General features: G+C 38.2%; 463 protein-coding genes, 5 tRNA genes, 1 rRNA gene, 1 other RNA gene, 14 pseudogenes and 6 riboswitches. Of the genes and pseudogenes, 131 read left to right on the top strand and 353 right to left on the bottom strand.

Going from position 1 to position 461,103, the window contains the following annotated elements:
* A 16S ribosomal RNA gene (locus tag IQ10_RS07555) occupies positions 1 to 314 on the bottom strand; the annotation flags it as partial.
* A 731-nt stretch (positions 315 to 1,045) separates the two neighbouring features.
* Here IQ10_RS07555 and IQ10_RS07550 point away from each other — a divergent pair.
* Positions 1,046 to 2,305, top strand: a pseudogene (locus IQ10_RS07550) (IS1380 family transposase).
* A gap of 16 nt (positions 2,306 to 2,321) precedes the next feature.
* Here IQ10_RS07550 and IQ10_RS07545 read toward each other — a convergent pair.
* The 16 genes from IQ10_RS07545 to IQ10_RS07470 form a co-directional block, all read right to left on the bottom strand.
* A complete protein-coding gene (locus IQ10_RS07545; protein ID WP_144449847.1) occupies positions 2,322 to 3,191 on the bottom strand; it encodes a MurR/RpiR family transcriptional regulator in 870 nt (289 codons plus the stop codon).
* 151 nt (positions 3,192 to 3,342) lie between these two features.
* Positions 3,343 to 4,485 (bottom strand): M20 peptidase aminoacylase family protein, encoded by a 1,143-nt coding sequence (locus IQ10_RS07540; protein ID WP_144449846.1) that lies wholly within the window; start codon positions 4,483 to 4,485, stop codon positions 3,343 to 3,345.
* Positions 4,478 to 5,311 (bottom strand): GNAT family N-acetyltransferase, encoded by an 834-nt coding sequence (locus tag IQ10_RS07535; protein WP_144449845.1) that lies wholly within the window; start codon positions 5,309 to 5,311, stop codon positions 4,478 to 4,480. Before IQ10_RS07535 ends, IQ10_RS07540 begins: the two co-directional genes overlap by 8 nt.
* A 34-nt stretch (positions 5,312 to 5,345) precedes the next feature.
* Positions 5,346 to 6,473: an o-succinylbenzoate synthase gene (gene menC / locus IQ10_RS07530; protein ID WP_144449844.1), complete on the bottom strand. Its 1,128-nt coding sequence runs from the start codon at positions 6,471 to 6,473 to the stop codon at positions 5,346 to 5,348.
* 55 nt (positions 6,474 to 6,528) lie between these two features.
* A complete protein-coding gene (locus tag IQ10_RS07525) occupies positions 6,529 to 7,515 on the bottom strand; it encodes an ABC transporter ATP-binding protein (RefSeq protein ID WP_144449843.1) in 987 nt (328 codons plus the stop codon).
* Positions 7,496 to 8,512, bottom strand: coding sequence for an ABC transporter ATP-binding protein (locus IQ10_RS07520; protein WP_144449842.1), 1,017 nt, complete (start codon positions 8,510 to 8,512; stop codon positions 7,496 to 7,498). Before IQ10_RS07520 ends, IQ10_RS07525 begins: the two co-directional genes overlap by 20 nt.
* Before the next feature lie 43 nt (positions 8,513 to 8,555).
* Complete coding sequence (locus tag IQ10_RS07515; protein ID WP_144449841.1) at positions 8,556 to 9,455, bottom strand: ABC transporter permease; 900 nt, start codon at positions 9,453 to 9,455, stop codon at positions 8,556 to 8,558.
* Between the two features lie 55 nt (positions 9,456 to 9,510).
* Positions 9,511 to 10,461 carry an ABC transporter permease gene (locus IQ10_RS07510; RefSeq protein ID WP_144449840.1) on the bottom strand — a complete coding sequence of 317 codons (951 nt, stop codon included), beginning with the start codon at positions 10,459 to 10,461 and terminating at the stop codon, positions 9,511 to 9,513.
* A 151-nt stretch (positions 10,462 to 10,612) separates the two neighbouring features.
* Complete coding sequence (locus tag IQ10_RS07505) at positions 10,613 to 12,181, bottom strand: ABC transporter substrate-binding protein (RefSeq protein ID WP_144449839.1); 1,569 nt, start codon at positions 12,179 to 12,181, stop codon at positions 10,613 to 10,615.
* 51 nt (positions 12,182 to 12,232) lie between these two features.
* A complete protein-coding gene (locus tag IQ10_RS07500; RefSeq protein ID WP_144449838.1) occupies positions 12,233 to 13,711 on the bottom strand; it encodes a M81 family metallopeptidase in 1,479 nt (492 codons plus the stop codon).
* Between the two features lie 550 nt (positions 13,712 to 14,261).
* Complete coding sequence (locus IQ10_RS07495; protein WP_144449837.1) at positions 14,262 to 15,647, bottom strand: hypothetical protein; 1,386 nt, start codon at positions 15,645 to 15,647, stop codon at positions 14,262 to 14,264.
* A 237-nt stretch (positions 15,648 to 15,884) separates the two neighbouring features.
* The gene (locus IQ10_RS07490) at positions 15,885 to 20,363 is read right to left on the bottom strand and encodes a hypothetical protein (protein ID WP_242009781.1); all 4,479 of its coding nucleotides are present in this window, start codon (positions 20,361 to 20,363) and stop codon (positions 15,885 to 15,887) included.
* On the bottom strand, positions 20,350 to 21,090 hold the full coding sequence (locus IQ10_RS07485) for a DUF6063 family protein (RefSeq protein ID WP_144449836.1): 741 nt from the start codon (positions 21,088 to 21,090) through the stop codon (positions 20,350 to 20,352). Before IQ10_RS07485 ends, IQ10_RS07490 begins: the two co-directional genes overlap by 14 nt.
* Positions 21,077 to 22,591, bottom strand: a complete 1,515-nt coding sequence (locus IQ10_RS07480; protein WP_144449835.1) for a replicative DNA helicase — start codon at positions 22,589 to 22,591, stop codon at positions 21,077 to 21,079. The genes IQ10_RS07485 and IQ10_RS07480 overlap by 14 nt, the downstream gene beginning before the upstream one ends.
* A complete protein-coding gene (locus IQ10_RS07475; protein WP_144449834.1) occupies positions 22,573 to 23,595 on the bottom strand; it encodes a Wadjet anti-phage system protein JetD domain-containing protein in 1,023 nt (340 codons plus the stop codon). The genes IQ10_RS07480 and IQ10_RS07475 overlap by 19 nt, the downstream gene beginning before the upstream one ends.
* Positions 23,596 to 23,667: 72 nt before the next feature.
* Positions 23,668 to 24,540 carry a phosphorothioated DNA-binding restriction endonuclease gene (locus IQ10_RS07470; RefSeq protein WP_144449833.1) on the bottom strand — a complete coding sequence of 291 codons (873 nt, stop codon included), beginning with the start codon at positions 24,538 to 24,540 and terminating at the stop codon, positions 23,668 to 23,670.
* Between the two features lie 188 nt (positions 24,541 to 24,728).
* Between IQ10_RS07470 and IQ10_RS07465 the strand changes: the two are divergent.
* Positions 24,729 to 24,857: pseudogene (locus IQ10_RS07465) on the top strand (8-oxo-dGTP diphosphatase MutT); the annotation flags it as partial.
* A 104-nt stretch (positions 24,858 to 24,961) separates the two neighbouring features.
* Here the strand turns inward: IQ10_RS07465 and sstT are convergent.
* The 5 genes from sstT to IQ10_RS07445 all read right to left on the bottom strand — a co-directional run bounded on the left by sstT (position 24,962) and on the right by IQ10_RS07445 (position 28,530).
* Positions 24,962 to 26,191, bottom strand: a complete 1,230-nt coding sequence (sstT, locus tag IQ10_RS07460; protein WP_144449832.1) for a serine/threonine transporter SstT — start codon at positions 26,189 to 26,191, stop codon at positions 24,962 to 24,964.
* A gap of 1,136 nt (positions 26,192 to 27,327) precedes the next feature.
* Positions 27,328 to 27,549 (bottom strand): YdbC family protein, encoded by a 222-nt coding sequence (locus IQ10_RS07455; protein ID WP_144449831.1) that lies wholly within the window; start codon positions 27,547 to 27,549, stop codon positions 27,328 to 27,330.
* A gap of 237 nt (positions 27,550 to 27,786) precedes the next feature.
* Entirely contained in the window at positions 27,787 to 27,888 is a 102-nt protein-coding gene (locus tag IQ10_RS18560) for an HIT family protein (protein WP_277877952.1), read from the bottom strand.
* 85 nt (positions 27,889 to 27,973) lie between these two features.
* Positions 27,974 to 28,159 (bottom strand): HIT family protein, encoded by a 186-nt coding sequence (locus IQ10_RS18390; RefSeq protein WP_242009779.1) that lies wholly within the window; start codon positions 28,157 to 28,159, stop codon positions 27,974 to 27,976.
* Between the two features lie 23 nt (positions 28,160 to 28,182).
* Positions 28,183 to 28,530 (bottom strand): hypothetical protein, encoded by a 348-nt coding sequence (locus IQ10_RS07445; protein WP_144449830.1) that lies wholly within the window; start codon positions 28,528 to 28,530, stop codon positions 28,183 to 28,185.
* 238 nt (positions 28,531 to 28,768) lie between these two features.
* Here IQ10_RS07445 and IQ10_RS07440 point away from each other — a divergent pair, with 238 nt between their 5' ends.
* Positions 28,769 to 29,503: a CPBP family intramembrane glutamic endopeptidase gene (locus IQ10_RS07440; protein WP_144449829.1), complete on the top strand. Its 735-nt coding sequence runs from the start codon at positions 28,769 to 28,771 to the stop codon at positions 29,501 to 29,503.
* Positions 29,504 to 29,773: 270 nt separating this feature from the next.
* On the opposite strand, the gene IQ10_RS07435 is transcribed toward IQ10_RS07440, so the two are convergent.
* Together IQ10_RS07435 and IQ10_RS07430 are read right to left on the bottom strand one after the other, a co-directional pair.
* Positions 29,774 to 31,291, bottom strand: coding sequence for an amidase (locus tag IQ10_RS07435; RefSeq protein WP_144449828.1), 1,518 nt, complete (start codon positions 31,289 to 31,291; stop codon positions 29,774 to 29,776).
* Positions 31,292 to 31,544: 253 nt separating this feature from the next.
* Positions 31,545 to 31,895 carry a toprim domain-containing protein gene (locus IQ10_RS07430; RefSeq protein WP_144449827.1) on the bottom strand — a complete coding sequence of 117 codons (351 nt, stop codon included), beginning with the start codon at positions 31,893 to 31,895 and terminating at the stop codon, positions 31,545 to 31,547.
* A 186-nt stretch (positions 31,896 to 32,081) separates the two neighbouring features.
* On the opposite strand from IQ10_RS07430, the gene IQ10_RS07425 reads away from it, so the two are divergent.
* Positions 32,082 to 32,375, top strand: coding sequence for a hypothetical protein (locus tag IQ10_RS07425; RefSeq protein ID WP_144449826.1), 294 nt, complete (start codon positions 32,082 to 32,084; stop codon positions 32,373 to 32,375).
* A gap of 73 nt (positions 32,376 to 32,448) precedes the next feature.
* On the opposite strand, the gene rbsK is transcribed toward IQ10_RS07425, so the two are convergent.
* The 13 genes from rbsK to IQ10_RS07360 all read right to left on the bottom strand — a co-directional run bounded on the left by rbsK (position 32,449) and on the right by IQ10_RS07360 (position 49,774).
* Positions 32,449 to 33,372, bottom strand: coding sequence for a ribokinase (gene rbsK, locus IQ10_RS07420; RefSeq protein WP_144449825.1), 924 nt, complete (start codon positions 33,370 to 33,372; stop codon positions 32,449 to 32,451).
* 218 nt (positions 33,373 to 33,590) lie between these two features.
* The gene (locus IQ10_RS07415; RefSeq protein WP_144449824.1) at positions 33,591 to 34,607 is read right to left on the bottom strand and encodes an NAD(P)-dependent alcohol dehydrogenase; all 1,017 of its coding nucleotides are present in this window, start codon (positions 34,605 to 34,607) and stop codon (positions 33,591 to 33,593) included.
* A gap of 172 nt (positions 34,608 to 34,779) precedes the next feature.
* The gene (locus tag IQ10_RS07410; RefSeq protein ID WP_144449823.1) at positions 34,780 to 35,337 is read right to left on the bottom strand and encodes a cysteine hydrolase family protein; all 558 of its coding nucleotides are present in this window, start codon (positions 35,335 to 35,337) and stop codon (positions 34,780 to 34,782) included.
* Positions 35,338 to 35,733: 396 nt separating this feature from the next.
* The gene (locus tag IQ10_RS07405; protein ID WP_144449822.1) at positions 35,734 to 36,786 is read right to left on the bottom strand and encodes a zinc-dependent alcohol dehydrogenase family protein; all 1,053 of its coding nucleotides are present in this window, start codon (positions 36,784 to 36,786) and stop codon (positions 35,734 to 35,736) included.
* Between the two features lie 257 nt (positions 36,787 to 37,043).
* Complete coding sequence (locus IQ10_RS07400; RefSeq protein WP_144449821.1) at positions 37,044 to 38,777, bottom strand: DEAD/DEAH box helicase; 1,734 nt, start codon at positions 38,775 to 38,777, stop codon at positions 37,044 to 37,046.
* 159 nt (positions 38,778 to 38,936) lie between these two features.
* Positions 38,937 to 39,674 (bottom strand): DNA polymerase beta superfamily protein, encoded by a 738-nt coding sequence (locus IQ10_RS07395; protein WP_144449820.1) that lies wholly within the window; start codon positions 39,672 to 39,674, stop codon positions 38,937 to 38,939.
* 115 nt (positions 39,675 to 39,789) lie between these two features.
* A complete protein-coding gene (locus IQ10_RS07390) occupies positions 39,790 to 39,966 on the bottom strand; it encodes a WCX domain-containing protein (protein WP_277877951.1) in 177 nt (58 codons plus the stop codon).
* Positions 39,967 to 40,168: 202 nt separating this feature from the next.
* On the bottom strand, positions 40,169 to 43,261 hold the full coding sequence (locus IQ10_RS07385) for an AAA family ATPase (protein WP_144449819.1): 3,093 nt from the start codon (positions 43,259 to 43,261) through the stop codon (positions 40,169 to 40,171).
* Positions 43,258 to 44,415, bottom strand: a complete 1,158-nt coding sequence (locus IQ10_RS07380; RefSeq protein ID WP_144449818.1) for an exonuclease SbcCD subunit D — start codon at positions 44,413 to 44,415, stop codon at positions 43,258 to 43,260. The genes IQ10_RS07385 and IQ10_RS07380 overlap by 4 nt, the downstream gene beginning before the upstream one ends.
* 366 nt (positions 44,416 to 44,781) lie before the next feature.
* Positions 44,782 to 45,546, bottom strand: coding sequence for a 3-oxoacyl-ACP reductase (locus tag IQ10_RS07375; protein WP_144449817.1), 765 nt, complete (start codon positions 45,544 to 45,546; stop codon positions 44,782 to 44,784).
* Between the two features lie 70 nt (positions 45,547 to 45,616).
* A riboswitch (TPP riboswitch) is annotated at positions 45,617 to 45,720 on the bottom strand.
* Positions 45,721 to 45,847: 127 nt separating this feature from the next.
* Entirely contained in the window at positions 45,848 to 46,045 is a 198-nt protein-coding gene (locus IQ10_RS07370) for a ChaB family protein (protein WP_144449816.1), read from the bottom strand.
* Between the two features lie 144 nt (positions 46,046 to 46,189).
* On the bottom strand, positions 46,190 to 47,908 hold the full coding sequence (cysI, locus tag IQ10_RS07365; protein WP_144449815.1) for an assimilatory sulfite reductase (NADPH) hemoprotein subunit: 1,719 nt from the start codon (positions 47,906 to 47,908) through the stop codon (positions 46,190 to 46,192).
* 27 nt (positions 47,909 to 47,935) lie between these two features.
* Positions 47,936 to 49,774, bottom strand: coding sequence for an assimilatory sulfite reductase (NADPH) flavoprotein subunit (locus IQ10_RS07360; RefSeq protein ID WP_144449814.1), 1,839 nt, complete (start codon positions 49,772 to 49,774; stop codon positions 47,936 to 47,938).
* A 370-nt stretch (positions 49,775 to 50,144) separates the two neighbouring features.
* Here IQ10_RS07360 and IQ10_RS07355 point away from each other — a divergent pair, with 370 nt between their 5' ends.
* Positions 50,145 to 51,620, top strand: a complete 1,476-nt coding sequence (locus tag IQ10_RS07355) for a phytoene desaturase family protein (protein WP_144449813.1) — start codon at positions 50,145 to 50,147, stop codon at positions 51,618 to 51,620.
* A 471-nt stretch (positions 51,621 to 52,091) separates the two neighbouring features.
* Here IQ10_RS07355 and IQ10_RS07350 read toward each other — a convergent pair whose 3' ends face one another.
* Positions 52,092 to 52,280, bottom strand: a complete 189-nt coding sequence (locus IQ10_RS07350; protein WP_144449812.1) for a hypothetical protein — start codon at positions 52,278 to 52,280, stop codon at positions 52,092 to 52,094.
* A 461-nt stretch (positions 52,281 to 52,741) separates the two neighbouring features.
* On the opposite strand from IQ10_RS07350, the gene IQ10_RS07345 reads away from it, so the two are divergent.
* Positions 52,742 to 54,004 (top strand): L-lactate MFS transporter, encoded by a 1,263-nt coding sequence (locus IQ10_RS07345; RefSeq protein ID WP_144449811.1) that lies wholly within the window; start codon positions 52,742 to 52,744, stop codon positions 54,002 to 54,004.
* 283 nt (positions 54,005 to 54,287) lie between these two features.
* Positions 54,288 to 55,013, top strand: a complete 726-nt coding sequence (locus IQ10_RS07340; protein WP_144449810.1) for a DsbA family oxidoreductase — start codon at positions 54,288 to 54,290, stop codon at positions 55,011 to 55,013.
* A 46-nt stretch (positions 55,014 to 55,059) separates the two neighbouring features.
* Here IQ10_RS07340 and IQ10_RS07335 read toward each other — a convergent pair whose 3' ends face one another.
* The 3 genes from IQ10_RS07335 to IQ10_RS07325 form a co-directional block, all read right to left on the bottom strand.
* Positions 55,060 to 56,187, bottom strand: coding sequence for an NAD(P)/FAD-dependent oxidoreductase (locus IQ10_RS07335; RefSeq protein WP_144449809.1), 1,128 nt, complete (start codon positions 56,185 to 56,187; stop codon positions 55,060 to 55,062).
* A 112-nt stretch (positions 56,188 to 56,299) separates the two neighbouring features.
* Positions 56,300 to 56,977: a DUF2306 domain-containing protein gene (locus IQ10_RS07330; RefSeq protein WP_144449808.1), complete on the bottom strand. Its 678-nt coding sequence runs from the start codon at positions 56,975 to 56,977 to the stop codon at positions 56,300 to 56,302.
* Positions 56,978 to 56,997: 20 nt separating this feature from the next.
* A complete protein-coding gene (locus tag IQ10_RS07325) occupies positions 56,998 to 57,537 on the bottom strand; it encodes a DUF1648 domain-containing protein (RefSeq protein WP_158640010.1) in 540 nt (179 codons plus the stop codon).
* Between the two features lie 336 nt (positions 57,538 to 57,873).
* On the opposite strand from IQ10_RS07325, the gene IQ10_RS07320 reads away from it, so the two are divergent.
* From IQ10_RS07320 to IQ10_RS07310, 3 genes are all read left to right on the top strand, one after another.
* Entirely contained in the window at positions 57,874 to 60,012 is a 2,139-nt protein-coding gene (locus IQ10_RS07320; protein ID WP_144449806.1) for an ATP-dependent Clp protease ATP-binding subunit, read from the top strand.
* Between the two features lie 163 nt (positions 60,013 to 60,175).
* Entirely contained in the window at positions 60,176 to 60,562 is a 387-nt protein-coding gene (locus IQ10_RS07315; protein ID WP_144449805.1) for a hypothetical protein, read from the top strand.
* A gap of 273 nt (positions 60,563 to 60,835) precedes the next feature.
* Entirely contained in the window at positions 60,836 to 61,951 is a 1,116-nt protein-coding gene (locus tag IQ10_RS07310) for a glycosyl hydrolase family 18 protein (protein ID WP_144449804.1), read from the top strand.
* A gap of 159 nt (positions 61,952 to 62,110) precedes the next feature.
* Here the strand turns inward: IQ10_RS07310 and IQ10_RS07305 are convergent, their stop codons facing one another.
* The 13 genes from IQ10_RS07305 to IQ10_RS07245 all read right to left on the bottom strand — a co-directional run bounded on the left by IQ10_RS07305 (position 62,111) and on the right by IQ10_RS07245 (position 77,394).
* Positions 62,111 to 62,581, bottom strand: a complete 471-nt coding sequence (locus IQ10_RS07305; RefSeq protein ID WP_144449803.1) for a (2Fe-2S)-binding protein — start codon at positions 62,579 to 62,581, stop codon at positions 62,111 to 62,113.
* Positions 62,582 to 63,457 (bottom strand): FAD binding domain-containing protein, encoded by an 876-nt coding sequence (locus IQ10_RS07300; protein ID WP_144449802.1) that lies wholly within the window; start codon positions 63,455 to 63,457, stop codon positions 62,582 to 62,584.
* A gap of 19 nt (positions 63,458 to 63,476) precedes the next feature.
* Positions 63,477 to 65,888, bottom strand: a complete 2,412-nt coding sequence (locus IQ10_RS07295) for a xanthine dehydrogenase family protein molybdopterin-binding subunit (RefSeq protein WP_144449801.1) — start codon at positions 65,886 to 65,888, stop codon at positions 63,477 to 63,479.
* On the bottom strand, positions 65,845 to 66,465 hold the full coding sequence (locus IQ10_RS07290) for a nucleotidyltransferase family protein (protein ID WP_277877950.1): 621 nt from the start codon (positions 66,463 to 66,465) through the stop codon (positions 65,845 to 65,847). The genes IQ10_RS07295 and IQ10_RS07290 overlap by 44 nt, the downstream gene beginning before the upstream one ends.
* A 20-nt stretch (positions 66,466 to 66,485) precedes the next feature.
* Positions 66,486 to 67,592, bottom strand: a complete 1,107-nt coding sequence (locus tag IQ10_RS07285) for an XdhC family protein (protein WP_242009778.1) — start codon at positions 67,590 to 67,592, stop codon at positions 66,486 to 66,488.
* Positions 67,593 to 67,736: 144 nt separating this feature from the next.
* The gene (locus IQ10_RS07280; RefSeq protein ID WP_144449799.1) at positions 67,737 to 69,032 is read right to left on the bottom strand and encodes a benzoate/H(+) symporter BenE family transporter; all 1,296 of its coding nucleotides are present in this window, start codon (positions 69,030 to 69,032) and stop codon (positions 67,737 to 67,739) included.
* A gap of 290 nt (positions 69,033 to 69,322) precedes the next feature.
* Entirely contained in the window at positions 69,323 to 70,093 is a 771-nt protein-coding gene (locus IQ10_RS07275; protein ID WP_144449798.1) for a helix-turn-helix transcriptional regulator, read from the bottom strand.
* 219 nt (positions 70,094 to 70,312) lie between these two features.
* Positions 70,313 to 71,104: an enoyl-CoA hydratase/isomerase family protein gene (locus IQ10_RS07270; protein ID WP_144449797.1), complete on the bottom strand. Its 792-nt coding sequence runs from the start codon at positions 71,102 to 71,104 to the stop codon at positions 70,313 to 70,315.
* A 23-nt stretch (positions 71,105 to 71,127) separates the two neighbouring features.
* Positions 71,128 to 72,681: a class I adenylate-forming enzyme family protein gene (locus IQ10_RS07265; RefSeq protein WP_144449796.1), complete on the bottom strand. Its 1,554-nt coding sequence runs from the start codon at positions 72,679 to 72,681 to the stop codon at positions 71,128 to 71,130.
* A 32-nt stretch (positions 72,682 to 72,713) separates the two neighbouring features.
* On the bottom strand, positions 72,714 to 73,169 hold the full coding sequence (locus IQ10_RS07260) for an SRPBCC family protein (RefSeq protein ID WP_144449795.1): 456 nt from the start codon (positions 73,167 to 73,169) through the stop codon (positions 72,714 to 72,716).
* A 228-nt stretch (positions 73,170 to 73,397) separates the two neighbouring features.
* A complete protein-coding gene (locus IQ10_RS07255; protein WP_144449794.1) occupies positions 73,398 to 74,873 on the bottom strand; it encodes an aldehyde dehydrogenase family protein in 1,476 nt (491 codons plus the stop codon).
* A gap of 21 nt (positions 74,874 to 74,894) precedes the next feature.
* Positions 74,895 to 75,992, bottom strand: a complete 1,098-nt coding sequence (locus IQ10_RS07250; RefSeq protein WP_144449793.1) for an NAD(P)-dependent alcohol dehydrogenase — start codon at positions 75,990 to 75,992, stop codon at positions 74,895 to 74,897.
* Between the two features lie 220 nt (positions 75,993 to 76,212).
* The gene (locus tag IQ10_RS07245) at positions 76,213 to 77,394 is read right to left on the bottom strand and encodes an MFS transporter (RefSeq protein WP_144449792.1); all 1,182 of its coding nucleotides are present in this window, start codon (positions 77,392 to 77,394) and stop codon (positions 76,213 to 76,215) included.
* A 307-nt stretch (positions 77,395 to 77,701) separates the two neighbouring features.
* On the opposite strand from IQ10_RS07245, the gene IQ10_RS07240 reads away from it, so the two are divergent.
* The 4 genes from IQ10_RS07240 to IQ10_RS07225 all read left to right on the top strand — a co-directional run bounded on the left by IQ10_RS07240 (position 77,702) and on the right by IQ10_RS07225 (position 79,208).
* Positions 77,702 to 78,121 carry an RrF2 family transcriptional regulator gene (locus tag IQ10_RS07240; protein WP_144449888.1) on the top strand — a complete coding sequence of 140 codons (420 nt, stop codon included), beginning with the start codon at positions 77,702 to 77,704 and terminating at the stop codon, positions 78,119 to 78,121.
* A gap of 141 nt (positions 78,122 to 78,262) precedes the next feature.
* Positions 78,263 to 78,658 carry an IDEAL domain-containing protein gene (locus IQ10_RS07235; protein WP_144449791.1) on the top strand — a complete coding sequence of 132 codons (396 nt, stop codon included), beginning with the start codon at positions 78,263 to 78,265 and terminating at the stop codon, positions 78,656 to 78,658.
* A gap of 49 nt (positions 78,659 to 78,707) precedes the next feature.
* The gene (gene trxA / locus IQ10_RS07230; RefSeq protein ID WP_144449790.1) at positions 78,708 to 79,022 is read left to right on the top strand and encodes a thioredoxin; all 315 of its coding nucleotides are present in this window, start codon (positions 78,708 to 78,710) and stop codon (positions 79,020 to 79,022) included.
* Between the two features lie 45 nt (positions 79,023 to 79,067).
* Positions 79,068 to 79,208: a BA3454 family stress response protein gene (locus IQ10_RS07225; RefSeq protein ID WP_144449789.1), complete on the top strand. Its 141-nt coding sequence runs from the start codon at positions 79,068 to 79,070 to the stop codon at positions 79,206 to 79,208.
* 21 nt (positions 79,209 to 79,229) lie between these two features.
* On the opposite strand, the gene IQ10_RS07220 is transcribed toward IQ10_RS07225, so the two are convergent.
* The 6 genes from IQ10_RS07220 to IQ10_RS07195 all read right to left on the bottom strand — a co-directional run bounded on the left by IQ10_RS07220 (position 79,230) and on the right by IQ10_RS07195 (position 87,891).
* A complete protein-coding gene (locus IQ10_RS07220) occupies positions 79,230 to 80,558 on the bottom strand; it encodes an FAD-binding oxidoreductase (protein ID WP_144449887.1) in 1,329 nt (442 codons plus the stop codon).
* A 182-nt stretch (positions 80,559 to 80,740) separates the two neighbouring features.
* Positions 80,741 to 81,550, bottom strand: coding sequence for a zinc transporter ZupT (gene zupT / locus IQ10_RS07215; protein WP_144449788.1), 810 nt, complete (start codon positions 81,548 to 81,550; stop codon positions 80,741 to 80,743).
* A gap of 257 nt (positions 81,551 to 81,807) precedes the next feature.
* Complete coding sequence (locus tag IQ10_RS07210; protein ID WP_144449787.1) at positions 81,808 to 83,319, bottom strand: tripartite tricarboxylate transporter permease; 1,512 nt, start codon at positions 83,317 to 83,319, stop codon at positions 81,808 to 81,810.
* A gap of 11 nt (positions 83,320 to 83,330) precedes the next feature.
* The gene (locus IQ10_RS07205) at positions 83,331 to 83,777 is read right to left on the bottom strand and encodes a tripartite tricarboxylate transporter TctB family protein (protein WP_144449786.1); all 447 of its coding nucleotides are present in this window, start codon (positions 83,775 to 83,777) and stop codon (positions 83,331 to 83,333) included.
* An 18-nt stretch (positions 83,778 to 83,795) separates the two neighbouring features.
* On the bottom strand, positions 83,796 to 84,863 hold the full coding sequence (locus IQ10_RS07200) for a Bug family tripartite tricarboxylate transporter substrate binding protein (protein WP_144449785.1): 1,068 nt from the start codon (positions 84,861 to 84,863) through the stop codon (positions 83,796 to 83,798).
* A gap of 286 nt (positions 84,864 to 85,149) precedes the next feature.
* The gene (locus IQ10_RS07195) at positions 85,150 to 87,891 is read right to left on the bottom strand and encodes a dynamin family protein (protein WP_144449886.1); all 2,742 of its coding nucleotides are present in this window, start codon (positions 87,889 to 87,891) and stop codon (positions 85,150 to 85,152) included.
* Between the two features lie 285 nt (positions 87,892 to 88,176).
* Here IQ10_RS07195 and IQ10_RS07190 point away from each other — a divergent pair, with 285 nt between their 5' ends.
* The 3 genes from IQ10_RS07190 to IQ10_RS07180 all read left to right on the top strand — a co-directional run bounded on the left by IQ10_RS07190 (position 88,177) and on the right by IQ10_RS07180 (position 90,547).
* Entirely contained in the window at positions 88,177 to 89,436 is a 1,260-nt protein-coding gene (locus IQ10_RS07190; RefSeq protein WP_144449784.1) for a glycoside hydrolase family 18 protein, read from the top strand.
* Between the two features lie 131 nt (positions 89,437 to 89,567).
* Entirely contained in the window at positions 89,568 to 90,008 is a 441-nt protein-coding gene (locus IQ10_RS07185) for an OsmC family protein (RefSeq protein ID WP_144449783.1), read from the top strand.
* 294 nt (positions 90,009 to 90,302) lie between these two features.
* A riboswitch (cyclic di-GMP riboswitch) is annotated at positions 90,303 to 90,396 on the top strand.
* Positions 90,397 to 90,412: 16 nt separating this feature from the next.
* Positions 90,413 to 90,547, top strand: a complete 135-nt coding sequence (locus IQ10_RS07180) for an anti-repressor SinI family protein (RefSeq protein ID WP_144449782.1) — start codon at positions 90,413 to 90,415, stop codon at positions 90,545 to 90,547.
* 308 nt (positions 90,548 to 90,855) lie between these two features.
* Here the strand turns inward: IQ10_RS07180 and IQ10_RS07175 are convergent, their stop codons facing one another.
* From IQ10_RS07175 to IQ10_RS07150, 7 genes and pseudogenes are all read right to left on the bottom strand, one after another.
* Positions 90,856 to 91,635, bottom strand: a complete 780-nt coding sequence (locus IQ10_RS07175) for a metallophosphoesterase (RefSeq protein ID WP_144449781.1) — start codon at positions 91,633 to 91,635, stop codon at positions 90,856 to 90,858.
* An 86-nt stretch (positions 91,636 to 91,721) separates the two neighbouring features.
* A pseudogene (locus IQ10_RS07170) lies at positions 91,722 to 92,204 on the bottom strand (ATP-binding cassette domain-containing protein); the annotation flags it as partial.
* Positions 92,203 to 92,818 (bottom strand): annotated as a pseudogene (locus IQ10_RS07165) (glycosyltransferase); the annotation flags it as partial. The pseudogenes IQ10_RS07170 and IQ10_RS07165, both read right to left, overlap by 2 nt.
* 20 nt (positions 92,819 to 92,838) lie before the next feature.
* Positions 92,839 to 93,717: a UTP--glucose-1-phosphate uridylyltransferase GalU gene (gene galU, locus IQ10_RS07160; protein ID WP_144449885.1), complete on the bottom strand. Its 879-nt coding sequence runs from the start codon at positions 93,715 to 93,717 to the stop codon at positions 92,839 to 92,841.
* Positions 93,718 to 93,984: 267 nt separating this feature from the next.
* Positions 93,985 to 95,062: pseudogene (locus tag IQ10_RS07155) on the bottom strand (nucleoside-diphosphate sugar epimerase/dehydratase); the annotation flags it as partial.
* A 46-nt stretch (positions 95,063 to 95,108) separates the two neighbouring features.
* A complete protein-coding gene (locus tag IQ10_RS18555; protein ID WP_277877948.1) occupies positions 95,109 to 95,243 on the bottom strand; it encodes a hypothetical protein in 135 nt (44 codons plus the stop codon).
* A gap of 266 nt (positions 95,244 to 95,509) precedes the next feature.
* Positions 95,510 to 96,070: a tyrosine-protein kinase family protein gene (locus IQ10_RS07150; protein ID WP_158640009.1), complete on the bottom strand. Its 561-nt coding sequence runs from the start codon at positions 96,068 to 96,070 to the stop codon at positions 95,510 to 95,512.
* Positions 96,071 to 96,361: 291 nt separating this feature from the next.
* Between IQ10_RS07150 and IQ10_RS07145 the strand changes: the two genes are divergently transcribed.
* Both IQ10_RS07145 and IQ10_RS07140 read left to right on the top strand, forming a co-directional pair.
* Entirely contained in the window at positions 96,362 to 96,679 is a 318-nt protein-coding gene (locus IQ10_RS07145) for a hypothetical protein (RefSeq protein WP_144449778.1), read from the top strand.
* 76 nt (positions 96,680 to 96,755) lie between these two features.
* On the top strand, positions 96,756 to 96,974 hold the full coding sequence (locus tag IQ10_RS07140) for a helix-turn-helix domain-containing protein (RefSeq protein WP_144449777.1): 219 nt from the start codon (positions 96,756 to 96,758) through the stop codon (positions 96,972 to 96,974).
* A gap of 49 nt (positions 96,975 to 97,023) precedes the next feature.
* Here the strand turns inward: IQ10_RS07140 and IQ10_RS07135 are convergent, their stop codons facing one another.
* From IQ10_RS07135 to IQ10_RS07070, 14 genes are all read right to left on the bottom strand, one after another.
* Positions 97,024 to 97,356 carry a helix-turn-helix domain-containing protein gene (locus IQ10_RS07135; protein ID WP_144449776.1) on the bottom strand — a complete coding sequence of 111 codons (333 nt, stop codon included), beginning with the start codon at positions 97,354 to 97,356 and terminating at the stop codon, positions 97,024 to 97,026.
* Between the two features lie 115 nt (positions 97,357 to 97,471).
* Positions 97,472 to 97,600, bottom strand: coding sequence for an anti-repressor SinI family protein (locus tag IQ10_RS07130; protein ID WP_144449775.1), 129 nt, complete (start codon positions 97,598 to 97,600; stop codon positions 97,472 to 97,474).
* A 352-nt stretch (positions 97,601 to 97,952) separates the two neighbouring features.
* Positions 97,953 to 98,807: an HpcH/HpaI aldolase/citrate lyase family protein gene (locus IQ10_RS07125; protein ID WP_144449774.1), complete on the bottom strand. Its 855-nt coding sequence runs from the start codon at positions 98,805 to 98,807 to the stop codon at positions 97,953 to 97,955.
* Between the two features lie 47 nt (positions 98,808 to 98,854).
* Positions 98,855 to 100,030 (bottom strand): CaiB/BaiF CoA transferase family protein, encoded by a 1,176-nt coding sequence (locus IQ10_RS07120; RefSeq protein ID WP_144449773.1) that lies wholly within the window; start codon positions 100,028 to 100,030, stop codon positions 98,855 to 98,857.
* A 24-nt stretch (positions 100,031 to 100,054) separates the two neighbouring features.
* The gene (locus tag IQ10_RS07115; RefSeq protein ID WP_144449772.1) at positions 100,055 to 100,609 is read right to left on the bottom strand and encodes a Fe-S-containing hydro-lyase; all 555 of its coding nucleotides are present in this window, start codon (positions 100,607 to 100,609) and stop codon (positions 100,055 to 100,057) included.
* A 13-nt stretch (positions 100,610 to 100,622) separates the two neighbouring features.
* The gene (locus IQ10_RS07110) at positions 100,623 to 101,468 is read right to left on the bottom strand and encodes a fumarate hydratase (RefSeq protein ID WP_144449771.1); all 846 of its coding nucleotides are present in this window, start codon (positions 101,466 to 101,468) and stop codon (positions 100,623 to 100,625) included.
* Positions 101,469 to 101,542: 74 nt separating this feature from the next.
* Complete coding sequence (gene sdhB / locus IQ10_RS07105; RefSeq protein ID WP_144449770.1) at positions 101,543 to 102,301, bottom strand: succinate dehydrogenase iron-sulfur subunit; 759 nt, start codon at positions 102,299 to 102,301, stop codon at positions 101,543 to 101,545.
* Complete coding sequence (sdhA, locus tag IQ10_RS07100) at positions 102,298 to 104,046, bottom strand: succinate dehydrogenase flavoprotein subunit (protein ID WP_144449884.1); 1,749 nt, start codon at positions 104,044 to 104,046, stop codon at positions 102,298 to 102,300. Before sdhA ends, sdhB begins: the two co-directional genes overlap by 4 nt.
* A gap of 94 nt (positions 104,047 to 104,140) precedes the next feature.
* Positions 104,141 to 104,788 carry a succinate dehydrogenase cytochrome b558 subunit gene (locus tag IQ10_RS07095; protein WP_144449769.1) on the bottom strand — a complete coding sequence of 216 codons (648 nt, stop codon included), beginning with the start codon at positions 104,786 to 104,788 and terminating at the stop codon, positions 104,141 to 104,143.
* A gap of 379 nt (positions 104,789 to 105,167) precedes the next feature.
* Positions 105,168 to 107,144, bottom strand: a complete 1,977-nt coding sequence (locus IQ10_RS07090) for a TRAP transporter permease (protein ID WP_242009777.1) — start codon at positions 107,142 to 107,144, stop codon at positions 105,168 to 105,170.
* A 139-nt stretch (positions 107,145 to 107,283) separates the two neighbouring features.
* Positions 107,284 to 108,330, bottom strand: coding sequence for a TAXI family TRAP transporter solute-binding subunit (locus tag IQ10_RS07085; RefSeq protein WP_144449768.1), 1,047 nt, complete (start codon positions 108,328 to 108,330; stop codon positions 107,284 to 107,286).
* A 151-nt stretch (positions 108,331 to 108,481) separates the two neighbouring features.
* Entirely contained in the window at positions 108,482 to 109,645 is a 1,164-nt protein-coding gene (locus IQ10_RS07080) for an acyl-CoA dehydrogenase family protein (RefSeq protein WP_199757394.1), read from the bottom strand.
* Positions 109,646 to 109,681: 36 nt separating this feature from the next.
* Positions 109,682 to 110,476 carry an enoyl-CoA hydratase-related protein gene (locus IQ10_RS07075; RefSeq protein WP_144449766.1) on the bottom strand — a complete coding sequence of 265 codons (795 nt, stop codon included), beginning with the start codon at positions 110,474 to 110,476 and terminating at the stop codon, positions 109,682 to 109,684.
* Positions 110,477 to 110,496: 20 nt separating this feature from the next.
* Entirely contained in the window at positions 110,497 to 111,423 is a 927-nt protein-coding gene (locus IQ10_RS07070; protein ID WP_144449765.1) for a hydroxymethylglutaryl-CoA lyase, read from the bottom strand.
* A 313-nt stretch (positions 111,424 to 111,736) separates the two neighbouring features.
* Between IQ10_RS07070 and IQ10_RS07065 the strand changes: the two genes are divergently transcribed.
* Positions 111,737 to 112,399: a GntR family transcriptional regulator gene (locus IQ10_RS07065; protein ID WP_144449764.1), complete on the top strand. Its 663-nt coding sequence runs from the start codon at positions 111,737 to 111,739 to the stop codon at positions 112,397 to 112,399.
* A 178-nt stretch (positions 112,400 to 112,577) separates the two neighbouring features.
* On the opposite strand, the gene IQ10_RS07060 is transcribed toward IQ10_RS07065, so the two are convergent.
* The 7 genes from IQ10_RS07060 to IQ10_RS07030 all read right to left on the bottom strand — a co-directional run bounded on the left by IQ10_RS07060 (position 112,578) and on the right by IQ10_RS07030 (position 117,663).
* Positions 112,578 to 113,249 carry a GNAT family N-acetyltransferase gene (locus IQ10_RS07060; RefSeq protein WP_144449763.1) on the bottom strand — a complete coding sequence of 224 codons (672 nt, stop codon included), beginning with the start codon at positions 113,247 to 113,249 and terminating at the stop codon, positions 112,578 to 112,580.
* A gap of 20 nt (positions 113,250 to 113,269) precedes the next feature.
* Positions 113,270 to 114,154 (bottom strand): carbon-nitrogen hydrolase family protein, encoded by an 885-nt coding sequence (locus tag IQ10_RS07055; RefSeq protein WP_144449762.1) that lies wholly within the window; start codon positions 114,152 to 114,154, stop codon positions 113,270 to 113,272.
* A 263-nt stretch (positions 114,155 to 114,417) separates the two neighbouring features.
* Positions 114,418 to 115,401, bottom strand: a complete 984-nt coding sequence (locus tag IQ10_RS07050) for an LLM class flavin-dependent oxidoreductase (protein WP_144449761.1) — start codon at positions 115,399 to 115,401, stop codon at positions 114,418 to 114,420.
* A gap of 103 nt (positions 115,402 to 115,504) precedes the next feature.
* Positions 115,505 to 115,696 carry a 2-hydroxymuconate tautomerase gene (thmT, locus tag IQ10_RS07045; protein WP_144449760.1) on the bottom strand — a complete coding sequence of 64 codons (192 nt, stop codon included), beginning with the start codon at positions 115,694 to 115,696 and terminating at the stop codon, positions 115,505 to 115,507.
* A gap of 24 nt (positions 115,697 to 115,720) precedes the next feature.
* Positions 115,721 to 116,740, bottom strand: coding sequence for an NADH:flavin oxidoreductase/NADH oxidase (locus IQ10_RS07040; protein WP_144449759.1), 1,020 nt, complete (start codon positions 116,738 to 116,740; stop codon positions 115,721 to 115,723).
* A gap of 102 nt (positions 116,741 to 116,842) precedes the next feature.
* On the bottom strand, positions 116,843 to 117,136 hold the full coding sequence (locus IQ10_RS07035) for a putative quinol monooxygenase (RefSeq protein WP_144449758.1): 294 nt from the start codon (positions 117,134 to 117,136) through the stop codon (positions 116,843 to 116,845).
* A 20-nt stretch (positions 117,137 to 117,156) separates the two neighbouring features.
* The gene (locus IQ10_RS07030) at positions 117,157 to 117,663 is read right to left on the bottom strand and encodes a type 1 glutamine amidotransferase domain-containing protein (protein WP_144449757.1); all 507 of its coding nucleotides are present in this window, start codon (positions 117,661 to 117,663) and stop codon (positions 117,157 to 117,159) included.
* Between the two features lie 333 nt (positions 117,664 to 117,996).
* On the opposite strand from IQ10_RS07030, the gene zwf (IQ10_RS07025) reads away from it, so the two are divergent.
* Both zwf (IQ10_RS07025) and IQ10_RS07020 read left to right on the top strand, forming a co-directional pair.
* Positions 117,997 to 119,487: a glucose-6-phosphate dehydrogenase gene (gene zwf, locus IQ10_RS07025; protein ID WP_199757393.1), complete on the top strand. Its 1,491-nt coding sequence runs from the start codon at positions 117,997 to 117,999 to the stop codon at positions 119,485 to 119,487.
* Between the two features lie 22 nt (positions 119,488 to 119,509).
* Entirely contained in the window at positions 119,510 to 120,130 is a 621-nt protein-coding gene (locus IQ10_RS07020) for a cyclase family protein (RefSeq protein WP_144449755.1), read from the top strand.
* Positions 120,131 to 120,220: 90 nt separating this feature from the next.
* Here IQ10_RS07020 and gnd (IQ10_RS07015) read toward each other — a convergent pair whose 3' ends face one another.
* The 6 genes from gnd (IQ10_RS07015) to hxlR all read right to left on the bottom strand — a co-directional run bounded on the left by gnd (IQ10_RS07015) (position 120,221) and on the right by hxlR (position 127,600).
* A complete protein-coding gene (gnd, locus tag IQ10_RS07015; RefSeq protein WP_144449754.1) occupies positions 120,221 to 121,636 on the bottom strand; it encodes an NADP-dependent phosphogluconate dehydrogenase in 1,416 nt (471 codons plus the stop codon).
* Positions 121,637 to 121,961: 325 nt separating this feature from the next.
* Complete coding sequence (gene gnd / locus IQ10_RS07010; RefSeq protein WP_144449753.1) at positions 121,962 to 122,858, bottom strand: phosphogluconate dehydrogenase (NAD(+)-dependent, decarboxylating); 897 nt, start codon at positions 122,856 to 122,858, stop codon at positions 121,962 to 121,964.
* A 123-nt stretch (positions 122,859 to 122,981) separates the two neighbouring features.
* Positions 122,982 to 124,439: a glucose-6-phosphate dehydrogenase gene (zwf, locus tag IQ10_RS07005; RefSeq protein WP_144449752.1), complete on the bottom strand. Its 1,458-nt coding sequence runs from the start codon at positions 124,437 to 124,439 to the stop codon at positions 122,982 to 122,984.
* Between the two features lie 234 nt (positions 124,440 to 124,673).
* On the bottom strand, positions 124,674 to 125,672 hold the full coding sequence (locus tag IQ10_RS07000) for an LLM class flavin-dependent oxidoreductase (RefSeq protein WP_144449751.1): 999 nt from the start codon (positions 125,670 to 125,672) through the stop codon (positions 124,674 to 124,676).
* A gap of 366 nt (positions 125,673 to 126,038) precedes the next feature.
* On the bottom strand, positions 126,039 to 126,962 hold the full coding sequence (locus IQ10_RS06995) for a sensor domain-containing diguanylate cyclase (RefSeq protein ID WP_158640008.1): 924 nt from the start codon (positions 126,960 to 126,962) through the stop codon (positions 126,039 to 126,041).
* Positions 126,963 to 127,234: 272 nt separating this feature from the next.
* Positions 127,235 to 127,600 (bottom strand): transcriptional activator HxlR, encoded by a 366-nt coding sequence (gene hxlR, locus IQ10_RS06990; RefSeq protein WP_144449749.1) that lies wholly within the window; start codon positions 127,598 to 127,600, stop codon positions 127,235 to 127,237.
* 208 nt (positions 127,601 to 127,808) lie between these two features.
* On the opposite strand from hxlR, the gene hxlA reads away from it, so the two are divergent.
* The 3 genes from hxlA (at position 127,809) to IQ10_RS06975 (ending at position 129,850) form a co-directional block, all read left to right on the top strand.
* Positions 127,809 to 128,441: a 3-hexulose-6-phosphate synthase gene (gene hxlA, locus IQ10_RS06985; RefSeq protein ID WP_144449748.1), complete on the top strand. Its 633-nt coding sequence runs from the start codon at positions 127,809 to 127,811 to the stop codon at positions 128,439 to 128,441.
* 8 nt (positions 128,442 to 128,449) lie between these two features.
* Positions 128,450 to 129,007 carry a 6-phospho-3-hexuloisomerase gene (gene hxlB, locus IQ10_RS06980; RefSeq protein WP_144449747.1) on the top strand — a complete coding sequence of 186 codons (558 nt, stop codon included), beginning with the start codon at positions 128,450 to 128,452 and terminating at the stop codon, positions 129,005 to 129,007.
* 126 nt (positions 129,008 to 129,133) lie between these two features.
* The gene (locus IQ10_RS06975; RefSeq protein ID WP_144449746.1) at positions 129,134 to 129,850 is read left to right on the top strand and encodes a 3-ketoacyl-ACP reductase; all 717 of its coding nucleotides are present in this window, start codon (positions 129,134 to 129,136) and stop codon (positions 129,848 to 129,850) included.
* Positions 129,851 to 129,895: 45 nt separating this feature from the next.
* On the opposite strand, the gene rpiA is transcribed toward IQ10_RS06975, so the two are convergent.
* From rpiA to IQ10_RS06900, 17 genes and pseudogenes are all read right to left on the bottom strand, one after another.
* Complete coding sequence (gene rpiA, locus IQ10_RS06970; RefSeq protein WP_144449745.1) at positions 129,896 to 130,561, bottom strand: ribose-5-phosphate isomerase RpiA; 666 nt, start codon at positions 130,559 to 130,561, stop codon at positions 129,896 to 129,898.
* Positions 130,562 to 130,747: 186 nt separating this feature from the next.
* A complete protein-coding gene (locus IQ10_RS18890; protein WP_437177672.1) occupies positions 130,748 to 130,915 on the bottom strand; it encodes a hypothetical protein in 168 nt (55 codons plus the stop codon).
* Positions 130,916 to 130,934: 19 nt separating this feature from the next.
* Positions 130,935 to 131,459: pseudogene (locus IQ10_RS06965) on the bottom strand (phosphoglucose isomerase-related protein); the annotation flags it as partial.
* A gap of 109 nt (positions 131,460 to 131,568) precedes the next feature.
* Positions 131,569 to 131,736, bottom strand: coding sequence for a hypothetical protein (locus IQ10_RS18005; RefSeq protein WP_158640007.1), 168 nt, complete (start codon positions 131,734 to 131,736; stop codon positions 131,569 to 131,571).
* Between the two features lie 274 nt (positions 131,737 to 132,010).
* The gene (locus IQ10_RS06960; RefSeq protein ID WP_144449744.1) at positions 132,011 to 132,925 is read right to left on the bottom strand and encodes an AEC family transporter; all 915 of its coding nucleotides are present in this window, start codon (positions 132,923 to 132,925) and stop codon (positions 132,011 to 132,013) included.
* A gap of 114 nt (positions 132,926 to 133,039) precedes the next feature.
* Positions 133,040 to 133,318, bottom strand: coding sequence for a hypothetical protein (locus IQ10_RS06955; RefSeq protein ID WP_144449743.1), 279 nt, complete (start codon positions 133,316 to 133,318; stop codon positions 133,040 to 133,042).
* Positions 133,319 to 133,517: 199 nt separating this feature from the next.
* Positions 133,518 to 134,969 carry an alpha-ketoglutaric semialdehyde dehydrogenase GucD gene (gene gucD, locus IQ10_RS06950; protein ID WP_144449742.1) on the bottom strand — a complete coding sequence of 484 codons (1,452 nt, stop codon included), beginning with the start codon at positions 134,967 to 134,969 and terminating at the stop codon, positions 133,518 to 133,520.
* Between the two features lie 25 nt (positions 134,970 to 134,994).
* Complete coding sequence (locus IQ10_RS06945) at positions 134,995 to 135,309, bottom strand: NIPSNAP family protein (RefSeq protein WP_144449741.1); 315 nt, start codon at positions 135,307 to 135,309, stop codon at positions 134,995 to 134,997.
* Positions 135,310 to 135,336: 27 nt separating this feature from the next.
* Positions 135,337 to 136,596: a TRAP transporter large permease gene (locus IQ10_RS06940; RefSeq protein WP_144449740.1), complete on the bottom strand. Its 1,260-nt coding sequence runs from the start codon at positions 136,594 to 136,596 to the stop codon at positions 135,337 to 135,339.
* A 20-nt stretch (positions 136,597 to 136,616) separates the two neighbouring features.
* The gene (locus tag IQ10_RS06935) at positions 136,617 to 137,135 is read right to left on the bottom strand and encodes a TRAP transporter small permease (protein WP_144449739.1); all 519 of its coding nucleotides are present in this window, start codon (positions 137,133 to 137,135) and stop codon (positions 136,617 to 136,619) included.
* Between the two features lie 72 nt (positions 137,136 to 137,207).
* Positions 137,208 to 138,257, bottom strand: a complete 1,050-nt coding sequence (locus IQ10_RS06930; RefSeq protein WP_144449738.1) for a TRAP transporter substrate-binding protein — start codon at positions 138,255 to 138,257, stop codon at positions 137,208 to 137,210.
* A gap of 16 nt (positions 138,258 to 138,273) precedes the next feature.
* Positions 138,274 to 139,449 carry an iron-containing alcohol dehydrogenase gene (locus IQ10_RS06925; protein WP_144449737.1) on the bottom strand — a complete coding sequence of 392 codons (1,176 nt, stop codon included), beginning with the start codon at positions 139,447 to 139,449 and terminating at the stop codon, positions 138,274 to 138,276.
* Positions 139,450 to 139,591: 142 nt separating this feature from the next.
* Positions 139,592 to 140,890, bottom strand: a complete 1,299-nt coding sequence (locus IQ10_RS06920; protein ID WP_144449736.1) for a (Fe-S)-binding protein — start codon at positions 140,888 to 140,890, stop codon at positions 139,592 to 139,594.
* Positions 140,880 to 142,295 carry an FAD-binding oxidoreductase gene (locus IQ10_RS06915; protein ID WP_199757399.1) on the bottom strand — a complete coding sequence of 472 codons (1,416 nt, stop codon included), beginning with the start codon at positions 142,293 to 142,295 and terminating at the stop codon, positions 140,880 to 140,882. The genes IQ10_RS06920 and IQ10_RS06915 overlap by 11 nt, the downstream gene beginning before the upstream one ends.
* A 28-nt stretch (positions 142,296 to 142,323) precedes the next feature.
* On the bottom strand, positions 142,324 to 143,037 hold the full coding sequence (locus IQ10_RS06910; protein ID WP_199757392.1) for a FadR/GntR family transcriptional regulator: 714 nt from the start codon (positions 143,035 to 143,037) through the stop codon (positions 142,324 to 142,326).
* Between the two features lie 355 nt (positions 143,038 to 143,392).
* A complete protein-coding gene (gene lhgO / locus IQ10_RS06905) occupies positions 143,393 to 144,607 on the bottom strand; it encodes an L-2-hydroxyglutarate oxidase (protein WP_144449735.1) in 1,215 nt (404 codons plus the stop codon).
* Positions 144,608 to 144,634: 27 nt separating this feature from the next.
* A complete protein-coding gene (locus IQ10_RS06900; RefSeq protein ID WP_144449734.1) occupies positions 144,635 to 145,306 on the bottom strand; it encodes a GntR family transcriptional regulator in 672 nt (223 codons plus the stop codon).
* A 339-nt stretch (positions 145,307 to 145,645) separates the two neighbouring features.
* On the opposite strand from IQ10_RS06900, the gene IQ10_RS06895 reads away from it, so the two are divergent.
* Complete coding sequence (locus IQ10_RS06895; protein ID WP_144449733.1) at positions 145,646 to 146,623, top strand: ABC transporter substrate-binding protein; 978 nt, start codon at positions 145,646 to 145,648, stop codon at positions 146,621 to 146,623.
* 356 nt (positions 146,624 to 146,979) lie between these two features.
* Here the strand turns inward: IQ10_RS06895 and IQ10_RS18885 are convergent.
* Both IQ10_RS18885 and IQ10_RS18380 read right to left on the bottom strand, forming a co-directional pair.
* Positions 146,980 to 147,221: pseudogene (locus IQ10_RS18885) on the bottom strand (SDR family NAD(P)-dependent oxidoreductase); the annotation flags it as partial.
* A gap of 72 nt (positions 147,222 to 147,293) precedes the next feature.
* On the bottom strand, positions 147,294 to 147,419 hold the full coding sequence (locus tag IQ10_RS18380; RefSeq protein ID WP_144449732.1) for an SDR family NAD(P)-dependent oxidoreductase: 126 nt from the start codon (positions 147,417 to 147,419) through the stop codon (positions 147,294 to 147,296).
* 180 nt (positions 147,420 to 147,599) lie between these two features.
* Here IQ10_RS18380 and IQ10_RS06880 point away from each other — a divergent pair, with 180 nt between their 5' ends.
* From IQ10_RS06880 to IQ10_RS06855, 6 genes are read left to right on the top strand one after another with little or no spacing between them, the layout of a single operon-like run.
* Positions 147,600 to 148,595 carry a beta-ketoacyl-ACP synthase III gene (locus IQ10_RS06880; RefSeq protein ID WP_144449731.1) on the top strand — a complete coding sequence of 332 codons (996 nt, stop codon included), beginning with the start codon at positions 147,600 to 147,602 and terminating at the stop codon, positions 148,593 to 148,595.
* A complete protein-coding gene (locus IQ10_RS06875; RefSeq protein WP_144449730.1) occupies positions 148,585 to 149,742 on the top strand; it encodes an ATP-grasp domain-containing protein in 1,158 nt (385 codons plus the stop codon). The genes IQ10_RS06880 and IQ10_RS06875 overlap by 11 nt, the downstream gene beginning before the upstream one ends.
* Positions 149,743 to 149,744: 2 nt before the next feature.
* Complete coding sequence (locus IQ10_RS06870; RefSeq protein ID WP_242009776.1) at positions 149,745 to 150,767, top strand: NAD-dependent epimerase/dehydratase family protein; 1,023 nt, start codon at positions 149,745 to 149,747, stop codon at positions 150,765 to 150,767.
* A gap of 1 nt (position 150,768) precedes the next feature.
* Positions 150,769 to 151,581 carry an MBL fold metallo-hydrolase gene (locus IQ10_RS06865; protein ID WP_144449728.1) on the top strand — a complete coding sequence of 271 codons (813 nt, stop codon included), beginning with the start codon at positions 150,769 to 150,771 and terminating at the stop codon, positions 151,579 to 151,581.
* Positions 151,582 to 151,605: 24 nt separating this feature from the next.
* Positions 151,606 to 152,943 (top strand): F390 synthetase-related protein, encoded by a 1,338-nt coding sequence (locus IQ10_RS06860; protein ID WP_437177674.1) that lies wholly within the window; start codon positions 151,606 to 151,608, stop codon positions 152,941 to 152,943.
* Entirely contained in the window at positions 152,940 to 154,079 is a 1,140-nt protein-coding gene (locus IQ10_RS06855) for a GNAT family N-acetyltransferase (RefSeq protein WP_144449726.1), read from the top strand. Before IQ10_RS06860 ends, IQ10_RS06855 begins: the two co-directional genes overlap by 4 nt.
* A 542-nt stretch (positions 154,080 to 154,621) precedes the next feature.
* Here the strand turns inward: IQ10_RS06855 and IQ10_RS06850 are convergent.
* The 5 genes from IQ10_RS06850 to IQ10_RS06835 all read right to left on the bottom strand — a co-directional run bounded on the left by IQ10_RS06850 (position 154,622) and on the right by IQ10_RS06835 (position 159,383).
* The gene (locus IQ10_RS06850) at positions 154,622 to 155,866 is read right to left on the bottom strand and encodes a glutathionylspermidine synthase family protein (protein WP_144449725.1); all 1,245 of its coding nucleotides are present in this window, start codon (positions 155,864 to 155,866) and stop codon (positions 154,622 to 154,624) included.
* Between the two features lie 14 nt (positions 155,867 to 155,880).
* Complete coding sequence (locus IQ10_RS06845) at positions 155,881 to 156,297, bottom strand: DUF350 domain-containing protein (RefSeq protein ID WP_144449724.1); 417 nt, start codon at positions 156,295 to 156,297, stop codon at positions 155,881 to 155,883.
* Entirely contained in the window at positions 156,298 to 157,542 is a 1,245-nt protein-coding gene (locus IQ10_RS06840) for a glutathionylspermidine synthase family protein (RefSeq protein ID WP_158640006.1), read from the bottom strand.
* Complete coding sequence (locus IQ10_RS18000; RefSeq protein WP_158640005.1) at positions 157,532 to 157,996, bottom strand: hypothetical protein; 465 nt, start codon at positions 157,994 to 157,996, stop codon at positions 157,532 to 157,534. The genes IQ10_RS06840 and IQ10_RS18000 overlap by 11 nt, the downstream gene beginning before the upstream one ends.
* A gap of 289 nt (positions 157,997 to 158,285) precedes the next feature.
* A complete protein-coding gene (locus tag IQ10_RS06835) occupies positions 158,286 to 159,383 on the bottom strand; it encodes an NADH:flavin oxidoreductase (protein ID WP_144449722.1) in 1,098 nt (365 codons plus the stop codon).
* Between the two features lie 359 nt (positions 159,384 to 159,742).
* On the opposite strand from IQ10_RS06835, the gene IQ10_RS06830 reads away from it, so the two are divergent.
* Positions 159,743 to 160,087: a YflT domain-containing protein gene (locus IQ10_RS06830; RefSeq protein ID WP_144449721.1), complete on the top strand. Its 345-nt coding sequence runs from the start codon at positions 159,743 to 159,745 to the stop codon at positions 160,085 to 160,087.
* A 371-nt stretch (positions 160,088 to 160,458) separates the two neighbouring features.
* On the opposite strand, the gene IQ10_RS06825 is transcribed toward IQ10_RS06830, so the two are convergent.
* The 8 genes from IQ10_RS06825 to nagA form a co-directional block, all read right to left on the bottom strand.
* Entirely contained in the window at positions 160,459 to 161,217 is a 759-nt protein-coding gene (locus IQ10_RS06825; protein WP_144449720.1) for a Cof-type HAD-IIB family hydrolase, read from the bottom strand.
* 85 nt (positions 161,218 to 161,302) lie between these two features.
* Positions 161,303 to 162,103: a hypothetical protein gene (locus IQ10_RS06820; protein ID WP_144449719.1), complete on the bottom strand. Its 801-nt coding sequence runs from the start codon at positions 162,101 to 162,103 to the stop codon at positions 161,303 to 161,305.
* Between the two features lie 36 nt (positions 162,104 to 162,139).
* Positions 162,140 to 162,970: an ABC transporter ATP-binding protein gene (locus IQ10_RS06815; RefSeq protein WP_144449718.1), complete on the bottom strand. Its 831-nt coding sequence runs from the start codon at positions 162,968 to 162,970 to the stop codon at positions 162,140 to 162,142.
* Positions 162,971 to 162,989: 19 nt separating this feature from the next.
* The gene (locus IQ10_RS06810) at positions 162,990 to 164,000 is read right to left on the bottom strand and encodes a FecCD family ABC transporter permease (protein ID WP_199757398.1); all 1,011 of its coding nucleotides are present in this window, start codon (positions 163,998 to 164,000) and stop codon (positions 162,990 to 162,992) included.
* An 8-nt stretch (positions 164,001 to 164,008) separates the two neighbouring features.
* Positions 164,009 to 165,025, bottom strand: a complete 1,017-nt coding sequence (locus IQ10_RS06805; RefSeq protein ID WP_144449879.1) for a FecCD family ABC transporter permease — start codon at positions 165,023 to 165,025, stop codon at positions 164,009 to 164,011.
* Between the two features lie 691 nt (positions 165,026 to 165,716).
* A complete protein-coding gene (locus IQ10_RS06800; RefSeq protein WP_158640004.1) occupies positions 165,717 to 165,950 on the bottom strand; it encodes a hypothetical protein in 234 nt (77 codons plus the stop codon).
* Between the two features lie 370 nt (positions 165,951 to 166,320).
* Positions 166,321 to 168,480 (bottom strand): GDYXXLXY domain-containing protein, encoded by a 2,160-nt coding sequence (locus IQ10_RS06795; protein WP_158640003.1) that lies wholly within the window; start codon positions 168,478 to 168,480, stop codon positions 166,321 to 166,323.
* Between the two features lie 100 nt (positions 168,481 to 168,580).
* Positions 168,581 to 169,771 (bottom strand): N-acetylglucosamine-6-phosphate deacetylase, encoded by a 1,191-nt coding sequence (gene nagA, locus IQ10_RS06790; protein WP_199757391.1) that lies wholly within the window; start codon positions 169,769 to 169,771, stop codon positions 168,581 to 168,583.
* Between the two features lie 156 nt (positions 169,772 to 169,927).
* Here nagA and IQ10_RS06785 point away from each other — a divergent pair, with 156 nt between their 5' ends.
* Positions 169,928 to 170,320, top strand: coding sequence for a VOC family protein (locus IQ10_RS06785; protein ID WP_144449715.1), 393 nt, complete (start codon positions 169,928 to 169,930; stop codon positions 170,318 to 170,320).
* Between the two features lie 40 nt (positions 170,321 to 170,360).
* Here the strand turns inward: IQ10_RS06785 and IQ10_RS06780 are convergent, their stop codons facing one another.
* The 4 genes from IQ10_RS06780 to lysA all read right to left on the bottom strand — a co-directional run bounded on the left by IQ10_RS06780 (position 170,361) and on the right by lysA (position 173,660).
* Positions 170,361 to 171,281, bottom strand: a complete 921-nt coding sequence (locus IQ10_RS06780) for an NAD(P)/FAD-dependent oxidoreductase (RefSeq protein ID WP_144449714.1) — start codon at positions 171,279 to 171,281, stop codon at positions 170,361 to 170,363.
* A 123-nt stretch (positions 171,282 to 171,404) separates the two neighbouring features.
* Positions 171,405 to 171,845, bottom strand: a complete 441-nt coding sequence (locus IQ10_RS06775) for a peptidylprolyl isomerase (RefSeq protein WP_144449713.1) — start codon at positions 171,843 to 171,845, stop codon at positions 171,405 to 171,407.
* A gap of 211 nt (positions 171,846 to 172,056) precedes the next feature.
* Positions 172,057 to 172,197 (bottom strand): LysM peptidoglycan-binding domain-containing protein, encoded by a 141-nt coding sequence (locus IQ10_RS17995; RefSeq protein ID WP_158640002.1) that lies wholly within the window; start codon positions 172,195 to 172,197, stop codon positions 172,057 to 172,059.
* A gap of 143 nt (positions 172,198 to 172,340) precedes the next feature.
* A complete protein-coding gene (gene lysA / locus IQ10_RS06765; RefSeq protein ID WP_144449711.1) occupies positions 172,341 to 173,660 on the bottom strand; it encodes a diaminopimelate decarboxylase in 1,320 nt (439 codons plus the stop codon).
* A gap of 158 nt (positions 173,661 to 173,818) precedes the next feature.
* Positions 173,819 to 173,997: riboswitch (Lysine riboswitch) on the bottom strand.
* 158 nt (positions 173,998 to 174,155) lie between these two features.
* On the opposite strand from lysA, the gene IQ10_RS06760 reads away from it, so the two are divergent.
* Positions 174,156 to 174,668, top strand: a complete 513-nt coding sequence (locus IQ10_RS06760; protein ID WP_144449710.1) for a spore germination protein — start codon at positions 174,156 to 174,158, stop codon at positions 174,666 to 174,668.
* Between the two features lie 140 nt (positions 174,669 to 174,808).
* Here the strand turns inward: IQ10_RS06760 and IQ10_RS06755 are convergent, their stop codons facing one another.
* The 9 genes from IQ10_RS06755 to htpX form a co-directional block, all read right to left on the bottom strand.
* Positions 174,809 to 176,311, bottom strand: coding sequence for a spore germination protein (locus IQ10_RS06755; RefSeq protein ID WP_144449709.1), 1,503 nt, complete (start codon positions 176,309 to 176,311; stop codon positions 174,809 to 174,811).
* Positions 176,295 to 176,870: a stage V sporulation protein SpoVABEA gene (spoVAEA, locus tag IQ10_RS06750; protein ID WP_144449708.1), complete on the bottom strand. Its 576-nt coding sequence runs from the start codon at positions 176,868 to 176,870 to the stop codon at positions 176,295 to 176,297. Before spoVAEA ends, IQ10_RS06755 begins: the two co-directional genes overlap by 17 nt.
* A 6-nt stretch (positions 176,871 to 176,876) precedes the next feature.
* Positions 176,877 to 177,230 carry a stage V sporulation protein AE gene (gene spoVAE, locus IQ10_RS06745; protein WP_144449707.1) on the bottom strand — a complete coding sequence of 118 codons (354 nt, stop codon included), beginning with the start codon at positions 177,228 to 177,230 and terminating at the stop codon, positions 176,877 to 176,879.
* Positions 177,230 to 178,246 (bottom strand): stage V sporulation protein AD, encoded by a 1,017-nt coding sequence (spoVAD, locus tag IQ10_RS06740; RefSeq protein WP_144449706.1) that lies wholly within the window; start codon positions 178,244 to 178,246, stop codon positions 177,230 to 177,232. Before spoVAD ends, spoVAE begins: the two co-directional genes overlap by 1 nt.
* 16 nt (positions 178,247 to 178,262) lie before the next feature.
* Positions 178,263 to 178,721, bottom strand: coding sequence for a stage V sporulation protein AC (gene spoVAC / locus IQ10_RS06735; RefSeq protein ID WP_144449705.1), 459 nt, complete (start codon positions 178,719 to 178,721; stop codon positions 178,263 to 178,265).
* Positions 178,722 to 178,753: 32 nt separating this feature from the next.
* Entirely contained in the window at positions 178,754 to 179,176 is a 423-nt protein-coding gene (locus IQ10_RS06730; protein WP_144449877.1) for a stage V sporulation protein AB, read from the bottom strand.
* Complete coding sequence (locus tag IQ10_RS06725; RefSeq protein ID WP_277877946.1) at positions 179,166 to 179,789, bottom strand: stage V sporulation protein AA; 624 nt, start codon at positions 179,787 to 179,789, stop codon at positions 179,166 to 179,168. The genes IQ10_RS06730 and IQ10_RS06725 overlap by 11 nt, the downstream gene beginning before the upstream one ends.
* A gap of 501 nt (positions 179,790 to 180,290) precedes the next feature.
* The gene (locus IQ10_RS18375; RefSeq protein ID WP_242009774.1) at positions 180,291 to 180,443 is read right to left on the bottom strand and encodes a hypothetical protein; all 153 of its coding nucleotides are present in this window, start codon (positions 180,441 to 180,443) and stop codon (positions 180,291 to 180,293) included.
* Between the two features lie 162 nt (positions 180,444 to 180,605).
* Positions 180,606 to 181,520: a protease HtpX gene (gene htpX, locus IQ10_RS06715; protein ID WP_144449703.1), complete on the bottom strand. Its 915-nt coding sequence runs from the start codon at positions 181,518 to 181,520 to the stop codon at positions 180,606 to 180,608.
* A gap of 986 nt (positions 181,521 to 182,506) precedes the next feature.
* On the opposite strand from htpX, the gene IQ10_RS06710 reads away from it, so the two are divergent.
* The 4 genes from IQ10_RS06710 (at position 182,507) to IQ10_RS06695 (ending at position 186,860) form a co-directional block, all read left to right on the top strand.
* The gene (locus IQ10_RS06710; protein WP_144449702.1) at positions 182,507 to 183,739 is read left to right on the top strand and encodes a saccharopine dehydrogenase family protein; all 1,233 of its coding nucleotides are present in this window, start codon (positions 182,507 to 182,509) and stop codon (positions 183,737 to 183,739) included.
* Position 183,740: 1 nt separating this feature from the next.
* Positions 183,741 to 184,868 (top strand): carboxynorspermidine decarboxylase, encoded by a 1,128-nt coding sequence (gene nspC / locus IQ10_RS06705; RefSeq protein WP_144449876.1) that lies wholly within the window; start codon positions 183,741 to 183,743, stop codon positions 184,866 to 184,868.
* A 628-nt stretch (positions 184,869 to 185,496) separates the two neighbouring features.
* Complete coding sequence (locus IQ10_RS06700; protein WP_144449701.1) at positions 185,497 to 186,345, top strand: SPL family radical SAM protein; 849 nt, start codon at positions 185,497 to 185,499, stop codon at positions 186,343 to 186,345.
* 257 nt (positions 186,346 to 186,602) lie between these two features.
* Positions 186,603 to 186,860, top strand: a complete 258-nt coding sequence (locus IQ10_RS06695; RefSeq protein ID WP_144449700.1) for a hypothetical protein — start codon at positions 186,603 to 186,605, stop codon at positions 186,858 to 186,860.
* Positions 186,861 to 186,918: 58 nt separating this feature from the next.
* Here IQ10_RS06695 and IQ10_RS06690 read toward each other — a convergent pair whose 3' ends face one another.
* The 11 genes and pseudogenes from IQ10_RS06690 to IQ10_RS18365 form a co-directional block, all read right to left on the bottom strand.
* The gene (locus IQ10_RS06690; protein WP_144449699.1) at positions 186,919 to 187,179 is read right to left on the bottom strand and encodes a hypothetical protein; all 261 of its coding nucleotides are present in this window, start codon (positions 187,177 to 187,179) and stop codon (positions 186,919 to 186,921) included.
* A 52-nt stretch (positions 187,180 to 187,231) separates the two neighbouring features.
* The gene (locus tag IQ10_RS06685) at positions 187,232 to 187,444 is read right to left on the bottom strand and encodes a hypothetical protein (RefSeq protein ID WP_144449698.1); all 213 of its coding nucleotides are present in this window, start codon (positions 187,442 to 187,444) and stop codon (positions 187,232 to 187,234) included.
* 12 nt (positions 187,445 to 187,456) lie between these two features.
* The gene (locus tag IQ10_RS06680) at positions 187,457 to 187,696 is read right to left on the bottom strand and encodes a hypothetical protein (protein WP_144449697.1); all 240 of its coding nucleotides are present in this window, start codon (positions 187,694 to 187,696) and stop codon (positions 187,457 to 187,459) included.
* 361 nt (positions 187,697 to 188,057) lie between these two features.
* Positions 188,058 to 188,408, bottom strand: a complete 351-nt coding sequence (locus IQ10_RS06675) for a hypothetical protein (RefSeq protein ID WP_144449696.1) — start codon at positions 188,406 to 188,408, stop codon at positions 188,058 to 188,060.
* 134 nt (positions 188,409 to 188,542) lie between these two features.
* Positions 188,543 to 189,085 carry a hypothetical protein gene (locus IQ10_RS06670; RefSeq protein ID WP_144449695.1) on the bottom strand — a complete coding sequence of 181 codons (543 nt, stop codon included), beginning with the start codon at positions 189,083 to 189,085 and terminating at the stop codon, positions 188,543 to 188,545.
* A 227-nt stretch (positions 189,086 to 189,312) separates the two neighbouring features.
* On the bottom strand, positions 189,313 to 190,101 hold the full coding sequence (locus IQ10_RS06665; protein WP_144449694.1) for an alpha/beta fold hydrolase: 789 nt from the start codon (positions 190,099 to 190,101) through the stop codon (positions 189,313 to 189,315).
* Positions 190,102 to 190,375: 274 nt separating this feature from the next.
* Positions 190,376 to 191,854, bottom strand: coding sequence for an Lsa family ABC-F type ribosomal protection protein (locus IQ10_RS06660; RefSeq protein ID WP_144449875.1), 1,479 nt, complete (start codon positions 191,852 to 191,854; stop codon positions 190,376 to 190,378).
* Positions 191,855 to 192,665: 811 nt separating this feature from the next.
* Positions 192,666 to 193,415 carry a CPBP family intramembrane glutamic endopeptidase gene (locus tag IQ10_RS18550; protein ID WP_277877949.1) on the bottom strand — a complete coding sequence of 250 codons (750 nt, stop codon included), beginning with the start codon at positions 193,413 to 193,415 and terminating at the stop codon, positions 192,666 to 192,668.
* A 143-nt stretch (positions 193,416 to 193,558) separates the two neighbouring features.
* On the bottom strand, positions 193,559 to 193,729 hold the full coding sequence (locus IQ10_RS17985; protein WP_158640000.1) for a hypothetical protein: 171 nt from the start codon (positions 193,727 to 193,729) through the stop codon (positions 193,559 to 193,561).
* Between the two features lie 113 nt (positions 193,730 to 193,842).
* Positions 193,843 to 194,169, bottom strand: a complete 327-nt coding sequence (locus tag IQ10_RS06650) for an antibiotic biosynthesis monooxygenase family protein (protein ID WP_144449692.1) — start codon at positions 194,167 to 194,169, stop codon at positions 193,843 to 193,845.
* A gap of 108 nt (positions 194,170 to 194,277) precedes the next feature.
* Positions 194,278 to 194,391 (bottom strand): annotated as a pseudogene (locus IQ10_RS18365) (2-thiouracil desulfurase family protein); the annotation flags it as partial.
* Positions 194,392 to 194,722: 331 nt separating this feature from the next.
* Between IQ10_RS18365 and IQ10_RS18760 the strand changes: the two are divergent.
* The 6 genes and pseudogenes from IQ10_RS18760 to IQ10_RS06620 all read left to right on the top strand — a co-directional run.
* Positions 194,723 to 194,920, top strand: a pseudogene (locus IQ10_RS18760) (CBO0543 family protein); the annotation flags it as partial.
* Positions 194,921 to 195,230: 310 nt separating this feature from the next.
* Positions 195,231 to 195,476, top strand: a complete 246-nt coding sequence (locus tag IQ10_RS06640) for a spore gernimation protein GerQ (RefSeq protein ID WP_144449691.1) — start codon at positions 195,231 to 195,233, stop codon at positions 195,474 to 195,476.
* 16 nt (positions 195,477 to 195,492) lie between these two features.
* Complete coding sequence (locus IQ10_RS06635) at positions 195,493 to 195,861, top strand: spore coat protein (RefSeq protein ID WP_144449690.1); 369 nt, start codon at positions 195,493 to 195,495, stop codon at positions 195,859 to 195,861.
* Positions 195,862 to 195,879: 18 nt separating this feature from the next.
* A complete protein-coding gene (locus tag IQ10_RS06630) occupies positions 195,880 to 197,016 on the top strand; it encodes a zinc-dependent alcohol dehydrogenase (protein WP_144449689.1) in 1,137 nt (378 codons plus the stop codon).
* 17 nt (positions 197,017 to 197,033) lie between these two features.
* Positions 197,034 to 197,243: a hypothetical protein gene (locus IQ10_RS06625; protein WP_144449688.1), complete on the top strand. Its 210-nt coding sequence runs from the start codon at positions 197,034 to 197,036 to the stop codon at positions 197,241 to 197,243.
* A 2-nt stretch (positions 197,244 to 197,245) separates the two neighbouring features.
* A complete protein-coding gene (locus IQ10_RS06620; protein ID WP_144449687.1) occupies positions 197,246 to 197,545 on the top strand; it encodes a spore coat protein in 300 nt (99 codons plus the stop codon).
* Positions 197,546 to 197,686: 141 nt separating this feature from the next.
* On the opposite strand, the gene IQ10_RS06615 is transcribed toward IQ10_RS06620, so the two are convergent.
* The 7 genes and pseudogenes from IQ10_RS06615 to IQ10_RS06595 form a co-directional block, all read right to left on the bottom strand.
* Positions 197,687 to 198,784 carry an L-dopachrome tautomerase-related protein gene (locus tag IQ10_RS06615; RefSeq protein WP_144449686.1) on the bottom strand — a complete coding sequence of 366 codons (1,098 nt, stop codon included), beginning with the start codon at positions 198,782 to 198,784 and terminating at the stop codon, positions 197,687 to 197,689.
* 601 nt (positions 198,785 to 199,385) lie between these two features.
* Positions 199,386 to 200,117 carry a hypothetical protein gene (locus IQ10_RS06610; protein ID WP_144449685.1) on the bottom strand — a complete coding sequence of 244 codons (732 nt, stop codon included), beginning with the start codon at positions 200,115 to 200,117 and terminating at the stop codon, positions 199,386 to 199,388.
* Positions 200,118 to 200,542: 425 nt separating this feature from the next.
* Positions 200,543 to 200,794: a hypothetical protein gene (locus tag IQ10_RS06605; RefSeq protein WP_144449684.1), complete on the bottom strand. Its 252-nt coding sequence runs from the start codon at positions 200,792 to 200,794 to the stop codon at positions 200,543 to 200,545.
* A 57-nt stretch (positions 200,795 to 200,851) separates the two neighbouring features.
* The gene (locus tag IQ10_RS18170) at positions 200,852 to 200,989 is read right to left on the bottom strand and encodes a hypothetical protein (protein ID WP_199757390.1); all 138 of its coding nucleotides are present in this window, start codon (positions 200,987 to 200,989) and stop codon (positions 200,852 to 200,854) included.
* Between the two features lie 105 nt (positions 200,990 to 201,094).
* On the bottom strand, positions 201,095 to 201,538 hold the full coding sequence (locus tag IQ10_RS06600; RefSeq protein ID WP_144449683.1) for a hypothetical protein: 444 nt from the start codon (positions 201,536 to 201,538) through the stop codon (positions 201,095 to 201,097).
* A gap of 116 nt (positions 201,539 to 201,654) precedes the next feature.
* Positions 201,655 to 201,943, bottom strand: a pseudogene (locus IQ10_RS18360) (GNAT family N-acetyltransferase); the annotation flags it as partial.
* A gap of 35 nt (positions 201,944 to 201,978) precedes the next feature.
* Complete coding sequence (locus tag IQ10_RS06595; protein ID WP_242009773.1) at positions 201,979 to 202,161, bottom strand: hypothetical protein; 183 nt, start codon at positions 202,159 to 202,161, stop codon at positions 201,979 to 201,981.
* A gap of 186 nt (positions 202,162 to 202,347) precedes the next feature.
* Here IQ10_RS06595 and IQ10_RS06590 point away from each other — a divergent pair, with 186 nt between their 5' ends.
* Entirely contained in the window at positions 202,348 to 202,806 is a 459-nt protein-coding gene (locus IQ10_RS06590) for a DinB family protein (RefSeq protein WP_144449681.1), read from the top strand.
* 71 nt (positions 202,807 to 202,877) lie between these two features.
* On the opposite strand, the gene sigF is transcribed toward IQ10_RS06590, so the two are convergent.
* The 10 genes from sigF to IQ10_RS06540 all read right to left on the bottom strand — a co-directional run bounded on the left by sigF (position 202,878) and on the right by IQ10_RS06540 (position 211,829).
* Positions 202,878 to 203,642, bottom strand: coding sequence for an RNA polymerase sporulation sigma factor SigF (sigF, locus tag IQ10_RS06585; protein ID WP_144449680.1), 765 nt, complete (start codon positions 203,640 to 203,642; stop codon positions 202,878 to 202,880).
* Positions 203,643 to 203,654: 12 nt separating this feature from the next.
* Entirely contained in the window at positions 203,655 to 204,098 is a 444-nt protein-coding gene (spoIIAB, locus tag IQ10_RS06580; protein ID WP_144449679.1) for an anti-sigma F factor, read from the bottom strand.
* A gap of 3 nt (positions 204,099 to 204,101) precedes the next feature.
* A complete protein-coding gene (spoIIAA, locus tag IQ10_RS06575; RefSeq protein ID WP_144449678.1) occupies positions 204,102 to 204,452 on the bottom strand; it encodes an anti-sigma F factor antagonist in 351 nt (116 codons plus the stop codon).
* 137 nt (positions 204,453 to 204,589) lie between these two features.
* Complete coding sequence (locus IQ10_RS06570) at positions 204,590 to 205,753, bottom strand: D-alanyl-D-alanine carboxypeptidase family protein (RefSeq protein WP_144449677.1); 1,164 nt, start codon at positions 205,751 to 205,753, stop codon at positions 204,590 to 204,592.
* Positions 205,754 to 205,943: 190 nt separating this feature from the next.
* Positions 205,944 to 206,828 carry a fumarylacetoacetate hydrolase family protein gene (locus IQ10_RS06565; protein ID WP_144449676.1) on the bottom strand — a complete coding sequence of 295 codons (885 nt, stop codon included), beginning with the start codon at positions 206,826 to 206,828 and terminating at the stop codon, positions 205,944 to 205,946.
* A 15-nt stretch (positions 206,829 to 206,843) separates the two neighbouring features.
* On the bottom strand, positions 206,844 to 207,821 hold the full coding sequence (locus tag IQ10_RS06560) for a 2-hydroxyacid dehydrogenase (RefSeq protein WP_144449675.1): 978 nt from the start codon (positions 207,819 to 207,821) through the stop codon (positions 206,844 to 206,846).
* A 126-nt stretch (positions 207,822 to 207,947) separates the two neighbouring features.
* The gene (locus IQ10_RS06555; RefSeq protein ID WP_144449674.1) at positions 207,948 to 208,844 is read right to left on the bottom strand and encodes a fumarylacetoacetate hydrolase family protein; all 897 of its coding nucleotides are present in this window, start codon (positions 208,842 to 208,844) and stop codon (positions 207,948 to 207,950) included.
* A gap of 62 nt (positions 208,845 to 208,906) precedes the next feature.
* A complete protein-coding gene (locus IQ10_RS06550; RefSeq protein ID WP_144449673.1) occupies positions 208,907 to 209,674 on the bottom strand; it encodes an IclR family transcriptional regulator in 768 nt (255 codons plus the stop codon).
* Positions 209,675 to 209,770: 96 nt separating this feature from the next.
* A complete protein-coding gene (locus IQ10_RS06545; RefSeq protein WP_144449672.1) occupies positions 209,771 to 210,712 on the bottom strand; it encodes a U32 family peptidase in 942 nt (313 codons plus the stop codon).
* Positions 210,713 to 210,827: 115 nt separating this feature from the next.
* On the bottom strand, positions 210,828 to 211,829 hold the full coding sequence (locus tag IQ10_RS06540; protein ID WP_144449671.1) for a C-terminal binding protein: 1,002 nt from the start codon (positions 211,827 to 211,829) through the stop codon (positions 210,828 to 210,830).
* A gap of 373 nt (positions 211,830 to 212,202) precedes the next feature.
* Between IQ10_RS06540 and IQ10_RS06535 the strand changes: the two genes are divergently transcribed.
* Positions 212,203 to 213,327 (top strand): NADH-dependent flavin oxidoreductase, encoded by a 1,125-nt coding sequence (locus IQ10_RS06535; RefSeq protein ID WP_144449670.1) that lies wholly within the window; start codon positions 212,203 to 212,205, stop codon positions 213,325 to 213,327.
* Positions 213,328 to 213,463: 136 nt separating this feature from the next.
* On the opposite strand, the gene bioB is transcribed toward IQ10_RS06535, so the two are convergent.
* Genes bioB through IQ10_RS06505 form a run of 6 tightly spaced genes read right to left on the bottom strand, consistent with a single transcriptional unit; the run spans position 213,464 to position 218,930 of the window.
* Positions 213,464 to 214,471, bottom strand: a complete 1,008-nt coding sequence (gene bioB, locus IQ10_RS06530) for a biotin synthase BioB (RefSeq protein ID WP_134230366.1) — start codon at positions 214,469 to 214,471, stop codon at positions 213,464 to 213,466.
* Positions 214,472 to 214,473: 2 nt separating this feature from the next.
* Positions 214,474 to 215,169, bottom strand: a complete 696-nt coding sequence (gene bioD, locus IQ10_RS06525; RefSeq protein WP_144449669.1) for a dethiobiotin synthase — start codon at positions 215,167 to 215,169, stop codon at positions 214,474 to 214,476.
* A complete protein-coding gene (gene bioF / locus IQ10_RS06520) occupies positions 215,166 to 216,341 on the bottom strand; it encodes an 8-amino-7-oxononanoate synthase (RefSeq protein ID WP_242009772.1) in 1,176 nt (391 codons plus the stop codon). The genes bioD and bioF overlap by 4 nt, the downstream gene beginning before the upstream one ends.
* Positions 216,334 to 217,692 (bottom strand): adenosylmethionine--8-amino-7-oxononanoate transaminase, encoded by a 1,359-nt coding sequence (bioA, locus tag IQ10_RS06515; RefSeq protein WP_144449668.1) that lies wholly within the window; start codon positions 217,690 to 217,692, stop codon positions 216,334 to 216,336. The genes bioF and bioA overlap by 8 nt, the downstream gene beginning before the upstream one ends.
* Positions 217,673 to 218,458: a 6-carboxyhexanoate--CoA ligase gene (bioW, locus tag IQ10_RS06510; RefSeq protein ID WP_144449667.1), complete on the bottom strand. Its 786-nt coding sequence runs from the start codon at positions 218,456 to 218,458 to the stop codon at positions 217,673 to 217,675. The genes bioA and bioW overlap by 20 nt, the downstream gene beginning before the upstream one ends.
* Entirely contained in the window at positions 218,445 to 218,930 is a 486-nt protein-coding gene (locus IQ10_RS06505; protein ID WP_144449666.1) for a hypothetical protein, read from the bottom strand. The genes bioW and IQ10_RS06505 overlap by 14 nt, the downstream gene beginning before the upstream one ends.
* Before the next feature lie 520 nt (positions 218,931 to 219,450).
* Here IQ10_RS06505 and IQ10_RS06500 point away from each other — a divergent pair.
* Positions 219,451 to 220,257 carry an alpha/beta hydrolase gene (locus IQ10_RS06500; protein WP_144449665.1) on the top strand — a complete coding sequence of 269 codons (807 nt, stop codon included), beginning with the start codon at positions 219,451 to 219,453 and terminating at the stop codon, positions 220,255 to 220,257.
* A gap of 91 nt (positions 220,258 to 220,348) precedes the next feature.
* Here the strand turns inward: IQ10_RS06500 and IQ10_RS06495 are convergent, their stop codons facing one another.
* Entirely contained in the window at positions 220,349 to 220,771 is a 423-nt protein-coding gene (locus IQ10_RS06495; RefSeq protein WP_144449664.1) for an organic hydroperoxide resistance protein, read from the bottom strand.
* Positions 220,772 to 220,985: 214 nt separating this feature from the next.
* Here IQ10_RS06495 and IQ10_RS06490 point away from each other — a divergent pair, with 214 nt between their 5' ends.
* Positions 220,986 to 221,846, top strand: coding sequence for an MBL fold metallo-hydrolase (locus IQ10_RS06490; protein ID WP_144449663.1), 861 nt, complete (start codon positions 220,986 to 220,988; stop codon positions 221,844 to 221,846).
* A gap of 98 nt (positions 221,847 to 221,944) precedes the next feature.
* Positions 221,945 to 222,652, top strand: a complete 708-nt coding sequence (locus IQ10_RS06485) for a DNA alkylation repair protein (protein ID WP_144449662.1) — start codon at positions 221,945 to 221,947, stop codon at positions 222,650 to 222,652.
* Positions 222,653 to 223,106: 454 nt separating this feature from the next.
* Here the strand turns inward: IQ10_RS06485 and IQ10_RS06480 are convergent, their stop codons facing one another.
* Together IQ10_RS06480 and IQ10_RS06475 are read right to left on the bottom strand one after the other, a co-directional pair.
* On the bottom strand, positions 223,107 to 223,598 hold the full coding sequence (locus IQ10_RS06480; RefSeq protein ID WP_144449661.1) for a hypothetical protein: 492 nt from the start codon (positions 223,596 to 223,598) through the stop codon (positions 223,107 to 223,109).
* 436 nt (positions 223,599 to 224,034) lie between these two features.
* Positions 224,035 to 224,175, bottom strand: a pseudogene (locus tag IQ10_RS06475) (DNA alkylation repair protein); the annotation flags it as partial.
* A 236-nt stretch (positions 224,176 to 224,411) separates the two neighbouring features.
* Here IQ10_RS06475 and IQ10_RS06470 point away from each other — a divergent pair.
* Positions 224,412 to 225,437: a stalk domain-containing protein gene (locus IQ10_RS06470; protein ID WP_144449660.1), complete on the top strand. Its 1,026-nt coding sequence runs from the start codon at positions 224,412 to 224,414 to the stop codon at positions 225,435 to 225,437.
* 988 nt (positions 225,438 to 226,425) lie between these two features.
* Here IQ10_RS06470 and IQ10_RS06465 read toward each other — a convergent pair.
* Complete coding sequence (locus IQ10_RS06465) at positions 226,426 to 227,100, bottom strand: DNA alkylation repair protein (protein ID WP_144449659.1); 675 nt, start codon at positions 227,098 to 227,100, stop codon at positions 226,426 to 226,428.
* A 171-nt stretch (positions 227,101 to 227,271) separates the two neighbouring features.
* Complete coding sequence (locus tag IQ10_RS06460; protein ID WP_144449658.1) at positions 227,272 to 228,018, bottom strand: hypothetical protein; 747 nt, start codon at positions 228,016 to 228,018, stop codon at positions 227,272 to 227,274.
* Between the two features lie 384 nt (positions 228,019 to 228,402).
* Between IQ10_RS06460 and IQ10_RS06455 the strand changes: the two genes are divergently transcribed.
* From IQ10_RS06455 to IQ10_RS06445, 3 genes are all read left to right on the top strand, one after another.
* Positions 228,403 to 229,563: an acyl-CoA dehydrogenase family protein gene (locus IQ10_RS06455; protein WP_144449657.1), complete on the top strand. Its 1,161-nt coding sequence runs from the start codon at positions 228,403 to 228,405 to the stop codon at positions 229,561 to 229,563.
* A 290-nt stretch (positions 229,564 to 229,853) separates the two neighbouring features.
* Positions 229,854 to 230,219 carry a Na-translocating system protein MpsC family protein gene (locus tag IQ10_RS06450; RefSeq protein ID WP_144449656.1) on the top strand — a complete coding sequence of 122 codons (366 nt, stop codon included), beginning with the start codon at positions 229,854 to 229,856 and terminating at the stop codon, positions 230,217 to 230,219.
* A 149-nt stretch (positions 230,220 to 230,368) separates the two neighbouring features.
* A complete protein-coding gene (locus IQ10_RS06445) occupies positions 230,369 to 231,379 on the top strand; it encodes a sodium-dependent bicarbonate transport family permease (RefSeq protein ID WP_144449655.1) in 1,011 nt (336 codons plus the stop codon).
* 55 nt (positions 231,380 to 231,434) lie between these two features.
* Here the strand turns inward: IQ10_RS06445 and IQ10_RS06440 are convergent, their stop codons facing one another.
* From IQ10_RS06440 to IQ10_RS06395, 10 genes are all read right to left on the bottom strand, one after another.
* Positions 231,435 to 232,736, bottom strand: a complete 1,302-nt coding sequence (locus IQ10_RS06440; protein ID WP_144449654.1) for a pyrimidine-nucleoside phosphorylase — start codon at positions 232,734 to 232,736, stop codon at positions 231,435 to 231,437.
* Positions 232,737 to 232,756: 20 nt separating this feature from the next.
* Positions 232,757 to 233,584: a purine-nucleoside phosphorylase gene (locus IQ10_RS06435; RefSeq protein WP_144449653.1), complete on the bottom strand. Its 828-nt coding sequence runs from the start codon at positions 233,582 to 233,584 to the stop codon at positions 232,757 to 232,759.
* Between the two features lie 24 nt (positions 233,585 to 233,608).
* Positions 233,609 to 234,424 carry a purine-nucleoside phosphorylase gene (locus tag IQ10_RS06430; RefSeq protein WP_144449872.1) on the bottom strand — a complete coding sequence of 272 codons (816 nt, stop codon included), beginning with the start codon at positions 234,422 to 234,424 and terminating at the stop codon, positions 233,609 to 233,611.
* 23 nt (positions 234,425 to 234,447) lie between these two features.
* Positions 234,448 to 235,632 carry a phosphopentomutase gene (gene deoB / locus IQ10_RS06425; protein WP_144449652.1) on the bottom strand — a complete coding sequence of 395 codons (1,185 nt, stop codon included), beginning with the start codon at positions 235,630 to 235,632 and terminating at the stop codon, positions 234,448 to 234,450.
* Between the two features lie 91 nt (positions 235,633 to 235,723).
* Positions 235,724 to 236,614 carry a site-specific tyrosine recombinase XerD gene (gene xerD, locus IQ10_RS06420; RefSeq protein WP_144449651.1) on the bottom strand — a complete coding sequence of 297 codons (891 nt, stop codon included), beginning with the start codon at positions 236,612 to 236,614 and terminating at the stop codon, positions 235,724 to 235,726.
* Positions 236,615 to 236,638: 24 nt separating this feature from the next.
* On the bottom strand, positions 236,639 to 236,869 hold the full coding sequence (locus IQ10_RS06415; protein WP_144449650.1) for a YqzK family protein: 231 nt from the start codon (positions 236,867 to 236,869) through the stop codon (positions 236,639 to 236,641).
* Positions 236,870 to 237,054: 185 nt separating this feature from the next.
* A complete protein-coding gene (gene fur, locus IQ10_RS06410) occupies positions 237,055 to 237,534 on the bottom strand; it encodes a ferric iron uptake transcriptional regulator (protein WP_144449649.1) in 480 nt (159 codons plus the stop codon).
* 117 nt (positions 237,535 to 237,651) lie between these two features.
* A complete protein-coding gene (spoIIM, locus tag IQ10_RS06405; RefSeq protein WP_144449648.1) occupies positions 237,652 to 238,293 on the bottom strand; it encodes a stage II sporulation protein M in 642 nt (213 codons plus the stop codon).
* Between the two features lie 72 nt (positions 238,294 to 238,365).
* Entirely contained in the window at positions 238,366 to 239,541 is a 1,176-nt protein-coding gene (locus tag IQ10_RS06400) for an endonuclease Q family protein (protein ID WP_144449871.1), read from the bottom strand.
* A 2-nt stretch (positions 239,542 to 239,543) separates the two neighbouring features.
* The gene (locus tag IQ10_RS06395; protein ID WP_144449647.1) at positions 239,544 to 240,089 is read right to left on the bottom strand and encodes an NUDIX hydrolase; all 546 of its coding nucleotides are present in this window, start codon (positions 240,087 to 240,089) and stop codon (positions 239,544 to 239,546) included.
* Between the two features lie 79 nt (positions 240,090 to 240,168).
* Here IQ10_RS06395 and mciZ point away from each other — a divergent pair, with 79 nt between their 5' ends.
* A complete protein-coding gene (gene mciZ / locus IQ10_RS18545; protein WP_144449646.1) occupies positions 240,169 to 240,378 on the top strand; it encodes a Z-ring formation inhibitor MciZ in 210 nt (69 codons plus the stop codon).
* On the opposite strand, the gene IQ10_RS06385 is transcribed toward mciZ, so the two are convergent.
* Positions 240,288 to 241,373 (bottom strand): DUF3866 family protein, encoded by a 1,086-nt coding sequence (locus IQ10_RS06385; RefSeq protein ID WP_144449645.1) that lies wholly within the window; start codon positions 241,371 to 241,373, stop codon positions 240,288 to 240,290. The genes mciZ and IQ10_RS06385 overlap by 91 nt on opposite strands.
* A 104-nt stretch (positions 241,374 to 241,477) precedes the next feature.
* Positions 241,478 to 241,993 (bottom strand): TlpA family protein disulfide reductase, encoded by a 516-nt coding sequence (locus tag IQ10_RS06380; RefSeq protein ID WP_144449644.1) that lies wholly within the window; start codon positions 241,991 to 241,993, stop codon positions 241,478 to 241,480.
* A 208-nt stretch (positions 241,994 to 242,201) separates the two neighbouring features.
* Here IQ10_RS06380 and uppP point away from each other — a divergent pair, with 208 nt between their 5' ends.
* Complete coding sequence (gene uppP / locus IQ10_RS06375; RefSeq protein WP_144449643.1) at positions 242,202 to 243,035, top strand: undecaprenyl-diphosphatase UppP; 834 nt, start codon at positions 242,202 to 242,204, stop codon at positions 243,033 to 243,035.
* A gap of 231 nt (positions 243,036 to 243,266) precedes the next feature.
* Here uppP and IQ10_RS06370 read toward each other — a convergent pair whose 3' ends face one another.
* From IQ10_RS06370 to IQ10_RS06340, 7 genes are all read right to left on the bottom strand, one after another.
* Positions 243,267 to 243,905, bottom strand: coding sequence for an SDR family oxidoreductase (locus IQ10_RS06370; RefSeq protein ID WP_144449642.1), 639 nt, complete (start codon positions 243,903 to 243,905; stop codon positions 243,267 to 243,269).
* A 552-nt stretch (positions 243,906 to 244,457) separates the two neighbouring features.
* Positions 244,458 to 245,282 (bottom strand): carbonic anhydrase, encoded by an 825-nt coding sequence (locus IQ10_RS06365; protein ID WP_144449641.1) that lies wholly within the window; start codon positions 245,280 to 245,282, stop codon positions 244,458 to 244,460.
* A gap of 484 nt (positions 245,283 to 245,766) precedes the next feature.
* On the bottom strand, positions 245,767 to 246,333 hold the full coding sequence (locus IQ10_RS06360) for a DUF2179 domain-containing protein (RefSeq protein ID WP_144449640.1): 567 nt from the start codon (positions 246,331 to 246,333) through the stop codon (positions 245,767 to 245,769).
* Between the two features lie 236 nt (positions 246,334 to 246,569).
* Entirely contained in the window at positions 246,570 to 247,628 is a 1,059-nt protein-coding gene (locus tag IQ10_RS06355) for a peptidoglycan-binding protein (protein WP_277877945.1), read from the bottom strand.
* A 234-nt stretch (positions 247,629 to 247,862) separates the two neighbouring features.
* Complete coding sequence (locus tag IQ10_RS06350) at positions 247,863 to 248,807, bottom strand: carbohydrate kinase family protein (protein ID WP_144449639.1); 945 nt, start codon at positions 248,805 to 248,807, stop codon at positions 247,863 to 247,865.
* Positions 248,804 to 249,655, bottom strand: coding sequence for a PRD domain-containing protein (locus IQ10_RS06345; RefSeq protein ID WP_144449638.1), 852 nt, complete (start codon positions 249,653 to 249,655; stop codon positions 248,804 to 248,806). Before IQ10_RS06345 ends, IQ10_RS06350 begins: the two co-directional genes overlap by 4 nt.
* Before the next feature lie 102 nt (positions 249,656 to 249,757).
* Positions 249,758 to 250,279: a PTS sugar transporter subunit IIA gene (locus tag IQ10_RS06340; protein WP_144449637.1), complete on the bottom strand. Its 522-nt coding sequence runs from the start codon at positions 250,277 to 250,279 to the stop codon at positions 249,758 to 249,760.
* Positions 250,280 to 250,614: 335 nt separating this feature from the next.
* On the opposite strand from IQ10_RS06340, the gene IQ10_RS06335 reads away from it, so the two are divergent.
* The 4 genes from IQ10_RS06335 to IQ10_RS06320 all read left to right on the top strand — a co-directional run bounded on the left by IQ10_RS06335 (position 250,615) and on the right by IQ10_RS06320 (position 253,846).
* Complete coding sequence (locus IQ10_RS06335) at positions 250,615 to 250,704, top strand: YjcZ family sporulation protein (protein WP_144449636.1); 90 nt, start codon at positions 250,615 to 250,617, stop codon at positions 250,702 to 250,704.
* Positions 250,705 to 251,114: 410 nt separating this feature from the next.
* On the top strand, positions 251,115 to 251,327 hold the full coding sequence (locus tag IQ10_RS18165; protein WP_199757389.1) for a YjcZ family sporulation protein: 213 nt from the start codon (positions 251,115 to 251,117) through the stop codon (positions 251,325 to 251,327).
* A 185-nt stretch (positions 251,328 to 251,512) separates the two neighbouring features.
* Positions 251,513 to 251,614, top strand: a riboswitch (purine riboswitch).
* Positions 251,615 to 251,713: 99 nt separating this feature from the next.
* A complete protein-coding gene (locus IQ10_RS06325) occupies positions 251,714 to 252,310 on the top strand; it encodes a xanthine phosphoribosyltransferase (protein ID WP_144449635.1) in 597 nt (198 codons plus the stop codon).
* Between the two features lie 12 nt (positions 252,311 to 252,322).
* The gene (locus IQ10_RS06320; RefSeq protein ID WP_144449634.1) at positions 252,323 to 253,846 is read left to right on the top strand and encodes an NCS2 family permease; all 1,524 of its coding nucleotides are present in this window, start codon (positions 252,323 to 252,325) and stop codon (positions 253,844 to 253,846) included.
* Between the two features lie 65 nt (positions 253,847 to 253,911).
* Here IQ10_RS06320 and IQ10_RS06315 read toward each other — a convergent pair whose 3' ends face one another.
* Positions 253,912 to 254,658, bottom strand: a complete 747-nt coding sequence (locus IQ10_RS06315) for an SDR family NAD(P)-dependent oxidoreductase (RefSeq protein WP_144449633.1) — start codon at positions 254,656 to 254,658, stop codon at positions 253,912 to 253,914.
* 83 nt (positions 254,659 to 254,741) lie between these two features.
* Between IQ10_RS06315 and IQ10_RS06310 the strand changes: the two genes are divergently transcribed.
* The 6 genes from IQ10_RS06310 to IQ10_RS06285 all read left to right on the top strand — a co-directional run bounded on the left by IQ10_RS06310 (position 254,742) and on the right by IQ10_RS06285 (position 261,280).
* Positions 254,742 to 255,539 (top strand): carotenoid biosynthesis protein, encoded by a 798-nt coding sequence (locus IQ10_RS06310; RefSeq protein WP_144449632.1) that lies wholly within the window; start codon positions 254,742 to 254,744, stop codon positions 255,537 to 255,539.
* Positions 255,532 to 256,257 carry a lysophospholipid acyltransferase family protein gene (locus IQ10_RS06305; RefSeq protein ID WP_158639999.1) on the top strand — a complete coding sequence of 242 codons (726 nt, stop codon included), beginning with the start codon at positions 255,532 to 255,534 and terminating at the stop codon, positions 256,255 to 256,257. The genes IQ10_RS06310 and IQ10_RS06305 overlap by 8 nt, the downstream gene beginning before the upstream one ends.
* Positions 256,257 to 257,366, top strand: a complete 1,110-nt coding sequence (locus IQ10_RS06300) for a glycosyltransferase family 2 protein (RefSeq protein WP_199757388.1) — start codon at positions 256,257 to 256,259, stop codon at positions 257,364 to 257,366. Before IQ10_RS06305 ends, IQ10_RS06300 begins: the two co-directional genes overlap by 1 nt.
* Positions 257,342 to 258,841, top strand: a complete 1,500-nt coding sequence (locus IQ10_RS06295; RefSeq protein WP_144449630.1) for a phytoene desaturase family protein — start codon at positions 257,342 to 257,344, stop codon at positions 258,839 to 258,841. Before IQ10_RS06300 ends, IQ10_RS06295 begins: the two co-directional genes overlap by 25 nt.
* Before the next feature lie 104 nt (positions 258,842 to 258,945).
* Positions 258,946 to 259,824 carry a dimethylarginine dimethylaminohydrolase family protein gene (locus IQ10_RS06290; protein ID WP_437177671.1) on the top strand — a complete coding sequence of 293 codons (879 nt, stop codon included), beginning with the start codon at positions 258,946 to 258,948 and terminating at the stop codon, positions 259,822 to 259,824.
* 91 nt (positions 259,825 to 259,915) lie between these two features.
* Positions 259,916 to 261,280: an amino acid permease gene (locus IQ10_RS06285; protein WP_144449628.1), complete on the top strand. Its 1,365-nt coding sequence runs from the start codon at positions 259,916 to 259,918 to the stop codon at positions 261,278 to 261,280.
* Here IQ10_RS06285 and IQ10_RS06280 read toward each other — a convergent pair.
* The 5 genes from IQ10_RS06280 to IQ10_RS06260 all read right to left on the bottom strand — a co-directional run bounded on the left by IQ10_RS06280 (position 261,272) and on the right by IQ10_RS06260 (position 266,258).
* The gene (locus IQ10_RS06280) at positions 261,272 to 261,898 is read right to left on the bottom strand and encodes a LysE family transporter (protein WP_144449627.1); all 627 of its coding nucleotides are present in this window, start codon (positions 261,896 to 261,898) and stop codon (positions 261,272 to 261,274) included. The genes IQ10_RS06285 and IQ10_RS06280 overlap by 9 nt on opposite strands.
* Positions 261,899 to 262,030: 132 nt before the next feature.
* The gene (locus IQ10_RS06275) at positions 262,031 to 262,309 is read right to left on the bottom strand and encodes a hypothetical protein (RefSeq protein ID WP_144449626.1); all 279 of its coding nucleotides are present in this window, start codon (positions 262,307 to 262,309) and stop codon (positions 262,031 to 262,033) included.
* Between the two features lie 146 nt (positions 262,310 to 262,455).
* Complete coding sequence (locus tag IQ10_RS06270) at positions 262,456 to 263,295, bottom strand: phytoene/squalene synthase family protein (protein WP_144449625.1); 840 nt, start codon at positions 263,293 to 263,295, stop codon at positions 262,456 to 262,458.
* A gap of 15 nt (positions 263,296 to 263,310) precedes the next feature.
* Positions 263,311 to 264,765: a phytoene desaturase family protein gene (locus IQ10_RS06265; RefSeq protein ID WP_144449624.1), complete on the bottom strand. Its 1,455-nt coding sequence runs from the start codon at positions 264,763 to 264,765 to the stop codon at positions 263,311 to 263,313.
* The gene (locus IQ10_RS06260; RefSeq protein WP_144449623.1) at positions 264,762 to 266,258 is read right to left on the bottom strand and encodes a phytoene desaturase family protein; all 1,497 of its coding nucleotides are present in this window, start codon (positions 266,256 to 266,258) and stop codon (positions 264,762 to 264,764) included. Before IQ10_RS06260 ends, IQ10_RS06265 begins: the two co-directional genes overlap by 4 nt.
* A 506-nt stretch (positions 266,259 to 266,764) precedes the next feature.
* On the opposite strand from IQ10_RS06260, the gene IQ10_RS06255 reads away from it, so the two are divergent.
* The 4 genes from IQ10_RS06255 to IQ10_RS06240 are packed head-to-tail and all read left to right on the top strand — an operon-like array spanning position 266,765 to position 269,637.
* The gene (locus tag IQ10_RS06255; protein ID WP_144449622.1) at positions 266,765 to 267,109 is read left to right on the top strand and encodes a DsrE family protein; all 345 of its coding nucleotides are present in this window, start codon (positions 266,765 to 266,767) and stop codon (positions 267,107 to 267,109) included.
* A gap of 16 nt (positions 267,110 to 267,125) precedes the next feature.
* Positions 267,126 to 267,875, top strand: a complete 750-nt coding sequence (locus tag IQ10_RS06250; protein ID WP_144449621.1) for an ABC transporter ATP-binding protein — start codon at positions 267,126 to 267,128, stop codon at positions 267,873 to 267,875.
* Positions 267,876 to 267,892: 17 nt separating this feature from the next.
* Positions 267,893 to 268,888 (top strand): ABC transporter substrate-binding protein, encoded by a 996-nt coding sequence (locus tag IQ10_RS06245; RefSeq protein ID WP_144449620.1) that lies wholly within the window; start codon positions 267,893 to 267,895, stop codon positions 268,886 to 268,888.
* Positions 268,885 to 269,637, top strand: coding sequence for an ABC transporter permease (locus tag IQ10_RS06240; RefSeq protein ID WP_144449619.1), 753 nt, complete (start codon positions 268,885 to 268,887; stop codon positions 269,635 to 269,637). Before IQ10_RS06245 ends, IQ10_RS06240 begins: the two co-directional genes overlap by 4 nt.
* A 64-nt stretch (positions 269,638 to 269,701) precedes the next feature.
* Here the strand turns inward: IQ10_RS06240 and IQ10_RS06235 are convergent, their stop codons facing one another.
* From IQ10_RS06235 to IQ10_RS06210, 6 genes are all read right to left on the bottom strand, one after another.
* Entirely contained in the window at positions 269,702 to 270,541 is an 840-nt protein-coding gene (locus tag IQ10_RS06235) for an STAS domain-containing protein (protein WP_144449618.1), read from the bottom strand.
* A gap of 151 nt (positions 270,542 to 270,692) precedes the next feature.
* Positions 270,693 to 271,916, bottom strand: coding sequence for a CynX/NimT family MFS transporter (locus IQ10_RS06230; protein ID WP_242009771.1), 1,224 nt, complete (start codon positions 271,914 to 271,916; stop codon positions 270,693 to 270,695).
* Positions 271,917 to 272,006: 90 nt separating this feature from the next.
* Positions 272,007 to 273,110, bottom strand: coding sequence for a GerAB/ArcD/ProY family transporter (locus IQ10_RS06225; protein WP_144449617.1), 1,104 nt, complete (start codon positions 273,108 to 273,110; stop codon positions 272,007 to 272,009).
* Positions 273,111 to 273,166: 56 nt separating this feature from the next.
* The gene (locus tag IQ10_RS06220) at positions 273,167 to 273,400 is read right to left on the bottom strand and encodes a hypothetical protein (protein ID WP_144449616.1); all 234 of its coding nucleotides are present in this window, start codon (positions 273,398 to 273,400) and stop codon (positions 273,167 to 273,169) included.
* Positions 273,401 to 273,426: 26 nt separating this feature from the next.
* Positions 273,427 to 274,635 (bottom strand): Ger(x)C family spore germination protein, encoded by a 1,209-nt coding sequence (locus IQ10_RS06215; protein ID WP_144449615.1) that lies wholly within the window; start codon positions 274,633 to 274,635, stop codon positions 273,427 to 273,429.
* A gap of 14 nt (positions 274,636 to 274,649) precedes the next feature.
* Positions 274,650 to 276,245: a spore germination protein gene (locus tag IQ10_RS06210; RefSeq protein ID WP_144449614.1), complete on the bottom strand. Its 1,596-nt coding sequence runs from the start codon at positions 276,243 to 276,245 to the stop codon at positions 274,650 to 274,652.
* A gap of 275 nt (positions 276,246 to 276,520) precedes the next feature.
* On the opposite strand from IQ10_RS06210, the gene IQ10_RS06205 reads away from it, so the two are divergent.
* From IQ10_RS06205 to IQ10_RS17980, 5 genes are all read left to right on the top strand, one after another.
* Complete coding sequence (locus IQ10_RS06205) at positions 276,521 to 277,819, top strand: ATP-binding protein (protein WP_144449613.1); 1,299 nt, start codon at positions 276,521 to 276,523, stop codon at positions 277,817 to 277,819.
* Between the two features lie 199 nt (positions 277,820 to 278,018).
* Positions 278,019 to 278,104: riboswitch (cyclic di-GMP riboswitch) on the top strand.
* 246 nt (positions 278,105 to 278,350) lie between these two features.
* A complete protein-coding gene (locus tag IQ10_RS06200; RefSeq protein ID WP_437177670.1) occupies positions 278,351 to 280,096 on the top strand; it encodes a methyl-accepting chemotaxis protein in 1,746 nt (581 codons plus the stop codon).
* Between the two features lie 106 nt (positions 280,097 to 280,202).
* Positions 280,203 to 280,391 (top strand): hypothetical protein, encoded by a 189-nt coding sequence (locus IQ10_RS18160; RefSeq protein WP_199757387.1) that lies wholly within the window; start codon positions 280,203 to 280,205, stop codon positions 280,389 to 280,391.
* 186 nt (positions 280,392 to 280,577) lie between these two features.
* Entirely contained in the window at positions 280,578 to 280,730 is a 153-nt protein-coding gene (locus tag IQ10_RS18155) for a hypothetical protein (protein ID WP_199757386.1), read from the top strand.
* 15 nt (positions 280,731 to 280,745) lie between these two features.
* Positions 280,746 to 280,886 carry a hypothetical protein gene (locus IQ10_RS17980; protein WP_158639998.1) on the top strand — a complete coding sequence of 47 codons (141 nt, stop codon included), beginning with the start codon at positions 280,746 to 280,748 and terminating at the stop codon, positions 280,884 to 280,886.
* A gap of 58 nt (positions 280,887 to 280,944) precedes the next feature.
* Here IQ10_RS17980 and IQ10_RS06190 read toward each other — a convergent pair whose 3' ends face one another.
* Complete coding sequence (locus IQ10_RS06190; protein WP_144449612.1) at positions 280,945 to 281,178, bottom strand: hypothetical protein; 234 nt, start codon at positions 281,176 to 281,178, stop codon at positions 280,945 to 280,947.
* Between the two features lie 547 nt (positions 281,179 to 281,725).
* Between IQ10_RS06190 and IQ10_RS06185 the strand changes: the two genes are divergently transcribed.
* A complete protein-coding gene (locus IQ10_RS06185; RefSeq protein WP_144449611.1) occupies positions 281,726 to 282,439 on the top strand; it encodes a Na-translocating system protein MpsC family protein in 714 nt (237 codons plus the stop codon).
* A gap of 71 nt (positions 282,440 to 282,510) precedes the next feature.
* Here the strand turns inward: IQ10_RS06185 and IQ10_RS06180 are convergent, their stop codons facing one another.
* Both IQ10_RS06180 and IQ10_RS06175 read right to left on the bottom strand, forming a co-directional pair.
* Complete coding sequence (locus tag IQ10_RS06180; RefSeq protein WP_144449865.1) at positions 282,511 to 283,191, bottom strand: DUF421 domain-containing protein; 681 nt, start codon at positions 283,189 to 283,191, stop codon at positions 282,511 to 282,513.
* 144 nt (positions 283,192 to 283,335) lie between these two features.
* A complete protein-coding gene (locus tag IQ10_RS06175) occupies positions 283,336 to 284,952 on the bottom strand; it encodes an N-acetylmuramoyl-L-alanine amidase (protein WP_158639997.1) in 1,617 nt (538 codons plus the stop codon).
* A 280-nt stretch (positions 284,953 to 285,232) separates the two neighbouring features.
* On the opposite strand from IQ10_RS06175, the gene IQ10_RS06170 reads away from it, so the two are divergent.
* Positions 285,233 to 286,057, top strand: a complete 825-nt coding sequence (locus IQ10_RS06170; RefSeq protein ID WP_144449609.1) for an STAS domain-containing protein — start codon at positions 285,233 to 285,235, stop codon at positions 286,055 to 286,057.
* Positions 286,058 to 286,717: 660 nt separating this feature from the next.
* Entirely contained in the window at positions 286,718 to 287,062 is a 345-nt protein-coding gene (locus IQ10_RS06165) for a YolD-like family protein (protein WP_144449608.1), read from the top strand.
* A 647-nt stretch (positions 287,063 to 287,709) separates the two neighbouring features.
* Here the strand turns inward: IQ10_RS06165 and galU (IQ10_RS06160) are convergent.
* Both galU (IQ10_RS06160) and IQ10_RS06155 read right to left on the bottom strand, forming a co-directional pair.
* Positions 287,710 to 288,600: a UTP--glucose-1-phosphate uridylyltransferase GalU gene (gene galU / locus IQ10_RS06160; protein WP_144449607.1), complete on the bottom strand. Its 891-nt coding sequence runs from the start codon at positions 288,598 to 288,600 to the stop codon at positions 287,710 to 287,712.
* Positions 288,601 to 288,655: 55 nt separating this feature from the next.
* Entirely contained in the window at positions 288,656 to 290,191 is a 1,536-nt protein-coding gene (locus IQ10_RS06155) for a glycosyltransferase family 2 protein (RefSeq protein ID WP_144449606.1), read from the bottom strand.
* Positions 290,192 to 290,592: 401 nt separating this feature from the next.
* On the opposite strand from IQ10_RS06155, the gene IQ10_RS18755 reads away from it, so the two are divergent.
* The gene (locus tag IQ10_RS18755) at positions 290,593 to 290,709 is read left to right on the top strand and encodes a helix-turn-helix domain-containing protein (protein ID WP_367613663.1); all 117 of its coding nucleotides are present in this window, start codon (positions 290,593 to 290,595) and stop codon (positions 290,707 to 290,709) included.
* A gap of 199 nt (positions 290,710 to 290,908) precedes the next feature.
* Here the strand turns inward: IQ10_RS18755 and IQ10_RS06145 are convergent, their stop codons facing one another.
* Positions 290,909 to 292,105: a family 8 glycosyl hydrolase gene (locus IQ10_RS06145; RefSeq protein ID WP_144449605.1), complete on the bottom strand. Its 1,197-nt coding sequence runs from the start codon at positions 292,103 to 292,105 to the stop codon at positions 290,909 to 290,911.
* 223 nt (positions 292,106 to 292,328) lie between these two features.
* Here IQ10_RS06145 and IQ10_RS18750 point away from each other — a divergent pair, with 223 nt between their 5' ends.
* Entirely contained in the window at positions 292,329 to 292,439 is a 111-nt protein-coding gene (locus tag IQ10_RS18750) for a hypothetical protein (protein ID WP_367613662.1), read from the top strand.
* A 608-nt stretch (positions 292,440 to 293,047) separates the two neighbouring features.
* On the opposite strand, the gene IQ10_RS06140 is transcribed toward IQ10_RS18750, so the two are convergent.
* Both IQ10_RS06140 and IQ10_RS06135 read right to left on the bottom strand, forming a co-directional pair.
* A complete protein-coding gene (locus tag IQ10_RS06140) occupies positions 293,048 to 293,458 on the bottom strand; it encodes a TubC N-terminal docking domain-related protein (protein ID WP_144449604.1) in 411 nt (136 codons plus the stop codon).
* Between the two features lies 1 nt (position 293,459).
* Entirely contained in the window at positions 293,460 to 295,805 is a 2,346-nt protein-coding gene (locus tag IQ10_RS06135; protein ID WP_242009770.1) for a phage/plasmid primase, P4 family, read from the bottom strand.
* Between the two features lie 511 nt (positions 295,806 to 296,316).
* On the opposite strand from IQ10_RS06135, the gene IQ10_RS17975 reads away from it, so the two are divergent.
* Positions 296,317 to 296,460, top strand: coding sequence for a hypothetical protein (locus IQ10_RS17975; RefSeq protein WP_158639996.1), 144 nt, complete (start codon positions 296,317 to 296,319; stop codon positions 296,458 to 296,460).
* 202 nt (positions 296,461 to 296,662) lie between these two features.
* On the opposite strand, the gene IQ10_RS18350 is transcribed toward IQ10_RS17975, so the two are convergent.
* Positions 296,663 to 296,752 (bottom strand): putative holin-like toxin, encoded by a 90-nt coding sequence (locus IQ10_RS18350; RefSeq protein WP_242009769.1) that lies wholly within the window; start codon positions 296,750 to 296,752, stop codon positions 296,663 to 296,665.
* Positions 296,753 to 297,042: 290 nt separating this feature from the next.
* On the opposite strand from IQ10_RS18350, the gene IQ10_RS06130 reads away from it, so the two are divergent.
* Both IQ10_RS06130 and IQ10_RS18540 read left to right on the top strand, forming a co-directional pair.
* Positions 297,043 to 297,201 carry a recombinase family protein gene (locus tag IQ10_RS06130; RefSeq protein WP_144449603.1) on the top strand — a complete coding sequence of 53 codons (159 nt, stop codon included), beginning with the start codon at positions 297,043 to 297,045 and terminating at the stop codon, positions 297,199 to 297,201.
* Positions 297,202 to 297,274: 73 nt separating this feature from the next.
* Entirely contained in the window at positions 297,275 to 297,406 is a 132-nt protein-coding gene (locus IQ10_RS18540; protein ID WP_277877944.1) for a hypothetical protein, read from the top strand.
* 168 nt (positions 297,407 to 297,574) lie between these two features.
* Here the strand turns inward: IQ10_RS18540 and IQ10_RS06125 are convergent, their stop codons facing one another.
* From IQ10_RS06125 to IQ10_RS06115, 3 genes are all read right to left on the bottom strand, one after another.
* Entirely contained in the window at positions 297,575 to 298,312 is a 738-nt protein-coding gene (locus tag IQ10_RS06125; protein ID WP_144449602.1) for a hypothetical protein, read from the bottom strand.
* A gap of 230 nt (positions 298,313 to 298,542) precedes the next feature.
* Positions 298,543 to 298,728 carry a hypothetical protein gene (locus IQ10_RS06120; RefSeq protein WP_144449601.1) on the bottom strand — a complete coding sequence of 62 codons (186 nt, stop codon included), beginning with the start codon at positions 298,726 to 298,728 and terminating at the stop codon, positions 298,543 to 298,545.
* Positions 298,729 to 298,755: 27 nt separating this feature from the next.
* Positions 298,756 to 299,592 carry an outer membrane protein assembly factor BamD gene (locus IQ10_RS06115; RefSeq protein ID WP_144449600.1) on the bottom strand — a complete coding sequence of 279 codons (837 nt, stop codon included), beginning with the start codon at positions 299,590 to 299,592 and terminating at the stop codon, positions 298,756 to 298,758.
* Between the two features lie 372 nt (positions 299,593 to 299,964).
* Here IQ10_RS06115 and IQ10_RS18880 point away from each other — a divergent pair, with 372 nt between their 5' ends.
* The 3 genes and pseudogenes from IQ10_RS18880 to IQ10_RS06100 all read left to right on the top strand — a co-directional run bounded on the left by IQ10_RS18880 (position 299,965) and on the right by IQ10_RS06100 (position 300,427).
* On the top strand, positions 299,965 to 300,075 hold the full coding sequence (locus IQ10_RS18880; RefSeq protein WP_144449599.1) for a recombinase family protein: 111 nt from the start codon (positions 299,965 to 299,967) through the stop codon (positions 300,073 to 300,075).
* A 41-nt stretch (positions 300,076 to 300,116) separates the two neighbouring features.
* Positions 300,117 to 300,236, top strand: a pseudogene (locus IQ10_RS18745) (hypothetical protein); the annotation flags it as partial.
* 5 nt (positions 300,237 to 300,241) lie between these two features.
* The gene (locus tag IQ10_RS06100; protein ID WP_144449598.1) at positions 300,242 to 300,427 is read left to right on the top strand and encodes a hypothetical protein; all 186 of its coding nucleotides are present in this window, start codon (positions 300,242 to 300,244) and stop codon (positions 300,425 to 300,427) included.
* 37 nt (positions 300,428 to 300,464) lie between these two features.
* On the opposite strand, the gene asnB is transcribed toward IQ10_RS06100, so the two are convergent.
* Positions 300,465 to 302,312, bottom strand: coding sequence for an asparagine synthase (glutamine-hydrolyzing) (gene asnB / locus IQ10_RS06095; RefSeq protein WP_144449597.1), 1,848 nt, complete (start codon positions 302,310 to 302,312; stop codon positions 300,465 to 300,467).
* A gap of 237 nt (positions 302,313 to 302,549) precedes the next feature.
* Between asnB and IQ10_RS06090 the strand changes: the two genes are divergently transcribed.
* Positions 302,550 to 302,756 carry a YqzH family protein gene (locus IQ10_RS06090; RefSeq protein ID WP_158639993.1) on the top strand — a complete coding sequence of 69 codons (207 nt, stop codon included), beginning with the start codon at positions 302,550 to 302,552 and terminating at the stop codon, positions 302,754 to 302,756.
* A gap of 196 nt (positions 302,757 to 302,952) precedes the next feature.
* Here IQ10_RS06090 and IQ10_RS06080 read toward each other — a convergent pair whose 3' ends face one another.
* Complete coding sequence (locus IQ10_RS06080) at positions 302,953 to 303,735, bottom strand: SDR family NAD(P)-dependent oxidoreductase (protein ID WP_144449594.1); 783 nt, start codon at positions 303,733 to 303,735, stop codon at positions 302,953 to 302,955.
* 416 nt (positions 303,736 to 304,151) lie between these two features.
* On the opposite strand from IQ10_RS06080, the gene proB reads away from it, so the two are divergent.
* The 5 genes from proB (at position 304,152) to IQ10_RS06055 (ending at position 309,514) form a co-directional block, all read left to right on the top strand.
* Complete coding sequence (gene proB / locus IQ10_RS06075; RefSeq protein WP_144449593.1) at positions 304,152 to 305,279, top strand: glutamate 5-kinase; 1,128 nt, start codon at positions 304,152 to 304,154, stop codon at positions 305,277 to 305,279.
* Positions 305,276 to 306,520 carry a glutamate-5-semialdehyde dehydrogenase gene (locus IQ10_RS06070; RefSeq protein WP_144449592.1) on the top strand — a complete coding sequence of 415 codons (1,245 nt, stop codon included), beginning with the start codon at positions 305,276 to 305,278 and terminating at the stop codon, positions 306,518 to 306,520. The genes proB and IQ10_RS06070 overlap by 4 nt, the downstream gene beginning before the upstream one ends.
* Positions 306,521 to 306,528: 8 nt before the next feature.
* Positions 306,529 to 307,371 (top strand): pyrroline-5-carboxylate reductase, encoded by an 843-nt coding sequence (proC, locus tag IQ10_RS06065; protein ID WP_437177669.1) that lies wholly within the window; start codon positions 306,529 to 306,531, stop codon positions 307,369 to 307,371.
* A gap of 291 nt (positions 307,372 to 307,662) precedes the next feature.
* The gene (locus IQ10_RS06060) at positions 307,663 to 308,412 is read left to right on the top strand and encodes an STAS domain-containing protein (RefSeq protein ID WP_144449590.1); all 750 of its coding nucleotides are present in this window, start codon (positions 307,663 to 307,665) and stop codon (positions 308,410 to 308,412) included.
* A gap of 280 nt (positions 308,413 to 308,692) precedes the next feature.
* Positions 308,693 to 309,514, top strand: coding sequence for an ion transporter (locus IQ10_RS06055; RefSeq protein WP_144449589.1), 822 nt, complete (start codon positions 308,693 to 308,695; stop codon positions 309,512 to 309,514).
* A gap of 205 nt (positions 309,515 to 309,719) precedes the next feature.
* Here the strand turns inward: IQ10_RS06055 and IQ10_RS06050 are convergent, their stop codons facing one another.
* From IQ10_RS06050 to IQ10_RS06040, 3 genes are all read right to left on the bottom strand, one after another.
* Positions 309,720 to 311,090: an aspartate kinase gene (locus tag IQ10_RS06050; protein ID WP_144449588.1), complete on the bottom strand. Its 1,371-nt coding sequence runs from the start codon at positions 311,088 to 311,090 to the stop codon at positions 309,720 to 309,722.
* Between the two features lie 229 nt (positions 311,091 to 311,319).
* Positions 311,320 to 311,970 (bottom strand): YgaN family protein, encoded by a 651-nt coding sequence (locus IQ10_RS06045; protein WP_144449587.1) that lies wholly within the window; start codon positions 311,968 to 311,970, stop codon positions 311,320 to 311,322.
* A 136-nt stretch (positions 311,971 to 312,106) separates the two neighbouring features.
* Complete coding sequence (locus IQ10_RS06040) at positions 312,107 to 312,394, bottom strand: hypothetical protein (protein WP_144449586.1); 288 nt, start codon at positions 312,392 to 312,394, stop codon at positions 312,107 to 312,109.
* Between the two features lie 172 nt (positions 312,395 to 312,566).
* On the opposite strand from IQ10_RS06040, the gene folE2 reads away from it, so the two are divergent.
* The gene (gene folE2 / locus IQ10_RS06035; RefSeq protein WP_144449585.1) at positions 312,567 to 313,451 is read left to right on the top strand and encodes a GTP cyclohydrolase FolE2; all 885 of its coding nucleotides are present in this window, start codon (positions 312,567 to 312,569) and stop codon (positions 313,449 to 313,451) included.
* A gap of 54 nt (positions 313,452 to 313,505) precedes the next feature.
* Here folE2 and cobT read toward each other — a convergent pair whose 3' ends face one another.
* A complete protein-coding gene (cobT, locus tag IQ10_RS06030) occupies positions 313,506 to 314,525 on the bottom strand; it encodes a nicotinate-nucleotide--dimethylbenzimidazole phosphoribosyltransferase (RefSeq protein WP_144449584.1) in 1,020 nt (339 codons plus the stop codon).
* 346 nt (positions 314,526 to 314,871) lie between these two features.
* Between cobT and IQ10_RS06025 the strand changes: the two genes are divergently transcribed.
* Complete coding sequence (locus IQ10_RS06025) at positions 314,872 to 315,711, top strand: manganese catalase (RefSeq protein WP_144449583.1); 840 nt, start codon at positions 314,872 to 314,874, stop codon at positions 315,709 to 315,711.
* Between the two features lie 280 nt (positions 315,712 to 315,991).
* Here the strand turns inward: IQ10_RS06025 and IQ10_RS06020 are convergent, their stop codons facing one another.
* The 6 genes from IQ10_RS06020 to cobA all read right to left on the bottom strand — a co-directional run bounded on the left by IQ10_RS06020 (position 315,992) and on the right by cobA (position 321,925).
* A complete protein-coding gene (locus IQ10_RS06020; RefSeq protein WP_144449582.1) occupies positions 315,992 to 316,702 on the bottom strand; it encodes a hypothetical protein in 711 nt (236 codons plus the stop codon).
* A 616-nt stretch (positions 316,703 to 317,318) separates the two neighbouring features.
* The gene (locus IQ10_RS06015; protein ID WP_144449861.1) at positions 317,319 to 318,098 is read right to left on the bottom strand and encodes a cytochrome c oxidase assembly protein; all 780 of its coding nucleotides are present in this window, start codon (positions 318,096 to 318,098) and stop codon (positions 317,319 to 317,321) included.
* A gap of 22 nt (positions 318,099 to 318,120) precedes the next feature.
* On the bottom strand, positions 318,121 to 318,639 hold the full coding sequence (locus IQ10_RS06010; protein WP_144449581.1) for a DUF2243 domain-containing protein: 519 nt from the start codon (positions 318,637 to 318,639) through the stop codon (positions 318,121 to 318,123).
* A gap of 346 nt (positions 318,640 to 318,985) precedes the next feature.
* On the bottom strand, positions 318,986 to 319,612 hold the full coding sequence (locus IQ10_RS06005; protein WP_144449580.1) for a precorrin-2 dehydrogenase/sirohydrochlorin ferrochelatase family protein: 627 nt from the start codon (positions 319,610 to 319,612) through the stop codon (positions 318,986 to 318,988).
* Complete coding sequence (locus IQ10_RS06000) at positions 319,609 to 320,445, bottom strand: sirohydrochlorin chelatase (protein ID WP_144449579.1); 837 nt, start codon at positions 320,443 to 320,445, stop codon at positions 319,609 to 319,611. Before IQ10_RS06000 ends, IQ10_RS06005 begins: the two co-directional genes overlap by 4 nt.
* Positions 320,446 to 320,461: 16 nt before the next feature.
* Positions 320,462 to 321,925, bottom strand: a complete 1,464-nt coding sequence (cobA, locus tag IQ10_RS05995; RefSeq protein ID WP_144449578.1) for a uroporphyrinogen-III C-methyltransferase — start codon at positions 321,923 to 321,925, stop codon at positions 320,462 to 320,464.
* Positions 321,926 to 322,453: 528 nt separating this feature from the next.
* Here cobA and IQ10_RS05990 point away from each other — a divergent pair.
* The 4 genes from IQ10_RS05990 (at position 322,454) to IQ10_RS05975 (ending at position 326,075) form a co-directional block, all read left to right on the top strand.
* Positions 322,454 to 322,759, top strand: a complete 306-nt coding sequence (locus IQ10_RS05990; protein ID WP_144449577.1) for a MerR family transcriptional regulator — start codon at positions 322,454 to 322,456, stop codon at positions 322,757 to 322,759.
* Positions 322,760 to 322,900: 141 nt separating this feature from the next.
* Positions 322,901 to 323,725 (top strand): divergent polysaccharide deacetylase family protein, encoded by an 825-nt coding sequence (locus IQ10_RS05985; protein ID WP_144449576.1) that lies wholly within the window; start codon positions 322,901 to 322,903, stop codon positions 323,723 to 323,725.
* A complete protein-coding gene (locus IQ10_RS05980; RefSeq protein WP_144449860.1) occupies positions 323,725 to 324,300 on the top strand; it encodes a GNAT family N-acetyltransferase in 576 nt (191 codons plus the stop codon). Before IQ10_RS05985 ends, IQ10_RS05980 begins: the two co-directional genes overlap by 1 nt.
* Positions 324,297 to 326,075: a S8 family peptidase gene (locus IQ10_RS05975; protein ID WP_242009768.1), complete on the top strand. Its 1,779-nt coding sequence runs from the start codon at positions 324,297 to 324,299 to the stop codon at positions 326,073 to 326,075. Before IQ10_RS05980 ends, IQ10_RS05975 begins: the two co-directional genes overlap by 4 nt.
* 126 nt (positions 326,076 to 326,201) lie before the next feature.
* Here the strand turns inward: IQ10_RS05975 and cysC are convergent, their stop codons facing one another.
* The 8 genes from cysC to IQ10_RS05935 form a co-directional block, all read right to left on the bottom strand.
* Positions 326,202 to 326,801: an adenylyl-sulfate kinase gene (cysC, locus tag IQ10_RS05970; RefSeq protein ID WP_144449575.1), complete on the bottom strand. Its 600-nt coding sequence runs from the start codon at positions 326,799 to 326,801 to the stop codon at positions 326,202 to 326,204.
* Between the two features lie 46 nt (positions 326,802 to 326,847).
* Positions 326,848 to 327,924 (bottom strand): sulfate permease, encoded by a 1,077-nt coding sequence (gene cysP / locus IQ10_RS05965; RefSeq protein ID WP_144449574.1) that lies wholly within the window; start codon positions 327,922 to 327,924, stop codon positions 326,848 to 326,850.
* A gap of 24 nt (positions 327,925 to 327,948) precedes the next feature.
* A complete protein-coding gene (gene sat, locus IQ10_RS05960; RefSeq protein WP_199757396.1) occupies positions 327,949 to 329,097 on the bottom strand; it encodes a sulfate adenylyltransferase in 1,149 nt (382 codons plus the stop codon).
* A 47-nt stretch (positions 329,098 to 329,144) separates the two neighbouring features.
* On the bottom strand, positions 329,145 to 329,855 hold the full coding sequence (locus IQ10_RS05955) for a phosphoadenylyl-sulfate reductase (protein ID WP_144449573.1): 711 nt from the start codon (positions 329,853 to 329,855) through the stop codon (positions 329,145 to 329,147).
* A gap of 108 nt (positions 329,856 to 329,963) precedes the next feature.
* Complete coding sequence (locus IQ10_RS05950; RefSeq protein ID WP_437177668.1) at positions 329,964 to 330,107, bottom strand: YezD family protein; 144 nt, start codon at positions 330,105 to 330,107, stop codon at positions 329,964 to 329,966.
* A gap of 297 nt (positions 330,108 to 330,404) precedes the next feature.
* Positions 330,405 to 331,178, bottom strand: a complete 774-nt coding sequence (locus tag IQ10_RS05945; protein WP_144449571.1) for a DUF4097 family beta strand repeat-containing protein — start codon at positions 331,176 to 331,178, stop codon at positions 330,405 to 330,407.
* 98 nt (positions 331,179 to 331,276) lie between these two features.
* Entirely contained in the window at positions 331,277 to 331,525 is a 249-nt protein-coding gene (locus tag IQ10_RS05940) for a hypothetical protein (RefSeq protein ID WP_144449570.1), read from the bottom strand.
* 111 nt (positions 331,526 to 331,636) lie between these two features.
* Complete coding sequence (locus tag IQ10_RS05935) at positions 331,637 to 332,074, bottom strand: SRPBCC family protein (protein ID WP_144449569.1); 438 nt, start codon at positions 332,072 to 332,074, stop codon at positions 331,637 to 331,639.
* A gap of 77 nt (positions 332,075 to 332,151) precedes the next feature.
* Here IQ10_RS05935 and IQ10_RS05930 point away from each other — a divergent pair, with 77 nt between their 5' ends.
* Complete coding sequence (locus tag IQ10_RS05930) at positions 332,152 to 332,754, top strand: CPBP family intramembrane glutamic endopeptidase (RefSeq protein ID WP_144449568.1); 603 nt, start codon at positions 332,152 to 332,154, stop codon at positions 332,752 to 332,754.
* 33 nt (positions 332,755 to 332,787) lie between these two features.
* Here the strand turns inward: IQ10_RS05930 and IQ10_RS05925 are convergent, their stop codons facing one another.
* The 6 genes from IQ10_RS05925 to IQ10_RS05895 form a co-directional block, all read right to left on the bottom strand.
* Positions 332,788 to 333,225 carry a YaaR family protein gene (locus IQ10_RS05925; RefSeq protein WP_144449567.1) on the bottom strand — a complete coding sequence of 146 codons (438 nt, stop codon included), beginning with the start codon at positions 333,223 to 333,225 and terminating at the stop codon, positions 332,788 to 332,790.
* Positions 333,226 to 333,479: 254 nt separating this feature from the next.
* A complete protein-coding gene (locus IQ10_RS18340; RefSeq protein WP_242009767.1) occupies positions 333,480 to 335,381 on the bottom strand; it encodes a flagellin N-terminal helical domain-containing protein in 1,902 nt (633 codons plus the stop codon).
* Positions 335,382 to 335,405: 24 nt separating this feature from the next.
* Complete coding sequence (gene fliS / locus IQ10_RS05910) at positions 335,406 to 335,831, bottom strand: flagellar export chaperone FliS (RefSeq protein ID WP_144449566.1); 426 nt, start codon at positions 335,829 to 335,831, stop codon at positions 335,406 to 335,408.
* Positions 335,832 to 335,895: 64 nt separating this feature from the next.
* Entirely contained in the window at positions 335,896 to 336,192 is a 297-nt protein-coding gene (locus IQ10_RS05905; RefSeq protein ID WP_144449565.1) for an EscU/YscU/HrcU family type III secretion system export apparatus switch protein, read from the bottom strand.
* Positions 336,189 to 338,486, bottom strand: a complete 2,298-nt coding sequence (locus IQ10_RS05900; protein ID WP_144449856.1) for a hypothetical protein — start codon at positions 338,484 to 338,486, stop codon at positions 336,189 to 336,191. The genes IQ10_RS05905 and IQ10_RS05900 overlap by 4 nt, the downstream gene beginning before the upstream one ends.
* 62 nt (positions 338,487 to 338,548) lie before the next feature.
* Positions 338,549 to 339,739: a DNA polymerase IV gene (locus IQ10_RS05895; protein WP_144449564.1), complete on the bottom strand. Its 1,191-nt coding sequence runs from the start codon at positions 339,737 to 339,739 to the stop codon at positions 338,549 to 338,551.
* Positions 339,740 to 339,883: 144 nt separating this feature from the next.
* On the opposite strand from IQ10_RS05895, the gene IQ10_RS05890 reads away from it, so the two are divergent.
* Positions 339,884 to 340,090, top strand: coding sequence for a hypothetical protein (locus IQ10_RS05890; protein ID WP_144449563.1), 207 nt, complete (start codon positions 339,884 to 339,886; stop codon positions 340,088 to 340,090).
* A gap of 239 nt (positions 340,091 to 340,329) precedes the next feature.
* Here the strand turns inward: IQ10_RS05890 and IQ10_RS05885 are convergent, their stop codons facing one another.
* The gene (locus IQ10_RS05885) at positions 340,330 to 341,451 is read right to left on the bottom strand and encodes a M20/M25/M40 family metallo-hydrolase (RefSeq protein WP_144449855.1); all 1,122 of its coding nucleotides are present in this window, start codon (positions 341,449 to 341,451) and stop codon (positions 340,330 to 340,332) included.
* 140 nt (positions 341,452 to 341,591) lie between these two features.
* On the bottom strand, positions 341,592 to 342,023 hold the full coding sequence (mce, locus tag IQ10_RS05880; RefSeq protein ID WP_144449562.1) for a methylmalonyl-CoA epimerase: 432 nt from the start codon (positions 342,021 to 342,023) through the stop codon (positions 341,592 to 341,594).
* Positions 342,024 to 342,173: 150 nt separating this feature from the next.
* Here mce and prli42 point away from each other — a divergent pair, with 150 nt between their 5' ends.
* Entirely contained in the window at positions 342,174 to 342,263 is a 90-nt protein-coding gene (gene prli42 / locus IQ10_RS17970; protein ID WP_158639992.1) for a stressosome-associated protein Prli42, read from the top strand.
* Positions 342,264 to 342,435: 172 nt separating this feature from the next.
* Here prli42 and IQ10_RS05875 read toward each other — a convergent pair whose 3' ends face one another.
* From IQ10_RS05875 to IQ10_RS18145, 6 genes are all read right to left on the bottom strand, one after another.
* On the bottom strand, positions 342,436 to 342,948 hold the full coding sequence (locus IQ10_RS05875; RefSeq protein WP_144449561.1) for a L,D-transpeptidase: 513 nt from the start codon (positions 342,946 to 342,948) through the stop codon (positions 342,436 to 342,438).
* A gap of 36 nt (positions 342,949 to 342,984) precedes the next feature.
* On the bottom strand, positions 342,985 to 343,953 hold the full coding sequence (locus IQ10_RS05870; protein ID WP_144449560.1) for an aromatic acid exporter family protein: 969 nt from the start codon (positions 343,951 to 343,953) through the stop codon (positions 342,985 to 342,987).
* A 170-nt stretch (positions 343,954 to 344,123) separates the two neighbouring features.
* Entirely contained in the window at positions 344,124 to 344,846 is a 723-nt protein-coding gene (locus IQ10_RS05865; RefSeq protein ID WP_144449559.1) for an amino acid ABC transporter ATP-binding protein, read from the bottom strand.
* The gene (locus IQ10_RS05860; RefSeq protein WP_144449558.1) at positions 344,839 to 345,495 is read right to left on the bottom strand and encodes an amino acid ABC transporter permease; all 657 of its coding nucleotides are present in this window, start codon (positions 345,493 to 345,495) and stop codon (positions 344,839 to 344,841) included. The genes IQ10_RS05865 and IQ10_RS05860 overlap by 8 nt, the downstream gene beginning before the upstream one ends.
* An 89-nt stretch (positions 345,496 to 345,584) precedes the next feature.
* Positions 345,585 to 346,418, bottom strand: a complete 834-nt coding sequence (locus IQ10_RS05855; protein ID WP_144449557.1) for a transporter substrate-binding domain-containing protein — start codon at positions 346,416 to 346,418, stop codon at positions 345,585 to 345,587.
* Between the two features lie 389 nt (positions 346,419 to 346,807).
* The gene (locus IQ10_RS18145) at positions 346,808 to 346,948 is read right to left on the bottom strand and encodes a hypothetical protein (RefSeq protein WP_199757385.1); all 141 of its coding nucleotides are present in this window, start codon (positions 346,946 to 346,948) and stop codon (positions 346,808 to 346,810) included.
* A gap of 254 nt (positions 346,949 to 347,202) precedes the next feature.
* Here IQ10_RS18145 and IQ10_RS05850 point away from each other — a divergent pair, with 254 nt between their 5' ends.
* Entirely contained in the window at positions 347,203 to 347,577 is a 375-nt protein-coding gene (locus IQ10_RS05850; RefSeq protein WP_144449556.1) for a PilZ domain-containing protein, read from the top strand.
* 36 nt (positions 347,578 to 347,613) lie between these two features.
* Here IQ10_RS05850 and IQ10_RS05845 read toward each other — a convergent pair whose 3' ends face one another.
* Positions 347,614 to 349,422: a PAS domain S-box protein gene (locus IQ10_RS05845; RefSeq protein ID WP_144449555.1), complete on the bottom strand. Its 1,809-nt coding sequence runs from the start codon at positions 349,420 to 349,422 to the stop codon at positions 347,614 to 347,616.
* Positions 349,423 to 349,594: 172 nt separating this feature from the next.
* On the opposite strand from IQ10_RS05845, the gene IQ10_RS05840 reads away from it, so the two are divergent.
* The 3 genes from IQ10_RS05840 to IQ10_RS05835 all read left to right on the top strand — a co-directional run bounded on the left by IQ10_RS05840 (position 349,595) and on the right by IQ10_RS05835 (position 351,481).
* Positions 349,595 to 350,461 (top strand): sulfite exporter TauE/SafE family protein, encoded by an 867-nt coding sequence (locus IQ10_RS05840; RefSeq protein ID WP_144449554.1) that lies wholly within the window; start codon positions 349,595 to 349,597, stop codon positions 350,459 to 350,461.
* A 200-nt stretch (positions 350,462 to 350,661) separates the two neighbouring features.
* Positions 350,662 to 350,796, top strand: coding sequence for a hypothetical protein (locus IQ10_RS18535; protein ID WP_277877943.1), 135 nt, complete (start codon positions 350,662 to 350,664; stop codon positions 350,794 to 350,796).
* 166 nt (positions 350,797 to 350,962) lie between these two features.
* Complete coding sequence (locus IQ10_RS05835; RefSeq protein WP_144449553.1) at positions 350,963 to 351,481, top strand: DUF3231 family protein; 519 nt, start codon at positions 350,963 to 350,965, stop codon at positions 351,479 to 351,481.
* A 382-nt stretch (positions 351,482 to 351,863) separates the two neighbouring features.
* Here IQ10_RS05835 and IQ10_RS05830 read toward each other — a convergent pair whose 3' ends face one another.
* From IQ10_RS05830 to IQ10_RS05820, 3 genes are all read right to left on the bottom strand, one after another.
* Positions 351,864 to 352,175: a hypothetical protein gene (locus tag IQ10_RS05830; RefSeq protein ID WP_144449552.1), complete on the bottom strand. Its 312-nt coding sequence runs from the start codon at positions 352,173 to 352,175 to the stop codon at positions 351,864 to 351,866.
* A 226-nt stretch (positions 352,176 to 352,401) separates the two neighbouring features.
* Entirely contained in the window at positions 352,402 to 353,001 is a 600-nt protein-coding gene (locus tag IQ10_RS05825) for a TetR/AcrR family transcriptional regulator (RefSeq protein ID WP_144449551.1), read from the bottom strand.
* Between the two features lie 206 nt (positions 353,002 to 353,207).
* A complete protein-coding gene (locus IQ10_RS05820) occupies positions 353,208 to 354,941 on the bottom strand; it encodes a BCCT family transporter (protein ID WP_144449550.1) in 1,734 nt (577 codons plus the stop codon).
* A 157-nt stretch (positions 354,942 to 355,098) separates the two neighbouring features.
* Between IQ10_RS05820 and IQ10_RS05815 the strand changes: the two genes are divergently transcribed.
* From IQ10_RS05815 to IQ10_RS05800, 4 genes are all read left to right on the top strand, one after another.
* Positions 355,099 to 355,308, top strand: coding sequence for a DUF1659 domain-containing protein (locus IQ10_RS05815; RefSeq protein WP_144449549.1), 210 nt, complete (start codon positions 355,099 to 355,101; stop codon positions 355,306 to 355,308).
* A 34-nt stretch (positions 355,309 to 355,342) separates the two neighbouring features.
* Complete coding sequence (locus tag IQ10_RS05810; RefSeq protein ID WP_367613653.1) at positions 355,343 to 355,570, top strand: DUF2922 domain-containing protein; 228 nt, start codon at positions 355,343 to 355,345, stop codon at positions 355,568 to 355,570.
* A 3-nt stretch (positions 355,571 to 355,573) separates the two neighbouring features.
* Positions 355,574 to 355,750, top strand: a complete 177-nt coding sequence (locus IQ10_RS05805; RefSeq protein WP_144449547.1) for a YvrJ family protein — start codon at positions 355,574 to 355,576, stop codon at positions 355,748 to 355,750.
* Positions 355,751 to 355,984: 234 nt separating this feature from the next.
* Entirely contained in the window at positions 355,985 to 356,461 is a 477-nt protein-coding gene (locus IQ10_RS05800) for a hypothetical protein (RefSeq protein ID WP_144449546.1), read from the top strand.
* Positions 356,462 to 356,501: 40 nt separating this feature from the next.
* Here the strand turns inward: IQ10_RS05800 and IQ10_RS05795 are convergent, their stop codons facing one another.
* The 3 genes from IQ10_RS05795 to IQ10_RS05785 form a co-directional block, all read right to left on the bottom strand.
* Positions 356,502 to 357,008, bottom strand: a complete 507-nt coding sequence (locus tag IQ10_RS05795) for a DNA-3-methyladenine glycosylase I (protein ID WP_242009766.1) — start codon at positions 357,006 to 357,008, stop codon at positions 356,502 to 356,504.
* Positions 357,005 to 357,208, bottom strand: a complete 204-nt coding sequence (locus IQ10_RS05790; RefSeq protein WP_144449545.1) for a Z-ring associated ZapG family protein — start codon at positions 357,206 to 357,208, stop codon at positions 357,005 to 357,007. The genes IQ10_RS05795 and IQ10_RS05790 overlap by 4 nt, the downstream gene beginning before the upstream one ends.
* A gap of 90 nt (positions 357,209 to 357,298) precedes the next feature.
* Entirely contained in the window at positions 357,299 to 358,591 is a 1,293-nt protein-coding gene (locus IQ10_RS05785; RefSeq protein ID WP_144449544.1) for an NCS2 family permease, read from the bottom strand.
* Positions 358,592 to 358,781: 190 nt separating this feature from the next.
* Here IQ10_RS05785 and msrA point away from each other — a divergent pair, with 190 nt between their 5' ends.
* Positions 358,782 to 359,753 carry a peptide-methionine (S)-S-oxide reductase MsrA gene (gene msrA / locus IQ10_RS05780; protein ID WP_144449543.1) on the top strand — a complete coding sequence of 324 codons (972 nt, stop codon included), beginning with the start codon at positions 358,782 to 358,784 and terminating at the stop codon, positions 359,751 to 359,753.
* Between the two features lie 46 nt (positions 359,754 to 359,799).
* Here msrA and IQ10_RS05775 read toward each other — a convergent pair whose 3' ends face one another.
* The 7 genes from IQ10_RS05775 to IQ10_RS05745 form a co-directional block, all read right to left on the bottom strand.
* Positions 359,800 to 360,786, bottom strand: coding sequence for an NAD-dependent epimerase/dehydratase family protein (locus IQ10_RS05775; protein WP_144449542.1), 987 nt, complete (start codon positions 360,784 to 360,786; stop codon positions 359,800 to 359,802).
* 53 nt (positions 360,787 to 360,839) lie between these two features.
* On the bottom strand, positions 360,840 to 361,409 hold the full coding sequence (locus tag IQ10_RS05770) for a TetR/AcrR family transcriptional regulator (RefSeq protein ID WP_144449541.1): 570 nt from the start codon (positions 361,407 to 361,409) through the stop codon (positions 360,840 to 360,842).
* 111 nt (positions 361,410 to 361,520) lie between these two features.
* Positions 361,521 to 361,652, bottom strand: coding sequence for a hypothetical protein (locus IQ10_RS18530; RefSeq protein ID WP_277877942.1), 132 nt, complete (start codon positions 361,650 to 361,652; stop codon positions 361,521 to 361,523).
* A gap of 189 nt (positions 361,653 to 361,841) precedes the next feature.
* Positions 361,842 to 362,840 (bottom strand): ABC transporter permease, encoded by a 999-nt coding sequence (locus tag IQ10_RS05760; RefSeq protein ID WP_144449539.1) that lies wholly within the window; start codon positions 362,838 to 362,840, stop codon positions 361,842 to 361,844.
* Positions 362,830 to 363,705: an ABC transporter ATP-binding protein gene (locus IQ10_RS05755; RefSeq protein ID WP_144449538.1), complete on the bottom strand. Its 876-nt coding sequence runs from the start codon at positions 363,703 to 363,705 to the stop codon at positions 362,830 to 362,832. Before IQ10_RS05755 ends, IQ10_RS05760 begins: the two co-directional genes overlap by 11 nt.
* The gene (locus IQ10_RS05750) at positions 363,695 to 364,096 is read right to left on the bottom strand and encodes a GntR family transcriptional regulator (protein WP_277877941.1); all 402 of its coding nucleotides are present in this window, start codon (positions 364,094 to 364,096) and stop codon (positions 363,695 to 363,697) included. Before IQ10_RS05750 ends, IQ10_RS05755 begins: the two co-directional genes overlap by 11 nt.
* A gap of 265 nt (positions 364,097 to 364,361) precedes the next feature.
* Positions 364,362 to 365,582, bottom strand: coding sequence for a NupC/NupG family nucleoside CNT transporter (locus tag IQ10_RS05745; RefSeq protein ID WP_144449537.1), 1,221 nt, complete (start codon positions 365,580 to 365,582; stop codon positions 364,362 to 364,364).
* A 288-nt stretch (positions 365,583 to 365,870) separates the two neighbouring features.
* Here IQ10_RS05745 and fumC point away from each other — a divergent pair, with 288 nt between their 5' ends.
* Positions 365,871 to 367,262, top strand: coding sequence for a class II fumarate hydratase (gene fumC, locus IQ10_RS05740; protein WP_144449536.1), 1,392 nt, complete (start codon positions 365,871 to 365,873; stop codon positions 367,260 to 367,262).
* Between the two features lie 27 nt (positions 367,263 to 367,289).
* Here fumC and IQ10_RS05735 read toward each other — a convergent pair whose 3' ends face one another.
* Positions 367,290 to 367,475: a hypothetical protein gene (locus IQ10_RS05735; RefSeq protein WP_144449852.1), complete on the bottom strand. Its 186-nt coding sequence runs from the start codon at positions 367,473 to 367,475 to the stop codon at positions 367,290 to 367,292.
* Positions 367,476 to 367,819: 344 nt separating this feature from the next.
* Positions 367,820 to 368,371, bottom strand: a complete 552-nt coding sequence (locus IQ10_RS05730; RefSeq protein WP_144449535.1) for a phosphatidylglycerophosphatase A family protein — start codon at positions 368,369 to 368,371, stop codon at positions 367,820 to 367,822.
* 161 nt (positions 368,372 to 368,532) lie between these two features.
* On the opposite strand from IQ10_RS05730, the gene IQ10_RS05725 reads away from it, so the two are divergent.
* Genes IQ10_RS05725 through IQ10_RS05715 form a run of 3 tightly spaced genes read left to right on the top strand, consistent with a single transcriptional unit; the run spans position 368,533 to position 369,973 of the window.
* Complete coding sequence (locus tag IQ10_RS05725) at positions 368,533 to 369,270, top strand: esterase family protein (RefSeq protein WP_144449534.1); 738 nt, start codon at positions 368,533 to 368,535, stop codon at positions 369,268 to 369,270.
* Positions 369,271 to 369,278: 8 nt separating this feature from the next.
* The gene (locus IQ10_RS05720) at positions 369,279 to 369,548 is read left to right on the top strand and encodes a hypothetical protein (RefSeq protein WP_144449533.1); all 270 of its coding nucleotides are present in this window, start codon (positions 369,279 to 369,281) and stop codon (positions 369,546 to 369,548) included.
* Positions 369,545 to 369,973 carry a GNAT family N-acetyltransferase gene (locus IQ10_RS05715; protein WP_144449532.1) on the top strand — a complete coding sequence of 143 codons (429 nt, stop codon included), beginning with the start codon at positions 369,545 to 369,547 and terminating at the stop codon, positions 369,971 to 369,973. Before IQ10_RS05720 ends, IQ10_RS05715 begins: the two co-directional genes overlap by 4 nt.
* Positions 369,974 to 370,025: 52 nt before the next feature.
* On the opposite strand, the gene IQ10_RS18875 is transcribed toward IQ10_RS05715, so the two are convergent.
* The 15 genes and pseudogenes from IQ10_RS18875 to IQ10_RS05645 all read right to left on the bottom strand — a co-directional run bounded on the left by IQ10_RS18875 (position 370,026) and on the right by IQ10_RS05645 (position 381,969).
* On the bottom strand, positions 370,026 to 370,370 hold the full coding sequence (locus IQ10_RS18875; RefSeq protein ID WP_437177673.1) for an MTH1187 family thiamine-binding protein: 345 nt from the start codon (positions 370,368 to 370,370) through the stop codon (positions 370,026 to 370,028).
* Between the two features lie 78 nt (positions 370,371 to 370,448).
* A pseudogene (locus IQ10_RS18870) lies at positions 370,449 to 371,129 on the bottom strand (DUF1385 domain-containing protein); the annotation flags it as partial.
* Positions 371,130 to 371,165: 36 nt separating this feature from the next.
* Positions 371,166 to 371,753: a hypothetical protein gene (locus IQ10_RS05705; RefSeq protein ID WP_144449530.1), complete on the bottom strand. Its 588-nt coding sequence runs from the start codon at positions 371,751 to 371,753 to the stop codon at positions 371,166 to 371,168.
* 107 nt (positions 371,754 to 371,860) lie between these two features.
* Positions 371,861 to 372,631 carry an ABC transporter permease gene (locus tag IQ10_RS05700; RefSeq protein WP_144449529.1) on the bottom strand — a complete coding sequence of 257 codons (771 nt, stop codon included), beginning with the start codon at positions 372,629 to 372,631 and terminating at the stop codon, positions 371,861 to 371,863.
* On the bottom strand, positions 372,632 to 373,342 hold the full coding sequence (locus IQ10_RS05695) for an ABC transporter ATP-binding protein (RefSeq protein ID WP_144449528.1): 711 nt from the start codon (positions 373,340 to 373,342) through the stop codon (positions 372,632 to 372,634). It abuts the gene before it with no gap.
* Positions 373,343 to 373,443: 101 nt separating this feature from the next.
* The gene (gene thiD, locus IQ10_RS05690; protein ID WP_144449527.1) at positions 373,444 to 374,253 is read right to left on the bottom strand and encodes a bifunctional hydroxymethylpyrimidine kinase/phosphomethylpyrimidine kinase; all 810 of its coding nucleotides are present in this window, start codon (positions 374,251 to 374,253) and stop codon (positions 373,444 to 373,446) included.
* 13 nt (positions 374,254 to 374,266) lie between these two features.
* Positions 374,267 to 375,376 carry a glycine oxidase ThiO gene (thiO, locus tag IQ10_RS05685; RefSeq protein ID WP_144449526.1) on the bottom strand — a complete coding sequence of 370 codons (1,110 nt, stop codon included), beginning with the start codon at positions 375,374 to 375,376 and terminating at the stop codon, positions 374,267 to 374,269.
* A 21-nt stretch (positions 375,377 to 375,397) separates the two neighbouring features.
* On the bottom strand, positions 375,398 to 376,177 hold the full coding sequence (locus IQ10_RS05680; protein ID WP_144449525.1) for a thiazole synthase: 780 nt from the start codon (positions 376,175 to 376,177) through the stop codon (positions 375,398 to 375,400).
* 4 nt (positions 376,178 to 376,181) lie between these two features.
* The gene (thiS, locus tag IQ10_RS05675) at positions 376,182 to 376,379 is read right to left on the bottom strand and encodes a sulfur carrier protein ThiS (protein WP_144449524.1); all 198 of its coding nucleotides are present in this window, start codon (positions 376,377 to 376,379) and stop codon (positions 376,182 to 376,184) included.
* Between the two features lies 1 nt (position 376,380).
* Positions 376,381 to 377,013, bottom strand: a complete 633-nt coding sequence (thiE, locus tag IQ10_RS05670; protein ID WP_144449523.1) for a thiamine phosphate synthase — start codon at positions 377,011 to 377,013, stop codon at positions 376,381 to 376,383.
* A gap of 186 nt (positions 377,014 to 377,199) precedes the next feature.
* Positions 377,200 to 377,309, bottom strand: a riboswitch (TPP riboswitch).
* Positions 377,310 to 377,435: 126 nt separating this feature from the next.
* Positions 377,436 to 378,554, bottom strand: a complete 1,119-nt coding sequence (locus tag IQ10_RS05665; RefSeq protein WP_144449522.1) for a YqgU-like beta propeller domain-containing protein — start codon at positions 378,552 to 378,554, stop codon at positions 377,436 to 377,438.
* Between the two features lie 203 nt (positions 378,555 to 378,757).
* Positions 378,758 to 380,173, bottom strand: a complete 1,416-nt coding sequence (aspA, locus tag IQ10_RS05660) for an aspartate ammonia-lyase (RefSeq protein ID WP_144449521.1) — start codon at positions 380,171 to 380,173, stop codon at positions 378,758 to 378,760.
* Between the two features lie 96 nt (positions 380,174 to 380,269).
* Entirely contained in the window at positions 380,270 to 381,229 is a 960-nt protein-coding gene (locus IQ10_RS05655; protein ID WP_144449520.1) for an ROK family glucokinase, read from the bottom strand.
* A 13-nt stretch (positions 381,230 to 381,242) separates the two neighbouring features.
* Entirely contained in the window at positions 381,243 to 381,428 is a 186-nt protein-coding gene (locus IQ10_RS05650) for a YqgQ family protein (protein WP_367613660.1), read from the bottom strand.
* A 28-nt stretch (positions 381,429 to 381,456) separates the two neighbouring features.
* On the bottom strand, positions 381,457 to 381,969 hold the full coding sequence (locus tag IQ10_RS05645; RefSeq protein ID WP_144449518.1) for a hypothetical protein: 513 nt from the start codon (positions 381,967 to 381,969) through the stop codon (positions 381,457 to 381,459).
* Between the two features lie 134 nt (positions 381,970 to 382,103).
* Here IQ10_RS05645 and IQ10_RS05640 point away from each other — a divergent pair, with 134 nt between their 5' ends.
* Positions 382,104 to 382,505 (top strand): YueI family protein, encoded by a 402-nt coding sequence (locus IQ10_RS05640; protein WP_144449517.1) that lies wholly within the window; start codon positions 382,104 to 382,106, stop codon positions 382,503 to 382,505.
* Between the two features lie 47 nt (positions 382,506 to 382,552).
* On the opposite strand, the gene IQ10_RS05635 is transcribed toward IQ10_RS05640, so the two are convergent.
* Positions 382,553 to 384,016 carry a spore germination protein gene (locus IQ10_RS05635; protein ID WP_144449516.1) on the bottom strand — a complete coding sequence of 488 codons (1,464 nt, stop codon included), beginning with the start codon at positions 384,014 to 384,016 and terminating at the stop codon, positions 382,553 to 382,555.
* Positions 384,017 to 384,139: 123 nt separating this feature from the next.
* Between IQ10_RS05635 and IQ10_RS05630 the strand changes: the two genes are divergently transcribed.
* Positions 384,140 to 385,021, top strand: coding sequence for a hypothetical protein (locus IQ10_RS05630; RefSeq protein WP_144449515.1), 882 nt, complete (start codon positions 384,140 to 384,142; stop codon positions 385,019 to 385,021).
* On the opposite strand, the gene IQ10_RS05625 is transcribed toward IQ10_RS05630, so the two are convergent.
* The 10 genes from IQ10_RS05625 to IQ10_RS05580 all read right to left on the bottom strand — a co-directional run bounded on the left by IQ10_RS05625 (position 385,018) and on the right by IQ10_RS05580 (position 396,271).
* The gene (locus IQ10_RS05625; protein WP_144449514.1) at positions 385,018 to 386,544 is read right to left on the bottom strand and encodes a rhomboid family intramembrane serine protease; all 1,527 of its coding nucleotides are present in this window, start codon (positions 386,542 to 386,544) and stop codon (positions 385,018 to 385,020) included. The genes IQ10_RS05630 and IQ10_RS05625 overlap by 4 nt on opposite strands.
* A gap of 225 nt (positions 386,545 to 386,769) precedes the next feature.
* A complete protein-coding gene (gene yqgO / locus IQ10_RS05620; protein WP_144449513.1) occupies positions 386,770 to 386,970 on the bottom strand; it encodes a protein YqgO in 201 nt (66 codons plus the stop codon).
* Between the two features lie 103 nt (positions 386,971 to 387,073).
* A complete protein-coding gene (locus tag IQ10_RS05615) occupies positions 387,074 to 388,093 on the bottom strand; it encodes a ThiF family adenylyltransferase (RefSeq protein WP_144449512.1) in 1,020 nt (339 codons plus the stop codon).
* 11 nt (positions 388,094 to 388,104) lie between these two features.
* Positions 388,105 to 388,899, bottom strand: coding sequence for a DUF92 domain-containing protein (locus tag IQ10_RS05610; RefSeq protein WP_144449511.1), 795 nt, complete (start codon positions 388,897 to 388,899; stop codon positions 388,105 to 388,107).
* Complete coding sequence (locus IQ10_RS05605; protein WP_158639991.1) at positions 388,896 to 389,456, bottom strand: 5-formyltetrahydrofolate cyclo-ligase; 561 nt, start codon at positions 389,454 to 389,456, stop codon at positions 388,896 to 388,898. Before IQ10_RS05605 ends, IQ10_RS05610 begins: the two co-directional genes overlap by 4 nt.
* A gap of 74 nt (positions 389,457 to 389,530) precedes the next feature.
* Positions 389,531 to 389,680: a 50S ribosomal protein L33 gene (gene rpmG, locus IQ10_RS05600; protein ID WP_034624960.1), complete on the bottom strand. Its 150-nt coding sequence runs from the start codon at positions 389,678 to 389,680 to the stop codon at positions 389,531 to 389,533.
* Between the two features lie 79 nt (positions 389,681 to 389,759).
* Positions 389,760 to 390,434, bottom strand: coding sequence for a hypothetical protein (locus IQ10_RS05595; RefSeq protein ID WP_144449509.1), 675 nt, complete (start codon positions 390,432 to 390,434; stop codon positions 389,760 to 389,762).
* Positions 390,397 to 392,817 (bottom strand): sugar phosphate nucleotidyltransferase, encoded by a 2,421-nt coding sequence (locus IQ10_RS05590; RefSeq protein ID WP_144449508.1) that lies wholly within the window; start codon positions 392,815 to 392,817, stop codon positions 390,397 to 390,399. The genes IQ10_RS05595 and IQ10_RS05590 overlap by 38 nt, the downstream gene beginning before the upstream one ends.
* Positions 392,818 to 392,833: 16 nt before the next feature.
* Positions 392,834 to 395,620, bottom strand: a complete 2,787-nt coding sequence (locus tag IQ10_RS05585) for a 1,4-alpha-glucan branching protein domain-containing protein (RefSeq protein WP_242009765.1) — start codon at positions 395,618 to 395,620, stop codon at positions 392,834 to 392,836.
* Positions 395,621 to 395,629: 9 nt separating this feature from the next.
* Positions 395,630 to 396,271 (bottom strand): DUF4912 domain-containing protein, encoded by a 642-nt coding sequence (locus tag IQ10_RS05580; protein ID WP_242009783.1) that lies wholly within the window; start codon positions 396,269 to 396,271, stop codon positions 395,630 to 395,632.
* Positions 396,272 to 396,676: 405 nt separating this feature from the next.
* On the opposite strand from IQ10_RS05580, the gene IQ10_RS05575 reads away from it, so the two are divergent.
* Both IQ10_RS05575 and IQ10_RS05570 read left to right on the top strand, forming a co-directional pair.
* Positions 396,677 to 397,051, top strand: a complete 375-nt coding sequence (locus IQ10_RS05575; RefSeq protein ID WP_144449506.1) for a hypothetical protein — start codon at positions 396,677 to 396,679, stop codon at positions 397,049 to 397,051.
* Positions 397,051 to 397,524, top strand: coding sequence for an endolytic transglycosylase MltG (locus IQ10_RS05570; RefSeq protein ID WP_144449505.1), 474 nt, complete (start codon positions 397,051 to 397,053; stop codon positions 397,522 to 397,524). Before IQ10_RS05575 ends, IQ10_RS05570 begins: the two co-directional genes overlap by 1 nt.
* A 579-nt stretch (positions 397,525 to 398,103) precedes the next feature.
* Here the strand turns inward: IQ10_RS05570 and IQ10_RS05565 are convergent.
* The 7 genes from IQ10_RS05565 to IQ10_RS05535 all read right to left on the bottom strand — a co-directional run bounded on the left by IQ10_RS05565 (position 398,104) and on the right by IQ10_RS05535 (position 403,645).
* Positions 398,104 to 398,454, bottom strand: coding sequence for a DUF2200 domain-containing protein (locus tag IQ10_RS05565; protein WP_144449504.1), 351 nt, complete (start codon positions 398,452 to 398,454; stop codon positions 398,104 to 398,106).
* A gap of 309 nt (positions 398,455 to 398,763) precedes the next feature.
* On the bottom strand, positions 398,764 to 399,297 hold the full coding sequence (locus tag IQ10_RS05560; protein WP_144449503.1) for a dihydrofolate reductase family protein: 534 nt from the start codon (positions 399,295 to 399,297) through the stop codon (positions 398,764 to 398,766).
* Positions 399,298 to 399,476: 179 nt separating this feature from the next.
* A complete protein-coding gene (locus IQ10_RS05555) occupies positions 399,477 to 400,121 on the bottom strand; it encodes a hypothetical protein (RefSeq protein ID WP_144449502.1) in 645 nt (214 codons plus the stop codon).
* A 102-nt stretch (positions 400,122 to 400,223) separates the two neighbouring features.
* A complete protein-coding gene (locus IQ10_RS05550; protein WP_144449501.1) occupies positions 400,224 to 400,682 on the bottom strand; it encodes a 2-thiouracil desulfurase family protein in 459 nt (152 codons plus the stop codon).
* Positions 400,683 to 401,068: 386 nt separating this feature from the next.
* Entirely contained in the window at positions 401,069 to 401,419 is a 351-nt protein-coding gene (locus IQ10_RS05545) for a hypothetical protein (protein WP_144449500.1), read from the bottom strand.
* A gap of 1,190 nt (positions 401,420 to 402,609) precedes the next feature.
* Positions 402,610 to 403,188: a hypothetical protein gene (locus tag IQ10_RS05540; protein ID WP_144449499.1), complete on the bottom strand. Its 579-nt coding sequence runs from the start codon at positions 403,186 to 403,188 to the stop codon at positions 402,610 to 402,612.
* A 124-nt stretch (positions 403,189 to 403,312) separates the two neighbouring features.
* A complete protein-coding gene (locus IQ10_RS05535) occupies positions 403,313 to 403,645 on the bottom strand; it encodes a hypothetical protein (RefSeq protein WP_144449498.1) in 333 nt (110 codons plus the stop codon).
* A gap of 349 nt (positions 403,646 to 403,994) precedes the next feature.
* Between IQ10_RS05535 and IQ10_RS05530 the strand changes: the two genes are divergently transcribed.
* Positions 403,995 to 404,411, top strand: a complete 417-nt coding sequence (locus IQ10_RS05530; protein WP_144449497.1) for a hypothetical protein — start codon at positions 403,995 to 403,997, stop codon at positions 404,409 to 404,411.
* 82 nt (positions 404,412 to 404,493) lie between these two features.
* On the opposite strand, the pseudogene IQ10_RS05525 reads toward IQ10_RS05530, so the two are convergent.
* From IQ10_RS05525 to IQ10_RS05500, 6 genes and pseudogenes are all read right to left on the bottom strand, one after another.
* Positions 404,494 to 405,218: pseudogene (locus tag IQ10_RS05525) on the bottom strand (IS1595 family transposase); the annotation flags it as partial.
* A 1-nt stretch (position 405,219) separates the two neighbouring features.
* Positions 405,220 to 405,543 carry a hypothetical protein gene (locus IQ10_RS05520; protein ID WP_144449496.1) on the bottom strand — a complete coding sequence of 108 codons (324 nt, stop codon included), beginning with the start codon at positions 405,541 to 405,543 and terminating at the stop codon, positions 405,220 to 405,222.
* A gap of 499 nt (positions 405,544 to 406,042) precedes the next feature.
* The gene (locus tag IQ10_RS05515) at positions 406,043 to 408,130 is read right to left on the bottom strand and encodes a peptidoglycan D,D-transpeptidase FtsI family protein (RefSeq protein WP_367613659.1); all 2,088 of its coding nucleotides are present in this window, start codon (positions 408,128 to 408,130) and stop codon (positions 406,043 to 406,045) included.
* 87 nt (positions 408,131 to 408,217) lie between these two features.
* Positions 408,218 to 408,399, bottom strand: a non-coding RNA gene (ssrS, locus tag IQ10_RS05510) — 6S RNA.
* 69 nt (positions 408,400 to 408,468) lie between these two features.
* On the bottom strand, positions 408,469 to 409,704 hold the full coding sequence (locus tag IQ10_RS05505) for an MFS transporter (RefSeq protein ID WP_242009782.1): 1,236 nt from the start codon (positions 409,702 to 409,704) through the stop codon (positions 408,469 to 408,471).
* Positions 409,705 to 409,910: 206 nt separating this feature from the next.
* The gene (locus IQ10_RS05500; protein ID WP_144449494.1) at positions 409,911 to 410,519 is read right to left on the bottom strand and encodes a superoxide dismutase; all 609 of its coding nucleotides are present in this window, start codon (positions 410,517 to 410,519) and stop codon (positions 409,911 to 409,913) included.
* Between the two features lie 488 nt (positions 410,520 to 411,007).
* Between IQ10_RS05500 and IQ10_RS05495 the strand changes: the two genes are divergently transcribed.
* Entirely contained in the window at positions 411,008 to 411,799 is a 792-nt protein-coding gene (locus IQ10_RS05495) for an ABC transporter ATP-binding protein (RefSeq protein ID WP_144449493.1), read from the top strand.
* Positions 411,796 to 412,548 carry an ABC transporter permease gene (locus IQ10_RS05490; RefSeq protein WP_144449492.1) on the top strand — a complete coding sequence of 251 codons (753 nt, stop codon included), beginning with the start codon at positions 411,796 to 411,798 and terminating at the stop codon, positions 412,546 to 412,548. Before IQ10_RS05495 ends, IQ10_RS05490 begins: the two co-directional genes overlap by 4 nt.
* A 113-nt stretch (positions 412,549 to 412,661) precedes the next feature.
* Here the strand turns inward: IQ10_RS05490 and IQ10_RS05485 are convergent.
* The 6 genes from IQ10_RS05485 to IQ10_RS05460 all read right to left on the bottom strand — a co-directional run bounded on the left by IQ10_RS05485 (position 412,662) and on the right by IQ10_RS05460 (position 414,956).
* Positions 412,662 to 412,754, bottom strand: a tRNA-Ser gene (locus IQ10_RS05485).
* An 11-nt stretch (positions 412,755 to 412,765) separates the two neighbouring features.
* Positions 412,766 to 412,842, bottom strand: a tRNA-Ile gene (locus IQ10_RS05480).
* Between the two features lie 4 nt (positions 412,843 to 412,846).
* A tRNA-His gene (locus IQ10_RS05475) sits at positions 412,847 to 412,922 on the bottom strand.
* 33 nt (positions 412,923 to 412,955) lie between these two features.
* Positions 412,956 to 413,029 (bottom strand) — tRNA-Met (locus IQ10_RS05470).
* A 6-nt stretch (positions 413,030 to 413,035) separates the two neighbouring features.
* A tRNA-Asn gene (locus IQ10_RS05465) sits at positions 413,036 to 413,110 on the bottom strand.
* 217 nt (positions 413,111 to 413,327) lie between these two features.
* Positions 413,328 to 414,956: a Na/Pi cotransporter family protein gene (locus tag IQ10_RS05460; RefSeq protein WP_242009764.1), complete on the bottom strand. Its 1,629-nt coding sequence runs from the start codon at positions 414,954 to 414,956 to the stop codon at positions 413,328 to 413,330.
* 249 nt (positions 414,957 to 415,205) lie between these two features.
* On the opposite strand from IQ10_RS05460, the gene IQ10_RS05455 reads away from it, so the two are divergent.
* Positions 415,206 to 415,982: a DUF1189 domain-containing protein gene (locus IQ10_RS05455; RefSeq protein WP_158639990.1), complete on the top strand. Its 777-nt coding sequence runs from the start codon at positions 415,206 to 415,208 to the stop codon at positions 415,980 to 415,982.
* A 281-nt stretch (positions 415,983 to 416,263) separates the two neighbouring features.
* On the opposite strand, the gene IQ10_RS05450 is transcribed toward IQ10_RS05455, so the two are convergent.
* The 3 genes from IQ10_RS05450 to IQ10_RS05440 form a co-directional block, all read right to left on the bottom strand.
* Entirely contained in the window at positions 416,264 to 416,896 is a 633-nt protein-coding gene (locus IQ10_RS05450; RefSeq protein ID WP_144449490.1) for an NfeD family protein, read from the bottom strand.
* A 145-nt stretch (positions 416,897 to 417,041) separates the two neighbouring features.
* Positions 417,042 to 417,917: a DUF1002 domain-containing protein gene (locus IQ10_RS05445; RefSeq protein ID WP_144449489.1), complete on the bottom strand. Its 876-nt coding sequence runs from the start codon at positions 417,915 to 417,917 to the stop codon at positions 417,042 to 417,044.
* 125 nt (positions 417,918 to 418,042) lie between these two features.
* On the bottom strand, positions 418,043 to 419,275 hold the full coding sequence (locus IQ10_RS05440) for an MFS transporter (RefSeq protein ID WP_144449488.1): 1,233 nt from the start codon (positions 419,273 to 419,275) through the stop codon (positions 418,043 to 418,045).
* Between the two features lie 115 nt (positions 419,276 to 419,390).
* On the opposite strand from IQ10_RS05440, the gene yqfZ reads away from it, so the two are divergent.
* Positions 419,391 to 419,753 carry a protein YqfZ gene (gene yqfZ / locus IQ10_RS05435; protein ID WP_144449487.1) on the top strand — a complete coding sequence of 121 codons (363 nt, stop codon included), beginning with the start codon at positions 419,391 to 419,393 and terminating at the stop codon, positions 419,751 to 419,753.
* A gap of 128 nt (positions 419,754 to 419,881) precedes the next feature.
* Positions 419,882 to 420,976: a flavodoxin-dependent (E)-4-hydroxy-3-methylbut-2-enyl-diphosphate synthase gene (gene ispG, locus IQ10_RS05430; protein WP_199757395.1), complete on the top strand. Its 1,095-nt coding sequence runs from the start codon at positions 419,882 to 419,884 to the stop codon at positions 420,974 to 420,976.
* Positions 420,977 to 421,036: 60 nt separating this feature from the next.
* Here the strand turns inward: ispG and IQ10_RS05425 are convergent, their stop codons facing one another.
* Complete coding sequence (locus tag IQ10_RS05425; protein WP_199757384.1) at positions 421,037 to 421,558, bottom strand: DUF4190 domain-containing protein; 522 nt, start codon at positions 421,556 to 421,558, stop codon at positions 421,037 to 421,039.
* A gap of 163 nt (positions 421,559 to 421,721) precedes the next feature.
* Here IQ10_RS05425 and IQ10_RS05420 point away from each other — a divergent pair, with 163 nt between their 5' ends.
* Positions 421,722 to 422,300 (top strand): hypothetical protein, encoded by a 579-nt coding sequence (locus tag IQ10_RS05420; RefSeq protein WP_144449485.1) that lies wholly within the window; start codon positions 421,722 to 421,724, stop codon positions 422,298 to 422,300.
* A gap of 94 nt (positions 422,301 to 422,394) precedes the next feature.
* On the opposite strand, the gene IQ10_RS05415 is transcribed toward IQ10_RS05420, so the two are convergent.
* The 4 genes from IQ10_RS05415 to IQ10_RS05400 all read right to left on the bottom strand — a co-directional run bounded on the left by IQ10_RS05415 (position 422,395) and on the right by IQ10_RS05400 (position 425,379).
* Complete coding sequence (locus IQ10_RS05415; RefSeq protein WP_144449484.1) at positions 422,395 to 422,808, bottom strand: Fur family transcriptional regulator; 414 nt, start codon at positions 422,806 to 422,808, stop codon at positions 422,395 to 422,397.
* A gap of 15 nt (positions 422,809 to 422,823) precedes the next feature.
* Positions 422,824 to 423,660 (bottom strand): metal ABC transporter permease, encoded by an 837-nt coding sequence (locus tag IQ10_RS05410; protein WP_144449483.1) that lies wholly within the window; start codon positions 423,658 to 423,660, stop codon positions 422,824 to 422,826.
* A 78-nt stretch (positions 423,661 to 423,738) separates the two neighbouring features.
* Complete coding sequence (locus tag IQ10_RS05405) at positions 423,739 to 424,608, bottom strand: metal ABC transporter permease (RefSeq protein ID WP_144449482.1); 870 nt, start codon at positions 424,606 to 424,608, stop codon at positions 423,739 to 423,741.
* A gap of 3 nt (positions 424,609 to 424,611) precedes the next feature.
* The gene (locus IQ10_RS05400) at positions 424,612 to 425,379 is read right to left on the bottom strand and encodes a metal ABC transporter ATP-binding protein (RefSeq protein WP_144449481.1); all 768 of its coding nucleotides are present in this window, start codon (positions 425,377 to 425,379) and stop codon (positions 424,612 to 424,614) included.
* A gap of 268 nt (positions 425,380 to 425,647) precedes the next feature.
* On the opposite strand from IQ10_RS05400, the gene ppx reads away from it, so the two are divergent.
* A complete protein-coding gene (gene ppx / locus IQ10_RS05395; RefSeq protein ID WP_144449480.1) occupies positions 425,648 to 427,213 on the top strand; it encodes an exopolyphosphatase in 1,566 nt (521 codons plus the stop codon).
* A 58-nt stretch (positions 427,214 to 427,271) separates the two neighbouring features.
* A complete protein-coding gene (locus tag IQ10_RS05390) occupies positions 427,272 to 429,395 on the top strand; it encodes an RNA degradosome polyphosphate kinase (protein ID WP_144449479.1) in 2,124 nt (707 codons plus the stop codon).
* A 59-nt stretch (positions 429,396 to 429,454) separates the two neighbouring features.
* On the opposite strand, the gene IQ10_RS05385 is transcribed toward IQ10_RS05390, so the two are convergent.
* The 4 genes from IQ10_RS05385 to IQ10_RS05370 form a co-directional block, all read right to left on the bottom strand.
* Positions 429,455 to 430,156, bottom strand: coding sequence for a lytic transglycosylase domain-containing protein (locus IQ10_RS05385; RefSeq protein WP_144449478.1), 702 nt, complete (start codon positions 430,154 to 430,156; stop codon positions 429,455 to 429,457).
* Positions 430,157 to 430,484: 328 nt separating this feature from the next.
* Positions 430,485 to 431,354 carry a metal ABC transporter permease gene (locus IQ10_RS05380; protein WP_144449477.1) on the bottom strand — a complete coding sequence of 290 codons (870 nt, stop codon included), beginning with the start codon at positions 431,352 to 431,354 and terminating at the stop codon, positions 430,485 to 430,487.
* Positions 431,354 to 432,106 carry a metal ABC transporter ATP-binding protein gene (locus IQ10_RS05375; RefSeq protein WP_144449476.1) on the bottom strand — a complete coding sequence of 251 codons (753 nt, stop codon included), beginning with the start codon at positions 432,104 to 432,106 and terminating at the stop codon, positions 431,354 to 431,356. Before IQ10_RS05375 ends, IQ10_RS05380 begins: the two co-directional genes overlap by 1 nt.
* Positions 432,107 to 432,534: 428 nt before the next feature.
* Positions 432,535 to 433,665, bottom strand: a complete 1,131-nt coding sequence (locus IQ10_RS05370; RefSeq protein WP_144449475.1) for a two-component system sensor histidine kinase NtrB — start codon at positions 433,663 to 433,665, stop codon at positions 432,535 to 432,537.
* Positions 433,666 to 433,872: 207 nt separating this feature from the next.
* On the opposite strand from IQ10_RS05370, the gene IQ10_RS05365 reads away from it, so the two are divergent.
* Positions 433,873 to 434,136: a DUF2624 family protein gene (locus IQ10_RS05365; protein WP_144449474.1), complete on the top strand. Its 264-nt coding sequence runs from the start codon at positions 433,873 to 433,875 to the stop codon at positions 434,134 to 434,136.
* 126 nt (positions 434,137 to 434,262) lie between these two features.
* On the opposite strand, the gene IQ10_RS05360 is transcribed toward IQ10_RS05365, so the two are convergent.
* Both IQ10_RS05360 and IQ10_RS05355 read right to left on the bottom strand, forming a co-directional pair.
* Entirely contained in the window at positions 434,263 to 435,156 is an 894-nt protein-coding gene (locus IQ10_RS05360; RefSeq protein ID WP_144449473.1) for a deoxyribonuclease IV, read from the bottom strand.
* 28 nt (positions 435,157 to 435,184) lie between these two features.
* Positions 435,185 to 436,552, bottom strand: coding sequence for a DEAD/DEAH box helicase (locus IQ10_RS05355; RefSeq protein WP_144449472.1), 1,368 nt, complete (start codon positions 436,550 to 436,552; stop codon positions 435,185 to 435,187).
* Positions 436,553 to 436,875: 323 nt separating this feature from the next.
* Between IQ10_RS05355 and vrrA the strand changes: the two genes are divergently transcribed.
* The 3 genes from vrrA to IQ10_RS05340 all read left to right on the top strand — a co-directional run bounded on the left by vrrA (position 436,876) and on the right by IQ10_RS05340 (position 439,260).
* Complete coding sequence (gene vrrA / locus IQ10_RS05350) at positions 436,876 to 437,433, top strand: VrrA/YqfQ family protein (protein ID WP_144449471.1); 558 nt, start codon at positions 436,876 to 436,878, stop codon at positions 437,431 to 437,433.
* A 206-nt stretch (positions 437,434 to 437,639) separates the two neighbouring features.
* Positions 437,640 to 438,134, top strand: a complete 495-nt coding sequence (locus IQ10_RS05345; protein WP_144449470.1) for a CarD family transcriptional regulator — start codon at positions 437,640 to 437,642, stop codon at positions 438,132 to 438,134.
* Between the two features lie 181 nt (positions 438,135 to 438,315).
* On the top strand, positions 438,316 to 439,260 hold the full coding sequence (locus IQ10_RS05340; RefSeq protein WP_144449469.1) for a 4-hydroxy-3-methylbut-2-enyl diphosphate reductase: 945 nt from the start codon (positions 438,316 to 438,318) through the stop codon (positions 439,258 to 439,260).
* A gap of 52 nt (positions 439,261 to 439,312) precedes the next feature.
* Here the strand turns inward: IQ10_RS05340 and IQ10_RS05335 are convergent, their stop codons facing one another.
* From IQ10_RS05335 to IQ10_RS05225, 23 genes are all read right to left on the bottom strand, one after another.
* A complete protein-coding gene (locus IQ10_RS05335; protein ID WP_144449468.1) occupies positions 439,313 to 440,434 on the bottom strand; it encodes a Nif3-like dinuclear metal center hexameric protein in 1,122 nt (373 codons plus the stop codon).
* A complete protein-coding gene (locus IQ10_RS05330; RefSeq protein ID WP_144449467.1) occupies positions 440,428 to 441,138 on the bottom strand; it encodes a tRNA (adenine(22)-N(1))-methyltransferase in 711 nt (236 codons plus the stop codon). Before IQ10_RS05330 ends, IQ10_RS05335 begins: the two co-directional genes overlap by 7 nt.
* A 129-nt stretch (positions 441,139 to 441,267) precedes the next feature.
* Positions 441,268 to 441,639: a cytochrome c550 gene (cccA, locus tag IQ10_RS05325; protein WP_144449466.1), complete on the bottom strand. Its 372-nt coding sequence runs from the start codon at positions 441,637 to 441,639 to the stop codon at positions 441,268 to 441,270.
* 159 nt (positions 441,640 to 441,798) lie between these two features.
* Positions 441,799 to 442,341 (bottom strand): hypothetical protein, encoded by a 543-nt coding sequence (locus tag IQ10_RS05320; protein ID WP_144449465.1) that lies wholly within the window; start codon positions 442,339 to 442,341, stop codon positions 441,799 to 441,801.
* A gap of 184 nt (positions 442,342 to 442,525) precedes the next feature.
* Positions 442,526 to 443,644, bottom strand: coding sequence for an RNA polymerase sigma factor RpoD (gene rpoD / locus IQ10_RS05315; protein WP_144449464.1), 1,119 nt, complete (start codon positions 443,642 to 443,644; stop codon positions 442,526 to 442,528).
* Positions 443,645 to 443,698: 54 nt separating this feature from the next.
* Entirely contained in the window at positions 443,699 to 445,495 is a 1,797-nt protein-coding gene (gene dnaG / locus IQ10_RS05310; protein ID WP_144449463.1) for a DNA primase, read from the bottom strand.
* Positions 445,496 to 445,522: 27 nt separating this feature from the next.
* Positions 445,523 to 446,032 (bottom strand): YaiI/YqxD family protein, encoded by a 510-nt coding sequence (locus IQ10_RS05305; protein ID WP_144449462.1) that lies wholly within the window; start codon positions 446,030 to 446,032, stop codon positions 445,523 to 445,525.
* 386 nt (positions 446,033 to 446,418) lie between these two features.
* Complete coding sequence (locus tag IQ10_RS05300; protein WP_144449461.1) at positions 446,419 to 447,231, bottom strand: pyruvate, water dikinase regulatory protein; 813 nt, start codon at positions 447,229 to 447,231, stop codon at positions 446,419 to 446,421.
* A gap of 33 nt (positions 447,232 to 447,264) precedes the next feature.
* Positions 447,265 to 447,900, bottom strand: coding sequence for a transcriptional regulator CcpN (gene ccpN / locus IQ10_RS05295; protein ID WP_144449460.1), 636 nt, complete (start codon positions 447,898 to 447,900; stop codon positions 447,265 to 447,267).
* Positions 447,901 to 448,078: 178 nt separating this feature from the next.
* Positions 448,079 to 450,160 (bottom strand): glycine--tRNA ligase subunit beta, encoded by a 2,082-nt coding sequence (gene glyS / locus IQ10_RS05290; protein WP_144449459.1) that lies wholly within the window; start codon positions 450,158 to 450,160, stop codon positions 448,079 to 448,081.
* The gene (gene glyQ / locus IQ10_RS05285) at positions 450,153 to 451,043 is read right to left on the bottom strand and encodes a glycine--tRNA ligase subunit alpha (protein ID WP_144449458.1); all 891 of its coding nucleotides are present in this window, start codon (positions 451,041 to 451,043) and stop codon (positions 450,153 to 450,155) included. Before glyQ ends, glyS begins: the two co-directional genes overlap by 8 nt.
* A gap of 395 nt (positions 451,044 to 451,438) precedes the next feature.
* Positions 451,439 to 452,191, bottom strand: coding sequence for a DNA repair protein RecO (recO, locus tag IQ10_RS05280; protein WP_144449457.1), 753 nt, complete (start codon positions 452,189 to 452,191; stop codon positions 451,439 to 451,441).
* Between the two features lie 45 nt (positions 452,192 to 452,236).
* Positions 452,237 to 452,383 (bottom strand): YqzL family protein, encoded by a 147-nt coding sequence (locus IQ10_RS05275; protein WP_144449456.1) that lies wholly within the window; start codon positions 452,381 to 452,383, stop codon positions 452,237 to 452,239.
* 281 nt (positions 452,384 to 452,664) lie between these two features.
* Positions 452,665 to 453,576, bottom strand: coding sequence for a GTPase Era (era, locus tag IQ10_RS05270; RefSeq protein WP_144449455.1), 912 nt, complete (start codon positions 453,574 to 453,576; stop codon positions 452,665 to 452,667).
* Positions 453,569 to 453,967, bottom strand: a complete 399-nt coding sequence (locus tag IQ10_RS05265) for a cytidine deaminase (protein ID WP_144449454.1) — start codon at positions 453,965 to 453,967, stop codon at positions 453,569 to 453,571. Before IQ10_RS05265 ends, era begins: the two co-directional genes overlap by 8 nt.
* Complete coding sequence (locus IQ10_RS05260) at positions 453,964 to 454,704, bottom strand: DUF502 domain-containing protein (RefSeq protein WP_144449453.1); 741 nt, start codon at positions 454,702 to 454,704, stop codon at positions 453,964 to 453,966. Before IQ10_RS05260 ends, IQ10_RS05265 begins: the two co-directional genes overlap by 4 nt.
* A 38-nt stretch (positions 454,705 to 454,742) precedes the next feature.
* Positions 454,743 to 455,132, bottom strand: coding sequence for a diacylglycerol kinase family protein (locus tag IQ10_RS05255; RefSeq protein ID WP_144449452.1), 390 nt, complete (start codon positions 455,130 to 455,132; stop codon positions 454,743 to 454,745).
* Entirely contained in the window at positions 455,116 to 455,586 is a 471-nt protein-coding gene (gene ybeY / locus IQ10_RS05250) for an rRNA maturation RNase YbeY (protein ID WP_144449451.1), read from the bottom strand. Before ybeY ends, IQ10_RS05255 begins: the two co-directional genes overlap by 17 nt.
* On the bottom strand, positions 455,583 to 457,736 hold the full coding sequence (locus IQ10_RS05245) for an HD family phosphohydrolase (RefSeq protein ID WP_144449450.1): 2,154 nt from the start codon (positions 457,734 to 457,736) through the stop codon (positions 455,583 to 455,585). The genes ybeY and IQ10_RS05245 overlap by 4 nt, the downstream gene beginning before the upstream one ends.
* 405 nt (positions 457,737 to 458,141) lie before the next feature.
* Positions 458,142 to 459,107 (bottom strand): PhoH family protein, encoded by a 966-nt coding sequence (locus IQ10_RS05240; RefSeq protein WP_144449449.1) that lies wholly within the window; start codon positions 459,105 to 459,107, stop codon positions 458,142 to 458,144.
* Positions 459,108 to 459,112: 5 nt separating this feature from the next.
* On the bottom strand, positions 459,113 to 460,300 hold the full coding sequence (gene yqfD / locus IQ10_RS05235) for a sporulation protein YqfD (RefSeq protein ID WP_144449448.1): 1,188 nt from the start codon (positions 460,298 to 460,300) through the stop codon (positions 459,113 to 459,115).
* Between the two features lie 58 nt (positions 460,301 to 460,358).
* Complete coding sequence (yqfC, locus tag IQ10_RS05230) at positions 460,359 to 460,649, bottom strand: sporulation protein YqfC (protein ID WP_144449447.1); 291 nt, start codon at positions 460,647 to 460,649, stop codon at positions 460,359 to 460,361.
* 234 nt (positions 460,650 to 460,883) lie between these two features.
* Positions 460,884 to 461,103, bottom strand: a 220-nt coding sequence (locus IQ10_RS05225) for a transposase (protein ID WP_199757381.1), incomplete at its 5' end; no start/stop codon positions are given.

Here is a 461,103-nt window from a genome sequence, read left to right as displayed (position 1 = left end):
CGATCACCCTCTCAGGTCGGCTACGCATCGTCGCCTTGGTAAGCCATTACCTTACCAACTAGCTAATGCGCCGCGGGCCCATCCTGTAGTGTTAGTAATCCCAACTTTTAACCTTCCTCCATGAGAAGAAAGGTGTTATCCGGTATTAGCATCGATTTCTCGGTGTTATCCCTGTCTACAGGGCAGGTTGCCCACGTGTTACTCACCCGTCCGCCGCTAATCTCTGGGAGCAAGCTCCCTTTGATTCGCTCGACTTGCATGTATTAGGCACGCCGCCAGCGTTCGTCCTGAGCCAGGATCAAACTCTCCATAAAAGTGATGCACACGGATGTGCTAATGCCGACGTTGCAACAGGACGTCGCGAACTTAGTCGGTCACCTTTTGAAAAATCCATTAGCTCAAAATGTATCGCTAACGATACTTCTTAATAATTGACGAGATATCATGTATCTCTATTTCGCTTGGCTTTTGTTCAGTTTTCAAAGAACTCGGTGTCGCTCATCAGCGACATTTATTATATTAGCATAATTTATTATTCTATGCAACAACTTTTTTTGAATAGTTTTCTTGAAAATTAACGATTGTCTGCTGCAAATTATGCTGTCGTTAAAAGCGACGTTTAAAAATATACCTCATAAATTAACTTAATGCAATAATTAATTTAAAGTTTATTTTATGGATAAGTTTATTAATCTATCATTAAACATAATACTAATTGATAACTAAAAACAAATATGACTAAATTTGAGATTTGGCATTTACTCATTTAAAAAACTTATTGTCTTCTTTAAAATAGTCCCTCCTTTTATTTGAATAATCTATCAATAACCTAAACGCACTCACTTCGTACTATAAAAAGATAACGTGTTTATATTTTAATCAAAAATTAACCTAGATTATTCACCAATCAATACAAAATCCCACTAAAAAGCTGATTTCTCGGCTTTTTAGTGGGATTCTCTTTTTCATTTAAAAGATGAAAAAAGAATCCATTTCTGCTAAGGTTATTACGACCAAGAAACAACCAATAGAAAGGATTCTTATGATGACTACTTTATCGCAAAATACCATACATTTCAATCGTGCTATTAAATGATGGAGGCGCCCTTTCCTCAGATACGGGCGAATTGATTTTCCGTGAATTTGATGAGAAATTGAGCTTCTCGCAAACCATCGTCAAACATCTCCAGTTAAAAGATGAACGCACGTATTGTATTCATGAAAACGAACAACTTCTTCGTCAAAAAATCTATCAGCTTATCGCTGGCTATCACGAAGACGATGCTGCGGATCGTTTGACACATGATCCGGTTTTCACACAAGTTCTTGGTACGCCTGCACTCGCTTCTCAACCGTCATTATCACGATTTTTCAAGCGCTTTGACACGCAAGCACTGAACCAACTTCAAGCGGCGAATCAGGAGCTGCTTGACCGAGTTCATCATTCCCGACAATCTAAGACGCTGATTTTTGATTTAAATTCAACACATGCCGATACATACGGATACCAAGAAAATTCGTCCTACAACGCGCATTATCGCACAATGGGCATTCATCCACTTGTCGCATTTGATGGGCTAACAGGGGATTTCTTAAAAGCTCAATTGCGTCCAGGGAACGTTTATACTTCCATTGGTGTAGTTGATTTTATGCGTCCACTCATCGAACATTATAACGACGTTTTTCCTGAAAAGTCTTATCTTGTCCGTGGCGATAGTGGCTTTGCGGTGCCTGAGCTATATGAATTGTGCGAAAAGGAAGCGGTGTACTATATCATTCGTTTAAAAGCGAACGCCAAGTTAAAAGCACTTGCGGAAGAACTACATCCAACGCGCGAAATTCGTGATGTGACCGTGACAGAAAGCTATATGGAAGAATCTATTTATCAAGCGTCGTCTTGGTCGAAGCCTCGTCGCATTGTGATTCAATCGACGCGTCCAGCTGGTGAACTCTTTTTTTCGCATACCTTTTCGTGACAAGTCTTGGTGAAAGCTTCTCACCTCAAGCAATTGTGCATTCATACATACAGCGAGGTACGATGGAAAATTTCATAAAAGAAGCAAAAGATGGTTTTGGCCTTGATCAGATGAAAAGCCATAATTTTCTCGTTAATGAAGCACGCATGATGTTGAGTCTACTTGCCTATAACTTAACGAACTGGTTGCGCACACTGATTTTCCCATCTTCCTCTAAAGGCATTCAAATTCAAACGATTCGCACACATTTGATTAAAGTAGCGAGTAAAAAAACGTTATTAAGTAATCTGACGTATAATTTTGTTTTTCAACTGAACAGATTAGTTTGATGCCCCATCTTTTAAATTAACGATTGTTTTTCATAAATGGAAAGAATTCTTCACTCGTTTGATCATAATCCTCCATTCGGTTTTGAACCTTTGATTCATTTGAAGCAGCAACACTTGTAACAAGTAAATTTAATAATGCGAAGGTTGGCGTTATTCCTTTTAGAGGAATTGGTGGAGGAGCCACGACCTTAAACAGAATATCAGCAAACTGTCCTATTGGAGAAAATTCATCATCTGTTATGGCTAATACTTGGGCACCTTTTTTCTTTGCAGCCTTTACAAATGAGAAAGTCTCTTGAGTATACCGCGGAAATGAAATCGTAATTACTAATGCATTATCATCAATTTGAGATAATAAATAATTTACATCCTCAATTTCACCACGGTACAGTAATGTATTCCCGACAACTATATTAAGGCTGAACGTTAGCCAGTTGGCAGGACCGTAAGATGAACGTAAGCCAATTACAATACGTTTCTCTGATGTAATTAATAAATCGATTGCTTTTTGATATTGTTTAAAATCTAACTGCTCTAACGTCGCTTTAACATATGTACTATCTTGCTCTATAATATACTGAATCAAATCTTTATCTTTTAACGATTTAGATGCAGTACGGAAACGTTCTAATGGATCACTATAATGAGTTGATTCTTCTAATAATGAAGATTGTACTTCTTTTTGGAGCTCACTATATCCAGTATACCCTAATGCATAACACAACCGAATAACTGTAGTTTCACTTGTTTTACTTGCTTCACCTACGTATTTAGCCGTTTGAAATGCTACTTCGGTAGGGAAATCAACAATATATTTTGCAACTAACTTTTGTCTTTTTGTTAGTTCATTGAATTGCTTTCTTATTTTCTCATTAAAATCGTTCATGATTAATCCTTCCTTAAAAAAAATGAGATTATTCGATTCAACTTCATACTTTCGTTAGATAAATTATGAAAAAAGACGTTACTCTTAGTAACGTCTCTCTATCTTTCAATAGTATCACTAATCATCTGTTTATTCTTGTTATTCTCTTCTATTATCTATTGTTTAACAATTTCACAATAGAAGTTGATAATATTTTTACACCATTCTGTAAAGAATCTAAGTTAAAACTCATATTTGGGTGGTGCAATCCTGGATTTAAATCTGTTCCTAAACCTACCATCGTTGCTTGAATTTTCGGAAACGACTTTTTATAAAAATGAAAGTCTTCTCCTCCTGGTGTAACAGGCGCTTTTGCGAGAGCCTCTTCGCCAAGAGCCTCAATAATAGCCTCCGTCACTATCTCTTCTAATATAGGGCTAGATTCAGCAGCAACCATCGATGCCAGTGCTTCCACTTCTATTTCCGCTCCATTAGCAGAACCACTTAAAGTCACTGCTTGTTTTATCCGTTTGATCAGATCATCCATCACTTCATTTTCTTGTGCTCTTATATCAATTCCGAACTCGCCATAGTCGGGTATAATGTTAAAGTTTGTTCCACCTGCTTGAACCTTGGTTACTTTTGCAGAGGCAGAAACAGTTGGATCAACTTGCACTGCATTTACTGCTTGTATCACAGATCCAAGGGAGTCAACGACATTGATACCCAGATTTGGCCGCGAACCATGTGCTTGAATTCCCTTAATTCCTCCTTTTAATAAAGTAGTTGCCCCGTGATAGATAGCTGGCGATGCCTGACCGAATGTTAATTCTTGGATGGGACGAACATGAATACCTATCAAATAATCAATGTCATTCATGACACCTTGCTCAATCAAAGCTTGTGCCCCTTTACCAGTTTCTTCAGCTGGTTGAAAAATAATTTTTATCAAACCATTTGGAGTAAATCCAAGCTTCTTTAAACAAGTAATAGCATAAAGTACCATAGTCATATGTGCATCATGACCACAAGAATGATTTGCTTTCCAGTCACCGTCTACCATTTGCCACAATGCATCAATTTCAGCTCTTATTCCAACTGTAGGGCCTTTCTTACTATTCCCCCAAAATCCAATGACACCAGTATGCTCCTCAAATGTTTGATAAGATATGTCTAAAATGTCTAGTTGCTCACATAAATACTTTGTTGTATTTATTTCTTTCCAACTAATTTCAGCATTTTCATGCAGATATTGATATGTTGATGTCAATAATTCTTTATTTTCATCCACCCACTCTTTAATGTGATCAATCATGAAAGCCTCCATATTCAAGAACATAATAATGAACTAAATGATTAGTAGTCTTTAATATTCTCGTTACTTTATAACCCTCTAAAAGAATGTCTGAAGCCGCATTTCTAAATTTTAATCTCCAAGCTTTTGCAACTTCAAAATCAACTTGTTTTATTTTTTGAAAATCGACTGGAACTGGAATTAAGTAACTTTTTTGATTTTTGATTAGATTTTCTTCATGAGGATAAGGTAAACCCCCGTTAACTTTGATAGTAAGAAGGGACGAATACTCACGATCAGAGCTTTCAAGTTTGTTTAACCCTGCAAGAGCATTCTTCACTCTATCTGAACAAATATCCCATTCAACGACAAAACGATCTGTTGGTAAACCATTATTTAACTTATCATTCATTTCTCCATAATAAGATGGAAGATGAGTCTTAACATATCCTCCAAGCTTATTGATGTTAAAATAAGCATTTCGTGATTCCAATGGGTCGTATGTCCAAACAATTTTTTTATAACCGTATTCTATTGCCCAATCCCTTTGTTTCAGCTTTAATGCTAAACCAATTCCTAAATTCTGATAGCTTGGACTGATCGCAGTCATGTGAGAAATTAAATAATGCTCTTTATTTTTGTAACCCGAAAATCCGTAAGAAAATCCAACTAATTTTGCCGCATGGAAGGCTCCCATAATAACGCCACCATGATGAGAGGCTGCAACAAGCTGTGGAAGTGGACTAACTGCATCTCGACTCCAAATTTCTTCTTGGAAAGAAACAACTTCTTGAATTTCCTTAATGTTATCAATCTTTCTATACATAATGGATTCTGTCATAACCATTCGTGAATCCTCCCGACCATGTTTCCGTAGTTCATTAGCTGATCATTGTAGCTTTCGTAAAAGTTTTATCATTGACAATCATTTTATTGATCAATTCATTATTAATATCAAAACCGATTCCTGGTCGTTCTGGTACTGAGATCATTCCTGGTTTTGATAAGGTCACTTCTGGAAAAATAATATCTTCATTAAAATAACGACTTGAAGAAGATGTGTCCCCAGGAATGGTAAAGTTACTCAATGATGCAATAGCGATATTGTGCGCTCTACCGATTCCTGCTTCAAGCATTCCCCCGCACCATACTGGAACGTCTCGTTCCTCACATAGATCATGAATTTTTTTCGCTTCTGTTAAACCTCCAACTCTACCAATCTTAATATTAATAATTTTGCATGCTTCAATCTCCAAAGCCTTTCTAGCATCTTCTACAGAGTGAATACTCTCATCTAGACAAATTGGCGTTTTCATTTCAGCTTGTAATTTTGCATGATCAATAATATCATCATGGGCTAATGGCTGTTCAACCATCATTAAATTAAACGTATCTAACTCTTTTAAAAGTGCTTTATCGTTAAGAGTATAAGCGGAATTAGCGTCAGCCATAAGTGGAATATCGTCCCCAAATTTATTTCGAATAGCCCTTAATGGTTCAATATCCCAGCCGGGCTTAATCTTCACTTTGATTTTTTTATATCCTTCATTTAAAAAATGGTTCACTTTGATTAAGAGATCATCAATATTGTCCTCTATTCCAATACTAACGCCTACTTCAATTTCTTTACGTGTTCCTCCTAATACAGCAGAAAGAGACAATCCATTCTGTTTGCTATATAAATCCCACACAGCCATTTCAAGTGCTGCTTTTGCCATATTATTTCGACGGATGTAGGAGAACATGTCAAAAACGTCTCTTGGATGTTTAACTCCCTTCTCCAACAATTGCGGGATTAGAAAATGCTCAAGCATATACCAAACAGTTCCTGTTGTTTCTTCATTGTAGATTGGAAAAGGCATGGCTACACTTTCAGCAATTCCAACTTTGTCTTCGCTAAACACCCGAACTACAATAATATCTTTTTCCGTTACTTTTCCGAAACTTGTTTCAAATGATGATTTTAATGGCATTTTTATTCGTTGCAATAACACCTGATTTATATCCATATATGTCACGTCCTTAATTTGAAAAATAATTTTATTTAATTTTAATTGCCACGCTTTAATCATGTAAATGACAAGCAACAAAATGTCCTTCAGATATTTCCTTTGTTTTTGGCACTACTTTCCTGCAGGCGTCGATTACAAAAGGACATCTAGTGTGAAAGACACATCCAGATGGAGGATTCATTGGAGACGGAATCTCTCCTCTTAACTTAACCCTCTCCTGTTTCATTTCAGGGTTAGGATGAGGCACGGCAGATAACAATGCTTGTGTGTAAGGATGAAGTGGGTTAGAAAACAATTTATCTGTTGGAGCTTCTTCTACCATTTTCCCTAAATACATCACCCCGATGCGATCTGAAATATGTCTAACCACACTCAAATCATGGGCTATAAATAAATAAGTAAGTTTATATTCATCTTGTAATTCTTGTAATAGATTAATAATTTGTGATTGAATGGAAACGTCTAACGCAGAAACTGGCTCATCACATATAATTAATTTTGGATTGACTACTAAAGCTCTAGCCAAACCAATCCGTTGTCTTTGACCACCTGAAAATTCATGAGGATACCGATAATATTGTTCAGGTTGTAAACCTACTTTTTGGAGAATGTCCATTACTCTGTCTATTCTCTCTTTTTTTGTACCTAATTTATGGATAATCATAGGTTCTTCAATAATGTCTCCAATTCTCTTTCTTGGATTTAATGAAGAAAATGGGTCTTGAAAAACCATTTGAAGGTCTTGCCTTAGTTTTCGTAATTCCTTACTATTTAATTGAAATATATCTGTACCTTTATAGAGAACTTCACCTTCTGATGCTTCTATTAAGCGTAAAACTGTTCTTCCCATCGTACTTTTACCACAACCAGACTCACCAACCAACCCATAAGTTTCACCCTCAACGAGATGAAAAGAAACATCATTGACCGCTTTCACAAATGCTTCGGTTATTCCAATGGGATTTTTAACAGGAAAGAATTTTTTTAATCCTTTAATTTCTAGAAGCGTATTTTCTCTCTCATGCATTTGTTGCGCCATTAAACCGACCCTCCTTTTCTGTGATTTTCCGATAATGCCAACATCTAACTTTTTGATTAGTAGCGCAAGACTCTAAGATAGGCCTTTCTGCAAGACACTTATCATCAGCATATGAACACCTTGCAGCAAATCTGCATCCTACTGGAACATCTTCTAAAGAAGGCACAGTTCCTTCAACAATATGCAGTTTCTTTGTTCGATCTCCTTCAAGTTGTGGGATTGACTTCATTAAACCCTTTGTATAAGGATGTTGAGGTGAGGAAAATAGTTGTGTTACCTCTGCTTCTTCCACTACTTCACCTAAATACATAACGACTACTCTTGTACAATATTGAGCGACAACTCCGAGGTCATGAGTAATGAACATGACACCCATATTAAATTCCTCTTTCAATTCAATCATTAAATCTAAAATTTGAGCCTGTATCGTTACATCTAAAGCAGTTGTTGGTTCATCAGCTATTAATAATTTAGGTTGACATGCAAGCGCCATTGCAATCATGACCCGTTGCCTCATCCCCCCTGACAATTCATGAGGATATTCATGAACCCTTTTTTCTGGTGCAGGGATTCCAGTCAATTTCAACATTTCAATGGCTTTTTCATATGCCTTCTCTTTGGAAAGCTTTTGATGTAGTACAAGGGATTCAACTATTTGATTACCAATTGTATATACAGGATTTAAAGAGCTTAGAGGATCTTGAAAAATCATAGAAATATCATTTCCTCTAATTCTTCTCATTTTTGACATAGACATATCCAATAAATTCTCCCCTTCGAAGGCTATTTCCCCTTCGTAGGTGGTAATACCACCTTCTTCAAATAACCTCAGAATTGATTGAGCTGTCACACTTTTTCCACACCCTGATTCACCAACAACTGCTAATACTTCTCCGGTGTCAACATATAAAGAAATACCGTCAATTGCAGTGACTCTTCCTCTTTCTGTTTGAAAGTGTGTTTTTAGTTCATTTAATTCTAAAAGGTGCTTGCTCATATTATGAAACCTCCTTAGAGCCGCTGATGTCATTCATTATCAATTATTTCTTTACTCGTTTTGAATGAGGATCTAATAAATCTCTTAATCCATCTCCAAATAGATTTAAACCGAGGACTGTTAAAATGATCGCCAAACCTGGAAATAGCGTCATCCACCATGCATTAAAAATGACCAATTTCCCATCAAATAAAATATTTCCCCAACTTGGATCTGGTGCTGGTACTCCTGCTCCGAGAAAACTTAATCCTGCTTCAATAATAATAGCGTCCGCAAAAATAAAAGTAGACTGTATTATGAGAGGAGAAAGTGTATTAGGAGCAATATGGAACCAGATTATTCTTGAAGTAGACGCACCTTGAGCCTTCATTGCCTCAACATAGGTTTGTTCTCTTACAACTAAGGCAGAAGATCTAACGACTCGTGCAACATATGGTGTGTATACAATACTTAACGCTATAATCACATTTTCCAAACGGGGACCAAGAGCTGCCATAATGGCAATGGCTAGCAATATAGCAGGAAAAGCCATAAGTCCATCACAAACTCTCATTAGGATGTGATCTAACACTTTGTAATAAGCAGCATATAAGCCAATTACCATTCCTAATAAACTAGTAATGAGTGCAACCGAAATTCCAACACCCATTGAAGCTTGAGCCCCATATACAACCCTAGCAAACAAATCTCTCCCGAAATTATCTGTTCCTAGAATATGATCTGTCGAAGGAGGGACTAGCCTACTTGTAACTTCCATTTCATAAGGGCTATAAGAAGCTAGAAATGGGGCAAAAATCGCAAAAAATGATGTAATTAAAACGATGATACCACCTGTTACAGCTAGCCTATTTGCTAAAAATCTCTTAATAAATAATTGTCTTCTCTGTTTTTTGATACTGCTTCTTATTTCTGAAAGCTTTTGGTCTTTCATAGTAACTTCCATACTAATTCCTCCATCTGTTCGTGTCCGTTTAAGCCCAAGCTATCATGTTGTTTGATTACTTTTTAATTAAACGAACTCTAGGGTCAATCACTCCATATAATAAATCTACAACGAGGTTAATAAGCACATAAGAGACTGTGATCATTAACACGGTTCCCTGAATCACAGCGTAATCGCGTCGTTCTACTGAGTTTATGATCAGTTGTCCGATTCCTGGAATATTGAATACGGTCTCTGTTACTGCTGCACCTGCTATTAGCATCCCAAACGTTTGACCAATAACCGTTAAGATTGGAATAAAAGCATTTTTTAAAGCATGCTTATAAATCACAATCTGCTCATGAAGACCTTTCGACCGAGCTGTTTTAATAAAATTTGCATTTAAGGTTTCTAACATTGCTGATCTCGTCATACGTGCGATTAGTGCAGCTTGCATTGTTCCTAGAGCGATAGCAGGCATAATTAAAAATTGTAAGTGATTCCACAAGCCAGCGCTTAATGGTTGATACCCTGCTACAGGTAACCATTGGAGGTTTACAGCAAATAGGATGATTAAAAATAAACCTAAAATAAAGTTTGGGATAGAAATCCCTAATAGCGAAAGCCCCATAAAAGATTGATCTGTCAAAGTTCCTCTACGATATGCAGCCCAAATTCCTAATGGTAGGGCAACAATAATAGCTGTTACTTGAGAAAGAATGGAAAGAGATAGAGTTGGCCCAATATGATCAAAAATAGCAGCAGTTACAGATTTATTCATAAAGAAAGAGTGACCTAGATCTCCTTGGAGTACGCCGATGATCCAATTAACATACTGTTGATAAATTGGGAGGTTTAGTCCAAGCTGTTCTCTTAAATTTTCTCTACTTTGTTCAGTAGCCTCTTCTCCTAAAATAATAGAAGCAGGATCCCCTGGTGTTAAATGAATAATCGAAAAAATCACTATTGATACAATAAAGAGGACTGGTATAAGCGATAAAATTCGCTTTAAAATATACATTTTCAAAGCAATAATCTCCCCTTCTAAATAAAAATCAGCAATCTCATCTTAAAAGCGATCGTTTCTTTAAAGAGACAGTAGATAAATAGTTTCCACCCATGCAATTAATGAGTGGAAACTATTTGTATTAGGTATTAGAAAGATCACATAAAAAGATTTAATGTACAGTTGTATTCCAAAGAACAATTCCCTCAAAGAAATTAATTCCTTCCACGTTATTTCTATATCCTGTGAGTAAACTAAAATCTCCAATTTTAATATGAGTTAAATAGGTAGACCAGTTATACTCTTGTAATTCTTCAAAGTAAGCTTTTGCTTCTTCTTGAGAAGTAGAAACTCTAATGTTTTCTAACAAATCTCTTATTGTTTCATCATCTGTGAAGCCTGGCCAACTCGGATCTAATGTGACAATTTGAGTAGGATCAGTCACTGTAACAAAACCTGTGATAAACGCATCATATTCAGATGGTTCAGATCTTTTTTGTACTACAGTCGCCCAGTCATAAACTTCAAGGCTTGCATTGATACCAGCCTCTTCTAATTGCTGTTGAACAACCACCGATGTATTATAAATATGATCATAATCACGACTTGTTAAAATTCTAATTTCTTCACCGTTATATCCAGCTTCTTGAAGCAGTTGCTGTGCCAGATCTTGGTCATTTTGATTGTAGTATTCTTGACCTGCTTCACTATACCAATCAAGTTGCTCTTGGTACATCAAACCATGGTCAAGACGATAAAATACTTCATCAGCAAAGGCAGCTAACATGATTTCATCCTTATTTAAGACCGCATTTATCGCTTGACGCATGAGCGGATCTGTAAAAACACCTTCCGCTTTATTGAAAATCAAATTTTGTGGCCCATATAAATCGACAGAGGTAACGACATTTGGTGTATTACTTAACTGGTCATAATTATCCCTTGGTAACCAAAGGCCCACTTGGTATTGACCTGTTGTTAAACCCGCTACTCTTGTAGAGTCATCTGTGACAACATCGAAATACACGTTATCAACTAAAGCCTCTCGTTTACCAGCAAGACCATCAGGGTTAGCATCTAAAGATTGATAATTTTCAAACTTTTGTAGATGAATATATTGATCTTGCTTCCATTCGACGAACTCAAAAGGCCCTGTACCAATAAATTCATCAACTCCTTGCGCAGGTGCTGATTCGATAATTTCTTTTGGCATGATTGCTGAAAATTGTGTAGGTGCGGCCATCGTGTGTAAAGCACCAATCGAAGGAGTTTCAAGGTTCATAATAACTGTATAATCACCTTCAGCTTCAAAAGTTGTACCACTAAATGTCGACTCTGATTTTCCAGACCTTATCAACCAGCTTTCCATTGAAGCAACAACGTCCGCTGAAGTCATTTCCTTTCCATTATGGAAAGTAACACCTTGTCTTAATTCAAACGTCGTCGTTAATCCATCCTCGCTTTGCTCAAATGATTCGGCTAACATTGGTACTACTTCATAATTAGAATTTAACGTCAATAGTGTTTCAAAAATATGTCTAGAAACTTCACTTGTTGCAGTGGCAGTTGTCATATGGGGATCAAGAGTTGGAGGAGATGCATTCATCGCCACTCGAATATCCCCACCAGTTACTACCTCGGATTCTTCTTCCTCATTTTGTGACGTAGAATCTGAACTACATCCAATCATGAACATTGAAATCACTAAAATATAAATCAATCCTATTGCTTTGCTCTTCATTTACCTTCCTCCTAGTAATTTATTAAATGATGCTTTACCTTTTACTTGCTATTAAGAGAGTAGTTGATTAATCACAGATTCTAGTGGATAAATAGGTCTATTTATACGTTCAAATGGGAAATCAAATAGATTTGAACTACTAAGCCCTGGTGAATTCACAGGGATAATTGCCTTAGCTAAAGGCTCAAAAGCTGCTCTAAAGTGTTGACTAGATTTTAAAGCGACAATTTTATACGTTAAGACATCTATACCGTGTAATAAGAAAATTTGTTCATCAAACGTTTGAGAACTTTTCGAACAAACAATAATATCAATCCCATTTGCGACTAACCTTGCTGACTTCCCATAATTCACTTTTGTTCCTTTACCCATTGGAGAGGATTGAACAAATTGACCATCGGACACAGATTTGACATAGGCTTGAAGCGGGATAGGATTCCCGTGCATATTGTCTGTTTTCCCACCGAGCTTTACATTTATTGTGCTCCCTACTCCTTGTGAGTGTGCAATATCAGCAACTTCTGGATCATAAATAAACCCAAAACAAGCATCTTCAAGCTTCGCTTCTATCATCGCTGAAAGTAAATATGTGCCATCTCCCGGAGTACCTCCTCCAGGATTATCTGAACTTTCGTTAATAACAATTGGTTTGCCCTCAACTTTTAGCGCTTTAGTAATTCCCTCATCAGGAGAATCAATAGGTAGAAAAAATTTATCTCTGACCTTCCAAATTTCCTTCCCTATCTCTTCTGACGTTTGCGCTGCGAGATCTTGATCATTATTAGTAGTAGTTAAAACTGTCACACCTGTAAATGGGATATCAGCGTATGAAAAACCATGAAAGAATGTACAGTCTATAATCGATTCTTTCGCTTCCTGTTCCCAACATCGTTCATTAATCTCTTTTGCAGGAGATAAATTAGTAGTTGATGTTGGAATAATAAGTTGAAGTTTCTTAAGACTCATTGTTGGCTTAAGTTCGCCTAATAGAATCTGTCTTGCAACATCAATAGCTTCTTTTCCTCTTTCATACGTATCAATATGCGGATAATAATTAACACCTAATAGGACATCCGCTTCTTTAACCATTTGATCCGTTATATTCCCATGTAGGTCAAGGGTTACAACAAGCGGAATCTCATAGCCGATCTCCTCTCTAACTGCTAACAAAATGTCTCCCTCAAGATCATCAACACCTTCAGCAACACCAGCTCCATGAAGTGCAAGACAAATCGCATCAAACGACTCTGCACTTTTTATTCCTTCAATTAATTCTTGAATCAGTCTTTGATAGGTTTCTCTAGTAATCATTCCAGACGGCATAGCAAAAGCAGCAAAAGTAGGGACTATTTCTATGCCTATCTCATCAGAGCGATCAATCATCCCTCCTAGATAATCTCTTACTCTTCGGTGCTTTTCTATGATTTCTTCTCCATGAAGCCATTTCCATTGCTTAAATGACTCTACTGTTGTTTTCACTGATGAAAATGTGTTTGTTTCGTGTGCAATTTCACCAATTAATATTTTCATAATTGCCCCCTTCTTTGAAGTATTAACTTCTTTTTTAAATAAAAATGAAGTTTTAGATTTATTATTTGTAATTGTATTACTAGCCACAAAGCATTTCAACATAAATTTTTTAATTTTTTTAATATTTACAACAATAAAAATCTAAAAGAATTTATTTTTTCAATACGAAAAATGCGAAAAAGTACTTAAATACTTGTTAATTTGAGCATTACGAATAAAATGAGATAGTCATTTTTACTAGCTAAAATCACAAAAAAAGCCCGTCAGAATTTCTAACACTGACAGACTTTTGAAACGACCATATCGTTATGTTCAGTCTTGTATCTGTTCTCTTAAAATATCTAGCTACGCAAATAGATCTTCCAAACAGCAAACCCACTTTCATTTGTTTCATATCTCAAGCACTCTAATGACTCTTCATCAGTTGACCATTCTCTGGTTTGTGTATCTCATACATTTTTAATCCACCATCACTTAATACCGAAGTTCTGTTAAAATCACAAAAATGCACTGGGGTACATCAGTGCATTCAAAAAAATAATTCTCCATATTAAAACAATGTCAAAACCTGAATATATATCAATCCAACAATTAGCAAAGACACCGCAAACAAAATATTCGAACGGAAACCATTCTCACCTAAGCTGAGCCCATTTTGACTGCTTATTAAAAGAAGAGGAACCGTTACTGGCGCTATCACCAATGTGACAGCAACACCAAGTAATAAGGATAGAAGAACTAGATCAGCTGAGTATCCACCTGGAATGTCCACTAAAATCCCTGACAGTAACACCATTGCAGGGATCGGGGGTAACCCACAAAATCCTAGCAAAATCACGACGAACGTTAAGCCAATTAATATATTCAAGTTTAGTACATCCACCGCATGTAAAAAGTACCCGAATAAGAGCTGATCATATCCTGTTTCCTTTAATGTAGCAACTAATAAGCCAGCTGATAAAATAACAGACATTTCTTTTTTCTTCTTGTCTAAATCAACGGTCACTAGCCGAACCCACAGTTGCTTATACTCTGACATCGATTTGTTGCTGATAAAATAAAGGGTTGTGACAGTGACAATCACGATAGGAACCGCCAGCAAAATATCAAGATGCAGCCACTGATTTGAGATCAATATACCTCCCATAAGAAGTGAAACCCAAAACAAAAATCTCCAAACAAGTCCATCAAGTTTATCCTCGGGACGAACGGAGAGATCAGATATGACACTTGCAGAAATCTGTTTTCGTTTCATTTCAATCATGAAAATAATAATACTAATAACAAAACCGATACAAGCAAGACCTAAGCCTTTCAATACGGTAGGCAAAAGTGGTGCATTCGTTCCTGCAATACCATATGCAAATGCTGGATGAACAACCGTCCATAAAACGGTTAGTGTAAATCCTCGCATAACCGCAGCACTTAATATAAAGTCCCAGGATTCTTGAGAAACCGACTGCTTTTTCGTATCCCGAAACATTTGATAAACAAAAGCAACCCCTCCAACAGCCATAAAGGAAGAAATAAAATGAGATAAAGCCGCTACAAGTGAGAAAAAACGAATGGGTGTCGTGATCTGCTTTTTGCCATGATTCATAAGCGCTTTGACATAAGGGCGATGCCCGATAATCCAGCTAACAAGATTAATTAGGATAACGAGTGGAATAATCACACTCATCTCACGCAATCCTTTCCATAAAACAACAGGAGACGATGAAGTGAGCGATATAATCGAAATCGACAGCATGATTAATATAATTGGTAGTATGAGAGCACGTTTTGGAAAGACGATAAAGATCGAGACAAGCATCACCAACCCCATCGCTGAGATTAATTCAAAAACAAACGGCTCTTGCCAAATAGTTGATACAAAAAACAATAAAATAAACATCACAAGTGCCGTAATAAATAGGTTATTTATAAACTGCTTCATTACATTTCCCCTCCTTTCTTTCGTAAGACACTAGTTTTCTATTGTTCTTATCTAGTTTATTAGATTTTTCCAATAATGAAAATAATTGAAACGAAAAATCCTTTCTAATACATTTGTGCCAGTGAACCATATGCTTTTATGGAAGGTATAATAATTGCTCTTAATAAATGAAAACATTCACTGCTTCACTACATTACACCAAAACCATAATAACTCCATTCCTCATGACAAAAAGAATCAACTGCCTACACGACAATTGATCCTCTTTTTAACATATTTCAATTGGACAGCCATGTTATCCCTACTCAAACTCAAACAACACCATCTGCTCATTCTCTCCAAGTCTGTCCATTGATTTAGGTTCATGGTCCTGGAAGTAGGCATGGTGCAGCCATTTTCTTTTGTCATCACTTTTTTAGAAGAGTCGACTGATTCGCGTAAGCGGCAGCTATAGATGACTGGGAAAAAGTCTTGCAGGAATTTTCCTTCTGCGTGAGCGGTTAGGGCAATGATTTGGAAACCTAGTTGTTCAGCGACAAAAAAGACTGGACTTAAAACGTGATCACTTGAAGCTTTTCCAAATGGATTGTCTAGGATAACAGTTCTGTGACGTTTCATGTTTGGTTGGATGTATTGCTTTTTCTCCGCAATATAATTTTGGATGCCCAAAAAGAGCGTCATATTCTTACTCCATTTTTCTCCACCAGACCAAACGTTACTTTGTTCCCACGAATAAGACCTTGTCGTGACTTTGTTATCATTTGTCACTTTGCGGCAATTCACTTTCATGCCTTCGTTTTTCATGACCATTTGAAGCAACTGTTTAGATTGCAGCCACATATCAATTTGTTTTCTGACTTTGCCATCATCTTGTATCCCTTGATCATTGAGGAACCGCTCAGATTCTAGCTGCTCTAGAATCCATTCAATATAATCACGAATCCGATTTTTTCCGTCTTCCTCTTCCCATTCTGGAATCGCAAACGTAAAAATTTGTTTCCAATCATTTTCTACTTTCACTCGCGTCTTTTTAGGAATTTGTTTTAATTCCTCAACGAGCGTTTTTAAGTGAGCATGAATCTGATTAATAAAGGCTTGCAGCTCTGTATCCTTTTGACGAATATATTCATTTGCATAATTGGTCGCTCTCTCGACACTTGTAAGCATGTTTTTCTTAAAATCGATTAAGTCTTCGTACGTTCGTTTATATTCAATACCATTTTCAGCCATCTTCCGCATCTTCATATCGCTAATCGTTTGGCTAAATTCTCTAAAGGACTGCTTTTCACGCTCGACTTTCTCATTCTCACTTTGCAATGCTTCCTTCACTTGTTCGAGCTCGCGAATAATCGCGTCAACAAATGGTTTACGTTGATATGTGAAAGTTCTGGTTTCTTCTGAATTCAACGAGATGGCCTTAATATCTGGTGCATTAAAGTGATGCTTTTCGATAAAACGTTCTAAGCCACGTTCAGCTCCCTCAATGCTTGCAAGCTCTTGTCCCATTCTGTTCTTCTCTTGTTCAAGGTAGCTTTTGCTTTCTTTTAACGTTAATGCTGCACTCTTTAATTCTTCCTTTACTTCCGCTAATGCCATGGTAAATTCAAAGATTGTGTCATAAGGATACTTTTCCTGAAATTGCTCGACCTTACTCTCCCACTTTCCTTCTTGCTTTTCCTTTGCAAATGATTTCTGCTCCACCTCTTGATTGAAAGCAGCAACTTGTTTCTTGCTCTGCTCTATTTTCCCCCAAAGATCCTTCAATAATTGCATCCCGTCACTTGGAAAAAGCATATCCTCATCAAGCCGTCCATGTTCGATGCGCAACTCATCCATTGCCTTACTCGTTCGTTCTATGCCAGCCTTTGCGTTTTCTAATTTCGCATTCCATTCTCCGTAACTGACTTGAATGGCTCGAATTTTAAATTCTAGGTTGCGAATTTTCTCTCGAATCATCTGCTTGCCCTCACCTGAAAATAGTGGCGTAAGGGGTTGAACAGCAATAAACTGTTCATCTCGTTTTAAGATGCTTAATTCCGTATTTAAAGAGCCGCTTCTTTTGTCGAGCTCTGCCTTTTGTTCAAATAAAGCATCATATTGGAGTTTGACGTTAACTACTTCTTTTTTGAGTTCCGCAAGCTCTGCCTTTACCTGCTTCTCTTTCTTTTTCGCCTCTTCTACTTCTCGGCTATACTGAAGGTAGAGATTTCCTCGTTCAACCTTCCACTCCAGTCCTTTCATTTCATCCTGGTCTTTTTTGACAGTATCTTTTAAAAGAGTAAGCTTAGATTGTAATTCTTCCAATTGCTTATCTTCTTTTACGATACTAAGAGAGAGCCGCTCTATTTGACGTATGATCGTTGAGCGCTCTTCCTGTAACTTGGTCATTTTTTCATATGGAAATTGTACCGAAAAGTCGTCAAAGGCTTTTTGAGCATGTTCCCACTTTTTCATTTCCTTTTCTTTTTGCTCTCTTGAAAGGATTGTTTCATTCGCTGTTTTAGCGATATCTTCTTTCCAATGTTGGAACGATTCAGCTTCCATTCCCTTTCTCCAATGAAGAGGTGCTATCCACAAGTGTGGGCTTTCGTCTTTATGAGCGACAGCTGCTTCTTCTGTCGTCATGACATGGATTGGAAATTGCAGTCGGTCCGCTACACCGTTTAATTTTTCTTGCAACATAGCCTTGGATTTATTTGTTGTTATCAGTGTTAACGACCAGAGAGGATAGCTTTTTTTCTCAAGGTAATCAGCCGCATCTAATGACTGGATATATTCACCCCCTGTCAGTAATAAGTCAACCTGATTTTTCCAAGACTTTAACTGGGACTCGACAAAGGAATCACTAAAGAAGACATTTTGCTTGTCATAATCATCGACAAACCGATGCGCGATTCGCTCCAAGTACAGTAAATGGCTTCGTTCTTTCTCAAATCTTTCAATTGCTTCAACTAGTCTTGAAGCAATCGAGCTTTCATTCTCATACACATTTTCAAGAGCTGCCCATTGCGGACGAACAGCAGAAAGGGTGGCAATCAAGTTTTTCTGCTCTTTGTTGTTTGTATCAAGCTGATATTCGATGGAATCACGCTCGCGCTCTCGTTTCACTCTTTCTTCTTGAAGAGCATCTTTTCGCTTTTGCGCCTCACTTTTTTCAATTTCAATCTGCTTTTCCTCTTGCTGCAATCGAATAATCTCATCATCTAAAAATTGATAGCGATTATTCCAGTTGACGATTTCTTCTTGGACACGCTGTTGCATTGGATTGGCTAACAGCTGCTGCTCTAGTTGATCCATATCCTTCTTTCGCGTTTCTAGAACACTTTTCATACTAGACTGGTTCTTTTCCTGTTCTGTTTCTTTTACCTGCAATGAAATGAACCTGTCTTGTGATCGCTGAAGCTGCTCTTCAATCGGATTCAACTCAAAGTTTACACCCTGTATCTCTTTTTCAATCTCTTCGATTTTCCCGATAAAGAACCCGAGTAACGCACGTTTTGCCTCTTCTAACTGCTCTTCCAAATCCTCAAGCTCTTCTGTCTGGTTCAGCTTGTCCATTTCCTCTTCAAAATGCTTCAGTTGATCTTTGAAGTTCTTCTGCTCGACCTTTAGCTCCGCTAGTTTAAGCGAATAATAGTCCAAATGATTACGTTTAAGCTCTTCTTCTAACTGGGCATACTTCGCAAAAGCTTGATTATACTCTTTCGTTAAGCTGTCTAGGGTCGATTTTTCAACAGCAATCTCATAAGAAGCAGAATTAATGGCGTACTCGTAATCTTTTTGCTTCCATTCCTCCAACTTTTCAAACAGAACCGTTTGTTCGTCCGTTATCTTTTTCTTTTGCAGCTGGGTTTCTTCCCACGTACCTTTTGCCTTTTGCTTTGTTTTTTTGTATGCTAGTTTCTTTTGATGAAGCTGTTCAAACGCTCGAACAAATGTTTCTAATTCCTGTTGAATCCGTTTATTTTCTTCAATCGTCTCTTTTAACTTTTTATACTGCTTAAAGCTTGTATGCTGCTTTTCAAACATATCGGCAAACATTTTTTCATCATGACCAGCAATCGATTGTTCAACCGTTGGAATTAACAGACGATCAAACAACTGATTCGTGTTTTTACAATCATCAAAAAAAGCCTCAACTCCACCTTCAGAGCTATTAATTTTGACAACACTTTCCCACTCGTTGGCAATAATATGATACTGTTCTTCAAGAAAGCTACGATATTCCTTAATCGTTTGGAAGGTACGAGCCAAAAAGGAACGTTCACGCATATGGCTATAATAGTCTTGCATTTCTCCTCGATCCGCCGTTCGTTTCATCTCAGTTCCGCGAACAAAAGGAATTTCATCAATGCCATTTGGGGCATTTGCTTCATATTCATAGACGTATCGAAGCGAATCAAGCCCATGCTTCGTCATAAAAAGGGTTACAGTCGTCACGACATATCGTCTTGGCTTTTCATTTATGATCCATTCGATCGCGATATGAGCAGGGGCATTTTCAAGAAGAAGCGTGTTTCTCAGTTGTCGCTCGGCTAAATTCGTATGAGGAATGATTGCTTGTAATGCTGTTTGAATGAGAACCGTCTTTCCGCCACCATTTTCTAGTAAAATTGCTCCGTTATGTCCATCAAACAAGAATAGCTCATCATTATATCGCTTATTCCCTTCTTCATATACAACGTTTGTTAACCGAATTTTACTAATCGCTGGCATGCTCTTCCTCCCTTTCAAACCCGTAAATAAATTCAAAAATACCTTTGTTATACTCCACTTCCATAAAGAAGCGCTGAATAATCGTTTTTGCTTTTTCTGTTAACGTAATTTCATCATTGCCAATCTCTTGAACTACCTCTTGATCAACCAAAAATCGTTTCACCGTATCAATAAAGCTTAAACGGCTAATGGTGTTGCCGCTTTGCTTTTTCGCCGTTTCCTTAATATCATTCATATCTTCCCATTTCTCAATGATTAAAGACCAATTATATGAAAATTCCTTTTCTAATTCCTTCAGCTCTTCCGTATCATGAGCTTTTAATTGATCAATCCGCTCTTGTATAAAATGAACCCATTCATCTATACGAATAAATTGCCTCGTCGGCTCTTGACTTTGATACGTATCATAGAAGCTACCTAACAGAATAATCGTCGAAAAATATAACAGATAAATATCTCCATTTGTCGCACCAGAACGCAAATATTGTCGCTTAATCCAGTCATTGCTGACATGAAAAGGAGAGAGCCGCGTTCTTGGTACCATACACATTTGTTCACTCGTTAGAATGATCACGCAATCAACTTGATGGCTAAACGTATCAAGAAGAGCACGAATATCATCATCCGCTTTATAGAGTTGGACCGCTTGTACGTCTGAAACCCCATCTCGTGCTAGTTTTGTATAAAGCTGAAAAGCCATAATGACTTTTTTCTCAGGATAATTCATCCTCTGCTCCCTCCATTTCTATGATCATTTCTTGAATCGAATAGCGGTCCACTTTTTGAATGATCCCTTTTCCTTCTTTAATGATCAGAGTGAGATCTCCAATAAGCGCTAACGCATCTCCAAGCAACGTCTTTCCTTCCTGTTCATCGACATCCCCTTGAATAATCGGCGATCGTTGGTGGAGAATCAACCAAAAATCGTAGAAATACCGCTGTTCATACACAACAGCTTGATCATTTTCAAAAAGAAAATTCATAAAGGCTGAAAGTGTGCTACCTTTCTGCTCGCCATAAGCTTGTAGGAAAAGTTCCATTAGCTCTTTATACTTTTGTGTCAGCCACTGTCGGTGTGGATTATAAGTCTGTTCATCGCCCACCTCAATAAATCCTTGATCCACTTTTCCCTCTCGTTCTTCGGTAATATTTTGCTCAGCCAACACAGCTAAAGGGGACCACCGTTCATTCTCTTCAACTTGTAAAAACGGATGAAGAACCCCTTTCATCGCTTCTACTGGTAAAGGCCCGGAGACAATATGAGAAACTATATCCTGATCAAAGTTAAAAGAATGAATACCCGTAAAATAAAGAGACTCTTGCGCTGTGATAAGCGTCGTGTTTTTCAATGTCAACGTTTGATCTAATAATCGCGAATGGTCATAATGAACCGCTTCTAGCTCGCGATTAATTTTCAAAACATAACCATAAGTTTGTCTTTCCTTTTGATGAACGTCTTGTGAATAAAGGCGCTCTCTCGTCTCTTTGACAAACAAGCGCAGCTCCTTGAACTCTTCATCCTCACGCGCAAGGCGCTCATAAATGTCTTCAAGAAGCTGCTTATACCGCTCGAATGTTTCCTCTGACACAATGCTCCGCTGAATCTCATGCTTCAGCCTAATCATACGTTCCTCTAACGTCTCCACATCAATGCGCATTTCATTAATTTGCCTAAGAGCCCCTTTAAACTCCCCTTTTTCTAACTGCCTTCTAAGGATCAGCTGATTAATCGAAAGCTGGAACTCACTATAAAACTCCTTCGTCGCAAAAAGTAGCTCAAGCCCGTCCTCATCTAACGTGTAATATTGCGTATTCGTTTTGATATCGAAATTATTGGCTTTCAAGATCGAATATTCAATTGATTGCTCCTCGTTCACTTCCCAATCATAATACGAATAACGACGTTTCTTTCCGTCAGTCGGACGAAAGGTTTGAATGATCGACCTTGCCAGCACTTCATATTTTTCTTCTGGCAGGAGATATCTCTGCTCTGATACGCTTTTTAAAAAAGCTGCCAGCTGCTTCACACCTGTTTTCGATTGCCTCATCAGCTTTTGTTCAAAGAAAAATAATAACGTAAGCAGACCGAATCCTTTCATATCAATGCTCTTACCTTCTAAATCCTCTTCACGTTTTCTCTCTAATACATGCAATGGTTCAAAAAGAGCAAGCCGTCTGATCCGCTCCCGATATCCACGCGTTAACTCATTTACATCAAGGCCTTCCAATCAGCTTCCCTCCAAATCATCTGTAATTCTTGTGTCTTTAAAATTTCTTGAGGATAATACTTACCTTCCGCTAATAGCATTCTGATCACATCCTGCTGTTTTGGCAGAAAGAAAAGAAGAAAGACCTCAAGAGCTTCGATGTGTTCTCGCTGATAATCCTTTCCTGCAACTGCCTCTTTTGCTAAACAAGCTAGATAGAATGGCAAAGCGACATGAACAGGCTGCCTTTTCGTTAACGAATACCAAATCATCAAACCTTCTCGATCTAAATCACCAAAATAAAAAAACTGATGATCTGCCTCGAGCGGGTACTGAATCGCAAACTGCTCAATGCTTTTAATCACCGATTTTCCACTACCATAAATAAGCGTCGAAAACTCAGTTTCAACGAGGGCAGGCAGTAACCCTTGATAGGTTGTCTTATTTTCAACGATTAAATGAAGCTGAATACTGTTTTGAATATTCGTTGGATTAATCGCAAACATAAGAGGTTCAGAAACAGGAATAATCTTAAGCTTATTAAATACACCAATTCGCTCCAAAAGCTCCTTGCCGCCTTTTTCAACCAGCCACTTTTCATCCCCGACTATTTCAAAGCTGCGTTCAGGTGCAGGCACTTGTTCTGATGGAAAGGAATATGTCTTGATGTATTCATCCACTTTTAAAATAGTAGCTAGGTCATTTTGCCAAATTGAAGGATCTTTACGGTAATAGTCATCTATATTAATTGACGGATGCAGAAGATTACGGAAACGTTGGAGCTCCTTGTGATGGTTCATTGCTAGTAAGCTCTTATCAATGCGGTACTGCAACGCAAGAGATGGCGTTCTGGCCGTTCGCCCTTTCGCTTTCACCATCCCTAATACTTCCTCTGACTCCAATTGTAAAATCGTATCCGCAAACTGTTCGTATGTATGAATATATGGTTTAATCAACTCTTCAAGCTGAGTTAACGTAATCGTTCTTTTTGGATATGTTGCTAATCGTTTTTTGATCTCTTCCATTTGAAGTGCACCTCTGATGGATTACGGGATTTTTCTATAAATCATTTATTATAAACAGCTTCCCACTACGTATCAATTCACCTGATACCTAGCTGGCCCCCTAAAAACCTCTCGCGTATGCCAATGTATAAAACGTTCCTGTGGTTGATACAACGGATGAATCGGTGATCGAAGCTGTTTACCATGATACCTCATCAACCACTCATCAAAACCATGCGTCCCATGTGCTTGTGTTGCGACCAATAACTCTCGGCTCTCTGAAAAAGTAAAAACACCACGATCAAAAAGCTTATGATGCATCGAGCATAAAGCAATTCCGTTCTCTTCCGTATCAGGCCCACCCGCTTGATGCCACTTAATATGCGCTGCCTCGATTCCTACTAAATTGTGTCCTAACCGCACATTGAATCCACACACTGCACAGCTGTATTCGTACGCTTGTAAAATCTTTTCTCGGAACTTAGCATCTCTTTGTCTTCGTTTAGAAGTTTCAAAATCAAGTCCTACTGCACGAAGAATATCCTCATGAATCGTCTCTGGAAAATGTTCACGCAGTAAAGATTCTGCAATATTCTGAACTAACTTGTTATCACCAGTAAGTAACAAATACACTTCTTCCTTAAAACCGCCCACTACCTCATGATGTAACAAAAATCGATCTGTAAATTTCCTTTTATCCACTTCCTTGTTCAATTGCCATAAACCATCACTCGTTAATCTAACAAAAGGCTGCTCTGGATGATAAGAAGAACGTTGAGGTCCAAATTCAATTAATAGCTGTTTTAATGGCTCTCTCGTTTCCTCATAAGATAAGCTTTGCTGATTGTTTACCTGTAGCTGTCCAAGTGCAAATAAAATAAGCAACGGTTTGTGCGGAGCCCGTTGATCACCTTTTTTCCAGATGCTTAAATGTTTGATTTTATTAAGTAACTCTTCACTATTCATTCCTCATCCAGTTTCCTTTCGCGGAATTTCCGTTTATGTATTATAAAAATCATATCAAATAAAGCCCTACATTTAATCCATTCTATTTTATCATTATCATGGCTCATCTCTCTAACAGAATGTCATCTTATTTCTTCCATAAATTGTTGACATCATATAATTGGTAAAACATTATTGGAGGTTACTCCTTGAAAAAAGCCATAAAAGTTGTCGCAGCCATTATCGAAAATGAACAAAATGAGATATTATGCGCTCTTAGATCTCCTCATATGTCCATGCCAACTATGTGTGAATTTCTTGGTGGTAAAGTTGAACAGGATGCTGTTTTTACTAGCAATCATTTATCCCTAAAAAAACAACCCCTCCAATTGTTAAACTAACAGTTGGAGAGGCCATTCAATCTCAGATAGATGCATTTTTCTTAATTGATCTCTATTTTCTTACCTTCTTTACGCCACTCTTTAAATTCAGCTGCTGCCGTGAAAAGAACGTCTGTGGATGAGTTAAGTGCCGTTTCAAACGAGTCTTGTAAAACACCGATGATAAAGCCTACCCCAACGATTTGCATAGCAATATCAGTTGGAATTCCAAATAAGCTAGCTGCTAGAGGAATTAGTAATAAAGAGCCTCCAGCAACACCTGAAGCACCACAAGCACATACTGCTGCAAGTACGCTCAAGATAATCGCCGTAGGAATGTCCACTTGAATGCCGAGAGTGTGAACTGCCGCAAGTGTTAAAACCGAAATCGTAACAGCAGCACCTGCCATATTGATCGTTGCCCCTAATGGAATGGAAACGGAATAACTATTTTTATCCAAACCTAAATTTTCACACAATCTCATATTAACTGGAATATTAGAAGCTGAGCTGCGTGTAAAGAATGCGGTAATTCCGCTTTCCTTTAAACATTTAAACACAAGCGGATAAGGATTTTGACGAATAACTGCAAACACAATGATTGGATTAACAACTAGCGCGACAAAAACCATACAGCCAATCAAAACAGCAAGCAGTTTCCCATAGCTTAGCAACGACTCAAGTCCATTTGTTGTAATAGACTGAAAGACTAGACCCATGATTCCTAGTGGGGCCAACTTAATCACCCATGCAACCACTTTTGATACCGCATCCGAAAAATTCGCAATGAGCGTTTTCGTTGTGTCAGCAGCATTTCTTAGCGCCAAACCAAGAACAATCGCCCAAGCTAAAATCCCGATATAGTTCGCATTCATAATCGCATTTACTGGATTATCGACAACGTTCATCAGCAATGTTTTTAACACTTCTGTCACACCACTAGGAGGCGCGATACCTTCAGCTCCGTCTGCAAGCGTTAAACCAACAGGAAAAATAAAACTTACAATGACAGCGATTAAACTTGCTAAAAACGTTCCCAAAAGATACAAGACAATAATCGATTTCATGTTCGTTTGATGGCCGCTTTTATGCTGAGCAATGGCCGACATAACTAAGATAAGCACCAACACAGGCGCAATGGCTTTTAAAGCACCGACAAATAAAGAGCCTAAAATGGCAACTGGCTTTGCCACTTCTGGAATTGTGACAGCCAGGATAATACCAACAATCAAACCTAAAATGATTTGTTTGACCAGACTCACACGATTCCACTTCTGTAGTAAACTTTTCATAGATGTTCCCCCATTAGTTCAAGTTAAAATTATCACATTATTCCTTATAAAGTTATTGATTTTCTTTCTATAACCTAGTAATAGAGTGAAGTCTGTTTCAAATAGATATGATAGAGACATAGACGACTTTTACTAAATATGTACGAACCACAATCGCTGAGTTTGGCTTATATTTAGAGTCTTCCCAAAAAGCCAACTACTAGAAATCATAGCTAACTAAATAGATTTTAGGATGATTGATCCCTCCATCTCATTCCATCTGAAAAAGACAATTGTCTTTCTGATAAATAATATTATAATATTATTTAGATATATTACAATGTTATTTTTATCGTTTAAAAATGTTGTAATGATTAGAATATTCACATAAAACAAAGCCTAAACAATTATTCATTAATAATTTCTGGTAAGTTCCAATACTTATTTTTTGATGAAAGAGAGAATCTTGAATCGTAAATTGGGGTCCAGCAGACATTCTAGTTGCAATACAGTTACGTTATAAAACTTTCAATGTGAATTATTTTATAAAGCTCAGCATCGCCAGGAAATTAATATTTCAAAGATTCACCTGAAATAAATGGTAGGGGTAAATTTTCGAGGGGATTTGACACAAGTTTTATGTATCTTCAGGATGTCTTCAAAATCTTTTACTAGAGGGAATCGGTATAAATCATCTTTTTATCTCACTTCTGCCTTGTAAAAGGAAAGGGCGAACTCTTATTGTTTGAGTCCACCCTCTTACCTGCATTTTTATCATTAAGTAGGCGAGAAAACCCCCATCTTCAAGGAATGTGAAGGGTGAAGCCCAATGAGTAAGTGGGGGATGAATCGTCTTTTTTGCCTAGCAAAACACTTATTTGCATGGTGAAATAGTCTTGTACAGATTGCTCTTTGAAAACTGGATATATGAGGTTGTTACGAGAAACGCTTTGTCACGTAAAATATCCAAGCAACAATCGCCCCACATGTACCGAAGTAGCGAAAACCAAGCAGAGTAGGATGTGTGGAGAGTCCAATGTACAAAATAGGTAAGATTTCACCGTAGGGACTACGGGTAGAGCCTACTCAATAACTGGTGGTTACACTGGTGTTCGTAGGAATCCCCCACTTCAAGCTTTAGCTAAGTGGTGGGTAGTTCAATATTCCCTATTGTTCAAAACCTCTCTCAGCACCTTTAATTCCTCAACCGATAATGTTACACCTTTTCCCATTTTTTCGTGATTTGGTGCCCACTCCCGTAAATCGTACTTCGGTTCACGACCGTTCCAACTAATTAAGTTCAATTCTTTTTTCCATCCTTTTGGCGATTCAGATAAGATAGCGATTGTTTCTATGATTTCGTATTTAATGTCTGCCACAATAACACCTCCATATATTTATTTAACTCCATACAGGATTTTATCTTTATTTTACTAGAGTCATTTAGAGATGGAAACAAAAAAGAGAGGTAGACATGTCTAAACCTCTTATGCAATACAAACCTCTACCAGAGAGGGTCAATGATGCCAACATATTATAAATTAGTATGAGATCGAATTCCAGAAATCATCGAAACAGTGGGAAGAGCTATCGTATGGAAATTTTAGATGCACGTTTCAATAAGATTGTTTCGATGGGATCACCCCACGCACACCCCCACGTGGATTCTCCATATCACCATGATAACGCGGAATCACATGAATATGTGCATGAAAAATCGTTTGCCCCGCCGCTTCCCCCGCAATTCATTCTAATATTAAACCCATCAGGTGAAAAACGCTCCATTTGCAACTGGCGAACCTCCTAAACAAGAGAATGCAATGCCTCTTTTTCCTCGGACGTTGCCTCAAAATAATCAGCAACATGACGCTTCGGAATAATAAGCGTATGTCCCTCACTAACTGGATACTGGTCATAAATCGCATACGCAGATTCGTTTTCAAGTATATACTCTGAGATATAACAGAATGGACAAGGTTTATTTGACATAAATTACTTCCTCACCTATAAATTTATAGCTTCCTAATTTGATATGGTCTTTTTAATAACTTCCTAAAAACGTCAGGGCCTTCATGTTTCCTCGAATGTGCCCATTTATCGTATTCCTGTTCAGATATTCGTCCTTCTATTAACCCTTCTAAAAACAAATAGTGATCTTGATCAACTGCCATTTTCTTAAGTTCGATTCTTTGTTTACTTTTACGGTATTTATTAGTATCAATCGAGTTATTGCTGCCATTACGACTTTTGATTAGGAAGAACTTAGATTTACGATTAAGCTTATGGAGCTGTTTAAAAAGAGAAGAAATTAGAACAATGATGATTAATATAAGTGCAATCTGCATAAAAGGGAAATTCATTAGATTCTCCTTCCTGTTAACAAGTGACCTAATATGATCTATTTTACCATCATCATGGTTCATCTCCCTAACAGTATGTCACCTTATTTCTTCCATAAATCTTTGACATGATATGATTGGTAAAATATTGTCAGAGGTTTCCCCTGAAAAAGTTATAGGCTGTTTTCGTAAAAATTGTTGTTTTTGAGAAGATTGTTTTTAAAAATGATAAAATAAAAGAAAGAGGAGAGTGAAGTTGATGGAAATTGGTTTTTGGTTGGTCATCATCTTTGCTTTATTATATGAACCGATAATTGGGTATTTTGATTTTAAAAGATTTAAAGTTAACGTAAGAGAAAATCAAGATGCGAGGTTGAAGTTTTATAAAAGTTCAATAGTTGATCTTTGGATCCCTACTATTTTCATATTACTTTTAGTTATTTTTACAGAATTAACTTTAAAAGATATTGGTTTATCTTTCCCAAGCATTAACACTAACACTTTAGGCTCATTGGTTACTTATTCAGTATTTGTAGTTGCTTTCTTATATTTAATTGGTGTCTTGTATTATTCTATCGGCTACCAATTTAGCGATAAGATTAGGACTAAATTTGAACAAGCAAAACAGAAAGAATATGCCAATGTCGGTTTTTCAGAAATATTGCCTGTTTCTAATAAAGAGAAAAAATTATGGAACTATGTTTCTTTAACAGCAGGAATTACCGAAGAAATAATATATAGAGGATTTTTAATTTTTGCTTTGGCTTATTTGTTTCCAAATCTCTCTGTTTGGTTAGTTATATTTTCGGCTTCACTTTTATTCGGATTAGCTCATACCTATCAAGGGTTCATAACTGGGGTTATAAGAACCACTGTTTTTGGGATTATATTTTCTGTACTTTATATTGGAATAGGTTCAATTTTGCCACTTATCATTTTTCATTTTTTGATAGATTATGTAGCAAAATTAGGAGATTCCAAAGACAATGAATAAGAATGTTCCTCAATGCCAACCATTATGCACTCCTTAAATAAACAATCATAAAGAATCATTCCCCGACTTTTGTCATATTTCGTTATCTCCACTTAAGGATTTACCTTTTTTCTGTATTTTTCAAGGCATTGAAGATTATTTCAATATTTTAGTTCATTAAAAATTTCCTTTGGATACTTCAAAAGCTATTTAACCCAAACCTAAAAAGCTCGCTATGAGTAGTTAACCTCATAACGAGCTAGCAGTATTCAAAATCTTACTCTATTTAAATTACAACGTAGCATACTTATTAGTTGTCTCAAAAGCATGAGCAACTCGTAGGACGATGTCGTCTTCACCTTTTCTTCCCGTGATCATCATTCCGATTGGAAGTCCATCGATTGTTCCACAAGGAGCATTAAGTGAAGGATGTCCTGTTATGTTAAAAGGTGCAGTGTTTTGGATCATTTCCAATGCTGTCTTAATAACCTCTTCTCTTGGAGCATCTTTTGCTGGAATTTTTGTTGGTTTAATTGGCGTAGTTGGCAGAATTAACACATCATATTCTTTTAGTGCATCGTCGTAAGCCTGCGTTAATTTTCTCGCTAGGTTTTGTGCCATAGCATAATATTTACCGTTATATTGTTCCTGTACATACTGCCCTAGTAACATCGATAATTTTACCGTTTCAGAATATTCATTTGCTCTTGTTTTTCTAGCTTTCCCGTAGGCATCCAGTAGTTTTGTGCTGTAGTGCCCCTTCCAATTTGACCCCATTCCGTTTTGATTGATCATTAAAGTCGTTAACCCTTCTATACCAATACCATTCCAGATATGAAGACCATCTCGGTGCATAGGAATGGAAACTTCCTCTACAATCGCTCCAGTACTCTCCAATGTGAGTGCAGCTTCTTTCACTAATTCATCGACATCTGCTTCTGATATTCCTTCCCAACCAAATCCCTCTTTAACAATCCCCACTTTTAAGCCTGCAGCATTACCGATAAGTGATTCTGTATATGATTTTACTTTTAATCCTGATTGTCTAGGATCTAGGCCATCATTACCTGCGATAACTTCTAAAAGTAGTGCAACATCCTCCACAGTTCTAGCCATTGGTCCAGTATGATCTAACGTCTGTTCAATCGGAAAAATTCCTGTATAAGGAACAAGTCCATATGTAGGTTTTAGTCCGTACAATCCGCACCAAGAACTTGGCATCCTGATTGATCCACCTTGGTCACCACCTATTGCCATATCTGCTTCCCCTGCAGCAACTAAGGCCGCACTCCCACTAGAAGATCCACCTGTAGAACGAGTAATATCATGCGGGTTAAGAACTGGACCAGTTGCCGAAGTATGGCTACCACCGGATAGACAGAAGTCTTCACAAACTGCTTTCCCTACTATTTCAGCTCCTTCATCCAGCATTCTCGTAACAATGGTTGCATCTTCATTCGGTACAAAGCCTTCTAGAATGGCTGACCCATTCATCATAGGGATACCAGCTAAACTTACATTATCCTTTAATACAATTTTCTTTCCTACTAATTTTCCAGAACCGCTTCCTTTAATACTCGTTTTCCAATACCACGCATTATATTGATTTTCTTCAGGTTCAGGACGGTAGCCAGCATTTCGTTCATACTTTACTGGCAAAGTTGGTTCTACTAATTCACTCAAACGATCATACGATGCTAAAGTCCCCTTCATTAGCTCTTGATAAGAGGCTAAATCTTCAGTTGTAAGATCAAGGTTGAATTTTTCAGCAATCCTTTTTAATTGGTCAATCGTCGGTTTTTTTACCATTCGTGCCCCTCCTGAAAATATCATTTTATTTTTAAATAGAGTGAAACTTGTTGTTAACTATCTACTAGAAAGTAGCATTTTTCATCAGAAAGAAGCCACATTCTTGTAAGATTATATGCGCTATTATTCCATCATATTTCTACTTTTTTAATACAAAAAAGCCAACTAAGCTGCAATCACTTAGTTGGCACGAATCAAAATTAGTAAATGAACCAATAGGAATATTTCCGTATCTCCGTTTTAGGTAAAATCTTTATTCGAAGACGTTATCTATTGGAGACCTATTCTTCACCTTAAAATGCGCTCTCAACACCTCTGTCAGATAATCAAGCGGGGTTGTCTCTACCTGGCCGTATACCCTTTGCGTATATAAATGAGTGGCATTAGGCAGTTCTCTTTTTAACTGTTTTCTCAAGTTTTCGCCTGCATCGTCAGCATCGACAAGTATGTAGACGTCCTTATCTTCAATTGGCAAAATCAATGTTTCAAGCTTTGCCTCACTTAACGTTCCATATGTACATATTACATCGACGGGCTCATTCAGTACTTGCTTCACTCGCTTACGATCACTCGTTCCCTCTACAATCAAAACTTTTTCTTCCATGCTACTCATCCCTTTACTAATGTCAGTGAATTCTATTCGTGCATTTCGTTTCTCATTTTAAGCTTTCACATTTGGGAATTTGTTTGTAGCTTTATTATGTAGCAGTTCGTTTGTTGACACAAGTCACATGGATAAATCACCAAAAAATATAAATAATATATGTAGAACGAAAGGGGCGGATAATGAGTGAACATTGATTTAACAACGATTAATGAGCGAATACCTGATTTTACGAGTCATGATGAAGCTAGAAAATGGTTTAAAGAGGAATTGAAGGATCAATTTTTGTTACGAAGTATTGACGAGATTGAAGGGAAAAGGGTCTATTATTATCATCTTATCAAAGACTTTGACATGTACCAAGAATACATGGAAAGCCTTTCAAGCTCGGTGAAGCATGAAATCACAAGTATGAAGCCATTTGAAAGCTACACAACTGTAGAGATTAGCGAGGATGGTGGGGTTAGTTTTTCTATTTAGGAAAAAACCCAAGCGATGGCCCAAGAATAGTTCCGTCGTGTGGGTTTTATTGAAATGTCTACTGCTACATTCATCAAAATCCCGTTTCTAAAAATGTTTCGACCTCTTCATTTGTCGGCATTGCTACTGAGGTACCGACTTTCGTTACTGATAGGGCTGCAACAGCATTGGCTTTTCTTACTGCTTCGTCAATTGACATTCCACTTGCAATAAAGGTAGAAAAGCCACCGTTGAACGCATCGCCAGCTCCTGTTGAATCAACTGCATCAATGGCAAATCCTTCAATTAATCGACCTTGATTGTTGCCGTCATAGACGTAGCACCCTTTTTTACCAAGTGTGATGATCACATTTGAAATGCCAGCATTGTATAGTTTAATAGCTGCTGCTTGGGCGGTTTTCTCGTCGTGTACAGAGATCCCTGTTAAAAGACTTGCTTCCGTTTCATTTGGTGTGATGAACGTTACTTTCGAGAGTGTCGCTGCATCTACCTTTTGATAAGGAGCAGGGTTTAGCACAACAGGCTTAGTAAGCTCATTTGCTAATTCAATTGTCGCTTGAATGGCTTCAATCGATGTTTCCAATTGAACTAAAATCATATCAGCTTCACGGAAGGCCTCACTTGCTTGCTGAACGTCTTCTTTTGTCAGCTTCCCGCAAGCTCCAAGGGAAACGACAATCATATTCTCGCTATGTTGATCAACGGCAATAAGGGCAGCTCCTGTTGCTTCTTTTTCGTCTTTTGTAATGTATGTTGTCTGGATCGATTCTTGCTTAAAGTTGCGAATCGCATCTTCACCGAATAGATCGTTGCCAACCTTTGTAACCATTGTTACTTGAGCGCCTTGGCGGGCAGCAGCAACTGCTTGATTCCCACCTTTGCCACCTGGACCCATTTGAAAAGGACCTCCAAGTACAGTCTCACCAGGCTTCGGCATATGAGGTGTGCGACTCATTAAGTCGACTATATAGCTGCCTACTACTACTATTTTAACCATTGTCTCACCTACTCACTTGTCATTTGTTCATTTGTTTACACAAAGATCAGTATATAACATCTGCTTATCTCTTTCTATTTTTGTAATTTATAAGCCAATAATCCTTCTCGTGAATTACTTTTTAATTTTATAATATTGATCACATTAAAAAGTACCCCCCGTTTTCGGTAAGGTACTCTAACCAAATTCTAATTAATATATTGATTGTTATTAAATCCTTACTCAAACTTAATAATCGGTTTAATAGTCGTTCCTATTTTTGTATCTTGAATCGCTTCATTAATTTCTTCAAAGGAATAGTATTTGATTAACTTCTCGAAAGGAAATTTACCCTTTTTGTAAAGCTCAATGAGTTTAGGAATATATAGTTGTGGCACTCCCTCGCCCATTAAAAAGCCATTTAGGTTCCGCTCAAATAGGATCGTATTAATATCTATGGATACTTCTGATCCTATAGGTCCGCCTGCTACTTGAACGGCTACGCCTAATACATCGAGAGAATCAACAGCGAGACGTGTATTATCAGGACGTCCACTCGATTCAATTGCATAATTCACACCTCTCCCCGTAATATCCTTAATCTGCTCGAGAACATTTCCGTCTTTTGCATTTACAGTGTGGGTTGCACCTAATTCTTTCGCTAGTTCTAGACGGTTATCATGAATATCGACTGCAATGATTATTCCACAATTAGCTACATTCGCGCCCATAATCGCACTTAATCCAACCGTCCCACACCCGAGTGGTCCAAGCATTTCAAGTGGTACATCTTTTGGAACCTTTACTACGTTCCGAGCAGATGCGACAGCATAATAAGCGAAACTCGACTGACCAAAAAAGTTAGAAAGATCTGTGCCTTCCTTATGTAATCGGCTCGTACCATCGATCATTTTGCCACCAAAATTCAGATCATAAAAGGACTCGCAAGCATAAGCCATTCCACTTAGACAATTCCCGCACACCCCACACGAACTATAAGATAGTACAACGTGGTCACCTGGCTGAATGTGCTTGATGCCTACACCTACCTTCTCGACAACACCAGCCCCCTCGTGACCTAAAACAGCAGGTAGTGGCACGGGGTAAGCTTGTGTTTGTGCAAGTATATCTGTATGACAAATCCCCGATCCAACAATTCGAACTAAAACTTCACCTGCTTGCGGATCATCAACGGTAATATCGGTAATTTGAAATGGTTCACCACTCCCAAATGTAACAGCAGCTTTTGCTTGCATGAATATTCCTCCTAATTAGTTACGGTATCAACTCCTAATCATTATTATTTCCAGTTACGAGAGAATTCTTTTGTTTTAAGGGACATTTAAAAAACCTATCATCTGCTAATAAATGATAGGTTTTGTCGTTTAGATGAGATTGCATTTTAAAGTACATCTCATATTATCGCTCTCAGTTTTGCACCAGTTCCAAATACGTTTCCGTCGTTTTGATGTCGGCATAAAGACTACCTAATGCAGCCATGAATGTATCATGAACATCAATAGCTGGGATAGTTCGATTGTGCACAGTGATATCTGGAGACGTGCAGGCGTCTTCGATCACCGTACATTGGAAGCCCAAATCAACAGCAGCGCGAGCGGTAGCGTCAATACACATATGACTCATCATACCGCAAATGACAACATGTTCAATGTCAGCTTCTTGAAGATATTGTAGAAGGTGAGTCTCACGAAAGCTGTTGGGATAGTTCTTCTGAATAACGATTTCGCCTTCAAGTGGTGAAACAGCCTCGTTAATCTCAACCCCTTCCGTTCCTTCGACGAAAAATGGAGCATCTGGGCTAGGGAAGATATGCTGAATATGAAAAGTTTGCATATCTTTGCTACGGTAGAAATCGAGCAATTTTCGGGCATTTGCTGCTGCCTTTTCTGTTTCGTATAACTCCATACGTCCATTCGGGAAATAATCATTTTGAATATCAACTAGAATTAAAGCAGTCTTTTTCATGCACTCTCCCCTTTCGTATACCTCTTATAATATCAGATAATTATTTATTTTCAAAATATTAAGAGGTTGATAGTAAAAGTAATGCCTTACATTGTGTACTTATTCTCCATTTTAGAATGCTAGTATTATGCTTTCTCCCTCCCTAAACTCTTAAACAGCAACCGGCATTTTCTTTATACTTATCTCCTATTGCATCTGCATATTTTAGGAGACAGTCTTCTTTGTCATTACTTCTCCTAAGTAAGATGCATCATAGTAGTCATAAGATGTGATAAGATCTCAAAAAACCATGAAGTAAAACGCTTTCATTATAAAAGAACTCAACAAATCATTATTTTTGTTCATTTTCTATTTATCCATTCAAAAAAGTTTGAATTACATAGCAACGAAAGCAAACTACCATCGATCCACTACTGTAACTCCTACTGTTTTAAATTCACCCATAGACATTAAAACATCGCCAGCTTCCTCAATTTTTACCGTTTGCGTTACTAATTTTTCAGGTTTTAAAATGTTGCTTTCTACCATTTGAAGCATAGCTGGATAACGGGCTGCCTGCATTCCCAATGATCCAATAATAGAAAGCTCTTTTTGAACAATTAAATCAACAGGTAATGGAACCATGCCTTGTTCTTCTTGAGTGGTAAGACCAATTTGTAAATGACGTCCTCTTTTCCGTAAACTATTGACAGCATTTTGACATGTTGTTGTTACACCCAATGCATCAACTGATACATGGACACCGCCTTTTGTTAATTCAACTATTTCTCCTACTGCATCCTTTTCCCTCGCATTAATCGTTAGAGCTGCACCTAATTCTTTTGCAAGTTTAAGAGTATCGTTATTGATATCAACAGCTATCACTTTCGCACCGATAGATGAAGCTATGTGAATAGCAGAAAGACCAATACCACCGCAGCCATGAATAGCTACCCATTCTCCAGGTCTAACCTGTGCTTGATCGACAATCCCATGAAACGAGGTCATAAATCGACATCCAAGTCCTGCCGCTGCAACAAAATCAATCGAATCCGGTAAGGTGACGAGATTGACATCTGCGTTAGGCACATGAGCAAATTGTCCATAACCACCCCAGTAACTAAATCCAGCCTGTAACGTGTTTTCACACACATTTTGGTGACCCGTTACGCAAAATTCGCATGTGCCATCACCTTGACTAAACGGCACGATGACTCGCTCACCCTTTTTAAATTTTTTGACTTCGCTTCCCACTTCCTCAATGATTCCACAAAATTCATGTCCCATAACAAAAGGTAACTCTAGATTGATACCAAGCCAGCCAAAATCACCCATCCACGCATGCCAGTCACTGCGACAGATTCCATTTGCCTCAACACGAACGATAACCCCGTCTGGAGCTAGTGTCGGTTCAGGCATATTTAAAACTTTTAAAGGCTTCTGAAGTTCAGTTAATACTAATGCTTTCATTTCTAATCACTTCCTCTTCGATTATTTACTTGATGAAAACAATAAACAGTAGGTAGATAGCTGTATCTAGTTAAACTTTGTAAACCTCTGTAACAAATTAAAACTTTTCAAAATTACTAGATGAAACTCAATTTATAACTATGCTTGTTTGAAAATAATATAACAACTGGTCCCATTTTTATTTTGGTCAATTTGGATTTACAGTTATTTATGCAAAATAAAATAGCGAACAGCTTTTAACCGTTCGCCTTCTGCACCTAATCCCCTACCCCAACCTGCTCACTCTCCCAAAATGCACTAAACCTAGCGTATGCGAGTGGTTTTCCTAAACGCTTTAAATTATCAGCAAAATCAATAATTGTACAATACTCTGTCCCGCCGAATTTAGGCCCTCTTAATCCCCTTCCAACAATTTGTTCGTAGAGGACAACACTGGTTGTTGGGCGGCATATGACGATATACTCCGTTTTCGGGGCATCAAACCCTGTTGTTAATACACCATAGTTGAATAAGAATTCAATTTCTCCTTTTTTAAACGCATCAATATACATACGGCGTGTTGCCTTTGGCGTATTTGATGAAATTGTTACTGATTTACGGCCTATGGCATTCATAGTCGAAGAGAGAAACTCTGCATGCTCAACAGTACAAGCATAGACGAGCGTGTTTGTTCCAACTGGTATCTCAACTAGTCTTTTAATAATTTGATAGTTTCGGTGTTCATCGTTAGCCAGTACATTTAGTAATTCAGCATTAATCATATCTTCATCGACATCTATATTTTGTTCGTCTACTTCATAAGCACGTCCCGATTCATAGATAATATGTTTTGGCTTTGCTAAAAAGCCTTTATGTCTAAAGTATAAAAGCGGATTTCGATGATATTCTGGGTCATTTGATATTTGTGGTTGAAGCAAATGCGCTTGGAATTTATCGACTAATTTTGTTGTATCACCATCACTTCTACCAGGCGTTGCCGTTAATCCACATATCGGAAAAAGACTCGGTCCACAAATGTCTTGCGCTTTTTCAAGAAGTTGATTGTACATTGGTGCAACGGCATGATGAGCTTCATCAATGATCATCGCTCCACAATGACGAAGGATTTCTTCTAAGACTGGGTCATTATTTTTGACTCTTGAATACAATTGCTGAATACTTGCAATGACTGCCCCACCTATCAACTGCTCTTCTCCAATGTTTTTCCCAGCAAAATAACGGTAGATTCTAAGTGACTCAGGATACTCTTTTTCCTGCCACATATCTGAAATACAAGAGATAGCTTGTTCACACAATTCTTCACTTTGCGCAATCCAAATCAAGTATTTTCCTTGAGAAAATCCCGCATGCATCCATTCAATATAACTTTCAACCGCAACCCTTGTTTTTCCGCCTCCCGTAGGTAATGTTACAACGCAACGTGTATGTTCCCCTTCTGAACTCAACACACGTAGCATTTGTTCCTTTAAACCTAACTGAAAATCAGCAAGTGGCGGAACGGCTTTTCTCGCCTCTACATCCATTATCGCTTCTGTAGCTGCTGTTTTCGGCACAGAGATCCCTGAAAAAACGAGCGGAAAGCCTAATGTTTTAACGAAGTCACGTGGCCACACTCCACCCATCATCCACTTTTTCTTGACTAATGGTGAAATCATATAAGACGGGGATGTAATCGATTTATTAGTCGCTGGATTTCGCAAATATAATTGATTCAATTCATCTTCTGATAAGTTTCTTAATAAGTGAGTCCTTAGCGCCCTTACCTCTTCCCCACTACCAGCAAAGAGATAAGCTCCTTTTTCGTTAATAAGCATTTTCGTTAATTCTTTTAGATCAAGTGTGTCTTTTCCTAATGATTTGAGTAAAGTATTTAACCTAGTAAAGTTTGTTTGACCAAACATATTTTTAATGATTCGATCTGGAACTCTATATTGATTTAATAATAGATCTATACATTGTTGTACATCTTTCTCAGTTGGAAATGCATTCATTTATTCTGGCTCCTCCAAGTATGCTCTCTCTGTTTATCCACTTTTATCACGCAAAAATAACTTAGCATCACTTCATAGTTTAAAAGTTGATAGAAGAAATTTCACTAAAATCCTTTTTGAAATGATTTACAGCTTAATGATTCATTATGTATCACAAATTCAGCATCGTTCATTGCATATTTTTTTGAATACTAATTGATAGATTATATTTTCTAAAGCATACTTGATGTCTTCTCTAACTGGTTGACAATTGTAGACGTTCTCCAATTGTTCAAAGGTCGTCATTTTCTCTTCCACTAACGTAAAGTACTCATCTTTTGTATACTCTCCATTTTTTATTACAAGCATTGAATTGCGACCTTTATCATCATACTGCATAGCACCTTTAAAATCAGTAAATCCATTCTCTGCAAATCTCTCAATAAAATCCATAATTCGAAATGCATGCATCGCAGACTTTGTGTCATATCCGTATTTTTCAATTAAATAATGTGTACCTTTATTCCCTTTTTCAATATACTTTGCTTTGCTGAAGTACATCCCTTTACATGCTTGGTAGAGATAAGGTAAATTCATTGCTGCAATCTCATCTTTCATTGCAAATATGTTTTCGAGAGATTCTTTGATCAAATCACTTTCATTTATTGTGATATTAGTCGAGAAAAGCACCTCGACAAAATTTACATTAGATTTCCAAAAGAGGCTACTGAGTTTTCGAATGTCATGATAGTCTTCGTCGAAAGATTCATTGAATTTACTTTCTTTATACAGCTTACCGTGGTATAAATCGTTGAAGGTTGGCAGCACAAAGACTTTGTAATCCTTATCTGACTCTGCAGTTGATAAGTTATAATTCGCTGATCCGACTAATGCTTTAAAGGCTAGCTCTCGTTCCATTTTATCGCCTCCTTGTTTGTTATTATTTCTATCTTTCACTCGTCTAAACCGTAGTACAAACCTTTAAAATGACAATAAGCCTCTCTTCTCTAGAGAGATCCACTGTATTAAAATTTTAGGTTTGTCTATGCTGTTCGATCGTTTTCATCTTTTCTCGTTTGATCGCTTCAACTAGCGACTTTGGCGATAATACTTTTGCTTTACTTCCCCATGATAAGATCCAGCTATTTAGGCCAAGGCTGTTTTTGACTTTTGCTTTTAAAATAAAGGTTTGATCGTCTTTCTTTTTGATATCTGCTTTTATACCAGGGGATGGCCTTATCGAAATTTAACAGATAATAGTGTTCGACCGATAAATACTGAATTAGACCGAATTATCTCTCCCTTAGACCGAAAAACGTAAATAACACACCCCTGGCCCTGTTCAACTAATAGAAAAAAGCTGTTGAAAACATGTTTCAACAGCTTTTTTGATTAAAGGAACCTTTTTCAATTTACTTTATAACAAATTCCGTCTTGCTATAGCCTTCTTTTGTCTTTTTCACTTCTAATATAGCTGGGATTGCTTGTTTTAATTCTTGAACATGTGAGATAACTCCTATTAGTCTTCCTGATTGCTGAAGATCAATCAGAGTGTCGATGGCTTTATTTAATGACTCTTCATCTAAAGAGCCGAAGCCTTCATCAATAAACATCGTTTCAATTGAGATCCCACCTTGGTGCGATTGAATCACATCCGCCATGCCAAGTGCTAAACTTAGTGAGGCATTAAACTTCTCGCCACCTGATAATGTTTTGACGTCACGATTATGTCCCGTGTAATTATCGTATACATCAAGGCTTAAGCCGCTTTGCTTGCCTCGTTTTTCTAGTCTGTCGCTGCGGATAAGATGAAATTGTCCATTAGAAAGCCGGTGCAAGCGTTGATTGGCCGCTTGAACAATTTGATCTAAAAATTCAATTTGTAAGTACCGCTCAAATGACATTCTCTTGTTGTTATCTCCTCTTACTACATCATAGAGGTCTTTATGCAAATAGAAATTCTCTTCTGCTTCCTTTACTTGCTCACTCGCCGCTAAAATATTCTTATTGGCATCTTCTGCTGTTGTTAAATGATGTTCGACTTGCGTTAACTCACTTCTCATCTTCTCAATTTCTTCTTCTAGCATTCTTAATTGTTCTTCGAGTGTAACAAGATTAAAGCGTTCTTTGTCTTGGAGCTCTGTCTCAAGCCCGGTGATTTGTTTCTTTATGGAAGTGAAGTCTGTCTTAAATGAGTCGATTTCGTTCGTTAACGCTTCACGTTCTGTCTTAGTCATTTTTGAGCTCGTATAATCCTCTTCTGTTTGAAAATCCGCTTCTAAAAGTGCTTCTTTAAAAGTCGTTAGGGCTTTCTCCAGCTTTTCTGATGTTGTTTTGTGTTGGTTCGTGAAGCTCTCTACTTTTGTTTTCATCGTGAGCATACGTTCTTTTGCACGGGTGAGCTGTTCTTGTACCGTTTTCCATTTTTGTTCTAACGTTTGCTTGGCTTGCTCTGCTTGTTTGATTTCTTCTTGCAAAGCTTCAAGCGATTGTAGTTCTTCTGGGATTGTTCCAAACCTTTGATCATATAGTGCTTGTTCTGTTTTACAGGTTGAAAGTGTTTCGTTCCATTGCTTTTCATTTAGGTTCTTATTCACTTCTAGTTGTTCAATTGTTTCTTCAACTTGTGCTAGCTTATCCTGACATTGGTCGAGCGTTTGTTGATCCGCTTTCTGGCGTGTTATTTCCGTTTGTAGATCCTGTTCATGATTTAAGACGTTTTCAAGAGTTGCCTTCATGACACTAGGTTCAATCCCTAGTTTACGTAATTCTTGTTCTTTCGTCTCAATTTGTGAAGTAATCGTCCCTAGCTCTGCTTGTGAGCTGAAAAATGCCCGCTCTACCTCATCTTTTTCACTTCGTTTATTCTCAAGCATCTCTTTTGTTGGGATCTCTTCTGATAACTCCGCTTTATTTGGATGTTCGTGACTCCCGCAAACTGGGCATGCTGCTCCATCATGAAGATGTTCAGCTAGAATACTAGCTTGTCCTTCAATCCATTTTGTCTCTAGCTCTTTGTATTCTTCTTTCACATTACCTAAGATTGCTTCTGTCTTGAAAGCTACAATCGATAGTTCTGTTTGTTTCGTTGTTAGGTCGATACATTCTTGTAATGCTTTTACTTGTTCTCGGACTTCGAGCAGTTGCTCCGTTTTCTCAGGTAGTGATTTAACACTTGCCTCTAGTTCTTTGATCTTGTGAGAGAGATTGCTTTTTTCATTTTTGTTTTCTTGTAGCTCTGTATTTAAATGATTAGCTTTTTCTTTTAGTTGCTCGACTTCTTTCTCGAGTTTAGCCAATTCTTGTTTTTTCTTATCAAGTCCTGTGACATCAGGAATGTATTCATGTAGTTTACTGACTGAAAGTGTAGCTTGTTCACGCTCTGTTTCTTTCTGCTCTTCCTCTTTATAAGCTACCTCTGCTAACGTTAACTCTTTATCTGCATGTTCTAATTCCAACGCTTGTGCTTCTAACGTTTGCTTTAACTCAACTAATTCACTTTTGACCGCAAGATAGTGATCTTCATGTATGTCAATTTGACTCGCTTTTACTGCTTGTTGTAGCTTTTTCTCTTTTGCTTGTACCAGTGGGTGTTGCTGCTCCATGTCTTCTTTTTGCTGTTGCATATTACTGAGAGCATCGAACCGTTCATTAACCGTTTTGGCTTGATGATAATGGTTTGTTTGTTCTTGTAACTTCTTTTTGTGTTCGTCATGCAAACTCTTTTGCTTTGTTGCTTCTTCTTTGTAATGCGTCATCTCTGCCGCAAGAGCTTCTATAACTTGATGCGTGTTGTAGTTCTCTTGTTCAAATACTTGCATAAGGAGTGAGTCTTCGCGCTTTGGTAACGATTTTTCTACATTTTTAATGTAGAGATCACGTTCTTGCTTCTTGGCTTCATATTGTTTTTGTGATGTGATCCGCTTTTCGTTTAATCGTTCGGTCATCGATTGATATAGACCTGTTTTGAAAATTTTACGAAGTATTTCTTCTTTGTTTTCCGTATCTGACGTTAGAAGCTTACGAAATTCCCCTTGGGGCAGCATCACAATTTGCTTAAATTGATCCTTTGTGAGTCCTATTATGTCTTGAATTTTTTGGTTCACGTTACCGACTGTTAACCGATCGACTAGTAGTACTTCGCTTTCACCAGTCGTTTCGTAGATTTCATACTTGTCACCCGTTGCTGTTTTGTTCGTTCCTTTCACATGAGCCATTTGCCTGAACACTCTGTATGTGCGTCTACGTAATTCAAATTCGAAGTCGACCGATGTGCTTTCTTCATCTGTCGCAAATTGACTCCGTAGCATTTTAGCGTCTTCGCGATCTTCTCCACTGGCATCCCCATATAAGGCAAAACAAATCGCATCAAAAATCGAGGTTTTACCAGCTCCTGTATTACCAGAAATTACAAATAGACGTTGTTCGTTTAGCTCCTTAAAATCAATCGTTTCAGAATGTTTATATGGGCCAAAGGCAGTGATCGTTAGTTTAATAGGCTTCATCCTCGTTCACCTTCCTTTTCGATCGTCTCCTGTAAGGCTTCTTTGAATAATCTTTCCGATTTTGCAGAGATCTCCGTTCCTTTTACTTCTTTATAAAAGGCTTTAAACAGGGAGAGTTCATCCATTTTCGAACGTGCGACCACAGCATCATATTCGTTTCCAGCCATCACTGGAACGATCTTTCGCTCAACATGCATTGCGTTAGGATAAACCGAGCGAACACGTTCCATTGGGGAAAGGACAGGGGATTCATCTAGTAGTTTAATAAAGACATAATCCTCGTTTCGTTCATGCTGTTCAATGTCGTCTATTCTACCTTCGACTGTTCGAATATTCCGTCTTGGTTCAAGTAATCGTTTTTCAATCGTTACTTGTCCATCTCGATCTAGTTCAACAATAAAATAACCTTTTTGATGATGCTCTTCTGAAATCGAGTATTTCAACGGAGAGCCTGCATACCTGATCGTTTCATTGCTGACATAGTGAGCTTGATGCAAATGTCCCAGTGCTGTGTAATGAAATGGTTCAAAAATACTTGCATGAACATGCTCTACCCCGCCAATGGCCAAAGGTCGTTCAGAATCACTCGTATTCTCTTTTGGCTCACCACCAGGAGTGACAAACGCATGGCCAATCAATACATGTCGAGCCTGCTCGTCCATCGATTCTATGATGTGTTGAATGATCGCTCTCATTGCATCATCATGAGTACGAATGTCATCTCTTTGCAGCTCAAAACGTACCTTACTAGGATCTGCATATGGAATTAAGTGAAAATGCACATCTCCATGTTCATCTTTCAATACAACAGGCTCAAACGTACTACTGAATTGACCAACAATATGAAAGCCAGTTGATTTCATGATCTGACTACCGAAGTTCAATCGTTCTGGACCGTCATGATTTCCACCAATCGCAAGCACTGGTGTCTTCAACTTAATGACAATGGTCTCTAACATCTCATCTAATAAATCAACCGCTTCTGTCGGTGGAATCGCACGATCATACAAGTCACCTGCAATGATCACTGCATCAGGCTTCTCCTCTTCAATCGCCTGTACAAATTGTTGTAAAACATATCTCTGATCTTCTGTCATATATACACCTTGAACAAGCTTTCCAAGGTGCCAATCCGCTGTATGGAATAATTTCAAATGAAGCACCGCCCTTTTTAAATTGATCATATGTCAATGTTCACTCTTTCTATAAGTACAGTATGTCAAAAGAGGTATACCATTTTTGGTATACCTCTGGAATTGATTAAGAAAATCTATTGTTCCTCATTTATAATAAAGCATAACTAGACATTACTCTATAGAAATATCTTCTATGAACACGGATGCTCATTTGACTATTTAATTCAGCAGAAGGTGCGCAACCATTGCAATGATTTAACCTTTAATTCCTGCTAACCAATCTTCATAATAATCCATACGAAGAAGCTTATCTACATACTCGTGGCTCAATAAAAAAATGCCTTATTATCTCTAAAACAATAAGGCATTTTGCATGATATTCCTCTAATCCATCACCAAGCCGCCATCAACGACTAAGTTTTGACCTGTAATAGCTCGGCTCCAAGGGGACGCAAAAAACAGGACAGAGTCTGCCACTTCTTCAGGGCTTGTCACTTTTTGAAGCGGTGTGTTTTGTTCGATGATTTTAAACACTTCATCAGGGGTCGCTGCACTAGCATCTGTTTTCTCTAAAAGGCCACCAGAGACCATATTTACTGTTATTCCATTTGCTCCAAGTTCTCTTGCCATTGTTCTCGTAAATCCTAAAAGAGCTGCTTTACTCGTGTTGTATTCATGATAGGCGACAACTGGATTTTGGAAGAGATTTGTCCCGATATTGATAATTCGACCAAAGTTAAGGTCAGCCATATCCTTCTTGCCCGCTTTCACTGTATGTAATGACCCTTTAATGCTTCCTTCGAATTGTACTTGGTAATCATCCCACGTAACAGTATCTGCATTTTTCTTATTAACTGCATCAAATGTAAAATGAATTAAAGCATTATTGACAATCGTTGTAATTGGTCGTCCAAAATGATTCTTCGCTTGTTCAAACATTATTTCCACTTCACTCTGTTCTCTAATATCTGCTTTGATCGCAATAGCTAAGTCTTTTCCAATACTTTCAACTACTTCTTGTGCTTTTGCCTCGTTTTGAAAATAATTAACGACAACATTTGCGCCTTCTCTTGCAAAGGCTTTGACGATAGCCGCTCCAAGTCCTCTACTGCTTCCTGTCACTAAAACCACTTGTTCTTTAATATCCATTTCCAGCTCTCCTTTATTATTTGATCATTAAAAAAAGATCACTAAATACTAGTGACCTTTTTCAACCATACGTTTAAAAGTGTCACTTACCTACGCTAGTTTTACCTAGATCAGGTTCAAAGGGTCAGAGTTCTTCACTCTTCTAAAGCAAACATTGCACCCTTAGTGATAAGTATTTGTACGAATAGTTTATCATATTGATTTATATGATCACCAAACAAAAAGTGTTTACAATAAAGCAACTTCATTATCATAAGATAACGACGCAACTCTTCTTTTGTTAATCTTGGTTTTAACTAGATCATTTTCTAGCCCAATTACCATCGCTGTCTTTCTCATATTTCTGTTTAACTGCATTCCACGCTACCTTAAATGCTGTTTCTTCTTCCGAATATTCTTCACTCGCTGAATTAAAGGCTTCTTTAAAAATCTCTTGGGCATGATGTGGCAAATTGTCTTTTACTCCTTCAGGAAGTTCGCTTAAAGAATGATAGGGCATCGATTCATTCCTCCATTCTTTTGAGAAGTATTTTAATTTTATATAACCAAGTCTTAACTGATTCAAACACCCTTAAAATCCTCTCATTACTAAAAAATAATGAAAAAAAGACAGGAACCGAGTCCTGTCTCTACTTTATTTTAATCAATCATGGAAATTTGCACCATCAGTTGTTGCATTAATGATACCTGCACGAATGACAAAGTCACCGAAGTGCTCGCCTTCTTGACGTTCTTTTGCATAGCGAGGAAGAATTGAGCGTAGTTCTTTTAAAATTTCTTCTTCACCGATGTTTTCGCGGTACATTTTACTTAGACGGCTACCGTCGAAGGCTGCACCAAGATACATGTTGTATTTGCCTGGCGCTTTTCCGATAAAGCCAATTTCGCCTAGTGCATGGCGGGCACAGCCGTTTGGACAGCCTGTCATACGAATCGTAATTTCTTCGTTACGTAGGCCGTTTTCATCAACAATAGCGTCGATCTTATCAATAAGCACTGGTAAATAACGTTCTGCTTCTGCCATCGCGAGTCCACATGTTGGAAGAGCTACGCACGCAATAGAGCTACGACGTAGTGCTGAATAATGCTTGCCGTCTGTCAGTCCAAATTGATCGATCAATTCGCTAATCTTTTTCTTTTTTGTGCTTGATACATTAGCAATGATTAAGTTTTGATTTGCCGTAAGTCGAATATCACCAGTATGGATTTTAGCGATCTCGCGCACAGCCGTCATGAGCTTGTAATCATCCGTATCAACGACACGTCCGCCTTCAACAAACATTGTATAGTGCCATTTTCCTTTAACGCCCTTCACCCAGCCGTAACGGTCGCCATTACTGTCAAAATGATATGACTTCGCTACGTCAAGGCTCCAGCCAAGACGGTTTTCTAGTTCAGCCTTCACTGTTTCTAGTCCAAGACGATCAACTGTGTACTTGAAGCGGGCATTTTTACGTTCAGAACGATTTCCGTAGTCACGCTGAATGGTAATCACTTTTTCTGCTATATCAAGAATTTGGTCTGGCGTACAGAAGCCAATTACTTTAGCAAGCTGTGGATACGTTTCCTTGTCCCCGTGCGACATACCCATACCACCGCCGATTGCTACGTTAAACCCGATAAGCTTTCCATCTTCAACAATCGCAATAAAACCAAGATCCTGCGAATAAACATCAATGTCATTCGATGGAGGTACCGCAATACCAATCTTGAACTTACGTGGCAAATAAAGCGGTCCGTACATTGGTTCGACTTCTTCTGTTTCTGCTGTACCAGCTACTTTTTCTTCATCCAACCAAATTTCATGATACGCTCTTGTACGCGGTAATAAATAATCACTTAATCTTTTTGACCATTCATATACTTCTGAATGGATTTCTGATTCATCTGGATTTGAAATACACATAACGTTACGGTTCACATCTCCACAAGCCGCAATTGTATCTAGCATTGAAGCGTGGATTTCTTGAATCGTTTTTTTCATATTCCATTTTAAGATACCGTGCATTTGAAACGTCTGACGTGTTGTCAGCTTTAAAGTGCTGTTACCGTATTTTTGAGCAAGCTCATCCATCACAAGCCATTGAGCTGGTGTTGCTACACCACCTGGCATACGGACACGTAGCATAAATTGATACGCTGGTTCAAGCTTTTGCTTTTGGCGCTCATTACGGAGATCTCGGTCATCCTGTAAATAGCTACCATGATGTTTCATTAGGCGGTTGTCATCATCTGGAATTCCAGCGCTGATCGGATCCAGCATAACTTCCTTCAATGTACCACGCAAATAATTACTCTCTCTTTTTATGCGCTCAACATCGCTTGGAGTGCCGTCTGGCGCTTTTAAAATTTGGTTCACCATGTTGTGTTTTCTCCTTCCAGTCCAAAATCAGTATACATCACGTTGATAACGTTTTTGCTGTTGCATGTCGGCAAGATATTCTTCCGCTTTTTCACGGCTCATGCCGCCTTCTTTTTCAATAATGTCGATAAGAGTGTTATGGACATCATGTGCCATGTGCTTCTCATCTCCACAAATGTAAACGACTGCTCCTTCTTGAAGCCATTTAAACAATTCTTTACTCTGTTCTTCCATACGGTGCTGTACGTATACTTTTTCATCTGTGTCACGCGAAAATGCGACATCCATTTTTGTCAACACGCCGTCCTTCAACCACTTTTGCCACTCAGTTTGGTAAAGGAAATCCGTTACGAAATGTTGGTCACCAAAGAATAACCATGATTTACCTTCTGCTCCCGTTTCTTCACGCTCTTGAATGAAAGAACGGAACGGTGCAATACCTGTCCCTGGCCCAACCATGATAATTGGTGTATCTGGGTTCTGTGGAAGCTTGAAGTTATCATTATGTTGAATGTAAATTGGTAGCGTATCTCCAGGTTGTAAGCGATCTGCACATAAAATCGAGCAAACGCCGTTTCGGTCACGCCCATGTGTATTGTAGCGAACAGCGCCGATTGTCAAATGCACTTCATCAGGATTCGCTGATAAGCTGCTTGCAATGGAATAAAGACGCGCTGGCATTTTACGAAGAATCGAGATAAATTCTTGTGCTGATACACCCCATAGACCAAAATCACGAACTAAATCTAGCAAATCGCGTCCGTCAATATACGCTTTTAATTTGTCTTCATTGCCCGCTGATAAAAGATCTGTTAACTCCTTATTCGCTGAAAGCTTTGCTGCCTGCTCAAGAAGAGGTTTTGTTAAAACGGTAATTTCAAAGTGAGAAGTGAGCGCTTCTTTAAGCGGACGAACGTCTCCTTGTTTATTAACCGTCACAATTTCTTCAGAATTCCAATTCATTTCAAGAAGAAGCATATCTACAAGAGCTGGATCATTTTCTGGGTAGATACCAAGGCTATCACCTGGTTCAAATGTAAGACCAGATCCTTCAAGCGAAAACTCAAGGTGACGCGTTTCTTTATTTGATCCGCGACCATTCAAATTTAAATTTTCAAGAACTTCCGCTTTAAACGGATTTGTTCTAGAATATACCGATTCAGCACTTTCAGTTACAGCTGCTGCCTGAGCAGGAGTAGCACTTCCACCCTGCGCTTCACTTAAACCACTAAGAACTCCTTCAAGCCATTCTGCTGCTGGCTCATCAAAGTCAAGATCACAGTCCACACGTGGATATACACGTGTGCCGCCAAGCTCTTCTAAGCGCTGATCAAATTCTTTTCCTGTCTGACAGAAAAACTCATATGAGCTGTCTCCAAGCGACAATACAGAAAAACGGAAATCCTCAAGCTTCGGTGCTCTTTTCCCATGAAGAAACTCATGGAAAGAAATAGCATTATCTGGCGGGTCCCCTTCTCCATGTGTGCTCACAACAATTAGTAGGTTTTTAACCTTCTTTAAATTGTTCGGCTTAAAATCACTCATAGACGAGACAGTCACCTGAAATCCTCTTTCTTCAAGCGTCTTACCTGCATTCTTAGCAAGCCCGTGTGCGTTGCCTGTCTGTGAACCAAAAAGAATCGTTACTTCTTTAGAGATTGGTTGTGCAGCACTTTCTGCAGGAAGTTCTGCCACTGGTGCTTCTGCTATCGCTGTCGTTGCTGCCATTTGAGACGCAGCAGCTTGAGACGCAGCCAGATAACCAGTCAACCAAACTTTTTGCGATTCTGTTAAGGTCGGCAGAAGACGGTTAAGGAGCTCTGCCTGCTCCTCATTAAATGGACTGTTCAATACCTGAAGTTGCAACTATATCCACCTCACAAAAAATATAAACTTATCATAAGTCATTTTAATTATAGTGCCTGGTTTCAATAAATCTTGCCATTCACTGCCAATGAAAAAATGATTATTTTTATCGTAGTCGCATTATTCCTATAAGTCAAGTATGTTTTAATAACATACTCATTAAAAATGCTGATAAATTAGTTTTTTAAGAGATTTTTGTCACAAAAAAGTTTTTTATTCAATCCACCATAATCTGGATGGAATAATTAATTTCACTTTCGTGCTTATGCATAAAGATTCACTTATCATTTTACTTTCTGATTCAATATCTTTAAAATAATTATACATAACTTATACAAAAACTTTCGAGCTTTTTTTGAGGAGGATGAGAATGAAGACTGATGTGGTTGTGGTCGGTGCTGGGATTGGCGGGCTCTCTACGGCAGCTTTATTGACGAAAAAAGGCTATAAAGTGGTGGTATTAGAAGCCTCGAATGAATTAGGTGGGTGTGCTGGGAAGTTTGATCGTTCTGGCTATCGCTTTGCTGCTGGGGCGACGCTTGGAATGGGATTTGAGGAAGGTGGTGTGCTTTTTAGGTTGTATCAAGAATTAAACCTCCCTCTTCCTAAATTAATCAATGTACCGATCATCATGGATGTTCATATGCCCGATGGAACGATTCGTTACTTTCGTGAAGCAGAGAATTGGTATAAGGAAATTGCCAGACAGTTTCCTAGCGACCAAGAGAACATCATTGCTTTTTATGAGGAAGTGTTTCGAATTGGAAGCCTACTAAATCAACTTATTACACAAAACCCGACCTTTCCACCAAAGAATTTGATTCATCTCAAACAGTTGTTACCACTTATCTCAAACCAGTCTGTCAAGCTTTTGCCATATTTCACGCAAAGTGTGGCAGACCGTTTGAAAAAATATCAACTGTTATCAAATAAACGTTTTATCACTTTTCTTAACGGCCAACTTATGGATAGTGTCCAAACAACGATTCACCAGTCATCAGCAATTATAGGCTATGCCGCCCTGCAAACCTTTCATCGTGGTGCTTACTACGTTTACGGGGGACTTGCAACGATTGCCGAAGATCTTGGTCAATTCATTCAACATCATGGTGGAGAAATCATCAAACGAAGCAAAGTGATAGGAATTCAGAAAAAAGCAGATCTATGGCATGTTTTGACAAAAAGAAAAGAAATTTTTACAGCAAAACAGCTTGTCTTGAACAATTCAATTCATAACCTCCATAGCCTACTAGCCGAAGATGTAAAGGGAAAAGTTAATATAGAAGAAGACAAAGAAAAAATACGACAAGCCTGGGGTGCTTTTTCCCTTTACGTCGGTTGCCGTGATTTTCTTCATGAAAAAGAGCCTTTGTTTCACCAGTTTATAGAGAGCTACGATCAGCCTTTAGCTGAAGGAAATCACTTTTTGTTTTCCATTTCAGTCCAAGATGATCAATTAATGACAACAAAAGGCAAACGCTCAATTACAATTTCTACACACACCGAACCGAGTCAGTGGTGGGTTAGGGAACATTACGAGACGAAAAAACAAACCTATTCCGACAAAATTATTTCAACAATCTCTAGTCACTTCCCTGCCTTTCAGTCTTCCATCGATGTTTTATTACCTGGAACGCCCGTCACTTTTAAACGCTTTGTTCATCGTGAAGACGGTAAAGTTGGAGGCTATATTTCAACGAATAAGTATAGCTGGTTAACGTCTTATTCTAGTTATTCAGGAATGGATGGACTCTGGTTGTGCGGAGATACAGTTTTTCCTGGAGCCGGTACACTCGGAACAGTTCTATCTGGCATGAATGTTGCTAAGCAAGTCATGCAACAATGAAAGAAGAAGGCGGGCAGTTAAACTGCCATACCCTCTTCTTTGCCGTTTCTAAAATCGTGGTCTACAAATCCTCATCAACCTTCCAAAGGCCATTGTCCCTAACCATAATGAACACATCTCTAGGCCTGTTATCCCTAGATAATTGTATTACATGTCTAGTCCCTCTCATTAAAAGTTCATATCATTACATCTTTATATACAAAATTTATTTATACATGTCATAATGAATTCAATCATTTCTATTAAAATCCCTTTAAACTTACTCCATTCTACATCATTCTTATACACATTTTCTTTTGTTTAGACGTTTGGAGGCAAAAAATGCTCTCCTTCATTAACAGGAGAGCTTCAGACAATCGTTATCTATTTGTCTACGCTTTTATCTCTTGATCACTTAAGGCGCTTGTCCTATTTGAGATTCTATAGGTATGTCCTACACAAGTCTCTGTCAATAAATAGAATGTTAGATGTTTACTCATTTGTTCCTTTACAGCCTTTTCTCATTTGTAGAGATAGTTGTTGTAAGTGTTCTGGTATCTTATTTGGCTTGTTGCAGTTGTTACAATAGACATGGCTTGCTATCCAAAAGTACTCCCTCATGATGTATTCCCCGATCGGTTTAGGCATTCCACAATGATCACAGAACATGAGATAGTCCATTCTGTTACCTCCTCTCTTCAAAATTATTTTATTTCTAAAAAGGTAGCTAATCTATTTGATTTACATCATTTCCTAGTTAGTTCGATCCATTGTTTATTTTTATAGTTTATGCGGTTAAATAATTAAAAATTCTGATTATAGATGATTTGTATGCTTTTACTATTTCTACAAAGAAGCATGGTTCATTTCTTTATTTATATTCAAGCTTGGTTGAGTTGGTTAGGGCATTAAAATAATTACGCTAAAAGGCTCTTGCATAAAAATGTCGTGCCACTTAGTATCGCACCTTCATTTCGATTGTACTAAATAGAAAATTATTTTAAAATTAAAAACCATTAAACTTAATAGATTAGTTTGATTTTTCGAATATTTAATTGTATTCTTAGATTATGAAGTTTTTGTGACATCAGATATCAGATAAGTATTAACGAAATTTCTTGTTATAAGAAGGGAGAATGAATATGGGAACTACTAAGAACAGATGGTTGATAGCGCTTTCAGCCGTTGCGATCCACCTTTCAATTGGTGCTGCATACGCTTACAGTGTCTACACAAACCCCATCAGTGAAGCAATTGGTTGGGAACCAACTCAAATTACAATAGCGTTCACAATAATGATGGCGCTCGCAGGAACATCAGCTGCTTTCTTTGGAAGTTTTGTTGAACGAAATGGTCCACGAAAATCAGCGATCTTAGCTGCTATTTTATTTGGTTTAGGTCAAGTTGGTTCTGGTTTAGCCGTTTTAATTGACTCACTTCCTCTATTTTTGATTACTTATGGGTTAATGAGTGGGATGGGACTTGGTTTAGGATACATATCACCTGTTTCAACACTTGTAAAGTGGTTCCCTGACCGGAGAGGTTTAGCAACAGGAATGGCGGTATTCGGTTTTGGAGCTGGCGCTCTAATCACAGCACCAATTGCTGCATCACTTATGTCATCAATTGGTATTTCAAATACGTTCTTCATTTTAGGCGGAAGTTATTTTATTATCATGATCCTTGGAGCTTCTTATATCGCACCTCCACCAGAAGGTTGGATGCCTGCTGGAATGAAGAAAGATATTGCATCTGGTAAAAAAGTGGTAAAAAAAGATTTGGCGCAATTAACAGCGAAAGAAGCAGTAAAAACAAGACGCTTCTGGTTGCTTTGGGGAATGATGCTCATTAATACGACTACAGGGATAATGGTTATTTCTGTTGCATCTCCAATGGCTCAAGAGATGGTTGGATTATCAGTTGCTGGCGCTGCCACAATGGTAGGAATTATGGGTATTTTGAATGGCAGTGGTCGTCTGGGATGGGCAGCAATCTCTGACTACATTGGTCGCCCAACTGTATTCATGATTTTCTTTGTTATTCAAATAGTAGCGTTCTTGTTACTTCCTAACGTTACAAACGTTTTATTATTCCAAGCGCTTATTTTAATCGTTATTTCCTGTTATGGAGGCGGATTTTCCAATCTTCCTGCATTCATTGGGGATATTTTCGGCACAAAACAACTTGGTGCGATTCACGGTTATCTTCTTACAACGTGGTCACTTGGCGGTGTCCTAGGGCCAATGATTGTATCCCAAATCAGAGATACAACAGGGAGCTACATTCCTGTGTTCAATATTTTTGTAGGATTAATTGTATTCGCTTTCATTTTATCAATTTTAATTCGTTTAGATATTAAAAGAATCGAAAAACAACAAAAAGAACATAAGACACAGGTCGCTTAAGATATCTTCACTATAACTATCGATTTAAAAAGACCGACTAGTCGTTATATTAGATTGTCTAAAAGCATTACCCAAGCAGTTGTTACTTTTCTAAATGCTTGTGGTAATGCTTTTTTATCTAACAAAAAAGCCAGCTCCAATGAGAACTGACCTTGTTATATCGTAAGTTAGTTTATGCCGCATCATTGTTTCCTAATATAACTTTCTCTCTCAAGCCAATTATTTAGAACTCCAATCAAAAATATGGTACTGTAACGTTATCTTAACGAAAGTGGTGTGCATGATGAAAATTGAAATCTGGTCTGACTTTGTCTGTCCGTTTTGCTATATTGGAAAAAGACGTTTGGAGCAAGCTTTAGACTCATTTCCTCATAAAGATAAAGTGGAGGTTGTTTATAAAAGCTTTGAATTAAACCCTCCTGGAAGCATCGATACTTCTTTAAAAATTGATGAAGCGCTTGCTAAGAAATATGGTACGTCGATTGAAGAGGCAAAAAGAATGAACGAGAATGTTGCCCAGCAAGCAGCCACTGTCGGATTAGACTTCAAATTTGATATCGTTAGTGAAACATTCGATGCCCATCGTCTTGCGAAATTTGCAGAATCAAAAGGAAAAGCTACTGAAGTGACTGAACGACTCTTACACGCCTATTTTAGCGAGAATAAAAATGTAGGCGATCATCAGGTGTTACTAGACTTAGCTGTCGAGCTCGGATTAGATCGTGCGGAAGTAGAATCTGTTCTAAAAGGAAATGACTTCGCGAAGGACGTTCGTATTGATGAAGCAGAAGCTAAAGAGATCGGTGTACGAGGTGTACCTTTCTTTGTCATCAATCAGAAATATGCGATTTCTGGAGCTCAACCTCCAGAAACATTTAGTAGTGCTCTACAACAAGTTTGGGAAGAAGAATCTCAAAAAAAGACGCTACAACCACTTGCACAAAGTAATGAAGACGGTGCATTTTGTGCTGAAGATGGTTGCGAAGTGCCTAGTCAACATAAAGAATAAGACACAACAAGTGCCCTTACTTGCGAAAAAAGTAAGGGCACTTCTTTTATTCATTTAACTCTTTTACCGCACGAGCCACATCATATAGCTCGAGATCAATTTCGATTGGCTTTCCAAGAGCAAGCTTTGCAAGTTCGGCTCCAATATAAGGTCCCACTGTTAAACCTGAAGAACCGAGACCATTCGCAAGCAAGAGTCCTTGAACGTTTGGTACTGCTCCAATAATCGGCAAAAATTCTGGGGCAACTGGCCTGAAGCCTACCTTTGTTTCAAGTACCGTGCTATTTGCTAAGCCTGGGGCAATTTCAAATGCCTTATCAAAGATTTCATGTATGCCTCCAGCTGTCACGCGGTCATCAAAGCCGACTCCATTTTCATGAGTCGCCCCTACTACCACTCGACCGTTATCGAATGCGATCACATACTGGCTCGTTGGTGACATCACGACAGGCCAAGTCTTTGTGTTCGTCTCAGGCAATTCCAAATGCACTATTTGCGCTTTTTGTGGCTCTATTAAAAAATTGATACCAAGTGGTTGCAGCAACTCCTTTGCCCAAGCTCCTGCTGTCACAATAACTTGATCAGCAAGGGTTGTTTTCCCATCAGTCTTAACCCCTGTTACATGATTTCCTGAATAGGTTAGCTCGGCACTTGCTTGAATGTATGTTGCTCCGTTTCTTTTGGCAGCATTAATCAAAGCAAGACGAAGTGCTCTCCCGTTCACACGAGCACCTCCACTCACATGAACAGAACCATACTCCTCTGCCAGTGGTGGAAACAGCGCCTGCGTTTCAGCAGGAGACAATCTCGTAATCTGGCCGATCTCTGGTGCATCTTCACGTCGCTTTTTAGCACGTTCCTCCATCTTATCTAGTTTTTTCGGATCAGAATGAAGACTGAGTACACCGACTTTTGCATAGCCCGTGTCGGTTTCCCCTTCCGCTTCTAATTCCTCGATTAATGTTGGATAATATCTTGCTCCACCTTTTGCTAAGCTGTACCAAGCTTTATTCCGACGCTGAGAAAGCCACGGACAGACAATGCCCGCTGCGGCATCAGTTGCTTGCCCGTGGTCTGCCCGATCAATTAACGTTACATCTGCTCCTGCCTTTGCAAGATGATACGCAGTAGATGCGCCAAGAATCCCCGCTCCAATTACAATAAATCTATTCACGCATAACACCTTTTCTCATCTAAAATTGTTTTACTTAACCATTTTACAGGGTGATTCATACATACTCAATCAAGACTCGGATGAAAGTATACTATCTCCGAGTTATTTTTTCTCATTTAAATTTCTTCGTATAGTAGCAAGTGAACGCAATAATCATAGGGACAATGATAATCGTTGGAATAAACCAAAGAACGGGATGCACACTCTCAACATCAATAAGCTGAGGTGCACCAAACACAGTAAAAGCAGTAATTGTTGCAATGCTGCAGCTTAACATCCCTACAAGATGCTCAATCCACCATTGCTTCTTCATTTTCGGAATTCGCAACCAGTACCAAAGATGAGACGCACCGAGAAAGATTCCTACAAGTGGAAACCACGCTAATAATGGAAAATCGATCAGATGTCCGTAAATAACCATTCCTATTCCACCTAAAAGTAAAAATAGTGGAATAAGTAAATCAATTATAACTCGGTGTGGATGTTTCCTGCGTTTAAAATGGAGAACTCTTATTCCGTACCACGCAGTCGATCCACTTAGCAATCCAATAAAAATGAGAAACCACGAGAATGCAATCACTGTTTGATCACTTATTGAATCAAAAAAGATACGATAGACTCCCATATAAAAAGCGCTTATACTGACAACTACCATCGAAATCGTGTACACCCACCCTATACCTCTATGGACTCCCCCACCTTTTCTTGTCACAACGGGAATCCAAAAGGTGAATAGCGCTAAAAAGCCCGCTATTATATGAATAATCCGTATACCATCAAAAACAAGCATGCTTCCACCTCTCCTTCTCATTAACTATTTTCAGCTTTTGCAGTCTGGTAGATCTTCCAAGTGTAATAACATGAAATCACTACAAGAACGATTGTGATATAGAGCGGCATCAACCCTAGCCCTTGTTGATTTTCCAATGCTGTTTGGATCGTTCCGTAGATTATATAAAAGAATAGGAAACTAACACATACGTTTACAATTGCCAACATTCGGGCCGAAAGTTTTCGAACGACCTCTGCCTGTTCACTAGTAAGCTGATCTTTATTAACAAAAGGAATGTTCACAAAAGCAATTGCGTCTTTTGCACTTTCGTTTGAGATAAAAACAAAGTAATTTAATAGAAAAAGCATAAGCAAGATAAAACCTTTTAAAATCAAAAAAACAATTAGCATCCCCTTCCCACTCCATGCATCAGGATCGCCTATTGCATTAAAATGTCTTGGAATTTCATCTGGTAATGTTCCATAATTCATTGCAACATAACTGATTGTTAGGATTAATAAGGAAAAAGATAGTACATCAATGAAGGGTGAGTAAAACTTACTTATTTTATTCCACACATGATCACATCCTTGCCAAAATGATTTAAACATTAAATGCCTATTCTCATTTTACATGAAATAAGTTTGACTATTTCTCTTTTCTGAGTCAGTTAAGTACATAGTTGTTTCTGTTGTTGATCTTCTTTCGATAACCTGCGTATTAATAGCAATAAAATCCTCCCAAAAAAATTTTTAAACAAAACACTTGAAAGTCAAAAAAGGTCAAAGTATAATAAACTCATAAAGGTCAAAGATAGTCAAAGTCAAACATTAACCTTTGACTGATAAACAAATAATAGCGTTGCAGTTCCTTATTTCTATTAGGTCCTAATTATTTCGAGGAGGTTATGAGAAATGAAATGTCAAAACTGTCAACAACGAGAAGCGAATGTGAACGTAAATTTCCAATTCAATCATAAAAAACAACAATTACACTTATGCCATCCATGCTTTGAACAATTACAAGCTGAGCATAAAATTCCTACTGGATTTGGAGGTGGATTTTCACATATGTCACCATTCGATGATTTATTCAAACAGCTTGCAGGCCAGCATATGGCTGCACAGCAACAAGGATTCCAATCCGCAAAACCGCAACAAGGTGGAAATCGCGGCGGTGGCTTCTTAGATCAATATGGTCGTAACCTAACGAATGCTGCTAAGGCTGGGTTAATTGATCCAGTAATCGGACGTGATGAGGAAGTTGCGCGCGTCATTGAAATTTTAAACCGTCGTAACAAAAACAACCCCGTTTTAATCGGGGAACCTGGTGTCGGTAAAACAGCAATTGTAGAAGGACTAGCTTTAAAAATTACGGAAGGTGCAGTCCCTTCTAAACTATTAAATAAAGAAGTGTATTTACTAGATGTTGCTTCCTTAGTCGCAAACACTGGTATTCGTGGTCAATTTGAGGAACGTATGCAACAGTTAATTGCCGAGCTGCAACAACGTAAAAATGTAATTTTATTTATCGATGAAATTCACTTATTAGTTGGAGCTGGTTCAGCGGAAGGTTCGATGGATGCTGGGAACATCTTGAAACCAGCGCTTGCACGCGGTGAACTTCAAGTCGTTGGAGCGACAACATTAAAAGAGTATCGCTCGATTGAAAAAGATGCAGCGCTTGAGCGTCGCTTCCAGCCAGTAACAGTTCATGAGCCAGCTGTTGATAAAGCAATGGAAATCTTAAAAGGCATTCAAAGCAAATACGAAAATTACCATAATGTTCGCTATACAGATGAGGCGATTAAAGCGTGTGTAACGTTATCGCATCGCTACATTCAAGATCGTTTCTTACCAGATAAAGCGATTGATCTACTTGATGAAGCTGGTTCAAAAATGAATCTTCAAGCTGGTGTGACAAGTCATGATGAGATTGAGAAACGCTTAGCTACTATCTCTGCTGAAAAAGATAAAGCATTAAAAGAAGAAAACTATGAAATCGCGGCTAAACTTCGTGATGAAGAAGCAACGCTTGAAAAACGTCTACAAAATAAAGAAGACAAAAAAGCTGTCGTTGATGTGGAGCACATTCAAAGCATTATTGAAAAGAAAACAGGCATCCCTGTTGGTAAGCTTCAAGCTAATGATTCAGCGAAAATGAAAAACCTAGCTGACCATTTAGCAGGTAAAGTAATTGGCCAAAGTGAAGCGGTCAAAAAAGTAGCCAAAGCAATTCGTCGCTCTCGTGCTGGTCTTAAGGCAAAGCATCGCCCAATTGGTTCCTTCTTATTTGTCGGACCAACTGGTGTCGGTAAAACAGAATTAACGAAAACATTAGCCGAAGAAATGTTTGGCTCAAAAGACGCAATGGTTCGTCTTGATATGAGTGAATATATGGAGAAACATGCCGTCTCAAAATTAATTGGTTCTCCTCCTGGCTATGTCGGTCATAATGAAGCAGGACAATTGACAGAGAAAGTGCGTCGTAATCCTTATTCAATCATCTTACTTGATGAAATCGAAAAGGCACATCCAGATGTTCAACATATGTTCTTGCAAATTTTAGAGGATGGTCGTCTAACGGACAGCCAAGGACGTACAGTAAGCTTTAAAGACACTGTTATTATTATGACAAGTAACGCAGGTGTCGGCGAGAAGAAAAAGACAGTTGGATTTGGGGCAGAAAATGAAGGAACACAACCATCTGTGCTTGACTCCTTATCTTCTTACTTTAAGCCTGAATTCTTGAACCGCTTTGATGCGATTATTGAATTCAATCACTTAGAAAAAGACGATTTAGTTAAAATTGTTGACTTAATGCTTAACGATTTACAAGAAACATTAGCAGAGCAAAACATTACAATGACCGTTTCACAAGAAGCGAAAGAAAAATTAGCCGAGCTTGGCTATCACCCAGCTTTTGGTGCGCGTCCGCTTCGCCGCGTGATTCAAGAACAACTTGAAGACCGCGTAACGGATTTGATTTTAGATCACGAAGAAGTGACGTCAGTAAATATCATTGTTGAAAATGATGACATTGTTGTCAGATAATCATGAGGAGGACCGAGCGATGATTGCTCGGTCTTTTTTTATTTTAAAGGCTCTTTCACTATTTTCATCTAGAAATTTTAGGCACTGGCCCTGTCACTCCGTGTTTTTATACATAAGGTATAAGGTGTTTATCCCTATAAAAAACGTAAAGGAGTGCCACCTGATGAACCCGCAATATTTCTATCAAGGCTATGTCCCGCAACAAATTGACTATTCCATGTATGATCATTATTATCCGTATGTCCAACAGGAACATCTGCATCAGCAGCAACCAGACCAAGAGGAGTTTATGAGACAGCCACCCCAATCTATTGAACGAAGAGTAAATCAACTCGAAAGACAAAATGAGCGGCAAATAGCAGAGCTTACTCGTCAAAATCAAGAAATCAGACGAATTAATGAAGAAATCAACCGAATTAATCAGGAGGTTATTCGCCTGAATCGAAATGATGAAATTCATACAGGACGATTGAATCGTTTAAATCGTAGACTCCGCCAAGTAGAAAATAGATTAGGTATCCCATTTTCTGGGGCAGAGGATGGGTTTTAATAGAAAGTAACACTTTTGGCTGCTTCCAAAAAAATGTATACCACCTTTTGGGAGACAGCCTATTTTCTGTGTGAAAGTTGGTTCGTTTCTAGTTGGATAAAATAAGAATAATGCTTTTTCATTCTAGGTTGAGAGCAGCAACTCATGAAAGTCCTCAAGTATGTTCATCCCTCGAAAACATCAAATCTATTCCTGCTCCTCCTCCCATTTCCAGTAGGCACTCAGCTCTTCTCATAGTATTCTAATAAAATAATATTTGATAAGGAGAATGCTATGAGATATGTAAAAATACTCCCTATCCTTTTTGCTTTTCTACTCGTTTTTAGTAGTTTTATTATTCTAGTAGAAAAAGAACCTAAGAAGAATGATGAAAGTAGCGAAAGTAACAACGAGGAAAAAGTCATTCAACCTGAACAAGCCGTTGAAGTTTCTCATAAAGAGTTGATGAACCTCGGTTACTTTACGCAATATTGGGATCAAGATGTCACCTCATCTAATTCATTGCAAAACAACCATCAGTATATGAATCAAATCGCGATCGCAACCTATCACGTAACAGCAAATGGAACAATTGACGGTTTTAATCCACAGGAAAGCATTGATTTTGCCAATAAAAAAGGATTAAAAACGTATGCCACGATTCAAAACCAATTTGATTCAGATGTAGCAAATCGTATTCTCTCAGATGCTCACTTGAGAAAAACAACGATTGATTCGATGTTGCAGTTGGTTAAAACAAATGGTTATACAGGATTAAATATTAATTTTGAAAATATGTATGCAAACGATCGAGAGAATTTCAATCAATTTATTAAAGAAGTTGTTAAGGTATTCCACGAACATCATTACCCTGTTATCGTTTCTGTTCCAGCCAAAACAGGAGATTTTCCTGATTGGGAATGGAGCGGTACATTTGAATACAAAACATTAGGTGAAGTGGCCGACTATATTCAGTTAATGTCTTATGACCAACACGGTACTTGGGGTGAACCTGGATCAGTAGCTGGGGTCAATTGGGTGGAAAATGTCCTGCAATATGCCACGAGCAAGATTCCTTCTGAAAAGATTTTAATCGGTTTACCTGCTTATGGGTATGATTGGAATCTAAATAACAGCGATGAAAATAAGGCTGTTTCTTGGAAAGAGGTTGAGACATTAATCGAGAAAACAGGTGCAGAAGTGCAGTGGGACTCCGCCTCCAAAAGCCCATATTTTCATTACATTGCTGATAATGGGGACAAGCATACAGTTTGGTTTGAAAATGAAGCAAGTATTAAGAACAAAACAGAGCTTGTTCACAAATACAAACTAGCTGGCACATCGATGTGGAGAATGGGACTTGAGGATGAGAGTTTTTGGAGGACTGTGCAGGAGGGTTTGGATAAATAACAAATATACAAGAAGGGCAGTATGAATTCTAATCATCTTTTTATCTATTAAGAATAACTTCCTTTTTTCCAATCAATACATTTATAAAAAAAGCGTCAGTTCCATTAGTAGTATTTTCCTACTACAAGAACTAACGCTTTTTATTATACGATTAACCCTTCACCCACGATCCTTCGCCGTTTGCTCAATCGCTTTGATAATACCATCATATCCTGTGCATCTGCATAAATGCCCTGATAGCATGTCTTTGATGTCTTCAGTAGAAGGTTGTTCATTCTGCTCAAGAAACTCTTTTGTGGACATGAGAATTCCCGCCGTACAAAAACCGCATTGGAGACCATGATGTTTAATGAAATTTTCTTGGAGGTCAGTTAGTTCCTCCCCTTGTTTTAGTCCCTCAACGGTAGTGAGTTCGCCCCCGTCAACTTGAACAGCAAACATCAAGCAGCTTCTTACAGCAGTTCCATTAACCATCACCGTACATGCACCGCATACGCCGTGCTCACAGCCAACATGTGTACCTGTTAAGCCGCAAGTCTCTCGAATAAAGTCACTGAGAAGCATGCGAGGTTCAGCTTCTTCATGATAAACGTCTTCATTTATCGTTACTTGAATTTTTTGGCGTTCCATTTATATGACCCCCTTTGCCTTGGAGTACGCTTCATTAATCACTCGTTTTGTTAAGATTTTAGCCAAATGTGTGCGATACTCGGCCGAGGCATGCAGATCAGATTCTGGATCGATTACATCTACGACAGCTTCTGTTATTTGCTCTAAGAGAGAGTCTGTCACCTTTTCTCCTTTGAGAATCTCCTCAGCTTCTTCTACTAATAATGGTATTGCCTCAACTCCACCGAGTGTTAAACGGATTGATTCAAGGTTTTCGTTATCATCTATCGTCATCACACAGGCTGCTGCAACGATGCCAAAATCACCATGCCGTCTCGCTATTTCAGCAAAAGCATATCCAACTCTACCTTCCATGATCGGAATTTGGATCTCCGTTAGAATTTCATTAGGCATCATATCCGTAGTTAAATACGTAATGAAAAAGTCTTCTGCTTCGACAACCCTCACTTCATCACTCGATGATATGTGTAATGTCCCTTTTAGGGCTAGCAAAGCAAGTGGTAACTCTGCAGTAGGGTCGGCATGGACAAGGCTTCCACCAATCGTTCCTCTGTTTCTTGTTTGAACATGGCCAATGTGCGGAATAGAGTCAGCCAATAATCCGCAATTTTCACGAATTATGTCTGATGTTTCGACGATCCTTTGTCTTGTTAACGCTCCAATTTTGATCATACTATCTTCTTTCTTAATATAATGTAAGTCTTCTAGATTATTAATATCAATTAAGGCCTCAGGTGTTGCTAGTCGCATGTTCATAATTGGCACGAGACTTTGTCCGCCAGCAATAATCTTCCCGTTCTCTCCTAGCTCTTCTAACAAGCTCAATGCTTCGTTTAATGTATTGGGCTTATAATAGTCAAACTTTGCGGGTTTCATTCACACTCCTCCCCCTTTCTCATTTCGTTTCCTTGACCTGCTCTAGCAGTTGATAGATTTTATTTGGCGTTAGCGGTAATCGATCTATCATGATGTTATATGGTTTTAATGCATCGCTGACGGCATTTGCGATGACTACAGGTGCACTCATTGTGTTCCCTTCACCTAACCCTTTTGCACCAAGTGGTGTAATCGGTGATGGCGTTTCAATATGTTTAATCGTTACTGGAGGCATTTCTGGTGCAGTTGGGCATAAATAATCCATAAATGATCCCGTCAAAAATTGCCCTTTTTGATCATAAGCAAGCTCTTCGTACAAGGCTCCACCAAGCCCGTGCGCTAATCCGCCAAATATTTGACCATCTACGATTAAAGGATTCAATAGTTTTCCTGCATCATGGACAGTCACATAATCGATAATGTTAATTTCATACGTATCTGGATCAATTTCTACTGTCACCATATCAGCTACAAACCCATACGTAACCGATGAATTGATTAAATCATTTTCATCTGGCGGCTCAGCGATTTTAGCTGTATAGTAGTATGTTTCATAGATTCCTGGCTCTAGTCCTTCAGGAAGTGCAAGTGGATTCCAATGAGACAGTCCAGCAATCCGTTTTACCGATACTTTATTAGAAGCATCATGTTTATCAACAAAATGTCCATCAATTAGTTCTAAGTCGCTTTCATCTACACTAAACTGGTGGGCTGCAATCTTAAACAATTTATCGCGTACTTTATGAGCAGCATAAAATACGGCACTTGAGCCGAGTGACGCAAAACGACTCGAATAGCTCCCAGAGGCAATCGACCATGCACTCGTTGACGTATCAAGTTCAGCTACAACGTTAATCTGCTCTCTTGGAATATTTAACACATCAGCTACAATTTGAGCTGCTACTGTTTCATGTCCTTGCCCTGATGGTGTTGTGCTAATTCTGACATTTACACTTCCAAGTGGGTCCATCGAAATCGTGGCTGCTTCGGCACAGCCTGATTTAGGCAGTGACTTAGCTCTTTCTTCTGGCGTTAATGCAATCGTAATGTATCCCATATTTGACCCAGATGGTTCGACAATACAGGCGAGACCTACACCAAATAACTTCCCCTTCTCACGAGCTTTCTTTTGTTTTTCTTTAAACTGTTCGTACATCCCCGTATCTAATACTAATCCGAATGCTTTTTCATAATCACCACTGTCATACACACCACCAGAAGCCGTTGTATAGGGGAACTGCTCTTTCTTCACTAAGTTTCTTCTAATCACATCAGCATGATCGATTCCAAGTTCATCCGCGACTATTTGCATGATTCGCTCTAATGGAAAGTAAAGCTCTTGCCCACCATAGCCTCGAATTAAACCAGTTGGTGATTTATTGGTCATAATTGCGTACGCATCAATTGCTAAATTCGGAATATCATATGCACCAGTAGAATTCGCATGGGTGCGGTATAAACAAGCTGGTTCTGGTGCTCGAATATATGCACCTACATTATCAATTAATTTCATTTTGCAGCCTAAAACTTTTCCATCATTTTGAACAGCCATTTCAATATAGGTCACCCTGTCTGTTCCACTTGAACTTGAAGAAAGATGCTCCTGCCTGTCTTCAATCCATTTAACAGGGCAACCAGCTAGTTTACTCGTAATCGCACAAAGGACAATATATGGAAAAATTCCCGCTTTGATTCCGTAGCTTCCTCCAATATCTTTTGGCACAATGATACGTAATCGATTACTCGGAATTTGTAAAGCTTGTGCCATAACCGCTTGAATAATGAATGGCCCATGGAAATTAGCGTGAACCGTATATTGATCCATCCCTTCGTCATAATTGGCGACGACTCCATACGTTTCAACTGGGGTAGCTGAATATTTAGGGAAATGAAATTTGTGCTTAATGATCCGATCTGCTTCCTCAAACGCTTTATCGACTTCACCATAATGGAATGTACGGTGATTGGCGATATTATTTCCTATATTTTCATGCAAAACAGGTGCATCTGCTTCTAATGAATATTCAATATCGACCACTGGCTTCAGTGCTTCATAGGTCACTTTAACAAAGTCCATCGCATCTTCTGCAATGTAACGATCTTTTGCAACAATAATCGCGACTGGCTCACCTACGTAACGGACTTTATCAATGGCAAGCGGATAATATTTGACAGGCGCACTTACCCCGACGCCAAATGGCTTGAGATACGGTTCAATATCCTTACCTGTAATGACTTTTTTGACACCTTGGATTTCCTCTGCTTTTGATATATCAATGGAAACAATCTTTGCATGAGGATACGGACTGCGCAAAATTGCCGCATGTGCCGTATTTGCCGTGACAGCTATATCATCTATATAGGTCCCTTTTCCTGTAAGCAATCGTTTATCTTCTACTCTCGTAACGGGTTGACCGATTGACTGACTCATGAGTACCCTCCTTTTCCATTACGCTTCTATAATCCTCAATCGTATCGATATCTGGAATCGGCTCTTTCTCCATTTCGATATACTTCATTTTTTCTTTATATTGTCTCAAAATATTCTTTGCACCTATATCTCCTTCAATCTCATAAAGGAGTGGCATAATCGTTCTATCAAACAAGACGGGATGACCAGGCTTCCCTAAATAAGTAGCTTGAAGAATCGGGACGTTCTTTTTTTCTTTGTAGCCTGCTAGAACTCTGTTTATTTCTCCACTTGTCATACCAGGTTGATCTCCAAGGAGAAACATGACACCAGCGACGTAATCTGGTATTTTCGCTAATCCTTTTTTGATCGAGCTTGCCATACCTAAGTGCGATTCTTCATGCAAGACGAAATGATCGACTCTGTGGTTTTGTACTTCTTGAAGTAAACCTTCTACTTTTGCATTGATGACGATGATAAAATTATCTAAATCGGAATACTTAACTTGTTGAATCACTTGACTAATGAGTGATTCATTTTTATATGGTAATAAAAGCTTTGGCGACCCCATTCTTTTTGAGTTCCCTGCCGCTAATATAATCCCCCATACTTCTTTTTTTACATTTGATATAAGAGATCACGCTCCCCTTTTAGCCTTAATCCTTTCTCTGTATCTTTTAAATGCGCAGCCGATGCATGACGGTAAACGGCGATTAATTCCGATACGATACTAAAGGCGATTTCCTCTGGTGTCTTTGCCCCAATATTTAACCCAATTGGACTATGGATTCGATCCATACGCAGCTGTTGTACCGATTTCATTGTGAGAATCGATTCTAATAATTGCACCGCTCGCCTCTTAGGACCCAATAACCCAATATAAGGAACGTTGGTTTTGAGGAGGTGTTTAAGCACCATTTGATCTTGTGAAAAATGATGACTCATAATGACAGTGAATGTATTTTCATTTAGCACCACATTTGCCATCGTTCCTGGTGGTGAACATATGAGTTGATCTGCCAAAGGGAAATTTTCTTTCGTGACAAATCCAGGACGATGATCAATTACCGTAACATGCCAACCAATTTGTTTCACCGCTTGTACGAGCGGCACCGCATCTGGTCCCGCTCCAAAAATGATTAATGCTGGAGGTGGTGCTACTTCTTCAATAAAAAGCTTCATATTTTCATCACTTACTAACCCCAGCTTCTTTCCTTCCTCGCCCTGTAGGTTCTTTTTACTAAATAAAGAAGAAACTTTCTCTTCCTTAAAATTTTTTAAAGAAACGATCCATTTTTCACCTATTAATGTTGAATCCTTCGCATCAACAATTGTTGAAACGACATGAGGAGTTGTAACCGCATACATTTTTTCGATCACTTTGCTATTCGGATCATGACCACTTGAATGATAAGGCTCTAAAAAAATCTCCATTGAACCGTTACATCCTACACCAAGCCCCCATACTTCATCACCATTATCTCGAAGATCATACTGCAGGCATTTTGTTTCACCGCTATCGATAATCTGTTTTCCATGTTCAATAATATCGTTCTCTACACATCCACCACTCAGGAGTCCAGTTAATTTACCATCCTCAGCAAGAAAGCATTTAGTACCCGCTTTTTGATAAGTAGAGCCTTCTACAGAAATGATCGTAGCAAGAACCCCTCTTAAGCCTAGTTGCTTGCACCTGTCAATTTCTTTTGAAATCGCAATGTTCAAGTCAATCCCCCCTTAGCAGGATCTTATCTTTTACTATTCTATTTTCATCGTAGTAAAAATCCGTTTATATATGTTTTAAAATTTCACTTTTACCCTTATAAATTATTATTTAGAATGGTAAGTTAAAATTCAGCGCCAATATGTTTAAGAATTCACTACTTCCTTTTCTTCTGGCTGTTCTGAGTTCACAGTAACTACTTTCATTAATGACTTAAAATCATTTCTTTCGACAATAAATGAGACAGTAACCCCAACAACTAATGCCCAGAATGGTGCACTAATTTGAAAAAGAGTGATCCCTGACAACCCGATAGCAAGTGCACAAAACGCCCCGACTTGAAATCTTTTTTCAGAAAAGGCACCTTGGAGTGCATTAATTAATACGGCAATCATCGCCAGCCCTGCAACAGCTGAAATAAGTGCGCCTGGAAGCCCCAATAAAATAGGAACAGCAATACCTGCAAATAATCCAAATGAAGCAAATAATACTCCGTCTACAATTGTTGCGGCATATCGCCCTTCCTTCTTACCTGCATTTTCTGAAGCACATAAAGCTGTCATCGGCCCTGCAATATTTGCATTATGCCCACCAAAGAATGAAGTGAGAATTCCACCTATACCAGATAGCGTAGTCATAAAATTAACAGGTGGCTTATATTTTTGAGCCAATAATGCCCCGGTAGCCTGAGCATTTTCCGCCCCAATAACAAGAATAGCTAATGGGATTGAAATCGAGAAAAAGGCGTCGAGTGAAAATACAGGAATGACTAATGCAGGCATCGCTAATCCTATCTCCACAGACTGTATTTGAAATAATCCCATCCCAAAAGCGACAACCGTTCCGACAATAAGAGCACCTAGGATAGGAGGAAATTTAGCTCTTATACCATATAACCCAAAAAACGTTACGACTGTTAATCCCACCACAATTGGAAGCTGCTCTACAGAATCAATAATACCTAATGCAAAACGAAACATCGAGCCAGCGATCATTGCTAAAATGATTGGCAGCGGAATAAATTTCATGATTTTTCCTATTGATTTTGTTACCCCTAGAATCAACACTAAAATTCCTGCCATCAAATATGCACCAGCTGCTTCATTAAGCGAAAATAAGGTTAGAGCTGATGCCATTAAAATCGCCCCTGGAATCGAGTATGCACCGTTAATTGGCATTTTGTAATGAAGTGCCAGTAAGATACTAAATATACCTCCAATAAAATAAACCGCGAATAACCATGATACCGTCTGTTCCATTGTTAGGCCACCAGCCTCGGCAGCCCCAATAATAATCATAGCTGGGCCTGTCATGCCAAATATAGCCGCAATCGTACCCGTTGTGATCGTCTGACTGTTTAAATGTTTCGGGAAGTCTTTTAACCCTGATTTTATGCCTGGTGCTTGAACTTCATCGAATCGATTCCTACCTTTTTCGTTCATTTCACTCGCTCCATTCTCTCGTCATATTGAAATGATTTTGCAAAAATGATGAATTCTGCAGCTATGGAAGCTTATTAACAAATTGACATAAATCATCATCCTCTTTCTACAAATATAAATTTCAGAAAATTTAGTCTTATTACTTGTTCTTTTATACTAGTTGTTTTTTTACTTCGCGAGTTTTAAATTTCGATTTTACTATTTTTAAATATTTTCTCGTTACCATTACCTTGCTCTATTTTCGCAAAAGAAAGGAGAGAGCCTCAACGCTAGACTCTCTCCTCATCACACTACCCTATTCCTTTTTTATTTCGTTTCCAATAAAATTTTTCCCGGTATTCAGTTGGAGTTCTGCCCTCTATTCGTTTAAATGTTGTCGCAAAATAGCCAGAATTTTTAAAGCCTGTATTGTTTGCAATGACATCAATAGGTAAAGAAGACATTCGCAGCATCCCCTTCGCTTTTTGTACACGTATCGAGGCGAGATATTCAACAAACGTCGTATTTGTTTCTTCTTTAAATAATTTACTAAAATAGGACGGACTTAAATAAACAAGATCCGCAAGATGTTTTAAAGTTAATGGCTCATTGTAATGTAATTGAATATAGTGAATCGCACTTTCAATTGGCTTGCGCAAATCGTTTGAAAACTCTTCTGTTTGTCTAATCGCTTGATTGACCTCTTTACTTAATGAAGGATCTAATATTCTTTCAAACGTGTTTAAGAGTACATCGCGAAGGAGCGGCTTTAAGAGGTAGGCAGCAAATCCAGCATTGATCGCTTCCTGAGCTAGTTCAAACATTTTTATTTGAGTCACGACGATAATCGGTAAATCAGGATATAGCTCTAACGCCATTCGACCGAAATCTAAACCGTCCATATCAGGCAAAGATAAATCTAAAATGAGCGCACTTGGCTGAGACTGTTTGAGTAACGTCAACCCTCTTTGCGCAAAGCTTGATTCATAAATAGAAAGAAAATTATATTGGCTGGTTTCTACTAGAGAACGAATTTCATTACGAGTCTCTTTATCTGAATCGACAATCAACAACTCAGCCACAAAAATCCCTCCCTTAAAAGTTGGTTAGTTGGTTAGTTTCTAGTTGGAAAGAAAAAATTTAGGCTTATTCATAGCATAGACTTATGAAAGTTCCTAAAACAAGAAAACGTTTACATTATTATCCATTAAAACATGTGATAATTAGTAAGGAGCAGGTATTTCTAATAAAGATATTATACATACCATGTAAAAATACCTGCTCCATTTACCTAAAATGATTTATTTTCCTGTGAATTTAGGCTTACGTTTTTCGACAAAGGCATCAACACCTTCTTTAAAGTCTTCTGTCGTCCGTAATAAGCCATATGCTTTCCCTTCTACTTGAATCCCAACACTTAATGGACTTTCTTCTGCTGCATTTAGCACTTCTTTTGCGACTTTTTGCGCTATTGGTGAGAATTGGACAAGCTCCTCTACCAATGAATCTACTGATTGCTGTAGCTCACTTTTGGCCACGACTTTCGTAAGTAATCCCCATTGATACGCTTCATCAGCTGGGATTTTTCTAGCTCTCATAATCATATCCTTCGCTCTTGTTAATCCAGCAATTTTAGCAATACGTTGTGTTCCGCCACTTCCAGGAATCATACCAAGGTTCATTTCAGGAAGCCCTAACAATGTGTCTTCAGCCGCAATCCTAAAATCACAGGCCATAGCAAGCTCTAAACCCACACCGAATGTATACCCTTGTAATTGTGCTATCACTGGCTTTGGTGAGCGTTCTGGGGCGGCGACATTTTCAGCTAAATGAGATAATTTTTCTTGATGTGTAGCCATGAATTCAGGAATGCTGCCTCCTGCACTGAATGCTTTGTCCCCTTCTCCTTTTAAAATAATCACTCGTACTTCCTCGTCCTTATTTAACCCATCAAAGATTTCCGTGATCTGATCTCTCGCAAGCATACTAATATAGTTCATTTTTTCTGGACGATCAAAAATAATCGTTGCCGTCTGTTTTTCTACATTTTTTTCTACTCGAATATGATCGTATGTTTGATTGATTACTGACATGATTATCAACTTCCTTCTCTGTGTTATTTGATAACTTCCTTTTCATATACTTCAAATTCCCCATTACGGAGCTTGCGACGAAGAATTTTGCCAACTGCACTTTTTGGAACTTCTTTTATAAATACATATTTGCGAGGACGTTTGAAATTCGTTAATGTAGCATCACTTTTACAAAATTCATCTAATTCCTGAATCGTCAATGTTGGATCTTTCGGTACGATGTAAGCGGTAACAATTTGACCCCAGCGCTCATCCAGCTCGCCAATAATGACAACCTCATCAACCTTTGGATGCAATGAGAGCGTATCTTCTACTTCGATTGGATGAATATTTTCTCCACCTGATATAATCATATCGTCAACTCGTCCTACGACAAACAAGTCCCCATCATCATCCTGTACACCTAAGTCACCAGTAAAATACCAACCATCTCTGATCGCCTTTTGGGTCGCATCAGGACGATTCCAATATCCTTTAAAGGCTTCATTCGAATTTAAATTGACAATTATTTCTCCAACTTCACCTTTTCTCACGATGTCTTTTGGAGTGGAATGCCCATCAGGATCAGGAACAACTAAGTTAACCTGTTCATGAATACCCGCCTTCCCTGCACTTCCTGGTTTATCAGGCACATGTGGGCAAATGGTAAATGTATATATTTCTGTACTTCCGTAGTGATTCACAAACACAGCTGGATTTAGTTTATCAATGCACTTTTGTACTAAATCTGTCGTCATTGGGGCTCCTGCATAACCGATTTTCTTTAATGATGTCAGATCATATTTATCAAAGTTTTTATGACTTAAGATGTCATGATATAGAGTAGGAATTAAATAAAGAGAGCTGATCTTTTCTTTACTTAGTATTTTCAGAGCAGCTTCTGCATCAAAATCTGGTAAAATAGCAAATTTCCCATTTAAAAGAACCATCGAAATTAATGAGCGAATCCCCATCGTATGGTAGAGAGGCATCGTCCCTAACGTACTTTCTCCTAATACATATTGGTTTTGAATGATATGTGCCATCGCTGCTGAATACTCATTTTTATGAGTTCTTGGTACTCCCTTAGGTCTTCCAGTTGTTCCTGATGTATAGAGCATAATTGAAATGTCATTTTCATTAATCTGACATTCTTGATAAGAACCAGGACTTCGATTGATTAGCTCAGAATAATAGATATCTACGCCAATAACACCATCTATGCCAATTAAGATCGGCTTACTGATGAACTCAGCTCCAAGCACAGCATTTTGACTCGCATTTTCATAGATCACGACTTTCGCTTCTGCATCGTTTACACAATACTCAACTTCTTTTGCTGATAGGCGATAATTAATCGGTGTGTAAATGGCACCAAGCTTTTGCAGTGCCCAATAGACAACATAGTTTTCAACTCTATTTTTTAAAATCACAATTACCCTGTCATTTTTCACTACACCAACTCTTTGCAATGAAGCAGCAACCTTTAACACTTTATCGTTTAGTTGGGCATAACTTAATTCCTGATTTTCTTGGACGACTGCAATTCTATTCGGATATCGATTCACAGAAACATCTAATGCCATCCCAAGATTCATTTCCTCACTCCTTTCTATACGTTAGTCATCCATTAACGATGTGCTTCAGATTTATCCAATTCTTTAGCGAATTTCTTGAAAAAATCTTTAATAATTAATTTAGCTACCCCACCAAGCATTCGTTGACCGACCATGGCGACTTTACCACCGACTTCAGCTTCATACGAATAGCTAAGAACGGTCGTCTGCTCATCTTGCTCTGTTAATTCAATGTTTGCCGTAGCCTCTACATTGCCTGGTCCACCCTCACCTTTGACAATCAAGGTGTAACGTTCAGGCTTTTCGACATTCGTAATTTTGATAATGGAAGTATACTGTCCTTTTACAGCTGCAATGCCAACTGAAAGATCAGCGTGGTACGTATTTTCATCAACAAGCTCCAGTTTCTCACAACCCATGATACATCTTTCTAAAACATCTGGATCTAAAAGCACATTCCATGACTTTTCCTTATTAGCATCTAATTTCAAGCTTCCATTTCCATCCACCTGCAAACCCTCCTATCAATAAAATTTACTATAAAGTAAGTTTGAAAATTTTGATTTATCATAATTTAATTTTAGCAATAATCAAGCGCAATAGTTTTAAAATTATATTTAAACATTTCAAAATATTTCTTTCGTTCTCAAACGATTGTGACCCTTGATTATGTAAATGCCCTGGCATGAATAAAAGAAATGGGGCCAGTCAATGTAGGCCCCTTTGTTATTCATCTATTATGAGAATGGATACTGACGTGGATCATTTTGAACTGACATCCACTTAACTGTTGTGAATTCTTCAAGTGCTTCTTCGCCGCAATATCTACCAATTCCAGAGAGTTTTTCACCGCCAAATGGCATGTTAGGTTCAACATTTACCGTTTGGTCATTGACATGAATCATTCCTGTTTCAATTTCATGAGCCACTTTGATACCTCTCTCGAGCGACCCTGAAAAGACTGAACCACTTAAACCAAAATTACTTGCATTCGCAATCCTGATTGCCTCTTCCTCACCATCAATTGGCATAATCGCAGCGACAGGACCAAATAACTCATTTTGAGCTACCGCCATATCATTTGTCACATTTGAGAGAACAAATGGGCTCATCAATTTCCCTTCTACTTTTCCTTCAATTTCAACCGTTGCACCCTCACTTACACTTTGCTCCACAAATTTCACGATTCGGTCAACTTGCTTTTCATTAATCAATGGGCCGATAATATTCCCATCTTCTGCTGGGTTTCCAACCTTAATGGTTGAAGTGACTTCTTTAAACTTCTCAACGAATGCTGGATAGATTTTACGGTCAACCATAATACGATTGGCAGACAGACATATTTGACCTTGGTGGAAGAATTTTCCGAAGGCAGCTGCCGAGACCGCTTGATCGACATCCGCATCATCAAGCACAATCATGACATTATTGCCACCAAGTTCGAGTGCTACTTTTTTCAAATTCTGCCCAGCAACAGCACCAATTCGTTTACCTGCAGCTGTTGACCCCGTAAATGAAATCACGCGCGGAATAGGGTGATCAACCATCGAATCACCAATCTCACTTACGTCAGCAACAATGACATTGATCAATCCTTGTGGTAAACCAGCATCTTCAAAAATTTTAGCAATCATCAATCCACCTGTTATTGGTGTTTGAGAGTCTGCCTTTAACACAATACTATTACCAGTTGCAATCGCAGGTGCGACAACACGAATCGTTAAATAAAACGGCCAGTTCCAAGGAGTAATCGCTCCAATCACGCCAATTGGATTGCGATATACTCTATTTTCCTTTCCAGGGATAAGCGAAGAGTGAATCGTGCCCTCCATTTTAAATGGATATTTCGCAGCTTCTTTCGTGTCTCCAATGGAAGCGTCTACCTCAACATTTGCTTTTACGATTGAGCTTCCACTTTCCTCGACTAACATCGTCACAATTTCTTGGCGTCGTTCTTCGATAAGCTCAGCCACCTTCTCTAACAGCGAAGCTTTTTCATAAGCTGACACTTTCGCCCATTTTGCTTGAGCTTCTTTCGCCTTGTTATATGCTTCATCAATATCCGACTTATTTGCTAATTTGATTTCAGCGAGAACTTCCTCATTGTATGGATTTTTTACCGTTTCATATTGTGTACTTGAACCTTCTTTCCAAACACCGCCGATAGGAAGCTTACTCCACTGAGGATATTTAACTGTTGATACTTTAGCCATACTCCCACTCCCTTTCAATTACTAACTAATTTTAAGAATTGGTTTAATCGTGACACCTGACTCTGAATCATCTGCCGCTTGATTAATTTGATCAAGAGTATAATATTTTACTAGCTTATCAAAAGGAAATTTCCCTTCTTTGTACAACCCAATTAGTTGTGGGATGAAAATTTGTGGAATACTAGAACCTAACAATAACCCCGTCACTTTCTTTTCAAATAAAATGGTATTTACATCAAGACTCACTTCCGTCCCTAATGCAGGCGCACCAATAATGACTGTTGTACCAAGCGTGGCAAGACTATCAACGGCTTGACGTAAAACCTCTGGTCGACTGGTCGTTTCGATTGTGTAATCGGCCCCACCTCCTGTAATTGTTTGAATTTCCTCAACAACATTGACATTCTTAGGGTTAATCGTATGAGTAGCCCCTAATTCTTTCGCAAACTCAAGTCTACTTTCTTGAACATCCACTGCAATAATCGTCCCACAACTAGCGACTTTTGCTGCCATAATCGCGCTTAACCCAACTGATCCCGAACCAAATATGACAATACTTGATCCAATTTCTGGCTTAAGCTTATTCAAAACGGCTCCACTACCTGTTTGAATCCCGCATCCAAGAGGCCCTAATAATTCGAGCGGTACATCTTTAGGCACATTAACGACATTTCGTTCAGAAACAACAGCATATTCTGAAAAACTTGCTTGCCCAAAGAAATTGGAAACATCAGTCCCATCTTCCTTATGAATTCTGCATGATCCATCCTGCATCGTTCCTGTAAAGTTCAACTCATAAAAAGTTTGACAAGCATACGGTCTGCCTGTCATGCAGCTCTTACAAGTTCCACAAGATGCAAAGGAAAGGACAACATGGTCACCTGGTACGACACTCGTTACACCATCCCCAATTTTTTCAACAACACCTGATCCCTCATGCCCAAGAACGGCTGGGAGTGGAACAGGATAATATTGATCACGTACGATCAAATCAGTGTGACAAATCCCTACTCCTACGATACGAACAAGAACTTCCCCAGCCTTTGGTTCATCCACTTTCAATGATTCAATTTTAAACGGATCACCTTTTCCATTCGTAACAGCAGCCTTTGTTAACATTTAATCCCCCCTAAATGATAACGCTTTCAAATTAGTGAATCTTGTTGACTTACTATTTATAATAAACTGATTATTCAATGCGAGTTTTAAAATCTTATTTTTGTTATTTTGTTTTTTTATGTATGATAAAAACACCACCTCGTTCGTTAATTGAACAAAGGTGGTGCGCTGTATTAATATATAAAAACACTATTAAACAGGACTATCTTCCAATTTAAAATCAACCTTCCCTAACAGCAGCACGTTTCCTCTGCCAACTTACCGAAGCAATCGTCGTAATAGCTAATACAACCATTCCTAGAATAAATGGATACGTAATATCAACATCATACAAAACGCCAGCAAGCAAAGGCCCAAGTATATTACCAATACTCATGTATGCATTGTTCATTCCCATCGCAAATCCTTGCTCATTGCCAGCCAATTTAGAAACCATCGTTGTAAGGACTGGTCTCAAAATTGATGTTGCCAGGAAGATGATCAGTGTGACGATGAAAAACAAAATGTAGCTGGAAGCGAAAAATGTTAGTAAAAATCCAACCGTTGCAACTCCTAGAAAGATGCTAAGAACAGTACCTTCTCCGTAACGAGCTACAATTCGATCAACGATAAATAGCTGCGCAATCACACTAATGATCCCTGTTGCCGTAATCATGACTGCAATTTCCTGTGGTGTTGCGCCAAATTGATTATCGACAAAAAGACCGAGCACGGATTCATACGCCATTAAACCAAAACTCATAATAAGCGTGATCACGAGTGGAATAAAGTAAGGTTTTTTAACCGATTCAACAATCATTTTTGCCATTGGATCTGGTTTTGAATCAGGCATTAAGTTTCCAGCTTCTCCACTTTCCTTTAGGACAATGACCGAAAAGAACACCGCTACGAGCGATACTAATGCCGAGACAAGAAGGGGAGCTTTTAATCCAAAGTCAGCCAAAAATCCACCAATACCAGGACCAATTACAATTCCAAGAGACAAGGCTGCTGAAATTAGACTATTCCCTCTTGCACGCTGCTCCTCAGACGTAATGTCCGCAACATATGCAAAAATAGCAGGAATCAGAAGCGCCGCACCAATTCCACCAATAATACGTGAAAAATACAAAACCCAAACCGAACCTGAAAAGTAAAAGACAAACGCAGATAACGTTAATCCAGCAAGTCCTGCAATTATCATCTTCCGTCGTCCGTACTGATCAGCCCACTTGCCAGCAACTGGAGACATCAGAAACTGAGCACCTGCGAAAATCGCAATCATTAGACCTGCTGCTGTCCCTCCTTCTCCAATTGACTCAAGATATGCAGGTAGAATGGGTATAATAATTCCAAAGCTACCGATCGCGATAAACATATTAATCATTAAGATGATCATTTTCTTTCGTTGTTCTGGTGACACCGTGCATTCCTTCTTTCTTCACGTACTATTTCATTTTCAAAAAGTTAACATGGGAACAAATTGCCACTTAAGTATCCTATATAGTTTTAAACGTTATGTCAATAAAATGTTTTATCAAAAGTTGAGACATATATAAGTTTCAATTCAGTTCAATCAGGTAATAGAATAATATAGAAGGAATGAATGTATTCTAGAGCTCTAAATTAAACAAATCAGCAAAATTATCGCCCAAGCATTCCCTTTGACTTTTCTAACTGTATATTTTATGATTACAGTAATCCAAGCAAAGGGAAAGGAAATGGATCAAGTGACTAGTGATTTTACTATAGCCGTACACAGCTTAGTCTTCTTAGCTTATTTACCTGATCGGATGGCTAGCAGTGAAGAAATTGCACATAATGTTTGCACTAATCCTGCAAGAATCCGTAAGATCATGAGCTGCTTGCGTAAAAGTGGTTTAGTTTCAACAAAAGAAGGGATTGGAGGCGGATATATTCTTAGCGCTAACCCAGATGAAGTGACACTAGCTCAAATTTATCGCCCTGTCTCACAAGGAAAGCTTAAACCAAACTGGTGTACAGGCGATCCAGAGCGAGAGTGTCAAATATCTTCTAATACTCAGGTTGTCATGGATGAGATTTTTGATGATGCTGAAATCCATCTTGAAAACTATTTAAATCAAATGACCATTAGCTCAGTCTTAGAGAAAATTAAACAATGTCGTTGATATTGATTTAATTTTTCTTTATATCGCTACTGTAACTTTTTTGTTTACAGTAAGGACAATGCAAGATATACTAAACAATAAATTTTTTTCGTTAAACTGTAACTTTATAAATAACACTTTGAAAGTGATGGTGAATATAGCATGTTTTCAAATCAAAAAGAGATTTTTGCGGTTGGTGATTGGATTAAGGCAGAATCGAATCAAGGTGAATTAATTCATGGTTACATCGAAACCTTAAATCCATTTCAAGAAAAAGTGGAAGTACAGGTCGTCGTTAGTGATAATAACGAAACAATCGGTAAGAAAGTAAAACTGTACCGTGAACAGATTAAGAAGTTACCAACTTCCACCCCTAATAATAAAGAACAAATACGGAGTTTAATTGACGTAGCATTAGCTGCTAAAGATAAAGAGTGGTTCATGGAGTTAACGAAGCAATTAAACGAAATTCAACAAGATTCTAAGCAAAACAATACAGAAACTCCAGCTGACTCAGAATTCAGCAATCAATTAGGGCAAACAAAAGAGAATGACTAATCATTACCTAATAGGAATGTATGAACAATAACATTTAGGAGGAATAAAAATGGCTATTTTACATGTAACAGATAATACGTTTAAAGGTGAATCAAGTGAAGGATTAGTATTAGCAGATTTTTGGGCACCGTGGTGCGGACCTTGTAAAATGATTGCACCAGTGCTTGAGGAGCTAGATAGTGAGATGGGAGATCAAGTGAAAATTATTAAGCTTGATGTCGATGATAATCCTGAAACGTCAAGATCATTTCAGATTATGAGTATCCCTACTCTTCTTCTTTTTAAAGAGGGAAAAGTAGTGGATCAAGTTGTTGGCTTCCAACCAAAAGAAGCTTTAGCAAAATTAATTTCAAAACACACGTAATATCAAGGTTCATTTGTGAACCTATGTTAGACAGGAGAAAAGAATATGGTACAAGTAAATGTGAAAGTAAACTTTCAAGATAAATGTTATCAAACAAACGTTATTTTAGACACTTATACAACGGAAGAGGAAATCATACGTTTGGCTGAAGAACAAGTTAAAAAGACCATAACAAGGAAGCATTAATCGCTTCCTTGTTTTTTATCTTTATTGATCTTTTTTCATAAAAATTTTCCCTGGGTTTAATATATGATGAGGATCAAGTGTTTGTTTTATCGATTGCATAACCGTATAAGCAGCCCCATGCTCTAAAGGCTGATACATAGCTTTACCAACCCCTACTCCATGCTCTCCTGTACACGTTCCTCCACGTGCTAGGGCGTAATTGACAATATGCTCATTGACTCTTTTCGCCTTCTCGACTTCCTCTTTATTTTTCATATCGATCATTAGAAGCGCATGATAATTTCCATCACCAACATGCCCGACAATTGCACCATCCATTTTCTCGGTTTCAATCGCTTTTCGTGCATCAATAATAGCGCCAGCAAGCTCTGTCAAGGGAACGCTCACATCTGTTACCATCAGTTTTTTACCTGCGAAGCCATGAATAAACGCGTAAGCTAAGTTATGACGCACCTCCCACAACTCGGCACGCGCTTTATTATCTAACTCAAATTGAATATCATTACAGCCGAAATCACTGACTATTTCCTTCGTAAACTCGACGTCTTGAGCTAATCCTGCCTCATTGCCGTGAAACTCTAAGAATAAGGTTGGTTTTTCAACATAGTTTAACTGATTGTATGTATTCACCTGTTGAATAGACCGATCATCTACTAATTCAATTCTGGCAATAGAAATACCTGATGATAAAATTCCCGTCACTGCATCAACTGCAGCCTGTATATCAGGGAATGTCGCTCTCGCTGCCATAATCGATTCTGGAATACCATATACTTTTAAGGTCAACTCTGTAATGACCCCAAGCGTACCTTCTGAACCAACGATTAATCCATTTAAGTGATAACCTGAAGATGATTTAGCGGACAAGCCACCAGTATGAATCACCTCCCCACTTGCAAGGACAACCTCTAAATCACGCACTTGATCTCTCATAATTCCGTATTTGACAGAGGTTGTTCCACTGGCATTCGTCGCCGCCATCCCGCCAAGTGTAGCATCAGCTCCAGGATCGACCGAGAAAAACAGACCATACTTCTTTAATTCTTTATTTAACTGTGTTCGTGTAATCCCTGGTTCCACTTTTACTAAAAAATCACGTTCTCTAATCTCAAGCACTCGGTTCATTAGTGACATATCAAGTGAAATCCCACCATGATACGGAATGATATGGCCTTCTAAACTAGTCCCTAATCCAAACGGAACAACAGGAATCTGATGTTCATTTGCAAAAGCAACGACTTTACTCACCTCAGCTGTCGTTTTCGGAAATACAACAACATCTGGCAAACTTGGTTCGTGATAGCTTTCATCTCGACTATGTTGCTCTCGCATCGTTTGATTTGTCGTCATTTGTTCTTCAGGAAGTAGTTTTTTTAATTCACTTATGTAAGTCACTACCGTCTTCCCCTTTCGATTTTAAGTAAACTCACAAAGTATATTATCAATATAGTAATTCTTTTTAGATAATTTAGTCAATAATAGAAGTTAAGCAAAAAGCCCTCATCACTGACAACATTGATAAGGGCATTTTTCTATATAAACAACAATAAACTAATCGCCATAACAGCCATTCCACCAATCAACCCGTAAATTGACGTATGGGCTTCATCGTACTTTTTCGCAGCAGGTAATAATTCATCTAGTGAAATAAAAATCATAATCCCCGCCACAGCTGCGAAAATAATCCCGAACATTGTATCATTTAAATATGGCATTAAAAAAAGATACGCCACAATTGCACCGACAGGCTCAGATAAGCCAGACAAAAAAGAAAGCTTAAAGGCTTTTTTCTTATCCCCTGTTGCGAAATAGACTGGAACAGAAACCGCAATTCCTTCAGGGATATTATGAATCGCGATAGCAATCGCAATTGCAATGCCAAGTGATGGGTCCTGCAATGCTGAGGTAAAAGTAGCAATTCCTTCTGGAAAATTGTGAATCGCAATTGCCAGCGCTGTAAAGGTTCCCATTTTCAACAGCTGACGATCCTTTACTTCTTTATTTGGTTTATTCATATCCTCAACTGTCTTCACTTCATGCGGATTTCCTTGCTTCGGAATAAACCTGTCAATCAAAGCAATTAAAATCATTCCTCCAAAAAATCCAGCCACCGTCATCCAATTTCCTAATTCATTTCCGAGTGAAGCGACTAACGCATCCTGTGCCTTTACAAAAATCTCAATCATCGACACATAAATCATCACACCAGCAGAAAAACCTAGCGAGAATGATAAAAATTTCGTGTTTGTCGTCGATGTAAAAAAAGCCAGCAAGCTTCCAATACCAGTAGCAAGCCCTGCCATTAATGTTAATCCAAACGCCAATAACAGATTCTCTGTCATCTTTCTTCTCCGTCCTTTTAATAACCCAATATAATTAGAATGTTGCTTTAAACCTAGACTGTTCTTTACATATTGGACTATTAGGCCAAAATATATGTAATAAATATATATGTTCACTGGAGTTATTTGTTCACTTAATCAAACAATTTTTTAATCTAGGAAATGATTTATGAGATTAAATTTATTTTAAAATAGAGGGAATGTCAATTGAAATAGACTTAAAAACCACTCAAAAGAGTGGTTTTTAACATACCTCATCATTCACTTTTTCTTCCAAACACCTTCGCCTTTAAACTCTTATACCATATAGTCTGTGAAAATAATACAAACACAAATGTTAACAACAAAATCGTGCTAATCGGACTTGAAAAAAAGCTCATTCCGAAGGCAACTAAGTCACCATTTTCAGACATGACCGCTCTCCTAAACGAAACATCGATCATAGGGCCAAGAATAATTCCAAGCACTAGTGGTCCGACTGGGAATCCGTATTGCTTCATAAAATAGCCAAGCACTCCAAAGCCTAGCATCCAGTATACATCTGTAATACTGTTATTTATAGCATAAGCTCCAATAATTGTAATCAATGCAACAATTGGCAAAAGAATTTTTTTAGAAATTAAAAAGATTCTAGCAAAGTATGAGACAGCAAGTAATCCAAATAGTAACAAAAAGATATTAGCGAGTAATGCTGAACCAGCAATGATGTAAAATAAATCAGGTGATTCTGTCATTAACATAGGTCCTGGTCTTAAACCATGGATAAAAAGCCCTCCAATAATAACAGCTGTGACTGCATCTCCTGGTATTCCAAGGGTGAGCATTGGAATTAATGCGCCCCCAACAGCTGCATTATTAGCTGCTTCTGGTGCCATAACCCCTTCATATGCACCTTTCCCAAATTCTTTCTTAGGTTTCTTGACCGTTCGTTTCGCATGATCATAGGCAAGTAATGCGGCAATTTCACCACCTACGCCAGGAAGAGCACCTGTTAAAACGCCGAGGACAGACACACGAATGGATAATGGTAATAAATTAAATAAAATCCGAAATGGAGGGATGATTTTTCCAATTACTTTTGTTGTTTCCCCTTTATCATGCAATGTTTTTAATTGATGAAGGACTTCTGAAAATCCAAACAACCCAAGTAATGCTGTAATAAAGTTAATCCCACTCATTAAGGCTAATGAATCAAATGTAAATCTCCCAGCCCCGTTCATTGGATCCATTCCTACTAAACCGACGATCACTCCAAATCCAGCCGCAAATATTGCTTTTGACAAAGAACCTTCACTTAAGCTTCCAACTAAAAATAAACCAATGACTGCCAGTAAAAAATAATCACGAGGTGAAAAAGATATCGCAATATCTGACACTAATGGTGCAGCTATGATTAAGAAAATAAGACCAATAAGACCACCAATAAATGAAAAAATGGTCGTGATTCCAATCGCATAACCTGCTTTTCCTTGTTGTGTAAGTGGATAGCCATCAAACGTTGTCGCAAGAGCTGCTGGACCACCTGGAATATTTAATAAAATCGCCGAACGCGATCCACCATATACTCCTCCAACAAACACACCCATCATCAGTGCAAGGGCAGGAAATAAATCCCATGAAAAAGTAAGAGATACTAATAGCACCACAGCCATGGTGACAGATAAGCCTGGAATCGCTCCAATGATAATTCCTGCAATTGTACCGACCGCTATAATAAAAATAAGATAGGGATCAGTAAAAGGTATGAATAAGTTTTGTAAATTTTCCATTCTCTTTCTCCCTACGGAAATACAATTTGAAACACAGATTCAAAAACAAAATAAATGACAGCAACTGTTCCTACGGAAATGAAAAGGTTCCGCTTTATCGACATTCCTTTTAATATAAAAAATAAAATAAATAAAAAAAGGAAGGCAGCTAACGTAAATGGTAAGAAAGATAAGCTAATGACAAAGAGTAAGGTAATGAGAAAAAAGAGTCCAACTGTATAAAGATGACTTGAATCGTTTTTCTTCTTTTCTATAATGCCAGATTCTATTGAACGCTTTCGTCTTACTAATACATTAACACCGCACCCTATCATAATGACTGATACCAGACCGGGAATAAAGCTTCCCGAGGCTGGATCAGTAAATTCTTGTCGCTCCATTGTGATTGATAGATACAAGATGAATAGCCCGATAACGAGCATGAGTGTACCCATAAAAGCATCTCTTTTAGGATTCATTCTTATGATCTCCCTTAATTATTCTACTCGAGGAATACCAAGTTCTTCAGGTGAAACCTCAGTTACGCCAGCATCATGTAACACCCATGCTGTTGTGGATTGCCATTGATTTAGAAACTCTTGTGCTTCTGCACCATAAACACCCATTGGAATCGCACCTAACTGATGTAATAAACTTTGGAAATTTTCGTCCTCTTGTGCAAGTTGAAATGCATCTACTAATTGTTGTTTAATTTGATCTGGAGTTTCTTGCTTCACCCATACACCATAAAACGGACCCCAAGGCAAATATTTTTCGTACTCTGGATAAATTTCTACTAATGCAGGAGCATCTGGTAACTCTTCAATCGGAGTATCATTTACAACAGCTAACACCTTAACTTTCCCTGCATTTTCATACTCAACTGCAGCGGAATGGCCTGCAATCGTTACATCGACATGGTTTCCAATTAAAGCCGTTAATCCAGGACCTTCTCCATCAAAAGGAATCATATTAAATTGTAAACCTTCTTTTTCTGCTGCTAGCATCGAGCTAACGACATGGACAATTCCACCCTCACCTGTTGATCCCATTTTCACTTGACCTGGATTAGCCTGTGCATCCTCAATTAGCTCTTCAAGCGTATTATATTTCGAATCAGCTGGAACGACGATTACTCCAACGCCTCTTCCAAAAATACTAACAGGATAAAATTCTTTAAAATCTCTTTCAGAAAGACCTAAAACACCATATAAAGCAGGATTCTCTGCTCCAAATAGTAAGTGATAACCATCAGCGTCCTGATCATACACATATTGAGTCGCAATAGCACCAGTTGCACCTGCTCTATTTGTCATCACAAGACTTGTCCCTAAATGTTCTTCAACGATAGGGGCTACACCACGGGCAACGTTATCTGTTGCACCTCCAGAACCCCACATAATGACACCGTTTATATTTTTCGTTGGGTATTCAATTTGTGCTTCACCGTCTGTACCTTCACTATCTGTTTCATTGTTAGTCGATTGGCCACAACCTACTAGTAACAGACTTAATAAAAACAAACATACTAAAACACTCATTTTTCTTTCCATTACAATCTTCACTGTTCTTCCCCCTACTTAATGTAATCTAAAATAAGCACGGTTGATTAAAAATATATCTAATCAATCGGCTTTCATTCCTTAACGCGTAATCTTACTAAAAGGAATTGATAGATAATTATAACAAAAACCCTTAAAAACTGTCATGATGATCTTTAAAAATATCAAAACTTTTCTAAAATAATAAAAAAATAATCATCAGAGTGGCGGTCGTGAATTCAAAAACCCACATCATCACAGAAAAAGAAGGTGTATGGAAACAACACCTTCTTTCATATAGCTTCTATCCTTATAAGATAACTCGAGGTTTACTTTTTACATCTATCATCAATTCACACTGTCGCAATCTTACTTCAAATAGCTTTAACGGATCGAAATAGATTTCAGGATTGATTTTAAGTAATTCTAATGCATCATTATTTGATCGGATTTCCACATGAGCATGATCAATTGCCTTCTTCAATACATTGAACGGATTTTTGAAGAACATTTGAATATCTCTTTCTAAGCCTTTTTCAAACATTTCAATTGGCATCATGACTTGCTTTGTAATAGCCTCTGCCACATAGTCATAGTCCTCGTTTTCAATATGTTTTTTATACATTTTGTAGAGAGGAATCTTATTTGTTTGAAACGCACCAAGCAGCTTCCCTGAGCTATTTAAAAGGAATTGAGATGGCGTGATTTTCAGTGCGACATGAACGTTTTCCATCATCATTCCACTCGTCATTCTATCTGTATCACGAGACCAATCATCTAAAATTCTGAAGTCGCCAGCTAACTTAAAACGCTCTTCACCGTAAAATTGATTAAAGCCGTCACTCTTTTCCTTCAAATAAGATTGACTTTGAATGAATTCTACATTTGAGACCTCTAACCATTCTTGAATAGCACTTGAGAATTTTGGGACAAGCGTTTGCTTAATGTAATGGTCTATTCTCTTATTCATTTCTTTATTTAATTCCTCTTGAATATTTCGCAAATCACTGTCTTCTTTGATGAAATCAGTACAATCACGAAGTAACTGTGGAATCGTTTTTAATAGGTCATCATTGATGTCTTCTTTTATCAATTCATACGACTTTTTAATCACATCTATTTTTTCGTTTTCTAGATCACTTAATTGATTGACGGCGCCATTCAATTTCACAACGGCTTCTTCATTCCAATTAACAGCGTCAACATGCGTTTGTTCGATTTCTACTCGTTTTTCTAAGAGTAGTGATAGCGTTTTACGAATAAAATATAGTAGTTGCTTATTTCGTTCTTCGCTATTTCTGTCTCCAAAGATTGTATTCATAAACGCAACGATTTCATTTCGATAATTGTGACTAAAATGAGATGAATAAACAATCACTTGAGCACTTGGATAATAATAGTTAATTTTCGACCTAGCTTCTTCTAAAACTCGATGTACTTCTTGTTCATTATAAATCGCATCTGCTTTATTTAAGATAAAATGAATCGGTAGGTTTGGCGCATGTTCTTCTATTTGTGAAAGAATATCTCGCTCTTCACTTGTAAATGGATTTTGAGCATCCAATATAAATACGAGCCTATCCGCTGCATGTAAATATGTAAACCATTCATTTCTTTCATTCTTATTTCCTGTATAGCTAGGTGCATTCATCACTGTCAGTGCTTGCTCATTTAAATATTCACTTGGCAAAGTGAAATCAATGATCTGACTTTGATCGTCCGTAGCAGTGATCTCATCAAAATCAGACAGGGTTATATCAGATATTAGTTTTTGATTTGAAATGTTCTTAATCTTCGTCTCTTCTCCACTCTTAAATCGAACCAACGTCGAAGTAGACGCTTCTAAAATCTTTTCTCCAACCAGCGAGTTTATAAATGAGGCCTTACCACTACCCGAAACACCTGCTACAAGCAAATGATTCATATTGTAATCAAGCAGCTGTTGGACAATCCATTTTAATATGTATCCCAGTTCTACTTGTTGATTGTCAGCCCAGAGTAAAATCGCTTCAAATAACTGAAGACTTGCCTCTACGTTATCTATACTTTTATCAGAATGATGAAATAAGCCAGAAGCTTCCTCCACTACTACAGAGCTAATACTTGAAGGGAAAATCTCACTCCATGATAGGACGGCCGTAGACGTGATTAATGCTTGGTTAGGAGTCGCTATTTTCACCCAATTTGTTAAAAGATTAGGTATAACATTTTCTATCTCTCTAATATAATAACGACCATTAATCAATTCAAAATAGGTGTCTTGATAAAGCCCCGACAATTCCTGCCATGACTCGGATTTCTGCACCTCTACATTTAAGAACAAGTGATTAAACTCAATAATCCAAGTGAAGAAAAATTCTGCGTTTTGGTAACTTTTCCAAAACGCAGCGGCTAGCTGTTCAAAACGAGCTTGATCAATGTTTGCTAACACCCTTAATGCTTTTGTAAAGTAAGCAGGTGCAGTTGTTTTGGTTAATCCTTGATCAACATACGTTTTAAGAATGTCAAACCATTCAGCTGTTTCCTTGCGAATCGCTTCATTGACGGCAAGCTCGATTGCACTACTAAAGTCTCGATATTTTTCAAAGAAGGAGCGGGCCATATTTGTCACGTTTGGATAATCAGGATTTAAATCAACAACTCCTTTAATTACCTTGGCTGCCTCATCAAGCATCCCTTGTTCCAAATATAGTGAAAATAATTGCAGAGCCACTTCCGTTTTTAAAATGAGGTTCTCTGAATCTATCGATAAATACATATCTTCAGCAGACGTCAACTTACGTAACTCATAATAAGCATCCGCGATGTTTTTCTTGGCCCACTGTCCTAAATCATTTTTGATTTGCTCCCATTTATAAATTGCTGACTCAAAGTCCTTGTAATGATAGTAGACTTCCCCTTGGGCAAAACGAATTATAGAAAGGTCTGCTGATTCATCCTGTTGTTCATTCAAGAATGCTATCGCCAGTACTTCGATCGGATGCTTATTTTCATTTTCTAGCATAAATGATTCGTAATATGTCTTATTTATTAGTGTCTTTTCAAGTGTCATAGTCATTTCCTTCCTCTCATGTGAAAAGGTGAAAGAGAATCTCTTTTCTTTTCCCTTTATTCATCACGATTAAAACCTTTCAGTCTATATCATGATATTGTAACAAATTTTTGATTGCTAAAAGTTTCATTTTTATTTCATTTTCGCTACAAAACGGAATTCACATTGATTTACATTACTTATGTAAGCTCCCCTTTTCGTATGCCTATAACTCCAGAAATTCATACTTCTGTCATTACATAGGGATGTCTTTCATACGATTAAAATAAAAAGGGAAATCATAGTATGTTCATCTATACTGTTAAACAAGGAGATTCACTATTTTCAATTAGTTTAAAGTATAATGTTTTGCTTGATACGATTCGATTAACAAACGGATTAGTACAAACAAATATCGTCCCAGGGCAATCTCTCTTGATTCCTCTTTATACATACATCGTCCAACCTGGTGATAGCTTTTGGATGATTGCAAGAATGGCCTGTGTCTCAGTAGATCAATTACAAACAGCAAATCCCTCTATTAACCCCCATTTTCTACAGCTAGGTATGGTTCTGATCATCCCAGATATCTCGAACCATCTCGCTAGTACGTTAGGATACTATATCATACGGTCACCAGAGTTAGATCAGGCATTAATCAATGATTTTGCTCCGTATGCAACCTACTTTTCTTTTTTTGATTACCATTTTGACTATAACGGTGATTTAAATGAGTTAAACGATTTACGAGCAATTGAAGCAGCATGGAATCGTCGTGTGATCCCTCTTGCTACGATTACAAATCTAACAGAGGAAGGATTCAGCCCTGATCTCGTCCGACAGATGTTAAATAATCCAGCAATCAGACAAAGGCTTATTGAAAATATTGTTACATTGGTGTCAACAAAAGGATACGGAGGAATAAACATCGACATAGAAGAAGTTGCGGCAGAAGATCGTGATTTATTTTCAGGATTTTTACAACAATTGAGTGATCGTCTAAGACCAGCAGGCTTTTTGTTAACCATTGCTGTCCCTCCTAAAGAATCCGATGACATTCCTTGGTTTGAAGGCTATGATTACGGGGCAATTGGTTCAGTAGTTGATTTTACGTTCATTATGGCATACAACTGGCATTACGCAGGGAGTGGCCCAGGCCCTATTGCTTCTATTATGAGAGTCAGAAATACCATTGAATATGCAATAAGTAAAATGCCAAGTCAGAAAATCATCCTAGGTGTTCCCCTTTTCGGCTTTGACTGGACGCTTCCTTTCCAAACAGGTAGCCGTGCCAGAGCTCTATCTAATCAAAATGCTGTTCATCTTGCCATGCAATATCAAGTACCGATTCAGTATTCAGAAATAGATGAATCACCCTTTTTCGAATATGTCGATGAAAAAGGAAGGTTGCACGCTGTATGGTTTGAAGATTCACGTAGCATGTGTAAAAAAATGCAATTGATACACGAATTTCGTCTCGAAGGTATTGGGGCTTGGCATCTATCACTCGGATTTCCTCAAGGTGTATGGCTGTTAACGAAATTTTTCACTATTGAAAAAGCCTAACTATATGTGGATTTCAAATAGGAATTTGTTACCTACTTCATCCTGTTCTTTTCGATTTAAGTCTTCTAGCTGTATTTTTTTCTTATATTAGATAAAAATAAATGGACTATACTTAATTGGAGGTTTTCATAATGGCAAATAAAATGAAAGTTCATGTTCAAGGAGAAGCGTTAGGAATGCAAGCGATCATAAATGCAGGAGCACATACAATTACCATTGATGAACCAACAAAAATGGGTGGAACTGATACTGGTGCTGACCCATTACAAACGTTACTCGGAGCACTAGCAGGCTGTGAGAATGTCGTCGCAAACTTAGTAGCAAAAGAAATCAATTTCGATTTACAAGGCATTACTTTTGATATTCAGGGAGAACTCGATCCAAGAGGATTTATGGGACAAGAAGGAGTTCGTCCATACTTCGAAAAAGTCGTGATCAATGCTAAAGTGAAAACCAGCGAGTCCCAAGAGCGCATTACCGAGCTTCAAACGATTACTGACCAACGTTGCCCAGTTTATACCACTTTAAAAGCAGCTAATGTTATGTTAGATTCTTCTTGGACAAAAGCATAAATAATGGATACGAAGTTTGGTGCGCGTTTTTTAATACGTGTGCCATTTTGTTTTGCAGTATTTTCGATATGTTCTATTTTAGTTACTCATAATGATTGTTTTTTCTTTAGATGTTTTACTCACTGTAGAGTTTTGTCAGAATAATTGGAAATTCTTTTCTAATATCCCCCTCTCATTTATGGTACTATTTTAATAGGTTAACAACATCGGTACTTTCTTTTATGAATAAAGACACATTACCTACTACTCCTTCTAGCCCTGTCTTATTACTTATCATTAATGTGCGAGATAAAATAAAAGAAAAGGCAAACTTATTGAAAAATAAGGACGCAAAACTACAGGTCTAAGGTAGAAGATTTTTCTTTGCTATGATGGCTGGGTTGCCAAACAATGGAGGAGTACGCATGATTGCACCACAATCCCAAGAAGATACCAAAATCATTGACTGTGAATGGGCTAAACTCATGATGGAAGCAAAAGACATAGGATTAACGCCAGATGAAATACGGGAATTTTTAAATGAAAACTGTGCAAAGTAGATGTACCCTATCAAAATATCTATCATCGGGTAATGTTAATGTGTGATGACAAGGAATGATAAATGAGTACAACCTGTACTTATCTCTCATTCCTTGCTTTCATTTTGGACAAATGTGAGGACATTTATTTCAGGTGGGTTAAATAAACGAAATTTTAAAAAAGGAATAGCGGCACTGCTTCCAAGCCCTGTGCTGACGTATTGCTTCGTTTTTCTGTATTCCCACAAGCCTTTCACTCGGTCTTGAGGCGGGAAAAGTCCTTTGCGCGGATACCTGGCTTCAGGTACAAAAAGGGCTCCCAAAAAAGGTCAACGAATTTGCCCACCATGGTAATGTCCTGCCATAATCAAATCATACTCTTTAAAATCAAGCCACGGGTCACGTTCAATTTGGTCAATTCGTACATCTACTACTGGATAATGAGTAAGAGCTACTATCACATCGGATTCGTCAAGCTCATCTAATATAGACATTTCTTCATACAAATTTTTCTGATGATTAAAATAAGCTCGATACGATTCAAGATTATTATTAGGGCTACGATTGATCACTGCTAGGTTTTTTGTGTAATCTGTAATCGATAATTCAAATTCAACAAAATGAACACTTTTACCATCGATTGTGACCGTATTGATTGATTCTAGTAAGTCTACCCCTCTGCTTTCCATTCCTTTTATAAAACCATTTTTCTCATATGATCTATCAGGCTGCAAAAGATAACTTTTGGGCTCTGCGTTACCAGGAACAAACATAGCAGTTTCTTTATTGTTAATTCCTTCAATTAACGTATAAAAAGGCTTATAATTTGTACTTTGACTACTATTTAGCATATCTCCAGTAAATACAATTGCATCGTAATCAATCGAATTAATTGCGTTTATTAACTTTTTTTGGTTTTGACCGAATACTTTTTCATGTAAGTCTGTCACTTGAAGAACTGAAAAGCCTTCAAGTTCGTTTGGAAGACTCTCGATCACGATTTCTTGCTCGACGACTGTGATCCGCTGATTGTCCCAAATGATATACCCAATTAGGGCAATCGCAAATAACACGATGCTCATCCAAAGCTTGATTCCTTTTTTACTCAAAGCCCACCGCTCCAATAAATCGATAATTTATCCTGAATGACTTCAAACAGGGTGACGCAAATGACCTACTTACCATCACCCTATCCCTAAAGACTTGCTTTCATCTGGTTTTGCAGGAGATGACTAAATACACTTCTTTTTTCTTCCGCTAATTGTCTGAACCCACCTTTTTGAATCACCTGACCTTGATCTAATACGACAACTTGATCAGCATTTCGTATTGTCGATAATCGATGGGCAATCACAATAATTGTCACCTTACCTTTTAATCTTTCAAGTGCCGCTTGAATGTTTGCTTCATTTTCAGTGTCAAGCGCACTCGTTGCTTCATCTAGTACAAGTACAGATGGCTTGCGCAACATCGCTCTAGCAAGGACTAATCGTTGTCTTTCACCCCCAGATAGCTTAATCCCTCGATCTCCGATTAGTGAGTCCAGGTCTTTTGGAAGCTTTTTCACAAACTCAGCAGCCGACGAAAACTGCAGAGCTTCCCACATTTCCTCCTCGCTTGCATCAGGCTTAACCATCCTCAAATTCTCTCGTATACTAGCATTAAAGAGAAAAGGATTCGGCTGCATAAAACATTAGAAACTCATCTACTTGATAGCCTAGTTTGGATCTTAATTCATTTTTTCTCTTTTGATCAATTGGCTTAAATCGTTCTGTATTAACACCAACGCCGCGAACATGTTCAATACGCCCTGCTCTAAATTTATGAATGGTAGCTTAGTTGATAGTCTTCTTTATTGATTGGGATTAAACTATCTGTAAAACTTAAAAGAAACTTCTCAAGCGGATAATAGATCAGCCAATTGATAATTGGTGCCCCTTTAGAAAAATGAAATCCATGAGCGGTATAAATGACCTTTGTTCCGTGCTGTCTTGCTTTTCTTGCAGTAAGCCTGGCAAGTACTCCACCAAATGGCGTGTGACAATGAATGATTGAGTACTGCTGCTTGTCAATAATAGTCTTTAATTCTTTATAAGCCTTTATATTCGCTAGATTAAAAGGACAGCGCTGAAAAGGAATATTAAATTTCACATCTGTAAATGGTAAATCAAGTGTCCCCGCTGCCTCCACATGAACGTCCCAGCCTTGTTCCTTAAACCTTTTCATATAAGGCAAATGAAACGCTTTGAAATGATAATCGACCGTCGCACAGACTAATATTTTTTTAGACAAGGTTATCACCCATCTCCAGACTATTTAATGAATTCTTTTTCTACCATTTTCGTCAAATACTCTAGTAATTCATGTCTCAATTCTTCCCGTTCAAGAGCGAAATCGATTGTCGTTTTAATAAATCCCATCTTCTCACCAACATCATAGCGAACACCTTCAAAGTCATACGCATAAACCGCTTCAAATTGATTCAATCCTGCTATTGCGTCCGTTAATTGAATTTCCCCACCTGCACCTGGCTCTTGCTTATCTAAAATGTCAAAGATTTTCGGACTAAGAATATAGCGACCAAGAATAGCGAGATTAGATGGCGCTTCTTCTTGGTTTGGTTTTTCAACCAAATTATAGACGTTGTAAAAACGTTCCCCCATTTCTTTACCATCTACAATTCCATAGCGAGAAACGTCTTCATCTCGTACTGTTTGGACCCCAAGAATGGATGCATTGTAACGATCATACTGTTCGATCAATTGCTTTAAGCATGGCTTTTCTGCTTGTACAATATCATCACCTAATAACACTGCAAAGGGTTCATTACCGATAAATTTACGGGCACACCAAATCGCATGACCTAGCCCTCTTGGCTCCTTTTGACGAATATAATGAATATCAACTAGCTTCGATGATTTTTGCACTTCATTAAATAAATCAATTTTTCCTTTGTTTAATAAATTTTGTTCTAATTCAAATGAATGATCGAAATGATCCTCAATCGCTCTTTTTGCTTTTCCTGTTACGATAATAATATCTTCAATACCTGAAGCCACCGCTTCCTCAACAATGTACTGGATAGTAGGCTTATCAACAATTGGCAGCATTTCTTTTGGCATTGCTTTTGTCGCTGGAAGAAAGCGAGTTCCAAGACCTGCTGCTGGAATAATGGCTTTTTTTACTTTCATTTCTTTCACTCCTCGTGTATGAATTAACCTGGGATTGATAGAGCTTTCTCTTTGAGTAATTTCTGATTTGCTAATTGGATAAGTTTGTCGTAATGTTTCTCTCTCTAAAATCGTATAAGTAAGCAGGATATCTTCAATTTCATCAATGAACATATCTGCTGGTTTGCCAATATAAATTTTCGGATGAATTTGCTGTTCGTGAACTTCATTTTCATTAAGTAGCTCTTCAAACAACTTTTCTCCTGGACGCATGCCTGTGAATTAAATGTGAGCAGCTGCATGATAGACGACATCAGATCTATGGGATTTCATATTGAGATTCATTTTATTCAAATCCTGAATATCTGCAATTTCTGTCACAAATGAAATGGCTGTATGTTGAAATAACTCTTTTAATTCCATTTCAATCGAATAAATACTATTTTCTCCGTGCCCTAGTAAAATCAACTTTTCGGGGTTGAAATGTGAAACTTGACGACAAATTCCTGAACAATCGAACCACCTGCACCTGTCACTAAAACAACTTTATTCGTTATATAGTCCGAAATACTTTCAATATTTAATTCAACCAATTCTCTCCCTATTAAATCTTCCACTTGAACATCTCGAAATTGATTGACAGAAACTTTTCCAATTACTAAATCTTTAATTATTGGTATAATTTGTGTTTTCACTTTTGTCTTTGTACATTCTTGGAAGATTGCATTTAACTCTCTTCTTCTTAGGGATGGAATGGCAATGACAATGTTATCAATCTTTAATTGTTGAACATAATACTCAATTTGATCAATGCCAGCAATGACAGGGATACCTAAAATATCTAAGTTGTGCTTTCTGACATTATCATCAATAAAAGCAACAGGTAGTAATTCAGTTGTGTTGTCTTGTAATTGCCTCACAACCAATGTTCCAGCTGCACCAGCACCGATAATTAACGTACTTTTCTTGTTGTTATCCTTCTTCATGTATGTGTCCCGCAAGATCCGCCACCAAAACCTAGAACCTCCGATGAAAAACATATGAAGCATCCATGTCACTATAAGTAGACGAATCTGGATATCCTGTATAATAATTTATTGAACAAAAGCAGTTATAAGAATGGAGAAGGTTGCAATTTTAAAACGATAATTAATTCTCCTATGCTTGCATATTCCCCAGCTTTTTTGTACAGCTTATAGGCAAATGAAAAAGTATGATGACTAATAAGCACTGTAATAGCTATCACAATTAGCGTTAGTTGTAGAAAAACTTGATCATAAAACAGTAAATAACTTTAAAAAATAGTTGTCAGAATAAAAATAGAATCAATTATAATTAATAATGACAACCTCTGGTGGTAAGCCACATCCACCACATCCACTCCTCCTCCCAATTAAGATAGACCCTACTGGCTACTGAAGACTTCTTCGTAGAATAACAAAATCAATGATCTTTTTAATTTCTTCCAATTGTTCTCTCGTAGCATCTTGCTTGATATAACGAACTACTTTTTTAATTGATCTTGGAAACTTATCTAATTCTTTCATATAAGACATCCCCTTTATGTTTCGAAATTTTTATTTAACAACTTTAACCAAACGGCTACTCGAACCGTCTAGTTAAAATGTTTAAATAAAATTGGGCATCTAACCCTTCCTCACACCACACTTTTGATGACTAGCATTTAAGTTTTTTTAAGACCCACAGCATGGCCGAGTGCCGCCATAGATAATGGCAAGGAGACATCACCAAATCGTTAAAAAGATCGTTCTAGTTCTTTATTAAGAACATCAATGTAAAAAAGAGTGTACCGCTAGATTATCTTCCAACGATTCTTAGCATTTAAAATAACTCCTAGTAGATTAGCGTTTGACAGTTCTAGCATATTTTTCGCTTCTAAAGCTAATAGATCTACCGTTTTGCCATTTCTAAAAACTAAAATGACACCATCTGATTGTTTAGCTATGATTTTTGTGTCCTTTTCTTCAAGAACGGGCGGGGCATCAATTAAAACAAGATCATATTCATCTTTTTCTTTTTCATGAAATTGCTCTATTAATTCCGAATAAAATAATGCCTCTGTATTAAGAGGTATAGGGCCACTTGTAAGCACATCTAATCCAGCAAATTCTGACTGATTGATTGTTTCTTCCAGTGTAGCCTGGCCTGATAATACATTCGTTAATCCGATTTCATTTTTGATTTTAAACATGTGATGGATAGTTGGTTTTCTAACATTCGCATCGATAATTAATACTTTCTTTTCATCTTGAACCATCGAAATGGCTAAATTTACAGTAGTTGTTGACTTTCCCTCTTTGTAGCTAGGAGACGTGAGAACCAATGTACGACAGTTATCTGAGCCAAAACTCAAGTTAATACTTTTATATTAGTTCTTTATAAAGAACGAGTCAATACATATTTTAACTTTTTTGATTCGGTTGGATAATTAGCTATTAAAAATCACAAATATATAGCATATTGGTACCCATCTTATTCCGCTTATATCGTTGCAAACTATGAACTTATTAAGATATTTGGAACATATACCCAAACATTTTGTTCTTTTTACAGATCAATTATACCAAAAACGTTTACTATTAAGAACAAAAAAGTTATAATGTTCTTTAATGAGAACAAAAGGAGGTAAAGGAGAGACAATTTTATGATCAATGCCGTTTTTTCGGAAGAACCATTAATTGGCTATATCTGCATTCATGAAGTAAATAGCAAATTAATCAATTCAAAAGCATCAATGATTCGAGTTATCGCTTTAACGAACCAATCGATGATTTTTCTAAGTCCGTTGAAATTTCCCTTATCAGAAACTGTCATTTATCAAGCAAAAATCAAAATTTCTCAAACTGACATTGAATTATTTGGTCTCATAACAGCCTCGATCAATTCAAATAAAGGTAAGACTAATCATTATGAGCTTACCTATAAACAAAATAAAGAAAATGATCGAATAGTGAATATGTAAAAAACATAACGATTTCTTTGTGGGCTCTGCCTAGAAATTAACTTTTAAAAAAACTAAAAGACGAGGAGATAATCATATGAATGGGGGGATTATTAGGGCTTTAAGGCAAAAAAGAGGAATGACATTAAATCAACTTGCTGTAATCTCGGGAGTGTCTAAATCATACATTAGTTATATTGAAAGAGGATTACAAAAAAACCCGAGCATTATTGTATTAAAAAAAATTTCAGAAGCCCTAGATATTGAATTTCTTCAACTAGTTGAGTCATTAAATCGACCAAATGATCATGAGTAAATATAGAAAACCCTAGTTATACATAAATGAACTAGGGTTTTCTATATGATCATTTGTCAGATTTCTCAATTTTCCACTTATTAAATTCTAAATATTCACGGAACTGCTCTTTACTTATACCAGAGTCCATTGCTTCCTTAACTAATTCAATCCAAGCCGCATCAAGCTTCTCTTCTCTATTATCCTTTCCCTCATTTAACAATGTTTCTACAGCAACACCTAATACTGCTGCAACCTTTTCAAGGAAATGGATGGAAGGATTGGATTGAATATTTCTTTCAATTGAACTCAAGTATGATTTTGCAACTCCAGCTTTTTCAGCTAGTTCGGATAAAGATAAACCTTTTTCAAGCCTATATTTTTTAACTTGCTCACCTATCATGAATATCTTTTCCTCTCTCACTTATGTATTACTTATAATTATAGCAGTGTGGAGGTTATTCTGTAAATAATCCACGGGTGTGACTAGAATATGGGCAGAAAAGCATATGTTTTATCTAGGTATTAGTTTTCAGTTTGCCTAGTTCAAAATAATCTTTGATGTCCTCAATCGTTAACCCAAGTTGCTTTGCCTCAAGAATAAGGTTTACCCATTCATAATCAAGCTTTTCTTTTTTATCAATCATTATCTTTCCCCTCCAAAATTACAAATGGAATATAAAAAGCAAGAGCTGTACTATTCTTCAAAAGACAAACCACATAAGAGTTGATTTCTATTAAGATCTTTTCGTTCTTTTTAAAGAACTTAAAGCAAGTATATTATGAAAATACAGATAATTAAACCCCTAAATTACAATTTTTATGCTTAATAACGAACAATTTTATCTATGTATTTAAAAGAACCGTACAGTTTTAAACAAACCAAAGAAATGGATTTCCCCAATATAAAACCCCTCTCAGATTAATCTAAAAGGGGGTATCCATCAGTCTTGGAATTTGGAAATATTTATTTTTTAATATAGGTTTCACTTTGAATGGTTATTCTTCTATTTTTAAAAGCTTCATTGCTCTCTTATAAACTGGATAATCAACCAATTGATTTCCGACTGTTACTGCCCCTACTCCGTCTTTCTCAGCTTTTTCAAATGCAGCTACAATCGTTTTAGCTTTTTCTAACTCCTCTTGGTTAGGTGATAAAACCTTATGAACAACATCAATCTGCTTTGGATGAATGATCAACTTCGCTTTAAAGCCAAGCATTTTAGCACGTTCTGTCTCGTTCAAAAACCCTTTTTCATCACCTAAATTAGGATAAACAGCATCAATTGGACTCTCAATCCCTGCAGCTCTTGAAGCGTTTACAATTTTTGAACGCGCATATAATAGTTCCATGCCGTCCTTTGTTAATTCACAATCAATATCTAATGAATAGTCGATCGAACCAAAGGCAACTCTTGAGATTAATGAATGTGCTGAAGCAATTTCCATTGTATTTTCTACACCTTTAGCAGTTTCAATAAGAGGGATTACCTCAAACGGAGTAGATCCTAAGTCTAATAGCTTCATTTGTTGATGGATCAGTTCACAAACCATTACTAGCTCTTTTTTTGACTCTGCCTTTGGTAACATAATGCCGTGAACACCTGATTGTACAGCTGCTGCTACATCCTTTTCCAAAAATGAACTATGGCAATCATTTATGCGAATGTACGTTTGTTTAAATTTAACCTTTTGTTGTAAAAATGCAGTTACCCGTTTTCTGGCATGTTCCTTTTCTGCTATAGCCACTGCATCCTCTAAATCGATAATGACAGCGTCTACAGGCGAATTCATCGCTTTTTCAATTACAGTCGTGTTATTTCCTGGTACAAATAAGTAGGAGCGACAATTCATATCCTTAACCTCCTCTCATTATTGTGGATATTGGATCCAATAAAGGTTTAAACAAAAGATGTTTTACATTTAATGATTGTTTCAGCGTCTATTCCTAACTCCTCCATAATCTCCTCAGTATGTTCACCGACTTTTGGTATCGGGTTCATCACGTTATCAATACTATCAAACGTCACTGGTGGGATAAGGGCTTGGATTGGACCGACAGGAGAATTAACTTCCTTCCAGCGGTTTCTGGCCTTAAGCTGAGGATGATTAATGAAATCCTTTACTGTATTTAGCCTAGCGTTTGCTATTTTTGCTTCTTCAAGTCGATCAATGATTTCATCTGAAGTTAATGTTTCAAACACTTGATGAATGATTGTAATTAATGTGTCACTATTCTCGACTCTTTTTGAATTACTATCAAATCGACTATCGTTAGCCAAATCTGGTTGTCTTATAACCTGTTGACAAAATTGAACCCATTCTCTTTCATTTTGAATTCCTAAAAAGACAAGCTTTTGATCGCCAGCTTGGAAGGGACCATATGGAAAAATGGTCGCATGCCTAGCCCCAGTACGTTTTGGCTCCGTTCCACCATAACCAGAGTAATACATTGGGTACCCCATCCACTCTCCTAGAGCTTCAAGCATCGAAACCTCCATGATCGTTCCTTTTCCCGTTTTATGCCGTGTTAACAATGCTGTTAAAATACCAGAATAAGCATACATTCCTGCAGCAATATCGGCTATCGACATTCCCGTTTTCGACGGTGTATCTTCTGTACCAGTAACCGAAACAGCGCCAGCTTCACATTGAATCAGTAAGTCGTATGCTTTTTTCATCGTATAGGGTCCAAATGATCCGTAACCTGAAATCGAACAGATGATGAGATGAGGGTATTTTTCTTTCAGTTCCTCAGGGCTAAAACCTAAGCGATCGATTGCGCCAGGAGCCAGATTTTGAATAAAGACATCTGCTTTTGCAATGACTTTTTCCAATACTTCTTTCGCCTCTGGTTGTTTCAGATCGAGGCTTAGTGATTCTTTAGAACGATTTAACCAGACAAAATGACTAGACATCCCTTTTACCGTTGTGTCATATCCTCTTGCAAAATCCCCAGTTATCGGGCGTTCAACTTTAATTACACGTGCTCCAAGATCTGCTAATTGTCTTGACGCAAATGGAGCTGCAACCGCTTGTTCTAATGAAACGACTGTAATTCCTTCTAATGGCAACATGAAAACGACCTCCCTCTTAATATGTTAATCTACGCGATAAATCTCTGAGCCTGATTTATACAAATCATTACCAAAGGCATCATTAATAACTACGGCTGGAAAATCTTCAATCACCATTTTTCGAATCGCTTCTGGACCTAAGTCTTCATAAGCGATCACTTCTACTTCTTTAATCGAACGTGCAATTAAGGCGCCAGACCCTCCTATGGCGGCAAAATATACAGCCTTGTTCTTTACAATCGATTGAATCACAGCCTCATCACGATATCCTTTTCCAATCATGCCTTTTAAACCTAAATCAAGGAGTGTCGGGGTATATTTATCCATTCGCCCACTCGTCGTTGGACCTGCAGAACCGATCACACTTCCAGGTTTTGCAGGAGTCGGACCAACATAGTAGATCACCTTTCCTTTTATATCAAATGGAAGCTCCTTGCCTTGTTCAAGACTTTCTATCATTCGTTTATGTGCAGCATCTCTTGCCGCATACACCGTACCACTGATTAAGACTCGATCTCCTGCTTTTAGTGACTTCGTTATTTCATCATTAAATGGTGTCGTAATTTTGATCGCAGACATTGAATCACCTCACTTACAATAGGATTTCCTTATGACGACTTGCATGACAATTTAAATTAATTGCTACAGGCAATGCAGCAATATGGCATGGGGCAATTTCTATTTTCACGTCCAGTGCTGTCGTACTTCCACCCATTCCTTGAGGACCAATTCCTAACTTATTAATTTTTTCCATTAATTCTTCTTCTAAGCTCGCAATTTCAACTAGAGAACTTCTTTTACCTACTGGGCGAAATAATGATTTTTTTGCTAAATAAGCAGACTTCTCAAAATTACCCCCTATTCCTACTCCGACGATCAGTGGTGGACACGCATTTGGACCAGCGACTTTCACCGTTTCCAAAATAAACTCTTTGATTCCTTCGATTCCATCTGATGGCTTTAACATTTTTAACGTGCTCATATTTTCACTGCCGCCACCTTTTGCAGACATATGAATAGTGAGTTGATCACCTGGTACCACCTCAATATGAATAATCGAAGGGGTATTGTAGCCTTTACTTTTCTCACGTGTAATCGGATGGTCTACGATCGAGTGCCGTAAATATCCTTCCTCATAGCCTTTTTTTACGCCTTCGTTGATAGCATCATTTAGGTTGCCACCAGTAATATGACAGTCCTGCCCTAATTCAACAATAAAAACAGAAACACCAGTATCCTGACACATTGGCACTCTCTCAGTCGATGCAATTTCAGCATTTAAAATTAATTGATTCAATACATTTTTTCCTGTTTCAGATTTTTCTGTCGTGAGCGATGATTTAAATGCATTAACCACGTCTTCACCAAGCTCATAATTCGCTTCCTGACACATCTCAGAAACTTTATCAACAATGCTTTGATATTCAATGACTTTCAATCGATGAAACCTCCTTCTTAACAGCAATCAATGTAAGCCTTTCCTTTTTACGAGAGAGCGATAGATTTTATATACTATTTTTTAAACCAGCTTTTCATAGCAAATCGATTCGCATCCCTATTTAATTCCGCTAAAGCTGTCGTTAACGGAATTTCTTTCGGACAAACTTGAACGCAATTTTGCGAGTTTCCGCAATTTGATATTCCTTCTTCTCCAACAATAACCGCCATTCGTTCATCTTTTTTCTGTGCTCCAGTTGGATGCATATTGAAATATTTAACTTGTGCTATTGCTTGCGGTCCGATAAAAGGGGAGCCACTATTAACATTTGGACAAGCTTCTAAGCAACAACCGCATGTCATACAGGTAGAATATTTATATGCTTCCTGTTGTTCAACCTGGTAAATATCTGGCCCTTCATCAAGCGCATATGTGCCATCGGTAGGAATCCAGCCTTTGATTTTCTTTAAGGCTTCAAACATTCTTTCACGATTCACAACCAAATCCTTTTCAACTGGAAATGTACTCATTGGCTCAAGTATAATCGGCTGTTCAAGCTGATCGACTAAAGCTGAACACGCTTGCCTTACCTTTCCATTAATTCTCATACTACAGGCTCCACATACTTCTTCTAAACAGTTGTAATCCCATGTAACAGAGCGTACTTTTTCTCCCTTTCTATTGATTGGGTTTCGTTGAATTTCCATTAACGCAGAAATGACATTCATATTCGGACGATAAGGAACGTTGAATTCTTCCCAATAAGAGGATTGATTTAAATCATCCTGACGCTTCACTTTAAAACGGAGAACCTTTTTCTCTGTCTGATTCATTTAACCTCCTCCTTACTCCTACGTTCTTTAACTTCCTCATCTTTACTGCTCGTTACGACGTCGTACCTTCTAGCACGTGGCTTAATATAGGCTAAATCAACTGGTTCATAGCTAAATTTCGGTCCATTTTCTGTATGTTTTGCTATTGTTGTTTTGAGCCAGTTTTCATCATCACGTGCAGGAAATTCTGGTTTAAAATGAGCACCTCTGCTTTCATTTCTATTTAAAGCACCTAATGTGATTACCCTTGCTAGCTCCATCATATTTCGCAGCTGTCTCACAAACGTTACTGTTCGATTTTGCCATTTGGAAACATCATCAATCCCTATATGATTCCATCTTTCTAATAATTCCTGTAGTTTTTCATCTGTTTTTTGCAGGCGGTCGTTATACCTGACAACGGTTACATTATCAACCATCCAATCACTCATCTCGACATGAAGCTGATAAGGGTTTTCTGGCCCATCCATTTTGTAAATTTGGGCCACTTGATCCTCTTGATAAGCCTTGGCTTTTTCAAAAATCAAATTTGAAACGTCATCACTAGATTTATCAAGCTCTTTTACATAATTAACAGCGTTAGGCCCTGTGACCATTCCACCATAAATCGCCGATACAAGAGAGTTTGCACCAAGGCGATTTGCTCCGTGATATTGATATTCACATTCTCCGCAAGCAAATAATCCTTTTATATTCGTCATTTGGTTATAATCAACCCATAAGCCCCCCATTGAGTAATGAACAGCCGGGAAGATTTTCATTGGGATTTTACGCGGATCATCACCTGCAAATTTCTCATAAATATCTAAAATACCGCCTAGCTTCTTTTCTAGTTTTTCTGTTGGCAAATGAGAGAGATCTAGATACACCATATTCTCACCATTAATACCGAGCTTAAGATCGACACAAACGTGAAAAATTTCCCTTGTGGCAATATCTCTTGGAACGAGGTTGCCGTATGCTGGGTATTTCTCTTCTAAGAAGTACCACGGTTTTCCATCTTTATAGACCCAAACCCTTCCTCCCTCTCCTCTAGCTGATTCTGACATTAACCGTAATTTATCATCTCCAGGTATGGCCGTTGGATGAATTTGAATAAATTCACCATTTGCATAATGTGCTCCTTGTTGGTACGCAATACTATGAGCACTTCCTGTGTTGATCGTTGAATTGGTGCTTTTTCGATAAATATTTCCAATTCCACCCGTAGCCAAAATAACGGCATCCGAACGAAAATCTTTTATTTCCATTGATCTCAAGTCTTGTGCAATAATGCCCTTGCAGCATTTGTCATCATCTAAAACTAACGATAACAACTCCCAATGCTCATATTTCTCTACGAGCCCACTAGCTTCATATTTTCGCACTTGTTCATCTAATGCATAAAGAATTTGCTGTCCTGTCGTTGCTCCTGCAAATGCTGTTCGCGAATATTTAGCTCCACCTAGCCTGCGAAAGTCAATTTTTCCTTCTTCCGTACGATTGAACTGGACACCCATTCGAGCAAGTAAATAGATAATATCTGGTGCTGCGTCACACATATCTTTAACAGGTGGCTGGTTAGCAAGAAAATCCCCCCCGTAGATCGTGTCATCAAAATGCTCCCAAGTAGAATCGCCTTCTCCTTTTGTATTAACGGCTCCATTTATTCCACCTTGAGCACAAACGGAATGCGAACGCCTTACTGGGACGAGCGAAAATAGTTTTACTTTACCACCTGTCTCTGCAATCTTGATCGTAGCCATTAAGCCTGCTAGCCCGCCACCAATGACAATATAATTTTCTGTAGTCACATCAATCACCTCCGACTTTTTTGCACATAATTCTTTCTGTAGATGCTTATACGAAAGCAAATAACGTCATAATTCCAATGACAGTCATAAGAATAAAAACACCTAAACAAATTCGAGAGCTCATTTTCTGTGAAGCTTTACCTATTGTGATCCCCCACGTAATGAGTCCTGTAGAAATCCCATTAGCAAAGTGATATGTTGTAGCAATAATCCCAACCACATAGAAGGCAAATATCCAAGGGTTTTGTAAATGTTCACTCACTACCTGAAAGCTTACCTCAGTACCTGAAATGGCATTTGAGATGCGTAGGGCCCAAATATGATATACAACGAAAATCAATGTTACAATTCCAGTTATTCTTTGAAAGAAAAACAGCCAATTTCGACGATAGGAATAAGTCAACGTATTGTTTCTTGAAATAAATGTTAAATACATACCATAGACTGCATGAAAGATTAATGGAATGGCAATAAAGAAAATTTCAATCAGAAGGACGAATGGAATATTGTGTAGGAATGCAATTTGCCTGTTGTAGGTATCAGCTCCTAGAATGGCAGTCGCATTCGTATAAAAATGCTCGATCAGAAATAAACCAAGTGGAATAAGTCCTGCTAATGAATGTAGGCGAGCGAGTACAAAATGCTTTGTTATGCTACTAGTTGTATTCCCTACGCCTAGCTTTTTTACCTCCATAAATATATGTCCCCTCCTTTTTTATTCATTGATGACATGTGATGAAGATCAATATTATGGATATTGGATCCAATTTAAATTGATGAATAATCGTTGAATTGTTAAGTTAATTCTCATTTTACTGAAAATTGTATTCATTTAAAGGATACAAGATCCTTTTTAAAAAGTCTATGTTTTTGTTAACTGTACAGAGTCTGCAATGTTAGAAAAACTGGGCTTCTCGCACAGCTTAATGGCGAATCACTTAGTCTTTTTTATTTGTTCAGCTGATCTTTTTCTGACAAGTTAAGAAAGTAAACCGAACACCATTCTTTTTATGAGTTTGGTTCGGTTTACTGCTTAAGCTTGCTAGCATATCTCTAAATACCTAATAACAATGTTATTGAGATAAATTGGTCGCTCCTACCTTATGTTTCTTCTTATTTATTTGAAGGAAAATTACACCAGTAACAATTAACAATGCTATAACATTCAACATAACATTCGATAACATTAATAAGATCGCGGCAACAAATAACATTATACTTGTAAAAATATTTGTTGTTGTTTTAAAAAACCAGCCTTGAACAGACGCGGCTAAGAGATACACCCCTACAACAGCCGTTAGAGCAACAAATGTAATTTCAATCCACGAATCACTCATGAGTAATAACTGTGGACTATAAAAGAACATAAATGGAACGATAAATGCAGCTATCCCTAACTTAAATGCCTGTACTCCCGTTTTCATAGGATTCGTTCCGGCAATCCCTGCGGCTGCAAACGCAGCAAGTGCAACTGGCGGAGTAATAGCAGAAATAACGGCATAATAAAACACAAACATATGGGCAAGTAATGGATCAATTCCTATACGAATTAACCCAGGTGCCACAACAGAAGCAGCCACAGCATAGGCAGCCGTTGTTGGCATTCCCATTCCTAAGATGATTGATAATAGCATTGCAAAAATTAATGCAAGAAGTAAGTTATTATCAGCAATGGAAAGGAGCATTGAACTAAATTGCATACCAACCCCAGTTAGCGCAATGACACCGACAATAATACCAGCGCATGCAACAACAGAAATTAACTGTAGGGCACTTTTCATACCTAGTTCTAATGCAAGCAATATTTTTTTGATTCCCATTCGAGTTGATGGATGGATCCAACTAATGACTAGACAAGCAATAATTCCAATTGTACCTGAACGAATAATAGAATATCCGCTTACCAGCATGTAAATGAGCACTACGATTGGAATAATAAGATACAGTTTCTTCGCAATATCTTTTAACTTTGGAAGCTGATTTCTCGGTAAACCTTTCATTCCTTGCTTTAAGGCTTCAAAATCAACCATAAAATAAACAGAAATAAAATACAGTAAAGCTGGAATGATAGCGGCTAAGATAATTTGTGAGTAAGGAATACCCAAAATTTCTGCCATAATAAAGGCACCTGCCCCCATTATTGGAGGTAAAATCTGTCCACCAGCTGATGCAGTCGCCTCGGTTGCTGCCGCAAACCTTGCTTTATATCCGACTTTTTTCATTAGTGGAATCGTAAGTGACCCAGTAGCAACCGCATTACCTGCTGAAGTTCCATTCATCATTCCCATAAGAGCAGAAGAAAAGACAGCAACCTTTGCTGGTCCACCTCTTAATCCACCTGCTGTAGCTAATGCAATGTCCATAAAATAATTACCTACTTTTGACATTTGCAGAAATGCTCCAAATACGATAAATAGAACGATATACTTCGATGAGACATCGAGTGTGACACCAAATATACCGTCTAGGCCATAAATATACGTGACAAAACGTTGTACTGAATACCCTTGATGATGAAAAATACCTGGAAGCCATGGTCCGATAAATGCATATAAAACAAAAATACCAGCCAATGCAGGGAGCATCCATCCACTCGTTCTTCTTGCTAATTCAAATACAATCAGTAGCCCACCTAGTGCAACATAAAAGTCCATTTCAGTTGGGGCGACACCGAACCTGAATAGCACTTGATTTAAATTTGTGTAAATATAAAAGGCGATGTAAATAGTCGCTGCAATTAAAATCCAATCGATAACGGAGACTTTATTTGATTTTGTTCTCCATCCTGGGTACAGCATAAAAGCTAGAATAGCCCCAAAAGCTAAATGGGTACTGCGGAAAATCCATGGATCAATTGGGTTAAAATTTAAAATATAAAGATGGAAAAGTACCCCGATGACAGCAATTGTTCCAAACAAGTAACGCGTAACACCTGAAAGCTTTCTTTCAGCCATTGTATATTCTGGCTCTTCTTCTACTTTAGGAGCATTAGTAGCGTTTATTGTGTCACTGGCTTCTACATTCTCTATTTGTTTTTTGTTTTTCTTCAAGTTTTTTCAACTCCTTTTTATAAAATCTAGAAGAGGAAAAATGATAAAGGATCTGACCGCAACTAGTAGCTTCATATATCGTGAAAGTAAGATTCAACTCGATATTTATGACTAGAGGTCAGACCCTCATTATTTCAATCTATTCTTCTGGATAAACTGAGTCTGGAAGCTCAATCCCTACTTCTTCGTAATAACGAATAGCACCTGGGTGAAGTGGGACTTGCTCATTATTTAAAATAGCTTCTACCGTTGCTTCCTCTGCTGATGAGTGAGTTTGTATGAGTTGATCGATATTTTCATGATAAGCTTTAACTAAGTTATATACAAAATCCTCATTTGCATCTTTGTGTACGATACCAAAGTTAAATACCGCTACCGTCTCCATATCCTCTTCTAAAGAATTATAAGAGTCTGCTGGAAGGGTATATTCATAAAAATATGGATACCTCTCTAAGATTCGATCACGATATTCTCCGTCCAAACCAAAAAGATTAATATCTCTTTGCGCTTCAATCTCGGTAATAATGGCGATTGGTGTTCCTGCCGAGAAACCAATAACATCTAATTGACCATCTAGCATTTGTGAGGCCATATCATTTGCTCCTGTTTGGATATTTTGTGTATTCAATTCTAGTGCTTCATGAATAATTGGATTATACGTCCCTGGAGTTCCTCCAGCTGGCCCAACACCAACTTGTAGTCCTTCAATTTGAGAAAGTTCGGTGATACCAGATTCTTCTGTAGCCCACCATACGAATGGTGTCGTATACATCGGAAATGCAATTCGTAGATCAGGCATCGTCTGTCCACCAGTCCAGTCACCAGTTCCAGTATATGCTTCATACGCTGGAGCTAATGTCGCGAGACCTAAATCCAGATCTCCAGAATTGACCATTTGTAAGTTATGAACGGGTCCACCTGTTACTTCAACATTACTTGTAATATCTAAATGCTCCTCTAATAAAGTTGAAATCCCTCCTGCATAAATGTAATACGTACCACCTTGAGAAGCAGATCCTATTCTAATGTTAGAAGGCCATTCTGTTGCTGTAGCATCCGTTGCTTCACCATTTTCACTATCAGCAGACGAATCTACTGGTCCATCCGCCTCGCTATCACCACCACATGCAGCTAGTAGTATCAAACTAAAGGTCAACATCAAACTGAAAAGAAACTTTTTAAACATTTCAAACAACCTCCCTTTTTTGTAAACGCTTTCTTTTATTGTTAAAAAAAAATTTTCATTCAGTCTCGACAGTATCAACTTCTTTCTAAAAATAGAATCAAGAATCCATTTATCACCTCCTTAGAAATGTTTTTCATCGATTTACAAAATATTAAAATGAACGAGGGAGTCCAAGAATATGTTGAGCTACATAACTTACGATAAGATTATTGGTAACAGGAGCAACAATGAACAGTCTAGCTTCCCTAAACTTGCGCTCAATGTTATATTCTGTTGCAAAACCGTAACCACCGTACGTATCCATTGCAGCGTTTGCGGTTCTCCATGTTGCTTCAGAAGCTAGATATTTTGCCATGTTTGCCTCACTTCCACAATTTTCTCCTGCATCAAATAACTCGGCAGCTCGATCACGCATTAATTTAGCAGCTTGAATGTCCATATATCCTTTTGCGATCGGAAATTGTACACCTTGATTCTGGCCAATTTGACGATTAAAGACAATTCGCTCATTCGCGTATTGAACGGACTTATCAACAAAATAAAGACCATCGCCAATACTTTCAGAAGCAATCAATATCCGCTCTGCATTCATCCCGCCAAGCACATAACGGAATCCATTTCCTTCTTCTCCAATTAAGTTTTCAACTGGAACTTCAGCATTTTCTATAAAAACTTCCGTTGTAGCATGATTAATCATCGTGTCAATTGGTCTAATATCCAGTTTATCTGCTTGTTCCTTCATATCTAATAGGAACAAGCTCAGGCCATCTGTTTTCTTCTCGACTAGATGCTTCGGCGTTGTTCTAGCAAGAATCATCATTAAATCAGAATGCTCCGCCCTTGAAGTCCAAATTTTCTGTCCATTAAGAATGTACTTATCCCCTTTTCTTTCAGCGACAGTCGTAATACTGGTTGTGTCACTACCTGCAGTCGGCTCTGTTATACCGAATGCTTGCAGTCGTTTTGCACCACTTGCAATATCAGGCAGAAAGCGCTGCTTCTGCTCTTCACTTCCATGTCTTAAAAGCGCACCCATTGTATACATTTGCGCATGTCCAGCGCCAGCATTTCCTCCTGAACGATTGATTTCTTCAAGAATAATACCAGCTTCAGTCATCCCTAAGCCTGCCCCGCCGTATTCTTCTGGAATTAAGACAGACAACCAACCATCATTCGTAAGCGCTTTAATAAATTCAGTAGGATAAGCCTTCTTTTCATCAATTTCACGCCAATATGATTCTGGAAACCTTTCACATAGTGCCCTTACACTAGAACGAATCAAATCATGATCTAATGTTGTTTGTGTCATCAACATTACCCCTTTACCTGTTAGTTTTTTATTTTATAAAAGTTAATAGCCTTTCCATTGAGGTAGTCTCTTCTCATTAAATGACTCAATTCCTTCTATACGGTCTTCACTATCTGCGCATTTATAGTAGCATTGAAGTTCAATTGACAAAGCCGTATTTATATCAACTTGTAATCCAGTATCCACAGCTTTTTTAATCATTTTTAAAGATATCGGTGCATTTCTAGCAATCTCACTAGCAATTTCATAGGTGCTTTCTAAAAGGTTACTACTAGGAAAAATATGATTCACTAGCCCTAACTGTTTTGCTATTTCAGCATTTACTCTATTACCTCTAAAGAGAATTTCTTTAGCTATGCCGACACTAATTGCTCTTGGGATCAGTTGTGTTCCTCCAATTCCAGGTATAATACCGATTTTTGCTTCTGGAAATCCGACTTCCGTATGTTCAGCTGCCATACGAATATCTGCACTAAGTGCTAATTCAAGACCCCCACCAAGAGCATATCCATTCAATGCCGCAATAATTGGATAGTCAAATGTCCGAATCTTCTCTGCCGTCTGTTCAAAAATTCGATGCTGTTCATGCCACTCTTTTTGGTCCATTCCTTTTCTTTCTTTAAGATCAGCACCAACACAGAAGCTTTTCTCACCAGAGCCTGTGATCACAAGCACCCTTAGATCATCCTTTTTCCTTAATTCCTCAAGAGAGCTGATGATATCGAGCGCCATTTGAGTAGATAATGCATTCATTGCATTAGGCCTGTTGAATGTTAACGTGTAAATGCCATCTAAATGATCATGTTTACTAACGTGAACCGTTTCTTTTGTCTCCATGTTTTCACCTCTTTTTTACATTAAGCTTGATTTGGAACGGGATATTTCCTCGTACTTTTTCCTGCCTTTGCGACATAACTAGGAAGTTGTTGTCCAAGTAATTGTTTAAGTAAATGTGACGCCTCTAATAATGGGTCGATTTGTATGTTTGTTTGAATTCCCATTTCCTCTAACATGTGCACGACATCTTCTGTACAAACATTTCCTGTCGCACCTGGAGCAAATGGACAACCGCCTATTCCCCCAAGAGCTGTGTCAAATCGATTAATGCCAGCTTGCATTCCTGCAATAATATTTGCTAAACCCATCCCACGTGTGTTGTGAAGGTGTAGACCAAACAGTTGTTGCGGATATTTTTGCTTTACTTTTGACATTAATCTATAGATTTGTTCTGGGTTTGCCATTCCTGTCGTATCAGCAAATGTGACAATATGAGCTTCATTCTCTATCAACTGATCTGTTAAGGCTAATACTTTCTCTTCGGAAATCTTCCCCTCAAAAGGACAGCCAAAGGAGGTCGCAAGCGTGACGTCCACAACAATGTTGTGAAGATCACAATAGAGCTTAATGTCTTTAAATCCTTCTAGCGATCGTTCTGTTGATTTCCTTACATTTTGTTCGTTATGGGTATTACTGATTGAAAATACATAATTGACTTCTTTAACACCTAATTCGGCAGCTATTTGCGCACCTTTTAAATTAGGAATTAAAGAGATTAAGGTTACATGCTCTTTTTGGCCAATATCCATAAACAACTCCTTAGAATTAGCCATTTGTGGTACTGCTTTCGGATGAACAAAAGAACCAAATTCAACATTTAAAATAGAAGCATTTTCTAACTTTTCGAAAAGCAACTTTTTCTCTGCTACCGTTAAAATCTTTTCTTCAAGCTGAAGTCCATCTCTTAAAGCGACTTCATTAATGGTTACACTTTTAGATAGATTCATTCATCGTAACCTCCAAATAAAATAAAAAGGTTTTTAAAGCGCCTTCAAAACCATACTTAAAGGATACTGGATCCATTATTACAATCTAACAGCTACATTTAGGATACTGGATCCAATATCATTTGTCTACACTTTTTAAAATTTTCTTAAATTTATTTATTGTTTATTCTACGAAAAGTATTTATCTAAAGATTGTCTAATCTAAAAATGTAGACTTTTTTTTATGGATCCGCTATCCTTACTGTAAGTTAGCACCTTCATTTCATAAACTGAAACTAGATTATTAATTTATAGATAGAAGGGGTCATTCCGTATGAAAGATAAAATTGATCTTCGAATTGAAGAACGAGACACTCTTCACCTTAAAGTATGTAGTGTATTAAGAAAAGCTATTTTAAAAGGTGATTTCAAGCCTGGTGAAAGATTAGTTCAATCTGAATTAGCTGAATCGATGGGTGTAAGTAGAATGCCAATTCGAGAAGCATTAAGAAAGCTCGAAACAGAGGGATTAGTCAGTCTTGAACCTCATAAAGGAGCTATTATTAAGCCAATAAAAATGGAAGATATTATCGAAATATATGAGTTAAGATCTTTTCTTGAAAGCAAAGCGGTTGAGCTTAGTGTCGAACACCTGACAAAAGATGAGATCAATCAACTTGAAGACTTAGTGAATGAAATGAGTACGGCAAAATCGATTGATGCATTTGTTGAATCAAATATTATCTTTCATAAATTGTTGATTAAACATTGTCATTGGACTAGATTAACAACATTTATTGAAACGTTATGGAACGGCTTCCCTCAAGAAACACCACAAATTATATCTGGTCAACTAGAGAAATCTAATGTAGAGCACCAAGAAATATTACAGGTTGTTAAAAATAAAGACAGCAAAAAAGCTTCTTCTCTCATCTCTGCTCATATTAGTAGAACGGGGTCAGAGTTAGTGGCACGTTTAAAAGAAAATCAAAATTAATACATTCATTCTCTACCTTCCTTTAAATTCCTTTTTTATTTTTATAGAAATTGATTAGTGAGAAGAAAAAATAAGGTTTTTCCATCCTAGGTTAAGAGTATAGGCTCATGAACGATTTATATAAAAGAAAAAGTAAAAGATCCTCGCTTCCGAAAAAACGAGGATCTTCTTGAATTTATTAAAATGTAATTAATGCTAATTTCTCTTTTGCTTCTAAGCCAGCAACCATTTCATTCCAAGACTCAGGCTTATTTGGTAGAACAGCGTAATATCGTCTTAAAAATTTCACGATCAATTCTGCTGGAAGCTCACTTGTGCCTTTTTCCATTGGAAGGAAGCAAAGATCAAGTCCACTAACTGCCTCGCCGTCATTGTTCCAAGATGGATGAACATAAGGAAAATCAAGACGCTTGTAGCCTAAATGAGCTAAAACCTCACGACGAACATATGGATCCATTGGCTTTACGCCACCGAATTCATATTGTTCCACTTTATACGGATCATAGATTTCCGCAAACATCCCGAATAAACTCTTTCCGTTCGCAGAAGCTAAGGCATGTAAGTCCTCTGCTCTTTTGTCTGCTAAGAAAGGTCCAATTCCAAGACCCGCTTCGCCAATAATCGTAAAGTCTGTCATCGCAACATTAAAGTCTTCATAATAACGGTATTCTGTTGCACCTACGACTTTGCCATTAAGAATCGCAACGAAAACACGAATACTTGGGTCTTCTAAAGGTTCTCTCCAAAGCTCAAATTCCAGTACTTCTTCTGGTGGAAATACTTTTTGCATTAATTCATGCATTTGTTTAAATAAAGGATCTTCTATGCTTGTAATTCGATGATATTCCATTGTTTCTCACCTTTACCTTCTTATATTTTTATCGCTAAGTCTTCTTGTTTTTCCCAATCCGTATAAAGGTCTGTACGTCTGTCTCTCCACGTCGTAACAGAGCCACTTTCACGAACTTTATATAAAAGCTCTAAATTAAGGTCTGCCGTGACAATCATATCTTGATTGAGTTCCCCTTCTACTTGAATGCCTCTTGGCGGGAACGGGATATCATTCGGTGTAATAACTGCAGCTTGTCCAAAATTCGCTCTCATAAAATCAACTGTTGGCAGTGCTCCGACTGTACCAGTTGTAACAACATATACTTGATTTTCAATTGCTCTAGCGTGGGCTGTATAACGTACACGGTGAAAACCATGACGCTCATCCGTACAAGATGGACAGAAAATCACATCTGCTCCCTTTGCCTTTGCCATTCGAACGATTTCAGGGAATTCAATGTCATAGCACGTTAACATCGCAATCGTTCCCTTATCCGTTTCGAACACTTCAAGCCCATCACCAGGAGCCATATTCCATTCGTTTACTTCCGTTGGCGTCATATGCAGCTTCGCTTGTTCAGCGATTCTTCCATCTGGATAAAATAAATGAGCTACATTATATAGTTTGTCACCTTTGCGAACAACATGTGTTCCACCAATAATATGCATATTGAATTGAATCGCTAGGCTCATAAATAGTGAACGATATTGATCTGTAAAATCAGGTAAATCGCTAATCAATAACGCTTCCCCATGTGGGTCCCCGATTGACATTAATTGTGTTGTGAAAAATTCTGGAAACAGCACAAATTCAGCGTCGTACTCTTGTGCCGTTTTTATATAATGTTCAACTTGTTTAGCAAAATCTTCAAAGGAATGAATCGTATGAAGATCATATTGAACAGCTGAAACTCTTAATTGCATAGTAATCCCCTCTTTCTAAATGATACTGTTTAGACATAAATACTATTGATATTATTAGACAAAAATTATCTTTTAACAAGTACGTACTTTTTAAATACATAGTGTTGAAAAGTATACTATTATTTCGCTTCCTGCTTATCACTTTGCTCATGAAAAAGAGACACTGCCATTGCAATGCCTCAAGCGATTTTATTCTATTCTTTATTCTCCTAAATATCAATACTAAATCATGAATTTTTATAGCTATTTTTTCAACATATATTTTATTGAAATACTTGAGCTATTAAAGAATAGGACTCGATTTTATCTTGGAAATCGTAAATATTTGTAATAATCATCAGTTCATCCGTTTGATACATTTCGCTTAATGTAAGGAGATCATCTCTTACCTTTTCAGGAGTACCAATGATCATGCGTTTGCGGTTCTTTTTTACAATCGATTTTTCTTCTGCTGTTAAGACTCTATTGTTCGCTTCCGCATAGGAAGGAATTCGTGTATCTGTTCCTCTTTCCACCTCAAGTAACCATAAATCCTGCGTTAATGCTATTTCTTCTGCTCGTTCTTGTGTCGGAGCACACACAACAAATACACAAACATTCATTTGTGGCACAGGTAATTGATCAGATGGCTGAAAATGTGTTAAATAGTGCTTTGCTGCCTCGATACCATTGTCGGGTGAAATAAAATGCCCGTATGTAAAAGCCGTCCCGCATTCAGCCGCAAGCCTTGCACCCCGTTGCGTGACACCCATCATCCACAAATCTACCACTGTATCTATGAGTGGATAAGCCGTAACACCTTGCTCAGGGTGCGGATGATTTTGTAGATATAATTGAAGGTTTTTCACTTGTCTAGGGAATTCATTTAAACTTTTTTTCATTCCATCAGTTAAAGCTAAACGAGTCGATGGTGAGCCACCAGGAGCGCGTCCAATTCCTAAATCGATTCGATTTGGAAACAAGGATTCTAATACTTTGAAGTTCTCGGCAATTTTATAAGGACTATATTGTGGGAGTAAAACACCTCCTGAGCCAACTCGAATTTTTCTTGTATTAGAAGCAATATGAGAAATCAGTATTTCAGGGGAAGTGCCTGCCATACCATTCGTATTATGATGCTCAGCTACCCAAAAACGTTTGAAGCCTAATTCTTCGGTTATACGAGCTAATTGAACGGTATGCCCGAAAGCTTGCCCCGCATTTTTCCCTTTGCTAATAACCGATTGGTCTAGCACACTTAGCTGCATTCGTCTTACCTTCTTTCGCCTAACTTTGGTTAGATGTTTAATATCTTTTTGTTATCTAAAACGGAAAAGGCACGATAGTTTATAACTCTACCGTGCCCTACCATTACTTATTTATATCAGAGAACAATTCACCATGTTTTCCATAATTATCTTTTTCTAGATCTTCGAAAAAAATGAATACCTTATCTTTTTCAACTTCAAAGGTTTCCGTCACAACATCTGTCATTTTTTTCACTAATTCTCTTTTTTGTTCAGTTGTTTTACCTTCTAAAACTTTCACTGTAATAAAGGGCATTATGGCGCCTCCTTGTTAAAAAATCTAAATACTAAAACCAGCTCTTAGAGGAACTGGAATTAACGTACCTCCACCTAAAGTCAGTGATGCTTCGTTTGCCCAATATGGATTTCTAAGCATCCCTCTACCAACTGCCACAAGGTCTGCCTTCCCTTCTCGAATCACTTGGTCACTTAGCGTAGCATCTTCCATTCTTCCAACAGCAATAACAGGAACATCTACAGCACTCTTGATTGCCTGAGCAAGATCAACTTGATAACCTGGCCCTGCTGATGCTGGTCCTGAATTACTTTCACCGCCTGAAGAGATATGAAACATATCTACTCCTGCGTTTTTGTATTCCTTAACTAGCTCGATTGCATAATCGATACCGTATCCGTCCTCGGCGTACTCTGTAGCAGATATCCTCATAATGAGTGGCATCGATTCTGGCATCACGCGACGCGCTGCTTGAATAATTTCTTTCCCAAACAAGCTCTTATCTTCACCGTATTTATCTGTACGTTTGTTCGTAAAAGGAGATTGGAATTGATGAATCAAATAACCATGGGCCCCGTGTATTTCAATCGTATCAACACCTGCTTGCACAGCACGTTTGAATGCTTGTTCGAATTTCGTCACCATTTCTTCTACTTCTTCTGTTGTTAGCTCTCTTGGTGTTTTATATTGATCTGAAAACACAATTGGGGAGCTAGATACAGGTTGCGGGGCATCCTCTGCTTTGCGGCCTGCATGTGCAATTTGAATCCCAACTTTTGCGCCATAGCTCTGGCATGACTTAATGATGCGCTCGAAAGCAGGAATATGATCATCTGACCAGAGCCCTAAATCATAATCTGTAATTCTTCCGTCAGGTTCAACATCAGTCATTTCCATAATAATTAGTCCAGCACCACCAATTGCACGGCTTGTATAATGGGAAAAATGCCAATCATGTGGCTTACCATCTTTGGCTTTGACAGAATACTGACACATCGGTGGCATAACGATCCGATTTTTTAATTGTAATCCTTTTAATTCAAATGAATCTAACAATGACGACATAGATGTACTTCCTCTCAATTTCAACTTTCTTCACTAAAAATAATATTTTACTTTTTTATTCACATACTACGCAAATATTATCTCAAAAAAACAAAAAAGTATTTATTCTTTTTTTGATACTTCATAGCGTTCGACAAAAATAGGCTCAATCAAGTAATCTTCTAATGGACCAACGAACTGTTTGAAATGAGATGTTTCCTCATGGAAATCAAGAGCTGCTTGATCCTTCCATTCTTCAACGAAAACAAAGGTATTTAGGTTTTTTGTGTCTTCATACAGATGATAGTGATTATTTCCTTCCTCTGCTTTAGAATGCTCTATGACATTTTGTGCATGATCGAGAAATTGTTCTCGTTTTTCTGTATTCACTTTCAGATAAGCATGAATGACAATCATCCTTATTCCTCCTCTAAGTATTACAGCTTTGCTAAGATTTCACGAATGAATGCCGGCTCGTCTTTTGGAGTACGAGATGTCACCAAGTTTTCACTAACAATGACTTCTTCATCTTGATAGTCAGCCCCAGCTAATTTTACGTCATCACGAATGCCAATATAACAAGTCACAGCTTTGCCTTTTAGAATATCAGCACTAATCATAATTTGCGGACCGTGGCAAATACCAGCAATCAGTTTATTTTGATCATTTACTTCTTTTACAAAACGAATAATATCATCATTTACTCTTAATTCTTCTGGAGCTCCACCACCAGGGATGATAATAGCATCAAAATCACTAGCAAATGCATCTTTTGCAGCTAATTCTGTTGTATAGGAAGCCGTTTCTTTTTTCCCTTTACATTCTAACCCTTTTTCTAGTCCAATAATGATTGATTCATGACCAGCTTCTTTCATTGCATCATAAGGGCTCACCATCTCAGAATCTTCAAAACCATCCGCTAAAAGAAAAGCGATCTTTGCCATTTACAACATCCTCCTCAAGGAATCAATTTCTCAAATTACAATTTAACTATAATATAATAAGTAAAAGAATTTCAAAAAATTTGCTTATCGACATGAAACGCAATTTTAGACAATTAGTGATCCAAAACGTTAAATACAGCTAAATAGTTTCTTATCATCTCTACATATGCTATTATAACCTGTATAAAATTACCTCGTTATCATTCTTTTGCTTTTGTATTAGTATCCAAAATAAAGCTTATAACGATTTAATTTTTTCTTTTACATGATTCAGGTGGAAACCCTGCATACTAAGAATCAGTACATACAGAATAAAGTGAGGTTCTTGAAATTATGACAACAAGCACACCAAAAGCTGTTATCGTCATTTTTGGCGCAACAGGTGATTTAGCAAAGCGTAAACTGTTCCCTTCTATTTATCGACTATATTTAAACGGTAAAATTTCTGAAGATTTTGCGATAGTCGGAGTTGGGAGAACACCTTTCACTAGCGAAGAATTCCGTGAAAATGTGAAGCGTTCTGTCAACAATTCAGAAGAAGTAGATCATAAGGTCGATACATTCGCCTCGCACTTCTATTATCATCCACTTGACGTTGAAAATGTCGAATCCTTTTTAGAACTAAAAGATTTGCTTGGTAACCTAGATGAGCAATATGATACAGAAGGAAACCGTCTCTTCTATTTAGCTATGGCTCCTCAGTTCTTTGGTCCAATAGCAGATAACTTAAAGAATCAAGGATTAACTTCAACAAATGGCTGGAGTCGTCTAGTCATTGAAAAACCATTTGGTCATGATTATGAATCAGCTAAGGAATTAAACGAACAAATTCGTGCAGCTTTTACAGAAGACCAAATTTATCGTATTGATCACTATTTAGGAAAAGAAATGGTTCAAAATATTGAAGTTATTCGTTTTGCTAATGCCATATTTGAGCCTCTTTGGAATAATCATTATATTTCCAATATCCAAATTACTTCTAGTGAAACATTAGGTGTTGAAGATCGCGGTCGCTATTATGAATCTTCAGGTGCTATTCGCGATATGATTCAAAATCATATGATGCAAATGGTTGCTCTTCTCGCGATGGAGCCACCAATCAGTCTTGATGCGGCAGAAATCCGTAGTGAAAAAGTAAAAGTTCTTCGGGCATTAAGAAGCCTTTCCGAACAAGAGGTTAATGATTATTTTGTTCGCGGACAGTACGGCAAGAGTGTAATAAATGATCAGGAATTACTTGGTTATCGTGAAGAAAAGTCAGTAGATCCAGAGTCAAATACGGAAACGTTTGTTTCAGGAAAGCTTATGATCGATAACTTCAGATGGGCAGGAGTACCTTTTTATATCCGAACTGGTAAGCGTATGAAGGTCAAGTCGACTGAAATCATTGTTCAATTTAAAGACCTGCCAATGAACTTGTATTTTAACAAAGGTGAAAACGTACATCCAAACTTACTTGTGATTCATATTCAACCTGACGAAGGAATTACATTGCATTTAAATGCGAAAAAAGGTGATGGTCTTGCCACTTCTACACCGATTAAATTAAACTACTGCAGTAACTGCGGTGATAAATTAAATACACCTGAGGCATATGAGCGTCTTATTTACGATTGTATGCTAGGAGACTCAACAAACTTCACTCATTGGGATGAAGTAGCCCTTTCTTGGAAATTTGTTGATACGATTGCACAAGTGTGGGAAAAGGAAAAAGCTCAAAACTTCCCTAATTATGAGTCAGGGTCAATGGGTCCTAAAGAATCAGATGGTTTATTAGATAAAGACGGTTTCCATTGGTGGCCAATCGGCACAACAATTGAGTAAGAAATAGAGAGGAGAAACAAACATGAAAGTATATGATATTACAGCACCAGTATTTGAAGGAATGCCTGTTTATAAAAATAAGCCAGAAAAGCAACCTAAGTTTATTAAAACAACAAATGCACACGTAACAGAATCGAAACTTGAGATGGATGCTCATACGGGTACGCATATTGATGCACCCCTCCATATGATTAATGATGGCGAAACGTTTGAAACGCTCTCGCTTGATAAATTAGTCGGTAGTGCGAAAGTATTCGACTTAACTCAAGTAGAAGATGGTATTACAAAAGCTGATTTAGAAAATCTCGATATTCAAGAAAATGATTTTGTTCTCTTTAAAACGAGCAATTCACTAGAAGACGAATTTAACTTTGAATTCATCTTTTTAAAAGAAGATGGAGCGAAATTCTTAGCTGAACGTAAAGTAAGAGGAGTTGGCATTGACGCGCTTGGTGTAGAGCGAAGTCAACCTGGCCACCCTACTCACAAAGCATTGTTTGGAGCTGACATCATTGTGATCGAAGGCTTACGCTTAAAAGAAGTAGCACCAGGCAGCTACTTCATGGTCGCAGCACCATTAAAATTAGTGGGTACAGATGCATCACCTGCACGTGTTCTTTTATTTGAAGGCATGCCACAATAATTCAAATCGAAAAAGCTGACTCTAGCATGAGTCAGCTTTTTCCTACGTCTATACAAAAATCCTCAAGCATGCTTGAGGATTTTCTCTTACTTATTTTTGCATCCATTCTGTATGGAAGACGCCTTCTTTATCAATACGTTGGTACGTGTGAGCACCAAAATAATCGCGTTGAGCTTGTAATAAATTAGCTGGTAATGTCTCAGTGCGGTAGCTATCGTAGTAAGATAGTGCACTTGAGAATGAAGGTACTGGAATACCTTGTTGAATCGCCACAGCAAGAACTTCACGTAATGCTGATTGGTAGCTCTCAACGATTTCTTTGAAGTACTCATCTAATAAAAGGTTCGCTAAGTTAGGCTCACGATCATATGCTTCCTTAATTTTTTGTAGGAATTGCGCACGGATGATACAACCACCACGGAAAATCATCGCGATGTCACCATAACGAAGGTTCCAATCATATTCTTCAGAAGCAGAACGCATTTGAGCAAAGCCTTGTGCGTATGAGCAAATTTTACTCATATAAAGTGCTTTACGTACAGCTTCAATTAACTCTTCTTTATTTTCTTCGAATGCCTTCACTTCAGGACCTTTTAACAGCTTGCTTGCCTTCACACGTTCTTCCTTCATTGCTGAGATGAAACGTGCAAATACAGATTCTGTGATAATCGGAAGTGGAACACCTAAGTCTAATGCACTCTTACTTGTCCATTTACCTGTACCTTTTTGACCAGCTGTATCTAAGATCACATCAACAAGCGGTTTACCTGTTTCTTCGTCTACCTTTGTGAAGATATCAGCAGTGATCTCGATTAAATAACTATCTAGCTCGCCTTTGTTCCATTCAGCAAACACTTCATGAAGCTCTTGGGCACTTAAGCCAAGTACATTTTTCAAAATGAAGTATGCTTCTGAAATTAATTGCATATCTCCATATTCGATGCCGTTATGAACCATTTTTACGTAATGTCCAGCACCGTTAGGACCAATATATGTACTACAAGGGTCACCATCAACTTTTGCTGAGATTGCTTCAAAGATTGGCTTTACAAGCTCATACGCTTCTTTCTGACCACCAGGCATAATAGAAGGTCCTTTTAAAGCTCCTTCTTCTCCACCAGAAACACCAGTACCGATGAAATGGATACCTGATGAATCTAATTCTTTATTACGTCTAATTGTATCTTCGAAGAATGTATTACCACCATCGATTAAGATATCACCTTTTTCAAGGTAAGGCTTCAATGAATCAATCGTAGCATCAGTAGCAGCACCAGCTTTTACCATCAATAAAATTTTACGCGGTGATTCTAATGAAGAAACAAATTCTTCAACGCTAGAAGCTCCCACAAAATTTTTGCCTGCTGCTTCATTCTTTAAAAATTCTTCTGTTTTTTCGGTTGAACGATTGTATACAGCTACAGAGTAACCTCTACTTTCAATATTCAAAGCAAGGTTTTTTCCCATAACCGCTAAACCGACTACACCAATTTGTTGTTTACTCAATTTCTTTAGCTCCTTCTTAAGTAAATTAAATCTTCGGTAAACTTTTATTTGAGCTTACCTTATCCAGCTTGAATAAAGTACACACATACACTCGTCTTACAAGCCTTCTTTAAAAAGTATACCATCTATTCTAAGGTAAATTCATTTATTTTGTCTTAATTTGCAATCAATTTATGTACTTCTTTTTTTAACATTATGATGTTAACGCTTCCAACTATTCATTTTTACTTTCGTCCGTCTAATAATGGAAGGCAAGTAAAAAGAGGGCGCACTCATACAATAGTAGCTTACCCTCTTCCACTAAATTGATTCTATTCATTCATCCTTAATCTTTTTTCTCTACAGCATGTCCACCAAATTCATTACGTAGGGCTGCTACAACTTTTCCTGTAAATGTATCATTTTGTAATGAACGATAACGCATTAATAACGACATCGCAATAACAGGTGTAGCTGTTTGTAAATCCAATGCTGTTTCGACTGTCCATTTTCCTTCACCAGACGAGTGCATAATTCCTTTAATTTCATCAAGCTTAGCATCTTTTGAGAACGCGTTCTCTGTTAGTTCCATTAACCATGAACGAATGACAGAGCCGTTATTCCATACTCTCGCCACTTTCTCAAAATCATAATTAAATTCACTTTTTTCTAATACTTCAAAGCCTTCACCAATTGCTGCCATCATCGCGTATTCAATACCGTTATGGACCATTTTCAAGAAGTGACCACTGCCAATTTCTCCTGCGTACAAATAACCGTTTTCGACAGAAGTATCTTTAAAGATTGGTTCAACAACACTCCAAGCTTCAGGATCTCCACCAACCATATAACATGCCCCGTTACGTGCACCTTCCATACCACCAGAAGTACCCGCATCCATAAAATGAACTCCTGCTTCTTTCAACTCGTTGTAACGTCGAATTGATTCCTTGTAGTGAGAGTTACCTGCTTCGATCACGATATCTCCCTTTTCTAAAAATGGCACGACGTCATGAATAACTGAATCCACAACGGCATGTGGAACCATAATCCAAAGAACGCGTGGTTTTTCTAATGATTGTACGAGCTGTCCTAAACTTGAGACACCAACTGCACCGTATCCTTTCATTTCTTCCACTGCATTAGGGTTCACATCAAAAGCTACCACTTCATGCTTGTTATCGATTAAATTTTGTCCTAAATTTAAACCCATTTTTCCTAAACCAATTAATCCAACTTTCATCTTGTTGTCCTCCTTCAAATACGTACATAAAACAAACTTTCTTATAATCTTTCTAGTTTTTAATTAAAGCCTTTTTGTTATCCATTAAACACACGGAAAAATAACTCCATTTAACTGTTTTGATTACCACCAATTAAATCCATTTTCTTTTAGTAATTGATCCGATGCCTCTGGGCCCATTGAACCCGATGGATAACGGTGAAGAGGTACAATATTTCCCTCAAATGCCTCTAAAATAGGCTGTACCAGCTTCCAGGCCATTTCAACTTCATCCCAATGGGCAAAAAACGTTGCGTCGCCACTGATCGCATCCATAATCAATAGTTCATATGCTTCTGGCATATCATCCTGACTAGCAGAAAAGTCAACGTTGATCGGCTCAAGTTTCCCATTATTTAATAAATTTCTACTGTTTAATTGTAAGGTAACCCCTGCATTTGGATTGATCTCAATCATTAATAAATTCGGTGCCGTTTCATCATTGTTTGACGAATACAAATCCTTTATTGGATTTTTAAATTCAATGACAATGCGTGTCGATTTCTCTGTCATTCTTTTTCCTGTACGAATATAAAATGGTACCCCATTCCAAAAATCATTATCAATCCACAGACGAGCCGCAATAAATGTGTCATTCATTGAACCAGCTTTAACTCCTGGTTCTTCTTGATAACCAACAACTGCTTCACCGCTCACTTCTCCTTGATCATATTGAGCACGAACGATATCTTTTGCTACCTCTTGTTTCTGTAATGGTCGAAGTGATTCCATGACCATTTTCTTTTGCTTACGGATGTCGTCTGGGCTAATTTTTTTAGGTAGGTGCATCGCTGTCATCATAAGCATTTGCAGCATATGATTTTGGAACATATCACGAATCGCACCTGATTGGTCATAATAACCAGCTCGCTCTTCTACCCCAACCGTTTCACTAGCTGTGATTTGGACGTTGGCAATGTATTGATTATTCCATAATGCTTGTAACACTGGATTAGCAAATTCTAACGCTTCAAGATTTTGAACCATTGGCTTTCCTAAGTAATGATCAATTCGATAAATTTCGTTCTCTTCAAACGCTACACTTAAATTTCGATTTAATTGTTGCGCTGATTTTAAATCATGACCAAAAGGCTTCTCGATAATTAGACGCTTCCATCCTTTTGTCGTCGCGATGCCACTCTCTTTAATTTGATAAGCAATCTTATCAAAGAATTCTGGCGCAACCGATAAATAAAACATGCGGTTTTCTGGAATAGTTAATTCTTCTTCTCTTTGTTGAATCGTTTGAAGTAACTTCTTGTAATCGTCAGGATTATTGACATCTAATGCATTGTAACGAAAAGCTTTTAGAAATCCCTCCATTTTTGATTGATCGTCTGTTTGCCTTCTTGAAAAAGTCACTAGTGAATCTTCCACACGTGCTTGGAATTCATCATGTGACATTTCTCTTCGGCCAAGACCGATAACTGAAAATGATGTAGGCATGTTTCCATCTAAAAATAAATTATATAGGGCAGGGAAAATTTTTCTTTTTGCTAAATCCCCTGTTGCTCCAAATAAAACAAAGGTCATTGAATCCATTTTCTTTCCTCCATGTACCAATTTATTCTTCTCGATAAATGATCGAGTTACTTTGAAAATGATTACTACGAGATGTAAGTATAAGACCTACCTTCAATTAATAAAAGTACGCACTTTTAAATTATATAGTGATATTTAAATAATATAGTGTAGAAAAGTATACTAAAGAGAATCTAAAAAAAACCGCTTTATTTTACCTCAAATAAAGCGATCTTTTACCCATTTATTTATTTTTTATAAAGAAAAAGCTTCTGCAATTAGTTCATACGAGCACGCACGATCTTCATAACTGTGTGTGATCGTCACAATCATGATTTCATCAGCATGATAGTGCGCTTGTATATCAAGAAGCTGGTGTTTTACCTCTTTAGGACTCCCGATAATCATTTTACTGCTCATTTTCTTAATCATTTCTTTTTCATCGTGGTTATAAGAATACTGTTTCGCTTCTTCAATAGACGGTATGCCGTTAGTCTCTTCCCCTTTTCCAGATTGGATCTTCCACAAATGGCCACTTAAGGCAAGCTCCTCTGCTCTTTCCGTCGTTTCTGCACAAATAGCCGAAACAGCAACAATTGTTTTCGGACCTTGCAGGATGCCTGTAGGTTGAAAATGTTCAACATAGCTTTTCACAATATTTTCTCCATCTTTATCACTCATAAAATGACCAAATGCATAAGCCGTGCCATTCTCTGCTGCAAGAATAGCACTTTTCTCACCTGTTCCTAAAATCCATGGTTGAGGTAAAGTGACGGGTAACGGAGAAGCGGAAATTTTAGAAAACATATGATCAGATGGAAAGTCATTGCGTAAAAATTGCAAGAGTTCCTTCGTTGATTCTGGCATGTTTCGTACTTGTTCTAAGTAATTATTGGAAAGAGCTATCGTTGCTTCAGCGGATCCTCCTGGTGCTCTACCAATGCCCAGATCAATGCGGTTTGGAAATAATGTTGCAAGTAGATTATATGTCTCAGCCACTTTATATGGTTTATAGTGTGGAAGTAAAACGGCACCAGAGCCTATGCGAATCTTTGTTGTATTCGCTCCTATATAGCCTAACATCACTTCAGGAGCAGGACAGGCAAGCGCTGGAAAATCATGATGTTCAGCAATCCAGTAACGTTCATATCCTAATTTTTCTCCAGTTTGAGCAAGCTTCATTGACGCTTCTAGTGCTTCTCCTGCTGTTTTACCAACAGAAATTGGCGATTGGTCTAATATACTTAGTTTCAAATTGTATTCCTTCTTTCTACAGAGACTCTGTATGAAATCTCTCTCTATAACTGTTTTATTCTGTATTACTATATAGCAGTTCAATACGAAGGAAAAATATTCTGCCTTAAATGAAAAACAAATAAAAACTGCCCCTATTAAAAAGACAGTTTTTACCTTTATTGTATCCTACATACCAGCTACTATTCCCATTCAATTCGAGTTTTGTATGCTTTAGTATACTGATCGACTGCCCATATTGCATTCGCAGCATCATCTCGGCTCACAGCAAATAGTGAATATTCGCTTTTGTAACGGCAAACCGACATTATATAAATCCTCTCTTGGGATTTAGAGTCATGCATTTAGCTTGAATTGATAAATGTATTATGAAATTTGACTAATACAGTTCTTTCCATTCTTTTTTGACTGATAAAGTAATTTGTCTGCTTGATTCATAATATCCTCAAGTCCGATACAGCTCGTATCGACAATTCCGATTGAGAAACTAATTTCTTTTTCAGATATTTGAATCTGTTCACCTTTATTTTTAATATCAATTGCATAAGGCCTAGCTTGCTCTAATGAAAGGTCAGGAAATAATACTCCAAATTCATCTCCCCCAAAACGAAAAGCAAATGCATTTTCAGGTATTGAATTCTGCAATAAGTTACCTATTTTGACAATGACTTCGTCTCCTTTTTCATGACCCAATGTATCATTAATCACTTTAAAGGAATCAACATCTAACAACATAAACGTGTGAATACCTTCTTCGTTTTTAAGTTGAAGAAGTAATCGCTTCCAAAACAGACGGTTATAAATACCGGTCATCGGATCTTTCATCGTCGAAAGTTCAAGTTCAATGGCATAAGATAAAAACGAAGCTAACCGTTCCAGTATCTCGACTGTGTTTGTATTATGTGTAATCGGATGGGCATCTAATGTACACAGTGACCCAAATATTGTTCCATTCTTTAAAATGATCGGAACGCCAGCATAAGAACCGATGTTAGCGTCTGTTGTTATTTTTAAATATTTCGTTCGATCATTTTTCATACTGTCTGATAAAACTAACGGCTTTTTCTCTTCATAGATGTAATGACAGTATGATTCTTCTATTGGGAGAATGAGACCTTCTTTTAACAATATCTCTCCATTTGTCAGCACCTTCAACACCCTGAAATCACATTTGTCCATATAGCTGATGAAATAGGAATAATTCCCAATTAATTGATTAGCCATTTCTAATATATCTTGGGCAATTTTTGCAAATTGAACTTCATTATGAATGTTATATTTCCCCACCATTTCTTCTGCTCCTTCTACAAATCTTAGCATGATCTTTAGGCTTTAAATAACTAAAACCGAGGCTATCTCATCCATAGTATCGGTTAAACCTCTTACATTAACAAGACCTATTCTATCTAGCCAAAAAATATATTACAAAAGAAAAAAGACCCAATTTGTGCTTTTATAAATACTAAAGAATTAGGTCTCTTATTAGTTGATTATATTATATACTATTTTTAATTAGCATCTATTTGTTTAACTCAGGGAAAAATACGATAAAGCAGTTATTTCTACTTAATGGATTCATTTCTTTCTTCATTGTTATTTAATACCGTTTCCATATAATTCTTTCCCCAATTATACATGGAGTCAAGAATAGGCATTAGACTTCTTCCCTGTTCAGTAAGAGAATATTCAACTTTTGGTGGTACAACGGGATAGACTTCGCGATGAACAATCAAATCATCCTCTAATTCCCGTAATTGGTTGACAAGCATTCTTTGAGTAATCCCAGGCATAAGAGCCTTCAATTCACCGAAACGTTTTGTTCCTTCTCTCCCTAAATGCCAAAGAATGAGCATCTTCCACTTGCCACCAATAACTGATAGTGTTAATTCCTTTTCGCAGTTAAACATTTTATCCTGAATACGTGACATATTATTCACCTCCTCAATTATTGTAACACACAGTATACTTTTTTACACTATGTAAAAATAAAGTGCGTACTTACAAAAGTATACGATAATCATTATAATCATAACTACACAGGTAATTGGAAACATATTATCCGAAATAGTTAGGACAATATCGGACATATTACTACTGTGTATCAAACACATTATTTTAATTAGGAGTGGAGAACACATGAAATTACAATTAGCATTAGATTTAGTTGACATCCCAGGAGCAATCGAATTGATTAAAGAAGTAGAAGAGCACATCGATGTTGTAGAAATCGGTACTCCAGTTGTTATTAACGAAGGTCTTAAAGCTGTTAAAGCTGTTAAAGACGCATACCCTAACTTAACAGTACTTGCTGACCTTAAGATTATGGATGCTGCTGGTTATGAAGTAAGCCAAGCTTCTGCTGCTGGAGCTGACATCATCACAATTCTAGGTGCTGCTGAAGATGCATCAATCAAAGGTGCTGTTGAAGAAGCGAAGAAACAAGGTAAGCAAATCCTTGTTGATATGATCGCTGTTAAAGACATCGCTGCACGCGCTAAAGAACTTGACGAGTTTGGCGTAGATTACATCTGCGTACACACTGGTTATGATCTTCAAGCTCAAGGACAAAACTCTTTTGCTGACCTTGAAACAATCAAAAGCGTTGTTAAAAATGCAAAAACAGCTATCGCTGGTGGTATTAAATTAGAAACTCTTCCAGAAGTAATCAAAGCTCAACCTGACCTTGTAATCGTAGGTGGCGGTATCACTTCTAAAGAAGACAAAAAAGCTGCTGCAGCACAAATGCAAACATTAATCAAACAAGGTTAATTTGTATTATGCAGACTACTCAATATTTAGCTGAAGTCGTTGAAGAATTAAATCGTACAGTTGATTTAATTTCTGATGAAGAAGCAGAACAGCTCGTTAACAAGATTCTTGAATCAAAGAAAATCTTCGTAGCTGGTGCAGGTAGATCTGGATTTATGGGTAAGTCCTTTGTGATGAGAATGATGCACATGGGAATTGATGCCTATGTAATCGGTGAAACGGTAACCGCTAATTTTGAAAAAGACGATTTGTTAATTATCGGATCAGGTTCAGGTGAAACAAAAACCTTAATTTCCATTGCTGAAAAAGCAAAAAGCATAGGTGGAACAGTTGCTGCTGTGACGATTTTCCCTGAATCAACGATTGGAAAATTAGCTAATATCACTGTGAAATTACCTGGAGCTCCAAAGGATCAATCGGAAAGTGATTACAAAACCATTCAACCAATGGGATCACTTTTTGAACAAACAATGTTATTGTTCTACGATGCTGTGATCTTACGCTTTATGGAGAAAAAAGGATTAGACACAAATAAGATGTACGGCAAGCATGCCAACTTAGAGTAAATGAATAAAGAACAGAGAGACCGAAAATGACTTTATAGGAACTTTCGGTCTTTCTGTTTGGTGTTTTTCATGTAATTTACTTATAATAGAACTGTTCTTATTATTTCTTTTTGAAGGAGTGTTACGATGGGTTCATTAAACGGAAAAACAGCTTTGATCACAGGAGCAGGTAGAGGAATTGGCCGCGCTACTGCAATTGCTTTTGCAAAAGAAGGAATCAATGTAGGTTTAGTTGGAAAAACGCTAGCAAACCTTGAAAAAGTAGCAGCTGAATTAAAAGAATTTGATGTGAAAGTTGCGATTGCTTCAGCAGACGTATCAGATTTAGAATCAGTAACGCATGCAGTTGAGCAAATTAAATCAGAGCTAGGTGCGATTGATATTTTAATCAACAATGCTGGAATCGCGAAATTCGGTGGATTCTTAGACCTTACTCCTGAAGAATGGCAAAACATTGTTCATGTAAACGTAATGGGTGTTTATAATACGACAAGAGCTGTTTTACCAGAAATGATCGAGAGAAAAACTGGTGATATCATTAACATCTCTTCGACAGCTGGTCAAAAAGGCGCTCCTGTTACAAGTGCTTACAGTGCATCTAAATTTGCCGTGCTCGGCTTAACAGAATCTCTTATGCTAGAAGTAAGAAAGCATAACATTCGTGTAAGTGCTCTTACACCAAGTACGGTTGCAACTGACTTGGCTATTGAAACAAATCTTACTGACGGTAACCCTGAAAAAGTAATGCAGCCAGAAGATCTTGCTGAACTAATGGTCGCACAATTGAAACTTAATCGCCGTGTGTTTATTAAAACAGCTGGAATGTGGTCAACTAATCCATAAACTATATTTCTGTAAAAGCAGATCCATTTCCTGGATCTGCTTTTTTCACTCTTTCAACATAATTTTTTTATCATGATCAACCGTAATAACCAGATCAGCCATACCTACAAACAATCCGTTCTCGACAACACCTGGTATCATGTTCAGCTCTTGTTCGATTTTTTTAGGATCATAGCCTTTAGTATAGCTACAGTCAAAAATATAGTTTCCGTTATCTGTTACAAATGGCTCGTCTGTAGATAAGCGCAGCTCTGTCAGAAAACCTAGAGTACGAATATGTTTTTCTGTCATTTCACATCCAAACGGAGTTACCTCCACTGGAAGACGAAATTCTCCTAATTGCTTAACCATTTTGCTTGAATCAGCCACGATGATACATTGTTTCGCTGCTTTCGCAATGATTTTCTCTCTTAAAAGTGCTCCTCCCCCGCCTTTTATTAAATCCAGTTCAGAACTAACTTCATCTGCCCCATCGATGTCCAAATCAATTTGCTCTATTTCCCGGAAGTTCGTCAAAGGAATTCCGCATTCTCTTGCCAATTTTTCCGTTTGAATAGAAGTCGGAACTCCTTTAATCGAAAGTCCTTTTTTCACTCGCTCTCCAAGCTTTAAAATCGTATAGTAAACTGTCGATCCAGTTCCAAGTCCTACAATCATGCCATCTTTCACAAACTCAGCTGCTTTTTCTCCAACTAATTTCTTTTCATTCATCTCTTCATCTCCCGTTATCGCTAATTTCCTCTTTATAATATTCCCCTTTTGACAAAGAAAACTTTCATGAACCTATGCTCTTAATCTAGGATGAAAAAGATTTTTTTCTATCCAACTAGAAACGAACCACCTTTTTCACGACAAAATGCCCCAACTGATCACAGTTAGGACATGTTTAGTTCCAATTTATTTTATTAGGCGCTGTGTTAATGCAGCCTTTTCCGCTTTAAATCCTGGTTTACCAAGCAAAGCGAACATATTTTTCTTATAAGCTTCTACCCCTGGCTGATCAAATGGATTTACTCCAAGTAAGTATCCACTAATAGCACATGCCTTCTCAAAGAAGTAAACCATTTCACCATATGTAAACTCATTCTCTGTCAGCTAGCTCTTTTAGCACACCTTTCTCCTGATCTGTAGTCGCAAAAATACGTTTTCTTGCTTCTTCTTTTCCATATTTTCTCTCCATATAATCATGAAAAATACGAAAAGCTACTGCAGGCTCTGTTGTTGTCCCTGATTTTGAGATCACATTAACAGAGATATCTTTTCCCTCTAATCATTCAAATAGATGAGTTAAGTAAGTCGAACTAATATTCTGACCCGCATAATATACTTCAGTATAACCTTCGATTTGGTTATGAAAGCTATGTGATAATGCTTCAATTGCTGATCTTGCTCCTAAGTATGAACCACCAATCCCGATCACAATAAGAGCATCCGAATGACTTCTAATTCTACTAGCTGCATCTTTCACTCGTGCAAATTCTTCTTTATCATAGTTAAGCGGCAAATCAACCCAACCAAGATAATCAGACCCTTGCCCTTTCTTTTCATATATCATCTCATGAGCTACTTTGGTCAATTCACTAAGATGATTCATTTCACTTTTATTCATAAAAGATCATGCATTGCTGTAATCAAATGAAATGGACATAAACTCATTCACCCTTCAAATAAAGTCATTTTTTAAAATTAGATTATATTTATAAACATTTTCACTTGTCTTACCCTACTTTTGATTCTGTGATCTTTTTTCCCTTATATGGATCGGATAGTACGACTTCATGAAAATGGGCATAACCGCATGTAGGACACTTTTCAACCTTTGTGAAGGTAGTTAGACATCTCTCACAAATTCGCTGAGGAGTAGCTTGATCTTTAAATCTGAACATTACGATCACTCCTTTTTCTTTTCTTTCCAACTAAGAACTAACCAACTTTCACAAGAAAAATAGTCTATTAAGCTTATTAACTAATCCTCAAGTACACACTCATTATATTATGTAATAACCATTTAGATAAGTACGCACTTTTCAGTTAGATAGTAACTCATTTTTTATATAGTATATTTTTCTATACTATTAAATAGTAAAAAAAACACAGATCAATGACTTCACTAAAAGTCATTAATCTGTGGCATCATCTGTAATCTTCCTATGCTCTTTTTCATATCAAAACACTTACTACATATGCAATAAAAGGAATGGTCAATAATGAAAGAAGGGTGGAATATACCGTCGTCATGACAGCTGTATCCTCATCATCAGCATAGCGAGCAAATAAGACAGTAGCAAGCATAAAGGTAGGCATTGATACTTGAATAAAGGCAACCTGTTTAACCTCTGATGTAAGAGGAAGCACTTGCAAGAGAGCTATCATCATGAAAGGAAATACTAGCAATTTCATGACCAAGGGGATACTGACGAATCGAAGTGATGTTTTCTTTTTTTGTTTATAAAAATTCGGTATAAGAAGTCCAACATAAATCATTGCCAGAGGTGCAGCTAAGTTCGCTAACGTAGCTGTCAATTCTTTAGCAATCATTGGTGGTTCATAGCCTATAACCGCAATGATAATTCCAGCCATAATCGCCATGACAGGGATATTAAAAACCGCTTTAAACTGACGCAGAGATAAAGCTTCCCCCTGCTGCAACAACATAATGACGAGTGTGAAGACAACAACATCCAAACCCGCATCGAAAATCGCCGCCAGCAATCCCCCAGTAGGGCCAAAAATTTGCGCACAAAGCGGAATCCCAATAAACCCAGTATTTCCGATCCCTGCTAAAATCGCGATTTTTCTTGCCTTCAAAGAACGAAATCCAAAAAGACGAGCCACAAGCCACCCTAGCCCAATGCCAATCATATTAAGAACAATCGAAATGATAAAAATCGCCAGCATATTTCCAAGTAACTCATCACTAATTTTCGTATTGAAAATTCCGTTAAAAATAATCGCAGGAACAGCAATATTAATAATAATCATCATTAACAATCGCTTTGCTTCAAAATTAATCTCAAGTCGTCTACCAATTAACATTCCAAACAAAATAATAATCGCCATCATACTAACAGACATAAAAATAACCGAAATATCCAGACTCTCTCCTCCTCTCTTACGTGAATATGAAAAAAGGAGAAGCTATTAACATTGCTTCTCCCACTAGTATATCTATCATACTACGTACATCTATTAAATAAAAATCTCTTTGTGATCATGTTTAATTGTTTCTAGTAAGTTATCTACGTTAAGATCTTTTTCAACTGGATATGCTTGAACCTTTTTTAATGTTGAGTTTACTTCACCTTTGAAAATGTTAAGCGTTCTTTCAACTGTCTTGCTTGTTTCAACCATTTGATCCTTCACTAACTCGACATTCTTATTGATGACTTCTTGATAAACAACAAGATAGTCTTGTTTAAGCTCCCCTTTTAACAATTCTTTCGTTTCTACAATTTCATCAACTTTCATTTTCAACTATCTCCTCATCTAAACTAAAATTCATGTTCATATTCACACTGTAGTAAGATTTGTTAAAAAAGGGTGAATCCAAAAGGCCTAACTCACTCGTAACGACAATTGTTGTATTTCTATTGAATAATCATTATTCAACATCGTTGCCCAAGTAGTCAGACCTTTTATTTTTTGAACTTAACTATTATACACTAACTTAAGGAGTAATAGTAATAGTTTTTAACGAAGTGAAGAATTCGATTGCTGATTTTCCTTGCTCTCTAGAACCTGAACTTGATTCTTTCATACCGCCGAACGGAGCATGCGGCTCAGAGCCTGTACTTTCGCCATTTACTTTTACTAGACCTGAATCAATTTTATCGATAAATTTCATTGAATTCGCTAGATTGCTAGTAAAGACTGAAGCACTTAGACCAAATGGAATGTCATTCGCTAGCTCAATCGCTTCATCAATATTTTCAACTTTTATTAAACCGATAACTGGACCAAAGATTTCTTCTTGAGCGATCGCCATATCATTAGTCACGTTATCAAATACAGTCGGTTCCATATAGTAGCCATTTTCAAATTCAGGGCCTTCTGGAACATTACCACCATGAATCAGAGTAGCGCCTTCTTCTTTACCTTTTGCAATATAGCTCTTCACTGTTTCCCACTGGCTCTTTGAAGCAAGTGGTCCCATATACGTATCAGCATCAAAGCCATTCCCAACTTTTATTTCACGAACTTTTGCTAAAATTCTTTCTTTCACTTCATCATAGACAGAGCTCTCAACAAGCACTCTGCTCGTAGCTGTACATTTTTGACCTGTATGCTTCATTGCCGCATCAACCGTCATCGTCACAGCTCGATCTAAGTCTGCGTCAGCTAGAATAATAGCTGGGTTCTTTCCGCCCATTTCTAATTGGAATTTCGCACCACGAGCAACTGCCCCGTTCGCAATTTGGTTTCCAACACCATTTGAACCTGTAAATGAAATGGCTTTAATACCTTTATGATGAATAAGCCCTTCTCCAATTACAGAACCTCTACCTGTTACTAAGTTTAGGACACCTTTTGGTAACCCTGCTTCAGCAAATACCTCAACGATTTTAGCAGCCGTGATGGCTGTTTCAGATGCAGGCTTTAAGACAACAGTGTTCCCGTAAACTAATGCTGGAGCCACTTTCCAGATCGGTATTGCGATTGGGAAATTCCATGGTGAAATGATCCCTACTGCACCCAAAGGCACACGCTTTGTATAAAGAATGTTTTTGCTATTAGCAGATGGAATAACATCGCCAATTTTTTGCATACCTTCTAGAGCATAGTATCGTAGAATTGAAATACTTCTCGTTACTTCCCCTTTTGTTTCTACTAATGTTTTTCCCATTTCTTTTGTTGCTGCTTCAGCGATATCATCAAGACGTGTTTCAAGGATGTCGGCTGCTTTTAATAGATAATTTCCTCTTTCCACAGATGAAAGGTCTTTCCATGCTTCGAATGCAACGTTTGCTACTGTTACAGCTTGATCCAATTCTTCTTGTCCTGAATCTTGGAATGTACCAACCACTTCATCCTTATTTGCAGGATTTTTACTTTCTGTTACTTTACCAGAAAGAGCGCTTTTCCACTCTCCATTAATAAAATTCAAATAATTTGCTGTCATGATTTCCACTCCTTTGAATCTATCTTTATTTAATTGGTGAAAAATTAGCTGCGTACATCATCTTGGATTCTTGTTTTTCTAGCATAGGAAAGGCAGTTGGAACAAAATGATTAAGCCAATCTTCATCCTGATAAAGCGCTTCTCTCTTTTTCTTACGATCATCCAAACTCTCATATTCCCAAATATGAATGAGTTGATTTAACTCCCCAATATCGGTATACCACCAACCAATAAGTTTTGCATATTTTGAAATAATAGGGAGTCCTACTTCTTCAAAGTGTTTCAAGTACTCAGGTGTTTTACCAACTTTAATCGTATAGGTTCTCATTTCATAAAACATGTTAGATTCCTCCCTCTTTTCGGTTATTTAAAGCAGAGCCGTTGAGATTTGTGGAATTAAAATGAACAATAATAGATTGATGATTAGAACGATCAAGAATGGAATTGCAGCCTTTACGATTGAATTAAAGGAAACATCCGCCAAGCTTTTGGCAACAAACAGGTTTACCCCAAGTGGTGGTGTAAGTAATCCAATAGCTAAGTTCACAACCATGATGATACCAAAATGAATTAAATCAACATCAAATGCTCCTAAGATTGGTAGTAAGATCGGTACCAATAATATGATCGCTGCATTTAACTCTAAGAATGTACCGACAAAAAGGAAGATCGCTGCAATAATGAGTAATAACACTAGCTGACTACCAGTGAAGTCGCCTACGATTGATGATACTTTTGCAGGAACTTGCTCTGTCGTTAAGATCCAGCTCATTAAATTCGCTGTTCCAATGATAAAGAGAACCATTGCCGATAAAAGACCTGCTTCATTGAATGTTGCTTTTAAATCTGATACTTTCATGCTTCTATAAACAAATAGCGATATGATCAGACCGTATACACAAGCAACTGCTCCTGATTCTGTTGGCGTGAAAATACCGCCGTAAATACCGCCTAAGATAATGAATGGCATTAATAGTCCTAAAAATGCTTCTTTAAAACGTTGGACCAAGACTGGAAATGAAAATTTTTCTCCGCCTTTATAGCCGCGTTTTTTCGAAACAAAATAGCTATAAATCATTAATGAAATACCCATGATGATCCCTGGAAAAATCCCCGCAAGAAATAAGTCCCCAATACTCACATTGGCTGTTATTCCGTATGTAATAAACGGAATACTTGGAGGGATAATAACCCCAATTGTTCCAGCAGATGCAATTAATGCAAGCGAGAATCTTAGATCATAACCAGCCTTAACCATCGCAGGAACCATAATACTTCCGATCGCTACAACCGTTGCAGGACCTGATCCTGAAATAGCTGAGAAAAACATCGTAGCGAGTACCGCCACAATCGCAAAACCACCTGTTAACGATCCAACCATACTTGCAGCAAGATCGATTAAACGCTTTGAGATCCCGCCTTTTTCCATGATCTTACCTGCTATCATAAAGAGCGGAATAGCCATTAGTGAAAATGTATCTAGTCCCGTAACCATTCTTTGTACAGCGATAAAGCCATTCATATCCGCTACTAATAGTGCGACGATCGATGCAAATGCAACACTGATTGCTAAAGGAACATTTAACAGTAAGAAAATTATTAGTAAAACAAATAAAGTAGTAGCCATTATCTCACCTCTTTGATCGACTAATCGACTTTCGCGACATCATCAGATTGTGTTTTCTCGTTGTAAATGATATCTGTGATAAATACCATAACGAACCTTATTGCCATTAAGAAGCAACCAACAACCACAGCACAATAGACAACATACATTGGTAGTCGTAAGGCTGGAGATAATTGATTTGTCGCCATTAACGTATTAATAAATGGAATTCCGATATATAAGATCGAGATACAGAACGCGATTGAAATAATATAACTTATAGCACGCATACCTTTGTTGATTTTCTCTGGTAAATAAACTGTCAAAACATCAATAGAAATATGAACTCCTTTTTTCACACCTAAACTTGCACCAACAAAGGTTGCCCAGATTAATAAGTATCTTGCTAACTCTTCCGTCCATCTTAACGATTCTTGGAATAGATAACGATTTGCTAAACCAATGAAAACAGAGCCTAACATGACAACTAAAAAGATAAACAAAATATTCTCTTCAATAAAAGTAAGAATTTTATCAATTGTCTCTACCGTTTTTTTCATATGAATTCACCATCCAATAATGAGTAATAAGGGATTTCTCCCTTATTACTCTAATGAAAAACTTTTATCAAATTAATTGCTTTCTGCTTCTGCAATTGCCTCAAACAAGCCATCAATTAACTCATCACCAAGAATTGATCTGTACTCTTCAATAACTGGTGCTGTTGCATCTTGGAATGCAGCTCGTTGTTCATCAGACAATTCTACAACTTCCATACCTTGTTCTTTTAAGTAATCAAGTCCAGCTGCAACTTGCTCACGATTTAAATCGCGTTGTACGTCACTCCAAACAAGTGCTTCTTCTTGTAAAATCGTTTGTAATTCTTCAGGAAGACTTTGGAAAAATGCATCATTAACGATAAGCGTGAATGTACTGTATACATGGCCATCTAATGTTAAATAATCATTTACTTCATAGAATCTCATGCTCTCAATGAGAGAAACAGGGTTTTCTTGTCCATCAATAACACCTTGTTGAAGGGCACTATATACTTCTGAGAATGCCATTGGGTTTGGAGACCCACCTAAAGCTTCAACCATTGCCATATGAGCAGGATTTTCTTGTGTTCTAATTTTCAAACCAGCAACATCTTCAGGAGATTCGATTGGCCTTACACTATTTGTAAAGTGACGAACACCATTTTCTCCCCATGCTAAACCACGGATACCCGTTTCTTCTAACATTGTGTCTAAAACTTGTTGACCGAACGGACCATCTAATACTTCATAAGCAATTTCTTCATTAGCGAAGATATATGGAAGGTCAAAGATCATCATCTTTTCAAAGAATCCTGGGAAAGGACCACTTGATAGCGCTGCCATTTCCAATGAACCAAGCTGTACTGCTTCAAGTTGTTCACGCTCTCCCCCTAGCTGACTAGCAGGATATGTTTGAATTTGGATTTGACCATTACTTCTTTCTTCAACATTTTTCTTGAACTCTTGTAATGAAGCTTCTAAACGGTCTTCAGTTGCAGGTGATGAGTGCGCAATTTGAATTGTGTACGTTTCACCTTCAGCTGATGCGTCTGCTCCTCCTTCTGTTACAGTATCACTAGACCCACCACAAGCTGCTAAAAATAGTGCTGATGCAAAAATGGCACCTGTTAGTAATTTTTTCATCGTATTTCCCCCTTATTTATAGTTTGCCGTAATAGGCATTTTCAATGATTTTTTGTACATCCTTAGCTGTTGTTAATCTAGGATTCACTAAAATATTTCCACTGCTCATTGAGTCTTCAACAAGCTTGTCCATGCGATCAAGTGACACACCTAGATCTTTAATATTTAGTGGAATGTTTAATGATTTGTTTAGTTCGATGACAATCTCTAGTACTTTATGAGCAGCTTCTTCTGTTGATAATCCAGTAACGTCTGCGCCTAATGCAATTGCTATATCTTTCATTTGCTCAGGACAAGCAGGTAAGTTAAATTTTAGGATAAAAGGTAACAGTGAAGCGTTTGCAATACCATGTGGAATGTTAAAGACTCCACCGAATGAGTGAGAGATTGCATGAACGTTTCCTAATCTAGATTGAGAGAAAGCAAAGCCAGCAATCATCGAAGCTTCTAACATCATACTTCTACTTTCAATATCAGATCCGACAAAATAAGCCTTTTGTAAGCTTGCTTTAATCATCTTGATCGCATGTAGAGCTAATGCTTGACTGATTGGGTTAGCTTGCTTTGAAACATAGGATTCAATCGCATGCGTAAGCGCATCCATTCCAGTCGCTGCCGTGATTGATGGAGGACATTTCACCGTTAGCGCAGCATCTAAAATCGCTAGTTTAGGGAACAACATTGGGCTCACAATCGCTGCCTTAAACAATGTTTTTTCGTTCGTGATAACCGTTGAAGCTGTAACCTCACTACCTGTCCCAGATGTGGTAGGAATCGCAATAATTGGAAGCGGCGCTTTTGGAATTTTTCCTAGACCTTCATAATCTAGTACATGACCTTCATTTGTCGCCATGAATGCGATGGCTTTACCTGTATCAATACTACTTCCTCCACCGATTCCTAGTACCACATCACAGTTATTTTCTTTTAAGAAATCAACGCCGACTCCAATTGTTTCGGCTTTTGGGTTAGGCTCAACTTTATCAAAAATGGCGTAAGAGAAATTATTTGCTTCAAGAGAAGCTTTAACGCCCTCTAATAAACCAGCATTGATAATCCCTTGGTCAGTAACGATTAATACTTTTGCATCTTGAACAACTTCTTTAAGAATCTCTCCAGTATGGTTTGAACTGTTCACTTCGGTTACTACTTTTGTAGGCATATAAAATTGATAAGAATTGTTGATAGACATATAAAAATCTCCTTCTTTTTCAATATTGTAGCTATTCTAGTCATCTCAGGTACGTCACTTTTTGCTGTTATCCCCCCTCATTAAAATTGAATAACTTGTCCGTTAGTCTACTTGTCAGACAAATTTGGATACTTTCAACAGCTTAATCGATTGTCATATCACATGCTTCAGCTAAAAGTTCGGCCAAATGGACAACTTCAACAGAATCTGCTAACTTTTCTCGTTCTACACCCAGCTTCATTTGAAGGTGGCAACCTGGATTTGTAGTCACAATGATATCAGGATTTTTCTGCTTTACATTTTCCATTTTCATATCGAGAATCTTCATTGATTCATCATAATTAACAAGATTATAAATACCGGCAGATCCGCAGCACATGTTTTTATCAGCATGTTCTTTATACGTAATACCAGGTACGGATTTCAGTAAAGAAAGTGGCTCTTGCACAAGCTTTTGAACATTCGACATATGACAAGATGGTTGATACGTTGCAACTTTATTAATCTCTTTTTTAAATGGTAGCTTTACTTTTGACAAAATATAACTAATATCTTTATTTTTATTAGCAAATTCTTTTGCGCGATCATACCATTTCGAATCATCCTCAAAGAGATGATGGTACTCAACAAGCATTGCACCGCAACCACCGATACTATTCACAACAAAATCAAACTCATACCTCTCAAATGCTTCAATATTTTGCTTAGCAAGATCTTTTGCAATATCACGATCTCCACTATGATTTTGTAAAGCCCCACAACAAGTTTGTTCTTCAATCAACACGACTTCGCAACCGCTTTCTTGAAGGAGCTTCATGCTTAAATCATTAATATTTGCAAACATCGTATCCATGATACAGCCTTTAAAGAACCCGATTTTGTATGCCGGCTTAAGTGTTGGTTTTAAGATTGTTTCACGTTTCTTTTTCTTTGATGGACTTGAAACAGTTGGCGTTATTTTCTCAAATGCAGCCAGTCTTTCTGGTAATAGATTAAGTATCCCTAATGTATGAGCCATTTTTTGCAAGCCTGTTTGTTGATAGAATCTTAAACCGTGCCCCATGACATTTAATAGCGATTCATTTGGAATCGTTTGCTTAAAGACAATGTTGCTGAATGCTTTTTTTGCTTTTGATTTCTTATGCTTTTCTCTTTGAAGGGCAACCTTTGCCATTTCAAGGATTTTCCCGTATTGAACATTTGTTGGACAGGCCGTTTCACAGGCACGACACCCTAAACATAAATCAATTGGTTCTTGTAAGGTAGCAAGTGAAATTCTGCCTTCTGCTGCTGCTTTTACGAGATTGATTCGCCCTCTAGGAGAATGTGTTTCTTTGTTCATTGTTTGATAGGTTGGACATGAAGGAAGGCAGTATCCGCATTGAACACAATCAAACGTCTCATTGTATGCTAAACCATAATAAAGTTCACTATCGCTCATTTCTTAACACCAACTTTTGCCCTTCTTCGGCAAAGATTTTGCCAGGGTTTAAAATATTATTTGGATCCCAAGCTTCCTTCATTCGCTTCATCATATTTAAGCCAACCTTACCTAGCTCAAGTTCCATAAAAGGTGCTTTCATCGTCCCAATTCCATGTTCACCAGAAAGCGTCCCTCCAAGCTCAATCGCCGCTTTGAAGATCTCTTCAACGGCAAGCTCGACTCGCTCCATTTCTTCATTATCTCGTTGATCGGCAATGATATTTGGATGTAAATTTCCATCACCAGCATGACCGAATACCACTAGATCAATTTGATATTTTTCCTTGATCTCTTTTAACCGTTGGAACATATCAGGGATCTTGCTTCTTGGAACAGTCGCGTCTTCGGAAATTTTTGTCGGCTTTAACCTGACAATTGCTGGTGAAACAAGCTTTCTTGCCTTCCATAGCTCTTCAGCTTCTTCCTCATTGCTCGCCACTTTTACTTCTCTTGCTCCTACTTCTTGACAAATTGTCTGCACTTTTAAAATTTCTTCTTGAATCGCTAAAGGATGTCCATCAAGTTCAATTAAAATAATGGCTTCAATATCTGTTGGCAGACCAAGAGGTTGATAGTTTTCAACGGCCATGACCGATGTTTGGTCCATAATTTCCATTTTGGCAGGGAGAATACCTGAACTTAATACTTTTGAAATCGATCTTCCTGAATCAACGATATCATCAAAAACAGCCATTAATGTCTGAGATGCAGGTGGCTTCGGGATTAATCTAAGAATAGCCTCCGTGATGATCGCTAGTGTCCCTTCTGAACCAACAATTAATTTTGTTAAATCATAGCCTGTCACATTTTTAACCGTTCTACCACCTGTTCGGATGATTTCGCCTTCAGCAGTGACAATTTCTAGACCGAGGACATAATCCTTTGTTACTCCGTATTTCAATCCTCTTGGTCCACCTGCATTTTCGGCTAAATTCCCACCAATTGTCGATACATTCGAACTACTCGGATCAGGAGGATACATAAGACCATGATCATTTGCAGCGGCATTGATTTTAGCTGTTAAGACGCCAGGCGATACAACTGCTACTAAATCGTCTGGATAAATCTCTAACTTGCTCGACCATTGTGCAAAATCAAGAACAATGCCACCTTTGACAGGTAGTGGACCACCACTTAAGCTTGTCCCTTGCCCCCGCGGACAAATGGGGACTTTATGTGTATTTGCTAGCTTCACAATTGCTTGTACTTCTTCTGTAGAAGTTGGTTGTATCACCACTTCTGGCATGTAAATTCCAAATGAAGCGTCAAAAGAATAACTAACAAGATCTTCTTCATTTGTGAAAAATCGATCGCTATCAACAATACCTTTTAATTCATCTATGATTGAATCAATCGCTTTCATTTCACTCAACGCAAACATCCCCTGTATATCATTTATCTTGTAGTAACGTGTCTCCCAGCTTCATTCTTGCCGTGCGAAGATGCTTTTTCATATTTTCTGCTGCAGCTTCTGAATCTCGATTTTTGATTGCCTCAAAAATAGCTTGATGCTCATGAAAAACACTCTCTCTTTTTTCGTACGCAACATTTTGTTTTAGAGAGAACTTTAATGCTTTTTGATATAAATCTGAAATATTTTCGATTGTTTGTACTAAAAATGGATTTTTGGAAGCCCTTACAATTGTTTTGTGGAACTTAAAGTCCTCAGCATCCCCGATACTTCCTCGATTATTTAACATGTTTTCACCTAGTACATGTAATGCTTCCTCTAATTCTATAATATCTTTTTGATCATGCCTTTTAGCTGCTAATGCTGCAGCTTCACTTTCAATAATCGTTCGCAACTCAAGCAATTCGTATACTTGCTTAATATCAACCAATTCTATTGTCACTTGCTCTAGCATCTCAGCAAATTCAACTTTCCTAACCCAGTTTCCTCCACCTTGTCTAGATTCGACCATCCCAGTTGCAGCTAACACACTAATTGCCTCGCGAACTGGCGAACGACTTACTTGAAACATTTTGGCTAACTCCATTTCAGAAGGAAGCTTTTCATCTGGTTTAAACGTACCATTTTTGATTAATGCTTTTATTTCTTCTAATACCTGTTCTGATATTTTCCGTCGCTGTATTGGTATTGTCACCGTACTGCTCACTCCTTGCCATTTGTTAAGCGCTTACTTATTTTCTCTATATTTTATCTATTATTATACCTTAGCAACGACTTAGTCATATCATTTTATCCGTATTTTTTATATAGACTTGGCTTTCAATGGTAAAAAATCATGATTTAGTTGACTACTTGTATTACAAGTATACAACATCACAACTTGATTGCAATACCTATCAGAAAATTTTGCTTACTCAGCATAAAAAGTATTGTCTGAAAATAACGAAAAACAACAACCATTTTTTCATCAAAATGGTTGTTGTAACAGTTAATTCTTGTTTTTCCTAAGAAAGCTCTGAATATCTATTTTCTTAAAAATTTTTTTATGATTAAGCGTTGCTAATAACCATTTTTTTCTCTAATTCTGGGATTCTCGCCACGATTGATTTCCCAATTTCAATTGATGCGGTCGCAGCTGGTGATGGCGCATTACATACGTGTACCGAACGTTTCCCAACAATTACATGAAAATCATCAACTAATCCGCCATCACTTTTTAATGCTTGCGCTCGTACACCTGATGGACCAGGCACTAAATCATCTTCTGTAATCTCAGGAATTAATTCTTGCAGACTTTTTACGAATCGAGCTTTACTGAAGGAACGAACCATTTCTTCCATGCCTTCCTTCATATACTTACTTGCAAGCTTCCAAAAACCACCATAACCCATGACTTCACTAAAATCCTTTAAATTGAAATCTGTTTTTTTGTATCCTTCACGCTTAAAGCTTAAGACAGCGTTAGGCCCAGCATCTACTTCTCCACCGATCATTCGTGTAAAATGTACGCCTAGAAACGGAAAGTTAGGGTTCGGAACTGGATAGATAAGGTGTTTCACTAGATTTCTTTTTTCAGGCTTCAACTTGAAGTATTCACCTCTAAATGGGACGATTTTTAAATCGGGGTTATAACCCGTCATTTTTGCCACACGATCACTTTGTAAGCCACCACAATTAATCATCCATTTCGTTTTAAATGTTTCTTTTTGTGTTTCAATAACTACACCTTCATCCGTTTCTCTAACATCTTTTACTTCAAAACCTTTTTTTATCTCTCCACCGTTTTCTCTAATAAGATCAGCAAATTTTTCACTCACCTGCTTGTAGTTCACGATTCCCGCCATCGGAACATGAATCGCTGCTAAGCCATTGACATGAGGCTCAATTTCTTTTAATTCTTCCACTCCAATTTTACGAATCGCTAATTGATTTTGCTGACCACGTTCAAATAGATTATCAAGTAATGATAGTTCCTCTTGCTTTGTGGCAACGATTACTTTTCCGCAAATATCATGTTCAATGTCATACTTCTGACAGAAGGCTGTCATTGATTGGCTTCCTTCACGAGCAAATTTCGCTTTGAAACTACCAGGCTTATAATAGATTCCAGAATGAATGACCCCACTATTATGACCTGTTTGATGATTGGCTAACTCTTTTTCTTTTTCTAATACAAGAACCTTCGCATCTGGAAAGCGTTCATATAATGATACTCCTGTTGAAAGACCGACAATTCCACCACCAACAATAATAAAATCGTACATCGTATTCCCCTCCGTGTGTATGTATCTTTATTGATCAAGCATTTTTAATTCTTCCATGTACTCAATTAGATGATTTTTCGTTCTTAAAATATGGTATTCCACTGCTAAACGAACTTCAGAAGCAGACTTTCTTTTTATCGCTTCAAAAATCAAGCGATGATCCCTCTGAGTTTCACTATAATGGCCGACAAGCAAACTCGGTGCAATCGGAGAAATACCTAAACGATCAACCATGCTATCGACCCTTGCCCAAGGTGACCTTTTTCTTAAACTCTTGTGAAATTGATCATGTACTTGAACATAATAATCAATGTTTTCAGTTGCGATATTAAACGACTCCATCTTAAGGAGTAAGTCTTCTATTTCTGCAATATCTTTTTCTGTTAAATGAGGTAACGATTTTTCCACAGCCAAACTTTCTAAAAGCAACCTAGAATGATAGATCTCTTCAATATCATCTTTTGTGATGGGAGTAACAATCGCACCTTTATGTGGTTCAAGCTTCACAAGTCCTTCGTGCTCCAGCTGACGCAATGCCTCCCTGATCGGCATTCGACTAACCCCTAGCTTCCCTGCCCACTCTTCTTGTACAAGTCTTTCACCTTTTTTTAAGTTGCCATTTAAAATTTCTTCTCGCAATCTCTTTGTCACATTAAAAAGGATCATTGTTTTATCCTTTGGAGCTTCCTTTTTTTGCATCTTATCATCTCTTTCTGATCATAACTCTCAAATGATATGAAGATCGATTGGATCCAAAGTTATAATAGCATGTTTTTTAAATAGTCGCAATATAATCCAAAATTTATTTTTTTCATTTACTTTAACAAAGAAATTAAGGTTTTACGACTTTTTAAAATACGAAATCGGATCCGATTATAAAATTGATCGAATTTTAATTGGATCCAATAATAATATTTTTCCTTTCATGAAAGATGGCTTTGACAAGAATTAGGCAATTAAAAATCTCATTGACAAAGAAAAAGATAGTGATTATCATTATCATTGTTATATCAAGAGAACGTTCTAGGAGGAACATGTATGGTACGCATGAAAAAAAATATCGGAGTATATATTGGTCTATTTCTATTAGTGTTACTTCTTGCAGCTTGTGGCGGAAATAATGAGTCTGCTCCAACAAATGAACCGGCAGAAGCAACTGGTGAACAAGAGGAAATAGCATCAGAAAAGGTTGTGCAGGATGCAATGACAGATGAACTTGTCATTCCAGCAAATCCAGAGCGTATTATCGCTCCTTATTTAGAAGATTCGTTGCTTGCCCTTGGAATTACACCAGCCGCTCAGTGGTCTATCGGCGAATCAGTCCTAGATTATTTGCAACCACAATTAGCTGATGTTCCAAAAATTAGCTGGGATCTTCCATTAGAACAAGTGGTTAGCTTTGATCCTGATCTCGTTATGTTTAGCTCTGCATCTGCCATTCAAAATGGTCTGTATGAAGAGTATCAAAAAATTGCACCGAGCTATGTCTTTACAGATGAAGCAAGTAATGATTGGCGCTTGCAGCTTCAAACAATGGGTGAGCTTCTTGATAAAACAGCCGAAGCTGATGCTGCATTAGCTGAATATGATGAAAAAGTAGTAGAAGCGAAGGAACAAATTAATGAAGCAATCGGCGAAGAGTCTGCCGCGATTATTTGGGTCATGAATAAGCAATTTTATGTCGTTGATGAGACAAGATTTAGTGGAAATGTCATATACGGAGATTTAGAAATTCAAGCTCCGGAATTTTTAGCTAGTCTTCCAGATACAGGTGACACTTGGGATCCTGTTACAATTGAAAAGTTATCTGAGTTAGACGCTGATCATATTTTCTTATTGAACCCTGAAGGAGAAATGGGTGTAGATGAGTTATTTGCTAGCTCGGTTTGGAATGACCTTCCTGCCGTTCAAGCAGATCAAGTGTATGAAATTAGTGATGCTAGCAACTGGACAATTATTGGTTTGATCGCAAGTGAACAAACCATTGATGAAGTTGTTGAAAATCTAGTGAAATAATAAGAGTATTTACATTTAACACTTATAAAAGATATGAACAAATAAAACTCCATTTAGTTATTAATGGAGTTTTATTTGTTATTCCTATTTGATTTAAATAAAGCATAAATTAAAACCTTGCTTAATATCGAAATGATTCTCTTTAGATAGCTTTATTTCTTAAAAATATCCAATAAATAATATACTTTTATCTCTTAATGATAGATTGGAGTTACAGCGATTTTATAGCATAACATCTCCACTATTAGGTCCTAATGTTTGACTAGTATAAACATTACCATCAGGGTCAGCAGCTAAAAAAACGGCAGTCGGGGCAACTTCTTCTACTTTTCTAAAACGCTGAATGACTAGTTTGCTTACTTTTCATTTCTAAACGTTTCACTCATTCCTAAAAACAGTTCTGTTTCAATAGGTCCCGGAGCAATACAATTAGCGGTAATATTATATGGTCCAAGTTCAAGCGCTATGGATTTCGTAAACCCGATTACCCCTGCCTTTGCTGCAGCGTAGTGACTTAATTTAACTCCACCTTTTGCCCTAATTGTGATGAGATATTAATAATTCTTCCTGATTTTTGCTCAATCATAGATGGCACCAATTAATTTGTCGTAAAAAACACACTTTTCAAATCAATGTCCATCATCCTATCCCCCATCTCAACACCCATGCCTTAAATTTTACTTTTTGTTACAATACCCGCATTATTTACTAAAATATCAACCTTTTCGTATTCATCTATTGTTTTATCAACTAGACTTTTAACTATGGATTCTTTTGCAATACCCCCTTCTGTCACCGAGCATTACTAATTGACCTTGACCCATATTGACAGTACCTTTTACAACATATGTTAAACTATACTCTAGCGCAATAAGCGTATATAGGCACCAAATTGCTAGTCAACTTATAGATTACTTTTTTTATAGATAATAGGTAAATTATTCATACTAAATATGATGTAGAGAGGAAGATTAAAATGAGCAGAAACATTCGTATTCTTGGAACTGGAAAATATTTGCCTTCAAAAATTGTTACATCAGAAGAATTAGATAGAAAGTTAGGATTAAAAGAAGGATGGGCAGCCAAAAAGTCAGGGGTGAAAATAAGACATGTTGTAGATGGAGAGGTAAACTCAGATATGGCTGTAAAAGCCATTGAACAAGCCCTGAAAAATGCAAATATGACAAAGGAAGATTTGCATTGCATTATTTCAACCTCTGCCTCCTTTGACCAGCCATTACCTTGCCAAGCAAGTCTTATCAAAGAAAAAATGGTATTTAAAAACCATCCAATCCCTGCATTCGACATTGATTCAACTTGTTTGGGTTTTGTTGTCGGATTAGATACTATCTCCTACCTTGTAGAAGCTGAACGATATAAAAATGTCGTGATTGTTTCGAGTGAAATTTCATCCCTTGCGATAAACCCTAATCAACATGAAAGTTACACACTATTTGGAGATGGAGCTTGTGCTGTTATTATCAGCAAATCTTCAAAAGAAGAGACTTCTTCTATTAAAACTTCCTTGATTGAGACGTACCCAGAAGGCGTTCATATGACAGAAGTTAGAGGTGGTGGCTCAATCCTTCATTCCAGACATTATTCTGAAAAAAACAAAACAGAATATCTATTTGATATGGATGGTCGTGCAATATTTCGCCTATCATCTCGATTAATTAATGGATTTATGGAGCGACTATTCAAAGACAGTGGATTAACCATCCAAGATATTGATATGGTAATTCCTCACCAAGCAAGTGCGATGGCAATGAAACTTATGCGTAAAAAATTAGACGTTCCTGAAGAGAAGTTCATGAGCATCATTGAAAATCACGGAAATGTCATTTCTGCCTCGATTCCAATGGCACTTCATGAAGCGATTGTTCAAAACCGAATCAAACGTGGAGATAAAGTGTTACTTCTTGGCACATCGGCAGGGTTATCACTTGGAGGTTTAGTCTTTGAATACTAAAAACATACTGGTGACAGGGGGGCGTTCTCCTGTCGCCCTTCACCTTGCAAGAATCTTACATGAAAATGGAAACACCATCTATGTTGCGGAAAGTGAGACTTATCATCTTTCTAAAAAATCAAATGTTATTAAACGTAGTTTTGTTGTTCCAAAACCGAATGATAATCACGTCAATTACATTCAAGCCCTTATTCAAATTTGTAAGAATTATTCGATTGACTTAATGATTCCTACATGCGAAGAATTGTTCCATATCTCAAAATCAAAGGAAGAGTTTCAAAAACATAATATCTCGGTGTTTTGTGACAATTTAGATACCTTACGATTACTTCACAATAAATTTACTTTTTATCAGTATCTAAAACAAAATGACTATATGTATCCTAAAACCTATGAATTTACCTCAATGAAAAATTTAACGGAACATTTTAGTAAGTTTTCACATCAGAAAATGATATTAAAAGCTGTTTATTCCCGTTTTGCTTCGGATGTTTATTTTACAGACGGAGAAATACCACACATTCAGGTATCCGCAGAAAATCCTTGGGTGTTACAGCAATATATAGAAGGAAGACAGTATTGTTCTTATTCTGTGGCAGTAGAAGGGGAATTAATTGCTCATACATGTTACCCCACTGTATATACCGCAGGATTAGGAGCAAACGTATATTTCAAACATGTAATTGAACCTAAAATTGAAGAATTTGTAGAGCGTATCGTAAAAGAGTTAAATTTCACAGGACAAATCGCTTTTGATTTTATAAAAGATATTGAAGGTGACTTTTATCCAATCGAATGTAATCCAAGAGCAACAAGTGGACTGCATTTATTTGATGGGTGTGCTGATTTTTGTTCTGTATTTCTAGAGCAAAAAATTCAAAAAAGAGTAACACCAACAGGAAATAAAGTATTTAAACTCGGAATCCCTATGTTGATGTACGGATTAACAGAAGGATTCCTTTTTCAAAGACCACGTTCTTTCATTAAAGATTTCATTCATTCAAAGGATGTTATCTATTCCTCGAAAGATAAAATGCCATATTTCTATCAAGGGATAATTTTGATTGTTATGTTAGCAAGAAAAAGAAAGAGTGGCAAAGGATTGACGGAACTAACAACAACCGATATTGAATGGAGTGGAGATTAGTCGTGAAACAAAAGGTTTTAGTTACAGGTGGTACAGGATTCTTAGGAAGTCATGTTGCCGAACATTTTAAAAAATTAGGCTATGATGTTTATGCAATTGGTCGAAATAAAGAAAAAGGAAAACTGCTCGAAGAAAAAGGAATTCATTTTCTAAATATCGACTTTACGCAAGAAAAAGAAATAATTGAAGCATGTAAAGGAATGGAATACATCATTCATGCTGGTGCTTTGTCTTCACCCTGGGGTAAATATGAGGAATTCTATCGATGCAATGTGGTAGGCACTATCAACATCATCAAAGGGGCAAAAAAGCATGGTGTAAAACGGATTGTTCATGTTTCTACACCAAGTTTATATTTTAAATTTAATGATGATGAAGGCTTTGATGGTAAAGGCGTAAAAGAAGACCATCCCCTACCGAAAGAAATGGTCAACGATTACGCAAAAACCAAATGGTTAGCAGAACAAGAAATAGATAAAGCCTTTTCAAAAGGATTACCTGTTATCACGATACGACCAAGAGCGATTTTCGGTGAAGGAGATAACGCCTTAATGCCAAAACTAATAGCTGTTAATGACAAAGTTGGTGTCCCTCTTTTTAACGGTGGCAAAAATAAAATGGATGTAACTTATGTAGAAAATGTTGTGCATGCCATCGTTCTTTGTTTATTTACAGATGAAAAAAATCTTGGAAAGAAATACAACATTACCAATGGAGAAACCATTGAATTCCATCAATTATTAGAATATTGCTTTAAAGAAATGGATAAACCATTCCGTAAACTTCAAGTACCTTATGGATTTCTATTTATATTAGCAGGGTTCATGGAGTGGACTCACAAACACCTATTTCATTACAAAGAGCCAAAACTTACGAAATACAGTGTAAGTGTATTAGCAAAAACTCAGACGTTAAACATTCAACAGGCTCATTTGGATTTAGGCTATGAACCACAGATTTCTATACGTGAAGGCATAGAAAGATACGCTAAATGGTACAAGGAACAAGAAAAGAAGGTTGATTAAATTGGATATTACATTGTTGAAGGCTGGATATTGCACTCAATTAGAAAGAATAGCAAAAACAAATGGAAAGATGAAAAACATTCGTTTTCCTGCTTCCTTTTTATTAATTAAGCATCCAACTAAAGGAATTATATTGTTTGATACAGGTTATTCAAACCATGTAATCAATGCAATGAAAGTCTTTCCTTTTCAAATTTATGCAAAGACAACACCTATCTATTTAGAACAAGGTGAAAGTGCAAAAGAGCAATTAGAAAATATGGGGATACCCGCAAAAGACGTTACGTATATTATTTTATCTCATTTTCATGTTGACCATATGGGCGGTTTATTGGATTTTCCTAATGCGAAATTTATTTGTTCAAAAGAAGAGTATAGAGAAGTAAAGGATAAAAAAGGTTTCTCAGCACTACGAAATGCATTTATCCCGACATTGCTACCGAATAATTTTGCTGAACGCTCCTTGTATATAGAAGATACTTTTGTGGTCGAAACACCAACGATTGGCGACATCTATCCCAATTCATATGACTTATTGGGAGATGGAAGTATTTTAGGAATCAGTTTACCAGGTCATACAAGCCACCAATTCGGTATTTTACTAACGTATAAGGAACAACTATACTTCTTCATTTCGGATGCTTGTTGGCTGTCTGAAACGTATGAAAAACAGGTTTTTCCAAGTAAACTCGCTAAATTAATTATAAAACGACACCACGACTATTATGAAAACATTCAGAAGTTGCATTTGATTCATACCCTACACCCTAATGTAAAAATCATTCCTTGTCATGATGACCAAGTAACTTTATAGAAAGAGAGGTCTATGTTAGTGAAAATAAATCTACTCTATTTATTTTTGAAAGAATATTATCTTGCAAGACGAGTCAATAGGTTTAAATCAATAGAACAAATCAAACAGTATCAAGAAGAAAAAGTGCGGTTACATTTATCTAAAATTGTACCGCTTTCTCCGTTTTATCAAAAACGCTTTGAACAGCATTCGTTTTCCGAGTGGAGAAAGTTGCCTCTTATGGACAAGTCAATCATGATGAAATCATTTGATGAATTGAATACGGTTGGAATTAAAAAGAAAGAGGCTTTTGAAGTTGCATTGGCAAGTGAAGAATCAAGAGATTTTTCTCCAAAATTAGAGGATGTTACCGTTGGTTTATCCTCTGGAACTTCTGGAAATAGAGGGCTATTTCTTGTCAGTCAAGAAGAACAGGTTCGATGGGCAGGAAATATCCTTGGGAAAGTCATCCCTACTTCTCTCTTTTTCGGGAAGAAGCAAACAATCGCCTTTTTCTTACGTGCGAACAGCAATCTCTACAATAGTGTTAATAACCCAAAAATCGCCTTTCATTTCTTTGATTTATTGGATGAAATTGAAAATCATATTGACCGATTAAACAGATATCAACCCACCATTGTGGTAGCTCCTTCTTCAAAGTTGAGGATTTTAGCACAGGCTAAAAAAGAAGGTAAGCTATCCATTCAACCTCTTAAGATTGTGTCAGTTGCTGAAGCCTTAAATGCAGAGGACAAATTGGAAATTGAAGAAGTCTTTCAACAGAAGGTACATCAAATTTATCAATGTACAGAAGGATTCTTGGCTTATACCTGTCCTCATGGGACTCTGCATGTTAATGAAGATTTAGTGATTATTGAAAAAGAATACTTGGATAAACAAGCAGGGAAATTTGTACCTGTTATTACAGACTTTACTCGAACGTCTCAACCTATCATTCGTTACCGTTTAAATGACGTATTAACAGAAGGAGAAACGTGTACTTGTGGCTCTCACTTCATGACGTTAAAACAAATAGATGGTCGTTGTGATGACTTATTTTACGGAAAAAGAATCAAAGACGAAGGAGTTAGAATTTTGTTTTCTGATTTCATCCGAAGAGCGATTATTTCATCTTCTGACGTTTCTTTAGAATATAAAGTGAAGCAACTTACATTTGACCATATTAATGTGGAATTGTCACTTCCTGATATTAATGAGAGGAAGCAAGTACAGATGACAATCAAAGGGAATTTCGAACAATTCTTCAAGGAGATGGAATGTGTTCTTCCTACTATCTCATTCTCAACCTACCAAGCACCGCCAAGAGGAATAAAAATAAGAAGGGTGGAGAGATGCTTTCAGATAGAAGGGGGAATCGTATGATTGCGTTATACGACAGAGAGACTATTGATGAAATGCCTGAACCTAAAACAAAGGATTCATGCGATGTCAAAAGATTCTTCTATCCGCTTGTTAAAGGGGAATCAACCCAATACATTGAAAATGCAAAAACCACGATTGCCTTATTATCGGTGAATGACATCTTGCTACCTGTTACCATTAATGAAAAGGAATACGAAAATGCCTATGTATCTTCCCTTTTTTCTCACTATATCTCCTACGCAATAGAAGAATTATATCTTTTAAAACAGCCTATTCTTGAAAAAGGATTAACTTATCTTATGAAAAGCGTAGGATCTTTCTTAAAACAAACAGGGATTGATAAAGTGGTTTATGTGAACAATTGGCTGTTTTCAACCAATTTACAAATAGACCTAACCAGCACTCAAATTAAAAGGATAGTTGAGTTCCTAACCAAGAAATTTCCTGAACACATGATTGTTTTTCGTTCACTATCGGATTATTTACATGAAGATTTAATTTCTTCATTTAAGGAAAATGGATTCAAAGAACTGGTTAGTCGTCAAGTGTATATTGCCAAACCTTGGAATCAATTGAAGAAAAGACAGAGGGAACACATCAAAAAAGACGAAAGACAGCTTATCCAACATGGGTATGAACAAATAGAAGATATTGAACCAACAGAAGAAAACATGGAGCAAATAAAAGAATTGTATAATCAGCTTTATATTGGCAAGTATTCAAACTTCAATCCATTATTTACGACAGCGTTTTATCGTCATTGTATGGAAAATGAGCTATTTAAATTTATCGGAATATCAAAAGATGGGAAAATGCTTGGCTGTATTGGTTACTGGAATCGAAATGGAGTTATGACAACTCCCATATTAGGATACAGAGTCGATTTAGGAAACAAATTAGGATTATATCGAGTATTAAGTAATCTGATTTATCAAGAAGGGGAAAGGCATGGTTTAATTGGTCATTGGAGTTCAGGAGCTTCTGATTTTAAGATGAATCGTGGTGCGGTTTCCTCATTGGAATATAGCATGATTTATAATGACCATTTATCTTTTAAAAGAAGAATGGGCGTAGGTCTCCTAAGAGTTCTTTGTAATCAAATTGGTATCAAGTTGTTAAGAAACAAAAACTTATAAAGGGCTGGGGTTGTTTAGTTAAAAACACGATTGATAGCAAGTTATCACTCCTATCAGCATTATCACTGAGGAATTTCAGCTTATAATATATAAATTTTGGATGATAAAGGAAAGAGAAAACATTTACAGAATATCGAAGACATCAATACAGAATCTCCAAATTTTTGTTATGATGATTTATTTGATGCGAGGCCAGAAGATAAGATAACAAGGAATTTTCAATTTAAAATCGACCCTAAAAATGATGCAAGATACAGAAAACTTATAAATCTAATGAATCAAAACATTAGAACACATGATAAATAATTATGTGTTCTATTTTTGCTTATCATATAGAAATTTATAGTAAAGGAGAATTGTTTGACTTAATTATATATAACAATTATTTAATATAAATACTTTGTGTAAGGAAATATGTCAGACTATTTATTTGACCCCATATCCAAAGACCAATACTACTGACATTACTTAATTGAGAGAAAAAAGAAAACAGCCTCATAAAGTCGTTTTATGACTTTTTGAGACTGCCCATACTCACTTCACTAATCACTCGTTGTATAAGGGACAAACATCGAAAGATTCCCTGTAATATGTCCACCTACTCGTAAAAACAGACCACTTGGCTCGTCATTCAGGACATGAGAACCAATGAGCAACTTGCCAATATAAGGCCCATCCCATGTATCCACTGTTTGATCTGGCATCGGAAAGTATTCTTGGAAGATTGCCTGTTGCGTTTGATAATACTCAGTATCTTCCTCTAAAATCGTCCCATTCCTGACAATTTGAATGCCTCCACCTTCACGACCTAATAAAGGTTTTTTCACATAAGACTGTAGTATGTCTGCTTTAAAATAAGTCGGTAAAAAATATTCTGCAATGATTTCTTGCTCTTTTGTTGAGTACCATTCTTTCTTCTTCTCTGTAATAAGCGCAAGCACAGCCTTCGATTGCATAAGTAATGCAGAAGGCGGATTAATAACCTTAAGTCTATTCTCCATAATGTGACTGAGGAACTGCTCTCCAATTCGCTCTCCTGTTCCGCTTTTTTCCTCCAAGAAATATTCTAGTGGATAAAGACGATACAAAAACGTAATTGGTTCTCCTTCAGGCGTTTTGACTCCATCCTTTTCTACAACGATGTGTTCTAACGGAATGTAAGTTGCTGTTTGTGGGTACAAACTCATCAAGTAGTGAACCGTTTGTTTATCTTCGTTATGCCAATCAGCACATGTGAAATATAACGTGTCAGAGCTTCGAATGTGATAATCTCTTATCACCTGATCCCAGGTTTGTTTAATTCTTTGCACAATTGGTGCATTCGGATTTAATTTGTTGTATTCCTGACAAAGAACATCTTGAGCAACCGCCGATTCCACTATGCCTACGGGTGTATCAGTGTTTCCTTCAATGACCTTTAACCCATTCGCTGATGCGATAAAATCATATCGTGTAAAATAAGAAAACGTCGTCGAATTAGGTGTGAGCAGTAGATCCCATAACATGATTGGCATACCTAATTGATGGATTACAGATGGATTTTTCACGATTTGTTGGTAGGTTTTCTGGAAAATATCGTGGACAGCTTTTGTCGCATGCTTAATTTCATGCGCCATTGCTTCTGGAAGCACAAGCAACGAGTCACTCAAATATTGATTATCTTCACCATTTTCAAAAAGCGTGGCCCACGTAAAGCCTTTTTCAAATACTTTCTTTTCAACTGCTTCCCAGCTTTTTAAATACGTCTCTGGATGGAACGTTTGATTTAATGATAAATATGGAAGCATGTAACGTCCTCCTCTTAATAGCTAATAGTGGCAGCGACGATTAATCCAACGAGTACCGAAACGCCCCCTAAAAATAGTCCAACTGCCGTATTTCCATTTTCAACCTCTTTGGCTAAATTCGTATTGCGCGTAAACACATATTCAATGACTAAATGAAGAACGATTTGCACAATAATCGCAATCAACGCCCATAAAACTAGATCAATCAAATTAATAGAACTACGAATTGCTGACTGTAGGACAACGACTAGTCCAGCCATTTTCCCGAGTAGTTTTAAAGAGACAGCGATATTTCCTGCTTTGATTAATGCGCGCTCGGAATAAGGTGTAATCCATTTAAAAATATACGTTCCTATTAAGAAAAGCACCATTGAAGTAACTAAATAGATGAAAAAGTGGTCAAGCGTTTGCAAATAATATGTAAGATCCATTTACGTCTCTCCCTTCACTCCACAAGGTAAAAAATAAGATAAATTGTCGGTAATTTTTGCCCCTGCACGAATACCAAAGGCACTTGGTTTTTCATTAATAATAAAGCTTCCTATAAGTAAATGAGCGTCTAGTGGCCCTTTTTCAGTCTGAATTGTTGATAGCGGGAGCTCTACATACTTCTGATACACTTTTACATAGTGATCATATGTCTTTTCTTTTTGTGAAAACAACACCCTTCCCTGTTGCTTCACTTCAACCGTATCTCCTTCCCGACCAAATGCAGGTTTTGCTACATACTTTTCACCTGATTCGATAAATGGCTCTTCATCAAGATAGGTCGGTAAAAAGTAGCGTCCAATTATCTCATGCTCAGCCGCGTTAAAAAAAGAATGGCGCTGTTCATATATTCCCCAAATCGCTGCCATGACTGCTTTACTCTGCATGAGAAAAGCAGATGGTGGATTTAGCATCCCAACTTTATGCTGCTCTACTAATTTCATAAATTCAAGGCCAATTGGATAACGATCGTCTGTCATATCTTGAAGCAATGCTTCCAAAGGGTATGTATGACGATAGACAATGTCAATTCGGTTCCCAAAAGGATCATAAACACCACTATTTGCATCAATCTGAATATCCTTTAAAGGAATGAATGTTGCGCCTTTTATTTTGGCTACATTCATTAAGTACTTCATCGTTTCCCTGTCTTCACTATCATGTTCATGAGCGGTGAAAACGACATACGGATGACCATGAACACCAACTGATTTTGCACAATGGAACACACTGTTACGAATCGCTCTTCCTAAATACTCGTCTTCCTTTTCATTAGGATTTTCTAAGTTAAACTCATCACAAACGTGTCCATTAATATCAAATACTTCACGAATAAACGTAGGTGTATCTGAATTAAATTCGATTACTTTTAGTCCTTCATTTGTTTTTACAAAATCAAACCGGCCGATAACGGTATCATAAGGCAAAGCTTTCAAACGCAGAAAAGGAATTGCATAAATCGGAAAACCTAAATCGAGAAATGTTTCATCTGGTACACTTCTTAGTAATGCATTGAATTTTTTATAAATGGCGTATGCAGCTTTTGTCGCTTCTCGTATTTCACCTGCTTTTGACCTTTTCATACTGTGAGCATCGTAAAGGGCATATTCCATCCCGTATAGACGATCCCAAAATGAGGGCAGCTTTGCATAAAAATTATTTCTCTTTCGACTATAACTATCCTCCAAAGATACCACCACTCCCCATACCTGATCGTGGGTTCGAGACTTGATCTGTACGATTTGGTTGTTGATTTGAAGCATTGTTTTGATTTGGTTGATTAGGATTATTGGCTGCATTATTGTTGTTATTAATTCCGCTGCCTCCTAATGCTCGCCCTGCCATAAATGCAGCAATTGTTGGAAACCAACTACCACCGGAATAGTAATGACCATAGTTCTCAGATCCTTCTTCCGCACATTGGTACACTCCTGCTTCCTCGTCCCAGGTCCATGTTTCACAATCAGCTTCCTCTGGTGATGGAGGCGGCTCTGTAGGAGAAGTCTGCGGGTTAGCATTTGTTTCCTCTGGTACTGATAATAATTCCTCTTGCACATTTGATGAACAAGCAGTTAAACCAGATAGGGCAACAGTTGTGCCAATGATTCCTTTAAGCAATCTATTTGTTTTTCGTTTATTCAACGTTATCACCTCCATAATTATGTACGAAAGCACAGTTAGTTTGGTTTCATTAAGAGTATTTTTGATAAGGCTCTTATCTTTTATTCTAATACAAAGTGTTCATTTCATTAGACAAAAATAGAAATTGTATAAATGACATTCTTAAACAGATAAAGCCACCTGCAAGTATATCATTAGCAGGTGGCTTGTACATGATTATTTCGTTAAACATTTGTTTGTTTTGATTATTATGAGCATAAAAAAGAGTCAATAAGCGAGCATGTCGACTTCATTCACATACATGTCTTTCTTACATTTCTCGCTCTTTCACATCGGCAATTGGTAATAAATGATTCTGCGCATTAAATTCTTCTAACGGCTCACCATGCTTTACTTTATTCGGCCAATCTTGGTTCGCTAATGCACCTTTACCAAGAGTAATCAGATCAGCATGTCCTGTCGCTAACATTTGCTCAGCTTTATCTGGATTCTCTAAAGAACCATTTGCTATTACAGGAACTTGACCGTATTGTTTAGCCAGGTCAACTAACGTAACACTTGAACCCTCAAATGCTGCTTCATTGGCTTTTGGCTCCGTAATATGGATAAAATCTACCCCTGCATTTGCTAAGCTACTAAAAATAATTTCAGCATCTTTTTCTTTTCCAGCCCATTTGTGATGCGGATCATTGACTTTCGCTTGAGAAATTCGAATACCTACAGTAAAATCTTCACCTACAGCTTTTCTTATTTCCTGCGTAACTTCCACTAATAATTTCACGCGCTTTTCCGTTGATCCACCGTATTCGTCCGTTCGTTGATTTGTGTAATCTGTCAAGAACTGATCAAGGATGTACCCATTGGCTCCGTGAATTTCCACGCCATCAAATCCAACTTCTTTAGCATTTTTTGCTGCGTTTACGAAGCTATTTTTCACATCTTGAATATCCTCAAGCGTCATTTCTTTCGGTAATGCAAACTCACCTTCACCTTTGTAAAAAGCAAGCTGCTTGCCTTTTGGTTTTACTGCTGATGGTCCAATCGTACTGTCTTGATAAATATTTCCTTGTGAGAGTGCTCCAGCATGCATTAATTGGGCAATAATCTTACTGTCTTGTTCGTGGACGCTTTCAATCACGTTCTTCCAAGAAGCTGCTTGAATATCATTTGCAATACCTGGCTGATTAAAATAGCCTTGGCTATATTTTTCATCAGGATAGATTCCTTCCGTAATAATGAGCGAGAAGCCACCCTTCGCAAATTTTGTGTAGTACTTTTCCATACGCTCTGTTACGACTCCATTATCGGTTGCACTAATACGCGTCATTGGCGCTAAAGCAACCCGATTCTTTAGCGTTAAGCCAGCAATGTCGATTTCAGAAAATAATTTTTCATAGTTTTTAGCCAATTTTATCACTCCATCATTTTAATTACTGCTTACTTCATCTTCATGTTATACAAATACGTGTGCAATCATGAATGAGAAGACCATTACTGGAAAGATCGCAGCTTTTTTCAAATCCAATAGTCATTTTACCCTCTTATTTCTCTTTCATTCTTTCTCAAACTTTTGTATCATCTCACTTTTTTACATTAGTTAATATAAATTTGATAGTGAGTTGATTCAGTCCTCATTTTAGAGCAATAAAATGTATTAATCCAATAAAATGCTTTCATCTAATACATTCATGAAATGATCCTAATTTTAATTTTTTATGTTTTATTCTTTTTAACTCGGGTATTTATTTTTGCAAGGAGGCGATAAAAATGAATCCATATTACAAACATTATGAAAATGAAGAGGAAGTTGTACAAGCAGTTAATACATTGAAAGCAGACGGTGTGCCTGAAGATGATATTTATGTCATTACTCACGACGATGAGCGTACAGACCGAATTGCACGTCATGCGGATGCAAATACAGTTGGTACAAACGAGGTTGGCATCGGTACGACTATCAAAAATTTTTTTCGCAAACAAGGCGATGAGCTTCGTGCGCAATTTGAAGAGCTTGGTTTTACTCACCAAGAAGCAGAGCAATTAGAAGAGAAATTAGACGAAGGTAAAGTTATTCTGGTTGTTAAAAATTATACCCAACAAATTAATCTATAATGTACTTGTACGAAGTAACGACACATAAGCATGTATTAACACCCTAGCTGTAGGCACGCGAATACAGTTAGGGTGTTTTTCCTTCTCATTAAATGCGATTTATTCACAGGACATTAGTGATCTTATGGTTTCCAAAACAAAAAAGTAAGCTAGTCCACAACATGGACATAGCTTACCTCTTTTCAACAATTAACGCTGTCCTGCACCGCTATTCATTGATTTATTCTTACGTTTTGCCAAGAATTTTTTAACAAAAGGGTAGACAACCATTCCTATTTTAACAAGACGAAAGAGCTTACTCATATTACAACGCCTCCTATAATGTTTTCTTTTATATTCCCTTTACATAAATGAATTAAACATAGGAAGAATTATAATGCCCACTGACGAATTGCCCGAGCTACTCCGTCCTCAACATTCGTTTCTGTCACATAATCAGCCGCTTCTTTTACAATTGGTTGAGCATTGCCCATTGCGACACCAAAGCCTGCCTCTTTAATCATCGCTAAGTCATTCAGGCTATCTCCCATTGCCATAACCTCATCCATCGTGATGCCTATGCGCTTGCATACTTTTTCGATTGCTCTAGCTTTATTGACTCCTGCTGCATTGATTTCGAGGTTCGTTGGACTTGAGTTGCTAATCTCAAGCGCAGGATTTCTCTTTAAATCTGCTAAGATGATATCGCGTACGTTGTCGTCTTGAATATCAAAGCCAAATTTCATCCACTCGTGATTAGCAACATCTTCTGCTTCTGGGAATTCATCTCTCCAAACCTTGCCAACAGATGCCGCCCAGCAGTATGTCTGATGCTTTTGTTTCAAGCTCCACATATGTTCGATAAATGCTGTATCAAGCAGCTGCCGTTCAACGAGCGTACCTGATTCATCCCAAATTTCGCTGCCATTCACAGTAATGAGATAAGAGCTAAGTGAAAGAGAGTTGACTAATTCATCACACGTTATTCTTGTGCGGCCTGTGCTAATGACCACATGAATACCTTTTTCCTCCGCTTCTCTAATCGCTTTACGATTTTCGTCTGAAATTTCATGACGATCATTTAATAACGTTCCATCCATATCAATGGCTATTAATTTAATATTTTTTTGAGTTTGCTTTGTTTGTGTCATTCAACCGTCTCCTAACTACATTGATCTTCTTTCATTTTAACAGATTTCCGAAGATGAAAGGAAAGTAGACGATTTGAATAGCCTATTATTTCACTTTCACTGCAAGAAGCTCCTGCTTGCGTTTTTCCCTGTCTTCTGGGGTTAATCGTGGACAATTATAGCATTTATTTGTTCCACATTCTGTTTGGTAAAAGAGACAGCACGTTGGCTTCATTCGTCTCATCACACCAGGTTCTGTTGGACTCTCGACTTCGATATATGGAAAATCTAAGGCATTTTTTTTGCTTTGAAAAAGACTTGGACTTGCCACTCTTGTCAACCAATGAAAGTCGGAGAGAACGCGTTCTTTTTCTGTATCTGTTTTAGCCAAAGTTAAAGCTACTTTCTTCCCGTACTCTAGACCATTTGTAAACTGTCCCCATAGCTCACGAACGCGATAATCTGCTGCATTAGCTAAGCTTTGGATCACAGGGGTGACGGTTTCTTCGATCAATTTTTCAAGTTGCTTTCTTCTCCACTCCGCAGAATGTTCTCCTTGAACGCCTTGATCAGAATCTAATTTTATCGCCATCCGATCGGCTTGTTGCTCTTCATTAAAGTACAATTGAATTTTTAGCGACTTTGCTGTCATTGGAAGTCGGTAGTGATTCAGCGCAAGTGTCGTGATATAAGCAGAGCAGGCAATGCCTAGGTTACTGCTAAAATAAGTAGACGGAGCATGCAAATTCACTGCTGTAATTTGTTTTCCATAAGCTTGCAAAAAGGATTGTGCTTTTTTCTTATCAAGTAAGTCAGCTAGCGCTATTTCTTGATGAATCATTTGTTGATCTGTCGTATTTAGAAAAAAGTGCGATTCTATGTCTTTCATCCATTGACTCATTTGCATAGTCACATACTCTCCTTTTAGTCTTCTTATCTCTCATTAACCTAAGGCATGAACAAGTTCACGACTTTTCTGTCCCGCTTCATTTCCAAGTAAGTCATACGTCAGACAGATCGGCTTATTCGTACGTGGGTCTGTAATAATTTCGGCGTCAATATTGAACACACGCTGCAATACAACTGAAGTCATTACGACTTCTGGCTGTCCTTCTTTCATAATCGTCCCTTTGTTTAAAGCAACCATATGATGAGCAAAGCGTGCAGCATGGTTGAGATCATGAATAACCATCACAATCGTTCTTCCTTGTTCTCTATTTAACTTCTCTAATAACTGCAAGATTTCAAGCTGATGAGCAAGGTCCAAGTACGTCGTCGGTTCATCTAATAATAAAAGCTCTGTTTCTTGTGCAAGCGCCATTGCAATCCAAATTCGTTGACGCTGACCTCCTGATAATGCTTCGATTGGCCGCTCTTGAAATTCAAGCATCCCAGTCTCTTGTAAAGCCCATCTCACCACTTGTCGGTCTTTATCTGTTAATTTCCCAAACCCTTTTTGATGAGGAAAACGCCCGTAAGAAACTAATTCAGTAACAGTGAGCCCATTTGGCGCCTCTGGTGTTTGCGGTAAAATGGCCATCTTTTTAGCAATGGCCTTTGTTGATTCTTTGTGGATAGCTTTTCCGTCTAAATACACAACACCTGATTTTGACGGGTGAAGACGAGCCAACGCTTTTAAGATGGTCGACTTTCCGCAACCATTTGGTCCAATCATCGTCGTGATTTTTCCTTCTGGTATCGAAAGGTTCAAGTCCTTGACAATATCGACCTCACCATATGAAATACTTAACTCGTTCGTTGCTAGACTGACCATACGAGCGTCCTCCTTCTAATTAATTTGTTTTCATTAAAAGATAAATAAAATACGGAGCACCTAATGCTGAAACAACAAGACCAACAGGTAGTTCAGTCGGCGTCAAAATCGTTCTGCTAATCATATCAGCAATCAGCAACAACAAAGCTCCCATCAAGGCTGATGTTGGGATCAATATTTGATGTTTCGGCCCGACAATTCGACGTGCTAGGTGCGGGGCAACAAGTCCTAGAAACGCAATCCCTCCACCGACTGACACGCACGCCCCTGCTAAGGCAACCGCTACAATGAGCATTATTCTCCGCTCTTTTTCAACATGTACACCTAAACCAGTCGCTAATTGATCACCAAGGTTTAAGATGTTTAAAAATCTCGCTTTATAGATCGCAAGTGGAATGAAAACGAGTATCCAAGGTAAGGTAGCTAGCACAAATGTCCAATTGCTTCCACTAATACTTCCTGATATCCAAACCGTTGCTTGCATGAAATCACGTGGATCCATTTTCAATTGGAATAAAATTAAAGCTGCTGCAAAACCAGCATTAACACCAATTCCAACTAAAATTAATCGAACAGGGGTGATCCCACTTTTCCAAGCGATCGTATAAATCAGAAAAGCTGCAACAGCCGCCCCTAGTAAAGCAAAGAATGGCATGATAAAAATCGAAATTGTTCCCAAACCAGTGAGCGAATCTTGAAAGAAGAAAATGTATAAGACAACCGCAAATCCTGCTCCTGCATTAATTCCTAAAATTCCAGGATCAGCTAAATCATTTTGGGCTACGCCTTGCAAAATCGCACCAGAAACAGCAAGACCTGCACCAATTAAAAGAGCGATAATCATTCTTGGTAAGCGAAAATCAAATAAGACTAATTGATCTTTTTCCGTCCCAAGTCCCGCAAATGTTTTCAAGACATCAAGCGGAGTAATCTGAACAACACCGCTGTTTAAACTAATAAAGAATACAGTCATAATCAAAGCAACCAACACAGTTAGGACAAATAATGGTCGCTTAGTTTTCGCATTGATGTGGTCCACTACAATCCCCTCCCATCGCGTCGTGCAAGGTAAAGGAAGAATGGAACACCAATAAGCGCCGTAATCGCTCCGACTGGTGTTTCAAATGGAGGATTAACCATCCGCGCACCGATATCGGCAAGGACAAGGAGCAAACCTCCAAGGACCGCTGAACATGGAATAATCCAACGATAATCAAGACCGACTAAAAAGCGCGTAATATGTGGAATGACTAGCCCGATAAATCCTACTGCACCTGCAACCGAGACAGCAGCTCCTGTTAGGACAAGGACAACAATTGTTCCAAGTACTTTCACAATCATTGTGTGTTGCCCAAGTCCCTTTGCCACTTCATCCCCTAAACTAAGAACCGTAATCGATCTTGCTAACATAAAGGCTAGAATTAAGCCGACTGCGCCGACAGGGAAAAGCAATTGAACACTCGTCCAGCTCGTTCCAGCAACTCCTCCAAAAAACCAAAAACTTAGATCTTGAGCAACTCGAAAATGAATCCCAATCGCCGTAGAAAAAGAACTCAAAAGGGCTCCAACTGCAGTACCAGCAAGCGCTAGCTTAACAGGTGTTAAACCACCTTTGGAAAAAGCACCAATCATAAAAACAAGAGCCGCTCCTAGCCCTGCTCCTGCAAATGACCAAAACATTATTTCTATATAAGTAGTTCCTGCAAAAAAGGCAAGAGCAATGGCAATGGCAAATGCAGCTCCATCTGTTACACCCATAATGGACGGTGAAGCGAGTGGATTACGTGTCATTCCTTGCATTATCGCACCAGAGACCGCTAAAAAAGCTCCAACTAAGGCTGCTGTTAAAGCTCTTGGCATTCTCAGCTCAATTATGATTTGATGTGCAGTCAATTCAGGATTAAAATGGAATACCGCCGACCAAACTGTAGCTAAATGAATATCTACTGCGCCAAATGCGATCGAGAAACCAATGCTAAAAAGTAAAGCGACAAGACCACCTATTATAATAAGTAGTGCAACAATTGGGCGAGAGTTCCATTTCTTCTCTTCTATGTCTTCTATATGATGTTGAAATGAACCAGTGTCCGTTTCTTGCACGCTAAATCCTCTTCTCTAACATTAATATCAATAATCATTATCAATTATATTATAATGATTATATGTAGCGAAATCTAGTACTAATTGAATAAGAGAATCATTTTCATTATTATAATAAAACTTTGCTAAGGTTGACCGCATCTTATCAAAACTCGGCTAAAACCACTCACGTTCTATAGAAAAAACTTTGCTTAACCCACACATTCTGTTTGCAACATCAAGTACCCGCATATTCGGCAATGTTAACTGAGGTGTTATCGGAATAAGGATCCAGTTTACTGATTTGCCGGATCCTCATTCCGTTATTTCCTCTAAACTCCTCGGTTTAAGCATGGTTTCGGTTCCTCTTTCCGCTATTTGGCTTTTTCAATCTTATATTCCAGTGATTTTGCCCTTTTAGCGGAACCAGAATCCGTTTTATCCTTTCTGGAACAGCTTTTTTCCCTTTTAACGGAATAAGGATCCTCTTTACTGATTTGCTGGATCCTCAATTCCGTTATTAATTAAACTACCAAAGAGACCGAATCACTGTGTGATTCGGCCTGATTATCTACTCTGTTTCTCCTCAAAATTGAGCTACTTAAAATTTTAGACTTTGTCATACAAGTCCCCTCGATAATGAGGCGACTTGTATTCTGTTCACCCTTCATTTTGCTCTATACGTTTGATCTGATAATCCATTCAAATAGACAATCACACCTTTACGACCAAGTACTTTTAATTGTTCAATCTTCCCAAACACATTTTCAGTCCGTCCGTCTTGTTCGACCTCGAGAAGCAATTCCTGAACGACTTTTTTCTGATTTGTTGTCGGTGAAATGAGAATATCCTCTTTCATGATTCCAAACTTTTCTTCAAGATACTGCTCTAACAAGGTCATCACACCTTCCCATTTTATTAATTGAACAAAATAACCACACCGACAACCATTTATTGGTTTACTCTATCTTATATAGGAAAAGGTCGTCCTCTCAAGCATAATGGAAGATTTTCTACAAGAGAAAAAATCTCCATTCAAAAAACCGTCATATCTAATATGAAAAGCAAAAGCGCCTTAGTCAGACGTGAGAAATACTAGAAGCCTGTCAATGTGTTGCCAGCTTTTTTTGCAATCATTTACAGGCTAAAGCAACTTCGAACGGCTAGCCGCAGTAGCTAGACATCATCGAACTTAATATTTCTTTTCTTTTAAAAAAGACGAAAAAGCTGATTAATTTTTAATCAACTTTTTCGTCTCAAGTAAAATCTAACTATTCCAGCTCAACTAATAATGCATTTCCATTCGTAGCCACCCTAACATAGGCGTATGTCGCGTTCTCTTCAATTTCAGCACCTGTGCCTTCCTCAATAAAATACGATTCAATTCCGTAAATGAAGCTACCCCAGCCATTTGCCTTAGCATGAATGAGTACATCATCCTCAGCTGGTACATATGGTCGGCTATATTCTCCTTTATACTGATAAACACCTGTATACTCATACACACCCATTTCATTAGGTGCGAGAACAAGCTTGAGCTTTTCCCCTGCTTGAAAACGATCAGCCAATTCGTCGATTTGCGAAATGTGATAATTTAATACGACATAATCACCCTGTATAAGTGAACGAGGATCAACTGGTTCAAGCTCCAACTTAATCAGCTCACCATTGGCCAGTACGTTTTCATTTTGAACGTATTGAAAGCCAATAAAACCAAGTTGCAAAACAATAACAAGCAAAATCGGTAGCCTTTTTCGCGTTAAAACGTTTTCTTCAAGTCGTTCTCTCTTCTCGCGACGGTCAAAGATAAGCGCTACGATCAAGAACACAGCGCCAAGAATAAAAAGCGCAATTGACTTATGAAGAAGCTGCCAAATTAAGTCATAATATTTATAAAACAGAAACGCGAACCAAAATAATAGCACCATTCTTAAACGTAGTGTCTCGTTACGTTTGAGATAACGAAAGGCAAGATAGGTTGTGATGATAAAGAAGCCTGCATTATACACATAATAGAGTACTGGATGCGCATCATGTAAAAACGTTAATATAAAGCCAAAAAGCAAGCTATAAAAAAGCGCATTTCGATGAAGAATACGTTTTTCCTTTTCTTTGCTAATGACGAAGCTAACTAGCATCAGCGCAAGATTAAAGAACAAAAGTAAATAGGTGAGTTGTTCGGCACTTAAAGGATGAGTCATCATTATCACAATGATAAAAAGATTCACCCCAAGATGAACGAATACTCGTATAATCGTACTTTCGGTTTTTTTCCAAATAAACGGTAGCAAACTAAGAAAAAGAATCGCAAGAATGCTTGAAATATCCCATGCAAATGCGATCGCAAGCAATAGTCCAACATAAATTAGTGTATGAGTAACCGTCTCCTCGATCCTGTTTCCAAGTAAGATGACAACAAGCATAATCGCAACGGCCATCCCCACATATAAAGAAGAGAGAAAAATTCCATAATAAAAACTTGTTAAACCAACAAAAGCAGCTGTTGCTAGCAACGAACTAACAATACTGACAACAGTAACAAGTAATTTCTGCCACCAGGGCTTTTCTGCTTGCTCTTGTTTTGACCACTTTATAAAATAAACCGTTTTCGCAACTAGAGCGACAGCAAGTAAAATGACAAGAAGAAAAATCCCTTCCGAGGCATAAACAAGCATCCAACTCAATACCCACCTTGAACTATAGACGGCTATTGCAAGTGTCGTAAGTATAATATAAACACGAACTTTTTCAACCTTGACAAACCAATAAAGAGAGCCGATTAAAATGACGAAATACGTTAAGTTTAAGATGAAGCTATATGATTCAAAAACCCACCGCATCGTTAGTCCAAGCCAAATCACATGGAACATTATAAACGAGAGATATAGCAAAATCGGTGATCGAAGCAATTTCTTTTTTATAAGAAGAAATAGACCAGCATTGATCAGCCCAAGAAATAGCAAATAAAGAATGATCTCTCCTTCTGTTCGATAAAACGAGATCGCTGTCGGAAACACATAAAAGGCAAATGTTAAATGAACAAGTACATACGATAAAAGATAAAAGGGTTGTAAGCGTGTGATCACACTAAATAATAAAGACGGGATGAGCCAAACAAGAAACAAAAGATAGCTATCTGCATGAGAATTGTACGTTTGATAAAGTAACGCCACACTGACACCAAAAGCCATGACCCCTGCAAACAATGCAAGCTGCCCAACAAGCGGCCTGAATCTTAACATTTGGGCAAAAAGAAAAGCTAATCCATAAAAAACAACTAAAAGTAGCGTAATGAGGCCAACTTTTTCTGCGCGTTCAAGACCACCCCAATTAGCCGCAAAAAAATACACGATTGCTGCAATGACAAGTGAAAGGCCTAAAATATACGTAAAATCAATGACACGATTTTCTCCCATTTTTAATCGATTCAATGCCATCACTCTTTCCGCTTTTTTATTTATTGTAACTGATTCCAAATCGTTCGTATGTAGTCTTACTGTCATGGTTTTTGCATTTCATTCAGCTTATCTTTTATTCTATTCTCGAACATACAATTTGACCTTTGCACCATGTTTTCTGAACGTCGAAATCGCTATTTATCAAAACAAGATCAGCATCTTTATTAATCGCAATACTTCCTTTTCGATCATCTATTTTCAGCCGCTTTGCTGGTAATGTTGAGGACATGTAAATGACATCTAATAGCGACGCACCTGTGAATGCCTGCATCTTCTTAAGTGCTTCATTCATTTTTAATGTACTGCCTGCAAGTGTCCCATCCTCGAGCATCGCTTTATTTTCTTTTACGTGTACGACTTGTCCTCCAAGCTCATACTCTCCGTCTTCTAATCCTTTTGCTCTCATCGAATCCGTAATAAGGATCAGTTTTTCTCGTCCTTTTAAGCTCCATGCAAGCTGAATGCTTTCCTTACTACTATGAATGCCGTCAACGATTAATTCAGAATACAGTTCACCCTTAAGAAGAGCTGCTCCAGCAACCCCTGCCTCACGATGGTGAAACCCTCGCATTCCGTTGTAAAGATGAGTCACATGTTGAGCCCCTTCTTCTATCGCTTCTACTACCTCAGAAAAAGTTGCATCAGAATGACCGATGGAAACGATCTTACCTTGCTGATAAAGAGTCTTGATCAACTGATAATCTTTGTCTTTTTCGGGGGCTAAGGTGATGATTTTGATTTCGTTACTAGCCAAGTCATCCCATTTCCTAAAAAGGTCTACATCTGGTTGTTGAATATGTTCTACTGGCTGAACTCCTGCTCTTTTTTCAGAAATAAAAGGACCTTCTAGATGAATACCGAGTATTTCAGCCCCTACTATTTGTTCCTGTTCCTTCATATAATTGGCTACATTTTTTAACGTTCTCTCAAGCTTATCCTCCGATTGTGTGATCGTTGTCGTTAAAAAGCTCGTTGTTCCTTCTTTTACTAGAGACTGTGCCATTGTTTGCAAAGCATCGATTGTTCCATCCATGACATCCACTCCGTAACAGCCATGGATATGAAGATCGATACAACCAGGAATCAATGTAAGAGCAGGGTCACATTCAATGATCGTTGTATTACTCGAAAGTTTGCTCTTCAAAGGAAGTGTTCCTATATCAACTATTGTGTCATTTTTGATTAGTACATACCCTTCTCGTATAATCTCTGTTTCTAAAACAACAGACATGCCAGTGATTAATGTATAGGAATCGTTAAACATCTATTTATCCCCTCTCATTTCTTTAACCATAACTATTTCAATTTATCATAATCCCAAAAGACATGAGCTTTTTAAAAAAATAATACCACGAGGGGATGTTCATACTTGTGTGGAGGATAATATGAAAAGATTAACCTTCGGAAGGAGCTGTCATAGTTGATCAAGGCAAACCCGTATCTTTTTGTTGAAAATTGTGAGGAAGTCATTGAATATTACCGCGATATTCTAAAGGGGAAAATCAAGAATGTTCAAAAAGCAGATGGAATGGAGGCATTTAAAGAACATGAAGGAAAGTACTTGCATGCTGAGCTCCACCTCGGTGAGAGCATCATTCATTTTTCGGATATTTTTAGTGAAGTAACGAAAGGAGATAATGTCAAAATCACATTAGAGTGTCACAGTGAAGATGAGATTAAGCGCGTGTATCAGTCCTTGCTTGAAGGAGGGCAGGTATCAGTTGAATTGCAGGAAACCTTTTGGGGTGCATTGCATGCAAATGTTACAGATAAATATGGTATTGGCTGGCTTCTTAATTATCAGAGGTCTTAAAAACATGAAACCAGCGTTCATTTATAAGCGAGCGCTGGTTTTATAAAAAAGAATTCCAATCTTCCTCGACTAGTTCATGATTCAGTACAACCCCTGCCGCGTACCCTTCACTAGCGGCACCAATTAATCCAGTGAACCGCTTTGCTGCATCACCGATAATAAAGAGACCCTTCACGTTTGTTGTGCCATGTCCCTTTGTTTCAAAGCTTCCTAATTCATCAAGTTTTATTCCTAGCTGCTGCGGGATCATCGTTGCTTGTTTTGCACCTGTATCAAGAAGAAAGCCTACAGATCTTTTAATTGTCTCCCCGCTTTGGAATATGATTTGATTTAATTGACCGCCTCTTGACATTAGTTCCCTGATAGGTGATTCAACAAGTCGAATATGATGATGAGTTAGCTCCTGTTTTTCCTGTTGCGTAATTGATGCTGGACCATTTGTACAAACAACTAAATCTTTACTCCAATGATGAATCATTTTTGTGTAGTTAAGTAGTTTTTCCCCATTGCCAATGACGGCAAGCGGCTGATCACGATGTTCCCAACCGTCACAATAAGGACATGGAAAAACAGATGTGCCATATATTTCATCAAGCCCAGGGATAGGAGGTAGCTCCTCTTTTAATCCTGTTGCAACCATTACTTTCCGACTCAAAAAAATGTCTCCATTTCGTGTTATCGTTTTGAAGTGACTTTCTTCATACTGAACCGTTTCAACGTAATCATCATACAAACTAATCGTTTTATACGGTTTCAACTGTTCTCTTGCTATGCTTCGAAGCTCAAATGGCTTCACTCCATCTCTTGTGAGAAAACCATGAGACAGATGTGTCACCGCATTTCTCGGTTTACCGTCATCAATTAAAGCAACCGTTCGACGCGATCTTCCGAGCACCAGAGCTGTACTTAATCCACCAGGTCCTCCTCCTATAATCACAACATCTAGTAGACGTTTATCCATGTCTATGATCATCTCCTATATGTATAAGTAAATGCCTCCCTTCATTCATTACCCCGTAGTGAGGAATCTATGCAAAGGTAAAGAAAAAAGAGCAGATGTCATCTGCCCTTTTACGACTTGCTACTATTCTTCATCCCAAACTTTCACTTCTTGCATCACATCACCTTGCTTGATGCGGTAGATTGAGTCAAGACCTTCAACAATTTGACCGAACACAGTGTGTACCCCGTCTAAGTGTGGTTGTGGCTCATGAACAAGGAAGAATTGACTTCCACCAGTATCTTTACCAGCGTGAGCCATTGAAAGAGCACCAGCAACGTGCTTATGCGGGTTGCCTTCTGTTTCACATTTAATAGAATAGCCTGGTCCACCAGTTCCAGTTCCATTTGGGCATCCGCCTTGAGCAACGAATCCTGGGATAACACGATGGAATGTAAGACCATTATAGAAACCTTCGTTTGCTAGCTTTTCAAAGTTTGCAACTGTTCCTGGAGCAGCCTCTGGATAAAATTCAATAACGATTTTCTCGCCGTTTTCAAATGCAATAGAACCTTTTTTAGCCATTCATTACATCTCCTTTATGTATTAAGTCATAATCCTTATTTATAATAGCATCTTTACGGACATAAAAAAAGAAATGAGTGTTCTTTAAGTGAAAAGAAATTTTTAGACAATGCCTTTAGAGGTTAAAGAAGGATACAAACAAAATCTATTAGTAGCCTCAGATTCAAATGAAAAATAAGCCCACACAAATGCACTTGTGCAGGCTTACCTCTTAAGGTAAAATAAGCGTTTGACCTGGTTGAATCGTTGAGCTTTTCAATCCATTTTTATCGATAATCGCTTGGATTGTCGTTCCATTCGCTGTTGCGATTTTCCAAAGTGTATCACCTGATTTCATAGTATAACTTTTCATTTTCAAGTCATTTACATTTGTTACATTATACCTACAAATAAAAAAAGAGTGATTCCAAAAGGCGTTTTTGACCTTTGAATCACTCTTAATCATTTCTAATGATAGACTGCTAGTACTTCTTTCCATTAAAAGAATTGATTTCTTTATTTCGTTACTTTCTTTGCTAATGGCAAATCAAGGCGAAGAAGATCCTCGTAGCTCTCGCGTTTAATCACTTCAAATGCTTCCCCGTCTTCAACAAATACGACAGCTGGGCGTGGAATACGGTTATAATTATTTGCCATTGCATAACCGTATGCACCTGTACAAAATACCGCTAAAATATCTTCATGGTTTGCTTTTGGAAGTGGCAAATCCCAGATTAACATATCGCCGCTTTCACAACACTTGCCAGCAATCGAGAACGTTTCAGTTGTCTCTTCATTTGCTCGATTTGCAAGAACACCTTCATACTGTGCTTGATATAGGGCCGGGCGCAAGTTATCACTCATCCCACCATCCACAGCAAGATAGTCACGAACATTCGGAATATGCTTTTGTGAACCAATTGAATAAAGCGTCGTTCCTGCATCTCCAACAAGAGAACGACCTGGTTCAATCCAAATTTCAGGCATCGAAAGATCCATAGCCGCAGCCTTTTCTTTCACAACCTCAATCATTTTCTGAACATATTCGCCAACTGGAAGAGGCGTATCTCCATCAATATAACGAATACCAAAGCCACCACCTAAATTTAGCACAGTTGGTGTAAATCCATAAGATTCACGCCATTCACTAATTAATTCAAACATTTTCTCAACAGCCATCACAAATCCAGTTGTTTCAAAGATTTGCGAACCGATATGACTGTGAACACCTAATAAATGAAGATTTTGATCAGCTTGGGCTAACTGAACTGCTTCATGTGCTTGACCACTGACAAGATCAAATCCAAACTTTGAATCTTCTTGTCCAGTGGAAATGTAGTCATGAGTATGCGCTTCAACCCCTGGTGTAATGCGTAGTAAAATATCCATTTGATACGAACGTTCTGCACAAATACGGCTAAGCTCACGAAGTTCATAAAAATTATCAACAACAACACAGCCGATTTTTGCATCTACTGCCATTTCAAGCTCAGCTAAACTTTTGTTGTTCCCGTGAAAATGAATACGATTCATTGGAAATCCTGCTTGCATGGCAGTGTATAATTCGCCACCTGATACAACATCGAGGCTTAAACCTAATTCATCGGCTAACTGAAACATTGCCATACAGCTAAATGCTTTGCTCGCATAAGCAACTTGATAAGGTACGTTTTCCGCTTGAAATGCTTGTTGGAATTCGCTTGCTCGCTCACGAATAAGCGCTACATCATAAACAAATAATGGCGTTCCGTACTTAGCTACAAGTTCAACCGTATCAATGCCCCCAATCTCCAGGTGGCCAAAATCATTTATTTTACTTGTTCCATGTGCATACATCACTTGTTCTCCCCTTTTTATCTATGAAAATATGTTCGAAAAAGAGGATAATCAAATTCATCATGATGATCTCCAGACTTTTTGAACAGTGTCTATTAAACAATAAAAACAGCTAATGCTGTTACACTAGCTGCTTAAAATGGCGCAAGAGTAACCTCACCGAGAATAGTCCTCCACTGCAACCTTGCAGTGACAGTTCGTTGCTTATTTAACAACGACCCAGCTATGGTTAGAACTGACCTCTCCCCACGCTTCGGCAAATTGACCTTTCTACTTTGTTCCACGCTGCCAGTAACTCCCAAAGTGTACTCATTCGCTTTGCGCCTCTACCCCATGCTGTATGAGGTTCATAAAATTATTGAGTCTACTTTACCATACTACCATCATTTGTTCAAGAGGGCTAGAGGTGGACATCAATTCATCTTCTTTGTATGAATTTATATAGAAAGGGAACTTTAACCTTTAACTAGGAAAGTGTGATGGAGTGTTCCCAACATGTTTTTTAAACAACGAAGAACTAGAAGAACCGAAAGAATTGAAAAAACTGTACATGACCCCACTTATAGCGAAGTTAAAAAAGCTTTCAATGACTCACCTGATTTAATTTGTCGGGAAATGAATGTAGACGATCAAGTTATTGAAATTATTTATATGAAAAATCTTACGAAAAATGAAGTTCTAAATGCGTATGTGATTCAATATTTAGGACAGTTAAACAAAGAGCAACTGACTGTGTCTTATCTGCTTAATACGATACCGATTAATGAAGTGATGAGAAGTGAATCATTAGAAAAAGTTGTTTCTTTATTGATTCATGGATTTGTTTATATTTATATTGCTGCTGAACGAAAGGGTTTATTAGTGAATTGCTCAGCAGCTATTGAACGCCCGTTAGAAAAACCAGAAATAGAATCAATTGTATACGGACCAAAAATTGCTTTTACAGAATCAATATCCACTAATATCAAAATTATTCGACATAATGTCAATGATCCTCATGTGAAGTAAAGCTTGACATTAAACGACCAGGTACAACGGAATAATGAGAAAAAACCAGCCGATTTTGTAGATGCTCAGCTGGTTTTCTTTTTATATGTTTCCCAAGCCTATCATGAAAAAGGCTCACATTGAGATTTTTAAGCGAGTGTTTATTCTGATCTCTGCCTAATAGGATCTTGTGGATTGACAATACTTGGTCTAAAACGGATAGATGGGACCGTTGCCCGAATGAAAATTTGCCAAAAAGCTGGCGGATCAAAAGGTAAAAACGGCCATAGATATGGTTTATTCAAGGCTTTTATTGCTGTCAGTATTAACACAAATAGCGTTCCTCCTACGACAAAACCCGGGACCTTGAAAATAGCGACAACAATAATTAACAAAAGCCTCGTTACACGCAGGGCAATCCCTAGTTCATAGCTTGGTGTAGCGAACATTCCAATCGCCCCAAGAGCAACATATAAAATAACCTCGGGAGTAAAATAGCCAACTTGAATCGCAATCTCGCCAATTAATAATGCAGCGACTAATCCAAGGGCAGTGGCTAATGGAGAAGGAGTATGAATAGCTGCCATCCGTAGTAGATCAATCCCCAGTTCCGCAAAAAGAATTTGCAATACAATGGGAATATTTTTTGTGTCCTCTGGTCCAATAAAATCAAGACGGCTCGGAAGCAGACTAGGCTGTATAACTAATAAGAGCCAAAGCGGTAAAATAAATAAGGAAAAGAAAATCCCTGTAAACCGAGTCCACCTTATAAAGCTACCTATAAAAGGTGCTTGCCTGTATTCTTCCGCATGCTGAACGTGATGAAAAAGGGTTGTCGGTGCAATGATGACACTCGGTGATGCATCCACAATAATTAAAATATGCCCTTCTAATAAATGCTCAGCCGCTACATCAGGACGTTCTGTATACCGTACAAGTGGAAATGGATTCATCCCTTGCCGAACTACATATTCCTCAACAATTTTATCAGCCATTGTCAGCCCGTCTATATTGATTGCTTTTAGCTCTTTTTTTATAATCTCAACTAAATCAGGATCAGCAATTCCTTCAATATAGGAAACACAAATATCGGTTTTCGAACGGACACCGACTTGCATGATTTCATTTCGTAAACGCTCATCTCGAATCCGCCGACGAGTTAGGGCTGTGTTTAAGATGATGTTTTCTGTATAACCATCACGGGCACCGCGGACTACTCTTTCTGTATCAGGCTCTTCTGGCGATCGTCCTGGATATTTCCTGACATCAACAACAATCGCCTTATCTTCACCATCAATAAGAATGAAAATGAGACCAGATAACATTCTTGTGATTGCGTTATCAAGAGATGATTCATATTCAAATTGAATATGAGGGATATGATTTTGAATCGCCTCACGAACCTTTACATCACGTGCTTTTGTATGTAATGTTTTCAGTCCACGAGCTTCTAAAAGCATTAATTCTCTCATGATTTCAATAATGTACTGAACATCACATAAACCATTGACGAAATAAATATTAATTTGTGTATCAAGGATCGTCAGCGTTCGAACCCCAACATCAAAGGATGTCCCAAAACCTAAACGCTCTTTTAAAACCTGCTCATTTTCGGCAATTTTCCGCGATATCGGGGTCTCTTTTTTCTCATTCTCTCGACTCATGAAATCCGCTCCGTTCTAAAATGATTTCAATGGCTTTCCTCGTTATTGGCGCACCTCTCTTCACTGCATCAAGCCCGGCCATCTTGCCGATATCTCCAATCCCTACAACTATTGGAATCGAAAGCTCGTCTAATGTATAGACCGTATCACCATTAATTCTGCCGATTTCAAGATCCTGTAAGCCATCTTTATCGACTCCATATTCCGTTAATTCACCGTCTCGATTAATGCTTATATCTACATGGGTCCATTCACTTGCATGTGTAGCTGCTGCAACAGCAATGGCTCCAATGACTTCTATACTTGGATGCTTGGCTACATAACGCATTGCTTCCTCCCCTGGACCGTCCCGTAAACCACAATCATCAAACATGACCATAACTGGATCATATGGGGTTTTCATAATAAGAGAGACGAGCACTTCTCCACTTATTCGTGTAGGGTTGCCCCATGAGTGGGTAATACAGCGTCCACCTATATCACGAGCAGCCCTTTCAACAGCCTTCCTTGCTGCTTCATCTCCGTCCGTTACGATAATGACTTTTGGTCGTCTCTCCAATTTTGATCACCCCTTCGGCTTAAAAAATATCGCTACGAGAAAACTAAACAAAACAGTTGAAGAAATCCCGACAGAAGTCAATTCAAATATCCCCATTCCCACTCCAAAAAATCCGTAACGATCCCCTTCCGTCATCGCCCCATGGACAAGAGAATGACCAAAACTTGTGATCGGCACCATCGCCCCAGCCCCTGCAAAATCAATGAGGCGGTCATAAAGATGAAAACCATCTAACAGTGCACCAAACACGACGAGTGTACTCAAAGTATGTGTCGGAGAGAGCTTGCCAATATCCATGAGCATTTGCCCAATGAAACAAATCCCCCCTCCTACGACAAAGGCTATCACATAGTCAAGCATTACCCATCACAATCCTCCCGTTCAAATGACACGGCATGTGCAATGCAAGGAATCGATTCTTTTTGTTGAATCATCAGTGGACTAAGTAACGCTCCAGTTGCCACAACGAGCATTTTGTTAATCCTTCCACGTATCATCTCTTTAAATAAATGACCATATGTCACTACAGCCACACAACCTGCACCACTTCCACCAGCGAAAACTGCTTGCTCTTGCTGGTAAATCATAATCCCGCAGTCATCATAATGGTGTCCAATTTCGATTCCCTTTTCTTGAAGTAGTTTACGCAAAATTCCACTTCCTACACGTGACAAATCTCCAGTAACGATGACATCATAATAAGAAAAATCACGATTTGTATCATCTAAGTGCGTTAATATCGTATCTTTAGCAGCCGGTGCCATGGCAGAACCCATATCAAATGGATTTTTTATCCCCATGTCCATTACTTTTCCTATCGTCGCCTCTTTTATACGAATGAAAGATGGCTTTGAACCGACAATTACAGCACCTGCACCAGTTACGGTATAAGTTGATGTTTCTGGCCGTTGCCCTCCGAATTCAGTCGGATAACGAAATTGTCTTTCAGCAGTCGAGTGATGGCTGCTCGTTGCCGCAAGTACATCATTAGCTGCTCCTGTATCGACAAGTAACGAAGCGAGTGCGAGCCCCTCCATGGCTGTGGCGCATGCTGAGAAGAGGCCAAGATAAGGAATTTCTAGTTCACGGGCATGATAGTTCGAGGTTACAATCTGATTTAAGAGATCTCCTGCAAGAAAATAATCAATTTCTTTCGTTTTCTTTTCTGCTTTTTTTAAGGCAGTGCCAACCGCATCCTTTAATAAACGTCTCTCAGCGAGCTCCCAGTTTTTCTCCCCTGCATATAAATCGTCGTAACAAATATCAAAGCTATCACTAATTGGGCCTTTTGCTTCAACTGGTCCAACCGCAGTCCCTGTTGCTTGCACGTAGACCGGATTGTCAAAATGCCATGTTTGCTTTCCTCGTCTCTCCACTTTGGCCACACCCTTTTTACGGTTGAATAATCATTTGGACAAGTAACCTTGTTAGAGCAACAAGATAAGCTGATAGGACTCCAAAGGCAATGACAGCCCCTGTTAACTTAAACATATTGGCCCCTATCCCAAAAACAAATCCTTCGCTTCGATGTTCTAGTGCCGCACTTGTCATAGCGTTTGAAAAGCCTGTCACAGGTACAAGTGAGCCAGCACCAGCAAATTGACCGAGCTTATCATAGACTCCAAATCCTGTCGCAAGAGCTGAGAGTAAAATAAGTGTCGCTAGTGTCGGACTCATTGCTTCCTTTTGTGTAATCGGTAAAAAAGTCATATACATTTGACTTAGTCCTTGTCCACATACACAAATCATTCCACCAACAAGAAAGGCTTTAAGACCATTTCTCTTAATGGGTCGCTTCGGTTGATAAATTTGGATATTTTTTTGATAAACCTTTTGTTCATCAGAGCCCACTACACTTCACCACCTCTACACTGTTTTAACGATTAATTCTCGACGAAAAAAATCCAGTGAAACAAAGAACCACACATTTTCCCAAGGGCAATTGCCATTAGCAACAACACAATACGGTCGATGACACCAATTCGCTTAGCGAGAATCGGCAGGACATTGAGTACTTCCGTAAGTGCAGCTGCAAGCATTCCAACAAAGGTTCCTGCCGCAAGCCCGATTGGAATCAACCATAATGCTGATTGATTAAACGAAATCGTATATAAACTCGCCCAAGATCCAAGCTGTGTCCCAACAATAATCGCCCATACATAATAAGAGAGAAGACGCTGTGTTTTGGTGAGCTGCGTCACTCGCGGAACAACACCAAGAACGGTCAAAAAGGCAACAAAGCCTCCGCCAACTGCTAGACCTCCAGCAAGGCCGATGATCATCACAAGGACTGACTCAATCGGCATGATAATCCGCTTTGTTTTCTTTGTTTTCATGAAGAATGACATACTGATCTAGCGCCTGCTGATAATTAAACATCTCTACTTCTAGAGGGCTCGGTTCTTCATTCAAGCGCTTACGGAAAAATTGATTAAAAAAGAGAATCATTCCTAAGCCAAGACCGATTGAGTAAGGAATTTGCAAGAGTAGCGGTTTTGCTTCCTCATTTCCTGTTACTAGCTGAAAAATACGAAGATGAACAGCTCTCATGCTAACGTCCTCATGAAAGTTCATAATCGCTAGACCAGATCCAATAAAAAGCAAAAACCATACCAGGACAAAATAGACGGGCGCTAATGGTTTTTTTGCTTGATTGACTGTCACAATGGCTTGGGCAGGTCCAATCGATTGAATATCATAAGTCGGATAATTGGCACGAAGTTTTTCAATAACTTTCATAACATCGATAATGACAAATGTCTTATCTTCGATGGTGATCGAATGTATCGGAAGCAAAATGATCTCTCTTTTTACAGGCTGACTTGCGATAACTTGTGCAACATCACCAATCGTCACCACTTGCCCAAGTTCAGACTGCACACGGTGACGCATTCGAAGAAAAACACTCTCTTGTCCCATTTTCCGCACCTCCATATCGTATCGTTAGTATGACTGATGAAACCTCCCTTCATTCCCTCTTTTTGGACCATTTTCTTCTAATACCAACACAAAAAGCAGTAAACCATTTGGCTTGCCGCTTTTTGTATGTTGATTTTATATTTTCCAAATAAAAGCGTTTAAATGAAAAGACCCTGTCTAGAATATTTCACACAGGGTTATTTGTGTGGTTAAGCTGAATTAGATATACATCTAGTACAACCGTCGCTTATTTTACATATAATGCTAATGAAGGGCTTTTTCATATGACTTTTTCAATTAAATGTCCAATGATCAGAAGCATTGGTGAGAACGAATTCTTCTTAACTCTACGACATGATAAGTCCAACCAAACCGCAACCAACGGAACCCTATAATCGATTGCCTTCCAACAAATGTTGGAAAGAACCAGAAGTTGTCACCGTTCGTTAACCATATAAACGTGTTACGATTTAAACAACTTCTTATCCCACTAGGACCAACCTACCAAGCAGGGATAGGTGGTGTAAAGGCAGGTGGAGCTAACATAGGCTGTGCGCCCTGCCCTCCCCCCATTGGCGGTGTTGGCTGTTGCCTTTCAAAATAGTCTAGTGACTCAATACTATCTACATACGGGTAATTATAATCGTAATACAAAGGCCATTCCCTTTTCTTCACCATTTCCTTTTAATTTATGTACAATGACCGAGAATCGTGAAAATGACCTTTAGCCTTTATCGAAGCCTTCCATTCAACCTTCTCTAATCTAACAAAAAACAACTGCCCCAAATTAAGAGAGCAGTTGCTGGATCACCTTGTTTAACGTTGTTCTAAGCGTGCAATTCTTTCGTCTAAATCAGGGTGAGTTGAAAAGAGTCTCATCACTCCGCCTTTACCATTAATCTTCATTGTTTGGATCGCAGAATCATCCGTGCGATCACTCACTTTGGCACGATCAACGTATGCTTTTAGAGAACGTAGCGCATGAGCCATTTTATCACGACCTGCTAGATCAGCGCCTCCCTGGTCGGCATGAAATTCTCGGTGCCGTGAATATGCACTCACAACGAGACTTCCAAGAATTGAAAACAAAATTTGAAAAATAATAATAGCGGCAAATTGAACAATCCATTGCAATTCAGAACGCACTAAACGCGACACAAGGATCGCTGCAATTCTTGAGAAAAAGACGACAAATGTGTTCACAACACCTTGCAACAATGTCATTGTAACCATGTCACCGTTCGCCACATGGGCTACCTCATGGGCAATGACACCTTCAACAGCATCGTCATCCATTGTGTTTAACAAACCTTGTGAAACGGCAACGAGTGACCGCTTTTTGGAAGGACCTGTAGCAAAGGCATTCACCTCGGCAGACGGATAAATTCCAACCTCAGGCATATGCGGTAACCCAGCTGCACGTGAAAAACGGTGAACCTTCTCCACAATATCACGTTCCTGTGCAGATAATGGACCATCTGGATCTAACACTTTGACCTTCATCATTTTTTTTGCTATCCAGCGTGACATAGCTAGTGAAATAAACGATCCCGAAAACCCTACAATCAAGCTGAATACCATTAACGAAAGAAAATCAATTCCTAATCCAGGCTCACCCGTTTGAAATGAACCATTAATGCCAGTGTACGTTGTAATTAACGACCAAACAATGACAATCGTCGTCATGACAAGAATATTTGTTACAATAAGAAGTAACAATCTTTTCCCCATTCTCTCGCCTCCATTTTTCCTCAATACTTAGTTTTAGTTTAACATGTTTCTACTGCTATGGCAGAGAAGAATGGTTGATTGAGTTAAAAATGACTTGGTATAGATAGGTCTCAATCGCACCTTTCTCTTATTAATATGTGATAAGTTATGCTTCATAACACCAACGAGAGCGTGGGATTTCCCTCTAAGCTCTTTTACATTTACCGTTAGTCACAAAAGTGAAACAGGAAATTAACATACATTTACAACCCCAAAAAAATAATATACACAACAAACAAGCACAATCCTTCTATTAGGAAAGCGCCTGTTTGTTGAAAAATATCCCACTAAATTGCAATATACTTAGCTTTAGAATAAGGTTCCAATTACTTAGATATCAATGAGTGATAGTGTGAACATGAGTTTTTGAAGAAATTTTAACTTGTTGATTGCTATTTTTTCTACATACTGATAATATAGAGAGCATGAATTGGAAAGCAGTATTCAAAAATCTTGAGTCTTTCCAAGGCAGATAATTTTTGACCACTTCTCTTTAGAGAAGTTAAGGCCATACGGACAGCCGGGTCAAATGCCGATTGGCAACTTTAGTTGCCTTATTGATTGAGTTAAAAGCTCAAATTTTATAAGTTGGTTACTTTACAACCAGTGCATTTGCACACAACTTGTGAAACGGTCAATAAGAGTGGTAAAAGTAATTATTTGCTATTTAGACTCTGATCCTATAAAGATATATTTTGAATATTAATAAGCTTTTCTACTATATTGCCCTTAAAAGTAGACATATCCGCATAGCTTTTGCCATGGATATACTTATGCTTTTTTAATATTGATAAATATATTTTTAGCAAGTGTTGTGCGTGATTATGCGCTTTGCACTTGTTTTTTTATTGTCCAAAACGTTGAAGTGTTTTGACAATCACCTATTTCGATAGGCTGTTACAGAATTCCTCTTGATTTTAAAAAAATTTTAGTTAGGAGATATGAAAATGGGAAAAGCGCTTATTATCGGTTGTGGTGGAGTGGCATCAGTAGCCATCCATAAATGTGTTCAAAATAGTGATGTATTTGAAGAGATTTGTATTGCAAGTCGTACAAAATCAAAATGTGATGAATTAAAAGCTAAATTAGATGGCGGCAAAACGAAAATTACAACTGCACAAGTTGATGCAAATAATGTCGATGAGCTGATTGCTTTAATTGAAGAAGTAAAGCCTGATATTGTCATGAACTTAGCGTTACCATATCAAGATTTAACGATCATGGATGCTTGCCTTGCAACAAAAACACACTATATGGATACAGCAAACTATGAGCCAGAAGATACGGCTAAATTTGAATATAAATGGCAATGGGATTACCGCGAACGCTTTGAAAAGGCTGGTATTACAGCTCTGTTAGGTAGCGGATTTGACCCAGGTGTAACAGGTGTATTTTCTGCTTATGCGCTTAAGCACCATTTTGATGAAATTGAATATATCGATATTCTCGACTGTAATGCAGGCGATCATGGCTATCCGTTTGCAACAAATTTCAACCCTGAAATCAATATCCGTGAAGTTTCAGCGAACGGAAGATATTGGGAAAATGGCGAGTGGATTGAGACGAAGCCAATGGAAATCAAACGCGTTTATAACTTCCCTGAAGTTGGCGAGAAAGATATGTACTTGCTTTACCATGAAGAACTTGAATCTCTTGCTGTGAATATTCCAGGAATTAAGCGTATCCGTTTCTTCATGACATTTGGTGAAAGTTACCTTACTCACCTAAAGGCTCTTGAAAATGTTGGAATGACTTCTATTGAGCCAATTGAATTTGAAGGAAAACAAATTATTCCGCTTCAATTCTTGAAAGCAGTATTACCAGATCCTGCATCACTTGGACCACGTACAAAGGGTAAAACAAACATTGGTTGTATTTTCAAAGGTAAAAAAGACGGCAAAGATAAAACGTATTATGTGTACAATGTTTGTGACCACGAAGCTTGCTATAGAGAAGTTGGTTCCCAAGCCGTTTCTTATACAACAGGCGTTCCTGCTATGATCGGTGCGATGATGGTGATGACTGGCAAATGGAATAAACCAGGCGTATACAATATTGAAGAATTTGATCCAGATCCGTTCATGGAAGCATTGAATAAGTGGGGACTTCCTTGGCAAGAAGATCATAATCCAGAACTAGTAGATTCCGAGCCTATTAAAGAGACGGAGTTTGTTCGTTAAGATGCGGTTTGAAGAATTACCAACACCATCTTATGTAGTCGATGAAGCTCTTGTAGAAAAAAATCTAAAAATCCTGAACGGAGTCATGCAGCGTACAGGAGCAAAGATTGTTTTAGCACAAAAAGCATTTTCTATGACAACAATGTATCCCCTCATTGGAAAATATTTAAGTGGCACAACAGCAAGCGGCTTGTACGAAGCACGTCTAGGTTACGAGGAAATGGGCAAAGAAAATCATGTCTTTGCCCCTGCCTATCGTGAGGATGAAATCGATGAAATTATCTCAATTTGTGATCATATCATTTTTAATTCCTTCTCACAGTTGGAAAAATTTAAGGATAAAGCTCTTCAAGCTGGTAGGAAAGTTGGCTTACGCATTAATCCTGAATGTTCTACCCAAGATGGGCATGAAATCTATGATCCATGTTCACCAGGTTCTAGATTCGGTGTAAAGCAGGAAGATTTCCGTCCCGATTTGCTTGAAGGTGTTTCAGGACTTCACTTCCACACTCTTTGCCAGCAAAACTCGGACGATTTAGAGACAACTCTAAATGCAGTGGAAGAAAAATTTGGACAATGGTTGCCACAAATGGAATGGATCAACTTTGGCGGCGGCCACCATATTACAAGAGAAGATTATGATATCCCAAGACTAGAAGCTTGTATTAAGAGAATGCAGGAAAAATACGGTTTAGAAGTATATCTTGAGCCAGGCGAAGCCATTGCGCTCAATGCAGGCTATCTGGTTACATCTGTACTAGACCTCCATAAAAACGGAATCGACATTGCCATTCTTGACACGTCAGCAACTTGTCATATGCCTGATGTGTTGGAAATGCCATATCGTCCCCCTCTTTTTGGATCAGGAGAAGCATGCGAGAAGCCATTTACGTATCGACTTGGCGGACAAACTTGCCTGACAGGCGATGTGATAGGCGATTATTCGTTTGACCAACCATTAAAGAGCGGTGACAGATTGGTTTTTGGAGATATGGCAATTTACTCAATGGTCAAAACAACCACGTTTAACGGCATGCCATTACCAGCCATTGCCGTACAAGATAAAGATGGCGATTGTCAGGTTGTACGCGAATTTGGCTATCAAGATTTTAAAATGAGATTAGCTTAAGAAATATCGCTTTTCTTACTGAATACTTATGAAAGAACCAGATTTTAAAATATTATATTTAGGTTAGTTGAATAAAACAGTTGATATTATGAAAAGGACTATACATATTAGATATCTAATATGTGTGGCCCTTTTTTATTACCTTGTTCAACTAAACTAACGGCAGTTTAGGTATATCTTTTCACATACTTAACCTATGCAACAATTTTAATCCTTTAACGGAATGAGAATCCGCTCTATTAATTTGGCGGATCTTCATTCCGTTATTTGCGCTAAAACGATCGTTATGAGCATGTTTTAGGATCCTCGTTCCGTTATTAGCCTTTTCCATGTCAAATTTGATGAATGTTGGTCATTTAACGGAACGAGGAACCACTTCACTCTTGAAACATGGTTTTTCTCCCTTTTAACGGAATGAGAAACCGGTCAACATGTTTACCAATAGAAGAACGTCAACGCTTTTAAGGAAAGAGCCTAATTCTCCTTATCAACAAAGAATTAGGCTTTAGTCTTCTGTAATCGCGCCAATTGCAGAAGGTTAATTTCCATTTAGAGGAAATGATAAAAAGATTTTAACAACTTATAAATTCGAGATTGTAATCGGCAGTATAGGGAATAAGATGAAGACATGGAAAGCGAGGGATTACAGTTGACTCGGTATCAAATCGCATACAAGGAACCGAAAAAAATATTAACCCCTGCCAGCGGCTTTTTATATGGATATACCCATTCTCTTAACCCTTATACCGGCTGCTTATTTGGATGTTCTTACTGTTACGTGAGACAGAGTCCGGTTGGCTTATTTAGAGGAGAAGAATGGGGTGAGTGGGTTGATATTAAAAAGGGTATTCATGAAAAGTATATTCTAGAAATGAGCAACCTGCGAAAACGGGGGAAGGAAGTTACAATCTTTATGGCATCTGCTACAGATCCTTATCAATCGGTTGAATATAAAGAAAAAATAACAAGGGCCCTGCTTGAAGCAATGGTAAAGATGCCACCGGATTTTCTTTTTGTGCAGACACGGAGTCCTCTTGTCACACGAGACATTGATTTGTTTTTAAAACTTAAAGACAGACTACGCATTAGTGTGACAGTTGAGACAGATCTAGATGAGGTGCGTAAAAGCTTCTCACCACAAGCCCCTCCTATTCAAGCAAGGCTTAAAGCAATCGGCGAGCTTCAAAAAAACAGCCTGCCCGTACAAGCTGCGGTCGCTCCTGTTCTCCCCTTTTCAAAAGAATTTCCAGAAACACTAGCGGGTCTCGTTAACAGGATAGTCATTGATGACTTCTATACGGGGGATGGGAGTAATGGGAAGAGAACAGAACGGCTAAAAATAAAAGAATTATTTACAGAGGATGAACTAGATAAGTGGTACGGAAAACATGTTCACCAATATGCCTATGAAAATATGAAAAGGGCATTCTCTTCTGAGCAAATTTTAATTAGTAAGCAAGGGTTTATGCCTTATTAACTTCATTAGTAGATGAACGTTCTAAAGGGCCCATTGCTGAATACTATATTTTATAGTTCGTTAGCTTTGCTTTAATTTGTTTAGAATTTCCTTCCATTAACTTTTCCTTCATTCATCATTTGTATTTGAAATGACGGATACTTATGATAGCTTACGCCAAGCAAAGATTAGTATATAGCTCTATTAAAGTGCTGTTTACCGAATTGTCCTTTGTGGTCTATTATGGAAGTATAGGATATGAGAGGTTGTGGGCTGAATTGAAGACTATTATTCAATCATTAGTTATTTCCTTCGTAATTCATTTAATCTATATAGTTGGAACTGTTGGAGTTGGCTATATAAAAACAAGGAATTATAAGCCCGATATTGATAATAAATGGGATAATATAGAAACGCTTCAAAATGAAGTCTCCTTCGGGATGGTTGGTTCACCACTGTTTTTTCTGTTTACCTTCATCGGGGTTGCATTAATTTGCGCGATAATAATCATTTCCTATCGAATGTTTATTGGTTAAAAAGTTTCAAATTCACAAGGAACAATATAAGGAAACCTACATTCATTGAGGTTTCCCATTATTTTGCTTGATTTTTAACATTAAAATTTACCAGAGCCAAAAATAAAACATATTCTTCTCCAACTTCCTTAAGAGGATGTTTCGCAAATTCGATTGTACTGTTGTCATCTTGGGTTACTATAATCTCATTTCCCTCTACTCCAAAACCACTTTCATTTTTCCAAAATTCTTCTACGTCAAAAACATAATCTGTAAATGGTCTATCAATATATTCCATATACTCTTTGTCAATAGATGCTATTTTTCCTTTAACAATCACATCAGCTAACTCATAAAAATCGTTAAGTTCAATCTCAGGAAATGATACACTATCATCTAATCTTTGTATTTCCCACTAGCCATTTCGCATGTAATTTTTCCAACATTTGTTCAGGAGTTAATTGATCTTCATCGACCTTAGAGTCAATTGTATCTACATCACTAGATACTTCTCCATCTATATGATTATTTGTAAATTGATTAATTGATAAGAATGAAACGACGATAATACCAAGAATTATTGAAACAACGGATATTTTTTTCATGTAGTCCTACTATTAATCATAGACATACCTAAGACCTGTTCTGTCAGATGCTTGAGTACTTCTAGCACCATTATCTCGTCCATACATTAATTTAGATGCATTTCCACTCTCATTTAAATCAGCTAGTCCATATACATGACCAATTTCAGAAGCTGCTACGGTTGTCCAAGAATTAGAAGATTTTGCAGAATTAAATTGAATCCTCCACCTTGAAGGATGCTGATTAGAAATTGAATAAAATGTATGGCTCAATGAAATTTTGTGTATTACCTACCGCTGCTTTATTAATACGGAATCCTGAATTCTCATTTTGAAACTTTGTTATGCCATTTGAAAATCTATTAGTCCATGTGGAACTACCAGTCTCAAAGTAAGAAGTTGTTTTTGATGTCCGGTGAGAACCTACGTATTTCCATCCTGACGCTTCTAATCCACAACTAGGTAGAGTAAATGTAGGTGCAACAGTCAAACTAATCATGATTACAGATAAAAAAAGTATTAAGAAAAGTTCCAGTTTCATATTTTTACTTCTTTTGTTATTTAATATAATATTACTTTTTTTCTATTTTTACACAAAAAAATATCGTCATCTTTTAAGATAACGATATTATTCTTAATCTGAAGAAGTTATATTTTCTTCAAGCGTGTATAGAAGTAACTCATTAGTGTTAGGGCGCTCTGCCAAAATATAATTACTATCTTCAACCGTTGTGTATAATTTTGAACCTTCTTCTAAATCATTAGATGATAGATGTGTATCAGGAAAACGGTCTGGAGAGACAGTTTTTTGAATAGTTCCAATCTCCTTATCTATCTCATACTTTATCTCATCACTAGTGGTTAAAAAGTAATGAGTACCATTTACATTAATAATTGATTGAAAGGAACCTGATGTATTACTATTATTACAACCAACTAAACTAAATATCAAAATAATAAAGGCTAAATACGCTAATTTTTTCACTATTACCCCCCTCTTTTTATAAGTAATTATATAATATAGTCTACTTCCACACCATAAATTCCCTCAAATATACACTTTTCACTCTAATTAACTTTAAAACTACACGGACACCTGCACTACCCTAATTTCCTTTGTTAGTCTACTATGTTTTCCACTGGTTTTGTAATACGTTTTTGAATTAGCCAGCCCCCTAAAATGAAAGCAGTTATGATAATAAACACAATCGGTAACTGAAAGACTGTCCAATTAGAAGGTGCAAAATGTTTAATTTGATGTGCATTTTCAATCGTTTCAAGATAGGACTCCTGATATTCATATTGTACAATCCATTGATCATTGGCCATTGCTACAGTTCCTATATCATAATCATTCGGAATGATTGTCTCTGTAATTTTTCCATTTTCTCCAATAACAATTTCTGCTTGTGAATAATCAATTGGAAAGAAATTTTTAGGACCTTCTTCTAAATATATAACATCATCTTCATCTATATTTTCAGTAGAGAATACAGCTAAATGCTCCAGTTGCCCGCTATATTCTTGGAAAATGGCTTGGAGTGCTGTTTCATCTATATTAGCTGGTGTCGATAATACGGAGAATGTCTTTTCCATAATATCCTGCTTTTGCTGTTCAATTACTTGTGTCTTTTCTCGCTCATCATTAAGTTCGGACAACACGTTCTAATTTGACACTCACCTTAATTGAGTTATATTAATAATTCTGCCTAATTCATATTTATTTCTTCAACTAACCTGCCTGTTAGTTTAAGTAGACTCCTTCACAATCCTCATCTATTTTAACATAAATATCCAATTATCTTTAGGAAAGATCCTCCACAATCTGACCTTTACATAAAGAAAGAACACAATTCATTCTGCAGAATCGCGCCCGATTGCTGAAAAATTTATAATGAATTAGAAATAAATTTATGAACTATCTTATTAAAAACCATGGGCTGACAAAGATTACTAGGATCAAAAGAATTTTTGATTACCTTTAGCTCTGAATTTTGAATGCAACCCGATACTTGTTCCATCATTTTTTTACCCAAATTGGTATGGTCACCTACTAAACAGAGTGCAGGAAGTTTAACCTTTGATAACTTATCATTAAATCTAATTCTATTTATTGCTTTCCTTTGGAGTTTCGTTTCATATATCCTCATATTAAGGATAATATTTTCCATCTCTTTGCATGCTTCGGGCCATTTTTTATAAGAGGATTTCGTTAATTTCGCTAACCACTTTTTGGGCGTATGTAAAATCCATGTTTGATTGGCTCCTACCATCGCAAATAGTTTTTGATAGGAATCAATTGAGGTATCGCAAAAACTATCGACTATAATAAGTGATTTAACAATTTCTGGGAATTTGATTGCTACTTGTTGAATTAAAACCCCACCATATGAAACACCAATAAATGTCGCTAAGTGGATTTCTAAAAGTTTTAAAAGCCCTTTAATATCTTCCGCCTGTTTATTTAAAACACTTTCCACATCGCATTCTAATAAACCTGATTTCCCATTACCTCTTAAATCAAGTAAGATTACTTTGAAATATTCTTGAAAATATTCTACTTGTGGCTTATACATATCGGATGAAGCGCCTAATCCATGAATAAAGACTAATGGCTCTCCTTCACCATAACACTCATAAAATATATCTATACCATCTTTAACTTTTAAATATGGCATTATATACCCACCTTTCCCGATTCGGATTTATTTTCCATGACTGCGTTAAGCATACTTATTGGGGAATCCCTCTACTCTTTAATTTAAATACGGATTAACCTTTGCTTTCGTTGCACTTTTCTACAATCGGCCCTTTACATAAAGAAAGAACACAATTCTTGCTGCAGAATTGCGCCCTTTAATGGAATAACTCACTTAATTTTTCTTTAACTAACTCATTCTTTAGTTTAACTACCTGATTCACTCGCTATATCTTCATTTTCCTCATATTAAACTACATGGATACAATCTTTGTTGCAATTGTTTGTTGAAATGCCTGATCATGCTCAACAAACACCATTGTGGGATTAAAGTTTTGAATAAGTTCTTCTATCTGCATTCGCGAATAAATATCAATAAAATTTAACGGTTCATCCCAAATATATAAATGAGCTTTTTCACATAAACTTTTGGCTATAAGTAGCTTTTTCTTTTGTCCACCAGAATAATGAGATATATCTTTCTCAAATTGAATTCGATCAAAATCCATCTTACGTAGGATGGATTTAAATAACGTTTCATCAATCTCATACTCTTCAATAAAGTCCGATAACAGCCCTTTCAAATGAGAAGTATCTTGTTGAACATAGGAAACGATTAAGCCTGAACTTACATTAATTGTACCTGTATGCTTTATAGAATTTCCTAGAATTAATTTTAGGATACTACTTTTTCCGCTTCCATTCTTTCCATTCAGTACGATTCGATCACCTTGTTCAACTTTAAAGCTAATTGGCTTATTTACAATTTGACCATCGTACTTAACAGACACATCAGTCAAGACAATCAATTCATCTGAATAAAATTTCAATGGTTCTAATTTTAAGGATTCCGTTTTTTCGACATTTTTTAGCAACCTTGACTTTTCATCAATCGCTTTTTGTTGTCTGGATTCAGTGCTCTTTGCTCTCTTCATCATCTTGGCTGCCTTATGTCCTACAAAACCCTTATCCAATTTGGAACCCGAATTTGTTGTTCCATTTTTGGAAGACTCTACTTGATTAGACCAACCTGCTGAGCGTTTTGAAGACTGTTTTAATCTCCCTATGTCTTTTTGTAGACGCTGATTTGTTGCCTCTTCATGTTCCTGGTGTCTATCAAAATTTAACTTCCAAGAAGAATAGTTGCCACTTTGAACTTCGATATTTGCTCTATTTATAGATAAGATATGGTCTACACATCCATCTAAAAAGTTTTTGTCATGTGAAATCAAAATAAATCCTTTTTTCTTCCTTAGATAATCAGAGACAATCTTACGTCCTTCAGTATCTAGATGATTGGTTGGCTCATCAATCAATAAAAATTGACCCTCATTTAAAAACAGTGCAGCAAGCAACACCTTTGTTTGTTCTCCATTTGATAATGAATTAAATGGTCGGTACATAATTTCTATATCCACATTAAGAAAGGATATTTCACGAAGTAGTTCCCAATCTTCTGCTTGTGGGCAAATTTCTCCTAAGATTTCATAGGTATACTTGCTTTGATCCGAGACTGGATAAGGAAAATAATTAAATTCTACTGAAGAAGTGATTTTCCCACTATACTCATATTTCCCTAATAGTAAATTAAAGAATGTTGTTTTACCTCGTCCATTTCTACCGATAAATCCAAGTTTCCAATCCGTATCGATTTGAAAGCTAACCCCTTCAAATATATTGTCATAGCTACTTGGATAAGAAAAAGTTAAGTCTTGAACTTGTATCATTGACATGATTATTCCTCCTTTGTATATCAACCCTTTTTTACTTTTTATACAAAGTCGGTAATCCATCTATTTTAAATTTCTCCGTATAAGTTTGATGGATATTAACGACTTATACGGAGTGCTACATGCGTAACGATCGTGTCTGAATCGCTCATTTTTCTCTCCTTTATTTAATTAGATTCAAGGAATTTAATAATAATTTGAGTTATGAGAGAATAAAAATCCTCCCAGTTTGTAATTGGAAGGATTAGTCTTTTAATTATAATAAATAAGTTCTTTTTGCCATTGGAATCATGACAAATGAAATAATAAACTGATTTATAAAAATGGATGGACTAACCCTATATTTTGTAGTTTGAAGATATTCATTTCAAATTATAATATAGATTAGTTAATCATAGTCCTTCCATCAGTCCTCTCATTATCATATTTATAGACTAACATTTCCTTCTATGGAATACAATCAGTATCACCTTTCTCTTAAATTACTGCTTGTTGCTCTATGGCAAGTTCCCTTTTTCCCATATTATTCAATTAAACTGTTCGTTTAAGTTCGTTTATTCACAATTCCACTTGATTTTCACCACTAAATATCCAAATTTTTGAGGTGTTGTTCAATTAAATGGCCCTTTACATAAATAAAGAACACAATTCATTCTGCAGAATTGCGCCCGTTAGTTGAAAAGTTGACCTAGAATAATTGAATAATCCACCAAATAATAATGACCATAAATGCAAAGAATAGCACTCTGAATATACCCAAAAGCAATCCTCTAATCATTGCAAATACGTCAGGCAATACTTCTATTTTTATAATTTAAATATTTTGGTTTTGATTTAACTGATAAGGTGTTACTTTAGGTAATCCTTTGTAATATCGATAAAGTACGTAGCACACAATCGGTACTAATACAATAAATAGCAAAGCACCTATCTTAAAGGCAATTTGCATCTCTATTATAAATTGTGTAAGGGCCTCCTCTTCATAAGTGGTGTCTAATTCGGTCGGAAATAACATATACGTTCCTGCAATGATATTATTAACTGCATGTAATAGCATTGGAACGATTAACCTTTTCGTCTTTACATATGCCATACAACAAAAAACACCTAGTATAAAATGAGATATAAACCCTGTGTTCCAATGTAACAAAGAAAACAAAATAGAACAAAAAATCATTGCCTTCAGTATTCCAAAATTTTCTCCCCATTTATTAAAAAGATACCCTCTAAACAAAAGCTCCTCCATGATTGGTACTAATGTAAAACTTAATATATACGTTAAAATAATTAGTTGAGCGGAATTGTTAGTATGAGTTATTTCTTCTGTAAGTAGTTCTTTATAGAAGTTAGAGTCGAAGAGACCAATGATGAAAAAAATCGCAATAATAGAAAGTACAGCAAATACAATTAAAAGAGCTTGAATGCTGAATAATTTCAACCACGGGAGTTTGTGTAAACTTAAATCTCCTGTGATTTGTCTTAAAGAAATCCTATGCTTATTAAACTTTCGAATAATTAGAAGAATAATTACAATATGTAGAGTAGCACTAAAAAAGAAGTTCATGTTTATACCCAAGACACTTTGGATAAATGCAAAAAAAGAAAAAGTCACTATCCATACAAGAATAAATTGTAATATAAGAGACCCAAATTTCATATTTTTAAAATCGTTATTTCGCTTCAAAAAACAACCACCTTTTTTTGTTTTCATACTTTAACATTACTTCTTACAAACAATGCAAAATAGCCAGCGTAACTAAATTTATAATCATTTGCACTTAGTTGGAATGAAAAAAACGCTCTTGCTGCTGTTGCATAAGTCGAGTAGAAGAGAACCTCTCCACGTGTCGGTTGATTGTGTTCTCCACATTTTGCCACCTAACCATCTCCCTTCAATTCTTCTTCCACTAACCTGCCCGTTAGCTTAATAAGAAAAGGAGCTGCCGTAGCAACTCTCTCTTGAACTCAAGCACCCGTTCGTTCAATAAGGTTTACATTTTAAAATAGTAATCCCTCTCAACTTTGCAAACTCGAACAGCATAATTTTTATACCATTCTTGCTTCCCTTTTTCTTGAGCTATTTTATGAGCTGAAGTTTCTTTCCAGTTTTTAATGGCTTCTAAAGACTCCCAGTATGAAACTGTTATGCCTAACTCGCTGTCTCTTGCACTTTCAATCCCTAAAAACCCCTGTTGCAGTGGAGCTAATTCCTCCATTGCTTGAGCCATTTTCCCATACCCATTGTCACCATCAGTTCGTTGTGAGGTAAATATGACTGCGTAATATGGTGGTTGTTGTTTTTTCTCATTATCGTTCATTTATTAAATCCCCCCAATTAGTCATTTAAATCCCTTCCATTAATTCATTAAAACTTAATTACTGACCCTGTGACAAAAGTCTTCTTCCATTATCCTGCCTCATTAGTAGCATATAGTTACCGCTTTATTTTCTTCTACTAATTTACTTATCTTATTATTTAAACGATGTGTACCGTTGTACCTTACTTCTAACCCTGCTAAACAAGAACTCACTAATATCATAAACTACTCCTCCACATACTTTATCTTTTAATGAATCCCTTCTTGCACTAAGCTGCTCTGTTAGTAGAATATCAAAAAGAGCTGCAACAGCATCCCTTTTTACATTCCATCTTAAAAAAATGCAAGAAAGTAACAAAACATTTTGACTAACTTTGTCGAAATTACTCCTAAATCAGTCCTTTCATTATAAAATTAACTGTATCTATATTGATAATGTAAGAAGGTTATGAAAATAGTAGGAGGCATGATTACAGCCATTAGGATGTACCACCTCTGACATAGAGTTAATCATCAAAAGACATGCAATCCATCTGGTAATTGTGTCTTTTATAATCAACTCACTAAGGATTCTCGCATCCTTCAGTGCCTTTTAAAAATTCTGTATTTCAGTGTACCAATGACTATTACTGAGCTATGGCTAGAAAAAAATACACAGCTTGTTAAGTATAAAAAAGGGTGGAATTGGAAAACCACTTTTATTCGATTTCTTTTTCCTTTTTATTGGTCATATTTTCAATGTCTGTTATAAGACGTTTCTTCAATAATAAATACGATTTTTCTTAGACGAAGGTTCTTAATCAATAATAAGAGTAAAAAGGATGAGGTATTTCTTCTTCCTTTCGTATTATAAGTTCAACCAAATATTTCTGGTTGAATATTTTTTTAGCTACTTGATAAAAGAACCCTCAGCCATCACAATAGATGAATTTTCCCTACTTTATCCAATTCCAACTATTTAAGATAATTTACAAATTTTATAAAAAGCATTAAAGAATGTTTCCCTCCTATTTTGGAACAATACAATTGTTTGTATTAAAGAATAAGGAGGTTAATTAGAAATGGATAATCAAAAATTAGCCGATCATGAATCATTGGATTTACATGAAGTTATTAACTTTAAAACCCTTTGCTTAGCGAAATCAAAACTAATGCAGGGACTAGTATTTGATGATGATTTGAGAGCATTAATGCAAAAAGATGTGGAACAATCCATGCAAGCGCTTGGAGAATTACAGGCAGTTTATCAACGGGCACCTTTTGAATCTCCTGTTCCTCAAAACCGGCCAACACCAATAATAAATTAAAAAGGAGGCAAATTCATTGAACAATGACTATTTAGATCCTATAAACTCGCTACACGTACCCGAGCTAGCAGATACTACATTTGCGATGGATTTACTTCTTCGTGCCAAAGAAGGTGTGCGCAATATTGCTGTCGCATTAACGGAGTCTGTATCACCTGATGTTAGAACCCTCTTACGAAACCAATTAATGCAAGGTATTGCCATGCACCAAGAAATTACAGAACTAATGATTAATAAAAAATGGTTCCATCCATACGAACTAAGTGAACAATATAAACTAGATCAACTCTCTGCCAACAACACATTGATGATTGGCAAAATGAATCTATTTCCTGTTGAGACCAATAGAAAAGGTATGTTTGACCGGACACCTGATGATCACTAACACTGGAGGCTGTAACCAATGAAGGCAGTAACGTATCAAGGTATTAAAAATGTTGTAGTCAAAGAAGTTCCAGATCCAAAGATTGAAAAACCAGATGACATGATTATTAAAGTAACGAGTACAGCTATATGTGGATCTGATTTACATTTAATCCATGGAATGATTCCAAATATGCAGGAAGACTATATTATCGGTCATGAACCGATGGGAATTGTTGAAGAGGTTGGACCAAATGTTACGAAAGTAAAAAAAGGGGATCGTGTTATTATTCCTTTTAACATTGCCTGCGGGGAATGCACTTATTGTAAAAACCATTTAGAAAGCCAATGTGATAACTCGAATGAAAATGGGGATATGGGTGCGTATTTCGGCTATTCAGGTACAACGGGAGGCTATCCTGGTGGCCAGGCTGAATATTTACGTGTTCCCTTTGCCAATTTCACACACTTTAAGGTTCCAGAAACCTGTGAAGAACCAGATGAAAAATTATCCGTTATCGCTGACGCTATGACCACAGGTTTTTGGAGTGTTGACAATGCAGGCGTGAAGAATGGAGATACAGTTATTGTTCTTGGCTGTGGTCCGGTTGGTCTTTTTGCTCAAAAATTCTGTTGGCTAAAAGGAGCAAAGCGTGTCATTGCCGTAGATTATGTAGACTATCGTTTGCAACACGCCAAACGTACCAACAAAGTTGAAATTGTAAATTTCGAACACTTTGAAAATGTGGGAATGCATTTGAAAGAAATAACGAAGGGCGGGGCTGATGTTGTCATTGATGCAGTTGGTATGGACGGTAAAATGACTGATATGGAGTTCCTTGCGAGCGGAATGAAGCTTCAAGGCGGAGCATTAAGTGCGTTTATCATGGCTTCACAAGCAGTGCGTAAAGGCGGGACAATTCAAGTTACTGGCGTTTACGGCGGCAGATATAATGGTTTCCCTTTTGGAGATATTATGCAGCGAAATATCAATATTCGCTCTGGGCAAGCACCTGTGATTCACTATATGCCCTATATGTTTGAATTAGTTTCGACAGGAAAAATTGATCCAGGAGATGTCGTGAGTCATGTACTTCCACTTAGTGAAGCAAAGCGTGGCTATGAGATTTTTGACACAAAAATGGATGAATGTATAAAAGTCGTGTTGAAACCTTAAGGAAGGAGGTATAAAAAATGAACTACGCCTTACATGAAGTTCTTGAGGTCCATGAGATGGCTGCATTTAAGACCACTTGTTTAACTAAATCCAAAACGATGAAAGTGTTAGTTACAGATCCGCTATTAAAAGATATTATGCAGCAAGACATTGATGTATCTACGAGACAATTACAAGAATATGCTTCTATCCTTTCCAACGCTAACAGTAAATTAGGAGGTGAATGAACATGAATCCAATCATTGAAACTATAACTGGCATGGACGCATTATCGGATCAAGTGGTTACAATGGATTTACTCATTTCAGCTAAAAGTGGAATTAAAAATTATGCCATGGCAGTTACGGAGGCAGGAACACCGGAAATTAAAGAAATGCTCACTCGCCATTTAGTGGAAGCTCTTGATATGCACGAACAAATATCCTCATATATGGTAGAAAAAGGATGGTATCATGCTTGGGATACAAACGAACAGATTAATTTGGATTTAAATAATATCAATACAGCATTGAACTTACCGATATTATAAAAAATTTCTAGGAACAGTTTAAACTCACCAAATTAACTGTTCCTATTAAACCATTTTAAGTTTTAAGGCAGAAGTAAATACTTCTGCTTAATTGTGTTTGTTTTACTCTATATAATGAAAATAATTAATTGACGATTTTTATTATGAAAAAGTGGGAGCAGGAAATTCATCAATTTTAATACGAAGTAAACTATAAGGTTTGTGTCGTAAGTCTTTTCCATAATGAAATCTAGCCTGCCGATGTAACTGGTTCACGATGACATACAAATATTGATCCGGACCAATTGAAAAAGTATCCGGCCACAAAATTCTCGGATCATGGGCGATTGTTTCCATTATGCCATTCGGCAATATCTTACGGATACTGTTGTTTTCATAGTCTCCAGCATAAACACTTCCTTTTGCACCTGTGATCATTCCATCAGACGCCCCTTTTTCCCCCAAATACTCAACATGATATTGTAAGTCCGTGTCCGGTATATTTCTGTCTCTTAGGGCTTCTGTTGAAATCGAGAACAGATGACGACTGCTTAGTGGACAAAAAAATAAAACCTTTCCATCGGGAGAAATCGCAATACCATCAGAAGCCAATCTAAAGGGCGAAACCCTACCATCTGGATTTCGATTCATCAAAATTTCACCTTCTACTTTCGGTAAAAAATAGGGATCTGGTGAAGTTGAATTTGCCCCATTTAACCTTCTAAACGCGTTTCCATTTGATAAATCTACGACGATAATAGCTCCTGGTCCTCTTGAAGAAGAATCCGTTATATAGGCATAACCTGCTTTTCCTACACGAAAATCAAAACGGACATCATTCAGATAAGTTGTAGGCAGGACAACATCTTCTGTAAAGGTATATACTTTTCTTATTGTATTGGTTTCTAAATCAACCGCGACTAATTTTGCCCCCCCTTTAATAGGTTCAGAAAAATTTGGTGCCGCTGTATCTAATATCCAGAGCGTTCCCCTTCCATCAGCAACTACACTTTGGACACTGATGAATGTCATTGTGATATTCTCGGGATTAACCAAATTGGTTTGTAAATTAGGATAAGGCTGCAATTTATCCTCACCAATTTCCCCCACCGTAAATTTAACATCGTCTCCCCATTTCGGAAAGCAAATGAAAATACGACCGGTTTCTGAAACAGTAACACCTGTAGGCATAGCCCCATAAAATGCATAAACTAGTTCTAAATTACCGAAATATTTTTCACTAGGTAACATAGGTTTCATAATATCCTCCTCAAGGATTCAAACGGGATATCACTTATATATGATTTATATTTTTTCTGGTGCATGTTCTTAACATGTTTTCTATACGAAAAGATGATTGAAAAGATTGTTTTCGAAATTTAATTTAAAGGTCTCCAGATGAAGAAAATCTCAATTATCAGGTAGCGAAGTTCAATATTCCTGAACCAAAGGAGGCTGTTATAAAAATGATAAAATCTTCCTTCACAATCTCACACAAAATTTATATAAATATCAAGTATTGTTTGATATTCTTATTCCATAAGATGGCCCGATTGTGGAGTATTAAAAATATGTAACTTGTGCTACGGTTCACCACCACTAATCTTAAACTAATTTAACTTCTGTAAAATCGGTAGCTATTTCTCCACAATCATAGCCCTTTACATAAAGAAAAAACACAATTCATACTGCAGAATTGCGCCCGATTATTGAATATCCTATTGAACAGTATCGTTGAACTACGCAGCAAAGATCCTGTTTTAAATAACGGTCCTTGTTTACTGAATTTCCCCTTTAAAGAAAACACTTCTACAATAGTTCTAAATTGTTACCATTATAATATACACCTTTGTATCTGATGTTAAGAAATAAGTAATAGTAAAGCTATATATCCAATTGCTCCTAATGAAAATGCCCAAGTACTACTTTCTCGATCTTCAGGTAGTTCCTCTTTTAAAACATTTAATATAATGGCACCAGATAGAAATGCAAAAAATAAGGCTAAAACTGATTCGGGTATTTCTGTTATGACACCGATTGCCCATCCCATCAATACAGCTAAAGCTAGCAAAAATCGACCAATGCGATTATAGATAACCTTGTGATGAGTACGTAAGCCATAATCTACGACAATAAAATGTAAGGCCATAGCAATTACATATAAAATCAAACTTAATAACCCTTCTGAATCTCTATGAATGAGTAAATATCCGATAAGCCCGTTATAGAATGAAAAGAGGCTAATATGTAGCCAGAAGATTCTTTTTGTTGGTTGATTTTCCCCTGTGTCTTGATGGTTTTTTCTCTGAGATTCTTTGGCCGCTTTTTCTAAGGCATAAAATAATATGAGACCAAGCATTGCCAGTAAATAGGCATGATGTTCAAGGTAAGAAAGTAAAATTCCATGATGTTCTATTGACTCTTGATGTTCCTTTAATTCAGGTAGGATATGAAGAAATACATATCCAACAGATACACCACCACCTAATGAAAGGAATCGACTTCTAGGAGTGATTTGTATAAAATGCATATTCTTAGCAAAGATATGCATACATGCTAGTATTATGGCAAATGCAAACGCTGATATCTGCATACAGACTCCTCCCCCGTATGCTTTTTCCCACTTAACCTTAAATCTATTCAGAAAATCTATCAATTCTTTCAAAAAAGTGAAGAATATATTTTAGGGATTACGTAGCTAATTTAATAGATAAACAGAAGAAATGTTTAATAAGTTCATGGAAAAAACCATTCTATAAAGAAATGCGCCAGCTGAATCGTAGTTTGATTTACCTACTTCATATCTTGCCTCTACAGCTATTCTGCCCTTTCGCTTACGTACACTCTTTCACAAAGTCACCCAAAGATGAAGTTCTTTGCTGCGCAGTATGAGTCTACTACGCAATATAAAAGTTATTCCACAATCTGGCCCTTTGCATAAAGAAAGAACACAATTCATTCTGCAGAATTGCGCCTGTTGCTCGAATAACGAATTAGATGATTACTTTCATTGGTTATTTAATTTTCTTTAAGCAATTCTACTCGTTTTTTTAACGTATCTAATTCTTTTCTTAACTCTGTATCACTGTTTATTTTTGGCTTTAGTGTAGTTTTATAGATTTGGTTTCCTCCCCAATACATCATTAAAAAGCACATCGCCAGTATGAACAAAACAATAATGATACCAAATAAAGTTTCTAAAATATTACGCCATCTCCTTTTTCTAATTCTAAAAGACTGCTTCGTATTATAAGTAAAAGAAACTGCCATTTAAACAGCTCCAGTTCTTGTGCTAAAGCCCCCCCTCCCGTTACTTCAATAACGTTATTATTTCTTATCTCTTATTTCTTCTAAGATTTCTATTACACGTTTATTGTGATTTTCAATAGATTTTAACCTTTTTTCGATGATACTTGATGAAAAAAATACAATAAGTACAATAGCTGTTCCAATGATTAGTTCCAATTAAAATCCCCCAATATTTTTCTATTAACCAGCTCGTTAGCAGAACAACGACAGTGATATTTCGATTAATCAAGAAAAGCATCCGTTAATTTAATAAGACTGTTTTTATTCCGATTTATTTACTAACTCAAATGATTCTTCAAAACCATCCCATTTTACAATAACGGGTATGATTTCCTCCTCATATACTTTAGCTCCATTATCACTACTATATGACCTTAATGTAATATCAGTGGGTGGTTCATTAAACTCTCTGCTTCCACCACCACCTCCAGCTGATGTTTTATAGTTATATTCTATTTTTTCTATTGATTGCATATCTTCCACGGCCCCTTTGTAGGTGAGTTTAAATACATCACTATTATTAGTAGAATATGTTGTCCTTCCATCTTTCTCTTTCTGTGTTTCTTCACTCTCAAAAACATATTCAGCCTCCCAATACTCACCTTCACCTATAAACGTGTATCTGTCACTCACAATTTCTTCGTTACTACATGCGGCAAGCAAGACCGTTATCATAATGATTGAAATGAAAATTAAATTTTTCAAATCGCTCCCCCTTTTTAATAAAATTCCCTCTTATTACAACAACAACTAGTTATTGAATAATCCTGCCCAAGAGTTGAATAAAGCGTCAGCTCTTGTTGTGCTAAAACATCCCGTTAAATAGCAGTATCTAATAAAAGAATTGCAGTTTTATATGTTGTTCCTCGATACTCTTTATTTACAAACATCTTCCTTAATGATACTTGATTATTCCCTATGTCTAAGAGACTGATTGTACCAACTACTTTTTTTATCATAAAGAGCAACCCAAAAGTTACCATTAGCAGTCTGATAATACTCTTCTATGGTAAACAAATCGGGCTGGTCATCCTTTGTTATCGATATATTGTATTCCTGTTGTTGAATTTGAAGAATTAAATCTATAACTTGAGCTTGAAGCGTCTCCACTTATTATAGAAACGCACCCCCGTTAGTTCAGGAAATTATTTATTTTTTTCAAAAGCTTTAACTAACCTTACTAGCCAATATAATACTAGCCAAGGTAGAATGAACTTTGTAGACCACTCTATTACATATGGTATTATATATGATGTATTTATGCCAAAAAACGGTAAAACGAACCAAAGTGCAAACAAAACGATAATGCCAATAATTAATTTTTTCAATTCAATCCCCTCCTACATTTTTATTTTACCATAAAAAATCCAAATCCTTCTTCAACATTACTGCCTCATGAGTAGAATAACAAAAGAGCTGTATCAAAAATGCACTAAGTCGAAAACGTTTTCTTTTTACTGAAAATTCGGTACACTATTACTGATTAACAATATAAAAGATGGAGTGTGATCTTGATGACCTATTCACCATTTGCCTTTGCACGTTCTGCTAATATGCAAATCCTTGCTGCTGCAAAAGAGACGCAAGTTGATACGATTCCAGATGGATTTAATAATTCGCTCAGATGGAATGCAGGTCATGTTCTTGTTATTGCCGAAAGTGTATTACGTCACTCTGATCATTATGAACAAGTGATTCCCTCTCATTATGAAACGTTCTTCCATAAAGGAACGAGTCCTGCTGATTGGACAGATGAGCCTCCAACAGTTGAGGAAATCGCTGAACTATCAAGTAAGCAGTTAGCATCTGCTAAGAATCTATTTGAAAATCATGCAGATGCTCCGATAGCGAAAGCGTTTGAGCTACGTGGAGAAGCATTTTCAACGGTACCTGACCTTATCAGCTTCCTTTCTTTTCATGAAGGCTTGCATTGCAATACGATGAGAATGCAATACAAAAAAACGAAAGCATAATCATTATATAAACAAAAAAGCTGATTCAATTAGCATTGGACGTACCAGTGCTTTAAATCAGCATGTAATCATTAAGGCTCTCCCATATCTTGCTTCATTTGTTCAAGAATCTTCTTTTCAAGGCGCGATACTTGTACTTGCGAGATACCAAGTCGCTCTGCAACCTCTGATTGCGTTTGATCCTTGTAATAACGTAAGTAGACGATAAGTCGTTCTCGTTCATCAAGGTCTCGTATCGCTTCTTTTAAGGCAATTTTGTCAAACCACTTAGTTTCTGTTTGATCAGCAATTTGATCAAGTAGAGTAATGGGATCACCGTCATTTTCATAAACAGTTTCATGAATGGACGAAAGAGAACGACTCGCTTCTCCTGCAAAAACGACTTCTTCTGGTGTTATCTCCAGCTGTTCCGCAATTTCATTGACAGTCGGTGTTCTGCCAAGCGTCTTCGTCATTTCATCCTTCATTTTTCGAACTTTATTACCGAGCTCTTTTATCGAACGACTGACTTTAACGGTTCCATCATCGCGTAAAAAGCGTTGAATTTCACCAATTATCATTGGAACAGCATACGTAGAGAATTTCACGTCATAGGATAGATCGAACTTATCAACCGATTTAATAAGCCCGATGCACCCAATTTGAAAAAGATCATCCGCTTCATACCCACGGTTCATAAAGCGCTGCACAACCGACCAAACAAGACGCGTATTGCGATTGACAATTAAATCTCGCGCCTCCTGATCTCCATCCTGACTTTTGGCAATGAGCTGCTTTACTTCCACATCTGTAAACGGAGCCTCTTTCTTTCTTTGTCGTTTTACCTCGACATCCATAGGCAAAGCTCCTTAATTACAGATAGCTTTGCTATTTGTAAGAGTTTTTTTCAAATAGACTGTCGTACCTATCATCGGTTCAGATACGACCTCCACTTCATCCATGAAATTTTCCATAATCGTAAATCCCATACCTGAACGTTCAAGCTCTGGCTTTGTCGTATAAAGTGGTTGACGAGCTTCCTCAATGTCCTGAATACCAAGGCCTTCATCCCGAATAATTAATTCAATTACATCATCCTCGAGTGTCACATGAATGTATACCATTCCGTCAGGTTGATTGTGATAACCATGAATAATTGCATTTGTAACAGCTTCTGAGACGACTGTTTTGATCTCTGTCATTTCGTCCATTGTTGGATCTAATTGCGCAATAAATGCACCAACCGTTACACGAGCAAACGACTCATTTTGACTTAGGGCAGAGAACTGTAAATCCATCACATTATTATTCATGATTTATGCCACCCCCAACGTCTTAAGAGCAAATTGTTCATTTTCTTCAAGACGAATAATCTTGAACAAGCCCGACATTTCGAACAAGCGTTTTATGGAAGGTGAAATGGCACAGACGACCATTTCACCGCCATTTGCTGTTACTTGCTTATATCTTCCTAAAATCACACCAAGACCCGAGCTATCCATAAACGTAAGTTGCTCAAGATTTAAGACAATGTGCTTGACCTGGCCAGTGATTATATCATCTTCAATTTGCTGACGTAGCTCTTTGGCAGCATGATGGTCCAGTTCACCTTCAAGACGAACAAGTAAAACGATTCCCTTGCGTTCTAAATCAATTTGTAAGCTCACATTTTTCACTCCCTCATAGTTGGTTTCACAAGCACGTTGTGTTTCCTTTTCTAGTTGAGAGTTTCGCCTTTTCTCATCGCTCTTCCTGCTCACTGACAAAACTAGTCGCCATTCGCACTAACTAGTCAAAAATGGTGTTAAGCCGCTCCAAATTTCGAAAGTACTCGCTTAAACATCATCCACCAAGACGCTTCGACAACATCATCACCTGAGACAAGTGGTGATGAAACAAGTGTTTCTCCATTTTTCTCTACAACTAATTGTCCAATCACATCGCCTTTATAGATAGGTACACGTAAATCCTTTTCGATTTCTAGACGCTCCACAACATCATCAATTTTTTCACCCTTTTTCGTTAAAATCGAAATTGATTCAGATGTTACGACTGGAATCTTTTCTTTATCCCCTTTGCTCACTTTAACATCTGCTAGAATATGGTCACGATCATATAGCTTATGTGTCATAAATTGACTAAACGCATAATCAAGCATCGATGTAATTTGAGCATTTCGCTCTTTTGGACTAGGAGCTCCCATAATAACCGAGATCACTCGCATATCATTTTTCTCGGCAGTGGCCGTTAAGCAATACATCGCTTCACGTGTAAATCCTGTTTTCAAGCCATCTACCCCTGGGTAAAAACGAACGAGTTTATTTGTGTTCACAAGCCAAAATTTCTTGTCTGAATCCTGACGTAAATAATCTTCATAGATCCCTGTAAATTTTGTAATATCTTCATACTTTAATAATTCCTTTGAGATCATCGCTAAATCATATGCAGTCGTATAATGATCTTTTGCTGGCAAACCATTTGTATTCATAAAGTTCGTGTTTTTCAGTCCTAGCTCCTTCGCCTTTTCGTTCATCATCTCAACAAATGCTTCCTCTGTTCCTGCAATATGCTCAGCCATCGCTACTGATGCATCATTTCCAGAGGCAATCGCGATTCCTTTTAACAAATCTGAAACAGTCATTTCTTCACCAGGCTCAAGGAATATTTGTGAACCGCCCATTGAAGCAGCATATTCACTCGTACGGATTTTATCGTCGTAAGAAAGTGAACCTTTATCAATCGCTTCCATAATAAGAAGCATCGTCATAATTTTCGTCATACTTGCGGGTGGTAGCTTCTCATGACTATTTTTCTCAAAAAGTACCTCGCCCGTATCACGTTCTATTACGATGGCTGAAGATGCCTTTTCCGCTAACTTTGCTTGCTGTTTCTCTGCTGCACTTGCCGCTGGTGTCATCACACTTAACACGAGGCATAGACTTACGATAATGGACAGAACGTTATTCATCCCCATCCGACCTCCATCTCAATTTGATAGTCGTCCCGAGGCTTCTTTTCCTTCTTTCCAAATGAGGAAAATCACCAAGTTTGCTACACCCCATTTTTTCCGAATAGCAAGCTTTTTATACATGATAAATAGGAGTTAAATAAAAATAAAAAAGACCCCAGAGACATACTCTAGAGTCAATTAAATAGGATTAAATAAATTTCGTTGTTAACGAACCTAGCTTTTCAATTTCTACCGTTACTTCATCTCCTGCTTTTAACCACGTACGTGTTTCTTCTGGCTCACCCATGATCACGCCTTCTGGTGTTCCTGTTAAAATAATATCGCCAGGTAAAAGCGTCATATGTTGTGAAATATAGCTAATAATTTCAGCACAATTAAAAATCATATCAGACGTATTCGAGTTTTGGCGAAGCTCTCCATTAAGGGATAAGCGAATGGAAAGATTATTTGGATCGTCAATTTCCTCTTTACTAACTAGTGACGGGCCTATTGGGCAAAAGCCATCAACTGTTTTTCCAAGTAACCATTGATGGGTTCTAAATTGAAAGTCACGAGCTGATAAATCATTTCCATTTGTATAGCCATACACATAGGACAAAGCATCTTCAACCTTCACATCTTTTGCAACTTTGCCGATTACAATGGCAAGCTCTGCTTCATAATCGTACTCTTTTCCATTAGGAGGAAGCACCACTTCTTCGTTATGACCTGCTAACGCATTGGCAAACTTACTAAATAGAATTGGAGTTTTCGGATATTCCATTTTAATCTCATCAGCATGACGCTTATAATTTAAGCCAACACAAATAATTTTCTGCGGGTTATCAACAGACGGACCAAACGTTAATTCATTTTCATTTAATAGAGCTGTTTGTTCTTTGACCGCTTGCTCGACTAATGCTTCAAGCGCACGCTTCCCTTCTTCTCCAGAAGATACTAATTCCGATACCGTTTGAGGAACAGCTTCTATAGTAGGGAATGCTCCCGTCGCCTCCTTTACATCGATGATTCCTTTCTCTGTTTTAACCCCTAAAACAAGCTGATTCTCTTTATAAAAAGTAACTGTATTCATATTTCTCCTCCTTCATCATTTCCCTAACTTAAATTCTTTGACAAGATGCTCTGGCTCTTCGCCTTTCAGAGCACTTACGAGATTTTTTGCAGCAACGAAAGCCATGTCATCTCGTGTTTTCGTCGTCGCAGAGCCAATATGCGGAACTGTGACAACATTGTCCAATTGTAATAATGGATTATCAGAATCAACAGGCTCTTTCGAAAAAACATCTAATCCTGCACCCTTGATCTCTCCATTTTGCAGCGCTTTGATTAATGCTTCTTCATCAACTGTTTCTCCCCTTGATGCATTAATGAAAAAAGCCGATTCCTTCATAAGATCAAATTGGTCATGGCTCATAAAATGCTTCGTTTCATCTGTTAGCGGTGTCATGAGCACAACAAAATCTGATTGCTGGAGTAATAGTTCGAGCTCGGCATACTTTACACCAAGATACTCTTCGACTTCCCTTTTTCGACTGCGATTATAATAAAGCACATTCATATCAAAGCCATAAATCGCTCTTTTGGCAATCGCTTCGCCAATTCGTCCCATTCCAATAATACCTACAGTTGCATGATGGACATCGACACCAAATAAGGAGCGATCATTGTCCTTTGCCCACTTTCCTTCTTTCACATAGCGGTCTAATTCAGGAATTCTTCTTGCTGAAGCTAGCATTAAGGCAAGCACTAAGTCTGCCACTGTGTCATCAAGAACGTATGGTGTATGCGTGCCAACCACATTTCTTTTTTTCATTGCTTCAATGTCGAAGTTGTTATAGCCAACCGAGACATTACTAACGACTTTTAAGTTCGGTGCATGCTCTAGAAGCTCATCATCAATGCTTCCACCCGTTGTCAGTAAGCCATCCACATCCTGTAGCTGCATTAACAATTCTTGACGTGGAATCGGGGGAGTGCCTTCCCATTTACGGACTTCACAATACTCAGCAATATAGTCCTCTACATCTTTTGGAATCTTCTTTGTCAGATAAACAATAGGCTTCATCGTATCCCTCTCTTTTTGAGATTACTCTTCCTTTTCATCTTATAATTGATTCCTTTGAGAAAAAACCCCTGAAAACGAACCTTCAGGGGAAACTCATATGAAATCATTACATGAACTAGCTATCCATCAACCTACCGTAATAGATTTTGGTTGTTTTTTTATCGGATTATTCAGAACACCAATGCCAGAAATATCGATTTCCACTCGGTCCCCGTCCTCTAACGTAAATTCATTTGGAGGAACAATACATGTGCCTGTAAGGAGAATGGTTCCATCAAAAATTTCATTGTCTTTGATTAAGTAAGAGACAAGCTCATCAAATTTCCTTTTTAACTGACCAGTGCTTGCTGAACCTTGAAAGACCTGCTTTTCATGCCGAAAAATTCGACATGTAATCTGAAATTGGTACGGATCCATGACCGTCTCTGCTAAACGAATAGCTGGACCGATAGAACACGAGTTTCGCCATATTTTTGCTTGCGGAAGATAGAGTGGGTTCTCTCCTTCAATATCACGACTGCTCATGTCATTTCCTGCTGTGTAGCCGATAATGTTCCCTTCTTTGTTTAGAACAAGACCGAGTTCTGGTTCAGGGATTTGCCAATGTGAATCAGAGCGTATGTACAAATCTTGACCAGTCCCTTTTGTACGAGCACTTGTTGATTTAAAGAAAATCTCAGGGCGAGGTGCGTTATAGACTTTATCATAGAAAGTCGTCGCATCAAGCTTCCCACCAGTTGCTTCATAATTTCTTGCTTCCTTACTTTTCAAATAGGTGACACCAGCTGCCCATACTTCAGGTGCCTCGATCGGAACAAGTAAATCTAAATCTTCTATGTTCAGTTCCAATGGCATCAGCTCGGCAATCATATTATTGATGATTTGCAAAGGCGTTGTTTCTTGGTCATCAGCTAAACGGACGATGTCAAAAAAATCGTGATAAGGTAATAGATAGATCTTTTTGTCATCTGTATATGCTGCTAAATGAATCGTATTCTCTTTTGAAAATCGAATAATTCTCATCATCTCGCTCCTTTTTACCAACGAACCAGATGAGCATCTAAAGCAACAAGGGGCAGGCCCTTTTAGATCGATTGAAAACCATACCCTAGCTTTTTAGATACTGCCTCTGCCGTTTCTTTAAGCAACTCAACCATCTTCAAAAGCACATCCTCTGTAAATTGAGCAGCCGTAGTTGAACTACTAATGGCAGCAACCACTTGGCCCGTATGATTTTTAATCGGTATTGCGACACAACAGACACCTGGTTCATTTTCTTCATTGTCGATTGCATAACCTTTTTCTTGGATCTGTTTTATTTCCGCTAAAAAAGCTTCTCGGTCGGTAATTGTATTCGGTGTTTGCTTCGTATACTCATATCCTTCTAGAATTTTCTCTAATTCCGCTTCGTTTTTAAATGCAACAAGCGCTTTGCCAACACCACTACTATGAATCGGAACCCGTCTACCGATTCTTGAGTAGATAATCGTTGCGGCAGGACTTTCCACTTTATCGATATACACGCCTTCTTTCCCGTCTAAAATGACAAGGTGAACGGTGTGACCTGTTTTCTTTGAAAGCTCTAGTAAGTGTTCCTTAGCCATCGTTCTAAGATCCAAGCTTTGAATGACAAAACTTCCTCTCTCAAACAACTTCAAGCCAAGTCGGTACTTGCCATTTTCAGGATTCTGGTCAATATAGTGATGCTTTTGTAGCGTTTTCAATAATGAATGGACTGTACTTTTGTGCAGCACCATTCTCTCACTAATATCCGTTATTTTTAACTCGCGATCGTACTCATCGAATAAATCTAAAATTCGTAAAGCACGATCTAGCGATTGAATGATTGGCATATGTGTCATCCTTTACTTTCTACTTATCGTGAATTCTTTCTTATTCTATCATATTTTGTTATTCAAACGATAAGCAATAGCCAACGCTTTCATAATTTATACGGTTACTTCTGCAACTGGCACACCTAATCCTTTTGCACCCTTTTCAGATGTTTTCAAATGCGGTGCATAACGCTTAAGTAGGTCAAGGCCAATTTTCGCGCGGCGAACTCTTTCCTTACATAGAGCAATCGAAGTGCTTTCTAAATGAGTACCAGACGGATAAATATTCGGTGAATTTCTTAGCCCAAATTTAATGTACACAGGAGCAGCAACACGAATAATTTCTGGAATGTCATAATGACGGATATAACCGCCAATATCATCTGGTGCTTCCACGTAAATATCAATTGGAATATCGATCGCTTGACGAATAGCAGCTAAACGAGCCAGCGTCAGATCAGTTGGCACATTGTACGTATCTGCCCCTGCTTCTTCAATGAGACGAATCGATACTGGGTTAGACTGGGCCATTTGCACAGAAATCTTCACTACTAGATCTTCAGGAAGTTCGCCCGCTTTTTTGAATTCATTCACCAGCCATAGCAAGCCTTCATCCGCTACTAAAATACTACGAATGCCAAACTTGCAAGCTCTCTTAATATCTTCAATCCCGTAAACAAGCTGATCCATACCTTGTGAGCGAAGACCTGCAATCTTACCAGCACTCGCATGTTGCATTGGTGTAATGTCCCATGACCCACGTGGCCCAACGAATAAGCTTACCTCTAAATTCTCACGGCGACCAATTTCAGCCATTTGCTGCAATTCATCATCTGTCAGTAACATAATGCCACTACCTTGTGAAACTCTGTGAATATCAACCTCATACTTTTCACAAGATTCAATCACCGCTTCAAATGATGCAGGTCCTTCCACGCTGGGGATCTCAACCCGGTACTGAGCCCCGTCTGGAAATGTTTTCGTTGAAGTTGGTAGATCATTGCAATCTCCTGATGGGAATCCTAATTTTTCGATAAAGTTACGTGTTTGTTCCATGGTATATCCTCCTAGTATATTCTTTTTATTGTTTTTTTCATTTCATATATTCAACAACCTCATGCTCTTGTAACAGAAAGAAGATCACTCCTTTCAAAAAGATATTCTTGCAAACTTATTGATTGTCTTTTTCTTTTAAACTCACTTTTTCTTTCACATCTCGATTAAAGAGATAAGTAGGATAGTAGCCACTTAATACATCTGCCACATTTTGAGCCGTCTTACGTTGCAGCTCTAATTGAGATTCTTCTGAATACCAGGCAGCATGAGGATTTAAAATGACGTTTTCTATTTTTAAAAATGGATGATCACTCGCAATTGGTTCATCTTCTAATACATCAAGACCAGCACCACCAATTTTCCCTGCTTCTAACGCACGAATGAGCGCTTTTTCGTCAATGACTGGACCTCGTGCCGTATTAATGATGAAAGCTTCTTTTTTCATTAAATCAAACTGTTCATCACTAATCATGCCGCGAGTCGCTTCGATCAGCGGTGCATGAACCGAAATGAAATCTGACTTCGCACACAGCTCATTAAGATCAACTAGCTCGACATTGAACTCACTCGCTACTTCAGCTGAAACAAATGGATCATAAGAAATGACGTTAATACCAAATGCTTGCGCTTTTTTCGCTAGTGTTTGTGGGATTTTACCAAAACCAACCAGACCGAGCACTCGACCAGGTAAGCGGAAGATCGGCACACTTACTTTATAGTCCCAGTTGCCATTTTTCACAGCATTGTTTAGCGTGACCACTTTACGAGCACAAGCCATAATCAAGGCAAAGGCATGATCAGACACTTCATCAAGGCAATAGTCTGTAACATTGCCAACGATCACGCCATTTTCAGTAGCTGCCTCCACATCAATCGTATTCACACCAATTCCATATCTCGATACCACTTTTAAATTCGGCAGGCTTTCAATGACTTTTCGCGAGATCGGTGCATATTGATTGATCAAAGCATCCGCATCTTTAGCCACTTCAATGACATCTTCTTCAGTACGACATTGCGCTCGAATGATTTCGACATCGAGTGACCCAAGCGCAGCTTCCTCTTGCTCTAAAGTAGAGAACTCATAATCTGTAATGACAACTTTATATGTACTCATTTCGTAACCTCTCCTCAATTTCGTGATAGCGTTTTAACAAAGAATGAAATGATCAATTTATTAGTTTTATATTATAAAACTTAGTTTCGATTAATAAACAGATTAACTTTTTGAATTTTTTACTTATAGTTGACCGTTTATTTTGTTTTATATTATAAAATTAAGTTTTTAAAATATCGGAAAAAAATATGTAGATAACTTATAATTCATATATTAATTGAAAACCCTTACAAAAGTCAATATTAAACAATTAAAATTCTGACAACTAAAAATGTATATTACTTACAAAAGATAAGCAACTTCTTTGACTTTATTAACTATTATCTCTAATATGATCTTTGTACGATTATACACTTGAAAGGAGTTCATATACATGAATCCAAATTATAAAGAACTATTTGAACCACTTACATTCCGTTCTGGTGTTACATTGAAAAACCGAGTGCTAATGGCCCCAATGACGAATTTTTCATCAAATGAAGATGGCTCTGTCTCAGACGCTGAATTAGCTTATTACCAAGAACGTGCTGGCGGTGTTGGTGCTGTTGTAACAGCTTGTGTCTATGTGACAAAAGACGGAAAAGGATTCCCAGGTGAATTTGGTGCTGATGACGATTCTCTTATTCCAAGTTTAACTCGTCTAGCTAGCGCCATTAAAGAAAAAGGTGCTAAAGCCATTTTGCAAATTTTCCATGGTGGACGTATGTCTCCTCCAGATCAATTACCAGATGGTCAAACCATCAGTGCGAGTGCTGTTGCGGCTGAACGCCCAGATGCACAAGTGCCAAGAGAAATGACTGAAGATGATATTACACGTGTGATTACTGCATTTGGTGATGCGACAAGACGTGCGATTGAAGCTGGTTTTGATGGCGTCGAAATTCATGGTGCAAACACATATCTCATTCAGCAATTCTTCTCTCCACATTCAAACCGCAGAACAGATAAATGGGGCGGTACGCTTGAAAAACGTTTAAGCTTCCCTACTGCTATCGTTGAAGAAGTATTCAAAAACGTCAAAGCTCATACAACTGAGCCATTTATCGTTGGCTATCGCTTCTCTCCAGAAGAAGGCGAAAATCCTGGTATTACATTTGAAGATACACTTGCTCTTGCTGACAAACTCGCGACTTATCCATTAGATTATCTTCATGTGTCGGTTCAAAACTTCTGGAGCGGTTCAATTCGTGACAAAGAAGATACAACTTCACGTGTGGTTCGCATCCAAGAGCATATTGGCGATCAAATTCCTGTCATTGGTGTCGGTTCATTGCATACACCTGATGATGTGGTAAAAGCAATGCAAACTGGCGTGCCATTGATTGCAATTGGCCGTGAGCTAATTATGGAACCAAAATGGGTTGAAAAAGTCCAAGAAGGCAAGGAAGATACGATTCCTACAACGCTTTCTAAGCAAGATCAAGAAAAGCTTGTTGTTCCAACGCCATTATGGCAAGCAATCATCAACACTCCAGGCTGGTTCCCAGTCGAAGATTAATTTTTTTCAAGTCCAATTCGTGCTTACACTGCGAATTGGACTTTTTTAAGGTGGACGATAAATGTGATGATTCAGATAATAAATTAAAAAATAAGCGCTTCTATGAATATAGAAACGCTCAATAAGGCTACAATGACTATTTATTTAACGCAAGCTGTTCTTTCATTTCTTCTACACTCTCAACCTCAAAGCCAAGATCGACTAGCATTTTGTGATCTTCTGTTTCTTCTTGACCAATTGTCGTTAAGTAGTCACCAACGAAAATTGAATTTGCCGCATAAAGCCCTAGTGGCTGGAGGGAACCAAGATTTACTTCACGACCACCTGAAATACGAATTTCCTTTGTTGGGTTGATGAAACGGAATAAGGCTAATACTTTTAAGCAATAAAGCGGATTAAGCTCATCTACCCCTTCTAGTGGCGTCCCCTTAATCGCATGTAAAAAGTTAACTGGAATCGAATCAGCATCAAGTGCTTTTAAGCTGTTTGCGATATCAACAACATCCTGTCTTGTTTCCTTCATTCCAACAATAACTCCTGAGCACGGTGAAAGACCAGATTCCTTTGCGACTTCAACTGTATTAACACGGTCATCATACGTATGTGATGTTGTGATGTTATCATGGTTGCGCGCAGAAGTATTTAAATTATGGTTGTAACGATCGACCCCAGCTTCTTTTAAACGAACGGCTTGCTCAGGCTTTAAAATCCCAAGACAGGCACAGATTTTTAATCCATACGTATCTTTGATTTCTTTAACTGCATCAACGACTTGATCCACCTCTTTATTGGAAGGACCACGACCACTTGCAACAATACAATACGTTCCTACATTTAATTCAGCTGCACGTCTTGCTCCTTCAAGCAATGAGTCCTTATTCACCATTCGATATGAGTCGATTTCTGCGTTTGAAATAGAAGATTGTGAACAGTAACCACAGTTTTCAGGACAAAGACCTGATTTGGCATTCATGATCATGTTTAATTTTACTTTCTTACCATAATAGCGCTTTCTTATTTGAAAAGCGGCGTGCATTAATAAAAGAACATCATCATCTGGGCAATCTAAAATGGATAATGCCTCTTCGTTCGTAAGCTCTTTCCCGTCTAATACTTGATCTGCAAGTTCCATCCATTGATTCATGTTCATACCCCCAATTTAGTAGTAAAAGCATTCATCTTTACGTGTTCTTTAACCATTTGTTTGATGTTTTCAGGTGTTAATTCTTCTAGCGTTGGCGTGATCCCTAATATAGGCACCTGACACATTTCTTCAATCATGCTTGGATTCGTTTTTTCGGCAAGATCTGGTGAATCACCCATGCCATTAATGACAATTCCAGCTACTTCTAGACCCATTTGTTTGGCATATTGAACGGTTAAAAATGTATGATTAATCGTTCCTAAATTCGGTCTAGCGACAATAACAAGTGGAAGCTCGAGTGCTGATATTAAATGACTCACAAGAAAATCAGGCCCGAGAGGAACCGAAACTCCTCCTGCACCTTCCACGATAAAAAAGTCATGCTTCTCGCGAATGATATTCCAATGGCGTAATACATCTGCCAGTTGCACATTTCTCCCTTCTTGCAAACCAGCAACATACGGGGCAAGAGGTTCGGCAAACTGAAATGGTGTTATCTCTTCATGACTTAAAGGTGTCTTAGACAATTGCTTTAATAATGACGTGTCGCTTTCAGGGTCTTCACGTGCCATCCCGCTTAACATCGGCTTAAACACCCCAACATCAATTCCTTTTTCTTTTAACACAGCTGCCATCCCACTAGAAATAATCGTTTTTCCTACTCCAGTATCTGTTCCAGTGACAAACACACCATTCATTCAATCACCCTCAATTCTTTTCCAATAGATCGAAACGTTGCTAGTAAATAATCAACATTCTGTGCTGTATGGTCCGATGTCACAGTCAATCGAATCCGGCTTTCTCCAGTTGGTACTGTTGGTGGACGAATTGCTGGCGCATAGATTCCTTTGTCCTGGAGACGTTTGGCAAATTCCATCGAGACATTGGCATCACCAATGATCACTGGAATAATCGGTGTTTGATCACCTTTTATGATGTAACCCATATCATCTAAACTCGATTTGATGCGCTCCACGTTTGCTAGCAATGATTGACGCGCTCTATTATTTTCTTCAATAATGTCCAAAGCGGCGCACGAAGCAGCACAAATAGAAGGTGGGATCGCTGTTTGAAAGATAAAGGATCTTGCAAAGTTTAAAAGAAAATCGATTAATACCTTCGAACCTGCAACAAAGCCCCCTTCAGTTCCAACAGCTTTGCTTAATGTCCCAATCACCACATCAGGCTGAACTCCAAAATATTCACTCGTACCTCGCCCGTATTCACCGAGCACCCCTGTCGCATGGGCATCATCGACAATGACAAAAGCATCATAATGTCTAGCAAGCTCCATTATTTCGTTTAATGGTGCAATATTGCCATCCATGCTAAAGACACCATCTGTGACGATAAAACGTCGCTGAAACGTTTGCGTTTCTTGTAATGTTGTTTCAAGGTCTTCCATATCAACATGCCGATAAATCATCGTCTTTGCTTTTGACAGGCGACAACCATCAATAATGCTCGCATGATTCAGTTGATCACTTAGGATAACGTCATCTTTTTCAGGTAAGGATGACAGCACGCCTACATTGGCTAGATAGCCACTCGAGAAAAGCAGAGCCGCTTCTGTTTGCTTAAAACGAGCAATGCGATCTTCTAATCTCTCATGCCATGTCGTATTCCCAGTGGTCAGCCTCGACCCACTACTACCAACGCCAAATTCTTTTAAAGTAGACTCGGCAGCAGCAATTAACCTTTGATCATTAGCAAGACCTAAATAATTATTCGAAGAGAAAACCAACTTTTGTTCACCATTAACTTGCATTAATGGCCCAGATGCTGAGTTCATCGTTCTTAAAGACCTATGTAATCCTAGATCTTTCTGATGGATTAACCGTTGATTTAACCATTCATCTAGTTCAAACAAGTGCTGTTGCCACCTCGCTTGTGATGATCTCAATCGCCTCTTTCATCATCGCAACCATTTCTTTCAGTTCTTCATTTGAACTGACGAGTGGCGGCATAAAGACGATGACATCCCCCATTGGTCTTGTCAGCATTCCTAGTTCTCTCATTTTTAATGCAACATGATAGCCTACCCTTTTTTCTGATGGGAATGGTTCTTTCGTTTCCTTAGACTGAACAAGCTCAATCCCACACATAAACCCAAGCTGACGAATATCACCTACATGTGGAAGCTGTTTGAATTCAGCAAGCAATGATTGTAGCTCTTTGGCTTTTTTGCCGACTTCCTTGACGATGTTTTCTGCTTCAAATAGACGCAAGTTTTCAATCGCCACTGCACAGCCAAGTTGATTTCCAGTATAGGAATGCCCATGGAAAAATGTTTTCAACGTTTGATAGTCATCATAAAACGCCTCGTATATCTCCTCTGTCGTAAACGTCACAGCAATTGGTAAATAACCTCCTGTAATTCCCTTACCTGCAGCCATTAAATCTGGTTGTACATTCTCATACTCACAGGCAAACATTTTTCCCGTACGGCCAAAACCAGTTGCGACTTCATCAACTATCATTAAGACATCGTACTTTGTACAAAGCTCTCTCACGCCTGATAGGAATCCTTCTGGCATCACAATCATTCCTGCCGCTCCTTGAACCATGGACTCAATCGATAGGGCAGCCATTTCATGATGGTTTTCCATTAAAAGTTGTTCAAGAATATGTAAACATTCGTCGCGGCACTTTGCTGGGTCTTCACTTTCAGAGCGATAAACATAAGGAATCGGCGCCTTAAAGCTATCAAACATCAATGCCCCGTATACGTGATGAAAAAGATCAATTGAGCCAACACTAACAGCACCAATCGTGTCTCCGTGGTAGCCATTTTTCATCGAAATAAACTTTTGTTTCTCTGGTTTGCCGATATTCTTCCAATATTGAAACGCCATTTTTAAGGCTATCTCCATCGCCTCTGCTCCGCTATCCGAATAAAACACTCTCGTTAGCTTCTCAGGACTTATTTCAACAAGTTTCTCTGCAAGCTCTGTCGCTGGAACATTCGTCATGCCAAGCAGAGTTGAGTGAGCAATTTTATCAAGCTGCTTTTTAATCGCTTCATCTAATTCCTTTTTGCGATGACCATGAACATTTAACCATACAGAAGAAAAGCCATCGTAATATTCTTTGCCGTGAATATCCTTCACTTTAATCCCTTCGCCACTTTCAATGATTAAAGGATTTTCATCATAGTCCTTCATTTGCGTAAACGGTAGCCATAGATGCTTTTTGCTTTTTTCAATTAATTCGTTTGTCATCCGTTTCCCTCCAGTGAACAAAAATTGGTTGTTTTTCTAGATAGTAAATATATGAAGATACATCGGTTAAGCCGTCAACAAAAAAAATCCGACAGCCATTCTCATCGCCATATTCTTTTAACTTTGTAATCCGTTGATAGCCAAGCTCCTTACTTGCGACATAGCCAGTTATATAATCAGGGTCATCTGACCAACATAATTCAGCAACGGTTGCAGGGTGTTGACTCACCTTCGTTGCAAGAACGAGTGCCTCTTTTACACGAAGATTCGCGCTCATTTGTTGGCTGTTGGCCCATGCCTCGAAGTTAGCATGTTTCCAATCCATTCTCGAAACACGTACACCCTTCGCTCCTCTATTATCGATCCGTTCTCCTGTACTAATATCAAAGAAAATCGCTCCTCTATTACCCGAATATTCAGGAATTTGAGCATATGCTTTTTCAATCTCTGACCTTGGAACACCAGCTTGCTCTAATAAGCCCTTAGCAACGATTTGCCCCCTTTCAACGCTTCCGACTTCATTTGTTTGCACAAACAGCGGCTCTATTTGTTGGATCGGTTCGTTGATTGCTTCGAACTGAATTTGCATGAAGTCTGGATTGCCTTTGGAATGATTAAGCGCTTTTTCTAACAACGTATGAACAGCATGTTTCATATCTTGATAGGTAGAGAGCATTTCTCCACCTGAAATATGTTTTCCCCCTTGTTCATGTGCCCCGTTTTTGGCTGCACGCATTCTCACGCTGAAAATCTTATCCTCGTGCATAGTGTCTACCCTCCAACCTCGAAACTTGCTTAAGCATCTTCGTTAACGGAATAACCGCAATCATCGTAAAAATCATGCCAGGTAGTGCCGCAAGAAGAAGGGGCCACACCTCGACTTGAAGAGTTGTCGCCAAGCCGTAACGAGCAGCCATTGTACCAAGCGGTCCTGCTGCAATCAACACAGGTGCAGATGGTCCAAATAATGCAACAAACCCACCCGCAACAATTCTGTAAATCATTGATATTTCAACATTTAAAATCGTATGTAATCCCATGAAAAATAAAATCGAACTTGAAATCATTCCTGCTAGTATGTAGCGCCAAAATCCAAATACAGCCACGATCGCAATGGCTATTGGCGCAGAAAGTTGAAACTCAGCACCTGGAATGAATGAAGGTATTTTAATCATGCCAGTTACCGCAATTAAACTAGCTAACAACGAAATCTTCGTCATCTCATGAACGTTCAACATTAAGTTCACCTCTTTAATGTAAACTATAAAATGAATATCAGTTAACAATTTAATAGTAAAATCGTTAACTATAATTGTCAATATGGTTAACAATAATTTATCAAAAAAACAAGCACCACTGTAACTCTTTTCATTTTAGGCTCTCTTGGACTTGAGTTTGAACAATCCATTTCTTATACACTATTTCTTTTAAGCGTTCTTCTATTATGAGTAGTTGCATTGAGTTATCTTTTTATGTTGAACCTAGCAGACGTAACATGCATTTGATTGGCATCGTTTTCTTTCTAGTCTTTCAATGGTTTTACAATTATTCAATACACAGGTACAAGATCCTTTTCAGATGAACGTGCAAGAAAGTGATTCAAAAGATCTGCCCTACATCAGATCAATGAATCACTTTTTTGCTGCGCAGAAAAAAATCTTATAATTCCTACCTGTTTACTCAAATTTATGATTGTTTTCTGTTCATCGATCCTTTATACTCTTATATAACAATAAAATTTCGTGAGGAGATAAGAAAATGAATACAACTCCTAGTGCCGTTCGTTTTTACTCAAATCGTTTATCTGGTGTCGTGCATTACCCTGAAAATCATGATCAAAAGCATCCTGCAATCATTTTTGTTCATGGCTTTGTTGGCAGTAAAGTCGGTGATCATCGTTTGTTTGTCAAAGCAGCGAATTATTTTACAAAACTAAATTACGTTAGTTTTCGCTTTGATTTTAAAGGTTGCGGTGAAAGTGATGGAGACTATCAAGACGTCACATTAACTGAACAAATCAAAGAGCTCCAAGCTGCCATCGAATATGTATCACAATTGGACGAGGTCGATCCTGAGCAAATCATCCTTATCGGACATAGCCTTGGCGGTGCTGTCACAGCACTTACATCAAGTCTTGAAAAGCAGATTAAACATATCGTGCTTTGGTCTCCCGTTGCTAGACCGTACCAAGAAATTTCAGCCATAACAGGAGCTAAAGCTGTTGAAACGGCTAAACAAGAAGGTGTATATGATCATAAGGGTTTCTTGCTTAGCCATACATTTTTCACTGATTTAAAAGCTCATCAACCTCTTGAAGCAATTTCATCTTATTCTGGTACAGCCTTGATCATCCATGCAGAAAAAGATGAGGCCGTTCCAAAAGAAAATGCTGCTACCTATAAGAATGCCATTACTGCATCCTACAAAGACCAGCTAGTGGATGTCGCCTATGTGAACGGAGCAGATCATACATTTTCAGCCACGCATTGGGAGCAAGAGCTATTTGCATCTACAAGTGAATGGTTAAAACGCGCCTTGGCTCATATACCTGAAAAAGTGAGCTAATGACACCAAAAAAGCATCAAAGCAGATAAACTCGCTTTGATGCTTTTTTCATATGTTTAGTTTAGTTTGCGCTAATCATCTATTTCGTATTTTATTGTGCTTTTACATTCAAATCAACATCAATATTGCCACGAGTTGCTTTTGAATATGGACATACTTGATGCGCTTTTTGAACAAGTTCTTCGGCTTCAGCTTGAGAAACGCCCTTTACAGAAATGTTAAGAACTACGCCAATTTTATAACCATTATCCTCTGGGTCCGTCATCAAGCTTACTTCGGCATTGATTTCTGAATCAATATCCTTCTTTTCCTTTGATGCGACTAAGTTTAATGCTCCGTCAAAGCAAGCTGCATAGCCTGCTGCAAAGAGTTGCTCTGGGTTCGTTCCTTCTGTGGAAGACTCTTTCCCTGTTGGCATTACGAGCTTATGATCTAGTACCCCGTTATCAGATGTCACATGACCATTTCTTCCACCTACTGCTTTTGCTTGTGCGGTAAATTTAACGTCTGCCATATTCAGAACACTCCTTTTTATTTTCGAGATTAGATTTACTCTAAGACTATTCACTTTTCCACTGATTTTTAAACCTCTTTTTATCATATCTAGTTAAAAACTGGAAAACATTAATGAAAAATCGCTTTTTCATTAACGGACCGTACATATATCTGTTAATTGGTTACACACTAAGATGAATTTGAATGTGTTAAATAGATTGGAGGATTTTATCATGGAACAAGAAATGGAATATAGCAAAGAGTATCGATATATACCAATGACAACGTTGACGGATGGTGTAGGTCAAATGGTTGCACAAGACCTTTTCTGTTTACCTATTCAAGTTGTCAATGTTTGCGTAGTAGGTAATCCCTCAGTCGAAAACGAATGGGTATTAGTTGATGCAGGAATGCCAAAATCAGCTGATCATATACTTGATGGTTTAACCAAATATTTCGGTGCTGTCCATCCTCCTAAAGGAATTGTTCTTACACATGGACATTTTGATCATGTCGGAGCAGTGATTGAATTAGCAGAAAAATGGGATGTCCCTGTTTACGCCCATCAATTAGAATTACCCTACCTCACAGGTCAAAAAAGCTATCCTGAACCAGATACAAGTGTTGAAGGTGGCTTAATGGCCAAATTATCTTTTATTTTCCCAAACGAGCCGATCAACCTTGGTGACAGAGTGAAAGCACTCCCTAACGATCACCGTATCCCAATCATGCCTGGCTGGAGATGGATTCATACGCCTGGCCATACCCCTGGCCATATTTCTTTTATCCGCACTGAGGATCATGCCATGATTGTCGGAGATGCTTTTATAACTGTGAAGCAAGAATCGCTTTATAAAGTGCTCACACAGGAACAAGAGATCAGTGGACCACCTAGATATTTTACAACCGATTGGGAGGCAGCATGGCAGTCTGTCAACATTCTTAAAGACCTTGAGCCTTCCTTAGCGATTACAGGTCATGGACTACCGATGTTCGGTGAGGATTTACGATCAAATTTAGAAAAGCTCGTTAATGACTTTGATCAAATCGCCATTCCTGATTATGGTCGTTATGTTGATAAGCACCTTCATTAATAGTTAACGATCAAAAGCTGTCATTCCTTCCCTACCGATAAAAGTCTCGAAATAGGCTAAATGATATGAGATACTATATCAAAAAAGTAGGTGAGGTTATGAACTTAACTGAATTGATGAACGAACTAGAATCACTCGGATCAGAGCAAACACGAAAAACCTTTATTCGACATGGTGCGAAGGAACCTTTTTTCGGGGTAAAGATTGGTGATTTAAAAAAATTTGTGAAACATGTGAAGAAGGATCAGGAACTAGCTTTGGCTTTATATGAAACAGGCAATCATGATGCAATGTATTTAGCTGGTCTTGCTGTAGATCCAAAGAAACTATCAAAAGAAATGTTACAAAAATGGGTGGAAGATGCCTATTGGTATATGCTTTCAGAATATACGGTGGCAGGTGTAGCAGCTGAAAGTCCTTTTGCGCTTGAGTTAGCACGTGAATGGATTTCATCTGATAATGAAATGATTGCAACAGCGGGTTGGGGCACGTATGCCAATTACGTCACGATTACGGAAGATGACAAATTAGATTTAAATGAAATACGTAGCTATCTTGATCATATTCGTCATCACATTCATGATTCACCTAATCGTGTTCGGTACGATATGAACCAATTTGTCATTGCTGTTGGTTCATATGTTGACATACTATATGATGAGGCTAAAAGTGTAGCAGAAGCAGTTGGAAAGGTCCACGTTGACGTCGGACAAACAGCGTGTAAGGTTCCCCTCGCTACTGACTATATCGAAAAAGTCATTCAAAGACGAAAGCCAGGTACAAAAAAGAAAACAAGTCGTTGCTAGTGACTTTTGATCATGTGAAAGAACCTGACTTTATCATTCAGATAAAGGTCAGGTTCTTTTTTAACATTAGATTCGGGGAAGCGGTTTGTAAATCTGGAAATTATAGTGGCGCAACTTGCGGTACACTACAGACGAGAAACTTCAGTATAGATATTGAAGGTTCAACTTTCTTTAATCTTAGGGCGGCTAGTACATTTATGTGGACTGGTGATAGTGGAGGCACAGTTTATGCAGACACCGTTTTAAAAGGTGTTGCAATGGGCTTCAATGCTAATTACCCAATGTATTACTCACATGTTGGAAATGTTAATAGAGTTCTAGGCCTAACACCAATTTTTAAATAATATAAAAAAAATATGTAATATAGATATGCTCCCTTCACGTGAACAGATACTAAAAAAATCTGCGCTTTTTGAAGGGAGCATATTACTGTTAAGCAGTCTTTTTTCGATTACTAATTCTGATCATCAACATTAATTGTTATGCTGTAATCATTTTGCATCCTTCCTACTTCAATTGACCATGTGTTGGTTACATCATCATAAATAATCGATTTAATGACAGGAGCCTGAAATTGGTCGTTGTTCTCTATTTCTTTTAAAGCTTTTTGTATTGCCTTATCATAAGTCAAAGCTGAATTACTATAATTATTTTCATTTATCATTTCAAATCTATCTAGTTCTGCCTTTGCTGGGCTTGAACCAAGAGCTTGATTATTTTTATACCAAACCCTAACATACTGACCAAGCTCAATGGTTATAGGTTCTGTGGATGATAGCCAAACTCCCATGTTATCTCCACTAATATTATTTGTAATTAATATGCTATTTCCCTCTGTTTTGACGGCATAACCTTCAAAATCCCCTCCATTAAAAAAATCAGTGGGGTTATCTAATTTCTCAGTATCATAATTTTTTAATAGAACTAAACTTAAACATAGCACCATAATAAACGATATTAAGAAAAAGATTATTCTTTTAATTTTAATTCCCCCTTCAAGTTATCATTGAGTGTTGTGAAGAAAAATAAATCCCTTTTTCTACACAAAAAAAGTAATTTCAATTATACATTAAGGTATTTTATATATGAAATAACCTTTCGATGTATAACGAAATCGAATGGTTAAAAATTCAGTTTAAGCGGGTATAATTTCAAAATCAAACAAATGCTCGCTCATTCCAATGCCAAAAAGCATCGTTTTTCTTCTCAATGTAGTGGTCAAGATAGGATTCTGTAATACTCTTATCGTTTGACCAAGGCGCTTCCACTTTTCGATTTGTCTAGCTACTGCACCTAGCCGCTCGAGCTAGACATCATCGAATTCTCTCCCAAAAAAAATGATAATAGAATGACCTATTATCACCTAGCACCTTTTTAAAAAATCAGCTTTTTTGCAACTGTTTTAACCCTTCTCTTTTACTGAGAGGCTTTAACTCGTTATTCATAATGAAATTCCTCACAGATTCAGGATTTGTTTTCAAATACTCTCGTAATGCCCAGCCTATTGCTTTTTGAACAAAGAAATAATAGATAAAAATCCTCTATTTTGAAGAGGAAGAAGTTCGACAAAAAATTTAAAAAACTATTAAACATTTTAAAAAGTTCAGACGATATAACTAATGTACTAGTAAAAATGAAGCATAGAAGCTTAAAAGTTACTAATGTACTTTTGCCGTAAAAGGCGTGTCGGCCGACAAATTAATCAAGTGATAAAGAAGAAACATACTTATACTTTTTTAAAACATAGGAGGAAAGAAAAATGAAAAAAGCTATATATTCAATGTCAGCATTACTTATCGGTGTAAGTCTAGTTCTTAGCCCAGCAGTTTCTGCTCAATCTAACAATGACTCACAAGAACGCCGGACAACAGTAGCTCCAGAAGAAGCTCCTGTTTCTAATGAAGAAAGCAATAACGGAACTGAGTCTGCTATTTCAGAAGACGAATCAGAAGATGATGATGAGCAACAAGAAACTGTAAATAAGGAGGAAATGATTCAAAAGCTTCATAGTATGTTAGAAGGAGCACAAGGAGCAACAGCTAATGAAGTTATTACAAACCTTTTAAAACAAAATTTTGATTTAGAGGAATTATTATCTAGTTTCAAAGAACTAGCTGAGGTCGAAATTGAAGAAGGATCTGGTGAAAAGAAAGAAGAATACAAAGCTTATGCAGAAACTCTTCGTGAGCAATTTGAAAAAGAGAAAGCATCATTAAAAGAAAAATTAGAAAAGGCCAAAGAAGTATCTGAGGAATTATACGAAAAAGAACTTGAAATTTACCAAAATATGCTTGAGAACCTAGCTGAACTTTATGAAAAATCTGGTGACATTCAAAGTGCATTTAACCTTCAAAGTGAAGCAGTGAAGGCAAATCTAAGCAATTTAGAATCATATAAAAAGCTAGCTACTCTTTATGAAGAAACACATAATTATCAGGGTATTAAAGCGTTTGTAAATGGTGAGCATCCAACATTTGATGTTCCTCCTATGGTTAAAGAGGGACGTACGTTAATTCCATTCCGCACAATTTCAGAAGCACTCCAGGCAAATGTTAGCTGGGTAGCTGAAGATAGAGCCGTCGTGGTAGAAAAAGACGGTGTCGAAGTGAAATTAGTCATTGGTGTCAAACAAGCATTTGTAAATGGACAACAAGTTTCTTTAGATGTACCAGCAGAGATTATTGATGGTCGTACAGTCGTACCATTACGTTTCCTAAGTGAAGCATTTGGCGCAAATGTTCAATGGGAAGCTGAAACAAGAAGTGTTGTTATCGTTGAAGAGTAATATTTAGATCTTAAATTAATTGCTTACAGAACGAGAAGCAAATGATTATTTTAATTAAAACACTTTAAGGAACCTGTAACATCTTCGGGCTTCCTTAATTTTGTAAACAATCAGACAAGCTATACAGATAAGACTTATAATCAATCCTTTCATTACCACTCCTGTTCTTGCAATTCTTAGTGGATTTTCTTCCGACAACGTTCCTAGAGTAGGGACGTTTTATGATTTTTTCAATCGACTATGGCTTGGTTCAACTCCACATCTATCAAACAGAAAGAATAGAAACAAGAACCGAGAAACCCAAACGTTGTTCAGAAGCTAGTGAAACTTGCCATGAAAAACAAGAAAGTTCAATACTCGCCTAAGGCCCATAACCAACTCCAAATTCTTTTTCCGTCCTTATTGGTCCATCCATCCGTATTGAAAGGGTTATTAGGGAACACAATTTCACTAAGCATTATGGCTAATGGATCTCCTGTGATAACAGGAGGTCGACCTTATGGTAAATTTCTTTGTAATTGTGGTAAACAGGGCAATTAGAAATGCCAATGACAATGACAGTTTTCAAACTCTGATGCCGATTACAGGTGGGATAGTTCTCGCGAAAAATATTATTATAGTAGAAGCCTTTTCATGGTAGCTGCTTCAGATAGTCCTTATGATTTACCTATCTATCCAAGACTCCATCGAGCGAGTAAACATGACTCCGACTTGTTTCTGAGTACTTTCCATACACTCAAATATTGGTATCCTGATTGGAAGTTTGGCGAAGTCATCCTAGACTCAGCTCTGTATCCTTATCCGATCTATGAAATGGACATTAACTTAGACGACGTTCCTTTTTTTGAAAATGGCTTTGAAAATTCCGATTTATCCTCAGGAAACCAGCTTTCATCCCCATAAGACCCAAAATCAGTTACTGAATTTCCGAGTCTCTATAAAAATGATAATAGAATGACCTATTATCACCTAGCACCTTTTTAAAAAATCAGCTTTTTTGCAACTGTTTTAACCCTTCTCTTTTACTGAGAGGCTTTAACTCGTTATTCATAATGAAATTCCTCACAGATTCAGGATTTGTTTTCGAATACTCTCGTAATGCCCAGCCTATTGCCTTTTGAACAAAGAACTCCGTTGAATCTGAGCGCCGTAAAATCAAGTCAAACAGCAGTTGCTCATTTGTCTTTTCTTTATATTTTAGTTGAAACAATATTGCCGTGCGTTGAAACCAAATATTATCTGAAGCAATCCATTTTTCTGTATAAGAAGGAACAAGACTCGGATTTAACTGTAAAATATGTCCAAGTATTTTAGGAGCTAATACGTCAATTGTATCCCACCACGATTTTGAAGCAACTAACTCTTCTATAAAAGGAATGCTTTCTGCTTGTAACTGTTTTTTCAATTTATCTAATAGATCAAGAGCAATCGATTGATATTCTCGCTCTGGCTGAACCCATAATGTTTTAATGACTTCTTCAAATTCATTCTTTTCTGGTAACCCACATTCATTGATGAATGTCTTCAATAAAGCACGACGTTCAGGTGTTTTAATCCCCAAAAATTCAAATTGATCACGCATATACTTCTTCATCCAGTTTGCATTTTCACTGTTTGAGTGGTTAGTAAATACGTTCATTAGCTCTTTAACATATGATTTCATTATTACTCCTTCAAAATGAATTGATTTCTTCCTTTCATAACAATAACTATTATATCCAAGGACTAAATTTTTCAGTGATAGATGCATTTTTGTCATAAATGAATGAAAACAAAAATAGAGTTCAAAAAAATGACGTGTGAACATGACACGTCATTTTCTACAAAAACCATTTTAAAAATCCTCTTCTCTTTTTTGGTACCGTGTAAAATAAGAGAACATTTCTTCAAGCTTTTTTTTACCAATTTCTAGTTCATGTAACGCTAAATCTTGGTAGCTACTGAATAATGCCTCCTGCCCTTTGTTTAGTTGAAATTTTTTAGATAATTCATTTTGCTCATTACTAACCAAGATAAGTCCTTTTGCGACAAGCTCTCCCACAATCCTTGTTAACGTAGGCATTGAGCAAACCCAGCCATAATGCTTTAAAAGCTGACTGCGAATATTTGGTACAGTTTTCATTAATTCATCACTATTGTTTAACTCTTGTAGAATAAAAAATGGTACCACATTCTTATACTCAAGGTATTGTCCAACAAATGGATAATCAAGTTCAGTTAACGATGATTTTAAACGATCATACGTTGTAAAATGACAAGCCTCAATTCCTTTATTTATACATAGCAAGTGAGCTTGTACCGTTTTCAGCCATTCTTCACATTGCATTTTTAAATATTCTTTTCCATTCAACGTGATCGTGAAAGGTTTTTGCGCATGATGATAGGAAGGCATTAAATATTCTTTATATGTAAGTGACTTATAGAGTGTACTAAGCTTTGCTCTCGTTGTGGAAGAACAAGTATATAGTGAAATATATTTTGGGATTTTAATCGAAATATCCTGAGTCGTATTCCCAACAGATACCCGGTGTAAAATGAGCCAAGAGAGTAGTGTTTTCTTTGTTAGAACTTCCTTTTTCATTGTAATAACAATCCTCCATGTGTACAGACTACAGCATCTCTTCCTTGAAGCTTCTTGGTTAACTATTGACGTCCCTTATGTAAAATATTTTGGCACACGAATGATTATAGCATAACTTAGGTCTACACTTTATTTCTCAAATAATAAGAAGAGGAACACTCATTATTACACTTATTTATGGTATAAAATTAGTAAATTACAGGTCCATTAGTACAATTGCATACATTGTTTGATTTAAAATAATAAGACAAAGGTTGTCATTATTACTTTCCCCATAAAATGACAAATTATTAATATTCACTTTTAGAGCCTTATTTTTTAAGTCTTCATAAGGATGTGATAAGCTTATCGTACTGACAAATAAACCATTTGGAGGATCGATCCGTGAATTTATACCAAGTCAACACACCAAGTGAACATAAAAAAATCATAAGTAAAGTCATAAAACCATTTTCTGATCGTGCTGCCATTCATGATGAGGAAGGGTCATTTCCTTTTCAAAACCTAGCTGATTTAAAATCAGTAGGATACCCTTCGCTCACCGTTCCTAAAAAATATGGTGGGCAAGGTTTGAACTTATCAGAATGGCTTCCCTTGCAAGAAATGATCGCTCAGGCTGATGGTTCAACTGCTCTTTCAATCGGCTGGCATATCGGCATTATCTCACAACTAAATGATAAAAAAACGTGGCCAACGCCTGTGCTTGAACATCTATACCAAGATATCGTCCAAAATGGTGCGATTCTTAATGCTGCAGCAACAGAACCAGAGACTGGTAGCCCAACTCGTGGCGGCAAACCGACGACTACAGCTAAAAAGGTCGATGATGGTTGGTTACTGTCTGGGCGAAAGTCCTTTACGTCAATGGCACCTGCCCTTGATTATATTCTTATCACTGCTACGATGCCTGATGATCGGGTTGGACAATTTCTCCTTCACAAAAGTGATAAAGGAGTTCGTATAGAAGAAACATGGAATACAATTGCAATGAGGGGCACAGCAAGCCACGACCTTTATCTAGATGACGTTGTTATTTGTGCTGACCATCTCGTTGATATCGTCGTACCAGGTCAAAAAAGCCCAGCTGGCTGGCTGTTGCACATTCCTGCTTGTTACTTAGGAATTGCTCAAGCTGCACAATCATTTGCGCTTTCTTATGCATCAACCTATTCGCCAAATAGCTTACCTGGACCGATAAAAGATTTGCCAACTATCCAAACAAAAATAGGGGAAAATGAAGCTGCTTTGATGCAAGCACGTTATTTCCTTTACGGTGTCGCAGCTAAGTGGGATCGTGCTACTGATGAAGAAAGACTAGAGATGCAGGGAGAGCTTGGTGCTGCTAAATATCATGTCGTTAATGCAGCAGTTGAGATTGTTGACCGTGCCATGCGCGTCGTTGGCGCCCAAAGTCTCTTTAAAGAACACCCACTTCAACGTTACTACCGTGACGTCCGTGCTGGTCTTCATAATCCACCAATGGACGATATGACTCTTTTAAAACTTGCAAGTGAAGCATTTTTGCAAATTGAAGACGTGAATTAACTGAATTAATAAATTAACAATTGACTCATATCGATTTTGCCTGTATGATAAATCTAATATAAAGTAGAGCCTGAGAGATCAAACGCGAAAGATAAGAGAAACGCTCGCTTTAGCATCCCTACTGATATTAATCGGTAGGATGAAAAAGTTAGTACCCTCTACTCTTTAACGTTTTGGATAAATCGGCGTATTTCTTCGCATTCAATGCTGGGGAAGTATGTCGGTTTTTTGTTTATATACGGGCATTCACATTATTTAAAGGTAAAGGCTTTGACTTGGAGGTAAATAATATGGCCCAAACGAAAGGTGCATTCGAAGCTACAATCGCAAAATCATTAACACAGTGGGAAAAGGACTTCTTAGGAAGAGGCTCTGTATCCGTTAAAGCCGATATCTTACGTGACATGATTATTATTACGTTAAAAGGTGTGTTGACCCCTGCTGAACATACATTAGCCCAGAAAGAGGATGGTCGTATATTAATCAAGAAAATCCGTTCTGAACTCGTCGAATCTGGACGAGAGACGCTTGATGACTTGATCCATCAACTAACTGGACTGGAGGTGATCAGCTTTCACACAGATATTAGCACAAAATCAGGTGAACGGATCATCATCTTTAAACTGTCCGATGACCTTGAAAAAAGATTTCATTAATATTATTTAGGGAGTTCTTTAAAAAGCTTGTTACTTTGGGCTCGTTAAAGGAAAACCGACAATGGATAGAATACACTTCTTTATTGATGAAGTCATTCTAATATTGTCGGTTTTTTTATGCCTTTAAACATCAAAAGGAGGAATATTCAATGTACGAAATTATTATGCAAAATTTATTATCACCTGTCGTCTTATTTTTCGTCCTTGGTCTTATTGCCGCTCTTTTTAAATCAGATTTAAAATTTCCAACTGGACTTAATGAAGCATTGAGTATTTTCCTGTTAATTGCCATTGGACTGAAAGGAGGAATTGAGCTCTCGAATTATACTCTTTCTGAAGTCGCCATTCCCGTCCTTGCAACTTTGCTATTAGGATCGATTCTACCTATTATTACCCTTCTTATGCTTAAAATGATTAAACTCGATACGAAAAACGCACTTGCTTTAGCGGCAACATATGGCTCTGTCAGTATCGTCACATTCGGGGCAGCAATTTCCTTTTTAGATCATGTTAACCTTACCTATGAAGGCTTTATGAATGCAATGGTTGTTTTGATGGAAAGTCCAGCCATTATTATGTCAATCCTCCTCTTGAAGATTTTGGAAAATAAAAATAAAGAGCTTTACCCTTCACAAAAGGTTGCTTTTACATCACCAGCAACTTCTTTAATTGATAAAGAGGTCTTAAAAGAAACTTTCTTCGGGAAAAGCATCTTGCTTCTTCTTGGCTCTCTCTTAATCGGACTCGTCGTTGGTGAAAGAGCCATACCTGTGATACAGCCGTTATTTATTGATTTATATAGTAGCATTCTCATTCTTTTCTTACTAAGCATGGGGCTAACGGCTGGTCAGCGTCTGCCAGAAGTACGTCAACACGGGGTAAAATTACTTTTATTTGGTATATTTATGCCAATTGTTGCTGGTGCAATCGGTGTTCTTACTGGACATGCAATTGGGCTTTCTCTTGGAGGAGTTACATTAATGGGTGTTCTTGCTGGTAGTGCTTCCTACATTGCAGCTCCAGCCGCATTACGGACTTCTATACCAGAAGCAAACCCATCGATCTATTTAGGTCTAGCACTTGGGATCACGTTTCCATTTAATTTAATTTTCGGAATCCCTCTATACTATCAATTTGCTCAATGGCTACAAATTTTTTAAATTCGTAACAGCAAAAGAGGTAGGCTTCGTAATAAGCCTACCTCTTTTCTTACGTTTAGTGAATTTCCTCATAAATCAACGTTGGCTTGATCACTTCTCCACTTGAAATCGTGTAAGCGCCAAGTACCATATCAATGACATTTTGGACATCCTCACTATTTGCATGCAATGTCGCAAGTGATTCACCAGCTTCGACCTTTTCACCAATTTTCTTATTTAATACAATTCCAACAGCTAAATCAATTTCCGACTCCTTTGTTGCTCGACCAGCACCTAAGAGCATAGCTGCTGTACCAATTTTATCAGCAACAATAGAAGATACCATTCCTGCTTTAGCTGCCTTTACTTCAATCAAATACTTCGCTGTAGGGAGCTTACTAGGATCGTCGACAATCGATGCATCACCATTTTGAGCTTCGATGAACGTTTTTAACGCTTCAAGCGCTTTGCCGTTTGCAATGACTTCCTTAAGCTTTGCTTTCGCCTCTTCAACAGAAGCAGCTTGCTTCGCTAAATAAACCATATGACTTCCAAGAGTAAGACATAGCTCTAGTAAATCTTCTGGACCTTCGCCGCGTAGCATTTCAATTGCTTCTTTTACTTCTAAGGCATTACCGATTGTTCGACCAAGCGGTTGATTCATATCGGAAATAACCGCCATTGTATCCCGTCCAAGACTTTTACCAATTGCCACCATTGCCTCTGCTAGTTCTTTTGATTGATCCAGTTCTTTCATAAATGCACCTGAACCCGTTTTAACATCAAGAACAATCGCATCTGCTCCAGAAGCAATCTTCTTACTCATAATCGAGCTAGCAATTAACGGAATCGAGTTAACCGTTGCTGTTACATCACGTAAAGCATACAGTTTCTTATCAGCTGGTGTTAGGTTACCTGTTTGACCAACAACAGCAAGCTTGTTCTTATTCACTAGTCGCGTAAATTCACTCGTATTTATTTCAACACTAAATCCAGGAATCGCTTCAAGCTTATCAATCGTTCCCCCCGTATGCCCTAAGCCACGGCCAGACATTTTAGCGACTGGTACACCAAGTGCTGCAACTAATGGAGCAAGCGCAATCGTCGTCTTATCACCGACTCCTCCAGTTGAGTGCTTATCGACTTTGATTCCTTCTACGTCGGAAAGATTCATTTGGTCACCTGATTCGACCATCGCCATCGTCAATTCAGCACGTTCCTCCGTTGACATATCTTGAAAGAAAATGGCCATTGCAAAAGCAGACATTTGATAGTCAGGAATATCCCCATTCGTATAGCCTTCGATCGCATATCGAATTTCTTCTTTTGTTAATGCATGTCCATCTCTTTTCTTCTCTATCAGGTCAACCATACGCATAGCGCTGTACCTCCTTCGAATTAAAGCTCAACTGTGGAAACAATTTCTTTCACAAGCTTAATGAATTTTGGTTTCGTACGATTCGCTACTTCTACCACTTCTGCGTGCGTAATACCTTGGATCTCTTCACCTACAGCCATGTCTGTAATACAAGAAATACCAATGATTTTCATATCTGCATGACGGGCTACAATCACTTCTGGGACCGTAGACATCCCAACAACATCCCCGCCAAGATTACGTAACATGATTAACTCTGCGCCGCTCATATAAGTCGGTCCAGTTACACCAGCGTAAACCCCTTTTTGCAGGCTAATATCTAGCTTCTTACCTGTTTCCATGACAAAGTTAACTAACTCAGGAGTATAGGCATGACTCATATCCGGGAAACGCGGACCAAGTTCCTCGTGATTATGTCCGATAAGTGGGTTATCACCAGTCATGTTTAAATGATCTGTAATGACCATTAAATCACCAGGTGCAAAGTTCTTATTCATCCCTCCGCACGCATTGGTAACAACCATTAACTCAACTCCAATTTGCTTCATCACTCGTACTGGGAACGTAACTTCCTGCATCGAATAGCCTTCGTAGTAATGAAAACGACCTTGCATGGCAACTACTTCTTTTCCGTGCAAAGTACCAATGACAAGCTGTCCAGCATGTCCTTCAACTGTTGATACTGGAAAGTTAGGAATATCACCGTACGGAATTTTCACTGCGTTTTCAATTTCATCGGCAAGCTCGCCTAGTCCTGATCCTAAAATTAAGCCAATTTTTGGTGTTGTTTTTAATTTCCCCTCAATGTATGTAGCAGACTGTTTCATTTTTTCTAACATGTTCTCCATTTGAATCTCTCCCTTTAGATAAAATTACATTTCTTTAACGATTGCTTTAACAAGTGATAAAAAGTCAGCTTTTACACGTTCAGTCGTCTCAATAACTTCCTCATGATTCAATGGCTGTGGTAAAATTCCTGCCGCCATATTCGAAATACAAGAAATCCCGAGGACATCTAATCCAGCGTGACGTGCGACAATCACTTCAGGTACCGTCGACATTCCTACAGCGTCTCCACCTAACTTACGAATCATACGGATCTCAGCTGGCGTCTCATAACAAGGACCCGTATTACCAACGTAGACACCTTCTTGCACTTGAATGCTTAAGCTCGCTGCTTGATCCTTTGCTAGGTCTCTTAACTCTGAAGAATAAGCATTGGACATATCAGGGAAACGAACACCGAATTCTTCATCGTTTGGCCCGATTAAAGGATTTTGACCCATATTATTAATGTGATCCCCTATAATCATTAAGTTCCCTGGCTCGTATGATTCATTCACGCCACCAGCTGCATTTGTCACAATGATTTGCTTCACACCAAGCTCTTTCATGACACGAACAGGAAATGTCACCGTATCCATGCTATAGCCTTCATAGAAATGAAAGCGCCCCTGCATCGCAACAACTCGTTTTCCTTCAAGTGTTCCAAATACTAACTGTCCTGCATGTCCAGCAACAGTCGAAACGGGAAAATGTGGAATCTCGTTATAAGGCACTTTCGTTGGCTGTTCAATTTCATCTCCTAGAACACCAAGACCCGAGCCTAAAATCAAGCCAATCGTTGGTTCCTCACCCATTTTATCACGCAAATATGCAGTTGCTTGTTGTAATGCTTGTTTTTTAATCACATTGATTCCTCCTTCATCCTTTAACGAATATCACTTAAAAAACTTGTACCATACTTCGGCATCTTCACGCCAAAATTCTCTGCAATCGTTGCCCCGACATCAGCAAAGGTTTGTCTCGTCCCTAAATTCTTTGCTTTTGTTTGGGCTTTGTTATAAACAAGTAATGGGACTAGCTCACGAGTATGATCCGTACCTGGATGTGTTGGATCATTTCCATGGTCAGCCGTAATGATAAGTAAATCGTTCGCGCCTAAGTCTTCTATTACCTGCTCTAGCTGACGATCAAATTGCTCCAACGCCTCTCCGTATCCAATTGGATCACGACGATGACCATACTTTGCATCAAAATCAACTAAGTTCACAAAGCTAAGACCCGTAAATGGCTTATGTATCGTTTCAATTAATTTATTCATCCCATCTTCGTTCGATACTGTCCGAATTGACTCGGTAATGCCTTCACCGTCATAAATATCAGAAATTTTACCAAGTGCAATCGAAACAAGACCTTGATCAGCTAACTCATTCATCACGGTACGGTCAAATGGCTTTAACGCATAGTCATGGCGATTAGGCGTTCGCTCCCAGTTTCCATTTTCACCAACAAACGGACGGGCAATGATTCGGCCAACCATATACTTTGGATCAAGTGTTAACTTTCTTGCCGTTTCACAAATAGCATATAACTCTTTAAGTGGAACGACCTCTTCATGTGCTGCAATTTGTAAGACAGAGTCAGCAGAAGTATAAACAATTAATGCCCCAGTCTCAACATGCTCGTCGCCTAGCTCATCTAAAATGTCTGTCCCTGATGCAACCTTATTACCGATGATTTTACGTCCTGATTGTTTTTCCAATTCATCGACCAATTCTTTCGGAAACCCTTCTGGAAACACTTGAAATGGTTCTTTAATGTTAAGGCCCATGATTTCCCAATGTCCAGTCATGGTATCTTTCCCAGACGATGCCTCTTGCATAAGACCATAATGACTAAGAGGAGTCTCTACCTTTTCGACACCTTTTATTTGTCTAATATGACTAAGACCTAGTTTAGCCATATTCGGCATGTTGAGCCCATTCATTTTTTCTGCAATATGTGCTAATGTATGAGAGCCTGTATCTCCAAAATCCGCTGCATCAGGAGCTTCCCCAATCCCAACGGAATCCATCACGATCAAAAAGATACGCTCATATTGATATGTACCCACTAGAAAATTCCTCCTTTTATTCTTATATACTATACCCACTTTCTTATACAAAAATAGTTGTCAGAAGTCTGACCTCTATTGTGATAAAAGTCTATGCTCTCGGGTGATACTGAGCATAGACATCCTTCATTCTTGCTTTTGTCACATGGGTATAGATTTGCGTTGTAGAAATGTCCGCATGACCAAGCATCTCTTGCACGGCACGAAGATCCGCCCCGTTTTCAAGCAAGTGCGTCGCAAATGAATGGCGTAATGTATGCGGGGTTAATTCCTTCTCAATTCGTGCTTTACTTGCTAGTTGCTTTAACACCTTCCAAAAGCCTTGCCTTGATAGAGGTTTGCCGAGATGATTCACAAAAAGGAAATCATGGCGATGCTTTTTCATAAGTGTCAGCCTGCTATGCTCTAGATAGTACTCAATTGCCTTTGATGCAGCACTTCCAAGCGGAATAATCCGCTCTTTATTGCCTTTTCCAACACAGCGGACAAATCCCATCGTTAAATGGGTATCGGTTACCGTTAAATGTAGGAGCTCAGATACGCGCATTCCTGTCGCATAAAGAGTCTCTAGCAAGGCTCGATTACGAATAGCAAATACGTCATTACCAGTAGGGGCCGTAAGAAGCGCTTCCACTTCCTCTAACGAAAGAACTTTCGGCAAACGTTTAGCTGCTTTTGGTATATCAAGGTGTACAGAAGGATCAAGTTCTGCTAGCTTCTCTCGAAGAGCAAATTGATGAAAGGCACGAATGGATGCTATCATTCTAGCAACTGTTGTTTCTGCTCGCCCCTGTTCTTTCAAATGATATAAGAAATGAAGAATCGTTGGCCGATCAATCTCACCAATCGACTTGATTCCTTCTACATTTTTCATATACTGCTCGTACTGTTTTAAATCACGTTGATATGATTGGATTGTATTTGTAGAGAGTCCCCTCTCCACACGAATATAATGCAGAAATTCAGTTATTTCATGCTCCACCTGACATCGCTCCTATAACTTGAGCTACTCGCCTTCTTGATAGAACAACATTAGTCGGTCAACCCAAGAGGACGAGGGAAGGCCATCTTCCATTTGAAAGACTTTTATTGCTTTTCCTTGTGGTTCATCATAACGATGATAGCTTTCATATTCTTGACTCACCCATAGAATACCATAATAAAAGAGGAGTGTGCATCCCATAAATAAGAGAAACACCTTCAATGTTTGCAAAACTGCCTGAAACCATGACCTCATTGGGACATCCCTCCGTACGTCTACATTGCTTTTTACAAGCTATGCCAAAAACGCTTCAGAATATACCTCAAAAGATAACCAAACTTGAAAGAACATTCATCAGTGGACAACCTATAGCAAAATCTTTCTTTTAAAAAAGAAAAGCCTGACCTCTAGGAAACCTAGTAAACGTCAGACTTATTAAATCAATCTTTTTCATTTTCTTTTTCATCTTCTGCTTCACTCACTTTATCATGGCAGCGATGACAAATACCATGAAACGTTAAGCGGTGATCTTTAATCTTAAAATTCCAATCTCGTTCAACAATTTCTTCTACGTCACCAAGCAGGTCCTCCTGAATTTCATCAACTGCACCACATTCGATGCAAACAAGATGATGATGAAAATGCGCAGCTCCCTCTTGCCGTAAATCAAAACGAGATACACCGTCTCCAAAATTAATTTTATCAACAATTTTTAATTCCGCGAGTAGCTCAAGTGTGCGATATACAGTCGCCAAGCCAATTTCTGGTGATTTTTCTTTCACGAGGAGGTAAACATCTTCTGCACTCAAGTGATCCTCTTCATGCTCAAGCAAAACACGCACAGTTGATTCACGTTGAGGCGTTAGCTTATAGCTCTGTGAATGCAGATGTTTTTTAATTCGTTCGAGTCGTTTCTCCATCGTTCATGCCTCCCCTCAAGCCAATTTACCTCCTCTTATTATAATCATTCAAAAAAATAGTGTCAATTGATAATGATTATTGTTTAAAATACAATAATGATTATTATTTAATAATTCCTACATTGAAGATGTGATGACAAACCTCATTAATACAGGAGAGACGTACGCTTCAAAAATCGAAGCAAACGCTAACGCTCCTCCTACACCAAAAATCAAGATCGAGTACTTAAGAAATTGGGGGAAAATCGGGATGTTCGTTCGTTTCATAAATTGTTGCCGAACCATCTTCAGACAAAACGAAATACTTGCTGTACCGACAATAATAAAAGCAGGAACGAGAATAAAATTTTGTGGCATAATCGAAACAAAGGATAAGAAGAAACCAGGCATCCCCATTTGATTGACAAGAAATCCAACCGTGAATCCAACGACCACACCTTTTAAGAAAAGAAGAATCAATATAACAGGTAAGCCAATGATCGATAATCCTAAAATCCACATGAGTCCAAAATATTTCGCATAGTGAGTAAAGCTTTGAGCAAATATCGCCGAGGATTCAGCTAGCTCTCCTTCTGATACTTGTCCAAAAAATTGACTTAAATACATATATAAATCATGCTTTTGCGTTAGGCTCAAGCTATTGACAATAATCGCCCCAAAAATAATACCAATTAAAAAAAGCACGGTCGTAAAGACATAAATGGTGCGGTTTTCTTCCAGATGAGTAGATATGATCTCTTTTAGACGGAACGTTCTCATGCCTAGCCCTCCTCTTTTGCTCTTAGTTGACTCTATGAGACAAGGCTAGAATCTATGACTAGATGTTCCTCTCTACTCCTTTTTATCTTTATCTGCGACTTTCCCGTACGTCCCTCCTCCTCCTGCTTTTATAAGAAGTTTCCCCTCCCTAGCAGCAAGGATCGCACGTACAATACTAGGTTGAACAACTGACCTCAAATCTTCTTCTGACACATGATGAATAATGTTCATATCGGTACCAAAAAGAGCACGTAGCTTTTGAAGTGTTTTTTTACCTAGTTTAGGGATAAATTCAAGTGGAATTTGATGAATGTACGGTGGACGTTCTACTACTTTTTCGCTCGTTGTCGCTAGCTCTTGTAATCGATCAGCCACTCCTTTAACGAGTTTTGTTGACCCACAATCCTGACATTTTTGCTCGTCTACTTCTCCACCACAGACAGCACAATTCGTTTGATGATACTTTCCGAGTAACGGATTCAAGCCGAAATTAGCGATGATTGCTCTTCCATCCTCTTGTTTCAAAGCAAGTCGGAATTCAGAAAATGTCGGACATTTCATACGGATCATTTGATATTCTCTCGCCATTTTTTCAAGAGAGTGTGCATCTGAATTACTGACATAAGGATAACGGTGTAATTCCTCTATTTGATCGGCCATGCTTGTATCACTACTTAATCCAAGCTCGATCGCATCGATTAAGTCTGGATCTAGAATCTCTGTTAAACTGAACTTCACTCCCTTTCCGTAAAGACTTTTAAACGGAGTGAACACATGAGCTGGAATAAACAATCCATCCAATTCTCTTACTTTCATTTGAACGCCCTTCGTTCGTTCATAGATCCGTTGCGAGCTTAATGTTCGATTCTTCATCCGCATAGCTAACCAATCACTAAATATCCTCATTTTTTCAATTGTAGGAAGAAAAACAAGCACATGGATTGGCCCTTGACCTTGATCATCAAGAAGTTCAATTTCGGTTCCAAGAAATAGAGTGACTCCCGTGTACTGAATCCCTCCTTCTTCTAGTAAATAAGCTTCTCCATTATGGATAGACTCTTCTATTTCATCAAGTACCTCTGGTACGTGACAATCAATCACACCAATAATATCAATCCCCTTAGTACTTGCTGCCCCGCGGATAATATTTGCTAAAGTTAAGGAAGGAGCAGCAGATATTTTCACCGCTGCTCCTGATCTTGTTCTTCCAATATGAATATGTAGGTCTACCACATATTGTTGTAGCATCATTACTTCTTTCCTAACTCTCTTAATTTCATATATTGAACCGCAAAAACGGTCTTTGCATCATGAATGGTCTGATTTTTCACCATTTCTTCCGCTTCTTCAAGACTTACTTCGATGATATCAAGAAATTCATCTTCATCTGGAGCTACCTGCCCTTTTTTTAGCTTGTCTGTTATGTATAAGTGAATGATTTCATCCGCAAATCCTGGGGATGTATAAAAGGAGACAATAAAATCAAGATAATCTGCCTTGTAACCCGTCTCTTCCTCTAACTCTCTCTTCGCCGAAGCAAGTGGTTCTTCCCCTTTTTCTAGCTTACCTGCTGGAATTTCAACAATGACTTTATCTAATGCCTTGCGATATTGACGAACAAGGACAAGCTTTCCTTCCTTTGTGATTGGCAAAATCGCAACGGCACCAGGATGCTTGACGATTTCTCGTTTACTTGTTTTTCCATTTGGTAATTCAACTTCCTCTACTTTTAGGTCGATCACCTTCCCTTTAAAAATGTCTGTTGTTTTCGTTGTTTTTTCATATAAATGATCCATTTCACTTTCCCCCAGTTCTAATTCGCTTTTGTCCTTCATAAAAGTGTATCATACTTCACAATCGAAAGGACGAGCCCAAATGAAGATTTACATTCAGCAAAATGGCGTGCTTATGACAGGAAAGGCTTGGGAAATAAAAGCCAAGCTACAAGAAGCAAAAAAGTCATTTCAAACCGTTCAACAATGGGTGGATACCATTCATTCCGCTAATTCGAGGCCGACTCGCAATGCTTCTGCAACTGCTAAAAAGAAAATCGGGTCATCCTCATATTTACGTCCCATTGTTTGAATAGACATCGTTGCTTGTTTCAAGGCATTTTTGAGGTGATGGCTCACATCATCTTGTTTGGCGAAGCGAATATCATGCTGTACTCGGTATGAAGCCTTGTTGAGTTGACTCAGGACGGTTTCTCGCTGCGACTTTGCCATATAAGGAAGCGGAAGGACAGCTTTTTCGAACGTAAATTGACTTAGTGGGGTTACTGTGTGATGACTGATGCCATAATGACGTTTTCTCTTATCAGCAAAAGACATCCGTGGAATCCAAATCGGTACTCCATCAAGTGCACTCACGCTATGAGACCAATGTGAAAGGATCATCCCAGAAAAACCATAGCTGGTTCCTGTACCAACAACTCCAGGGCCAACTGAAATGATAATCACATCTGCTTTGACAATCATTTTCGCACATTGCAAGGCAGAAGCAATAGTAATCGCCTCATAGTCCCCTCCAAATGCTTGTCCAACAGTAATCGAAGTAAAATCTCTTTCTTGGTGTAAGACACGTAATTGTTCACTCAGCATTAATGGAAGAGCTGCTTGATCATCAAAAATAACACAGCAACGATACTCCTTATTTAACTGCTGAGTCAAATAATAAAGAAGCGGAACCATACTATGTAATTCGGCAAGCCATACAGGGCTCCCAGCAAGTGAAAATGGTTTCGTAAAAACACCATGAAACTCACTTTCCTGAGATTCGACGGTAAGTACACTATGTTGGACTGGCGTATAACGCGCCTTCATGATATGACCTTGAGGATCACTAGTACTCCATTGTTCTTCCTTCCTGCTAAGAACTTGTCGAACAATGTCCCAGCCTCCTGTACCGAGCCTTAGCTCTGTTGCTGTCGTATTGACAACAATCCGATCTCCTACTTTGACAGCTTGCGTCATTCTTTTATATAAAAGAGCACGCCCGGCTCCTTTATCTGTGGTCAAATGCTGAATCTCTTCATCTTCAAAGCGAATATCTAATACCCTTGTTTCTAATTCCGTATACATATGCTCTCACGCCTTACTAAGTGGCATTATTGTTAGCATATCCAAAACATACACATTTAACATCTCTCTATTTAAAGAAAAAGACGAGGAATCAACCTCGTCTTTTAAAGTAAGGGCTTAATGAGTGCTTCAAGACCTTCGTAATTCACTTCGCCTGGAATATTTTGCTTAATTGTTCCGTCACGGTCAATGATATATGTCGTTGGCAGTCCAATAATTTGATAACGATCTGCCACAACCCCTTCCTCATCAAAGAAAACTGGTAAAGTAATGTTAAGCTCTTCGATAAAATGAGGGGCATCATTTAATGTCCGTTCAAACGTTTGCATATTCACAGTTAAAATCGTTAGTCCTTCGTCTTCGTAATCAGCTTGCAGCCTCATTAGGTCTGGCATTTCTTTACGGCATGGCTCGCACCAAGAAGCCCACATATTTAAAATGACCACATCACCAACATAATCATGGAGTTCACTTGCTTCTTGTTGATACATCGGTAATGCAAAATTCTCAGCAGTCATGCCTGGCCTATTGCCGATCTCTTGTCTATCTTGAAAAAAGAAAACAGCAATGATGATAAGTGCTGCAGCAACGAACACCACGCCTGTTACTTTACGTTTCATCCTCTTCCCCCTCGTTCTCTCATCTCTACCTTCATTATAGAAACAAACATAAGTTAATCGCAACCAACCGCGTGACAAATTATTGAAAACCCGCTCTTCATCATCAAACCTTTCCGTAAAAAGAAAAGTTTGCTAGAATTAGAGGATGCCTATTTTCCATAATGTAAATAGTAATGATTTCGATTAATTAATAAAGGATGGTTTTAACATGTCTATCATTGAAGCACTAATCTTTGGATTTGTTCAAGGAATTACCGAATTTTTACCGATTTCTAGTACAGCACATATTGTCATCACACAAATTCTACTCGGATATACCTTTCCTGGTTTTGGCTTCGAAATATTTCTTCATTTGGCTTCTATACTAGCCATTATTTTATATTTTAGAAACGATTTAATAGAAGTAATCAGAGGATTTATTAACTACATACTCCATCGATCGAGTGAGAATCGAACATCATTTTACTTCGGTCTTTATATTATTATTGCGACATTGATCACTGGTGTGCTAGGCATTATTCTTGAAGGTTTCATGGGAGAAGGTTTAAAAACACCACCGTTTATTGCATTGGCTCTTGCTGTGACTGGTTTGTTTCTTATAATAATTGAACGATTCGTTCGACAAGGAACTCGTACTGATAAAGATATGACGTTTCTAGATGCTATTATCATTGGCCTTGTGCAAACAATAGCCGTTTTTCCTGGGATTTCTCGTTCTGGATCAACTCTAATTGCTGGCTTATTTGCAGGTTTAAATAAAGAAACTGCTGTTCGCTTCTCCTTTTTATTATCTATTCCTGTCATTCTCGGCTCAACCGTTCTTGCGATTGGTGATTTCACAAGCGGTTCTCTTGTAGCCGAGGTCGGAATAGCTTCTCTAATTGTAGCATTTATAGCAACATTCGTTTTTTCTTGGCTTGGAATCATCTGGTTAATTGAGTTCTTAAAACGTAGCAAACTAATCTATTTTGCCGTTTATTGCTTTGCTGCTGCGATTTTTGTTTTCTTCTTTTTAAATAATAGTCTGATCGTAGAATTGTAAAAGCTTCATACTCTTCTACTCAATAAGACTATGCTTTATCTTATGACTTATTAATAGGCAATGTTAAACAAAACGTCGTTTATCGCCAAGACCTAATACAAAAGCTAAAGTTGCCGTTATAAGTAAGGCTTAAAATGTTAACAACGTTGATAACCTCTATGTTACAAAATGTATCCTTTCCTAACGTGTTAAAAAAGCTATGCGAAAAAAGGTTCGCATAGCTTCTTCTCATTAAACAGCCTGTAGAGCTTCTGAAATATCTGTATCGCCATTTAGAATTTCAAACGTTTTTCCGTACGTATTTTCGCGCTCAATCACTTCAGTAAGGACCGTGGCTACATCTTCTCTTGTGATGGTGTTATCACGAACTTGAATTTCTTCTTCAAGCTTAATCTTCCCTTTCCCAGCCTCATCTGTTAAGCTCCCTGGACGAACGATTGTATAGGTAAGAGTAGATTGTTTAAGATGATCGTCAGCTACCTTTTTTGCTACTAAGTAGTGACGAATGTTTTCGCTCTTATCGGGGTCTGCAGTACCCATTGAACTAAGCATAACAAATCGCTTTACACCATTTCTCTCTGCAGCATCAATCGTTTTGATCGCTCCCCATAAATCGATGAGAATCGTTTTATCCGCACCAGTATGCCCTCCTGAACCAGCAGCAAAGATAACGGCGTCAATCCCTTTAAAAGCATGCTCAAAATCGGCTTCTAAATCAGCTACAACTGTGTCTGCTGCACCTAACTTCAACAAATCCTCCGCCTGTTCTTCTTTTCTAATCATTGCAACTGGATGATGTCCTGCATCCGCTATTTTTTTTATTGTATGTCTTGCTACTTTACCATTTGCACCGACAACTAAAACGTTCATTTAATTATCCGCTCCTTTTTTAATCTACATGGATTGTTCCCTCTCATTATCTTTACTAAACATGATATCATTCTCGGTATTCATCAACTAAAAAACGGGGCTGTCCCAAAAGCCCCTAAAAACTAAAAATCACGGAGACCTGTTTACGTTGGTCTCCGTGATTTTTGTTATGCATTTTTTCATTCTCTTGCGAGTGGCGATCAGCCGCCACTCGCTTCCTCATATTATGGGTTCATGCTACAAGTCCAAGTTCAACATGATTTTCTGGAATTAAATCTGAGAAATCCATAGGAAGAATCAGTTAGTTCATGTTATAATCTTAAAAAATAGCCAATTGGTTGCACATAAAAAATCGCTCCTTGTTGAAATGTTTTGTTGTGGTGACTTCATTTTAAACGATAGAGCGATTTTTTTGTGCCCTTTTTTTATTTGAAATGACAAAAAAGAGGGCTGCCCATAAGGTCATTTTATGACCTTATGGGACAGCCCCTTTTAGTGGATTTAAAGAAATGTGACCTCATCAAAACTTCAACTAGCACTTTTATCTTTTATTTAATTCTCGGTAATATCTCGTTCGATTAAAGGCTGAACTGGTCGATGGTTCTCCTCGAAAATTTCTTGGAATGCTTGGATTTGTTCCTTCGACATCTCAATTGGCTGCTTAAAAACGATCCATTTCACTTCTTCCGTACACGGAGGAGTCGTTAACGAACCAGTGTAATGGAAGGATGATTGGTCTTCAGGTAGGAGATTTTGTAGGTTGATAGGCTCATTTATGGGAATCTCATTTTCTGTTTCTTCTTTTGGCAAGTCATCCCATACGGATGCAAGGTTTTCATTTTCTTTTCCTTCTTGAATCATCACACCAAGTACGGCCAGTTTACCATTTATATCTTGGTGGACCAGATGCAATTCCATATCATAATGTTGCCCATTAAATTGATGTTCACTTGGCGTATGGAAATGAAATTGTACCAGTTGATATTCTTGGCCTTCTACAATAATACCATTGTTTAGCTCAGTGGCGTTCGCCTGAACAGTATGACCATTATTAACAAGGGAAAAAGAAGCAGGCTCATACTTAATTTCAATATTTTCTATACTTTCACTTGTGTCCACTTGAGAGAATTCTATATTAATTGGTGATTGTTCACTTCCATCGACACAGGTCGAGTAAGTGGGATCCAGTTCCCCCCAATGTTCTGGTCCTGATTCCCCTTCATAAGACCAATGAGCAAGCTTTTCACTATGAGCCTCTTGTTCTTTTTGCGATTCATTATCAGATTCAGTAGATACAGTGGTGTTTTCCGTCTGTTGCGAGCACGCAGCTAGTGCAAAAAATGCAATGAAGAAAAAAGAGGTTATTTTCTTATTCATATTAGGCATTTCTCCTTTTTGATGTTTTTTACTTCCATTCATACGATATCAAAACTATAAAAGAATTCAAAAAAATCTCATGTGAAAAATAGTATAAATCCAAAAATCGGTATGAAAATACTAAAAAAAAACCGCTACTTAGAAAGAATATGGGAAATAGCTTTTGATACTTTATCCCCAATTAATTTATATCCTTCATTAGCTTTCAAAGATGAGAATGTGAAGTGAACATTGATATTTCGTGAATACTAAATTTAGCGCTTTTAAATGTTCGCTTGAATAATGGTAAAGAATTTTACATTTCCAACAGGATAATGTAAAACATTTATGAGTATTTGAGGGTTTCTCAATGTTTTTTTATTTGGGTGTTCGAAAATTCCAAGGTGAAGAGATGAATGACACAGAGGTGCTATCAGATTAAGAAAAGGAGGAAAGAAACAAGGGGCTTTTTGGGACAGCCCCGTGATAAAAATGGATGGATCGATTAAGATACTTTTGAAGATGCTTTTGCTTTGCTTCGTAAAAATTTCTCTTTTCTTTTCTTCATTGCTTTCGTAATATATCCACCTTTAAAATTACGAGGCTCATATGAAACAATGAACGCACTTGGCTCATATGAACTAACAATGTCGATGAATTCCTTCTCGCGATCTCGTCTAGCTGTACAATCTAAGCGATAACGACGCGCCTGATGCATTCCTTCTACCTCAGCTGTCGATACACTAAAACCAACCTCACGAAGACGTTCTGTCAGTCGATCATTTCTCTCCATAGTATTCACTTCAATAGTCACATAACCTATCGCAAGCTTTTGCTCAATAATCTGTCCTATATATATACCTATACCGAAACCAAGCGCATAGGAAGCCATATTCAAATAGTTAGATAAATCACTAAACACAATTCCAAGCGCCACAACATAAATGACACCTTCTAATATCCCCATTGCCGATGCTTTTTCTTTCATCCCTTTGACCATCATAATCGTTCGTAACGTTAACACTGGTACGTATAAAAGTTGAGCAACGAAAATAATTAACGCTTGAAGCATATCCAATCACCTACTTTCTAACTTTTACAACTAATGTAGTGTAACAGGAAAAATCTACTTATGCTAGCCTATTTTTGAAAAGAATTTTCAAATAATTTTTATCAATATTTCAACTTAATGACAACATGAATAATCAGCCTGATTTTACGTATAAAGCACAAAATTCATTAGATAAAAGGCTCTTTTTTAGTGCAGTAAAAAAACTGGTAGCTCATGGAACTACCAGGTTATCATGATTAATCAATAATTGTAACTGTCACTGTTTGACGACCAAATTGGATTGCTTCTTCTTTTGTAGGGAAATGAAGATCGACCTTATTTCCTTGAATCGCTCCACCTGTATCACCAGCAACGGCTTCACCGTAACCTTCTACATGTACACGAGTTCCAAGCGGAATGACACTTGGGTCAACAGCAATGACCTTTTTGTTTGGATTGTTTCGAAGGTCGATTCCAGTTGCTGTCACACCCGAGCACCCGTCACAGTAAGCTGTGTAAGCTGTTGCTTCCATTTCAAACGTAGCTTGGTTGTCTTCAGCTGGTGCTTCATTATTGCTTACAGGAGCAGACTGTTCTACTTGCTCTGTTGCAGCCTCTGTAACGACTGGTTCTGGATTTTCAGCTGGTTCTGGACTTTCAGCCGGTTCTGAACTTTCAACTGGTTCTTCAACTGGTTCTGAACTTTCAACTGGTTCTGGACTTTCAGCCGGTTCTTCAACAGGCTCCTCTTTCGCTGTAACAGGAGCTGCTTGTGCCTCCTGTTTTGGTTCAACAACTTGAGCCTTGTAATTGAATAATGCTGCATACGTTTGCGGGCCAGCTAACCCGTCTACCATTATCCCTTGTGAAGTCTGAAAGGAAGTGACAGCAATATGTGTAAGCGGGCCAAACAACCCATCTAAATTTCCTTGATAGTAGCCAAGGTTTTGCAATCTTTCTTGTAGGTCTTCTACAAGGACACCCTTATCCCCTTCTGATAACACAGTAAGTGCACCAAATGTTTGAGGGCCAGCTATTCCATCGACCATTAAATTGTGCTTTTCTTGAAAGCTTCGAATCGCTTGAGATGTATTTTTGTCATAGACACCATTTACTTGTATATCTTCATATAGACCTTTTTCTGTTAATAACTCTTGCAATGTTTGTACTTGCTCACTATCCATACCTTTATGGAGCAATTTACTTCCTAGTTCACTAGCCTCTGAGATTGATGGAGCTGTAAAAATCATAAATCCCGCTGTTGCAAGCGGCAATCCGATATTACGCAAAACTCTTGATGTTCGATTTATTTTCAAAATGAAAACCTCCTTGCGTTTTGTCTAACGATTGCAAGATTATCAGTTAGACAATCTGTAAGCAAGTCTTTCAAGCTGTTTTAATCGAATTGAAATCTTTTTGTAATGTGAATAACGATTTTAGCCGTAGATGTTACTTGGTTGAAATAGTATTGGATAGTATTGATATTTTTTTCAATATATTGGAACCACAAAAAAAGGCATCCATTTAATGAATACCTTCTCTATCATGATTTAACTTTCAAGTTGTTTCTTCACTTCCTCTAGTGTCGGCAAAGCTGTCATCGCACCACGCGTTGAAGCAGCAAGTGCCCCAGAAACCGATGCAAAACGAACAATTTCTTTCCAACGATCAAGCGAAAGTTCTTCAACTGATCCATTTTCTTCATTTAATTGATAAAGAATGCCTGAGACAAACGCATCCCCAGCACCCGTTGTATCGACTGTTTGGACTTTCATTGCGGGAACGTGAACTGTTTGTCCTTGTGTATGAATATAGCTACCCAAATGACCACATGTCACAAGCAAAACAGGAAGCTGGTAGGATTCAAGCTTCTTAATCCCAGCATCTAGCTCCTTCTCACCTGTTAAAAACTCTAGCTCTTCTTCTGAAATCTTTACAACATCAGCTTCAGCTAGCATGGATAAAATCGTCTCTCTTGCTTGCTCTTCTGTCGGCCATAAGCCAAGACGTAGGTTTGGATCATATGAGACAATCATGCCATTTTCTTTTGCTAATCTTACAGCCTCTTTTGTTGCACTATGGCTTGGCTCACTAATCATTGAAATCGAACCAAAATGAAGAACTCTATTTTCTGTAAATAAAGAAGGATCTAATTCATCCTTTGATAGAAACCTGTCTGCACTTGGATCAATATAAAAGCTGAAATTCCGTTCCCCTGTTTTGTCTAATGTTACAAAGACTACTCCTGTGCGAGCCTCATCTGTTAAGTTCATATGCGTTACATTTACCCCGTGCGCTTTTAACGTGTCACACATAAATTCACCAAGTACATCATTTCCGACTTTTCCTAAAAAGCTAGATTTAGCGCCTAACTTTGCAAGTGCTACAGCAACATTTGCTGGTGCACCTCCAGGACTTTTCTGATATGTCATGTTCTCTTCATCTAATGGGATGAAATCAATTAGTGCTTCACCTAAACTAATAACGCCTTTCATTCTGACACCTCGTCTTCATTTTTTCGTTGAATTCGCTGAATATGTAACGTCAAATAAACAAGCTCTGATTGAGGAAGAGAGAAATCATAATGTTGCGATAAATATTCACTTAGCTCAACAGCCGTTTCATAAGAGCGTTGATGCTTTTCTTTCACAAGTTGATGCATGTCTTCATCAACATCATGAAAAGCTTCCCCCTCTGATACTCGCTTAAGCGCAAAATTCAAGTGAGTAAGTAGTCGCTGATACGAAATGGAATCTTCATCAACCTTCACCTTTAATGTTTCTTCTATTTTCTCAATCAGTTCATTTAATAAAACCGTTGTATTCATCGCTTCAGTCATTGTCGTTGTGTTCATCTTTGCTGTGTGTAAATGAAGAGCAATATGACCCGCTTCGTCCTCCGGCAAACGAACTTTCAATTTCTTTGCGATATGATCAATTGCCCATAATCCAATTTCATATTCTGCAGCATAAAGCACTCGAATTTCATTTAACAGTTTATTTTTCAATTCAAAGCCTTGATTAAATCGTTCAATCGCAAACGAAAGATGATCTGTTAAGGCAACATGAATATGCTCATTTAATTTTGTTTTTAAGGCTTTTTCTGCATATGTAATAATTTCTTCAGCAATCACAATATGAGCTTCAGGAAGGAGATCAATAATTTGTGCGAACTTTTCATATTCACGTTCATCTTTCATAACGAACACCTTTTCGATTTTTTCTGGATTGATGATATCATTTTTCCCTTTTCCAAAAGCAATCCCAGGTCCCATCACAATAATTTCCTCTTGCTCTTCTTTGACAACGACAACATTGTTGTTCAGCACTTTGTTTATTCTCATTCTTTTTAGCTCCTAGCTTCCTTTGTCCTAAGCTTCATCATAGCCGATTATGGAGCAGAAAAAAAGTGAAACTCCTAAAGAAGCCTCACTTTTTCACTTCAATTAACCTTTAGACTTGATTGTTAATAAAGGCGTCTCCCCAGCAACCGTTTCAGTAGCAGGTTCTTTTACAACACTATCAAGGTCATCCATATTTGTGATCACAACAGGAGTGATTGTGCTCGCTGCTTTTTCTTTTACAAGATCTAAATCGAAATCAACGAGTGCATCACCGAGCTTCACTTTATCGCCTTCTTTTACATGAGCCGTAAAGCCCTCACCTTTCATATTAACTGTCTCAAGACCGATATGAAGCAATACTTCCGCACCGCCTGGAGTTTTAATTCCGATTGCGTGCTTTGTTGGAAATACTTGCATGATTTCACCAGACACTGGAGCTACTACCTTACCTTCTGACGGCTCAATCGCAAAACCGTCTCCCATCATTTTTTGAGAAAAAGTAGGATCTGGAACATCCTCAATCGCAATTAATTTCCCTGTTAACGGGGCATGCACCATTTCCTGTTGTGGTTGAACTGGCGTTGCTTCTTTTTTCTTATCAAGACCGAATAATTTTTTAAACATATCGTATACACCTCTCTGTTTTTTTGTTAAGTAGACTGAAATAAAAAAAGACCTAAAAAAGACAGAGGTAGTTCTATTTTAACCCCCACACTTAATTTAGGTCTTGCCTGATCTCACTCAGTTACAATCCATTTATCTTATTTGCAACAAATATCTTATTACGAAGATAAGCACTTGTCAATTATCCTGGCTTATACGGTGGGTTACACTTACTTTACCCAAGCTCTTTTCTTATCAAACAATAGATGATACATTTTTAATTTCAACTTCTGCCCAAACCCATTTCTTTTCAGTTTCATAAGCTGTATGGAAAAGGTTGAAAGGAGTTGATCGAAATGGGATTTGCCTATCACCATGACTTCACATTAATTGTTGTGTTGTTTATCCTCCTAATCATTGTTGGTTGCGCTTATGGAGGCTGGTAATGCATTAATTGTTCAAAAGCTCTCAGCAACAAAGCTGGGGGCTCCTTTCCGTTTCTAAAAGGTAAACCGTATTTCTTCTTTTCTAAATGAAGATTTGCTACGATTAAGCATGTACTTCTAACTAATATGTAGAAGAGGTGTAGATCATGCTTAATCGATTCTTATCCATATTTAAGAAAAAAAGCTGCTACTTTTGTAAATATACAACATCATACATGCGAAATTATATTACAGATCGAAATGAACGAGTGGTTGTTTGTGATAAATGTTTAGAATATGCAGAAAGACGAGCTTTTAGAAAAGCCTACTAACCGTTTAGTAGTAAAACGTCCAAATTCCGCTAGTACCCAATACCATCTCCCAACCCTTTGCATAGTCTATAGCATACCTTGTTGAAAGGCGGTGTAAGTATGAGATTTTTTGGTGGACCTGGATATGGACCTGTAGCTGGTGCTGGTTATGGCTATTGTGGTGGATATGGACCTGTAGCTGGTGCTGGCTATGATCCTTGTGGTTATGGCTATGGACCTGTAGCTGGTTATGGCAGATGTGGCAGTGGATTTGCGTTGATTGTCGTCTTGTTTATCTTGTTAATTATTATCGGCGCTTCCTTTCACAAATAACTTCATCGACACTCCCTCTTAACAAAGCGCCTCTCAAAGGCGCTTTTTATTATTTTGCTAAATAATGACGTCTGCTCATTAAACTAATTAACGAACGAATTTTCAGAATAAAGTCCATTTATTCGTTTTTTTAGAAAAATGTCTTTCATTCCTTTCATTTATGATCTATACTAACCCCTATACACAAACAATCATAGAAAACAACTCGTATAATCGTAGGGATATGGCCTACAAGTTTCTACCAAGCTACCGTAAATGGCTTGACTACGAATGATGTTTTGACATTCATTTTTTCAAAAACTCGAATGTTAAGCTCTCACTCGTCGTCTACGTGAGAGCTTAACATTCGAGTTTTTGTTTAATTAATAAAAGAGGGAGAGATCGTAATGGAACAACTCAAACAAGCAATTCGTGAACGTGGCAATGTTCTATCAGACCAGGTTTTAAAAGTTGATACATTTTTGAATCATCAAGTTGACGTTAACCTTATGGCTGCCATTGGAGAAGAATTTGCTCGTCTTTTTAGCGAATCTGGGATTACGAAAGTACTAACAATCGAATCTTCTGGTATTGCCCCAAGCTTCATGGCTGCTTCTACTCTTGGAACACCTCTCATTTTTGCAAGAAAAAAGAAGTCCTTGACGATGAATAACGATGTGTTCGTAAGCTCGGTTTACTCTTTTACAAAGCAAGAAACAAATGATATTACCGTTTCAAAGGATTTCCTGGATGCTGGCGATGTGGTCTTAATTATCGATGATTTCTTAGCAAACGGACAAGCTGCACTTGGTTTAATCGATATTGTTCACCAAGCTGGTGCACATGTTGCGGGAATTGGGATTGTCATTGAAAAATCATTTCAAGATGGACGGAAGCTATTAGAAGAACAAGGATATCGCGTTGAATCACTTGCCCGTGTTCATCAGCTGTCTGAGGGTCGCGTTACCTTTGTTGATGAACTCACAACTACGAAAACGAAATAAGGAGAATGAACAATGTCTACAAAAGCGATTCATTACCCATTATATAAGAAAGAAGATACTGATGCTTTTTTCGCCCTTTTTCAAAATAATTTAGCTAATTTTGTTGTGATCGCTGTTACGATGCTAGGAATGGGCTTCCCTGCAAGCATTGTTTTTGGTAAAGTCATTCCTGGTGCAGCAATAGCTGTTATGGTTGGAAATGTATATTATGCCTACATGGCAAAACGTTTGGCACAAAAGGAAGGTCGGACAGATGTAACGGCGCTTTCTTATGGGATTAGCACACCTGTTATGTTCGTCTTTTTATTTGGGGTGCTCGCACCTGCAAATGCTTTAACAGGTGATCATGAGCTTGCTTGGAAAATTGCTGTTGCCGCTGCGTTCTTGAGTGGTCTCGTTGAAGCACTTGTTAGCTTAAGCGGAAACTGGGTTCGCAGTAGACTGCCACGTGCAGCTATGCTTGGTGCACTTGCTGGGGTTGCCTTCACATTTATTGCTGGTGAGATGCTCTTTAATACGTTCGAGATTCCAGTTGTAGGTCTCGTTTCTCTTGCGATTATTATTGTTGGGGTTGTAGCGAAAGTAGCCATGCCATTTCGAATTCCCGCTACATTATTTGCCGTTATTGCAGGGACTATACTTGCCTTTGCTCTTGGCTTTCAATCCCCAAGTCAAATAACAGAAGGTTTAGCAAATGTCGGATTTTATCCAATGCTTCCTACCCTTGCTCCATTTGAAGGAATGTCTTATTTATTCGGTGCACTAATTGGTTTATTGGCGGTATTAATTCCTATCACTCTTTATAATGCGATTGAAACAATGAATAACGTGGATGCGATGTCTGCCGCTGGTGATTCGTATGACGTTCGTGAATGTCAAGCTGTTGACGGGGTTGGAACGATGATCGGAGCGATTTTTGGAGGATTGTTCCCAACTACTGTTTATATCGCCACGGTTGCCTCAAAAGAAATGGGCGCTGGTCGTGGTTATAGCATTTTAAATGCAATTGTCTTCGGTCTTGCAGCGATGTCAGGTATCATTGCCGCACTTGCTGCGATTATACCTTTAGCAGCGGTTGCTCCTATCCTTGTATTTGTAGGGATGTCGATGGTTGGTACAGCCTTCTTATCAAATGACAAAAAGTATTATCCAGCAATTGCGATTGCGATGCTTCCATACTTCGCTAATTACGTGATGACCCGCTTTAATAATCATGCTGGTGAAGTCGTAGCTGGTATTTCGGAGGGAATCGTCCCTCTTGGACAAGGGGCGATGTTTACAGCGATTTTACTCGGTGCTATAACCGTTTCCGTTATTGATAAGAATTTTAAACAAGCAACAATCTTTGCCCTAATAGCAGCATTCTTATCGTTTGTCGGCTTTATGCACGCACCTGCACTAACCATTAATGCAGCCCAAGATTTTACAATTGGCTACATGTTGATTGCTGTATTCTTTGTCTACTGTGGAATTAAGCAAACAGCTTCAGGAGTTGATACTAAAACAAACTCCGTAAAAAAAGGTCGTGTAGCTTAATTTATCTCATTATGGTAGCTTGTCGATGGGTATTTCCACCGACAAGCTTTTTTTGATCAATCCTATTAATGCTCATAAATCATTTTTCTTGTCATGCCACCGTCGATCGTTAAGTTTTCGCCATTGATAAAATGGTTCGCTTCATTTGTTAGAAACAAACATGCTCTAGCAATATCGGCTGGTTCACCAACTCGTTTAGAGAAATGTTGTTCGTGATCAATTTCTCGAAGCTCGTCCATGTCTCCAGTATGAATCCACCCTGGGCTGATCGCATTTACTTGAATGCCCTCTTCTTGAAACGATGCAGCAAGTGCGTGAGTTAAGGCGAGAATGCCACCTTTTGATGCTGCATAAGCTTCGGAGTTAGGTTCAGACATTGTCGCACGAGTTGAGGACATATTGACAATTGATCCTTTTTTACGTTTTCTCATCACTTTACCCGCTTCTCTTGAGCAAAGAAAGACACTCCGTACATTCGTATGTTGAACGTCATCCCACTCCTCAGCTGTTAATTCAAATGGAGATTTCCATCTTGATACACCTGCATTGTTAATTAACACATCAATCTGGCCAAACTGCTGCTCAACATGACTCATCATTTCAACAATATGTGATTCCTTTCTGACATCACATATTATTGGATAAGCCTCACCGTTTTTATCATTTATCTTACTGGCAACCGTTTGTGCATTGCTTTCATTCACATCCGCTACAATCACAATATCACCGTTCTCACCAAACGCCTCAGCGACAGCCGCACCGATACCTTGACCTGCCCCTGTCACAATAACAACTCGTTTCTCCATATTCATTCCTCCTATTTTTATTGTACAATTATTGTACAAATAAATGATTGACCTTTATAATAAGAATAGATGAAAAGGAGGAGCTTGTCATGTCTAACCGTTTTGACCGAATATTATTTCGCTTTTTTCTATTTTGGTATACATGTGGTGTTATTCTCCTCACTTTTGATATTCTCCCGCCATTTCTAGAATGGGCAAATGCCGTTTTTCTCATCTTGTCAGGCTTACTAGGTGTCGTCTACTTTATACGAAACTATGGATTTCAACTCGGCTTGTTTCTATCATTGATGATTTTCTTTGTCACGATATTCATTGAATGGATCGGTGTTCAATTTGGATTATTCTTTGGACATTACTACTACAATCCTGATTTTGGCCTCATTTTTTTTGATGTCCCCTTAACGATTGGCTTTGCTTGGTTAATGGTCATTTCCACAACACATGTCATCACCAAACAAATCGTTCGTCCTATTAAGCAGCCTCTGAAACAAGGTAATATGTATGCATTCATAGGTGCACTGGCTGCCGTTGTTATTGATTTGGTTATTGATCCTGTTGCTTATCTTGTGAAGGAATACTGGATCTGGAATGGAGAAGGTTTTTATTATGGTGTTCCTTTTTCTAATTTCGCAGGTTGGTTTATTTTAGCCTTCATTCTTCACACTCTTGTTTATCTCATCCTCTACCTTCGTTCAAAATGGACGACGGAACAAAGTACATATTGGACCGTTCGGATGGTTTGGCTCTATGCTCTAATGATTTTCATGTTTATGATTCTCGCATTAACAAATGGGTTGATTGGAGCTGCGTTCCTTACTGCAACACTAACAGGCATATTACTCGTTATCTATTTTTCTATTAAAAAAGGTGGCAATCATGATGATTGAAGCCCAAAAAAGCAAGACATTTCGTAAACTATTTCATTTGTACAACAAGTACTGGCTCTTGCGACGCTCCTTTTATTCGGTAAACATACGTGGGAGCTTTCCCAAGACAAATCAGCCAATGCTTGTGCTTGTTAACCATAGCAATTGGTGGGATGGTCTCGTGTCCTATTATGTAACAGAAAAAGTTTGTCACCATGATAGCTACGCAATGATGGGTGAGGAAGGGATGAAGAAATTTCCTTTTTTCCGTAAAATCGGGGCGTTCTCCGTACGGAAAGATCAACCACGTAGTATTCTCACTTCACTAAATTATGCAGCAACGTTACTCGAGCATAAGAAAGCTGTCTGGATCTTTCCACAGGGAGAAGAAAGGCATTTGGAAGAGCGCCCCCTTTTCTTTCAACAAGGAGTTGCTTATTTACTTGAAAAAAAACCTGAAACAATAGTCGTTCCAGTCACTTATTACTATACATTTACCCATCATCAGAGGCCTGAGCTCTATATTGACATTGGTTCAGCCGTTCTTCCTGCAACCACGAACAGAATGTCAAGAAAACAGCAAACAAGTTACCTCGAACAGATTGTCACAAATCAACTAGATCAGCAAAAGAACGCCATCATTCAAAATAAGCTTAATGAATACCGTCCACTTTTAAATGGTACAAAATCAGTAAGCGAATGGCTTCAATGGCTGAAGCCTAGCAGAAAGGATCGTTAATGATTATAGTAGCTCTCATCATCTTACTCTCTTTACTAGTCATTTGGACTTGGATCAATCGCTTGTTTATGCCACGACTGCCACAGCCTATACGTAATCTCCCTCATGACAAAGAAGTGACGATCCTTGTTCCACTGCGTAACGAAGAACGCAATGTAGTAGACCTGCTTACCAGCTTACAAGCGTTAACGTACAAGAATCTTTCCTTCGTGTTTCTTGATGACCACTCAAAAGACAAGACATATTCCTTGTTAAAACACCATTCTAAAAAGCTGAAGCAAGTCGAGATTATTTGCGGAAAGCCCCTTCCAAAAGGCTGGGTCGGTAAGGTTCATGCTTGTCACCAGCTTGGGCAAAGAGCAACAGGCGATTATTTCTTATTTATCGATGCGGACATTAGGCTTGAGCCAAATACGATAGAACAGGCGCTTACATTAATGAATACAGAACAAGTTGGACTACTTTCAGGCTTTCCGCGCTTTCCAACGACAACCTGGCTAAGTCAATTACTTGTTCCGATGCAGCATGTCGTCGTCCTTCTTCATTTGCCGTTGTTTAAAGCAAATCGAACAATTGAACCTGCATTTACAGCGGCTCACGGGGCATTCATGCTCTTTACAAAAGAAACATATGAACAAGTTGGTGGACACAAAACAGTGAAATCGTCTCTCGTTGAGGATGTGCATATAACCCGTGCTGTTAAGCAAATCGGTAAAAAAGCTTGCCTAGCAAATGTGACGGATTCCGTTACATGCCAAATGTATGAAACGAATCGAGAGGTTTGGAAAGGTTTTTCGAAAAATATTTTCCCAGGCCTTGGGCGCTCCATCCCTCTCGTTGTTTTCCTTACAATCTTTTATCTAGCTGTATTTGTTGCACCACTCCCACTAGCCATGTATGGTTTAGTAAAAGGGAGCATACTCTTCATCATCCCCCTTTTACTAACGTGGCTTGTGCGTTTAATCATTGATGTTTTTACTAGACAGGATCGATTCTTATGGCTCCTCATGCCATTTGCGGCTCTAGCACTTCTTGCAACCATGTATTACTCCATGTACCTTGGGCTAAAAGGCAAGGGATTCGAATGGAAGGGGCGTCGATATACGTGAAGAAAAAGGTAGGCATTATCGGAGCAGGACTTGGCGGATTAACATCAGCTATTCTCCTTGCTAACGCAGGCTTTGACGTCCATCTTTATGAAAAAAATACACACCTCGGTGGAAAAATGATGCGCTATCAGCTTGGTGATACCCATTTCGACTTCGGTCCAAATACGATTACGATGCCCTACGTCTTTCAACAGGTCATCAAACAAACGAGAGCAAACCCTGATGATTATTTTCAAATTATCAAACTCGACGTTCATACCCGTAATGTATTTTCAGATGGTAGTACGTTTGATATGTCAACGAATATCGACGAGATGAAGTCCCAGCTAGCACAAAAGGACCCACAAGCAGCTGAAACATTCTCTGTGTACCTTCAAGAAATTACACGACTCTATCAGTTATCAGAAGCACATTTCTTCCCAAAGACCTTTTCAAATTGGAAAGACTATTTTTCTCCTAAGCTAGCTTCTGCTTTAAGGAAAGTACGTCCACTTGAGTCACTTGATCATTTTCACAGACGTTTTTTCAAGCATGAGCATCACGTGCAAATGTTAAATCGTTACGCAACGTATATTGGGTCTTCTCCCTTTATGGCACCTGCAACCTTTGCGATGATTGCCTATCTTGAACTCATTGAGGGTGTCTATTACGTGAAAGGCGGAAATCCAACGATTGCAGAAGGCCTTACAAAACGAGCAATCGAGCTCGGTGTGAAGATTCACCGCGGCATGGAAGTCAAGAAGCTTCATGTACAAAAGCAATCAATTAAAAGGATCGAATGTGAAAATGGTGAACAAAAAGATGTCGATCTCATTGTGATGAACGGAGATTTACTTCAAGTCTTTCCTGAATTAGTAGATGAAAGATTTAGACCTTCTTTTCGCAATGCAAAAATTAGTCGCTTCGAACCGTCTACATCCGCATTTGTCATTCTAGCCTCATTAAACAAGCATATGAAACAGCTTATTCATCACCAAGTGTATTTCAGTGAAGCGTATAAAGAAGAATTTGAGGCTCTTTTTAAAGAGAAACAATATGCAAAAGATCCAACCATTTATATTTGCAATTCTTCTTATACAGATCCATCTGTCTCACCACAGGGAGATAATCTTTTTATTCTTGTTAATGCCCCTGCCTTGACGCCTGAATCGGTAATCGATGAAGAAGCTTATAAACAATTGATTTACCAAAAGCTCGCAGAAAAAGGACTCGACATTCGTCCTTCCATTATTGCAGAGAAAATCATTCGTCCAAAAGACATTTCAAAGCAATTTTATGCTTATCGCGGCTCCTTATATGGACCGTCATCAAATAAAGCGCGCGATGCTTTCTTAAGACCAACAAACCAAGCAAAAGACCTTCACAATCTCTACTTTGTCGGTGGCTCCACTCATCCAGGTGGCGGCTCTCCAATGGTCACATTAAGTGGAATAAATGTAGCCAATCTTATTATAAATGCAAGCTTCACAAAATAATTATCGTTTCAAACACTCTTTAATGGCATCTTCCTCTTCAATTTTTACTCACTTATATTTCAGCTTTTATCGGTCATTCTATAAGAAAGTAAACCAATTGGAGGATGAAGATGTTTTCCATGCTGAAGAAAAAAAACCAACCATTCTGTCGTAGTGAATACGACCCGTTAGAACAGGTCATTCTGTGTAAGCCACAATATATGGAAATTAAAGACGTCATAAACGATACACAAAAGCATTTCAAAAATGAAGGAATCCACATTGAGCTTGCCCTAAAACAACACAAGCAGTTTGTTCATGCGCTAAAATCACAAGGGATTGATGTCATCTTTCTTCCTGCACTAGAAAATTACCCAGAACAGGTTTTCACTCGAGACATTGGCTTCACCCTTGGACAAACGATTTATGTTGCCGAAATGGCGAGCAAAATCAGACAAGGGGAAGAAAATGTGCTTAAAAAATGGCTTGAGGACGAAGAAATTTCTTATTATAACTTGATTGGCGACCGCATCGAAGGTGGAGATGTCATCATTGACCGTAACAAAATCTTCATTGGCCTTAGTAACCGTACAAATCAGGATGCAATCGAGCATATGCGTTCCCTCTTACCTGCATATGAAGTGATAACGATTCCGTTCACAGAAAAATATCTTCATCTTGATTGTGTTTTTAACATCATTTCTCCTCATGAAGCCATTTATTTTCCTAAAGCTTTCACTAAAAAAGAAAGAAACATTCTAAAATACCACTATGATTTGATTGAAGTATCTGAGGAAGAGCAATTTACACTTGGAACAAATGTCTTATCGATTGGACATAAAAAAATATTCAGCTTACCAAGCAATAAACATGTAAATGAACAGCTTCTAAGCCGTGGATTTGAAGTAATTGAAATCGATATAACCGAAATCATTAAATCTGGAGGCTCTTTTCGCTGTTGCACCCTCCCTATCGCTCGCGCAGAAAGTAAACACGAAAAATGAGAACGGAAGATGCCCTCCTTTCTCATTTTTTTGTTTACGTGCCTTTACATAAGAACGATTATTTTTTCTAACACTAACCAATGGGAGGTGGATGAGTGTGAAATCAACATCAGCTGAAAAATCTGAAAAACCGTTGCAATGGTGGCAGTTATCTTTGTTAGGTGTTGCTTGCACGATTGGAACAGGCTTTTTTCTTGGATCAAGCATCGCAATAAGCATGGCTGGTCCTGCTGTTTTATTATCATTTGCCCTTGCAGCTTTAGGCACCTATTTTGTCTTTGAAGCCCTTGCCAAAATGACAATAGCGGATCCCGATAAAGGATCTTTTTGTTCTTATGCTAAAAAAGCGTACGGTCGCTGGGCTGGCTTTTCAAGCGGCTGGGTTTATTGGTCATCTGAAATGTTAATTATCGGAAGTCAAATGACCGCTTTATCGATTTTTTCTCGTTTTTGGTTTCCTGGCATTCCACTTTGGATTTTCGCTTGTATTTATGCTGCCCTTGGATTACTCGTTATTTTAGCTGGCTCAAAAGGGTTTGATCGAATTGAAAATGTACTTGCCGTATTAAAAATAGCTGCCATTCTAATGTTTATCATACTCGCCATTCTTGCCCTTTTTGGTATGTTCGGAAATGGAACAGAGCAACAAACCATTCCACGAACCTATGACGCTATTTTTCCAAATGGCATAAAAGGTCTACTCCCCTCGCTTATTTATGGGTTTTATGGTTTTGGAGGCATTGAAATTATGGGCTTGCTCGCCATTCGTTTAAAAGATAAAACAGAGGCAGCTACATCTGGAAAAGTGATGCTTTTTGTTTTAGGAGCCATTTATATCATCTCTATTGGTCTTGCGCTCATCCTTGTTTCATCAACGACCATTAGTACAGATGAGAGCCCGTTTGTCACCGCATTAAACGTTTATCACATTCGGTACGTTCAAGATATTTTTAATGGTGTTTTTATCATAGCTGGCTTCTCAACTATGGTTGCGTCTTTATTTGCAGTCATTCGTATTCTTGTTACATTAGCAAAAGACAAAGATGCCCCTGCCCTTTTAGCTAAAAAGACGAAGAAAGACATTGCTTTTCCTGCCATAATTCTTACGACTGTTGGGATCATTGTTTCCATTATTCTATCGCTTGTCATGCCTGGACGTATGTATGAATACATCACGACGGCAGCAGGACTGATGCTTTTGTATAACTGGTTTTTCATTCTAGGCTCGTATGGTCGACTATCAGAACTCACGACAATGGATCAGATTAAGCGCTTTGTAGGATTTATCCTTATCCTTCTTGCTGTTTTAGGAACCCTTTTTCATTCAACAAGTAGACCTGGTTTCTTTGTTAGCTTCTTATTTGTTATCATCATTAGTCTCGCTACCCTCATCATGCGGCATTTTTGGAAAAAACCAAAACAATCAAGTGGAACGCTTTTTACGAAATTAAAATAAGTTTTTACATGCTTGAATGCCAAAATACACACCAAAACCAATCAGTGATAATCCAGAAATCGCAGAAATACGGCCTAAGAGCTTAGTCGTTAAATAACGACGCATTCCACTAGCAAGACCAGCCATCGTCACATCCCATACAATAATCCCAATGAAGATGGCTGCACAGTATAAAAGTAACATGTGGTCATCATATGTAGTCACCGTTTTCGCTAGGATAGAACCAAAAATGCCAAGCCAAAACAGGATGTTCAACGGGTTAAATAATGCAATGAAAAACCCAGAAACGAATGATTTTAGATGTGACTCCTTTTTACCTCTCGTCATTTCAATTGACATTTTATTTGCACCAAGCAAGCTTTCAAAGCCCGTATAAACTAATACAAAAAAGCCAAATAACCATAAAAATGATTGAATGAATGGAATTTCAATTAATTGTACTACCCCTACAAAAACGAGCATCATATATACAGCGTCAGCACTTGTTGCCCCTAAGCCAACAAGCCATGAATGCAGAAACCCATTTTTAATGCCTCGGTCAAGCTGTGCAGCATTTACTGGTCCAAGGGGTGCTGCAAGCGACAACCCTAATAAAACATAACTTAGAAAAATGCTCATCTCATCCCTCCGACTCACTCAGTTAGTCAAACCGCTTGTACATTCTATTCCGTTGAACAAGCTCTTACGACGGATGAAGCATAAAAAAACCAAACCTGCCCTTTATGATTAGGGACGATTTGGTTTCCTTTTTTATTCATTTTCTTGCTCTAACTTTACTTCTTCTCCCCCAACAGATAAGTATGTAAACACTTCAAGGTCAGGCTTCATTTTCGATAAACCTTGTACATAAGGCGTAACTAAATCCTTAAAATCCTCATAAACTCCCTCCTCCTGTACTGTTCCATACACATACATTTTTGATTCTTCCATTAAAAAAGCGATATATCCAACAGGCTTTTGTTTATCAGTGACGATATTTAACACTTGCGCATCCTGTTTAATCAGTTCTGGTGAAAAGTATATTTGCACATGATCCCTCCTTTTTCAGCTGTTTGTTAAATAGCCAGTCCTATGATTAGCATGTGATCGTTTGATTAAAAAATACATGCAAAAGCGCCTATTCCATTTAGATTAGACATAGAAATAGGCGCTTTTTAACGTAGACTTATCCTGAATTAGGCTTGCATCTCCATCAAAATTATTTCTTTTTCTTCCTTCGTGACAAAATTTCTTTTTCCGAAAACATCATAATGATTACGACGAATAGAATGTAATATCCCGCGGTACATATGGGCAGAACCTTTGACAGGTAATCTTGCATCTAAAGGGTAATCATCGATCGATACAAGTGCCGTCCTGTAAAGCTCCTCCGCTCTTTTTGCTAGTCCTTCCCAAACATTGATAAAAGCCGTATTAACTCTGCGGTTCATTAGATCATTTACCGTTAAACCATGCTTATCCATCACGTCTTTCGGTAAATAGATTCGGTTGCGATCCAAGTCTTCGCCAACATCACGTAAAATATTTGTGATTTGCATGGCAAGACCAAGAGCAATACCTCCAGCACGTAACTGTCTATGATTGTTAGGTGCAAGAATAGGTAAAAGCATGAGACCGACCGTACTTGCGACGTGATAAGCATAATACTCCATCTCTTCTATCGTCTGATATCTATTTTTCGTCAAATCGATCCGTTGACCTCTAATCATGTCAGAAAATGCTTCTTTATCAACATCGAACCGTTCGAAAACATCCTGAAGAGCGATCCACTTGGAGGTTGGAAGTGGCAATCCTCCTCTTAAAAATCGTTCAAATGTTTCTTCAAACTGATCAAGCTCTTGCGCTGGATTATTTCCTTCATCAACAATGTCATCAACTTCACGACAAAAGGCATAAACAGCCCAAACCGCATTTCTTTTTGCAGCAGGTAAAAGACTAAAGGCTTTTGTAAAGGTCTTCGAATGACGGTTTATGATTTGGAAACAGTCTTCATAAGCAGCATCTAATCGAGTCATTTGATTCCCTCCTTTTTATATTGAAGCTGATTGAAGGCTTTCTTCATGTAAATAGTTTGCTAGCAATTTCGCACCTTGCATCACAATTGGGATTCCGCCTCCTGGATGAGTCGACGCACCGACGGCATAAACATTGTGAAGATTAAACGGTTTCAGTTGAGGACGAAATACGCCTGATTGCGATAAAATCGGTGCAATACCGAAGCTCCCTCCCTCATATAGCCCTTCTTGTCGTGCATCCTCTGGTGTTCGAATGTCTATCCACTCGATCGCTTCACGTAAGCCTGAAAACCCTCTAGCCTCTAGTTCATCCAAACGTCGGTCAACATAATCACCGATTTGTGACCAATCGACTTCTTTTCCTGATGGAACTGGAATGAGAACATATAACACTCCTTTGTTTTCTGGTGCGAGCGTTGGATCAATTTTTGATGGATGAAACACATACATCGATGGGGCCTTTGGTAGCTTCTTATCTATAAAAACATCCTGCATATGCTGCTTAAAGTCATCTGTCATAAGAAACTGATGCACTTCTGCTTCATCGAATATTTTATTTACACCGATATAAAGGAGTAAGCATGCCGATGAGGGAACATATGATTTATGTTTTTCACGACCTTTTATAAGTTTACGTGCTAATGGGAAATCCCCATTCAATACAATTCGGTCGGCTTGCTCTCGTTTTCCATTAACAATCACTCCATTACAATGACGACCAGTCGTTTCTAACTCTTCGACGCAACTATTAAGTTTAATCGTCACGCCTCGTTCTTCTAGCTTTTTCACAAGTAACTGAACGAAACTTGCATACCCGCCTTTGATATACCAAATGCCGTGCTGATGTTCACTAAATGGAACGAGTGAATACATCGCAGGTGAGTTAAAAGGTGCCCCGCCAACATATAAGGTTTGAAAGGAAAATGCTTCTTGAAGTCGTGGGTGTGTAAAATAACTTTCTGCTTGCCCTTTAACCGTCTGATAGGCTTTTAATTTCCAAAGTGTTTTAAGAGAGTCAGGAGAGAGAAATGCGCTCTTTTTAACAAATGAACGATCAAGAAAGGCTTCTTTTCCCTTTTCAAAACGCCATTTCATTTGCTCTAAATAGGCTAGAAATCCATTCTCTTCCCCTGGAAAAACACGGCCGATCTCCTCAATCTGTTTGTCGATGTCACTCCATTTAAGAAAATCAAAACCATCAGGATAGCTTAAACGATACATTGGATCTATACGAACCATTTCCAATTCTTCTCGTCTAATCCCTACTTCACAAAGAATGTCATAGATCATATTTGGAAGGAGAACAATTGTTGGTCCTTTATCAATTTTGTAACCATCCCTCTCAACGAAAGCTAAACGTCCACCCGCCTGTTGATCCTTTTCATAAATGACGACTTCTTCCCCGCGTTTACTTAAATAAAGGGCTGTGACAAGTCCACCAACCCCACTGCCTACAATGATTGTTTTCATTGAATTCGTTTCACTCCTTTATCTGCATCGATCAACAAATTCGTAGTAATCCGAGCGGACTCAAAAATCGTCGGCAAACCACTACCTGGATGCGTTCCCCCACCAACTAACCAACAGTGTTCAAGGTCTTGAAATTTATTATGTGGTCTAAAATACATCATTTGCTTCAAATTGTGAGCAAGATTAAAGGTTGCTCCCCGAAAGATGTGATGCTTCTGCTCCCAATCAATCGGCGTAATGATCTCTTCGGTTTCGAGATGATCTCTTAATCCTTTGAACTCCGTCTTCGTTTCAATTTGCTGATAAATAAGATCACGAAATTCATCTTTATGATTCTCCCAATCAATTAAACTAAAGTTATTCGGCACTGGAGCAAGTAGATACAGCGCAGATTTCCCTTCTGCTGCAAGTGTTGGATCAGTGACACCTGCATTTTGGATATAAATTGATGGATCAGCAGACATTGTCTTTGTCCGCGTTATCTCTTCCACGTTTTTCTTATAGTCTTTGGAAAAAACGATGGTGTGGTGCGACAATTCGTATGTCTGCTTCACTCCTGCATAAATCATAAACGTCGAGCAAGAATAATCTTTTTTTTCTAATTTTTCTTTCGAATAATGTTTCAAATCATCATCAACAAGCGTCGTCATCGCCTGAGCAAAATCAGCGTTGATAATCACCTCATCACAAGCTAACTTCTCGCCATTTTCAAGCTCGATGCCAATCACGGAGCCATTTTTCGTTAAAAGCTTTCGAACTCCTGTATTCGTATGAACCTGACCTCCGAATTCCTTTACGACTGTAGCCATTGCTTCGGGAATTTTATTTAAGCCACCACGCGGATGAAAAATGCCGTATTTATGCTCCATATAAGAAAGAATACTGAAGGCGCCAGGACATTCCCACGGTGACATGCCTAAATATTTCGATTGAAAGGTAAAAGCTAGCATTAATCGTTCATCTGTAAAAAACTTACTTAATACTTTATATAGCGATTGATTTAATGATAGTTGCGGGAGTGCTTTAATCGTGCGCCATCTCCCATAATCAAGCAAAGAGCTATGACGATTTTGGAGAATGGGCATTAGCGCATTCATTTTCTTTTCCGTTTCCTGCATAAAACGCAAGTACCCATCCCCATCACCAGGAAAGAGCTTCTCAATTCTTCCCCTTGTTTCTAATTGATTACGAGAAGGAGAGAAAGAAAGATCATCAAAGCGTAGTTCATATAATGGATCAAGCTCAATCATGTCTAGATAGTCCTCCATTTTCCGATCAACTATCTCAAACAACTCACTAAGAATATGGGGCATACTTAGAAAGGTTGGGCCACGGTCAAATGTGTAACCGTCTCGTTTTAAGGCCGATGTCCGCCCACCTACATACGGTTGTTTCTCAAAAACTTCAACATCATATCCCTGACCAGCAAGTAACATAGCCGCTGCCATTCCACCAGGTCCCGCCCCAATGACAAAAATTTTCTTTGCTGACATGATATCCTTCCTCTCAATTGCTCTTAATCAATATCCTTTAAATTATTTATACATAAGTTATACAAACAGTATATATCTCCGTAGACAGGTTTGCAAATCATATCACTTCTCTCCTTTCAAAATAAAACTTTCATGAGCTTCTACTCTCAACCTAGATAGAAACAAAATCTCTATCCTAATCCGATGGCTCGTCTTTTAAAATGCTCGAGATGCAAAAAAGGCACTTCTCTATTAACAAAAGAAGGACCGACCAATTAGACAAATATGCTGCAGTTATGCTGCATGCACCCCCTTCCAAAAAGGATAAAAGCATTGCTAGCTAGGGATGATCATATCCTTCATTTGCTGGTAGAGTAACTGAATCCACATCGTCTGTTTCTAATATATTTTCCGACTTTATGTCAGAAAAAATCGAATTATACAGTATTTTGTTTTGCCAAATGAACCAATCTTTATTATAATCCTAGTATTCTACTCTGTTTTAAAAACATAAAGGAGGTTATCAGATGCCTAATGTGGTCATCCAAGTAAACAAAAACGGCGATGATTATTTCAATAAAGTTTTAAATAATATGACCAATTTAAAAAACAAACTTGGTGATGAGCTAGTAGAGTGCGAAGTTGTTGTGTTCGGCGATGGCTTAGATCTTTTAGTATCCGAAGATGAAGCCATTCGAAAACGAATTGAAGCTATCTTAGAAATGGGTATTCGCTTTGTCGTTTGTAACAATACACTGACAAGAAAAAACGTAAAAATCGATGATCTCACATGTAGCGTGAACGCTGCAGGATCTGGTGTTGCCCATCTCGTGACAAGACAAGCTGAAGGTTGGGCTTATTTAGCACTTTGATAGAAAGGAGAGTACGATGTCAGCACTTGTACAACTTGAAAATGTAGCCTTTAACTATACCCCCGATTCCCCCATATTGAACAATATTAATTTTGAAATTGAAAATAATACATTTGTTACCATTTTAGGCCCAAGTGGTTGCGGGAAATCAACATTATTAAACTTAATCGCTGGGTTTATCCCTACTTCTAACGGCTCGATTAAAGTGGACGAAAAGCATGTGAAGGCACCTTCTGAAGAAAGAGGATTTGTCTTTCAGGACTTAGCTTTGTTTCCTTGGTTATCTGTCTATAAGAATGTTGAATTCGGCTTAAAAATGCAGAACATTCCTAAAGAAAAACGTGATCAAAAAGTAAAAGAAATGATTGAGCTAGTTGGCCTTTCATCCTATTCAAATTTCCCAATCTCATCCCTTTCAGGTGGGATGAAACAACGAGTCGCACTAGCTAGAACGTTAGCAACAGAACCAAATATCCTATTATTAGATGAGCCGTTTAGTGCACTAGACGCCCAAACTCGTGATGTCTTGCAGGAAGAGCTTCTTGCCCTTCATCAGAAATTATCGATGACGACGATGCTTGTCACTCACAGTATCGACGAAGCTATTTATCTATCAGATACCATTATCCTTCTATCTAAAAACGGTACAATTAAAGAAATCGTTCAGATTGATATAGATAAGCCGAGAGACCGTACGTCTTCATCTTATAACGATTACCAAAAAAAGCTGTATGAATTTTTACGAAATGAACGGCAGCAATCATAGAGGAGAAACGATTGATTATGAAAAAGTTATTCGCTATTCCATTTTTAACAGTTGCACTATTATTAACTGCTTGTGGGTCAACGCCTGAAAGCACGGAGCCAACAGATACAACATCAGAATCTGAAGAAAAACCTCAACTGAATATCGGCTATGTATCGATCCTTGCAAATGCTCCAGGTATTGTCGCTGATCAAGAAGGCTTTTTTGCAGAAGAATTAAACGTTAACACGTATGCCTTTAACTCTGGTCCAGAATTGTACCAAGCACTAGCGGCTGGTGAATTAGATGTCGCATATGCGGGAGTTCCCGCTCTTGTCAACTGGGCATCACGCGGACTTCCTGTTAAAGTCATTTCAAAAGTAAATGATGGAAAAATCGGTGTCGTCGTTGCTGAGGATTCAGGTATTACTTCAGTCAAGCAATTAGAAGGAGAAGTCCTTGCAGGTGTTCAAAGCGGTAGCGGCGTAGACATTATTACAAAAGGTATTATTTTACCAAAGGCAGGTCTTTTGGCTGAAGATGTGACCATCCAAGAATTCAACCAAGCTAACATTGAAGCAGCACTAGATTCTAATCAAGCAAAGGCTGGATTTTTAAATGAGCCGTTCTTAACATATGCCCTCTTACGTGGGAAACAACAAATTGCCGAGGAGAACGATCCAGCACTTGTCATTGTTGCAAGTGAAGAAGCTCTTGCAAATAAGTCTGAAGCTGTTCAAACGTTTATGAATATTCATCAGTCAACAATTGACTATTTAAATGAGGATCCAGAAAATGCAAATCAGGTTTTAGTGGAAGTCTTTAATATTGGGGCTATTGAAGGCGTTGCTGCAGAAGATGTCATCGCACAAGCAAAAGAAAAATTGTCCTTTGATTGGCAGTTTACAAGCGATGATTTCACCTATTATCAAGAGCTTGCAGATGCAGCATACGAGCTCGGATATGTGAATCAAGAAATCGATGTGGAAAGCTTATTTGATTTAACATTTGTTGAAGGAGTCATCAAAGAGTGAATAGGTGGAAAATCGGCTGGTTAGCGATTCCCTTTGTACTAATCGTTTGGACAGCTATCTCATCACAGTATCCTTCCTATATTTTCCCAAGCCCTGTGGATGTATGGCATGAAGGCGTCAATCAAGTAAATAGAGGGGAACTACAAACACATATCCTGCTCAGTTTACAGCGTTTAGTTTTAGGTTTTTTAATTTCAGCTTTTTTAGCATTTATTGTCGGAATTGTCGCAGGTGCGTCTCGTACATTTAGAGATTTTCTCATGCCACTGGTCACCTATTTTCAAGCAACACCACCGATGGCATGGGCACCTTTGCTAATTATTTTACTAGGTCTTGGTGATGCACCGATGATTGCAGTCATCATCATTGCTTCATTTTTTCCTATTCTAATTAATGTCATGCAAGGGATGAATCACATCCCCGAGTCACATATTCGTGCTGCAAAATCACTAGGGGCCAAAGGTTGGAGGCTAGCGTATTACGTCTACTTACCAGAGATTTTCCCCGCTGCCATTAGTGGTATTTATATTGGGTTTGCCATATCATGGCGTTCCCTTGTCGCAGCTGAAATGATCGGTGGTAATGCAGGAATTGGTTATTTTATCGCATTTAATGGGCAAATTGGTAATGCGGCCTCTGTCTTACTAGGTATTTTACTAATCGGCTTTTTAGCCTTATTTATGGATTATCTTCTATTAAAACCACTTCATAAGCGTTTTGCTGGTTGGGCATCACGTACTGGAAACTAAGAAAAGCTTCCCTCGTTGAACGAACACAACGAGGGGAGCTTTTTTCATGACGTTTTTATTCAATTTACACTAGCTCATGAGAATCGATGGCTTGCGAAAGAGTAGCTGTTATGGCTACATCTTCAAAAGAAAGGCCGAGTTGAACAACAGCTTGAGCAATTTCTGGTCGAAGTCCTGACAAAATGGTACTAACACCAATTAACTTTAAGGCTTCAATTAATTGAAAAAGTTGATTTGCTACCGTTTGGTCAACCTTAACAACGCCAGATAAATCAATAAATAGATGCGTATATCCTTTTTCAGCACATTTTGTTAACGTATTTTCAAGGATCCATTCAGCTCTTGTTAAATCGATCTCGCCGACTAGCGGAAGCAATCCCGCATTACGATTAAGAGTAATGACTGGTGAGCTTAACTCATTGATTGTTTTTTGCTGAGCTTGCAACTTTTGTTCTGAGTAATTATGATTTTCCTCAACAAACCAAAGCATGATCTTAGCAAACGTTTTTATTATGATTCTGTTCCAAGACTCAATGATTTCTTCTGAATACTCACCTTCATGCAAAGATACAAATTCCTTAACAAAATTAAGATATTGCTCCTGCACTTGAAAAAATTCTCTTAACACATACTGAACAGGAGTGTTTAAATGTTCTTCATCTTCCGCTATCATCACAATCCAATTCTCTAAATTGCTTAAAAATACTGAGTTCTCTTCAACAAAAACCTGACAAAAATGCAAATGGAATTCATAGTTTTGTCTTTTTAATGTTTGAATGATTTCGGGATCATTAGATGCATACACTCCATGAGAATCACTTTTGTCTAATGCCGTATACCAATCTTCCGTTAATTGCCAAGCTTTGTCTAATAAAAATGTATATAATTCCTTGTTTCGGTGCATTGATTACTCACTCCCTAGAGATCTCACTAACTTTTCCACATAAAATGATTGATTTGTATTCCTCGCCATTATTCTAACTTATTTTTAAATAAGACGTCTACCATTCCCACCTTTATTCCCAGAACTTTTTAACTATGAATGCTATCTACCTTTAGGCTCGTAGTTTTATAGGTTCTTTATGAAAAATATATTGATTTCTAGCAGCACCTATGCCAACAATCACCATCGCTATAGTAAGGAAAATAAATACTAATAGAGCAGGAGTCCAAGTATGGAATGTATCAAATAATAGTCCCATAAAAAGCGGACTTATTGAGGCAAGTAGATAGCCACCTGATTGTGCCATTCCTGACAAATTAGCTGCATCATGCGCGTTTTCTGTACGCAACCCAAATAAGGTGAGAGAAAGACTAATAGCGGACCCTTGAGCAACTCCAAACAAGAGCATATAAAACGTAATAACCACTAAGTTCCCACCAAAGTAAAGTCCCGTAAACCCAACTAAATAAAGGATTGTAATACCAACAACAATGATCTTCTGACTTTGAAGGCGACTAGCAAGTACTGGGATAAGGAGTGTTGCTGGGAGTGATGCGAATTGCATGAATGTCAATAGCCACCCTGCTGTTGGAATATCAACTCCTCGAGTTGTGAGAATCTCGGGAAGCCAAGCAATAATACAGTAGAAAATACTAGATTGAAACCCCATGAAAAGCGTAACCTGCCACGCAAGAGGTGAGCGCCAAATCGAGCTTTTAGCTAGTGTTGGTCCTTTTATCGCTTTGTTTTGTTTTCGTAATTGAGGAAGCCAAAGAATGACAGCGAATCCAGACATAATCGCCCAAACAGCTAAGGCTTTCTCCCAACCAAGATTAAATCCATAAGCTAATGGAATACTAAGTCCCGATGCAAGTGCTGCCATGACAGACATGGAGGTCGTGTACATCCCTGTCATTAGCCCCACTTTTTGAGGATATTTATCTTTCACTATTCCTGGAATTAAGACATTACATATGGCAATACCTAATCCGAGCAGAGCCGTTCCAATAAACAAAGTTATAACCATACCAGTTGAACGAAAAAGGATACCCATTGTTAGGATTAAGAGAGCAACAAATACAACCGTCTCATTACCAAACTTCCGTCCAAACCTTGGAGCAATCGTCGAAAATAAACCAAAAGCAATCAAAGGTAATGTCGTAATCATCCCTATACTTGTGTTGGACATCCCAGTATCTGTACGAATAGAGCTAATTAATGGGCCAACCGCCGTAATGGAAGAGCGTAGATTAAACGCAACAAATACAAGACCGATCACAAATAAAACACTTCCAAAACGCAATCCTTGATTCTTTGAAAAGGACTTGTCCCCCACTTAAGATCTCCCCTTTTTCTACGAACAAACACGCTTTATTTTTGAGTTTGATTATAACATAATTTTCTAATTAAGCTTGCTTCTAAATATTCACACCCTCTGTCTATTCGTTCTTTCTTTTATCCACGTTACGCACAAGAGCAGTAACGGAATGAATAAGGAAAATGACCCTGTGTATAGCGTCCAATACTTCTGAGTAAAATCCATCACATACACAATATGAGGATAGATGATGAGCGATAAAATACACATAATCAGACCTAATGGCCAAACTAAGAAACGGTAGTCTTCTAATTGTAGCAAATGAGAAATACCTAATGCCGCTGCAAAAAAAGAAAGAGTCATTTTAAAAAAGAGCGAGAGAAACCAAATACCAGCCACAATAGGTTCAATTCTTTGAAATACATCCCCGATATCGATAATTTTTGCCAACATATAGGTCGGATATATTTGTATGGCAACCGCTTCTGCTCCAAGAGCTAGTACGCTAACAAATGTAAGTACGACTATAAATACTCCTCCAATGACTGTACCCGTCATTAATCCTTTATAGCCTGCTTTTGGACGATTGACAAATTGAATGACCATCATTAATACAATTAGTTCAAAGAAAGGGAACCCCGCATTTGCATAAGCACCTTGTATGACTGGTTTAAGGCCATTTCCTAATATAGGTTGAATCCTATCTATTTCGAGCTCTGGTATAAGAAAAAGAAATAAAATCATTAACATGAGAACAATATAAGGAAAAAAGATTTCAGATGCTCTTGCAATGACTTCAATGCCAAGACGTGTTGCAATAATGCACGTTAAGATGAAAATGATATTAATCGCTTCAATAGGGGTCTCTGTTAAAGCTTGAGTTGTCATAAAGTCCCCCATACTCCTAGCATGCATGGAAGCGACCATTAAACAAAATAAAATGAAATTTATCGCAATAAATCCCCCAAACCATTTCCCTAAATGTTTCACACTATGTTGAACCACGCTAAGCTCAGGTTCTCTCTTCATCATTTTAATTAAAAGCATAACAACTAATATCCCTATAATAGTACCGAGTAAGGCAGATATCCAAGCATCATTTTCTGCTGATCTTGTCAGTATCGAAGGAACTAGCAAGATGGCTCTTCCAATAATAAAACAAATCGTTAAGATCGCCATCTGTCTAGCATTAATTTTCTCTTCGTTCTTCATACACTCACCTCGCTTCACTAATAAAGGGTATTTTCACTAAAAAATCCAATCTCTCCTTACTCTAAATAGGTAGAAACAACCGTATAAATAGGCTGGTAAATGAATTTAATTGCACTTAAAGGAGAAGGAATCGTGTCTCCAGTCTCTTTGGCAATACAAAGCATAACCCCTAATAGTAACAATAACGAAAAAGTCCACACTTCCTTTTTTAATCCTTTCTTTAAAAGTGTCGGAACTTCAAAATATACGATAGTAGAAGCAACAATCAATACGGCAATACTAGGTAGCATTTCAGCCTTCTCCTTCCTTTACCCACTTATCTTTTTATCGGATTATCAATGGTTCCCACTCTTTCAATGCTCATATCGACATGAACATTGATTGTAAGATTTTCAAACTCCTGATCCCAATTGTCTTTCACCTCTCGCCAATACTGCGGATTGGAACGATACATCGCTTCCCCAAATCCAAAAATGTCAATTTTATATTCCGTTTGTGCTTTCTTAATGGCTTCTTCAACATTCTTTTTTATCGTTTTATTTGTTTCATTTTGAATCTCTTCCATTGTTTGATTGTTCATTAAATCAATGTAACATTCAACTTCTGACACATTGGCCTCACCTTTAATCATTAAATCAATTTTTGGTTGCCCTTGCTGTACTTTTCCCTTCATTTTCGCATCCGTTTTGACCACTTCGATCCCAAGGTTCTCATCTTCGTTATCTTTACAAATATTTTGAAGTTTAATGACCGTACTTTTGACCTTTCCAATCGTATAATTGTAACCTTTACTCTCTTCTTCATTTAGCCATCCAATAAGCCGGTCTTCCTTGAAAACACCCATTCCATCATATTTTAAATTTGCCACTTGAGTTATTTGTAATACGTTTTCTGGTATGTCTCTCTTTTCTTTTTCCCCTTCGATTCTAATTCCTGTTAAAACAAGTGATGTTCCTTGACTTGTTATTTCGCTAATCAATTGAGCAAGTCGCACTTTTCCTGTTGCCGCCCAAACTTGTGCGGAGTTTTCAAGAGTCGAAAACATTTTGTTGGCAGGAATCTTTTCTAAAGATGTATAAGTAGACAAAATATTATAAGCATTTGTCTCGCGCGCGATCACAATATAAAAATCACTACGCATTTCATGATCCCTTGATAAAAAGTCAACCGTTTTACTAATTCCATCTCTCGCCATGTCCTCTCCGAACACGACCATTCTTAAATGAGAGTAATAGATCTTTCTCGGTACTTGTTTCGTTAATTTTCGCAAAGTTTCAAATAATGTCTCACCTTCATCGTAATAGGTAGTAACTGGTGAATCATCTCCTCCTCCGCCTTGTCCGCCTGCTGTTGCAATTTGCCCAGGATTGATAATTTGTACAGAGACTTGATATCCATTTTCTGTTTTATCTATCCCAATGGCAGAAGCAATCGCAAGATCTGTTAATTCCCTTCTATTCCAACAGCCTGAGGTAGTGAGTAGAACAACAATAATCATAAGACTCATAATAAATAAGCGTTTCATACAATCCCCCGCTTCTACCTTTCATCTTTCGGTTTACTTGTTGGTATTTTTGTTTTACGAATCTCATTTTGTTGACTAATTAAGTGTGGCCTTGTGTTCAATGCCCATTTTGGAAAACGAAATATTGCATCTTTTTGGTCTTCTAGAATAAAAGGAGCCATTGGAGCAGTGTAAGGGACGCCAAAAGAACGCAGACCACAGATATGAACAACCATTAAAATAAGACCAATAAAGATCCCAAAAAAACCGAAAGAAGCAGCTAAAATCATCATGCCAAACCGTAATAATCGAACAGTAATCGCTAAATTGATCGACGGAATGACAAAATTTGCAATTGCTGTAATCGCCACCACAATCACCATAGCAGCTGATACTAATCCCGCTTCAACAGCAGCTGTTCCTAACACAAGCGCACCGACAATCGACATTGCTTGACCGACTGCTCTAGGCATCCGCACCCCAGCTTCCCTTAGAATCTCAAAAGCAAATTCCATCATAAGGGCTTCGATATAAGCAGGAAATGGAACTCCCTCACGCTGAGCAGCTAAACTAATTAAAAGCTGAGTTGGCGCCATTTCTTGATGAAATGTTAAAATGGAGATATAAATAGCAGGCCCGAGTAATGCAATAAAAAAGGATAAATAACGCAACAGACGTAAGAAGGTTGCCATATCTGCTCGTTGATAATAATCCTCGCTTGATTGGAAAAAGTCGGTGATGAAACACGGAACCATCATCACAAATGGCGTCCCATCGACTACTATCGCCACTCTACCTTCTAATAATCCTGCCGCCACTGCATCAGGCCGTTCTGAATTAAAAATAGTTGGAAAGGGAGTAAATTTTCCATCTTGTATAAGCTCTTCGACATTCCCACTCTCTAAAATCGAATCAATATCAATACGTTCTAATCGCTCATAGACTTCATCGACGACTTTGTCACTGACAATTCCTTTAATATAAGCGATCGCTGTATTCGTTTTTGTCAGTCTTCCGAGCTGTTTCGTATCGATCCATAGATCAGGTGATTTAATTCTCCTACGTATTAAAGACGTATTCGTCCTTAGATTTTCCGTAAAGCCTTCTTTTGGTCCTTTAATTACTGTTTGCGACTGCGGTTCCTCAACTGCCCTTTTTTCCCATCCTTCTATTTGGATAGCAAGTGCTTTACTGATTCCTTCGATTAATAAAATCGCACTCCCTGATAAAAGATGTGTAAATAGATCTTCAAAATTTGTGGCCTCTTTAGCGGACCCAACAACAATGACATTTTCTTTTATGTCAGATATTATATTTGGAAAGTGTTGCAGCACCTGTTTAATAGACGAGTGTTGATCATCATCTAATAAATCTTCAAGTATTTCATTTAAACTGTGCGAGTCTATAAGCCCTTCTGTGTAAACAACAGCTGCTCTTGCATCCTTTTGACCACCCAGATTAAGCCGTCGAATGACAATATCGCTACTTTTCCCTGTTTCCTTTTCAATCCGTTCAATATTGTTATCTAAAAGACTTTCCAAACCATCAGCAAGATGTTTATTCATCTTTGTTTCAAATTTTGGTGCTTGTTTTTTAAATACGGCATGAATCTTTTTGAACAATCTTCCCATGATGACAAACCCCTTTTAGCAAGCGTACCTTTAGCATTCCACATTCTTTTATTTTTATCTAAAAATATTGAAATTTGTTCTATTTTTGGATTTAATAAAGAAAAAAAGGGAACCAGCATGGTTTCCTTGAATAATGTAAGTTTTATCCATATCTTCTTTCTTTATAAAACAGTTCTTCTTTCAAGCCTTAAAACGACTTCTTCCTATTAGTCTTTTAATCGAGTAAACTATATTTGTTCTTTAAAAGTTAGAGACATCATGAGGGAGGCTTATATATGATTGGTGAAATCGAAGAAGCAGTTAAATTAACAAACAATATAAATGTGTCTTCTGGCTGCCATATTATTTATACATATAGTCAAATCGAATCTTACTTAGATAATGCAACTGCATTTTTAGCGGAGGGAATTGATAAGAGACAGGTTGTCATTTATATAGACACAGTCGATCGATTTACTATCATTAAGGATAAGCTAAAACATGAAGGTTATTCAGCTGAACATATTGAGAACATTATTTTTGAAGATTCTGATGATTTCTATCGTACGAAGGATCTTTTTAGTATTAACCAAATTCTTCATTATTTCACTCAAGTATTAGACCCTTATTTGAAAGAAAAAAGAACGATTCGCACATGGTCTGATGTTCGTTGGAAGGACCAAGATGAAGAAGCTTTATTGAAAAGTTTAAAAAAATATGAATGTGAGTGTGACACCTATATAGGTAAGGTTCGTACAATATCTGTTTGTTCGTATAACGGCTTTAAGCTTCCCTCTGCCTTTTTAATTGATCTGCTTCAATCTCATGAGTATCACATGACTGATAAAACACTTGTCCCTTCAAGCTTCTATAATAAAAAGCAAGTCTTGTTCCCTTCCATTTCAGAACAAATAAGAATGGAAAAAGCAACACAAGACCAACTCATTCGTTCCGAAAAGCTGTCAATAGCTGGACAATTAGCTGCAGGAATTGCTCATGAAATTCGAAATCCGATTACAACGATTAAAGGATTTCTTCAATTACTTGAGGTTAATGAGAAAAATGTAAAATACATCAACATTCTTGAAGGTGAAGTTAATAAGATTGAACAAATCTCAAATGAATTCTTAATTTTATCAAAGCCGCATCTTGAAAATCGAAAAGACCAAAACATTGTTGAACTGATTGAAGGAGTAACAGTTTTATTACAACCTCAAGCTGTTAATAAAAATATTGGTATCCAAACAACTTATGAATCACAAAATATTATCGTCAATTGCGATGATATGAAAATTAAACAAGTTTTAATTAACTTGATCAAAAACGCCATTGAAGCAATGGAAAATGGCTACATCACGATTAAACTAAAAGAAACATCCCATCATGTCATCATATACATTACAGATGAAGGGCACGGTATACCAAAAGAACGATTAACTGAATTAGGAAAACCCTTCTTTACAACAAAAGAAAAAGGAACAGGGCTAGGTTTATTAGTCTGCTATAAAATTATTGAAGACCATCATGGTACAATCGTAGTTGAAAGTGAAGAAGGAAAAGGAACGACTTTCACAATCAGTTTGCCGAAAACATGAACTAAAAAGTTTCCAAAAAACTATTCAAATGAACAATCCACCTCGGCTTTCAAGGACCTGGTGGATTATTTTATCCTACCAATTGACTAAATACACTAAAAAGACAGAAAAATATTACAATATCATACAATAGTCATTGAAAATATTTATTTATTTAGATAGAATTGGAAGTGAATGAACTCATAAAATTTCATACTTTCTTAGAAAATGGCAAACTTACTGAAAGGTAAGGACGCAAAGCTAAGGGCCTACAGCATGATATGCCATGGTCGCCTGGTTACCTCAGAACGTCAGAAGTGGTTTCTCAGACAATTTGAGCAATCACTTTTTTATGTATGACGTCCCAATTCTAAAGAAATGATTTTTAAGCATTATGATGACTTTTAGAAGGGAGTTGAGTAAGGACTACATCATAACGGGATTTTAGAAAACGCTTACACAAACCCTTTTTTTGGGGGAATTTTATGACAAAGATCCCCCTCATTAAAAGCTTAATGATTAAGAATTTAGGATCTTGAGAGGATGATGATTTTGAATCTTTTTAATATGAAAATACGCACAAAGCTCGTACTTATTACACTATTATTATTAATCGTCCCTAGTACATTAATAGGCTTCATCAGTTACTATACTGCAGAAAATAGCTTAAATGAACTTGGAGCTACCAGTATCCAGAACACTGTCTATATGACAATTGAGTATATTGATGCCGTCAATCAAGAAGTCGAACGAGGCACTCTCTCTCTTGAAGAAGCCCAGGAACAAGTAAAGGTGTTTATTTTAGGTGAGATGCAAGAAGATGGCACGCGCCCCATAAATGAAAATATTGATTTAGGAGAAAATGGATACATATTCATCTATGACGAAAGTGGCACCTTAGTTGCGCACCCTAACATAGAAGGAACGAACCTGTGGGATACTGCAGATGTGGATGGACATTATTTTACTCAGGACATCATCCAAACGGCTCAAGCTGGTGGTGGGTTTACGAATTATCAATGGGGATTACCAGATGATCCAGATACCGTTGCTCCAAAAATTATGTACAATCTACTTGATCCAAATTGGGGTTGGATTGTCGTTGGTGGATCTTATATGCAGGATTTTAATGCCGATGCCAATCGTATTTTAAGAACCATTATTATTGTATTAAGCATTTCGGTGCTCATTGGTGCTGTTATTATCTATCTGTTTTCTAAGCATATTTCAGATCCCCTTTTAAAAGTAAGTCATCAAATCAACGAAATTGCTAACGGAAATTTAGCAGTCGATGATACGAATATTACCCAAAAAGATGAAATTGGTGAATTATCAGCAAATGTGAATAGAATGACAAGCGAATTAAAGGATATGATTGCAAAAGTCTCAGATACAGCTGAACAAGTTGCGGCATCTTCTGAACAATTAACGGCTAGCGCAGAAGAAACAAGTAAAGCAACCGAACAAATCACTGAATCGATTCAATCCGTAGCCTCGGGCGCTGAAGAACAAGTGAATAGTGCCACAACAGCCGAGATGTCAGCAACTGATATCTCAAAAGGAATGGAACGTATAACAGATAGAATGGAATCTGTTACGAATGCTTCAACTGTAACGAAAGAGAAATCAGAAAGTGGTCAAAATACAATCCAACAAACGATTGATCAGATGACGTTCATTAATGATAAAACCGATATCATCGCCCAAGTAGTCAATCAATTGGGCAGCAAATCAACTGAAATTGGCAATATTGTCTCCTTGATCACAAATGTTGCTGAACAAACGAATCTCTTAGCTCTCAATGCGGCTATTGAAGCGGCACGCGCTGGTGAACATGGAAAAGGATTTGCTGTTGTTGCGGATGAAGTTCGAAAACTAGCCGAACAATCAAGTCAATCTGCCAATCAAATTAATCAACTCATCCAAGATATTCAAATCGACATTAAGCGTTCTGTTACCTCAATGGATGAAGGAAAAAGGGCTGTTCAAGATGGCATCACATTTGTCAATCAAGCTGGCAATGAATTTGAGGAAATCTCTCGTTCGATTAATGAAGTCACCTCACAAATTAAAGAGGTCTCAACAGCAGTCGAGCAAATTACTGCAGGAACTCACTCAATGGTTTCAGCGATTAAGGATTCTAGTAAAATCGCTGAGAGTTCAGCTGCCTCTTCGCAAAATGTTGCTGCATCTGCCCAGGAGCAAAATGCATCTATGGAAGAAATTACAGCTGCTGCTACAACCCTTTCAAATATGGCCGAAGAGCTCCAAGAGTCGATGAAAAAGTTCAAACTGTAACTTTAGTGTGGCAAGGATATCCTCGTATATGAATCGGTCATATGAGTGACCCTACCTAATGCTTGAAGCAATTGTTTCAAGCAAACACAAAGGGGGATTTGCCAACATGAATATGCTTGGGATGAGACGTAAAAACAATCGTAATGGTGTTATGTGGTCGTTGGTCGGTTTAGGTGTAGGCGCAGCAGCATACGGTATGATGAGAGGCCGTAATAATAACATGAATTTGAATCCAAACAACATGATGAAACAATTTCAAAACACAATAAACCAAACAAAAAACCCACTTGGCTAAAAACCTGTCCTAAAACAGCTTATCTTAGATAGGCTGTTCTTTTTTCGTTTTAATGTATACAAGTAGCTCCACATTCATACCTCCCCTACCTTACTGGCTCTAATCGTTAAATTTTACCGCACATGTAACCTTTAGAATGCCACAAAATAATGGTGAGCTACACATTCATTACGGGAGGTCAATAAAATGCATCCGAGAAAAAGGGGCCATTCAGATGAGCCTACGATTGCTACTGGCATAGACGATGATGAGGAGCTAAGTCAAAAAGCTTCTTTAGAGGACATGAAAAAAGGCGATTATACGAGGGTTATCTCGTTAACAGATAACGATGAATCATGAAGGAGATGATCGATCATGAAACAAAAAGAACAAGCAATTGAAATTGAGCACCCTAACGATACAGAAATTGAACATCCTGTTATAACGGAGATCGGACAGGAAAGGGATACTAATAGAGAGCCATTAGAGTTAGCATTAAAGCTTAAAGCAAACTAAACCAAGAGAGTATTGCACCATTTTATGGAACCCTCATTTTGAACCTTTTTTGCTAGTCTCATTCGTTCTTAACTATTAATTGTTGAATAATGTTAGCCGAGGATTCTACATCCTTGCCATATGTACTTGTCCCATTTTCAATATCCACTATTTTAAATAAATTCGTATTGGCATCAAAACTAATAGAAACGACCTGCTTTTTGTTTACAGAGAGAGTATGCGTGATTTCACAGTGAATATAAGGTTCGATTGTTAGGTCCAATAATATTTTCTTTATATCAATTAAGGTCATTTTCCTTTTTACCTCCGATTTATAAGTATACGTGCTTGACTAGGCCTATTTACACCCCCTTCAACAAAAAAAGAGCTGGAAAGGGCTTGGTACCCTCTCCAGCTCATATAATAGCTCTAATTGTCTACATATTTCCGCTGACTTAAAAAATCTATACGATTAGATAACGTTAAAAATCAATTGGTGTTTCTTTTAAAAAGAAGAGCCAAGCATTTTTTCTTGTCTCCTAAGCTTATTATAACGGAACTTACAATGAGATTAAAGATATTATGCAATAAATGCTGAAAATAGATCGTTTAATTCTCTCCTGTTTCATCCATATTTTTAATGACATTTTTCAAATCTGTTCTTCTTTTACCTTCCTAGATTACTAGAAATGTTTCATTTCCTTCTTTTTGTGTTATTTATACTATATACTCTTTCAACACGTCATACTAACTACCCACTACATTCCAATAGTTGAAGTAAGATAATGTTGTTTCAAACAAAGGCATAGACATACTAGAAACTAAAATAAGTTCTTCGCACTGACGAGGGAGGAAAAACAATGACAATCGAAATTATGAATGACTCAGACATTAAAGAAATACAAAAACAAATTGCAAGTTATACAGGTAAAACCTTACGCCATCACTTTGGAAAAGGTCCCGAATCGGTTTATGTCAGCCTAAATTCCTCTTGTATTGTGATGTATATGAGGAATTTTCTTGCCCCGTTGGAACAGGTTGTCATGAACCAGGAAGGAATCGAAGCGGTAGAAGCATTAAGAGATACCCTTATGAAGCAAGTTCTTCCAGAAATCAAAGGATTTCTAATGACGATCATTGACATCGAAAAATTTGAATTTTACTTCGATTGGACGATTCAGAGTAAGTCAGGAATGATTACTGGTATTCGTAAAGAAAATGCCGCATTAAGAGAAAATGAGCAACTTCCTAATTTTATTAACACGATTGAAAAAGTTAGTGAAATCAGTAAACAAGCTGAAAAAGAGCCTAACCATATCTATGTTGAACAAGTAAATCCAAGAACGCTAGTCGTTGTTCGCGAAGGAATTCTGATTCGTATCGAGAAAGAGCTGATTGCGCTAGGTCATGAGCAAACGTTACGAATCGCCAAGCGCAGACTAGAAAAATCCCTGCTTGAAGATGGCGAATTTGATAAAATATTAGGAGTTAACGTTCATGATATTTTTGTGAATTGGGATTTTGATTTAGACAAAAGTGTGATTGTATTTATAACAGATCCAATTAACCCATAGATTGGATTATTTTTCACTTTTCAAACCTGCCTGTATGATTTGGCAGGTTTTTTTGCTTGTTAATAGAAGCACTAATGTTGAATGGTTTGCACAAAAATCCCATCATTCTCTAGCCACTCAGCTAAAAAAACATCTTTATAATCAGAAACATTATGAGCTAGAAGCTGCCATTTCAACCAAGATTCATCATGACCTAAGTCCTTTAATTCATCCCATAGCACTTCACCGTCACGAATCAGTGTAACAGGAACGTAAGCAGGCTTTCCTGGCAAATTAAAATCTTCCAACGTGGTTTTTTGATATTGTGGCTTTTTTAATATACTGATTGAACCATTTGACTCTAAATAGCAATAAGCAACTTCTCGAACTGAAAAGGTTTCACTTTGACGCAGCAAGCTTTGCAACTCATTTAGATTCATCTTACTTTTCCGTAATGCTTCTCGATCAACCATTCCATTTCTGATAAGAGCAGTTGGTTTGCCTTGAAAAATACCACGGAAAAATAGATACTTTCTCCCAAGATATTCAATAATGAAAAGTAATATCCCCCATAAGCTCATTGCATAAATAATGTAGAAAGTGCTGACATTATCGTCATACAAAGCATTTCCCAACAATTCACCTAAAACTATCGCTGCAATAAATGTGAAGGGTGTAATTTGATTAATGATCTTTCTTCCAACAATTATGACAATAATAAACAGAAAAAAGAAGCCTATCACTAGTTCAACCGTTAAATGCACGATATTCAAACTCAATGTCATACTCTCCTAACGGAAATAAATCACCATTTAATTCCTCAGATACATTTAATAACATAATTTCTTTCCATTATTTCATCATTTCATCCCTAAATTAAACAAACCACCTTATTTTCTAAGGTGGTTTGTTACCAATTACAAATGATAATAATCTTCAATTCCTTTTAATATCGATTTCGCTACCTTTTGATTATAATCAGCCGCTTTCATTTTTTGTGCATCATTGCTATTTGTAAGAAAACCGAGTTCAACGAGAACACCTGTCATTTTCGTTGCACGAATAACGAGAAAGTTCCCTGCTTTCCCCCCACGGTCTGTCATGCCTAGTTCTTGAACAAGACGATGATTAATGCTCTTGGCAAGTGCTTCACTTTCTTTACTCGCATGCGTACTATTCCACCATGTTTCAGTTCCATTTGCACTAGTGGCAGTAGAGGAATTGACATGAATACTTATGAATAGGTCAGCTTGGGCATCATTAGCAAATTTGGCTCGATCATTTAATTCGATAAATTGATCGTCACGTCTAGTCATCATCGGCTTTGCACCAGCGTCTTTTAAAAGCCTTTCGAGCTCTAAAGAGACACCAAGCGTTATATCTTTTTCATGCAACCCATTTCCGGCAGTTCCTGGATCCTTGCCTCCATGACCAGGATCTACAACAATTTTAAGGTCTTTCAACGAATTTGATCCTGCTGAACTTGTAAGATAATTCTTCGACACATAGGCAAACTCTCCGTTGTATTTAATTTTTGCCCAGTCATTCTCATATGTATAAATCTCTACAATTGTCCCTTCAGATAGCTGCCCTATCTTCTCAGTATTTACAGATGGTCCCCTACGAACATTTAACGTAGCAGAAGTAACCTTTCCTTGCGCTATAACTTTTTCTATTGGTGTTGGAGGGGTTGGAGATTTAATAGGCTCCTTTACTTGCTTTATGTAGCTTTGATGCACATAGCCAGCATTCCCGTTATATTTGATTCGCAACCATTCACCATCCATTCCATACACATCAACAGTTTCTCCTTTGACTAACGTACCTATAATGGAACTGTTGGTATTTGGAGCAGAGCGAACATTTAATGTCGTCGCTACATTGACAGTCCCCTTAAACAATACAGTTCCGTCATTTGAAACACGAAATTGTGGCTCTAGCGCACGTGCAAGATAAGTTGTAAATTCAGCCCGACTCCCATACTCATTCGGACGGAAACGATCACCTAATTCTACAATTCCATTCATTTCAAGAGCTGCAATATCTGCTGTGTTCCAAAACTGATTCCCAACATCACTAAACCGACTGACTGAACCACCAGTTAGCTTAAATGTTCTAGCAATAATTGTTGCCATTTGTGCACGACTTATATAATCATTTGGGTGAAACAGTCCATTTTGTCCCCCTTGAAAGATTCCTAGTTGAGTAGCACGTTCAATGGAACTGTAGGCCCAGAAATTAGTTCGAACATCGGGATAAGTTGAAGAATTTTGATTAATTTTCATCGTCCCTTTTCCAATTGCGTTGACAATGATAGTAGCAGCTTGAGCACGAGTTAATTTATCATTCGGGCCAAATAATCCATTCCCTTTCCCATTTACTATACCTTTATCTTTTAAATAATGAATCTCGCTGTGCCCCCACGAACCATTTGGAACATCACTAAACTTCCCTTGTGCAGAGACTGTATCCACTCCAATCGTAAGTAGGGTAAAAAGAATAGTGATAGTCGCAATCATCCACTTCTTCCCCAAGCTATATCCTCCTCTAAAATATGTACTTGCTATTTCCATCATAGAATATCATGGACGTTTTCAAGAAACTATAAAATTATGAACTAAGGAATAAAAATAGTTATATATTCATACTTCAAAACGAACATGAAATCTCTTTATACAGCAATGTTAGCTTCGATATTAATGTCAGTTAAAATAAGCTTTCATATTGAAAATTACTTTTAAAATGATATATTTTAATAAAAGAAAGTGGGATGGGATTTTTAGGGATCTATGCACACATAAAGGAGGGGTATAAATGGAAGAGCCATTTGAAAATTCATTTAAACTAAAAGAATTTTTCGAAGAGAATCGTAAGAAATTTGAAAAAATATTACTATCAGAGGCTGTCAATGTAAAAGATAAAATTGATGTAATTCTAACCATTGGCAATATCGACCTTGTCAATAATGCTAATAAGCTAGTTATTTATATTATTGACGGGAATGAAAAAGAACTTCAATTGTTTGCAAAACAAGAAGGAATAGCGTGGGCGACTCATTCCATTGATCTATCATTCAAATTGGAGTGGATACAATCCATTCGCAGGACTCTGTGGATGATTATCGAACAGTATAACGAATTAGTAAGCAAACAAATCACTTCTGATTTTTTTCATTTAGAAAAGGAAATCAATACTCAGGTCGATACCTTTTTAAATACTTTTTTTATTAGTTATTCTACATATAAGGATTCCCTAATCATGGCCCATCGAGAATTAGTTGAGAATTTATCCGTTCCTATCATTCCTATCAATACTTCTGTCTCTATTCTACCTTTGATTGGTTCGGTTGATAATTTTCGAACTTCAATCCTTGAGGAAAAAATTCTGACTGAGATTGGTATATCTCGCATTCAAACCTTAATCATGGATTTATCAGGAATCGCCGATATGGAAACCCAGGTCATTGACCATTTATTGAAAATTATAGACGGTACTTCCTTAATGGGATGTACTACAGTTATTACAGGCTTAAGACCAGAAGTAGTGAGGAAAATGATACACCTCGGTCACTCATTTGATTCTAGCACAAAAACATTAGGCACATTGCAACAAGCATTAAAAGAATACTTAATAGTATAAACGGATCCTAGATGCACTAAAATGATAAGGTCTCATATCCCCTTTCTTTAGAATAATAACAAAGCCAACATTCCTCTGTTGGCTTTGTTTCTTTCCTCCTTTTCTTAATGTGATAGCACCCTCCTTGTCATTCATCCACCTTAGCTTATGGAATTTTCGAACGCCCAAGTAAAAAAATCATTGAGAAAACCCTCAAATACTCAAAAATATTTCACACCATCACTACGTCAATTTAGTCACCCCTATTAAAAAACGGTTGTTTTTGACACTACTCAATCATAATCTGATACTCCTTCAAAACTCGATTCTTCTCTCTTTCAATCAAACGCAGATAATGTTGCACCAGCATTAGTCAATCCTATTTAAGTGAAAGATAAACAATCGTATGCCATTTATGAATCCGTCTTTTAGCAGCGTAGATCGCTTTGACTTTATCTTCGCTTTCGTTCCCCAGCGCTGGAAGGTGTGTCTTTCTTGTGTTCGATTGTATAAGGAGAATGAAATTTATGTTATCCCAAAATCTACTGCAAAATTATTGTGGGGTATCTAACATCAAAATTCACATATTAAAAATACGAACGTACATTCCTTTTTTTATTTGAATAACGAACGTATATTCGTATATAATATAGGCAAATATATATAAAGGTGGTTCTGATCATGCGTATGAATAAATTATCGCCTGGTTCAAACATGAGATGGGAATCAAGCAGAATGATGCTGCCCGAACATGTAGCCCGTCTACGTCAACGGAAAGAAGAAGAGAAAAAAGTCGAGAAGCATGAACTTGATGAGCAAGAGCTTATGGAATTAGGGTATGTGGTTATGGATTCGCTGAATCACGAACTAGATGTAAAGATGATTTATTGGGAGACGGGATTTTATAAAGAAGTCTACGGTGTTGTTGATCGGGTAGATATGCAGTTGAAGCAACTTAAACTAAGGATAAATGAGGAATTTATTAACGTAAAAATTGATTGCTTAAAAAGCGTAGAAAGAGTTTGAATTATTGCTATATTAAACATTAGTAAACACAGAAAAGGACCAAAAAAGTAACCCTTTTCTGTGTCTTATTTTATTAACGCTCACCATTTGTTCTATTTGTCTACCTTATCGAACGCTGCATTTGTAAACTTAAGACTCTCGAAGTATTGATCTGATTAGTTACTGATTACAACCATTAGAATGTACCACCTCTTACATAGCATTTACCACCAAAAGACAAAAAGAATACCAAAGAATGACAGACTGTTTACCACTGCAATCCATCTAGTAATAAAACATATAAAACCATCGTTTTGAGAATCAAAAATGTGATAAAAAACTTTTAATAAGATCCGTCTTCTGCAAACGATCCAGGTTAACTCTTGTATTGCACAGTACACTCATACTACGCAGCAAATAATTTCATTTGAAGAATTTACTCACAGTAAAGGAAGTAGATTCATATTTTTAGGTGATTGGTTTTAATAACGTGCCAGATTATGGAAGATGTAGTTTACCATTAATAGAGGTGAACCGGATCATAAGTAAATGAGGTTTTAAAATAGAAACAGTATGGTTTTTTACGATAAGTAAGTTGGTAAAAAGCGGAAATATACAAGATTTTATGGATAAAAATTGTATATTTCTGCTTTTTTAATGTTTTCGTATTAAATGTTTAATAACACATCTTCAGTAGTCAAAGCTAATTCTTTAAAATAACGCATCAGTTCATCTCGAAGATCTTCATGCTGAAGAGCAAACTCAATTGTAGTCTTCACAAACCCAATCTTTTCACCAACATCAAATCTTTTACCTTCAAACTCATATGCGAAAACTCGTTGAATTTGATTTAATTTTTGAATTGCATCCGTTAACTGAATTTCTCCTCCAGCTCCAATCTCCTGCTTATTTAAAAACATAAAAATTTCAGGTGTAAGAATATACCGTCCCATTATTGCAAGATTAGAAGGCGCTGTTCCCGTGATTGGTTTTTCAACAAAATTTTTCACCTCGTACCGTCTTCCATCTTGTGAAACTGGATCAATGATTCCATATCGGTGTGTTTCTCTACTTGGAACTGATTGAATTCCGATAACAGATGAACGTGTTTCGTTATATATACTTATAAGTTGTTTTAAACACGGAGTTTCGCTTTGAACAATATCATCACCTAGAAGAACTGCAAATGGTTCATCACCGATAAAATTACGCGCACACCAAACAGCATGCCCAAGTCCCTTTGGTTCTTTTTGCCGGATATAATGAATATCTGCAAGGTTCGTAGGATAACAAACCTTGTCTAATAAGTCAATTTTTCCTTTGTCTATCAGATTTTGTTCCAACTCAGGGGCATGGTCGAAATGATCTTCAATTGATCGTTTTCCTTTTCCTGTAACAATGATAATTTCCTCAATTCCTGATTCGATTGCTTCTTCAACAATATATTGGATGGTAGGTTTATCGACAATAGGCAGCATTTCTTTTGGTTGGGCTTTTGTTGCAGGTAGGAATCTCGTACCAAATCCAGCTGCAGGGATGACTGCTTTTTTTATTTTCATAGTGATCCTCCATTATAAAGAGTATTTTATGGTAAAATAAAGCATTTACAGCATGTTAAGCGGTTTGTCTTCCTCTTAACGTCCAAATTTGGTATAGCATAGATAACGAGGTGAAAATTGTTAGATAGGTTAATGCTATCCATCCTGTTTGTAAATAAGGCTGAACCGCCGTCTGCACGGATTCGCTTGTTAAAAATGCCCGATGATCAATACACAAATAAACGACAAATGCTATAAACAGCATAACAGCGATGATCCCTTCAGTGAGTTTGCTTCGTGTATTCCCTCGCTCCGCATTGTATTGTATTGCCCACCCGTCTTTTTTGTTGGCAGATAATTTTCCTAACCATACATTTGCAAAAGTAATTGAATTGACCCATAAATATATTTCAGGGCTAATCAGTAATGCGGCTAAAATGACATCGATTGGTCTATGCATCGGAGTCTTTAAGGCAAGTATAGTATTAAGGATCGATGCTAAAGCAATAGGGGTAAGCCATATCCAAGACCAATAAAACTGGTCGGTGGCGACTGCCACGGATAATAATGATATAAATAATAAACGTATCAAAAGATCCGTAAGATTTTTAAATTGCGACCTCCATATTTTTCCTTTATGTTTTGATTTAACTCCAATGTTATTGTTTGTAAGTAATTCTACTGTTCCTGATTGCCATTTATTACGTTGCTGCCGGAATGTATGATATGATCTCATTGCGTCAACAAAACAACGAGCCGTTGGGCTGATTAGTGTTTTCCATTTTTTTTGAATTTGCCAGGTTAGAAGCATATCCTCTACATCGCTTTCATCTTGCCAAGGACCATCCAGCTTATTTTCATCGATAACATCCTGTAAGGCTTCCGGACGAAATAATGTGGCTTGACCCCCTAATACATAAGTGCTTCCGCCATTATATTGGAGATCCAACAACCAGCTTGCCATATCTTGTTTTTGTTGATGAGTCCACCATCGTGAAATGGCTCCTCCATACTCACCGGTTGCAATCTTTTCTTCGTAATGAACATCGTCCTTTGAAATAAGGCTTTTCTTTTTAGGCATCCTCATTGTGTACTTGGCCATTACTCCACCAATATTTCGTGAACTCATTAGGCCTTCCCATAATTGAGATAATGCGTCCGGTGCAAGCCGGCTATCTGCATCCATTCCAAGGATTGCTTTAACAGAACTTTTGTAGTATTCTTGGAACCTTGTTAATTTTTTATCATATAGGTCTAAAGGATCTCCATAAATGTTTTTCCAAGCAAAGTTCAATGCGCCTACTTTTCGTTGTTTATTATTTTTGGTTGTAAGAACCTTCAAGTTAAGTTTAAATTCTTCTCCTGCTTCTAATGCGATTTCTTCTGTCCGATCGGTACAGTTATCAGCAATGACAATAACATCAAGTTCAACGTCTTTTGGTAAAGATTGATCCCCTAAACCAGCTAAACAATCACGGATTGATTTCTCTTCATTATGTGCTGGTATAAAGGCTACAATCCTTGGTTTCATATACGTTTGCCTTACGCTAGAAAAAATATTAGATTCAGTTGATTCATTAAAAGCATCTGATATACTAATTACGTTTTCCATTCGATCGCTCCTCCAAAATAATAAAGATATCCATAGCTGAAAGTTTATGCTCCAATTTTTCTTTTACTAGTTAGTTTCTCTGTAAAGTAACTAACATTTTCTCACTCCTTTAACATGTAAATAGTAGATACATAATACACTGTTTTTTGTTCGGTATATCGAACGATAATTATATTATAACGTGAAAACGAGAATAGTAAAGCCCTAAAAACCTCCTAATGTTCTTTATTAAGAACATTTTCTGCCATTTTTATTGGAATATCTCAATTTTAATCCATTTTTCTTTGTTTTTCTCAATTTTAAGAATTTTTCAGAAAATGTATTGTTCTATATAATGTACATGTTTTACTGGAAGTAAAAATTAAAAGAAGAAGGGGTATGATAGGGAAAACGATTAAACAATCAGGGATAAAAAAGGATATTCAATTTCAAACATGGATAACATATCTAGTGTTTCAAAGTCCTACCTAAGCAAAATTGAAAGAGGGCTGCAAACCAATCCGTCTATACATTTTTAAAGGAAAATGTCATCTTCACTGAATATAAACGTAGAAATTCTTTTAGATAACGTAAAACCAAATAACAGTATGAAGATGGAATTGGATGCGGAATGGAGAGAGTTAATCACCCAGGCTATTAAGGACGATTTGAAAAAAGAGGATGTTTCAAAAGGTGCATGCCTTTGAAGATATCCTCTAAAAATAGCAAGCTAGTATATCAGGAAAAATTATAAATCGAAATCATGGACAATAAACGAAGGCTATCATTGTAATAATTACTATCATCATTTGCTCCATAGTTTTCTGTCATTCTTTTCCATAATTTGTTAATCCAGTCTTGGTTAGTAACATCAAATGAAGCAGATACTGCAAAAGGTGAGATAAAAGCTAAATCTTGATAACTGGACAAAGGCTTTCCGTCCAATTGATAACCTGACATTATCTTATCTGGATCTAATTTTGTAAAATCCTTTATCCAATCATTTATTTTATCTAGCTGTGCCTTTAATCTTGAATCTTGATAAAGATGATATCCGACAGCTAAACGCCAGGGTATTCTACATGCATTATAATAATAATGATGATCATGCTTTCCTTCCAGAAAATCAGGGTGGACAGGCTCATACTCACCATTTTTCTTCCAGACAAAATCAGGGAGAAGCCCAGTTTTAGGACTATAAGTATCTTGGATAAAACTTGTTAATTCTACTATCTTTACAATAACCTTCATCCATCTCTCATCACGTGTTTCCTGATAAAAAAGATACAAATGTCCCACCATCCAATCGGAGGGCCGTGAAGCTGTACCATACTTAATGTCTTCATCATGCACCCAATCGCCTAACTTAAGGGTCCACTCTCTCTTATTGACTAACGAATCCATTAAAGCAGAAATAATCCTATTTGCTTCTAGCTTATAATTGATTTTGCCATCACTTCCCCATAATTTGTCAGCTAGAAGTAAGGAATACGCTATGTCCATATCTCCATCGGAGGCAGAATATGTATCTTCAAACAGCTCATCCTCCATGCTTCCGTTTTTAGTACAAACTTGTTTCCAGGCCATAAGGGAGGGATTTCCTTTTGATGGGTGTTCTTTGGAATAGAAAAGCATCCCATCAAAATAATTTCTTGTATCTTCCGCTAACTTAGCCATACTCACCATCAATAACATTCCATACCCAATTGCCTCTGATACAGTACTGCCATTGAAGTCATATTCAATATAATAAAGTGTTTGTATTGTTTTAACTTCTCTAACATACTTTTTTCTCCACTGCTCATAGGCATTTCTTATTTGTACCTTCATTTCTTTTCTTGTAATATAATTCGGATTAATACTATACGGAAATAATTGTTTATTTTGTTTATGAACGGACTTGTTGCTATTATCATGATCATAGTGATTTTCCATAGCGCTTTTCCCCCTGTAGTAATTTATTTGCTAAATAACTGTACTATATAAGTTGAACAAAAGAATTTACACTTAACCGTTTTGAACAAATTATATTGCTTGATGAAAGATGAGAGAAGAGTTTTTAAAACATTTGATAGGTACTTTAGATGTCTTGGTTAACAATGCAGGAATTGGTGATTTTAAAGCATTTGAAGAGTTCAACGCCAAAGAATGAGAAAATATTTTTAAAACGAATGTTTTTGGCATGTTTCACTGCAATCAAAACGCATTTCCTTTATTGAAAAAAAGGGGATGGCGTATTATTAATATTAGTTCTATTGCTACTATATAAGTTCATTTTAAATTTCCGACAGAGCCATCGACCCAATCAGACGGAACACTTTCTCCGGATATTCCACATTTGGCGCGATAGTGGAAGACCAAAGCCTAATATATTTGTCTAACTTTATTGGGTCAGTTCAAAGGGAGGACTAAGCTTTTCCCTTTAAAATCGTAGACGTTCTTCTATTCGTAAACATGTTGACATCAGGTTGTAAATTTCGCGACAAGCGATTGTAAAAACTGAAGAGATGGTGCATTCTTATGGCTGTAGTCAAGTACCATAGAATTCAACAATAACTGATTAATGGATCAAGTTAAAAATTACAAACAAATCTTATATTCGGGAAACCATAAAGTCATTAACACCCAATCCTCCCCCACTCTAATAAATGAACCTCTACTAACATAATCTGCTGTGGGGAATTATTAGATATTTCGCTCTCTTTTGCCCTTATGTAGAGCTATTTGATTTTACGCATCTGTCGCCCCATAATCTTGCCTACAATACGTCTCTTGATCCGTTGCTTGATCTTGCCACAACGGACAGCGTTAATATCATCTAGCAATCTTGCTGTCTTATATAGAAATGTTCTGACCTTACCAATAGACATGACCTCACTACCTGCTACTCCGCTTCTGGAACCACTTAATAAATCCACTTGCTTCTTCCATCGCTGTTTCAAATTCAATGTTCTTGCCGATGATTTTGACCTTGTATGGCTTCATTTCATCTTTTCGGTAGTTTGCTCTCCATGCGGTTACTTTGTCGTTTGGTAGCCTTTCGATGAATATGTAGCTGGCAAAACCATATCGATACTCATATAACTCGCCTTGACTGTGAACAATCCAATTATGTTCAAGCGCAGTCTCGTTTTCTTTTAATCTTTTGATCAACTCCTTTTTTTGATCCTTTATGTTGTTTTTTAATTGTGTGTTTATGTTTTCTTTTTGATAGATCATTTTTATATTTTGATCATTTACCACTAGCTGAATATCTCTATGAAAAAGCTCTTGTAATAGCTCTTGCATCTTAAATCTCTTCCTCAATATATTCATTTACTGAAGGTCTGAAGCTATCTGAAGCATTTTCACCTATTCCCTTACTGAATTTTTCTATAGGACGTTTACTGGTGTTTGGTTCAGATACGTTCAGTTGTTCAGTTTCTTCAGTGAATCGGTTTGTTAGAAGACCAATTCCATGAAATTCTGTGTTGCCACCCTTGCCACTTCGCTTCTTCAAAAAGCCTCTTTCTTCAATACGCCTGTTGAATTTACGTTGGGTAATCTCATATTCTCCAGTGTCCTTACACCATTCTCGATAGCGTTCATAAAGCTCTTTGACACTGATCCTAGCATTCGTTTTCTCGACACAATGTTCATTCAGAAAATAACCGAGAATGTCCATTTCATCTTTATATCCTTGCGTTGCTTGTTTAATTTCTGTTGGTTCACCAAGTCCTTCTTGCTGCCACTTCAAGCAGCCCTTCACAGCCCAATTCAAAATGCCTGGGAGTTCTTCTCTTAGTTTTTCTGGTAATCTCGTATCGACTTCTTCTTTTGGGATCGTGACCGTAAATGGGATCAAACGAATACGTCTCCAAATTCCTTCATCGTTTCCTTTAATGATTGGTTTGTGGTTGGTTGTGAAGAAAATCTTAAACGCTGGCATAAATTCAAAAAACTCTTTTCTTAAAAAACGTGCGGTGATCGGTTCCCCACCTGTTAATTGCTTAATGAGTGATTCTGATATCTTCTGTCCATCCTCTGATTCAACAGCTGATACGAATCTAGCATCGCTTAAGCGAGCAATGTCATTGTTAATACCACCTTCATGAATCTTTGATGTGAACGTATCTGGATTCGTTTGCTTTCCATAATCTCCTATAAGCTCTTTAATCGTATTGATAAAGGTAGATTTACCGTTTCGACCATTGCCCCATAAGAAAAAGGCAACTTGTTCACTCGTATCACCTGTTAAGGCATAACCGATTGCTTTTTGAAGAAACTCAATTAATTCATGTTTGACCTTGCCGTTCTCGCCCTTCATCACACTTTCAAGAAAATTCATCCATGTCGGACATTCAGCGTCTGGATCAAACCTTACATTGGACTGATTCGTAATAAGATAAGAAACATCATGCTCTAGCAGCTCACCTGTGCGTAAATCTATGACTCCATTTTCACAATTAAATTGAAACGGATCTCGGTTTAAATCCGCTTGCAGGACTGGCAAAAACGCCTTTGTCCGATCAATACTGTTCAAAAGGACTGCACTTCTTTCACTTGATTGTGCCCATCTGGTTAAATCTCTTCTACGGTTATCATCATTTTCTCTTCCTGCTTTTTGGTACATCATCCGAAACGTATTAATCGCCATTCGTTCAATCAGCTTCTTGTGATCCTTCTTCCAAGCTCGTCCATCCCAAATCAGCCATTCTTCAAACTCCATACAGTATCTTAACTTATCACCATGAAAATGAACGAGCCTTTCCGCATTGCCGACCTCTGTCAGATTAAATTCTGGATCATCATCGCTGACTTGAACGTGTGGCGGTTCCTGCCTCCCGTGATTTCCTTGCCTGTATGCTTTTCCACTTGGTTCTTTTTTCAACGCACTTGCTACCGCGTTCGCAAACTCCCTCTGATCTAAAGGAGGTAAAAAGAAGTATTTATTAAGAAAGTGAACGATCTCTTCAACCTCGTCTGGACTGTAACCAAACTCCACTAATCTACAACAATGCTTGTAAAGGGTATTATTTCGACCACCTTCACTAAGCGGTATTGAAAAAGGTCTATTCTGCTTTCCGACCTTTTTCAAGCGATTAAAGAAGATTGGCATTGTCGAAAGCTCTCCAGCTGCTTGATGAATCCAATTCCGTCCTTCTGTGTTGGCTGTAGGAAGGACAATTTGCCCTTTTCCTGCTAAACGATAATCAACAACAAAGCCACCGGCCGTTAATGCTTCTGCATCTTGTCCTGTAATCGTTCCACTCGATTGAAAGATAAATTGAAACCCTCTAACGGTTTGAATAGCGTGGAAGTGATAGCCCTCCTTCTTAAGAGCATGAAATAGATACCTACCTTCCTCCTTATCATCAACATCTACGACATCATACCCATCTGGAATCAAAAGCCCGATCCATCCCCTTTGATTAAGCCATTGCTGTATCTCAATTGGATGAAGCCCCTTTTGCTTTGGATTCTGCCATCCTTTCATAATTGGACGCTTCGCTATGCTGTAACGCTTTTTCGGATCATTCTCTTGATTCATATTAGAGTAACCCAATAACTTAATGATTTTCACGTTCTGATGACTAGAAGGAAACAAACGCTGCAACTGCAACATCTGATCATTCTTCTCAACTGCGTTTATCACCACTGTAACCCTCCTTTTTTCTCGGTTATGCATGTGCTATTTTTGAATCAACATTTTGATGGTTCATTCTTTATATATACTTTTAGTAAGAAATGAGGTGAGGTCGTTTCAAAAAAAAAGAAAGAATGATGACAAATTTCGAGCTATACAAACTCTATTTGATGACGCAGTAAGAGGAGAATATATCGATCGACAGCGTTTGAATCATGGGTAGGGAAACGTTTTATACAAATGGGGCTTTCTGTAGATTTTTACTTTAGACGAGGAACGTATTTGTAGACGATCAGAGGTATTTTTTTATAAGGAAATAGAGACATACTCTCTCCCATCATCGAAACGGACGATTTAAGCTGATTGCTGTAAATCATACATTTGAAAGAGACTCGCAACATGAGCTGTTTTATCACGAGCTTGCGCATATCCTCATACACATTGGGCGATGAATCATGATGCAAAAGCAATAAGAAAGTTGCAAAAATGAGGTGTAGATACCTTTACGAGGTATGCAGCATTGCCACTACATATGTTAAAAGAGTTTAATTTGAATGATGATAATATAGTCGATCAGCTTTCTGAAGAATTTATCGTTACGAAAGAGCTTTGTGAGTATCGACTTGAGAGGATTTATGCGAATCGAATAAACATTCGTAAGTGAAGAGGAAGAGATTAAAATAAATTTTATAATAAAGTTTTAATGAATGGTGTGATAATGTTATACTTGTAGTATAAAGAGAATATAATAAAAAAGACCGTCGGTGCTGCAACACCAACGGTCAAGCAATAGAACAGGTTCCCTCTAGGGAAGTCAGCTGGTTCGATAAAAATAATCCACCTAGCCTCGTAAGCTCAAGGGTGGATTATTTCTTTTGGTTAAATGACAGTACAGCTACAATCAATGTTGCAAATGCAATCATTAGCACCAAAGCTTGAAACACCGTCACTGGCATCACCCCCTTTCTCTTTGGGGATGTGCCAACCACCCTTGAATTTCCGTATCCTATTAAATTGAATTATACCACATATTTTCCTTGTATGCTCACATAACTCACGCTAAAATAAGAATATACGTTCGTATTATAATCCCCTACTCCGACTACATAACGTAGTAAGTGAGGTGATCCCCATGAAATGCGTTATTTATCGTCGTGTAAGTACAGAAGATCAAGTAAGAGAAGACTTCCCCCTTGAAGCTCGAAGAATGCGTTTAACAGTTTTCGCTGAATCACAAGGCTAGACGATAGTTGATGATTACGTGGATGAAGGCTTTTCTGCTAAGAATACGGATCGTCCCACTATACAGCATTTGATTGCTGATATTAAGCAAGAGAAGTTTGATGTTGTTCTTATTTATCGTCTTGATGTTTTGTCCGTTTGTTACTTCTGCATGAACTATTAAAGCTTATGGGCATACATGAGGTTGCTTTTAAGTCCTCTATAGAAATGTTTGACACTTCTAGTGCTACTGGTCGTTGTTTATCACAATCATTGGAACTCTTGCTCAGCGGGAACGAGAAACGATTGGAGAGCGTGTTTTTAAGAGTACATTGAAGAAAGTTGAAACTGGTGAAAGACCAGGAACATATCCTACAATTGCCACATAAAAAACCCACCTCATCCCAAGACGGGCCACATCAAACCTATCCGATTATCTTCACCTCATATTCCTTCAACCAATAATCCATCTGAATAAAATGAGCGAGCAGCTGCGGGTCAGCCATGAGTTGCCTGAGCTATCTGCTGGTGTACTTTAGGTTTTAAGAGTTAGCTTGTTAACTTACATCATTGATTTCAATTATACAGAGTGATAAAAACTCATCAATTAAATACAAAAATTCCTTACATTGTAATAAGGGGACATGGACCTTCATTTGACCAACTGTCGATTCATTAACCGAAAAAGCACGATATGAGACCAAATCAAATTTCTGTATGATATTTTCTATTGATTCATTTATAAATCCATCATTATGCGCTATGACATTTCTAATTTTATTCCAATCTCTTATTGAACTCCATTGTTGATTATTATTTATGTTTTCGTTCCCTATTATCTTTTTTAGATATTTAATACTTCTTTCAATTCCACTTCCTTGAATGTCCTTATAAGATATTTCTAAATTTAAAATTTTTTGGTATACTGAGCAAATATCATTTAAGGAGTTTTCTAATAAACTGTATGAGTTTAAAAGAACTCCCTTACTTATTGAATCTATTTGGAGAAAATAAGCTTCCTCAGTTGTTCTCAAATCATCGCCTATATGTGGATTAAACCGTTCACTTTCCTCATCACTACAATTGAAAAAAGTATTTCTTAAATTATCAAAAATAGCTTCCTGTTCTTTTTTTTCATTAATATATCTATTAATTATTGTTGATAATGTAACTAATCTAAAGTTAACCTCCGATGCTAAAAAAACAAGACTATTTAAATTTGAATTTGAAACAACCGCATGATTCGCTTCACTAATAAATTCTAAAAAATTCAATTTAACCAAATCGTTTTTCACTTTCTTCACCTCTCATACCATCAGTTACTAAAATAACTTTTCTTGCAGTCTTTATTTTCCAACAACTTAATTAGCATAATAACCATATTAATTTCTTTTTTTATCATTTTATCATAATCTTACATTTTTGAAATATTGATTTGACAATGAGTTTTGGGACACAAAAGCCAAAGAAAACGGGTGAAACTCACTACTCTTTTCATCCTTTTCAAAAACGGTTGTTTTTGAAACTAATCAATAATAATCTGATACTGCTTCAAAATCCGATTCTTCTCTCTTTCAATCAACCGTTGATAATGTTGCACCAATAATGGTCGATCTTGTTTAAGTGAAAGATAAACAATCGTTTGCCATTTATGAATACGCCTCTTTACAGCGTAGATCACTTTGACTTTATCTTCGCTTTCGTTTCCCAATCAGTCTCACGCCTTCTTAAGCAGCATCTACCTTTCTTTTGACTTCTCATCTGAAGTTATATAGTTGCTAATTCTTGGCTCTCCCCAAACAAAACCTTCCCTCACAGAGACAGTTTTTATTTGTTTCAGTTCACCTTTGCTATTATAAGTTCTCCACTTGTAATACTTAATTTGATGACTTGGACGTAATGAGTGATAATTTTTAGTTAACTCAATTTCTGTTGGCTTTCCCCAAGCAGATAATTCAATTTGATTTTCTGGCATTCCTTTGTAAGGAATGGTTTCCCTTAATTTTGTCCTATATTGCCTCTCTTCCTCCTGAATTCTCTTTTCAGTTAGATTCAACATTTCTTTTACATTGTCCCCGTATTCTGGAATATGAACAATACGTTCTAAATATTCTTGAGCTTTTGGGTACCCTTCTAATTCGATCAACCTCTTAGATTCTAAGTAGAGCAATTCATAAATCTCTTGTATTTTTTCCTTAGATTTTTTATGATTTTCAACCTTTTCAAAGCTGTCTAACGCTTGTAAATAATTACCTTGTTCAAAATGAGATATGGCTCTTTTGTAAGTTTGATCTGCTACTTTATATGCATTGTAAGTTGGTCCAAAAAGAACTGAAATGATAGCTATTACAATAAGAAGACATGTCATAGTAGAGGTAAAAATAATAACATTTTTCTTGTTTTTCAGAGCTGCATTAAAAAGGTAAACTGCCATTCTCTTAAAAACATCTCGAAATAAGAAAATTACATATACAATAATAGGAATAAAAATACCAAAAACACCGAATACCGAAATTAACTTGACCCATAAGTATAAGAAAAAAAAGAAAAAAATAATCGCCAAACAACCCACCATATACTAGCCTCCAACTATAGTTTCAAAAAATATACCATAAAGTCATATTTTGGTATATATGAGATTTTGATTATAGTAGAAGGAAACTATAAATGCATGCTTATTTCACAAGAAATTTTTGAATTTAAAGTATTATGGTTAATACAATGATTATTTTAGACAAACTAACCCATTTGCAGAAAATCATTTTATTGAAATTCCTTACATAAATACTATTGATCACACCTATTTTGTAACGGTATCTTCAAAACAAACACTCTTTAACCATCACTCACTTTACATAAATATTTACAAACTTCCTGTTTAATTTTACCATAAAAGAACAAATGTTCCCTTCTCCGTCTTAAATAATTAAATAAAGAGGTGATACCCATGAAATGCGTCATTTATCGTCGTGTAAGTACAGAAGATCAAGTAAGAGAAGGCTTCCCCCTTGAAGCTCAAAGGGCGCGTTTAACAGCTTTAGCTGAATCACAAGGCTAGATGATAGTTGATGATTACGTGGATGAAAGCTTTCAGCAAAGAACACAGATCGTCCTGCTATACAGCGTTTGATTGCTGATATTAAGCAAGAGAAGTTTGATGTTGTTCTTATTTATCGTCTTGATGTTTTGTCCGTTTGTTACTTCTGCATGAACTATTGAAGCTTATGGACTTACATAAGGTTGCCTTTAAGTCTTCTACTGAAATGTTTGACACTTCTAGTGGTACTGGTCGTATGTTAACGTTTGCTCAGCGGGAACGAAAAATGATTGGGGAGTGTGTTTTTGAGAGTACATTGAAAAAAGTTGAAACTGGTGGAAGACCAGGAACATATCCTGCCATTCCCACATAAAAAACCCACCTCCATCCCAAGGTGGGCCACATCAAACCTATCCGATTATCTTCACATCATACTCCTTCAACCAATAATCCATCTGAATAAAATGAGCGAGCAGCTGCGGGCCAGCCATGAGTTGGCCAAAATAAGGCTTACCCATTGGAAGTCCGCCTGTTTCAGCAATCTCACTTAAGGCTTTTTTATTGATGAATTCAAAGATTGGTGCGTCTTTTTGTGATAGTACTGCTTGCATTCCTTTTTGGACGGCTGCTGTGTAATTGGGGTGATGGGTTTTAGGGTACGGGCTTTTTTTACGGTAGAGAACATCATATGGTAAAAGGTCTTCTAATGATTTGCGGAGAATCCCTTTTTCACGTCCGTCTAGTTGTTTCATTTCCCAAGGAATATTCCAGACATATTCAACGAGTCGGTGATCGGAAAAGGGAACCCGTACTTCTAGGCTCGCACCCATGCTCATTCGGTCTTTGCGATCTAGCAAATTCGTCATGAACCAGACGATATTTAAGTATGAGATTTCGCGCCTACGTGCTTCCTCTGGAGAATCCCCTTCATATCGCGGTGTTTCTTGGATTGTTTCTTTGTAGCGGTTATAGACATATTGTTTAATATTTAATTTCTTTTTCCATTTTTCATTTAAGAGGTTTTCTCTCTCTTCAATTGAACGCATCCACGGGAAGCCATCAATGTTCATCACTTCTGGCTTATGGAACCACGGATAGCCCCCGAAAATTTCATCAGCGCACTCTCCTGATAGTCCAACGGTTACATCTTGCTTAATTTCATGACAGAACCAAAGCAGGGAGGAATCAATATCGGCCATGCCTGGTAGATCACGGACAAGAACTGCTTCTTTTAAACGGTTAGCTAATTCATCGATGGAGATGACTTTGTTATCGTGCTGTGTTCCGATTGCATCAGCTACAATTTTCACCCACGGACCGTCGGCATTTGGTTGAAAGTCATTCGCTTTGAAATATTTATCATTTTCATCATAGTCGATGGAATAGCTGCGGATTGGTCCTATGCCTTGTTTGTCGTATACTTTGGCTGCTAAAGCTGTTAACGCACTTGAATCGATCCCTCCAGAAAGAAATAGGCCGACTGGTACATCCGCAAAAAGCTGCCTTTCAACGATATCTTCTAATAAATAACGAATATATTCTGCTGTTTCTTCCACTGTATGTTCATGCCTCTGACTCTTTAATGTCCAGTAACGGCTAATCGTTGCGCCGTTACGATCATAAATAAGCACATGAGCAGGTCTGAGCTCATGAATATTGTCATAAATCCCGTGACCAGGTGTTTTCGACGGTGCTAATCCAATGATTTCTGAAAGTCCATCGGCTTTAATACTTGGGTCAATTTCTCGATGTGCCAGCAATGCCTTTAATTCAGAAGCAAACATGAGACAGCCATGTCGTACTGTATAAAACAGAGGCTTGACTCCTAATCGGTCTCTTGCCATAAATAAGCTCTGATCCTGCTCATTCCAGATCGCAAAGGCAAAAATGCCATTTAATTTTTCTAGACATTGATAGCCCCATTGAATGTAGGATTTCAATAATACCTCTGTATCTGAATGTCCTTTAAAATCGTGACCGTATGCAAGTAGCTCTCGTCTAATGTCTTCTGTGTTATAGAGCTCGCCGTTATAAACAATCGTATACGTCTTTCCCTTGAATGTTCGGCTCATTGGCTGAACGCCGCCTTCAGGATCAACAACAACAAGTCGCGCATGGCCAAATGCTGCGTGTGGTGAGGTCCACACATTCATATCATCTGGTCCACGACGCTCAAGCGTTTTGGCCATTTTTAGTATTTGCGGCTCTTCTTTTCGCAGGTCCTGGCGCCAGTCAATCCACCCTGTAATTCCACACATGTATGATCAGCCCCTTTTGGGAAATGTCTATTTCTCTCTACCCTACTCTATTCGCCCCATGCTAGGCTAATTCCCATGAGCTATTCTATTCAGCCGAATAGGCAGGTGTGTAAGAAGACTCTTGTTTTATGAAAATTTTATTAAGATAGAAGTTTTTTTGTATTCTATATAATGAGGTTAAATAGCTGATTAGAAAAAGCGATTACTTACGAATAAAGAGATTTGGAGGAAACTACATTGGAACAAAAATTTCTACAAAAACAAATACGAGCTGTCGCCAAATCATACACAGAAATGGAGATGGGACTGCCCCTTTCAGAGCAGGAAGAAGAGCATTTATTAGCTCGTATTCAAAAAAAGCTTGCAGACGGGGAAACAGGAGAAGTGCGAGAAATTGTTCATGATGTGATCTACACGTTTTTCACAGGACAGGAGGAGGATTAGCCCTCCTCCTTTTTCATTAGGTGTTTGACGGTCTCAGTTGGGTTCCAGCAATTAAAGGTATACGTCGGTTTCGTTTCAAAGCCGAGACGAACACAGTGGTAATACATCCCCCCACTCGACTTTTTTTCAGCAGAAAAGTGCTGACATGTGGCACAGCAGTGAAAACGATTTTCCATGCAAGTCCCTCCTTATGCCATTACTTTTGGCGAAGTTGTTTTCCAGCGACCTTCTCAAACAGACGAGGCATGACTTGATAAAGGGTTGAACCAATACCCATCCAGCGTGGTAAGTTCAATTCTCTTTTTGGCTTGTCAATGAGATCCAAGGTTAAAGATGCGACATCTTCAGGCTTAAGCATCCACTTTTCAATATTTTTCACGTATAACCCTTCTTCATCGGCGCGGTCAAAGAAAGGTGTTCGAATGGGACCAGGATTCACAGCACTGACATGAATATCTGTGTCGCTCAGTTCAAGTCGTAATCCATTCGTAAAACCGAGAACTGCATGTTTGGTTGCGGCATAGACGCTTGATTTTGGTGTTGCGAGCTTCCCTGCTTGTGAAGCAATATTAATGATGTGTCCGCTGTTTTTGGAAACCATATGAGGAAGAACTGCTTTAGTTAGAGCAATCAAACCGATCACATTGACATCAAACATCTCTTTTACCGTATCAATGGAAGCTGCTTGAACTTCCTCAAATACAGCGAACCCTGCGTTATTAATTAGAACATCGATACTGCCGACTTCCTTTAGGATATGGGCAGCTTGCTTGAGAGTTGCTTGCTGGTCACTGACATCGAGTGTGTAGACAAGCGTTGTTCCTCCACCTTTTTCAATTTCAGCTTTTACACTAGCAAGTCTTGCTTCATTTCGGGCTAGTAAGACGACTGTTGCGCCACGTCTTGCTGCTTGTATGGCAAGCTCACGACCAAGTCCGCTTGATGCACCCGTTATCCAAACGACCGTTCCTGATTTCATCTATGACACTCCTTCTTTCTTCTCTCTTCATCTTACAGGAAATCGCACGAGGCAGCTATTGAAATACTGCACATATTCGTAAATTAAATGGGAATGTTCAGAAAGTAGTTGACGATCAACTTGTCTCCCTTTTATAATGAGAAAAATGATATGAAGTGGCGTAGATAGGGATTAGTAAATATGTATTCATGTGAAAAGAGAGTGACCTCACCGGCTGAAAGGGTCATCACCGCTGATGCAATTGAACCTGCCCTTGAGCTAGTCAGACTGAGATTCTGACCGTTTCCCACGATACGGGTTCAAGTGGGCATATTTTTTGCCAACAAAGGTGGTACCGCGGATGAAGCTCTTCCGTCCTTTTTTTGGACGTGAGGGCTTTTTTATTTTTATATTATAATAGGAATGAGGTGATGAGCATGAGTCGACAACGTATCGTTGTGAAAATCGGAAGCAGTTCTTTAACGACCAAGCTTGGAGCGTTAAGTATGGAGAAAGTGACGATGTTTGTTGAGGCCATTGCAAAGCTAAAGCAAACGGGTCATGAAGTGATCGTGATTTCATCTGGTGCTGTGGCGGCAGGCTTTTCAGCGATCGGCTACCCAAGTCGCCCAGTAACGATTGCTGGAAAACAGGCCGCTGCTGCTGTTGGGCAAGGACTTCTGATGCAAGCCTATATTGAGCAGTTTGCCAAGCACAATCTAACACCAGCTCAGCTCCTTTTAACGCGAGAGGATTTTTCTGATCAAACAAGATATAGCAATGCCTATTCAACATTAAATGAATTGTTAAAACGCGGGGCAATCCCGATTATAAATGAAAATGACTCGACATCTATTGCGGAATTAACGTTCGGTGACAATGATATGTTATCTGCGCTTGTTAGTGGACTGATTCATGCCAATACGCTCTGCATTATGACAGATGTGAACGGGTTATATGACGCTAATCCGCAAATCAATCCAAATGCGAAGAAAATTCATTATCTCCCTTCTTTAACTCCTGATTTATTAGCCCTTGCAGGAGAATCGAAATCAAAAGTCGGTACAGGAGGAATGAAATCAAAGGTCAGTGCAGCAGAGACGGCCCTAACTCTTGGCGTGAACGTCTTTATTGGCAAAGCAGAAGAGCAGGATACCTTTTTAGATATCCTTGCGGGAAAAGGAAATGGCACTTATATTGGTACCTTCCAGCATGAAGCGGTTATGCCGACCACAAAGCAGTGGATTGCCTTGCACTCTAAACCGATGGCCAAAGTGATTATCGACGCTGGTGCAGAAATGGCTCTGCTCTCTAAAGGGAAAAGCCTACTACCTGTAGGAGTATCTGATGTGAAAGGAAGCTTTTCTGTTGGCGACGTGATTGAGGTATGGAATCAACAAGGTCGTATCCTTGGAAAAGGAAAAGCGAATATGACTGTTCACGAGCTAGAAACGTATCGTAAACAGCATCATGCTTCAAGTAGTACTGATAACAAATACAAGGACCCTGTTGTGATTCACCGTAATGAATGGGTTCCACATACAAAGGAGACGATGAAACGATGAGCGAATTACGTACAAAAGCAAAAGCCGCACAAAATGTTGCCAGAGAATTAGCTATTAAAACGACAGAAGAAAAAAATCAAGCGCTTCTTGCAATGGCAGAGCAACTTCTCCTTGAACAGGAATACGTATTAAAGGAGAACAAAAAAGATATTGATACAGCTCGTTCAAACGGTACAAGTGAAAGTTTGATTGACCGTCTAACGTTAACGGCTGAGCGATTAGCGGACATGGCAGACGGCTTAAAACAGGTTGCTGCATTGTCTGATCCAATCGGTGAAAGCCTGTCAAAAAACACTCGCCCTAATGAGTTAGAAATCGAAAAAGTTCGTGTTCCACTTGGTGTGATCGGAATGATTTACGAAGCACGTCCAAATGTAACAGTTGATGCATCAAGCTTATGCTTAAAAGCGGGTAACGCGGTCCTCCTTCGTGGCAGTTCATCGGCGATACACTCAAACATTGCCCTTGTGCAAGTTATTCAACGTGCACTCGAGAAAACGACGATTCCTGCTGAAGCCATTCAATTAATTGAAGATACAAGCCGCGAGACTGCTTCTGAAATGTTTACATTAAATGAGTATTTAGATGTTCTGATTCCACGCGGTGGTGCTTCCCTTATTCAAGCAGTCGTGAAAAATGCCTCTGTTCCAGTTCTTGAAACGGGTGTTGGAAATTGTCATTTATTTATTGACCGCAGTGCAAAGCCTGATATGGCGATCTCTATTGCGGTTAATGCGAAAACGCAACGTCCTTCTGTCTGTAATGCGGTTGAAACAATTTTAATTGAAAAGACATGGGCAAATGAGCATCTTACTTCATTATTAGATCAACTTGCTGCAAAAGGCGTTTCTTTTGTCGGTGATGAGGAGATTCAAGCATTAGATACACGCATTAAGCCAGCTATTGAATCAGACTGGACAGATGAATTCCTAGATTTAAAGGTAGCGGTTAAGCTTGTTGACTCAGTTGAAGCAGCGAGTGCTCACATTTATCAATACGGAACGAAGCACTCTGAATCCATCATTAGTGAAGATGCAGCGAATGTTGCTACGTTTTTAAATGAAGTTGATGCAGCAGCCGTTTACCATAACGCATCTACTCGCTTTACAGATGGCTTTGAATTTGGCTTTGGTGCAGAAATCGGTATTAGCACACAGAAGCTTCATGCACGTGGTCCAATGGGGCTTGAAGCCTTAACATCAACAAAATACATTGTTCGAGGCAACGGACAAATAAAGTAAAAGGTGAGGTGAGGAAGTTGCTCGAAAACAAAACAATTACCTTTCTAGGTGCTGGTTCAATGGCCGAGGCGATTATTGTGGGGCTTGTTCGTCAGGAAGTTGTCAGTCCATCGCAAATCATTGCAACGAATGTAAGTGATCAGGATAAACTGAATTACCTTGAAAAGACATACGATATTCGCACAACAAGCGACCGCTTAGAAGCTGTTCGTCAAGGTGATATTATCGTTCTAGCGATGAAGCCAAAACATGTCAAAGAAGCGATTGAATATGTGCGAGATTCCACTCGCAAAGATCAATTGTTTGTTTCTGTACTCGCAGGAATTCCGACTGTGTACATGGAAGATTTACTTGGTGAGAAGGCTAGTTTAATTAGAACGATGCCAAATACCTCTGCGAAAGTCGGTGCATCAGCAACCGCGATTTGCAAAGGTAGACACGCAACAGACCAACACCTGCAGCAAGTTGAGACGCTATTTACTGCTGTTGGAACGGTCACTGTTGTCGAGGAAGATAAGCTTGATGCTGTTACTGGTCTTGCGGGAAGTGGCCCAGCCTATTTTTACTTCCTTATTGAAGCAATGGAGCAAGCAGCAGCTGATGCTGGTCTGACGGAAGAAGAAGCATCTGCCCTTATTACGCAAACAGTCGTTGGTGTTGGTAAGAGATTGCAATCAACAACGAAGTCATCAAAGGAGCTTTATCAAGAAGTCATGAGTCCAAATGGTACGACAGAGGCTGGTATTAATGTCTTGCGCGAGCATGAGACACAAGAAGCGATGCAGGCTGCTGTCACTCGTGCCATAGCGCGTTCAAAAGAGCTTGGTGCTGTATTTACAAAGTCGAATTAATTGAACGACAGCAAAAAAACAATTAATATATTATCTAATGAGACTGTTGAGGGAATGTATGTTCAACAGTCTTTTTGTCTTATACCTAAATTGCTAGATTGTGAAAAAGTTAACACCAGCTTAAAAAGCTTAAGCGATTTATCCGCAATTTTAAATGAAATGAAAATACTAACCAGAAAATATGATAAAATAGTTTTAAAAGTCAAATGTGTTAGTACTTAGGAATGAAAAAAAAAGAGTTGGTATCACTATTTCATGAAAAGCATACAACCGTAACCGGAGTGAATTCGAATGTCATTTATTAATTCTATGCCCTTACCCTATTTTCAGATTGATCAGGATTTCACCATTTTAGCGGCTTCTGAAAGTGCATGGAGCTTGTTTCAGCCAAGCGATTCTCTTCTTCATTTAATTGATGAAGAGAGCCAGCAAAAAGCCAAGCTACTGCTATTTTCTAAGAATATATTATCGATTGAACTTGTTATGAAAACAATCGATTCTCCCTATGCTCTCATCAAACTTACATGTAACTGGGAAAAGGATAAGGGCCATATTATTTGCACGAAGCAAGATAAGGAAATGGAACGGTTAATCGAGACTGTCGACAAGCACCGCCATCGTCTAGCTGAAACAAATTTTGAGCTACTAGAACAAAAAGAACAGCTCGAAGACTATCATGCAAGGATTTCAGAACTGTCATTACCGCTTATTCCACTATCAAATGAGATCGTTTTGATCCCGATTTATGGGGATGTAACAAAAGAAATCATTGATCATACACAAGCACGTTTACTAAAAGATGTTTATGACTCTGAGGCCGAAAAAGTATTATTCGACTTTCACGGTGTTTCTTCTCTAACACAAGAAGGCATTTTGGCATTAGGAAATATGATTGAGAGCCTGAGCCTATTTGGCACTACTTCCTATATTATTGGTTTAAATCCGAACCAAACAATGATGTTACATAAAATTATTCCACATATCCCCGTCACTTATTTAAAAAACCTAAAATATGCGATCAGTCGCTTTTTAGGAACCTAGTGACTACATGTTCTCAAGGGGAGATTATGGTTCTCTTCGTTTTTCGTTACCTTCCTGCGGGCAATAGACAAATAGACATGAACGAATCGACGAGCAGTTGTAAGTACCTGCAAGAAACCTCTTTTAAAATAACGAGCTCAATCGTATTCTCCTCTCTCCTAGGTTGTGAACATTTGTTCATTCTTTTTATGCATTCTCAGCAGCCATATGCCTTTTTCATTCTGAGATATTCTTGTAGAATAAAAGATAGTTTGATTTACAAAGGAGTTTGTAGAAATAAATGGAAAATACAAATACCGAGTTATCTTCCTCTGGTTTTGTCAGAGCGGTTCAACGAATTGTCTTTCATCGTGCATTCACGCCAGTAATTATTAGTCTTATCATGGTGAATGCGATTCTTGTTGGATTTGAGACGTACCCCTCTCTCTACAACAATTATAAAGATTGGTTTTTTACAGCGGATTACATTTTGCTGTGGATTTTTACCATTGAGATTGCCATGCGTTTTATCGCCACCCGTCCAACAAAAGATTTCTTTAAAAGTAGTTGGAATTGGTTCGATTTTCTGATTGTAGCGGCCGGTCATATTTTTGTTGGTGCTCATTTCGTTACTGTTCTACGGATTTTACGTGTGCTTCGTGTCTTAAGAGCGATTTCAGTCATTCCGTCTCTTCGAAAACTTGTGGATGCCTTACTGATGACCATTCCTGCCTTAGGAACAATCATGATTTTAATGAGCATTTTCTTTTATATTTTTGCGGTTATTGGAACGATGTTATTTGCAGGCATTGCCCCAGAATACTTCGGAAACTTGCAGCTAACACTGTTAACTCTTTTTCAGATTGTCACACTTGACTCCTGGGCTAGTGGTTTGATGCGTCCCATTTTCGCAGAAGCTTGGTGGTCTTGGATTTATTTCGTCATTTTCATCCTTGTAGGTACATTTATTATTTTCAACTTATTTATTGGAGTTATCGTCAATAATGTAGAAAAAGCTAGCGAGGAAGAAAAAGCCGAAGAAGAAAATAAAGAACTAAAAGAACTCCGTCAAGAAGTGTCTGAAATGAAAGCCATGCTGAAAACGTTAACGGAACGGAAATAATAAGAAAAGCGCAAGCGCCTCGTTCAGCGAGCTGAAAGTGATGGAAGCCCGTCAATGCGTTGCCCGCTTTTAGCAACCATTTGCAGGCTGAAGCAACCTCGAGAGGCTAGGTGCTCGAGCTAGACATCATTGAATTTTCTTATCCTTTTAAAAAAGGGTCTGACCATTAGATAAACCAGTGGTCAGACCCTTTTATGATTTAATCTTATTGAACCGTGTCACCTGCAGAACCAAAGAATTCTTGGTATAACTCTCTTACAGCACCGTCTGCATCCTCTGAATGGATACCTAGAACCAAACTTACTTCTGATGATCCTTGGTTAATCATTTCAATATTAACTTTCGCTCGTGCAAGGGCTGCTGTTGCTCTAGCCGAGACACCAAGTGTATTATGCATACCTTCCCCAACAATCATGACCATCGCGAAGTCTTTTTCAACATACACATCATCTACAGCCAATTCTTCACGAATACGTGTCACAATGCGTTCTTCGATTTCAGGTGTTAATTGATTTTGACGAAGGATGACGGATGTATCATCAATTCCAGATGGCATATGCTCATAAGAAAGACACTCGTCCTCAAGAATTTGGAGTAATTTACGACCAAAACCAACTTCGCGGTTCATTAAGTACTTACGCACATAGATCGTAGCGAAGCCTTCATCTGCAGCAATCCCAATGACTGGATTCATGAAATATTCACGCTCTGCAATAATCATCGTTCCTGATGATGAAGGATTGTTTGTATTTTTAACGCATACTGGAATGCTATTTCGAAAAGCAGGGATTAATGCTTCATCATGAAAAACAGAAAATCCCGCATAGGATAATTCACGCATTTCACGATATGTCATTCGCTTGATCTTTACAGGGTTTTCCACAACATTCGGATTAGCCGCAAAAACGGAGTCCACATCTGTAAAGTTCTCATAAAGATCTGCATTCGTCCCGGCAGCTACGATTGAACCCGTAATATCTGATCCACCACGTGGGAATGTCACAAGCGTCCCTTCTTTTGAGTACCCAAAAAATCCTGGGAAGACGATAATTTCTTTTGTATCTCGGAGTTTAGCAAGGTTTTCAAAAGCTTCTGGTAAAACCTGTGCATTACCTGGCTCATCACTTACAAGTAATCCAGCATCTTTTGGATTTAAATATGTAGCTTGTAATCCGATGCTTTGAAAATAACTTGCGATTAATTTTGCATTATTATCTTCACCACTCGCTTTGATTGAATCCATAAACGATTCTGGCTTATTACGATCGAATTCTAGTCGCTCTCTTAAATCTGCTTCAATCGTCGCAATAATATCTTGACCAAGGCCAAGTCCTTTTGCAATATCATCATAACGACTAACGACAGCTTGAAGTTCTTCCTCTGCCTCTCCTTTATTTAGAAAAGCTTCACCAAGCCCAATAAGTAAGTCTGTCACTTTTGTATCGTCACTACTACGTTTGCCTGGAGCTGATACGACAATAATTTTTCGTTCTTTATCCTCGGCGACAATCGCAGCCACCTTTTTAATTTGTTCTGCACTCGCTACTGATGTTCCGCCAAATTTAGCTACTTTCATCTTTCTTCTCCAGCTCCTTATGAATAACATTTTCTCTATTTTACAATAAGTTATTAGAACATTCTAACTATACCACAGCGCCCATTTGATCGCAAAGTGCCTCTCATCCATTCTCAGCCGGCATAGCGCATTCAATCTTCCTTAGCCTATCTCACCACGAAGTAGCATACAATACTCGCTCGTAAGAAACAATGGCTCAAGATTCCAGCCAAACAGAGCAAGTCATCATCTACAATGCTTCATCATCAATGATCACATAATAGGCATATAGATGCTCAAAATCATCATTTGGTTGAAGCGCGATGTTCATGTCAAAACTGCGCATTGAATTTGACTCATTGTTTTCAACATGATAGGCTACATAGATTTTCTCACCATAAGGAACATCTCCTTCTAGTCGGTCAAATAAATAGCCATGAGTTGATGATACACTTTCCATACCTCCAGGGTGTGAAAAAGAATATGGACTGTGACCTGATCCTCCATCATCCATTACTTTCATCTCTCCGCTAATCAATGATTGCCCCTTTGATTCTTCTTTATTAAAGGTAAACAGAACACGAGACCGTTCCTTTTCTCCTTCAATTTCAGGATCATTTGCTCCTATTTTCATGCCACCGACTGATTCAGTTAATTCACCGTAATAATAATAATCAAGTCCAACTTCCATCGAGCGAAATTCTTTGTTTCGATCCACAAACTGTAAGTAGAAGATTTGATCAGCTAGCATAGAGAAAATTAATTGTTCATTCTCTGACAAAGGCATTTCACTAAAAGCCCTGCTATCCGTTGAAAAGCTTGAGGAAGATAACGTCTCACAACCAGTTAAGAGGACAAAGACAAAGACAAAACTTACCATTAATATCATAACGTTCTTCATCCATTCCCCCTCCTTCTAAGTTCTTTCACTTTATCACAGAATATTCGTTCAATACATTATTTACTTAAAAATAGGATGACTTAAAAGGTCAAAAGCGTCCTTTTAAGTCATCCTGAAGCAGGAACATCAACCAGCTTTATTTAAAAATGGCTAATAAGAATGGCTTCTGTTCAGCCTGCAATTCAGAAGTCGTGCAATCTGACTCGCTGGCATAGGCTAGCTCCTCGGCATGGCCAAGTGTTGTTTCTTCTAAATTATTCGTTAAGTCTGCTTGATCAAAGCAAGCTGGCGTACTATATACTTCTTTCGTGTGGTCAACGATGATTCTTGTGTCAGCTGACGGCTCAACAGTTACTGGAATGATGAAGCCTAAAATAAGAAGCGCGCTTGCTAGCACAAGTAAAATAATGGTTCCTTTTTTCATATTCAGCCTACTTTCTTGTCTCTTTTTCCCTTTGTAGTGTAATATGGAGAAAGCATGTCTGCAACCTTGTTGACTTGGACCACTATTTCCGTGTTATTTTATAATGCTAAAGCTATCCAAGCCAAGAGTGTTTAGATAAAATTAAGAAATGACTTCCAGGAGTGATGAGAAAATGAAACGTTCTTTACCACCAAAGGCTGAGCGTCATCGCCACTTTGGTTCTGTTGATCCTATTATCGGGACAAAGCCAACAGACAAAGAAAAGATGCCAGACCTTCAAAATAAACCAGATGATTTCTATTTCCCTATTCAACAAGTAGGAATCTCTAAAGTGAAATATCCTGTTATGATCGAATCCGATCTTGCGCCGACTACGCAAACAACAACAGCAGAATTCGCTATGACCACAAGTTTAGATCAGGACTTTAAAGGGATTAACATGAGCCGCTTAACAGAGCAGCTGCATCTCTTCTTCCAAACGCATTTATTATCAGTTGAGACATTAAGAGAGTTCACAACAATTCTTGCACGCGAAATGAAGCAAAGAAGCTCGAACGTTCGCGTCACATTCCCTTGGTTCTTTACAAAAACAAGCCCATCCCTACAAAAAGAAGGTATGGCTCATGCTGATGTCACATATGACGTAACATTTGATGAGAATCACGGATTTACTTCTGCCATCACATTAACAGCAGCTGTAACAACACTTTGCCCTTGTTCAAAAGAAATTAGTGAATACAGTGCTCATAACCAACGTGGCTTTGTCACCATGACAGTAACAGTTGATGAAGCACATGAAGCTGATTGGAAGGCTGTCCTTCTTGAAGCAGCAGAAAGTAATGCAAGCTCGATTTTATATCCTGTATTAAAGCGTCCTGATGAAAAAGCAGTAACAGAGCGCGCTTATGAAAATCCTCGCTTTGTTGAAGATTTAGCTCGTCTCGTTGCGTCAGATTTATACGAACATGAAGCTGTTCATGCCTTTGAAATTGAATGCCGCAACGAAGAATCGATTCACCAGCATGATGCAATTGCTAAATTAACATTTACAAAATAAAAAGTATGAGTAAGAGCTGACTTTTTTCATAGAGTCAGCTCTTTTTATCATCCATTAAAGGCCTAAATCTTTAAATGTCGCCATCTCTCTTAACACTTTTGTTGCTGCTTCGACAATTGGATAAGCAAGAGCAGCCCCTGTTCCTTCACCAAGGCGTAAATCAAGCTGAAGGAGCGGTTTGATGTTTAAGTATTCATTTAACACCTTATGGCCCTGTTCAACTGATTCATGAGCAATCATTAAATAAGGACGAACTGCGGGGTCAAGCTCATCTGCTACAAGCGCTGCAGCAGATGAAATAAAGCCATCGACTAAAACAGGGACACGTTGCGTGGCGCCTTCTAAAATGACCCCTGCTAAAGCTGCGATTTCAAGACCACCTACTTTTGCTAGTACAGTAAGAGGGGCAGTATCCTTATTTATGCCTCGATTTTGAATGGCCTCTCTAATCGTTGCTATTTTTTTCAGCCTTGCCTCTTCATCAAGGCCCGTTCCTGTTCCAACAACGTCTCCAACGTCTGCGCCAGTAATCGCCGCCACTAAGGCGCTTGAAGCAGAAGTATTCCCTATGCCCATTTCTCCTGTAATAAGCAGACGATGACCTTTATTAATCTGTTCTAATGCAAGTTCTCGTCCGACAGCAATCGCTGCGAGCGTCTCATCTTCAGTCATCGCATCTTCATTTAAAAAGTTACGTGTGCCAAAGCGAATTTTGTGGTGGGCAATTGGCTGTCCACTCATATCTGCATTGACACCGACGTCTGCCACTGTAACAGATGCTCCAATTTGGCGGCCAAACACATTAATCGCCGCTTTGCCACGGACAAAAATGTCGATCATTAACGCTGTGACCTCTTGCGGGTAAGCAGAAACTCCTTCTGTTACAATTCCATGATCAGCTGCTGCTACAATAATGGCCGGCTTCTCAACAACTGGACTTACTTCCCCTGTTATACCTGCGAGCTGAACAGCTAGCTCTTCTAGTCTTCCAAGGCTACCTAATGGCTTCGTTAATTGATCTAAATTCGCTTTTGTTTCATCAATAATCGCTTGATTAAATGGTTGAATAGTCATGACGCTCTCCCTTTACATTGTTTCTATGTATGATGTATTTTCCGTTACTTAATAGATTAGCATAAATTTGAAAATAGTTGAGACAATAGAAGTGAAAATTTCGTTATTTATTAAGTTTGACACTAAAACTAAAGAAGCAAATACAGCACCGATTGTTCATATTGCTAACAAACTAACTGTCTGTCAACCATTAAAGTTAATGATCTTAAATAGTAAAAGTGACAGAAGAATCATTATATCCATTACTCCCAAATAAAATATCATAATAATCTGTGTTTTATTAACTATTCTAAAGGGTAGAAAAAAAGCGAAGATAAATTACTTAAATAATAAAGGAGGAGTTATTGTGTTTCGTCATCAAAAAGAATTACAGTTTGAAGTAAAAGTAGACAAGCCAGATCCTATGCTAGCACGTCAAATTCAAGAAGTTTTAGGTGGACAATTTGGTGAAATGACTGTTATGATGCAATATCTTTTTCAAGGTTTTAATTGTAGAGGAGAAGAAAAATATAAGGATATGCTGATGGATATTGGCACAGAAGAAATAGGACATGTTGAAATGCTTTGTTCCCTTATCAGTCAATTGTTAGACGGAGCTTCTCCAGAAGACCAAGCAGAAGCAGCAAAAGATCCAGCTACGGCAGCAATCATGGGAGGCATTAATCCTCAGCACTTGCTTGTGAGTGGCCTTGGTGGATTACCTACCAACTCGAATGGGGTCCCGTGGAATGGTGCTTATATTGTGGCAAGCGGCAACTTATTAGCTGACATGCGATCAAACCTCCATGCTGAAAGCCAAGGACGCCTTCAAGTTGCACGACTATATCATATGACAAAAGATGAAGGAGTCCGTGCATCATTCCGTAAAATGTTAGCTCGCGATCGTTACCACCAATATCAGTGGATGGCTGCCATCGCAGAGCTTGAAGAGAAAAATGGTGTTGTAGTTCCAGCTTCATTTCCACCAGAAGCAGAAGAAGAATCTCAGCCACAAGCATATGAATTCTGGAATTTATCAGAAGGTGAAGAATCCAAAGAAGGCCCATGGGCAACAGGGAGCGCGCCAGACAATACGGGTGATTTCGTCTATGTAGCAGAACCAGTAGCTAAAGGACAGATCCCTAATCCCAAAGTTCCCGCAACAGAATTACATCATGACTTAGATGGGAAAGTAACAGATAAATAGAGGTAGACATCAATATTTCCTTAGGAGAGATACAACCGTATAAATAGACTGAATTACTAAACCAGTGGGTTCGGTTGCAGGAGAGAAAAGTAATAAAAAGTAATAAAAATAAGGAAAATCGCACCCTAATTAGCATACATTTTGTCATTGAATTAGCAATATAAATAGCAAGTGAAAACGCTCAGATTTAAAGCTGAGCGTTTTTAAGTATTTTTATCCTCAACCAACCATTCCCTTATATGGAATGACGTTGGGTTACTTCTACTTACTTAATGTATGATCAAGCAATTAATTTCCCTCTAACCATCTTAATACTAATGATTAGTATCCAAATTACGAAAAGCAGCCCAACTAATTCGTTAATGTCATGCATATTTTGCTTCCCTTGCATTAAAAAGGTCCACGAAAGCAAATACCCCAAAATTTGTAAAATCCCAGTTATATAGCCTAATATACTTAATTTCTTTGTCTTTCCTAGAATATTCAAACCTGCTGAATGTACTATCAACCAAGTGGCTAATAATAGATTCGCCATTATGTAAATACTCACAGATAGCCCACCCTCAAGCATAGACCATTCATATAATAAAGTTGCGAATTGACGAGTGTATGCATCTTCACTTGAATTATATAAATTGAAAGCATACTCCACTGTTGTAGCTTGGAGCATTAACGATAATCCATACAGAGCAAAACCAATACAACCAGCAATTAAACCAATTGTATTGTTTAAACTAAAATTCTCTAATTTTTTTAAATAGATAAATAGTCCAATAGGTAGTGCGATCGATAATAACATTATCAAAGCCTTACTTCCATGATCCGCACCTAAATAGCCAGGGAATTGACTATAATAAGCGATTCCTGCTTCTGCTAATGTCTTTCCTTCAGTATAGTGAAAAGGATTAGAGATGCTAAAAACAATATTTATAATCATCCAGACTATTATTGCAGCTACATGTAATAGCCCTATCCAACCAATTACTTTCAATTCAAATCCCCTCCTGATGTCGCAAGTAATGTAAACATCCCAAAAGCAAAGTGACTTTTTTCACAAATTCTAATTCAATCTTTCTGCTTGCTGGTTTGCACCCGCCAATTTACAATACTTACTTTAACATAAATTCCCTATCTTCCTTTTAATAAATGAAAGATAGTCCACTTAGAATCAAGCGGACTATCTCAAGTAAATGATGTCTTTTAAATCAAACTTCTTGTCGTACTATTAGGATCTGGCTTACATTTTATAAACTTATGATTGGAAATTCTAGTTAGTTTGTAATGCGTAGTTTTCCTCTTATCGGAAACTTCACTTGTGATTGACTTTGGTACTTACAATAAGGGTTCGCGCAATGATTGTATTTAATTTGGTATATTTGCCCATTCCATGTAATTCAGTCGGAGTGAATAGCAATTCTTTATATTTGGTACTAAACTGTTTAGGTGTTATTTGATGAATTTCTCTCCTAAATTAGTAATTTTCATCTTTTAACTGTCTTAATTAGGGTCAAAACGTTTTCAATAATCTTCTCAAAATATAAGACTTTATCTATGCTGATAACTCTCATTTTCTTTCTTAGTCTATATGTAACTATTTTATGCACAATCTATTTGAGTTCACCCGTAGCTAAAGAAATTCGAGGTCGACTAGCTTTATACCATTGTAAGCAAAGAATAAAAATAATGATTATGTCAATAGCATCTCCCCCGTAATACATAAGCATACCACCCATTTGTGCTTCTGTAGGAGATACCCCAATCGGCGGATTAGCATATATATATTTTGATAAAATACCGTGAGCAGCTAAAGCAAGCACTAATACAATCGACCTGTAGACATAGCTAGTCCGATGTGGTGTTGGATCAATATAAATCATTGATACAGTAAATAAATAACCAGCCAAAAAAACATGTACATGAATGAAAACATGAAGAATAATACTTTCGTGCATCGCTGTATACAGATCAGTCGTATATAGAATCCATAAACCTCCTATATTAAGCAATGATGCGAAAATAGGATCGCTGATAATTCGAAATGGAACAGTTTTAAGTAATCTAGAAAGCCTTCTAGCTAGTGAAACATTAAGAAACCGCATAATAAGAGTCATTGGCGCAGCTAGCACCATTAAAAGTGGGGAGAGCATTCCAAGAAACAAATGTCCAAGCATATGGACCGTGAAATCCTCATGGGCGCGCTCAGCTAAGGGACCTGCTACTGCAATGGTAGCAAAGGCAATTCCGAGTACCCAAAAAATAGTACGATAGACTGGCCATTGTCTGTATTTGCGATTTGAAAGGAAAACTGCAAGTATGTAAACAATCAATCCTATTAAAAATGGTAGAACTAAAATTATCTGTGGGACGATCCATAATACATCTTCCATATAAGTATGATGATGTATATGTTTAGGACTGTGCACCTGAAACAGCTCCCTCTTTTTGTTGTTCACGTCGAGTACGATTAATTAGAACAATCCCCACTATAATCATCCCTACAGCAATGATATTCCAAATCATGTCGTAGACAATTACATTCTCTACGTACCTTATTTGATGTATCTGCAATAGTTTGTGTTGAACTATACCGTCATATAATTGAAAGACACCTGCTCCAAGAAACACTCCTCCCCACCACCTGTTCAACCATAATGCGTTTCGCCGACGAAGATCGGCAAATATGAATAAACCAGCGATAGTTGCGAACCAACTGAAAGCATGAAATAATCCGTCTGAAATCAATCCAATATGAGTCGTGGACAAGTCATAAAAATGATGCCATTGAAGAAGTTGATGAAATACCACTTCATCAACAAAAGCGATTAAGCCAAGTCCGAACAAAATACCAGACCATAAATTACGTGTAGAATGCAAATGCTGATTAAAAACACTTGATCTACTTTTAAGATTATTTGTTGCTTCATCCATATCATCATCATACTTTCTTTTTTAGGGAATTATTCCCTATCTTCTACATATTAAACATTGCTTTCAAGGGGCAATAAAAAGGATTATGAACAGAAAGTCAACAAACAATTGCAAATTCTATTGGGTATTCAAGCTATTTTCCGAACATCGATTCAACAATATAGGCTACTAATATCACAAAATTTAAATTGTTTGGAGAGAATTATATTTATCGCCAATGTCATTTGAATTAAGGCAAAATTAAAAGGCATGAGTTCGGTACAATTCCGAACTCATGCCTAACAAGCCGCCTAATGAAATCACCTTTTATGGGGTCACTTCAAATCAACAGCTGACATACATGCTTTTAGGTCAGCTTCTGAGCTTCACGTATCAATGCGACAAATCTCTCCTCACGCAATGGATCACGCAAAAAGGTCTCGGATGCCGTTTCCTGAAGAATCCATTTCCTTGATTTCGCTTCAAGCCCACTCTCAAGTACACATTTCCTCACATCTTCTAAAAAGAGCAAATCCCCTTCGCAATCATCTGAGAGTAGCTGATCAAGCTGTTTTTTTATACGTTTTCCGTAAGTAGGACTTACCCCATTTGTTGACAGTGCAATCGTTAAATGACCTTTTGTCACTGTCATCGGAAAGCTGAAATCACTTACCTGTGAATTATCTGCCAGATAAACGAGCTGATGAGGCTTACGACTTGCATAAAGAGATGCGTGAAGAGTGCTGTTATCAGTTGTTAGTAGCAGTAAGTCCGTTTGAAAGCTAGTGCCTTCCGTAACTTTTTCTTGCACCCATTTTATTTGTGAAGATTCAATATATGGCTCAAGGCTTGGATGAAGGTCAGGAGCATAAACCGTTACTTCCTTTATACCTGCTTGTAAAAGCTTTGGGATATGACGAGAGGCAACAACTCCTGCTCCAACCACAGTGGCCGTTTTCCCAGATAATTTCAACATAAGCGGTAGCTTCATCATCCGTTTATTTTTTCCTTTTCAAAAAAGAATGCTCGGTATTGACATGTATCACAATTAACTGGCACATGCTCTTCAAGAACTTCCTGAACACGTTTAGCAAGCATATCAACTAGTTGATCATCGAAACCTAAATAGTTACAGAGAATAAACTCTTTTTCCGTCTGTTTTGACCATTCATCCAGCTTTTCCTGCAATTCTTCCATCAGCACTCCTGTAAATAAAAGATACGGGACAACATATACCTTATCATTTGGCAGACGATTCGCTCGCACGAGTCCTTCATCAACATTCGGATGTGTTGCTGCAATAAAACAGACCTCGACATCTGTAACAGGTGTATACTCCCAAACAAGACGTGAAATTTTCATCAAATCACTTGTCGCATCTGGGTCACTGCTACCTCGCCCAACGAGAAGAATTGTGACATCCTGACGTTCCGCGTATATAGGACGATGATCCGTCATCTGCAAGCCAGCATCTCGCAAGCGGTCTTTGACAATCTTGATAACAGAGGATTCTACCCCAATTGGTCGGCCGTAACTAAAAGCTACATCTGGATAAGCTGCTTTCATACGATCAATTTCTCTTGGAATATCTACTTTGGCATGCATCGCTGTTAACAACAAAACAGGAACAACCGCTATGTGCGTCGCTCCCTGCCGAATACAGGCCTCAACCCCTTCAGCAATCGTCGGTTCAGCTAATTCAAGAAAACAGCATTCTTGAATGGATATTTGTGGATGCTTTGCTTTCGCTTTTTCAACAAAGGCAGACAACTCGTCATTGCCTTCCTGCACACGACTTCCGTGGCCAATGTATAAGATTGCTTGCACGCTTTACTCACACTCCCTACTGGATAAGCTGTTGTTCACTTAACGCGTCAATTAGAGCTTCTCTAGTCGGCTCCGCAAGAGTCTCCGAAACTTTATAACCAAGCTCAACCGCCGCTTTCTCAGACGTTGGTCCAAAACAGATCACATCCGCTCGCTGAGATAATGATTCTGGTGTTTCACCACAAGATTTTATTTGTTCTGTCACCACTTTAACGGCTTCAGCACTTGGAAAAACAATTGTATTCACTCGGTCCTCATCAAGAAGCCTTTGGCACGTTCGATTGGATTGCTCTATAATTTCCACTGAATGAGAGACAAGTAAATCATGTTCTCCGTAAAGCTCGCTTCGTTTTGTGATTTGATCTTTAAGTGCAACTGGTCCGATCACAAGACGTTTTTCTACTTGACCCAATTCTTCTAAAGGGAAAGCAAGGCACGAATAATGTTCAACGGCACGGATTGACTTTGTTGATGCTCCGTAAAAAATAGCCGTAAGAGAACGCACGTCGATACGCTTTTCTTTTAATTTCTCGAAAAACCAAGCGACACTTTTTGGTGAATGAAAAACGATTTGATCATAGTCAGAAAAAGAGAGCTCAGACTCCTTCTCTTCAATCGTTTGAAATCGAGGATATTCAAATACATCTGCCCCAAGTTTAGTAAGATCGGTTGCTATTTCACTAGCCCCTTCACTTGTACGTCCAAATAATAAATGCTTCCCAAATAACGGCTGACGTTCAAACCAGCTTTCTTTTGTCCGAAGCTTTGCCACATCCCCAACTAGAGTAATAGCTGGGTTAGAAAATTTAGCAGTTGCTACTTTTTCAGCAATATCAGCGACTGTTCCTTCAAGCGTTTTCTGCTTACCAAGTGTTCCCCACTGGATCAAAATAACAGGTGTTTTAGGATCACGACCATGTTCAATCAACTTCTCACAAATATAAGCTAAGTTTTTCACACCCATATAAAAAGCGATCGTGTCAATGCCTGTTGCAAGCGCCTGCCAATCAATAATGGGCTGTCCACTCGGTGATTTGTCATGACCCGTAATCATCGCAAATGATGCACCATAATTACGATGAGTCACTGGAACACCTGCATACGTTGAGGCTCCAATACTTGCCGTTACGCCTGGAATGATTTCATAATCAACACCTACTGCGTCTAGCGCTTCTGCTTCTTCCCCAACACGTCCAAACACACTGGGATCTCCGCCTTTTAAACGAACGACTTTTTTCCCAGCTAGTCCGTATTGAACAAGTAGGTCATTAATCGCCTCTTGTCTCAGCAAATGGCGATCAGGGAGCTTTCCACAATAGACAAGTTCAGCACCAGGCTTTGTTAACTCAAGAAGTAATGGATTGACAAGTCGATCATATAAAACGACATCTGCCTGCTTAAGTACTTGCTGACCTTTCACTGTAATTAATCTTATATCTCCAGGGCCTGCGCCAACTAGATAGACATAGCCTTTATTCATTTTGAACACTCCTTAGCTGTGATTGTCATCCATTTTTGTAACTGCTCTTCTGCTCTTTTTGTGCGTAATTGTTCATCAGCGAGCTTTATTCCAGCCTCTATTGATGGTACATGATCAAGTAACCAGTACCGAACTCCTGCATTTAAAAAAACCTGATCACGAAAGTAAGCAATCTTCCTCTAGCTACCTCTTTCACCCATTGATGCCATTCCATCACCTCTAAAAAACTCTTTTCCGACTTCTTTTATATGTTTTATCAAGTATAATACAAGCAATGCTTAATCTCAACGGTTTATCGTAAGCTACAGCTTTCTTTATCATTTATTACAAACACAAAATTCTGTATAACACTTTTTATTGTACTATGGATAATGAAATTTTGAAGGGGTGATCACACTTCTCTGTTAACTTTCTTCATAAACCATGTTAGATTATCTAACATTTCCAACCCCTATCCAGTCAAAGCTATGCTATGATATGTAAAAAGATCAGAACATTCTAACTTAACAACATGAGGGGTGGGAATGGGTGTCGTCATATAAAGATAAAAAAGTGATAACCATTGGGATAGTCAGTGAATTAACAGGCCTTTCAGAGCGTAAAATCCGCTATTATGAAGAAAGAAAACTCATTTATCCAGATCGTTCCAAAGGTGGGACGAGAAAATATTCCTTTCTTGATGTTGAACGCTTACTTGATATCGCGAATAAAATGGAAGACGGAATGCAGACGTTTGAAATTCGTAAAATGGAACAAAAGCAAATGAAAAAGCAAGAAGTACGCGAACGGATGCTGCGTGGTCAGTTAAATGCAGCGTTTAATATCCGTAAATAACACATATGTAATGAGGAACTCTCATTACATATGTGTTTTTTTTGTTTTCACATTGTAAATCGAATTTGTTATTTCCCCTCATAGAATACTGCTCCCTTTGACAAACTATAAGAAAGTAAAAAGAAACGAGGAGAATTTACAATGAATGATTTCCTGCGTAAAACGACTTTCTTACTTTTACTCATATTCAGCACCTCCTTACCTACTTACGTGAATGCCGATACTCCAAATCAAGTCTCCATTATCATTGATGACTTTGGGGGAGAAGTGAAAGGTGTTGATTCTTTTTTAAGTGGGCAAATCCCCATTACTGTTGCAATCATGCCTTTCCAAGAATTTTCAACTGAACAGGCCCAAAGAGCGCATCAAGCTGGACTTGAAGTGATGATTCATATGCCAATGGAACCGAAAAAAGGCAAGGCATCTTGGCTTGGTCCTAAAGGCATTACAAGTGGCTTATCAGATGAAGAAATCAAAAATCGTGTCATCCAAGCAATCAAAGATGTGCCACATGCAAAAGGATTTAACAACCATATGGGCTCTAAAATCGTTGAGAACGAGCGAATCATGCGGATCATTTTAGAGGTAGTCAAAGAGCATGATTTGTATGTCATTGATAGTGGAACAAGCCCAAAATCAGTTATGTCAAAAGTAGCCAATGAACTTGATATTCCCCACGCCGCGCGTCACATTTTTCTTGATGACACCATGTCGTCTCGTCAGCATGTGAACAAGCAAATGAATTCTCTTCTAAAAATAGCGGAGAAAAAGAAAAAAGCAATCGGAATTGGTCATGTTGGCGTGAAAGGTTTAGAAACATTTGCTGGTATAAGTGATGCACTCCCTCAATTTGAACAAAAAAACATTGAAATCGTTCCTACTTCCCACCTCCTTGATTCTGAAATCGATACAGATTTTGAACATTTTTGGGAACCTACTATCGAAAAGAGGAAGGATCAATCTTGATGACAACCGTACTAACAAAGCCGCTGATCATGTCATTTAAAGCTAAAGATTACACAAAAGTTACGCTAAGACCTGTAGTTGAAGAAGACGCGAATGACATTATTTCCTCTGTTTCCTCGATTATTAAGGAAGGCACGTATATTCAAAAAGAGCGTGTTCGTACGTTAGAGGAAGAGCTGGCATTTACGAAACATGTCACCACTAATGATCATATGTATATGGCTGTTGATATCGGAGGAAAGGTAAAAGGGATTGCCAGAGTACTGCGAGGGGAACTTGTCATGAAGCAACATACAGGTCTTTTTAGAACATGGCTTCATCAAGATGCACAAGGAAAAGGGATTGGCAAAAAGGTGATGGAGTACACACTTGAATGGTGCAAGCAGCACAACCTTCACAAGCTATGCTTAACCGTTTTTGCGAAGAATCAAATCGCAATAAAGCTTTATGAAAAGGTTGGCTTTGTGACTGAAGGAATTCAAAAAGAACAAGTTTGCCTAAATGGCGTGTATGATGATGAAATTTTCATGGCTTATTTTTTCACTACAGATAGAGAGGATGAGAACAAACAATGATGTCTAGGATGATCAAAACGGTACTATTAGTAGGAGCGATTGGCCTTGGACTTGCTTTCATCGGTCGTGGGCTCATTGATAATAACGATTATTCCATTCAAACGAAAGATATCCCACGATCACTTGAAGCATCGGCAATGGATAAGTTAATGGCTGAAGATTTATCGCTTACCACATCGATGTTTTTGAAGCAGCTTTCTGCTCAAATGCAGCGCTGGGCTGAGCGAGACTTAAATGATCAAAACCTGCGAGCAAATTTTGAAGAAGAATTATCTGAACACCCCCACTTTCACGGCTTTGCTATTTTAAAAGATCAAAAAGTCATCTCAGAAATTGGAGAAGTCGAGCGAATGGATGTGTCTAAGTTAACGCATCAACACATGAACAGCGAATTCTCTGATCCATATTCAGTTGATGGTAAGCAATATATGCTAATGGGTGAACAGCTTGACGATGGCCGCTTTGTTTTAGGAGAGATCGATTTAACATTCGTCCAATCGTTTGTAAAAGGCTTAGCGTCCGTAGCTGATGCGAACGGAACATTTTTCGTTTCAGGCGACAATCCTGATATTGATTGGAAAACGACAGATGATCTACCTGAAAATCTCCAAACCGAAACGGTTCCAGAACTCGGCTGGCAAATCGCCGTGCACTCTCAAGATCAAAAACCAGAAGAAATCAAACGTCCTTATCACGAAAGACAAGCCGTCATTAAATTCAAGTATCCACGAGGGGTAGATGCTTGGTTTGCGGCAAATCATGATCTTGTCATTATAAAAAATAACGATCCATTTTACGTTGTCGAATCAAAAAACGAAACAACAGAACAGCTTGTTGGTCGTCTCAAACGTGATTATGATTTAAGCATAGCGGAACCAAATTATATTTATGCAAAACAGGTAAAAGCGGTGGCTACCGTTCCAAATGATGAATTTTTCAAACCTTATCAATGGAATCTGTCACAAATAGAACTTGGTGAGGGATGGAATTTTTCAGGTGGCCAAGACGTCACCATTGCGATTTTAGACACAGGTGTTGATGCAAAGCACCTTGATTTAAAAGGCAAGCTATTAAAAGGATATAATGCCTTTGACGATTCTGACGATTATTCAGACTCCCACGGACACGGTACCCATGTAGCTGGCATTGCCGCTGCCTTAACGAACAATGTTACGGGAATTGCAGGCGTTTCATGGAAAAGTAATATATTACCTGTGAAAGTGTTAAATGAAGCTGGGGAAGGTTCCTCATTTGAAGTTGCCAAAGGTATTTATTGGGCTGTCGACCACGGGGCAGATGTCATTAATATGAGCCTTGGGGATTATAATGATTCAGATGCCCTCCACGATGCCATTAAATATGCCTATAATAAGGATGTTGTCATTGTCACAGCTTCAGGTAATGATAACGTTCAGGATCCCATGTACCCTGCCTTTTATGAAGAAGCGTTCACAGTTGCCGCGGTTGACGATGCAAGAAATCGTGCGTTCTTCTCCAACTACGGAAAGCATGTTGATATTGCCGCACCTGGTGAAAATATCCCAAGTCTATTTCCTGACAATAATTACGTCGTGATGTCAGGAACATCAATGGCGTCACCACATGTAGCTGGGGTTGCTGCCTTAATTAGATCACTTAGACCAGATTTGTCTAATAAGCAAGTTTACGATGTGATGACCTCAACAGCAAAAGATTTAGGAACAAAAGGTCGTGACTCTTATTACGGACACGGAGAGATAAACGTCGCCGCTGCTTTAAAATCGATCGCCAAATAAGAAAAGCGAAAGCACCTTGATCAGACGCGACAAGTTTATCTTTTTTATAAAAGAGAAGTAGCATACATTCTACTCCTCCATCATTTAAAGAAGCCAAACCGTTTTGCGGATTGGCTTCTTTTCCATTTATAAAATGTTCTTACCTTTTAAATAAGTCAAAATCGTTTCAACTGACTCTTCAACCGTTTGTTGGTCTGAATCAATTGTGATCTCAGGTGCATCTGGTTCTTCATAAGGAGAGCTAATACCAGTAAAAGAAGGTATTTCTCCCGCTCTTGCTTTTTTGTACAATCCCTTCGGATCACGCTGCTCGCAAGCCTCTAGTGAACAACGAACATATACTTCAATAAATTCGCCATCTTCAACGAGCTCACGAACACGTTTTCGATCCTCTTTAAAAGGTGAGATGAAGGCTGTACATACAATTGTACCTGCATCCACAAAAAGCTTAGCAACTTCACCAATACGTCTAATGTTCTCTTTTCGGTCGTCATCACTAAATCCAAGCCCTTGATTTAGACCATGGCGGATATTATCACCATCTAATACATAGCTTCGTACACCTTGGTTGAATAATTGCTGTTCAAGCGCATTGGCTAGCGTTGACTTTCCAGCTCCTGATAACCCAGTGAACCAGAGAATGGCGCTACGATGGCCATTTTTTTCTTGTCGTTCTTCTTTTTTTATCGTTGTCTCATGCCAAACGATATTATTTGTCTGTGTCAATTTACTCTCCCCTTTTCACCATTCAAATTGAATACTATGAATTTAATTAAATTCCTGCACCGTCATCATACGTAGCTCGGCGCTCATCACGTACTGTTTTATAAAGACTGTATATTCCAACAGTTGCTATAAACACACTTACGATCACAAATAATGAATAGTAATCTCCTTGTTTAAAAAGTAACACCATCGCATAAGATAAAACGAGTGAGAATACTGGTGAAACAATCCAAACTTTTATAATTCGTTTGAGGATACTTTTTTGCCATAACTTGAAACCTGTATCAACAGTTCCAATACCGATAATAGCTGATGTTGTTACTTGGGTAAGTGGTACAGGTAATCCAAAGATAGAAGCGACAATCACCAATGATCCACCAGTTAGAGAAACTGTACTTCCTTGCAAAAGACTCAAACTAGTTATTCGCTTTCCATTTGTCTCAAGGACGCGCCCTCCGAGTAAAATCGCACCAAGTGCCACAAACGCACCACCGAGTAGGATTCCTTCTGTTACTCCTATTAAACCAGCACCCACAAGAGGTCCAACAGCATTCGCTACATTATTCATTCCAGCTGCAAATGCTTCCATACACGCACTAATAATGAGTAAAATAACAAGAGGTAGACGCCATTTCCCTTTCCCTGTTAAATTTGGGTAGCGTTGCTCAAGACGTCGAACAACGTGACCAAATATATATGCTAATAAGAATGCAGCAAAGGGCGTGATGAGCCAAAACGAAACAATAATGAGCAATGTATCTAGATAAAGTGATTGATAAGCAATCCCAGCTCCGACAATGGCTCCAACAACGACTTCACTCGTTGATAATGGTATACCTAGTAGATTAGCGATAAACAAGCACAAACAAGCAGCTGATAATATAATAATGACTAGCTCGACATTTACAATAGAAGAGGGTATAATTCCGCTACCAATTGTTCGAACGACCTCGCCACCTGCTAAAGCTCCTAAAAAGGCAAAGACAGCAACGAGAAGCATCGCAACACGTTTTTTTGGAATAGCCCCACTACCGTATGCAGGACCCATAGCTGCAGCCGTGCCACTTGCCCCTATATTCATCGCAAAGAAACAAGCAATAACGATGGCAATGATCGTTAACATAAAGACTCATCCTCTCTCATAAACCTACGCGTGAACTTGTTGCTTCATCCCTCGAATGAGTACTTCTACAACCTCAGCTCGGCTAAATTCAGGTGGTGGTGTCACACCTTCTGATAACATTTGACGAACCTTAGTCCCTGATAAAATCACACGATCTTCTTTACCATGCGGGCACGTTTTGGTTGAAGCCATGTTTCCACATGCCTTACAAAAGAAGCTGTGCTCAAAGAATAATGGCGTAATCCCTAACTCACTTTTCTCAAAATCTTGGAAAATAAGTTGAGCATCGTACGTACCATAATAATCACCGACACCTGCATGGTCACGACCAACGATAAAGTGAGTGCAGCCATAATTTTGACGAACAATTGCATGGAAAACAGCTTCACGTGGACCTGCATAACGCATTGCCGCTGGGAATACCGCTAAAAATACTCGGTCTTTTGGATAATATTTATCAAGTAAAACCTCGTAGCTCTCCATTCTCACATCTGCTGGAATATCATCAGATTTTGTTTCCCCAACAAGTGGATTTAAAAAGAGTCCATCAACAATTTCAAGTGCTGACTTTTGAATGTACTCATGAGCGCGGTGAACAGGATTTCTCGTTTGGAAACCAACAATTCTCTTCCAGCCTAGTTCTTCGAATTTTGCTCTTGTGTCAACTGGATCAAGATAATATGTGTCAAATTTGTCTCTTTCCACTCGTTTTAGCAATGTAATTGGTCCACCGATGTAAACGTTAGGACGCTCATACATCTTTTTAACTCCTGGATGAGCATCGTCTGTCGTACGGTAAACATGCTCAGCTTCAACTTCTTTATTTGGCGTAAATTTATCCGTCACTTCAATGACTCCAAATACATCGCCATTATAAACAAGCTTAACAAGATCACCTGCTTCAAGACTCTCTGCTCTTTCCTCTGTTGTTGGCAATGTGATTGGAATGCTCCACACTGTTCCATCTGCTAATCGCATGTTTTTTACGACAGATTCATAGTCTTCTTCCCCTAAAAATCCATTAAGTGGGCTAAATGCACCGATTCCAATCAATTCAAGATCAGAAAGAGAAAAAGAGTCTAATTCGATTTCCTTTGTCATATTCGTTACGTCATATGTTGGTTCAAAGCGTTGTACGAGTGTTCCTCCGTGTGCTTGAATCATTTTTATCATCCTTTCAAATTTAAAGTTCATCTGTTATTGCCATTTCTCGTTGTTATTTAGTCTTGATGTAAGCCACATTCGGTTTTTCCTGAATCTGCCCATCTACCACTGCGAGGATCTGCCCCTTCTGCAACAGGCTTTGTACAGAATTCGCAACCGATACTTGGATAGTTTTGATCATGTAATTCGTTATAAGGCAACTGATGTAATTTGATGTACATCCAAATCTCTTCTTCTGTCCAGTGAATGAGCGGACAAATTTTAATTGATTTGAATCGGTTATCTTGATTTACAAATTGAGTATTGACACGAGTAGGTGACTGTTCTCGTCTTAACCCTGAAATCCAAGCTTGATAACGACCTAGTTCACGTTCTAGAGGAATTAATTTACGAATCTTACAGCACGCATCTGGTTCTCTTTCCCACAGGCGATCACCATAGTTCTCTGCTTGCTCTTCAGGTGTTAGTTCTGGCTTAGCTAGCTCAATGTTCAACGTCGGGTAACGACTTTTCACTTTATTGATTAATTGATACGTTTCATAAAAATGAAAGTCGGTGTCAAGGAAAACAATCGTTGCATCCTTTTTTACTTTACTAATTAAATCAATTAGCACCATCCCCTCGGCACCGAAACTACAGGCATAAACTAGTTCGTCTCCAAACTCGTTATAGGCCCATTTCAAAACCTCCATTGTGTCTTTACGATCAAGCTGCTCGTTTATCTTTGCATAATCTGATTGAGTCAGCGTTTCATGAGTTAATGTCATCTTCTCACTCCTTAATGATCAGCTGATTAAATTTTCTAATAAAAATGACGACATTAGACTTTTGTATCTTCTCTAACGTCGCCTCTAGTTTTCTAGTCAGCTCTATTCTTATTTAATTCGTACTTTTTCATTCTTTTCTAATTGAATGACCTTACCATCCTGCACAACAACGGTCACAGAGCCATACTGCAAATCTTTCAATAGCTCTTGCAATTTTTGACTTACCTTTGTAAATTCATGTTCACTTGTCATCATAAACCTCCCTTACATAATCGAAGTAAGATGAGGAAATTTAATTCCTTGTAATTTGATATGATTTATTTGTTTAATAGTATTCTATCCATCATTTGCAAAATTGTCAATCACCGTTTCAAAGAAAATAGAAATTAGGCTTAGTCCGCTTATAATAGGTGATAGGTTCATGAGTGAAAACTGTTTAGGATCATTAAGAAACCTTATTAGATATTACTTATCATATAAGAAAACTTGGTTTATTTTAGCGTGTAGAAATGAAAAAAAGAAGGATCACCTCTTGATGATCCTTCTTTTTTATGGTTGAGTTATAGTTCCTGTCACATTCGAAATCGTTGCCGTGCCACTACTGTCCTCTAAAATGGTTACATTCCCAACAATGGATTCAATTTCAACATCACCAGATCCGCTTCTTAGCGAAATGTCGCCCTTATGATCAGAAATCACCACATCTCCAGAGCCTGCTATGACTGATAGGTCTCCTTTTGACTGAGTCACAGTTGTTTTACCTGCATTTTTATTCATCGTCACATTCCCTGAAACATTCGTAAAAGTAGCAGTGCCAGCTCCATCAGTTAGCTGGACATCTCCCTCGATGTCTTCGAGAAATAAAGGTCCAGCACCGTGCTGCAATTGAATATTATTCTTCATCGAGAAAATTTCAAGCTGTCCATCACTTTGACGGTAATCCAATAGTAAGTCGTTAGGGACTTTAATATTTAGATGAAGATAGCCTTGTTCTTGCTTGTTATCTCTAGTTATTTCTCCCGTTAATGATCCAACAGAGCCTTCACTCGTTAATTGTAGAGCCATATTTTCTTGACTGAACAGCTCGGCTTCACTCATTTCCTCTCCTAAAACAGAGAATGTAGCATCCACCGTAATTTCATCACTATTCTCCACGCCTGTGATCGTTACTTCTCCTTCATCCTGTTTAACAATAAATGTATCAAGCCCACTTGCATCTAACGTATACGTTTCTTTCCCTTCATATGTCTCCCACCTGTTACAACCTACTAATGCTAGGATTGCAACAAGGCAGATCGCACCATTCATACATAATCGTTTCATTTGCTTCTCTCCTGTCTCTACTTCAAGCCACCATTCTTATTTAGTTTACCGAATAAAGAGAGAGAAACCAACTGTCTTCTATTATAAAAATCATTTGTTCATCCATTGTTCACTTTAGGAAAAGAAAAAATCAATGCAGGAGCTTTTTCACATTTTACATATTCGACCTTATAGCCCTCTTTTTCGCGTTGTTGAAACGTCTTTTTTGAAATCGGTCTAGGCGTCGACCATGAAAGCGATTCAATCTTCTCCCAAGAATCATGCGTAATGACCTCTTTTTTATAGTAATAACAATTGCCTGAAGGATACGATTCACACACATATTTCACCGTTTGCTTGGAATGCATTCGACCACTCTCCTTACTAGTAGCTATCTCCATATCCAAGCATCTTTACACTTAATTTATATAGAGCAAAATAAGTCCTCCGTTGGACAAGACCATTCAGATAGCAAAGATTCATTTTGAATTTGTGAATTGTGCAGCGATCGCTTTTTCTCGTCCTTTAAACATATTTTCAAGCAATGCCTTCGTGATAAAACTCGGCATTGATGCTCGAAACATAATCGTATCTGTCATGATTGTTTCAGCGCCATTTTCTGCAAAAGCATGCTCATGTCGCCATTCAGTAAATGGAAACGGAAGCTTTAATCCTGTATCAACAAAGCGAAATGGTGGTTCTACTTCTTCGATGAGGGATATCCACTTCACACCAACTCCAGCGACAGACAGCTTCATTTCAATTTCATTACCTGTTTTTGTTTCAGGATTAGAAAGAATGTTCACGTTCGGAAAGGCGGTAATTGTAGCTAGGTTTTCAGCTGTTGAAAAAAATCTCCACACTTCTTCAATCGGGGCTTTCACGACTGTCGTATAACGAAATACTAGTACGTTCATCTAGTAAACCTCCTCTTTTTTCCTTAACTCTATTATAATAGCCTTAACAATGAATTGAAAAAGATAAGGAGGTTAATATGCAGCAAAAACGAACGTTTTGGTTTGGAGTTAGCTTAGCATTTATATTGCTCGCTATTAGTTTCAGATCTGAGCCTCAATATTTTTGGATTTTTTTTCCTTTATCATTAGCACTCTTAACGATCTTTAGCTGGATATTTGAGCCACCTAACAAATTAAACGTTCGCTCACATTGGCTCATCGGTATCCTAAGTGGTACGCTGCTTTATTTATTTTTTACCTTTGGTCAATGGTTTGTCATAATGACTGGGCTCCCGTTTATTGATGATCTTCAGCTGCTGTACGAGCGTGTCAAACCAACTGAGCCCCTCCATTACATATGGCTATTTCTAATCATCGTACCTGGGGAAGAATGGTTTTGGAGAGGCTTTATCGTCAAACGAATAAGCGATCAGACAACTCCATTTAAAGCAGCGGTTTACGGCACACTGTTATATGCAGGGGCTCATCTGTTCACTGGTAGTCTCTTACTTGTCATTGCAGCACTAATCGCTGGCTTTGTCTGGTCAATCATTTACCTCAAAACGAAAAATATTTGGGCAGCCATTCTTTCACATGTCATCTTTGATCTTCTTCTCCTCGTCATTTTACCTGTTATGTAAAAAGAAGCTACGCATCATAACGTAGCTTCTCTCCTATGCATAAATATTAACAAGCAACCCTTTGATCTCACCAACCATATTGAGAATATCTAATCCTTTTTTCTGCTTTTCTAAGACAGCATCCGTTAAATCGAGCAGCTTCCTGTCCACCTCTTGAACAATTTTATAAATTTTCGTTCGTCCGCGACGATTAAATCCACGACGCTCCTCTAAACTTAATCCGAAGGCGACAGCATCCTCCATAAATTCCTTGACAAGCTGCTTATATTTTCGCAATTCATCAACCGTTCTTGTTTCAGATAACACCTTACCTTGGTCATCTATTTTTTCCATAAGTGCAGAAAGCTTGGCATATGCCTTTTCGTCACGCTGTTTTCCCATTACTTCTTGAAAGGAAACCTTTGCTTCAGGTCCCGTTTTCTTTGATTCAACACGGTTCAACCCTGTCTTACCAACTCGTTGGACGTCCATATCGCACCCACCTTCTCATGATAATCTTATTTGTAGTTTATCACACATGCTTGATCTCGTTATTAGAAAAACGTGGCGCACCACTTAGTCTTTATAGCCTTCTAACGATGAATACAGAATATTTTCTGAGCCTATGCTCTTAACCAGGAAGAAATAGCCTTATTCTTTTTCTATCCAACTAGGAACTAACTAACCAACTTTTACAACAGAAAAAGCGAGAAGATGATGATCTCCTCGCCTTCTAGTATGACAAACTATTGAAGAAGCTGTAAAACACCTTGTGGCAATTGGTTAGCCTGTGCAAGCATCGCCGTAGCAGACTGATTCAAAATGTTATTACGCGTGAATTCAGTCATCTCAAGCGCCATATCCGCATCACGAATACGTGATTCAGAAGCTGTTAAGTTCTCATGCGTTACTTGAAGGTTATTGATTGTATGCTCCATACGGTTTTGTGTCGCACCGAGCTTAGCACGGATGGATGATACTTGTTGAATCGCTTTGTCAAGAGCAAAGATTGCACTGTTTGCTTCGTCTTGAGTTGTTACACGTATTTGGTCAATACCAAGACGAACCGTATTTAACTCATCAACATCGATCATAACGTTTTGGTTCGTGTTTGGTCCGATTTGGAATGCTAGAGCGTTGTTGATGATGGAGAATTCAGAGTTATTATTAGTGATATCACTATTAAACTTAAACTCAACTCCACCGTGCTCCATTACACCATTAACAGTACGAATGGTTTTTGAGAACGCAATCGCATTGTAGTCAGTCGTGTCAATTTTATGTGGAGCAGAGTTATGCACTGTTGGTGTTGAAGTGTCTCTTGTAACAACTAACATGTCACGCGTTACTTCTTCACCACCAGCTGCAGTATCCCAAGCTTGAACACCTGAATACGACTCTTCAAGCTTTGCTTTGATATCGGCTAATGTAACATTACCATTATAAGCGATCTGGTTGTTAACATGATTTATTGTAAAATTATCTGCAGGGGGTACTGTTGAGTTCACAACTTCAAATACAACTGTGTCTCCAACTGCATTCACAATAGAAAAATAATTACTTGTATTCACATTAATATCAGCACCCGTTGTATCCTTAACTGATTGTGGTTTAATGACGGCTGCTTCGTCAATATCTGATGCTCCAGTTACTTCAGTTACAACTGCTCCAGCAGTCGTACCTGTTCCTACTTTCACATCTGAACGTGGAACAATATTATTACTACCATCAACTTCAGCATGCGCACCTGATACTACTGGCGAATCAAAGTTACGATCACGAGACAACGTGAAAACGGCTTCCGCTTCAATCGAAACTTTGACTGTTCCTGAGCCTGTTATCGCTCCTGCATTTATGCGAAGTCCACCAATGTCAACAAACTCATTACCCGCATTAATAGCTGCTAGGCCAACGCTTATCGCTTCACTTTCAATAGGAAGACCATCTGGACCTACAACTTGAACGGTTGCTCCTGTATTACCACCATCATTATTATAATTTCTCACATTAATCGTGTACTCACCTAATAACTGTCCGTCTAAAGAAGGATCTGCAAATACGACAGAGTTATTATTATTTGTTAATCCTGCAGCTGGCTGTGTCACATTGTAAATGAGCTTCGAATTATTAACATCTAACTCATAACGCCCAGTTTTTAAACTTGGGTCAATAACCGTTGGGAGTCCTTTAATGTTGGCATTATTATAATCATTTACTGTTAACACCGCACTAGACCCGTTCAACAGCTTACGCGTATTGAACTCTGTCTTTTCAGCAACACTATCAATTTCCGTTACAAGCTGGCGAATTTCCTTTTGGATTTCAGCACGGTCTTGGTCCGTATTAGTGTCGTTGGCACCTTGAACAGCAAGCTCACGCATACGTTGTAACATCGAGTGAACTTCCTGCATCGCTCCTTCTGCTGTTTGAAGTAAGGAAATACCATCCATCGCATTACGCTCTGCCATTTTTAGACCACGGATTTGCGAACGCATTTTCTCAGAAATCGCTAGACCAGCAGCATCATCAGCAGCGCGGTTAATGCGCATACCTGAAGAAAGCTTTTCTAAATTTTTAGAAGTAGCAAATTGATTTTTATTAAGATTTCGATACGCATTTAATGCTTGAATATTATTATTAATTTTCATCGGAGAATGACATCCCTTCGCTCATTAACTCTTATAAACGGAATAGTTTTCGTAAGCATTTACTTTTTGTTTCATCGTTTTTGGCTGAATGTCACGCTTTGTTTTCATCGCTTCATTCCAAGCATTCATAATTGGTTCAAGAACGGTGATCACTTCTTGAACAACCGCTTTATCTTTTTTCAGATTCGCTTCCACCAGCTTGTCAGCCATATAGTTATATACTTGCTCAAGCTGATCAGCGACGATACCAGCTTCATAATTAATACCGGCACCTAAACGGTGAACAATATCACTTGCTTTTTGCAGCTTTTCATTTGCACGAATAAAATCTTTTTCATCTATATGTGTAAGTGAGTCTTCTAAATTGGTCAAACACGCTTCATATAATAATGCTGTTAATTCTTGTGGAGTTTTTTGATGAAGCGCTTCGTTCGTAAGGAATGTGGTCAAACCTTCCACCTCCATCTTTCTTTTCTGAGTCTATCAATAGTATCGGAGTAACTCTTGTGATTGTTTAATAGTTTTTCTCCATTTCTTCAATTAATAACAGAATTTCTGCCATAACCGAATAAAGCTGTGGTGGAATATTGTCTCCTAAATCCATATCGAGCAGATTCTCAACAAGCATGGCATCTTCTTGCATGTGCACATTATTCTTTTTTGCTAGTTCGATAATTTGATTGGCAACCTGTCCTTTTCCTTGTGCAACGACTTTCGGTGCCCCGTTCTCATCATCATAGCGAATAACAGCCGCTGTTGGGCCATTCATTTGCTTTCGTGCCTTTTGGTTAAAGTGTTTGGAGACGATCATATTTTAAAATCAAATCCTTTCTCCGTAAAGACAGGCTGTTGACGTGACTTTTCTGTTTCTTGTTCTGTCTTTTCGGTTTCAGATGATAAATGCGTATATTTTATTCCGTTAATCGAATAACCGATTTCTCCGAGCTTTTCAACAGCCATTTCGACAAGCGGCTCCATTTTCGCTTGGAAATCTGCCTTATCATTTTTTAATGTGACCGATAATTGACGCTCTGTCGCTGAAACAACAATGCCGATTTCACCCATTTTCGGTGTTTCCATCAAAAAGTAGAGGCTACAGTTTTCCCAATCAACTTGCTGTCCTTCATTGCGAGAGTTCACAAACACCTGAAGATTCTCAACTTTCTTTTCCAATAAAAATGGAAGCTGAAAAAACATACTTTGTAAATTGCCTTGTTGATCAGAACGGCTCAAAAGCTGCTGCCCCGTGACATTATTTAATGCTTGGCTAGCAAGCTGTTGCACACGCGATCCTTCTTCTTCACCTCTAGCCAATTGAAGCAGAGTCGTTTTCAAATCGCGTTGGCTTGAATCTTGCTGCTGTTGATCGCGCCCTGAAGCAAGCTGCTGAGCTACCTCACTATCACGATTTAAACCAAGTCCACGGACCATTTCAAACATTGCGCGAGGCGATCCTTCCTGTACCGGTCCCCGTGCAGTTTCATTTAATTGACTTGTAAAGGACTGCGAAGGAAGTTGAGCTTCACGAAGGGCACGTTCATTTGCTGCCGTGTAATGCATGATCTTTGTTTCAGATGGTTTAAAATTCAACTGTTCAACTAATTGCTGAACTTCGCGAACGATGCGGTTGGCCTCTTGATGCCGGCCTTTTCCTAATAGTTTTTTTGCTTCATGGAGCTGACTGCTTGCTTGCATGAGCTGGCGTTCCGTCCTCATATCTGCTAGCAGCATCATCTCACTTCTCAATATCGCATTATCAAGTTTTTTAATTGTTGTTTCAAGCAATGGCTTTGAATGGTGTTGCGCTTGACTGCGAAATTGCTCAATTTGACGATTCACTAAATCAAGATTACGAGTAATATCACGTTGCAGGCTTTTAAAATCTGCTGTCATTTGCGCTAGTTTTTCTGTCACCGTTGTCACAGCTATCGATTTACTTGTCATCTCAACACTAGTCTGAAATTGTTCATTTTGGACATACGTATTTGCTTCAACTGTCAGACTTTGCATTTCGCTTGTCTTTGCAACTTCTTTTATTTGCTGAATCATCGTCGATAGCTCTTGTCGTGCCTTCAACTCTCTTCCTTTTTCTTGAAAATCTCTTGCTGATTCCATTACTTTGTTTAGGTCCGTTTCTATAGCTTCTGTTAATTCCTGATGTCCACTTAACTGGGATTGAATTTGTTGAAGCACTTTCTCTAATGAAGGTTCACGTTGCAATGTTTTCTCTGCATGATTAACTACTTCTAAAAGAGACAAGGTTTGTTGCAGTTGAGCCTGATTTCCTTGCACTGATGTTGATAAAGTCGACAAAGATCCAGATAACTGCTCTCTTGCTAATTGATGAAGCTGCTCTGGTTGACGCATCGTTCTTTCGACTTGCTCAATTGTTCCTGAGCTAAATGCACCGTTTTGTCTCATTAATGTGTCGATATGTTCACGTGCAGACTGAGGCATCACTTCACGTGACCGATTTGCATCCCGTTCTACTCCCTCTCTTTCCACAGGTTGAGGCTTAAATTCCGGATCCATTTCCCGTGCCAAGTCAGTCATTACTTGATTTAGCGGCCTCCCATGTAACGCTTCATGAACAGCACGTAGATGATTAGCTGTCACCTCAAGTCGTTTGTTTGCAATTGCTTGAACCGTTTGTAACCGCTCTTCTGGTTTCCCCTCATTCATAAATCGCTGTAATTCTTGAACAGCTTCCTTTGTAAGGGGTATTCCTTTATCCATCAATATGGAGGCTGCTTGTCTTAATTCAGGAGTTGGCTGTTGTACCCCAAGTTGACGTAGTGTCTGATTTAGCTCTTGTTGTCTCCCTGTACTTCCTTGCTCGTTTGTACGGGGCTGTTGTCCGTCTGCATGTAACGTTTTCACACGAATGACATCGCCTTGTGGCTCCGTTACTTGAATCGTCGCTCTGTCGCTTGCTGGAATACCTCCCTCAAATTTCGCAACGACTTCCCTTCCACGGATTGATAATACCGCTTCATCGTTTCCTTTTCGTTCCTTAATCGTTGCACGGTACACATCGCCCTCTCTAAGCTGTGCCGCTCTCTCAGGCTGCTGTGCTGCTGTGTGTACTTGATGTTGAATTTGCATACGATTCACGCTCCGCTCCTTAAAAGTCCTACCTATAGTATCGGTAAAACGATGAAACTTGTTTACTTTTCGTCACCTTCTAATTTCGACCAACCTTTACGGACAATCTCCTCACCAAAGCGTTCACGTAATTGCTTCATCGTTTGATAAAGATCGTCTCGCTTTTGATCCTCTTTATATGAAAACAAATCAAGCTGTTTATAAGCAAATTGCCGATCCATTAAATCATAGGTGCTAATGCCAAGTAAACGAACTGGTTCACCGTTCCACGCCTTTTCAAACAATGCGCTTGCTACCTTTAATAGTTCTTCACGATCTTGCAATGGATTTACTAGTTTTTGACTACGCGTGATCATCTTCCAATTATGATAGCGTATTGTTAGCTGAACCCCTCTTGCAAACACATCTTTCTTTCTAAGTCGTTGATGGACACGACTAGCTAGCTGATCAAGCGTCGTCCGAATAACCTGATGGTTTCTTGTATCGGCCCGAAGTGTCGTTGAATGACCAATTGATTTATATTCCCCGTACGCATCAGGGTTAACAGCTCGATGATCATTTCCGTTTGCCCGTTCTTGTAACTGGATTCCACGTTCACCAAATTTTCGTGCTATGAACTCTTTATCCGCTGTCGCTAAATCACCAATTGTATGAACCTCATATCTCTTCCATTTTTCCACCGTCCGTTTACCGATTCCATACATTTCCTCAATCGGCAACGGCCATAGCTTCTCTTGTACATCCCGTTTGCGCAAAATCGTTATTCCATTTGGTTTCTTCATATCACTTGCCATTTTTGCTAGAAATTTATTTGGCGCAATTCCAATACTACAAGGAAGGCGTAGCTCTGTTGCGACTCTTTCTTGAATTTGCTTTGCAAGAACAACGGGATGTATTTCGTATAAATAAGAAGTCAAATCAAGATACCCTTCGTCAATGGATACTTGCTGAACAAGAGGTGTATAGGAATACAAGATTTCAAACAGTGCCTTCGAAGCTGCACGATACCGTTCTCCATTAGGTCTTAAAATGATCAAATTTGGACATCGTTTTTTCGCTTGCCATAAAGGCATCGTTGTCTTTACACCTTTCGCTCTTGCCTCATAGCTACTTGTGACAATAATCCCTTTGCGCTCTTCTGGATTCCCAGCGATTGCCACTGGTTTCCCTTTTAAGCGTTGATCATGGGCAATTTCAACAGAAGCAAAGAAACTATTCATATCCAAATGAAAAATTAACCGAGTATGATTCATTCTTAAGACCTCCTTCTTATCATTATAAGAAAATATGTTCGTTTTTAAAAGAATGAATGGTTGCATTATCGTTTGATTTAAGATATGGTAGAACTAATAAGTAATGACGAAATTTGTCATTCTTATGGATTGGAGGCTAGAAACATGCAAACCAGCAAACAAAAGCAGGAACTGCATCATACCGCTTCAATGGAGCACATTAAGGCCATCCAACGTTTAGCTCACATAGAAAGACGAAAGTCACCAACAATAGCAGAAATCGCAGCTATTACTGGTCTTACAGAAGAACACATCTTAGAAAGTATGGAGTTTGGCCAATTAAGCCACTTTACTCAGCCCTATTTTCATTAGAAAAACTTGGCTTCTCCCAAGTCCTTAATGGTGAAAGCCTAAGTCATTTTTTATTCAATTAGAAAGGTATCATAATTTTATACTTTCTAATTTATTTAAATAGTCTAGATTTCCTTATACTATTGAATGGACGGATTTGCTTAAAAAGCAAATCCGTTTTTTTTGTACATTCTTACACATAACAAAAGCCGATTTTCCTCATTAACAATAAGAAAAATCGACTTCTCCATCTATATCAATTAATTTGCTGCGACTTCTTTCATGACAGCAACAACAGCTTCCGAAAGCTTTACCAACTCAGCAATTGGCATTCGTTCATTTTTTGTATGAATGTCTTCATATCCAACTGCTAGATTCACTGTTGGAATTCCGTGGCCAGCGAATATATTTGCATCACTGCCGCCTCCACTTTGAAGAAGTTCTGGTGTACGACCAATCGCGGTCATGGCACGCTTCGCAACTTCTACAACCTCATCTCCGTCACCGAGCTTAAATCCAGGGTACATGACTTCAACTTCAACATCTGCTTTTGTTCCCATTTCAGCAGCAGTCGATTCAAACGCTTCTTTCATTTTTGCCACTTGCGCTTCCATTTTTTCATTCACTAATGAACGAGCTTCAGCTAAAATTTCAACATGATCACAAACAATATTCGTTTGGCTACCTCCTTCAAAACGACCAATATTAGCAGTTGTTTCCTTATCAATTCGGCCGAGAGACATTTTTGAAATAGACTTCGCCGCAACAGTAATCGCTGAAATCCCTTTTTCAGGTGCAACTCCTGCATGAGCGGTTTTACCGTGGACAATCGCTTTAATTTTCGCTTGGGTTGGTGCAGCAACAATGATATTTCCAACTGGTCCATCACTATCAAGAGCAAAGCCATACTTCGCCTTCATCATTTTTGGGTCAATGACCTTTGCACCGATTAGACCTGACTCTTCACCGACTGTAATTATAAACTGGATCGTTCCATGCTCAATATTTTCTTCCTTTAAGACACGCAGGGCCTCAAGCATCGCTGCAATCCCAGCCTTATCATCAGCACCTAAAATCGTCGTACCGTCTGTTACAACATAGCCATCTTTAATAGAAGGCTTCACGCCTTTACCTGGTACAACCGTATCCATATGGGAAGTAAAATAAATCGGATCAACACCTTCTTTATTCCCTTCAAGTGTGCAAATTAAGTTTCCAGCTGAATGCTCGGTTTTACTTGCCGCATCATCTTCAATAACTGTGACACCTAAATCCTCGAATTTCTTCTTCAAAATTGGTGCAATGACACTTTCATATTTCGTTTCTGAATCAATTTGAACAAGCTCCAAAAATTCATCAACTAATCGTTTTTCATTTATGATCATATGTACGTTTCCTCCCGTTATCTTTTCTATTTAAATCGTACATTTAACTACGGCAAAGCGCAAGTTCGCCACTCTTTAACGAAATAAATGCGTAAGTTCTAGAAATTCAGAAACTTACGCATTTAGACATTTGCTATTTATTTTTGCTGATCATCTACATTCTTTTCACAAAACTCATAAAGAACGCCTCTTGCAGATTTCGGATGAAGAAAAGCTACCTTTGCTCCTCCAGCCCCGTTCACTGGTTCATTATGGATCATTTGTACACCATTTTCTCTTATATCTTCAATTCTTGATTCGATATTCGTAACTCCAAGTGCAACGTGATGTATCCCCTCGCCACGTTTTTGGATGAATTTCGCAATTGGACTATCTTCTGATAAAGGTTCGAGTAACTCTATTTTTGATTCACCTATTCCTAAGAAAGCAACTTTTACTCCTTGAGACTCAACTTCTTCCATTCCTAGTAGGGGAAGCTTTAAACTGCCAACATAAAATGGTAAGACCTCTTCAATTGATAAAACCGCAATTCCGATATGATCGATTTTCTTTGGTGACTTTCCACTCATCTGTTCATCCCTCCAGCATCTATCGTTAATGTTTATATTCGTGATAACGTTTTCAAGTTCCTGCTTTTTGAATATGATTTTTACTAACCCCTTGTCCAGCAGTGCAGAACCAAGTAAAATAAAAAGAGGTATAACAGAGGAGGGTGCAATATGCCACGTAAATTCCAAAAAACGATTATTTATATTATGATTGCAACTATGGTCCTTGGCTCCGTGTTAATGGGCGTTTCATTTTTCTAATCGGACTACAATAATATGAGAGCTTGTTTCATCCTCATAATAAGAAGATGACGATGGCTCACACGCCAAAAACCCGCTATATGATGATAGCGGGTTTTAGACGAATTAACAATATATTCCTTGCATGAGGGTGTGTCACAAGGTTTTTTCCGACCTTTTGACACACCCTTTTCTAATGAATCGCACCGAATTCACGGGCAATCATTTCGAATGAATGATTCTGATTTGTGATATGGACGCGTGTACCGAGCGGAACCTCATTAAAAAGCCTTTCGACACTCTCATTTGGAAGCCGAATACAACCAGCTGTCACAGCGTAACCTATTGACTCAGGACGATTTGTGCCATGAATGCCGTACGTTCTTCCTTCTGTTTCGTTCGCATCAAATCCGATCCATCTCGTCCCAAGTGGATTAGCTGGATCGCCACCTGGAATATTCTTTTTCCGATAATAAGGATTGATTGCTTTCACTGTAATCATAAAAGTGCCAAGAGGGGTCTCGTCTCCAAGCTTGCCAGTCGCAACCCTCATAACCTCCTTAATGTCGCCATCTTGAATAACTGCTAATTCATGTGAGGCTACATTCACTATAATAAATGGATCACCTGGTGTAGGATTTTCACCAAGAGGCCAAATGGGAGAAGCAATAAGTAGACTTAAAAATGAAAGAAGCGCTATTTTCATGTGTCTTCATTCCTTGCTTTTTCCTTAGTTTTTCTGTTAAAGCTTCTTTTTATCCGCTTGATTCCATAATTGATCCTTAATATGAAGATATTGTTCTAGCTCTTGCATAATATAAAACAATGTTGATCTTACCTCAAACTCTTCACGCGTTGTCGGTAGTGGCATTTCTTCAAAGGTTTGCTTAATTGATTCTAAGCGTTCTTGAAAATATGGTACGCGGTTAACTGGACTAACAGATCTACTAAGGTCCTCTAAGAAATCAGCTATGATCTTACTTTGAGCAACAGTATGATGAACCCTTGAGACAAAAGGCATTAATCTCTCAAGAATATCAAACTGCTTCTCACGCATCTTGAAGTAATAGTAATATTGATCTTCATAACGGAGAATGTGGTTTTGAATATTGTGGAAAGCGAGGTTTTTACCTTTTTTCAACAATTCTAAGGTTTCAGGGATTTCTTTACCATCCCAGTCACTCTCACCGTAGCGCAAATAGCTCGATAACTCACGTAAAATTGTCTTAAAATGCTCCTCGATTTCTTTATGATAATGTCTTAATGCACGATCATTACTTGGCATATACAAATTCATTAGTAATGCCACGCCAACACCAATCACAATTAACAAAAGCTCATTCACAATAATGGAAAATGACACAGCTCCAACGCTATACAAATGTAAAATGATAACCGAGCTAGTCACAATGCCATTCGTTACTTTCACCATCACAGTGATTGGAATAAATAGTAATAAGATAAGTCCTAATGTCCACGGATGATAACCAATTAACTCGAATAAAATAGCACTCACTGCCATTCCAACCAAACAGGCCGCAACTCTCTCCCAGGATACTCTTAAAGAACTTCTTCTTGTTATCGAAATACAAAGAATCGTAATAATGGCTGCCGACGCAGAAAATTCCAGTTGTAATCCCTCGGCAATAGCAATCGCTAGAGCTGCCCCAACTGCTGTTTTCAGCGTTCTATAGCCAATTTTATAAGCCATAGTTTCCCTCATCTCAGGTTTGTTTTATCTAGTGTATCATATGACATGTTTTCAATTAAGAAATGATGCAATCATTTCTTACAAAACTTTCGTGAGCCTGTTCCAACTAGGAACTAACCAACTTTTACATAGAAAAAACGACCTACAGCTTTTCTGTAAGTCGTTTATCGTTATAACACTTTTTCTAAGAAGTCTTTTGCTCTTTCTGACTTTGGTGTAGTAAAAAACTCATTTGGCGGAGCATCTTCCATGAGAATACCTTGATCAAGGAAGATAATACGATCTGCTACTTCACGAGCAAATCCCATTTCATGCGTAACAATGGCCATCGTCATACCTGAGTCTGCTAAATCCTTCATAACAGCGAGTACTTCTTTCACCATTTCTGGGTCAAGCGCAGACGTTGGTTCATCAAAGAGCATCACTTCTGGTTCCATTGCAAGCGCACGTGCAATCGCTACTCGTTGCTTTTGACCACCCGACAAACGGCCTGGATATTCGTCACGCTTCTCTAATAGTCCGACTTTCTTTAACAGCTCTTCTGCACGCTCTGTAGCTTCTGCCTTTGAAAGCCCTTTGACCGTCATTGGTGCATACGTCAAATTATTAAGCACAGTCATATGTGGAAACAAATGAAAATGTTGAAACACCATTCCGATTCCCGCACGAACGCGCATCACATTTGTTTTCGGATTCGTCAATTCTTGATCACCAACCCAAATTTGACCAGATGTCGGTTGTTCAAGCAAATTCAGACAACGAAGGAATGTAGACTTCCCTGAACCAGATGGTCCAATGATTGCGACAACATCCCCTTTTTTTATTTCTGTTGAAATTCCCTTCAAAACCTCGACCTTACCAAAGGACTTATGCAAATCATCTATCTTAATCACTACGCTGCAATCTCCTTTCGATCAGACGACCAATAATTGTCAGAATCATTACAAGTAAATAGTAAATCAAACCAACTATTAAAAGTGCTTCAAAATACCGATAAATCTGCGCATTCAAAACTTGAGCACGACGCATTAAATCCATAACCCCAATAATAGAAACAATAGCTGATTCTTTTGTTAGGTTAATAAATTCATTAAACAACGCTGGCAAAATGTTACGAAACGCTTGCGGTAAGATGACTTTAAACATCATCGAGCGATAAGGAATACCTAATGCTGCGGCTGCTTCTTTTTGTCCCTTATCAACTGCTTGTACGCCTGCACGAATGATTTCCGATACATAAGCAGCTGAATTTAACCCGAATGCTAGCACACCAGCAACATATGCCGATATTTCAAGTCCAAACTGTGGTGGACCAAAATAAATAATGGATAACTGTAAAATTAAAGGCGTTCCACGGAAAACAGACGTATACGCATTTGCTAAAAAGCGAAGCACACGAAAACGCCCAATCTTAAATACTGCTAAAACAATACCTAAAACAAGTCCCAAGATAAGAGCGACTGATACAAACTGTAATGTGACCCCAATCCCTTGAAGTAAAAAAGGGATATGAGGTATGACTTGGCTAAAATCCAAATTCATGCCTTGTTAATCCTTTCTATTTTCAACTTGAAAAAGCAGTTAAATCCCGCGAGCATATTGTTGCTCGCGGGATTTGACATACTACTTTCTTACTCTTCAGTGTCAAACCACTTAAGTATAAGCTCATCCATTTTACCACTTTCGATTAGCTCATTTAACTTTTCATTAAATGGTTCTACAAGCTCACTGCCTTTAGGGAAAGCAATCGCTGAACCTAATTCATCTTCACTTGGAACCTCGAAGCTAACTAACTGACCTTGTGCCTCCATATGTCCTGCCGCTACTGTATCTTCCATTAAAATTGCATCAATACGACCTGCAAGTAACTCTTGCATAATTTCAGGGATACGGTTTAACTTTACAACTTCAAATCCAACTTCCTCCGCTAATGCATCAGCATCCGCTTCTTGAATTGAACCAAGCTGAACCCCTACTTTTAAGCCGTTCAAATCCTCTAGAGAAGAAATATTTCCATCTTCCTTTGAAACGATCAAGTTCGTTGCTTCGTAATAAATATCTGAGAAATCAACATTTTGCTTGCGATCTTCTGTTGGAGTCATACCTGCAAGAACGAAATCAACTCTCTTTGCTTCCATCGCTGGAATTAATGCATTGAAATCCATATCAGCAATTTCTAAATTATACCCTAATTCAGACGTAATATATTTTGCAATATCCACATCAAATCCAACAATCTCTTCAGTAGCAAGATCTACTGATTCATACGGAGGATAATCTGCTGATGTACCCATTACAAGTGTCGGAGCATCTGCTGGTACCTCTTTCACTTCTTCTGTATTTGGAGCTGCTGTATCTTCAGGTGTGTCTCCTGTTGTTGTGTCCTCTTCTCCTGTTCCACAAGCTGCTAACAGCCCTACTGATAAGACAGCTGACATCCCGAACATCAACCATTTTTTCTTCATTTCAAAACCCCCGTTTTCTCTTTTAGTATAATAATTATACTCGTACATGCATAATAACACATGCTTATTCGAAAATGAATACTCTTTTTTAAAAAAGTACGTACATCTTTAATAACAGAATTTTCTCTTTGTTTCCATTATTACAGGTAGATAATCTCACATACAAAGGTTCCTATTAAACTGTTTGCTTTCATTTCTATTATTATTTGGAAATAACAAGAATTTTGATCATATATTCAAGTTAGACTCCGAGCTTCTATATAAAATAGCGATAGCAAGAGTGCAAATCGTCCTACAGTCCAACAAACACAGAAGTAAGGCCAAAATAAAAAAGAGCAACCACTTAAAATGTGATTGCTCTTTTTTAAATGTATAGCTTGCTGTTTATGTTATTCTGCTGGCTCTTCTGCTGGAGCTTCTACTGCAGGATCATCTGCTGGAGCTTCTTCCGCAGGCTCCCCACCGCATGCTGCTAACACGCTAATTGAGAGTGCTCCCGCTAATACCGTATAAAGTAATTTCTTGTTCATTAGAAATTCCTCCTTTGTATGTGAGTTGGAATATGTAGTATTTTGCTTCCAACTATATTCATCATACTAAACGCCCTCAAAAGTTAGAAGTGTTTATCTTTTAATTACAAATTTTCACAAAACTTTTCGGGATTGTCACACTCGACTTAATGAAAATATGGTAGTTTTATGATAAAATCCATTGACTTTTCTTATCATTGAAACTTTTAATATAATTATAAAAAAATCCATATTAAAGAAGGAGAGAAAATATTGTGAAGTACCGTCGAGAAGATTCATTCCGTTATGAATTCGCAGAGCCCTTAGATGGTCACTTTAAATTAGTGAAAATTGAGGATCACGACGTTGAAAGCTCTGAAGGACAACTATCTATTCTTGATATAAGTCCTGGAGGAATGAAAATAGAGACCACTTTTGAACTACCTGATCCAAAAAAAATAAACATATTTCTGGAAATCGAATTTACTCTTCAAGAAAACGAACTTATTTTGCGAGGTGAAGTTGTTTGGAAAACCATTCTTTCTAACTCTTATGAGTACGGTATCGATTTCACCTCGCCTGAAAACGAACGACAGCAGATGCTCACAGATTTAAAAGGCTACGTTAGAGACCGCCGAACAGACAGCTAATTCCACTGACAAAACACAAGACAAACAAAGGAAATGCTATATCATAAGCATTTCCTTTTTCCGCTTTTTTAATGTAGGTAAAATGATTTCAACCTTCGTTCCACGGTTAACCTCACTATAAACATTCAAGATTCCTCCATGATGTTCAATAATTTTATAACAAACCATTAGACCAAGCCCTGTTCCCCTTTCTTTCGTAGAATAAAAAGGCTCCCCTAAGCGTTCAATTCGTTCTCTCGGCATGCCACATCCATTATCTTCAACCTGAATACAGACAAAGTCGTCAGGATGATTACGTACACGCACAGAGATGATACCATTTTCCTCAACAGCCTCCATCGCATTTCGAATAATATTGATAAAGACTTGCTTTAATTCCTTCTCCAATCCTAAAATAATAGGAACTTCTTCAGCGTTGAATTCAAGTTTAATATTTATCATATTTGAGTGCGTTTCTGTTAACGTTAGTAATTGTTTTAATAAGGTATCTATTCTAATATTTTGAAAATCCTGTTCGTAATTAGGTTTGGCTAATGTTAAATACTCATAAATAATTGATTCAACACGCTCTAATTCTTCCATCATTAGTTTTAAATAATAACCGTTGTATGACTCCTCATTTTGAAATAATTGCAGAAATCCTTTGACCGTTGTGAGTGGATTACGTATTTCATGTGCCACTCCTGCTGCTAATTGAGCCACAACAGATAATTTATCTGATTTTCGAATTAGGTCATCCACCTTTTTACGTTCTGAAATATCCTTTAATATCGTTCTAAATACTGGCTTCCCTCTGAATAATATAATAGTTGAAGTCGATTCCACCTCTAACATTGTACCATCTAATTTTTTTATTGTTACAATTGCGGTCGTCACTCTTTTTTTACCAGCTAACAATAACCTATTGTTTTCCTTTACCCTTGTTAATTCTTGACGAGCCAGCAGTTCTGATAATTTCTTTCCTACTAGCTCCTTTCTGTTTGTTGCACCAAATAATTTATTTCCTGCAGGGTTCATATAAATAATATTTTCACCATCATGAACGGAAATTGTCTCAGGAGTATGTTCAACTAAGCTTCGGTATCGCTTCTCACTTTCTCGTAGTTCCTGCTCCATTTTTTTTCGATTTGTTATGTTCATAAAATACATCGTTACTCGCTCATCTGAACGATAAGCACGCACATTATACCAACATTGCAAATTTTCTAAATAATATTCAATCTCTATATAATCCTCTCCAGCAAGCAATAAATAAATTTTATTAGATAATTCTTTATTTTGATCAAGCTCTAAATACTCCCAAAAATTCTTTTCTAGGAGTTCATCTTCTCTTTTTCCAAACATTCGTTCAGCTTCCTCATTTGCATATAAAAATTGCCCATCCAAACGAATCGTAATAACCGCATCTTTTATTCCGTCTAAGATTTTCTTGGGCAAGCGAACTTCATCTCTTTCATTAATAATATCTGTTAACTGTTGACTATTTCTCAAATTACTTGGCATCATCAGTTTATCAGTCTGTATATGATAGGCCACTTCATTCCCACTTGAAATATCAGTAATAGTAAATGTAATCGATTGCAAAAATCCCTCTCCATGTAATATGTTTTTTTGAAACTGCGCCTGACGAATCCCTTTTTTTAATATAAATTGAAAATTAGACATATCATTCTCATTTTCTTCAATGATAATTGCTTGTAGACTAAGAGTACTCAGCCTTTCTTTGGCATATCCTATCGTTTGACAAAAGGATTGATTTATAAACAAAAATTTACCAGATTCATTAATAATCGCTTGGCCTAATAAAGATGATTCAAAACCTGCAGTTAATATCGACAAATTCATTTTTCATTCTCCTAACCGTTCTCTCCAACATTAACTATTCTTTTTTTTTTTTAGATGAAATCCTTTTATAATCATCATTTTTCGTTCGACTAATTCTAGCTTTTTTCAACAGCATCTTGCGACTTTAAACTGAACAGAATTACCGTTATAATGAAACACGGAGGAGGCTTTAATGGAAATCTTTATTTATATTATTTTAGGTGCAATAATTGGTGTTTTTTCTGGTTTTTTCGGTATTGGTGGAGGAATTATTTTAACTCCTTTGCTCTTATTACTTGGTTTTTCGCCGACTCTCGTTATTGGTACAAGCTTGATGTTATCTCTCGGCACTTCTATCTCTGGTGCCATTGCTCACTTTCGACTGAAGAATATTCAATGGCGATATGTAGCAGTGATTAATATTGCAGGGATAATCGGCACACAAATTGCACACCCAATTATGCTTAATCTTGATACTCTTGGACATGCAGAAGCTTTCATTTCGATTTCTTACATCGCTCTTCTTACTTTCTTCTCTTTTACGCTACTGAAGAAACAGAGAACTCATCGCTTAAAGCGCTCTCCTCTCCTTTCACCGATGCTGATTGCTGGGTTAATTGGATTAGGAGCAGGGTTTATTTCAGCTGCTTTAGGTGTTAGCGGAGGCTTTTTTATTGTTCCTCTCTTAATTGCATTACTTGGATTGAAGGTACCTCATGCCGTAGGAACCAGCCTAGCCTCTGTTGTTTTTATCGTGAGTGCAGGTTTTTTATCCTATAGTATGTCAAGCTCTTTGAACTATTTAATGGGTATTTCGCTTATTATTGGGACATTTATTGGTGCACCACTTGGAGCGAAGGCCACCTCTTTAGTTGAGGAAAAATCATTGCGTAGATTTCTCGGAATTTTGTATATTTGTATGATTGCTAGTGTCTTATCAAATATTTTCTCATTATCAAGCATAGGATTATTCATCATCTGCACATTTACCATTATTTTCTTTTTCATTTTAACTCATAAATACCTTCAACAATCTCCAAAGAGAAAGATCACACAATGATCTTTCTCTTTTAGTATGGGCCTAGGTCAACTTAGGATATAAAATCCATACAGTATATACGGTTAAGTATTGTAAAAATTGATCTCCTATCTCCTTTTAACAATGAGATAATATGCTAAAAAAACAGGTATTTTGATACGTATCAATGCAGAAGCATTGTGATAAGATATGGTCACTTAAATGAGAAATGAGGTAAGAAGATGGGCCAACCAAAGCAACCAAGTGATTTTGCCATTCTGAAAGAAGCTCTTTATGGGCTTGGGATTGGGATTATTATGATGATTGTTGTTTTTTTGTTTGTTCATTTCGGGTTAGACATTAAGGCATTTACGTAATAAAAGATAAAGCATGCGATTTAAATACTGATCGTATGCTTTTTTGTTATTTACATTTTGTACATACCATAACTTTCTATTATAATTCCATCTCCTTTTTGTGCATTCTAACTAATGTCATGTTCAAGATGCATGACATTAAACGAAACAAATGGAGGAGATAAAAATGGGTATACTAAGTGGCGATCAACAAAAAGAACCAATGCACTATGGAGAAGTATTTTCTACATGGGGATATTTAACTACCTCTAAAGGAAAGGTATCAGCTTATCAAACATTTTATAATCACGCAGGCGATAAAGACTTGCGTAGATTAATCGAAAACTTTCTACAGCAAGCACAAAAGGAAAATACAGAAATTGAGACTTTATTAAAAGCAAATGGTGTGATGCTACCACCAACACCTCCTGAACGTCCTAACGCTGACCTTGATTCTATTCCCGCTGGAGCACGCTTTAACGACATGGAAATAGCAGCTGCTCTTAGTGCAGATTCTGCTGCTGGTTTAATTGCTTGTAGTCAAATTATTGGCCAATGTACACGCGAAGATATAGCCACGATGTTTGCTCAATTCCACATCCAAAAATTACAATTGGGATCTGCCACTCTTCGCCTGAATAAAGAAAAAGGTTGGTTAATCGTTCCCCCATTGCACACTGGACAGAAAGAGCTAGCACACGTGTAATACACTTAAAAAGCGTAAGTGCCTTGGTCATAGAGCGACAAGTACCAGAGGCCTGTCAATGTGTTGCTGGTTTTAGACAATGTATTTAAGATAAACCGAGCGAATGAGGCTTGGTTTATCTTTTTCAAACTCTTATAGGAATTTTGATATTTAATATTAAAATCAGAATAAGGAAATTCTTTCTTCAACGAACGAAAGCGTTCATTCAACAAGGGAAGAAAAGATGAGTAAAACGCACAGATATTGAAAATCTGTGCGTTTTTGTATGCTAATTTCAGTTTACAATGTTATTTAATCTGTAAATTAGCGTTTTCCCTCCCAAAACTGAACCCGTTAGGATCATTCCCTGTCCTTTTCCACTTTGTTAAAGCTGTAGAGCTTTTCAATCATTTTGTAAGTTTATATATGTTTTAACTTGGTTTACATCATTTTGATCCTGTACGACATTCTTAATTGAAACAGGAACCTTTGGATTCATTCTTTTACTTGTTCTATCATTTTGAGGTACATTTCTTTGCGGAATGACACCTTTTTCACTTTCAAAAAATTGGCCAATTTCTGCTTGGATTTTTTCAATGGCTTGCTTATTTTGCTTTTTTCCTTTCTTTGTTACATTATTCGCAGGCCGAATTTCATAATTACTTAGAACCTTTTCGATTACAGTATTTATCAACTGTTGATCATAATTCCCCATCATTTAACACCCTTTCTTGTTTCATTTCAGTTATCAGTGTCCTTACTAAAATATGAAACAAGCGCCTAAGAAGTGTTAGGCGGATAACGGAATTACAGAACAATTTAAAAATCCTTCTTTGATAAATAAAACTTTCATGAGCTTTTACTCTCAACCTAGAATGAAAAAGCATGATTCTTTTTCTATCCAACTAGAAACGACCCAACTTTAACACAGAGAAGAGCAATTAATGTAACGCCGTTTTCTTCAGTGAAAGTAATCCATTCCAATAGATCTTCCAAATGCTGTTTACTCTTTTTTCAAGATTATCATTTTGATCAAGCAATTGTTGAACAATACTCCCATTTAAAATACAATGAAAGCTTGTTATTAATTCAGATTGTTGCTTATGATCAACGATTTCTGCTTTACATAATTCTAAGAAAATGTCTTCCAAAATCTCATCTTGAAGTTTTTTAACTTGCTGGTGACGGTTAGAAACTATTTCTTTTAATTGTTCAGGCGGAAAAACAATAGCCCGCTTATACATCATCATTTCAGCTTGATGCTTGGCTATAAAAGCGCTTAACCGAAGCAGATAAAGATAAAGCCTCTTGTCTAATGGCTCAAATGTTAACTCATTTTTAATGTCTTTCATCCGCTCAATATACAAATGAAAAACCTCTTCAAAAACAGCCATATAAAGGTCGTCTTTTCCAGAAAAATGTGCGTAGATAGATGGTTTTTTAATACCGACACCAGCAGCAATATCCGATAAAGATGCACCATTATAACCTTTGTCTGCGAACAGTATCAGAGAGACTTTTTTTATCTTATGTATGGTCATATCTATTGCTCCTGTTCTACTTCTAAGTACCTTATTATAACATAGTGATTTTCGTTATCTATTTCGAATGGACAAAAAACGTTCACAAGATGAGATTGGTCTAAAAGTCTTACTTTCATAAGCGACAAGAGTATGACAGATTAACCTAAAAGATACTAAAAGAAGTGAGTAACTGCCCAAGATTGCACCTACTCACTTCTTTTTTTCTATTTGTCTTTATTTTTCTTATTTTGATCAATATCTAAATCGTTATATAAATCCTCTTTAATTTCCTCATACACTTTTTCCTTCATATCTTCCTTAAATTCCTCATACACTTCCTCTTTCACATCTTCCTTAATCTCCTCGTATACCTCTTCCTTCATATCTTCATAAAACTCTTCACGAATTTCTTCTTTTAATTTTTTCATTCTTTTTCTACGTCTCTTCATTCCTTCTTGTTTATAATCTTTTCCAAACATAACAAGAATGGAGATTATCATGATCGTCATAATGATTGCAAAAGGCAATGCTGCTATAATCGATGCAGTCTGCAGTGCTTGGAGACCTCCACCTCCACTAACAAGCAAAACACTAGCTGTTCCTGCAATCAAAAAACCCCACAACAATTTCACAGACAAGCGTGGATTTAAACTACCATTTGATGTCATGGCTCCTAACACATACGAAGCGGAGTCTGCTGAAGTAATAAAGAAAATCGCAATTAAAATGACAGCAAGCACATTCGTAATCCCACTTAAAGGCAATTCAGCTAACGTTGTAAACAAAGCAACTTCCACATTGTTCATGACAAGGTCGCCAATCGGTGCAGCACCAGAAATCTCTAAGTATAAAGCAGTTCCTCCAAATGTTGTAAACCAAAGGACAGCTAGAATAGAAGGAACAATAAGCACTCCCGCCATAAATTCACGGATCGTTCGGCCTCGTGAAATTCTCGCAATAAAAATCCCCATAAATGGAGCCCATGAAATATGCCAAGCCCAAAAGAATATTGTATTCGTTCCAAGCCATTCACTTTCTGTAAATGGTGTCATCGTTAAACTCATTGATGTTACATTTGTAATATAACCACCTAATGTTGTGACAAAGCTTTCTGCAATAAAGAGTGTTGGACCAAAAATAATGACAAATAGCAGTAATAAACCTGCTAAAATTAAATTAATATTACTTAAAATTTTTATCCCTTTGTCCACTCCTGTTGCCGCTGAGAACATGAATAAAAATGTCACAATGATAATGACAATAATCTGGGTCAATACACTATTTGGGATCGGTGAAATATGGGAGATCCCGCCCGTTATTTGTAAAGCACTTAACCCGAATGTAGTTGCCACGCCCGTACACGTTGCGATAACGGCAAGAATATCAATAGAGCGCCCTGCCCAGCCATTTATTCGATCACCGATCAATGGATAAAAAGCAGAACTAATTAAGCCAGGTCGATCTTTACGATATTGAACGTACGCTAACGTTAATCCAACAATTGAGAAAATGGCCCATGGATGAAGCGCCCAATGATAGACTGCATACCTAAGACCTGCAACAGCAGCCTCTGGCGTTTCAGGCGTATATCCCATCGGTGTATCTAAATAATAAAGAACAGGTTCTGCAACTCCCCAAAAGACAAAACCTACACCTATACCTGCAGCAAACAGCATTCCGATCCAGGAAAACCAAGAGTACTGCGGACGTTCATCGGGCTTTCCTAATCTCAACCTTCCGAACGGACTAATCGCAATCACAATCACAAAAAATACAAAAAACGCGGTCGATAACATATAAAACCAACCAAAATTCTCTATCATCCAGCCTAAACCTTGTCCAGATGCTGATTCAAGAGATCCCGGTGAAAGTGCTCCCCATAATACGAATAATCCTACGATAATAGCAGAAATAATAAGAACACTTCCTGGTCGATTTACTTCTTTCGATTGATTCATCTTTCCCCTTCCCTTCTATGTAACTCGTTCACTACCACAACAATGTAATTTACCCACATTTACAATGGATCTAAACCTCTTTTTTACATTTTGCTGGATTTCTCTCACCTATTTTGTCTCTTAAACGCTATATGTAGGTTGAAGGAGGTGATACAAAATGAATATCTCACAGCAATCAAGAGTAACGATGACTTTTATTACTGGAATGAATGAAAATGGTCAGAATACGACTCGTACAAAGACATTAAATAATGTTAAAGGCACAGCTGCAGATGAACAGCTTGTCGAGCTTGTCACAGCATTAGCCGTTCTTCAAGAACTTCCTCTTGCTGATGCAGCCCGTAACAACAGCTATTCACTTATGTAAGGAGTAAGGAAAAACAAGATGTAAAGAATAAGGAGTGATAGAATTGAGTAAAACACTAGAACTATTATTTGAAAATGAAGAAGGTCGACAAGTAACCGTTAGTGTGGATCAACCGATTGAGCCTGTCGATGCAGCGGCAGTGGCAAATTCGATGGCAGTCATTCTAAATGGAAATACGTTACTGTCAAGTGGTGGTGACCTTGTAGCCATTCGTGGTGCTCGTGTCGTTGAACGTAACGTTAATGTGATTGAGCTACCGTAAAACATGAGTACGTTAGAGCTATGGATCCCTTTGCTAGGTGAGTATGGATTCCCTGTCATGGTAACGTTCTATTTACTGCATCGGCTTGAACAGAAGCTTGATAATGTTACTGCAGCAGTTGAACACTTACCTACCAAATTATCCGAATCGCATAAACAAGGGATACGCCAAATTAAATAATCAATGACGCTGACTCACAAAAAGAGTCAGCGTCTATTTATTATCTAAAATTTTACAGTTTAAAAATGAAATTGACGTATATACTAATCGTCATGGATGCCCTTAGAAGGAGGAAAAAGACTGATGAACTCGAACACAGCTACTAACTTTTTTGGAAAAGCAGAACCTATTCTTTGGCAGTTCATAAATCTTTTTTTTATACCTAATTTTAAAGATTTCACTAAGAGGTAATGTATGAGTAAAGAGCGACGTTTAGAAGCAATTTTATGGAGCATAGCATTTCCTGGATTTGGGCAATTTCTTAATAAAAAATACTTAAAAGGATTTTTATTCGTCATTCTTGAATTCGCTGTCAATGTTCAAGCAAAATTAAATACAGCGATTATTCCGAGCTTCTATGGAAATGGTCAAATGGCAAATGCAACCGTTAATTACCAGTGGATCATGTTCTACCCTTGCTTGTATTTATTCTCTATGTATGATGCCTACAGAGATGCTGGCGGTAAAGAGATTCCTTACTCCTTTCTCCCATTTGCAATCTCAGCCTATTTTGGAACCGTAGGAATTATTTATTCAAATGTTTTTAAACTATTCGGTCATCTAGCAGGAGTGATTTGGTCTCCGATTCTCTTTCATATCGTTGGTTATGTGATTGGAATGATCATCAGATTGATCGTTCTAAAACTCATTCGATTACCTTCTCAGTCATGAAAACATGCGCTACTATACTTTATTAAAAAATTAATCACAGTTACGTGCCTTCAAACCAATCACATGTTTCATCATGCTTTGGTTGCCATTCTCCAATTGCTTCAAAATAACTTGTAGCTGTTGTTGGGCCTACATAACGAAATGTCGCGCCTAATTTTTTTACTTTTGATTCCTGGTCATGTTCTAACTGATCAATCCAAGTTCGAAAGCTGCCAAATTCTTCGATTAGACCTTGAACAATCTTAGCATTTTTGATTGTTGCTTCAATCTTTTTACGGTGTCGAATAATTCCTTCATCTGCAAGAAGCTTTTCAATATTTTCATCGGTAAAAGAGGCAACTTTAGCAGGTGAAAAACCATGAAATACTTGACGAAATCGTTCTCTCTTGTGAAGAACGGTTCGCCAGCTCAATCCAGATTGAAACACTTCTAGCGTTAAGGCTTCAAACAGCCCTTCATTGGTCACGACTTGCTTGCCCCAATCGTGATCATGATATTCTTCTAAAAGGGGATCTCCTTGGCACCACTGACAGCGAGTAATTGTCATTTATCATGATCCTCCTTTTCTTTGGAAATTCGATCAAGCTTTTCGTTTACTTTTTCTAATTCATTCTTTAACTCACTTTGGATTTTCCGTTGCTGTCGTATGGTATTCAACGCATAGATAATAACAAAAAGAACGATAAGCGGTATTAGGAAGCCCACTAACTGATAAATCATTGATCCTATGTTCATTCCTGACTCCATGATACCTTCTCCCATCTATTGTAAGTAATGTTATTGTACCGAAAAAAAGCATATCGTGACAACAGCCACAATACGCTTGATCAAACAAAACTATCCTAGTGAATGTAAGACAATATGGGCGAGAAATAGACTCGCGATGACATATAAAGGAATGGGCACTTCTTTTGCTTTTCCAATTGCTAGTTTCAAAATAGGATATGCGATAAATCCAAAGGCCATTCCTTCAGCAATGCTATACGTTAACGGGATTAGCGCGATAATCAAAAACGCTGGGAATCCTTCAGAGAAATCATGCAGTGGAATCTCCTTAATATGCTGGACCATTAATCCCCCAACAACGAGTAAAATAGGGGCAATAGCGCTATCTGGCACAATTGTAATCACTGGAATGGCAAACAATGTGAGAACAAAAAGAAGCCCTGTTACAACAGATGTCAGACCTGTTCGTCCACCAGCCGAAATGCCTGCTGCTGTTTCAACTGTCGCCACCGTCGGACTGGTACCAAATAATCCAGATGATAAGGCTGATACCGCATTTGCTTGGAGTGCTCGTTTATTCTTATTAGGATGACCTGTCATTTGCAAGTAACCATGGATAAGTCCTACATTTTCAAAAACAAGAACCATCGTCATTGAGAACACCGCTATCCAAAAGGCAAGAGATGCAAACCCACCGAATGATAGATCTGCAAAAAATGAGCCATAACTTGCAAGTGAGAAACCATCAGAACTTGCGCTATTTGGCTTAACGCCGATTAAATAGGCCAAGCCTGTACCAACGACCATCGTAATGAGGAAGTTTCCTGGCACTTGACGAATAAACAACACGATCGCAAGAAGCAATGTTAACAGTGTTGCTAGTGGCAATGGATCACTGAGATGAGCAATCGCAATAAACGTCTCCTCATCTCCTCGAATCACCCCACCTTTTTGCAGACCAATGAATGTAAGAAATAACCCGATCCCTACCGTAATCGCATCCTTTAAGGAAGGAGGAATGGCTTTACTTAAGACTGCTGCCAGCTTCGTAAAAGCAACAACTACAAACACAAGGCCAGATACAAACACAGCCGCCAGTGCTTCTTGCCATGAGAGTCCAAGCGCGTGTACGAACGTATAGGTGAATAACGCGTTCACCCCCATTCCTGGAACAAGGATAATCGGTGCGTTGCTCCAAAGTCCCATCAACAAACATCCAAAAACAGACGTAAGAATGGTCGCGACAATCGCTGCTTGTAGTGGCATTCCAGCATCAGCTAAAATAGCTCCATTAATGGCCACTATGTAGACGATCGTCAAAAAGGAGACAGTACCTGCAACCACCTCGCGCCTCACCGTCGTTCCATGACTCTCTAAATCAAACCGTTTAAAAACCCCTTTCATTTTACCTTTCAACTCTTTTCAGTTGTATCCCTCTCCCACCCAGTGTCAATATAAATATTGCACCAAGATTTTATAGTAGCATGTTTTATGAAAAAGCAAAATGATCAGTTCAAGCACGATATAAGAATGATTAATGAAAGACATGTTATACTATGATCGTAGAATGAGACAAAGAGAGGATGAATACCTTATGACAACACCAGCATTCGAGAAAGCAACATTCGCTGGCGGCTGCTTCTGGTGCATGGTCAAACCATTTGATCAATATGACGGAATCGAGTCTGTCCTTTCAGGCTATACAGGTGGTCATAAAGAAAACCCGACGTATGAAGAGGTTTGTTCTGAAACAACTGGCCACTATGAAGCTGTTCAAATAACATTTAATCCAGACATCTTCCCTTATGAAAAAATAGTCGAGATTTTTTGGCAACAAATTGACCCCACAGATCCAGGTGGTCAGTTCTTTGATCGCGGTGATTCCTATCGTACCGCAATCTTTTATCACTCAGACGAGCAAAAAGCAATTGCTGAAGAATCAAAGCGCCAGTTAGATCAAAGCGGACGCTTTACAAAGCCAGTCGCAACACAAATTTTACCCGCAAAACCTTTTTATCCAGCAGAAGAGTATCATCAAGATTACTACAAAAAGAATCCAGCTCACTACAACAGATACAGTGTAGGCTCTGGACGAGTAAGATTTATTGAAGAGCATTGGGGGAATAACGAAATGAATAAGCAAAATGAACAACTAAGACAAAAGCTAACACCGATGCAATACCACGTAACCCAAGAAGATGGAACAGAGCCTCCTTTTCATAATGAATATTATGAACATACAGAAGAAGGAATTTACGTCGATATCGTTTCAGGCAAACCACTTTTTAGTTCATTAGATAAATTCGATCATGGCTGCGGCTGGCCTAGCTTTACAAAACCAATTGTTGAAGAAGAAGTCATCGAAAAAAAAGATTTTAGTCATTTTATGATTCGTACAGAAGTGCGTAGTAAGGAAGCCGACTCTCATCTTGGTCATGTTTTCAATGACGGCCCCGTACAAACAGGTGGCTTGCGCTACTGCATTAACTCAGCTGCCTTGCGCTTTGTTGCCAAGGAAGACCTTGAAAAAGAAGGTTACTCAGCTTATAAAAAGTTATTTGAATAAGGCTATTGTTACAGACATTCCTGCTTAGGGATGTCTGTATTTCTTTTTACGTGGGTTTTTGCATTTGTTTGATCACTTGTCTGAGTCCTTCATCAAAGGAAGTGCTTACCCTTGGCACAAAAGCTTGCTCATACTTCGTGCCGTCTAAGAAAACAGGGTTCTCTGTTAAATCCATCATTTCCGTCAGCTCTCTCATAAAAGGTGAAAAGAACCCAAGAAAACGAATCATTGGTTTACGAACAACAAAAGGTTTTTTTGTATTTCCTGTCAAGCGTTGAAGGATTGAGATGATTTCTTGCCCATTTTCAGGCTTTGTACCTGGTATATTCCATGATTGTTGATAAGCTGTCTCATCCATTGCTAATGTAATCAGTGCATCTGCGCCATCAAATGTATAAATAAATTCTCTTTTTTTATTCATTGGACCAAGGTATAGAGGTCGTTTTCCAGCTAGTGCTGTTTGAATTGTTTGCTGAAGCATTGTGTTATCTGCGTGCGGTCCATAAAAATCCGGGAAATGAGCGATGACAATCGAAAGTCCTTTTTTCATCCATGCTTGCATATTCAAATATAATTCTTTTCTTAATTTTCCTTTGTTTGTTTCTGGCTCTCTCGGGGTATCTTCTGTAATCAATTGCTCATTTGTTTTATAACTATAAATGTTATCAACAACTGCTACTTTTGTTTTAGTCGCAAACGCCACTTTAAACACTTCTTCAAAAAGAGGTAGCAGTTCCCTTGACCATTTTTGATAAGGAATATTTAAGCTAACAAATGTAATATCAACCTCTTTCATTGCTTGTTCTAACCGTATCGTATCTCGAACATCTCCCTCGATCACCTCAACATGATTCAAATCTCCGAATAACTCTTTTGCCCTGTTTAGATGGCGACAATACGCATACGTTTTTACTCCACTAGATTGTAAGCGATGAACAAGAGCATAACCCATAGCTCCAGTTGCTCCAAGTACAATTGCTTTTTCCATTTTAATAAATCCTCCTTTTATTAACCAGTGGTCAATTTTATTCAAAGTAACTCATCCTCCTAAAACACTTTTAATCCTTTTAAGATTGAGTTACCTATTTATCGAAGAGCACGAGCTAAAAATTCTGCATGATGATCAATCATTTTTTCCAGTTCTGCAGACGACTGACCTTCCCGTATAAAATATGAAACAAATCCGTGAAGGGAAACGAGACAAGACCATATTTCTTTTTGAGATAATGATGTTGAGACAAGTGATTGAACAGCTACGCCGAATTTTTGAAAGCTTTCATACGATGCTTGGACTGTGTGCCGCAAATCATCATCCTTCAATTGAAACATCATTTCATAATGATGGGGATAATCAATGCCAAACTGTAGGAAGCCTTTAAAAATCTTTAAAAGTTTCTCCTGATTTGTTTTTGTTTGATCCGCTACAATGTCATCAAGGCGTTCATTCAACATTGAAAAGCCCTTCTCAATTAGGGCAGTAAAAAGAGAAGCTTTATTATCGTAATGATAATAAAGAGCACCATGACTGCACTCTAGTTTACGCGCTAATGCACGCATACTGACTTGATGGTAGCCACTCTCTGCAAATAGTTCCTTGGCTGCTTCCAAAATATGCTCTTTTGTTAGTTCATTTTCTGCTTTACGTCGAGGAGACATTTGCTTCACCTTTCAATTAACCAGTGTTCAATTAAAGTTTAAAGTTCCTTTTTCTTCCTGTCAAGCATTTTTTGAAATAATTGTATGTTATACCTATACAGATTGGAGGTTTTATTTTGCGTTTTTCACATCCTTCTTTATCCTTACTCTCTCGATGATCTTTTTTTCTGGTAATTTCATCATCGGAAAAGTATTTATAGACACCGTCCCACCTTTTACAATCGCTTGGATGCGTTTTTTCATTGGTAGCCTTATTTTCCTTCCTCTTTGTTATAGAATGGACCGTTATGGCGAGCAGAATGGCGTCCTTTAGTCGGTGGAATCGTTGTTTTATTAGGCGTCTATCTTTCCACCAAACAAAAGAAAACAGTGATTACGCAAAACGACGTAACCACTGCCACGAATGGAGGTTGACCTAGGTCTACCTCTTATTTACTTTCCTTTCACCTTAATATTCATAGCAAATAATCGCTTCGTTACCAAATAGCTTAAGATGAGAAAAAGAACAAAACCGATCCAGTAAAATAAAATTTGCGTCCCATTACTTAGTGAAAATGGAACAAGACTTGAGACAATCATACCTCCAAACAAGGCAAAGCAAGCAATAATGCCAACACGAAAAAAGGGCTCTAATTGTTTAAAAAGAAGAAATTCCCCGTTATGCTCGCTCGGATTACGTTCATACAGCCAGGCTCCAACACTAAGAAAAACAATCGTTGCAACTGCGGGTACCCAAAGGTGTAAATCATCTATTCCAAATGGACCCGAAAGAATATAAAGTGGCCATACTAAATAATGAATGGAAAAAATATCGTAATACTGAAAATATCCAAAGCCATGAACGCGCATGAACGAATCAATAAGCACAAAAATCCCAACTGGAAATATTGTAAAAATAAATGTTAACGCAATTTGCGAAACCATTTCTCCTGTTATCGTCCCTATAAATAACGTGAAGGTATACATAGCAAGATAACCAAGCCATTGGCTAAGAAAAAGAGAAAAATAGGATGGCTCCAAATACATTCCGAATTCCGAAGTCGAAATGAGAAAATACGCAATGGTAAAGGTGATGAGCATGACAATGGTCGTTGTTCCAGCACCCATTAGCCATTTCACCAAAAACATTGTTCTACGCTTAAACGGTAAAGCAAAGGAAAAATCATGACGACGAGTATTTCGTTCAGTTCCAATGAATTGTACTGCTAAAAGAACGAGAAAAATGATAATCAGCATACCTGATGACCCAGGGCCAAATACACCTGGCACAGCATGTTCTGGCATGAAATATTCTTGATTCGTTCGTTCACGCCATTCCTCCAGCCCCAGTATGGCTCGCATCGGATAAAGAAAAATAAATAAGAGTGTTATCATCAACAAATACATTTTTGACTGTTTCCATTCTTTTCGAAATAATGCTTTAACCGACAAAATCATCACCTCCAAGTTTTGCGACAAAAAGATCTTCAAGTGTGATTGGTAGTTCTTCATAATACAATGGACGGGCAGCTCTTATTTTCGCGATTTCCGCTTCAAGCTCTCCTTCTACAATCAAAATAAATACTTTTCCAGTCTGCTGTAACAATGTCCCTATTCCTTGAATCTCCTCAGGAATACCGTGTGGAAAAACGACTTGAATTTTCTTATACGAGTCCTTCAATGTCTCCAACGAATACTCTTGGGTTATCTCACCATCTTTTAGCATAATAATCGAATCAGCTAAAAACTCGAGCTCATCTAAGCGATGAGAGGAAATCACAACTGCTACTTGATAATCTGCTACTGCTTCGACGATGAATTGTAAAATTCGCTTTTTGACAATGACATCAAGACCATCAGTTGGTTCATCTAGCAAAATGTATTTTGCCTTTGTAGAGAACGCAAGAATAAGAGAGAAAAGTGCCTTCATTCCCTTAGAGAAGGAATGGATTCTCCCATTTCTCGGAAGTTGAAACCGATCAATTAATTGATAAAATAATGCACGATCAAAACGAGGATAAATATCACGATAAAGCTGTTCAATTTCTTTTATGCTGTATCCTTTTAACGCTTCTGAAGAATCAGGTACAAAAACGATATCCTGTTTCATCTCAGGATGCGTATAAATGCTTTTCCCACTTAGTTTGACATCGCCAATAGTCGGTTGAATAATACCGACTAAGAGACGTAACAACGTAGTCTTTCCTGCCCCGTTTCGTCCCACAAGACCAGTCACTTTTCCAGGCTCAATCGAGAAATCAATATTCGTCAGCACCTGCTTGCGATGAATGGCTTTACTAACTTGTTCAATCTGCATTCCGATCTCCCTCTCCCTTTAATGTTTGAAATTCTTCTTCTATCCACTGGGTCAATTCTTCTTTTTTAATTCCTGCATATGTCGCCTCGATCACAAGCCGTTGTAGTTGTTGTCTCAATTGCTCTAGCTGCTTTAGATCAAGTTTACGATCAGATGCATCTGCTACGAACGTTCCCTTTCCTCTTATCGTGACGATCACGCCATTTCTTTCTAATTCCTTGTAAGCCTTACTAACTGTATTTGGATTTAAAACAATTTGCGAGGCAAGGTCTCGGACAGACGGCAATTGCTCCCCACTTTCCAAAATCCCCTTAGCTATTAACTCTTTTACTTGCTCCATCACCTGCTCATAAAGAGGTGTTGAACTTCTTGGGTTAATTCGTATAAACACAGCTTCACCACCTTCCTCTAAGTGTATTAATACATATAGTACACTTAATACACACTGATTGTAGCAACTCTACCATCTATTGTCAATAATTGAGAAAAATGAAAGCCCTTGGTCAGCGAGCTGAAGTGCTGGAAGCCCGTCAATGTTTTCCAGTGTTTAGGAAACCATTTATTAACTGAAACAACCTCTGGCAACTAGACATCATCGAATTATTACTAAAAAAAACTAACCTCATCCTTCTGAGGTTAGTTTCCATTCGTTCGTATTAAATCATCATACCTGCAATTGCTGCACTTAAAAGAGAAGCGAGCATCCCAGCTGCGACAGCACGTAAGCCAAGTCTTGCAATGTCACTTCTTCTTTCAGGCGCAAGATTACCGAGTCCGCCTAACAGAATACCAAGAGAAGATAAGTTTGCAAAGCCACATAAGGCAAAACTAATGACGATGACAGCTTTTTCACTAAGTTCTTCAATTTGAGGTGCGAACGATAGATAAGCAACAAATTCATTCACAACGAGCTTTTGACCAATGAATCCACCCGCCATCACTGCTTCATTCCACGGAACACCGATTAAAAAGGCAAGCGGTGCGAACACAAAGCCGAGGATTAACTCAAGTGAAAGCTGCTCATAACCGAAAAATCCACCGACAAAAGAGAAAATCCCATTAATTAAGGCAATTAACGCGACAAAGGCAATTAACATCGCACCAATATTTAAAGCAAGCGATAAACCAGTACTAGCGCCTCTTGCAGCTGCATCAATGATGTTTGTTGATTCTTCATCTTTTGAGAGCTTAAATTCATTTAATCGATTGGTGTTTTCTTTTGTTTCTGGGATAATGATTTTTGCCATAATTAGACCAGAAGGTGCAGCCATGAAACTTGCTGCTAGTAAATATTCGAGCGGTACCCCTAAAAGAAAATAACCCATTAAGACAGAACCCGCAACAGATGCAAGCCCTCCAGTCATAACTGCAAATAATTCAGAATCAGTCATTTTATTTAAATACGGCTTTACAACAAGTGGTGCTTCTGTTTGGCCAACGAAAATATTAGCTGCAGCTGACATTGATTCTGTCTTTGAAGTACCAAGCAGCCATGATAGTCCGCCGCCAATAATTTTAATCACTAATTGCATGAATCCAATATAATAGAGCACGGAGATTAGAGCTGAGAAGAAAATAACAACAGAAAGAACATTTATCGCAAAGACAAAGCCAATACCAGTACCTTCTTCAAAAAAACCACCGAATACGAAGTTAATCCCTTCATTCGCTGATGCAATAATCCACTGCACCATATTTGTTAAACCTTGTAAAGCATCTTGACCAAAGCTTGTCTTTAAAACGAGCAAGGCAAAAAGAATTTGAATCACAAGTCCTCCAATAATCGTCCGCAACTTGATTTCCCGACGATTTGATGACATGGCCAAAGCGATTGCAAAGACCGTTATAATACCTACAATTCCCCATAAAAAGTTCATCTATCATAACACCTCTATTCAGATATGTACGTCTCGTCCGTTGATCCACAAGCAATTCTTACACATGTCTAATATGTCGCACTTCTACTATTGCTATTCAAACAATGCATTTGTCGAATCAAGTAAGATTTTATCTAATCGTCAGACGTCCGACACCATCGGTAACTATATCAAGTGTCATGAAAAAAGTAAACTATCTCAGATTTATTTAAAAAATTTTGTTTAGTTTGAAGCATTTCAATAGTGGATATCTTAGATAAGTAATAGATCAAAGATGAGGTGAAGCTTATGAAAATGAGAGTTGAACGAGATACGTTAGGAGAAGTACTTGTCCCAGAAGATCGTCTCTGGGGAGCACAAACACAAAGAAGTTTCATGAATTTTAAAATCGGGATTGAAAAAATGCCGCTCGAATTGATTTATGCGTATGCTCATGTCAAAAAAGCAGCCGCTATCGTAAACGGAGCTGCTAATCAACTTCCTGATTTAAAAGTACAAGCGATTGTCCATGCTGCAGACAAGGTGTTAAACGAAGAACTCGATGATCACTTCCCACTTGTCGTCTGGCAAACTGGTAGTGGCACGCAAACGAATATGAATATGAACGAAGTGCTAGCAACAGTGGCCAACGAGTGGCTTAAAAAAGAGGGATCTGATTTAGTCGTCCACCCTAATGACGACGTTAATCGTTCACAAAGCTCAAATGACACGTTTCCTACTGCGATGCATATAGCAACCATCTTTACAGCTACTAAACAACTATTACCGGCTCTTGCTACTTGCAAAGCAACTTTAGCAAAGAAAGCGGCAGATTTTAAGGACATTGTCAAAATTGGCCGCACCCATATGCAGGATGCCACCCCACTTTCACTTGGACAGGAAATAAGCGGTTGGATGATGATGGTTAAAAAAAGTGAAGCGATGATTCTTGAAAGCCTCAAGCACGTAAGAACTCTTGCCATCGGCGGTACTGCTGTTGGGACGGGGATCAATGCAAGTGCTGATTTTGGGGAGAAGGTAGTGGATCAACTCTCTTTACAACTGCATACTTCTTTTTTAACATCCACTAATTACTTCCATGCTCTGACAAGTCATGACGAACTCGTTTATTTTCATGGTTCTTTAAAAGCCCTTGCAACTGATTTCTTTAAAATAGCCAATGACGTCCGTCTCCTCGCAAGTGGCCCGCGTTCTGGAATTGGTGAATTAACGATACCATCGAATGAACCTGGTAGCTCAATCATGCCAGGAAAGGTCAATCCGACGCAAAGTGAAGCGTTGACGATGGTTGCTACTCAAGTGTTTGGAAATGATGCCACGATAGGGTTTGCTGCAAGCCAAGGTCATTTTCAATTAAACGTCTTTAAACCCGTCATCATCTATAATGTTCTACAATCAATTCGATTACTAGCAGATGGGATTAAGAGTTTTCATGATCACTGTTTGATTGGGCTTAGTGCCAATGAAGATGTTATTAAAGAGCATGTTGAGCGCTCTTTAATGCTCGTCACCGCCTTAAATCCTCATATTGGCTATGAGCGATCGGCGGAAATAGCGAAGCTTGCCTTTGCCACAAACCTCACATTAAAAGAAGCAGCCTTAAAGCTTGGCTATTTAACTGCAGAAGAATTTGATCACTTTATCCAACCAGGGCTAATGATTCACGCAAAAAAAGAATGAGAGCTCTTTCTCTCATTCTTTTCTACACTACATGATTTCATCATACGTATAACGAACGACATATTTATTCGTTCGTAGCTTTTTTATTTCAACTAACGGACCAATTTCATAACCATTTACCCAATTATCTTCAATCTTTGCTTTCACGCATCCAGCTTGAAACTTCGATTGAAACACTTGTTTATAATAAATCCATTTTGGCAATTGTTTCATTCTCGTTCCCTGTCCTTTCTTAGCACTTACATCTTTATTATTGTACAAAATTTCGTATTTGAGCACAATGAATCCGCCTGTCATTAATATCGTATAAAGGCTTGATTACCTGTATTCTAAAAAATCTTTTATCCTTACTCGCTTCATTCTATGTTACTCTCATCACGTATTCGAGATGTGTGCTTTCATTGTGGCCTTTAGCCTTTTTTCAAGTATACCCTTACCAAATAATCAATAACCTTAAACACCAAGCGATGAAAAATAGAGACAATCAATTTGGCTTCAACATCAGAAAAGAGTTTGACTAAGGTATCAATCCTTAAGTCAAACTCTTTTTCTACTCATTAACCAATCAATTCTTCATCTTCACGCTTCTTAATATCGCTAACACGACGATTTTCTTCTTTATCTCGTAGGCGGTGTGCAAGCCTTGCTGATGCACTTGCGGCAATACTTGCAACTAAATCATCAAGAAACGTATGTACTTCTGACTTTCGTTTATCTAGTTCATTGATTATTCCGACTTTTTGTTTATCTAAAAAGCCAAAGGTCGTTACCGCGATACTTCCAAACCCAAAAACAGAACCAAGAGCAATCGTTTCATCAACACCGAACAATCCTTCATCTGATTTAACAATAGATTGCAAAGGTTCCGAAAGCAGTTTTTTCTCTGCTAACACATCTAGTTCAATGCCGACGAGAATCGCATGTTGAATCTCACGCTTACATAATACCGCATTCGCGCTTTCGTAGCATTCTTCCATCGATAAATTCGGGCTATATTTCGCTTGCATCTCATAAACGATATCAGCAATATCTTGTATTGTGACACCACGTTCTGCTAATTTTTGACGAGCAGCTTGTTCGACTACTTCACACGGGACTGGTTTCTTCATCTAATCTCCTCCTCATGTCATCATTTTACCATATCTACCTTTTATTCGACATGATTGAGCATTATTAATGCGGTTAGGTCGAGGCATCGTTTAATCTAGCATTCCTTTTATGAATTAGGTAAAATAAAGGAAGAAAAAGCAAAGGTTTAGGAGAGGATTAAATGGCTAGACGCCCCTTACAAGGAACGATTACAGAAGATAAAATCAACAGTCAGGAACTAAATGAAGAAATTTCCTTACTTATTTATACACCACCTAACTTTACACCTTTAAACACATACGATGTTCTTATTTGCCAAGATGGCAGTGACTACTTTCAACTCGGTCGCATCCCTCGTCAGGCAGAGGAATTGATGGAAGATGCCGAAATGCGCGAAACGATTATCATTGGTGTCCCTTATCCATCCGTTGATGAAAGGAGAAAACGCTATCATCCGAATGGTGAAAAAACACCTGCCTATATTCGATTTCTAGCAAATGAGCTTGTCCCGTATATTGATGATCATTATCCAACCCATCAGCTTGCATCAGGACGAACATTAGCCGGAGACTCGCTTGCAGCAACCGTTTCCTTAATGGCTGCTGTAGAGTATCCCAGCCTATTCGGCCAAGTCATGATGCATTCTCCTTATGTAAACAAAAAACTATTTGAAGTCATTTCTGCCTTTGAAAAGTCAGAAGATATTTCACTCTATCACGTCATCGGTTTAAAAGAAACAGCCGTCGTCACGACCGATAAGAAAACGATCGATTTCTTATCGCCCAACAGAAAGCTGAGTGAGCTACTTAAAGAAAAATCATTTACGTACACGTATGATGAATTTGATGGTGATCACACATGGACATATTGGCAAAAAGATTTACCACGAGGATTAATGACTCTTTTACCGTATGCATAACCAATAAAATGTATGAGCATGAATCATTAACATATTTATATGAATGGCTTCACACAGAACCGTTTCAAGCGAATACAAAGTACCGATTTATTCCTCATTTAATGATTGGTCAGGATTTATCTGATACGGAACTTGCAGATATACTTGGTCGCTTGAAATTGAATACAATTGAGCATGAAGAAATCATTGATCGCATGCAGCTACTTTACCAACTAGAAAATGGATCATGGACGGTGTACGATACATTCCGTCTTGGAAAGGAACAGTCACAACTATGAAAGCACAAAAAGTAGAAACAAAGCAACAATTAGAGGATGCATTTGCCATTCGCACAGAAGTATTTGTAAACGAGCAAAACGTACCGATGGAAGAAGAAATTGATCAATATGAAGACGAAGCCACACACTTTATTGTCTACGATGAAGAGAATCAACCGATCGGAGCAGGTCGTCTTCGCTATGTTGACGGGTATGGAAAAGTGGAACGAATTTGCATTGCAAAGTCCGCTCGAGGAAAAGGTGTCGGACGCGTTTTAATGGAGAAAATTGAACTAGTCGCCCGCACAGAAGGGGCAACAAAAATGAAATTAAACGCGCAGCGCCAAGCAGAGGAATTTTACTCGAAGCTTGGTTACAAAACGGTATCAGGAGAATTTCTCGATGCAGGAATTCCGCATGTGACGATGATGAAAACATACGAATAACGAAGCAGCTACCTTCTTACCAAATCGATTTAGTAAGAAAGGTAGCTGTTTTTTAATTGATTTTATCTTGCTGATAGATTTCACTACTCGTCTGCGCGAGCTTCGATTGAACGGCTTCAAGCTTGCCTTCCATCGTTGAAAGTTTATCACGACGGTCATCGATTCTAATATTTGTTGCCACTCGTTTGATACCATGCTTAAATGGCACTTCGTGGATCGCTTGAATGACTTCAAATAAAACTGGGAGCTCGCCTTCAATTAACGTGCTCATTGGCGTCAGCTGGAATGTCACTTTTCCTTCATAGGTCTTCAATACTTCATGAATACAAGCAACATACTGACTAACGCTCGGTGTTTCTGTGCCAATTGGAATAATCGTTACATCGACAATGGCCATCTGTTTTTCCTCCTTTTTCGGCTTTGGTCTATGGACAACTAGCCTTTCTGGAAATTCTTTTGCTGCAAGCTTACGATAGGATTCAATCGAAGCCATTAAATGGTTTCGCTCTGGTTCTGCCGTCGTAACATGAATCTGGAGCCAGTATGATACCCTAAGTATACTTTTTTTTAACCAACCAAACTCTTTTCTATTCATCAACATGTTAACAAGTGGAATAGCTAGTAAGCTACTATAGGAAGCCATAGCTAGTGCTCTTTCTGTATTTCCCGTGAAGACTGCTACTATCCCTGCCAAAACGATCACACTTATAAAATAAATCACAACAATATTGGTTGAACAGTAGCGATTCGTAATGGCCGCTTTTTGGATACGCGATAATCTAGCTCGTCTAATCACACCTGTGTCACTGAATACTTTGTGTTCAGCCCCATGGTATTTCCTTAATTGCTTTGGAAAAAGAAAATGTGTTCCAAATAGATAATAGAAGATCATATAGTACGGCAGACCTTGCCAACCACTGTCGACAAAAAGCAATAAGATCTTAGGGACAAAAATGAAACCAAAGAAAAGAATTGTTAAGGCTTTAAACCAGAGTGGCATCGAAAGCATCACTTGTTTTATCATCACAAGCATGGTCTCTGCGCTTAAAGGCTTGAGCCAGCTTTTTAAACGTCCATGGTCATGATAGGCACAAGCGACATGATTTTTACCGATATAAAAGATTCCATTTTGATAGGAAAGCCCACGAATTTTCATGCTTGTACCAATCCTTTTTCGCCTGCGACATAGACATTACGGACGTGTTGTAATCCAGTAAGGAACATTTGCTGCATTTCCAAACGTTGGTTGTGCAAAGGTAGCATCCTCCTTATCAAGAGGGCTATGCTCAGTCCAAGTATGAAGGAAATGAAGTTGTACATCATCTGCTTGCAACTCTTCTCCTCCTACCGTTACTTCTACTCTACCGAGGTTGCCATATGTCACATTCTCATCCATTTTATTAGAAAAAGCAAAAATAATCCCGTTATCCACAACTGTACCTTCTGCCTCTTCAATCACTTGATCACCGAATAATACTTCAATGCGTGAATCTACAAACTCAAGATCTGTTCGTGCCTCACCTGTGTCCTGGTCAATGAGAGCAATCCCGATATAGTCTTCACCGTATAAGCCTTCAGCTGGCATAATCGTCCAATCCCAATTCGCTCTAATTCGTAGATCATCGTTTGCTCGATTTGCTTCAAGCTGAATGTCTATCACTTCTTGTAATTCTTCATTTGTTGCTGCTTCTGACCCTTGTAAAAACTGATAACCGCCAATGAACATGACAATCATCAATATCGCAGGAAGAATCAGTACTGGTTTATTCCCTCGAAACATCTTTGTTTGTCTCTCCTTCTCATTCTCATTACTTCTCTGTGTGAAAGTTGGTTAGTTGCTAGTTGGTTAGTTGGTTAGAAAAGGTTCATGAAAGTTTTTTATCTCTTTTAATCGGATTCTATCCGCGTTAGCTGCATGTTCTTATTATAAAAAGCTCGATAGGTTAACACCGTTACTAGCATCGCGCTAATCGATACGGCAACAAAAATACTAAGTGAAATTACGATTTGATAACGAATCGCTATATGTGGCGATACACCTGCCAAAATTAAGCCTGTCATCATCCCTGGCAACTGCACAAGGCCAATCGTTTTCAAGCCATCAACATTCGGAATCATCGCAGCTTTGACAATTTTACGAATCAATGGCTGCGTTGCTTCCTTCGGTGTTGCCCCAAGAGCAAGAGCAGCTTGTAAACGATCATAATTCTCATGAAATTCACTTTTCATCCGTTCCAGAGCAAGCCCGATGGCAACCATGCTATTTCCTATAACCATTCCACTCATTGGAACTACTTGCTCAGCTGTAAAATCAATCATATCAAATGCGAGCCACATCGATAAGACCGTTGCTTCAACAGCAAGCAAGATTAGAAAAATGACGCCATGAACTGACGAGATTCCTTTTCCTTTCTTAGCTGCATGAAATCCTGCAACAACAATCATAACCGTAAGCATAATCGGAATACCAATGAATGGTTCTAATCCGAACAAAAAGGTGAGAATATACCCAATGAGAAAGAGCTGCGCAACGCCTCGAATGGAGGACCATGTAATGCTTTTTCCTAGACCAAGAGCATACATATATGACAAGGAAAGTGGGATGAGGACGAAAACAATGAGAAAAAGCATCGACGTATTTGAAATGTCAGGTACCATTTATTCCTCCCCTTCCTCATCACGATACAAAAATCGTCTAGCTTCTTGCGTCTTCGGTTCTGTAAAAAATGCAGCTGTCTCGCCAGTTTCTACTAGCTTCCCTTTCTCTAGAAAGAGAGTGATATCTCCAAGCCTCTCAGCTTGCTCAACATCGTGGGTCACCATCAAAATCGTCTTCCCTTGTTGCTGTAGTCGTTTAATCAAATCTTCCACTAAATCCACATTGCGTAAATCAAGTGCACTCGTCACCTCATCAAGCAACAAAACATCAGGTTTATTCGCTAATGTCCGAGCTAGTGCCACCCGTTGCTGCTCCCCACCTGAAAGCTCTTCTACAGGCTTATGAATAAAATCCTTCGGCAATTGAACAGCATCCAGTAATTCCTGTCCCCATTTTTCGCTCCACTCTATTCCGTGAAGCTTCGGGCCGTATGAAAGATTGTCTTCAACTGTGCCATCAAAGAGAGCAGCTGTTTGAAAGGCCATCCCGATCTTTTTTCTTAATTCCTTTATAGGGTAGTCAGTTAGTGCCTTATCTTGATAATAAATCATTCCTTCATCAGGGTCTTCTAAACGATTCATCAGCTTGAGCATGCTGCTTTTTCCTGCTCCAGACGGACCGATGATGGTCACAAGTTGACCTTTCGCAACTGAAAATGAAACAGTTGAAATCCGTTCGTTGCTAACGGCCTTCCATTCAATTTCATACATGATTTCACTCTCCTACATATCGATCCTTTGTCCATTATACAGGAAATAATCGTCATACGAAAAGCCAACAGGGCGATTACTCCCTGCTGGCTTCACGAATCCTATTTTTCATTTGCTAAGCGACGGTAAGCTGCATGATTTGTCGGTCCAATTCCACCACCAATATGAAGTGAATGGGTAATGGCTATTGTAATAAATGCTTTCGCTGTTTCAACCGCTTTTACAATGTCTGCACCTTTTGCTAATTCAGCAGCAATCGCAGCCGCAAAGGTGCATCCTGTACCATGTGTATGCTTTGTATCAATTCGTTTTGTTTCTAACTCATGAATCGTCTTACCATCAAATAATAAATCTACAGCAGGACCATCTGTTAAATGGCCTCCTTTTAAGACCACATATTTTGGACCAAGCTTATGAAGATCAACAACAACTTGTTTCATTTCTTCAAGAGAAGTAATGTCTTTTAGTCCTACTATTTTCGCTGCTTCAGGCAAATTTGGCGTAATGACTGTTGCAATTGGTAATAGCTCTTCAATCAAGGCTTTTGTCGCTTCATCTAAAAGAAGAGATGCTCCTCCTTTGGCAACCATCACTGGATCAACGACAATATTTGTTACTTTATATTCCTTGAGCTTTGTTGCCACAAGGGAAATAATATCAGCAGAAAACAGCATTCCCGTTTTAACAGCATCCGTACCGATATCAGATAAAACTGCATTAAGTTGTGCTTCAATTGCTTCTAGTGATTGCGGGAAGACACCATGAACCCCCAACGTATTTTGTGCTGTTAGGGCTGTAATCACACTCATCCCAAATGTATTTAATTCTTGAAATGTTTTAAGATCTGCTTGAATGCCCGCTCCACCACCACTATCAGAGCCTGCAATTGTTAATGCTTTTGCTATTGTCATCTATGTTCAACTCCTATGTAAATCGCTCTGGCTTGCACGCTGCAAGCGGCGCGTATGCCTGTTTGTTATCAAGTAAATCAGCCACAGCAATCGCCGTAACAGGACTTAGCAAAATCCCATTTCGGTAATGTCCCGTAGCAAAGACAACATGTGAAGCTTGCTCTAATTTGCCGATTAAAGGGAAGCCATCCTGAGTTGCTGGACGTAAGCCAGCCCAAGTATGAAAAGGTGTTTTTTTCTCTAAAAAAGGGAAAATTCGTTTATTCCAATTCGTCAACCGGGAAATTCCTTTTTCTGTGACCTCTGTTTTGAAACCAGCAATATCCTCTGATGCACCATTTACGAGCGTACCATTTCCCTTTGGTACAAGATAGCCTTGACTCGTATAAACAATATGCTTAACCTGCTCAACTGGCACTTCATAAGCACAAATTTGTCCACGTATCGGATAAACAGGAATTCGAATGCCAAAAATATCCTCAAGCTCCTTTGACCATGCCCCTGAGCAGACAACGAGACGATCTCCTGTAAACTTTCGACCATCTGCCGCTTGAAGCAAAAGCTCATTTTGCCACACACACACCTCGACGCTTTCTAGATGTTCGACTATGGTCACACCTTGATGACGGCAAGCCGCTTCAAGTGCACGGACATAATCTGGTGCAAACACATGGCTCTCCTCTGGATAATACATTGCGGCAATCACATCTTCTGAAAGTGATGGCTCAAGCTCTCTTAAACGATTACCTGTGATTAATTCTGCTTCTGCCCCAAATTCACGTTGCCATGATTGACGGGTTTGCAGGCTAAGAACATCCGCTTCATGGTATACAGCATGTAAGCTGCCACTTTCTGAATACTCAAAATCGAGCTTTGCCGCTTGTTTGACGTCCTGCTGCCATTGCTTATATAAGCGTAAGCTATCTAAACAAAGCAAGAAAAAATCATCTGGATCTTCCCCAATTTCAGAAAAAGGCGCAAGCATCCCAGCGGCAGCGCCCGAAGCCTGTCCCCCACATGTTGATTTCTCTAGAACAGTAACGTCATAATCACGCCTACTTAATTCAAAAGCCGTGGCAAGCCCGATCACGCCACCACCTAAAATGAGAATTCTCTCTTTCACGCTTGTTCCTCTCCCTATTTCTTAGTTTGAAACAAATGAAGCGAGTCCACTACTAGCCGTAGCATATTTCTTTTTCGGAATGCGCCCAGCTTCATACGATAATCTTCCAGCACTAATCGCATGCTTCATCGCCAAAGCCATTTTAACAGGATCCTTCGCCTTGGCAACAGGCGTGTTCATTAAGACCCCATCTGCACCTAGCTCCATTGCTTGTGTGACATCCATTGCTGACCCAAGTCCTGCATCAACAATGATTGGCACTTGCGCTTGTTCCACAATCAATTGTAAATTGTACGGATTCAAAATACCTAAACCTGTGCCAATTGGCGCACCGCCAGGCATCACAGCTGCCGCACCTGCTGCTTCAAGCTTTTTACACAGAACTGGATCATCAGACGTATATGGCAGAACAACAAACCCTTCAGCCGCAAGAATTTCTGTCGCTTTTAATGTTTCAATTGGATCTGGAAGCAACGTCTTTTCATCTACGCTAATTTCAATCTTAATCCAGTCACTTAAACCTGATGCTTTGGCAAGTCGTGCAATCCGAACGGCTTCTTCAGCTGTTTTTGCTCCTGATGTATTCGGTAAATACGTAAAGGACATCCCATCTAAATGCTGCAAAATCGCATCCTCATTTGGCGCTTCTAAGTTCACGCGGCGAATCGCAAAGGTTAATACCTCTGTTTCCGATGCACGAATGGCTTCATTTTGAACAATTGGATTCGGATAGCGTCCTGTTCCTAAAAAGAAACGTGACGATAGCTCTTTTCCAGCAATCGTTAATTTGCTTTGCTTCATTTGATCAGCCCCCTCCGACAAATTGGACAAGCTCGATTTTCATTTCAACTGTTAAAGTCGTTTGTTCCCAGTCCGCTCTATCAATAATTTCACCATCGACTTCTGTCACAACTAGGTGAGGCTCTAATTCAAAATGAGCGACAACATCAGCAAGTGTAGCCACATCTAGATGATGCTTTGCTCCGTTAATCAGTAGTTTCATCTCACTTATGCCCCTTTGCAGTTAAAATTTGTTTAAACTCTTCACATACTCCTTTAACATCATTGGCACCAACAATTTCACTAATCATACAAACACTTTTTGCACCTGCATCAAGCACTTGCAAAACATTGTGAAGCTTGATTCCACCTATAGCGACAAATGGGATGTTAATTTCAGCAGCAACTTGCTGAATATAGGCGGTTGTAACAGGATCAACAACATCTACCTTACTTTTCGTTGGGAAGATTGGTCCAACGCCAATATAATCTGCCCCACCAGCTTCCGCTTCACGTGCCTCTTCAATTTTGTGCGTTGAGATCCCAATGATTTTATCAGGTCCCATGATACGACGAGCATCCTCAAGTGGAAGGTCGTCTTGGCCAACATGAATACCATCTGCATCAACAGCAAGGGCCACATCAATATGATCATTGACGATAAACAAAACATCATGCTTTTTTGTTAATTCACGTAATGCCTTCGCCTTCGCTAAAACCTCACGTTTACTACTCGTTTTATCACGTAATTGAATAATATCGACACCACCAAGAATCGCTTCTTCCATGACCTCGATTAAATCACGTCCTGGGTGAAATTCTTCTCCTGTAATCGCATATAACTGAAATTCTCTCATCACTGTTCCCACCTTAATAATGAATCTATCTCCTCTTTTGCAAAAAGGAACGGTTTATTTTTAGAAAACCAAGAATTTGAACCTCTTGTAAAAGATTTATTCTGTTTCTGCCCAACTAGTCCTTAACCAACTAACTTTTACACAAAAAAAGCCATATCCCAACGAATGGAATACGGCTGCAATATCACTCTTTTGCATCGACTTCCCTACGCTGGTATGAACCAGATCAGGTACAAGGGTAAAAGGAAACCACCTTTTTCTCAGCCTACTCAAGGCAGGCACCCCTAGTCTTTTACTTCTCATTTAATTGAATAATGGTTAATTTAATTATGACAGACTCGCCTTAAATTGTAAACAAAACTTAGATTATTCCTGAATTCTTAGTCGCTACACCGATTGCAACAATTGATCCGAAAAAAATCTTATTCTTTTAAAACGGAAACGAGAACTTTTTCTTTTATATCGTAGACATTTTCAAACAAATTTCCGATTAAAAGAAAGTCTCCATTAGGGGAAACCATCAGCGGTTCATTGCTCACAAGTTCTGTTAACTGCTCTTCTGAGTCAGCTTGCACATGATAAGCAATTAATTCATACCCATCATTATAGCTAAAATAATCCCCACTATACTTCGGACGCAAGTAATAGAAGATGCTACTAGCTTCATCGTATGTATAAAAAGGAATCCACCATTGCTCCGAATAGGTATTTAAAATCGGCATTTCAACCTGTCTACTCGGCTCACCATTTTCATAAAACGTATAAATTGAATGCAGATCATATACAGTGTCTACTGTTACAGTCAAATAACGGCGGTCTGAAAAGCCCATAAATGCAATAACCTGATCCTCTAACAGCTTCTCGTCCCCTGTATCGACATGCATTTGATAAAGAGGAGCCTCGTAGCTTGGCTGAAGTTCATTCCATTTTATATAGCCAATATCTGTTTCAGAAAGCCACTGAATATAAGCTTGCTCAAACTCAACTTGTGAGATTTTCTCCTCAGATACATCAACAGATAGAACATCAAATTCCCAATCAGGTAAATACGATACCATCATCATTTGCTCTTGATTAAATGGATTCCAGTAAACGGTATAATCGTTACCAAATCCTTCAATATTCATTTGTACTTCGCCTTCTTGATCAACGATGAATAAGCTTGCTTCATCTTGTTGATTAATGAATTCAATGGCAAATAAAGAATAATCAACATTCGCATTCACATCAACAATCCAGCCTTCTGTATCAAAAAAAACAGACGAATCCCCTGTATAAAGATGATGCTTAAGTAAACTTGACTGTTCATTTTCATCCTCTAAATAAAGAACCGTTTCATCATCATACCAACCCGATACTTCAGTAAAGGAAGAGGATACTGCTATTGGAACAATGCTTGAGCCTGTAAAAAATGAAAGAGGGACATCGCGCTTTACTAGCAAGTCAGATAGCCGTTTAGGTAAAGGCTCACTTTTATGAGATCCATTTGTACAGGCCGTTAGTACAAATATTATAACCAAACCAGAAAATACCCATTTCACCAACTTTCCCCCTCTCCTTTTTATTTATCACACTTCCTGAAAATCTCTCTTTTATTAGACGGATGACACACTAAAAAAGTTTCATCTTTTTGCAGTTATTTTGATGTTTTTTCAAAAAATATATATTTTTAACAGATGTAAAGCTAAAAAGAAAGAAGAAGAGGACACCTCTATTTGATGTCCTCGCCTTCCACTGCAAAACATCATCCGTAAATAAAACGGGCACCAGCAATTCCAGGGTTTGTCATTTCTTTCGGATCAAGAATTTCATTAAGTTCTTCTTCTGACAAAATACCTCTTTCTAAACAAATCTCTCTAACCGAACGCCCTGTTTGAATCGCTTCTTTTGCAATACGTGTGGCCACCTCATATCCGACATGCGGATTAATCGCTGTAATAATTCCAACACTTCGCTCAACAACTTCACGACAATGGTCAATGTTCGCTGTTAGTCCTTCAATCGCAAATTGCCTAAACACTTTTATACCGTTTTGTAAAATGGAAAGTGACTGAAGTAAGTTAAACACTAGCACTGGCTCCATTACATTTAACTCAAGCTGGCCAGCCTCTGAAGCTAAACTAATCGTATGATCATTTCCAATGACTTGAAATGAAATTTGATTCACGACTTCACACATCACTGGATTCACTTTACCAGGCATAATCGATGAACCTGGCTGGCGTGGTGGTAGGTTAATTTCATTCAAGCCAGTTCTCGGACCTGAGCTCATTAATCGCAAATCATTGGCCATTTTTGATAAATTAATGGCCATAATCTTCAATGCACTTGATACTTCTGTGTAGGCATCTGTATTTTGAGTGGCATCGACTAAATCCTCAGCTGTTTTTAAAGGATAACCAGTAATATCTGCTAGATAAGTAGCCACTTTTTGAATGTACTCTGGTTTTGCGTTAAGGCCCGTTCCGACTGCTGTCGCGCCCATATTTACCTCATATAAATGAGCCACAGAATGACTAATCCGACCAAGATCACGAGATAATACTCGACGATACGCACCGAACTCTTGTCCCATTCGGATCGGCACAGCATCTTGTAAATGCGTTCGACCCATTTTTAAGACATTATCAAATTCTTCTTCTTTTGCCTTTAACGCCGTTATCAGTTCCTTCAATTCCGTTGTCAACCCGTCAGCTAAGCGGAGAGAGGCAATATGAATAGCTGTTGGGAACGCATCATTCGTCGATTGCGCCATATTGACATGAGTATTCGGACTTACTCGCAAGTATTCGCCTTTTTCACCGCCAAGTATTTCAATCGCTCGATTGGCGATGACTTCATTTGCATTCATATTAAAAGAGGTACCCGCCCCGCCTTGAATAGCATCAACGATAAACTGATCTTGGAGCTTGCCTTCGATAATTTCATCCGCTGCTGTCATAATCGCATCGGCTATATTTGTTTGCAAGACACCGACGTCACGATTAGCCATCGCTGCAGCTTTTTTCACATAACCAAATGCCCGAATGAGTTCTGGATGCGGAGGATAACCTGTAATCGGAAAATTTTCACGCGCACGCATCGTTTGAATCCCATAATAAGCATCCTTAGGCACTTGTTTCTCCCCAATTAAATCACGTTCGATCCGATAAGTTGACATCATTATTATCTCCTTTTGCTACCATCATTTCATTACAAATGATTGTCCTCTTTCTATCTTATGTAGATCAATTAAAAAATGTGCACAAGCGTCGCATTATCCTTGCTTTGCCAGCCAAGCCCCACCAATTACACCCGCATCATTACCAAGTGTGGCGATACGGAAATCCGCACCTTCAGCAACACGCTCAAGCGCAAAGCGTTTAAATTGCTTCTCTAATTTATTTAATAGAGCATCACCAGCTTTTGATACTCCACCACCGATCACAATTTTTTCTGGATTAAGCGCATTGGCAAGGTTGGCTAGTGCAAGCCCTAAATGAAAACATACTTCGTCTAATACTTCATTCGCTAATGAATCACCAGTTGCTGCTGCATCAAAAACATCCTTAGACGTTATCGCACCAGCTTCATCAAAAATTGCTTGTAGCTTGCTTGTCGGAGTCTTCTCCAACCCTTCTGTTGCAATTCGAGCAATTCCAGTCGCTGAGGCAATCGTCTCAAGACAGCCTGTTTTTCCACAATTACAAGGAGCACCGCCTTCCGCAATGGAGGTAATGTGTCCAATCTCTCCAGCCATTCCATTTACACCATGGAGAATTTGACCGTTTGCGACGATGCCACCACCGACCCCTGTTCCAAGTGTGACACAAAGAAGGTTCTTAGCCCCGTCCCCTGCTCCGCGCCACATTTCGCCAAGTGCAGCGATATTAGCATCATTGTCGACTGTAACAGGTAGACCCGACTCCATTTCAAGACGATCTTTTAACGGAAAATCTCTCCAGCCAATATTCACAGCATGGTAAATAAAGCCTGTTTTCATTTCGATAAAACCTGGAGCTCCCATTCCAATGGCCGCGAGCTTGGATTTTCCCTGCCCTAATTCTTCGCATTTTTCATCTATCGCACGGGCAATATCCGTTGTAATATGCTTTCCAGCATCACTTGTATTCGTCGGAATTTCCCATTTCGTTACAATTTCACCATATGAATTAACAAAAGCCATTTTAATTGTTGTACCACCTATATCAACACCAACAAACCACTTCTCTGACATGATTTTGCACCCTCTATTCCTTCACTAATCTGATCTCATTACGTAAGATGAGCAGTCCTTGTTGAAATTCATTCTTTTCAATCATTTTCCATTCGTAGAGCTCACGCAGCTCATCCTCCATGAGGGAGAGATCTAACGCTCGATCACCAGTATAGATAATCGTCCCATGCTTTTTAAGCAGCTGCATAACGTCATACATTGTCTTCACCTTGCTCACCTCACCCCCATTATAACAGCTTAAGTACCGTTACGAAAAGAAGCCAAATGAGTGGTGTGAAGGCAATATACGAATGTCTCCAAAGAATTTGACATATTTGTTGCTGAATAAACAATCCAACTAAAAGAGCAACGATAAACACGAAAGTTGCTGTAATCGTAAAAAACGTTCTAAAACCAAGCAATCCCCACTCTAAGCCCATTAAGAAAAATAAGATAGAAAGCATCGTAACTAATATCCGATCTTCAGGATGAAAAAAGCCAAGAGTCGGATGAAAACGAGTGACCGTTGCAATCATAAAAAGAAGAGCTAAAATTGCTAAAACAAATTCAAGGATGATGAGACTGATCCAACCTGACAAAAACATTCCGACAATCATGCCAATGTAGCACATGATCAAAAAAAATAAAGCAAATAAAAGAAAATGAATGGGTCGCACAGGCTCTCTCGGCGCTGCAAGTAAGCCTCCTATCGTCACGCCAACTGCAAACACAAATAAAAAAATAATCAATAACATGAACATGAAAAAAACCCCTTCCTCTCTTCTATGAAGGTGTATGTGATTCCATATGCTATGATATGTATGATCTAAATAAATAAGAAGGACAAGAAATGAAAATAATGAAACAAGACCCTAGAAAGAAATGAGGATATATAATGGCACAAAAAATGAAAGAGATTATTGATGCGGCCCTTTACGGTGCCCCAGAGATCAAACCAGAGGAGAGAAGTCTTTTTTTATCAACGATATTAGAAAGAATTCACCTTGCCCTTACCAAAAAACAAGTTATTCAAAAAGGAATGTATCCCGAAGTACTCTCCCTTATGAAAACGAAAGAAAACGCCCACCTATATATAAATGGTGACCTTAGTTATCAGAATTACTCTAACTATATTCAGGAGGCAAATAAACAGGGTATTCGTTTTACCATCGTCACTCCAACGAAACCAACACCCTTTGGATTGATCGTTGCAAATCAATCACAGGCGATTGACGCCACCAATATTTTTATAGAGGATGAACTATATCAGCTAGACATGGAAGAAAACGAAAAATAAGAAAACGTGTCAAACGGGAAAATAACTCTTCCTTTTGACACGTTTTTTTAACGATCTGGATCATTTGGATGGATCAAGGCTGGTCGACGATTTTTCAGTGGCATGGGTGCACGTAGAATCACATCTCTAAATGCGCGACTATTAAATGGCAAAAACGGCCACATATATGGCGTATTCAAAACGTGAAGATGAACAAGCATTAAAAACCATACAGTCGTGCCGATGACCAGTCCACCTAAGCCAAAGATCGCAACCAAAATGAGAAGGGCAACTCGAATCAAACGATTAGCTAAACTCATTTCATAGCTAGGCGTTGCAAACGTCCCAACAACAGCAACAGCTAAGTAGAGAACGACCTCTGGTGAAAAGAGACCAACATTGATTGCCACTTCACCAATTAATAAGGCGGATACAAGACCAAGAGCAGTTGCAAGGGCATTTGGTGTATGAATCGCTGCCATTCTCAGCATTTCAATTCCAATCTCAGCAGCTAGGAACTGGACAAAAAGCGGTATACTCCCTTCTTTCTCAGCCCCAATGAATGAAAGCACCTCAGGAACAAACTGTTCATTTGATGCGAGAAAATACCAAAGTGGCAATAAAAAAAGAGAAACCCAAACAGCAACAAACCGTACAAGACGAAGGCTAGCTCCGACGACTGGTTTTTGCCTGTATTCTTCAGCGTGCTGTAGGTGATGCCAAAACGTGGTCGGCGCAATCATCACACTCGGTGATCCATCAACGAGTATCAAAATATGGCCTTCAAATAAATGAGTTGCAGCAACATCAGGTCGTTCCGTATAACGCACCATTGGATAAGGATTATAGTGATGGCCAAAGACGTACTCTTCAACCGTCTTATCAGCCATCGGCAATCCATCTGTGTCAATCTTCTCAAGCGCTTTTTTAATCTTTTTAACATATTCTTGATCAGCAATATCAGCAATATACGAAAGAGCTAGATCAGATTTCGAACGTCTCCCCACACTAACATATTCGACTCTCATCGTTCGATCGCGAACACGTCGCCTAATTAAGGCTGTATTCATTACTAAAGTCTCAACAAAACCATCCTTAGAGCCGCGTATGACTTGCTCCGTATCTGGCTCCTCTGGTCCGCGAACGGGGTATTCACGTGTATCAAGAAGAATGATTTGCTCTAATCCCTCGACCACTAGTGCAGCAGGACCAGAGAGCACTTGATCAATGACCTCATCTAAATCAGTACTCGTCGAAAGTTCGACATAGGGAATTTGATTCTTCATTAACTTATCTAACGGACGTTCTTCTAGCTCAGATGCAGTCAGTCTACTTAACTCACGTTGAATTTGAGTCAGGGCTACATCCTTCGCAAAGCCATCCACCATAAACAATGCCATATCTCTTTCACCGTGTTCAAGCTCCAAATAAATAAGATCAAAGCTCGCATCAACGGCTAACTCTTTCTTTAAGAACTCTATATTTTCAGTATAATCCTTGGAAACTGGATGGATTACCGCTTCTTTACTCATGCCTTCGCCTCCATTCTCCCTCATTATTTGCAGCAGCTACTGATTCCATGCATAAAGACAATCATATGATAGCGAAATAATGCATATACATGAGGCAAATGTTTGTCCACCGGAGGGATTGTCATGAAAACATGGAAACTTGCATTCGCGATGCTTATCACATCCTTTTGTGTTGGGCTTTTTCTTGTGATACAGATCAAACCAGAACCTTTACGTGACGCTTTAATCTTCTTTCCTATTGACCCAACTGCCTCATTTTTAGAAGCAACTTCTCAAATCGAATTTCAAAAAATAGAAAATGAGGAGGATCAATATATTTTAGACTGGACTGTTACATCTGTTTTAAACCAACCAGCCTACCTTAGACAAGATATCTCGCTATTATATAAGGATGGTTATTTAAAAGATATTCAATCTGTTTGGCGTGAAAATACCGACACGATTTGGCTCGAGAAAGATGTCAAATCAGATGATAGTGGTCATTATAAAGTGGTTTCATTTCATCATGCTGAAATTCATTACGAAAATGATGAGATAAAAAGTGCACAAGCTCTAAGCTCTGATGCGTTATATGTCATTGATTCTCCTCTCAAACCATTGCACGCTTTTCACAAACCCAAAACAGAAGAAGAAAAAGAAAGTAAACGCATTTTAGATTTGATCCTTAATCAACAGCAACAATATGACTGGGAGGATCTATTAGCGTATTATCATCTCTCAAAGGAACACTATAGCCTTGTCCCACTTACTGACTTAACACTTTATCAAAAACAGCCACTTCCACATCTAAATGAAGAACAGACCGCCAGATTTCTCGGCGGCCTTTGGGAAGGGATATACAAAAACTATGTCTTAGGTATTCAAAAGCTAGATGGTACAATAATTACTCCTATTGGTAGTACGGTTCCCTTGATCCTCGTGCCTAAATCAGCTGATCATTTTTTTATTCTTTTTCGAACAGCTGATGGGCAACCAGTTCAACTCATGCAGACACTTAACCCTTAATTAGCGCTTATTCTCTCTTTTAAATCAAGATACAATTCTTCATCTTGTTGAAGCATAATGGCACGTTCAACCGAAGCAAGAGCTTCCTCAGGTTGGTCTAATTCAAGGTAGACAAGCGCTAAATTATAATGGGCTTCATGAAAATCCTCTCGTCTGTCAATCGTTTCTAGTAGCAGTTCCTTTGCCGTCTCATAGTTCGCAAACGTCGCTTCAGCATATGCAAGTAAGAAAGTTGCTTCAGGCATGTCCGCCCCGTCCTCTACAGCTCGTTGCAAAAATGGATAAGCCTTCTCTACTTCCTCCTGCTGTAAATACTCCTGCCCAATTTGCAAGGAAAGAAGCGCTGAAGGGGTTTTCTGATCATTGTTGATTCCGTACCATACGAGAATAGCAATCGTTAAGATCGTCACTAAAAAAGTTGTAAACTGCTTGTAAGATTTTTTTTGGCTCGGTAACTGCACAACAGCAGCAGCAAAGAAACCACCAACTAAACCACCAATGTGAGCCCCGTTATCAACCATTGGTACGACCAACCCAAAAAGCAGATTAAGTGCCAAAATCATCAGTACACTTTTCCCCATCGTTCTAAAGAATAGCTTTTTATGAATGGTACCAAAATAGAGCAAGGCTCCAAAGCATCCAAAAATAGCCCCAGATGCACCAGCAGCTACTTGTTCATTAAAAGCAAAGCTTGCAACAGAGCCGAAGATACCAGCGATAAAATAAATGAACAAGAATCGACCTGTGCCATACATTCGTTCAACAGCACTGCCTAGATAAAATAACGCCAGAGAATTCATTATCAAATGGAGAAAGCCAATATGTAAAAACATCGCGGAAACAAAGCGCCACCACTCCCCTTCAATAATGAGTGGATTATATTTTGCTCCGTATTCTATAAGGGTCAAGATGGAAGTACTTCCTCCGTTATTTTCAAGCACAAGAAACATCGCTGCAATCATTAACAAAAACACATAGGTTAAAATCGGTTTCCCATATAAGAATAAGGAACGTTCTTGTTTTTCTTTTTGTTTGGTGATTTTCAAAATAGCTTGTTTTAGTTGAGCAATGGCTAATTCTAGCTCTTCAACAGACTCCTTATCTTGTACAACTGGTAATAATAATGGTCGAGAGTGCCTTTCTTCTATTTGTCCATGTCTAACCACAAGTGATGGATAGACAGTAGTCTTTTTATTTTTCGCGTCATCATACGGCTTCTGTATTTCTTCCCATGAATCAACAGGTGGGTACAAGCTAACATATATATTTTCACCAACAATTTGACTTAGGCGCAGCTGTCGCCTCACAAGTTCAAACTGTTTAACAGCACTCTCCACATCACGTCTTAACCAATTTGCCCAATCAATGTCTACTCGCACAACGCGCAAAATTCGCCTAGGCTTCGCTTCATCATCTTCTAACCAAACTTCATTTCTTTTTTGATCAAGTATTCGATATCCTTTATTTTCCACGTAGTGATAAATGATTCTATAGAAGTAATAATCATGCTGTAAAGAATCCATGTATAGTGTCCCCTCCCTTCAACTAGTATTTGTCTCATTATAGCAAGGATTGTGGAAACTAGAACAAGAAAGACGCTTTTCTCATGAGATTCTTTTTTACATCATGCAATATGCGCTTCACATAGAAAAGGGCCTGTCTTCTTTTAGAAAGCAAGCTACAGTTAATCCACATTGGATGACAAGCAGTTGCTTTCTTTTGACCTGACAGACCTTTTTATAAGCTCGTTATATATGTTGTGGTCGATTATTCTGTAAGACTGAGCCAAGTACTTTATCACGTATAAACGGTATTTGCATCGCCAGACTGACAGCGAGCTTACGAAGCCAACGCTTGCCTAAAAAAGCATTAGCTAAGCGATAACGGTACTTGTATGCGAAATAAAAAGACACGACAAAGGATACAATTGATACGAGACGTGTGATCACAGCTATCCCTCCTTTCTCTTACTTTGTGTGGCAATGACTGATTTTATCCAATAAGAAAAGGGTCACTCAATCGAAACTTGAGCAACCCTCTTAGGAATTAGCATTAATCGCCAATATATTTACTGTAAATCGATCTAGCTCTTGTCATATCTTCTGTCCCTTGGATGAGAATTCGCCCGTCTGGGAACAAAACAAGACGCTCGCCTTCCTTCAATTGGACGCGTAACAAAAATGGCGTTTTTGTTACATCAGCAACTCTTTCCAGTCGATTCGCCCATACACTTAAATCGATTCGTTCACGCCGCTGAATTTGCACCGTTTCACGACCACATAATGTCGTTAGCTGATTTCCTTCCTCTTGCAGGGCAGGATACTCTTTTTGTTGACATGTTGGACAATTCGCTTTAGGGCTTTTCATCTTTAAATCAAACTGATGGTTGCCCCATACATCAAAGCTACGTAGAGTTCCTCTTAATGCTTGCTCAGACCCGACTAAATATTTCAATCCCTCAACGACTTGGTAAGAAGCAACAATGTCAACAACCGGACTAATGACTCCAACTGTGTCACATGTCTGACCACTACCCTCGCCGTGATGAATAAAACAGCGCAAGCAAGGTGTCTTTCCCGGAATAAAGAGCGCCGTCATCCCACGAGCGCTCACAGCCCCTCCATAAGCAAATGGAATTCCCTTTTTATAACACATATCATTTAGCAGAAAACGCGTCTGGAAGTTATCTGTTCCATCGAACACAAGATCAACGTCCGTCATTAATTCTGGAAGCGTATCGACAGTGACATCTGCTACAATGCCCTCAACAATGACATCCGAATTAATCGCTTTTAGCTTCCGCTCAGCTGCTACCGCTTTCGGTAAACTCTCTTTAACATCATTTTCATCAAAAAGCATTTGTCTTTGTAAATTGCTCATCTCAACATAATCACGATCAACGATTCTAATATGACCAACACCTGCTCGTACGAGATGATTAGCAAGCACTGTACCGAGTGCTCCAACTCCCACAATCAGGACGACTTTTTCACCGAGATTTTGCTGACCAGCCTCCCCAATAGGCTTGAACCTCATTTGTCTGGAATAGCGTTCTGTAGCACGTACGTCCATGATCATCCTCCTTATAACAACAGCCAACCGGCTCCGATTCCACCTATAGCTCCAACTATTGTACAGCCTATATTAACCATATCATTATTGATCCATTTCACGCCATACGTCCGCTCAGTTAGCTCGTCACAATGAATTTTCCGCTCTGTTTCTAAACCACAAACAGGACAGCGATAGACGACTTGGCAAAGAGCACCAAGCAATGTATCAAAAAGATTGCCGATAAAGCCAGCGACAATGAGCGCCATTAAAAGCAAGTGACTATTATAATGACTTCCCCACCAAAAGAAAATCGCGAAGACGACAATAATAAAACTTCCTGCAAAAGCAGCTGCTGATCCTAGTGCTGTTATCGCTCCTGATGTACCTGGTGGAACTTGCCTCCATTTCAGCAAATGAAAGGGTTGATTTTTACTAAAAGCACCGATCTCAGATGCCCATGTATCGGCATTTGCAGCTGCTAAACTCGCCACAAAACCACATATAATTAACGGAGACGGAAACAGCAAATAGAAGACAGAGAGAATTGCAGCCACTCCACCATTAGCCATCACTTGCATCGCATCCCGACGGTCGCCTTTCTCGGTGATCTCTTCTATTTCTTTTATTTGCTTTCTTTTTAATGCACTAAAGATATTAGAACTAAAAAAGAAAAGTGCGAGTAGTAGCAGTCCAAATAGCTGAAAGCCAATCGTAATGGAACTGCCAACAACGGCGGCCGCTATCGCACCAGATAAGGTGAGCTTTTTTGTAACGAATGCATAGACCGAGAATATTAGAACGCCAACTAAAAGGAAAATGATCATCGAACAAACCCTGTTGGACATATAATATCATCCACTTTTTGATCATGCTCCTCAGTAGGGACTAAAGGAACCAACTGGCAAGAAAATGCTAGCGCAATGGTTTTCACCTTTACTTTAGGTAAAAATCGATCATAGAATCCGCCACCAAATCCGAGGCGTCCACCATCTTTATCAAAAGCAAGCCCCGGAACAATGATTAAGTCTAGCTCATCAAACGGTACAATAGGGCAAATATTTGGTACTGGCTCCCTTAGCCCGTAATCTCCTTCTTCTAATTCAGCAAAATTCTTTATTTCATAAAAGGTCATTGTTTTCTCTATAAAATCAGCACGTGGAACAGCAACACGTTTCCCCTGCTCCCAAGCTAGTTGTATAATTTGATTCGTATTCACTTCTCGCCCTCTTGAAATCGTTAAAGCAACAACATTCGATGCTTTCCAATCAGAGGACGCTATTAGATGGTCGGCAATTTGCTGTGAAGCTTGTCTGTATTGTTCATCTGTCAGCGAGTCCAACGCTTCTTTTACTTGATTTCGGATATAACGTTTTGAGTTCACAACGCTCACTCCCTCTTCAGCCTGAAAAATACCAGTAAAAAAAGAAAAAAGAAGCAGCGGAAAAATCCAGCTGCTTACTTTGTTTCGCGGTGAAGCGTATGACGCTTCAATCTTGGGCTGTATTTCTTAAATTCAATACGCTCAGGATTTGTGCGCTTATTTTTTGTTGTGATATAGTTACGATCGCCTGTCTCAGTGCAAGCAAGAGTTACTTGTACACGCATTCGCTATCCCTCCAAACTATGCTTACTTCATACTTGAATATGATAGCAAATCTTTAACACATGATCAAGTCTTTTTTCTTTACAGCATTTGGTTTGTCCTTTGCATTAGCTGATCTGCTTTCAATTGTTTGTTATGAAGGGCTAATACAGATTCCTCTGTCCGTCCATAAATTTCCCAAATTTGTCCATGGGATTCTTTTTGAGATTCGATGATTAGCTTTGTTGAAATCATGCACTCTTGCTCATTTTGACAAAGTGGTGAGAGCGCCAAAGTACCTGTTTCTTCATCAAAAATGTCCTCTCTCTTTCCAACAGCTAATTGAGTCTCTTCCTCACGATGAAATTTAGCTGCCAGCAACGACAACCCTCCGTGATGATAGTGTAGAATAGCTTGATTAGCAGGAGTAACAAAGTGAACAGTTGGCTCAGTTTTGCACAGCAGCTGTTGATGTACGATAAAACGTAGCTCCCTTTGTTGCTCTGATTGATTTTTGAGAATAAAGGTATAAGTAGATTGCTGTTCTTCATTGTCATACTCTTGTAGTAGTGTGACGTGTAATTGCCACTCGCTGTGATAAGCAATTAAGATAGGAACATTTGACTTCGTACTATATAAGGGAGAGACACGCCACTGTTCACTGCACAGCCAAGAAAACTGGCCATCCATCCATATTGCAAATCGATTTATCGAATGAGATTGTCTTTTGATGAAGCAATTAAGATGTGTGTCGCTTAATACTGTTAATTTGTTCAATATATTCACCTGCCAGCTGTTTTGCACCGTTTCCATCTCGCGCTTGGGCATATACGGTGAATGTCGGTTGTACTTGATCGGGCACAATGAATGTCCAGCCTCCCTCTTGATGTCGTACCTTCATTCCGTCATTAAGCTCGACTTGTTTCCCTTTCAATAATTCCATTAATTTCCTCATGACAAGTCCCTTTAGTTCTGTTTTACATTGAACTTCTTCTTTATAAATGGCTTCATCAGGTAGCTTCTCAATTAAAGCCGAGAGCGAATAAGCATGGGTCGTCAAATAATCCAACATATGAACGATCGCAAATGGGGCGTCATATGTCATCATTTGGACCGTACCCTCTGTCTCCATCATTGATCTTGTTGAAGCCTTTGTTCTCACTAAGGTCGCGTCATAACCAACGGCTACTTCTTCAAGTGCATTTCCGCCATAAAGTGGAATGGCTAGCTTTGTGCGCAATTTTTTATCAAGTTGCATTTGAATAGTAGATAAAAGTTGTTCTTCCTCTGTTACAAGATGCCCTTTTTCCGTCATCCAGCTTACAAATTCGCCACTATCACCAATCATGATACCGAGATCCATTTGAGCCTCGATCAAGTATGATTTCAACTTATCGATATCGACTTGATGAGGAATACGTCTCACTTCACACCCTAGACTTTGCAAAAGTAATGGAAGATAAGATAACTGTCCTTTTGTCTCATCATGCAGAGCGACCTTCCACTTTCTTTCTTTTATTAAGTCAACGTTTACTTGAGCAAGTAACAAAGAAGTATATTCTTCTTCCAAATCTGTTCTAAGCGAATAGTTGCCAACATAATCAAAAGCTACACGACGATAAGATTGAAATGACAATGTTTGTTCAATCTCTCGTTGGGTACCCGATGTGATTGGTAAACCTTTTTCATCAAAAAATTCAACAATCATTTGCTTTTCTTGATTCCGATCTGACAAGCGTAAATAAATCCCACCTTGACACTCTTCCAACTCAATACTGTAACGCAAAATCGGCAGCATTGTTTCACCAATTTCAACGACATGGACCCCTGTTGCTTGCAGACTCTGCACAAGTGACATCCGCATTAATTTTGAGAAAGCATGGCGATCACTGGCAACATATACTGTCGAGCCTTGGTCGAGGATACTGCCATAAGCAGCACCAAGTTTAGCAGCTTGCTCTGGATTCATTTCTACATTGGCAATGCCAGTAGCACGGTGTCCTTTTAATACTGGCTGAGCTTGACTCGAATCATTCCAAACGATTGATTGATAAATCGTTGTATCAGCTTCAATGTTTTTATGTGGCCACACTTTAATATTCGGTTGAATCGTTGCTTCTTCACCAACAATTGTATGATGACCAATGACGACATCTTCGTAGAGCTCAGCCTTTGCTCCGACTGTTACATTTTGACACAGCGTTGCCCCACGCAATTCACTATCATCCCCAATATAAGCGCCGTTCCATAATACGGAGCGTTTAAGAGAAGCCCGGTGTGATATGGTCGTTGATGAACCAATCACGGTTTGTGGCCCAACATAGGCACCCGCACGAACAATTGAATTCGAGCCAATCGCAAGTGGTCCTTCTATTCTTGCCCCTTCTTCGATAATAACGTTATCACCAAGCCATACCCCTGGCTCTACTTCGATTCCTTCAATTGTTGCTTCTAATTCACGATTTAATAAATCAAAATGAGCTTGACGATATTGTTTGAGGTTGCCAATATCTGACCAGTATCCTGATGCAGCATAACCATACAGTCCAGCTTTTTTCTCTAGTAATGTTGGAAATACATCCTTACTAAAGTCCGTAACGGTATTTTCTTTAATATATTTAAAAATACTCGGTTCCATAATATAGATTCCAGTATTAACAGTGTCGCTAAAAACCTCACTCCAGTTTGGCTTTTCTAGGAAACGGATAATTTCCTGTTGGTCGTCTGTCATGATAACTCCAAATTCAAGTGGGTTGTCGACTTGTTTCATGAAGATTGTCACAAGTCCATCTTTTTGCTGATGGAAATCAACTCCTGCTTGCAAGTCGAAATCTGTTAACGCATCACCACTGACAACAATGAAGGGTTCGTCTAAAAATGCTTCTGCTTGCTTAACACTTCCAGCCGTTCCGAGTGGCGTTGTTTCCTCGAAATAAGTCAAATTCACACCAAAACTCGATCCATCACCAAAATAATCTCTAATAGTATCAGGCAAATATTGAACTGTCACAGCGATATCTGTAATGCCATGCTTCTTTAACAGCTCTATACTATACTGCATAACGGGCTTTTCAATTAATGGGACCATCGGCTTTGGTACGTTGCATGTTAATGGGCGTAATCTTGTTCCTTTTCCTCCTGCCATAATGACACCTTTCATCAAATCGGCCTCCTCGTTAAATGGTTAATTGCAGCTCATTTTGATAACATTTATCTATTTCTACTTCTGTTTGTTTAGCAATCGTGCTCCAATCAAATTTCGATTTCACATCCTCAAGACCTTTCGAAGCAAGTCTTTCTCTTTCGATTGGATGAGTGCAGGCATACATGACCTGTGTGAAAAGACTCCATTCATCACCAGGAATGATTTTTAGTCCATTTTCCTCATGTTGAATAATCCCAGCTAAACCACCAGTATCCGATACGATCGTTACTTTTCCAGCAGCCATTCCTTCTAAAGCGACAATCCCGAAAGGCTCATAATAACTTGGGAATATGGTTGCATCACAACGACTAAACCAATCATTACGATCCTTATCACTAATAAACCCTAGAAATGTCACATAAGCTTGTAACTGTCTTTCTTCAACTTGCCTTCGGTATGAATCTAGCATTGGGCCTTTCCCTGCAATCACAAATCGAACTTTGGCATCACGCTCCTTTAATATCGCACAAGCATCGATCAACGTTTGATACCCTTTTTCTTTTACCATTCGACCAACGGAAAAGACCGTAAAGACGTCATTCTCTGGGTGCGTTGGAATGGTTTCCTTTGGTTGAATTAAGGTTAAATCCACACCATTTGGAATCACTGCTAGCTTGTTCTCTGGCAAAGAAAAAATCGATTGTACTTCGTTTTTCATATAATCGCTGCAGACAATTACCTTGTCTGCTTCATACGTTAATTCCCATTCCTTTTGATTAATTTCATACTGCAAATCATTATGAATGCCTTCATTTCGCCCATGCTCTGTCGCATGAATCGTCGCAATGAGTGGCACAGAAAGCGCATGCTTTAGAGCCTTCGCAGCAACACTCACAAGCCAATCATGTGCATGAATCACATCAAATGACTGTTTACGAGTCAATTGCACGCCATGTTTTGTCATAGCCAAATTCAAGCTTCCAACCCAATCAAAAAAGTTTGGAGCACTTGGCTGCAAGCCTTGCACGCGGTGAACATGTACGCCTTGATTGATTTCATAATTTGGATATCCTTCCACATGGGAGGTGATGACATGGACTTCATGCCCGTCTTGTACAAGTGCCCTTGATAAATCAAAGACATGACGAGCCAACCCGCCCACAATCATTGGGGGGAATTCCCAACTTAACATTAAAATCGATCTCTTCGTTTTTGATACAGAAGGAATCGTTTTTGATTGAACATAAGAATCATGAGCTGAGAAAAATAGTTGCTCATTGATGTCTTCTAAAAACGGGTAACTTTGCTCTAACTCCGTTATCCATTCCTCTTGAATCGTTTTTCTCTCAAGCTTTGCCTTAATATCATCGAATCGGCTAAGGTGAGTAGCAAATCGTTCTTCTGCATACTGAACAGCACTACCACCATCAATAATAAATGCCCAATCACTACTAATCGCGAGCATCCATTCCCGAACCATTTGCTTTATAGCTCTTCTTTCAAGTTCTGTCGGCTTTGCAAAAAGAGCTACTGTTGCTGCGAGATCAAGCTCCATTCTGTGATGGTGACGATACAACCATTGATTTGATTCATTCACCCATACATGGCCATAGCCAGCACGCCCCCACGTCGTAAACGAGACATGGGCTGTGTCAAAGTCTTGATAATGACGATCGACATAACTCTCTGGCGTAATAAAGGAAATGCGTCCTTGACCTTTCTTTAGCACCTGTCCAATCCATTCAGGACCTTCAAACCACCAGTGACCAAAGAGCTCTGCATCAAATGGTGTCACCATAAGATACGGTGGATAACATTGATTACCATGCTGCATGACTTCTTGCTCAATCGCATAAATATAATCATCAGCATGTCCCAAGACTTTTCCTTCTGCCCACTCCCTAACGTAGCAATCCTTCTCTTCTACTTGCCCCGTAATTCGCTTATGCTTAATACCCGTATCGATTCGAATACCTTCGTGATGAATATATGGAAGGATGTAGCTTTCTTCACGCTCATAAGCAATATCACGATAAAACTCACGGTAATCAACATCACCTGGGTACCCTAGAGTAGAACTCCAAACTTTACTAGAAAGATCCGTATGTCTTGGAAAGAGAATCAGTCCATGTGGAGAATAAATCGGTGCACCGCTTTTTTTCGACGGTATTGGATCAGCATGAAGCAAAGCATGCTCATCAACAAAGGTATAAACGATTCCTTCTTCAACGAGAATTCGGTCAATACCTGGAGCAAAAGCACACTCCGGCAGCCAGAATCCTTTTGGTTTAGTACCGAAGTGCCGTTCGAAACATTGGATCGCCTCAACAACCTGTGAGCGTATACCTGCTTTTGTTTTTACAAAAGGAAGAAAAGCATGAGTAGCCGCACTTGTCATGCAACGAATGATTCCTTTTTCATACAGATCCCGAAAACCCTTTAGAATATTTTTATCCCATTTCAAATAATAATTCTTAATCTTCTGAAAACGTTGTCGATAAAAGGAGATCAGCTTTTCTTCTTTATGATCTCCTTTTGCACGTGCTTCTTCTTTTATTAGCAATTCCTCAGTTTTGAGTAAGTGAGTATGGTACCTTCTTTGTATAACTGGATCTGCTAACATTTCCATGACTGGTGGTGAAAATGAAATGGTTACAGCATCACTAACATCCGCCTCTTCTAACTCCCAAAGTAACGGAAGATAAGATTCAGTCATTGCTTCAAAAAGCCAACGCTCTTCCAATCTTCCCTCTTCCTCGTGACGAACATAAGGAAGATGTGCATGTAATACTAGCGAATAATAACCCTCCTTCAACATTCATCCCTCCTATTTGATCGTTTCATAATATGAATACGTACTAAAATGCTCAAGCCATTCTGGTTCACTCGCCGTTCCTTCTTTCCATTCATGAACCGCATGAACATGCAAGCCTTTTACCGCATCATCCGAACGTGGTGTATCAATGGCATTAGAACGTACCAATGTTAGAAATGAACCTTGCCTTGTCCAAATTCCCACATCAACAATATACGTACGATTCGGTTCTAGCCCGTTAATCATCCAGTTATTCGTCATTTCTGGTATGCCAATATCTACGTATTGGTGGGCATTATGTCCGTTGAATTGTAGCATCGTACAATCATAAACTCTTAAATGCTTAGGTAGCTCATGCCAAGAGATTCTGCACTGATGCTCAACCATCTGCCTTAGTGCCGCACTTAATTCCCAATATGCATAAATAACGGTTGGGCTTTGCGGAAGCACTGTTACCTCATCTCTTTCATAACTTGATGGTACCTCTTGAATGAGACGTATAGGCATAGCTTCTTGTTTAGTGCTCACTTCTTCTTGGTATTTCTGGTATCGGTATTGTACTTTCCCGACCGTTGTTTTTAGTTCTTTAGCTATTTTGCGAAATGAGTATCCCTTTTCACGCAGAGCCAGAATTTCTTCAATCAAGCCTTTCACCTCCAAAAGGACAATCAATCATCTTATGTCCAACTCACTGATATCATGCCACCTTTTTTCTGTTAGGTTCATCTTACATTCCCTTCTCAATAGTAACAAGAAGGCGTTTTTGTCTTAATTTGTCAGGGGGTTGCCGCCTATATCATCCGACGATCAAAAAAATCGTTCATCTTTTTTCGACATCTATTACTGTCGCTCTAATACCGTCGAATCAAGTCGATATAAAGGAAAATAACTCGATGATTCGTATGCAAATTTTCAAATGTCGATTACCTTACTTACATTTGTCAGCATTGTCGAATAATATGAGCCTGATTTTGAGGCTTGTATAAAGATTTCATTTCGTTTATGTATGTGCACATGTATAATATGTGTGGGAATTAAATATGGAAAGAAGGGTTTAACATGCTAGATCTCGCTATTTTAATCTTATTTTCTATTGCCATCCTCCTTTTCGTACTCTCCTTTTTTCGAAAAGACCGGACTGCCGACATTGAAAAGCAACTAGAAAACATCTCGATTAGGTACATGCAAGAAATGTATCAATTAAAAAAGAAAATTCGCTTGTTGGAGGAAGAATTGCTTATTAATCATCAATCATCAGCCTTTTTAAAGCAATCGAAATCAAGTTCTAAACAACAGCTTTTAAAAGAAATTGTTGAGCGCTATGAACAAGGGGACGACATTGAAGAAATTGCCGAAGCGACTGAACTAACGATTGATGAAGTCCAAGGACTGCTGCTTCCTTATCTTCAAGCTGAAAAAGAGGAGGGGCGCTGATGAGCTCTAAAGGCTTACAAAGCTTTTCTAGTGGCTTATTCTTAGCTACAGCAATATTAGGTGGTATTTATTACTTCGCTCATGAGCCAGAGCAAGTCGTTTCTCAACCAGTAAGTAATATAGATCTCACTCCAGCCGAAATGAAGCAAGAGCTTGAAGAGGTAGGGTATATTGTGTTTTCAGAAGAAGAATGGGTGCAAGAACAAGAACGCTCTTCTCAAAAAGAAAGTGATTCAGCAGAGTCTGATTCAGAAGTGAATGAGCAAATTATTTATACAATGAACCTCATAATTTCCTCAGGAATGACAAGTAACGAGGTCGCTAATCAGCTCGTTCGTGGCCAAATCATTGAAGATCGTGCTGTTTTTCTCGATTATGTTCACGCTAATCAATTAACTCAATCACTCCAGGTCGGTGAATATCAACTTAGAAGTGATATGACGATTGAAGACATTCTTGATCAACTGACTTAAAAAAAGCGAAAGCGCCTCGGTCAGCGAGCTGAAAGAGCTGGAAGTCAGTCAATGAGTTGCCAGCTTTTAGGCAACCATTTACTGGCTGAAGCAACCTCGAGCGGCTAGGCTGCTTGCGCTAGACATCCAGAAAAGCGAAAGAGCCTCGGTCAGCCGCGACAAGTGCTGGAAGCCTGTCAATGTGTTGCCAGCTTTTAGGCAACCATTTACTGGCTGAAGCAACCTCGAGCGGCTAGGCTGCTTGCGCTAGACATCTGTTCGTCATCGAAATTTATGCCTTCTTATCTTTTTAAAAGGCTGTTTTCGTATAGACTGTTGCTATTTGATTACAGCCTCAAGAATGGACCATCTCTGCCGTGTTTTTTACCACTTGATGTCAATATGTTTACCAATAGAAGAACGTCAACGATTTTAAGGAAAAAGCCTAATCCTTATCTTTATAGTGAATTAGGCTTTGGTCTTCCTCAATCAGCCAAATTGTGGTAGATCAATTTCTATTGAATAGTATATATGCTGCGCAGCAAATGACTTTGTTTTGCTAGTTGTCCTTCTTAAACATAAGCCCCGGAATTTTAACTATTATTTACGCAAAATCTTCTCCATCGCTTTTCCCTTTGCTAACTCATCGATCAACTTATCCAAATAGCGAACTTCCTGCATAGTTGGTTCTTCAATGTCTTCCACTCTAACACCGCAGACCACACCTTTGATCAATTTCCGTGAAGGATTCAGTTGGGGAGCTTCCACAAAGAAGGTCTCAAAGTCTGTCTTTTTTTCCAGTTGTGCTTCTAACTCTTCCTGGCTATACCCAGTCAACCAACGGATGATTTCATCGACTTCTGTTTTCGTACGTCCTTTTTTCTCCGCCTTCGTAACATAATGGGGATAGACACTTGCGACACTCATTGTATAGATCCTGTGTTTGGTCATGATACATCCTTCCTTTCTGTCTGTTCAGTTATGAAATTTTTTGAGGTTTCCTGCCATTCAGTGAATGAGCGATTGTCTTGTTGAACAATCGCTCCCGTTACTTTAAGTATATCTTTTCACATACTTAACCTATGCAACGGTTTTTAATCCTTTAGCGGAATGAGAATCCGCTTTGTTGATCCAGCGAATTCATTTTCAGCTAATTGCATTTAATGCCTCGTTTCGTATGATTGCTAAACTGCCTAGATCGCATAAGAAGCAACTGATCTTATTGAACACTCGCATCTTTTAGTTGAAGTGTATTTGTGTTCATTTTTTTACTTTGTAATGTAATTCAACAAATTGATTAAAGGTTCTTGTACCTTTTAGAGAGAGGTCTAGCTGATAATCGCCTATTTTAAATAAAGGAATTCCCTCCCCGATGATAGTTGGTGCAACTGTCAATATCAGCTCATCGACTAATTTTTCTTTTAAAAACGTATGTAATAAGTCTCCACCACCAACTATCCAAATATTTTTTCCTTCTTCTTTTTTTAAGTTATGAGTAAAGTTAACAATGTCTTCATTTACAAATTTAACATCGTTCGTATCGTCTAATTGTGACCTAGAAAAAACGTAACAATCTTTATTTTGATATGGGAATTGACCTTTTTCGTGTTTCATTATCCAATCATATGTTCTTTTGCCAATTAAGATTGTGTCTATCGTTTCAAAAAATTCCGAATAGCCGTTATCCCCTTCACCCTCAACCTTAAATAACCAATCTAAAGAGTCTCCTTTTGTTGCAATATATCCATCCAAGCTTTGAGCAATAAACAATACTATCTTCCGTTGGTTCTTCATAATACGCCTCCTATTTACAATCCATATAAGAATATACGTTCCTAATATTTTAACAAAGATGCTACTTTTATTGAACTAACCTGCCCTTTATTTCAACTATCGGGTGCGAATACTTTGTTCAGCATTCGCACCCGTTCGTAATATAAGATTAGCCAGATTTTTCTGGTTGACCTTTTATCTCAAGATTGAGTCTTTACTATTTCATCAATAACTTCCATTCTATATTTATTACTAATTTCTTGATTATCCTTTAGCTCATACTCTTCTTCCAGTAACGGATATAACTTCTCACCGATTGCCCATCTTTCATAATGATGTCTATCAAAGCGGTAAAAAAATTCATCAATACTGTACCCTAATGCATCTGCAAGATAAAAAAGTATTTCAAGCTCTTCTTTTTGTTCAGAAGAAATTTGTTCTTCTTTTATAGGGTTTAAAGTCATTTCTATAATTTCCTGTAATCTTTCTTCGTCTAACTCAACCCCATATCTTTCAAAAGTTAAATCTTGCCACGTTCGTTCATATAACATTCTCAATTGACTATCTTCATACACTTCTTCTTTAGTTTTTATTTCTTTACCAGCAGAAATAAAAATTAAAAAAGAACGAACAAACCAATCTTTTTCTTCACCTTGGAGACCTAATGAAGCAGCTTCATTTATCGCCTCATCAATATCTCCTTTTTCTACCTCAAAATCACCAGCTAATTGAGTAATATCAATCAACTTTTCCCTTAATTCCTTTTGCTCAGAAGTATCAGAGTTATTATTACAGGCACTTAATAATAAAATTGAAATTAACAATAGTAGTCCTTTTTTTATCAAAGTTTCATCCTCCTTATCTTGTGTTAAACTGTCCATTAGTAGAATAACAAAAGAGCTACATCAGCAACTTTGTTAAATTCTAGCCACCCGTTAGTGACGTAACTAAAAGTTATTTTCAGCTAATTGTTCTTCTGATATTACTTGAAATCCGTTTCTTTTCAGTAATGCGGAGGTTACTCCATTTCCAACTATTTTTTCACCTTTAAAATGACCATTGTAAATCATTGAACTACCACAAGATGGGCTACTTTCCTTGAGAACAACTGTTGTAGCATTCATTTTTAATGCTTTTTCTAACGTAGCATAAGCGCCTTTAATATAAAGTTCGGTTACATCCTTACCTGACTTTTCAACAACTTTAGCTTTTCCATCCAGCACATCTTCTCCTTCTCCACCTACTATTTCAGCAGGTTCTCTCGGCGTAGAAAATCCACCAAGCAATTCGGGGCATATAGTTACCGCTTTATTTTCTTCTACTAATTTACTTATCTTATTATTTAAACGATGTGTACCGTTGTACCTTACTTCTAACCCTGCTAAACAAGAACTCACTAATATCATAAACTACTCCTCCACATACTTTATCTTTTAATAATACAACGCTTTCCTGAACTATTATCATGGACCCCAGTATGTAAGATAAAGTCCTTTAATAAATTCTCCATTAGAGAAATCATCGATTGTCAATTTACCGCGTTAGAGCATACGCAATCTCAACAGGCTCTACCAACACAATAATTTGAAAGAGGTTATAGTTTTACCGATTAACTTTTTTAATGCAAGAACCCCCCCACAAGTGGGAGGGTGCCCTGAAGTTTATCTACATATAACAAAGGAGAATCATATGACTTACAACGATGTCTTAATTACAAATTACAAAATAACCCAAGTCTAATTAGTATATTAATAGTACTAATAAAAAAACGGAAGTCTTTAAAAGTAACTCATCAAAATAATATCCTAGGTAAACTCATCATTTCTTTATAGTACTGAATAAATTGAAAAATAAATAAAATTAAACCAAATAGGGTTGGCAATATTAGCAACTTAATATTTTTATCACTTTTGTTATTAATATTTAATGGTAGTTTCTTTGAGAGAAAAGATAAAACACTCCCCAGTAAAACAGAAATAATTATTAAATAAAGTAATAAGCCTTCTAACGTAATATCACCAGGGTATTCAGAAGCTGCCGATAACCTCATGACATCAATAAAAATGCTAGATAGGTTATTTAGTATAAATACAGATGCAGTGCCTACTATTAAAAATACCAATAGATTAAAGAACTTCCTCACGCAAAACACTCCCAACAAATAACTTTTATAGGAAATATTATTTAAAATTATATCACCCTATAATAATATTAATGTGCAATACAAAATTTTTACAATGAGAAGGTGTATTAATTGAGACAATATTTATCCTTTTTTACGTTAATAGTTATAACTTTTTCTCTTTTATAGGGAAATGTAACAGTTCAAGCATCAGGATTCAATAATCTAGAAGAGTATGAAATTGTAGAGGCCGATTACATCGACAAAGATTTTGCAACAGGAAAGTATTTCAATGTAAAATCAGACCCTGTTGAGGAAGAAAATTTAAACAGATTGCAAGAAGATGTCTAAGATTATATTAATTCACTAAACTCACCTTGAGCCTTTAGTTCAAATAATAATACTGAAGTAAACGAAGAGCTATATGAAAGAGTGGAGAATTACCTTTTAGAATTAGATCCAGATATTGAATTATTATTTAGTGCAGATTCACTTGAACCAGAAATTACTGCTTTATCCTCGTACAGTCTAATTAGTAACGCAAAAAGGCTCAGAGTCCTAGCAAAGTCCCTCCTCTTAATCATATCATGTAACACTATAATATTGGGGTGAACTGGATATTCCTTATTGGACAATCCTGCTCCGTTAGTTCAATAACCATTTATTGTAAATCGATATACACTAAAGACAAACCACAAAAAAAGAAGAGAATATCCTACTACGTTGTATATAATTGCATATTTTTTGAACTGTCTTTTTTTAAAATAAATTAATATAAAAAAAAGGTAAATAAATTGTACGAGGAACATGGGGATACTAATAGCCCAAAAAAACATAACCTCCTGTTCTTCTGTCAACATATACCCATTAAGTTCGCTAAGCCTTTCCAGCGAAACAACAAATTCAGATATTGTAGTATACACCCAAATCAAGAAGAAGTTTACAATAAAAAATATAACTGCTATTATTTTGTAATTTTTATTCAAAGCTTTGCACTCCTTGGCAACACTAATCATCTCATTCTGAAAACCCCTTAATGTTTTAATCTTCGGTTCACTAAACTGCTTCGTAGTGTAAATGCAAATCCTCACAATCTTTTTTAAACTTTAACATAGATATCCAATAATTATGCCGCAATATGGCCCTTTACATAAAGAAAGAACACCATTCATTCTGCAGAATTGCGCTCGTTAGTGAAATAAGAATAAAGGTTACTTCATGGACCGTTCAATTAAAGCCCCTGTGACAAGACAGCTTGTAATGACAAAGATATACAAACTCATCTCTCCAAAAGAAAGACTTCCTAATAGAGATAGTGAATAAAAAGAGGTGGCTAAAGTATTGTCAAGCCATCTTAAGATAACAATAATATGATAAGCAGCAATAACTCCAGTGACCATCCCAACCGCCATTCCATTTACAACTCTTCTGATGGGTGTACGGCTTATTAAGATGCAGCCAATGATAATAAAAGGAATATGAATAAATTCCTTTACAAACGTTCCCACAACAAATAACTCTAATAGTGTCATAACATAAAACCCTATTATTCCACCAAGAACAACTCCTTTTGTTCTTAAACGTTCTATGTTTATATAAAAAAGAAAAGATAATGTTATGAATATAAATGGAGAGGCGACCAAGGAGAAGATTAATATTTCTAAACCTTCAAAGCTTCCATGGCCGGCATTTGAATTACGATATAATAACCAGAATAAGAAATGGATTAAATTAACGCCTCCTACCCAAGTAATAATGAAGGCAGCAAGCATAGAGATAAAAAAGTTCATACGAAACCTCAATTCTTAGGGTTCAAACGTTTCATCGTTTTATTAAAGTATATTGTTATTCAATGAATGTCCCTTTACTTGAAAATCATCATTACTTACCAAGCCCTTCCACCTTAATTCCGTTTTAAAAAACCAATAAACCAGCAATAAAAACAGGAACAAGTAAAGAAAGATAACCCAATTTCGTTAATGTATCTATACCAAGCATAACTGGAATTGGATTTACTTCGCTTGCATCAAACATATGCGTTTTTGTGATGATAATTCCTTGTTTCACTTCTACGGTGTTTTCTTTAGGTACATCATAATTGAAACCATATGGATGAACATCATGTGCGTATGATAAATAGCCTAACATTGCTAACGATGAAACATATACGAGTAATATAGTCCGTATTTTCTTCTCATATATCCTCTTTACATTAAATTGTAAATTTTCTATGTAGAATAATAGCATCTAAAGTTTCTACCTTTCTTCAACTTTTCCGCTTCGTTACTTGAATAACCGTTGATTTCATTTTAACATTAATTACCTTAAATTTGATACTGAAAAAAAGCGTCCTGCTTTATTGCAGAAACGCACCCTTAGTTTAATAGTCTTGAGTTCCTTACACCCTTTATTAGTTATTTTAAACAGCTTTTTTTCGGAAAGATTGTTGCTAACGGCATATAAAAGGGATTGATTTACTATTTTATGGTATCATTAGATGTAAATTACTTCGTCAACTAAGGTATCAGGAAAACTAAGGAAGAAACTAAGCTATCATTTAACAAGAGTATGTTAATTTTGATAGGAGTTGAATGAATTGAATAAAAGAAAAGTGGTAATTTTGAGTTTTTTACTTTTCGTCATTGTTGGTTGTACAAATACAGATGCATTCACTACTAAAGGGGAAAGTGAGTCTTGGGAATCTACTATGCAATATTCCATAACAAAAGATTACGAAGAACGCACAGGAACTATTAAGTATAATGGAGATGAACAAATTAAGAATGTTTCTTATAAAATTAATTTCCCTTCTTCATTAGGTATAGGTTCATCAGGAAACTTGGAAGTTGCCGAAGGCAATCAAAAAATTTTTTCATTAGGAAAAAGTGGTGGTAATAATCATAGAGATATTCAGCTATTTCGAGATGTTATTCATGACGTTACGATTACCGTTTCGTGGGTAACAGATGTAGGAGAATACGAAGAGACAATAAGTTTTTCACAGGATAACTAACAAAGTTAAAAATGCTCTTATCTTGTATAATAAACTGGGCTTTAATAACGAGTCTAGCCGCTTCCTCTTGGGAGTGGCTTTTTTATGCCTCACGCAAAAATTTAACCATAACTAAATTAGATTTCTGACACGCACTTAAAAGCATTTGGTTTATTCGTTCTTTGGTCGCCATCTTCTTACTCTGTTTAAGAAAGTTGAACCAGTAGAGGTAGTTATCCAAATACTTGGTTGCCACACCTTGGAACCGCTGCATCCAATCTTTCAAGCTGTTGACGTGCTGAAGATGGTATATGCCTTTTGTGACATACCCTTCTTTACTCAGGTTAATGGTCTCGTGTTTTAGCTCCTTCATAAGAGCGAACTTCTTGTAGTTTGTAGCAGTATCTGTACATAGCAAAGAAGATAGGTCGATAAATTCCCCAATAACCGCCTCAATTTCTTCAGCCCTTACACGCCCATTGTCAGCCTTTTGAGAAATCACTTGTCCATTACGGTCTTGTGCCACCACAACAGCTATTTTGAGATTGCTAATACTCTCTTCTTATCTATCCCTCCCCTTTTTTAAAACTCTCTATCGACTACTTCACGCCCTTTTAAAGACTCCTTAAAGAAGGGCTCGTCGCTTTCAACGATACCTTTTAAGGTTTGAAATCCTAATGAACGAAGGGTGAAAAGTACCTTGTGTCGCCAGTAGAATGCAGTAGATAGGTGGATGACCAGTCTTTCAGCAATTTTAGGTAAGATATATCCCTCAACCATTAACTGAAAGAAGGTAGACCACTTCCCAAGGTAACGAGTCCCCGATAAACTATTCATACCTTTTCAAAATTTCATCTCCAGTCTCTTTTTCAATGATTAAAACTTCATTATCTTCCTTTACAGTGTATATAAGCGTTCCTTCATTGTAATAATTTGAAGTTAAATCTTCTTTTACAATCGTATCTGAAGGCACTACCTTCTTAATAACTTCGGCTAATACTTCTTCTTTTGTATATTCATCATTTAGCTCATAAGAGTAATAAATATCACCATCAATAATTACATATGGTACATACGACTTTTCTTCATTTTGTTGTATAGGGTTATCTTGTTGTGTTACTGAACAGCCATTTAGTAGCAATAAGCCTGTCAATAAGAATAATACAACACTTTTAATAGTTCCTCACCTCCTCATATATACCATAGACGTTAGAGTTTTCCTTGAAGTTACATTCTCAATGTTTCTAATAATGAAATATCTTAAACAAACCTGTCCTTGAATAACCGACGATTTCATTTTAACATTAATTTCCTTTTGATTAATACTAAAAAAATGCGTCCCCGCTTTATTACAGGAACGCTCCCGTTACTTTAAGTATATCTTTTCACATACTTAGCCTATGCAACGGTTTTTAATCCTTTAACGGAATGAGAATCCACTCTATTAATCGGGCGGATCCTCATTCCGTTATTTGCTCTAAAACCATCGTCATGAGCCTGTTTTAGGATCCTCGTTCCGTTGAAGAAGCTCGCTCCATCTAATGATACCGTAATATAGTAAATTGATTCCTTTTTATACCATTAGCAACAATCCTTGAGAAAACAGCCTTTTAAAAAGAGGCAGACTCAAAATGAGTCTGCCTCTCCTTCTATTATTCATCTGGGTTTTCAAGTACAGGCTCATCAACTGGCGTTGGCCCTTGACGCTCTTCTTTCATCTCAAAATAACTATCAAGCATATCTCTTGCGATGTTTTGAGCCATTCCCTGTCTTCCTCCGTTGCGATCCAACTTTACATTTGGAACAACTACAGCAAAGGCTACCTCTGGATTTTCATATGGTGCATACCCAACAAAGGTTTGAGTATTTCCATCGATAAAATCTCCTTCTCCAACCTGAACTCGCACTTGGGCTGTACCTGTCTTAGCGGCTAACTGATAAGGTCTATTTACAAAATTCCCACGTGCTGTTCCTCTACTTCCAATTACAACATCACGTAAACCTTGTTGAACTCGATTAAGATAAGTCTCACTCATATCAATGCGATTTAATACGGTTGGTTCAAATTTTTGAATAACGGCACCTTGACTATCACGATCGGAAACAGGCTCTCTTATTTCTCGAACAAGTCGAGGCTGCATCCTGAACCCATCATTGGCAATCGTCGAGATATACTGCGTAAGTTGAAGTGGAGTATACGTATCATACTGACCAATCATTAAATCAAGTAAGTTACCTCCACTTGTTCGTTCCCCGCTTAATCCTGTTGAAGTTGACGGCAAATCAATACCTGTCTCAGCACCTAATCCAAACTGACTAAAATCATATCTTACTTGGTCGTATGCTTTTTCAATTGAATGACTATTCCAGTTACAATTGTTAGGATAATGACAGCCAGCCATAAGCATCCCAATTTCAAACATATAAACGTTTGATGAGACTTCTAATGCTTTTCGATCGTTTACCCAACCATGGTTTCTAACTGACTTCTTCTCTGGAGTTCCAGGCAAATTAATCGGACGATCGTAAAAAGATGCTCCTGGAGACGTTACCCCTGATTGAAACCCTGTTAAAACAGAAGCTGCCTTCACAGCAGAACCCATTGCAAATGCTTTATTTACATTTCCGATATGATCAGAGTAACTTTGTCTGTCCTGACCTGCTGGATCTAAATAACCAGCCATAGAAAGAATATCGCCTGTGCGCGGATCCATCATCACCACATAAGCAGATTTATCACGAATGAAGGAGTTTCCAGCTAGACGCATCTCTGCGTCAATAATCTCTTCAACCCGTTGCTGAAGCTCCATATCAAGAGTTAGTACAAGGTCATTTCCACGTTGACCTTCTCGTTCATTTGTAGAACGATCAACAGTTCCTCCAGCTCCTGAAGTCGTAATGCTTTCTAAAACAGCTTTTTGACCACGCAAAACATCTTCATACTGTAATTCTAAAAAGCTGGTTCCGACATAATCAGATCGGTCATATCCACGAGACAAATAGTAATCAAGCTGTTCTCTTGGTATTGCGCCCGTAGAACCAAAAATGCTTCGAAATGAATCTCCGTACGTATAAGCTCGACGCGAATCACGTAAGATATCAACTCCAGGTAGACGATCTAAATTCTCACTTAAAAGATGCGCTTCTTCTTCTGTAATTCCACGCTTAATCCGTTGGGGTGAATTCGCATATCCACGAGCCATCTCTCGATAAATAGCGAGTACACGTAAATCGTTCTCGGTCAATGCATCAATGGCAGATTGCGAAACTCTCTCCACCTCTAGTTGATAAGCCTCTGTTGCACTTTCTAATTCTTTACGTTCATCTTGAGAGACTAGTTCATACCTTTCCTCTTCCGTCATCTGCATTAAAATAAAATCTCGCTTATCCCGTTCTGGAATGCGATTTGTCTCGACATCAATCATTTGTTCAAGTTCTCTTGCAATCTCAAGCATCGCTTGCGAATTCGTTGACCTTGAAGGATTTGTGTATGTAACAGATAATTCAAGCTCATTATCAACAACAATATTGCCATATCTGTCATACATCAGACCTCGCGGGGCATCGATCCGTGCCGTTGTGTTACTTGTACGATCTAATTCCTTAACAAATTCTTCACCCTCTACTATTTGCACCATCCCAAGCCGCAAAATCAGAGCTGAAAATAGAATAAAGACAACAAAGAACAATACATTCAGTCTCATCGGCACATGAAACTTTTTCTTATGTTTTCCTCTCACCAATGATCGTTCCTCCTATCTTCATAATATCTATTCATGAAAATAGACACCTGCATGATCCATGAGGTGCCCTAATGACTTTAAAGTTTATAACCCGCGTATGCCGTTGCTTCAGTTGTTTCATGAACCTACTCTCGTAGGTGGGTGTTCGCAGATTCTCATTCAGCGTCCAGAACAGTGCTGGCATGCTGGCAAAGACTCAATATGAAACTCCCTTAAAAAATGCAAGGTTCGAAACAAGGTGAAGCTGACTAACACGGCAGGCAAATTTCATTTGTTGAGATAATTATATCATATCGCTCCTTCTTGTCAAAAGTTTCGTCCTAGAATTTTATGACCTAGACTGGTGCACCGTCCGAGTCGTCTGAGCCCTTCTTTTGTTTTGCAAAATAATAACTTTCACTCTTTTTTCCACCATTTAGTCGAACATTTTTTACAAAAAAATAAATCAGTGCATGACCAGCTCCAAGTACCATCAAAATAATTGGAATTCCTTTCTCTTCAGGAAAGATTGTAATGGCGGCAAGGAACGCTAATACTGAGACAATTCGTCCAGCATTCAAAAAAAGTTCACGAACAACGATGTATTCGACCCTCATTTCAGCCGACCTCCAACTTTTACCGATGACATCATATGTCAAAGAAAGGTAAGGCACGAGCAACAACGGATAAGCAATTGATATCAAAATTCCGTACATAATTAATTTTGTAAAAGATAAATCGAATACAATTAGAAAAATAGCTACATACAGAATCATTCCGCCAATTAAAATCGCTTTCTTTCTCGCTTTTGATTTAACGAGTCGTGTAACAGCATAATAGCTTATAAATTGAACAGCCGATGCAACTAGTCCGTATGTTCCAATCGCCAGTTCACTTCCAGTAGCTATGTACACCCATACGACGATCACAAAAACGAACGTTCCTTCACGTAAGCCCTGAAAAAAATGAGCATAGAGAATATATCGCCAGTTACCATTGTTTTTTCGTTCCGCTAACACTTTTCGAAAATAAAATTTCCCTTCAGCAGCCCTTCGTTTGAGCATAAAGCTAATCAATACAGCAATGACAAATAAAGAAAGAGAGATCGTAAAAATCACTGTATAACCAGTAAATTTCTCCATTCTTGTAATGATAAAACCCGATAATATTGGTCCGATCATTCCTGCAAAAGACGTTAATAACCCAAGAAACCCATTAAAAAAATCTCTCGTTTCTGGTTCAGTGATTTCAAATGTCAATACGTTAAATGCCAGCCAATAAAAGCCAAATCCAATCCCTATTAACGCTCCAAGAACGAGTAAAAATTGATTTGCTCGTTCACCGAGAAAAAGGACAGCAAAGAAAAAAACAGATAAAAAAATAACACCGAGCCTTAATACAATGACACGATCAATTTTCTTCGCCCATCTTCCTGCAAGTATGAACGTAATGGGCTGAAAAACGACAGCTGTTAAATTGTACAATGCAAGATCAACGAACTCACCTGATTGCTTCCACAAATAGACGTTCACAAAAGTCATTGATAACGCAATACTTAATGCATAAAGCCCTCCTATGAGCAGAAGTAGCATTAAATCCCTTGTTAGCTCTATATTTCCGATCACTTTCTGTAATACCGACTTATTCACCGACTCCACCACCCTCATATGTAGTGTGTCACCAGCAAAATGCGATATACAGAAAAGAGCTAACCATTCTTTTTTCATCTTTATTATTTTTTCAAATATGAAAAGGGACTAAGCGTCTGCTTAATCCCTTTGTCTTATGAATCAATGACTTATTTAGCTTCGTTATAAAGCTTTGTTACTTCATCCCAGTTAACAACGTTCCAGAACGCGTTAATGTAGTCAGGACGACGGTTTTGGTAGTTTAAGTAGTAAGCATGCTCCCAAACGTCTAATCCTAGGATAGGTGACTTACCTTCCATTAATGGTGTGTCTTGGTTTGGAGTACTTGTAACCGCTAGCTTGCCACCATCAACAATTAGCCATGCCCAACCAGAACCGAAACGGTTTGCTCCTGCATTAGCAAATTCTTCTTTGAAATTATCAAAGCTACCAAATGCTTCGTTAATCGCATCTGCAAGCTCGCCAGTTGGAGCGCCGCCACCATTCGGGCTTAGCAATTTCCAGAATAAAGAGTGGTTTGCATGTCCGCCACCATTGTTTCTTACCGCACCGCGGATGTTTTCAGGTACAGCATCTAAATTAGCTACAAGCTCTTCGATGCTCTTGTTTGCAAGATCATCATGTCCTTCAAGTGCTGCATTTAATTTTGCGATGTACGTAGCATGATGCTTACCGTGGTGAATATTCATTGTTTGCTCATCAATGTGAGGTTCTAGTGCGTTTGCTGCATAAGGTAATTGTGGTAGTTCGTATGCCATGTTAAATCTCCTCCTAAAAATGAATTGCAAAATGATATTTGGAGAACGAGCTCCAAAAATTTAGACTTTAGCAACAGAAATGTTTCATAAGTCTTCCAGTACTTACATTACCAAAATTTTCTCAACGTTGCAATAAAGATGTTTTTTATTTTCAAATTTTGGTCCCAAAGATACTGTACCCATATCACGTGAAAATCAAACAGCCAGTCAACAAGTCCTTTATTACTTTTGCATACATATATGTACTTTCGTTACTACCCCATGAAAATCCTTTATGATTTTTTCGAATATATGAATGAAACAAGTAGAATCACAAGGTAATTTCACTTCGGACTCCTACCTCAAATAAGGATGAGTGATGATTAAGTCAATTACCTATCCTTACGACTGCCTGTTCTTTTATTTGCATGCTATAATGAACATGACACACCATTTTCCAATGATGAAAGATGGTGTTTTTCCCTGTTTTATTTAAGGAGGTTACAAACATGTCGATTGGCAAAGGCAATTCAATTATTTTGAGATTGGAATCATTATTCTTTCAATACCCCACTTTACATAAAGAGATCATCCATAACTTAAATCTAGACATTAAACGCGGCGAGATTATTACGTTCATGGCACCGAGCGGTACGGGGAAAAGTACGATTTTTAGACTTATCACAGGACTGGAACAACCAACAAGTGGATCCATATATATAGATGGGCTAAAATCCGATAACAAAAATCAAAAAATCGGCTACATGCCACAGCAAGATTTATTATTTAAATGGCGGACGATACTTGAGAACGTCATCTTGCCATTAGAATTAAAAGGTTTAAGCAAAAAGAAACGTGAGCGTATTGGTCGTGAGCGTATGGAGATATTTGGCCTCTCTGGTACAGAGAAGTCCTATCCCCATCAGCTTTCAGGGGGGATGAGGCAACGTGCAAATTTTTTACGTGCAACACTTTCTGGTGAGTCCATTCTCTTGCTTGATGAACCGTTCAGTTCATTAGATGCGATGACACGTTTATCTATGCAAAAATGGCTTTTAGAACAATGGGGACGACAAGTGGATCATCAACCGACACTGATTTTTGTTAGTCATGATATTGATGAAGCACTTTTCTTATCAGATCGCGTGATTGTGTTCACACATTCACCCTTGTCTACTTATAAAATCGTTGATGTTCCATTCAAACGACCACGTAATCATGACCAATTACTGACAAGCGACGGCATTCGTTTAAAGAGAGAAATCATGGCCTGTTTTGATTGGAAGGTGCAAAAATCATGAAGCAAGTGAGATCATTATTTTATCCATCATTGCTACTATTCGGCTTGCTAGCCCTTTGGCAAATGAGCGCAACGGTAGCAAATCAGCCGTTCTTGTTCCCAAGTCCGCTTGCTGTAGCGAAGAGAATGATTGAACTTCACGAAGCACTTGTCTCTGCCCATTTACCAGCAACCCTTGGAATTATATTAACTGGGCTACTCATTTCTCTCATTCTTGGTGTCAGCATGGCTGTGATCATGTATAAAATTCCAATTGCTGAAAAAGCCTTTTACCCAGTTCTAATTGCTTCACAGACTATTCCAATCATTGCACTTGCCCCTCTTTTTGTCCTTTGGTTTGGATATGGGATGACAAGCAAAGTCGTTGTGACCGTTTTAATTACATTTTTCCCTATTACAGTAAGTACATTCGATGGTTTTCGAACGACGAAGAAAGAATACATCGATTTGATGAAGACAATGGGTACGAGTAGATGGCATTTGTTTGCCAAAGTAGAAGTTCCCTCAGCACTGCCATCCTTTTTCTCAGGTCTAAAGGTCGCAGTTACGTTAAGTGTAATCGGTGCGGCTATCGGAGAGTGGCTCGGAGCGCAAGCGGGACTCGGTTATTTTAGTAGACGGATGATGACTCAGTTTGATGGAGCTGGTGTTTTCGCTCCAATTGTATGGCTCTCACTCATCGGGATCGTTCTCTTTTTACTTGTACGTATCATTGAATCTCACTTTTTAAAATGGAGACAAAAGAAGTAAAATTAGTTCATTCCTCAAACTCATAATAAGCAAAAGATCCATCTTCTCATTGCGAAGATGGATCTTTTTCGTATAATAAAAAAAAGACGAATATACGCCTTATCATTTTAAAATGGAGGAGGAAGAGGGATTCGAACCCCCGCGCGGTTTGACCCGCCTGTCGGTTTTCAAGACCGATCCCTTCAGCCAGACTTGGGTATTCCTCCGAATATGTAAATGGTGGACCCTGTAGGACTCGAACCTACGACCGATCGGTTATGAGCCGACTGCTCTGACCAACTGAGCTAAGGGTCCTCTATGGGGCGACTGATGGGAATTGAACCCACGAATGCCGGAATCACAATCCGGTGCGTTAACCACTTCGCCACAATCGCCATAGAAAACGTTTGTAAATGTATAAAAGAAAATAGCGGCGGAGGGAGTCGAACCCACGACCTCACGGGTATGAACCGTACGCTCTAGCCAGCTGAGCTACACCGCCATAATATGGCTCCACAGGTAGGACTCGAACCTACGACCGATCGGTTAACAGCCGATAGCTCTACCACTGAGCTACTGTGGAACAATTTTATTAAAGACAAGAATTATAATAGCATACAGCTATTTTCAAGTCAATATTTTTTCAGTAAATTCCCTATTCGTTTGACGTTTCTCGAAAAAATACTGCTTTCATAACGTACCACAATTAAAATTAATAGACAAGCCTTTTCTAACTGAAGAGTTCGTCCTCTTCAAAAGAAAAGAGGCGGAACATCAGTATGCCCCGCCTCCACTAACTATTAGCGCACTTCCCCAATAACCGCTTCAGCTATATTAACAGAGTGGTCACCAATACGCTCCAAATTACTAACAATATCAACAAAAACAATACCAGCAGCCCCTGAACATCGACCTTCATTCACACGCTGAATATGCTGTTTTCTTAGTTTGCGTTCCATCTGATCGATTTTCTCTTCTTTTTCAAGAACAGAACGTGCCATATCACCATCTACAAACTCAAGTGATTGGATAGCTTCTTTCAATGTCGACATTGTTAAATCAAACATTTCACGCAGATCATCAAAAGCCGTTTCAGATAAATTCACTTTATTAGTCTTTTGATAATCCTTTAATTCAACAATATTCTCTATATGATCACCAATACGTTCAATGTCTCGAACTGTATCCATTAGCATCGAATGCATTCTTGAATCAGCTCCAGATAACGAGCGAGATGAAATTAGAATCAAATAATCGGTTATCTTACGGTCAAGATTATTAATGGCTTCTTCAAATTGAATAGCCATTTCCGCATGACGTTTTGTACCAGTTTCGAGATATTGACTGACCTCATAGAGACCCTTTTCCGAGAAATCAGCCATTCTGAGAACTTCTTGTTTTGCTTGTCCAAGAGCAATGGCTGGCGAACTGCCAATAAACATCGGGTCTAAATGCTTGGCTTTGTATTCAACGAAGTAGTCATCACCTGGCACCAATTTCGTTACAATTAACGCAAGGACTGCTATAAATGGAAGCTGAATGATAACGTTTGAGACATTAAAAATACCATGTGCAAATGCAACCGTCATTGGTCGGTTTAAGTTTAATTCAACGGCAAGAAAGGTAATCAAATTCAAAAATAGCGGAAAAACAATTAAGACAATAATCGTTCCAATTAAGTTAAAGATAACATGTGTTAATGCTGCACGTTTAGCAGCAACCGATGCTCCAATTGCAGCAAGCACTGCTGTAATGGTTGTCCCGATATTATCACCGAATAAAACTGGTAGCACGGCAACAAGCTCCATTGCTCCTTGATCATAAAGCTGCTGTAATAATCCAATTGACGCAGTAGAGCTTTGAACAGCAACCGTGAAAATAGTCCCGATTAATACCCCAAGTAATGGTGTTTCCCCCATACTAATGGTTAAATCGGTAAAAGCTTGCAGTTCACGTAACGGTTTTAGACCCTCCCCCATAAGATCTAATCCATAGAACAAAGCACCAAATCCAAAAATAACTTGTCCATAATTATTCGCTTTTTTATTTTTCAAAAAGAAAATAAGCGCTGCACCGATTGCGATAATTGGCAATGCGTATTCAGTAATCTTAAAACCAATAATGAAAGCCGTCGCAGTCGTTCCAACATTCGCTCCCATAATAACACCGATTGCTTGCTGTAATGTCATGAAACCTGCATTAACAAGACCAATCGTAAGAACCGTTGTTCCAGAACTTGTCTGTAACAGAATAGTTACCACAATACCTGCTAAAACCCCCATAACAGGATTTGTCGTAAACTTATCCAGCAAATCTCGTAGTCGTTCCCCTGCAATCTTCTGTAAGCCATCCCCCATGAACTTAATCCCGAACAGGAAAATTCCAAGACCACCCAAAAATATGAACAAGATCGATTGTAAATCCAACATCCTCATCCCTTCATCGCATAAGTCACATTGACACATTTGTCATTTCGACAAAGCTCAACATGGACACCCAATCTATTATTATTCATTTGTTAAGGGTTTGTAAATGATAAATTACTATTTTTAAAAGATTTGCTCCTTCCATGAAAAATAACAAGCGTGACAAATAAAAAGCAACCCTATTTTTCAAAAATATAATGGCATTTCCTGCACTCATTCGATAAAATGACGAGGAAGAGAAAGGAGAGAACAATGAGTTTTTGGAAATGGTTATTAAAAAGTTTTTACGATAAACGAACGATTGCATACAGTCGCTTACGTCCGATCACCTCTACTATTTGGCACGTTCTCTTTGTGATGTTAGTCGCGAGTATCCCTTTTTTAATTACAATGAGTCTAACAGCTATTTCAGGAGTGAATCAGCTCAAAGACACACTTCAACATGATCTACCTCCTTTTCAATTAGAAGGAGGAACACTCCAGTGGGAAAGTGACGATGTTTATTTACTTGATGAACCAGACGAACCAGCGATTTTAATTGATCCTAATAATACATATTCAGAAGAAGAGTTAGTACAATTAACTAATGGTATCGCTCTGCAACAAAATGAAATTCTGCTCATTAATAATGGTAGCCTTCAAGCCATTCCATACACCATACTTGGAGTACAAGAATTTTCAAAGGAGCAGCTTTCCGATCGAGTTGCTGATTTGCAAGGATTTTTACCGATCCTACTCGGAATTGGAACTGTCTTTATGTATTCTGGTTTAGCTGGGCTTGCTTTTCTTGGCATTACAGTATTAGCATTTATTGGGTTACTACTACGAGGTTCCAAAAAATTTCTTGAGTATCGTCATCTATGGCTAATGACTGCACACGCTATGACCTTACCTGCTGTATTTCTTTACTGGATTGATACCTTATTTACCGACGTTCCCTTCAGTGCTTTTCTTATTACCACATTTGCGATTTTGTTTTTTGCGATGAAATCTATCCCACTGCCAACTCGAAAAGCGAAAGCGCCTTGATCAGCTGCGACAAGCATTGGAAGCCCGCTATTGTGTTGCCTTGTTTTGAGCAACCAATCGCAGGTTGAAATGACCTCGAGCGGCTAGGCGCTCGAGCTAGACATCTCGAAAAGCGAAAGCGCCTTGATCAGCCGCGACAAGCATTGGAAGCCTGCTATTGTGTTGCCTTGTTTCGGGCAACCAATCGCAGGTTGAAATGACCTCGAGCGGCTAGGCGCTAGAGCTAGACATCTCGAAAAAACAAGCGAGTAACCAACATTCGGCTACTCGCTTGTTTCTCTTTATTCTTCTACCTTTTTCACAACAATTCTCGTACCGTCAACAGACGTTACAACGATCTCAATATTTGCTTCGAGCCATTGACTCCCGCTTGTTGCACTGTATTGTTGACCATCTATCTCAACAGATCCTGTTGGCCGAAAAGGGGTGAGTGTACGCCCTTGTTTGCCGACGAGCTTGCTATAGCTCTCGTTAATAGAATTGTAGCCAAGATCTTCTGTTAAACGATCTTTCAATGTCATTTTCGCCCATAAATTCCGCGAAGGGAAAACTTTTAAAAATAATGCAGAGCTAAAGCCCCCTAAAAGAAAGCCCATTGAAACAAGTACTCCGTAAATCATATTCGGAGCTGGCACAGCAAGACCAATAATCATAAGAACAACTCCGATTATGGCAACTGTTCCATCTGTAATCACTTTTCCATCGATAATAATTAAAGCAAGACCAATTACATACAAAAGGACGACCCATAAACCAACATCCCCAGAAAGATGATAAGAAAAATACATTGCCATAATCGCAATACCTAAAATAGCAAAAAGTCCTTTTGCTCGAACAAGAAGCTCACCGATTAAGAAAAGCGTTCCCAAAAACACGACAAGAAAACCAATACTAGCTGAATCTAACCATTCCATCATCTCTTCCTCCTTTCACTTTTCTACGATTTACTCTAAAATTCCGTTTCATTTTTCATAAACAAATTTTCCATTTTGCTAAATTCTTCTTAATAGCAACAGCAGTTGCTGTACAAAAAAGAGAGGGATATTTACCCTCTCTTAATTATGAACTAAATACTCCGCGAAGGGAATCAATTAAACTGTTGATAAAATCAAGAAAGTTTTGGATGAAACCTTGTGTTTCCTCTCTATTTAAAATTTCATCTAAGTTATTACGAACATTTGCAATTTGTTCTTGTACTTGATTCCAATCTATATTCATGTCCTTCATTCTCATAAATAATGAAACGAGTCCATTTAATTCTTCATCTGTTAGCGTAATACCGAGCTCGGCTGCGACACGTCGAATTAACTCACGCAAATCATCTTCAGTTTCGACTGGATTGTTCGCAATTTCTTCTTTAATTCGGTTCATTAACTCTGTTGCTTCTTCAACCCCAATAGAGTCACTTAACTCCGCCGTTTTAACCATTTCTTCATTTGCAATTTGTTTCTGTTCTTCAGGTATTTCAATCTCAGCAGCGATTTCGTATGCTTTAATTAAACCTGTTAAAGCAGCAGTTCCTGATACTTCAAACGGTGCTGTCACATAAATCTCAGCATCTTCTACACCTGCTGTAATAAGAGCATTTTCATACATCCCATTAGAAACCCAATCAATATTATTTGTATCAACAATAATTCCACTGCCACTTTCAGTTAATGTAATTTTTGAAGATGAAAGGGCTCGTGTACCAATCCGCGATGCACTAATATATTCACCTAAATATTGATGTTCTTCAGCATTCGTGACATAAACGATCTGATCTTCTTCTGTCGCTCCCATTTCAGCAAGCAATGCCTGCTTCTCAGATTCTGATAAATTTTCCCCTAATGTTACAATGACATCACCAGGTGCAGCATCTGCAAAAACAAGCATAGGCAGGACTAGACTAAAGACGAGGGTCAAAGCAAGATACTTCTTCCAAATTATTTTCATTTCATCGACTCCTTTTTCACAAGCTAAGTCTATTACCTTTTCATATAAGACGTCCACTCTATACAATAGGAAACACGTTTTAAAGTAAAAATAAAAGGGACTTTAGACTTAATTCCACGTTCTATTCACGTTAAACCTGAATCTACGCAAGACTTTCCAATCGGTAAACAAGACCAACTAAATAATAAAATGACTCCATTTATCATAACGAAAAACAATGAAGTAAATAGCAATTGAGTCGGATCATTCATCCAGGTACCAAATAATACAGGGCCAAATGCTACACCAAGAAAACGCAGCATCGCATAAAAGGCAAATACCGTCCCTCTTTCTTTTTTCGATACAATCGACGCAAGTGCCGCATTAGCAGAAGGAAGAAGAATACCGAATCCCGTTCCATAAATGATCATGCCCACTACAATAAAGCCAACCTCCATTGAATGGATCATACTCCAAGTTCCGATAATCATCAACCCTATTCCTAAAAGAAATCCACGCTTATAACTATCTTCTCTTCCTTTCAACCTTCTCCCTGTGAGATAAGAAAACACCGTTAGCACTAGCAGTGGACAAGCAAGGATAAATCCTTTCCCCATAGAAGGAATGGTGTCGGCTAAGTCGAGTAAATGAGATAAATAAAACAAATATCCAAACATAAGAAACATACCAATTGCCCCACTCGCAAAGATGGGTACTAGCCATTTCCAATGCTTCTTTGTGAGTGTTTGCAACCTTTTGTATTTAATAAAAATGTGTTCTTTTTCTGTAACCACCTGTTTTTGCGCATCAACAAACAGAAAAATACCGACAAAAGCTAGAAGCGCCGTAGCGAACAAGATGACAAAGCTTATCGTCCAAGAAAATCCTAAAATGATTCCACCAATAATTGGACTTAACACTTTTCCAGCCCCGTTAAACACTTCGATTGATCCAAGGGCTCGACTTCTTTTTTCACCAGTGTATAAATCTGAAATAAAAGCCATAGCAAGAGGTGTTATTCCGCCTGCACCAACTCCTTGAATGATTCGACCAACAATCATCCATTCAAACACAGGGCTAAGTACGCCATTCATTCCTGCTAACGCTGAAATAAAACTTCCAATCATAATAAGTGGCAAGGCAAGCATAGCCACTTTTTTGCGACCATAACGATCCGAAAGAATGCCTCCAAATGGGACGAGCACCGCAGCTGGAATCGAGAAGCTTGTTAAAATCCAGCCCCCCTCTATCATTGTTAGGCCAAGCTCAGCCTGCATGTGCGGAAGCAGCGGAATAAACATTGAATTCCCTATTACCATGATGAACGGAAGCAAACCGATAAAAAATAACAAATACGGTAGACGAGCTCCTTGTTTCATTTTATGACACCTCCAAGATGTTATGACATGAAGAAGTAATATTTATCCAACAGTCACATATACTTATCAATAAGAAAATGATTTGTACATGTCTGCTTAAATGGAGGACAAGCTGATGAAACGCATTGGTACCATTGTCATTATTCTCGTCATTTTATATAGCACTTATTATGATCTAACAATTGGCACTTTACCCAATCACTTGACGCAAGCTGCTAATCAACCGACAAACGAACAAGCAACTACTTCTCTTCCTGAGGATGGAGCGTCCACTCTGCCAACTGAACAACTTGAACCTTATCAAGAAGTGATTGTTGAACCTGGACATACGGTTCTCACCATTGTTGAACACTTACATGAAGGACCAATACCTGCTTCAATTCAAGAAATTGTCTATGATTTTAAACAGTTAAACAATGGACTAGAACCTGAAGATATGCAGATTGGAGAGACATATTTATTTCCTCTTTATCATTAATCATCAGTTTATCCTTGCCAAACAATTGCGGTCATTGATAAAATGAATACGATTCTCTAATTTTGAGATTAGTAGAAGAGTGAAGTGCACCTCTTCGATATAAAAGGAGCGATAGGTCAATGACCGAAATAACACATCGTACAAAAACGCGACCAGTTAAGGTCGGCAATTTGACGATTGGCGGAAACAATGAAGTTGTTATTCAAAGTATGACAACAACAAAAACACACGACGTTGAAGCAACTGTGGCTGAGATTAAGCGTCTTGAAGAAGCTGGCTGCCAAATTGTTCGTGTTGCATGTCCTGATATGCGGGCCGCTGAAGCAATTGCTGATATTAAAGCACAGATTAATATTCCATTAGTTGTTGATATTCATTTTGATTACAAGCTTGCTCTTAAAGCGATTGAAGGCGGAGCAGATAAGATTCGAATTAACCCTGGAAATATTGGGAAGCGTCATAAAGTTGAGGCAGTTGTAAAAGCTGCAAAAGAAAAAGGAATTCCGATTCGAATTGGTGTAAACGCTGGTTCATTAGAAAAACGAATTCTTGAGAAATATGGCTACCCAACAGCTGATGGCATGGTGGAAAGTGCCCTTCATCACATTAAAATTTTGGAAGATCTCGATTTCCATGACATTATTGTGTCGATGAAAGCATCTGATGTAAACCTAGCGATTGAAGCTTACGAAAAGGCTGCAAAAGCTTTTGATTACCCACTCCACCTTGGTATTACGGAATCAGGTACACTATTTGCTGGTACAATCAAAAGTGCTGCAGGACTCGGGGCTATTTTAAATATGGGGATTGGGAACACTGTTCGAATTTCCTTAAGCGCTGATCCTGTAGAGGAAGTAAAAGTAGCTCGTGAATTATTAAAATCCTTTGGACTAGCTGCAAATGCCGCTACCCTTATTTCTTGCCCAACTTGTGGTCGAATCGAAATTGACCTCATTAGCATTGCAAATGAAGTAGAGGATTATATTGCTTCCATTAAAGCACCTATTAAGGTAGCTGTACTAGGTTGTGCTGTTAACGGACCTGGAGAAGCTCGTGAAGCCGACATTGGTATTGCGGGTGCACGCGGGGAAGGTCTTCTTTTCCGCAAAGGTGAGATCGTTCGAAAAGTTCCTGAAGAAACAATGGTTGAGGAACTCAAAAAAGAAATCGATAAAATTGCTGAAGAGCATTTTGCCAAACAACGTGAATTAGAAAAAGCATAAGCCGAAGATGGCTTATGCTTTTCTTTTTGAACAAAAAGCTCCGTTCCCCGTTCTCTCTCGTTAAAAAAAAGGAGAGAAAAAGACAGTCATAAGAATCGAAATGGCACCAATCCCAATTGCCCAATTTCCAAGCGTTGTGGCGCCACTACGACGTGCTACAAAACCTACTACAATACCAGCTGCTCCAAGCAATACTGGTAAGAAGAACAATGATAAAATAGAGAGAACAATCGCAAATGTTCCAGTGCCACGTCCAGCCGTCACATCATCTTCATTCATCTCTGCAGTTTCTTTTGCCTCGGTTCGATCAGAGCTAACTGTTCGAACTCCTCCCAATCCATTGACTGCACCATACTCAGCTGCACTTTCCTCATTAAAATGGGAATCAGAAAGGGTTTCTTCCCCATCTAATGGTGCTGAATCTGCGTCAACTGTCATCTCTTCATTTGTCTCTTCTTCACTTAATCCAAGGTTGCGATCATGATCACGACCTTCAACATGATTATTGACCAATGTTAAAGACTCATCATCTTCATCCAACAACCGTACGGGTTCATCTTTTGGATGCTTATCGTCTGCCATACGAATCCCTCGCTTTCTTTGTTTCGGGGAACAATATTAGTATGACGCATAAGCTTTAAATTATCGGTGACAATCATTTCATGGAAAGGAAATCACTCTAGACCAAGTAAACAAATTCGTGTAAGGTAGAAGATAAGTTCTGTAGAAGTATGAGGTGAATATAATGAGTACGAAGAAAAGAATGGGACTAGACATTGATGGTACCGTAACCGCACCTGATACATTTGTCCCTTATTTAAACAAGCATTTTAATAAAACACTAACTTTAGATGATATCGTGGAGTACGATTTAACATCCATTCTAAATATTACCGAACAGCAATTTTGGGAGTGGATGGGTGAGCATGAGGGAATCATTTACGAGCAAGCAGAACTTGCTCCAGATGCTGAAGAAACCTTGCTTCAATGGACGAAACATCATGAGCTCATTTATATTACAGCGCGTAGAGAACATTTAGCTTCGATTACACAAAATTGGTTTACAAATCGTTCTTTACCTTTTGATCATATTGAATTAGTCGGTAAACACGATAAACTTGACGCTGTTCGTGAGCATAAGCTCGATATCTTTTTTGAAGACAAGCATGATAATGCAGTAGCGATCGCTGAGGAGTTTAACATTCCTGTTATTTTAATGGATACACCATACAACCGCCTCCCTGCACCTGATAATGTCATTCGCGCTAAAAATTGGGTCGAAGCGAAAACGTGGGTCGATAACTGGCTTCAAGAATCATCATAAAATTGCAATCATCAAAAAGGACTGAAAAAAACCAGTCCTTTTTATATCTTCATCTTATTTTAAAAATTTATTAGCTGATCCTTCTAATCATTTCTTAAGAATGACACTCTTCGCATTTCCCATAAATTTCAAATTTATGCCCCGTTACTTCGAAATCTGGGAACTGTTGATGAATCGATTCCATTGGACAGCTATGAATATGTTTTGTTTTTCCACAATCTAAACAGATTAAATGATGATGATGCTCTGTCGTTGAGCAACTAAATCGGAAACGTTTTTCTCCCTCTAATTCAGTCGCTTCTAAAATATCCATTTCTGTGAATAATGACAAATTACGGTAGATTGTATCAAAACTCATCCCAGGATATTCACCTTGTAAACGCTCAAGGACTTCTTTCGCTGATAAATAACGTTTTTCATTTGCAAATAAACGGAGCATATCTTCTCTTTTCCCTGTATGCTTAAACCCTTTTTCCTTCAATATTTCCATTGCTTCATTCACATTCACGTCTCGTTCCCCCTTTTATCGTCCAAGCTGGCTTATTTTTTTCAACAGTATCACGAAAAGTAAAACAAGCAAAGCCATAAGGACAATCATTCCGCCTGTCGCAATATTATATTGATAAGAGACATACATTCCTGAAATAACAGCTATTTCAGCAAAAAGAATCCCATAACCAATTAACTGCTTGAAGCTTTTAGCTATTTGTATACTAGTTGCGACTGGTATGACAATCATAGCTCCAACGAGTAAGACTCCTACCACCTTCATCGACATTGAAATCACAAGAGCAATCAACAAGGCAAAGACAAAGTTAGCCGTTCGAATCGAAATGCCCGAGACTTTTGCAAATTCTTGATCAAAGGAAATTGAAATAAATTCTTTATAAAACATACCGATAATGATAAGAACAATTAGAGCCATACCTAATATAAATTGAATATCACTTACCGTGACACTTACAATACTACCAAACAAATACGTATACCATTCATTATAGCCTGTTCGTGCTAAGCTAATAAAGATCGCACTCATCCCAATACCTGCTGACAAAATAATTGGAATGGCAAGCTCTTGAAAATGCCGATAAACGACACGTAGCCTTTCTGTAATCAAAGCACCTAAAAGCGCGAAGATAACTCCTAAATACATTGGATTAATCGCTTGAAAAAATGGACCTAGTGTTCCAAGAAACACGCCTGCTGAAATTCCTGTTAACGTAATATGAGAAATCGACTCTGAGATAACAGAAACACGTCGCACAAGTAAAAATGCACCAACAATCGGAGCAATGAAACCGATAATCACTCCCGCAACAAGTCCTCTTTCAATAAATGTAAGATGTAATAATATGTCCATCAGGCATGTTCCCCTATCTTTTCCTCACGTCATTTTACATGAGATAACCATTTGAGACAATGATTGCTCAAACATAATCTAGCTTGTTTTTGCTGCTTTTGAGTGGGTGCTCCGAACCTTCAACCAAATCTTTTGAGTATAAATGGTCATAACTAATATCAACACGGCAATCATCACAATCATCCCACCAGGAGCTAAATCGAGGTGATAAGATGACACAAGCCCCCCAATAACGGCAATTTCACCAAATATGATCGAATATAAAAACATTTGCTTAAAGCCCTTCGCCAGCCTCATCGCTGCTGCTACTGGCAATGTCATTAGTGAGGAAACGAGCAAAATGCCAACAATTCTCATCGAAGCAGCAATCACAAGTGCAACCATCACGATAAAGATAAAATGAATGACTTTGCGATTGATGCCAGAAACGACGGCTTGCTCTTCATCAAATGATAAGAAAAATAACTCTTTATAGAAAAATACAAGAACAGTCAGAACGATCACCGTAATGATACTTATCGTCCAAAGGTCTGAGCGACTAACTGCTATGACGCTACCAAATAAGTAATTAAACAAATCATTATTAAATCCATCTGCTAACGAAATAAAAACGACACCTAAGCCAATTCCTGCAGAAAGAATAATTGGAATCGCTATTTCTTTATAAAATTTATACACACTCCTTAGCTGCTCAATTAAAAGAGCACCGCCAACAGAGAAAACCATCCCTAAGTATAATGGATTCAAACCTTGGAAGAACGCAACATACTTCGCTAATAGTAAGCTAGCCGCAATTCCTGAGAGCGTAATATGAGAAAGAGCATCTGCGATAAGCGAAAGCCGACGTACGACCAAAAAAACGCCGAGCAAGGGGGCTAGTAATCCGATCATAACCCCTGTAAAAAATGCATTTTGGAGAAATTCATAGCGAAAAAAAGCTTCTAACATTTGCTAGTGTCCTCCGTGACTGTGATTATGCGTTAGGAGATGTACATCATGACCATACATGGATGATAGGTCCTGATTGGCAGCAAAATCAGCTGTATTTCCGTGGAAATGAAGATGTTTATTTAAACAAGCTACATCCGTTACATGGTCTGTCATTGCGCCAATATCATGAGTTACCATGACCAGCGTAATCCCTCTTTCTTGATTTAGATGCACGAGCATGTCGTAAAATTGACGAACATTCGTTACATCTACGCCGACTGTCGGCTCATCAAGGATAAGTAGCTCTGGTTCACTTACAAGGGCACGAGCAATAAAAACGCGTTGCTGTTGACCACCCGATAACTCACCGATATTTTGATGAATATAATCTGTCATCCCTACTTGCTCAATTGCCTCTCGAACCTTCTGTTTATGATTGCGATTCAAAAAGCGAAAAAGTCCAACCTTTCCATATAAGCCCATCGAAACAACTTCAAATACAGTAGCGGGAAATCCTGAATTGAAACTATTTGCCTTTTGAGAAACAAAGCCGATTTTATCCCATTTACGAAACTTATTCACTTGTTCTCCAAATAAGCGAACCTCACCTGATTGTAATGGAAGTAAGCCAAGAACTAATTTAATGAGTGTTGATTTTCCAGAGCCATTTGGCCCAACTAACCCAAGAAAACCACCTTTTGGAATTGATAAGGAGATATCTTCAAGTACAGCGCGGTTACCATATTGAAATGATACCCCTTTGATGGAGATAGCTTCTTCTTGATTCATGTATCTCTCCTCCTTTCTCCTTCTGCGCAAAATATATCCGTATAAATCAAAGTTTAAAGACACGAACGATCAGAGTCATAATAACGTTTATTGCTATTCTTCTTTTGAATTGAAACACTTTTATCAGAACGATTACGATTTAAATCTGTGTCCTTACCTATTATAATGGATATTTATTTTCTGTCCAGCCTCGCGCATGGAAGAAATGTTTTTGCTATAATGAAGACAACTTTAAACACATTGTGAGATTGTTGGGAGATGAACACTTGTGATTGAAAAACAATTTGCCATTATTGATATAGGTTCCAACTCAGTACGTCTAGTTATCAATCAAATCGATCATAACGGTTGCTATAAAGAGTTACACAATTATAAAACCGTAGCTCGTCTTAGCTCTCATATTAACGCTGATGGTCATTTCACGAAAAAAGGAATCAATATTCTTTTAGACACTTTAACTCGCTTTAAAGATATCATCCACTTTCATCATGTTAAGGAAGTAACCGCGATTGCAACAGCCGCTATGCGAAAAGCGAACAATCGCAATCAAGTGGTAGAACTAGTGAAAGAACGGCTTGCTTTTGATATCCAAATCCTATCTGAATACGAGGAAGCATTTTACGGATATCTCGCTGTTGTTAATTCCACTAACATTAAAAATGGCTATACAATTGATATTGGTGGAGGAAGTACAGAGGTTACATTTTTTGAAAATCGGGAATTGATCTATTATCACAGCTTCCCATTCGGTGCGGTCACGCTTCAACAGCAATTTGTAAAAGGTGAGCAGCCAACTGAGCGTGAATTAGCTGCTATTAAGGTTTTTATATCCTCACAACTGAAAACGTTATCTTGGCTACAAGAAAACCGAGACTATCCTGTCATTGGGATTGGAGGAAGCGCCAGAAACCTTTCTCTCATTCATCAACGTCAAATCGAGTACCCGCTTGCTGGCTTGCATCAGTATGAATTCTCACGCACTGAATTGCATAATCTTAATAAGATGCTCCAGCAAACCACTTACGAAGAACGATTATCGATTGATGGATTATCCAAGGATCGTGCCGATATTATCGTCCCTGCGGCTGAGGTTATTTCATCCCTGGTTGACCATGTCAATGCTGATACGTTCATTATGAGTCGAAAAGGCTTACGTGACGGTATTTTTTACGAGGAATTACTGCGATCAATGGAAACTCGCTATTTTCCAAATGTCGCCGAAGAGAGCTTCTATCAATTATCACATAGTTATGAGGTTAACTTAGATCATGTAAACCATATCACCTATTTAGCTACACGTTTATACCAAGAACTCTCAGCTAATTGTTCGACGAAACATGATCAAAAAGTTGCCCTGCAGCTTCTTAAACATAGCGCTCGAGTTCTCTATATCGGTGAATATATTAATAGTGAAGCAAGTAGTCAAAACACATTTTACCTAGTTACGAATATGACCATTGAAGGGCTATCTCATCAAGAACGTTTAGCTATTGCCTTCATTTCTTCTTTTAAATCAAAATCACAATTGATGCAGTTTGCGAAACCATTTAAGAACTTGCTCCATAAAAAGCAATTAAAGCTTTATGAATTCCTAGGATCGATTATGAAGCTTGCTTACTGCTTAGATCGAACAAAACGGAATGCTGTAGTTGAAATCGGGCATATCGATGTGAATGACAAAACCTTTATTATTCCTCTCTATTACCAAGAGGATGCCCATTTTGAAGATATGCAAGCAGGAAAACATAAAAAGCATTTAGAGCGTGCAACTGGGTATGATATTGAATTACATTATATCCCATCGATAGACCTTAAAAAACCAATCTTAACATAAATTTTACAATCAGCTGTTAGAATAAAGTAGATGAATGTATAGGAAAGGTTGAATAATCATGCACAAAGATCCAATTACCCAAGAAATCGTAGACCTTAATAACCCAACCTTATACAATAACCGTGAGTTAAGTTGGCTTGCTTTTAATGAACGTGTGTTAGAAGAAGCAATGGATGAACGTAATCCATTGCTTGAACGCTTTAAATTTTTAGCGATATTCAGTTCAAATTTAGATGAGTTTTTTATGGTACGAGTTGCTGGTTTAAAAGATCAGATAAAGGCAGGCTTTAACCGACCAGAAAACAAGGCTAGTCTTACGCCTAAACAACAGCTGAAGCAAATCTCGGAGAAAAATCATCGGTTAGTGCAGCTGCAGGATGCTGTTTTTACAGAAACACTTCTTCCAATGCTGTGTCAGGAAGGATTTCAATTTCTATCAATTGAAGAATGTACAGACGAGCAGCTGACTTTTTTACAGCATCGTTTTAATCATTATATTTTTCCTGTTTTAACCCCGATGGCCATTGATGCTTACCGACCATTCCCAATGCTTCTTAGTAAGAGCTTGAATCTTGCTGTCGTTTTGCGGAAGAATAATGGTGGACAGACAGTTAGAAAAGAGCAACTCGCTATTGTGCAAGTTCCTGCCGTATTAAATCGCGTGATTCAGCTTCCTTGTTCTGAAGGAAAGTCAGAATTTATTTTACTCGAAAATGTCATAAGTCACTTTATTGATAAACTGTTTAATGGTTTTAATGTTCAATCTGTTTCTCCATTCAGAATTACGAGGAATGCCGATTTGACCATTCATGAAGAAGGTTCACGAGATCTACTTAGAGAAATTGAAAAAGAATTAAAGAAACGAAAATGGGGTTGTGCCGTCCGTTTAGAAATGCAAGAAGGCATGATGGACCCTAATGTACTTAACCTATTGCTTGACGTGCTCGAAATTCACAAGAATGATGTTTATTCTTTTCAAGGGCCTCTTGATTTAACATTCCTTTTCAAACTATATAATCAAATTGTCATTGATCATGAATACTTAGCAAATGAAACACTTATTCCTCAACCACCTGAAGATTTAATAGGAGAAGATGATATTTTTCAAGCGACATTAAAACAAGATATTTTCTTGCATCATCCCTATGAATCTTTTCAGCCAGTCGTCGATTTTATCTCACGCGCAACTGATGATCCGAACGTATTAGCCATTAAACAAACGCTTTACCGAGTAAGTGGGGATTCACCAATTATTCATGCTCTTGCAAGAGCAGCAGAAAATGGAAAACAGGTTACAGTACTTGTCGAGTTAAAGGCTCGTTTTGATGAAGAAAATAACATTCAATGGGCAAAAAAGCTTGAAAAATCAGGGGTCCATGTCATTTATGGTATCACTGCATTAAAAACGCACAGTAAAATTACCCTTATTGTTCGTCATGAAAATGATAAAATCCAGCGATTTGTTCACTTAGGAACAGGTAATTATAATGATTCAACCGCAAAGCTATACACAGATATGGGTATCTTAACGGCAAATGAAGAATTTGGAATTGATGCAACGAATTTTTTTAATTATTTAAGTGGATATAGTGAAAAACCAACATGGTATCATCTTTCAACAGCACCCTTTGAAATTAGAGATCAATTTCTTCAATTAATCGATGATGAAATTGAATATCATAAGCAATTTGGTGAGGGTAGAATTATAGCTAAAATGAATTCAATAACCGACAAGCCAATTATTTTAAAGCTTTATGAAGCGTCACAAGCAGGAGTTAAAATCGATTTAATTGTTAGAGGGATTTGTTGTTTACGACCTGGAATCGAAGGGGTTAGTGAAAACATTCGTGTCAGAAGTATTGTCGACCGCTTTTTAGAGCATAGTCGTATTTTCTATTTTCACCATCAGGGCGAGGAAAAAATATATCTATCATCCGCAGACTGGATGACACGAAATATGGAAAAACGAATTGAAATTCTCTTCCCTGTCTTAAGTCAAAAGAGCAAATACAGGATAAAAGAGATTCTTGAAATAACGTTATTAGATAATACTAAGGCACGTGAACAATCGAAAGACGGCAATTATGCTTATGTCGAGCGCCAGTCTCATGAACAACCGATCCAAAGTCAACTTTATTTTTACGAAATGGCTGCACGGTTTACCGAAGGCGATGATGAATAATGAGAAAAAGCTGATCCTCTTAATTATTAGAGAGGATCAGCTTTTTACGCTTTTATTAGTTAAGGGTTATAGGCTACCCATTCAAATTTTTCGGCATTCTCTTGAATTTCTACAGCATACCAACTTTCAGCATGCCCATTCTCAGCAATGTATTTTTCAAGTCCGTACATTCCGCGATGATACGCTGTTAGCGCATGATCCCAATTTTCATATTTTGAATAAAGGTAGCTTAAATATTCTACTGATAGCTGGATCGAATAAAGCGGATCAAAAAGCAACTCTTCTTCATACGGTAAACCAGCCATCTCTGCCATCCACGGAGCTGTATTTTTCATAAATTGTCCCATTCCATAAGCATGGCCATAACGAGTTTCTGGACCTACTGCGTTAGGATCAAATCTTCCACCTGTTTCTGTTCGTAAAAGTTCATAAACAATAAATGGATCTACATCACGCTGCTGGGCAAGTTCTCCGAGAAAAAGTCCCCACTCTTTTTTGAATTTCCCTTCACTATCCTCATAAAGCTGCTCCGCTAATTCATTAGAACGGACCCATGTATTATAATTTGCCGCTACTTCTGTTGAAACTGGCTGCTTAGCAAAATAAACTTGCATTTCCTTCATTTCCTGGTTTAAAAGTAGCACCTCATTCAGTTGCTCTTTTTCTTTTACTGTATCGTGAAGTTGATCATTTTTAACATAAAGAAAACCAGTTACGAAGGAAAGGAAGACAATGAGACTAATAAATATAAATTTTTTCATTCTTAACTCCTCCATTTATTCCTTGCGTTGCAATGAGATATATCGTAACGAAATCCTCATTCTAACTCAACAAGGACATCTCTACAAATAGGAGGGTATCTCATGATATATCGAACTCTTATACCCTGAGGGGTTGATCAGCTTAGTTATTCTCCTTCATATATTGATTTCCTCAAAAATACGCTATTTTAAATGGGACTAAATTTCTATTTAAGAAAGGATCATCCTTTTATTAACCAATAAACCCCAAATCAAAAAATTAGGACTTTTTATAAAATAGAAAAAAACGGAGCATTTCCTCTCCGCTTTTTGAGACATCATATTTTTTTTATGCAACATTTTGAACATGTCTTGAACGCCATTTTTTTGTCAAAATTCCTTGTTTTGGTGAGAATAAAAAAGCGATTCCGAATAAGACAGATGCTACTAACACAATGGACGCACCAGATGCGACATCATAGACGACCGAAAAGAATATTCCCACAACTGCTGAGATCACACCAAATATGGCTGAAAGAGAGATCATGACAGGCAATCGATCTGTGAGTAAGTAAGCAGTTGCTCCAGGTGTAATCAGCATTGCAACGACAAGAACAATTCCGACTGTCTTTAGGGAAGCTACTGTGACAAGAGATAACAGTAACATCAGTAAATAATGAATCAGTTGGACTGGTACCCCTGTTGCTTTTGCCATAACTGGATCGAATGTACTAATGAGCAATGGACGGTAAAAGATCACAATCATCGCTAGCACAAAAATCCCTATACCAAATGTAACCCATAAATCGCTCTGAGATACGGCTAGCACATTTCCAAATAGAATATGCCATAAATCAATACCTGTTCCCCTGAGGCCCGTAATAAGCACAATTCCGAGTGCAAAAGCGGCGGTGAACATGATGCCAATGGCTGAGTCATCTTTAATCCGACTATTTTGTGAGACGAATCCTATCGCAAGTGCGGTCAAGACTCCCGTTACGACCGCACCAACAAAGAAGCTTGCCCCAATCATATAAGCAATTACGACACCTGGTAAAACAGCATGTGAAATGGCATCGCCCATCAATGCCATCCCTCGTAAAATAATAAAACATCCAATGACCCCGCAAATAATTCCTACTAATATCGCCGCTAACAGACCTTGCTGCAAATAGGAATAGCGCATCACTTGGTCAATAAACATCGTGATTTCACCCATTAATTGCTCACCACCATCATATCATTAGAAGCACCAAATAACGTCATACTACCTTTGTACGTCTTTGATAATATGTCTGGTTTATACACTTCTTTAACCGCTCCAAATTCAACAAGTTCTTTATTAATAAGGAGTAGCTGATCAAAATACTCTTCGACCTTGCTTAAATCATGGTGAACAACAAACACAGTTTTCCCCGCGTCACGAAGCTGTCGTAATAAACGAATAATGATATCTTCGGATGTCACATCAATTCCAACGAATGGTTCGTCAAGGAAAAAGACATCTGCTTGCTGTGCTAAAGCCCGCGCAATAAATACTCGTTGTTGCTGACCACCAGATAATTCTCCAATTTGTCGCTTGCGGTATTCTAACATCCCGACTTTTTCTAAAGAATCAATCATGATTTCCCGCTCTTTTTTTCCTGCTCTCTTATACCAAGGAATATGGCGAAAACGGCCCATCATCACAACATCCTCAACTAAAACAGGAAAATCCCAATCAATCTGATTTCGTTGTGGTACATAAGATACTTGTTTACGTACGTCATTGACCTCCATACCTAAAACAGTAACTGAGCCTAGTGCCTTCTCGAGGCCTAGAATCGCTTTAATTAACGTAGACTTACCTGCCCCGTTCGGCCCAACAATACCAATTAAATTTCCTTTTTCAGCATTGAAACTAATGTTTTTAATGGCTTGATTGTTCTCATAAAACACGGTAAGATTTTTGACTTGTATCACGCTCTCCATACTATTCATCCTCCAATCTTAAATCTTACTGTTCTTAAGTCATTGCATTATTGTTGCAGTAGAGCAACTTTCAGAAAAGACTTCTTTATCCATATTTTTAACAACGTACTACTTATTCAATTTCGTATTATGATGCTCTATCTTATGGCTGATGCCTAATAAATGTGCAAATTTAGTACAGGCAACAAAAGTTTCCTCGAGGAAACTTTTGTTGCTACGTTCAATTATAATGGCTCTTTTCAATCTTGTAAATAAATAAATCTTTAAACGTAAACCCATTGTTAGAAAATGCAGCAAATCACATAAAATTTTCACGAGTCTAAGCTTTCAACTTAGAATAGAAAAGACTTCTTCATTTTCTTTCTAACTTAGAACTAACAAAATTTCACCATAAAAAAGAGCATTCTGCTTCTAACAGAACACTCACACTAGTCTTGTAATGGTAATGAAATCATGACAGTCGTTCCAATACTATACGTGCTCTCTATTTTAAACGCACCTCCATGATCTTCAATTATTTTTTTACACAATGGTATGCCAATCCCTGTACCACTCTCTTTTGTTGTAAAAAAGGGCTTTCCAATTTTATTGAGGACAGATTCTGGCATGCCTCGTCCATTGTCTTTAATATAAATGATATAATCATTGTCTTTAATCTTCGTATCCACCCAAAAGGCACGATTTGTATTTGATTCACCATACGCCTCTATCGAGTTACGCAAAAGATTCAGCATAACCTGTTTGATCATTGATTCATTTACATGCACCAACTTGGATGTTTCAAATATTTCAAGATGAAGCTCAACATTGTGAAGCAAACATTCTGCTTTCATAATCTCAATGAGTGATTTCATTAATTTAACAGGTGATTGCCATTTACGATCAATTTTTTTTCGTGAAACAGATAAGAAATCTTCAATAATTCCATTCATTCGATTTAATTCAGAAAGAATTGTATCATAATACTTTTGAAAATCATTTGTTAATTGAGCCAATTGTAAGAAACCCTTTATAACAGATAAAGGGTTTCTTAATTCATGAGCTACTCCTGCAGCAATGTGAGAAACCGCTTCCATTTGATGATGGAAAGTAAGAAGATTCTCAAATTGTTTCTGTAGAGAACGGTCTTCGAAAATAAGATAAATAGTTTTATCCGCAAAGAAAGGTACTGCACGTATGCGAAACAGGAAGTCCTCTCCTTCAAACTCATCCTCTTGTCGCGAATTCTGATCATGGGCAGCACAAATAAGATCTACACAAAATGAAACGAATGGATTAATTAAGGCAAGCTCTTTTAAGGAAAGTAGCGACAATTCACTCTCTTCTATATCTGCCATTTCTAAAAAAGCATCATTCCACTTAACTGCATATAATTGATCATTCACTTTTAAAAAAGGTATAGCTAATTCTTCTATTAAAAAATTTTCCTCGAATATGATATTCTCTAGTACCTTTGAGTCTGTATTTGTCACTTGATTACAACTTAGGAACGGTGGGTTTAATGCCCTCATGTTTCTCCCTTTTGGGGCTATTTGTTTATTTAGGTGCTTTTTATCCATAAAGCCCCACTCCTTCTTTGTTCTTCTTTTCCGCAGTCCCATTCAGAACTAAGTTTTAAAGTATGAACGATTTGCTCATTATAAAAGCTCTCTAATCTTATTACTCTAATTCGATAAGACTGATGAGATTTCCTTTTTTTTTGTGCACATTTTCTCTTTCACCTCATACACTATCAACATCTTACTTGAGAAAAAGGGGATGTTGATATGAACGCTTTTATGCAACAGCTTGTTAACCATAAGATTAATTCATTAACAAAAGACGAACTTCTTCAGCTCGCTAGGCAGCACCAAATCACCTTAAATCTGGATCAAGCCCAAAAGGTCATCACTATTCTCCGCTCTGAAGATATTAACATTGCCAATCAAGAGCAAGTTAATCGTATTTTGCATCGATTACAAACAAATATTGATCCATATGTCTCCTCAGTTGTTAACCAACTCCTCAAGCAATTCGGCTCGTACCTTTAATACTTTTATTTAGCGTATGCTCTATACCTAGGAGGGAAAAGCATTATTTTTTCTTTCCAACTAGGATCTAACCAACTTTTGCAAAGAAAAAAGCAGAGAGAAATGTAATTCCCTCTGCTTCGTTCTTTATTCCATTATTTTATGAAGGATATTCTCATCAAATTGTCCTTCTTTAAGCATGGCAATTTCATGCTTATATGGAGGCTTTTTATTTTTCTTATCATCACCAACAAAAGGTGTTTCAAGGATCTTAGGAATGTCGGTAAGTTGTGGATGATGAACAATGTAATGAAGTGCTTTGTAGCCAATATGCCCAAAGCCAATGTTTTCATGACGGTCCTTTGCAGCTCCACGCTCATTTTTACTGTCATTTATATGAAGTACCTTTAAACGATCGAGGCCGATAATACGGTCAAAGGAATCAAGGACACCATCAAAATCTGATACGATATCATAGCCTGCATCGTTTATATGGCATGTATCAAAGCAGACAGAGAGCCTGTCATTATGCGTAACTCCATCAATAATAGCCGCAAGTTCTTCAAATGTACGTCCACATTCAGATCCTTTTCCTGCCATTGTTTCAAGCGCAATTTGCACATCACGCTTCTCTTCAAATACTTCATTTAAGCCCTCAATGATTTTTTGAATACCAGCTTCTGAACCAGCGCCGACATGTGCACCTGGATGAAGCACAATTTGTTTTGCACCTAAGGCTTCTGTTCGTTCAATTTCTGAACGTAAAAAACGGACACCAAGCTCAAATGTTTCAGGCTTTGTTGTATTTGCGATATTAATAATGTAAGGAGCATGAACAACGATATCAACCATACCGTGCTCTCTCATATGAACTACGCCTTCTTCGATATTTAGCTCTTCAATCGGCTTACGTCTCGTATTTTGCGGAGCTCCTGTATAGATCATAAATGTATTTGCTCCGTAGGAAGCTGCTTCTTCACTCGCTCCAAGCAGCATCTTTTTACCGTTCATTGATACATGAGAACCTATTTTCAGAGTCATCTATTTTTCTCTCCCTTACAAACAACGTTTACTTCTTGTTTTTTGATGAAACTCTTCTCTGTCTTTGTGCTTCTTTTGCTTGCTTAAATCGTGCTTTTTTCTTATGAGCTGGCTTGACTCTTTTTGGCTTCGCTTTAGCTTTGCCGCCAGTTCGTTTTTGCGGATCTGTTGAGGACTTAGCAGGTGTTGGATTCGCTTCTGTTGTCGTACGAGTAGGCTTGCGTTTACCAGGCACACCTAATGGAGCACGATCAAGCTTCGTCCATTCTCCTTTTTTGTAATCAAAGTACGTAAAGCGAATGCCGCGTTTTTGTAACTTTTCGATTGCTTGCTGATCTTGTTGGTCGTAAATGGTCAGAGCAATCCCATCCGCACCCGCACGAGCTGTTCGACCAACACGGTGAATATAAAAATCTAAGTCTTGAGGTAATCCATAATTAATAATATGACTAACACCTTTTACGTCTATTCCACGAGCTGCAAGATCTGTTGCAACTAGGTATTGAACCTTCACATCATTTACTTGCTTCATCACTTGCTTTCTTTGTCTCGGCTGCAAGCCTCCGTGAAGTCGTTCCACATTCAATCCCGCTTCAAGCATCGCATCAGCCACTTCGTCTGCTTCATCTTTTGTGTTTGTAAACACAATAGCTAAATAAGGATTAATAGACTGCGCTAATTCTACAATAAAAGAAAGCTTCTCACGATGGCGTAATGGAACAATTCGATGTTCAATCTTTGTTGCCGCTACCCGTTTTGGATCAACTTGAACATGACGCGGATCAGTCATATATTTTTTCAAGAATGGTTGTAATTTTTCTGGGATCGTAGCTGAAAAGACCATCATTTGCAAATCCTCTGCCATTCTAGATGCGACCTTATCTACGTCATCGATAAAGCCCATATCAAGCATTTGATCAGCCTCATCGACAACAAGCATCTTAGCTGTGTAAACGTGAAGCGCCTTTTCTTCAACTAAATCCGCAAGACGCCCTGCTGTGCCAACTACAATATGCGGCTGTACTTTTAGGCGGTCAATCGTTCTTGCACGGTCCGTTCCACCTACTAGCAGCTTTGCCTGAATCTGGTCCTGTTCATCACAATGTTCAACAAGCTTCTTTAACTCATTAAAAAGCTGTGTCGCGAGTTCTCGCGTCGGTGCTGTAATAACAGCTTGTACCTCGTCCTTGGTTGTATCAATACGATCAAGAATTGGTAATAAAAAAGAGAGGGTTTTTCCTGTGCCTGTTTGAGATTGACCAATGACATCTCGTCCATTACGAATGGCGGGAATAAGTCTCTCCTGAATTTCTGTCGGTAATGTAAAGCCTTGAGCATCTAGCGCTTCAATGAGAAATGGCTTCAGCTCAAAACGCTTAAAATTTTCTGATTTCATCTTATTTCCTACTTTCATCTATAACTTGCCCTCGTGACGAGGGGACTTGGCGTCGCTCACACGACGTGAGCGATCTTAGCAAATGTTCTTTATCATCCCGATCATTCTCTAGTAGCGAAATATCTGTTTGCAATAGCTCATTTTATCATACTATCTATCCTTATGGCTATTCAACTTAGGGATTTATTTGCTAGATCCAGCATCGCTCACCATATCAGTAGAGCTTGCATATATTTATTTATAAGGAAAATCATTCATCTGATGATAACAATGAACGAAATGATAGAAATCACATGCACGATCTCTAGAAAGGAGAAGGTACAATGCAAAGTGTATTTGGTCCACCATTTGGTTCAATCCCCATACAACCACCCTTACCAATTCAAGGTGGATTTATCCCTCCTAGTGGTGGCATGTTTTCCTCAGCCTCAGCTCCATTTTCATCTGTAAGTCCAATCAATCCAGGTTTTGGCTCTGCAATTGGTCGAGGAGGTGGGGGGCTCCTTGCTAGATTATTCGGAGGTGGTGGAGGGACAAGTGCACTAGGAGGTTTTCCAGCAACAGCAGCAACTAGTGGAATAAACTTTTCAACAATCCTAACAAATACGCAACGAGTTCTTGGTATTACCCAACAGGTTATGCCGATGATTCACCAGTATGGTCCGATTGTTCGAAACATGCCAACAATATGGCGAATTATGAGAAGTAACCCAGTAGAAGGTGAAGCTGAACCAACTGAAGACATTTCAGTGCCTGTCCCAGTTCAAGATGAAGAGAGTCTACGCAGGAATGTAAAAAGGCTACCACAAGTTGATGCTAAACCTCGCCAATTCAAACCAAAAGAAATTTCAGGCATTCCAGGACCAAAATTATATGTATAAAACCTAGTATTCACGCTACAACTCCAACAGATGAACATATTTTTACACATTTTCCCTATTTGTCTTGATGAAACATACTCACCTTGAAAAATCGCTCACTAATTCACGTAGTTTTTTGTTGACAAGATTCGCAGTTGAGTAGTAAAATTTTATTTTTGATTTATTTTGTGTTATACTATTGGTATTACTCGATTGGAGGAATGCCCATGTTTAAAGTTGGTGACCATGTTGTCTATCCTTATCACGGTGCAGGAACAATTCAAGATATAGAAGAAAAGGATGTGCTCGGCGAGACTCATTCTTACTTTATTCTTCATTTCCCGCTCGTTGATGTGAAGCTCATGCTTCCAGAAAGTCGAATTAATGACTCTGGGTTGCGCAAGGTAATAGACCAATCGGAGTTAGACGTACTTGTAGACGCCTTACAAAACGGACCGGATATTCCACCATCTACAAGTCATTTCTCTCGTGAAACAGAAAATCTTTTAAAAAGTGGAAGCATCATTGATGCTGCACATCTTATTTCTTCCCTTTCAAGAAAGCAAACTGAACGGGCAAACGGGCTTCATATCCAAGACCGTAACCATCTTCAAAAGGCTCGTCAAATGATTGCTAGTGAGCTCGTCTTGATGAATGATATGACTGAAGAACAAGCTTATGAGTTTATTGATCAAGCGCTGTTAGAATTAAAACAAGCGTAATCATTGTCACTCGACAGAAACTCCTTTATACTAAATAAGTAGGAAAACACACCATTCGTTCATGAACGAATGGTGCTGTCGTTTCTAGAGATTATTTGAGCATAACGTATTTTCGTTAAAATAACGACAATCTTGCTCCTCTTCGAATTCGGAGCAGGAGTCTCATTTTAGGAGGCCTGTCATGAAAGTAAAGAAAATTTCACCAAGGGGCTATTGTTACGGTGTTGTAGATGCGATGGTACTAGCCCGCCAAGCAGCAGCAAACTTAGATTTACCTCGTCCGATTTACATCTTAGGAATGATCGTGCACAACCAACATGTAACGGATGCATTTGAAGATGATGGGATCATTTCACTCGATGGCCCAAACCGTGTTGAGATTTTAAAACAAGTCGACAAAGGAACAGTCATTTTCACCGCTCACGGTGTTTCTCCTGAAGTTCGCAAGCTTGCGAAAGAAAAAGGATTAACAGTCGTCGATGCAACTTGTCCTGACGTGACACGTACACATGATTTAATTCGCGACAAAAAAGCTGAAGGCTATGAATTTATTTACGTTGGCAAAAAAGGACATCCAGAACCAGAAGGCGCCATTGGCGTTGCACCAGAAGCGGTTCATCTTGTTGAATCAGTCGCTGATGTTGAGAACCTTCAATTAACTACTGATAAAATCATTATCACAAATCAAACAACGATGAGTCAGTGGGATGTAAGCGACATTATGAAAAAAGCAATGGAACTCTATCCAAGTGCTGAAGTGCATAATGAAATTTGTTTAGCGACACAAGTACGTCAAGAAGCTGTTGCCGAGCAAGCAAAAGAATGTGACCTCGTAATCGTTGTAGGTGATCCTAAAAGCAATAATTCCAATCGACTAGCACAAGTGTCTGAGCAAATTGCTGGCACAAAAGCTTATCGAATTGGTGATATTACCGAACTACAACTGGACTGGCTTAAAGGTGTGGAAACGGTCGGTGTGACATCTGGAGCATCCACTCCTACACCGATTACAAAAGAAGTGATTAGCTTTCTTGAGAAATATGATGAAAAAGATGAATCAACTTGGACACTCGAGCGAAAAGTAACACTTCAAAAGATTTTACCGAAAGTGAAAGCAAAGAGCTAATAAAAAAGCAAGAGGCTGGCAATGGCTAGTCTCTTGCTTTTTTATGTACCTTCTAAACAAATATAAATGGATCGGTGTTTGGTTTTGAAGCAATAACAGCCGTATCATAGCCTTTTTCAGTCATAAAAGCTTCAAAATACTTTTTCACGCCTTCTTTCATCACTTTTTCGACATTATGCCCTGGATCAACGATATTTAACCCATCCATCATCGCATCATGCGCCACATGATAATATACATCTCCAGTAACAAAGACGTCTGCCCCTTTGAATATGGCATCCTTCATATATTTGTTGCCGTCCCCACCAAGCACAGCCACTTTTTGGACAGTCGTTGTTAAATCGCCAACGACACGTGCTCCTTTGACGTCAAAAGCTTCTTTCACATGTTCAGCAAATGCAGCAAGGGTCATCGGCTTATCTAGCTTCCCAATTCGTCCAAGACCAAGCACTTCTCCTTGGTTATCTAGTGGATAAATATCATACGCAGGCTCCTCGTAAGGATGGGCTTTCATCAATGCACTAACGACCTTATGCTGGATATTAGCAGGTGCAATCGTTTCAATCTTCACTTCTTCCACATATTCAAGCTCGCCAACACTGCCAATAAACGGATCAGTGCCCTCTTCAGGCTTAAAAGTACCGGTCCCGTCACTATTAAATGTGCAATGGCTATACTTGCCAATATGACCTGCTCCAGCCTTACTCATTGCCTCTCTTACTTGATTAGCATGTGACATTGGAACAAAGACAACGATTTTCTTCAAAGCAATCGATTGAGTTGGAGCTAACACGCTCGTATCACGTAACCCAAGCGCTTCTGCCATCATATCATTGACGCCACCGTTAGCAATATCAAGGTTCGTATGAGCTGCATAAATCGTGACATCATGCTTAATTGCTTTAGTGATAATTCGTCCATAAGCTGTATCAACATCAATTTTCTTAAGTGGACGGAATAAGAGTGGATGGTGAGCCACAATGAGGTCTACTTCTTCAGATATCGCTTCATCAATGACTTCCTCCAGTACATCGAGTGCAACCATTATTTTTTTTATTGGTTTATTTAATGTCCCAATCATTAAACCATTTTTGTCACCTTCGACTGCATAGGATTTAGGAGACCACGCTTCGAAATGCTGAATGATTGTTTGGCCATTTGCATATTTCACCATGATAGGACCTCCTCGACCATTATTATTTGCTGTAAGAGCTCTTTTCGTTTTTGTTCAACCTGTTCATTCGCTGTCGCTTGTTCAAATTGAGTTAAAATACGTTTCCAATTCTCAACCTCATAGCGCCATTTCTTCTTAAAAGCCTCATTTCGTTCTTGCATTAAAAACGGACCAAGTAATAGTTTAAGCTCTGTATCCTCTTGATAAAGGGCAGAATCATCGCCGCGCACTGCAACAAGAATTTCATAAATCTTCTCGTCTTCTTCAAGTATCTCTTCATCTATCAGAAGCCATCCATAACGTCTCAACCAGATACGTATTGTATCAGCCCCTACATTCGGCTGAAGAATTAATCTTGAGACACCTTCAAGCTTTTCTTTCCCTTGATCAAGAATCGTTGTAATAAGGTTGCCACCCATACCCGCAATCGTTATTACATCGACTTCACCTGCTTGAAGCACTTCAAGGCCATTCCCTTTTCTCACATCAATTCTTTTTGTTAATCCTACACGTTCAACCTGATTCCTTGCTGACTGATAAGGGCCTTCATTTACCTCTCCAGCAATGGCTGAAGCTGTTTCATCTTGTAAGCATAAATAGCATGGTAAATACGCATGGTCAGATCCAATATCAGCTACTTTTGCTCCTTTTGGTACATAATCGGCAACACGAATCAGCCGTTCAGATAATTGTTTTTCATTCATATTTATCACCTGTTACTTTGTCATTCTTCTATCATAACGAGTCTATGTAAACCTTTCAAGCCACTCATCTATTTCCATGCTCTATAAACGTAGAAAAGACGAGAGTTCTTATTGACTCTCGTCTTCCCTTTACTCAGAAATAGATAGTAGATACTGTGCTACTGCATCTGCCTCTACATCATTTAAAGGCATAGGAGGCATAGTACCTTGTCCATTTTGAATAATATTGATAATTTCTTCTGGCGATTTGTCAAGTGATGTTAATGCTGGACCAGCACCACCGCTTAGGTCACCACCATGACAGGCAATACAAGATTGCTCTGCAAGTCTTTGACCCTCAGCAATCGGATCCTCAAACTCTGTTACTTCTTCCGTTTCAGCTCCATCTTCATCAGCATTCATTTCAGCACGTTGGTCCAAACCAACAAATGATAGCGATACCATTAAAAGAATACCAATAATTGCTGTAATGGCAAATGGTAATAGCGGTCTTCCCTTCATTGTCATATCCTCCTTAAATTCAAATAAAATCAACATAAATCAGCAAACTCAAACAAACTATGTAGACGCTTAAGATTTCCCTTATCATTTTACTTGAAATTACTCTCATTGAAAAGGGATTACCCATAGTTTTGCTTTTTTTGTCACTCTTTTATCAAATCAAAATAAGAAAAAGAGTAAGACAATCATACCTAACACACCCGCCACTGTAAAGAAACGTATTCGCCACTTCCATCCAATCAAAAACCAAACGATACAGTGTACAAATGTAGCAGCAGCCAAGTACAGCGAATTTGCTTGAAATACGTTTACAACAATATGCACAGTTAACAAAAATAAAAGTAAAGCAGCCATTAATAAGAATAAGTAGGTAAGCAACAAGTATTGCGCTTTTACCCTATTTGCAATGAACACAATAGCAATTGTGAAAAAAATTCCAATCATAATTTGCATTACAATTGAAAAATCAGTAAAATAAATGATAAGAACAGCTAAGAAAAACATGGCTTGCACCATAATAAATGGTAAAAGGGACCGCATGGTAAGAAATGAAGAGGCAACTTTTTCCTTTGAATCAACTACCGCCTCCTCTCCTTCTGAATAGAGAGTTAATAAGAAATCACAATACTGTTCTGGTAAAAGCTTAGATTTCCTCCAATACTTGATTTCTTTAATAATTGTTTCTTTTCTTTTTTCGTCCATCCCTTTTCCCTCCCCATAAGGTCGCTTTAAGAGAAAATAAATCAAGGGCCTGATTCCAAGAACGAAGCGTATAGAAATCTATAACGCTTCAAGTCGGAATCAGACCCTATGAGAATGCTCTACTTGTGCATGTTATTTTACGCGAATGCAATTTTAGAACGTTCATTCTCTATTTAGTCTATTCTTATTCAAGGAAATCCTTTAAGCGTTTACTACGGCTAGGATGGCGAAGCTTACGTAATGCTTTCGCTTCAATTTGACGAATACGCTCACGAGTAACACCGAACACTTTTCCTACTTCTTCTAATGTTCGAGTACGACCATCATCCAGACCAAATCGTAAACGAAGGACATTCTCTTCTCTATCTGTTAACGTATCAAGAACATCTTCTAACTGCTCTTTTAGTAGTTCGTAAGCAGCTGCATCGGAAGGAGCAAGTGCATCTTGGTCTTCAATGAAATCACCTAAATGAGAATCATCTTCTTCTCCAATCGGTGTTTCTAAAGAAACTGGTTCTTGAGCGATTTTTAAAATTTCGCGAACTTTTTCAGGTGTTAATTCCATTTCTGCAGCAACTTCTTCAGGTGATGGTTCACGACCAAAGTCTTGAAGTAACTGACGTTGAACACGAATCAGCTTGTTAATCGTTTCAACCATGTGAACAGGAATACGAATTGTACGAGCTTGATCGGCAATAGCACGCGTGATTGCTTGACGAATCCACCACGTCGCATACGTACTAAATTTATATCCTTTTTCATAATCGAACTTCTCAACAGCCTTGATCAGACCCATATTCCCTTCTTGGATCAAATCTAAGAATAACATTCCTCTACCAACATAACGCTTGGCAATCGAAACGACTAGACGTAAGTTTGCTTCTGCAAGTCGACGCTTAGCTTCCTCATCACCTTGTTCAATGCGCTTAGCAAGCTCAATTTCTTCTTCAGCTGAAAGAAGGGGTACTCTACCAATTTCTTTTAAATACATTCGTACAGGATCATTAATTTTAATCCCTGGTGGTACACTTAAATCATTTAAGTCAAACTCCTCTTCATCCTTTGCTGCTTGTTGGAGATTCGGAATTTCATCTGTTTCATTTAAAATTTCCACGCCTTGTTCACCAAGGTATTCAAAGAATTCATCCATTTGGTCAGAGTCTTGATCAAACGCAGCTAATTTCTCTGTAATTTCTGCATATGTGAGGACTCCTCTTTTCTTTCCAATCTCCACTAATTGTTCTTTCACTTGATCGATAGACAATTCGCCTTCCGCTAATGGGCGTAATGGTTTATCTGCCATTCGATCCCCTCCTTCCATTGTTCACAACCAAAGCTACATGCTGGGTCGAACTTACTAATGAAGCTCCTGTTTCATTCTGTTAATTTTCATAAGGATTTTTGCAGCTTCGACAGGGTCTTGCTCGTGCTTCATTTCTAATTCCTTTTGCTTTATCTCTACCCGTTTTGGGTAATTTTCAATCTGTCTCATATAATCAAGCAGTTCTTGTTCCTCGCACTCTTCATTAATAGATAGCATCGCGAGCTCTGTAGCAATTCGAACAAGCTTCTCATCTTGCAGACCTTGTATAAACTGGCTTGGATTCGGCAAGTGCCCCTCCCCGTAATATGCAAATAAGTAAGCCGCTATCGCTTGATGATCGTCGACATTAAACGCTCCGCCAATTCGCCCTTGAACACGATCAGCTATCTCAACATCCCTCATCATATGAGCGAGTAAAAGTCGCTCTGCATTTTGATAAGCAGGCAATAGCTTTTTTGGTTCAAAGCTCTTTCGTACTTGAGTGCGCTTCTGTTCAGATGAGTGCTTTAGCTTATTACGCTGCGCTCGAAAAATTTGAAATTGTTCTTGCTTCAACGCATCTAACGATAATGAAAATTCGTCCGCAAGTTGTCTTAAATAATGATCTCTTTCAACGGCTCGATTTAAGGTCGAAATTTCAGCGAGAACGTCTTCAATATAACGCATCCGTTCTGCTTCATTTTGCAAATTCTTGCCCTTGCGGAGATAGCGCATTTTGAAAGCCATAACCGTTAAGCTAGCCCCTATTACATCCGACACAAAACGTGCTGCCCCGTATGTACGAATGTAGTCATCAGGATCAAGTCCTTCTGGCATTTGGGCCACTTTCACAGTGCAACCAGCTGGCTCGAGAATACCAGCAGACCTAAATGCAGCCTCTATTCCTGCCTTGTCTGAGTCATAGCAGAGTATAACCGTCTCTGCATTGCGTCTAATGACTCGAGCCTGCTCTTCTGTAAGAGCCGTTCCAAGTGTAGCTACGCCGTTTTTAACGCCCGCTCCCCATGCTGCAATCACATCAACGTATCCTTCAAATAAAACAGCAGTGGCTTCTTTACGAATGAGCGGTCGCGCCAAATGAAGACCGTATAGCGTCTTACTCTTATGAAAAACCGGCGACTCAGAACTATTAAGATACTTAGGCTTCTCATCCGTAATCGTACGACCACCAAAAGCAATCACATTGCCTTGTCCGTCCCAAATTGGAAACATAAGCCGGTTTCTAAAGCGATCATAATGCCCACCATCTGAGTCTCGTTTTCCGAGCAAGCTTGCAGCTACCATTACATCTAGTGAGAAACCACGTTTACTTAAAATCGTTGTCAGGGCATCCCAGCGGTCAGGTGCAAACCCAATTTGAAATTGCTCGATCTGCTCACGGCTAAATCCTCGCTCACTAATGTAATCGCGTCCTTGGCCACCTTGCTCTGTTAAAGTTAAAACATGATGATAGAGCTTTGCCGCTAATTCATGCGCAGAACGCATCGTCTCTTGTGGACTATCTGATGAAGAAACGGTTTCATTTGAACGAAAATCAGGCAGCTCAATATTTGCCCTTTCAGCTAGTTGTTTCACCGATTCAATGAAACTTAACCCTTCAAGCTCCATTAAGAATGAGAAAACATTTCCTCCCGCTCCACAGCCAAAACAATGATATAGCTGCTTGTCAGGTGAAACTGAAAAGGACGGTGTATTTTCTCCATGAAAAGGACATAATCCAGTATACTGCCGCCCCTGCTTTTTTAGTTGTACATGATCGCTAATTACTTCGACAATATCTGACGAGCGTCTGATGAGTTCAACCTTTTCATCTGGTATCCGATTGCTCATACGTGTCATCACCAATCTCAAATCATATCACAATTCTTTAACATTCGAGCTTTTTTGCAATGTTCCTGCTTTTATTGAGAGAATTTTCTCAAGTTGTTCCATAAAGCGAGATCGATCACTGCTTTGAAATGCTTTTGGACCCTTAGTCTTTGCTCCCATTCGTCTTTGCTTCTGAGACAAATAACGAGCATCAAGCATCTGTCCAATCGTTTCTTCACGATAGACCATTCCCCGTGGCGATAAAACAACAACGCCTTTTGCAAGAAGAATGGAGGCAAGCGCATGATCCTGTGTCACACAGATGTCATCTTTTTTGACTTTGTTCATGACATATAAATCTGCCGCTTCCTTATCTGTATCTACCGTCACAACTTTAACAGAGGAAGGTAAGGTCATCTGATGAGCATAAGAGGACACAAACACCATAGCAACTTTAAAACGTTGGCAAATATCAACAATTTCCTCTTTTACTGGACATGCATCAGCATCAACGTACAATGTTCGTAATGAAGGATTCATGGTAGTTGAATTCAACATCTCCTTTTAAAATCCTGCAATCAATTTAATGAATTGGTTGATTTCTGTCGAACAAACTTTTTTTTACATTGTCCACTCTTTTACCTTTACTATCATTACCAAAAAACGAAGAAAAAGTCTTGACTTTTGAAATTTATTTGTTCTTTTTTTCACATCTACGGAAAATAAAAATCCATTAGAATCACAATTCTTTATTATACGCAACATTTCCTGCTTTGACTAGTAAAAAGATTTGATAATAAAAAAGAAAAGGAGACTCACAATAAAAGTGTCTGATCCTAGCCATAAACTCAGTGCGTGACAATCACAAAAACACACTGGGTATGAGAAAAACTAGCATCGGTCACAGACCTTTTGGAGTCATCCTTTACGAATCTGTTAACAAATTAGTTCCGAAACATATTAGAAACCAAGTTTGCTGTCTCTTCCACTGCTTTATTTGATACATCAATGATCTGACAACCAATTCGATCCATGATCTCTTCAGCATACTTTAATTCTTCTTTAATACGTTCCATATTTGCATAATTTGCTTGAGCTTTCAAGCCTAATGCTTTTAAGCGTTCAGCCCTAATATCATTTAACTTTTCTGGGCTTATTTTCAACCCGACAATTTTTTTCGGAGATACTTTAAACAATTCCTCTGGTGGCTCTACCTCAGGTACTAGCGGTACATTGGCCACCTTCAAACGTTTATGCGCAAGGTATTGCGACAGTGGTGTCTTAGAAGTTCGCGAAACACCGATAAGGACGAGATCAGCTCGAACAATCCCACGAGGGTCACGTCCATCATCATATTTCACAGCAAATTCAATCGCTTCTACTTTGCGGAAATAATCTTCATCTAAACGATAAATAAGTCCTGGCTCATAACGAGGTTCTTTATTCGTAATTAAACCAATCTTCTCAAGCATTGGTCCAATAATATCAACTGTTTCAACATTAACCTCTTTCGCCTTTGAAAGTAAATAATGCTTCATTTCGGGCACGACAAGTGTAAAAGCAATCAGTGCTCTCGCTTGCTGAGCGAGAATAATCACTTCTTCAATTGTTTGTTTATCATCAACGTAGGGAATTCGTCTAACTTCAAGTCCTGCACCACTAAATTGACTAGCTGCAGCTTTAACAACAAGCTCAGCTGTTTCTCCAACTGAGTCAGAGACAACGTATACGACAGGACGTTGCTTTATCTCTTCCATTTTGACCTCCTTCGCTTCTTTTATATACCCGTATTAGATCACTTCATCATTTGCTAAATCAACAAGAAGCGCTGTTATATTCGTCTTGGTAATCCGACCAATCACTTCAAAGCCAGATCCAAAATCCACTTCGGTCACAACGGGAAGACAATCAATCTGTTTATCAATAAGCTTTTTTGCCACTTCGGTTATTAAGTCATCTCGCTGACAAACGGTGATGTTTGGCATCCGAGTCATAATAATACTCACTGGAATCGATTCAAGCGCCTGCTTTCCAAGGCTAGCTCGCAGTAGATCTTTCCTTGATAAGACACCAACAAGCGTGGTCTGTTTATCAACTACAAACAGTGTTCCAACGTCCTCAAGGAACATTGTCACAATCGCATCATAAACAGAAGCCGATTCCTGTACAACAATTGGTCGAGATTGATAATGCTTCACCGTAATGTGTTTTACTTTATCACCAAGTAATTCAGCACCTGTCTTCCCTGTATAGAAATAACCGACTCGTGGTCTTGCATCTAAATAACCTGCCATCGTTAGAATAGCTAAGTCTGGGCGAAGAGTCGCACGTGTCAGTGAGAGACGTTCAGCAATCTGCTCACCAGTAATCGGACCATTATTTTTTACAATATCAACAATTTTTTCTTGCCGGCTTGTAAGTTCGATTGGTTCTCACCATCCTTAAGCATACATTTATGCCATACTAATATATAAATATTATATACTAATGGCCTCTTAAAAGAAAAGGAATAATGAGAAGCAGTAAAAAGTGAATCAGGTCCCTTTTCTTTCTAAATTAAATTTAGAAGTATAAAGGAGACGTGGTTCTTACTTTGAATAGCGTCTAAGCAAATACAATTGCTTGGAACTGTGCAAAAGTGCGAATCACTTCAGCTAAAGCTCTCATTTGCGCTAGACGATTTATTCGAAGCGATTTGTCCTCTGCCATGACCATGATATGTTCAAAGTATTCATTAATGACAGGTTCAACCTTCGCTAGAGCAACGTAAGCTTGATTCACATTGCCATTTGCAAGAGCCTGTTCAACACTTTTCTTCACTTCTTCATAATGTGTAAATAGCGCTTTTTCTTCCTCTTTTTCAAATAAATCTGGATTAATTTCGTGTTTGCCCTCTGCCTTCTTAGCAATATTTGTTACACGGCTTAGTGCCTCCACTACTTGTTTAAATGACTTTTCATGTCTTTTTTCTGTAATGACATGAGCTTTTTTCACAAGTGTTGGAATGTGCCCAAGATGATCAGCAAGAACTGCATCAATCACATCGTATTGAATATCTTGATCTTGAAGAGCAGCTTTCACACGTAATTTGAAAAATTCAATTAGCTCACTCTCAATTTCCGAGCGAGAACGTTTAAGCAGATTACGTCCTTCTGCAACATCAAGACTGACTTTTGCTAGCTGCTCAAGTTCAACATCTAATTCGTGATCATTAATCATTTGCACAATACCAGCTGCTTGACGTCTAAGTGCATATGGATCTTGAGAACCCGTTGGAATAAGGCCAATGGCAAAGCACGTAACAATGGTATCAAGCTTATCAGCAATACTCACAATTGCACCTGCAAGTGAAGCTGGACTCGCATCGCCAGCAAAACGCGGTTGATAATGCTCGTTGATCGCTTTTGCCACTTGCTTGGCTTCTCCTGCTAATTCCGCATACACTTCACCCATACGTCCTTGCAATTCAGGGAATTCATAGACCATTTGCGTAACCAAGTCAAATTTACAAATGCGAGCAACTCGTTTCGCTGTTTCTTCTGTGCTTTGGTCTATCTTTAGTAATTCTCCTAGCTTTGCTACGCCTTCATTAATACGACGAACTTTATCACCAATTGAGCCAAGCTCCTCATGATATACGATTTGCTCAAGGCGCTCAAGAGCATCGTCAATTTTCAACTTTTGATCTTCTCTATAGAAGAACCCTGCATCCGACAGGCGAGCGCGTAATACTTTTTCATTTCCTCTTGATACATTTTCTAAATGCTGGTGATCGCCATTACGCACCGTAACAAAATAAGGGAGCAATTCACCTTCCTTATTTTCGACTGGGAAATAGCGTTGATGTTCGCGCATCGAAGTGATTAAGACTTCTTTTGGTAATGTTAAAAACTCTTTATCAAAGCTACCTGAAAGTGCAGTTGGGTATTCAACTAAATGATGAACTTCCTCAAGTAGATCCTCATCAATTGGAATAACCCAGCCATTTCCTTCTGTCATGGATTCAATTTGATTTCGAATTGCCTGTTTTCGCTCAGTTGGATCTACAATGACATACTCACTTAATAACGCTCCAACATACTCGTTTGGCTCCGATAACTCGATTTCACCGCCAAGAAAACGATGACCAAATGTCTTCTTACCCGTTTCAATACCGGTAATCTCAAACGGAACTACGTCCCCGCCGTACATCGCAACAAGCCATTGAATCGGTCTCGCAAAACGTAACTCATGATTTCCCCAACGCATGTTTTTCGGAAAATGAAGAGCTAAAATGATATCTTTAACAGCCGGAAGAAGCTCAATCGTTTTCTTACCAGCAATAAATTTATTCGCATACATGTACTCAACACCATTGAGTTCTTTAAAAAACAAATCATCTGTGCTAACACCTTGTCCTCGAGCAAAACCTTGTGCTGCCTTTGTCCAATTACCATCCTCATCGAATGCAATCTTTTTAGCAGGACCTTTCGCTTCTTCTTCAATGTCAGACTGGCCTTCAGCTAACCCTTCGATGATCAGTGCTAAACGACGCGGAGTCGCAAATGCATGGACACTGTCATATTCAAGGCGTTCCGTACTTAACCATTCAGAAACCTTCTCTTTTAATTGGTTCATCGAGCCTGTTACAAATCGAGCTGGCAACTCTTCAACACCAACCTCTAACAAAAAATCGCGCTTACTCATGGCTCTCTCCCTCCTTTTTCTTTAACATTGGAAAACCAAGGCGTTCACGCTCATCATAGTATAGCTTTGCAGCTGTACGTGCCAAATTACGAACACGGCCAATATAGCCTGTACGCTCAGTAACAGAAATCGCTCCTCTCGCATCAAGCAAGTTAAACGTATGTGAGCATTTTAGGATATAATCATAAGCTGGGAAAACAAGGTTTTCATCAAGCGCACGCTTCGCTTCTTGTTCGTATGTCCCAAAAAGCGAGAAGAGCATTTGACTATCTGACACTTCAAATGTGTATTTAGAATGCTCATACTCTGGTTGCTTGAAAATGTCCCCATATGTGAACCCTTCAACCCACTCAAGATCAAATACATTTTCTTTATCTTGAATATAAGACGCTAAACGCTCAAGTCCGTACGTAATTTCAGCTGAAACGGGGTTTGCTTCAAGCCCACCAACTTGTTGGAAGTACGTAAATTGAGTAATTTCCATCCCATCAAGCCACACTTCCCAGCCTAGCCCAGCACAACCAAGAGTTGGATTTTCCCAGTTATCTTCAACAAAACGAATATCATGCTCAAGTGGATTAATACCAAGCGCTTTAAGACTATCAAGATAAAGCTCTTGAATATTAATTGGCGAAGGCTTCATGATGACTTGGAATTGATGATGTTGGTAAAGTCGATTCGGATTTTCACCATAACGACCATCAGCAGGACGACGTGATGGTTCGACATATGCCACATTCCAAGGCTCTGGACCAATCGTTCTCAGAAGCGTGAACGGGCTCATTGTCCCTGCCCCTTTTTCTGTATCATAGGCTTGCATGATCATACAGTTTTGTTTCGACCAATACTCTTGCAATGTCAAAATCATGTTTTGTACATTCACTTTTTATATCCTCCTCAAATGTAATGCGCGATTGCACTTTGGTGAAAAATAGGTTTTATTATCACTAAGCTTTATGGGGGAAATAGGATTCTCTGCAGAGCAATACTCCCCTAAAGTACAAAGAAAATAGCCCACATCCCTATGCCGATAATACGACATAGGGACGAGAGCTATTCCCGCGGTTCCACCCTATTTATCTAAGGTTACATGTAAGTATCCTCAAATCACTTTCACCAAATTGCGCTCCAGAGTGCCTTCCTTACAGCTAAAGCCCTAGCTTACACCACCCTAGGGTCGCTTTTTTCTTTAAAAACGGTAAGTACTTAATTCCTTCTTTGCGCCATATGTTATTACTAGCATCATACTCAACTTCGCAACCAGTGTCAACATAGTAGTTAACGAAGATCATCCATGCGTTCCAATTGGTCAAGAAACCGCTTTGACTTTAAGCGCAAACCTGAATATTCATCATAATAGGCAGAAATAATCTCTTTAAGCTGTTGCTTCGTCTCTTGCTTCAAAGAGATTTGTCCAAGTCGTTCTAAATCAAAATAATAGAACAAGCGTAACAATCTTGCCAAATGAGCTGAGAGCTGATAAGCACGTTCATCTTTATGGACACAACGCTTACAGAGAAAACCCGCATCTTTTATTGAAAATGCAACAGGTACTTCCGTTGAACCACAGCTGACACACTCATCTAGCTGTGGACGAATCCCTGCAACAGCTAGCATTTTCATTTCAAAAATCCTAAGCAGAACATCCGCATCAACACCTTCATCTAAATAATGAAGCATTTGATACAGTAATTCAAAAAGAGAAGGGTTAGGCTGCTTCTCGTCTGTTAACTTATCAGTCATCTCGACCATATATGTCGCATATGAGGCGCGAAACAAATCATGTCGCACATCACGAAATGAATCAATGATTTCAGCCTGATTTAACGTTCCAAGCCCTTGACTCTTCTGAAATAAAAAGGTGCCGTAAATTAATAACTGTGATACCGCTGCTAGACGACTTTTCGGCTTTTTAGCACCGCGAGACATTACACCGATTTTTCCTAGTTCTCGCGTAAAAAGCGTAACAATTTTATTCGATTCACCGTAATCAATCGTTCGAATTACGATACCTTCCACTTTCTGCATCATTCGTTTTTCACCACACATCCTTCTCTGTGAGGTGTCAACATACTATTAATGTGTAGGAGCGTCGAGGGTCTCTGTTTCCTCCATGTCATCTTGTCCAAACTGCTCACCAAAATCACGTTCAAGTTCTTTCATAAGCAAATACGTATCAAGATTCCCTGTCATTGAAAAGACCTTCCAAGAAAAATCGAGCATATCAGATTCCACCTTTCTATATGACTCCAACGCTCTATACTTGTATGATGACCTTGTTTTCTCGAAACATGTTAAGGAAATATTGCTAATTAAACAAGCTTAACAGCATGCTAATGACAATTTTTTCTTGTATTGATACTATAATCTTTTGTCATAAAAAAAACAATGGCTATTCACCCAGCCATTGAAGCAGAGACGACTCAAATAAGTCAAAGTTTTAGGCCATTTGAGTCGCTTTATTAAATATAAATTATTATTCTTTTACATTTTAATGTCAAACATTAATATTCATCTTCCCTAAAGCCAAAGTCACGAAGATGAGCAGGTTTATTGCGCCAATCCTTTTGAACTTTTACCCAAAGCTCTAAAAAGACTTTTGACCCAAGCAATGTCTCAATATCGACACGAGCCCGCTTCCCTACCTCTTTCAACATCGATCCTTGTTTTCCAATAATAATTCCCTTTTGTGAAGAACGCTCAACAACAATCGTCGCACCAATATATACAGTTTCACTTTGTCCACGACGCTTCATCTGCTCAATGTTAACAGCAATCGAATGCGGAATCTCTTCTCTCGTTAAATGCAGTACTTTCTCACGGATTAATTCAGCTACAACAAACCGTTCTGGATGATCCGTCACTTGATCACTCGGATAATACTGCGGACCTTCATCCAAATACTTCGTTATTTGTTCCATTAATGTTGGCACGTTATTTCCTTGCAAAGCAGAAATCGGAATGACTTCTTTAAAATCATGCTTTGTACGATACGTTTCGATCACACCAAGTAAATCATCTGGTTGGATTTGATCAATTTTATTAATAACTAAAAATACAGGTGTGGACGTCGTTTTCAACTTTTCAATAATGAATTCTTCTCCAGACCCGAATGCTTCTGTTGCATCGACAACATAAAGCACAAGATCAACTTCACGCAACGTATTCTGAGCGACTTTCATCATAAAATCACCTAGCTTATGCTTAGGCTTATGGATACCTGGTGTATCAATGAAAACAATTTGCGATTCAGCACTTGTGTAAACACCTTGAATCTTATTTCGTGTTGTTTGTGGCTTGTCTGACATAATCGCGATCTTTTGACCGATCACATAATTTAACAAAGTTGATTTTCCAACATTTGGACGACCAATAATTGAAACAAAACCTGACTTAAATCCTTTTTGATTACTCATTCATATCCTCCGCTGTAAATGCTCCTGGTAGCAATTCTGATACCGTCATTTCAAGAATGTCACCATTTAAATTTGTTAAAACTACATTTGTATTTGGTGGGCATAATTCCACCATAACTTGCCTGCACGCCCCGCATGGCGGAACTGGTCGTTTTGTATCAGCAACCACTGCAATTGATTTCACTTTACGATTCCCTTCAGAATAGGCTTTAAACAATGCCGTTCTCTCTGCACAGTTTGTCAGCCCAAATGAAGCATTTTCAATATTTGCCCCGTGATAAACCGTGCCATCCTCCATTAACAGAGCAGCACCAACCTGAAACTTCGAATACGGCACATATGCTTGTTCTCTTGCATTCTTTGCTTCAGCAATCAATTGCTCTTTGTTCATTCGTCATCATCCTTTCGCTTTGAACGAACATGAATGACCATATTCGTCTCATCAACTTTAGTCTCTATATCATCGACTACAGATTCGGGATCAGGCGGCACCACGACTCCTCCTGAAATGATAAATTTCAATCCTTGTTCAACAGACATATTTAATTGGAGGACATCTTCTTCAGGAACGAGGACAAGCCAACCCGAAGTAGGATTCGGTGTTGTCGGAAGAAATACATTAATACATGCCTTCGATGTTACTCGTTGAACCTCACCTTTTGACTCACCCGTTTGAAAACCAACCGTGTATATCCCTTTTCTTGGATATTCAACAAGAACGACATTTTTAAAAGAAGATCGTTCTTGAGCGAATGACTGAATAATTTGTTCAACGGATGTATAAATCGAATTGGCGATTGGGATTTTGCGAAACGTTCGATCAATTGTTCCAAAGACCCGAAGGCCTTTCCCTTGTAAACGCATCGCACCTACCCAAGTCACTAGCAAGATTGTTAAAACAAATCCAATCCCAAGTAACCGTTCTGAAAAAGGAGTATAGACACCGAGAAAAAAAATACGACCCTCGTGTGTTGTAATAATATTCAATGCACTCAAAATCCCTGTAATAAAAGACCCAAGAAAAGAATCAACAAGGCTAAAGAGTAATTGAAGAACGTAAATCGTTGCTATAGCCGGCAAAAGGAATATGATCCCAGCTATAATATTTTTCTGAAACCTTTTCCACACTGGGGATGCTCCTCTCACTTAATCTTTTCTCTCGTTCGTTAAAGAATCAAACGAAGAAGAGGCGGCACAAACAAGATAAGACCAATGATCACGGCAAAGAAACTATAAACAAATACTGCTGCTGCCGCAATATCCTTTGCCCTTTTTGCTAAAGGATGAAACTCTTCTGTCACAAGGTCAACAGTGCGCTCAATCGCAGTATTCATAATTTCTAACGCAAACATCCCAGCAATGACTAAAAGGAGGATCAACCATTGTACAAGAGGTAATTGCAATAATCCAGCACTGATTAAGATGATAAGGGCGGCACCGATATGTATTTGCATGTTTTGCTCATGTCTAATCACATGACGGAGCCCGCAACTCGCATATCCAAATGACCTTAGTAAGCGCTTGAACCCTTTTCGATTTCTATCTTGTAAGGCCATAAGTCGTTAAAATGTCCTCTTGCCTTGAGAACATTTCCTTCTCTTCGGCTTCTGTCATATGGTCGTATCCAAGCAAATGGAGCATCCCATGAACAGTCAAAAATCCTAGCTCCCGTTCAAATGTGTGACCATATTCAGCCGCTTGTGCTTCAATATGAGGAACAGAAATGATAATATCACCTAGCATATTTGGCATACCTGGAACATCAATAGCAAGCTCACCTTCTCCTTCGTCATTTAAAGCAAAGGAAATCACATCCGTTGGCTGATTTTTATCTCTGTACTCGTGATTGATTTCTTGAATACGCTTCTCATCGACAAAAGTAACCGATACCTCTACTTCACCAGCCAATCCTTCCATTTTCGCTGTTTGATTTAATAAATTAACAACAAGCTCCTGATGCTTTTCTTTTATTATACCCGTTTCATCATTGAAATCGATGGTTAAGTTCATTTCTTATCTCCCTTTCCTTTTACATCCTCTGGGTATTCAATACGTTGATGAAACGTCCCCTTTAACGTTTCACAAATCGAAACAGCAATTTGATCAAGCTCACGTAAAGTTAAATCTGACTCATCAAACTGTCCGTCTTCAAGCTTATCTCGAATAATTTTTCGAACAAGCGCCTCTATTTTATCAGGTGTCGGTTTCTGAATTGTACGTACCGCTGCCTCGACACTGTCAGCAATTCCTACAACAGCAGAAACCTTTGACTGCGCTTTAGGACCTGGATAACGAAACTGCGACTCAGGTATCGTTTGTTCCGAATCTTGATTTGCCTTATGATAAAAAAACTTAAGCAAAGATGTTCCATGATGCTGCTCAGCTATATCAATGATCTCTTTTGGCATCTTATACTCCCGAAGTAACTCGGCTCCGTCATAAGGATGAGCAATGATAATAGTCTTACTCAACTGAGGCGAGATTTTATCATGAGGATTGTCCATTTTAAGCTGATTTTCAATAAAGAAATGGGGGCGCTTAGTTTTGCCTAAATCGTGATAGTATGAGCCAACTCTAGCAAGCAATCCATTTTCTCCAATCGTTTCACACGCCGCTTCAGCTAAATTTCCGACCACGACACTATGATGATAAGTTCCTGGCGTTTCGACTAAAATTTTACGCAATAGCGGATGGTTAGGATTTGATAGTTCAATTAGTTTTGTTGTCGATAGAATTCCAAAGCCTGCTTCAAAAAACGGTAAAAGGCCAATTGTTAGAACGGCCGCGATAAATCCAGAAAGAAAGGCAAAACCCACGTGTAACCCAACATCAATCCAATTGTTTTGAACCGCCTTCATAAATAATAACGCGATTACCGTAATGATATTAATACCAGAAACAAATAATCCTGCTAACAAAACCCGCGAAATACGGTTAGATTTATTCAGAAAATAAGCACCTGCAAATGAACTAAACAACATGTAAAAACCATACGTAAATTGAAATGTTCCAGAAGTCGAATCACTAAAGAGAATACTACCAATAACCGCAAACATAATACTTGTAAAGAGAGCAACACGTGTGTGAATTAATAAAGTGATTAGCATCGCTCCGATTGATACTGGAACGAAAAATCCAATTCCTTGTATCTCTAAACCTTCGAGATAACTTGTGATTTTCATTAACACAACTGTCACCATAAAAATCAACGTGAACATGAGTAAATGGCTATTATTTTTTTTCACAGATGTCTGCGCTTCGTTCAGATAATAACTGAGCATACCCATAATTAAGAGAACTAGAAGAGCCAGGCCAATATATGGATAAATGTTCAAGGAATCATCTAACAGACCAACTATTCGAAGCTGTTCATAAATGGCATGATTAATGATTTCCCCCTCTTCAACAAGAAGTTGTCCTTCTCGAATGAGCACTGGTTCAATGCTCTCAGTTGCTTCTTGTCTTAGTTGTTCAGTCGCTTCTGCATCGTAAATATAGTTAGGAATAATGGCAAATTGAGCAACCTCAGTCATCGCTTCTGACAGGCTGTTACTTACTGTCAAAACAGCAATTTGATTACTTGCCTCCTCCTTAGCTTCTGCTAAATCACGAATGGTCACTCTCTCACTCATAATTTCAAAGACAGCATTCGTCGTTGCTTCCCTGGCAATTTGTAGCTGAGTATCGGACGTTTCTAATAGCGTGATCAAAGTATCTTCCGATAAATCATTGCTTGTCCCATCAGAAATTTCTCTCTGAACAAGTTCGATCTGTTCTGCAAAATAATCTTCATCACTTATTCCATTATCTTCTACAGGTATATCATTTCTCACTCGATTGATTAAATCAAAAATATCATTCACTTTCACGACCTGATTTTGGGCATACTCACGTTTTTGCTCATAAATTGGCCCAATCGCTTCGATCGCTTCATTTCGTCGTTCCTCTGTAGCAGCTCTATTCTCTACAGTAATAGGGGAGCGAATATCTTGATCTGCGATTTGCGATAACCGAATATCAAGCGTTTCAGGTATAACATTTCCAAGCATAAGTAAATAGAGTAGTATCCCCATTATGAAAAAAAGAATTGTTCTTATGTACTGATGGTCACGAATACGATTCCACCATTTTAGTTGATCAATCGGTGAACGTCTCTTCAAGATAAATCACCTCAGCTTCCTATCCTTCGCTTATTTCAATTATGCCTATGAGAAAAACTTAGCTCCTCACCAAACCTATTTGATCTAAGGCTTAAGTTCAGAAAGTTACTATAGATTTTATCCTTTCTGACTAGACAAAAAGAAAGAGACTGACTCCTTAAGCCCCCGATAACATCACACAATATATCGCGTTCAACGATATGCTGAGCATTAGCGGTTAGACACTTCGGTTTTGAGCCAGCCTCTTCGTATAAACGCCTCCTAGAGTGAAGGACGCCTTCCTTATATCTCGCTCTACTAAATGCTAGTAGAACCTATCCTAAAACTAGGAGATAACCGACTTAAAAAATCGGAATCATTTCACTTATGGTCTGTTAGGGACACCCCTTCATTTAGAGCGCTTCATTATTCTTCTTCCATATGCTTGTCATATGCTTGAATAATTTGTTGAACAAGAGTATGACGAACAACATCTGTTTGTTGAAGATAAATAAATGCCAAACCTCTCACATCCGTTAAAATCTCAATTGCCACTTTTAAGCCAGATTTTTTCCCGCGTGGTAAATCAATTTGCGTTAAATCACCATTAATCACCATTTTGGAACCAAAGCCAAGTCTTGTAATAAACATCTTCATCTGTTCCCGAGTTGTGTTTTGCGCTTCATCAAGAATAACAAAAGCATCATCAAGTGTACGACCACGCATATAAGCAAGCGGTGCAACTTCAATCGTTCCTCGCTCCATTAATCGCGTCGTTTGTTCTACCCCCAGCACATCGTGAAGGGCATCATAGAGAGGACGTAGATAAGGATCGACCTTTTCTTTTAAATCACCAGGTAGAAATCCAAGGCTCTCACCAGCTTCAACAGCAGGGCGCGTAAGCACAATCCGCTTAACATGTCCATCTTTAAGAGCTGTAACAGCCATGACAACCGCTAAATACGTCTTTCCAGTTCCAGCAGGGCCGATACCAAAGACCATGTCTTTTTTTCGAATCGCGGATACGTAGTGACGTTGTCCAAGCGTTTTAGCCATAATCGGCTTACCTTTTACGTTTGTCGCTACTTTTTCGTCATATAGCTCAAGCAATTCATCGAGACGATTTTGCTCGGCAAGCTGTACCGCATACACGACATCACGCTCTGATATTGAAATACCTTTTCGGATAAGCTCGATAAGGGCAGACAGAATAGATTGAACAAGAGAAGCCTGCTCAGGATTTCCTGTCACTAATACGGCTTCACCTCGAGTCACAAGCGTAACACCTAGTTGTTCCTCTATTCGTTTTAAATGTCGGTCATGTGGACCAATAAGAGCTTGGGTCTCATTGGCATTCTTGACTTCTAGCTGAATCGTTTTCGTTTCTGACAATAGACTCAATCTCCTTGAATAATCGGTTGCTCCGATGTGATATCTTCTATTACTTGGTAATGAATCTGTAAGTTAACTTTACCATTCTCTAGGGCTTCGTGCAAAACTTTTTCGCCAATGATTTCCGCTCCTTCTGGTAAATGTTTCATTAAATCGACACGAGCTCTCTCCCTAGCAGCCAAGACGGCCTGCTCTTTTGTATACGTTCGCTCAAAAGCATTCGTTTCAAGTAGATCAATTCGTTTATAAGTGATTGGTAACCGCCAGTTAAAAATGTGAAAAGGTCTCTCAAGATCAAATTGTTCAAACGTTTCAAATTCATTTTTTCCAAAACCCCATATTGGAATGTTCACATTATAAATCGACAAAAAATGATTAGAATCTTTTTCGCCTGTTAAAGTTGTGAATAATGTTTCTAATGGAACAGATGCAAGAGACTTGTACCAAATTTCCCCAAGAACGACTGCTTGAGCTGGAACAACTTCTGTTTTTCCTTCTTTCCCAATATAACCAGATACTAAAATATCCCCTGGACGAACAAAATCATTTGGCTCAACAAGCGCTTGACCATGTTGAACGAATATATCATGAATAATCGCTTTTTTAGTGGCAACAAGATGTCGTGGACTAAATCGCTCAGCTTCTTCAGGAAGCTGCTGTTCAACTACCTCAAACTCATAGGTCGTCCCTTTTTGACGAACACCAACCCAAGTTGCTCCTGCAACTAGCTCAGTAACATCACGCTGAATCAATTCAACACTTGGAAGAGAAAAACGAAAGGCTCCACGCTTAATACCCATTTGTTCTATAACTTGACGAAGCTCATGTTCAACAGCTGGAGAGGCACCTTTCACCTCAATATTCCAAACCATATTCGAGAGAGTAAACATGATCATAAAAAAGGCAATTAACCCAACAACAAAGCCTGATCTATGAATCATACGCTTGAACATAAATGGCAATCCTCTACGTTTAGAAAAGACAACCTTACAGTTTGTCATACGTAATAAAGGCCGAATTCGTTTCGCATCCTCTACATCCATATAAAAAACAATTCTCTCCTCACCCACTCGCTTAATATGCCAAATAGAAAGATCTTCCTCGATACAACGATTTAAAAATCTTTCTGGATAAGCGCCATCAATTCGTACCCGCACATAACCACGAATTAAATTCATCCAATTATTTTTCATTCCTAGCTCTTCCCCCTTTGACATAACCGTATACTTCTCACCTTTTTAAGCTCTCAAGCTATGTACGAGATTCATCTATATAGAGAACTTGGTCAATTCGTCCCTCTAGCAGCAATTCCTCAGGAAGGATCGTCTTAATGACAAAGTGATCACCTTTTATTAAAAGCTGCCCGCTCTTTAGCAATAAACGCAATTCTTGATTTGAGAATCGCAAGACACCGCGATGATTTTCGATATAAATGTGAAGCTGACCAATCATCGTAATACGCGGCAGGTCCATCATGACATCAGCAGGAAGCTGCATCTGCTTCGTCATCCAGTTCTTCATCTGCTGTCTCATCTTTTTCATGTGCGAACCCCCTCTCACTCATCTTTATGACAAAAAGCCAGTCTATATCACTCAAAATCGTTATCAAACAAGAGAAAACTCACACTCCTTATTCACCTTCAAATCAAAACCACCAGTGTGAACTGGTGGTTTGTTCTGCGGCTGAAAGCCTCTCTTACCGGCCTTGGCCTTAAAGGCCCACTGAAAGGGTTTCCCGTCTGCACCACATTCACTCACTAATTCTAAAGAATTTCCTTATTTCTTCTTATTTTTCTCACCAGTAAAAGGGTCATGTTCTTCGAATAATGTTAACTGATCACCCATGTAGTCTTCTCTCAGCTGATTCTTAATATATTCTTGTATTTGTTTCTTATTTCTGCCTACTGTATCGACATAGAATCCCCGGCACCAGAACTTCCGGTTCCCATATCGATACTTCAAATTGGCATGTCGATCAAATATCATGAGACTACTT

This window comes from Halalkalibacter nanhaiisediminis (genome assembly GCF_007830185.1).
GTDB classification, from domain to species: domain Bacteria; phylum Bacillota; class Bacilli; order Bacillales; family Bacillaceae_D; genus Halalkalibacter; species Halalkalibacter nanhaiisediminis.
This window is presented reverse-complemented; position numbering and strand designations above follow the sequence as displayed.

Coding starts and splice junctions, on each gene's coding strand:
- IQ10_RS07545 (WP_144449847.1), bottom strand. CDS start 3,191: ATGAACGATTTTAATGAGAAAATAAGAAAGCAATTCAATGAACTAACA.
- IQ10_RS07540 (WP_144449846.1), bottom strand. CDS start 4,485: ATGATTGATCACATTAAAGAGTGGGTGGATGAAAATAAAGAATTATTG.
- IQ10_RS07535 (WP_144449845.1), bottom strand. CDS start 5,311: ATGGTTATGACAGAATCCATTATGTATAGAAAGATTGATAACATTAAG.
- menC (WP_144449844.1), bottom strand. CDS start 6,473: ATGGATATAAATCAGGTGTTATTGCAACGAATAAAAATGCCATTAAAA.
- IQ10_RS07525 (WP_144449843.1), bottom strand. CDS start 7,515: ATGGCGCAACAAATGCATGAGAGAGAAAATACGCTTCTAGAAATTAAA.
- IQ10_RS07520 (WP_144449842.1), bottom strand. CDS start 8,512: ATGAGCAAGCACCTTTTAGAATTAAATGAACTAAAAACACACTTTCAA.
- IQ10_RS07515 (WP_144449841.1), bottom strand. CDS start 9,455: ATGGAAGTTACTATGAAAGACCAAAAGCTTTCAGAAATAAGAAGCAGT.
- IQ10_RS07505 (WP_144449839.1), bottom strand. CDS start 12,181: ATGAAGAGCAAAGCAATAGGATTGATTTATATTTTAGTGATTTCAATG.
- IQ10_RS07500 (WP_144449838.1), bottom strand. CDS start 13,711: ATGAAAATATTAATTGGTGAAATTGCACACGAAACAAACACATTTTCA.
- IQ10_RS07495 (WP_144449837.1), bottom strand. CDS start 15,647: ATGAAGCAGTTTATAAATAACCTATTTATTACGGCACTTGTGATGTTT.
- IQ10_RS07490 (WP_242009781.1), bottom strand. CDS start 20,363: ATGCCAGCGATTAGTAAAATTCGGTTAACAAACGTTGTATATGAAGAA.
- IQ10_RS07485 (WP_144449836.1), bottom strand. CDS start 21,090: ATGAATTATCCTGAGAAAAAAGTCATTATGGCTTTTCAGCTTTATACA.
- IQ10_RS07475 (WP_144449834.1), bottom strand. CDS start 23,595: ATGGAAGAGATCAAAAAACGATTAGCAACATATCCAAAAAGAACGATT.
- IQ10_RS07470 (WP_144449833.1), bottom strand. CDS start 24,540: ATGAATAGTGAAGAGTTACTTAATAAAATCAAACATTTAAGCATCTGG.
- sstT (WP_144449832.1), bottom strand. CDS start 26,191: ATGAAAAGTTTACTACAGAAGTGGAATCGTGTGAGTCTGGTCAAACAA.
- IQ10_RS18390 (WP_242009779.1), bottom strand. CDS start 28,159: ATGTCAAATAAACCTTGTCCATTCTGTTATATCTCAGAGTATATACTT.
- IQ10_RS07445 (WP_144449830.1), bottom strand. CDS start 28,530: ATGAATTTCCCTTTTATGCAGATTGCACTTATATTAATCATCATTGTT.
- IQ10_RS07440 (WP_144449829.1), top strand. CDS start 28,769: ATGGAAATTGGTTTTTGGTTGGTCATCATCTTTGCTTTATTATATGAA.
- IQ10_RS07435 (WP_144449828.1), bottom strand. CDS start 31,291: ATGGTAAAAAAACCGACGATTGACCAATTAAAAAGGATTGCTGAAAAA.
- IQ10_RS07430 (WP_144449827.1), bottom strand. CDS start 31,895: ATGGAAGAAAAAGTTTTGATTGTAGAGGGAACGAGTGATCGTAAGCGA.
- rbsK (WP_144449825.1), bottom strand. CDS start 33,372: ATGGTTAAAATAGTAGTAGTAGGCAGCTATATAGTCGACTTAATGAGT.
- IQ10_RS07415 (WP_144449824.1), bottom strand. CDS start 34,607: ATGCAAGCAAAAGCTGCTGTTACATTTGGGAGTGGTGAACCATTTCAA.
- IQ10_RS07410 (WP_144449823.1), bottom strand. CDS start 35,337: ATGAAAAAGACTGCTTTAATTCTAGTTGATATTCAAAATGATTATTTC.
- IQ10_RS07405 (WP_144449822.1), bottom strand. CDS start 36,786: ATGAAAGCATTAGTATTAACTGAACTTCAGAAGCCTTTAAAAGTTTTA.
- IQ10_RS07400 (WP_144449821.1), bottom strand. CDS start 38,777: ATGAATGCATTTCCAACTGAGAAAGATGTACAACAATGTATAGATCTA.
- IQ10_RS07395 (WP_144449820.1), bottom strand. CDS start 39,674: ATGGAACGAGAGCTAGCCTTTAAAGCATTAGTCGGATCAGCGAATTAT.
- IQ10_RS07385 (WP_144449819.1), bottom strand. CDS start 43,261: ATGAAGCCTATTAAACTAACGATCACTGCCTTTGGCCCATATAAACAT.
- IQ10_RS07375 (WP_144449817.1), bottom strand. CDS start 45,546: ATGGATATTAAAGAACAAGTGGTTTTAGTGACAGGAAGCAGTAGAGGA.
- IQ10_RS07370 (WP_144449816.1), bottom strand. CDS start 46,045: ATGCCCTATCATTCTTTAAGCGAACTTCCTGAAGGAGTAAAAGACAAT.
- cysI (WP_144449815.1), bottom strand. CDS start 47,908: ATGGTGAACCAAATTTTAAAAGCGCCAGACGGCACTCCAAGCGATGTT.
- IQ10_RS07355 (WP_144449813.1), top strand. CDS start 50,145: ATGAAGACTGATGTGGTTGTGGTCGGTGCTGGGATTGGCGGGCTCTCT.
- IQ10_RS07350 (WP_144449812.1), bottom strand. CDS start 52,280: ATGGACTATCTCATGTTCTGTGATCATTGTGGAATGCCTAAACCGATC.
- IQ10_RS07345 (WP_144449811.1), top strand. CDS start 52,742: ATGGGAACTACTAAGAACAGATGGTTGATAGCGCTTTCAGCCGTTGCG.
- IQ10_RS07340 (WP_144449810.1), top strand. CDS start 54,288: ATGAAAATTGAAATCTGGTCTGACTTTGTCTGTCCGTTTTGCTATATT.
- IQ10_RS07330 (WP_144449808.1), bottom strand. CDS start 56,977: ATGCTTGTTTTTGATGGTATACGGATTATTCATATAATAGCGGGCTTT.
- IQ10_RS07320 (WP_144449806.1), top strand. CDS start 57,874: ATGAAATGTCAAAACTGTCAACAACGAGAAGCGAATGTGAACGTAAAT.
- IQ10_RS07315 (WP_144449805.1), top strand. CDS start 60,176: ATGAACCCGCAATATTTCTATCAAGGCTATGTCCCGCAACAAATTGAC.
- IQ10_RS07310 (WP_144449804.1), top strand. CDS start 60,836: ATGAGATATGTAAAAATACTCCCTATCCTTTTTGCTTTTCTACTCGTT.
- IQ10_RS07305 (WP_144449803.1), bottom strand. CDS start 62,581: ATGGAACGCCAAAAAATTCAAGTAACGATAAATGAAGACGTTTATCAT.
- IQ10_RS07300 (WP_144449802.1), bottom strand. CDS start 63,457: ATGAAACCCGCAAAGTTTGACTATTATAAGCCCAATACATTAAACGAA.
- IQ10_RS07295 (WP_144449801.1), bottom strand. CDS start 65,888: ATGAGTCAGTCAATCGGTCAACCCGTTACGAGAGTAGAAGATAAACGA.
- IQ10_RS07280 (WP_144449799.1), bottom strand. CDS start 69,032: ATGAACGAAAAAGGTAGGAATCGATTCGATGAAGTTCAAGCACCAGGC.
- IQ10_RS07270 (WP_144449797.1), bottom strand. CDS start 71,104: ATGTCAGTAATCAATCAAACATACGATCATATTCGAGTAGAAAAAAAT.
- IQ10_RS07265 (WP_144449796.1), bottom strand. CDS start 72,681: ATGAATCTTGGGATGGCATTAGATGTTTCTGTGAATCGATATCCGAAT.
- IQ10_RS07255 (WP_144449794.1), bottom strand. CDS start 74,873: ATGGCTAAAGTATCAACAGTTAAATATCCTCAGTGGAGTAAGCTTCCT.
- IQ10_RS07250 (WP_144449793.1), bottom strand. CDS start 75,992: ATGTTAACAAAGGCTGCTGTTACGAATGGAAAAGGTGATCCGTTTAAA.
- IQ10_RS07235 (WP_144449791.1), top strand. CDS start 78,263: ATGTTTTCAAATCAAAAAGAGATTTTTGCGGTTGGTGATTGGATTAAG.
- trxA (WP_144449790.1), top strand. CDS start 78,708: ATGGCTATTTTACATGTAACAGATAATACGTTTAAAGGTGAATCAAGT.
- IQ10_RS07225 (WP_144449789.1), top strand. CDS start 79,068: ATGGTACAAGTAAATGTGAAAGTAAACTTTCAAGATAAATGTTATCAA.
- IQ10_RS07220 (WP_144449887.1), bottom strand. CDS start 80,558: ATGACGACAAATCAAACGATGCGAGAGCAACATAGTCGAGATGAAAGC.
- zupT (WP_144449788.1), bottom strand. CDS start 81,550: ATGACAGAGAATCTGTTATTGGCGTTTGGATTAACATTAATGGCAGGG.
- IQ10_RS07210 (WP_144449787.1), bottom strand. CDS start 83,319: ATGGAAAATTTACAAAACTTATTCATACCTTTTACTGATCCCTATCTT.
- IQ10_RS07205 (WP_144449786.1), bottom strand. CDS start 83,777: ATGAATCCTAAAAGAGATGCTTTTATGGGTACACTCATGCTCGTTATC.
- IQ10_RS07195 (WP_144449886.1), bottom strand. CDS start 87,891: ATGACACTTGAAAAGACACTAATAAATAAGACATATTACGAATCATTT.
- IQ10_RS07190 (WP_144449784.1), top strand. CDS start 88,177: ATGTTCATCTATACTGTTAAACAAGGAGATTCACTATTTTCAATTAGT.
- IQ10_RS07185 (WP_144449783.1), top strand. CDS start 89,568: ATGGCAAATAAAATGAAAGTTCATGTTCAAGGAGAAGCGTTAGGAATG.
- IQ10_RS07180 (WP_144449782.1), top strand. CDS start 90,413: ATGATTGCACCACAATCCCAAGAAGATACCAAAATCATTGACTGTGAA.
- galU (WP_144449885.1), bottom strand. CDS start 93,717: ATGAAAGTAAAAAAAGCCATTATTCCAGCAGCAGGTCTTGGAACTCGC.
- IQ10_RS18555 (WP_277877948.1), bottom strand. CDS start 95,243: ATGAAAGAATTAGATAAGTTTCCAAGATCAATTAAAAAAGTAGTTCGT.
- IQ10_RS07145 (WP_144449778.1), top strand. CDS start 96,362: ATGATCAATGCCGTTTTTTCGGAAGAACCATTAATTGGCTATATCTGC.
- IQ10_RS07140 (WP_144449777.1), top strand. CDS start 96,756: ATGAATGGGGGGATTATTAGGGCTTTAAGGCAAAAAAGAGGAATGACA.
- IQ10_RS07135 (WP_144449776.1), bottom strand. CDS start 97,356: ATGATAGGTGAGCAAGTTAAAAAATATAGGCTTGAAAAAGGTTTATCT.
- IQ10_RS07130 (WP_144449775.1), bottom strand. CDS start 97,600: ATGATTGATAAAAAAGAAAAGCTTGATTATGAATGGGTAAACCTTATT.
- IQ10_RS07125 (WP_144449774.1), bottom strand. CDS start 98,807: ATGAATTGTCGCTCCTACTTATTTGTACCAGGAAATAACACGACTGTA.
- IQ10_RS07120 (WP_144449773.1), bottom strand. CDS start 100,030: ATGTTGCCATTAGAAGGAATTACAGTCGTTTCATTAGAACAAGCGGTT.
- IQ10_RS07115 (WP_144449772.1), bottom strand. CDS start 100,609: ATGTCTGCGATCAAAATTACGACACCATTTAATGATGAAATAACGAAG.
- sdhB (WP_144449770.1), bottom strand. CDS start 102,301: ATGAATCAGACAGAGAAAAAGGTTCTCCGTTTTAAAGTGAAGCGTCAG.
- sdhA (WP_144449884.1), bottom strand. CDS start 104,046: ATGGCTACGATCAAGATTGCAGAGACAGGTGGTAAAGTAAAACTATTT.
- IQ10_RS07095 (WP_144449769.1), bottom strand. CDS start 104,788: ATGGAGGTAAAAAAGCTAGGCGTAGGGAATACAACTAGTAGCATAACA.
- IQ10_RS07085 (WP_144449768.1), bottom strand. CDS start 108,330: ATGTTTAAAAAGTTTCTTTTCAGTTTGATGTTGACCTTTAGTTTGATA.
- IQ10_RS07080 (WP_199757394.1), bottom strand. CDS start 109,645: ATGTTGATGACACAAACAACATTAGATCATGATTTGATTCGTTCTAGT.
- IQ10_RS07075 (WP_144449766.1), bottom strand. CDS start 110,476: ATGGAGACAAAAGAAACGGTTCACGTTAGTAAACATGATCATTTAGAT.
- IQ10_RS07070 (WP_144449765.1), bottom strand. CDS start 111,423: ATGAATCTATCTAAAAGTGTAACCATTAATGAAGTCGCTTTAAGAGAT.
- IQ10_RS07065 (WP_144449764.1), top strand. CDS start 111,737: ATGAAAGATAAAATTGATCTTCGAATTGAAGAACGAGACACTCTTCAC.
- IQ10_RS07060 (WP_144449763.1), bottom strand. CDS start 113,249: ATGGAATATCATCGAATTACAAGCATAGAAGATCCTTTATTTAAACAA.
- IQ10_RS07055 (WP_144449762.1), bottom strand. CDS start 114,154: ATGCAATTAAGAGTTTCAGCTGTTCAATATGATCTTCATACGATTCAT.
- IQ10_RS07050 (WP_144449761.1), bottom strand. CDS start 115,401: ATGCAGCTAAGTGTGCTAGACCAATCGGTTATTAGCAAAGGGAAAAAT.
- thmT (WP_144449760.1), bottom strand. CDS start 115,696: ATGCCCTTTATTACAGTGAAAGTTTTAGAAGGTAAAACAACTGAACAA.
- IQ10_RS07040 (WP_144449759.1), bottom strand. CDS start 116,740: ATGTCGTCATTGTTAGATTCATTTGAATTAAAAGGATTACAATTAAAA.
- IQ10_RS07035 (WP_144449758.1), bottom strand. CDS start 117,136: ATGATTGTCATTCATGCTTATCTGAAAGTGAATACAGAAAAACGAGAA.
- IQ10_RS07030 (WP_144449757.1), bottom strand. CDS start 117,663: ATGGCAAAGATCGCTTTTCTTTTAGCGGATGGTTTTGAAGATTCTGAG.
- zwf (WP_199757393.1), top strand. CDS start 117,997: ATGACAACAAGCACACCAAAAGCTGTTATCGTCATTTTTGGCGCAACA.
- IQ10_RS07020 (WP_144449755.1), top strand. CDS start 119,510: ATGAAAGTATATGATATTACAGCACCAGTATTTGAAGGAATGCCTGTT.
- gnd (WP_144449753.1), bottom strand. CDS start 122,858: ATGAAAGTTGGATTAATTGGTTTAGGAAAAATGGGTTTAAATTTAGGA.
- zwf (WP_144449752.1), bottom strand. CDS start 124,439: ATGGATTCAATGACCTTTGTTTTATTTGGAGCAACAGGGGATTTAGCA.
- IQ10_RS06995 (WP_158640008.1), bottom strand. CDS start 126,962: ATGGTGGGGAAATATAACATTCATAATGAAGTTCAATTTGCAAAAATT.
- hxlR (WP_144449749.1), bottom strand. CDS start 127,600: ATGTCACGTATTCAGGATAAAATGTTTAACTGCGAAAAGGAATTAACA.
- hxlA (WP_144449748.1), top strand. CDS start 127,809: ATGAAATTACAATTAGCATTAGATTTAGTTGACATCCCAGGAGCAATC.
- hxlB (WP_144449747.1), top strand. CDS start 128,450: ATGCAGACTACTCAATATTTAGCTGAAGTCGTTGAAGAATTAAATCGT.
- IQ10_RS06975 (WP_144449746.1), top strand. CDS start 129,134: ATGGGTTCATTAAACGGAAAAACAGCTTTGATCACAGGAGCAGGTAGA.
- rpiA (WP_144449745.1), bottom strand. CDS start 130,561: ATGAATGAAAAGAAATTAGTTGGAGAAAAAGCAGCTGAGTTTGTGAAA.
- IQ10_RS18890 (WP_437177672.1), bottom strand. CDS start 130,915: ATGGTTTACTTCTTTGAGAAGGCATGTGCTATTAGTGGATACTTACTT.
- IQ10_RS18005 (WP_158640007.1), bottom strand. CDS start 131,736: ATGTTCAGATTTAAAGATCAAGCTACTCCTCAGCGAATTTGTGAGAGA.
- IQ10_RS06960 (WP_144449744.1), bottom strand. CDS start 132,925: ATGTCTGTTAGTATGATGGCGATTATTATTTTGTTTGGAATGTTAATT.
- IQ10_RS06955 (WP_144449743.1), bottom strand. CDS start 133,318: ATGAAAGTTGATGAAATTGTAGAAACGAAAGAATTGTTAAAAGGGGAG.
- gucD (WP_144449742.1), bottom strand. CDS start 134,969: ATGACAGCAAATTATTTGAATTTTATTAATGGAGAGTGGAAAAGCGCT.
- IQ10_RS06945 (WP_144449741.1), bottom strand. CDS start 135,309: ATGTTTTATGAAATGAGAACCTATACGATTAAAGTTGGTAAAACACCT.
- IQ10_RS06940 (WP_144449740.1), bottom strand. CDS start 136,596: ATGGCTACTACTTTATTTGTTTTACTAATAATTTTCTTACTGTTAAAT.
- IQ10_RS06935 (WP_144449739.1), bottom strand. CDS start 137,135: ATGAAAAAAACGGTAGAGACAATTGATAAAATTCTTACTTTTATTGAA.
- IQ10_RS06930 (WP_144449738.1), bottom strand. CDS start 138,257: ATGAAAAAATTACTAACAGGTGCCATTTTTGCATCAGCACTATTTTTA.
- IQ10_RS06925 (WP_144449737.1), bottom strand. CDS start 139,449: ATGTCTATCAACAATTCTTATCAATTTTATATGCCTACAAAAGTAGTA.
- IQ10_RS06920 (WP_144449736.1), bottom strand. CDS start 140,890: ATGAGCGATAGTGAACTTTATTATGGTTTAGCATACAATGAGACGTTT.
- IQ10_RS06915 (WP_199757399.1), bottom strand. CDS start 142,295: ATGAAAGCGATTGATTCAATCATAGATGAATTAAAAGGTATTGTTGAT.
- lhgO (WP_144449735.1), bottom strand. CDS start 144,607: ATGTACGATTTTATTATTGTTGGTGGTGGAATTGTCGGTCTTTCAACA.
- IQ10_RS06900 (WP_144449734.1), bottom strand. CDS start 145,306: ATGCAAAAAAAGGAAGCTCCAAAGGATAAAACAATGATCCTTTTTAAT.
- IQ10_RS06895 (WP_144449733.1), top strand. CDS start 145,646: ATGGTACGCATGAAAAAAAATATCGGAGTATATATTGGTCTATTTCTA.
- IQ10_RS06880 (WP_144449731.1), top strand. CDS start 147,600: ATGAGCAGAAACATTCGTATTCTTGGAACTGGAAAATATTTGCCTTCA.
- IQ10_RS06855 (WP_144449726.1), top strand. CDS start 152,940: ATGATTGCGTTATACGACAGAGAGACTATTGATGAAATGCCTGAACCT.
- IQ10_RS06850 (WP_144449725.1), bottom strand. CDS start 155,866: ATGCTTCCATATTTATCATTAAATCAAACGTTCCATCCAGAGACGTAT.
- IQ10_RS06845 (WP_144449724.1), bottom strand. CDS start 156,297: ATGGATCTTACATATTATTTGCAAACGCTTGACCACTTTTTCATCTAT.
- IQ10_RS06830 (WP_144449721.1), top strand. CDS start 159,743: ATGAATCCATATTACAAACATTATGAAAATGAAGAGGAAGTTGTACAA.
- IQ10_RS06825 (WP_144449720.1), bottom strand. CDS start 161,217: ATGACACAAACAAAGCAAACTCAAAAAAATATTAAATTAATAGCCATT.
- IQ10_RS06820 (WP_144449719.1), bottom strand. CDS start 162,103: ATGCAAATGAGTCAATGGATGAAAGACATAGAATCGCACTTTTTTCTA.
- IQ10_RS06815 (WP_144449718.1), bottom strand. CDS start 162,970: ATGGTCAGTCTAGCAACGAACGAGTTAAGTATTTCATATGGTGAGGTC.
- IQ10_RS06800 (WP_158640004.1), bottom strand. CDS start 165,950: ATGACCTTGTTAGAGCAGTATCTTGAAGAAAAGTTTGGAATCATGAAA.
- nagA (WP_199757391.1), bottom strand. CDS start 169,771: ATGTTTAACGATTCCTATACATTAATCACTGGCATGTCTGTTGTTTTA.
- IQ10_RS06780 (WP_144449714.1), bottom strand. CDS start 171,281: ATGGATAAACGTCTACTAGATGTTGTGATTATAGGAGGAGGACCTGGT.
- IQ10_RS06775 (WP_144449713.1), bottom strand. CDS start 171,845: ATGGCTAAAAAAGGTTCTATTGCATTTGAAAACGGCGAGAAAATCGTT.
- IQ10_RS17995 (WP_158640002.1), bottom strand. CDS start 172,197: ATGAAAAGTTATACTATGAAATCAGGTGATACACTTTGGAAAATCGCA.
- lysA (WP_144449711.1), bottom strand. CDS start 173,660: ATGTATGCACATGGAACAAGTAAAATAAATGATTTTGGCCACCTGGAG.
- IQ10_RS06760 (WP_144449710.1), top strand. CDS start 174,156: ATGTTTTTTAAACAACGAAGAACTAGAAGAACCGAAAGAATTGAAAAA.
- IQ10_RS06755 (WP_144449709.1), bottom strand. CDS start 176,311: ATGAGTCGAGAGAATGAGAAAAAAGAGACCCCGATATCGCGGAAAATT.
- spoVAE (WP_144449707.1), bottom strand. CDS start 177,230: ATGCTTGACTATGTGATAGCCTTTGTCGTAGGAGGGGGGATTTGTTTC.
- IQ10_RS06730 (WP_144449877.1), bottom strand. CDS start 179,176: ATGCCGATTGAGTCAGTCCTTGTGATGATCATCGGCCTTGCTGGAGGT.
- IQ10_RS06725 (WP_277877946.1), bottom strand. CDS start 179,789: ATGGGACAAGAGAGTGTTTTTCTTCGAATGCGTCACCGTGTGCAGTCT.
- htpX (WP_144449703.1), bottom strand. CDS start 181,520: ATGGGGAAAAGATTGTTACTTCTTATTGTAACAAATATTCTTGTCATG.
- IQ10_RS06710 (WP_144449702.1), top strand. CDS start 182,507: ATGGGAAAAGCGCTTATTATCGGTTGTGGTGGAGTGGCATCAGTAGCC.
- nspC (WP_144449876.1), top strand. CDS start 183,741: ATGCGGTTTGAAGAATTACCAACACCATCTTATGTAGTCGATGAAGCT.
- IQ10_RS06700 (WP_144449701.1), top strand. CDS start 185,497: ATGGAAAGCGAGGGATTACAGTTGACTCGGTATCAAATCGCATACAAG.
- IQ10_RS06685 (WP_144449698.1), bottom strand. CDS start 187,444: ATGAAAAAAATATCCGTTGTTTCAATAATTCTTGGTATTATCGTCGTT.
- IQ10_RS06665 (WP_144449694.1), bottom strand. CDS start 190,101: ATGCCATATTTAAAAGTTAAAGATGGTATAGATATATTTTATGAGTGT.
- IQ10_RS06660 (WP_144449875.1), bottom strand. CDS start 191,854: ATGTCAATGATACAAGTTCAAGACTTAACTTTTTCTTATCCAAGTAGC.
- IQ10_RS18550 (WP_277877949.1), bottom strand. CDS start 193,415: ATGAACTTCTTTTTTAGTGCTACTCTACATATTGTAATTATTCTTCTA.
- IQ10_RS06650 (WP_144449692.1), bottom strand. CDS start 194,169: ATGAACGATAATGAGAAAAAACAACAACCACCATATTACGCAGTCATA.
- IQ10_RS06640 (WP_144449691.1), top strand. CDS start 195,231: ATGGATAATCAAAAATTAGCCGATCATGAATCATTGGATTTACATGAA.
- IQ10_RS06630 (WP_144449689.1), top strand. CDS start 195,880: ATGAAGGCAGTAACGTATCAAGGTATTAAAAATGTTGTAGTCAAAGAA.
- IQ10_RS06625 (WP_144449688.1), top strand. CDS start 197,034: ATGAACTACGCCTTACATGAAGTTCTTGAGGTCCATGAGATGGCTGCA.
- IQ10_RS06620 (WP_144449687.1), top strand. CDS start 197,246: ATGAATCCAATCATTGAAACTATAACTGGCATGGACGCATTATCGGAT.
- IQ10_RS06615 (WP_144449686.1), bottom strand. CDS start 198,784: ATGAAACCTATGTTACCTAGTGAAAAATATTTCGGTAATTTAGAACTA.
- IQ10_RS06610 (WP_144449685.1), bottom strand. CDS start 200,117: ATGCAGATATCAGCGTTTGCATTTGCCATAATACTAGCATGTATGCAT.
- IQ10_RS06605 (WP_144449684.1), bottom strand. CDS start 200,794: ATGGCAGTTTCTTTTACTTATAATACGAAGCAGTCTTTTAGAATTAGA.
- IQ10_RS06590 (WP_144449681.1), top strand. CDS start 202,348: ATGACCTATTCACCATTTGCCTTTGCACGTTCTGCTAATATGCAAATC.
- sigF (WP_144449680.1), bottom strand. CDS start 203,642: ATGGATGTCGAGGTAAAACGACAAAGAAAGAAAGAGGCTCCGTTTACA.
- spoIIAB (WP_144449679.1), bottom strand. CDS start 204,098: ATGAATAATAATGTGATGGATTTACAGTTCTCTGCCCTAAGTCAAAAT.
- IQ10_RS06570 (WP_144449677.1), bottom strand. CDS start 205,753: ATGAATAACGTTCTGTCCATTATCGTAAGTCTATGCCTCGTGTTAAGT.
- IQ10_RS06565 (WP_144449676.1), bottom strand. CDS start 206,828: ATGAATACAGTTACTTTTTATAAAGAGAATCAGCTTGTTTTAGGGGTT.
- IQ10_RS06560 (WP_144449675.1), bottom strand. CDS start 207,821: ATGAAGCCTATTGTTTATCTGACAAAGAAGATTCCAAAAGATGTAGAG.
- IQ10_RS06555 (WP_144449674.1), bottom strand. CDS start 208,844: ATGAGAATTATTCGATTTTCAAAAGAGAATACGATTCATTTAGCAGCA.
- IQ10_RS06550 (WP_144449673.1), bottom strand. CDS start 209,674: ATGCCAATCATTCAATCGCTAGATCGTGCTTTACGAATTTTAGATTTA.
- IQ10_RS06545 (WP_144449672.1), bottom strand. CDS start 210,712: ATGGAACAAACACGTAACTTTATCGAAAAATTAGGATTCCCATCAGGA.
- IQ10_RS06540 (WP_144449671.1), bottom strand. CDS start 211,829: ATGAGTACATATAAAGTTGTCATTACAGATTATGAGTTCTCTACTTTA.
- IQ10_RS06535 (WP_144449670.1), top strand. CDS start 212,203: ATGAATCCAAATTATAAAGAACTATTTGAACCACTTACATTCCGTTCT.
- bioB (WP_134230366.1), bottom strand. CDS start 214,471: ATGAATCAATGGATGGAACTTGCAGATCAAGTATTAGACGGGAAAGAG.
- bioD (WP_144449669.1), bottom strand. CDS start 215,169: ATGAATGGTGTGTTTGTCACTGGAACAGATACTGGAGTAGGAAAAACG.
- bioA (WP_144449668.1), bottom strand. CDS start 217,692: ATGACAAACGAATTAATTGAAAAAAGCAAAAAGCATCTATGGCTACCG.
- bioW (WP_144449667.1), bottom strand. CDS start 218,458: ATGCACGAGGATAAGATTTTCAGCGTGAGAATGCGTGCAGCCAAAAAC.
- IQ10_RS06505 (WP_144449666.1), bottom strand. CDS start 218,930: ATGTTGAACGTTCATGAGATGACGAAGATTTCGTTGTTAGCTAGTTTA.
- IQ10_RS06500 (WP_144449665.1), top strand. CDS start 219,451: ATGAATACAACTCCTAGTGCCGTTCGTTTTTACTCAAATCGTTTATCT.
- IQ10_RS06495 (WP_144449664.1), bottom strand. CDS start 220,771: ATGGCAGACGTTAAATTTACCGCACAAGCAAAAGCAGTAGGTGGAAGA.
- IQ10_RS06490 (WP_144449663.1), top strand. CDS start 220,986: ATGGAACAAGAAATGGAATATAGCAAAGAGTATCGATATATACCAATG.
- IQ10_RS06485 (WP_144449662.1), top strand. CDS start 221,945: ATGAACTTAACTGAATTGATGAACGAACTAGAATCACTCGGATCAGAG.
- IQ10_RS06480 (WP_144449661.1), bottom strand. CDS start 223,598: ATGGTGCTATGTTTAAGTTTAGTTCTATTAAAAAATTATGATACTGAG.
- IQ10_RS06470 (WP_144449660.1), top strand. CDS start 224,412: ATGAAAAAAGCTATATATTCAATGTCAGCATTACTTATCGGTGTAAGT.
- IQ10_RS06465 (WP_144449659.1), bottom strand. CDS start 227,100: ATGAAATCATATGTTAAAGAGCTAATGAACGTATTTACTAACCACTCA.
- IQ10_RS06460 (WP_144449658.1), bottom strand. CDS start 228,018: ATGAAAAAGGAAGTTCTAACAAAGAAAACACTACTCTCTTGGCTCATT.
- IQ10_RS06450 (WP_144449656.1), top strand. CDS start 229,854: ATGGCCCAAACGAAAGGTGCATTCGAAGCTACAATCGCAAAATCATTA.
- IQ10_RS06445 (WP_144449655.1), top strand. CDS start 230,369: ATGTACGAAATTATTATGCAAAATTTATTATCACCTGTCGTCTTATTT.
- IQ10_RS06440 (WP_144449654.1), bottom strand. CDS start 232,736: ATGCGTATGGTTGACCTGATAGAGAAGAAAAGAGATGGACATGCATTA.
- IQ10_RS06435 (WP_144449653.1), bottom strand. CDS start 233,584: ATGGAGAACATGTTAGAAAAAATGAAACAGTCTGCTACATACATTGAG.
- IQ10_RS06415 (WP_144449650.1), bottom strand. CDS start 236,869: ATGAGGTCATGGTTTCAGGCAGTTTTGCAAACATTGAAGGTGTTTCTC.
- fur (WP_144449649.1), bottom strand. CDS start 237,534: ATGGAGAAACGACTCGAACGAATTAAAAAACATCTGCATTCACAGAGC.
- spoIIM (WP_144449648.1), bottom strand. CDS start 238,293: ATGAGAACGTTCCGTCTAAAAGAGATCATATCTACTCATCTGGAAGAA.
- IQ10_RS06400 (WP_144449871.1), bottom strand. CDS start 239,541: ATGCTACAACAATATGTGGTAGACCTACATATTCATATTGGAAGAACA.
- IQ10_RS06395 (WP_144449647.1), bottom strand. CDS start 240,089: ATGGATCATTTATATGAAAAAACAACGAAAACAACAGACATTTTTAAA.
- mciZ (WP_144449646.1), top strand. CDS start 240,169: ATGAAGATTTACATTCAGCAAAATGGCGTGCTTATGACAGGAAAGGCT.
- IQ10_RS06385 (WP_144449645.1), bottom strand. CDS start 241,373: ATGTATACGGAATTAGAAACAAGGGTATTAGATATTCGCTTTGAAGAT.
- IQ10_RS06380 (WP_144449644.1), bottom strand. CDS start 241,993: ATGAAACGTAAAGTAACAGGCGTGGTGTTCGTTGCTGCAGCACTTATC.
- uppP (WP_144449643.1), top strand. CDS start 242,202: ATGTCTATCATTGAAGCACTAATCTTTGGATTTGTTCAAGGAATTACC.
- IQ10_RS06370 (WP_144449642.1), bottom strand. CDS start 243,905: ATGAACGTTTTAGTTGTCGGTGCAAATGGTAAAGTAGCAAGACATACA.
- IQ10_RS06365 (WP_144449641.1), bottom strand. CDS start 245,282: ATGAATAAGAAAATAACCTCTTTTTTCTTCATTGCATTTTTTGCACTA.
- IQ10_RS06360 (WP_144449640.1), bottom strand. CDS start 246,333: ATGCTTCAAGCGTTAATTATTTTCGTTGCTCAACTTTTATACGTACCA.
- IQ10_RS06350 (WP_144449639.1), bottom strand. CDS start 248,807: ATGAAAGGCGTTATTAGTTTAGGTGAAGCACTAATTGATTTCATCCCA.
- IQ10_RS06345 (WP_144449638.1), bottom strand. CDS start 249,655: ATGAGAATAAACAAAGTGCTGAACAACAATGTTGTCGTTGTCAAAGAA.
- IQ10_RS06340 (WP_144449637.1), bottom strand. CDS start 250,279: ATGTTTAAAAAATTATTCGGTCTTGATAAGAAAAAAGAAGCAACGCCA.
- IQ10_RS06335 (WP_144449636.1), top strand. CDS start 250,615: ATGGGATTTGCCTATCACCATGACTTCACATTAATTGTTGTGTTGTTT.
- IQ10_RS18165 (WP_199757389.1), top strand. CDS start 251,115: ATGAGATTTTTTGGTGGACCTGGATATGGACCTGTAGCTGGTGCTGGT.
- IQ10_RS06325 (WP_144449635.1), top strand. CDS start 251,714: ATGGAACAACTCAAACAAGCAATTCGTGAACGTGGCAATGTTCTATCA.
- IQ10_RS06320 (WP_144449634.1), top strand. CDS start 252,323: ATGTCTACAAAAGCGATTCATTACCCATTATATAAGAAAGAAGATACT.
- IQ10_RS06315 (WP_144449633.1), bottom strand. CDS start 254,658: ATGAATATGGAGAAACGAGTTGTTATTGTGACAGGGGCAGGTCAAGGT.
- IQ10_RS06310 (WP_144449632.1), top strand. CDS start 254,742: ATGTCTAACCGTTTTGACCGAATATTATTTCGCTTTTTTCTATTTTGG.
- IQ10_RS06305 (WP_158639999.1), top strand. CDS start 255,532: ATGATTGAAGCCCAAAAAAGCAAGACATTTCGTAAACTATTTCATTTG.
- IQ10_RS06300 (WP_199757388.1), top strand. CDS start 256,257: ATGATTATAGTAGCTCTCATCATCTTACTCTCTTTACTAGTCATTTGG.
- IQ10_RS06295 (WP_144449630.1), top strand. CDS start 257,342: ATGGAAGGGGCGTCGATATACGTGAAGAAAAAGGTAGGCATTATCGGA.
- IQ10_RS06290 (WP_437177671.1), top strand. CDS start 258,946: ATGAAGATGTTTTCCATGCTGAAGAAAAAAAACCAACCATTCTGTCGT.
- IQ10_RS06285 (WP_144449628.1), top strand. CDS start 259,916: ATGAGTGTGAAATCAACATCAGCTGAAAAATCTGAAAAACCGTTGCAA.
- IQ10_RS06280 (WP_144449627.1), bottom strand. CDS start 261,898: ATGAGCATTTTTCTAAGTTATGTTTTATTAGGGTTGTCGCTTGCAGCA.
- IQ10_RS06270 (WP_144449625.1), bottom strand. CDS start 263,295: ATGACTCGATTAGATGCTGCTTATGAAGACTGTTTCCAAATCATAAAC.
- IQ10_RS06265 (WP_144449624.1), bottom strand. CDS start 264,765: ATGAAAACAATCATTGTAGGCAGTGGGGTTGGTGGACTTGTCACAGCC.
- IQ10_RS06260 (WP_144449623.1), bottom strand. CDS start 266,258: ATGTCAGCAAAGAAAATTTTTGTCATTGGGGCGGGACCTGGTGGAATG.
- IQ10_RS06255 (WP_144449622.1), top strand. CDS start 266,765: ATGCCTAATGTGGTCATCCAAGTAAACAAAAACGGCGATGATTATTTC.
- IQ10_RS06250 (WP_144449621.1), top strand. CDS start 267,126: ATGTCAGCACTTGTACAACTTGAAAATGTAGCCTTTAACTATACCCCC.
- IQ10_RS06245 (WP_144449620.1), top strand. CDS start 267,893: ATGAAAAAGTTATTCGCTATTCCATTTTTAACAGTTGCACTATTATTA.
- IQ10_RS06235 (WP_144449618.1), bottom strand. CDS start 270,541: ATGCACCGAAACAAGGAATTATATACATTTTTATTAGACAAAGCTTGG.
- IQ10_RS06225 (WP_144449617.1), bottom strand. CDS start 273,110: ATGAAGAACGAAGAGAAAATTAATGCTAGACAGATGGCGATCTTAACG.
- IQ10_RS06220 (WP_144449616.1), bottom strand. CDS start 273,400: ATGCTACCTAGTATTGCCGTATTGATTGTTGCTTCTACTATCGTATAT.
- IQ10_RS06215 (WP_144449615.1), bottom strand. CDS start 274,635: ATGAAACGCTTATTTATTATGAGTCTTATGATTATTGTTGTTCTACTC.
- IQ10_RS06210 (WP_144449614.1), bottom strand. CDS start 276,245: ATGGGAAGATTGTTCAAAAAGATTCATGCCGTATTTAAAAAACAAGCA.
- IQ10_RS06205 (WP_144449613.1), top strand. CDS start 276,521: ATGATTGGTGAAATCGAAGAAGCAGTTAAATTAACAAACAATATAAAT.
- IQ10_RS18160 (WP_199757387.1), top strand. CDS start 280,203: ATGAATATGCTTGGGATGAGACGTAAAAACAATCGTAATGGTGTTATG.
- IQ10_RS18155 (WP_199757386.1), top strand. CDS start 280,578: ATGCATCCGAGAAAAAGGGGCCATTCAGATGAGCCTACGATTGCTACT.
- IQ10_RS17980 (WP_158639998.1), top strand. CDS start 280,746: ATGAAACAAAAAGAACAAGCAATTGAAATTGAGCACCCTAACGATACA.
- IQ10_RS06190 (WP_144449612.1), bottom strand. CDS start 281,178: ATGACCTTAATTGATATAAAGAAAATATTATTGGACCTAACAATCGAA.
- IQ10_RS06185 (WP_144449611.1), top strand. CDS start 281,726: ATGACAATCGAAATTATGAATGACTCAGACATTAAAGAAATACAAAAA.
- IQ10_RS06170 (WP_144449609.1), top strand. CDS start 285,233: ATGGAAGAGCCATTTGAAAATTCATTTAAACTAAAAGAATTTTTCGAA.
- IQ10_RS06165 (WP_144449608.1), top strand. CDS start 286,718: ATGCGTATGAATAAATTATCGCCTGGTTCAAACATGAGATGGGAATCA.
- galU (WP_144449607.1), bottom strand. CDS start 288,600: ATGAAAATAAAAAAAGCAGTCATCCCTGCAGCTGGATTTGGTACGAGA.
- IQ10_RS06155 (WP_144449606.1), bottom strand. CDS start 290,191: ATGGAAAACGTAATTAGTATATCAGATGCTTTTAATGAATCAACTGAA.
- IQ10_RS06145 (WP_144449605.1), bottom strand. CDS start 292,105: ATGGAAAATCACTATGATCATGATAATAGCAACAAGTCCGTTCATAAA.
- IQ10_RS06140 (WP_144449604.1), bottom strand. CDS start 293,458: ATGCAAGAGCTATTACAAGAGCTTTTTCATAGAGATATTCAGCTAGTG.
- IQ10_RS18350 (WP_242009769.1), bottom strand. CDS start 296,752: ATGCCAGTGACGGTGTTTCAAGCTTTGGTGCTAATGATTGCATTTGCA.
- IQ10_RS06115 (WP_144449600.1), bottom strand. CDS start 299,592: ATGGTGGGTTGTTTGGCGATTATTTTTTTCTTTTTTTTCTTATACTTA.
- IQ10_RS18880 (WP_144449599.1), top strand. CDS start 299,965: ATGAAATGCGTCATTTATCGTCGTGTAAGTACAGAAGATCAAGTAAGA.
- IQ10_RS06100 (WP_144449598.1), top strand. CDS start 300,242: ATGGACTTACATAAGGTTGCCTTTAAGTCTTCTACTGAAATGTTTGAC.
- asnB (WP_144449597.1), bottom strand. CDS start 302,312: ATGTGTGGAATTACAGGGTGGATTGACTGGCGCCAGGACCTGCGAAAA.
- IQ10_RS06080 (WP_144449594.1), bottom strand. CDS start 303,735: ATGAAATCAGGAACGGTCGTTTGGATAACGGGTGCATCAAGCGGACTT.
- proB (WP_144449593.1), top strand. CDS start 304,152: ATGAGTCGACAACGTATCGTTGTGAAAATCGGAAGCAGTTCTTTAACG.
- IQ10_RS06070 (WP_144449592.1), top strand. CDS start 305,276: ATGAGCGAATTACGTACAAAAGCAAAAGCCGCACAAAATGTTGCCAGA.
- IQ10_RS06060 (WP_144449590.1), top strand. CDS start 307,663: ATGTCATTTATTAATTCTATGCCCTTACCCTATTTTCAGATTGATCAG.
- IQ10_RS06055 (WP_144449589.1), top strand. CDS start 308,693: ATGGAAAATACAAATACCGAGTTATCTTCCTCTGGTTTTGTCAGAGCG.
- IQ10_RS06050 (WP_144449588.1), bottom strand. CDS start 311,090: ATGAAAGTAGCTAAATTTGGCGGAACATCAGTAGCGAGTGCAGAACAA.
- IQ10_RS06045 (WP_144449587.1), bottom strand. CDS start 311,970: ATGAAGAACGTTATGATATTAATGGTAAGTTTTGTCTTTGTCTTTGTC.
- IQ10_RS06040 (WP_144449586.1), bottom strand. CDS start 312,394: ATGAAAAAAGGAACCATTATTTTACTTGTGCTAGCAAGCGCGCTTCTT.
- folE2 (WP_144449585.1), top strand. CDS start 312,567: ATGAAACGTTCTTTACCACCAAAGGCTGAGCGTCATCGCCACTTTGGT.
- cobT (WP_144449584.1), bottom strand. CDS start 314,525: ATGACTATTCAACCATTTAATCAAGCGATTATTGATGAAACAAAAGCG.
- IQ10_RS06015 (WP_144449861.1), bottom strand. CDS start 318,098: ATGGAAGATGTATTATGGATCGTCCCACAGATAATTTTAGTTCTACCA.
- IQ10_RS06010 (WP_144449581.1), bottom strand. CDS start 318,639: ATGGATGAAGCAACAAATAATCTTAAAAGTAGATCAAGTGTTTTTAAT.
- IQ10_RS06005 (WP_144449580.1), bottom strand. CDS start 319,612: ATGATGAAGCTACCGCTTATGTTGAAATTATCTGGGAAAACGGCCACT.
- cobA (WP_144449578.1), bottom strand. CDS start 321,925: ATGAATAAAGGCTATGTCTATCTAGTTGGCGCAGGCCCTGGAGATATA.
- IQ10_RS05985 (WP_144449576.1), top strand. CDS start 322,901: ATGAATGATTTCCTGCGTAAAACGACTTTCTTACTTTTACTCATATTC.
- IQ10_RS05980 (WP_144449860.1), top strand. CDS start 323,725: ATGACAACCGTACTAACAAAGCCGCTGATCATGTCATTTAAAGCTAAA.
- IQ10_RS05975 (WP_242009768.1), top strand. CDS start 324,297: ATGATGTCTAGGATGATCAAAACGGTACTATTAGTAGGAGCGATTGGC.
- cysP (WP_144449574.1), bottom strand. CDS start 327,924: ATGTTAACGATCATTGCCATCGTTATTGCTTGTTTCTTTGCGATGAAT.
- sat (WP_199757396.1), bottom strand. CDS start 329,097: ATGATAAAAATGATTCAAGCACACGGAGGAACACTCGTACAACGCTTT.
- IQ10_RS05955 (WP_144449573.1), bottom strand. CDS start 329,855: ATGACATTAACTCATGAAACGCTGACTCAATCAGATTATGCAAAGATA.
- IQ10_RS05950 (WP_437177668.1), bottom strand. CDS start 330,107: ATGACAAGTGAACATGAATTTACAAAGGTAAGTCAAAAATTGCAAGAG.
- IQ10_RS05945 (WP_144449571.1), bottom strand. CDS start 331,178: ATGAAACGATTATGTATGAATGGTGCGATCTGCCTTGTTGCAATCCTA.
- IQ10_RS05940 (WP_144449570.1), bottom strand. CDS start 331,525: ATGCATTCCAAGCAAACGGTGAAATATGTGTGTGAATCGTATCCTTCA.
- IQ10_RS05935 (WP_144449569.1), bottom strand. CDS start 332,074: ATGAACGTACTAGTATTTCGTTATACGACAGTCGTGAAAGCCCCGATT.
- IQ10_RS05930 (WP_144449568.1), top strand. CDS start 332,152: ATGCAGCAAAAACGAACGTTTTGGTTTGGAGTTAGCTTAGCATTTATA.
- IQ10_RS05925 (WP_144449567.1), bottom strand. CDS start 333,225: ATGGACGTCCAACGAGTTGGTAAGACAGGGTTGAACCGTGTTGAATCA.
- IQ10_RS18340 (WP_242009767.1), bottom strand. CDS start 335,381: ATGAAAATTAATAATAATATTCAAGCATTAAATGCGTATCGAAATCTT.
- IQ10_RS05905 (WP_144449565.1), bottom strand. CDS start 336,192: ATGATCGTCTCCAAACACTTTAACCAAAAGGCACGAAAGCAAATGAAT.
- IQ10_RS05900 (WP_144449856.1), bottom strand. CDS start 338,486: ATGCAAATTCAACATCAAGTACACACAGCAGCACAGCAGCCTGAGAGA.
- IQ10_RS05895 (WP_144449564.1), bottom strand. CDS start 339,739: ATGAATCATACTCGGTTAATTTTTCATTTGGATATGAATAGTTTCTTT.
- IQ10_RS05890 (WP_144449563.1), top strand. CDS start 339,884: ATGCAAACCAGCAAACAAAAGCAGGAACTGCATCATACCGCTTCAATG.
- mce (WP_144449562.1), bottom strand. CDS start 342,023: ATGAGTGGAAAGTCACCAAAGAAAATCGATCATATCGGAATTGCGGTT.
- prli42 (WP_158639992.1), top strand. CDS start 342,174: ATGCCACGTAAATTCCAAAAAACGATTATTTATATTATGATTGCAACT.
- IQ10_RS05875 (WP_144449561.1), bottom strand. CDS start 342,948: ATGAAAATAGCGCTTCTTTCATTTTTAAGTCTACTTATTGCTTCTCCC.
- IQ10_RS05870 (WP_144449560.1), bottom strand. CDS start 343,953: ATGGCTTATAAAATTGGCTATAGAACGCTGAAAACAGCAGTTGGGGCA.
- IQ10_RS05860 (WP_144449558.1), bottom strand. CDS start 345,495: ATGAATTTGGATTTTAGCCAAGTCATACCTCATATCCCTTTTTTACTT.
- IQ10_RS05855 (WP_144449557.1), bottom strand. CDS start 346,418: ATGAAGAAAAAATGGTTGATGTTCGGGATGTCAGCTGTCTTATCAGTA.
- IQ10_RS18145 (WP_199757385.1), bottom strand. CDS start 346,948: ATGAACAAGAAATTACTTTATACGGTATTAGCGGGAGCACTCTCAATT.
- IQ10_RS05845 (WP_144449555.1), bottom strand. CDS start 349,422: ATGAATTTGTCGATATTAACTGCAGGTTTTGAATCATCTTTATTAGGC.
- IQ10_RS05840 (WP_144449554.1), top strand. CDS start 349,595: ATGGAAATCTTTATTTATATTATTTTAGGTGCAATAATTGGTGTTTTT.
- IQ10_RS18535 (WP_277877943.1), top strand. CDS start 350,662: ATGGGCCAACCAAAGCAACCAAGTGATTTTGCCATTCTGAAAGAAGCT.
- IQ10_RS05835 (WP_144449553.1), top strand. CDS start 350,963: ATGGGTATACTAAGTGGCGATCAACAAAAAGAACCAATGCACTATGGA.
- IQ10_RS05830 (WP_144449552.1), bottom strand. CDS start 352,175: ATGGGGAATTATGATCAACAGTTGATAAATACTGTAATCGAAAAGGTT.
- IQ10_RS05825 (WP_144449551.1), bottom strand. CDS start 353,001: ATGACCATACATAAGATAAAAAAAGTCTCTCTGATACTGTTCGCAGAC.
- IQ10_RS05820 (WP_144449550.1), bottom strand. CDS start 354,941: ATGAATCAATCGAAAGAAGTAAATCGACCAGGAAGTGTTCTTATTATT.
- IQ10_RS05815 (WP_144449549.1), top strand. CDS start 355,099: ATGAATATCTCACAGCAATCAAGAGTAACGATGACTTTTATTACTGGA.
- IQ10_RS05805 (WP_144449547.1), top strand. CDS start 355,574: ATGAGTACGTTAGAGCTATGGATCCCTTTGCTAGGTGAGTATGGATTC.
- IQ10_RS05800 (WP_144449546.1), top strand. CDS start 355,985: ATGAGTAAAGAGCGACGTTTAGAAGCAATTTTATGGAGCATAGCATTT.
- IQ10_RS05795 (WP_242009766.1), bottom strand. CDS start 357,008: ATGACAATTACTCGCTGTCAGTGGTGCCAAGGAGATCCCCTTTTAGAA.
- IQ10_RS05790 (WP_144449545.1), bottom strand. CDS start 357,208: ATGGAGTCAGGAATGAACATAGGATCAATGATTTATCAGTTAGTGGGC.
- IQ10_RS05785 (WP_144449544.1), bottom strand. CDS start 358,591: ATGAAAGGGGTTTTTAAACGGTTTGATTTAGAGAGTCATGGAACGACG.
- msrA (WP_144449543.1), top strand. CDS start 358,782: ATGACAACACCAGCATTCGAGAAAGCAACATTCGCTGGCGGCTGCTTC.
- IQ10_RS05770 (WP_144449541.1), bottom strand. CDS start 361,409: ATGTCTCCTCGACGTAAAGCAGAAAATGAACTAACAAAAGAGCATATT.
- IQ10_RS18530 (WP_277877942.1), bottom strand. CDS start 361,652: ATGAAAAAACGCATCCAAGCGATTGTAAAAGGTGGGACGGTGTCTATA.
- IQ10_RS05755 (WP_144449538.1), bottom strand. CDS start 363,705: ATGCAGATTGAACAAGTTAGTAAAGCCATTCATCGCAAGCAGGTGCTG.
- IQ10_RS05745 (WP_144449537.1), bottom strand. CDS start 365,582: ATGAACTTTTTATGGGGAATTGTAGGTATTATAACGGTCTTTGCAATC.
- fumC (WP_144449536.1), top strand. CDS start 365,871: ATGAAAATGAGAGTTGAACGAGATACGTTAGGAGAAGTACTTGTCCCA.
- IQ10_RS05735 (WP_144449852.1), bottom strand. CDS start 367,475: ATGAAACAATTGCCAAAATGGATTTATTATAAACAAGTGTTTCAATCG.
- IQ10_RS05730 (WP_144449535.1), bottom strand. CDS start 368,371: ATGAAGAAACCAGTCCCGTGTGAAGTAGTCGAACAAGCTGCTCGTCAA.
- IQ10_RS05725 (WP_144449534.1), top strand. CDS start 368,533: ATGGCTAGACGCCCCTTACAAGGAACGATTACAGAAGATAAAATCAAC.
- IQ10_RS05720 (WP_144449533.1), top strand. CDS start 369,279: ATGTATGAGCATGAATCATTAACATATTTATATGAATGGCTTCACACA.
- IQ10_RS05715 (WP_144449532.1), top strand. CDS start 369,545: ATGAAAGCACAAAAAGTAGAAACAAAGCAACAATTAGAGGATGCATTT.
- IQ10_RS18875 (WP_437177673.1), bottom strand. CDS start 370,370: ATGGCCATTGTCGATGTAACGATTATTCCAATTGGCACAGAAACACCG.
- IQ10_RS05705 (WP_144449530.1), bottom strand. CDS start 371,753: ATGTTTCGAGGGAATAAACCAGTACTGATTCTTCCTGCGATATTGATG.
- IQ10_RS05700 (WP_144449529.1), bottom strand. CDS start 372,631: ATGGTACCTGACATTTCAAATACGTCGATGCTTTTTCTCATTGTTTTC.
- IQ10_RS05695 (WP_144449528.1), bottom strand. CDS start 373,342: ATGTATGAAATTGAATGGAAGGCCGTTAGCAACGAACGGATTTCAACT.
- thiD (WP_144449527.1), bottom strand. CDS start 374,253: ATGACAATAGCAAAAGCATTAACAATTGCAGGCTCTGATAGTGGTGGT.
- IQ10_RS05680 (WP_144449525.1), bottom strand. CDS start 376,177: ATGAAGCAAAGCAAATTAACGATTGCTGGAAAAGAGCTATCGTCACGT.
- thiS (WP_144449524.1), bottom strand. CDS start 376,379: ATGAAACTACTGATTAACGGAGCAAAGCATCATCTAGATGTGGCTACA.
- thiE (WP_144449523.1), bottom strand. CDS start 377,013: ATGAGAGAATTTCAGTTATATGCGATTACAGGAGAAGAATTTCACCCA.
- aspA (WP_144449521.1), bottom strand. CDS start 380,173: ATGTCAACTTATCGGATCGAACGTGATTTAATTGGGGAGAAACAAGTG.
- IQ10_RS05655 (WP_144449520.1), bottom strand. CDS start 381,229: ATGTCAGAGAAGTGGTTTGTTGGTGTTGATATAGGTGGTACAACAATT.
- IQ10_RS05650 (WP_367613660.1), bottom strand. CDS start 381,428: ATGTATGACGTTATGCAGCTGCTTAAAAAGCATGGGACGATTATCTAT.
- IQ10_RS05645 (WP_144449518.1), bottom strand. CDS start 381,969: ATGTTCATGTTATTGATTATTTTTTTATTTGTGTTTGCAGTTGGCGTG.
- IQ10_RS05640 (WP_144449517.1), top strand. CDS start 382,104: ATGGCACAAAAAATGAAAGAGATTATTGATGCGGCCCTTTACGGTGCC.
- IQ10_RS05635 (WP_144449516.1), bottom strand. CDS start 384,016: ATGAGTAAAGAAGCGGTAATCCATCCAGTTTCCAAGGATTATACTGAA.
- IQ10_RS05630 (WP_144449515.1), top strand. CDS start 384,140: ATGAAAACATGGAAACTTGCATTCGCGATGCTTATCACATCCTTTTGT.
- IQ10_RS05625 (WP_144449514.1), bottom strand. CDS start 386,544: ATGGATTCTTTACAGCATGATTATTACTTCTATAGAATCATTTATCAC.
- IQ10_RS05615 (WP_144449512.1), bottom strand. CDS start 388,093: ATGGACGTACGTGCTACAGAACGCTATTCCAGACAAATGAGGTTCAAG.
- IQ10_RS05610 (WP_144449511.1), bottom strand. CDS start 388,899: ATGATCATTTTCCTTTTAGTTGGCGTTCTAATATTCTCGGTCTATGCA.
- rpmG (WP_034624960.1), bottom strand. CDS start 389,680: ATGCGTGTACAAGTAACTCTTGCTTGCACTGAGACAGGCGATCGTAAC.
- IQ10_RS05590 (WP_144449508.1), bottom strand. CDS start 392,817: ATGAAAGGTGTCATTATGGCAGGAGGAAAAGGAACAAGATTACGCCCA.
- IQ10_RS05585 (WP_242009765.1), bottom strand. CDS start 395,620: ATGTTGAAGGAGGGTTATTATTCGCTAGTATTACATGCACATCTTCCT.
- IQ10_RS05575 (WP_144449506.1), top strand. CDS start 396,677: ATGCTAGATCTCGCTATTTTAATCTTATTTTCTATTGCCATCCTCCTT.
- IQ10_RS05570 (WP_144449505.1), top strand. CDS start 397,051: ATGAGCTCTAAAGGCTTACAAAGCTTTTCTAGTGGCTTATTCTTAGCT.
- IQ10_RS05565 (WP_144449504.1), bottom strand. CDS start 398,454: ATGACCAAACACAGGATCTATACAATGAGTGTCGCAAGTGTCTATCCC.
- IQ10_RS05560 (WP_144449503.1), bottom strand. CDS start 399,297: ATGAAGAACCAACGGAAGATAGTATTGTTTATTGCTCAAAGCTTGGAT.
- IQ10_RS05550 (WP_144449501.1), bottom strand. CDS start 400,682: ATGATATTAGTGAGTTCTTGTTTAGCAGGGTTAGAAGTAAGGTACAAC.
- IQ10_RS05540 (WP_144449499.1), bottom strand. CDS start 403,188: ATGAACTTTTTTATCTCTATGCTTGCTGCCTTCATTATTACTTGGGTA.
- IQ10_RS05535 (WP_144449498.1), bottom strand. CDS start 403,645: ATGCTATTATTCTACATAGAAAATTTACAATTTAATGTAAAGAGGATA.
- IQ10_RS05505 (WP_242009782.1), bottom strand. CDS start 409,704: ATGCTACTTCTGCTCATAGGAGGGCTTTATGCATTAAGTATTGCGTTA.
- IQ10_RS05500 (WP_144449494.1), bottom strand. CDS start 410,519: ATGGCATACGAACTACCACAATTACCTTATGCAGCAAACGCACTAGAA.
- IQ10_RS05495 (WP_144449493.1), top strand. CDS start 411,008: ATGTCGATTGGCAAAGGCAATTCAATTATTTTGAGATTGGAATCATTA.
- IQ10_RS05490 (WP_144449492.1), top strand. CDS start 411,796: ATGAAGCAAGTGAGATCATTATTTTATCCATCATTGCTACTATTCGGC.
- IQ10_RS05460 (WP_242009764.1), bottom strand. CDS start 414,956: ATGTTGGATTTACAATCGATCTTGTTCATATTTTTGGGTGGTCTTGGA.
- IQ10_RS05455 (WP_158639990.1), top strand. CDS start 415,206: ATGAGTTTTTGGAAATGGTTATTAAAAAGTTTTTACGATAAACGAACG.
- IQ10_RS05450 (WP_144449490.1), bottom strand. CDS start 416,896: ATGGAATGGTTAGATTCAGCTAGTATTGGTTTTCTTGTCGTGTTTTTG.
- IQ10_RS05445 (WP_144449489.1), bottom strand. CDS start 417,917: ATGAAAATAATTTGGAAGAAGTATCTTGCTTTGACCCTCGTCTTTAGT.
- IQ10_RS05440 (WP_144449488.1), bottom strand. CDS start 419,275: ATGAAACAAGGAGCTCGTCTACCGTATTTGTTATTTTTTATCGGTTTG.
- yqfZ (WP_144449487.1), top strand. CDS start 419,391: ATGAAACGCATTGGTACCATTGTCATTATTCTCGTCATTTTATATAGC.
- IQ10_RS05425 (WP_199757384.1), bottom strand. CDS start 421,558: ATGGCAGACGATAAGCATCCAAAAGATGAACCCGTACGGTTGTTGGAT.
- IQ10_RS05420 (WP_144449485.1), top strand. CDS start 421,722: ATGAGTACGAAGAAAAGAATGGGACTAGACATTGATGGTACCGTAACC.
- IQ10_RS05410 (WP_144449483.1), bottom strand. CDS start 423,660: ATGGACATATTATTACATCTTACATTTATTGAAAGAGGACTTGTTGCG.
- IQ10_RS05405 (WP_144449482.1), bottom strand. CDS start 424,608: ATGTTAGAAGCTTTTTTTCGCTATGAATTTCTCCAAAATGCATTTTTT.
- IQ10_RS05400 (WP_144449481.1), bottom strand. CDS start 425,379: ATGAATCAAGAAGAAGCTATCTCCATCAAAGGGGTATCATTTCAATAT.
- IQ10_RS05390 (WP_144449479.1), top strand. CDS start 427,272: ATGCACAAAGATCCAATTACCCAAGAAATCGTAGACCTTAATAACCCA.
- IQ10_RS05385 (WP_144449478.1), bottom strand. CDS start 430,156: ATGAAAAAATTTATATTTATTAGTCTCATTGTCTTCCTTTCCTTCGTA.
- IQ10_RS05380 (WP_144449477.1), bottom strand. CDS start 431,354: ATGGGTGAAATCACGATGTTTATTGACCAAGTGATGCGCTATTCCTAT.
- IQ10_RS05375 (WP_144449476.1), bottom strand. CDS start 432,106: ATGGAGAGCGTGATACAAGTCAAAAATCTTACCGTGTTTTATGAGAAC.
- IQ10_RS05370 (WP_144449475.1), bottom strand. CDS start 433,665: ATGGATAAAAAGCACCTAAATAAACAAATAGCCCCAAAAGGGAGAAAC.
- IQ10_RS05365 (WP_144449474.1), top strand. CDS start 433,873: ATGAACGCTTTTATGCAACAGCTTGTTAACCATAAGATTAATTCATTA.
- IQ10_RS05360 (WP_144449473.1), bottom strand. CDS start 435,156: ATGACTCTGAAAATAGGTTCTCATGTATCAATGAACGGTAAAAAGATG.
- IQ10_RS05355 (WP_144449472.1), bottom strand. CDS start 436,552: ATGAAATCAGAAAATTTTAAGCGTTTTGAGCTGAAGCCATTTCTCATT.
- vrrA (WP_144449471.1), top strand. CDS start 436,876: ATGCAAAGTGTATTTGGTCCACCATTTGGTTCAATCCCCATACAACCA.
- IQ10_RS05345 (WP_144449470.1), top strand. CDS start 437,640: ATGTTTAAAGTTGGTGACCATGTTGTCTATCCTTATCACGGTGCAGGA.
- IQ10_RS05340 (WP_144449469.1), top strand. CDS start 438,316: ATGAAAGTAAAGAAAATTTCACCAAGGGGCTATTGTTACGGTGTTGTA.
- IQ10_RS05335 (WP_144449468.1), bottom strand. CDS start 440,434: ATGGTGAAATATGCAAATGGCCAAACAATCATTCAGCATTTCGAAGCG.
- IQ10_RS05330 (WP_144449467.1), bottom strand. CDS start 441,138: ATGAATGAAAAACAATTATCTGAACGGCTGATTCGTGTTGCCGATTAT.
- cccA (WP_144449466.1), bottom strand. CDS start 441,639: ATGAAGGGAAGACCGCTATTACCATTTGCCATTACAGCAATTATTGGT.
- IQ10_RS05320 (WP_144449465.1), bottom strand. CDS start 442,341: ATGGACGAAAAAAGAAAAGAAACAATTATTAAAGAAATCAAGTATTGG.
- rpoD (WP_144449464.1), bottom strand. CDS start 443,644: ATGGCAGATAAACCATTACGCCCATTAGCGGAAGGCGAATTGTCTATC.
- dnaG (WP_144449463.1), bottom strand. CDS start 445,495: ATGAGCAATCGGATACCAGATGAAAAGGTTGAACTCATCAGACGCTCG.
- IQ10_RS05305 (WP_144449462.1), bottom strand. CDS start 446,032: ATGTTGAATTCAACTACCATGAATCCTTCATTACGAACATTGTACGTT.
- IQ10_RS05300 (WP_144449461.1), bottom strand. CDS start 447,231: ATGGAAGAGATAAAGCAACGTCCTGTCGTATACGTTGTCTCTGACTCA.
- glyS (WP_144449459.1), bottom strand. CDS start 450,160: ATGAGTAAGCGCGATTTTTTGTTAGAGGTTGGTGTTGAAGAGTTGCCA.
- recO (WP_144449457.1), bottom strand. CDS start 452,191: ATGATGCAGAAAGTGGAAGGTATCGTAATTCGAACGATTGATTACGGT.
- IQ10_RS05275 (WP_144449456.1), bottom strand. CDS start 452,383: ATGCTCGATTTTTCTTGGAAGGTCTTTTCAATGACAGGGAATCTTGAT.
- era (WP_144449455.1), bottom strand. CDS start 453,576: ATGAGTAATCAAAAAGGATTTAAGTCAGGTTTTGTTTCAATTATTGGT.
- IQ10_RS05265 (WP_144449454.1), bottom strand. CDS start 453,967: ATGAACAAAGAGCAATTGATTGCTGAAGCAAAGAATGCAAGAGAACAA.
- IQ10_RS05255 (WP_144449452.1), bottom strand. CDS start 455,132: ATGGCCTTACAAGATAGAAATCGAAAAGGGTTCAAGCGCTTACTAAGG.
- ybeY (WP_144449451.1), bottom strand. CDS start 455,586: ATGAACTTAACCATCGATTTCAATGATGAAACGGGTATAATAAAAGAA.
- yqfD (WP_144449448.1), bottom strand. CDS start 460,300: ATGAAAAATAATTGGATGAATTTAATTCGTGGTTATGTGCGGGTACGA.
- yqfC (WP_144449447.1), bottom strand. CDS start 460,649: ATGAAAAAGATGAGACAGCAGATGAAGAACTGGATGACGAAGCAGATG.